Source organism: Pleionea sp. CnH1-48 (genome assembly GCF_024124665.1).
Lineage (GTDB): Bacteria > Pseudomonadota > Gammaproteobacteria > Enterobacterales > Kangiellaceae > JAMXSB01.
The window spans coordinates 1-437,493 of record NZ_JAMXSB010000004.1; the positions used below are offsets into that span (position 1 = coordinate 1).

The following is a 437,493-nucleotide window of genomic DNA, read 5'->3' on the forward strand; positions in this document are numbered from 1 at the left end:
CGGGAAAGCCGCAGCAGAATGGATTTGTTGAACGTTTTAATGGCTCGTTTCGGCGAGAGTTTTTAAATGCTTACTTGTTTGACAGTCTATCACAAGTAAGAGAAATGGCGTGGGAGTGGATGTTGGACTACAACGAAGAACGACCGCACGATAGCTTAGGAAGTTTACCCCCAGCTATCTATCGGAAAAAAGTAGAAAACTCTAGTTTAGAGCTGTCTCAGTAATGGGGAAGCTGACAGTTGAAGCTGGAATTTTCTCTGTTGTCTGTTTTTATGAGTAATGGGGCTTTATAGTCGATAGCTCTGGATTTTATTTTGATTGCTTTTAACTTTGGTTGGTGCGCTTCGAAAAGCTAATGTTTTAAGCGCTACTGTGTGACTTATTGTTGTTATGAGATGTTAGGTATTGTTTTTTAATAGTATCAACCTCGAAAATATTTTGCACGGCAAAAAACAAAAAAGTTATTAAGGAGTAAAGAGACTTTGTCGGAGCTTTTTTAACATAAGAAAGATAATAAAAGAGAGTAATGTACAAGTTCAGGCGCTACAACTTTTGTAGTATCTTAGCCTCTTGATTTAGATGAAATTAAATTCAGTCGAAATTGTCACATAAGAAGTTCATCCCGAAAGTAGTAGCGTTTTCACTGTTTAACCTAGATAAGCAGTGAAAAGAAGAGCTATCGCTATTTTGGTTTGCCCATAGCCCAAAATGGTTACAACTGACTTATAATAAATTTTCATTTTCGTTTCGTTGTCTGCATCTCAGAAAGATAGATGTCACTGAATTTTGATGCTAAGTTATTTTCTGATTTATATGATTAGTTATGTAAATCAACTTTACTAAAAACAAAAAAATAAGAAGGACAGGATTATGAGAAAATTATTAGTAACAGTAACTTTAGCTACGTCAGCTTTGTTGTATAGCAGTGAGTCATCGGCGGAGACAGTTTACTCTGTTTATTGCAATGGCGAACATTATTACTCCAGCTCAAGCGTTCGTGGAGTAAGATGGGCTGTGAGTGTTTGTGAGAGTATGGGCGGGACAGCTGCTGTATTCAGATATGCTGATTAAAGGCATTTAGTAAAGCTCAATAACCCAGCCAAACAAATCTATCTCGGCTGGGTTTTGTTGAGAGTAAAAGATAATAGTTCAAACATCCGAGAAATCTTCGCCTAGACCAAACCAAGATAGACGATGCTTTTTTATTGTTTATCAAAAAGCTGAGTTTGAGCAGCTGATGTTCGGCATTAAGCGTTAACCTAACGCCGAGCTGAGTGGAAAGGGCGTAAATTACTAAGGACTAAAAGAAGTATCCGCAAATTTTAGCAGTTCGATACTGGTTAAAGTATCCGTGCCATCACGTCCTGCAACACTATCGACAACGGTAACAACACCATTGTTGTTGGTAATCGTATAATCAACCGCATTACCTGTAAACGTCGCGGTATCCGTACCGTCACCACCATTGATGGTATCGTTACCTTGATTGCCAATGATTTCGTTGTCTGCAACATTCCCCGTTAAATCATTCGCTTGATTATTGCCGATCAAAGTAATGGGTGAACTTCCCGTTAGTGTGACATTGATTAAGTATTGCGACTTATGGGTGTACTTTTGATTAGCATCAAAGTTAAGTGTAAAAGTTCCAGTGTAATTCTTATCTACCCGGGCATTGTAAGTGACGTATTCACTAAAAAACTTTCTTGGCGAGTCGCCACCAACTAATGCCCATCCCATAGGATCAATGGTTGATATTTCTGCCCTAGTTTGAGGTTGATATAGGTCATTGGAGCCTCCAGAACTCGAACGTCCAGCAAGGCCGTAATAAGTATCAATGATCGAAGCAAGATATTCTTGAGTTAGGCTATTTTCGCCTTGAAGTTCACTTAGCCAATTTAGATCGATACTTGCCCAGATGCCTTTACCGCCAGCAACAATACTTGATGGAACAGCGTTGTTGGTTGCATTGCGAATTTCTTGTTGAAACTCGGGTAAAACACCTGGCATGGTATTACTGCCATCAACGCCAATACCAGTGTCGTGCATTAAATGAAGAATTTCTTCAAAAGCAGCATCTCTTGGTTCGTTGACCAGATAAGCATCAGAACCTTCTACAACATTTTCAGTTTGGAACAAGGTTTGTCCACTGGCAGGAGCACTACCGGTATCAGAGCCGTTTGGCATGATCAAGATGGCATTGTTATCTGCCATTTTGTTCCAGACAGCCGTTTTGTCGGCACCATATTGCGAGCCAGGAACATTCGTTAAATAAAACTCCAGAATATTGCGCGCACGAACCATCTGTTCATTAGTGATCTGATCTTGAGCAAAAAAGTGGATGGCTTTGCCGTTAGGGGCAACCAGTTTTGTGTACTTACAAAAATTATTTCTATGTTCCGCTGCTGCGCTGGCTGGGATATCGGTTATTCCCAGACTTGCACCTTCACTAATCGCTTGCGAGCACTTGTTCGTCGGCGGCGGCGGGTTGGTTGAGCCGCTAGCATTTGAGTTGCTACTCGATGAGCCGCCCCCACATGCACACAAGGTTAACGCCGATACAGCGATCATCATCTTTTTAGCAATCACCATGATTACACCTCCAAATAGATAAACTTCAAGACGTTATTGTCGTGAGTGAGTCGATTTAGAATCAGTATATCTACCTGAAATTTATTTACTGTAAGCCCATGTAAGGCAAGGTAAGAGAGGCTGCATACAACATAAACCAGCCTCTTGAAGTTAATAAAAACGGAAATTTTTCTGGTGTTTGGTGATTTGTTAGTTAAAGACTTATCAGAGCCTTTTAGTTCTTGCTTTTATCTTTTTGTTTGTGCTTCTCATGCGTTCTTTTGCCAAAAGATATGGCGTAAGAAAGGCGACGAGCTTGCAACAAAGGATCGGAGGAGGGCGCGAATCCTGATGATAAAATTAACGGATCAAAATTGATTGCATCGCACTTGCCATCGGATTCACGGCTAATTGCCTGCACTTTTAGCTTAGCTGCAACAAGGGTTGTGTGCTTACCTGTCCAGGGGAGGGCTGCATTGTTAACCTTGTCGTCAGGGTTAGCAATGGTAATCACCATATTCCAAACAATTCCATGTTGGCTCAGGTTTTTCTGCATGTTTTCAAAATAAAAATCATCTTGTGGTTTTAATACAATATTTTGCGAGCGTTCTGGCACAAATGCCCAGCGAACGGCGGTTCGTTTATTATCGTCATTGGTTAGATAAAAACTATTAATGCTATTGAAGGTACTGCCTTCATAAGGAGTGAGCTTCTTCTCTTTTTTGGCCATGTGAGTTTTAAAGCGCTGAAGATCACTATTTCTACTTTTAAACGCTTTTACGGCTTCCTTCCCCTGGGTTTTCGCGTGCATTAGTTCTGCGAAAGCTTCTGGCGTTGCGACAGGAAAGAAATCAAGTGTATTCATAGACATACGATGTTCTTGGCCATCGACCGTCGTGATGGCCAGACCCATACCGTACTCTGCTGGTTTGCTATCGGATGCCTTGTTGTTACCGCCTTTATGAGACAGCCTGCCGATTACCTTTGATTTATGGGCAAAAAGTGGGCTGTTACTGTATTGATTAATGTGTGAATCGTGTGGAATGAGAGAGGCTTCAAAGCAAAATCCTTTGGTATGGTTCCTGCGTTTGCCTTCTGTTATCCCAAATAGCTTCTCAAAAGATTCAACAGTGTGCTTGGCGTTTTTCGCAACATCATTAGCAAAGACAGGTGTTGTGAATAAAAGCACGCCAAATATGGTTGTTAATTGTCGCATGATTGGCCCTCAAAGTTATGGTTTGTGTATATACTATTCGTACACTAACTATAATTCAACTAATTGTTGTATTTTTGAACATTCGAGTGCAAAATTTACTGACCATTAACTATAGGAAGATTGTATTGTCAGTTGCTCAACTTGATAGCCAGCTTTGTTTTGCTCTTTATACTGCCTCTAATCATTTAACCAGTATTTATCGCCCTTTATTAGAACCTTTGAAGCTTACTTACACTCAATTTGTGGTGTTAATGGCGCTATGGGAAGAAGACAATGTGTCGATCAGTGCTTTGGCTATGAAGACAGGCTTGAGCAAAGCGACTATGACGCCATTGTTAAAACGCCTGGAACAAAAGCAGTTGATAGAACGACAATTGCTAGCCGACAACGAACGGCAGAAGAATATTGTATTGACCGATGAAGGAAGAGAGCTCTCGCTAAAAAGTGAGGCTATTACAAATCAAGCTTTCTGTGAGACAGGACTTACGAAAAAGCAAGCTACCGACTTGATGGCTCTTTGTCATAAAATTGTAGAGCAGAAACCTTAACTTTTGCTTACAGCTCTTTAGCTTGCTCTTGCAATCGGGATGGTTGGAGTAAGCTGCGTAAGGCTGGGGGACTTGATACTTGTTCAAATCTAAGTCGAAACTTTCACAAATCGCTTTAAGCCAAAAGGCAAAGAAAACTGAGAGAAGCTTAACACTTGAAACTTGCCCATCGGTAGCTGCTCTTCACTCAAAGCTGCGCCACAAGCCATTAGCTCTCTTTTGCCCATAGGCTTGCCAGCAGGAGAGCTATGGTTCCCCATCAGAAGCTCATCGCTATTTTCACTGATAGCCCACTCAAAATGAAACATCACTTCACTAGCTGAGAGCACTGAGCCAGAAGCGTCTTTATTAAAGTGCAGTTGTTTGTCGTTGGATAAGTTTTTCTTATGTCCGGCGTCGAAACTCCATTTGCCTACAATATCAGTTTTTTGCATAGGAAAGCTCAATATCCGAGTTGGCCTGTTACAACAGCGTCATCATCTAGGGAGCTTACTAGATAAACTTTCACCGAAACTGATCCAAGAAAACTTCCGGAGCTGCTTTCGCCAATTGACAGCCGCGTTTTACACCTCGAGAAAACATATCATTAATTTCATCTTCAGAAAGCGAGTAATTATGGATCGAGACTTCCGCAATATCGCCATGAAATAATCCAGAAACGTCCGAAGAACGACTGCCGATCCTCAATGGACTGTCGTTAGATAACGAGCCACTTCTTGCCATAGGATTGTTGCGTCTAATGTACTTACCATCAATATAAAACTTTATGCCATCTTCGTGGTCTCTATCAACCGTCACATTAACTAAATGCCACTGGCCATCAGCAATAAATTTATCGACTATATAGTTGCTACAAGATGAAATGGGAGGGTTTGATTGGCAACTCCAACTGCCTTCGCCTTTTGCTAACTGAAAGCCTAGTTTTCCATCAGTAACAAATAAATGATAACCCTTCACATACTCTACATTTTTTTCACTTCTTTTATCTAGAATAACGATTAAACCTTTAGCTCGGGTTCTTATCCACGCACTTAAAGAAAAATCATTGGTACCGACATCGATAATAGGAGAGTTTTTTACTTCAACATAATCATCGATGCCATCCAAACAAAAGGCTGTAGATTGGTTTTCGGGTGATAGAGTGACATGCTGCTTAGTATTTATACTCGCAGACGTTGTACTAGCTTCTTTTTCTTCTGCTGACGTTGCTGAAGAATTGAGCTGTAAAGATGTATCCGGCTTTATTGCGATTGAAACCGAAATAACAAAGAGCAACGATGCCGCTAGGAAAAATGAAGTGAGAGGCTTAGTTGATATATTGAATGTTTTTTGCGCTTTTTCAACTTCATTGTGCAATTTTGGTTCTGCCGAAACTTGAACCTTTGCTGTTAATATATAACCTTTCTTTGGGACTGTTTTAATGCAGCTAGTTTCATTGTCTTTATCTAGAATTTTTCTGATTTTGGCAATGTTTCTATTTAATGAGTTTTCATTAACAACCTGATCTTCCCATACACGACGGATAAGATCTTCTCTTAAAACCAATTGGCCAGCGTTGTCTATTAAAACTTCTAAAACAGAAATTATTCTTGGTTCAACTTGCTTTACTTCATTGTTTTGCGAAATTGAATTTTGCTGAATATCTACAAGACAATCATTAATTAAAAACTTTGTAGAGTTCATCTGTTATTGAGATTTTCCTTGCTGCCTAAAACTCTAAAAAGATTATATCTCGACTCTTTTGTAATAAATAGACACAAAATTGAGCAAAAGAGGGTAATAGTCACTTTTTCTTCACAAATTTTGCAGCTTCACGTCATTTTTTTTATCTCAATTCTTTCAAAAATAACCCCGCCTTTGAAATTGTTAAGAATTAAAGGTTTTAGTCATGGTTAACAAATAACCTGAAAGTAATATTTGGGAGAATAGGAAAATGTCACGTACATTATCTGTTTTAAAAAGAAGTCACGTAATAAAAAGAAAGAAAACACTTTTAACACTAGCTACTGTTGCTAGTTTATTATCTGGTCATACGGCTGTAGCGAGAGAGCATGGTGGAGAAGAATTCGACAGAATACCTATCGATTGTACACAGATTGATGAAACTTGCGGTGGGGGAGGTAGCAGCTATGTTATTGTACCATCGGCGCCAGAATATATCCACTACAGCCCTTTTAGTGAAAAAGGAAATCTAAAAGTAGAGTGGGCTGCTGCCTACGGAGGTACACAAGTACCAAGTTACAAGCTGTATCGTCAAGATAATAAAGGCAGCTGGAGTTTGGTATACAGTGGGTTTGCAAGAAATCAAACCTTTTCTGGCTTAGTCGATGGTTTATATCGTTTTCGAGTTCAGGCTTGTACTTCTAAAGGTTGTGGTGACTTTCGAGAGTTTGTTCACTCCCGTGTAAGTCGCTCCAAAATGAACAAGTATGTTCCTAGAGTAAGCAGCACAGGGAGTCGCGCTCGAACGTTTGGTAGTACAACTTATGACGTTGCAAAACTAGGTTATGGATTTGATTCATTAAATGGTGAGCCAATGAATGGCCACTGCTGGACTAATGATGCCGATATTTTAGGCGGTGGAGCCTCTGTCGATGAAGGTGACATGAAGTTCAGAGCCGCAAATACCCATTCAGAGTTGTATGCTGCTTTGGATCTGAGTGAAGACACTACTCTTAACCTTAATTATGGAATCTTCAATGCAGAGTATCATTACAAAAAGAAGTTAGTAAGCAAAATCCACAACGTAGGATCTGAAGGCCTTATAATTGCGAAGTTAGAAAATTTTCATCGCAACGAGTATACAAAAAGTGAAGCTTTTCTTAACTTAACGCCAACGGCTAAAAATTACTTGTTAACAGGTCAAAAAGAAAACTTTCGGAATACTTGTGGTGATGAATATGTTTCTGAGACAACGATCGGTAAGCTGGCTTATATTGCGATCCATGTAACTTCTGATTCCAAGTCCATTTCTGAAGTTCGCTCCACAACTGAGGAGATAAAAGGAAGTCTGCAAGGATACGCTAGTGGTGGATTTAGCGAAACTGAGGTCAGCGAAATCACCTCTAAGTATAAAGGATATAGCATCAGTGTGACTGCATCGACTTTAGGAAGCACTGAAGGTATTACGGAGTTTATCCAGTTTGATAAGTTTTTTGAATTGTACAACCAGTTTCAAGCTAGCGAAGGCACTGCGGTTGTTAAGTACAAAACAAAGAAATACAATGTGCCAGAAGAGTTGAGTTCTCAACCACATTTTAATGTCTTCTTAGACTATCGACCCTATCAAAATTTTATTCGTACTTGGCGTACATATGATGCGCAGCTGCAAGAACGCTGCCAGTATTTTGATCCTAATCTTTTTTCTGAGCTTTATAAAAAGTTTGATGCAGAGGCAAGACGAGTTGGTTATTCAAATCTGGGAACCTACTGTGCTATTGCTAAAGGTCTGGTCGCTGAAAATATGCAGCATTGTGGTGAACATCAAAGCTGGAGTGAGTGTGTTGCACCAGTATCGAGCAGTTGCCAAGACAGTGTGACAGGTAATAGCTGTACTCATTATGCAAATCAGGTTCCCAAATGGTATGAAGATCGCGATAGCGATGAACTTTGGGTTCGAATTGTTAATGCTAGTATTGATAAGAAGTATGCTAGTGCTACCAAGTATATGTGTTTGGGGCCAAAAGAGATCGTTGACTACACCAAACAATGGAACAACTGCGGAGAGTATTGCACCAGTGATGTACCTGGAGTGGGTATAGACTTTTTGGGCGGCTGGAATATTGATGCAAAAAGTCATCGCATTGTTGAAGAAAGTTCAGGTGATTATGCTGGGCAAACCTGTCTGAAATCTTATGCGAAAATTCACAGTAAAGCATGGTGGAAGTCTGGTGGTAAGTGGCATAGCAGACAAACGCTTAATAAATTGCAGGCGGTTGATGAGCCTTATATTTTCTAGCATTAAACTTTAATATGTTAATAAAATAGGATGTCTTTAATAACAATAATCAGGCTCTAGGGATGGAGCCTGATTTTTCATCTTTCTAACGGTGTGAAAAGCTCAATAAAAAAGAGAGAGTTAATACCGACTTGATTCATCTAAAAATTTACGAATAGTGTTTTTAGACCAGTCTTTATCTTTGACTAACTCCAAACTTGTTTCACTAACTTTAGGATATTCTACAGAGGAATAGGCAGCAAGAGGTAGACGCGCTGCAAGAACTGAGTTTAGACAGCCAAATCGAGCCAGTTTAATAACATTTTCTGACAGCAAACATGCTACTTTATCATTAATAAGATAGAAGCCATAATATTCTGGCCAACCGCCATTGCCAAAATGTAAAAAGCGATTAAGATGCTTATTAGCTTCAAGGAAAAGTGTTGTTAGCGCATAATATTTATCAGAGTCACTTTCTAAGGCTATGGAAAAAGAGGTTGATTCTTCGGCTCCTAGCTTAATGCGAAGAATGTTCGCTTTAAACTCAACGTCATGAGCTATTCCAAACACTTTATCAAGGTTTGAGCTAACAAACTCGCAGTAGCCTTGTGCCTGTTTTTCTATATCAATTTCTTCATCGCGTTCTTGAGGGGCATCATAAACATAGACGTCATCATCTTCTAGTAAAGAAGAAATAAAGCTCTCTTTTGATTTATTATCGATCTCATCAGTCTGTCCAAAAGAAAGGTTGCTTAACAGCTCATCAACATTTCGTGAAATAAAAATAGGTGCTTCTATGTTCGGGTGATAAAGATAAACACCCAATACCTCTCCCGTTTCAGCCATACCGACACAGAGATACTCGTTGCTGCCATTAATCCCAAAAGGAATGATTTTTTTAACATCAAAACTGGGATATCGATATTTTTGCACTCGGTTAGAATAGTCTCTGGATACAAGCAAAAGATCATCGTTCATTTGGCCCGAATACGAATGCCATTGTTTTTCACTAATCTTACCTGACTCTTTGAGACGAGACAGCTGGTTTGAAAAGTGAATTCTGTCTTTACCGCTATCAATGAGATAGGTCAGTAACATGACCCCTTTGGGAGATATTAATTGAAACGGAGAAAAAAAGCGAAAGTGAAAAGAAAGCGATTCAGAAGGCTCATTGAATTTATCGAACCATAATTGAGCAAGTGGTTCAGGGATACCAGGAACATTAAGAGCCTCGAGCAATTTTGGGAAGCTTTTGTCTGAGCGCTGATACCATGCTTCGTGAGATGTGGTTTCGTTACATAGTGGACAGGAAGTTTCATTCCACTGAGTTCCGCACTTGGAGCATTTGGCTTTGGTTTCGAAGGTGTTCCAGGTATTTCCACAAAAGCAAGCCCAGCGCGCCTCACCATCAGGAACCCACAAACAGCTAGGGCATTGAAGTTGGCTATAGTCGATCATGAAAAGGCTCCGTCATTGCTTTTTGTTTAATTGTAATACAGGCTATCTTTAGATAACGATGCAGAAAAGGAATAGTCCTAAAAAATTTAAATTTTTAGATCTACACAATTTGTTAAGAATACAACCCTGTGTGTAATAAGAGAAGGAGTTTGAAGACTATCGAGTAATAAACAAGCTGGCTAGAATCTGGAGTCCAGTTTGAATTAAAAAATCACCTGGAACATCATGGATAACTGGAAAGAGCTGAGCTTAATAAAGAAAATTTTAATAGGAACTATGATCATTGTTGCAGCTTTTTTTGCACCAGAGTTAATGATCCTTATTGACGTCGGCGGAATTGATTTAGCTTTTGGTTTTCTCCTTTATTACTATAAGCCTGTCATCGAATGGTTTAAGGCCAAAATAGACGCAATCAAAGCTGAGCTTCAAATCGCTCGAGATATCATCGTAAATAGCGCCTTGTCCAGGCCAAAGGTGTTTACCCTCAATACTGCATATTGTTCAATCTGCCTTCTGGTTACCGGGTCGCTACTTTTCTCTTTTAGCTTCTTTTTGCCTGCGTTAATGGTCAGTGGGGCTTATGTATGAACAAGCTTATGACCTACCAAAGAGTGAAGATGTTGCTTGATTAGTGAGCAAGTGCCTATTTTGTCGACAATCTAAGACAAAATTTTGACTAAATTCCAAAATCCACCTATGATTGTCGACAATTTCAAGAAAGTAGGCCACTTTTGTTCAAAATATGAGCCCTTTGAGCGAAAAACCCGTCACCGCCGCGGATAAAACCTTCATCCAGCTACGACAAGACATCGTAGAAGGGCAGATTGCGGCTGGCTCCAAGCTCAGTGAGACCGAATTGTCGACAAAATACGCGGTGAGCCGAGCCATTATCCGTGAAGCCATCAATCGTCTTGAATCCAGTCATCTTGTTGAACGTAAAGCCAACGTAGGGGCAAAGGTTGTTGCTCTAACGCCAGAAGGATTGGTCCAGCTCTACGAAGTACGCGAGTCCCTCGAGGGGATGGCCGCACGACTGGCTGCGGATCAGATGACTGACCAAGAAATCACCGCTCTTCAAGACTTACTTAACTCTTACGGCGATACCGTGAAATCCGGTGAAACCTATTATCAAGAAGCGGGTGATGTCGACTTTCATTACCGCATCATATTAGGCAGCAAAAATACTCATCTTATATCATTATTAATAGAAGGCATTTATCACTTGATACGAATGTATCGCGTGCAATTAGGTATGTCAGGGCCAAGAGTGACCACCGCCTATGACGAGCACCGACACATTATGCAGGCAATAGCAAACCGCGATGCGGAACTGGCAGAGATGTTGATGCGAAGACACATCTCATACACTAAACAAAGTTTGCAAAAGAAACTCAATGGTGAGTTTTCATAGTGGGGTCATAAAGAAGACCCTCGAACCCATTATGAAAAAATACTGCGAGAATTTTTGATTTAACAAACTACAAAGAAAATTGGATACCTTATGAATTCTAACTACAGAAAGCCGTTAGCTGGGACCAAGCTAGACTACTTCGATACGCGTCAGGCGATTGAAGATATTCAACCAGGCTCTTATGAAACTTTGCCTTATACATCGCGTGTATTGGCAGAAAACCTGGTTCGTCGTTGCAGCCCTGAAACTCTGACCGATTCACTCAAACAAATCATTGAGCGCAAGCGCGAGTTAGATTTTCCTTGGTTCCCTGCGCGTGTTGTTTGTCACGATATTTTGGGACAGACAGCTCTTGTTGACTTGGCAGGCTTACGTGATGCCATTGCAGAGAAGGGCGGTGACCCTTCACAAGTTAATCCTGTCGTTCCAACACAGCTTATCGTTGACCACTCGTTGGCAGTAGAGCACGCTGGTTTTGAAGAAGACGCTTTCGAAAAAAATCGTGCCATTGAAGATCGTCGTAACGATGATCGCTTCCACTTTATTAACTGGACCAAAACGGCATTCAAAAACGTTGATGTTATTCCTCCTGGCAACGGCATCATGCACCAGATTAATCTGGAAAAAATGTCTCCTGTTGTGCACGCTCGCGATGGCGTAGCTTTCCCTGATACCTTAGTAGGAACAGACAGCCACACACCTCACGTTGATGCACTGGGTGTTATTGCTATTGGTGTGGGTGGATTAGAAGCAGAAAGCGTTATGCTGGGTCGTGCTTCTTACATGCGTTTGCCAAATATCATTGGTGTTGAATTAAAGGGTAAACGCCAACCTGGTATTACAGCAACAGACATCGTATTAGCCATTACTGAATTTTTACGTGAACAAAAAGTGGTTTCTTCTTACCTGGAGTTCTACGGTGAGGGCGCATCTGATTTAACTTTGGGTGATCGTGCAACTATCTCTAATATGACGCCAGAGTTTGGTGCGACAGCAGCCATGTTCTATATCGATGACAAAACCATCGATTATTTAAAAATTACAGGCCGTGATGATGAGCAAGTCAAATTGGTAGAGACCTATGCTAAAGAAACCGGCTTGTGGGCAGACAGTTTAGATAAAGCGGAATACGAACGTGTATTAACTTTTGATCTGTCTTCTGTTGTTCGTAACATTGCGGGTCCATCTAACCCTCACAAACGTGTCCCTACTACTGAGCTAGCTTCACAAGGTATTGCGGGTAATGTTGAGAACGAAGAAGGTTTAATGCCTGATGGTGCGGTCATCATTGCGGCCATCACCAGTTGTACTAACACCAGTAACCCTCGTAATGTGATTGCCGCAGGTTTGATTGCCCGTAACGCAAATCAAAAAGGTCTGTTAAGAAAACCTTGGGTTAAGTCATCTTTAGCTCCCGGATCAAAAGCGGTTCAGTTGTATCTTGAAGAAGCCAATCTATTACCAGAATTAGAAAAGCTAGGCTTTGGTGTTGTGGCTTTTGCTTGTACAACCTGCAACGGTATGAGTGGGGCACTTGATCCAGAAATTCAAAAAGAAGTGATCGAACGAGATCTGTATTCGACGGCTGTTTTATCGGGTAACCGAAACTTTGATGGTCGTATTCACCCTTATGCGAAACAAGCCTTCCTGGCGTCACCGCCACTCGTTGTGGCTTATGCCATTGCCGGAACCATTCGTTTTGATATTGAAAAAGATGTACTTGGTCATGATCAAGAAGGTAACCCGGTGACTTTAAAAGACATCTGGCCAAGTGATGAAGAGATCGATGCGATTGTAGCGAGCAGCGTTAAGCCTGAACAGTTTAGAACCGTATACGAACCTATGTTCAATCTGTCTGTTGACTACGGTGAGAAAAACGATCCTTTGTATGACTGGAGACCGCAAAGTACTTATATTCGTCGTCCTCCTTATTGGGAAGGTGCATTGGCCGGTGAGCGTACGATGAAGGGCATGCGTCCTTTAGCTGTATTAGGTGACAACATTACCACGGATCACTTATCGCCATCGAACGCGATTCTAGCCAGCAGTGCGGCAGGCGAGTATCTGGCGAAGATGGGCTTACCAGAAGAAGATTTTAACTCTTACGCGACACACCGTGGTGATCACTTAACAGCTCAACGAGCTACCTTTGCTAACCCAAAACTGTTTAACGAAATGGTGCAGGAAAACGGCGAAGTTAAGCAAGGGTCTTTGGCGCGTATTGAGCCAGAAGGCAAAGTCACTCGCATGTGGGAAGCCATCGAAACCTACATGGAGCGTAAGCAACCTTTGATCATCGTGGCTGGCGCTGATTATGGTCAGGGCTCATCACGAGACTGGGCGGCAAAAGGTGTTCGTCTGGCAGGTGTAGAAGTGATTGCAGCCGAAGGTTTTGAGCGTATTCACCGTACTAACTTGATTGGTATGGGTGTGTTGCCATTAGAGTTTAAATCTGGCACAAATCGCAAAACTCTAGAAATTGATGGCACAGAAACTTACGACGTAGTCGGTGAGAGAACACCTGGTGCTACATTAACTCTGGTTATTCATCGCAAAAATGGTGAAACAGTTGAAGTACCTATGACTTGTCGACTCGACACCGCCGAAGAAGTTTCCATTTATGAAGCGGGCGGTGTATTGCAGCGATTTGCGCAAGACTTCCTGGAGTCTTCGGGTAAAAACTAGAAGTAATATTTTGGGATGGCGATGTAACAGTGAAATACTTTGGGTATAACACGGTTACATCGCTGTTTTGCATCTGTGATTTTAGAACAGTTAGGGTGAATCATTTATGGCTCATGCACCACAAATAAAAATTCCAGCGACTTATATGCGCGGTGGAACCAGTAAAGGCATGTTTTTTAATCTAACGGATTTGCCTGAGGCGGCCCAACAGCCAGGCGAAGCTCGTGATAAATTATTATTGCGCGTAATCGGTAGTCCTGATCCATATGGCAAGCAAACCGATGGTATGGGCGGGGCTACATCAAGCACCAGCAAAACGGTCATTTTATCAAAGAGCGAAAAAGCCGATCACGACGTAGATTATTTGTTTGGTCAGGTATCAATTGATAAAGCTTTTGTAGACTGGAGTGGTAACTGTGGCAACTTAACCGCTGCGGTAGGTTCTTTTGCAATTAGTAGTGGCTTGGTGGATGCAGAGCGCATTCCTGAAAACGGCATTGCTGAAGTTCGTATATGGCAGGCAAACATCAAAAAAACGATCACTGCACATGTTCCTATGACCAATGGTGAAGTACAAGAAACCGGTGACTTTGAGTTAGACGGTGTGACTTTTCCAGCCGCTGAAGTAAAAGTTGAGTTTATCGATCCTGCTGATGGCGAAGGTTCTATGTTCCCAACGGGCAATCTGGTCGATGATTTAGAAGTACCTGGTGTTGGCACTTTTAAAGCAACGATGATTAACGCGGGTATCCCTACGATTTTCTTGAATGCTGAAGACATCGATTACACAGGCACAGAGTTACAAGAAGCCATCAATGGCGATGACAAAGCATTGGCCATGTTTGAAACCATTCGTGCTCATGGCGCGGTTAAAATGGGATTAATTAAAGACGTTGCAGAAGCCGCAGCGCGACAGCATACGCCTAAGGTGGCTTTTGTCGCCAAACCACAAAGCTATGCAGCCTCTAGCGGAAAAGACATTAGCAGCGACGACATTGATCTTAACGTGCGAGCTTTGTCGATGGGTAAGCTCCATCACGCTATGATGGGAACCGCAGCGGTGGCTATTGCAACTGCTTCAGCGATTCCTGGTACGTTAGTTAACTTAGCCGCTGGCGGTGGTGAAAGACAATCGGTTCGTTTTGGCCACCCATCAGGTACACTACGAGTTGGCGCAGAAGTTGAACAGCAGGGTGATGAATGGCAAGCTAAGAAAGTCGCCATGAGTCGCAGCGCGCGCGTATTGATGGAAGGCTGGGTAAGAATTCCTGGCGATACATTTTAGTCACTAGAAATATCAATCTGCAGTTTTGCATTGGTAGCAGAGAGGTTTTCGTAAATGAAATGGGTAGTGATTGGACTCTGGTTGGCCATTATGGGTTCCACCTCTTTGTCTGCTGCAGATAAGCTGTATAAGTGGGTGGATGAAAAAGGGCGGGTGCATTATTCTGATAAGCCTCCGCCCAAAAGCAATGCGCAAGAAATTGAGCTTAAATCTGCCGGAGCGCCTATTGCACCAGTAGAAGATAAAAAAGCTCTGGTATTGTTACCTAATGAATCCGCAGCTTATTTATGGATTGTATTAAAAGAACCGATGCTGACGCCTGAGGTTGCTGATAAAGGATCGCTTGGGGCATTTTACTTTGGCCCTGAGTGTGTTTCTCCTACAACGCTCAGCTATCAGGAGGCTAAGCAGCGCGATTGGTTATCGCGTATGACCTACCAAGCTCATTCTATTATTCCTGACGTATCTTTTGCATTTAACCGCGTGGGTTATCAGAGTCGTTCGGCACAACAAATCAATTACCGACGCAATCTGGTCAACCAGCCTGGGCTAGTGTTGATGGCTGAGTTTCAGCAGTTGTCGATTCATTTATGCGCACCTAAGTGGAGCGGTTCTTATCGTAATAAACGCATTAAAGTCGGCAAAGCTAAAAACTTGAGTCTGAGTAACTTTTCTCGCCAGCGAGGAGAGATGCTAGTTAATTGGAAGTTAATTGATCCAGATAATGACAAAGTGCTGTATCAAGCAACAACTCGAGGTGCTGCGCCAGATTGGAAAAAGTGGCGTTCGCTTAGAGAACTGACTCGGGAATTATTTATTCAATCGGGTTATCAACTTTTAGCAGATAAAAAACTAAAAGCGGTATTAATGGCGCATCCTAAAGCGAAAAAGAAATCTGCGAAAAAGAAGAAAGAGCCCTCCATTGCAGAATCATTGCTCGACTCGCTTAATTTTAATAATTATCGACGTCGTGCGCATCTGGGCAAAGCTTTGTCCTACCTTTCGCAATTAAAAACTCGAGTGGTAGAGTATTATTATCAGCATGGCCGCTTTCCAAGTGGTCAAGAGTCTTTAGGCATTCAGGATTCTAGTGCAGTGTTACAAAGTTATTCTATTGAGTCTGTTGAAGTCGGTGGGCACGGAGAGCTAACGGCTTATTTGAGTGGCCAACACTTTGAAGAGGGCGACCGGATCAGTTTGTTCCCTAGTGTTGATGGACAACACATCCTTTGGAGTTGCCAATCTAATTTAAAAGCCAGTTTAGTCAAAAGTCTGTCATGTTCTGGTGAGTAATATAAAAGGCCGCTTAAAGTAAGCGGCCTTTTTTTTCTTGCAAAATAATTATGCGACAGCTTCGGTAAGTGACTTTGACTCTTTGGCTTCAATAGCAGCATAAATACCTTCCCAAAGCTGAGTTCTAAGCTCTAGCGCTTTGACTGCCACCTGTTGACACCTTTCTAATTTTTGTTGGTTATTATCACATAGACGGGTCAGCATATTCATGGCCAGTGGACCATGTTCGTCGCCGTCAACTTCGATATGACGATTGAAGTAGTGCACTAACGAAGCCGTTTGTTCTGGATAGGTATCTGCCAGGTGTTCAATAAACTCCATAAACATAGATGGAATTAAGTTCTCACGGCCAATAGTAAATGCTGCGGCAATTTCGTAAGTTTCACCATTGAGGACCAGGTCTAAAGTAAATTCGACAAAGTCACGAATAGACTTGGGCAAACTTTCAATATGCTTGTAGAAGTCTTCGCCATGTTTAATGGACTCAACAAAATTTTCGATGGCTTCGGTATCGGCACCACATTCTTTCATAGCAATGATGTACCATTCGAAATGACTGAGTCCACCAACAACCTCGTCACTTTCTTCGCCTAAAACAATTTCGTTGATCATTTGTCGAACAGCAGGATCTCCCTGAGGTACCCAAGGCAGTTGCGTATTCGTTAAGCGAAGCTGTAAGGCTTTGAGTAAAGACATAAAGTCCCAAACAGCGTACACATGGTGACTCATAAAGATTTGAAACGTTTCCAACGAATCTAAACGAGTGTACAAGGGATGGTTAAGCAACGTGTGTTGCGCGTTTTTAATATCTTCGTTAATCAGCATCATGATAGAAGCCTTTATCAAACAGTCACGATTAAGATATACCGAACGTTTACGATGTCGCACTATCACAATTGTGAATATGTGAGGCGTTCACAAACTTTTTTTAAATTATTCTTTGCTGAAATGAACGGTACTGTTTATTGAGATGCAGGCTTGATGGTTTGAGTTATTACTCAGATAAACTTGAATTGGTTTTATGAAATAAAAATAAATGTCTTGTTAAATAAAATTTAAAATGCTCAACAGCAGCTGACTGTTGAGCATGAATTTTTATACAGCTAGCCAAGGACTTTTTTGAATACATCAATGACTTTAATAATATCATTGGCTTGCATATTCAGATGTGTAACGAGTCTCATAGTTTGACCTTTAGGCAAAATAATATGAGCTTTGTTGGCTTCTTCTATTAGCTTGTCTAACTTTTGTTGAGGTGTTTTTACAAAGACCATATTTGTTTGAGCACTGTGAGGCAAGCATTCGACAGCATCGATTTCTTGCAGACCTTTAAGCAGTAATGATGCATTGTCATGATCATCTTGTAGGCGCTCTACATTATTCTGCAAAGCATACAAACACGCTGCCGCTAGCATACCAGCTTGTCGCATACCACCACCTAACATTTTGCGCCAACGACGAGTATTTTTTATGAACTCTGCTGAGCCGACTAGTACAGAACCCACGGGAGCGCCTAATCCTTTTGATAAGCAAATAGAGACAGAGTCGTAGTCTTTTGTTAAGTCACGCACATGAGTATTTTGAGCAACAACGGCGTTAAAAATTCTCGCTCCATCAAGGTGGAGTAGTAGATTGTGTTCTTCGCAGATAGCTTTAACTTGCGCCGGATAATCCTGTGGCAAACATTGCCCGGCATGAGTGTTTTCTAAACACACAAGCTTGCTTTTTGCAAAATGAAGATCGTCTGGTTTGATAACGGCTTTAATATCATCCAACGGCATATAACCGTCGTCGTTAAAATGAATAGGCTGCGGTTGAATGCTACCTAATACCGCTGCGCCTCCTGCTTCGTATTTGTAGGTGTGGGCGTGTTGACCAACAATGTACTCTTCGCCACGTTGGCAATGAGTGAGCAGAGCTAATAGGTTGGTTTGAGTACCACTAGAAGCAAATAGGGCCGCTTCTTTTCCGAGTAGCTCGGCGCAGTATTCTTCAAGTTGATTGATGGTTGGATCTTCGCCATAGACATCATCGCCTACTGGTGCAGTATGCATGGCGTCTTTCATTGCGGCAGAAGGCAGAGTAACCGTGTCGCTTCTCAGATCAATGAGGTGACTCATAAAAGGCCTTAAGGTTGAATCGAAGGTCTCTCAGTGTTACCCATTTGTAGAGGGGATTCAAGTACCGGAGTCACAAGGGCTTTGCGCAACTTAGATGGGGCAAATGACAGTTCGTTGCCTTTGATTTGAATGCCTATCCGATTGAACAATTCGCGGTAGTCTGGATAAGCCGTTAAGTCTTGCGCCTGGCTAAATAGTGGAACAAACAAGGGATAGCCTACAATATCGTCAAGCACTTTAGAAAGTTCGCGGGCTGACATAGTGTCGTCTTCTGGATGGTGCTTACGAGCGAACTCCGCTAATACTTTGTCCAGTGAGTTTCCTGATTTTCGCAAGATTAAATCAGCCTGAAACCAAAGGAGAGCACCCGTCCAATAGACGCGGCGATGAGCACCATAGCGACGAACATTTTTGGAGACTTCGCTGAGTGGGCGGCCCGAGGTGCGATGGTAATTGTCAAAGCCACGCTTAATACCACCCCAAAAGCGGCGGAAGGCTTGTTCTTCACTAACGACCCCATGTCTGGCCATAACAAGATACTGGTAATAGCTGGCAATTCCCTCTGATACCCAGGCGTCTTTTAAGTCAATGAAGGGTAATAAGAGGTGAGAAAACTCATGGTAGGCAGTCCAGTCCTCTATAAAGTTTTTGATAGGATGCTCGGGCATAATAAAGAACTGAATGCTGATGCCACCCCCTCGTAATACATGAGCGTAGGGCGCAGCCTCACTGCCTTGGCTGATAGGAGTGAGCAGCACTTGAACATAGTTGGTTGGGAATTTTCCGTGTACTGTCGATACTGCCGCGACGGCATTTTCTATCCAATGAACCAGTTGTTTGCGTTTAACATCATCCACTTTGTTAGTGAAAGATATATCAAACAGAATGGAACCTTTTTTAAACTTGTTTTGTTGAAAACGACCAAAGACAGACTTGGTCAAAAAGTATTCTGGTTTGAATGGGTAGATACGACCATTTTCAGTCGACGGTGCCCAAGGTAAAGACACGTTAATGTTGGTCGGTTTTTTTAGCCACAGAGCGAACTCAGTATCATCGTTGTAATGGGTAGGAAGCCACAACCAAAGGGAAGTGGGAAGTAAAAAGATGTCTTTTGAAATCTTAGACCATCGTTGTGTACTGCGTTTGTTCTGCTTCTGAAAAGCGAGCAAATCCACTCGGTAGGGCAGGCAGCCACTTTTATCGAGTTTCTTAATTCGGATCTTATTGTTGTCCCAGTGGCCAAAGCGAGGGTGAATACGAATAAACTTACGACCATTGCGGACATTAGATTCGAGGTGTTTGCTTCTTACATTTTTAAAACATACCGAAAGGTTGAGCACTTCTAACGATGTATCCATCGAAAGAATGTACTGAACTTGTCCTGCAAAAACGCTCTTGCAGGCAAAACCGGTAAGTAGTAATAGCAATACTCTTATTAGCACACTAGATTCGCTTATAAATGGTGTTCTATTTAGTTAGTACGTATTCGAGCGAGGTTGTTGCGCAGATATTAAAACAAATAATAGAAGTGTTTAATTTTTGTACGCTTTGCCAGGGGAACCATGCTCATACAGCTGCATATTTATTCATTTATTAAGACTTTCTCATATTAACATTATTCGTACGAAGGATGTGCAATAATTGCGACGAAACTTCAATGATTTATTTAATTATCGGACCATCAAAAAAAGCTTTGACAATCGCGCTAGCGCTCTATAGAATGCGCGCCATCTCGACGAGAGAGTCTGTTTTTGTCCCCTTCGTCTAGAGGCCTAGGACACCGCCCTTTCACGGCGGTAACAGGGGTTCGAATCCCCTAGGGGACGCCATATTTTAAAAGCCCGCTTCAATGAAGCGGGCTTTTTTTTGCCTGAAAATTGCCGCCAAAGTATTTTCCTCAAATGATGATTGCTCATAAGCTTATTGGTCTTTGGAGCCAAACAGTCGCAAGAGCCATATCTTCATCTTGTAAATCTTAAACTACTTGGATAAGTAGTTTAAGGCAAGCGTTTTACATCGAGTATTTTTATTTGAGATTTATGCGCGGTTGTATCGTGCTGAAATTCTAATACTAAAACAAGGACGAGTTGGATTATGCAGGGGATTGTGATTTAATTGCGACCGCATATCTCTAAAGTTGTATATGTTATGTATTGAATAAAGGAAAAGAAATGAGATTCATTATTATATTAAGTGCACTGTTTGTTTTGACCAGTTGTAATACTAAAAAGCTAAAGCAGGAAGTTGCTGAGCCGCCAAAGGCCGTTGTTGAAACCCCTAAAGTAGAAACAGCCAAAAAGGAAATGACGAAATTCATGTACATTGATTTGGCCAATGGATTGTCAAAAAAACACATGTGCGAAATAGATGTAAGGGTTGCTAAGTGCACGGGAAGTACCAGTGTTAATTCTTGCAAAGATAATATTCAGCGTGTTTATCCTTATTGTTCAGAAAGGTTACTAAAAGTCATGCCCGAAATTATTCCTAACAAACAAGAGGCGACAAAGTATGGAACTCTTTTAGCTCAGTGTTTAACTTTTCAGATGGCTAATGTGCAAAACATGACGCCAAACGAAGTTAATGCTTGTTTTAAGGATGTAGAAAATCGTTTTTAGTTTTAGCAGAGCAGCGGATACGCTGCTCAAATAAGTTGAGTGCTCGGCCATTGAGTAGCTCTTCGTAACTAGATAGTATTTCATTAGGTTTGTTAGGGTGGCTTTATAAAGAAAGAACGGAGACAGGACGTCTCTTCGGCCTATAAAGTACTACATCAGTTATTATCATGTATTAAGTAAGGAATTTTTCGATTAGATGAACGAGATAATTGTTTATTTTGAAAACAACCCATCTATTTGGCTGTTATTCATTCCTATCTACGTTGCAGTTCTAGGGCCTTTCTTTTTCTGGGGGTGGAAAAAGTCAAAAGCACTTTTTGATGGCGTTGATTTTTCTCAAGCCCTATTTCGAGAGAAAGGAGTTTCGGGGCATTCAAAGAAATCATTGATCACAAGAATGGGTGGTGCGCGAAATGCTTTAGACGTGAGCGTTACCGAGACCGACTTGTGTATTAAAGGTACTTTTTTTGCCTTTACTGCGATGGGCTTTATTGGTGATTTGACTCGAAAAACGCCTTTGGAGGATATAAAGTCGGTATCTCGTGTCAAAGGAAGGATTGAAGTAGCCTTTCACAACGAAAGCAGTATTTCGTTAGTATTGAAGGACGAAGAAGGCTTTATTAAAGCTTTAAAAAAAGATGGTTAGACAAGCTTAATATACAGAAAATAAGAAGCTCCGTTGGATTAGTTATGACAAATACATTTTATAAGACACCGTTAAGCGATATAGGTCGTCCAACTCAAAAGCGAGTAAAGCTTGGCAAAGTATTATTCATAATTGGAGCTTTGTTGCAGTTGGGCATTTTTTATGGGACGCCAGCCTATATTTATTCTATGTACAATGCGTTTCAAGAAATTACACTGAACGGTAACGGCGATTCTCAAGCAATGGCTAATATGATCAGTTCTTCACTTTCTCACTTGGTCATTGGAGTCATTGTTGCTTTTCCTGGCTTGGTCCTTTCTTCTCTCGCACTATTTATTTCTTCCTATCAAAACAAATTTTTTAAAGCTTATTTTTTGGTTGCTTCATTGTTCTGGATATTAGCGTTTCCAGTAGGTACAGTGTTCGGGTTGATATTTTTGATTATTGTGATTGTTAAAGGCAGAAGGAATGAAAAGGAAGTGGAAGTATTACTTGATAGAGGGTAAGCGTAGTTGGCTTCTTATTGAATAATCAGAAAGAGCATTAGATACCAAGTGTGATACTAAGGAAGTTAAAGGTCTATTTTTATGTATAAAGAGCAGTTTTTAGTAAAAGTGATTTCTCTAACATTGAGTTAGTATTCTATGCACCAAAAACACTTGAATATTCTTTCTGAACAATTGGGCGAGTCATTTCATCAACTCTCGCCATTGGTGAGACAGGTACATATTGGTAAGCAATGTATTAAAGGTAATGTAAAAGTTGAACGTGGGAATCTTGTTGCGCGACTAATCTGCAATCTCTTTGGCTTTCCCAAAGCCAATGATAATGTTGTTCTAAGTGTAGACTGCTGCCATTCAGGTGATGGAATTGAGTGGTTTCGCAACTTCGATGGACATATTATGCGTTCTCACTTCATTGCTAAAGAAGACTTCTTGGTAGAAAAGCTTGGTCCTCTCGACTTGCACTTTCGAGCCGAGGAAGAAGAGGGAACTCTAAAATATAGGTTCTTTAAAACTAAGTTTTGGAGAATTCCTTTGCCTGGTTTCTTAAGCCCTAATATTTATGCTGTGGAGTTTGAGAGCAATGAAGTGTATCAATTTAAAGTGAAAGTCAGTATGCCTTTTGTTGGGCTTATTCTGGCTTATGGCGGCAGTATGCAGCTTGTGAATGATGGTGTAGAAGCTTGATTTACTCTGACTTGTAATATTGTTGCTCGGTTAGGGACTAGGAAAATGAGTGCGAACCGATGGATAGAGGTTGGTTGTTTTTTGTAGTGAGGAGATAAAATGACAAAGTGGCTTTGGGGAGGCATTGTAGCGGTTGTAATTCTGGCCTGGGCTCTGAATCCTTTGGTTAAGCAATGGTTAGTTGATAATCATGCAAAGATGGCTTTGGAAGCTTGTGGCGGCAAAGACAATATCGCTGAGGTAACAGTGGATAGTTACAAATGTAAAGAAGGGCGTAAGAGCTAAAATTATCAACACAAGATGTTTGATTTTAATAAGAGCAAGAAGTAGACAGGAAGGTATATGAAGCACTTAATCGGTGGTTTTTTAGGTGGGCTATCTGGCACATTATTATACGAAGTAGTGATGAATTCTGATGAAGGTGTAGACTTTTATCGAGCTGTTTTTGTCGGGGTTTTCGTAGGAGTTGCTTTGGTTATCGCTGCTAAGTTTGATAAAAAGAAAAGCCAGAATTAGGATAGACATTTTATATATTAAATAAGGAGAATATGATGGGAGCCTGGTCTCACGAACCTTTTGGAAATGACACTGCCTGTGATTGGGCTTATGAACTGGAAGAATCTAGCGGATTTTCCTTTATAGAGAGCACACTAGATAAAGCGATTGCAGAAGCGAACGATTACCTGGAATCTACCGAAGGCGAAGAAGCGGTAGCAGCCATCGAAGTCATCGCTAAGCTGATGGATAAGGGAACCCAATCGGATTCTTATACTGAGTCTGTTGAACTATGGATTAGCAAAAACAAGCAGACTCCCTCACCAGAACTCGTAGATAAAGCATTGAAAGTTATTGAGCTATTATTGTCGGAGAATTCTGAGCTTGTGGAACTATGGGAAGGGCAGGAAGAATGGTTCGAGTCTGTTAATAAGCTAAAGCTTGCTATAAGTGCTTCGTAGAGTTGAATGAGTAATAGCTGCAAAAATATAAGGAAAACAGAATGGGCCGTGAAGACTGGTATCGAAATTTAGAATGGAATGATGATATAGAGACCCAATTTTTTCAGAAACTTAATCGAGCTCGTGATAAAGCGCAGTATTTAAGAATTCAGGCTTCTATTCTTGCACAAAAGAAGCCTGATATTTCCCTTAATCTTTTGGAACAGTATTTTGCACTGAATGATGATTTTGGCAATGCTCCGGCTTATTGTGATATGGCATCAGCTTTTCTCGCGAAAGGTGAGGTTGATAAATCGATAGAGTCTTATGGCAAAGCTTTAGCCAGAGAAGAAGAGTTTCCTAATATTTTAACCGGTGCTTATCTTCTATATCCATTAACCATTGCAGAGAACAAGCGAGCTAACTTATACCAACAGGCTATCGATGTTTTGGATAAGCATCTGAGCCGTTTAACGTTTCCTGTTGAGTATTTTCAGTGGAATGCAGCAAAGGCCATTATTGCTGCTGAGTATGGCGATAAAGAGCAAGCGTCAAAGTATGTTGAGAGTGCATTTGATGCTGCTGAAATAAAAAAGTCGGGGTTTCGTTATCATCAAAGCCTAGGGCTTGTGGGTGAGGAGTATAAAGCCTTGATTAAGGAGTTGCGTTCTATATCGTCTTAGTGGTTGTTGCTAATGTAATAAAAGGTCGGGTTTTGTGTTTGATTTGGCTGAGTTTCTTTTTGAAGTTTTCAAGTTCTGGCGATTTGTCTTCAGCAGAGAATATCGTTCGGACTCTATCACAGATTTTAAAAGAGCTGATTTTATTGATAAGTTTTTCCATATTCTGGATGCAATGATGGCTACTGTTATTGGTTTCGTTCTGCCTATACTCGTTATTCATTGGATATTAAGTTAATTGATTGGTCAGTCAAAGTTAATAGAGTTGGATGTAGCTACTTTAATATTGTTTGATTAAATATTGTTCAGATGAGTTCATTTTACCGTAGCTCAGTATTATTTAGATTTTGATTTACGCGATATATGTAATATAAAGATGAAATTGCAGACTAGTGGTTGGAAAATATCAAGCTCAGGGGCTTGTGTACCCCAGATGAGTTGGTGTGGTTTTGGAGTTGTTAATAAGTCCGGAGAAGGATAATGGCTATTTTTCAGAGAAAGACGATTGTTATAGTTTTTGCGTTATTGATAGTTTGGGGTATCGCGGATGGGTGGTCTAACGCTCATAATTCTGAGATTGCGCTTGAGACGTGTGGTGAAGGTAATGTTGCATCGGTGAATTCTGATGGGTTTACGTGCCGCAAAAAGAAGAGCTAAATAACGGGACTATATACAGTTGGTTTGATAGCAACAGGAAAAGTAGGGTGTATGGTTAGAAGAAAGAAACAGAAGAAGGGTAAATCAAGAACACCCATACTTGTTATTGGTTTGTTATTATTACTGGGTACTTTGTGGACAGCTTATGATACTCATCAGTTTATAAAGTATTCCAAAACGACAACTGGAGTCGTGGTAGATTTGGCAGAGAGTACCGACAATGACGGAGATACCCTCTATTATCCTATTATCGAGTTTGAAGCTGGTGACCAGCTAGTATATGAGTTTAAATCAAGTGAAAGCTCTTACCATGATGACGAGATGGGACGAAAGATCAGTGTTCGTTATTTGATCACGGATCCCTCTGATGCAAGAATCAATCGCTCAAGGAATACATGGGAAAGCACCTGGTTTGGCTTCTTGTTATCCATGATTTTTTTGGTGCCTTATTTTTTGGATAGGATATTTAAGTTTAAGTAGCCGGGCTGGAAGAAAAGTAGGCATTGCTAAGCTTAAGGGTTGTGTAGTTAGGTGAAAGAGATAGACAAACAGATCACTAGCGTATTTAAATCCATTGAGTTAGTACTTGGAATTTCATTGTTTTGTTTCGCCTTATGGAAAAGCTACACCATCAGTGAGTTCATGCTCTACTCCAAAAGTGCTGATGGTGTCGTAGTGGATTTTGTTGAGTCGACGGATGGTGACGGAGACGCGGCTTATTATCCTGTTATTGAGTTTGAGGCAAGTGATCAATTGATTTATCAATTCGAAGCTAGCATTCTTGTTTATGAAGATGATGGGGAAGGACAATATTATTCGGTTCGATACTTAATTACGGATCCATCTAATGCCAAAGTGAATGGATTTTGGCGCATTTGGGGCTATACTATTGCTCTATTTGTTATTGCTTTGGTCATTATTTTGCATTACTTGTTTGCTAAAAAAAGTATGTTTGAAGAACGTTAGGTTGGAAATTGAACTCCTTCATTTTTAAAAATGAACCCAAATTAGTATTAAACGCAATTCACTACTCTACATAGTAAAGTGAAGCATGAGCCCAGATAATAAAGAAATAATTTCAATCATCGGAATCTTAATTGTTGGTTCCGCTTTTATCTTGGGTTCGCTTTATATTCTCAGAAACCTGATTAAGTCGATTCTCGCCATTGATTGGCCGAAGGCGGATGGAAAGGTAATCAAAAGTAAACTTGAGAAAGAAGAGTTTGATGATGATTACACCGCAAACATAACCTATAAGTATTCAGTTAATGATATCGAATATCAATCCAGTTGCGTGACTTTTGGGCCTACACTAAACTGGAAATCCACTTCAAAATACTTGGTTTCTCGCTTTCGCAATCAACAGAAAGTGCAGGTTTTCTACAATCCTAATAAGCCAGAAGAGTGCTGTCTTATTCCTTGGTTTCATTGGATATATTTTGAGGAGCTGTTGTCACTTATTATATTTGGACCATTGGGCTACTTCTTTCTCTCAAGCTTTATCAACAAAATGTTTCCATAGTTACCTATTTAAGCCGAAAAGCATACCCAAAAAACCCCTGTAAAAAGAAAAGCATAGCGTTATAATGCTTGCTCCATCTTGCGAGGACCAATAGAAATGAAAAAAGCCGTTGTTTTGTGTTGTAGCATGATTATTTCAACATTCGCCGGTGCAGCTGATGTGGCCGCAGGCAAGGCCAAATCTGTTGTCTGTGCCAGTTGCCATGGTAACGATGGGGTAGGAGTGTTGCCTAATTATCCTAACTTGGCTGGTCAAAAAGAAGCCTATCTGGTTGAACAGATAAAGGCCTTTCGTGACGGTAAACGCAAAAGTCCCTTTATGTCGCCCATGACCAAGGGCTTAAGTGACGCCGACATTGATAATCTGGCTGCATATTATGCAGCGATGCCTGCCAAGAAATAGCAATCCACACAGGGAAAGCTGAGTAAGCTTTGAGTCGATAATGCATATATTCGTCGTCTTTTAAATATGCAGCGGTACTGGCTGCATTTTGAAATACTTTGGATATAAATTAAGAGTAGTGAGTCTATATGGACGCCATTGATTTATTAGTAAACCGTACATCACACGGTAAATTAAAAGCTCCAGGTCCAAACAACGAGCAGTTAACCACCATGCTTAAGGCCGCTTTGAGAGCGCCAGATCATGCCTGTTTGAAGCCCTGGCAGTACCTGGTCTACGAAGGTGAAGAAGCATTAAACTGGTTGGGTGATTTGTTTGCTCAGGCCAAACAGGCGCAAGACCCTAATATCTCCCAAGAAAAGCTGGATCGAGCCCGTTCTTTGCCGTTGCGAGCGCCTATGGTTATTATCGCGGTGGCGAAAATAAAAGATCACCCGAAGGTACCTGCGGTCGAGCAGATTATTTCGGCGGGTTGTGGCGTTCATTCCATCCTGTTAGCGGCGGAAGCCATGGGGCTTGGCGGCTACTGGCGCAGTGGAGAGCTCAATTATAGTGCGGATCTTAAGCGGTTGTTGGAGTTGGAAGAAAGCGACGAAATCGCAGGGTTTTTGTACTTGGGCACGCCAGAGTACCCTAAGCGAGCATTGAAAGACATTGATATTGATGATTTTGTCGAGTTTCGCTAATTGATATTTTAAATCGTTGGGAAGTGCTAGAAGCCTTCCCAAATTTTACTTTTTTCAGCAGGATCGGCTGTCCCATCTCTTAATGCATTAAGGCGGCGATACTTCTCTTCTTCCTTTTTTCGGCTATCAGAATGGCTGTCTGCCTGAGTATCTAACTCTTTCAAAAAACGATTCATCTCACTTTCGTAGTTACGGTCAATCGACATTGCTACCTGCTCTCCGGCTTGTATTCCTTCCCTAATCATAGCGATAACATTGCATTTTGAAAACTGTTTTTATGGATTTAGTGGCAACACTGAATGACTAAGACAACTTTATGTGAAGTTAAGAATAGATTTTGCGATCACAAGATGAGCATGAGTTGATGAAGAACTAAAAGTTAAGCGCTCACAGAAAGCTGCTCGTCATTGGAAGTTATGCGTTGCCATTCGTATTTTTACTTTCTGTAGGAAAACATGAAAGGTTGAGTTCGCTTTGGGATTTTACAAACAAATCATTTTCCAAATTATCTGCAAATAACCACTCTTTTGTTTCGGTTGCCGGATACATTTCTTTGATATTGCTTAATTGAGTTTTTAATTCTTAATTAATGGATTTTTTCATAAATAAAATTTTTAATCGCTGCTCAATAAACAGCGAGTTAACTCATGTGTTGCTTATTGTCTCGTTGAATATTTCCTTTATCTAAGCTTTGTTATACATCTCAAAATATTTCTTACTAAAGCCTTTTTCTCGTATTGAATCGATATTTTTCGAGCGATAGTCTGTCGCGATATCCATACGCAAACTTTTTAACTTGGATAAAAAACTAAAAATAAAATGATAATTCTGCTTGGTTGAGACAAACAAAAATAGGTAGGCATCGAATGAAAAGAAGAGGTTTTATAAAAGCGGCTGGTTTGGTTTCTACGATCCCTGGAGTAACGTTATCTCGAGAAGTTAGTGCTGCTTCGAGCTCATCGTTTCCTGACTCGATTATGTATGGTGATTTTTCAGCAACATCTGGAACACTTAATGTGATTCAGGGGCAATTACCAAGTGATCTTTATGGCCACGTACTGATGGCAGAAGGCATTCCTCTTGATCGAAACCACCTTACTCCTAATGGTCGAGGTGCAATAAGCCGAATAGACTTTCAGAATAATGATGTTCACTTTACTCGTAAGATGATCGATACCCACTCTGCGTTGATGCAGGATAAGGTCAGCGGATTGTTTGATCGCTTCCACTTAATGGGGGGCATGATCTACGTTAGTCCAAACCTTGGGTTTATGAACTATTGCAATACCGCACCTAATTACATGGGAGACAATCGATTTGCCTTGAGTTATGAAGGTGGCGTGCCCTATGAGTTTGATGCCCATTCGCTAGAGTTGATTTCGCCTATTGGTGAGCCTGATGAATGGAAAACCAGTTTACCGCCCGCCGCCGATTTCTTTGCTCCTGATAAATGGTTGTTCCCACAGGTGAGAACAACTGGTCATCCTTTTTTTGATTTGGAAACAGGAAACTGCATTACCATTAATTATGGTGGCAACGTTGGCACCACAGGCCTAAGAAACAGTTTCATACGATTGATCCAGTGGGATCGTCTTGGGCGATTTAAGTCATGGAATATCGTGGATCGCCAAGGCAACAATGCTTTTCTTGTGGCGACCTCTCACTCATTAGGCGTAACGCGTAATCATATTCTCGTATTCGAAACGGCAGCACGTGTAGAAAATACTCGACTACTAGGTACTCATATTGTGGTGCCTCAGCAACATAGAACGCCTGTGTGGGTTATTCGCAAAGCAGATTTGATCCATGGCCGAGAGAATGTTGTTGCAGACTATCTAGAGTTGGATTTTGATACCTCTGACATCATGTGTAACTATGATGACAGTGGCGATGAAATTACGCTGTATGGACAATATCTTGGTGCGATGGATAAGTCTGAGCCTCAATACTTCTGGGAGCGTCTGCAGTTCGGTGGGCGCGTTGATTCCGGCATTGCTGGATATCCTGTGGCTCCGGTTGATGTCGGTGGTTTGGTTCGAGCTCGAATCCAGGTGTTACCTGATCGAGTCAGAGAGATAACGTCTGATTTTAAATTGATTCGAGATCAACATTTGCTGTGGGATATGAACGATCCTGCTTATCGTGGACATTTTCAGTTTCCAGAAAGCTTTGAACATATTTACTGGTCTGCGATTGGTTATCGGCCCGAGCATCTGGTGCGTCGAGTTGCTTATGCCTATCGCAATTATCCTGGCCGGTTATTTACTAATGATGATCTACCTCAACAGTCTATACCTTCTGCGTTAGTGCACATGGATTGTCGAACCATGACTATCAGTGACTCTTACCAATTTCCTGAAGATTGTGTTATGCGCACACCTCAGTTTATGCCTCGTCGAGGCTCTAGTGCGCAAGATGATGGATACATTTTTACCGCTGTTGTCAGAAAACACCCATCTGGAGAAACTTCAAATGGCAAAGAATGCTGGCTATTTGATGCAGCAAATCTATCGCAAGGCCCTGTATGTATTCTTGCAAATGATCATTGGAATTTTGCAACCACGAATCATGCGTTGTGGACTGAGTCAGTCACGCCGCAATGGAATTATCCCTATAAAGCCAATTATGCCGATCATTTCCGCGAAAAAATGCCCTGTCATTCGCGCAAGGTAAGAGAGGCTGTAGAGAGTCATATTCTTCCCCGGTTCAGTTAACTAGCACCAAGTTGAGCTCGTTCTTGACTAGCAATAATAAATGGAGAAAACAATGAAACTGAAACATCTGGCTGTGTCTTTGATGTCTGTGGCGATGATTTCGGGAGGTGCTTATGGCCTCTATCATCAGCAACAGCAAGAAACCTTAAAAAACTATCAGGGAACCTATGAGTGCCATCCCGATAAAATTTACGATCCTGCCTCGATTGAAGAAGTACAAAGTATTGTTCGAACGGCGGCAGCAGAAGGGCGCACCATTATGACGGGCAACAGAAAGTTTGCCAGTCAAATTGATGCTGCATGTGCTGACGAAGGCCAGATTCAGATTACCTTAAAGAACATGAATCATATTGTTCATTTTGATCGTGATGCAAAACAGGTCACTGTCGAAGCTGGTTTACGTTTTAACGACTTAAATGAATTTTTACGAGAGCAAAAACTAGCCGTCAACATGGTGACTGAGCTAGGCACTTTTACTATCGGTGGTATGTTAGGTAGTGGTACTCATGGTTCTTCCTTGATTCGCCATAATATGCTGGCAGACTACATTACCGAGATGAAGATCATTGACGGTTTAGGTAACTTAAGAGTATTAACTGGTGAACAGTTGAATGCTGCCAGAGTGAATCTAGGCGTGCTCGGTGTGGTCGTCGAGGTGACCATTCAGTTAGAAGATGCTTTTAAAGTAGCAGCTCATGTCTATGGCAAGAGGGATGACAGTAATCTTGAGAACGATATCTTAACCATTGCAAGAAACAACTACTCTACGAACATTGCCTGGTTTCCGGGAATTGGCCGCTATACGGTAACTACCTATCATGAGCTGCCTTTAGAAACTGGCGGTAATGCTTTTAATGCGCAGGCCGAGGTGTCGGACTTAGAGGAAACTCTATTTAAGTGGTTATTTGATGCGCTTCATGAAGTGCCTGGTTCTGGATTACAGTGTTTAGCTGCTCGAGTCCGTTACAGCCGAAGAGATTCTTCTTATTATCGCGACCTGGATACAAAGCGTATTCAAAGTAACCCGGTAGGGCATTCTGATCAGATGCAGTATTTTGGCTGTAAAGATCCTGACTCATGCATTTGGGATCGGTTACCCATTGCCTTGCAAGAAGTTGCCATTCCTATTGACGAGTTGCCTAACTGGATCCGTGATGTGAAACAAGTATTAGAGCAACACCCAAGAACTTGTTTTCCTCTCAATGGTATTTACTTTCGATTTGGTAAAGCGTCGAACAGTTACTTGGGAATGAATGCGGGGCGTGATACTGCCTACCTGGGCATTGAGTATACCCTACGTCAAGAAGGCAATGCAGTGCCTAAGAATTACTTCGTTAATCTAGAAATCGAACAAATGTCATTGCGTAAGTACGGCGCGCGACCTCATTGGGGCAAAAACTCGGTTGCTATTTTTGAAGACATGCCATCGCGTTTTCCTAAGTGGGACCAGTTTATGGCCTTTAAGCAAGAGATGGACCCCAACAATGTTTTTACTAACGATTTTTGGCGGCGAGCCAGTGGTGAAACACCGCTAAGCAATTATATGACAGCGGGTTGCAATATGCGTGGCGAATGCTATTGCGAAAATGACTCCCATTGTGAAGAGGGGACTCAATGTTCCGCCGGTAAATATTTTAGTGATGCCAAAATTTGTCGCTAGAAACGATAAGGCCACATACGGTGGCCTTTTTTAATGAGGTTTAATTATGCTTAGATTCATTCTGACTAGTTTATTATTTTGGTTTTCTATATCGGCAATGGCTACCTCTTTGCAAGACTTCAATGGTCATCGAGTAAGTAACAAGCCGTGGAATGAACAGTGGTTTTTCTATATCTATGATCCAGAGGTTGGCTACTTTAAGTTCTCTGTACAAACTTTTGTTTTGCCTGATGCGGACAGTTTAAAAGAGCAGGCTTATATACATTTGTTACATACCGATAAGCAAGGAAGAAATACTATCCATGATTACTATTTTGATGACATCCGGTTGTCTTACAAAGACGATGCTAATACATTGAGTATTGTTATTCCTGATGTTTTATCAGTAACTGATAATCGTATTGAATTGACTTTGCCCGAAGTAACTTTTTCTACGCAATGGATAGGCCCTCATCAACACTATTGGTCAGGCGAAAACCCCGGACGTAGTCCCTTTGGCTTAATCACCGAGTTGCCCTTTGTTGATAACAAATGGTTCGTTTATTCCCTGGCAACACCTGCGACTTATCAGTATCAAAATAATGAACAGTCTTATGCTGGAATGGGTTCTGTTTACATAGATAAAGGTTGGACAACCAGCCAGGGCAAAAGCTTTAGTTTTGTTATGGCAACAACCAATGAACATCAGCTTATGATTTCTGGAGGATCGGATCATGGCTTTCCACTAGAAATGTGGGCTGCTCAATTTCGTTTTGGTGAATCCAACATGGTTTTTCGCCCTAAATTTAATGGGCTTAGTGTCACCCGTGAATACGATTCGTGTTCCGGCTTTCTGACAATTGAGTTCAAGTCATTGTTCAAAAAATTAGTTGTGCAAGCTGAAGCCAGCCAAGAGAGTTTTTATGATTCGTTAATGCCTTCGATCAAAGTATTTAATGCGCCTTATCCGTCAATGAAAAGCATGGGCGCAATGATCAATGTGAAAGCTTATCGGTTTGGTTTGTTAATTGAAGAGCATATTTTTCCGCAAGGCATACTTGAGTTTGGTGGAGAAATGCACTGCGATAATCAAACATAATTTTAATTTAAAAAGTGGTCAGGCGTATTTTTTATTCACCCATAAGTTACGTCTGATCTTATTTTTTTTGTCTCGTTTTGACAGGAAACAATTGAATTTTTCTCGTTTTATGCTTTCTATAAATTTCATTGATGAGATAAAAATGTCACATTAAATTGTTTGAAAATTATACTATAACGTGGTATTTCTAGAGTAAGCTATAGTTTTTTAAGTCATGACTACTGCGTAAGTAGCGGGAGGTTATATCGTTTACAATCAATAAACTAGCGTCACTTTATAATGCGCATTAATGCTGTTCTATGCGCATAGAATAGGAGGATGACGATGAATATTATTAAACTTGAAGGTGAAACTAACAAAATTATTTTTATTAGGCTTATTTATTACTCTCCCTAGCCTGGCATATTCGCAGCCACTTCAATACGCTTACGAGCGTGGCAATTACGATTATATTACTTACTTTAGCAAGCCTGTTTTTCGTCAGTTAGATTCAATGGAAAGCTCCATTAGTTTCGAAAAATTCTGGCGTAACTTCTTCAAAAATTATAACAATGGTCGAACCATCAGACGAAAAGCTTGTAAGCTAGCCAACGCCTGGATTGCCATTCGAATAAAAGGACGAAAAAATGCTAACGGTTATCGTGCAGTTATGCCTGGCTCGATGGAGGCTTATCGAAAAGCGTTCAGTAGTGGATATCGTTTTGCTGACTCATATACCCAGCAGAAGAAGTGCAGCCAGTTTTCAAAGTGGGAGCTACAGCAGTTTATTCAATTAACGAAAACGTTAAAGCATTCTCAGCAATTGGCATGGAAGATAGTAAAGCGCAGTCGTTATCATTCGAGTAGTTTATCGGGCAGTAATGTTCTATCTCTTCAGCTTGATCCACTGCCTTTTAGTGTAGAGTTGCTCAATGGTTCATTTCGACTAAGGTACTCTCACAAGATCGGTCCGCTGACTGCTAACATACAAACGGGCGTCAGTCAGAACCGAATCGCGAAGAATCATGGGGTTGATTATTTGGTCATTCGCACACCGGACAAACGTTTACGCGTGTTTTATGTTCGAGGATTACGTCTCGAGTTTAGTGTGCCGGATTCTGATGTAGAAATTAATGGCAACCTGGTTACTTTTACCTGTTCGATTTCTTGTTTTAATAATGTGGTTGCACATAGGTAGTGCACCACGCCTAATTCTTGTATTAATGGTGTGGAATAATAACTCAAAGGCGCACTAAGTTTAGGGATAATTATTCTTGATAAAAAACAAGGTTATTATGTGTCGAACTAGACATAGTTGCGCTATTAAATCTCACTGAGAGAGTTCTGTGAAAGTCTATTATTGTTATTTGGGATGTTTTTCTAAATAAAAAGAAAAAAGAATTTGTTGAACTTTCCAAACAGGCGTTTGTTTCCATAATTATTATCACAGGTTGTCGTTGTAGGCCTGTGAAACTCATCATAATGAAAACAGATGAATCTGTTGGGAGAATACAATGAAAACTAAAAACACTATACGTTCCAGTCGTGCGGGGTTGGATAATAGGATGTATAAGTGGTTAGCAGTAGGATTACTTAGTCATACATTAATGGCGTCAACCAGTGTCGCTAATGTTAAGCAGTCAACGTTTGATTGGAACCTGGTTGAACAGCAACAAGTGATTATTAAGTTCAAAGATAATCGCCTGCAAAAAAGTGCAACAGCTCAAGTTATGAAAAACTCTGTTGCACACTTGAGTCAGCAAATTAATGTTCCATTGAATTGGCAGCGCCAAATGGCTTCGGGAGCACAGCTTATTAAACTGGAAGCTGACCAGTCAATGAGCGACGTTTTAAAGTCTTTGCAAAAGTTGCCAAATGTTGAGTACGCGGTTGCCAATCGTCGTTTGCATACGATGGCCACACCGAATGATCCTCGTTACAACGAACAATGGCATTACTTTGAAGCAACCGGAGGCATTAATATGCCCGCCGCCTGGGATATTAACCAAGGTTCTGGTGCCGTTATTGCTGTTGTTGATACTGGGTATCGACCTCATGCGGATCTGGTTGCCAACATATTGCCTGGCTATGATTTTATTTCTAATGCAGGTACCGCTCGCGACAATGATGGTCGTGATAACGATGCCAGTGACGAAGGTGATTGGTTTGGATTTTTCGAATGTCCCGGTGCACCTTTCTTTAGTCAGAACAGTAGCTGGCATGGTACTCATGTTGCCGGAACTGTCGCTGCTGTTAACGACAATAGTGAAGGGGTGGCCGGTATCGCGCCGCAAGCTAAAGTTGTGCCCGTACGTGTGCTTGGTAAATGTGGCGGTACCTTAGATGATATTCAAGACGGTATGTTGTGGGCTGCGGGTATTTCGGTACCGGGTGTCCCTGACAATCCCAATCCTGCCGATGTTATTAATCTAAGTTTAGGTGGTGGCGCTGCTTGTGACGCCGCTATGCAAGACGTTGTTAATCAGATTACAGCGGCAGGAACAACGGTTGTGGCTGCGGCTGGTAACAGTAACGCAGATGCTGGCAGTTTTACACCGGCCAGTTGTAATAACGTGTTAACCGTAGCGTCCACCAATCGTTCCGGTGCTCGTGCCAGTTATTCGAACTTCGGTAGTGTGGTTGAAATCGCAGCGCCAGGAGGAGAGACTTCCGGTGGTGCAGCGAATGGTGTTTTGTCCACATTGAATACAGGTACGCAAGGACCTGAAGCCGACAGTTATTCGTTCTATCAGGGAACCAGTATGGCTGCGCCTCATGCTGCCGGTGTGGTTGGCTTGCTTTATAGCCATAAGCCAGATATTACACCTGCCCAAGTCCAACAAACTCTGATGGATACGGCCCGCGCATTTCCTGGAACCTGTAATCAGTGTGGTGCTGGTATCATCGATGCCGCTGCTGCGTTACAAGCACTGGGTGGTGGTAGCAATCAAGCGCCAGATGCTGGTTTCAGTTTTGCTGTCAGTGGGTTTGATGTGAACTTTACCGATAGCAGTAGCGACAGTGATGGCAGTGTGGTTTCTTGGAGCTGGAGTTTTGGCGACGGTAATAGTTCTACGTCTCAAAATCCTGCCCATACTTATGCAGCCGCAGGTAGTTATACCGTAACCTTAACTGTTACGGATAACGAAGGCGCTACTGACTCTGCTTCGCAAGCGGTAACCATTTCTGATGGCAGCAACGAACCACCAAAAGCAGACTTTACCTTTGCTGCAACGGATCTGGATGTCAGCTTTACAGATGCCAGTAGTGATGTCGACGGTAATGTGGTTGCATGGAGTTGGGACTTTGGCGATGGCAATACATCCAGCTCGCAAAACCCAAGCCATAGTTATGCTGCAGAAGGCAACTATACTGTGACCCTTACTGTAACCGATGATGATGGAGCACAAGCGAGCGTGAGCCAGGATGTTCGAGTGTCGGCACCTGTGGTATCCATCGATTTAAGTGCATCAGTAACATCGCTCTTCTTCTTTAAAAATATTTCGTTAAGTTGGAGTGGAGCAACGGGAGCTAATGTGGATCTCTATGTTGGCGGTTCACTTTCAGGCTCAACAGCTAACGATGGTTCATGGAGCGAATGGCGTATTGGTTCCGGCTCAGAAACTTATCAAGTTTGTGAGACTGGCACTTCCAATTGTTCAGACGAAATCACCGTTAACTATTAATTGGTATGCTTTAGAAAACCGCTCACTTTTGTGAGCGGTTTTTTATGCTCGTGTTAGTACAAAAATTTCAATAATCATTAATGTCCTTTTTGTTTGTGTGGTTATGTTAATATTTCCTTTTTACATACATTCTCGCAACCTCCGAAGCATCTTAGTTACCTAGTTTTTGTGCGCTTACTTAAGTGCAATAAAAAACGAAAAATCAATCCTGTTTTGTTGTTCTTATAAAGAGCATTTCGATGTCAAAGAGGTTTTCTATGCAGATTAATTTTCCTTCTACTCAAACTCAATACACAGCACCCCACACAGAAACTACTACATCCGAGGTAAATTCTTCATCTAATAAAACGTCAACTATTCACTCATCTTCTAACGTTCAATTGCAAGAAACCAAACCGGTTCAATCTTCACAGGCGTTAAACGAACGAGCGAACAAAAGCATGGTATTCGTTCAGAATGTCAGAGTGATTTTGGAAAACCTGATCAGCGAGGGATTACAATCACCGCAAGATCAAGCTGACATGCGAAAACTGTTGCAACAGATTGAAGAATTTGAAAGCGCTGCTTTTGATAAAGATTACGAAGCATTAATGACGGATGATCCTCGTCGTAAAGATACGTTATTGTTGGCTGCAACGGTTAAGAAAGCCGCATGCGGAAATTTACTGAACCGATTCCTTATCGATCATCCCGGTATCTGTGCCAAAGTTGCAGGGCGAATAGAATCTTTTGGCGACTTGCTCAAGGTATCTGATGCTTGGTTAAAAGCCTTCGAAACGGAGGTTGTGCGCGGAGCACGCAGCGGTACTGTGGACTCTGGGATAATAGAGCGACAGAAGGATACCGTGCGCGACTATAAAGGCCGCTTTGAAACGATACAGGAAAAGTTCAAAGACTCTAGAGACATTGCAGATAGTGTTCTGGGGATGAATGAAGCATCGAGCCAGATAGATGTAGAACGTCTGAACGATGACTCTATCGGAGGCCGAATTATTAATTCGATGCCTTGGCAGTCGCTCAAAAATCATGAGCAGCTTGCACAAAAAATTAATCTCGATTATCAGGGAATACTAATAGCGAAGGTTTCCGGCAGTGGCTCAAATAAAGCTATTGAAATTGAGCTAAACCGAGACTTTCGAGAGAATGTACCGGCTCATAAGATGGCGTTCATCTTACAAAAACTGGTTAGAGAGTTTGAGCAAGCTGGCCAGACTGAAGCCGCAGAAAAGTTAATGGCAGCCTGTGAAATTGCACCATGTCTGACAGTACAAAAAAACAGCCGTTGGCTGGTTGTTAAAGAGCCAACCAATATCACCTACACCAACTTAAAAGAGATTACTCCTTCACCTTCAGAAGAGGTTGAAACACAAGAAGTGATTCCTCAGAAGTCCTCCACGACTCAGGAGAGGGTGCAAACTTATTTGGCGCTAAAAGATGTACAGCGAATGGTGAAGAGCGGTACGCAACATCGCCTCGATAATCCATCTTCTATATTACATACGATGGGAGAGTGGATTGGTGGGCCGCTAATGATGGTGGGGTATGCTGGTCTGGTTGCACAAACTCCTAATTCGATGGGATCGGTGTCGCAGCCAGTAAACATAACCGACTTATGGAAGTCAGGTACTTTCCTGGGTGGAAAGATGGCGGACGGTATGAGTTATTTGTACGAGACTTATATGCCAGAATCGGTACAAGATTTTTTTGCTGGACAGTATGCCAATGTGCGCAAATATGCTGATGACCCTTCGGGTAACGCTTATCGAATGAATGAGCTGTTAAAGGACATAGTGACGGTTTCTTATGATGAAACCCAGATGCGATTTACTATTCGAATTACCGAAGAAGCTCGAGAAATGCATCCTGCTGCTTTGGTCAATCGATTAAATGGGTTTATTGAAGAAGCACGACAAAATAAAAGCGGTGATTTAGCTGATCAGTTGTTAAGTTGGGCTGAAAGCAATCGTCATCTGGAAGTTGTCGGAAAGGGTAATGAGGCTCGACTTAAGTTGATATCACAGGAGAGTCATCAAGAGAGCTCTTCTTCTAGCATTGAGCAAAATCTTCTGTCGAAGCAAATCCAACAGGAATCGATGGAAGACAGTATGGGGCCTCGCGTCCAACTACGCCAAATGATTCAAGAAGGCGAGTTGAATCGAGAGTTCATGCATTTTATTAATGATGTCGTTGTTAAAGATGTGAAGCAACAGGTTGAAAGGTTAGACAAAAGTAAACAATCAGTGGTGAAGTCTGTCGTTCACTTTGTTAGTCGACATGACAAACAGCTTGCTCAAGAGAAACATCACATATTAGAAACGCTAAAGGGAAAAGCAATCATGGCCGAGTCAATGGATGATTTGGTTGAAGCGGTGGATCAAGCTTTGTTAGATGTTCGTTCTCACGCAAAGCTTCATCATCGTAGTGGTGGTAAGACCGAAGCCGCATTGTTGGAGTTGAAGAAACAACTTGAGGGGTGATTTTTGTTAAAAATACTGACCACCTGAGATTCCAGGTGGTCTAATCAACATACTACAAAAGAGCTAAAAATTTTCATGTTGCCGAACATGGTTCCAGTTGACTCCCTCATCAGTGGATTCGTAAAAGTCGCCTGTTGCTCCATCGCAAGACAGTAGCAGCCGGTCATTAATTTCTGGAATGAGTGTTCTGCAGAGTGCATTGGGCAATGTGTTCCCTGTATCAACCCAGGTTTTTCCACCATCTATGGTTTTCAGGATCTTGGTTTCGTATGTTCGCTCTTTGCTCCAAAAGTCATAGTCTGAAAAACTAGCGATAGTAAAGCCTTCCAGACTACTTTTAAAGATGGGGGTGGAGACAAATGAAAATGACTCTTTTTTGGCAACCTTATTGTTACAAGTTTTGTTGGTTTGAATTTTACCATTACACATATAAACATAAGTATTGATTTTGTCCCAGGAGTTGTCTGACTTAATATATCTGAAGTACTTGTCCCGATATGACCACGACCAAAAGCTAGGAGCTTCTACCCCCATTTTAATGGCCCCTGCATTTACAACAAATGAAACCTCTGGATCTGCTTCTGGTTCCTGAGCTTCCCAGCTTTCTGGATCATAGGAGTATACTTCAGCATCTCCGTTGGAAAAAATGGCACTCGTGTTTTGCTGCAATGTATTGATTGATATAAAGTGTTGGTTTCCTATTGAAAAAAGATCGGCATGAGTAATTCTCTTTTTGTAAGTGGTTTTTGCTGATGTTTTTTTTCTTTTCGTAAAGGGGCTGTCATTATTCTCTTCTTCATTGTTTTCTGAGTGCTGACTTTTCCATTGGTTTTTCACTGTATAACGATTAACTTCTTCCCAGGATGGAGGGCCTGCTTCTATTGAGCTGCGATAGATTAAGAGCTTCTCTCCTTTTGTCGTAATCATATCTATGGTTGAATTATTGTGAAAGACAAGCTTAACTATTTGAGTATCACTCTCTAGTGATATGTCTTGCCAGTTTTCTCCTCTGGGCTTCCAGAAAAGCTTTCCTTCTCCGCCACCAACGATGAGATCGCCTCTGGAATTTTCTGCAATTGTTTTTAACTCTCGATTGGTTTCTACTGCATCAAGTTCCCATTCGCCAAAGTTGCTTCGTCGGACAATAACTCCTAAGGGAGCTAGAAAATAGATGGCCCCATCTGGCGCTCTATAGTTGAATTTAAATGTTACAGGATTTTGAGCAATGGATGAATAAAGTGAGTAACGTTCATCTTCTCGTTCATCACCGCTCCAGCTCAGAACATCTTTGCTATCAAAGCGATAAAAAGGAAAGTATGACTTCAATACTTCACCCAGTTGAGGATCTGGCAGGCGCAATAAGGTTTTTATATACTTATCTCCTTGTGGCTTAGGATAATAAATAATGGTACCGAGGTCAGTCACTTTGCCAGGTGTAACCTTGAATGTACCAAACTTGGCATCCGTGTGAACGTAACGTCTATACCAGTAATTTCCATAAGCATAGAAGGAGTGAATATTACTCAAGGCGTAATTTCCTTCGTCAGCAGGAGCGGCAAAAACAGTACTGCTATTTATTTGTGGAGCTAAGGCGATTAGTCGAGATGGCTTCTGTTTTTTTGAGGCGTTAAGGTCTTCTGGAGTAATGGTCATTAGATTAAATGGAAGCTCAGAAGCACTAGCATTCAAAACTCTAGCAACAACAATGCCTTGATTAGGTTTTAGCTTTGTTTTCTTTGTCAGGGTTGGGAGCATATTAATCTGTCCTGCGCATCCAGAAAGAAGCAAAAGCATTATACAGAAACAGGCTATTATGAACCTTGATGATATCTGATTAAAAAAGCCTGAACTCATAAGCGAATCCTTTGTTATTAATTGCTTGATATCAATCATAGTAGAAAATCTGCATTATGTTGGGGCTGGGGAGTAGGCACTACTTCTTTCTGGAAAGATAATGTATCTTGTCTTATACTGCTGGTGACATAATTTGTCTTTTAAAGAGTGGGGACTAGAGTTTCTTAATTGTCTTGACTGGCAGCAGTGCCACTTTTATCTTTTGTGTCAGAGGGATGAAGCTTTCTGATAGTACTCTTGGTGCTTATAGCTTGAGGTATATGTCTTTGTCTGGTTATTCTTTGCGGCTACTTATCTCTATTATTTTTTTCCAGAAGTTGAGTTATGCTTTGGATGATCCTCTTGTTAAGCTTAGTACCATTGAAGAGGCAGCCTCTCTTAAGGTGGGGTATGGATATCTATTAGTTGATCTCGATGTGGGGGGAACGGGGCCTTCAATCGAGTTTGTCCGTTTAAAAACCGGAGACAAGCTTTATTTAGGTCAAAAGCAAAAGTATGCTGTGAAAGGTGATAAAAAGCTTATTCGGTTAAGTCAGGATAAACAAGGATTTTACGTTACTCAGCTGCAAGAGGGACTGTATCAAATAACAAAGATAAACGCTCCATACTTCGATCTCCCTTATAAATTAAGTACCGATAGAGATCGTAGATGGCGTTTTAGCGTTGAAGCCGGAAAAGTCAACTATATTGGCAAGCTTGTTATTAAAAAGAAGCGCAGCACTAAGTATGTTGGTGTCGATTTAGTAAGTCGAATTGCAACGGATAAGGATCGCATTAAATCCTTGTTAACCAAGCTTCCAGAGCAGGTTCTACTTCGTCATGGAACCGGGTTTCGTGATGATTTCTATAGTACTTTTATTGATGAGAATAAGGAGTAGCACCGTGTTATTTTGTATCCGGTTGGCGCTTATTGTTTCTCTCATGTCTTCATGTGCCGCTTATGCTGATATTAGGCCTAAAGATTTTTTTAAATCAGTCGATATGACATCGGCGAAATTGAGCCCTGATGGTCAGTATATCGCCGCTATTAGAAATCTCTCAGGTACTCAAAAGCTGGTATTAATAGATACTGGAAAAAATGAAGAGGAAATCTTGCTGAGTCTGGTTGACTTTACTGCCAGAGACTCCAGTATTCGAGCTATTAACTGGCTTGGCTCGAAGCATGTTGCAGTTCAGTTTTATGAGATAAAGCAAGGCGTTAAGCACCTTTTAGACACCCAGGGATCAAGCTATCTGTTGGTAATTAGAATCCCTTATGGTGCAAACCAGCAAGCAGATGTATACAGTGTTCGAACTAAAGGCTGGTTGATCCATTCTTTGCCTGATAAGGATAATTTATTTCTTTACGCAAAAAGCGGTGTCTACTCAAAAGTGTATCAAATAGATGCAAGAAAGCTATTGAAGCATAAGCAAAGAGTCAGCAAGTTAATGAGAGTTGACGGCGGTCAGTTTAAGAAGAAGAACGAAGTTTCTTCTGTTGAAGGGTTTGCTTCTCGCTGGTTTTTTGATTCAGACAGAAAGCCTGTCGCGGTGTTGAGTTTTAAAGACGCAGATACAGTGGCTCTTAGTACATTAAGTGAGGGTGATAAACCAAGAGTTATTGAGTCATGGTCGCTAAAGGAGTTGTCTTCTTCACAACGGTCAACACCAGAAGTTCGTAATACGCTGATTCCAGTCGCTATTGCAGATTCCGAGAATACATTTTACTGTCTCGACTTTGCTGAAGAAAATGAACGCTCTGTTTATAAAGTGAACTTTGATACCGGGTTTAAGCAACTTATTTTTGAAGTTGACTCTTTTAAAATCACCGATCTTATCCTTGAACCTATTACTAATCGCTTATTAGGTGTAAAAGTACTGAAAGGCGGGGATATTCATTATGTTTATCTTAATGAGGATGAAAAAAAGTCATTGGGTCACAAGGTAAAGCCAGAGTTACGCTCGGTTATCAGTCGCAGTCTCGATAGTAAAAAAATCCTCATTTATGAAGAAAAACATCATCAGCCGGGAAAGTTCATATTCGTTGATAGAAACTCCGGAAAAAAAATCGTTATTGGAAGCGTGCTGCCGCACCTGAATGGTAAACTGAAGACCCGATTAATTGAGAGTAGTGTCAAGGTAGGGGAGCTGAATATTCCTTATTTATTGACAATGCCTCATGGAAAATCCCAACCAATGCCTCTTATTGTAATGCCTCACGGTGGTCCTATCTCCGTATTTGACCATCGCTACTTTCATTCAGAGACACAGTTTTTTGCAGCTAATGGATATGCTGTACTCAGGGTGAATTATAGAGGTTCAAGTGGTTATTCGTTTCTGCACAAAGAGGCGGGTAAGATGCAGTGGGGCAACATGATACTCGAGGATATTTATCGAGCTACTCAAGCGGTGGCCAACAGAAAAGACATTGCTGCTGATAAAGTCTGTTTGGTCGGCATGAGTTATGGAGGGTATGCCGCAACTATGTTAACGATTAAGTATCCTGAGCTGTATAAATGTGCTGTTAACATTGCAGGGGTTAGTGATGTGGCTTTATATTTGAATGCTCATAATATGACGAAGAAGCAAGATGTTTGGGCGAAGGAGTATATTGGAGATCCTGTCGCTGATTATGAAAGTTTGAAATCTATTTCGCCAGTTTATAAGATTCAAGGTCTGAAAAATCCGATTTTTATTATTCATGGTGCAAAAGATTCTGTTGTAGACATAGAGCATGCCAGTCGCCTGAAACTCATGCTTGATAAGCATAATAAATCTTACCAATACCATATTATTGAAGACGGTGGTCATCACTTAGGTGACGCAAAAGCCAGCATCGATCTTTTTGTCAGAGTGTTGACTTTTTTGAAAACCTATATTTAAAAGACGTTGGATTGACATAAGAGAGCATGCTTGACATTTATTGTTCTCCAAGACTGAAAGCCAAGAAGCTTCTTGACCACCAGCTTTGTTACTTTGCTTCGCCAGATTACTTGAAAGCCAATGGAAAACCACAGCACCCACGAGAATTATCAAAATATAATTGTATAACTTATTCTTTAAGCAATCCTTAAGACAGATGGTATTTTGACGAGGAGAGTTATGTTGTAAACGAATTCCTCACAAGCGATAGTCCAGAAATGATAGTAAAAATGTGTGTTTTAGGAAGTGGTATTGGTGCTATTCCTAAGTGGATGATTCAAGATTATATCGACAAAAAGCAACTGATTGAGCTTTTTGAAGATAATAAAAAGCGCACTTTGCCAATGTATGTTGTTTATAAAAATAGTGAGTACCTTTCATTTAGAATGAGGGCGTTTATAGACTTCATATCCCATTATTTTGAGTAAGTTAAAACTCTCATCAAGTGTCATAAGGAACTTGATGAGAGTATTGGGCTATACCTTCTCTTTCATTCCAAACTCAGTTACAGGATTGACGGAGTACATAAACGTTCGACGTTGCATACTTCTGTCATCCAGCAGGATATTTAATCGGCCATCTTTATCAAAGTTGTTCACGTGAACCTGTTTTGAATTGGCCTTTTTAACGCCAGGAATACCTGACTGAGAGGTTTTGACCGTTTCCCAGGTATCGACTTCTTCAATGTTCAGCTGATATTTGTCTGGTAATCCTGTTTCAAGAACTTGTTTAATATGTTCTCGGTGCCAACCGCCGGTAGAACAGATGCTCACTTTAGCTCCTGCATCTTGTTGCTCGCGCAACTTTTCTAGCATTTGTCGATTAACGTAAACAATAGTGCCATCTTCTTCGTTACCAGGAACATCAGGATTCTTATCGTACTTGGTATGATGAATATGCGTTTGTATATATTTTTCGTTGATTTCTTCATCAGATAAATGTCTTTCATGCTTTGGTAATTCGCCGCGCCATAAAAGATCTTTATCGACGTCCACTCTAAAGTGCAGTTTACTGGAGTCTAATTTTTCGATGTCGCTCCACTGAGTGTCTTTGCCAAACTTGGGTGCAATATCTTGCAATTGTCCAGCACTAGAAACCAAACTTTTAACCAGCTCTGATCCATTCTTTAACGGATCAATACTGTTTAGTACAGCACTGCCTGCTGCTCCAGTGACGCTACCCACGACAGGAACCAAACATAGCCCCATACTAACAGCGTTTAGTGCCATACGAGTTTTGTACAAGGGAACATGCCCGCCCACTTCTTTAGCTTGTTCATTTTGAACTGTGAGATCCAGCATATTACGAGCAGAGTTAACTGCGCCTAATGCTGCGCCCGCTAATATCATAGGACCACCAACAGCCGCTCCGATACCCGTAAAACATAAGGCTGCACCCACACCGACTAAAGCGGTGCTTATCCAGGGGCTTAGGTTGCGTACGATTTTACCGAAGGTTGATTTTTTCCCTCCGCCTAAGCTGAGTACATCAGAAGCCGTTTCGCAGGCTTTAACCCATTTTCGTTCACCTTGATACACCTTCGTTTTGTTTCGCTTGCTAGCCAAACTCGAAAGGTGGGTTTCTTGATCCTGGCTGAGTGAATCATCGTTAAGCTCGGACTTTGTAGTCTGCTGAATATCCGGTAGCGAAGTGATTGAGTTTGTCGTTTTTAATATTGGGGGATCTAACTGCATCATTGACTCCTTAAATCAAACTACCAATAAGGTCCTGTCGGGGATTCAAAGCCAATCGAAGCTTCTCAATCTCTTGTTTACTTTCTTCATCAATAAGTTCGCGGTAATAAATGGACGCCATAGAATCGGCAATATGCTGAATCACTTGCCGTGCTTCATCATGCTTACCAGCATGGTAGAAACAATCAGCCGCATAAAGCAAAAACACAGGATGGGGCAGAGCTTCCAACATGACGGCATAGCAGGCTGCAGCATATTCAATACCGAGCTGCTGCCAGACAAGTGAGAAATTGTTGATGTAAGGTTGAATTTGGTCCGGTCTCAACATTTGCAGAAAAGCATACATTCTCATTGCTTCGTCGTAATTTTCTGACTCTTCGCAATGAACAGCAATATTCAATAGATAAGAGAACTTTTCGTTGTCGCAAAGCGAGTGCTCTGAACTGGCTGATTCTTGTTGTAGAGCTTGAGCTATGTCTGCAAAAATAAGCATCGCTCTGCTGCCTTGATCATAGTTGGCAAACAGTGTGATGGCTTTGTCTATGTTATCCAGTTGAGCTGGAACTATTTTGCTGAGTTGAAGGTTCGCATCGGTTAACGCGGAATGCTCTGGTGATTGTTTTTGAGACAAATCTAACCAGCTTTGAGCTTGCTTTAAAAATAAGCTCTGTATTTGTTCTCGATTGAGGACGTCAGGGGACGCAAAATTCTGATACAAGACAATACTCCAGTCTTAATTAGGGGAACTTTGGACTTTAGTAACCAATGGGAGTTAAATGTTGTGTTAGTAAGAGAAGTTTGTGTTGTGTTCGGACGGGGATTCGACTCAACGCATCGCATCGGTACTTGGAGGTCGTCTCGTATCTTTGTTATACTCTGGCGCCGCTATGATTATAAAGACGATGTATTTGGAGCAGTTTTGAAGTCGCTTATTAAAGTAAAGAATAGTGCTGTTCATGGCAAAGGTTTGTTTGCTAACGGTACGATAAAAAAGGGTACTGTCATTGGAGTTTGTGAAACCAAAAAGACAAAAAAAACAGGTATGTATACTTTGTGGCTAGACTCGGGAAAAGTCGATGTTACTTGTGATCTCAAGTACATTAACCACAGCAAGAAACCCAATGTTGCTTATTACGAAGATCTTTCTGTTGTTGCTCTCAAAAATATTAGAGTTGATGATGAACTGCTCCATGATTACGGAGAAGAGTGGTCTTAAGATTAACGCAGTGATTAAGTCCGCAAAATAATCCACTTTCTATGAATCTTATCTTTTGCTATTAGCTTTAAGATTGGCATAGCGTTTTATATCTATTTTGCGGCTTTCCTATCGCTTATAATACGATAGTATTACCTTCTAATTTATGCACTGCAAAATTTCTTTTCATTTGTTTAAATTTGTTTTTCGTACTTAAACGACCTTGTATATGTCGTATTAGTTTGAGTTCTAAAAAAATACAATCTCTCACTATTTTATCCCTATTTTTCAATGATATAGAAGTCATGTGCGGGCTTTGTCGTAGCGTCTTGATAGTTGTATAAAAAAAGTGATGGCTTAAGCTCATCAAATAAGATGAAGAATCAAAAATCCTGAAAAATACTTTTAGTGGATACACTTTCCTTGTGGTTTTAAGGGAAATAACTCTCACAAAAGGTATAAATTATGCGTTTATCAATTATTGCTTCATCCGTGCTGTTCGCTGTTGCTACATCATCCAGTTCTGCCAACGAGCCTACCTTTAGCGCTGAGCGCTTAATGGAAGTTCAAAACACCTGCATTGTGAAATTTGACGATTCGATTTCTCGGTTTGATGTTGAAGGTCGAGCACGTGGAATGGTTGCATCCGCCAACGCCATAGCGCGTCATGTTTATAAGCTAGCCATGAAAGGGTTTGCAATGAACATGAACTGCGAACAGGCCAAAGCCAAGCTAGGCCATGTCGATGGCATTGCCAGTTTTACTCCTGATGGACTTGTGTTTGCTAACCCTAAAGGGGGCAAGCCAGGAAACGGCGGCGGCGGCAGTGATCCTCAAACAACACCTGTGAGTGTGACTCGAGTAGGTGGCCCAGTAGATGGTAGCGGTCATACTGCCTGGGTTCTTGATACAGGAATCGATCTGGATCATGCCGATTTAAATGTTGATGCATCTCGCGGTTTTTCTGCGTTCACTAAAGGGAAGAATGCATCGATGGATGATGGTAATGGGCATGGTACTCATGTTGCGGGCACCATTGGTGCGCTTGATAACGAGATCGACGTGGTTGGTGTGGCGGCTGGCGCGACGGTAGTGCCAGTTAAAGTATTGGACTCCCGTGGTTCAGGTAGTTTTTCTGGGGTGATTGCTGGTATTGAGCATGTCGCGGCTAATGCAAGTCCTGGTGATTGTGCCAATATGAGTCTGGGTGGTGGCTTTAGTTCAGAATTAAACGAAGCGGTAGAAAATGCTGCTCAACAGTCCGGAGCATTTTTTGTGGTAGCTGCGGGTAACGAAGCACAACATGCGTCGAATGTGTCACCTGCCAGTGCCAGTCATAATCGTGTTTACACCATTTCGGCAGTTGATTCTAATGATCGATTTGCTTCTTTCTCTAACTACGGTAATCCTCCCGTGGATTACGCTGCACCTGGCGTTTCTATTTTATCGACAGCTAAAGGTGGTGGCACACGCACTATGTCGGGGACTTCAATGGCATCACCAGCGGCTTGTGCTGTTATTATGATGCGCAATGGAAATCCGGGTACCGATGGCCGCGCGATAGATGATCCTGATGGTAATCGAGATCCTATTGTGCATCTGTAATAGATGATGTTGTATTAACTCAAAGCGCCGATTAATCGGCGCTTTGTTGTTCTACAAGATTTAACCAACGAGCGTTGACGTTATGTTTCTGGTAGTAGGCTTTTAGGCGCGAGTGATTCTTGCCCTGTTTGGCGGGTTCTTGATGAAAGCCAAATAAGTTCAACACATTGGTCGAATACACTTTGGTGAGCTCTTCATCTGTCAAACCGCTTTGTTGTTTTAAAGATAAAAACACCCGTGCCGGATAATCAGACCAATTGTCTACCTGCGACAACATGTGCCAATCAGTACCGAAGAGTAGGCGATCAACCACCTGTTGGTTATTAGAGACCGATTGATGTTTGATTTTTCGCAGCAGTAACGCTTCTTGGCTATTGATGTGCTGTAGTTCGTCCCAGAATCCAATATCACCGTATAAGTTTCTAGCGCTATCGGATTGCATCAATTCGGCAAACCCTTCGGTCCAGTTGGTATTGCCCGTTGTGTAGTTGCCGCCAAAATGACCAATGTTCACTCGTAAACCATCGAACTCGGGGTGTGCAAATACTTCCGCCCAGGCTTCTGGCCCAGCAAAGTTTCGATGTGTTTCATCCCGTCCTTTGCTGTGGTTACCATGTGCCATAATTGGAATGTCTAATGCTTTACACTCGCGATAGAATTGTGTGAGTTTTTGATTGAGTTGTTGAACATCCGGAAACGGCTGATCTTCTTCGTAGTAGGACTCTTTATTATTCAATGGACGGAAGCCGATAGGGGGGTAGATTTTGGCCCCGACAAAGCCGTATTCCGTGACCGCCATTTTTAATAAATTAAGAGACTCGTCGTGATTTTTAATGTCGTTCCAGGGGTTGTAGCCAAAGAGTGGCAAAATAAAACCGTCAGACACTTTTACCAACTGTTGCATCAATAACATTTGATCACGTAGACGCGAATGTGCATGGTCGCAATCGCCTACCCAGTAATCAAAATCCACCATAGAAGCAAGACACGCATCAATACCAATCGATGAGGGTGAGTTGGTGAAGGCGCGTTGGTACTTGCGAATGTTGTGATAACGATACGACAGCATATTGGCGACAAAGGCTAATAAACCATCGGGATGCTCTCGCTTCGCTTCTGTCGAAGATAGAAAAAACTCATTGTCTTCTCTCAAAGGATCAAACATGGGTTGTTGACCACGATCAAACGCTTTTAACAGTAATTCGGGACTAAAGAGATCGCGCTTTTCTAATGAAGCGGGTTCGATTTGATGAACAAGATCAAAGTATTCTCGAGCGAAATTGGTGGGTTTTAATGCTTGATAAAGTTCGTCGGCGACTTTTCGATGATGACGCTCTATTTGTTCATCAATAAAATTGAGCTGTGAGCGTTTGTCGAGGGAGCGGTTATCTTGCTGCTGCTTCATCAGGTGAAACAATTCATGATGGGCACTAGGGGCAAGTTGTCGACTCAGAAAGTCGACGATGGGGGCGAGTATTTGCAGCAGCGGTTTCCAACGTGGCATGTCATTGGCCACTGGACCCGATAAATAACCACCCGCTTGAACATCGGATGCATTAAAGATGTGAACATGAGCGTCCATTATCAAACGCAAGGGTTTGTCAAAAACTCGGTGGCTAGCCTCGACCTGCGGTAGTAGCCTGAATGAGACATCTTTAAGGTCATCATAAGAAATACGAGGGGCATAGCTGCAACAGCCACTGAGTAAAGCGATGCCTGCACCAGATGCTCCTTGCATCAAACGGCGTCGCGAGATTTTTGTTTTCATTCTTTGCTCCATCAGAGTGACGGTGACGTCATATTTTTATATTTATGCCCGTTGCCTTCAAAATGTGGCAGTCTTGACTGCACTTTGAAATACTTTGGGTTTAGTTGTTATGAGTCACAGAATGCAATAGAAAGTTTTACGGCTGCAACACTCAATATGAGATGGAGGAAAGAGCAAGGATGAACTTGCTCTATACTGTAGGCATTCAAAAGACGATATGCTGGTTATTAGTTGTACAGAGAGTGGGTTAGGCGTTTTGCTTTTGCCACTCGGCGTAGCCTCCCGCAACGGAAACCACTTGCTCATAACCCATGGTGAGCAGGCTCTGAGCAGCTAAAGCTGAGCGGCCGCCAGACTGACAGTATAAATAGAAAGGTGCCTGTGTTAGCTGTTGTGCTTTGTCTTTGAGAGCTGGGTGGGCTGCTATCTGGAACTCCAATAGTCCTCTGGGAATATTGATAGCACCGGGGATATGTCCTTTGCTGAATTCTTCTGGCTCGCGAACGTCAATCAGCACTGGCTCGCCTGATAAGCTTTCAGCAAACTGGCTCATGGGTATTTCATTAATTTGTGCTTTGGCCTGAGCGACCAAATCCATCGCAGTAACTGACATAAAGATATCTCCTGTTGATGTGTGTTTTGGACCACAAATGTACTTTGAATTCATGGCAAAATTGTAATTTAGATAATTCTAATATAAACTGCAAGCCAATACTAAAATAATGACGATATTTTTACTATTGTGGCACCCGCAATAGTCTTTGAGGTTGGGGAACCTATTGTATGAAAGAAAAAGTTATTCATTTTTCGTTAAATCACCCTAAATCCATCTACTGGTTAATGTTGCTGTTAACCCTTGGCATCAGTGCCATGATTCCAATGATTCAAATCGATACCGATCCCGAGAATATGTTGTCGTCGGATCAGGCTGATCGTGTTTTTCATAACAAGGTAAAACACCAGTTTCAGTTGCACGACATGATTGTTGTTGGCGCTGTGAATACTCAACATGAACAGGGGATATTTAATGTTAAATCGCTTGCCGCCATCGATGAACTGACCAAAAACATCGTCGCCATCGACGGGGTCATTACTGCGGATCTGATGTCTCTTAGTACCATTGATAATATCGAACAAGCTGGCGTGGGGACGGTTAAATTTGAGTGGATGATGGCGCAACCGCCAACGACAGAAGAGCAAGCATTGGCTATTCGTCAAAAGGTAGAGCGTTTGCCCTTAATGATGGGGACTCTGGTGGCCGAAGATAATAAAGCTACGGCTATTTATGTTCCGATAAAAGATAAAAACGAAAGTTATCGTATTTCGCAAGACATTCAGCAGCATATTGATCAGCTGGATTCTGGGGATCAATATTATATGACGGGACTGCCCGTTGCAGAAGACACCTTTGGTTTTGAAATGTTCGTGCAAATGGGCATCTCGGCACCTTTGGCTGGTGCTTTTATTTTTGCTCTGGTGTGGTGGTTTTTCCGTAGCTTTGTGATGGCTCTGGCACCTATGGCGGTTGCTATGGCAACGGTATTAATGACGATGGGACTGCTTATTGGTAGTGGTTTTACCGTTCATATTATGAGCTCAATGATTGCGATTTTCTTAATGCCGATTGCGGTGGTGGACTCGGTGCATATAATCTCGGAGTTTGCTGATCGATTTAAGCCTGGAGCCGATGTTCGCAAAGTTATTGCAGAAGTGGTGGGGCATTTATTTACTCCCATGCTATACACTTCGATCACCTCGTCAGTGGGCTTTTTCTCTCTCATGTTGACGCCCATACCACCAGTGCAAATTTTTGGCGCTTTTGTTGGACTGGGTATTTTGTTGGCATTTGCTTGGACGATAGTTTATGTACCTGCCTATATCTCACGCATGAGCGATGAACAGTTAATTGCAATGCAGAAGCGCTTGCACGGAACCCAATCCGGTTCTCGCATGCATCGTATATTAAAAGCGACAGGGTTGTTTGCTACTGCCCGTGCAAAACCTTTATTAGTTATTTTTACTGGCGTGTTTGCCATCAGCGTCTGGGGTATTACGCATATTCAAATTAATGATAACCCAGTACGCTGGTTTAAATCAGACCATAAAATTCGCGTGGCTGACCAAGCTTTAAATACCCATTTTTCTGGAACTTATGATGCTTTTCTTACGTTTTCTCTCAGAGCAGAAGCAAAGGAAAGATGGTTAACCAGCATGAATAACTTTGTCGGTAGTCACACCGACTTACTAAACAATCCGTTATTTGCTGAATGGCTGGCGACGACTAAAGAACAAAAAGATTCAACCATAGAAAACGTGTTGCCAGGACTGGAAGATGTGTTAGATGGTGCTCCTGAGCACTTGCAGCCTGCGCTCGAAAGCTTGCTTGAATTGCTAGAAAAAGAATCTTCGGAGCAGCGTTTGTTTACGCAACCTGAGTGGTTAAATTATCTAGCAGGTTTACAACTGAGTCTGCAAAACAGTGGCTATGTAGGCAAGTCTAACTCGGTTGTGGATTTAGTTAAAACAGTGAATCGAGAATTGCGCGATGGTTCTGCCCAGAACTTTGTTGTTCCTGAGAGGCAAGCAGGCGTTGCACAAGCTTTGTTGCAATTTCAATCGTCTCATCGACCTCAGGATCTCTGGCATCTGGTGACGCCAGACTATTCTCAGGGTGTAGTCTGGTTACAATTAAAAAGCGGTGATAATCAGGATATGAGTCAAGTCATGGCTCATGTGGATGCTTATATAGCAAAGCATCCACTACCTGATACTATTGCGATGAAATGGGCTGGCAAAACCTACATTAACTTGATTTGGCAACAGCAGATGGTTGCAGGTATGGCCGACAGTTTGATCAGCGCTTTTGTGGTGGTCTTTATTATGATGGTGGTGCTGTTCCGTTCGCTTATCTTTGGCTTTTTGGCGATGCTGCCATTATCAATTACCATCACTTTTATTTATGGACTGATAGGATGGATTGGCAAAGATTATGACATGCCGATTGCCGTTTTATCAGCGCTCACCTTAGGGCTGTCGGTAGACTTTGCGATTCACTTTTTGGAGCGCGCACGCAGTCTTTATCGTCAAACACAAAGTTTTTCAGCAACCATCAATGCCATGTTTACCGAGCCTGCTACAGCCATTACACGTAATGCCATTGTGATAGCCATTGGCTTTACACCCTTGTTGTTAGCACCTCTGGTTCCTTACATCACGGTTGGAATATTTTTGGCAACCATCATGGCCGTATCGGCATTGGTGACTCTGGTTGCACTGCCAGCTGTGTTAACGGTGTTTAAATCTATATTGGCTCGTTAGATAACAGGAGAATATAGCCATGTTAAAACGTTTTTTCGATGGGCAAAAATGGCTGCTGTGTCTTCTATTGGTTCAATCTATTGCTCATGCCGAATTGACGGTAGAGCAAATTATAGAAGCCGCCAATGCTGCCAGTTATTACCCTGGTGATGATGCTCGTGCCGAAGCCAGAATGAAAATCGTTGATGCACAAGGACGCAAACAGATGCGTCAATTTATGATGTTGCGTCAGGATGTTGAAGAACAAGGTGCACAAAATTTTATGGTGGTCTTTTCGCGTCCTGCGGATGTAAAAGGCACTGTTTTGTTAGTTAACAAGCATATCGATAAGGATGATGACCGCTGGTTGTATTTGCCTGGGCTGGATTTGGTGAAGCGAATTGCGGCTGGGGATAAGCGAACCAGCTTTGTTGGCTCACACTTTTTCTATGAAGATGTATCTGGTCGTTTGCCCAGTTATGATCATCATCAGTTAACGGGGAACGACGAACAACACTATATATTACGTAGCGAACCTAAGGCCGATCAGCAAGTGGCCTTTGCGCATTACGTTTCTAAGATAAACAAGCAGACGATGTTGCCTGACGAAGTGGTTTATTTTAATGACAAGGGTAAGGCGTATCGAAAAGTAGAAATTGTACAAACCAAAAACATTGATGGGTTTAATACCGTGACTGCTGCTAAAGTCAGTGACCTGATAAGTGGCGCTTATACTCAAATTCAATTTCGTCACATTAAGTATAACCTTGAGATTCCTTCAACTATCTTTTCTGAACGTTCGTTACGTAATCCTCCGGCAAAATGGTTGAAGCGATGACTCAGAGCTTTCGGCTTTCATGTGTAGCCATATTATGTTGTTTGTCTGGTGTTGTTGCTGCCCAATCAGCCGATGATGATTGGGACGATGATTGGGGAGACTCAGAAGAGCAAAGCCCCTGGACCTGGAGCGGCTTTGTAGAGGCAGCCCAAGGTCGATGGTTAGACAGTCAACCGACCAGCGGTCCAATGCAAGAGTGGCGGGCTTATCTGGATCTTGGATATGAGCAAGAGGTTTTCCGTTTTCAAATAAAGACGGAAGCGCTCTATGACTCTTTTACCGACGAAAAAGAAGGACGCTTGCGCGAAGCTTGGCTGCAAACAGCGCTTGGAGAGCAGTGGGAGTTGAAGGTTGGGCGTCAGGTTATATCCTGGGGAACAGGCGATTTATTATTTTTAAATGATTTGTTTCCTAAAAGCTGGCCTTCTTATTTGAATGGTCGAGACGATGTTTACTTAAAACAATCCGTTGATGGTATTCGCATTCATTATTATGGTGAAGCTGTCAATTTGGATGCGGTTTGGATGCCACGTTTTGAACCCGATGAATTTTTACGTGGACAGCGATTCCCTTTATATTTGCCGTCTTCTCAAAGTGTTGGCTTTATCGACCCGCCATTGTCTGCCTTTTTACCGCCAGAACATGAAGATGACGGTGAACTGGCTTTGCGAGTATTTGCGAATCTGGGTTCGTTAGAATGGTCTCTTTTTGCTTACAATGGCTTTTTTAAATCGCCAACAGGATTCGATCAACAAGGCCGATTAATACATTACCCGATGCACTCTCTTGGCGCATCCGTGAGAGACAATTTGGCGGGAGGGCTCGTTAGCGCTGAAGTAGTGCATTATGTGAGTAAAGAAGACAAAGAGGGGACTGATCCCTTGATACCCAATTCTGAGTCGCGCTTGTTATTGTCTTATGAAAAACAAATTGCGAATCAAACCACTTTATCTTCACAGCTTTATTTTGAACGTACTCATCAATATGATGCATTGCTAGCGCATTCGTTGCAACCACAGCAGGAGAGCGATGCGTGGCAGCGTATGGTGACTGTCAGGTTGGTGCATCTTGCTTTAATGCAGTCGCTTGAGACGAATCTTATGGCGTTTTATAGCATGGCCGATGATGATTATCACTGGCGTCTAAAAATGACCTATCGAATGAACGATCAGTGGCAACTCAGTGGTGGTGGCTATTGGTTTGGTGGTAAACAGGCGTCAACGTTTTTTGGACAGCTAGATTCCAGCGATCATCTTTGGTTACGAGTGAGATATCGTTTTGACTAGTCAGTGCTTGAGTTGTCGGTCTGGCAGTAAGTTTTATGTAATAACGCAATGATATCTGCCGCAAGGCCGTTGGCCAGAGAGTAATAAATAGTTTGAGATTCTCGCCGTGTTGCTACCAGGCCATCGTTTCTGAGTACCGCTAAGTGTTGCGATAAAGCCGATTGGCTTAAGGGGACACGTTGATTGAGTTGAGAGACCGAAAGCTCTTCGTTGTTTAGCATACACAGTATGAGCAAACGGCTTTCATTGGCTAAAGCTTTTAAAAAGCGGCTAGCTTCGGAGGCGTGTTGATTCAGTTGGTTATCGGCTAGTTCTAGAGATGTCATTATTATAATAGCTGCTCGACAAACGTGGTCTGGGGTAGGACAATTATAACATAGATTCTATGGCTTGCTATGCTCTTGATCACAAAGTAAAGGATATAAACATGCCAATAAAAGTTGAAAACTTTTATCATCAGGCGTCAGGTACTTTGACCTACATCGTCATCGACCAGGCGACCTCTCATTGCGCGGTTATTGATTCCTGTCTGGATTTCGATATGGCGTCAGGTGTTGTTTCGACGCAATCTGCGCAACAACTTGTTGACTATATCGATAAACATAAATTAGTTTGCGATTGGATTTTAGAAACCCATGCGCACGCTGATCACCTCACGGCTGCCCAATTTTTAAAAGACAAGTTGGGGGCTAAAGTTGCTATCGGCGAGGGGATTACGCAGGTTCAAAAAAATTTCCGAGCCGTTTTTAATCTTGGGGACCAGTTTGCGGTCGATGGATCGCAATTTGATCATTTATTTATGGACAACGAAGAATTTTTTATTGGTGAAACCCGCTGTCGTGTTATTCATGTGCCAGGTCATACTAACGACAGTGTGGCTTATCATATTGAGCAATCTGTTTTTGTGGGTGATACATTGTTTATGCCTGACTTAGGGAGTGCCCGATGCGACTTTCCGGGTGGAGATGCGGGAGAGTTGTTTAGAAGTATTCAGCGTTTGTATCAATTACCCGATGATACTCAACTTTTTATGTGCCACGATTATCCTCCACAAGGAGGAGACGCTCGTCATCTTGTGAGCGTATTACAACAAAAGAATGAAAATAAACAGATCCGTAAAGACACGTCAAAAGAAGACTACATTCAGGCTCGTGAACAACGTGACCAAGAGTTGGCGGTTCCCAAATTATTGTATCCCGCATTGCAGGTTAATATTTGTGCTGGACACCTTCCTGCGAAAGATGAAAGCGATCAGATATTTTTGAAAATTCCTGTCACTATTGGTACCGACTCGATGCGTTAAAAAAGCATGGTCAGGAGCTTGCTTTGACACAGCTCGCTACGACGGTGTCTTGGCAAAGTTGTTGTTTCAAAGAGTGATAAATTATCCAATAGTTGATAGCTAAGCTGGGCGTAGGTTTAAGTTTGTTAATAAAACACTCTAGGCTGCTCATAGATAAAGCAAGGTTTTGCTACAAAAATGATATTGAACCGCAGCTTTTGTTGATTCAGAATATCAACGAAAGATCACCATACTAAATTGACATTGAAATCTTCTTTCGCGTCTACTTTAAGTGAGCGGTTATGTTTAACAAGTGTCTAACATCTGATGATGGTGGTCTGAGAGAATAGCGAGTTTATGATAATTCCTTGGCAAGATATCAGCGCCGATGCGCTGGAAAATTTGATTAAAGAATACATCTATCGAGAACTGGAAGAACACCAGGCCGATAATATGAACCTTGAGCAGTGGATAGAACAAATTAAGCTCCAGTTGAAGCAGAAGCAAATTGTGGTTGAATGGAGCGAGCTGACAGAGACGGTTAATCTGGTTCCAATCGATAAATATCAATCTTGAGAGATAGAGCCCTTAAATTGCGATATTTCTGGGCTGGAACTTTCTCAGAGGAGGCGAGTCTGAGTACTAGTAGCCTGTGATTATACCTAAACAATACAGTGGTTTATTGAATACACTTGAAAGTGAGTGACTGAGTACCCATCTTCTTTATTATGATTCCAGTGGTATTTTTAAACTCCTTTTGAGATTAATTGTCTCAAATCGACATTTCGTTAAGTTAATTTGCACTTTTTTTGCGATATTTCGGCTTGAAGCTTCGATTTTCGCTAACTATTATGATAATAGTATGGCAGAATTAGTTGGCCACGCAGTGAAAGTACTATAAAGGGAACTTATATCTGCGTTAAAAAGGCTTAGTTCGGATGCGTATTTAAATACCTAAAATAGACAGCTTAATTGTATTTCGATATTGATATAAATACGAAGAATTTTAAGAACAGTACTATGTTTTGCTGCAAAAACACTGTTTATATACCGTGAGTTTGCTAAAACAATTGTGGTTTCAATGAGTTAAAATTACAATTGCAGTCGATCAACACTCTAACCCCAATGGAGTAGGACGAAAGTTTATTATGTTAACAAGTCATGAATTAATGGTTGCGAACAAGAAACGCCGCACCCCAAATGCTAACGGAAATCGTCAGCAGGCGTATGATGGCAATCAAAATAACAATGGCAACGGCGAAGGGTTTAACAACAACTACGGCCGTGGCCAGAATCAGGGAGGATATAATCAGTCCCAAGGTGGCTACAACAACCAACAGGGCGGTTATAACAACCAGCAAGGCGGTGGGTATAATAACCAGCGTCAAGGTGGTTACCAAAACAACCAGAACCAGGGCGGCGGTTATCACAACCAACGCCAAGGCGGGTATAATAACCAGCAGCGCCAGGGCGGTTATCAGAATAACCATCAAGGCGGCGGGTATAATAACCAGCAGCGTCAGGGTGGTTACCAGAATAATCATCAGGGTGGCGGTTATAACAACAACCAGCGCCAGGGTGGTTATCAAAACAACCAAAATCAGGGCGGCGGTTATAACAATAATTACCAGCAAGGTGGTTATAATAACCAGCAGGGCGGCTATCAGAATCGTCAAAACAATCGCCATAATAACCAGCAGAATTTCCGTCAACAAAACAACTTCAATCATCCTAATAATGCGCGTCAGCATGAGCCTTATGAAGAAGAGTTTGACGAAAGCAAAACTTATGCTGGAACTGTTCAGAATTACTACCGCGAGAAGGGCTACGGCTTTATTCGTTCAGATGATTTCTCTGCACCGCTTTTCTTCCATTACTCAGAGATTCAGCTGGATGGCTTTAAATACCTTATTAAGCAGCAGAATGTGGAATTTAAAGCACGCGTAACTGACGATGGTAAGTTGCAAGCTATTCAGGTGACTCCAACAGAGTTGGCACCTACGCAACAGCGCAAGATTTTTAATAAAGAATCGTAAGCCTCGCGACCGATACCTCATTAAGTGTTTTGAATGACACTTAAGTGATAAGACAGAGCTGAGGTATCACTGTTTCGTAAAAATTAAAGGGCGGTTGCCCTTTAATTTTGCTTTATTATATTTGCCTAGGCGAATATAATGCCTTCCATGAATTATCAAGAAACCAGTCAATTCTTTAAAGCCTTGTCTGAACCTGTCAGGGTGAAGTTGCTGTTATTGCTGTCATTAACGCCGACCCTGTGCGTCTGTGATTTGGTAGAAATATGTGACTTGCCCCAGAGTGTGGTCTCCCGGCATCTGGCCTATTTGCGTAAGCACAATCTTTTATGCTCAGCCAAACGCGGCTTATGGGTTTTTTATGAATTGAATACTCAACACCCCTTACTTTCTCAGATACTCACTATTTGTCGCTCACAGTGTACGGATGTGTTTGAGCTTGAGAAACGATTACAGCAAATAGATACCACCCAGTCACGTTGCTGACAGGGTTTTTATTGATCAGGAGATTGAACTGATGACAATTAGAGTTGCGATTAATGGATTTGGCCGTATGGGACGTCTTGCTTTGCGAGCTGCCTGGGATTGGCCTGAGATTGAGTTTGTACACATCAATGAAGTCGCCTGTGGCTCTGAGACAGCGGCTCACCTATTAAAATTTGACTCGGTGCATGGCCAATGGCAACCAGAAGTATCGAGTGAAGAGGATGCCATCATTATTGATGGGAAAAAGATTTCCTACAGTCAGAACAAACCATTAGAAGCTACCGATTGGCAGTCAATGAACCTTGATGTCATGATTGAGTGCACTGGTAAATTTAAAACGACGCCTGCTTTACAGCCTTATTTCGAACAAGGTATTCCACGAGTTTTGGTGTCTGCGCCAGTCAAAGATGGTCCCTTAAATGTGGTTATGGGTGTTAATGATCATTTGTATGATCCTCAACAACACAAAATTATTACCGCGGCTTCTTGCACCACTAACTGCCTGGCACCCGTGGTTAAAGTATTGCAGGATTCTTTAAAGATCAAACACGGTTCCATGACCACTATCCATGACATCACTAATACTCAGAGTATTCTCGATCAACCGCACAAAGATTTGCGTCGGGCTCGAGCAAGTAGCATGTCATTGATTCCAACATCAACGGGGTCTGCTACAGCCATCACTCATATTTTTCCTGAGCTGACAGGCAAACTTAATGGTGTCGCTGTTCGAGTGCCTTTAGCAAATGCCTCAATTACTGATTGTGTATTCGAAGTGGAACGCGCCACTACGGTTGAAGAAGTGAATCAACTGATGAAGCAGGCTTCCGAAACTACATTAAAAGGTGTGTTGGGTTATGAGGAGCGTCCATTAGTATCCGTTGATTACACCGACGATACGCGTTCTGGTATTGTTGATGCGCCATCCACCATGGTTATTAACGATACTCAGGTAAAACTGTTGGTTTGGTATGACAACGAAGTCGGCTATGTCCATCGAATGATGGAATTGGCGAAAAAAATAGGTTCAATGGACAAGTAACATCGTAAGAAGGCTTTTATTTTGAACAGCGCTATTCGCCAGTATTTAACGATTACTGGCAATTATTGGGTGTTTACAGTAACGGATGGTGCATTACGACTGCTGGTTGTATTGCACTTTCATGCATTAGGCTACTCTGCACTCGAGATCGCCTCTTTGTTTTTGTTCTATGAGTTCTTTGGTGTAGTAACGAATCTAATGGGGGGATTGTTGGCTGCAAGAATGGGCCTTAATCGCACCATGCAGATTGGCACTTTGCTGCAAGTTATGGCATTGGCAATGCTGGCTGTAAATCCAGAGTGGCTATCAGTATTTTATGTGATGTGCGCTCAAGCCTTGTCGGGTATCGCCAAGGATCTCAACAAAATGAGTGCTAAGAGCAGCATTAAGTTGTTAGCCGTGTCTGATGATCAATCGTCATTATATCGCTGGGTTGCCATATTAACGGGATCAAAGAACGCCCTTAAAGGCGCTGGATTTTTTGTTGGTGCTTTGTTGCTATCGACGGTTGGGTTTAGTGGTGCGCTATACAGCATGAGCTCTGTTTTGTTGTTAAGTTTCATTGTGTCATCCATATTGCTGACCTCCGAGCTCGGTAAAACAGAATTTAAACCCAAATTCACTCAGATATTTTCGAAGAGTCGCGCGATTAATCAGTTGTCTGCTGCTCGCTTCTTTCTCTTTGGCGCTCGTGACGTCTGGTTTGTGGTGGCCGTTCCAGTTTTTTTGCAAGCTCAGTTAAACTGGTTACCAACCGAAGTGGGCACATTAATGGCTTGTTGGGTGATTGGTTATGGCATTATTCAGGCGTCAGCACCCAAAATAACGGGATACAATAAACAGCAACTTCCAGATGGCCGAGCTGCACTTAAATGGGCCATGCTATTAACTGTGATTCCAGCGGCTATGGCCATTGCTCTCGGTACGGATTGGCCCGCCAATTGGGTTTTAATCATTGGATTAATGGTATTTGGTGCTGTTTTTGCGATTAATTCGTCGCTGCACTCCTTTTTAATAGTGGATTATGCCAGTAGCGACAGGGTGTCTTTGGACGTTGGTTTTTATTATATGGCGAATGCGGCAGGGCGTTTAGCAGGAACCTTATTGTCGGGTGCGGTGTATGTTCATTATGGCTTGGCAGCCTGTTTGTGGGTGTCCGCTGCCTTTATTGCTACAACCAGCGCGATTTCTTTAGGTTTACCCTCAAGAAATAATCGTTTGGCCTAATAATAAGCTTCTTTATATCCATAGATTATGTAATACTTGACATTCGCAGTTCTCTAAATGAGAATGTCTATCATTTAGTTTGTAATACGAGATTTGAGAAGTAGATCTTATGTCGAGTTTTGGCCAGCAAAGTGTTTTAAGTGTCCACCATTGGAATGACACCCTGTTTAGCTTTTCTACTACCCGTGATCCGGGTTTTCGTTTTCGCAATGGCGAGTTTGTCATGATTGGTTTAGAAGTTGAAAATAAACCATTGATGCGCGCTTATAGTATTGCCAGTGCAAATTACGAAGAGCATCTGGAATTTTTCAGTATTAAGGTTCAGGACGGCGCTTTAACTTCTCGCCTACAGCACTTACAACCTGGCGATAAGGTTCTTATTAGTCGCAAGCCAACAGGTACTCTGGTAATGGATGATTTGTCTCCTGCCAAAAACTTGTACTTGCTATCAACGGGCACTGGCTTGGCACCTTTTATGAGTGTTATTCGTGACCCAGAGACCTACGAGCGTTTCGAAAAAGTGATTTTGTGCCACGGTGTTCGTTATGTGAATGAACTGTCTTATCAGGAATACATCACCAGCACCTTACCAAATCACGAGTTTTTAGGTGATCTCATTGGCGATAAACTGGTGTACTACCCAGCAGTAACCCGTGAGCCCTACAAAACACAAGGGCGCCTTACACAGTTAATTGAGAGTGGACAGCTTGCAAAAGATATTGGTTTGCCTGATCTCAATCCAGAAACTGACCGCGTTATGGTCTGTGGCAGCCCTGCAATGCTTGAAGACACTTGCCGTATGCTTGATGCGCGCGGTTTTCAAATTAGCCCTAAAATGGGCATACAAGGTGACTACGTTATTGAGCGTGCCTTTGTAGAGCGTTAATTCCTTTGTTCTATCCTGTTCGACTTCGTCAAACTCCTGTCGAAGTCGACTGGTTTAGTTTCTTCTCTTTCCAAACATCTTGTCTTTTTATTCAAAATATTGCGTTTAGAAATATTTTATACCTCTATTAAATCCATACTGGTTTGTTAACGATTGTCTTCGGCATTTTTTGCGGGTAGCAGCTATCACAGGCCCAGGCTGTTGCTCATTCTCTGATTCATTTAAATTCTTTACATAAGCTCGATTGCTATTGAACAGGGGATTTTGTTGTCAGTTTAATCGTCTATTGTCTATCTTTTAATGCATGGTTGTTTTTTATCGAGCTAAGTTTGTGTCTACTCGGTGGTTAAAATAAAACGATAAATTTAAAAGGAAGCATGTTCAATGCTCGCTCAATTATTTAAAAGTAATAGTCTGGGACGCAGACTCATCGTCTACTTTTTAATATGCTCATGGCTGCCATTAATTATTTCTTCCTATTATAACTTTTCTTCGGCTAGCGTTGCCTTGGAACAAGTCGAACGAAAACGCCTGGATACCTATCTTAATACCTATACTCGAGATATTCAGAAGCGAATGGATGATCTTGGCAAAATCGTTGGAGCAAAAATTGAGTCGCCCGATCTAATACAACAGGTGAGTGCGTTGAATGCAAAGCGCGCCGATTTTGATTCTTTAAGAGCTTTTACTCAATCCTTTGCCTGGGCTGAGCTTGATGATCAATATGGCAATCACTTGCGGCAGTTTGCCTTTCACTTTGCCTTTTATGATGTCATGTTGATTGGAACCGAAGGGGATATTCTTTTTACAATAAGACAGAATGATGAGCTGGGGAAAAATATCTTCAATATGCCGGCAAGCGGCAAAAACATATCGCTGGCATTTCAGCGGGCACTGAGCAGTGATCGGCTGGAGTTTTCGGATATTGTTCATTATGAGCCTGCAAAAAAGAAGCCGCTGGCGTTTTTTGTTCGGGGCATTTTGGATGATTATGGCAAAAAGCAGGGGACCATTGCTATTTCAATCCCTGCTGGAGACGTGTTCCGTTCTCGGTTACAACAAGAAGATCTGGTTACCTATATTGTAGGGGAGGATCTGGTGCTCCGTTCCTATCAAGGTATCGAAGGTCATCAGACTTTTGACTATGATCCCAATAATCCATCGCCTATTATCCAACAGTGGTTGCGAGACGGCGAGACTGCTTTGTTTGAGGGAAGTTATTTAGGTTATCAGAATAAAGATGTTATTGGTGAGTTAAAGCCTCTAGATGTATTGGGTGTCAAAGTCGGTGTGATTGCTGAAGTCGAAGAGGCTAAGGCTCTGGCGCGTATCGAACCCATCAAAACAACATCATTGAGTGTATTAACCATTGCGTCATTGCTGGTATTGGTTCTGGCGATCTTATTGTCTTTGAGAATTGTCAGACCTATCCGCATTATGACGGAATGGGGTGATGAGTTATCGCAAGGCAAACTCGAAAACAAAGAGGTTCGTTCTTCATACCTAGAGATACGCCAGTTATATAATGCCTTCACGAATATTTTGTTTTCTTTTCGAGAAGTAACCAATACCTGCGAAAACATAGCGAAAGGCAACACCAATGTAAAAGTGGTTGCGCGGGGAACTGACGATGCTTTGTTGTCTTCGTTGATGTCGATGCGCGACACTCTTAAAGTAGTTGTTGAGCGGGCTAATTTAATATCTGAAGGCAACTATGAGGTGCATATTCAGCCAAACAGTAACGATGACCACCTTTCTAAAGCTATTAATAATATGAGTGATAACTTAAGGCATCTGGAAGCCGAAAATAGTCGTAAACAATGGTTAGAAGAAAGTCGAGCTAATTTGCTTGAAACCATGGGGGGCGATAATGCCCTGGAAGATTTATGCAGTGAAATTACTGCCTATCTGGTAAAGCAAAGTGATGCCTCCATTGGTGTCATGTATGTGGCAGAGGATGAAGACTATCGGTTGGTTGGAAGCTACGCCTATTCATTTAGAAAAGACCCTCGCATGGTGATTCGCAAAGGCGAAGGCTACATTGGCCAAGCCATATTGGAGAAAAAATATTTCGTACTGCAAGACTTGCCTGAAGATTATTGCTTTTTATCTTCTGGTGTAGGTTATACACCCATCACATCAAGTCTGATATTGCCTCTTGCTTACAATGATAATGTTGTGGGGGTTTTGGAGTTAGGGTTTCGTAACGAGATAGACTCACGTACTTTATCTTTTTTGAAATCTGTAGCCGAAAGTATTGCTGTCGCTCTGGATTCTTCTATTACTCGTTATCAACTCACAAGAACAATCAGCAAAGTTCAGCAACAGGCGCAGGATTTAGAAGAACAGAAACATCAGCTGAGTCTTACTAACGAAAAAATGTCGGAGCAAACCGTTAAGTTGCAAGAGTCTGAGCTCAAGTTAAAGCGCAAACACGAAGAGTTAGAAAGTAATAATATTAAGCTGCAAGAACAAACCGAACAACTTAGAAGTTCAGAAGAAGCGCTACAGGTGCAAAAAGAAGAGCTGCGAGCGACTAACGAGCAGCTAGAAGAAAAGGCAAGGGCATTAACAGATAAAACGGTACTGATCGAAAAACAAAACAATGAGCTAGAAAAAGCCAAAGACAGCCTAACACTTCGTACCAAAGAGCTAGAAAAGTCCAGCCGTTACAAGTCAGAGTTTTTGGCCAATATGTCTCACGAGCTACGTACTCCACTCAACAGTATTCTGTTACTGTCAGAAACGCTCGCGACTAATCGCAGTAAGAATCTATCGGGTAGCGATATCGAATCACTAAAAATTATTAATCGCAGTGGTAGTGATTTGCTGCATATTATCAATGATATTTTAGATTTATCCAAAGTCGAAGCTGGAAAGCTCGAAGTGGTTATAGAGCCGATTGAGCTTGAAGAGCTTTTGAATGAGTTGCATAGTACTTTCCAGGCGGATGCCGAGAAGAAATCACTGGCATTTAACTTTGAAATAAAAAATGGATGTCCGACATCTATTAATAGTGACCGACAACGAATCAAACAGGTTATGAAGAACCTGCTTTCTAACGCCATAAAATTCACTTCCGAAGGCAGTATCGATGTAACCTGTCGACCTGATGAACGTGAACTTTATGGTGAAGGGATTACCATCGATGTTGCCGATAGCGGTATTGGGATCGCTAAAGAAAAAATTGCGCTGATTTTTAAAGCCTTTAAGCAAGCTGATGGCTCGATCAGCCGACAGTTTGGTGGCACTGGGCTGGGGCTTTCTATTTGTAAGAACCTACTTGAATTGTTAAATGGTGACATCACGGTTGAGAGTACGCCAGGAGAAGGCAGCCGATTCAGTATTTTTATCCCCGAGAGTATTGATGCATCGAGTGTGATATTCACTCCTGTCAATGAGCCCACCGAAGTGCTTATTACCAGCAAGCCAGAACGAGAGATTGCGCAAGAAAAACATGACATTTCCGACTCTAATATTGAAATCGCACCCGAGCCAAAATCTGAGCCCAATCCTGAGTCTGAAGTAGAATCACCAACACCCATCAATGGTCATTGTATTTGCCGATTCCTGGTTGTTGAGGACGACGAAAGAACTACCAAAGCGATGAGAAAAGCCATCGGTCATTTGCCTGCCGACTTTGAATATGTGAATACCGGAAAAGAGGGGTTACGACGACTCGTTACTCAGCATTATGATGGTTTGGTCCTTGACTTGGGATTACCCGACCTACTGGGGGTTGATCTGCTAACCAAACTGGAGAAGTTGAAAAGCTCTTTACCTGAGCACATTCTTATTTATAGTGCTCAAGAGATGGATAAAGATACTTATCAAAGATTACGTTCTTTTAGTAATACACTCATTGTTAAAGGAAAAGATGCCTCCCAGCGTTTGATTGAAGAATTATCGACTTGCATCACATCGATATGTGATAGCAAAAAAGACTCAGGCAGTGAGCAAAAAATTCCTGGCATATCACTATTGTCAGGAAAAAAAGTGCTATTGGTTGATGATGACCTCCGAAACAGTTTTGCTTTAAGTAAAGAGCTGAAGGAGCAGGGGTTAATTGTCGACATCGCAGAAAATGGTCGTACTGCGGTCGAGAAAGTGGAGGCGATGAAAGACTTCGACATAGTTTTGATGGATATTATGATGCCTGTCATGGACGGTTATGAGGCAACTATGAATATTCGACAAAAACTAAAGTTCGAAGAGCTGCCCATTATTGCTCTTACTGCGAATGCGTTGCCCGATGACCGACAAAGGTGTATCGATTCTGGTGCTAGCGATTATCTATCGAAACCCGTGAATATCAAGCAGTTACTTTCTGTTATGCAGGTATGGCTCAACCATGATTGAAGACTATCAACTTGAGGAGCTCGAGGTTTCCTTAGTACTACAAACGTTACAGAAATGCACAGGAGTTGATTTTTCGGATTACGCAAAATCTTCAATGTTGCGGCGGTTAACCGATGTTAAGGACAGCCATGGTTTTGCTAACATTGCCGACTTTATTGTGCCTATCTTGCATCAACCAGGCTTTGCCCATCAACTTCATCAAGCTTTATCCATTACTGCAACCGAAGCATTTCGTTTTCCTTATGCTTTTATCCAAATTAAGGAAGCGGTTATTCCAGCGCTAAAGACCTATCCATTTGTTAAGATATGGCATGCCGGTTGTTCGACAGGAGAAGAAGTTTATTCTCTCGCTATCCTATTAAAAGAAGAGGGCTTGTTAGAGAGAGTTCAAATCTACGCAACGGACTACAATGAGACGGTATTGGAAAAAGCGAAACAGGGGTGTTTTGATAGTCGAGACATAGAAAAATATGAAAATAATTATCAGCAATCAGGAGGGCGCTTAAAGTTCTCAGATTATTACCATATAGAGGGTGAAGCTGCCTTTTTTGATAAAGAGTTATCAGAGAACGTATTGTTTTCTTGTCACAATCTGGTTACTGATGGTTGCTTTGGCGAAATGCACTTTATTTTGTGCCGCAATGTCTTTATTTATTTTAATCGAAATCTTCAGGATAGAGTCCTTGGCTTATTTTATGAGAGTCTGGTTTCGCGCGGTTTTTTGTGTCTGGGAGACAAAGAAAGCCTGGCATTTTCTGAACTCAAAGAAGCATTTGAAGAAGTCAATATTAAGGCCAGACTGTTTCGAAAACAACCTGTTGAGGTCAGCTCTTGATTATTATCGGAGCTTCAGCAGGTGGCGCTAAGCTACTTAAAGCGATGTTAGCGGAAATACCCGTTAATACCCGGCAGAGTTTTTGTGTGGTACTGCATAGAAGTGAAAGCTGTGAACAAAGCTACGCAGAGTTGCTAAAAGATGCTTGCTTGTTGCCTGTTTATGAGCCAGAGGACAAGCAGGCTGTTGTCGAAGGCTGTGTTTACATTGCTGGTTCTCGCTACCATTTGCTATTCGAAAACAAAAATGAGTTTGCCTTATCGGTAGAACAGCCGATTTGTTATTCCAGGCCTTCTATTGATGTGTTGTTTAGTAGTGCTGCCCGAGTTTATCGACAGGAGCTGATTGCAATTGTACTTAGCGGTAATAACGCAGATGGCAGTAATGGCTGCAAAGAAGTGATTCGACATGGCGGACAAGTCTGGGTGCAATCGCCACTGGAGGCTGAGTTTCCGGTCATGCCTTCATCGGCGATTGATGCGATTGATGAGTGCATGGTGTTAACCGTTGAACAAATAATTAAGCGTCTGAAGAAGACGGTTTAGAAATAGGTTTGTTGAGGAGCCGTTGTGAATTTATTCCGTATTACCCTGATTGTATTGAGTCTTGCTTTCTGTACCTTTTTAAGAGCAGAAAAGCCGACTATGCTCATTTCTGACTGGCCTCCCTGGGACATTATTAACGGAATGAAGGCAACGGGTAAAACCCAAGACTTTATCGTTCTTAATCGAGACTATGTGCAGTGTATCAAAGGATTCGACCAAGGCAGTGCGGATATAACGTTTTTGACTCTGTTCGACTTTATTTCTCTGCACCCTCTCAAGCATCCAGGAAAAGTACTGGCAATTACCGATTATAGTCATGGCGGTGATAAAGTTATTTTGCGTAATTCAATTGCTAAGCCAAAGGATATCCGAGGAAAAAAAGTTATTCTTGCCAGTGATACTATTTCACTCTGGGTATTGCACTTATTTTTAAAGTCTCATGGCATGGACCTCGATGATGTAGTGATTGTTCATCAAAAACCAGCATTGGTAGGCAAACAGTTTGCGATGGATAAATCGATTGCTATGGCGGTGGGCTGGAATCCAAAAATTGAAGGTGCTCTGGTAGCGAATGATGCCAGAGTCATTGCTTCCAGTGTTGATTTTCCTCAACAGATTTATGACATAATGGTTGTTGATATTGAGTCCTATAGAAAGAACTCCAGTATCTATGAGCAATTTATGAATAACTACTACAAGAGTTTAAACAATGATGCGGTCATCAAAGCCGCTGCTGAACGACTATTTGTTTCTAGCGCTGAGTATCGTCGCTGGATGGGAGATGCTTTTCTATTTTATAATACAAGCCAGGTTGCATTTGAACGAGAGAAGTTAAAGAAGTTGGCCAAACAGGTTAGCGAGTTTTTGTCGGTTATGCCTGAGTCATTAAAAGACACTCCCGCAAGGAAACTCTTTCGTAAAAGACAGCTGAATGAAAATCAGTTATTTATTCATGACGTTTTACAGAATAAGTCGCTTTGATAACTTTTGAAGAAGTCAACGAGCTGCTCTGAGGAGAGTGGCTTGCTAAACAAATAGCCTTGCATAAGATGACAGTTATGTTTTAGCAGAAAGTCTGCCTGGCTCTGGCTTTCTACACCCTCTGCAATAACTTGAAGTGACAGTGCACTGGCCAGATTGATAATCGCTTCAATGATGCTTTCGTCGCTTTTTGAAGCTCCAATTTTATCAACGAAAGACTTATCAATTTTAAGGCAGTTAATGGATAGTTGGCGCAAGTAGTTAAGTGATGAGTAGCCTGTGCCAAAGTCATCTACTGAAATGTCAACGCCCAGGTCATGGATGCGAGCTATCTCTTGAATGGCAACGTCAGGATCTGACATGAGCGCTGTTTCGGTAAGTTCTACATTAAGTGAGTCAGTTGGAAGGCCCGTCTTTTCAATAATAGTTTTAATGGTTGAACTTAATCGATCATTTCTTAACTGTTTTGCAGATATATTGACAGAAACATTGAGTTTTAAGTTATCCACCAATTTATTGTCCAGCCAACTCTTCGCTTCTTCACAAGATTGCTCTAAAGTCCACTCTCCGAGCTCTTCTATCAATCCGTTTTGTTCCGCGACTGGAATGAATTGAGCTGGCGATATTTGTCCTAATAACGGACTGTTCCAGCGTATTAATGCCTCAACGCCGTAAATCTTACCCTGTTTGATGTCCAGTTGAGGTTGATAGAAGACACTGAACTCACCTTTTTCTAATGCTGTATGCAATGAGGTTGAAATCAACAGCTGTTGCTTGAGTTCTTGCTGCATGCTTTGGTTAAAAAATGCGAACTGATTTTTACCTAGATTCTTAGCCTGATACATGGCTGTATCGGCGGATTTTATTAAATCCTCCATCGTTGCTGCATTGTCGGGGAAGCTGGCGATACCTACACTGGTACCAACAAAAACATTTTGATTACAAATAGTAAAAGACTTCTTGAAGTGACTGACAATTCTTTCGGCTGCATAGGCTGCTGGAAAATTGTCGTTTTCGTCGGGTGCTAGCACAATGGCAAACTCGTCACCACCTAATCGAGCCAGTGTATCGGTATCTCTTGTGGTATGACCTAAGCGTTCGGCTGCTTGTTTTAACAGTAGATCCCCTGCATCGTGACCAAAGGTGTCATTAATGTCTTTAAAGTTATCCAGATCAATAAACAGAAGATTGACCTGATGACCTCCACGTTTGGCTTTAGCCAGAGTGTTTTTAAGCATTGAATGAAATAGATTTCGATTGGCGAGTCCGGTCAGTTGATCGTATTGCGCCAGATAGGTGAGTCGGTTCTCAGCTTTTTTACGTTGAGTGATATCTTGAAACAAAATCACTCCCATCACCTGACTCTCGTCTTCATGGTTAACCGTGCCGACAGTGACTTCTACTGGAAATGTGTGACGACTGGACTGATTCCAAAATTGAAGATCATCACTAGAAAAATTTTTGCGATTACGAAGGGAGTGATAAAAGGAGCTGTTGACGAAATCATGATGTCGATAAAGTTGCTCAAACAGAACATCTTTTAAAGGTTGTCGTAAGCATTCGGATTCGTTGGCTCCTAACATGGACAGGGCCGCCGAATTAATAGTTTTTATGGTTAATTCTCTATCGAAGCTGATAATACCTAACGCAGCGCTTTCTATCACTAGATGAAACTGATTGCTCAGTTGCTGAATTTGCTGTAGTTGTGTCGAGAGCTGTTGTTTCTTAATGTAGAGATCGATAAAAACACTGACACGACTCTGCAGCACAAAAGGGTTGAGTGGCTTGGTCATGTAGTCGACAGCACCAATATCATAACCTTTGAGTATACTCTGCACATTATTGCTCTGAGCGGTTAAGAACATGATGGGAGTTTTGTTATCTCTTTGATGTCCGTAAATTAATTCGGCGGCTTCAAAGCCGGTCATTTCCGGCATTTGTACATCCATTAAGATCAAAGCGTAATCGTGCTCAAGAATTTTTTTCAAGGCATCCAGCCCAGACTCTGCCTCATGAAATACGACAGGAAGATCAGAAAGCACTTCTTTTACTGACCATATATTGGCGGGTATATCGTCAACAATTAATACACGAGGCTGCGGATGACTATTCACTCATAAAGAACCAATTTAGGCACAACTTTACTTAGTCTAGGATGAAATGGCGTATTTATCCTATTTACTCAATACCTTGTGATTATTTATCTCTTATGTGAGATTTATTTGTGGTGAATAGCTGGGAGCCACCATCCCATCAGCGCGAAAAAAGTGCCTGCCATTAAAGCGACGGCGATGAACACCATCAAAACGCCAAGCAATGTGTGGCGTCGAAAACGTTGTCGCCAATGCAGGTAAAGTTCACCCGCAATCAGGGTTGGAATATAGAACGCAAAATTCATAACGCGATCAAAACTGCCTTGCCAGGTTTCGCTATCGTGTCCTACCAGACCATCGTTAACAAATGCCCAAAGTGAATACTCAACGCGGTAAAGCCAAGAGCTGATCCCCAGTAAAAATAAGCGAATCGCCCAGCGCCGATGTCGCTGAAACTGTCGTTGGTAAGCAAAGAAACCTGTACAGCCTGCGGCAGTTAACAGGCAAACCCCGTAGAGGCCAAATCCCACATCCATCCAAAAACCTCCGACGGTTCCTCGTAATCCAATAAAGGTGAGTCCACCAAAACTCACCATAATCGCAATCATGACGTAAAGGCGGCCATTCATCTTATGGAGGTAGGGATAGCTCTTTCGCAGCCATGAAGATAACTGTATGGGGCCAGCGAGCCCCAGTAACATCCCGCCGAATAAATGGAGCCCCATAGCGAGATTGGCGATGAGTTGTTGCTCTACATAGAGGTTCTCAAGTACCAGATTCCATTGTTTTAAATGGCCATTGAGCCAATGAGTTCCATAAAGTGCAGTAATGTAATAGGAGAGAACCAGAGGACCAGTGATAAGCGCCAAAAGAAACAGGTATTTAGGCATCTGGCGTATATACATCAACATAAAGGGGTTTAGGGCTTAAAACGAAGGTTACTGCATTGTATAGGATGACTTGACCTAACTCCAGAATATGCCTTCTCGAGCTTTCTTATGATCCCTATAAACCATTCTACTGTTAATCAAACAGATACTGAGTGAACTTAATTTGATTTGTAGCCTGTAGAAAGGCTGATATAGCCCGTAAGAAGTACTAATTAGTGGGTACGACCACCCTGACTTTCGGGGTATTCTGAGCTATATATTAATTAGAGATTTTTTACGGTGTCTAAACTATGTCGACCTTGAAGTGGTTTGTTGTTTTCCTCTCGCTGTGTTTAGCCTTGCCCGTAGTGGCTGACCCAAACAAGAAGCCTATTATTGTTGCAGAGAATAATTGGAGCAGCCAAATGGTGATGGCGAAAGTCGTCGGCCAGTTACTCGAAAAAATGGGCTATGAGGTCATTTATCGTCCTACCGATTATCTGTTACAGCTAGAAGCCATTAATCGAGGTCTTATTCATATTCAGCCGGAGTTATGGACTCAATCTTCGAATAAACTCGAGAGGTATATTCAAACCAAAAAAGTGCTCAATTTAGGTGAGCATAATACCTTTGCCAGAGAAGAGTGGTGGTATCCCGAATACGTTGAAGAGCTTTGTCCTGGTTTACCGGATTGGAAAGCGCTTAATCAATGCGCTCACTTATTTGCCTCTCCCCAAACTGCTCCTAAAGGTAGAGTTCTGACAGGCCCTTGGTTTGAGGGTGATGAAAAACGGATTTCTGCATTAAAGCTTAATTTTAAAGTGATCGAAGCCAAGCAAGCTGAACCCATCTGGGCTGAGTTAGATGCTGCCTACCGCAATAAAATCCCCATTTTATTATACAGTTGGGCGCCTAATCCTATCGAAGCTGTTTATAAAGGCCATTTTATTGAGTTCCCTGAATTTGAGCCTGAATGTTATAGCGATCCTTCTTGGGGTACTAATCCCAATATTACTCATGACTGCGGCAACCCAAAAGGTTATCCGATTATGAAAGTCGCCTGGAAGCAGTTTCCTGAAACCTGGCCTTGTGCCTATAAACTGCTCAAGCGAATGATCGTAGACAATCAATCCATTTCAGACATGGGTAAACTGATGGACTTTGATGGTTATAGCCACGATGAGGCAGCCGTAAAGTGGTTAGATGCTAATACATCGATCTGGCATCAGTGGTTACCGCAGGGGTGCAAGTTTGAAGAAGCAGGATAGCCAATTAACTCACCGAATTCACTTTCGGTTGTTGAGCGGCTTTGCGCTGATGCTGTTCATCACATTTTGTATCTGTGCGGCGTATTTTTCTAGTTTTTCATCGGTTAAATTTAATCTGGATCAAAAAATATCACCGAATATCGATGCGGCTCTACAAACCATTCAGTTAACAGAAGTCACACAAAAACTCATTCATCATGTTCCCAGAATCGCTATTGCAGAGTCGCAACAACACTTGATGAAAGAAACCCTCGGATTTTTAGACACTCACGATGAGCTGAACAGGATGTTAAAAGGGTTTCTCGAACAACCTTTATTGCAACAGCCTGTTGCCACCATGATTGAGTCGGCAAAAAACATTGAGTCATTGGTTCGTCAGCTCGACCTACTGATGGCACAAAAAATTTCCAGTCAATTATATATTGATCGAATAGAGTCGAATTATGCTCGTGTTTTGCAACAGCTGGAGCAAGATGTGGAGTCGGCGAACAAGGAAGATTATTATCGGTGGTCAAAAAGCATGCGAGAAGTTGAGCGCGCGTTATTGTCTCTTAGTGTCGAGCATAACCCTGCGGCTGCTGTCAGCCGTTATCAAGCGTTAAGAAAAGAGCTCAATCACGCATACGAGTTGATCAAAGCCGCTCGATTTTCTAGTCAGAAAAAAAATCAACAAGCTATTTTGATGCAGCAACGGCTGCTTGATCTAGTTGTTGGTCCGACGGGCATTTTGGCTCAGCAGACACAACTCTATCAACTTAAAGAAGATATCCGAGAGACGCTCAGCAAAGAAAAGCAGCTGGCAAATGTTCTTAATCAAAGTGCACAGCTACTGGTTGATTCTGTTCGGCAACAAGTGGTCATAAGTAAGCAGAATACCATTACTCAATTAACTCAGATGTTTATGATTATATTAGGCTTGGTATTTTCTGGGTGTGTGGCTGTCACGGTGATTGTGGTCTACTTACAGCGTAGCGTGATGCAGCGCTTGACTAAAGTGAGAGGTAATATGCTGAACTATATTTCTTCTCGAGCCGCACCCGAAGATGTTAAGGGAGACGATGAGTTAACGGATATGCACAAAGCACTGACTAAACTTATTCATCAAGTGGAAGAAAGAGAACATCAACTGGAAGCCTTGGCAACAACTGATTCGCTCACCAATGCGCTAAATCGACGTTGTTTGCTTGAGCACGCTCAAAAAGAAGTCGAACTGCATCTTCGTGATCAATTACCTTTTTCGCTCTTTATCATGGATATCGATTTCTTTAAAAAAGTAAACGACACTTACGGTCACGCTGCGGGTGATCAAGTATTGATCGAAGTTACCGAAAGTTGTCAAAGCATGCTGCGTAAAATTGATGCCTTTGGTCGCTGGGGAGGAGAAGAGTTTGTGGGACTGTTGCATAACACGCCGCTTGATGAAGCCTGGCAAGTAACCGAAAGAATTCGCAAACATCTTGAGGAGCTTCAGATCTATTTTGAAGGACAAACGTTACAGATCACAGCCAGTTTTGGTGTCGCTCAAGTCATGCTCAATGTAGAAAGTGTCGAAGCGGCTATTGAGCGAGCCGATCAAGCCCTCTATATCGCTAAAGAAGAAGGGCGCAACTTTGTGAAAAAATCTATCGCATAAATCGATGATATTCCGATAAAGTGGAGAATTTGCCTGCTTAGCTCTATTGGCAAAAGGAGGGATATTGAGTAGGATGAATTGAGTAGCCAGTTAACGGATTTTTTGATCAGGATTTTTATGAGCATTTATCGTTTTGACACTTTCCAATATGATGCGCGTCGACAGGAGTTGACCGAATCGGGAACACTGCGAGATATCAGACCAAAAGCGTTGCGTCTGTTAGCCGTGTTTTTGCAAAATCCTGAGCGTGTATTAAGCAAGCAAGAAATTTTTATGGCGGTATGGAATACAGAACAGGTACAGGATCATACGTTGTTTCAGGTGATCAGTGAGATCCGCAAGTTGTCTTCACAACCGCTTATTAAAACGCAGCCCAATCTTGGCTATCAATGGATAGCAGAAGTAGAAGAAGTGTCGGATACCCGCCAGCAACCTTGGTGGTATGCGGCCGCTGCGAGTGTCATCTTGGCTGTTAGTGCTTTTGTCTGGTGGCCATCAGCAGATGAAGAGACCAACTTTACCCATAGCTTGCCCGCATTAAGTGCCTTTGCTCAGGGAGTGATGAAGCTCGAACAAGGACGAGTGCAAGAGGCCAGTCAATGGTTGGAATTTGCACTTGAAGAAAATCAACAATCGTCAGAAGCGCGATTGCTGTTGGCAGAAACCTTGTTGCTGCAACAACGGCTGGATGATGCCATTAAGGTGTTGCAGCCATTGTCGAATCAACCCGCTTCTCCTTATCATCAAATGGCCGCAGCAGATCTCTTGAGCCGAATTTATGTTCAAAAAGGCCAAATGCCACAAGCGTTAAAAGCCGCGATACAAGGTAAAGACTCATTAGATTGGGGGCAATCTCAATGTACTCTGGATGCGGTGAATCAACGCATTCGAGAACTCAAACAACGTATGGGTATAGAACCCGAACGGTCAGAGGCACACCAGCAGCAAGTCGCATCGAATCAGGATTACATTAAGCGCTGCCAACAATTGCTTAAAGCGCAACAAGAAGATGATTTATCAGACTGCAATGGGTCTGATAAGCGCCATTATCTGGCTCTGCGAGAGGCTCAAAAAAACATCTTAAAGAATAAAGTGGCAGCTGTGTAACTCATTGATAAGTAATAAATTATAGGAAATATTAGAAGCTTATAGATAATCTGATAAGGCTTTTGAAGGCCAATGGAGTATAACTCTTCTGACTTTGTACAGGAGAGATAACATGAAACGAGTATTAAGCTTATTGTTAGGTAGCAGCATGATATTGGGTGTTGCTACTGCGGCTGAATCAACCGCCGAAAACCAGATACGATCAGTACTAGGCAATCCGCCTAATTTAATCATAGAGTCCTATAACTCAGATCTACTAAAAGTGTCTTTGGGTCACCAGGTATTTTTTGCTACCCAGGATGGCAGCTACCTGTTTGGTGGACCCGTCATTGATACCAAAAAACAGCTCAATCTGGTTGAGGTAGAAAAGCAAACGCTGCGCAAGCAAGCCATTTCGGACTTGTCATCGTCCATGACCTTGTCGTTTCCTGCCAACAAAGAAGAGCATGTAGTGACCGTATTTACCGATATCGATTGCACCTATTGTCGTAAACTTCATACTCAGATGGCTGACTTTAATGCTCTGGGCATTAGCGTCAATTATGTCATGCTGCCGCGCTCAGGAGTGGGATCTCAATCTTATCTTAAGGCGGTGTCTGTATTTTGTTCAGAAAATCCTCGTAAAAGTATGGACAAGGCCATGGCGGGGCAGGCCGTCGATAGAGCGAGCTGTGACAATACCGTTGCTGATCAATTTAAGACGGCAGTGAGTATGGGGATTAATTCGACACCCGTCATGATACTGCCAGACGGGCAGTTGCAGATGGGACTGATTAAACCCGAACAACTCAAAAAGCGTTTAACGTCTTCATAAATCTTATTGGGGCATCCTGTTGAAGAAGGATGCCCTGATCCTTTAATGCTCTTTGCAGTATTTTCGATTCATTAACAAATAAATGGCTGGGAGCACAAACAGAGTTAACAACAAAGCGCTGGTCATTCCTCCCACCATGGGAGCTGCGATTCGACTCATCACTTCTGAGCCAGTACCAGAGCCGAGCATGATCGGAAGCAAACCAACAATGATGGTTGCGACGGTCATCATAACAGGACGAATACGCATTCCCGCTCCTTGCATGATCGCTTCATGAAGATCCGACAAAGTAAAAGAGGATTTTTGTTTGTGAACGTCGAGTGCCTGATTAAGATACACCAACATAATCACACCTATTTCTACAGCGACACCCGCCAGAGCAATAAAGCCTACTCCTGCAGCTACCGAAAAATTAAAACCATTCAGATACATCAGCCATAATCCGCCAATTAACGCCATAGGCAAGGTGCCCATGATCACCAGCACTTCATCCAGGCGACGAAAGTTTAGATAAAGCAATACTAGAATAATGGCCAAAGTCAGTGGGAGTACATAGCTGAGTTTATCTTTGGCCCGTTCCATGTATTCATATTGACCGGCCCAATTGATGGAATAACCTGCAGGAAGTTGCAGTTCTTTTTGTAGGTGTTGTTTTGCCTGTTCAACATAAGTGCCTACATCAATGTTGTCGATATCGATATAGGTCCAGCCGTTGATGCGGGCGTTTTCACTTTTGATGCCGGGAGGTCCTGTTTCAATAAATATATTGGCAACGTCACCAACAGCAATGCGTTGGCCCGAAGGGGTGACGATGGGCAAATTTGCCAATTGTTCGGGCGAGTCTCGATAATCTTGCGGATAACGCAGGTTAACAGGATAGCGCTCTTGACCTTCTATAGTTTGAGTGACATTGATTCCACCAATCGCTGTCGCTATGACCTGTTGTACATCAGCAATGTTTAATCCATAGCGGGCCGCTTTTTCACGCTGAATATCCACTTTAATATAACGCCCACCAGCCACGCGTTCAGAGTAGACCGATGCAGTACCTTCTACTTTTGATAGCAAGGTTTCCAATTGTTCTCCAATGGATTGGATGACTTCAATGTCGGGCCCTGCGACCTTAATGCCTACGGGGGTTTTTATTCCTGTGGCAAGCATGTCGATGCGAGTTTTTATTGGCATCACCCAAGCATTAGTTAATCCAGGAAATTGAACCAGAGAATCTAATTCTTGCTGTAACGATTTAGTGGTCACACCTTCGCGCCATTGATCGCGAGGTTTTAACTGAATAAAAGTTTCTATCATGGTTAAAGGTGCAGGATCGGTGGCGGTTTCGGCGCGACCGACTTTTCCGAAGACGTTAGCAACTTCTGGTACGGTGCGAATCAATTTGTCGGTCTGTTGTAAAATCTCTCGAGCTTTGCCAATCGATATTCCGGGATAGGTTGTTGGCATGTACATGAGATCGCCTTCATCCAGTGGTGGGATAAATTCACTGCCAATTTTATTCACTGGATAAAAACCTACCACAGTGATTGCCAAGGCCAGTGCAATGCTGAGTTTAGGATAGTTCAGAACTTGTTTGAGTATGGGTAGGTAGATCGCAATCAACAATCGATTAAGAGGATTACGTTTTTCTGAAACGATCTTGCCGCGAATAAAATACCCCATCAGCACCGGAATCAAAGTGATCGCGAGAGCCGCCGATGCCGCCATGGCGTAGGTTTTGGTATAGGCGAGGGGAGAGAACATGCGACCTTCTTGCGCTTCTAGAATAAAAACGGGCAAAAAGCTGACCGTAATAATAAGCAGACTAAAAAACAAAGCAGGGCCCACTTCACTGGCAGACTTGGCAACCAGTTGCCAGCGGTTGTCGTCGTTTAAGGGCGTTTTTTCCATGTGTTTATGCATGTTTTCGATCATCACAATCGCACCATCCGTCATGGCGCCGATGGCAATGGCGATACCGCCCAACGACATAATGTTGGCATTGATGCCTTGATAATGCATGATGATAAAGGCAATGAGTATACCTAAGGGTAAACTGACAATGGCCACAATAGAGGAACGTAAGTGAAACAAAAAAGCCACGCAAACCAATGCGACGACTAACAATTCTTCGAGCAGTTTTTGCCACAAATTATCGACAGCGTTAGCTATCAGTTGAGAGCGATCATAGACCGTGACTATCTCGACTCCTTGTGGCAAACCGCGTTTTAGATCCGACAGTTTAGCCTTGACGCCTTCAATGGTTTTTTGCGCATTTTCGCCAAAACGCATCACGACAACACCGCCAACGGTTTCGCCTTCTCCATTAAGCTCAGCAATACCTCGTCGCATTTGCGGACCAATACTGACTTGAGCTACATCACCAACGGTGAGCGGAATTCCTTTGGCATTGCGTCCCAACGGAATGGTGGCAATGTCTTCTGCGCTTTTAATGTATCCGGTTGCCGTTACCATATACTCAGCTTCGGCCATTTCGATCACCGAGGCGCCAGTTTCCTGATTGCCTCGTTTTATGGCCATTTGTATGTGACTTAGCGGAATACCATAAGCGCGCAATTTATCGGGCTCTACCTGAACTTGATATTGCTTTACCATGCCGCCAATGGCAGCAACTTCGGAAACGCCAGGAACCGTTTGTAATTCATATTTTAAAAACCAGTCCTGTATGCTGCGCAGTTGGCTGATATCGTGTTGTCCGGTCTTATCGACCAGTGCATACAAATAAATCCAACCAACACCACTGGCGTCGGGACCAAGCTGAGGTTTGGCGTTGGGGGGTAATGACGCCGTTACCTGACTTAAATATTCCAGTACCCGGCTTCGTGCCCAGTAAAGGTCGGTTTTGTCATCAAATATTACGTAAACATAAGAGTCGCCAAAGAACGAAAATCCTCTTACTGTTTTCGCTCCTGGTACCGACAACATCGCCGTCGTTAAAGGAAAGGTTACCTGATCTTGAACAACTTGCGGGGCTTGCCCGGGATAGCTGGTTTTTATAATAACCTGAACATCTGACAGATCGGGAAGCGCATCAACTGGCGTGTTTTTGATCGAATAAATTCCGGCGCCGGTAATGATAAAGGTGATTAACAAAACAAATAAACGATTGTTAACCGACCAGTGAATAATCGAAGCGATCATGGTTGTGCCCCTTGGTTGGAGCGGTGTTTATTTTGGCTGATAGGACGCCATTGAGTGATAACAAACTCATCGCGAATTTCAAAAGTAAAGTTAATGGTTTGACCAATGGAAAATTCATTCAGGTTCAGATGATCATCGAGAACGAAGTCCAGGGTTGCGGCGGGTCGATCCCATTTGTCGATAGGGCCTCGCGAAATATTAATCACTCGAGTGTCTTCATTAATCGCATTAATAACACCATCAACGTTGGCGGATTCGATGTGATTACTGTCGTGACTCATGCGTCTAAAGTCAGAGGTTTTGCTCGATTCTGAATCCAGCAAAAATTGAGCGGAGGTAACAATGTGCTCGCCTTCAGATAAGCCATCAAGAATTTCGGCCACTTCGTTAGTGGTTCTGCCGAGCTTCACGTTGATGGATTTAAAACGTCCTTCTCCCAGGGCTAAAACCACACGATCATGTCGACCTGTTCGAATAACGGCTTCACGTGGCACCAGTATTGTTGGATGTTCGTTTTGAGTATGGATAATAACTTGGGCAAACATGTTGGGTTTTAATAGTGCTTTTTGGTTATTAAAGCGGAGGCGAACTTTGAGCGTTCGCGTGGTTTGTTCAAGTGAAGGGTAGATATAATCAACTTGTCCATGCCAAACTTTTCCGGGTAAAAAATCCAGTGTCATAGACACTGCTTGATTTTTTTTCACCTGACCAGCTTGTCGTTCAAAGACTTCGGCTTCAACCCAGACTTGATCAAGCGTACCAATTGACATCAGAGTGGTGCCTGGTTTGACATAAAAACCTTCGCGAATATTTAGGTTATCAACAACACCGTCTTGCGGTGCATATTGAGTAATGGTTTGCTGGACTTTTCGATCGCGAGTGAGCTGTTGTATGGCTTTGTTGGGTAGTTGTAATGCTCGTAAACGGTTTTTTGCAGCTTGAACAAGGCGTTGATTTTTGCGACTGAGTGCCAACACATATTCCTCTTGGGCATTCACCAAAGCGGGCGAATAGATGTCGTACAGAGGCTGTTGTTTTGTTACCGGATCACCTGCGGCTTTCACATAAAGTTTTTCTATCCAGCCTTCAACACGAGGGTGAATATGAATCAATTGTTCTTCGTCGTACTGTACGTAACCCACGGTTTTTATGTTTGAGCGTAATATCTGTTTTTGTACTTCGGCGATTCTAACGCCTAGATTGTTTTCGACCTGGGGTGAAATAGTAATTTCTCCAGCGCTTGTATTGCTCGCGCTATCGTTGGCGTAAACAGGAATCAGATCCATACCCATGGGTGACTTACCGGGGCCATCGCGACGATAGTTTGAATCCATAGGCGCTACCCAGTAAAGCGGTTGATCATCGTCTTTTGCATCGACTGACTCTGATTGAGGCGCTAAGTGCCACATGAGAGCTGCACCTATCAATAACCCCACAAAGAGAACAAAAAGAGTTTTGGCTAGATTATTCATTAACGGCTTCCTGCTGGTTGTTGATTTGGATCACTGATTTGGATCATTGTGTTGGCATTAGGAGCAAAGAAGTAATTGAACTGAATGATTTGTTTTAGACGCTCTACTTCGATGGTTAACATATCCAGTTGGGCGGTGAGCGCTGTTATTCTGGAACGAACCACGTCCGCAAAACTGCCATCGTCATTGGTGTAGGCTGTTAAAGCGGCTTCGGCCTGTTCTTCTGTTTGTGGTAAGAGTTGCTGGCGGTAAAGTGTGCGGCGTTGTTGTAGATTTTTGTATTGCGATTGAGCGACTCTTGCTGCGGCAACCAGTTTACGCAGCTGCAATGCCTTGTCGGTTTTGGTGATGGCTGAATCCGCGGCAGCGGCAGCGACTTCGCTATCTTGTCGTTGGTGACCGTATAAGGGAATGTCAAAAGAAATACCTACAGACAACAAATCAGAACGCGACAAAGATTGAGGTGTATCGTCGCGATAACCGTAGCGAATATTAAAACCCCATTCTGGCCGATACTTTTGCTTGGCCAACTCAATCCGTTTGCTCTTGGCTTTGATGCTTTGTTCTAACGCCAAGACAGACGGGTGCTCTAATAAGCGCTGATACAGTTTTTGATCATCATCACCATTGGATTCAATCCATTGCTCTCCATACAGAGATACGTTGGGAAGGAGCGTGGGAACCTGATCAATAGAATACAAAGTCCATTGGCTCAACTGCAAACGTGCCGTTTCTTGTTGCTGCTTCAGTTTTTGTAATCTGTCATTCAGGCGCGTCAGCTCCAACTGGGCTTGAACAATGTCTTGCTGCCGAGTATTGCCGATGGTAGAAGAATAATTTGCCTGCGCAATATCGGCCAGTTGCTCGAACAAGGCTCGGTTGGATTGAATTAAATGAATGCTCTGCTGAGCCTGATAAAGTGCCAGCCACCAGGATGCCGTGGTGACCACTAGTTGCCGTTGGCGTAATTGCCGCAACAAAGGCTGCTGTGATGCCAGCAATGACTGATGTTGCTGCTGGATTTGTCGACTATTGCCTCGTGGTAGCTTCTGCGACAGCCCCAGACTCAACTGAGTCATGGGTTCCTGAGCAAAATCAAAACTGTCTGCTGCAATATTCATGATACCCAGAGAGATTCGTGGATCCGGCAGGGTGTCTGCTGCCTGGCTACTGGCCTCCAACATGTTTTGCCGGTGCTCGCTGGCTTTGAGTTCCAGATCATGGTTTATGGCCGTCAACACAACGGACTCTAATCGGGTTTGGGGAGCTATGGTTTGGGCACTGGCAAACGAGGCCCAGAACAGACTTACCAAGCCAAAGGTGGCCAGCGGACGGCTAACCCCTTGAAACATAAAGGTGTAATACATCTTTTTTCACTCAACTTTAATGCTGATTAACAGCAAAAACTCTATAGAAGACCTCTGGCACTAGGGCTCAGCAGTCAAATAATGGATTTTTGGACAGATCTGTCCTGTGTTAAGCGAAAATTGGGGGACGATAGAGAGAAAAGACAACAGAAACAGGCGCTTCGATGCTCGACAAAAACATGTTTGCAGTGCTATTGGCCAATTTGCTTTCTGATTCAGGTAGAGGAATAAGTGAAGTCTGACAACTGCTGACGGGACAGCTGCAATCGATGTTACAACACTCATCCATTGATGGAGAAGAGTGCATGGAATCATTGTGAGATGAATGGTCCATATCATGATCCATCATTAAAGACTGAGTCGACATCTCCATCTGACAATCCATTAATGACATACCCATTCCCTGACCCACAAAGGCCACAAGGAGCAGAATTGTCAGTAATCGAGCGATGGATGAGACCACAAAAACCTCAAAAAATGAATGAGTAACCCATAAAGGATACAGGGAATAGGGGGAAATTAAAAGCTAGAGGGAAAAGTTGGAGACGCTTTTGCTACGCTCATGCAAAAAGTCAGGAGGGCCAAAATTATACTCCGCTCTCATTAAGTCACAGCGGAGTCGTATGAAAGTCTAGAGCCAAGAAAGAGAACCAAACAAGAATACAAAGCAAAATCGAATCTTCCTTGGCACAAACAAGATCAACAAATCCCTTGTGAATGAACAGACATATTCAACCCATAAAATCCCAGCTGAGCAATTGCCAGCGCAGCGATCTAGAGTGTTTTGCCGCTATCTTGTAGTACAAGATGGGATCTAAGGACCTTCTTTTTCGCTCTTGAAAAAGAAGGTTCGCCGCTATACCCGAACAGGGCATAAAGGCGAAACTTGTGCTATCAAAAATAGGGAGCAAATAAAAGAGCTTCTGAATAAATCAATTACTCCGTTGATATAGGAGGCTCACCGCAGATGAAACTAAAGCCCTCAAAAGACCAAGAAACAAACACACAAAACATCACAAAAAACAATGATAACCACCACAGTTGAGATAAGGATCTTTTGCCGCTATGATGCAGAAAATACTAATCCTTACTGCTACTTACAACCAACGGAGCTATGGATGAAAAAACATCTACTGGTGTCATTACTCGGGCTTTTATTGCTAGCTGGCTGTGGCTCAAACCCACCCAAACCCACTGTCAGCCCATTTATTGAGAAAGAACTTAAGATATTCACCTATGGAGACAGACGAGACGACGCTCAGAAAAAAATCCGACTGATTCATGGCCGCGAGCTTGCCGAGATTATTTTCACTAAGCCTTACTTTGGGTCAACAGAATACATAGGTGATGCTCGTGATATCTCATCTCACAAAACAACCTTGAGAGTCTCGTTTTTATATACTCACGAAGGAGCTGATGATGGCTGGCCTTTAGATGTTTCGGTTCATTACATCTTAGAGAACGATGGTAAGGCTTTGTTTAATAAAACCTTCAAGGTCAAAGCGACGCGCTTTGGCGCGAAGGGTATTTGCCCTGGCTGTTCGCCCGAAGAAACGGCATTAACCATGCTTAAAAATAAAATGATGCCAGAGTTTGATTTAAAAATTAAAGAAAGTTTTTAGGGACTATTGACCCTCTAAGTCGCGGGCTTTCGAATGATCGCCCGCTGCTTTATTTACCAGGGCAGTAGCTCTCCATTGGCATGCCAAAAGCTGCCCGAATTCTCAAGATTTAACCCATCAAATCGCTCGATCAGCAGCTTCGCGCTTTCATCACTATCCATTAAGCCATTAAACTGAGTCATACGGGTTCTCACATAACCTGGGTGGAGCAGAGCGACAGCTATCTTTTGTTCCGCCAGATCAATGGCGAGGGACTTGCCCGCAGCATTGAGCGCTGTCTTACTCATGCGATAACCATAACTACCGCCACTGCCATTATCTTCTATGCTGCCCATACGGCTGGTCATCAGGGCTAACTTACCATTGGGTTTAATATGGTCTTTTAACAGGGCGGCAACTCTTAAAGGCGCCAGAGCATTGACTTCAAATTGGCGTCGAATGCTCTCAATGTCGAGTTCATCCAGAGTCACTTTTTCTAGCAGACCTGCAATGCAGAAGACGCCGTCAAACTGCTGATCGTCTACGGCTTCTTTCAGATTGTTGAGCCCAGCGTCGGTAGTGATATCAACATCCGTAATGATGTCAAAAGGCAATGCTTCTAGTGAGTCGTCTAAATGCCGACAACTGATGGTGACATTATCTCCGCGGGCAGCAAATTGTGTTGCCAGTTCGAGGCCAATACCTCGATTTGCGCCTATCAGTAATAAATTCAATGGAGTACGAGACATAAGGATTCCTAACAGAGAAAAGAAGTTTCATTTTAATCAATCGAGAGCAAATTGCTCAAATGCTGATTTATGGGTATTAGAGCACGTAAAATTACCGTTTTTAGAGAGAAAGTTTTGAGATGTGCATCACAAAAATAATGTGATTAGTGTCGCATAATGCTCGCCACCAAGTAAGCCTGAGATGACTTGTGAGATATATATCAAAATGAGTTGTTGTAAGGCCAGACCAATACTATTTTTAAGGTTATTATAAGATTGGAAGTGATAAAAAATACGTTTATTATCACGAGCTGCTTTGTTTAACTAACACTGGATTATAAGGGCTGACAGGGACTTTCCATGATATTGCAAGAACTGGTACATGAGTTGTTTTTGCCGATTCAAACACGTAAAAAACTTTTTAGCTGTGTAAAAAAGCTAGAAGACTTTCGTTTTGATAATCCCGGAGGGCGTCATGCCGAGTATTTAAAGAGTACTCGTAGTGTTATTTTGAAAGGCAACGTTTGTGAAGCCGTTAAACGTCTTGTCGCTATTGGTGAAACCGGTAGAATTGATCAAAATGATGTAGAAAGTTTTTGGGATGATCTACTCTGGGTATCTCATAAACATAAATTACGACAAATGCCTTATCGCTTGCACCAGGCGCAAAACAATAAAGAAACGACTAAAGAATCGGTTACTACCACTTAGTCTTCTTTTTCTCATCTTTATACCCCTATATTTTTTAAGCAAATCAAGTCGCTGACGCTATACTATTTTTAAGTAAGATAAGTTTGGAGTGGCGCACTATGATTACTAAGATCTTCAAGTATCTTCTGTGGACCTGTTTTTTCTCACTCTGCTCTCAAAGTGCTCTATCGGCATGTTCAAGTGCTTCTTACTGGACCATTTCTGGTAATGCGACGGTGGAATCTCAACGTTATTGGACAGCAGAGGAAGCGGCACTAGCCTGGTGTGACTCTAGTTACTACTACAATCCTAGATTGTTAGAGCATTATGAATATGTTTTATGCAAAAACAGTCAACCTATTGGCAATTGGCGCAAAGATCAAAATGTTGAAGTTCAGTTGGTTTTAAGGCCCTTTATGCCTAACAAACATGGACTAAGAGCTGTTGAGTCCAAAAGTAACCTGGCCGTGTTTCACTGCCGTTAACAGGCTTTGGATTCAAATGTCGGCCTGATAACGGGCAACCATATCAGCCTGGCTTTCGGGTTCGTCTTCTACCTGCATCTGATCATTTAGCATCTGACCCATGCTAGGCAGTTCGCCGCGTTCTATTTGAGCCTCTGAAGACCAAAGTTTTGAACGCATAAATGCTTTGGCACAATGCAAAAACACACTCTCGATTTGAATGTCGATAACCGAGATAATCCGTTTATCATCAGCATGAAAAAGGGACAGTAAATCTGCTGAAGTGCTCACAGTAGCACGGCCATTGATACGTAGAGTTTCATCGACACCGGGAATCATAAAAAGAGTGCCGACCTGTCCTGTTTCTATGATGTTGCTGATGCTATCTAACCGATTGTTTCCGCGGGCATCAGGTATCAGAATTTGAGTCGGAGACAAAACCTTAACAAAGCCAGGGGAACCACCTCTTGGAGATGCGTCGACCTGGCCACTACTATCAACGGTGGATAAGACAACAAAAGGACTCAGTTTTATAAATTGGTGACTGTGTTGCTCAAGATGGGTTAACTGCTTTTTTATAGCTCGCTGCTTAGCAGAAGGGTACAGCGCTCGAAGTTTTTCGATGGAATCAATAATCATTCGTCATACAAAGCAAAACGACCAAGCCGTTAGCTTAGCACATTAATAGCAAACTTATTAGACTCAGCGATTTAATCGCAATGATCGTGCTCGCCAAACATATCTCTTAAGAGTTGACGGTTTTCTTTCTCTATATTTCGGATATTAATATCCGTAACCTGACAACTGGGCATTGAAATATGTTGAGGAGTAAGATCAGAACCTTCTAGCTCATAACACACCACGGCTTTCTCGATAGTGCAAAGTGTCTCTACATCTGCAGCCATTAAGGCTGACCACGGAGAGTCATGAGTAAAGCACGAGAATTTTGTGTGAGTGGGAGGGACTTGGCTAAAATAGGGGGCATTGAACGCAACAAACCCTGTGTCTAATTGATAGCCACTACTTAAGGTATTTTTTGCATAGAGTTTCGACATCTGTCTTTCTCGAAACGATTTATCTTTATGAGTATAGACTAGTTTACAAATTCCTCCTATAGACTTTAAATAGATAATTATTGCAGTGCTGAGATAAAGCTCAAACTATTGGCTTGTTAAGCCAATAGTTTGATGGACCTATTTCACGAATTATGCACTTCAAAAAAGTTGTTAATTTTCAAAGCGCAATGGAATTAGTGCAAACCTTCATACATCGCTGTTGCGCTGGCAGAAGAGAAAGTACCGTTAGAAAGATCAAGTATGTCAGCAGATAAGTTAATGCGTTGGTACCAACTAATAGGTAACATACAAGTTTTAGAAGTCTGGCTACAACGAGAGTCTGACCAGTAAATACGGAAGTTGGTGCTAGGGCCTCCATCTATTCTAAAAACAGCCGTTGTTGTGCGGTTCCAGCTAGCTGCAAAACAAAAGCCATTAGAAAAATGATCAAAAGCTGCTGTGTCAACATAACATTTCATGCTAGTTGATGCGTTCAATGTGGTTGCTTCATTGCGATCGTCGGCAACCAGTTCTGGCATGTTTTTGAAGGAATCATCATTCGCGTTAGCTAAACCAATACTTAAAGTTAAAGTCGCTGCAGTTACAAGAGAAAAAGACTTTCTTATTACGTTTTTCATTATGTGTTCCTTATACATTGTGTGTGCTCTTTTTCATAAAACCAAATGTTCAATAAGATAAATCCAAAGAGCCTGTGTCTAACTTTTTTATTGTTGTTTTATCTGTGCACTGATTAAACATCGCCAATGTTAATAAAAAGAAAAATACAAAGTAAATGCTTTGAACATCTCAAGTTTAGAGGTTTTTTTTAAACGTATATCGAAGTGCGCTAATGTAACTTTTTGCCCCCCTCAAAAATGGATAGTTATATCAGTATGAGACTGATATAAATTTTTATATCTCAATTAATAGTTTACAGGTAAACTGTTTATCTCAAGATTGACTATTGTTTTTTACTCACTGGAAAACTCAGAATAAACATGACTGATTGGCAAGTAAGAAATTATCAAGATGGCGATGAAGCAAAATTGAATGATGTAGCTGTTGCTGCATTTTCTCAGTATCAAAATGACTTTGTTAATTGGTCTGACTTGAAACAACACTTACGCTGTTTTGGTGAGCTCGCTTCGACCCATAGTGTTAAAGTCATTGATACACCATCCGGTATTGCCGCTGGTGTGGTTTATGTGTCTGCTGAAGAAAAGAGAGCGGAGCATTTTCCTGACAATGTGCCGATTGTTAGAATGCTGGTTGTTGATCCGGCGTATCGTGGTAGAGGCTTTGGGCGCACATTGATGCAAGTTTGTATCGAACAAGCGAAAAGAGACAAAGTACCTGCCATTGCATTACACACCAGTCATATTATGGAAGTGGCGCTATCTATGTATTTACGCATGGGCTTTCAGCACTATGGTCCTGCTCCAACCAACCGAGGTGTTGAATACGCTGTTTATTTGAAGAAGCTCAACAGTGATGATTCCCTTTAGCTATATGCCTATTTGGTATCTCGATAAGGGGTGTGTTACTAATAGAGTTTTGCCAGTGTACTGATTTTATGCATCAAATATTATTAACGGAGTGTCCTGATAGTCAGGGGCTTATAAGCAAAATCACTCATGTGTGTTATCAACATCACCTCAATATTCTTAAAAATAATGAGTTTGTTGACGAAACCACTGGGCGATTTTTTATGCGCACTGAATTTGAGGGAAAACTTGACGAACCCGCTTTTCTTAGCAAGTTGGATGAAATATTACCCGAAGGTTCAGAACGACGTATTACATCCTTGGAGCGCAAGCGTATTGTCATTATGGTGACCAAAGAAGCTCACTGTATTGGCGATCTTCTAATGAAGCAATACTTTAACGCGCTAGACGTTGATATTGTTGCTGTTATCAGCAACTACGATGTGTTGGAGGATCTCGCAACTAAATTTGGCGTTCCTTACCATCATGTGTGTCACCAAAATCTTTCGCGTGAAGAACACGAGCAACGTATATTGGCTTTGTTGGCAGAATACGCACCCGACTACATTGTGTTGGCAAAGTACATGCGTATTTTAAGCCCTCAGTTTGTTGAAGCCTATCCCAATCAAATGATCAACATTCACCATTCGTTTCTTCCCGCATTTATTGGAGCCAGCCCTTATCAACAGGCCTTTGAAAGAGGCGTCAAGTTTATAGGAGCCACAGCACATTTTGTTAGCAACGATCTCGACGAGGGTCCAATCATTGCTCAAGATGTGATTAAGGTTGATCACACTTACACTGCGAAGGGGATGGCTCAGGCAGGACGAGAGGTTGAGGAGTCTGTATTGTTGCATGCCTTGCAACAGGTCCTACAAGAAAAAGTGTTTGTTTTCGGCAATCGAACCGTGGTTTTTCAATAAGTTGGTAATAAAGCCTGGCGGGAACTAAGAGTATCGAAGTCTGTCTCAATATTTATCTTCATATTGAGTGTGATGATCAATGTATCGAATGACCATTTTAGCCAGCGTGCTACTTGTAGGTATAGGGCTTTATGCAGTGACAAACAATGAAATAACCGAAGAGCAACAATACAAACCTCCGATAGCTAACCGTAAAGATGGGCTTCCCGAAAGTGATCGTTCGAATCAGGCTATTGCGAAAAATAAGCCTGCTTTAGAGGCTTTGCTAGCACAGAAAAAGCTCTCGCTAGGAGCTTCCGTTTTTATCAGAGTATTTAAAGAAGAATCATTACTCGAAGCTTGGGTTGCCAACACCGGTGGAAGCTTTGAGTTATTTAAAACCTATGAGATCTGTACCTTTTCTGGCGATCTAGGTCCAAAACTGAAAGAGGGCGATCGGCAAAGCCCAGAAGGGTTTTATTTCGTTAAACCAAATCAATTGAATCCATGGAGCCGTTTTCATTTATCCTTCAACCTTGGTTATCCTAATGCTTATGATCGTTACCATAAGCGTACGGGCAGTGCGTTGATGATCCATGGTAACTGTGTCTCTATTGGTTGTTACGCAATGACGGACCCTTACATCGAAGAAATTTACACTTTGGTTAACGCGGCCTTAGCCAATGGACAAGGGTTTTTTCGTGTTCACGCGTTTCCGTTTCGAATGACAGAAGAACGGCTTAATAGAGAAAAGAACCATCAATGGTATTCTTTCTGGAAAAACCTCAAAGAAGGCTACGACTGGTTTGAAGAGAAGGGCACTCCTCCTAATGTGACTGTGAGCAACGGACGTTATATGTTTGGGGAAAGTTGAGTGCTTTTGAAGCATCAACTAATCCCCCAATTACTTATCAATCAAGATTATTTCTGATGCGCACCTTTAGCATACTGAGTAAGATGCACAGGCGTTAGATAAATTGGATAATCATAGCGACCAATTTTACGGGGCAGTTTCTCTTGCTGATTTTCTTTCTGCGTATCGGAGTTCAGAGGGTATTGCTTTAACCACTCCTGAAAGCCTGTGCTATGTTTGGATACCATGGCGTTAAGAGCTTGCTGATAGCCTTTATAAAAGTCTCCTTTCATGGGTTGAGTGAGTTTAACCAGCGTGGGTTGGTCTTGCTCGGCTAAATACCGGATGAGCAGATAGCTCCAATAATAAGTTCTTTCTACGCCGTCGGGGTATTCGGTATCGACGATGGTTTGAACATCCAAATAATCATTTTGCTCAAGCTTGGTGAGCATTTTCTCAACCCGTGAGTGATGGTTTCCTTTGGCGATGTATTCTGCGATGCCTTCTGACCACCAGACCATTTGTTTAGGAAAATGTTTAAAGCCACCGTATTTAACAAAACGCCCATCAAGGTAATGAACATATTCATGATTTAAGTTCCAGATAACATGCTCTGGCAAAAGCCAACTGGCTTCAAAAGAAAAGAAGGTGGCCTGATTATCAGGATCTGATGGAGTGCCCTCGATGTACATGCCACCGTTATCGGTATTAATGTCGAATAATGTTGGGGAATACTTATGATATTGGCTCCAGCGATCAAATATCACTACTCGTAATGACTTATTATGATCATTAACCACTGGCTGGCGTTGGGTGTTAAGTAGAGTATGAAAGTGACTCTCTTGTGATGTGAGTTTATTGCAGGCCGACTCTAATTGCTCTTGTGTTAATGACTCTGCTCGGATAAACAAACTGTCAGAACAAGAGTGCTGGATAGGCAATACACTATCGATATCCGCAGAGGTGCATAACGACTTAAAACTCGCGTCATTGCAAGCAGAGTGACCACGAAACGTATTCACCAGATAACCGTAGGTAAAACTTTGCTGGCGTTCTTCTCGTGTTAGTTGAGTTTGCTGTTCCAGTGCCTCAAAAAGCGCATCGTCCAGATGTTTTTGTTGTTCTTCAGCTTGCAGTCGATAGAACTTTGCCAGTGCCCATAAGGTATTGTCCAGCAACCATGATTCGTTGAGAGTGAAGGAGTGAGAAGCAACAAAGTTAATGAATAACTGGTTAATGGATTCTTGCTCTTTTAGTAAGGCAGCTTTTAAGTTGGGGCGATCCTGGCTCTTATCCTTAGCATACTTAGACAGTAGGCCAAAAGCTCTAATCATTTCCCATTGTGCAATGTCTTTGGCTTGAGATGAGGCTGGACTCTTATTGATGGCATCAAGCAAACTGATCAGTTTAGGTAGGTGAGCTTCTAGCTTATCCGCCAAGGGTGCTCGAAAATAGTAGCGAAATAGAAGTACGGCAAACATTTGTTGCTGCTCAAAATCAGCAGCAGAAGTGAGCTGATCAGCAAACAAGGTCATTGCCTGATCGAACTGGCTCCAGTCTTGCTCTGATAGTTCTTTGAGTGGTCCAAGGTAGCTGTAATCTCTCAAATAGTGAAGCTGTTGCTTGAGTGGATGCTCTTGTCTCTGTTCCAGGGATTTTTTCCACTGACTAACGGCGAGCGAAAACTGGCTGCTGGAATAGCCATCGGGAATTTCCAGGTGAGTAACTAAAGAATGAGAGCTTGGTGGCAGTGGGGGTTGGGTTTGGCAAGCTGTTAACAGAGCGAGGCTGGCCACGAGCATGAGTTTAAAGAAGATATGCATAGTCGGTGAATTATCTGAAATTGAATATTGTATACAATATCATGCTTTGCGCTGCTTGCAAACTATCTCAAAGTCGCTGGAGTTTGCGCTCTTTTTTTAGCTGAGCCAATAGTCGATCAAAGTTAGACATTGATCGTTGAAGCACAGCTTTAAACTCAGTATTATGGCCGACTGGCTTTGATTTTGTTTTATCGTTTAGGGCGTCGTTTTATGTTGAGCAGGCCATTGGCTTTTAAAGGTCCAACGGATCATCTTTCACGTCACTTCGACGAGAGTGTGTTGTTTCGAGGGATTTCTTTATTACTGCAAAACCGCTTGTCAGATTGGAAGTACATACCGGATATGCAGTCCGTCGTTGGTAGCTTCTATCATGGCTCTCAAAGAGTCGAGGCCGCTCTTGGATGGCCACAGCTCCCTGATAATGAAGCCTGTGGTTGCAGCGAAATCGCCTGTGAACATTTGGCTGCTCTGGCCATTGAATCTAAAACCCGTTTGCATCAGTTACCTTATCCATTGCGTGAAGCCCAGGAGACACAAACCGCCTGGTATTACTTAAAGCAATGGTTGAAGCTGCAAAGTCATGATCCTTATCCCAACATGGCTCGCCATCGTCTGGTTTATTTGCTCGATGAATACGAAGGGCGTTGGCGTATTTCGGTGCACAAGGCTTATCTGACTAAGGCTGATGATTATCAGCTTAAGGCGACCTTTGATGTTAAGACTATCAACAAAGGCAAGTCGCCCAAATTTGTGAGTCAGGTAGATCAAACGATACTTAAGACACTACTGACGCATTTGCCAGAGGCCTATCTCAAATCTTCTGAAGTGTTATACCAGTTTCCACTCGAGGATGGCGGCGCAGAAAAACTTCTGTCTTGGTTGCTAAAGTCAGGGCGTTGTTTTTGGAAATCCTGTTACCATGCCGCGTTGCATTCAACTCAGTCAACGGTAGAGCCAACTACCAGTCAAAAGGTTGTTGGCAACTATTATTTAGAGCGTTCACAAAATTTGGTGATTGAGCATATTGAAGCGCTGTCACCGACCGTTGAGTTTTCTTCTTCCGATCCCGAGGTTGTTGCCTTCTTGGCAATAGAAAGCCATAGCTTGAGTATTAACGACCAACCAATTGAGTTAGATGTTGCTCGAGTTCGGTTTTTAGTGGAAGGCCAATCCTACTCTTTGCAGAGCTTTATTAACCATCCCGATAGCTTTTCAAATAATACGCTAGAAAGAGTCGCCATGGCCGTTCGGCGTATCGAAACGCTGAGTACACTAAAGTCGGCTTACGAAGCACCTGTTTGGTCAAGGTTCGATATCGGTGACCGAGTGTTAGAAGGGGATTTTGGCGTTGTCGCAACGCTGTTACGAGGATTGCAATTAGAAGGCTGGCAAATCCATTTTGATAGCTCCTACCGACAAAATGCAATGAAGGTAGAGCAGTGGTATGCCAATGTGATCAGCGATGACGAAGCCAGCGTTCAAAACTGGTTTGAGCTAGAGCTGGGTGTTCAAGTTGATGGACAGTCTTTTAATTTAATGCCCGATCTGGTGCGGGCTATTCGCAGCGGCCAGCTGGATTTATCACGTTTGAACGAACTCGATGATCACAGCGACTTTTTATTAACGCTAGAGAATCAACAACGAGTTTTGCTCCCCGTTGAACGACTGCGACAGATTTGCTCCACACTGATCGAATTGTTTGAACAGAAACCCTTGTCAGAGCAACAACGTTTGCGCTTGCATCACACTCAGGTTGCCAGGCTTACTGAGCTTTCTGAGGATGAAGATTCATTCTTATGGCAGGGCGCAACCTGGTTAAAAGAAAAAGCCGACGCCATGGCGAATAGTCAGGGCATTCAAAGGGTATCGGTTCCAGATAATCTTGCAGCCACTTTGCGTGACTATCAGCAGGATGGCCTCAACTGGCTACAGTTTATTCGCCATCATGGGTTATCAGGCATCTTGGCCGATGATATGGGATTGGGCAAAACCTTGCAGACGCTCACCCATATTCTGGTAGAAAAAAACAGTGGTCGCATGCAGTCTCCTTGTCTGGTGGTTGCACCCACCAGTTTGCAGGCCAACTGGCAGGCAGAAGCCAACAAGTTTGCGCCTTCATTAAATATATTGCACTTAGCGGGACACCAACGTTCTCGATGGTATCGACAGCTTGAAGAGTTTGATGTGGTGATCACCAGTTACGGTTTGTTGTTACGCGATATTCAAAAAATACGTCAGCAATCTTTTCATCTGGTGGTTCTGGACGAAGCGCAGGCCATTAAAAACTCGAAAGCGAAAGTAGCCAAAGCAGCTTATGCCTTGAAGGCTGAACATCGCCTGTGCTTAACGGGAACACCCATGGAAAACCATCTTGGTGAGCTCTGGTCGCTGTTTCACTTTTTGATGCCTGGGTTTTTGGGCGACGAAACGCAATTTCGACGTTTATACCGCCATCCCATTGAGAAAGAAAATGATCGTCAGCGTCAACAGGCATTGACTCGCCGTATCGGCCCTTTGATGTTACGTCGTACCAAAACCAAAGTGGCGACAGAGTTACCTGCCAAAACTGAGATCCATGAAACCATCGAGATGGAAGAAACTCAGGCCGATCTTTATGAAGCCATTCGCTTATCCATGGCAGAAGAAGTTCGTAAAGTGATTGCTAATCAAGGGGCCTCTAGGAATCATCTGATGTTAAGCAACGCATTGCTTAAGTTACGTCAGGTTTGCTGTCACCCCAGTCTGGTTAAATTAGAATCGGCGCAATCTGTTGCCGAATCTGCCAAAATGAACTGGCTGCAAACCGTCTTACCAGAAATGGTAGAAGAAGGGCGGCGGGTGCTGATTTTTTCTCAGTTTACTACCATGCTGGAGCTGATTGGTGACGCACTAAAAAGCTGGAAGATTGATTATCTTCAGTTGACGGGGCAAACTCGTCAACGTGGTAAAGTGGTGGATGCGTTTCAGGAAGGGCAAGCACCGGTCTTTTTAATCAGTCTTAAGGCCGGAGGTTCGGGCTTAAACTTAACAGCCGCCGATACGGTGATTCACTTTGATCCCTGGTGGAATCCTGCCGCAGAACAGCAGGCCAGCGACAGGGCTTATCGCATTGGTCAGGACAAGCCTGTGTTTGTCTATAAACTGATCACCAAAGGTACGGTAGAAGAACGCATTCAATGGATGCAGCAACACAAGCAAGCCTTAGCCGATACCTTGTATGATGATACCCAGGGCGAATCGCAAGGTATGCAAGCCGATGACTGGATGGCGTTGTTTGAACCTATTGAAGAAGAGACGGAAGCATTTTAAGTTTTCTGAGTGGTTGGTGGAGATAAAACTTCCTGTATCAGTATTAGGGAGAAGTTTGTAGCAATACAAAAACTTTTGGGTCTTGGAGTTATAACAGAATAAGGAAAAAAGAATGGTTATTCAGAAGCTGGTTTTAGAGAACCCTGGTGGTGCGGATAAAAAACACTTGAAAGAAGCGGTAGAATCTTTTTTATACGAGCTCGTCAAGAATGGGCAAGTATGGGAGAGCCAATGGGTCTTAGCCTGGGAAGGCGACACCTTGATGGGATATATAAAGACGCCTGCTGTCGAAGCGGTCATGCCTCAGCATCATTCGCAATCGGTCACGTCATTGCAGCGTGAAGTCGAAGAGATTGCCGAGGCTCCGATAAAATGGGTAGAAATCGAGAATCATAATTCCCAAGATGTAGAATGGCATCAAGAAGAATATCTATATCTTTTTACTCATTGCTTTGATGATTCCTCGCCATTGTGCGCAGGATCAAATGGTAAACCGATCCCTCTTTATTCTTTGGAGTTGGGAAGCAAACTCACTCATGAGCTAGTAAACTGGATGACGACCTATAAGACATTGGATTCTCTCTGGCTTAACTCTGGACCGTTAGAGATGGATGCTTACAAACAAATAGCTGGAATAAAAAGTCAGTTTTATAAAGATACAAAAACATTGCAGTTACAGCTTGAAGACGCTTTATCGAAACCTGTGTTTTATTATCTGTTACGTTACTGGGGGCGAAGCGACAATGAGTTTGATAGGCTTTGTCCATCTTGTGGAGGGCAATGGCTTATTGATGAATCGATTGATACTGATTTGTTTTTTAAATTCAATTTTAAATGTGATGACTGTCGTCTGGTCGCTCATATTGCCGATAGTTACGATGATGAGAGAAAAGCCAGAACCGGTGAATACCAACAAAGAAGCTAGTTAATTACTTTGGCGGTTCTCGCTTTTGTTTAAAAAAGTGGTTCCTGTTTTTAATAAAGTTCCTTTTCGCTAACCTATTGGCCTTCCATTTGAAGTCCTATCTTGATCAAAGATAGATCAAATCTAACAGAGCACTGATACCACAAGGGCTACAGCCATTCATTGACAAGGTTATCCACAGAATATGTGGATAGTTTAATATTTCCGTCATCTGAGTTTTAAGTAACTGCTAACGCCAAGGCAGTTTTAGCAACGTTGATTAGCAATTAACTTAAAATAAACTCAATTAGATATTGCATATCTTCTCTCAGTCATCTAAGACGTGCTGGCAATTTGATACTCGCAATCATTTTTATTTATCAGCACATTAGGAGGTAACAAGAATAACCCTCTAACATGATCAAGAACTTTATATTTTTGTTGAAATAAAATGACAGTGGTTTCAGTTGTTAGAAAATGGCTTCCTATATGGAGCCAAGAAAGAAAAGCAAACAAAAGCACAAAACAAGATCGAATCTTACCTGGCACATGCAAGATCAAATATCGACTCAGATTTAAAAGACACACTCAATCCATAAAATCCCAGAACAGCAGCCAGTGAGGTCTAGTTCTTTATCCCGTTATCATCCAGTCACAAAAGGCATCGCCTGACAACTCAAAGCCAAGAAAGAATACGAACTAAAACACAAAACAAGATCGCATCTTCCTTGGCACATGCAAGATCAAAAAATCGACTCAGATCTAGAAGGCATACTCGACTCATAAAATCCCAACTAAGCAAATGCCGAGCGCAGCGGATTAGGGCGTTTTGGCTACTTTTCCGCTCTTGGAAAAGTATGCTCGCCACTAGGCGAAACTAGAAGGTTCAAAAGAGTAGAGGATTAACAAAAGATCTTTTCAATAACAAACCACTCTTAACAAAACAAAAAAACTCAATCACCCCATTGTAATCGCATCCACAAACCGCCAATATTCTCAAATCACCAATATCCTAAAACCGATAACCAAAACCATGAACAAACCTCTATCGGATCTCACCATCCTCGATCTCAGCCGTGTACTCGCTGGCCCCTGGGCAACACAGTTCTTTGCCGACCTTGGTGCCACCGTGATAAAAATAGAACAACCTCAAAAAGGCGACGACACTCGCCATTGGGGGCCTCCCTATCTATCCACAAACAGTGAGCAACTGGACGAGCAACTATCGGCCTATTTCTTAAGTGCCAATCGAGGTAAACATTCTTTAGCCATTGATATTTCTCAACCAGAAGGGCAAAGCATTGTTCGAGCTCTGGCAAAAAAAGCCGACATACTGGTTGAGAACTTTAAAGTGGGTGGGTTAGCAAAATACCAACTGGATTACGAATCATTAAAGTCTGTTAATCCGCGCCTTGTTTATTGCTCCATCACCGGATTTGGTCAAACGGGCCCAGCCTCATCGCAACCAGGCTATGATGCCATTATTCAGGCGCAAGGTGGCTTGATGAGTGTTACCGGAGCTGATGCCGATTTGCCAGACTCTGAACCTCAAAAGGTGGGCGTGGCAGTATGCGATTTAATGACTGGAATGTATGCCGTCGGTGCTATTTTGGCAGCTATCCATCAGCGTGATCAAAGTGGAGAGGGGAGTTACATTGATCTGGCGCTATTAGATACGCAAGTAGCCTGGTTGGCGAATCAAGGTATGAACTATCTGGTATCAGGCAATGCACCCCAACGACAAGGCAATGCGCACCCAAACATTGTCCCTTATCAAACGTTTATGGCTGCAGATGGACACATCACCGTCGCGGTTGGTAACGACCAGCAATTCCAGCGTTTTTGCTCAGTAATAGGGCGCTTAGACTGGGCGAGTGATGAGCGTTTTTCGACCAATGCACAGCGACTGAAGCATCGAGAAGTTTTAGTGACGGCTATTGCCGAAATACTTTTGCAGCAACCTTCACTGCATTGGATTGTGCAGTTGCAGCAACAGAAGATCCCATGTGCTGTGGTTAATACCATTGATCAGGTGTTTGAAGACGATCAGGTGAAGTCCAGAGAAATGAAACAAACCTGGCAACATCCCGTTTATGGTGAGGTATCCCAAATCACATCCCCAATCCAAATAAACGGTCGCAAGGCACTGGCGGCGCTGGCTCCACCTCTGCGTGGAGAGCACAGTGCAGAAGTATTAAAGCAGTATCTCGAATACTCTGAGGCGGAGCTGGAACAATTAGAGGCTAAAGGAGTGATTGAGGTTTCACAATCAGACGCATTAACACCATGAATACTGGACAAATTTTTGTTGCGTAAGAGGGGGTGAACCTCTTTATACTGGTCGTTTGAGACACACTTGGACTGGTCTGAGTAGTTCTTGGCATGAGAGTTTTTATAATCGAAGCATCCGCGGCAGCTGAGAGTGAATCGCTAAGCTGCCACAAACATGAATGAGTAGGTATTGGAAGGCGAATTATGGCAGGTGGAGTACTATCAAACTGGGATGATCTTTTACTGTTAAATGATCAGTTAACCGAAGACGAGCGCATGGTGCGCGATTCGGCATTTCAATATGCTCAAGAGCGATTACAACCCCGGGTATTAGAAGCTAATCGTCACGAACAGTTTGACGTAGAGATTATGCGTGAGCTGGGCGAAATGGGCTTGTTGGGAATGACCATCGATGGTTACGGCTGTGCTGGAACCAGCTACGTGGCTTATGGTCTGGCAGCGCGAGAAGTAGAGCGCGTAGATTCTGGCTATCGTTCGGCATTCAGCGTGCAATCTTCACTCGTTATGTATCCTATCTATAAATTTGGTAGCGAAGCTCAGCGCGAAAAGTATTTACCAAAACTGGCGACAGGTGAGTGGATTGGTTGTTTTGGATTAACTGAGCCTGATGCTGGTTCTGATCCGGCGGGTATGAAAACACGCGCCAAGAAGGTTGACGGTGGCTATGTGCTATCGGGCAGCAAAATGTGGATCACCAATTCACCTGTTGCTGATGTATTTGTGGTCTGGGCGAAAGACGATAACGATGACATTCGTGGTTTTGTGCTCGAAAAAGGCATGAAAGGTTTATCGGCACCTAAAATCGAAGGCAAGTTTTCATTGCGAGCGTCGATTACCGGCGAGATTGTAATGGATGAAGTCTTTGTTCCAGAAGAAAACCGATTCCCAGAAATCAAAGGCCTGAAAGGTCCATTCAGTTGTTTGAACATGGCTCGCTATGGTATTTCGTGGGGTGCTATGGGAGCTGCTGAGGCTTGTTGGCATGCGGCTCGTCAGTATACTCTTGATCGTGAACAGTTTGGCCGCCCACTGGCTGCTACTCAGCTGGTGCAAAAAAAGCTGGCTGATATGCAAACTGAAATCAGTTTGGCGTTGCAGTCGTCTTTGCGTGTAGGACGCTTGATCGACGAACAACAGTTTGTTCCTGAGATGATTTCTCTGGTTAAGCGTAACGCTTGCGGTAAAGCATTGGATATTGCGCGTATGGCGCGTGATATGCATGGCGGTAATGGTATTAATGATGAATACGAAGTGGTACGTCACATGATGAATCTGGAGGCCGTTAATACTTATGAGGGAACTCATGATGTTCACGCCTTGATTCTGGGCCGTGCGCAAACAGGTATTCAGGCGTTTAAGTAAAAGGTTAGAAAGAAGTCCTTTTTAGTCAGGCCGGGCATTGCCCGGCTTTGTTTTTTTCAGCCATTTGCCAGTTCTTCAATCATCTCTTCTTTTAGTTCCGCATAATCATGTTCGTCGATGCTCATATAACTCAAAATGTGAGGCTTGATGCGTTCCCATTCTACACTCTCTGAGTATTCTCCTGAGCCTTTCGCAGTGTCTTTAATATCATGGGATACTTTCATAATAGCAATGAGCGCCAAGGTCTCACTGGCAACGTCGTTGTTCTCGATCAATTCGTCAAAGTAGAGATAACCATAGTATACCGCTTCGCACAGGTACTCTGGTAAAAACCAACGTTTGAGCAGGCGATAGCCTACATCCACATGAGAAAACTTATACCGGTCGCGCTCGATTTTATTGACAGGATAAACGTCGGTGGCCTCCATCTCTTTCATGGTGTCTTTGTAGTCATCAAAGGCTTGCATCATGAGTGGAATGCCACAGTTCTGAAAGAGGCCTAGTGTGTAGGCGTCATCTCTATCTACACCGCCACCCATTTTGCCTGATAAGGCGCTGGCGAGTGTTGCGATATCTGCTGCATCATCCCAGAACTTATCGAGGTTGAGGTTGCCGCCAATACTACTCTTCATGGAAACCATGGTGACGATACGTTCAACACGCTTTACGCCGAGAAGATTGACCGCCTGTTGAATATTGGTGATTTTGTTAGAGAGATAAAAACCGGGAGAATTAATAACTTGCAGTACGGCAGCTGACAGGCCAACATCTTCGCCGATGGCTTTAGCGATGTTAGCGATATTAGGGTACTCTTCCTTGGTCTCTTTGGCTATTTGCTCAAGCGTCTGAGGCCGTGGTGGAATCTGGACATTTTCAAATGCGTCTTCAGCAACGGGTGTCGGACTAGTCATATTTTTTTATACTCGATTATCAGTTGGCTAAGTAAAGAGTAGTCAGTGATAGATGCACTAGAAAAGTATAGACCTTATTTGCGATAACCTTGCCAATAGTGCCGAAAATTTAGCGTGATTACTTGGCAAAGATCATGGATTCATCGGCAAAGTACTTAAACTCAAGGCCATTGCCAGCGGGGTCCGTCACAAAAAAAGTCGCCTGCTCACCTGGCTGTCCTTCGAAGCGAATGTGAGGAGCGATGATAAAATCTACCTCGTGTTGTTCTAGCCGCTCGCGCATCTGGCACCATTGCTCTTTTGTTAACAGTAAACCAAAGTGACGTTTGGGTACCTGATGCCCGTCGACCAGATTGGTTTCTTCCTGTTGAGGTTCACGGCTTAAGTGAGCCACTATCTGATGGCCAAAAAAGTTAAAGTCTATCCATTGGTCACTGCTTCGACCAAGGGCGCAGCCGAGAATGTGATGATAAAAATGTCGCGCTTGAGAGAGATTATCGACAGGAAAAGCAAGGTGGAAGCGTGGTCTCATGATAGGGAATTGAATAACAAAACAATGAGACCAGCATAACCTAAGTGGCGATCGTCTGCCTAGGGTCACTTGCTCTTTAGCCTTAATAAAGTTACTCAACCAGAGAGCAAGTGAAAAGGGGGTTATGGGAGCTCAATCATCAGCGGTTAACTCATCAATGGCATCTTCCTTAAGCTCTGCATAATCATGTTCATCGAGATTCATATAATCAAGAACCTTTGGGCGTATACGTTCCCATTCTTCGTTAAACCGGCGGTTCAAGGAGTTATGGAGTTCGCTACTGATATCCTGTGACAACCTTAAAATAGCTAATAAAGACAGAGTCGAGCTGTCGATGCGACTGTTTTCGATGAGTTCATCAAAATGATGGTAGTTAAAGTAGACGGCATCACAAAGATACTCTGGCAAAAACCAACGCTGAAGCAATCGATAGCCAACATCGGCGTGGGAAAATTTATATCGGTTTCGTTCTACTTCAGTAATAGGGTAGGCGTTGGTTTTTTCCATCTCGGCAAGCGTTTCTTCGTAGTTTTCAAATGCCTGCATCATGAGAGGGATGCCACAGTTTTGGAATAATCCGAAAGTGTAAGTGTCATCCTGATCCACGCTGTGCAGCTGATTAGAAATATGGCTGCCTAATGTGGCAATTTCGGTCGCGTTATCCCAGAACTGATCAAGATTCAGATTGCCACTGATGGCACACTTCATGGCTACAACGGTGACAACACGTTCTACGCGTTTAACACCGAGTAAGTTCACAGCTTGTTGAATATTGGTGATCGTGTTTGGCAAGTAATAACCTGGAGAGTTGATTACTTGCAAAACCGCGGCCGATAAGCCGACATCTTCACCAATTGCTTTGCCAATAACGGCAATCGAAGGATACTCTTTTTTGGTTTCGTTTCCGATTAACTCCAATGTTTTTGGTCGAGGGGGAATATGCACCCGGTTTATTTCGTCGTCTGTGACAGGAACGGCATTAGTCATCTTCGCTTAACCTACTTGTTAACTGTGAAATATCAAAGCTAATGCTTATCGATATGCCTAAAAAGCAGTAGCTAATGTCGAGGGGGTCTACTTAGCGTAGATGACAAGAGATAACTACAACATCTAAAAACAAGGGAACAGTTAGACAGATTGGTTATTATTTATAAACGCAAATTTTAATCAATTGGACGATTTGTACTTTTATTCTATTGAGCTTTTGGTATTTTCTGCTACCACACAGGTTTGGTGAAAGGAGTGAACAAGTGAAAGCCTATATTGCGTTACTCATGATTGGCTGTTCTATTTTTAGCGCTGGGGTGATAGCTAGCGAACCGGAATCAAAGCGTATTAAGCAGGCTGCTCTGGATTATATCGAGTCTCAACATCAGGTAGATAAAAAACGCATGGCCCGAGCCCTGCATCCAGAAATGAAAAAGCGTACCTGGTGGATCGATAAGAATCAGTCTGACGTTGTTATGGAAACTTCTTATGACACCATGCTTAAGGTGGCGCAGACTTATAATGCCGATGGTCGCCAATTTCCAGAACAACCCAGTAAAAAAGTAGAGATATTAGACTGGGATCATCGTGTTGCCAGTGTCAAGCTCACTGCAGACGACTGGATTGACTATATGCACTTAGTGAAAGTCAACGGAGAATGGAAAGTGATCAATGTCTTATGGCAATATAAGGACCACAAACGCCATAAATCTCGTTAATTAATACTTATGGCTTAATATAAAATGAAATCAAGGTAGTTATGATGTATCTAGCAAAATTTATTGGGATATTTTTAATCGGTTTTTCTATCTCTTCTTGTTCGTCTGTTCAACCCACTCAGCCTGCCTTAGCGAAGGACGAAGTAGCGAAGGATAAGGTTGCTAAGAATAAGGTCGCGAAGGATAAAGTAGTCAAAGATAAATACGAAACCTATATCTCAGCAGGGCAAGCAATGCCATTGTCGGCAGTGACAGACATTGAAGGGAAAGAAATCCAACTGGACACCATTGGAGAGAAAAAGCTCGTGGTTTTATTTGCAACCTGGTGTTCTGATTCTCAAAGAGCTATGAAAGCACTTAATCAATCGGAGTTTCTCAGCCAAGAAGGTTTAACCATCGTTGCCATTGGTCGTGAGCAGAAAGTGGAAGAGATTAAAAAATGGCAAGATGAGCAGAAGATCCGCTTTTCTCTGGCAGCTGATCCAGACCGTAGCATCTACTCGCAATTTGCTGCTGCAGGTATTCCGCGATTGATTATGGTGGATGAGAACAATCGCATCCATAAAATGGTATTAGCCGAAGATCAAACACCTCTGGATCACATTTCCTGGAAGTAATCTTCTATACCTGTCATCTTCTTCTTGAGTAATAGGAGATATTACTCAAGAAGAATTCTCCTCTCTGCATACCATCTATTAGACCTTCGGGTCGCCTCTCAAAGTCTCTCCTTATCCTAAAGTTTAAGAAAAACAGTAGTTTACGGTTTGTTTTTAAGCTTATGTCGGTATTCTACGAAAAGCTGTCGGTTTTCTACTATCTCTTATTGAAGATTCGCAGTATCAATATTCTCCATGGCGATTCTAAGGGTTCAGAGAAGTAGAGGGGTAGGCGGGTGCTGTATTCGTCAATGACCGTGGGCGCTCAGAATGACCATTAAATAAAACAATAATCAGTCGTTAAATGGGAGAGATAATTAATGAAATTATCGAAAGTCGCGTTAGCAACAGGTGTTGCACTGGGCATGGGAATAACCAGTGTAGCTGCCGAATCAGAATCACGTTATATCGTTACCTATAAAGATAAAACCAATAATGGTCGAGCGGCCATGCAATCACACGGTGGACGCTCAGCATTGCGCTTAAATCGTATGAATGCCGAAGCGGTTTACATGACCGAAACCAATGCCAATCGTTTAAAGTCTAATCCGCACATTAAGCAGGTTGAACGCGATCAGAAGCGCTACGCCCTGGCGGTTTATAACGATGATATTGGCAATCCAATGACCGAACAGCTGACACCTTATGCCGTTTATCAGTCGCAGGCTAACCAGGTGCCTTTTAATGCAGGCGCAGGCATGAAAGTGTGTGTCATCGACTCTGGATTGGATAATTCAAACCCTGACTTTAACTGGGCCAATATTACTGGAGATAATGACTCAGGTACGGGCAACTGGTTTGAGCATGGTGGACCTCACGGAACTCATGTTGCTGGTACCGTAGGTGCCGCTGATAACAATGTGGGCGTAGTAGGTATGGCTCCTGGCGTAAGCATGCATATTATCAAAGTCTTTAATGCGTCTGGTTGGGGATACTCATCCGACTTAGCTCATGCGGCCGATCTTTGTACGCAAGCGGGTGCCAACATTATTACGATGAGCCTGGGTGGCGGTGGTTCTAATTCAACAGAGTCGGGAGCGTTTCAGGCGTTTACGGATGCCGGAGGCTTAGTTTTAGCAGCAGCAGGAAACGATGGTAATTCAGTACGTTCTTATCCGGCTGGCTACACCTCCGTCATGATGGTTGGCGCAAATGACGCCGATAATAATATTGCTGACTTTTCGCAATACCCCAGCTGTAAAAGTGGTCGAGGCAGAAATGCTTCAACGGATGAGCGTATCTGCGTTGAAGTGACCGCAGGAGGGGTAGACACTTTATCAACTTACCCTGCTGGCATGGCAACCTCAGCATCGACGGTAGCAGACAATACCAACTACGCGTCATCAGCTATGGAAAACACAGGTGCTGCGTCGGGCAATACCTTCTTTATGGGTACTGCCGAAGCGACCGATTCAAACGCGCAGGGTAAAGTGTGCGTAATTGATCGAGGCAATATTTCTTTCCATGACAAGGTTGCTAATTGCGAAAACTCGGGTGGTGTTGGTGCCATCATCATTAACAACGAACCTGGCATGCTGTATGGAACGCTTGGTGATACTAACTCAACTTCTATTCCTGCGGTGGGTGCAGCGCAAGAAGATCGAAGTGCGTTGGTGGCTGCAAACAATGCCAGCGTAACAGTCTCCGCGAGTGATTACGGTTACATGAGTGGAACCTCTATGGCGACGCCAGCAGTGGCAGGTATTGCCGCTTTAGTTTGGTCAAATCATCCTTCTTGCAACGGTACTCATATCCGTAATGCACTCAAAGCATCTGCGGAAGATCAAGGGCAGTCGGGTCACGATGTTTACTTTGGTCACGGCATTGTAAAAGCAGCCGATGCGCATGCCTATCTGCAAGCTAATGGATGTACTGATACGCCTCCTGAGCCTGAGCCAGAGCCTTGTAAAGGCGGCCCTAAAAAGTGTGGGTAAATTGAAGTCTAAGTAAGTCGCGTTACTTGGTGGAGTGAAAACCCGTATGCAGGATGTATGCGGGTTTTCTTTTTTAAGATACAAAACATTTTCAGGTGATTTATTTTTTAGGAAATCGCTTATAAGGTTTTCAATACTAAGGATAATCATCTCTTTCTTTGATTTAAATATTTTTAATATGCACCAATATGCAGCAAATCTATCGAAATTTGCCATAATAAGATCATTCCGATATGTAAGCGGTTTGACAATCCTGTAAGAACTTGATTTACTGCTATGCACAAAAATAATGACTGGCACAACAAAAACAAAGATGAACCAGCCCCAAAAAAACAGCGTTCTGATTGTCGATGATGAACCAGCAATTCGATTAAACTTGGCGATCTTTTTGCAAGACGAATCGTTTAACGTGGTCGTTGCAGAAAGTGCAGAAGAAGGGTTTTCTGTATTGGAACAAACGCCAGCTTCTGTCGGTATTGTTGATCTGCGTCTGCCTGGCCTTGATGGTCATCAATTCATTATTAAAGCTCACCAAAAATATCCTGATATGAAGTTTATTATTCATACGGGCTCCCATGAATTTCAGTTGACTGACGAACTGAAAGCTATCGGATTAACAGCAAATAATATTTGGTTAAAACCAGTCCTCCAGATGGACAAACTGGTTGATGCCATCAGTAACATTCAAATGTCTGAGAGAAGCCAATGAGCGATCTACTACTTGAAGGTTTAACCCTCATGCTGATTGGCATGGGAACTGTATTTGTGTTCTTAGCGTTATTGGTGGTTACCTTAACTTTAACTTCCAATTTAATTCTTAAGTTTTGGCCAGAAGCAGAAGCCACCGATTCTCACGACACGGCAGCATCTGATAACGGAGAGGTGATTGCTGCAATCACCGCGGCCATTCATCAACATCGAAACCGATAGTTTGCATTCAGTAGAGGAAATGATATGAACAAGAAATTGTTAATTACCGACGTTGTATTAAGAGATGCCCATCAATCTCTTTTTGCTACCCGTATGCGTATTGACGATATGTTACCCATTGCTGAAAAGCTCGATAAGATTGGTTTCTGGTCGATTGAGAGCTGGGGGGGCGCAACCTTTGATTCTTGCATTCGTTTTTTGGGTGAAGATCCGTGGGAGCGCATTCGTTTGTTGAAACAGGCGATGCCTAATACGCCTCAACAAATGTTATTTCGCGCGCAGAATATTTTAGGATATCGCCATTATGCTGACGATGTCGTAAAAGCTTTTGTTGAACGTTGTGCGGTTAATGGTGTAGACGTCTTTCGAATTTTCGATGCGATGAACGATGTTCGTAATTTAGAAACGGCCATCAAAGCAACAGTTGAAACCGGCAAACATGCACAGGGCACTTTATCTTATACAGTCAGTCCTGTTCATACTCTGGATATGTGGCTTAACATGGCTAAGCAATTAGAAGACATGGGTGCCCACTCGATCTGTATCAAAGACATGGCAGGATTGTTAAAACCTTATGTTGCCGAAAAATTGGTTAAAGGGTTAAAAGAAACCGTTAAGATCCCAATTGCTTTACACTGCCATGCGACCACTGGTTTTAGTACATCAACTATTATGAAAGCCGCCGAAGCGGGCATTGATATGGTGGACACCAGCATATCCTCCATGAGTATGACCTATGGTCATTCGCCAACAGAAACCGTCGTTTCTATTTTTGAAGATACCGAACGTGATTCTGGATTGGACGTCGCTGCATTAGAAGATATTGCCGCTTACTTCCGTGAAGTTCGTAAGAAATACACGAAATGGGAAGGCAGCCTGAAAGGTGTCGACTCTCGTATTATCAGTTCGCAAGTGCCCGGCGGAATGCTCACTAATATGGAAAACCAATTACGCGAGCAAGGTGCCGAAGACAAATTTGATGATGTACTCGCTGAGATCCCTAAAGTACGCCAAGATTTGGGATACATTCCACTGGTAACGCCCACGTCACAAATTGTTGGTACTCAGGCGGTACTTAATGTACTCACTGGTGAGCGCTATAAAAGCATTAGTAAAGAAACCTCTGGGCTACTAAAAGGTGAGTACGGTGCTACGCCTGCAGAAGTGAATGCCGAATTGCAACAACGAGTGCTAGAAGGCAAAGAACCTGTAACTTGTCGTCCTGCCGATCTGCTTGAGCCTGAGATGGATAAGTTAACGGCTGAACTCGAAGGCCTGGCAAAAGAAAAAGGCATTAAGCTGGAAGGTGAGTTGGTCGACAACGTTCTTATTTATGCCTTGTTCCCGCAAATCGGTTTGAAGTTTTTAGAAAACCGACGTAACCCTGATGCGTTCGAACCTGTTCCTGGCAAAGAACCCGCAGCTCCTGCACCAGCGCCAGCAGCCGCACCTGCTGCGAGTGGCGGCCCAGAAACCTACGATGTCAAAGTCAACGGAACTACCTATTCTGTCGAAGTCGCTCCTTCTGGCGCGTTACAGTCAGTAACGCCAGTGAGTTCGTCTGCGCCAGCTCCAGCTCCTGCTGCGGCTTCTAGCGGCGAAGCAATCAATGCGCCTCTGGCAGGTAATATCTTTAAAGTTCTGGTTAAGCCTGGTGACAGCGTGGCCGAAGGGCAAACCGTTATCGTACTCGAAGCCATGAAGATGGAAACCGAAGTTAAAGCATCTGCGGCAGGGGTAGTCAGCGACATTCTGGTTGCCGAAGGCGATGCAGTAAAAGTCGGCGCACCTTTGTTGCGTCTTTAAACAACCTGACTTCTCGATAACAACAGGAAGAATGGATGGACGGTTTTATTAAACTTTGGCAAGACACCGGGCTCGCCAATTTTACTTGGGGACAAGCAGCGATGATCGCTGTTTGTCTTGGATTACTGTATTTAGCCATTGTCAGGAACTTTGAGCCACTGTTACTGGTGACCATTGGTTTTGGTGGCATCATGGCCAACATTCCTGGCGCTAACTTATCACTGGATGCCGTAGAGGCTGCCATTCAGGGCGGCAATCTCGATGTTTTACGCGCTTTAGCGGCAGCCTTAAACTCAGAGATTATCAGTCAGGATGCTCTGAAGTATGCTTATCATTCCGCCAACGAAGGCGATCATCTTGCGGCGATGCATGTGGCCAAAGATGCCGGATATGCTAATGGCATGCTCTATAACTTTTATTCCGTGGCTATTGCCAGTGGAACAGCGCCTCTGATCATTTTTATGGGTGTTGGTGCTATGACAGACTTCGGCGCTTTGATTGCTAATCCACGCACTCTGTTTTTAGGCGCTGCGGCTCAATTTGGCATATTTGCCACCTTGCTTGGAGCCCTGGCTTTAAATGGCTTACCTGGCTTTGAGTTCAGTTTGCAGGATGCCTCTGCTATCGCCATTATCGGTGGCGCAGATGGTCCCACTGCGATCTTTCTGGCTTCTAAGTTAGCGCCCGATTTATTGGGCGCTATTGCGGTAGCTGCGTACTCTTATATGGCATTGGTTCCAATTATCCAACCGCCCATTATGAAAGCGCTGACCTCTGAAGCCGAGCGTCAGATAAAGATGGAGCAATTACGCCACGTTTCGCAGAAAGAAAAAATCATTTTTCCGCTGCTGGTGTTAGGGTTGTGCGCGTTATTCTTGCCGTCGGCTGCACCCCTTATCGGTATGTTCTGTTTTGGTAACTTGATGAAAGAGTGTGGGGTGGTTGAGCGCCTCAGTAATACAACACAAAACTCTTTGATTAACATAGTCACTATCTTTTTAGGACTGAGCGTAGGGTCAAAGTTATCGGCTGAGCAATTCTTAAGTCTACAAACACTGGGTATTCTTGCTCTGGGTGCTGTAGCCTTTAGCATCGGCACTGCCAGTGGCGTTATGATGGCCAAAATCATGGGGGCTATCAGTAAATCGCCCATCAACCCATTGATTGGTGCTGCGGGCGTGTCTGCAGTTCCTATGGCTGCTCGAGTGGTTAACAAAGTCGGTTTGCAGGCTAATCCTCATAACTTTTTATTAATGCATGCGATGGGTCCTAACGTCGCAGGTGTTATTGGCTCTGCCGTTGCTGCGGGTATCCTACTCGCGCTGGTTGGATAAGCCGATAACAACTATACTCATCAGTGATGCGCCGTTTAGGCCTTACTGATGAGTAGGGAACTTCCTTTCCTACCATTATTCATCTCTATTACTAATAACTGTTATTAGGGAAATGAGTATGGCACCCAGAATAATTGACGATCCTCTTTATCAATTGCTCCGTCATGAGCAAATAGAAGAATTTAACGAACAGCGTAAAGACCTCAACAGTCTGGATTTTTCTAACTGCGATTTTCGTGGGCTTGATCTACGTGATATGAACGCTGACGGTGTTGATTTCTCTGGCGCTTATTTTCGCGGTGCTGATCTGCGCGGAATTAACTTTCGCCATACTCGCTTGCAAGGCGCTAGTATGGCAGCAGCACAAATTTCTGGCTGTTATTTTCCTGACGATGTATCAGCCGCAGAAATCGAGCTTTCCGTCACTCGTGGTACGCGATTAAGGACTGATCGATAAAAGGTTTCGGCTTGGGCTTCTTTGTTATCACCAATAGAAGTGTTTTCTGAATGCTTTAAACCAAGGAAGCTAGATAAAGAGAACTGGATAAACAACACAACCATATTTTGGGGCGCATCTTAGGTTAAAAATCTACTCGATGCCGAAAGGCTCGCTCAATGTATAAATCCCCAATCCATAAAATCCTTTATAAGCAAATGTATGACGCGGGTGACCAAGGCTTCTGTCTTTTTTACTGACTCTAACGCGGCTGACTTAGAGTATGCTGCGGCTACTGGCCCGAGTGATTAAACCTCTGAACAAAATCACTGGATAAAAAAAGACTCAAGCAACTTTATGGATGCTTGAGTCTGATTTTATAAGAAGGGGATGCAGGCTGAATAAACATTGTAAAACGTTTATTCAGCTGATTGTATCGTTACATACCGATCTTTTCTCTCAGGTAAAGGTTGTTAAACACTTTACCACCACCAACGGTTATTTTGGTTGCAAACTTTTTGGCAGTCGCTTTTGACGCTTCTCTTGCTGGCGCTGTGGATACTGCTGACCAGCCTCCCGCTCCGCCATCGACTGCGCCTAAAGCAGCACCCATTCCCGCCGACATGGCTGCACCATCTCCGCTCCATTCTCCGGTTCTCATTCCATGATCCGTGTAGCTCACTGTCGCGCCACCACCAGCATTAGCTAAACCGTTTAACGCCATGCTAACGCCTTTGCTGGCAACATATTTGGTGGTGAGAGCTGAGGTGCCACCCGCTATGAAGCCTGTTGCAAAACCCACTCCGGTAGAAATACCATAGTGATCCCAACGGAAGTCATCGTAGTTAGAAATGGTGTACACAAGTCCATTGACACCCGCAGATATTAACCCGTTGCCTAAAGGCGCTGCGAGACCAAATGAGCTGGCATACACCACACCACCGAGAGCCGTTAAGCTCACCGATATAACGGCGGCTGCTATCTGACGCCCATTTTCTTCGCGGAACGTTTTTACACCACCCACGTAATCATCGGAGGTGACACCACGTTCTTTCATAGATTGGTGTGAAAGAGGGTGATCTTCATTACCTGTGCTGGCTAGGGCATGCATGCCTTCTATAATGGCTCCGCCAATCTCGTCAACAACTTCCCAAAAGTGTCCTGTTGGATCGTTATACATGATTGGGCTGTTGTTGACATAACTGTAGCGGTTAAGCGATTGAGAAATCGCGCCGCCAACAGGGACGACTGTGTCGGCAGAAATAAAACGCCCTAGTGACGGATTATAGTAGCGGGCGTTGTAATACATAAGATCATCGCCATCATCAATCTGTCCTGTATAGGTTCGTTTAAACAAATCATTATCGTGCTGCCATGAACTGACTTGCTCACCGAAAGGAGTATAGTGGAACTCGGAAGTATTAAATCCGTGACTATTGGTGCTGACATGCAAGGAACCTAAGTGATTCGTATGTAAGTAACTTAAGGTTTGGCTGGTACGCTGAGCAATGCGTTCACCGTTCAGGTAGTAGTATTTTCTAACGCTACTTGAACCATTAATTAGCGATTGCTCGATTTCGTAATGATTGCCGATATAAAGCGTTTGTATGTTTTTATTATGGTCGACTTTCTTGTAACGCAACTCTCCATCATAAAAAGCTTCGATGTGCGTTGCACCGTCTCGTTTTATGGCTTTTAGACGATTAAAGCTGTCCCATTCATAAGTTGGATCACTCAGTTGCTCACCACCAAAAGCTTGCGTGTTGCCTCCGCTATTACCACTGAAGCGGACTTTAGATGTCATGTTACCGACGTTGTCATAAGCGTAGTGATAACGTCCATCGGATTTCGCTCGATGAGTGCCAGCAAAGTACTCGTAGTTATAGCCATCTTTTTCCAGTAGGTTGCCATTATGACCGTAACGATAGGTTTTGTTACCGTACAAGGAACTATTGGCACGAGTTAATCGCTTCATTCGATCATATTCGAAGGATTCATTATTAAAACTGCTGGTTCCGTCGGTTATCGAAGCGATCAGAGAGTTCTGGTTATAATCGTAGTTAAGATCTTGATAAGTTCTGGAACCTTTCGACGTCAAGCGACGATTTAAGGCGAAGGGTGCGTTACCAGCACTATCTCCTGCAGCTCCGTAATAAGAGTTAACGGTGTTAACGCCATTACCAAAAGTTTGCTGGGTTACCTTATCGAATACATTGTACTGAACATTACTCACATAGTTATTGGCACCGCTGACGCCAGTCACTTTATCAAACGACAAGGTTTGCGTGACCACTTCACCATCTGGGTAAGTGGTGCTTGTTAACATGCCTGCTTTGTTGTAGCTATAGAAAGTGTCGTAACTAACACCGTCAATCACTTTGCGCTCGGCTTTTAAATTTCCGGCAGCATCAATAAAATGAATAGCAGAGTAGCCGTCACCACCCGGAGCTACGTATTTTTTTATAGCTCGGGTAACGGTGATGCTGGTATCGATGCCTATAGGTAAGTTTAATGTTTCACCACTGATCGATTTAAGCTGGCTTCCGGCACCTTGAGCTAACGAATAGTAACTGTATAAAACCGTATCTTGACCATTAGTGATGCCCCCCTGACCATTATCGGGGCCTTTTTTGGTGACACGGTTTTGTGCATCGTATTCGTAACGAATCACAACGCCATTGGCATCGGTTGTGGATGTTAACAGGTTGCGACTGTTGTAGGTGTTTTGCGTGAGTCCTGCATCGGGATCGTCAAATGATACTTTGCGACCGAGATGATCATAATCGATGGCTGTTTTGCTGCCATCAGTATGTGCTATTTGATTCAGCTCACCGGTTAAGGTGTCGTAAGTAAAGAGCGTAGTGATGGATTCGAACGAGTTACCATAGTACTCTATTTTACGAAATGTCTTGCGAGATTCCTGCTGGCTCATGGAGTCCGTTTCCCAGCTACTGGTCTCTTTATTGTAAGACTCTTTATGGGTCAGCTCACCCCATTGGACATTTCGTTTTTTGTTACCGGCCGTGTCGGTGAATATGGTGACAGTACTGCCAGGTCCGTTTGGTGGGACATCACTATCAGTATGACCTGCGCGTAACAGAGTTCTATTCGATTGTTTACGATAAGGCGAGTGGGCTGGATTGTTTGGGTAACCAGAGACATCGCCCTGAATCCATTCAGATTGGTAACTCGTCAATGAGCGTGTTGCTAAAGAAGCACCTTCTTGTTGTGCTGGCCATCTAAATAAAGTGACGTAAGACTGTGAGCCATTCACAGTGGTCAGTTTCTGTTCTTTAATTGCTTGTCCCAGGCCGTCATACATTACCCAGTTATCAAGATACTGGCCATTGTTAATCAGGGTTCGTTTTTTGACATAAGAAGGAGAGACATTGTCGTGGTAGTAATAAATTTGTTCAGAAACTTTGGTCGCATTTTTGTCTTTAACCTGTTCTTTATGAATACGGCCAAATACGTCGTATTCAAAATGAGTACTGGTGTTATTTGCGTTGGTTTGAGAGGCGACTCTCATGTAGTCGTCATATTGGTAGCTAATGCTATCTTCAAGGCTACGAGTTTCTGTTTCAACAAAGGAGGGGATAGCTGAGTTGTAAGTAAAGTCGGTTTTTATGCCGTTAGCGTCAGTAATGCTGGCAGGCTTCCCGTGTGAATTGTAAACAATGCTTCTTTCTCTGCTACTTGGAATACTCCAGTCAGCTCCATTGTAAATGTCTGAGGTTGTTAGTCGACCAAAAGCATCATAATTGTATTGACGAAGAGTGCTGGACGCGACCCAGTTATTATTGTTGGAATCATAAGAGCGTCCCAGTTTCCATTCGGTTTTCTTTAATCCAATGAGCCATTTACTGAGATCATTGTGATAAGTAAACGTCGTTGTAATGGTTTCATCGGAATCAAAGACAGTTGTGTAGTTGCTAGATAAATCACCATAGTCAACGATGGTTCTTGGGTTACCATAATCATCATAGTTGCTGTAGGTTATTTTACTGTAGCTATAGCTATCGCTTAAAAAGTTAGGTGATGCAAATTTCATCGACTTAACAGCCGATAGCAATACATATTTGGATCCATCTTCGGATGGTTTTTGAGGGTTGCTTTTTAGCAGATATTCGTAAGTCGATTGCGACAATAAAATGCCGTTAACTTTCACTTTCTTGGTGATTGGAACCGTCTTGGTATGCTGGGTTCCATAGTGCGTCTCGATAACTTTTCCTAAGGGATCGGTAACACTGACTTTTTGGAAGGACTTAAAGTTGTCATTTTCGTCTTTCAATATTTGGTTATCGTAGGTGTATAAAGTATCCCATCGTTGACCAAAACCGTTGTCTCGAGTACTGCTGGATAATACAAACTTCTTCTTTTGTTCGTTGACTTCCCAAGTAAACTCTTGAACTCCGCCATGATGATTGGTGATTCGACTTAACAGTACAGGGATGTAAAGATACTGAGAGGCATTTACCGCATTATAAGTGTCCAGATCATCAATTGCCTGATAGTCGTAGTGAGTGGTCATAGAAAATGGAGCACTGCCAGTACCTTTATCTTTAATTGAAGTGACAACATATCGAGAAAGTAAGGCCGTTGATGCTTGACTTTGCCCCTCAAACTGAGGAATTATCTTTCCATACTGAATACCCCATTCTCGATTTTTGACTAATGCACCGGATGTATTTTTAATGTGGTGGGTAACTTTTGAAAGATAGTATTCGTCATAAAAAAATAAAGCATCTGTATCTAAAGTGAAATAACTCACACCTAATAATTCGGCAGAACGTTTAGCGATATGTCCGCGGATAGTTTGTTCAAATAGAGGATTACTTCCATCTGAAATTTCATACTCGAGCTCTAACTTCTCTGTTTCGATATTGCCAAAATAGCTGGTTACTGTTGATAGTGTTGCAGGAGCAAACCCTTCGTCTGATTGACTATCGAATAACTGCTGAGAGTTATCAATGTAGGAATAGGTGGTCTTGTTAATTCCGGCGGCATCTTCAGTCGAAGTAATATACCAGGCCTGAATATATCTGTTAGTAGTAAACGTTGGCCAATCCTTGCCAGTTGGAATGTACATAGGGTATGAATAGTCAACGGCTTTCCAGGTGCCTCGCGTGCTCAAGCCGCCGTTTCCGTATATAGCTTTGCTGCCATCGGCTTCAATAACTTCCCAGCTGTCGTTCATAAACCCACGAGTGTGAGTGATCTTACGAGAAGATTCGACAGAAGTGACGTAACGAACAACGTCAGTACAACCAAAGAATCCGCAATTGATTTGTTGTGAATCGATCTCTATCAGCTTTTGTCCGTTTAAAGCGTAGTATTCTTCGGTGACGGATGGCGCTGCTAACGCTTGAGTCAAGTCATAACGAATGTGACGAGTAATCTTTCCGAAGCCCGTATTGACGCCCCAATTATGATCGGTGTTCATCAGGGTGAGCTTGCTCATCGGATAGCTATAAACCATGTCACCGCTGTTAGGGTGATGTTGAAAATTCAGATCTTTTTGAGCATGTGCCGTCATGATAGACAAAGCACATAAACTGGTAAGAACCTGTAAAAGTAAGCGCATCAAAACATATCTCCATCTAGTTTAACGTTGCGTCTGTTAGTATTTATAAAGTCATGCGTTGCAATATTAGAAACCAAACAGTAAGTTACAGGGGGATAACTTTTATTCATCTAAATCATGATTTTAATGTGTGATTATATCTTAAAAATCAATGAGTTAGATAGCTGCTAGGTATGGCGCGCGATTATAGTTAAGGCGCTGTGTTATTGCAATGAGTAATAAGTTTGGACTCATAATCAAACGATTTAGAAAAAGCTCTTGATGTTGATTGCATTTTGCGGCGGATTATGTGAGCGATGCGATAGCAATAAGATTCTGGCCTTAAACTTGCTTGGACAGCTCAAACTAACATTGTTTTAAAAAAGAGCCACACATTGAATTCTACGATTGCAATTGAGACGGCCACCGATGATGCCGTTACTTTAGCGGCACTTAAGCACATTTTGACTGAGTGTATTGAGGATGGGGCATCCGTAGGTTTCTTGATGCCAGTATCACAACAAAAGCTGGATGCTTTTTGGCGGCAGGTCTTTGAACAGGCTGCACTCGATCATTGCACTATTTGGGTGGCCAGAGACACGACAACACGCACCATTTTGGGAAGCATACAGCTGCATTATCAGTTGCCAGAAAACCAGCCTCATCGTGCAGAGATTGCTAAGCTTTTGGTGTGCCCCTCGGCGCGTTGTCGAGGAGTAGGGGCTGCATTGTTAAAAACAGCAGAAATCGAAGCGAAAAAACGGGGTAAATTATTATTGGTACTTGATACGGTGACTGATAGTAATGCGGCTCGTTTGTATACACGCCAAGGTTGGATAAAGAGTGGAGATATTCCTGATTACGCCTTCTGGCCAGATGGGCGTCCTTGCAGTACGACATTTTTCTATCGACGGCTTTAAGTCGTCGCTACACCTTGTAGACCACAGCAAAGCCACAAAGAAAATTGTCTATACTTAAGCTATTAAGCTGCAAGACAGGTAGTTGCGAGGCGCTGTGGTCACGACTTTGAGCATAAGAATAAATAGCAACATTAAGCCGCTAACAAAGACACTCACTGGGGGGCATGATGGGAAAGCCTAATCTGCATGCCATTCAGTATCGATTTAATCGACGTTCGTTGATGATACTACTTATCATTATGGTGGGAGTCGGAGCTTTGTTCACCTGGTTGCTGGTTCATTTTCTTGATCGTGAAGCAAAGTCACATCTTTTAACTCAAGCATCCATGATTGCCCACGCTATTGACTCGAAAAAGATAAAAAGCTTGTCAGCCACTTCAAGAGATTTAAATAGCCCGGCATACCAATCTATCAAACAGCAACTTAGGCGTGTTCGTTTGTCTCATGAGCCTATTCGGTTTCTCTATCTTATGGGGCAAAATAAGGATGCTGAGATTTTTTTCTATCTAGATTCTCAGCCTTCGTCATCTCCAGATTATGTTTCTCCTGGGTTTATCTACACCGAAGTCTCAGACGATTATCGCGCTGTGTTTAGAACTCAAAAGGGAGCGGTTGTGGGGCCTGTTTCTGATCGCTGGGGAGTGGTTATGACAGCCCTGGTTCCAATTTTGGATACCAAAGATCAGCGACTGATTGCCTTGCTTGGAATGGATGTTCAAGTCAGTGACTGGTATATCGTAATCTTACTAAAAAGCCTTTTACCGATCATCATGATGTTGTCGTTGATGTGTGTGTTTTATCTCTGGTTTATTTTGACAATAAAAAATAAACGCTTGAAAGAGGCAATGAGTGTTGATTCTCTCACCAAACTCTATAGCCGAAGGTGGATACTGGAGCAAGCGCAGATAGAGTTTGATCGTTGTGGCAGAACCTATGGCACACTCTCTGCGATCATCGTTGATATTGACGACTTTAAACAGGTCAATGACAATTATGGACATCAGGCTGGGGACTTTGTGCTTAAAATGGTGTCAACGCGTATTAAGCTCTCTTTGAGAAAAACGGATTTTGCTGGACGGTTAGGAGGCGAAGAGTTTGTTATTCTGTTGCCAGACACACCGATTGAGAATGCTGTCTATGTTGCCGAAAAACATTGCAAAGCCATTAGTGAGTTGTCTCTTCACAGCAGTTTGTGTCGTGGTTTAAATAAAGTCACAGCGAGCTTTGGCGTAGCTTCAACAGAATGTGGTCCTGAAGATCTTAAAGAGCTGCTCAGACAAGCCGACAGTGCGTTGTATGAATCTAAACATCAGGGCAAAAATAGAGTGTCGAGCTATCAGGTCGACCAGCCGACAAGTAGCCAGCCAGAATGGAAGCGGGCATAGTAAGAAGGGAGGCGTTGAAGGTTTTGCCACAACACAGGTCCTCAACGAAAGATCAATCGTCTTTAATCAAATAAAGAGTAATTTTGACCGGGCGCAATGATAGGGCCTGCATTATCTTGCTCAGGACTATCGTCGTTGACAATAGTGAAAGAGTCTCCTGCTACAATATCAGGGCTTTTGCTGTCTACAGGAGTGATTAATAAATCGAAACGGATTTTTGTTTCTAATGCTGTGGACCAATAGTGAGTATCGTTAAAGCTGGCATCCAGCCAGGGTGTTATTTCGTCCTGTGTCAGCATGAGTGGAAAAGACTTGTCATGAATGCTACGAAAACGATCATGGGGAGGCAAAGTAATAATACTGCAACTGTAGTGAATGCCTTCTGCCGTTGGATAACGATGATACAAACCACCAAACGCAATGGAGCCATTAACAGGCGCTATACGATAACGATGTTGGTTCCATTCATAAAAGCACTGCGCAGGAATAATACATCGTTGGGTGGCAAAATCTTGTTGACGACTGCTGTAGAGTTTATCTTTGCGTGTGTTAAATGAACGGTAACGTTTGTCATAAGTATATCCATCCTCTGTTAAAGTTTGAAATAGCCACCAGTTTGCAGGCTTCATGGCTATTTGATCATTTTCGCTGAGTATGATGTTTAAGCGACCATTAGGACGGATATCGAGAGGTGTTGGGTTTTGCTGAACCCTTAGTGGGTCAATGCGCATCCCATACATCTTCATGAGTTGTTGCAAAAAAGGATTCTCAAGATTTTGACTGAGTGAACCGCACATAGAAAAAAACATTACCGATGTTAGATAGGGATACTTTACCTTTTATTTCTGTAAAATAAAACCGACGAAAGTCGGAGACCGAGCTTTCGTCGTAAGGGGAGCGAGAGAAAATCGTGTTTAGTGTTTGGCTCCTGCAATAATATGAAGGATTCCTGAGCCAGTTAACATCAACTCATCAATTCCGTCGTTATTGATATCACTAATGCCTAATGCATCGACACCTAAAAACTGATTGGCAGTTGTTCCGGTAAAAGTTTTTAGCACTGTAAAATCTTTGCCGGAATACAGATAGCCTTTACCTGCATTGCTACCACCGGTATAGGTGTAAGCGGCAATAAAGAGATCGTTATGGCCATCGTGATTAACATCGCCTACACCACGAGCGGGGCCAAAACCATCCCCGGTGTTTTCGCTATCAAAAATATGCAGTCGCTTACCGGTGGCACCAGAAAACAAAAAGCCGCGTCCGCTACCGTTAACTGTTTCGGTTTGAGCGTTGTAGTCACCCACGTAAGCGTCGTCGATGCCATCACCGTTCACATCACCGACACCGAAACCATGAAATAAACCAAAGGTTCCTGCGGTTACACCGGCACCATCGGTTACCAATCCTGGCTCTCCTTTAGGTTTTAGCTTGCGTAAAATATGTCCGTTGTGGCCTGATAAAATAAACGCACGACCTTGTTCGTTATCGCCAACACCACGGGCACCGACAACCACATCTGGAACGCCATCGTTGTTAACATCACCAATGGCGCCTGTCGCTGTACCCAACTGATCACCAGCGGCTTTACCTTTGCGCTTCCAGAGTAGTTTGCCGTCTTTGCCCGAATAAGCGTAGACTTTTCCTCGACTGGCTTTTTTGTTGCCAGCGTAACGAGCACCAACTATCACATCGCCAAAACCATCATTGTTAAGATCGCCTGCGCCAGTGACGGACGAACCAAAAAATTCTCCGGCTTTAAACCATTGATGTAACACGGCATGAGTTGCACCCGAAAACACCATCACGCTAGAAAAAGAACCAACGATATAATCTGTAGTGCCGTCTCCATCAACGTCACCAGCGCCTTTGGCACTGTAACCCCAAACAGGGACACCGGGGCTGGTCACGCTGTTTAGTATTGAGCCATCAGCACCAGAATAGACATAAATTTTTCCCGCAGGAAAGGGCACATTGGTTGAAAAGAAAGGCGCGGTCACAATAAAGTCACCAGCGCCATCACCGTTGATATCACCCAGATCTTCGGCAACCCAACCAAAGCCATCGGTTGCCTGTTCTCCGGTGAGCGTCATCAGCACGGTGACATCGGGTTCTTCGAATAGAGGGGCGTTGCTGAGTGCCTGTTTTGCGGGCGTCGGACTGGGGGCGAAACCTTTGGGTATCAAATCGTATCGGTAATGTTCATTATTAGCAGGCTTTACCTCGGCACAAGCAGTTGTGCAGGCAATGCAAGAGGTGAGGACTAAACTTATTGTTTTTTTCATAGACTTCTCCTTGAGTGGGTCGATATAGGAAGAGCTTATGAAAGCTAGAAAGTTGCCACTATGAAAATCTTGCTCATTTTTATTGGCAACTCGATAAGGGATGTTGAGTCTGGATGAGAAGGCTTAAGCTATTTGTTTTTGTTGGCGCCACAGGGCTGGCGTCATACCAAAAGCCTTACGAAATGATTGTGTAAAGTGACTGTGATCAGAAAAACCAACATCGGCAGCAATGGTAGAGAAGTCCACCTGGCTTTCTGCGACCTGGGTGAGTGCATCGCGTAAGCGCAACTGAACAAGGCTCTGGTGAATGGAATCGCCTTGCGTTGCTTTGTAGACACGACATAAATGATAGGGGCTACTGTTGACCATCTGGGCTAGTTGCTCTAATGACAAACTTTGACGATATTCGGTTGCCAAAATTTCTCTGGCATTGTTAACGAGCGTGGCGTGGCGTCGTTGTGTGCTGGGTTTGCTGCGTTGGCCAGGAAGTTGCCAGTCGCGGTAAGCGCTTTGCATGATTTGATAAAACAGATGAATAATAGACTCTTCGATAAACAAAGGATCTGGTGTCGGTGTTTGTTGTAAATAAAGTACCAGTTGCCTGAATTGGGCGTAAGCCTGAGAAGAGCTGGCGCAATAGCGAAAGCGAAACAACTGTGCTTGCTCTTCGGCAACACTATCTCCTAATGCCCTTAGCGTGTCAGTAACAAGAGTGGGGCTAAAAGCAATCCAATCGCAGCGGTCACCATAGTGAGAGAGGGGAAAGCGCTCATACTCCTGATTCTTATTGTATACGGTGACAATATTGGCATCGGCCACAATGGTGTCTTTGCAATGAGCATGTCTTATTTTTACTGCTGTGCGGGGGAAAGCCAGCAAATAACCGTCTTTTATTGGACCTGTATTACGAAAATCTGGCCAGGTTACAGGGCAATCAAACATGCCTATATTAAAGTGCTGCCCTTCGTACAGTAAATGATTCAATTGATGGGTCATCAGCAGATTGCAGAGAGAGTGTCTTCCGTTCATTGAGTCTACCATAGTTTCAAGGCAGGTTAGCCACCGGAAATGTTGATTTTTTAATGACAAATACTGATTGAAACAGACGTTTGATTATTGATCAATATGCAAGATTAATAAGAAATAGTTTAATAAAATCAACAGGTAAGATTTACTTTGGAGTTTCCTGGGACTCCCTCGCTTTGCATTCTATGTGCTTTTTATCGGAAAGGAATTAATTTGAGTATATCAGTATGTTTATAGGTTAAGTAAGTGCAAATTTTTCGATGTATTATGAGTGGGTTGTGGGATAAATTCTCATTTTTACAATAGCTTACAGGGAATTGTTTTGAAAAATGGAGAAATAAGGAAAATCATAAAATTTTAAAAGAAAATGAAACTTTTTTGTTTCTCCTGTCACTGAATAAGTAAGTCAAGTAACACAATAGGAGTATTTGGTGATGAATAATCAACCTCAATGGCTAGAGGAGTTTGATGCCGAGCTGGAACTGAGTGAGTCAGGAGAGTGCATTTTTAATCATGATTCCGAGTTTGATGTTTGCTTGAGTACTGACAATGAAACTCTACTTGGCGCCATTGTTATCCGCAGTCTTGACGATAAGGACAGCAACCGATTAAAGGCGCTTCACTGGAATTACGATGAAGCGCCAATGCACATGAGCCTCGGCTGCGACGCCATGTCCGAGTTGTTGATGTTAAGACTCATGATCAATGTAGAAGTGACTCGGCCAGAATATGTTGCAGGTGTTATCGAAGAATACCTTGCGACGGCAAGAGAGCTACGCGAAGAGTTGGGCACTATGAATCCTTTCACGCTTAGTCTGGATGAACCCGAAGCCGAAGAAGAATTACTCCCTGCCGCTTTTAACCCTCTGTTAGCGGTTTAATTGATACAGGAGAAAAATTATGCAAGTTAATGAACCAGGAAAAACTACCCAAAGAACAGGTCAGCCGCCACAAGAGCTGCGTCAGCGTCGTGGCAACAGCGTTAATCAACAACGAGGCTCAACAAGCAGTCGCGTTCGAACTCCGAACATCCATCGAAGCCAGCAGCGTCGAGGGATCGGAAGCATCAATTTTTGTAACTCTCAGGTTAAGAAAGAGAAGTTAATTAAAACGGTTCAGAAGGATCTCAATCATCTTAAGGGGTTTCACAAAGTGGGGCTCAAGTTATTAAATGACCCCAATGTCAAACTGACAAAGCAGGAAGTAATCTATCTAAAAAATCTGGAGCAGAAGATTCAAAAAATTGAACAGGCACTACAGCGAGGTGTGAAGGAGTTAAGTCTTGTTCAACTCACATTGACGATCAATCGAGAGATGGAAGCTTTTGTAAAAAACATTGTACTTAATCATGATGTTGATGTTCTTTCGAACATGACAGAGAAAGGTTTGATAACGCGATTAAACTTTGTTCTCGAGCCCATGTTGGTACAGGCTTCTCGACAGTTAAAAATAAACTACCACAACCCATGCCTGTCGCAGTTAAAAAGCCAACATGAGCAGGATTTTGATTGTACTCAAAGTTTATTTAATGCCAATTTAGATTTTGCTTTACCCTATTCTCAAGAAGCTAACAGTCTGGCATTAACTCATTGGCAAAATGAATATGCCAGTACGGCATTAAACAGCTTATCCTCTGGTTTATCGAAGTTAGGCATTACGATGGATAAAAATCTGTCTCTTAAAGCAATGTCGACACAGCTTAACCAGCATCTCGGCGAATTGTTTCATGCTGCTCCAGGTGAAGACGGAATGTTGGATTTTACGCCCAACTCAAAAGCACTGGATAACTGCACCATTGTAGATTTGGCTGTCACTGTCGAAAAGAAGCTTAACAGTCTGAAAGACAACAAAGATGCTCAGTTTGCTTTTAAGGTCTTATTAGCTGGTAGTAAAGAAAATCCTTATATCGATGTGACTTTGAATGATGAAACGGGCAAGTACGAAGTTTCTATGTCTGCCAAAGCACGCAAGGACTTTTCGTTTATCAACCAGCAAATCAAAAAGTTTGAAGCGCAACAAGAACAACTTGTTGAAAAAATGATGTCTCAGCGTCAAGAGCATAAGCAAAAGATCGAAACACAACAGATTTTAAAAGCGCTTGGTAGCGTGGTTGGCAGTGACTATGTTGATACCAGTGGCTGGGATGCGTTTCGCAGTTACGCAGAACACTTAGGTTTTCAAGGTGAGCAGGCCGTTCAGCTTTTCTCTGAGTACGTATCTGTGTTAGGTAATTATGCCTATGACTCTAGCCCTCAGATGATGAAGAGCTTTATTGATGCCTCCGCCTATGCTACGAAAACCGTTGCCTCTAGCTTCGGCAAAGTCGTTGGAACCATTGCCGAAAAAACGACACAGAAAACGGTTGAGCATGGCGTTAATTTAATGCTCGGGGATTTCAATGCCATTATCGGTAAAGGCAACATGAAAGCCTTGTCTCAATTGTCCCAAAAGACAGGGGAGAACGTGTATGCTCTAGCTTATGCTTTGTCTCATTATGCTCATGTTACACAACAGTCGATCAGTCAGGCTTGCCCTGAGTTTATTAATAGTTTGGCCAACACAGCTTCAGAGAATGTTTCTAGTATTAGTCAAAGGGTGGTAGATAGCGATACCGTACAAGTATCCAAAATGGCATTTGACGAAATACTAGATAGTGCGAAGTCTTTGACTAAGAAAGTGTTGCTTGTTCAAAAAGTAGCACGAGGATTAAACCACCTGACCGGTGGCCGAGTACCACGCTGGTTAGGGCAACTCGCATCCCATACTGGTAAGTCAGTTTCTAGCAATGTCATAAATTCGGTTAAGCAAACTTATAATGAGATGACATATCAGTCACTCAAAGATCTGGGGCAGGATACGCTCGATGGTATAGAAGATAACTTGATCGATTCTAATCGCTTTCAGGATGCACAAGATGAAGCGAATCAAGTGTGGGGAGACTTATTTAAGGTTCGAGTGAATGGCAGAGATAGAATCCGAGTAAGGCCTTCTAGTGCAGCAAGAAAAATGACACCGCATCAGCTGATTAATAAAATGAACGCTAAACTCGATCACTTTAGAAAAGTAGGTAACAACGCTGGAATTATCGCACTCTTTAAAGCCTGCGAACAGTTGGACTTTGTTGACATCAAAGGGGGAACCTGGTTTGGCAAAGGAAAGATTGTTCATAAAAGTGTGCAAGGTATTTCTAGTAAACCACCGCTTCAAATGCTTAATGATGTTAATGGCAATACTCCGATGAGCAAGTTTACATCTTTTCCAAAAGATATGATTTGCGAGTATAAGATGCTTGATGTTAAGAAGCTGGTAGATTCAACCTTGAATACCATGTTTGAGAATATAGTCGATGACCTACAAAATGGCTTTCATCCATTCCGCTCAAGCACCACAGAGGAGTATTATCAACTAGCGGCGAAAAAGCTTGTCTACTTCCAGAGCGAGTGCGCGATGGTTAAGTCGGTTAAAGAAATGGATAAGCTGTTAGGACAACTATATAACGATCTGGACGAGCTAGGACAGGCTTGTAATATAAAATCAAAGAGCAATCCTTTGTTGCCCATGATTCAAAAGTTAAGCTCGAAAGTTCGTAACACCTAGGTGTAACTGTGTGGCTTCAGGATGATAGGCTCTCTATTGCTTGAAGCCAGTTCTCTACATTTCTATGGCTAATCTCGTCATATTGAAGATTCTCATTACTTTTATGTTTGGCCAGAGAAGTTTGCTTATCAAGATAAGCCTTAATGAAGGCTTGTTAGTGTATACCTCATTTGCACAGTGCCACGCTTAGGGTTACACCGTTCGCAATGGTCAAAGCGAAGAGGTTGTTTGGGGGCTTTAGCTTTTCGTTAGGTACTCTTAGAGGCGTCTGTATGACCTTCTGAGCGACTTTTTCTTGAAATAGGGAGTATTGAATAACGCAGCTTATAGTGGCTTAGATCGACCAGAATGTTACTTTTACACCATTTAAAATGGGCCAGCCACTTTAGCCAAAAATTTGACAACTCAAAATAAGATTGTTGATATGTTTAGATAAAGTGATTATTTGACAGTTAATTTCACATGAACTTAAATTAGTTTTATTTTGTTGCATTCTTTTACATGTCACAAACAATAAACTATAAGCAACCATCAACTAATGATTATTGCCTATTTGCTCAAAACATTGAGTTAGATGGTCGAGTTTGGAATAAATGCATTCCTTTAGACATACTAAAGCACACTAAGATTGCTAGTCTGTATTGTGCTCCTTTGCCTAACTCAGAAAATAATGAAGGAATTAGCTATTTCCCTGTTTATGGGTTGTTAAAAGCAAATACTCCTTTTAAGTTTGAGCAATTCATTTGCATTGGTGCGCTACCTTTAGAGTTGACCAAAACATTGCCCAGTGACCAGTTGTATCATCTATGGAAGTTGATATTAAAAAACCTTTGGGTGAATGATAGAGGAATAATTAAATCTACTTTAGATATTTATGTAAAAGAGGAGAACATTAAACAATGGCAGGATGCCCAAAGAAACCAGTCATCCTCAAGGCACTAGAGGAAACCTTAAGATCAGATCGAACAAACCTCAATAAACCAAAAACAACCCATGGCGCTAGTCTTCCTGAGTATCTTAGTGAGAACGAAAAGAAAGATTTTTATCAGTAGCGCGAGAATTTGATGACTGTACAGCAGTCTGGAATTGATATTGTTGCAGGAAGTCCTTTTGGAGGAGGTTCTCACCAACCACCGAGGTTACAGTAAGTTATGGCATTGAAGCTGGAACATAAAATGCAAAATAATTACAGAAATTATTAGAGCAATTGGTGAACCATAAGAAAAGGGGCCTTTAAGCCCCTTTCTAAGTATATTCTTACTTACACAAAGGATTTTATCCCTTCATTTTTTGACAAGTATCGACGAGTTGTCCTGCGATGCGCTCCAAAGTAGCTAAGCGTTTTTCGCTAACTAAAGTACCGTCTTCATTAAAGGCATCACCCGCTTTAGGGATTGCTACCTGATCCGACAAGATGGTGGTTCCGATTCCACTCAACAACAGTCGTAATGGAGCCAAACCTCTTAATCCACCGAACGCACCAGGAGAGGTAGAGAAGATAGCGGCATATTTGCCCTTAAAGCTTTGTAGCATACCTTCGCCATCGGCTTGACGAGACGCCCAATCCACAATGTTCTTTAACGCGCCAGAATAAGAGCCGTTGTATTCTGGAGATGTAATAATAAAACCGTCTGCTTCGTTCATCAGCGCTTTAAGTTTTAACGCATTCTCATGAATACCATTGGCCGCTTCATCGTCTTCGTTAAACAAAGGCAATGGGTAGTCTTTCAAATCGATATAGGTGACTTCTGCGCCCGCTTTCTCTGCACCCGCAGCAACAATTTTCGCCAGCTTTTTATTATATGAGTCTTTACGTAGACTGCCTGAAAAGGCAAGAATTTTTACCGTCATGAATATTCCTTACTATCCACTAAATTGAAAAACGCCGAACCCATGAGTTCGGCGTAGCAAGAGAGTTATGTTTAGAAATCAGCGCTTTTGGCTGCACGAGGGAAGGGGATAACATCGCGCACGTTAGCCATACCTGTCGTGTAGGCAACGGCACGCTCAAAACCTAAACCGAAACCTGAGTGAGGTACAGTGCCATAACGGCGCAGATCACGATACCACCAGTAGTTTTCGATCGGTAAGTCCATCTCTTTAATGCGGCTGTCTAATACATCCAGGCGCTCTTCACGTTGACTACCACCAATGATCTCACCGATACCGGGGGCCAAAACATCCATAGCGGCGACGGTTTTACCATCGTCGTTCATACGCATATAAAACGCTTTAATGTCTTTTGGGTAGTTCATAACAACCACTGGGCGTCCAACATGCTCTTCGGCAATATAGCGCTCATGCTCAGAACTCATATCGATGCCCCATTCAACAGGGAACTCGAAGTCGCGGCCACTGTTTTGCAAAATCTTGATGGCTTCGCTGTAGTCCATACGTTCGAAGTTGTTATTGATGATGGTCTCTAATCGTTCGATACAGGTTTTATCAACAAACTTGTTAAAGAACTCCATATCGTCCTGACGTTCATCCAGCACCTTCTTGAAGATAGATTGCAGCATACCTTCGGCCAGATCGGCGGTTTGATTGAGATCGGCAAACGCAATCTCAGGCTCAACCATCCAAAACTCAGCCAGGTGACGGCTAGTGTTGGAGTTTTCGGCGCGGAAGGTAGGTCCGAAGGTGTATACCTTAGACAGCGCTAAGCAATAAGCTTCGACGTTAAGTTGTCCAGAAACCGTCAAAAAGGATTCTTTACCGAAAAAGTCCTGACTGTAATCGACTTCGCCTTTATCGGTCATTGGCAGGTTAGTTTGATCCAAGGTGCTGACGCGGAACATTTCACCTGCACCTTCACAATCTGACGCAGTAATGATTGGTGTGTGGATCCAGTTGAAGCCCTGATCACTAAGGTAGTTGTGGATGCCTTGCGCCAAACAGTTACGCACGCGAGTCATGGCACCAATGATATTGGTGCGAGGACGCAGGTGCGCCTTTTCGCGTAGATATTCCATGCTATGGCGTTTGGGTTGCATAGGATAGGTTGATGGATCTTCAACCCAGCCTAACACTTCAATCTGCTCTGCCTGGATTTCGAAAGATTGACCTTTACCAGGCGACTGAACCACTTTGCCTGTCACTTTAATGGAGCAGCCTGTGGTCAGTTTTTGAACTTCTGACGCGTAATTCTCTAATTCACCTGGAGCGACAATTTGCAGCATATTAAAGCAGGAACCGTCGTGCAAATTAATGAACGAAAATCCACCTTTAGAATCGGTTCTAGTTCTTACCCAGCCTTGAGCGACAACCTGGCTGTCCACTTCGGCTTTGCCTGCCAAAATATCGGCAATACTCAGGGATTTCATACCTGTACTTTCTCCATTGAATTGAGGGGAATCTTGCTCCAAACCGGTGTTTGGTTAATTGGATTCTCCATTACGAGTGTTTGTTTTCTAATGCTTTTCTGCGCTCTATTTGCTCGAGAACAGCGACTTTTTCGTTATCGCTTAATGATGCCCACTGTATGATTTCATCAATATTACGAAAGCAGCCAACGCATAGCTCCTGGAGGTTTGCTGGGCTGTCTTCCATTTTACATATCCCCACACAAGGAGAGGCGACGACGGGTGATGGCTTCATATCGAACTGTTCGGTGCAAAAAAGCCCTATATGTTAACGCGGAGTGCTGCTTTGTGCCAGCGCTTGATAGCCTTTTCGGTCGAATTTTTAGAACTGGTGCCGAGCTTATATAGCACATCAATGATTACCATCAGATTGACCTGGCCTAAGCTTATAGGAATGGGCTGGATGAATTTTAAGCCATTGTTTTTACGAAGAAAAAAATACGAAGGCTCAAAGACAGCTAAGTACGCTCAAATCAACAGCCAAAAGTGGGAATAATTAGTGGCTAAATAGTGCTTTCCTGGTGTGAACGACTATGCTTAATAGAGGCCATGCTGTTCGTTGATGTTTGATGTGGAGCGATGTTTGTTCATGACCGCAGAATTCGTAGTGGGATTATGAGGGAACGGTTTGCTTTGATTAGGACAGAATCCATAGATACTTTGGCAGAGGTGCTTGCTGTAGCCTTAGAGCAAGTGCAGGAGGCCATATTAATTGTAGAATCCGATGGACGTCTATGTTTTGTTAATCAGATGGCTGAAGATTTATTAGGCATCGTCGATTATGAAGACAGCTATGTCCAGGATGTTCTCTGCTTTGTAAACAAGGTAACCCAAGAACAGCAAAGTCCCAGTATTGACCAATATCTATCGCCTTTCTTTGTCGAGCAGCTATCGCAAACCACCATGATACATCGGGGTAATGACTATACCTTTCCATTTTTGATGAAAGTCACCTCAATCAGCCCCACATCGTCAGAATCCGATAAGGTGGTTATTTCTTTTAGCGATGAAACTCAGATGAATAGCCTACTGGAGTCAGTGTCATTTCATCGTAAGCACGATGCCTTGACTGGGTTGGCCAATCGCATGGCGCTGGAACGCCAGTTACAAGAGGCGATTCAAGATGCGCGAATTAATGATTCTGTCCATTGCTTATGCTTTATTAATATCGATCAAACAAAGCTTATTAATGACTCAGTAGGACATCTGGCCGGTGATGAAATGATCCGCGAAGTCGCAGAATGTCTTAAGGCGCGTGTGCGCTCCAACGATATGCTCGCTCGATTAGGCGGTGATGAGTTTGCATTACTATTAAAGCAGCAACAATTAAATGAAGCCCACCGAGTGGCAACCAAGCTCAGTAGCGCATTGTCAGACTTTTGCTTTAACTGGGATGATCGTCGATTTGTCGTTTCGGTGAGCATTGGCATTGTCGAGATTGATTTGCACTCCGACTCCTGGGTCAGCGTATTGAGCAAAGCGGATTCGGCCTGCCAGAAAGCAAAGTCCAAAGGACGCAATCAGATTAAGCTCTATAACGAGCAGGATAATGAACTCGCTACTCATCGCAGTGAAGTGGAGTGGGTATCAAAACTGGTTTCAGCGTTACACGGTAACTGCTTTCAACTGTTTCAACAACGCGTGTTTGGCCTGGGTGTTAATCAGGGGCAAGACCACTGCGAAGTACTGATACGAATGACCGAATCCGACGGACATATCGTATCGCCTGGATTCTTTTTACCAGCGGCAGAGCGCTACAACATGGCGGGGATGATCGATCGCTGGGTAGTGCTCAATACCATGCGCTGGATGGCAGAAAATCGTCGGCTTCCTGTCGAACGTATCAACATCAACCTGTCTGCTCTTAGTATCTTACAAGATGACTTTATCGAGTATATCGAGTCATTGTTCGATACCTATCTGTTGCCGCCAGAAAACATCTGCTTTGAGATCACCGAAACAGCGGCAATTGCTAATTATTCTCGCGCCCGTTCATTTATTGAACAAGTGAAAGCCATGGGGTGTTTTATCGCGCTGGATGATTTTGGTACTGGGATGTGCTCATTTGCTTATCTTAAAAACTTGCCTGTCGATTATCTTAAAATTGATGGTGAGTTTGTGAAGGGCCTGGAGCGGGATTCTGTATCTCGTACTATGGTTCGTTCTATTAACGACATTGCTCATGCTATGAACATTAAGACGGTTGCAGAATACGTTGAGAATGAAGCCATCAAGCAGATTCTTGAAGATATACAAATCGATTATGCTCAGGGCTTTGGATTGGCCAAACCTGCACCGCTAAAAGAGTTAAGAGACCACTCTGCCTTATTGACCCAACACGCCATTCGATAAACTCCCTGAGTTGTTCATTTTTCTTTTCCCCAGTAAGGAAAAGGCCACTTAATGAAAGATTGATAAGACCCTAGTTACTATAAGGTGGGAATTTCGTATACTGTCTAACCTATCTATGGGTTATTCAGGATTTTAACGAAACCTTATGTACGAATTGAATAATGAGTTCGAAGACTATTATGGTGACAAGGCGGCGTACTATCGTTCCTTGGTAGAACAGCTCAAAGGATTACTTTCTATTGAGCGACACCCTATGACCAACATGTCTCAGATGGCATCTTTTATATACCACTCGATTCCTCAGTTAAACTGGGCGGGGTTTTATCTTACTCGCAACGAACAGCTACAACTGGGTCCTTACCACGGCAAAGTGGCTTGTGTGCATATTCCGTTTGGACGAGGTGTTTGTGGCTGGGTTGCTGAAAATAAGCAATCTATTAAAGTAGATAATGTACACGAGTTCGATGGACACATTGCTTGTGACAGTGCATCGAATGCCGAAATAGTTGTTCCGGTTATGCTTGGTGAACAATTATGGGGTGTTTTGGACATCGATAGCCCAGAATTAAATCGCTTTGATGCTCAGGATCTCGAAGGTTTTGAAAGCTTGGTCCAAGCTTTTTGCGAAGTAACGGATCTGGAGAAGCTTGTTTTCTAAAAATTTTTACTGGTCAGCTGTGTGAATATTTCATATTGCTGACTCTCTCATCTATTTTTCTTTGTTTTTCACTTCTGGCTTGTTCGTTAATTCTTGGCCTTATTATCTCGCTGCTTCTCCGCATAAATATTCACTGCCTTAAATCATTCTTCGATCTGCTCTTGCAATGATTACTTGAAAAAGAAAAGGATAGAGTAGATAAAGACCTTGTTAAAGGTAAATGTATTATTGGGTAATATAAAATTTTTATGAAAAGCAAGAGGTGCTTTCGTTAAAAGTCTGTTTAATAATACATAAAAATGATTCTTGTATTGCGCTTTTTTAATCAAATTGATTTTTGAGTTTTTATTTAAAATTGGAAAGTTGAAATTATTTTTTGTAATGCAAACTAACAATAAAAATAATCAATATAGATTTTATGCAAAGTTATTGTTTGGTTATTTATTCGAGTAGATTTTCCTTAAAAAATAAAGGGGCCTGGTGAGCATGGAGGTGTGTTTTTGTCTATATTCAAAGTGCGATAATTTGGATTTTATTTATAGTTGCAAATAAAAAAACCGTTGCTATGATCTCGCTCGTCATCGAACGACAACTTAACTTTTATATCGGAGATTAAATTTTATGAACAAAGCAGCGGTTGTGTCTTTTGCTTTGCTGCCATTTTTAGCGCAGGCGGGTGAACAGGTATATGCAGATTCAGAAGCTTTCTTTAAAGCTTTTCATAAAAACCCTAAAAAAGTAATGGATCAAATGCCTCTTAAAGAAACTCGTAGTGGAGGCGATGTGTTTTCATCTTTCAATGAAGATGAAATCGGTAATAAAGATTACGTTGTTCTTAAAGATCAGTATCGCTCAAAAATTATGGGTGAGAAAAAAAATAATAAAAAAGGCAGTGCGACGACCAATCAAAAAGCGATGGGATACTGGGATAACCCTAAGCGACTTATTGATCTAGGTAACAACGCGATCACTAACTTGTTTAAACTAGATAGCGATGCGCCTCGTGCACATCAGCTTGAAAGCAACATCTGGTCGGACACTTACTGGCCAATCTATAGTGGTACTGTTGGCTGGCGTCACGCAGATCCTGAGTGGAATCGTTTTTCTCGCGACTGGAAAACTCACCATGACTTCGCAACCATTGAAAAGCCTGCACAAAACTTTTTAGCAGAAGAAAAACACTTATTATCACCGTCAGAAAAGTATGACTTGTTAGTAGGTGATAGCGAGTTTTCAATGACTCGTGCTTCATGGGCGACGGGTAAAGGTTACTATGACCGTGATGGTAAAGTTGAAACCTGGATGGGTCTTTGCCATGGTTGGGCTCCTGCTGCTTACATGTTACCTCGACCAGAGCAAACGATTGTTGTTAAAGATGCAGAAGGCAACGATCTAACGTTTTATCCTTCAGACGTAAAAGCATTAGGTACGTTGCTTTGGTCAAACGGCGACTTCCAGAACAAATTCATGGGCAGTCGTTGTAACATTAAAGATCCTAAGAAAGACGAAAATGGTCGTGTACTTGAGCCTCAGTGTTTCGATAACAACCCTGCGAGCTTCCACATTGCAGTGATTAATCAATTAGGCCTTAGCAACCGTAGTGTCATCATGGATGCAACCTATGATTATGAAGTATGGAACCAGCCTATCTACTCGTACAAAATCAAGTACGTAAACTTGAAAACTTCGCAGTCAACCACTGACGTTAATGCGGCCGTTATCAACATCGAAGACTACACAGAAGATAAATTCAAAAGCTATCGCTCGACCAACGCAACTAAAATTGTTGGTGTACGTATGGAGTTAGAATATATCTCTGAAAACCAGCCAAACCATGACACCACTAATTCATCAGCTACTGACGAAATCGTTAAAGTTCATTACTACTACGATTTAGAGTTGAATGATGCGGGCGAAATCTTAGGTGGAGAATGGTACTCTAACCGTCACCCTGACTTCTTATGGACGCCAGTACCTAACGCTGTTGCTCAGTCAACGTACCAGGTAACGGGTGAATGGAACGAAGGTCAAAGCATTCCAGAGAGCTGGAAGCGCAAAGCGAAACTGTCTTCTGATCGTCACGAGCCACTGACAGCTATCGTTTCTGAGTTGTTCAAGCGTGCTTCTAAACAAGCACCAACAACTACTTTTCAACAGATTTCTCTAGGTGGTGACCAATGTCTTGACTTCTACCTGGCGAAAAAACGTGGCGACGACTATATCGAAACCTGGACGTGTAGCTCTGAAACTTATTTGCAAGAGCAACTATGGCTTATTGACAGCCAGTCTCGCCTGCGTCCTAAGCATGACACCAACTTATGTTTAAGCGTTTCTTCTTTGACGGCTGGTGAATTCGTTACTTTAGAAAGCTGTAACCAATCTGACAAACAACAGTGGACTGTTGGTGAAGGTTCTGTGAAAAGCAAAACTCGCACAGATCTGGAGTTGAAACCTGCTAACGGTGGAACTTACTTGTCATTACAATAATTCTCTTATTATTGTAAGCTAGAGTTTAGCGCCCTATGAGAATCATAGGGCGCTTTTGTATTTAATAGGTAGAGACTTAATGGCTCCTGGTTCTATCGCAATGAAATTGTATGGAAACTCAGTGTTAAGATAGAGAACGAAATAAAGAGCAAAATCGGCTCTTCCTTGGCACATACAAGAACAAAAAATCTCTTCTGTATAAAGACATACTTGAAAATTAACATCCATGATGAGCAAATGCCGAGCGCAGCGGAGTAGGGCTTTTGTGTCCTTTGCGGCTCTTGGCAAAGGATGTCGCCTAAGGCGAAAATAGAAGGTTAAAAAAAGTGCAGGACTAAAAGAAAATCTTTCCGTTGCTAATAACAAAAAAGCCACTTGAACCAAAATCTCAACAGCAATAAAAATAATCTAAAACAAAAAACCAAGTCACCAAAACCCCAAAAGCAAACATAAAACCATCCATATTGTCATTTTTAGCTTCTTGTATTAAAACGAAACTTTACCTACTTTTCTGTTTCTCAAACTTAAACGCCAAAACACATGACGAGGAACACAATGAAAAAAATACTACTGCCAGTTCTCTGCGGACTTACTCTTGCTCAAACAGCACACGCAGAACAATGGGCTTATAGTGGAAAGTCCGGCCCCGAAAACTGGGCTCAACTCAGCGAAAAATTCACAGCCTGCTCCGGCCAAAATCAATCACCCATCAACTTAACTGGATTTATCGATGCCAATCTAAGCCCGCTAACGCTAAAATATAACCAGGGCGGCAACAGCATAAAAAACAATGGTCATACATTGCAGGTTGATTATTCTCCTGGCAGTTTTTTAACCATCGACAAAGTACCCTACGAACTCAAACAATTTCATTTTCATGCTCCCAGTGAGCATACGCTTAATGGTCAGTCTTTTCCTCTAGAGGCGCATCTGGTTCATGCCGATCAAGCGGGCCATTTAACGGTTGTTTCTGTTTTATTCGAGCAAGGACAAGAAAACTCAGCATTGGAAAAACTACGGGGAGTATTACCTGCAAAAGCTGGTAGTTCGCACAAGTTGAATACAAGCTTCGATGTTAAATCATTGCTGCCTCAAAAAGCCGAATACTTTCGTTACAATGGTTCTCTGACAACACCACCCTGTTCTGAAGGTGTTCGTTGGTTGGTGCTAAAATCGCCAGTGACTCTCTCAAAACCGCAACAAGTCGCTTTTGAACAGGCACTGCACCATCATAATAACCGTCCTCTGCAATCATTGAATGCTCGAGTGATTCTTCAGTAACTTATGTGATGATGGGGCTCATTCTGAGCCCCTTGGCAATTCGGTTATCAGAGTTAAGGTGTCACTTATCACAATTCCTTCTCGGCTGTGTTTCTTATTGTGCCAACAGCGCTTATACTCGATTAATTATTCGACGAGCCGACTAAGATAAAGATGGCGTTGTATCCGAACTTAAAAAAGCGACCTTATTTCTGGTCGTTATTCTTTATTAGTGCTTTTCTGGGACTGTGGGCATTCTGGTGGGAGCCTGCCAGTTTGACGCAGCAGAGCTACACCATAGAAATAAAAAACTGGCCAAAAAGTTGTGATGGAATCAAAGTAGCGGTTATTGCCGATCTTCATATAGGTTCTGCTTATAATTCTTTAACTCGCCTTGATGAGGTTATCGAGCATACTCATACCTCGCAACCTGATCTTATTTTACTGGCGGGTGATTTTATGAATCACAGTGTCGTCAGCTCAGAACAGGTTGCACCCGATTTAATCGCACAGCGCTTAAGTGCGTTAAAAGCACCTATGGGAGTTTATGCTGTAATGGGCAATCATGACTGGTGGTACGGCGCAGAGCAGGTAAAACAGGGTTTTTTGAAGCACAATATGCATCTTCTAGAAGATGATGCGGTTTTATTAGAACAGAATGAGTGCCAATTCTGGTTAAGTGGTATTAGCGACTTTTGGGAGGGGCCCCACGATATTGCACTAGCTTTGGCAAAAGTTCCAGAAGATGCCGTTAATATTGTGGTTACCCATAACCCGGATATTTTTGATCACCTTCCTGCCAGTGTTGAATTAACCATCGCTGGCCACACTCACGGTGGCCAGGTTCATCTGCCTTTTATTGGGCGACCTGCCATACCATCGCAATTCGGTGAGCGTTTTGCAGCAGGGCATATTGAAGAACAGGGAAAGCACTTGTTTGTTAATACGGGAGTAGGAACGAGTATTTTGCCAGTGAGGTTCAGAGTGCCTCCAGAAATATCTTTAGTGAGTATAAAACGAACGGCTCACTAAAAAACTTTATGCGATGTTACTTGATTGCATGCGGATTTCGACTTCCAGAAATGCGACTAACTGTTGCATGATTTGTTCAACGTGGACAAAGTTACTGCAAGGCTTTTTGTTAAGCATAAACAAATGACCCAATACATTGCCCTGAAAATCACGATACACTTGTCCTGCATACTCTTTCACACCCATTTGGATTAAGGCTTCATCCTCGGGGAAGTCTTCTTGCACATTCACATAATGGCACAGTTGTTGTGATTGAGTCACAATCTCGCAAGGAGTGTGTTCTAAGTCGTAGTGAAAGCAATCACAAAAGTGATCGTCTTCCCACATTGCCAACACTGTAATTTGTTGAGCATTTCTTGGCAAGCGAGTGACACCGGCCCAATAGGCACCTGTCGTAATACTTAAGGCTGCACTTATGGCTTCAAAAATATCGGCACCATCAGTTGTTGCTCGTGTAACAAAACTGAGTGAGTCGTCGGTTGATGCTCTATCGATAGGTTGAAAAAAAGGAACATCAATTCCGTTTGTAAAATTTACCAAGATCATAGTTATCAACTGTAACAAAGAGTGCTTACTCTATTTAAGTCTAACATGCTTATAAATAATGTAAGGATATTTACAAAGGTTTTGTATTTATTATCTCGAATGTGAGATGGTGCGTGGGTGCGTTAACTATTTCAATGTTTTTATCGAAATAATAAGGCTTTTTATGGTTTAAGTTGGCAAGCAAACTGCATTCAAAAACAGAGTTTTTCATTATTCAATAGAACAAAAAGATCGTTTATAGATCACAAAAATCATTAAAAAATTTTTGCAGCTATTGACATCTTCTGTAAGCAGAATAAAGTGCCAAAGACAGGGCAATGGGAACGCCGTGTAATAACTAAAAAATGATTTTTTATTTTGGATATTTAAGAGGAAGTTTATGACGCAATCTTTAGCGCAACTATGTCAGGCATTAGAACAAAAAGTAAAACAACAATGGAAACCAGAACAACTGGCCAACTGGATGTGCGAAGAGTATGCCAATACTCGTATTGAATTTGCTGAATCATTTGATGAAGATGGCGATATGCTGATTGCTCAATGTTACGTGGATTCTTTTAGCGAAGAGAAGTCATTATATTGGACATTAGTTAGACAAGTGATCATATATGATCCAGATAAACCGGATGAGCAGTCAGATATTTATCAACTAGAGCTGAGGCTGCAGTATCCTTGCACCGAAGATAACCAACATTTTAGTGAAGACAGCGATTGGTATGAAGAGCCGTCTCAGTTAGAGGCTTTTCGAAAATACCTATTAAATAGTACTGCGACCCAGTGGTGTTTCTCTCATCCGCCTAAAGTAACCGAAGTTAATCTAAATCGCATGTAGTAGGAGAGCTAATGGCAGAACAGCCTAAAGTGATTTTGTTTGATGGTGTGTGCGTTCTCTGCTCTCGTTGGACCCAGTTTATTTTGCGTTATGATAAGCGCGCAATTTTTCAACTCTGTGCGGTGCAGTCGAATCATGGTCAGCAACTGTTGGCCAAATTTGATTTGCCGCAAGAGGATGTGCGTTCGATGGTGTATATTGATGGAGAAAAATACTACCTAAAAAGTGATGCGTTTTTAAACGTCGTTTGCCAACTGGCTGCTCCTTGGCGATGGCTTAATGTTTTTAGCAAGTTACCTAAATCCTGGCGCAATAGTGCTTATGATTTTGTCGCTGCACGCCGTTACGATTGGTTTGGTCGATATGATCAATGTCTCATCCCGGATGAGAAAGAGCGGCATCGCTTTTTGTCTTAAAGTGGTTCTATAGCCCACAGGGAAGGGTGTGGGCGGATGGGCTAGACTTATTATAAGGAAATCGCACAGGAGCAGAGGTTATGACATACACTCCACCGTCACCGGAAGAATTGATGCAACAGGCCATCGATATGACTTATAAGGGCATGGACAAGGGCCAAAGCCCTTTTGGGTGTGCTATCTGGTATCAAGGCGAGATCATTGCCTGTGCCCATAATACGGTGATGCAAACGATTGACGCCACAGCTCATGCTGAAGTGAATGCGATACGGCAAGCTTGCCAACATATTGGGCAAGTTCATTTGACGGGTGCGATGGTTGCGACAACCTGCGAGCCTTGTCCGATGTGCATGGCTGCCTTGCATTGGGCTCAGGTAGACACTGTCTATTTTGGTGCAACCATAGCGGATGCAGATGAAGCTGGTTTTAATGAGTTACATTTGAGTGCCGATACTTTGATCAAAGTTGGCAAAAGCTCGGTGCGCTTGATAGGGGGTGTAAAAACAATGGATTGTCGTCAGCTGTTCCAAGATTGGTTGGGGCGAGATGATAGAAAGGTCTACTAGGGCCAATCCAATTTTCGCACTGCTGCGTTAAAATTTCATTGATATGCCCACCAAAGCATTATGAAAAAGCCACCTTATCCTAAGAAAAGGTGGCCCTAAGTTTGATTAAGGTACCGTACACTCGTTATTAAAGATACTTAAGATAAACGAGCTGGTATCGTAAGCACAGGTGCCAGTACAGGTTCCATTGCCTGGAGGCATATTGGCAGCCACATAAGCGACCAATCCAGCAATATCATTATTATCGGCCATGGTGCTATTGTTGATTAAAATATTGAGGTCTGCGCCAGCACGACTGCCCCCATCATTGTTAGTACCATGACATCCTGCACAGGTAGTTACCCATTGAGCTCGGCCTGGGTGCGTACTACAGCTGCCGCTGATCTGAATGGCATTGACTGTAATATCGACTTCATCGCTATTTCCCGCACCTCGATCATCAATCGCCGTTAAACGGAACTGAAGCACTTCGTCTTCGTTAGGGGCTTTGAAGGTTGGATTGGCGGTACCGTTGCCGTTAATCGTTACGTTGGTTCCCGATAGCTGAGTCCATTGATAATCATTGATAAAGCCATCGGAGTCCGAAGATTGGCTACCATCGAGCGTGACCGTAGAATAGCCATCAACAGTTTGGTCAGGGCCTGCATTAGCGACAGGGGCCATATTATTTAACGGCTCAACGTTAATGGTCACGGTGTCAGAAGCAATGGCATTATTGTTGTCTCTCACCGTTAAGCGGAAAATCAAGTCTTCATTAGCGGTGACATCGGGTGCTGTAAAGCGAGCCGTAGCGGCGTTAGCCGACTGAATGGTCACCGTTGTGCCCTGAGTTTGCTCCCACAGATAGCTGATGATGTTTCCATCAGGGTCATTGGAGCCTGTACCTACCAAAAAGACTTCATCAGTACCCGATACCATCTGGTCCTGGCCGGCGTCTGCCACAGGCACCATGTTGGACTGAGGATCGACAGTAATCACAACATCATCACTGCCCGTGAGGCCGTCTGGATCTCGTACTGTTAGGGTGAAGGTATAGTCTGTTGCTGCGTTGACCGTAGGAGCAATAAAGTTAGCAACGGCCTGAGTTGCGTTATTTAGCGTGATGCTCGAATCCTGACTGGTCCACAAGTAGGTAATGGCGTCACCATCAGGATCGCTACTGCTACTGCCATCCAGGGTAACCTCACTGACGATGGAGGCGGTAAAGTCGAGCCCTGCGTTAGCAACAGGAGCACGATTAACCATCATGGGTTCAACAATCACAGAAGCCGTCGCAGTGCCTGTTGCGCCTTCGTTATCAGTAACGGTGAGCAAAAAGGTGAGGGTAGTGGCTGCGTTAACGGATGGCGCAGTAAATTCGGTTCGCACTTCGTTGGGTGTTGTTAAGGTAACCGTAGGGCCTTCGGTTTGACTCCAGGCATAACTGGCAATGGAACCGTCGCTGTCACTGCTTTGGCTACCGTCCAAAATAGTGGTTGTACCCACTTCAATGCGAGCTGCGGCAGAGGTGACTGCTGTGGGGGCTTGATTGCGCTGAGTATTGAACTCGGCAACCATTTCGTCTGGGCCTTGAATGTCACAGGCAGTAAGGGCGGTAGTTAGCAATAAAGCGCTAAGTAATTTTTTAGTGGTCGATGGCATGAAACGGCTCTCAGAAAATAACAGGCTTTAGCTGACCTGATTTTTGAAAAGACAACATCAATCTTCGATTATAAAACGAAGCGTTTGTTATCTCCTTCTATTTTTGTGGTTTTTGTGAAGTAGTTTTAGGGCATCTGTGTGATTCTGGCACAACAGAGACGTTTTTTCGAGCCCAAACTCCTGGATGTGGTTATAGCTTATTCTGTTATAAGAAAAATATTTTTTAAAATTGCGTTGCAACATGAGTAATGCCTGCTCCAAAGGGCTGATAACAGCGTAACGGTGGATATAAACATTCTTTTAGAACTAATGTGGGCTTTCTGTTTCTAAAACATTAAAGAGCTAAACAGCCCATATTCAACTCGGGTTCAACTTTGGTTCAGGTTTGGATTGCTAGATTAAGAATCAGCACTATCAGAGTTTAATAGGAGATTTATCCATGAAAATTGAATTGACTCACAGCTCTGTAGAAACTGAGCAATTATTTAAACGTTATGACTTTGACAAAGACGGGCGAATATCACGTTACGAATTGTTTAGCGGTCTCGAAATTATGGGAATGAGACCTTCAGCCCAAGAGTTTAATAATTTATTTGCGCTTATGGATCAGGATGGTGATGGTTTAATCACCCTTGAAGAATTTGAACAGTTTTTGACATCTTTTTAGTTCAGTCTGCCCAAAAGCCAAGGACGGCTAGGTTAGGGCTTCTCGCTTTGTATTGATTGAATATGTGTGGATCACCTTCTTGCGCAATTGATGAGATTTTAATCACCAATAAACATTCAATGAAAGAGCCGTGGCGACCCATACTTATTTTAATTTTCATTAGCTGTGGTGATTATTTGCGGTTTTATTTTGACCGCTTTTGTTATATATATGGAACATAATAATAATGAATCGGAACTTTTGTGGGGTAGTCTCATGGTCGCAACAGAAGAAGAAAAATCACTATTTAACTTGTTTGCACAAGAAGGGAATCAACAGATAGCGATTGAAGATATCGAAAAAGCCTTTGCCAAGTTCAGTATCGAACTGGAACTATTTAGTTTGGCCACTATTGCTAAGCGCTTAGATCTTACACCCAGCAGTCACTATGAGTTAGATTCTTTTGCTGCACTTTTACGAGAAGCAAAATCCTTAAATGCTGATTACGAAGTCATTAAGTCGACCTTTGCAAATTATGATACCGATGATGATGGTTTTATTTCTCGTTCAGAACTTGAAAAAGGCCTGGCCGAACAAGAATCCCAGTTACCTAAAAGAGAACTTCGTGATTTATTTGCCAATATGGATTTTAATCATGATGGACAAGTGAGCTTAAAAGAGTTTGCTCGCTTTATGACCTTTAGTTACTAGAGAAAAGGCTCAGCAATTCGCTGAGTTTTTTGATTAAGCAGTAGTAACTCGCATTTACTCTGACTATTTTTTGTGTAAGTGCTTAACCTAATCAGACAAAGGCACCTTCGCTAAAACTTGCCTTAAAAAGTTGATGGCTCCAACAAATAGTGGATGCCAGTTGTTATCCAGTTCGCCATGAAGCGGCTGCCAAAAATACTGAAATAAATGGCCGCCATCATCTTCTGTAAAAAAGCTCCATGAATCAGGTAAGTGGTCATTAGGTTTCATTAAGCAAAATCCCCACACTTGATCTTGGTAGTTGGAATTCCAGGTGCCGAGATCCATGATGGGGTGAGCCGCAATTCCAGATTCTTCTTTTAACTCTCTTTTGCAGGCTTGCTCTAAACTCTCTTCGAGTTCAACGGTACCTTTTATTAGTTGGTTTCCTGCTAGAGGATGAGTAAATGCAAGAACTTGAGTCTCTCCATCTAGCTTTCTTAGAATGACTGGGCATGCTTTGTTCATAGTTGAGCCGAATAGAAATTTATCTAGATTACTGAGTCTTTGGATAAGCTTTAATTATCAATATTATGATAGATGCCGACATTATCGTTACGAGATGATTTTAAACTTAAAATCTCCCGATATAAGTATGATTTATCCATCAAAAGCAATCTAAAAACTAAGAACATTCCTTAATAATTGATCGCCAAACATCTCTACCAACTGTATCAAAATTCAACAGGTCATTAAAAAACGCCAACCGTAATTCTCCATCTATCATGCTATCGGGTAACAGGGGATCAAAAACCATCAATCGAATCGCTTGTTCACCCAACAAAAAGGATTCTTGAATGACTTCCTCCGAACTCATTGACTCAAGATTATCCAGCCACTCATTCAAGGTGCGTCTCATCTCAACATAAGTGTGCTCCATCTTGGCAACATTCCATAACTGATGGATATCAGCCAGCTGATTAGTGTCAAAATCCGTGACACGAAACACTAAAGCTTCTTCTTCCAGACCTAATTGATGAAGGCGTTCGCGAATAGAAGTTACTCCGCCTTTTAAGTTGTTGGGACGCACATAAAAATCTTTACGGAGATTTCGAAATCCGTTTAGATGCAACGAACGTTCTCGCTGTTTCACCATCTTTCGATCAACACGTCCTAATCCACCAGAATGCACACCGATCCAATCTTGTTGCCAATCGCCAAGACGCTGCAAAATATTACGCCACTGACGAACATCTGCAGCCAGCTGTGAGCTATCAATACAAAACTCATAAAAACCCCGACCAGAGGTTTGAATCACATTGTCTGAAACCAGTCGTGTAATGGTGACCCGCACTGTACTACTTTTGATACCAAACACAGCGCAGGCATCTATGATTCTTTGAATAGGGACAGGCGTTTCGGCTGAGCCTGTGATGAAGCTTAAAATCAGACGTTTGGTGTTTAATTTCATTAAAACCTTTGAAACCTATCGAACAGATATCTATTTGCTTTAAGTGTCAAAAAATATACGAAGATGAGCATTATGACACACAATAAGCTGCACTTTCTTTGATGAGATATTACACACTTTAGCATATATGGTGAGATTTGGGGATTGTAACGTGCCTAAAAATAAGTGTCTTACAGTATATTACCGATATTTACACTTTATATTTGTTTGTGTAATATTGTCGCGCCTTATCAAACCCTCCTAATTCTTATATTCAACGCTAAACACGCAAGAGTCTTGTCATGTTAAGTCGCTAGGGTCGTATGGGTAGAACGAAGCAGACGGACTGTCTGCGCATATTTTTAAAAGAATCTTAGACACTTTGACAGAGGACTAAGCTATGAAAAAATTACTATTAAGCTGCTCTCTAGCCGCTCTTGCATTGATGAGTCACTCTAGTGAGGCTCGTCAGTTTGAGGGGTTCTGGAAAGGCAGCTACAACAATGATCGTGTTGGTCTGGATTATCATAATGGTCAATATGGACAGAAGTGGCTGGATGGTTGGCAACAACGTTGTAAAAGCCAATACCAGCCTTACACAGGAGACTGCTACTTCTTCGCTGGTGCCGGTGCAGAAGCGGAGCTTTATCAGGAGTTGCCAGCAACGGCTGGTAAACGCTATTTGTTTTCTGCCAAGCTAAAAGGGTACAGCGGTGATTACGATCGGGCGCGCCTGAAGTTAGCTTTTTATGATGCTAACAATAACCTGTTGCAATCGCACTCGGGTGCAGCGGTATCAGGAAGTAACTGGACGGCCAAATCACTGACTCGATACGCACCCGCATCAACTGCTAAAGTTCGTGTGATATTACGTTGTGAACGCGCGGGTGGCGTAAATTGCGATGGATATTTTGATCACGTCGGTTTAAAAGAAGATAGCAGCAATAACCTGCTAAAAAATCCGGGCGCTGAGTTGCCCATTGGCGACGATACCAACCAAGCATGGGTTGATGCCAATCCTAATCGTACTCGCTGGCAAAATCGAGTGACTTCCAGTAGTGATTCGACGCCTTATAACTATTGGTTTTCTTACGGCACTCATAACACCTACGAGCATGACAAGTCGACAAAAAATGGTGTGTACGGGTATTTAAGAGATTATTCTAGTGTCATGGAGCTTGATATGACATTTGGGGATGATGGTCACATGGCTCCGGGCGAGTTTGAAATAGAACACCCAGGATCTCGCGATAACAAAGCCAACTGTCGTGCGTATTATTCTTCACCGACGATTCAAAGTGATGTGACTTTACGTGAGTGTTTGCGGGCGATTAAAGAGTTTCATAATGATTATCCTAATCATCATGTCATTACTCTATGGATAGAAATGAAAGAAAAAGACTGGCATTCGCAATGGAGTCCAGCTGATTTTAATACTACTTTGCATGAAGAGTTAAAGGACTTTATTTATACGCCACAAAACTTTCTTGATAAGCACAATGCGAACACTTTACGCGCAGCGGCTGATGCTGGTTGGCCGACGCTAGGAGAATTGCGTGGTAAAGTTGTTGTGGTGCTTTTTCAGCACCTTAAATCAAATCAGCTGTTAAGAGACTATATTGATGATTCCATAGCCGCCGAAAACTCTCCCGGTGTACAAGCTTTCGTTGCTCCACTAGTCAATCGTTACGGAACGGTTTCAAAAAACTATGGAACGGTTGATAAGCCCGCCAACTTTGATAGTGATGAGCAAAAAAGCGATGTTGTGTTTTATTCATTGCGCGGTAACAGTTATTCGAACAAGAGTTTTGGCTTAAATATTTTTGCCAACAATCGTGTCTCGTCAACTTTTTATTGTGATGACAATTCGACGCCAGGAGTTGCTGAACATCGAGACTTTTTAATTCAACATTGTCGTTGGGGAAATGCCGTTAATACGGGCGAAAACAATCCTCTAACGGCGTATTCGGGTCGTTTGCTGATAGAGTCGGGTAATAAGGTACAGCTAGAAACGGCCGTGGTGAATTTTAAAACAGCGACATCTGCTAATGATGCTTGTCTGGAAATTGAAGGTGGAAGCACCAGTGATCGCGCAGATATCATTCACAGCAATTGTGATCATCAGGTCCGCCAGAAGTTTGCCGTTATCGATACTGCAGTGGATTACAGCGGTGGTTTTCCTTCATCCCGTGCTTATATGATTCAGTCTGCAATTCCAGGAAATCAAAAAGTTGTTGAAGTAGCAGGGCACAATACTCCCGAAGTGGGTGACGAAGTATTTCAATTCGCGAGAGAAAACAGTAGTCGACAAAATCGACCTGAAGATCAATATTGGATATTTAATAAAGAAGACAATACTCAGTGTTCCATTCGCAGTTACTCAGATACTTCCTTGCATCTTCACTCATCCACAACTCGAGCAAGCCTGAGCGATGTTTCTCCTTTTGGCAGTGGTGAGCTTTGGCGCATTGAGTCGGCGCAATAACTACTAACAATTCCTATCTCATAGCCCGACTTTATGTCGGGCTTATATCGTGATGATTGATATTTCTTTTGCATTTTTCATCTCTAGAACCAGTATTTTTTAAGGCTTTGATAATCCACTCGCGTTCTAACTATTTTGTTCAGCAGAGTTTCTTTTTGAGTGTAACAATCGCCCCGAATAAATCCCTTAATAGTTAGCGTTAGGGCACTATTAACGATAACTCAGGTTCTGGTAGAAGAAGTATGACTCAGGAATTTCTCATCGTGCTACCCACAGCACAAGAAGAAAGCTTATTTAAGTTGTTAGACACTAATCACGATGAACGATTAGAACCCGACGAAGTGAGATCAGCATTCTCATGCTATGAGTCGGCTGAGCAGGGGATTCATCTTTCAACGATAGCACAGCAAACCCATGTTAATCTGGAGCAGCAGATTGATATTCGCCAATTTGTGATTTTATATCGAGAAATCAGAAGACTTCGCTCTGTTCACGTTAAACCCATGCTGACAACATTGGATTCTTTAGAAGTTATTCGTTCTCGAGGTAATGGGCAAAAAACTCGATAAGCTCACTGCCATGAAAGAGAGCCAAGCCTCGCCTGGAGAAAGCCTGTAATTCTTCTTCTGTAGGGAACGAATAGTAATGGCCATCCGCTGTTGGTTGAGTGGTGGTAAGTGGTTTGCCTTCTGCCAGAGTGTTTACCGCGTCAAGCATCGTTTGAACACCGTCCTGATATAAATTCAATACATGCCAAAGGTAAGATTGCTTATAGTCTACGGTCAGTTGGGTGGTAGCAATAATACTGCCGCGATCAATTTGAGCATCTTCGATAGTGTGTAGGGTTGTGCCTATATGAGTCTCATTGTTAAGCATGGCCCAGAAAGTTGCCATGACTCCTTGGTATTGAGGCAAAAGACCTGAATGGAGATTCAAAATCCCCATTTTAGGGACAGCAATGGCTTCAGGTTTTAATATCACGCCATAGCGAATGTAAGCACCAGATCCGGTTGCGTTGCCTTAAAGATAGCTAACCCTTGCGCGGAGTTAATATCATTGAGTTCCGTAATGGGGTCTTGTGTGTAGGCATTCAATTCGGCAAAGGTCAGTCTGCGACCTTGTTGATGAGTCAATGCAGGGCTGATGATGTTATTAAAGAGTTGTTGTTCGGCAAACTTGAGCTGTTGTAAACCGGAGGGCAACGGCTTCGCTTGCCCAACTTGAGACGACAAGAAAACAGAGACTTGATGCTTGCTGAGAGCTTTTAGTAACAAGTTTAAGGCGAAATTACTGGCAATGTCTCTATTGGCTAAAACGGTAATTTTCATCAGGGTTTAATGGTCTCATAGAGTGGTAGCCAACCATTCGGATAAGTCGTCCATTACCTGGCTGGCATTGATTTCATTGAGCATCTCGTGACGTCCTTCTGGGTAAAGCTGGCAGGTAACGCTTTTTACTCCACCAGCTTGTAAGACGTCTTGTAATGCTGGCACCCCTTTACCCATCTGGCCGACGGGATCGTGATCACCTGCAAAAAGATAAACGGGCAGTGATGATGGGATCTGAGCCAATCGTTCAGGCTTGGAGATGCCGATCAAGCCCTGCAGGATATCGATCCAGAACTGAGGGCTGCAATCAAACGCACAACGTGGGTCGGCAACATAAGCTTCGACCTGTTTATGATCTCGTGATATCCATTGATAGCTTTTGGTATTTTTATCAAAGTAGCGATTAAATTTGCTATTGGACACCCAAGATAAAAAGGAAGAGGGGTGATCATAACCTTTAATCAAGCCAACGCAGTGAGATAAAAGTTTAGCAGCATAATAAAAGGTTGGTGACTGGTAGTTTCCACCAGACAAGATCAAGGCTTGCAGATCATCGCCATAGCGAATGGCGTATTCAGTTGCCAAAAAAGACCCCATTGAATGTCCAAACAATACCCAGGGTTCTGATTTATGCAAAGTTTGTTGAACCAGCCGAATATCCTGAATAACTTTTGACCAACCCTCTTTATCGGCAAAATGTCCTAGAGGTTCTCGCTCACCGTGTCCTCGATGATTATGAGCAACGATTTGATAACCTTGCTGGTATAAATGATGGATCAAGGGTTGGTAACGACGCCAATGTTCCGTCTTACCATGCAACAATTGCACGGTAGCCTTTGCTGACTCTTGAGGCCAAAAATGCACATCAAACGCTACGCCATCGGCAGCTTCTAATCGTTGTGTGATTACAGGAGGCGTGTGCGGTTGTACATCAATGGTCATAAAGCAATCGCTGTTGTTTAGAAGTCTATAGGTTAACTATCCCAGATCTAATTTAAAATTAAAAGTTTCGTCGCAAATGAGCGGCAAAAAGGAGCAAGCCGCAAGTAAGGGGATTGCTAACAAAGTGGTGTTGTTTTACTCGAACATCGATTATATTGGCGATTACTCGTCATTCATCAATCACAATGCGTGGGATTTTTATGGTTCTTAGCTTGCACGTCATTCTACGCTGGTTGCTCTTGTTTTCTTTTCTTGTTTTGTCTGGAGCGCTATTCGCCCATGGCGTTGATGATAATACTCGCCAGTTCCTCAGCCAGAATCAAGGGGTTGCTATAGGGCCATTTTTATATATTGGCGCCAAGCACATGGTAACGGGTTATGATCATCTGTTGTTTTTAGTCGGCGTTATTTTCTTCTTGTATCGACCAAAAGATGTCGTAATCTATGTTAGCTTTTTTACCTTAGGTCACAGTGTTACTTTGTTGCTAGGCGTTCTATACCAAGTACAATGGAATGCGTATTTGATCGATGCCATTATTGGGTTGTCGATCATCTATAAAGGCTTTGACAATTTAGGTGGCTTTCAGCGTTGTTTTAATTACCAACCTAACACTCGTGTAACGGTTCTTATATTTGGTTTATTTCATGGTCTTGGATTAGCCACCAAACTGCAGGAATTTCAATTGCCTCAAGAAGGCTTGTGGCAAAATTTGCTGGCGTTTAATGTGGGCGTTGAGCTAGGTCAGTTTATGGCCTTAATGTTTATTTTGTTAGCGATAAGCCTGTGGCGTCGCTACGAAAGTTTTCTGAAATTTTCAACGGTAACCAATACGCTACTGATGAGTGCCGGTATGATGCTCGTTGGATATCAGTTGACAGGTTATTGGGTTTATTAATTCTGGAATATCATCTATGAATGAATCTTCGCATCCGGTTCAATCAACAAGAACTCTCTTTAAAGCAAGTATCGCTGCGACCATCATTGCCGTGTTAACTTTAGTATTGGTTATTTTACCTGCTGAGTACAACATCGATATCACAGGATTCGGACGCGCTACGGGTATTAGCCAATTAGCTGCTCCCACACAGGTATCAGCTCCGACTCTTCAATCTTCAGCTCTTCAATCTTCAAAAACGGAAGAAGGAGAAAATGACTATCGCAGTGACACAGTAACTCTGACTATACCTGCTGGTGCAGGCATTGAGTATAAATTTTTTCTGGCGGAATACGGACGTCTGGAATACCAATGGAAGACTAAAAAAGGCCAACTGTATTATGACTTTCATGGTGAGCCAGATGGAGATTCGAGTGGCTTTTTCGAAAGTTATGTCATCGGACGTGATGTGAGTGGCCAGGGCACCATGACCGTGCCTTTTGCTGGTACTCATGGTTGGTACTGGCGTAACGATACGGCTCAAGATATTTTGGTTGAGTTAAGATCCGCTGGTGTTTATAAAGTAGTAGGCTTAAAAAAATAATTTTTATTAGTATTGAGTGCGGCTGGCTGCGCTCTTCATCTCCTTGTGTAATAACTCCCTCGCTTTTTGTGGTGAATCTAATGAATCTCACTACACTCAAGAGTGCGACTAACATTCTCTTTAATCACTTTTTGTGTGATGTCAATAAGCTCTAGTGAGCAAGCTTTGCCAACTATCCTTACCTAATAAAAATAATATGGGACCATAGAAATTTTATCGAGGAACTGCGATATGTTTGGTTTTAACCCTAGAAAGCACCCGAGCCTGCCTCAACAAGATTCCGCCAAGCAGCGAGAGGAAAGAAAACAGCGCTTAGAAGAAACTCGTAATGAATATATCTGGGACGATGCCGTACCTAATGTAGCCGGTGTTCCCATGTCAAAGTTGTTGCCAGATGATGACAAGCCTACTATAGCCTGGTATCTAAAAGTCATTGATGTTGCTTTACAAATTGTCGAAAACGCCATTGCTAATTTCGTCGATGACGACAGTGATGATTACCACGAATGGCAATCTATTCGTAGCCGACTCTCTACTATAAAAGCTGAGCAGCAAGAGCGAGAGAACGCCGATGATGATTCTTGGTTAGAAGACAGTTTAAAAACCGCCAGAGCAGCTTTGTCTATTAGTGTGGGTTCTGCGGATGAAGAGTTAACACGACTGCGTCACTTGGTAGAAAAGTATATTCCTAAGTGGGAGCCTGAAGTTACTCATGAGTTGGAAAGTTATCAAGGATTGTTTGAAACCATTGAGCTGGATCCCGTTGCTCGTGAATTTCAAAACGATGAGGTGTTTGCCTATTATCGCGTTGGTGGTCCCAACCCAATGCTGATCGAGTGCATTCAACAAATTCCTGCGAACTTTCACGTTACGGAAGAGGGTTTTCAAAGCGTTTTACCAGATGATTCTTTGGTCGATGCGCTCAACGAAAATCGGTTATTTGTATCCGACTACAAAGAATTGCAAAACATTGTTGATCATCCAGGAGATTACAAAGGATTGAAAAAACAACTGTTTGCACCTATCGCCTTATTTGTTCGACCAAAGCAAAAAGGCTCGTTGATTCCCGTGGCTATTCAACGCACTCAAAAGTCCGAAGAGTATGAAACTTTGTATGCGGTTACCGACCCTGATCATGTTAACTACTGGCCTTGGCAGACAGCAAAAAGTATTGTACAGATGGCCGATGGAAACTATCACGAACTATTTGTCCATTTGGCTCGCACTCACTTGATGATTGAAGCGTTTGTGGTAGCAACACGTCGCCAGCTCGCAGATACTCACCCTATTAATATATTGTTGCTACCTCACTTTGAGGGAACTTTATCCATTAATAAATCGGCAGCATCTAGCTTGATTGCTGAAGGAGGGCAAATCGATCATCTTTTCGCAGGTAAGATAGAGGTAACGCAGAAGTCAGCTGGTGCCGATCGGTTAGCTTATGACTTTTATGCCAACATGTTACCAGAGAATCTAAAACGTCGAGGGTTGAGCGATCCTGAAGTTCTGCCAGACTATCCCTATCGTGATGATGGTTTGTCTGTGTGGCGGGCTATTCATCAATGGGTGACTGATTATTGTGGAGTTTACTACACAAATGAAGGTGAGCTGGTTGAGGATTATGAATTAGCGGCCTGGTGCGATGCCTTAATTAATGAAGGGAAAGTCGTTGGGTTCAAGCCTATTAAGTCCATCGAGCAGTTGGTGGATGTTTTGACCATGGTTATTTTTACTGCAAGTGCCCAACATGCTGCCGTTAACTTTCCTCAAGGTTCTCTGATGACTTACGCACCTGCTATTACTGGCGCTTTATGGGGACCAACGAATCCTGCGGGTAACAATGAACAGGAGTGGCTTGCAACTCTGGTTCCGATGAAATTGGCATCAGAGCAACTTAACTTTCTACATTTACTTGGTGGCGTTTATTACCGACCTTTGGGCGATTATTGCACCAATGACTTTCCTTACCGAGAGTGGTTTAAGGATCCCAATATTACGGGTGAAGGTAAGGCGTTGGCTAAGTTTCAACAGCAATTGAAAGTCGTAGAGCAAGAAATTAATCAAAGAAACAATAACCGCAGTTTAATTTACTCTTACTTACTACCGAGTCGGATCCCTCAGAGTATCAATATCTAGGTTCGGATGTGAAACCACCACGGCTGCCAAGGAAGGTTGCCGTCACACTTACAAAGACTTACAAAGCCAAATCCTTAAGTATGCTCTAATATATAGGATTAGGATTCAGCATAAATTGTTGTTAAATATTGATACAGGTGATTGAGTTTTTTGTTATGTCTGATGTGCAGCCCTTAATTTACATTGTCGAAGATGACCCCGATATCGCTCGCCTTACCTCGATGCTGTTGGAGTCAGAAGGCTTTCGCTGCCAAACATTTGAGTCTGCTCACCTGGTGATTGATACTATTAAGTCTGCACCGCCTCAGGTGGTGATTCTGGATGTGATGTTGCCCGATCAAAACGGCGTCGATTTGTGTGCTGAGTTAAGACGTTTTTATCAAGGGGCGGTTCTTATGGTGACAGGATGTGATGACGACATCACTCAATTGGCTTCCTTTAACAAAGGAGCGGATGACTATGTTATCAAGCCCATTAAGCCCCATTTACTGCTAGCTCGTATACGTGCATTACTCAACCGCACCGCGAACCAATCTTTAACGTCGGATGATCGCTTGCATTTTGCTGATCTCACCATTGATTGCCAAAAAAGAGCGGTTTTTGTGGCAGAACAAGAACTGGATATTTCATGCTCAGAGTATGACATTCTTATTTTGTTAGCGAACCACGCTGGCGAAATTGTTAGTCGCGAACACTGTTGCGAGGAGCTCAGAGGCCTTGCTTATGACGGTCTGGATCGGTCAATTGATATGCGAGTATCCAGTTTAAGGAAAAAACTATCGGCATTTTCCAACCATCAGAAACGAATTATTACCGTTCGTGGCCGCGGATATATGTGGGTGAACGAGTAGTTTGTATGCGCCGAATAAAAAGCCTTTTCTGGCAGTTGTATCTAAGTATTCTGCTCTCCATAGCTCTTGCCATTGGTCTTTTTGTTGGCCTACTCATGGTTTGGGATTCGCAAACCAGCTATCAGGATTTTCATCGCGATACTCAAGCCGTTGCAACACCAATTTTAAGCGAGTGGCATCGCAAGGGTAAGGTAGATTCTGAATTGTTGGAACAGGTGGGAGAAGAGTCTTTTTTTCATTTGGCCATTGTTGCTCAAAAACAATTAGATTCACTCTTAGAGAGCGCTGAATATATTGAAACCGTTAGAAGCACACGATTGTATCAAAAAGAAGCAAGTGAACAGATGATATCAGTTCGCAAACTGTCTGGAGCAGAACGTTGGCTGGTGATCTCTGACATAGAACATGATCCTTATGCAGAAGGTATGAGCCGTCAAATGCAAGAGGAGCTTATACAGGAAGCCGAAGACGATGATCGCCAACAGTTGGCTTTGCTACTCATGACGATCATGTTTTTTACTGTGTTGAGTGTAGTACTCTTATGGCAAATAAAACGCCTTAAGCAAACAACCGATGCGCTGATTGCCACCAGCCAACGATGGGCAGAGGGGGATTTTTCGGCCAAAGCCAACGAAAATATTCCATCGCCTTTAGACAGTCTGGCAAAAAGTTACAATAACATGGCAACCGCACTAGATATTGCCATGGCTGAACAGAAAGTCATGACTCATGCTATGTCTCATGAATTGCGTACGCCGTTAAATAAAGTTCAGTTGGCAGTGAGCTTGTTGGAGCGTAAGTATCCGGAGTTAAAAAATGAAGAACTGCGTATAGACTTGGAGCGGTACGTTGAGGAGTTAGAGCAGTTAACCTCACAAATGCTTACCTATGCACGTTTTAATGCCTTGAGAAAAAACAGTGTCAGTGATCTTGTGAGTTTTGCTCATCTGGTGAAGGAACGTGTACAAGCATTAGAGACTCTTTATCCCGACAAAAGTGTTGTGTTAAAGCTTCAAGATGTGATGGTCGTAGGAGAAGTCTTCCCACTACAAATCATGATTGATAACTTGCTGAGAAATGCCCTTAAATACAGTCATCAATTTGTTAAGATAGAGTTAACGATTGATGGTCAGTACGCCTTGTTGCAGATGGTCGATGATGGTCAGGGTGTTGCGCCAGAATATCAATCTTCTATTTTTTCTCCATTTTATCGAGTTGATGGAAGCCGTAACAAAAGCAGTGGTGGCTTTGGCTTAGGGTTAGCCATTGTCGATGCGATTGTTCGACAACATCAGGGTGATATTCAAGTCGAAAGCGAGGCTGGTAAGGGCTTTTGTATAGGCATTAGATTGCCATTGAGTAACAAAGATACAACCGCTTATTAATTATCCTTGTATGGTGACTGAGAATATTTAATGGTCATTATGCGGCCCAGAGCTTTGCTGGTTCTGAGCGTTAGAATTTGATTTCACGACTGTAACCAAAGAAAACGGTTCAATTGAGTTTGTTGTCTTTAGAAGGCAGCAAGCTCAGCTGCCGAAAGGTTGATTTGCTGGTATCATGGACGAATAACTTAGTAACACGCAGTATTCATGACTCAGGCAATGATTAATCTTGGCATTCTGGCCCATGTCGATGCGGGTAAAACCACATTGACTGAACAAATTCTATTCGCTGCGGGCGCTATTCGCCAGGCCGGGAGCGTTGATAAAGGAACTTCGGCAACGGATTCTCTTAGTGTTGAAAGAGAGCGAGGCATTTCTGTTCGAGTGGCTACCGAAACGCTTTATTGGAATGACCATCAGATTAATATCATTGATACTCCCGGTCACGTGGACTTTAGTGCCGAGGTTGAACGATCTTTGATCATGTTAGATGCTGCCGTTCTGGTGATCAGTGCGGTAGAAGGCGTTCAATCGCATACCATTACCTTGTTTCAGGCGTTGCGTAGCTTATCGATTCCCACACTTATTTTTATTAATAAACTGGACCGTGTGGGAGCTGATGTAGATAGGGTCATGGGTGAAATCCATCAAGAGTTGTCTTCTCACGCATTGTTATTGCAGGAAGTGTCTGATACTCAAACCTCGGCGGCCAGTATTCGGCAATATTGGCCGTTCCGATTGGATGCAGACGCGACGGACTGGTCCGAAGCAATTCAACAACAGATTATCGAGCACAACGAAAATTTGCTTGAAGCTTATTTAGATGACCAGACTCTCTCCGTCGATCAGATTTATCAAGGACTGGTTGCTTCGAGCAAAGATGGCGAGATTTTTCCTGTCTTAACCGGTGTTGCTAAACAGTCTATGGGTATTGACGATTTGTTGCAGGCTATGGTGGATTTTCTTCCTGTTGCTAAGACCGATCTAGCTGCGCCTTTGTCGGCTGTGGTTTTTAAAGTTGAGCACGACAAGCAGATGGGCAAGATGGCTTATGTGCGAGTGTTTGACGGGGTGATTCGATCTCGAGATCTGTTGTTGAACTTAACCCAACAAAAGGAAGAAAAAGCCAATCAGATAAAGCGAGTCAGTCGTGGAAAATATGTTGATGTCAGTGAGATAAACGCAGGGGATATTGGTGTAATCAGTGGCCTTGCTAGTGTTCGAGTGGGGGACGTGTTGGGATCAGACTCGGCAGTACCCAAAGCGCATTCTTTAGCGGCTCCTCTATTAACGTTGCAAGTGAAGCCACAAGATATCGCCGACTTTCCTGCGTTGGTTGCTGCGTTTGCAGAGCTCACTGACGAAGATCCATTGCTAGACTACGAGTGGCTGGCTGAGCAGCGAGAGTTGCATATTAAGATCAATGGAAAAATCCAGATAGAAATTCTTGAAGCGATTTTATTAGAACGGTTTGGTTTGCAGGCACAATTTGAAGCGCCGTCGATTATTTATAAAGAAACGCCACTCGCTAGTGGTGAAGGCTATGAATGTTACTGGATGCCAAAGCCCTGTTGGGCGATTGTTACTTTTTTGATTGAGCCAGCAGAAAGAGGCAGCGGTATTCACTATTCATCAAAAGTATCGGTCAATGATGTGGCACAAAAGTATCAGAATGAAATTGCTGCCATTATTCCTGATGCGGTAAAGCAGGGGATTAAAGGCTGGCCTGTGACCGATTGTCGAATCACCTTGATTAAAGGCGAAGATCATAATGTGCATTCGCGACCAGGAGATTTTCAAATCGCTACCCCTATGGCGTTGTTAAAAGGTTTACAAGAAACCGAAACACTGTTACTTGAACCCATCCTATCTTTTACCATTTATTCTCCGTTAGAGTTTTTGGGGGATATCACCAGCGATATTGTTAAGATGAGAGGGCGCTTTGATGGTCCTGAAGTTAAAGACAATAAAGTGATTATTCATGGTCATGTACCCGCAGCAACGTCGTTAGATTATGCTGTAGACTTGGCTTCGCTAACGGGTGGAAAAGCCAAGATGACGACCCAGCTGGATGGTTATGAGCCTTGTACATTAGAGCAAGGTAAAGTGACGGAATACCGAGGCATTAGTCCGTTAGATAGAGATAAATGGATTCTAGCTGCTAGGGGTGCTCTGAAGTAGAGTCGTCTTTGCGCTTTGCTTTATTTCTTTTCTTTCTCATTTGTTCTTTCTGATGAAGATGGGCCTGATACTCTTTTCTTATTTCTAGTGCTGGCGCATTTAACAATGCAGAAAGCTTATATTCTTTGGTGTTTATACAAAGAGATATTAGCTTACCTTCTTTGTCGCCAGCATTGTAGTCAGCATTAATTTCGACTTTATCTTCCAGTGATGGATTCAGTGTCAGGTATGCTGTATAAAAATCACCGAGATATTTTATTGTTTTACGATAGCTCACGTTGATCACAAAAACATCATTCGCTTTTACAGTAATTGAACTTAGAAAGAAATCTTCTTTCTTCACATCTTTCATTGGGAAGTTTATTTCGTAAACATTCATACCCTTATTAGAGATATCCTTAATAATAGTAGCGAAGGGAGTGAAAGACTCTGAAGTCGGTTGGCCGCAAGATAAAGTACTAGTACTGGCAATACAAGAAATTAAAGAAAGAAGTATTAAGTTGGTCTTCATAGAGCACTGCGACGGCTTATGTGTGTTAATAAGTTATTAGTTTAGCCTAGTTAAATTGATATTTCTCAATGGTATTTTCGAAGTGTTAAGGAGCAAGCATAAGCAGTATTCCCTTCAACTTAGAAGCCTCTTTCGGAACAAAAGAGGCTATTAAGCTCTGCTAATTCGCTGCTCCTTGCGGCACCGTGTTATCCGTTGATTCTAGCTGCTGATGTTTTCCCAATTCAATATCAATACGCTGCGACAAAACCAGAGAGAAAGCGGCCATGATAGCTCCCGCCAGGAACACTGCGGTAGGACTGGTAAGCCACAAGATCCCGAATGAAGCTGGAATCACTACGGCAGCAATATGATTGATGGTAAAACTCACACCAGAGGAGGAAGCAATGTCTTCCGGTTGTGCTATTTTTTGGAAAAACGTTTTAATAGCAATGGCCATGGCAAAGAAGATATGGTCAACAACATACAAGCCTGCTGCCACATAAGGATCTTGTACAAAAGCGTAACCTGTAAAAACCAGTATTAGTCCTATGTATTCAAACGTTAGTGCTTTGCGCTCGCCAATATGCCCAATCCAGCGGCCAATTTTGGGAGCCAGAAAAAAGTTAACAACATGGTTAACAATAAACAGTAAGGCAATATCCGCTGCGTCATAACCGAACTTTTCTACCATCATAAAACCTGCAAACACCATAAAGATTTGGCGTCTTGCACCACTAAGAAACGTTAAGGCGTAAAACAGCCAGTACTTTTTTCTTACGACGAGTTTTTTGTGCTGCTCGACGGTGTTTTCAAATTTTGGAAATGCTATCCATAAATAAAAGAAAAGCAATAAGCCCGCACCACCAAAAATGGCATAAACAACCGAGAATTCTAAAGCAAACAAGGTAAAGAAGGTCCACACCATGCCGTAAGCAATCAGAGAGGTAAGGGATTTAATGGAGATGATCTGGCCTAACACTTTGGGGGCTTCTTCTTTATTAAGCCATTGCAAAGATAAGGAGTTATTGATGGTTTCGAAATAGTGAAAGCCTATCGACATCAATACGGTGGTGGCGTACAAACCTATTTCAAAAGGAAAGAGTCCAGTTAGCGCAACGCCGATGCTTAGTAAGCAGAGAGATATTAAAGCCAGAGTTTGCTCAGAGATAACCAGCAGCAGAAAAACAGCGGTAAAGGCCAGAAAACCAGGCACCTCACGTAGACTTTGCAACATGCCTATTTCGGCGCCAGTAAAAGCTGCCTGCTCAACAACGAAGTTATTGAGTAAGGCGGCCCAGCCTGCAAAAGTGAGTGCCATTAGTACTGATGAGATAACAAGAAAGGCTTTTTTGTCTCGAGATAATAGTGATTTCAACATAATCAAAGAGATTGCTATTGGGTTGTAAAGTCATTATATCTTGTGTTAGATATGTCTTCTTTCGCAAATCTGACAGAATATTTATCAAATCGGACATATTTAAAGTCATCTCTGTCGTGCTATAAAAGGTAAAGGAAGCAGTACATTGACTCATTCATCCCCTCACACTGATGTCCCTGTATGGACAAAAGGCCGCTGGAAGAACGGCAAATTGCTGCGGCCAGTGATTGCCCGAGTGTTGGATATGCCAGAGAATTTCGATGGGGCGCTTCACCAACATCCCTGGGGCCAGTTAGCTTATGCGTCTCGGGGCATTATGAAGGTGAATACACCTGGTGCTGATTTTATTATTCCTCCCGAACGAGCTGTTTGGTTGCCAACCTATACGCCTCATTGTGTTTCTACCCGCTATGGCGTGAGTTTTCGCAGTCTTTATATCGATAACCCTTTAGCGCTCAAGCTTCCTGACCGAACCACATCGCTCAATGTGAGCCCTTTGCTACGGGAGTTGATATTGGAAGTCACTCATTGGGGCGATGATTATTTGATCAACGAGGCCAATGAGCGATTGTTGCAGGTACTCGTCGATCAGATAGAAAGTGCTGACAGGGCACCGTTATTCTTGAAAGCTCCTGGTGACAAGCGTCTATTGACGATCACTCATCGCCTTAATCAGACACCTGCCGACAACACATCTTTAGAAGAATGGAGCCAGCGGATAGGGGCAACATCACGAACACTCAATCGTTTGTTTAAAAAAGAAACCGGAATGGGTTTTGTAGAATGGCGCCAACGATTAAGAATTTTGTATTCTATGGAACGCATCGAGCGTGGAGAAAAACTCACCAGCATTGCATTGGATCTGGGTTACGAATCCAGCTCTGCGTTTATTACTGTATTCCGTAAACACCTGAATGCTTCTCCTGGTCAATATTTAAAAGCTGCCAAGGACTCGAAAGGAACTTTGTATACGCCGTCTGATACCACCGAGTTAGCTGAATAGTGCTATCTCTTTTTGTGATTGCTGGCGACTTTTTTCTCTGATTAGCTACTACATTTTGGTAATAAACTATACTACTAGTTAAATTATCTCACTTAACTAAATTGCATAAATGGAACTATTAAACACCTTTGATACTTTCATTGAAAAAGTACCCTTTGGCGTCAGTATAAATACTCTAGATGGTTACTACGTTCGTGTGAATTCGCTCTTTTGTGATATCTGTGGATACACTCAAGAAGAGTTGCTAGAAATGAACTTTGGCCATATCACTCACCCCGAAGATATTGATGAAAATTTTTCTTTAGATGAAAAGTTACTCGGAGGCGAGCTTCCTTATTATCAATTTGCTAAGCGTTACATCACTAAGGAAGGGGAGCAAAAGCATGTATTGTTACAAGTGTCTTTGATCAAAAACGCAGAAAAAGAAGCACAGTATTACTACGCTCAGGTCATGGACATTACAGATTTGAGTCAGTCATTAAATCGTCCTAATGCAGATAATGAATATTTAAAGTTAGACTCATTTGTTCCGTTAGAGCAACGTTGTTCTAATATCTCCTATGAGATCTTACGCTTGTATCGTCAGCAAAACTCTCGCAAGATAGCGCACTTAAGTCACATCGCCCATGAACTTAAAAACCCGCTGAATGGTGTCAAAGGGTTGGCTAGCCTCATGAGAAGTAGTTATGAGAGTGGCAATGCAGAAGAAGCCGAGACTTATTACTCTATCTTCTGTCGTAGTTCTGATCTACTTGAACACATTGTTAATGAACTGCTCGATCTTACCTATATTGAAACAGGCAACTTAAAACTGAATCTCTCGCAAGTTGATGTTGTGAACTTAGTTAAGCTCGTGGTTCAAGCCTTATCAGAAATGGCAGAAAGACACAGCGTTGAATTAAACTTGCATTGTGATCTCGAATCGCTAGTTGTTGAGTCTGACGAAGAGAGACTTTGGGAAGTCATGGCCAACCTGGTGAGTAATGGCATTAAGTATACCGAGCAAGGGAATGTCGATGTGTATCTGGATCAAAAGGACAATGGCCCTTGGACTTTTAAAGTAAAAGACACTGGAATCGGTATTGCCGAAGAAGACCTGGAAGCCATTTTTGACGAATTCCAAAAAGTGCATAGCAGTTTAAATAAAGAAGTCGATAGTACCGGATTAGGTCTACCCATCACACGTCGATTAGTTACTATGCTTTCTGGTGAAATTGAAGTAGAAAGTGAACAGGGCAAAGGGAGTCTCTTTACAGTTACTTTTCCTTGATGGAAGAAAGAAGTAGGAGGCGCAAAGATTGAAGTGTGAAGCTTAGCGGACGATAAGCTAGTTTCCTACACCAAATACTATTGGGGTAACAAACCTATAAGGATCTGTTCTGACGAAATACATAATGGCTTTTTTACTTATCATTTTTATTTCTACTGTTTTAAGCCTAGAGTAGGGACTGGTAATGTTAGACGCTTGTAAATTTAAATTCGTTGTTCGAAAGCAAATATCAAACATATAATTAAGAAGATGCCATCAACCGAGTCAGAGTATGTAACCAGTGCTGTAGTTTTCGTCGTCATTTCCTGAGGTAAGTTATCGAACGGTGTCAAATTACATCGGATCCTTCAAAGATTTGAGGCTTGCCAAACTTACATTTGAACCAATTGAATAAGGTTGCCACAGGTATCATCAAGTACTGCTATTTTTACATTACCTACTACTGTCGGTTCTTGTGTAAAATTAACTCCTTCATCTTTTAAGCGTTCAAACTCGGCGTCTATGTTTTCAACGCTAAATGATGCTGCGGGAATACCATCATTCTTCAAGGCTTCTTTGTATGGTGGAACTGCCGCATGTGCGCTGGGTTCTAATAACAGTTCTGTGCCGTTAGGGTCTTGTTTGGATACAACGGTTAGCCAACTATATTCGCCAAATGGAATGTCTTGTTTTTTCTCAAAGCCTAAATTCTCTGTGTAAAATTTAAGAGCTTTTGCTTGATCATCAACAAATACACTCGTCACATAAATTCTCATGGTTTTCCCTAAGCTTGAAATTTAGGTTTAATCAAATAATAACCCATTAATGGGCAATATCAAATACGGGAAGATGTCTATGGTCATCTTCCCATTGGTAAGTGTTGTAGGTTTTAACTTTTCAAAGGCAAGCTTATTGTGATGGCTAAGCCACCTAGTTGGCTGGTTGATGATGTAATAGTACCTTCATGTGCGTCGATAATGCTTTTGCAGATAGATAAACCAAGACCGGAGCCACCAGTTGCCCGACTACGGGAGGATTCCACTCTAAATAAGCGTTCAAAAATCCTTGGCAAGTCTTCATCTTTTACACCGGGTGCACTGTCTTCAATCACTATTTGCCAGCTTTGCTCGTTGATAGAAGAAGATAAAGCGATGGTGCCAGGTAAATCTGTGTAGGCCATACTGTTATCAACGAGGTTGCTGATGACCTGTTTGATTTTATTCTCATCAAAACTGACATTGGTGTTTGTAGGTAACTCGATATTCTGCTGCCACTGAAAGCCTTTGGCTTCTACAGCATCGCACAGTTCATCAGCCCATTCTTGTAGGTATTGTTCGCAGTCATTGGTTGCGCGGTTAAGTTCTAAAGCGCCGATGTCAGATTGGGCGAGGGCGTAGATATCGCTGATGAGCTTATTGATGTCACCAATTTTGGTCATCAGGCTATCGTATGAAGCATTCACATCCTTAACCAGGTTGTGCTGGAGTGCCTCTACTTTCAACTGCAAAACCGTAAGCGGAGTACGCAACTCGTGAGAAACATCCGCCAGCAGCTGGTTTTTCCTTTCTACCAGCTCAGCCATCATTTCGGCTCGTTCATTTTCCAGTCTGCGTTTTTGGGTTTGTCGGTAAACAAAGAAGAAGGCGATGAAGACTAATAGTGCCAGGCCAGCTATCCAGGCGTTGCGTTCGTAGGTTTTGCGGTCAACCAGAGCGGCTTTAAGTTGATTGTCTTTAGTGAGCAGTTCAATTTTCTTCTCTTTTTGTGCTGTCTGAAAACGGCGTTCCATACGTTCATTGGTTTCTTTGATAGAATGCTTGCTAATTTCTTCTGCAAGCGTATCTGCACGTTGTAAGTGTTCAAAGGCTGTCCAGTGATCACCGAGAAGACTATAGATTTTTGAAAGTAGTTTTTCTGCCGCTCGCTCATCTGGTTTGTTTCCGGTTGATTGGGCCTTTTGTGTTGCCTGCTGGGCCAGCTCTAGTGCTCTATCGTATTTTTCTAGTTTTAGGTAAGCCTTTGATAAATTCAGGGTGACGGTTCGAATAACGATATCGCTTTTTGCTTCATAGGCTAAACTTAGCGCTTTTTCAAAAACATCGATAGACTGATTGGTTTCTTCTAAATTTGATAAGATAAAACCTTTGGCTCTGTAAGTATCGGCAAGCTGTACTTTATCCCCAATTTCTGTAAACAACTGAATAGCAGCGTTGGTATAAGGTATCGCTTTGTTGTACTGATTTTGTCTTGAATAAAATAAGCCCAGGAGACTGTTGATTTTGGCGAATGACCACTTATTATCGGATGTTTTAAAGAAGTTGTAGGCGCTTATAAAGTAAGCTTCTGATTTTTCTATGTTACCTAGAGTTTGGTAAAGTTCACCCAGATTCATTTCCGATGAAGCAATCGCGCTAGGCTTATTAAGCTTTAGATTGATTTCTCTTGATTTTAAAAAGTACTTTAGGGCTTCTTGATGTTCCGTAAGTGCTAAATGAATTGCTGCAATGTTATGCAGAGATTTTGCCACATTTTGAAGATCATTGGCTTGCTCTGAGTGATTCAGGGAGCGCTTATAATGAATGAGAGCTGTAGTGGTATCTCCTTTGTAATAGTAGGCGCTGCCTATCGCAGTTTCTGCACTGCTCATTCGCTTGTGATCATTGATTGTTTTGGCTGCTTTTAATGCAATGTTTGATAACTCTATTGCTTTGTCCATCTCTCCCTTAATGATATAAGCCCAGGCGACGTTGCTGTACAACATGCTCTTTAGTTTATCATCCGGTGATTCTTCTAGCTGCTCAATGCCTTTATTGAAAAAATGGATGGCTACATCGGGCTTACTCAAGCGAGTTTTGGTTGTAATATCCTTTATTTTTATAATTAGATCTCTGCCAGAAAGTCCGGAAAGTTCTTTTTCATAAGTGCTAATTTCTTTTTCATCCGCCGCATGCAAGGATAGACTAAGAAGCAAAGCTATTAAAAGTAATAAGTATTTTTGCATGTTTCTATGAGCCATAAGTAAGAATGTTTTTCACATTGAAGAATATAGCATGAGAAGTAAAAGCGGAAACTCATAGCAATTACTTTTTGCTACTTTTCTGGCTTGAATTAGTGAAGGTAAATTGAAAAAACTTCATGTATCCAAGATAGTACAGCGGGAAATGGGCTGGTAGTCCCGCTGTTTAGATAGTATTGATTTAAAGATTTCTGATTCTAACTTTTTAAAGGCAAGTTTATCTTGATGGCTAAGCCACCTAGTTGGCTAGCTGATGATGTAATAGAACCTTCATGCGCCTCGATAATACTTTTGCAGATAGATAATCCAAGGCCGGAGCCACCAGTTGCTCGGCTACGGGAGGATTCCACTCTGAATAAGCGTTCAAAAATCCTTGGTAAGTCTTCATCTTTTACACCGGGTGCACTGTCTTCAATTACTATTTGCCAGCTTTGCTCGTTGATAGCAGAAGATAAAGCGATGGTGCCAGGTAAATCTGTGTAGGCCATACTGTTATCAACGAGGTTGCTGATGACCTGTTTGATTTTATTCTCATCAAAACTGACATTGGTGTTTGTAGGTAACTCGATATTCTGCTGCCACTGAAAGCCTTTGGCTTCTACAGCATCGCACAGTTCATCAGCCCATTCTTGTAGGTATTGTTCGCAGTCATTGGTTGCGCGGTTAAGTTCTAAAGCGCCGATATCAGACTGGGCGAGGGCATAGATATCACTGATGAGTTTGTTGATGTCACCAATTTTGGTCATCAGGCTATCGTAAGAAGCATTCACATCTTTAACCAGGTTGTGCTGGAGTGCCTCTACTTTCAACTGCAAAACCGTAAGAGGGGTGCGCAACTCGTGAGAAACATCTGCCAGCAGTTGGTTTTTTCTTTCAACCAGTTCAGCCATCATCTCGGCTCGTTCATTTTCCAGTCTGCGCCTTTGGGTTTGTCGGTAGACAAAGAAGAAGGCGATGAAGACTAATAGTGCCAGGCCAGCTATCCAGGCATTGCGCTCGTAGGTTTTGCGATCAACCAGAGCTTTCTTCAATTCGTTGTCTTTGGTGAGCAATTCAATCTGCTTTTCTTGTTGTGCCGTCTGAAAGCGTCGTTCCATTCGTTCGTTTGTATCAGAAATATTTTTTTCTCGAATTTCCTTACTCAGCCCGTCGTAGCGCTTATAATGCTCTACTGACTCTTTAAATTGATTTTGTTCATCGTAGATTCGGGCAATGATTTTTTCGGCGGTGCTTTCATCCAGTTTGTTATTGGTTGAGCGCGAGATTTTTAAGGCGGATTGTGCGAATTCCATAGCTCGGTCATAATCTGCCATTTTTATGTATAGATTAGCCAGGTTGATAGTGACGGCACGGGTGGTTAAGTTGCTTTTTGCTGCTTTGGCGAGAGCCAATGCCTTATTAAACTCTGCCGCTGCGAGATCGTACTTTTCGAAATGAGAATAGATAAGTCCTTGCGAGCGAATAGCTTCTACGATTTGTACTTTGTCGCCATTGGCTTCGAATATTTCTCTAGCCTTGGTAACATGAGGCTGTGCTTTCTCAAATTGTTTTTGCCTAATATAGGCTAAGCCCAACATACTGTTGGCTTTGGCAATCTGCCATTGGTCATCAATTTGTATTGCCATGGCTAACGCACTTTTTAAGTATCTTTCTGAGCTTTCAAAATTCTTTTGATTGGCGTAAATTTCCGAAATATTCAGGTCATTACCAATTAGCTGCTCGTGTTGTTTTGCTTCAACATTCGTTTCTCTTGCTTTTAATAAGTACTCAAGAGCCAGATCATTATCACCGATTGAGCCATAAATAGAAGAAAGATTATGCAAGCCCGTCGCTACATTTTTTATATTATTAGCTTTTTTGGCATAGCTTAATGATCGTTTATAGTGGCTGAGTGCAACACCAATTTCGCCTTTATAATAATAAGCGCCACCAAGGGCTGTTTCGGCCACGCTCATTCGATAGTAGTCGTTGACAGATTGTGCTGCTTCTAAAGCAATGTTGGCGAATTCAACACCTTTGTCCAAATTACCTTTGACCATGTAAGCCCAGGCTGCATTGCCATATAAAAGACTTTTTAGCTTAGCGTCAGGTGTTTCTTCTAGTATCTTCAACGCGCGATTGAAATAGTGGAGGGCAACGTCAGGCTTATTAATACGCGTTTTGGTAGTGATGTCTTTTATTTTGACGATGAGTTTTCTGCCGCTGAGTTTGGACAGTTCTTCGTCATAGGTGGCAATGGCTTTGGTATTTGCTGAACTTGCTTTATTTTCTGCAGATGACGACAGAGCAGAAAAGCTTAAGATGATGACTAATAAAATCTTGTACATACTTTTCTCGAAGGCAAATAGGAAATTAATTTTCTGGTGCGGAATAACGGTAACCAGCGCCATAAACCGACGTTATAACATTAGATGTAAGCCCCAGTGACTTGGCTTTTTTACGAATATTCTTAATATGGCTGTCGATGGCACGATCAGAAATATCTCGCATATCGGGGTAGGCCAGATCCAGGATATGCTGTCTTGAATATATTCTTTCGGGATGCTGATAAAGAAGGTTAAAGAGTGAAAACTCAAGATTGGTTAATTCCACTTCGTTACCTTGATATGACATTTTAAAGGTGTCTGTGTTTAAGGCAAAAGGTGATTGAGGGATGTCTTTTTGGGTGCGGCGTAATATGGCTTTCATGCGCAAAATAAGTTCTATTGCGCTAAAGGGCTTGCACAGATAATCATCGGCTCCGGCTCCAAGGCCTAATAGCCGATCGATTTCTTCAACCTTCGCCGTCATCATAATGATGGGGACACTAGAAAACTCACGAATTTTTTCGCAGCAAACTAATCCATCTTGGACGGGCAGCATAATGTCCAGAAGAATGAGATCGGGCTCTTGCTCTTTAACTGTTTGTACAACATGTTCACCAGTGGCTAGATGTTGTACATTAAAACCGCTGTCTTCAAAAAAGACTGATAAATTTTCTACAATTTCGAGGTCGTCTTCAACGAGTAGAATATTCGACAAGGTCTTTTCTCACTGTTCGTAAGTACTGATCTGTTAACTATAACCTAATCCTGTGAGCTAAGAAACTTATCTAAGTGATCGCCTGATAACTGACTGAATTCTTAAGATCAATTCTTCTGTACTAAAGGGTTTATTGACGAAATCGTCGGCACCGGAGTTTAAACTGGTAATGCGATCTTTAAGAGTATTTCTGGCGGATACAATAATAATAGGTACTTCAGATTCAGCGCGGATATTTTGGCAAACATCTTGTCCGTCGAGTTGGGGGAGTGCCAGGTCGAGTAATACAACGTTAGGTTTAATGCCTTCAAGTAAGGCAGAGGCATTCATACCATCTGTGGAGTGATGAATTTCGTATCCTTTGTGTGCTAATAGCTCGGTGAGAGGCGCTGCAATCTCAATGTCGTCTTCGATCAGTAGAATTTTATGCATGAGTGGCGTTGATTATAAGAAATGTTGCTGAATTACAACCACACAATGTGGAGAAAGTATGGATATGTGAAAAATAACACTTATTGAGATTGTTTGATTTGTTTTTTATTTAACTGTCTCGACAATCTCTATGGAAAAGATTAATGGCTAAAGCACCTGAGTGAATACGTGAATCAAACAGTGCTTCAAACTCAAAAAAGTACTCTGTCGAATTATTCGATGTCATTTTGTCTGAGCTGATAACCCTTGGACTTTGATTATTTAATGTGCCATTAGTATTAAAGGTTAACTGAGCACCATATTGGCCATTCCCTGATATAATGTCGCTGTTTTGTATATCGGCGGGGTAGCTGTTGGTACCAAAGAATAAAGCCCACTGAGTGGATGACTGTTTAAGGAAATATAAAGTGACTGGCGTTTGGCCATTATCAACAGGTAAATCTGCTGCCACCGAAAAGTTGTAGCTAGAAGGGACGGCAGAATTAAATTGACTCATAGCGTGTCGCTCAGCGCCTGCGGGTAAATCAACACTAAGCTCTAAGGTGCATTGGCGAAAATAGTCCTCATCATTGGTGATGATAATACGGCAAGCTGCCAAGGCAATTGTCAGTAGAAAAATTAAGCAGTACTTGATAGGCGACATAGCTACTTACCGGCTGATTATATTTTAAGCAAGTCATTACAATATAACGGATCTGCTTTGCTTGTTCACCAACTTTAACCATCGTATAAAAAATATCTCTGAAAGCCTAAAACTGATACCTAAAGTGTGTTTCTAAGTAATTGAGATTTATTGAAAAAGTTAGAGTGGCCGAATATTACTAGTCTTTGGCCGAATTGTTCTAACAAGAAAACCTTAGTTATGACATTATTCAGCCTCGTCAAACATTGCGAGTAGCTAACCCTGAGTTAAGTGTGATTGGGAGAAGACGCGCAATATAACAGTTGAATGTATAGGTTTATTTTATATGAGAAAGTGTCTTATTGGATTATTAGCTGCAGTCAGTCTAAGTAGTATGGCTGCAAGCACCGGAAAAATAAATTTGGATAATGTGCGTTTGCAGGTTAATGGAAGTGCTCCGGCTAGAGTATTTATCTATGATGTTAAGGTTACTGGGACCAACTGTTCTCGCAATGATATCCCTGTGATTTTATTTGATGAGGCCAATGGTCATCTTTTAGGTGAAGAAATGTACTCAACTTTATTGTCAGCAAAGATGGCTGGTAAGCAGGTCGATATTACAACAAATGGATGCTGGCACAACGGTACTTACCCCATTGTAGGCTCTGTTTATGTCTTTTAAGGGAAGAGTCAAAGAAGGGATACTTCAGATTCTAGCACGGTATTAGTGTTATCTCGTACGAGAGCGATAAGATGATCTGACAGTACAAATTCAAAGAAACTTTAACTATTCAACAGGACAATTTATGAAAAAACTGATTGCCTCCGCGTTGTTGCTATTGCAAGCCAGTGCTTATGCCAATAAGCCGACTTGTCACTCATCTAATGGCGGATATTGTAGTTATACTGGGGAAGTTGCTCGAATCTATGTTAACAAGTCTAACTTAATTTTGATGTACTTCGACACTTTAATGGATGTAGACGAATGGGAAAAAGCAGGATTAAGTGCTCGGCAAACGGATGCGACCATTGTATCTCTTAGTGATAGCCCAGAATTTGCCAAGTTGTTTTATTCAACAGCTTTAGCTGCACAAGCTAGTGGTCGACAAGTGCAAATTCAAATGCGCGGCGTAAAAAATGGTTATCTTATGGTCGATAGGATTTGGTTGGCGCAATAGTATTAAAGTGATTGTCAGCGAAAGCTGTTTATACAAATATCTTTTGAGGCCTGTTTTTCCATATTGGAGTCAGTCTCTTAACTCCGATGTTGTGCAGTGAAAAGTTGTGTTTTTATCAAAGAAGATAAGCTGTACTATAAGGTAAGGGTATCTGCTGCAAATAAGGAAATCGGTATGCACGGATATGGGTGCGAAATTATTCCGTTTTGGGGTGGCACTAATACTCGACCTACTGTTTCAGAGCTGTGGGTTATCAATTAAGCTAATCAGGGTGTTAGCTCAAATGCTTGCACCCTACGGAGCACCCTAAAGAAGACTTATGCTCTCCTTTTAGTATCAAATAAAGCTACTTTTTTACCCTGGCTTTGCCTGTATGAGGGTTTGAAGTATAAATGAACGTCATCTACACTTAAAAGATTATGTTCATGTTTACATTTACCCTAAAACAGAAAATTGGTTTATTTCTTTTGTCACTGGTGTCTCTCATGGCGCTTGCTCTTTTTGTGGTGAGTGAACCTATTGCTCAAGACACTGCCTATCACCACTTTGCTGATTCTACTCAGTATTTTTCCATTCAAAATGCCCTCAATGTATTATCCAATCTTCCTTTTATTGTGATTGGTGCTAGCTTCGTTAAGCTACTTTTACGCAGGAAAATGAGCGGACAGCCTGTTAATAATCATCATGCTTTCTTGTGGTTATTTATTGGGTGCTTCTTTGTTGGCTTAGGTTCTGCCTACTACCACTACAATCCAAACAATATGACGTTGGTGTGGGATAGATTGCCCATGGCCATCGCTTTTATGAGCTTGTTCGTTATTGCTTTAAGTGATCATTTTGCCAGTATAAAGAGCGAAAAAATACTCTGGCCATTAATTGCCATCGGTATATTCTCTGTCGCTTATTGGTGGTACGGAGAAAGTTTGGGGCAGGGTGACTTGAGAATCTACCTGCTGGTTCAGTTTTTGCCGATGCTTATGATCCCCATTCTGTTATTATTTTTTGACAACAATGAGGGGAGCAAAAAAGCCTTTTGGGTGTTACTCGGATTATACGTTATCGCTAAGTTCTTCGAACTACTGGATGCCGAAGTCCATCATCATCTGGTTTACCTAAGTGGACACTCTATTAAACACCTGGTAGCAGCTCTGGGACTCTATTATTTTGGCAAGCTTACTCTGGTTCAGAGAAGCAATAAAAGAGAAAGTAATAAAAGACACCCTGACGATCTTCACAAGTCCTCAATCAGGAAAACAAGCAGACACCCTGGTATCCCCAAATTGTCTTCCAACTAAGCAGAGAGAATCTGATGGAAAAGATAAGCAGACACCCTGGCGAGTTTATGAGTTCCTGGAAGTCCACTGTTAACTATTTCTGACTTTTAATCATTTAAAATCAAAGAGTTATGTCGAGGGTTGTTAAGGCCATCGATGTGCAAAGAAAAAGTAACCATTATTCGAAAGGAGAAACTAATGGGCATAGCTGTAGCCTTTATTTACATGCCAATTTATGTCATATTTTTATTCATAGCCATGTCGGTTGCGAAAGGAATTCGAAAGCGCTGGGCAAAGGAAAAAGTAACAGCGATTCAGCGATATGTTGTTGCTGGTTTTACGGTATCCGTTTTGTTGACATGGACATCGATCATGTTCGTGCCTGTTAAAAATAATGCTGACTACCTAGTTTTTTTTACATTACAACTCTCATTAACGTTAATTGCCCCATCTATTATGGGAGGATTGTTTTCTACTTTTTATAAACGGGAAAGCAGCGAGCACCAGCAGTTTTATAATAGTGTTATGTTTGGAATTTGCTTCTCCATTGCGGCAATGCCCTGGATCGGCTTTTGTTTATTGTATTTAAAGGAGCTTTTTTCCATGGGGTATGGTGGAGGATAAGCAGACACCCTGGCAAAGGAAACCAAAGACAAGCAGACACCCTGACCAATTTATGAATTGTTGAAGGTCTGTTTTTAATTATTTTCGAGTTTTTGTCGAATTAAATTAAAGAGTTACTTTATTTTGGTGTCTGCGGTTTCGTATTGGTTTACATTGTTAGGATCTTTGGCTTCTAGCGTACGCCAGGCAACAACATCGTTAGAGGAGTAGTACTTCATGTCACCAGAAGGGTGGCGTTTATGAGTTCCAATAAATTGTTGATGGGTGTCCATCTCTCCTATCAGGCAGACAGTAACGTGCTCAATGATAACCACAAATTCGATTTGGGCACCGATTTTGGGCAATGTCGGAAATGCAGCATATCGTTCGTTTTTAGAAATCCAGTTCATTATTTTGATTCCTTAATGTGCGAATGTTATGGCTAAAAAAGCTCCAGTTCACCTTCTCCAGCAGAAGTGTCCTGAGTATCTTCCAGATCAAATCGAAGCTCGTCTGTAAGAAACTCAATCCCCAGATAAGTGTTAACGTATTCCTGATCAATTTTAAAACTGTACTGAGTCAGCTTATTCTTATCAGCCAGTACTTCTTGAAGATTGCTGTCAAAATAGGTGTCAGGTAAGCCGAGGTCGAGCCGACAGTTATGATTAAGTAGTTTGTTTTTGAGGCGCCCTATGGTTTGGTTTGAAAACTCTCCTAGCCAGTCTTCAAGCTCACTCTCGTCAACGTTTATAATTTCATCTTGCATGGGATAAGTAAGGGATAAAACACTCATCGGAATAACCAAAAGTGCCAGAATTTCAAAGTCTTGGCTTCCCGCATCAATGACGGCAATGGGCGCTGAATTAAGTCCATCGACATCCGATTGATCGCATAGCACGGCGCTAGAACCGTGGGCTTCAAATACTTCGATGCAGACGGTTTGAAACAGCGAATTTATATGTGTGTGTACAGTATCTCTGTCCATAGTGATAAATAGCTTGTGTATTTCCGATAGAGATATTTTTATTGTAGTCGAGGGATTAGAAAAGCCAAAGTTTTTTGCCTGACATGCAGAAGCCAATCGGTGCTAAAGCACGGCTAAGCAAACCAGGAGTGGATTTATCGGCTACTATTTATAGAGTGACCAATAATATCAGTATCTTAAATTTATGCGCCCATTGGCTCTTGGCTGGTTGTGGATCCTTGCTTGCTCAGTCATTTGTTCTGTTTTTTCTCTCCCTGCTGTGTCTAGCGGCGCGGGTCGGCCATCTTTGCCATTTTTTCACCTGACTGATGAAGATGGATTGATTTCTAACGAAGTGATTCGAATTTTGCGCGATCGGCGCGGATTTATGTGGTTTGGGACCGTTCGAGGCTTAAGTCGTTATGATGGTTATCAGTTTGTTAACTTTCGCCACTCAAAAAAAGAGGGAAGTATTTCGGATAATAAAATCTGGGCACTTTATGAAGACGAAAATGGAATTCTATGGATAGGTACCGAGTCTGGCGGACTTAATCGTTATGATCCCAAGACACAAAAATTCACCGTCTATCAGCATGAACCCAACAATGCTTCTAGTTTGAGCCACAATTATGTCCGAGAGATTCATACTGCAGGTAATGGCCTGTTATGGATTGGCACTTCCGGCGGTGGCGTGAATCTTTTTGATCCAAAGAGTGGACATTTTCAGCGGTTTCGCCATCAACCTAACAACATCAATTCGTTAACCGATGATCATGTGAGAGCGTTACAACCGGACGAAAAAGGTGGACTGTGGATAGGGACTCGACTGAGTGGGTTGAATTATCTGAGCCCCGATCGACAAACGGTTGTTCATCATAAGGCGGTTGCTGGCGGTCTGTCATCCAATATGGTGCAAAGCCTACATCTATCATCAAAGTTTCTCTATGTCGGTACCTGGGATGGAGGTCTAAATCGTTTGCACCGAGAAACTGGTGAATGGTCTCATTTGGGATCTGATAATCAAAGTGCTAGCGATATTGGCAAAAGTGCTGTTATTAGCATTGTAAAAGGTAAAGAGCAGGGACTCTGGTTGGGCACTGTGAATGATGGTTTATATCATTATGACGAAAACTCTGGTCGATTTACTCAGCGCGCCCACAGTTTATCCGATAAATACAGTGTGGCAGATGGCGCTTTGTTTGGTTTGTATTGCGATGACACAGGTATTCTATGGTTAGGCTCCTGGGGTAAGGGGGTGAGTTACACCGATCCCAGCGCTCGACGCTTTAAAGTTTATCAGCATCTTGGCGAAGGAAAAAATAGTTTAACTAAAGGTCCGGTGGAAGGTGTGGTAGTTGATCATGAAGGGACACTATGGGTTGGTACCGAAGGCGGCGGCATCAATGTGGTACGTCGTGGTGAGTCCCACTTTGAAGTACTGAGACATCAACCTGAAGATGACCATAGTTTAAGCAATGATGATATCGAGTTGTTATATCTAGATCCTATTGATAAACATTCGATCTGGGTTGGAACACGTTTTGGTGGTTTGAACCAACTGGATATAAGAAGTCGAACCTTCAAACGTTGGCAGCAACCCGATGAAGCCCCGTTTTCTTTAAACACTAAAGATGTGCGTGCTGTATTGAGAACATCGAAGGAGCGGCTGTGGGTAGGGACCACAAATGGCTTGTATCTAATAAATTTGACCACGAAGGAATTAAAAGAATATTTGCGTGGCCCCGAGGGGTCGGGCCGTCTTAGTTATGACAGTGTTTATGCCCTCTATGAGGACTCGGCTGGAACCTTATGGATTGGCACCAATGGTGGCGGACTCAATCGTTATCATCCACAAACCGATTCTTTTACGGCGTATAGCAACGATCCGCAACGAGCTGATTCTTTAAGTCATAATTTTGTCTGGAGTATTTTTGAGGATAAGCAACAACAACTGTGGGTGACCACTGAGCGCGGTCTGGATCGTATGCTAAAAGACACGGGCCCCGCATCAACATCATTTCGTCACTATGGTGATGAGCGTTGGCCTTCGGTAGAAGTGGATCAAGAAGGGATGTTTTGGCTTGCAGGTCACCGAGGCATTCATCGTTTTAACCCACAAACCGAAACCTTACGTTTTTTGAGCTTGAATGATGGGGTGCTAAAAAATCATAACTATCCTGGCAGTTTTCAAACAAACGAGGGCGAACTTTATTTTGGTGGTGCGGATGGACTGACTCAGTTTTATCCTGACGATATTCGATTCAACAAGCATCCATCCCCGGTCGAATTAACGGCATTACGTTTGTTTAATCGAGCGCCGGGTTTGCCTACTGGCACCGTGTTGCTTAATCAGGCGCTCGAGAATCAACAGCCTTTTGTATTGCCTTATACCGAATCTATGTTTGTATTGGAGTTTTCTGCCATGGATTATTTGATTCGTGGCAAGATCCAGTATCAATATCAACTTGAAGGTTTCGATAAGCTGTGGGTGACGTCCGATGATTACCGTCTGACCTACACCAATCTGGATCCTGGTGATTATCTACTGAAGATACGTAAGCGATTGAGCAATGGCCAATGGTCAGAGCCCAGTGAATTGCCCATTATTGTTGAAGCTGCACCCTGGCAAACCGGTTGGGCGTATTTGCTGTACACTTTGTTTATTTGCGGTTTCTCGTATTCGATTTTTAAGTTTCAACAACGCAAGATGGCTTTGGCTGCATTTAAATCCATGAGTTTGAGAGATCCGCTGACTAATTTACATAATCGATATTTTATCGAGCAGTCCATTGATAAGGAAATCGCACGTTCTGTCAGACGCTATCAGTCGCGAGTGTCAGAGGGAGCCGATATCGTTCTGTATATGATCGATCTCGATCACTTTAAAACGGTGAATGATAATTATGGTCATCAGGCTGGTGACGATGTCTTGCTGCAAATGAAGTTGATTTTGGAGCGAGTGTTTCGACGCTCTGATTATCTGGTTCGGTGGGGTGGCGAAGAGTTTCTGGTGGTTGCTCGGTCACTGTCACGAGACTTTGCCAGTCAATTAGCAGAGCGATTAAGAAGTGAAGTAGAAACCTTCGACTTTCAGTTATCCGATGGCAATAGTCTGCGCTGCACTTGCTCAATAGGTTATGCGGCGTTTCCTCTCATCAAAGAAAGCCCCGAATGGCTTAACTGGCTACAAACGCTCGAAGTGGCTGATCATTGTCTTTATGCGGCAAAACAGAGTCAGCGTAATGCCTGGGTTGGATTTATGTCCATCGGCCATGAAATGGCAGAGAGCGAGCTGGCCGAACTGAAGCAGAATACATCAGACTGGTTGGCAAAAGGTGTTCTCGAAATGGATACATCGATTAAAAAGCCACTGATTTGGCAAAGCCATGAACGTGAAGATATCTGACTAGCCCATGTTTGCTGTTAGCCGTTGTTACCTTGCTGTTACCTAAGCCTTGATACAGTGCCTCCATCATTTACTGATTGGAGGCATTTTATGATGCGTATTCTTGTTTTAGCATTCATGGTGTTAGTGCTGTTATCCGGCTGCAATAGCAGTGGGCAAACCACGGTTGTTCCACAACCGGGCAATAAAGCGGACCTGGCTTTTATCAACGCCAGAGTTTATACCCTTGATTCAAACTTTCCCTGGGCCGAAGCTCTACTGGTCAAAAATAATCAGATCTTGTTTGTTGGTGATAAAACCGCAGCCGAGACGCATATCGGTGCCAGTACGCGTATTATTGATTTGCAGGGCAAGATGTTGATGCCGGGCATTCACGACACTCATTTACATCCTTTGGAAGCAGGTTCTGCGCGTGTCTCTTGTCACTTAGACAGCGAACAGACTCTCTCGCAGATGCTGTCGATCATTGAAGGTTGTGTACAAGATTCGGCAGGGCAAGACTGGCTACTGGGATGGGGACATGCATTAGAAACCTTGCTCAACGGTCAGCAGACACCCCGTGCATTACTGGACCAAATTGCCAATGATCGTCCCATTGCCATTATGGAAGCCACCTCTCACTCGGTATGGGTTAACAGCAAAGCGCTGGAGCGTGCGGGTATTACTGATTCAACACCTCATCCGGTGGGTGGAGCGATTCTAAAAGACAGTCAGGGAAAACCTAATGGTGTTTTGTTAGATAGTGCTGGTGATCAGGTGTTTGAGCTGGCGAACGCACCCACCGACGCTAATATGCGAGATAACTATATAGGACTGCAGTATGGTTTGGAGCAGGTTGCCAAAAATGGCATTACCTCAATTGTTGATGCGCGAATTTACTGGCAGCGCGGCTACCTTGAAACCTGGCAACGAATGGCAAGAGAAGGCAAGTTAACAGCGCGAGCGCAATTAAGTTTGTGGGCTTATCCTTCACTGGATGACAACGACCAGTTAGAGCGTCTTAAGTCGATGTATCACTCTGATCCCTCGAGCCTGTTACAGGTGAACAAAATCAAGCTTTATAGCGATGGCATCATCCATAACACAACCGCGGCCTTGCATGCTCCCTACACGCAGAGCTTTCCAGAAGTTGGCGACCGTGGCCTAAACTACTTTACCAAAGAGCGTTTAACCCGTTATGTGACAGAACTGGAGCGCGTCGGTTTTGATATGCACATTCATGCCATTGGTGATCGCGGGGTAACCGAGTCACTGGATGCTATTGAAGCTGCAAAAGGGGTTAACAACCTGCAACAACGTCGTCATCGACTCACTCATATCGAGCTGGTTAGTGAACAAGACAAACCACGATTTGCTCAGTTGGGTGTGATTGCTGATTTTCAACTGGCTGGAGATTTCACCAAGCCTGAGAATCACCATTGGAGTGAAGCGCTAGTTGGGGAACGTGCACATAAGATGCTCCCTGTTAAAGACATTCTTGATACGGGGGCGGTAGTAACACTGAGTAGCGATTGGGATGTGAGCAGTTTGTCGCCATTTATCGGTATGCAAAATGCGCTCACTCGCGGAGCACAGAGCTTCCCGGATCGTCATTCGGTGATTAAGGCCTACACTTTAAATGGCGCTTACTCGATGCAGCAGGAGCAATACACGGGGTCGTTAGAAGTTGGAAAATGGGCTGATCTAATCGTAGTTGATAGAAACCTGTTGACGGCGGACGTGAATACCATCGGCGCGACTCGAGTGTTATTGACCATGGTGAATGGAAAAATAGTATACAATCAACTTTAAGTTGAGAGGGCAACTACATGATATCAAGACGAAAGTTAATTCAGATGGGTGCTTTGCTTTCGAGTCATTCTTTATGGGCTGGTGCAGCTACGGCGAGACCTGAGGTCGATTGGTATATGCCTGATGAGTCTGCACCTCATGAATGTACCTGGATGGCTTTTGGCGCTAGCCAAAGGATCTGGGGCAAACGATTGTTACCTACGGTAAGGCGTGATCTGGCAACGCTGGCATCCACCATCGCTGAGTTTGAGCCCGTTCGTATGCTGGTGCGTCCTGCTGAAATGACCTTGGCACGCAGTATGGTGTCGAACAAGGTCGAGTTGATTCCTTTTATGATTAACGACCTGTGGATGCGTGATACTGGGCCGACCTTTGTTTTATCTGATGCGGGTGGCCTAAAAGCCGCTGCGGATCTTAATTTCAATGGCTGGGGAGAGAAGCAAGCCTACCAGCACGATGCCAAGGTTGCTGCGCAGATTGCTTCTTTATCTGAGGTTGAGCGTCTTACAACCTCTTTGGTGCTGGAGGGAGGTTGCATTGAAGTGGATGGTGAAGGAACGGCCATCATCACCGAAAGTTGCGTGTTGAATAAAAATCGTAATCCAGGTGTCTCCAAAGCTGAGTTTGAAGCGCGACTGATGCCCTTGTTGGGTCTGGATAAGATCATCTGGTTGCCAGGCATGCGCGGGCGCGATATTACCGATGGCCACACGGATTTCTATGCGCGCTTTGTGCGACCGGGTGTGGTAGCGGCTGGATATGATCCAGACCCAGAGTCTTACGACCATGAGGTGACTCTCGAACATCTGGATATTCTGCGCAATGCCACCGATGCCGAAGGACATAAGCTGAAAGTTGAAGTGTTAACGGCACCAGAAGATCTGCGTGGTGATCCCGATGAAGACTTCGCTGCGGGTTACATTGGTTACTATGTTTGTAACGGCGCTGTGTTCATGCAAAACTTTGGCGATAAACGGGCCGATGCAAAAGTAAAAGAGCAATTGCAACGGCTTTTCCCTAAACGAGAGATTGTGTCATTGAATATGGACGGTATTGCCGCCGGTGGTGGAAGTATTCATTGTGCCACTCAGCAAGAACCTCTGGTGGAGCCCAAGAAACACGATGCTGCTGTTATTGGTTGAAGATGACTTGGCCTTGGCTGAGTTAGTTATTGAGTTTTTACAGGAAGAGGGCATGGAGTGCGATCATACGGTGAATGGCCATCATGCCCTCGAACTGATCCAGCAGCATAAATATGAAGTGATTATTCTCGATATCAACTTGCCAGGGCAAAACGGTTTCGATGTGTGTCAAACCATGCGCTCTCAAGGCATCAAGACGCCCTGCATTATGTTGACGGCACGGGATTCTGTCGAAGACAGGGTGACAGGACTAGGGCAGGGAGCCGATGATTATCTGGTCAAGCCTTTTGCTATGGCAGAGCTGGTCGCGCGCTTGCAGGCTTTAGTCAGACGCCATGACCATCAAACGCAACTGAGCGTTGCGGATCTGACCTTGTTTGTAGAAGAACACCGAATAGAACGAGGCGGCCAAAGTGTTAGTCCCAGTCCAGAAGAATGGAAGTTGTTGTTGCATCTGGTAAGGCAAAGTCCATCAGTCGTGCCTCGCAGCGAACTAGAAGACCTCCTCTGGCCTGAAGGTGCACCATCAAAAGAGGCCTTCAAAATGGTGGTCTATCGGCTACGGAAGCTCGTTGATGGTGGCCATCAAGAGGCCCTGTTGCACACCGTACGAGGTGTTGGCTTGGTGTTGAGAGCATGACAAAGACACCGATGAAAGGCGCAATTTCCTTGCGCAATTTTTTATTACGTCAGCTACTGTTTGCCGGAGGCTTACTGACCCTGATGTTTGGCATGACACTGGTCATTGTTTATCAGTGGGGCCTTGATGATACGACAGAATACTATCTATATCAGGATGCTGATTGGGTTGTAACGCAGTTAGATAGAAACAATGAACTACCCGCATCGACACCCAAGCGGCAGTTTTACATAGGGTATTCGCAGTTGCCGCAAGCATTACGACAACAATTGGATGAACCGATTAAGAATAATCACGTTCAATATCTCAAAACACAGACGCATTTTATTTATCTGCTTAGCTATTCATTAACGACAACAGAAGCCAAAGACCTACAGAGCAAGCAAGAGTTGGCAGACACCCTGTTTGTGATTCATCAGTTTCCTTTAGAGGATGAATACAATGCACCCGGACTCTCGTTAAGCCAAATCGTGACCATTGTGGGTGCGTTTGTACTCTTGTTTATATTGTTAACCGCTTTGCTGGTCTATCGAGTCATTGCTTCTGCGTTATTTCGTATGGAAGCCTGGTGCCAACAACTGCCCATGATGGCCCCAGACAATGACGATACACAGAAGCATGACACACCACCTGACTTGCACTTTGCTGAGCTACAGCAGCTGGCCGACAGATTGCACTTTTCGACTATGGAGCTGTTCGAGAAAAACCAGCGAGAGAAATCTTTTATACGCTGCTTGAGTCACGAGCTTAGAACACCGATTGCTGTGATTGGTGCCGCTTTGGATTTACTACAACGACGATTGGAAAGTCCCAACCATCAAGACAAGCTCACCAAGATCCGTCATGCCAATCAACGCATGCTATCAGTATCAGACACCCTGCTTAACTTATGGCAGCAACAGAAGCACTATCCGGCAGAAGAGATAGCTATGGAATCATGGATTAAGGAGTGTGTGGAGGAGCTATCCTATATGGCCTCATCCACAGACATCCTGTTGAAGGTGGACTCGTCATTGACCTATTCTTTACCCGAGCCACCGCTGCGTTTGATTGTCCTTAACCTGTTAAAAAACGCATTTCAGTACACCCATCAAGGCGATATTGTTGTGAACGTAGACGCGACTCGCCTGTCTGTCAGCAATGATTTTGATCCTCAAGAAGCCACAAAAACGGCATCAACGGAGTATGGTTATGGGCTTGGGCTCTGGATTGCCAGTGCGCTTTGTGAGCAGCAAGGGTGGACTCTTCACTGTGAAACCAGTGGAGAATCTTATGTTACGACATTAGAGTTTACTTAAGGAATCTTGTGATGCCGGAGTGTCTGTCGGTTCAAAATGCGTTCGCCCTGAAACAATCGTCAGAAAGCAGGTCAACAGATTATGGCTTTGGTCTTGGGCTATGGATCGCTAGTGCCCTGGCAGAGCAACAAAGCTGGACTTTACTCTGTCAGACCGAAAGAGGCCGTTACCTGACGAGCCTATATTTTACTTGAGACAAGTGCTCTTAAGTATTGAATATCAAAAGAAAATATGCTTGTTAAGACAGTTTCTAGTTTGATGAAAGTTAACTAAAGCTTGATTATTATGTAATGCCTTACATAATATTGTGTAACTCATTACATAAAGTCGATGACTATGAAAGACCTGATTTCATCCCTTGGCTTCCTTGCCGGGGCCACTCGTTTTCGTCGCATTAGCGAAAAGATGTATCTTGATGGCGATAAGCTTTACCAAGATGCGGGTGTTGATTTTAGAGCCAGCTGGTTTTCGGTTTTCTTTACTTTGGCACAAGCCAGTGCACCGTTAAGAGTGACCGAGATAGCCGATAAGATTGATTTCACTCATGTCACTGTAAACAAAATACTCAAGCAACTTGACGATGTAGGTTTGGTCGAGATTAACAACGATCCCAATGATCGGCGAGCTCGCTCGGTCAGTTTGTCTACTTTGGGTAAACAGCGTCTACTTGAAGTTCAGCCTATCTGGCAAGCGGTCGAGTTAGCTTTGCGTCAGGTGTTTGATTTTGGCCATCCCGACTTATTGAATAGTTTGTCTCGAATAGAAGATTCTCTGGCAGAGCTGCCTGTGCATGTGCGAATAAATCAGCCTGATACGGCAAAGGTTTCGATCATCGATTATTACCCAGCCATCAAACCTCATTACTCTGAGCTGGTGGAGCTCTGTTATCCCCAAGAACACCTACGGGCATTAACCGAGCAGGATCGATGGCGGTTGCAATATCCCGAGCGTGTTTATCAAGAACAGGGAGGCTTTCTTTTGTTTGCCCGTTATCAACAAGCGATTGTGGGATGCTGTGGTATTAAACGGCTGGGTGAGCAAGATTTTGAATGCCTGGACTTGATAGTGAAACCCGATTTTCGTCATTCTGGTATTGGTCGGCAATTGGTTTATCGGGCGGTGGCACGATGCAAAGAGAATCAGGCATCGCGCCTATGGGCTCAAGCACCGTCTATTAACAAGGGTCATGACCTTTTTGAATTACTGGGTTTTGTTGAGCCAGCATCTTCTGTCAATATCCCCGAACTTACTGCCAGTCACAATCGGTCCAGAGTTCGTTTATTAAACTTATAGGGTGCATAAATGTCGGAACTTATGATTCGTAGCGCTAAGCCAGAAGAGTTCAAGCATCTGGGCCAACTCATGGTAAAAGTCTATTCGCAGTTGGATGGCTTTCCTAAGCCCGATGAGCAGCCCGCTTATTATTCGATGCTTTCGAATATTGGTGAGCAAGCACAAAAGCCTGATGTTGAATTGCTGGTTGCGGTTGATACAGCCGATCAATTGTTAGGTGGCGTAGTCTTTTTTGGCGATATGCAGTTTTATGGTTCTGGCGGTACAGCACCGCAGGCTAAACAGGCGACAGGATTTCGCTTGCTGGCAGTATCTGATAATGCGCGAAGGCGAGGTGTTGGTCGGTTATTAACCGAGGCCTGCATTGAGCGAAGTGTGGCGCTGGATAAACAACGGATCATAATACACACCACAGAAGCCATGAAGGTGGCTTGGCGGATGTATGAGAAACAGGGATTTACTCGAGCAGAAGAATTTGACTTTATGCAAGAAAAGCTCGCTGTGTTTGGGTTTCATAAGTGGCTTAATACTGACTCGGAGTAAAAAGATATAGAAGGCGCCGCTGATTTCACAGCGGCGAGTTTGCGTTTAATCGCTAGCCTTAGCCATTAGTCCTGAATAACTCTCGCCTGGCGATAGCCAGTAACAGAGGGAATCAGGGCGGTGATCATAGAAAAGCCAATAATGGCTCCCAATAAATAAACATTGTTTTGTGTTAATAGATTCACTTCGACATTCAATCCAAAATAAGGCACCAGAGAATCACCTAGAAGCATGATGCTGCCTGCTAAAAGAAGCAGACCCAGTAAACTGCCGAGCAATGTCATCAGCAGGGCTTCCAGTTCGATGAGAACAAATAGAAAGTAAGGAGGCGCACCAATAACGCGAAGCAGTTGAATTTCGCGCCGACGTTCCCGAATGGATGACAATAACATCGCGCTGACTCCCAGACAGGCTGCGGCAAAGACCAATACAGAGACGAGCAACAGGGTGTTTTCGAGCAGACTGATCATTTGCCAGAGTTCTGATAGGGCAACCCCTGGCAGAATAGCGGATAAAGGTTCCTGATTATATTGGTTGATGGTTCTTTGGATGCGAAAGGTAGCCATCTTGGATTTAAGCCCTAGCATGATGGCGGTGACACTCTTGGGCTGCAGTTTAGCTTTTTCTAGTGCAGATAAAGGCAGTGGTTTTTTTGATGTTTTGACTCCCTGATGCCAATCGATATGAATGGCTTCGATGCCTTGTAGACTAACGTGGAGCGTGTGATCAACTGGGGTTCCTGTGGGGGCGAGAATACCGACAACTGTGAAGGGACGGTCATCATGCATGCTGAAACTGGTGGCGGCTACACCATGGGCGAGTGTCAGGGTGTCTCCTAAACGATATCCGAGTTTGTTAGCCACTTCTGAACCGAGAACCACATCAAATACCTGTTCAAACGCACGTCCATTGGCAAAGGTTAAACTACGTTGCTGGCCATAGCTAAAATGCTGAAAATACTCGGGAATGGTTCCCAGTACGCGATAGCCTTTGTGCGAGTCCCCCAAAGAAATTGGGATAGCCCATCTTACCTGTTTGTTATTGGCAATGGATTGGTAGGTTGACCAGCGAATATTATTGGTTGGAGAGCCGATTCTAAACACTGAGTAAAGTAATAAATTGAGACTACCAGTGCGTGCACCCACAATCAGATCGACACCCGAAACGGTGTTCGAAAAATTCTCCTTGGCTTGATAGCGAATATGTTCGACACCCAGCAACACAAAGATACTGACCGTCATCGCCATTAATGAAAGTGCTACAGAACCTTTGCGGTCCAGCAGGCTGCGTAGGGCAAGTCGAGTGAGTGTCATAGCCAAGCCCCACCAATGCTAATGTTGTTTAAAGATTCCACTCGATTGAAGTAGGACGACAGGGAGGGATCATGACTAACAAACACCAATGTCATCTGATTGGCAGCGACCCTCGACATTAATAGCTTCATAAAGGCTTCACGATTGACGGTATCCAGAGATGAGGTGGGTTCATCAGCTATCAGCAATTGTGGCTTGTTAATCAGCGCGCGTGCGATAGCTACTCGTTGTTGTTGTCCAATACTCAGATGGCGTGTCGGCCGGTACCAGCTTTTTTCTGTTATGTTTAATGCGCTCAGCAATTCTTCTATTTCATCATTAAGTGCCCTTGTGTTTTTCTGTTGAGTAAATCGGGCTGCTAGCGAGATATTTTCGACCGCACTGAGGTAGGGAATTAAATTGAACTGTTGAAATACATAGCCGATATGTGCTGCCCGAAACTGGTCTCGCTGCCGCCCTGACATCTGATCTAAACGCTCACCAAGAATCTTGATGGCTCCCTCACTGGGGCTTAACAAACCGCTTAATAAGCTAAGCAATGTCGATTTGCCCGCGCCTGACGGGCCATGAATAAACACCTGTTCCTCCTTAGGAACGGACCAGGTTGGAATATCGAGCAGGTTGTGATGAGGTTGTTCTGGGTAGCGAAAACGAACATTGGACAGTTCGATGGTCATCGTGAGCCTTAATGCGTTCAAACTGGAGTGGAATTTTATGTATGATACATTATATCATTGAGAGGTTAAACTCACTCTGTTTACCGGATGCTAATAAATGATAAAGCGAATAACTAACTGGGTGGCACTTGGGTTTTTTATACTCATGTTACCCGCTTGCGAAAAAACCAGTGTTGATGTCGTCAGTGAGCAAGCCAAAGTTGAGCCAGAAGAAGGCTTGGTAGAACTTGATACAGTGCAAACGACGGACATCCCAGCAGAAAACATTCAAACGGCGCAGGCGGCTGTATCTTACAAAACCGTTGAGTGGGTTGATCTGATCCCAGAAGATGATCTCAATGCCTTGCTTGAACCACCAAGCTATATCACTGATGTTGAAGACGGATCACCCGATGACCAAATTGATAGCCAGATCCAAAATGCTATTGCCAGTGCCAATGACGATCGTTATCAGCAGGCATTGGCGTCAACGCGCATTATGCCCGAGATGAACAATCAAACTATTCGCATTCCCGGTTTTATAGTGCCGCTGGAGTTTAATGAACAACAAGCCGTCACCCAGTTTTTTCTGGTGCCATTTTTTGGCGCTTGCATTCATGTGCCGCCACCGCCACCTAATCAAATAATTTTTGTCGATTATCCGCAAGGATTGGACTTGGAATCTCTGTATGAGCCTTTCTGGATTTCGGGAACGCTGACCACCTCATTGATAGAAAATGAAATGGCCACCGCTGCCTATCGAATGCAAATGAATTCCTACGAAGTTTACACCGATATGGAGTGACGAGGGGTCACTCTATTCTGCGTTGTTTCTTGCCGATCGATGAGGGAACTTTTGGTCAATGACGACGGCATTGTGTGCATGCAAACTTTCTTGATGTTCAACTTTAAACCAGTAGTCTTCGAGCCAAGTTGTTTGCTCTAAGAAGCCTTTGATTTTTCTTGCTGCATCTTCACAAAACATAAGATTACTGGCATTGAGTCGAGCGAACTCTTGTTCATCGCTACGTTTAACCATGGTTTGTACGGGCGTGCCCAGAGTTTCTTCAAGTTGAGAAATCCACGATGACAATGAAGGCCATGAGTTATCACCTAAAGTTAATTTTAGATAGGCATAGGAACGTTGACTATGTGGCGTAGCAATCGAATTGGCGTGAACCCATGATAGAAGCGCCTGTTTGTCGATGGTCGCACCGGAAAATTCATTGCTAATGGCATTGGCAAGAAGTTGACGAGACAGAGCAGCGGAGCAGGGGCAGGTACTTGAATAAGGAATGGACAGTTTGAGTTCATAGTTATATTGGCCATTGACCCATTCTGCAATGATTTTAACAGGGTAAGTTTGAAATCCCGTTTCATTGCTGAGCAACGATGGCTTGGGCAGTAACAAGTCAAATGATAAGTCTAGCTTTGCACTGTGACAGATCCCAGCTTGAGAAGACACTAAATGAACTAACACTGAGTCGAGCGCGCCTTTGTTGCAGGGTTTTTCTGCCAGCTGATTGAGCAGGGCATGTAAGCGCGACATGTGTATGCCTTTGGATGCGGTACTATCAAGACTCACATACACATTAGCTTTGGCTGCAACGGTGAGTTGTTTTCCTTCGGCATCGAAAGTAATAGGAACGGCAATGTCTTCCATGCCGACCCACTGTAGTTTGTAAGAGTCAGTCACATTGGGAGTATTGGTAATGTCGGGAAGTGTTTCGGTTAACTGCATTTAAACGGTGCCTAATAAAATTTAAAAGATAAAACGTAAAGCTCTCGATTTTTATCGAGAGCAACAAAACAACATCAAAGTTTATCGAGAGGCGAGCTTTTCAGACGCTAAGCGATTGCAGGAGCTTTTGTCCTGTTGACCAAGACATGGATCCATCAGAAGAAGCTTCTGGGTTTATTCTAATGACTGCTTTGCTTCTTCGGGGCAAGCACAATCTTCGTGCTGATGTGTCTGGCAAAGTCGGTAGTTAAACCAGTGACCAAGGGCAACAAAGCTGGCACCCAGAGCGGTTAAAATCTTTTCTCCCGCTTCACCTATGACGGCTTCTCCAAGAACGAGAGCCAATATCAATAGACTTAATCCAATGCCTCCAAAAATGACTACCGAATAGCGTTTGTGTTGTTTGCAACCCAGAGTTAAAGCAAACACACTGGTTGGCAGTACCGCGATGACCATTCCGATATGGAAGGCTTCGTTGTCCAGGTTTAATGCCATCAGGCTAGGTATCAACACCAGTAAGACTGGCAAGGCCAGGCAATGTATCGCGCACATGAGCGATAAACCTATGGCAAATTTATCAGTAATAGCTTGAGTGATTTTCATCGATTTTTCCTATCTTTCTGTTCGATCGATATTTCAGAGCGGATGTTTTAAAACGGCTAGTGAAATTTATTTAAATCGAACCATGGGATCTTTGAGTGAGAGTTTATCTGCACCTTGTTTGGTGGGTTTTACCCACATAACCTTAACTTCGTTAATACCGGGAAACGACTTAAACAAGTTAGTTAAGCTTAACGACTGCAAGCTCGATTCTTCGCAGTGATAACGATAATGAGCAACGATGTCGTTATGTTTATTTGCGTGTTTATGGTCATGGCTATGAGTATGATTATGTGTGTGACTGTGATCATGAGCTGACTTGTTGTGATGATGGTGCTGCTTTTCACTAATAAGACCGTTCAGTTCGATTGAGGTGTCTTTGTGAGCACAGTGGCCGCCGGACAATAAAAGCAGCGTGTCATGTTGGCGTAAGTCTGCAACCGCCTTATGAACTTTGTTAATGTCTTCTTTGCGCGTCGCCACATGCTCAAAGCCAACCAGATTGGCTGCTGGTGATATCAGTTCTATTTCGACCGATTGTTTTTCGATGACAATGGTTAACTCTGATGAACCATGTTCATGAGACGTCAGATTTTCGGTATTGTCTAACGCATAGATAGGGATAAGCATCGCTGCGAAAGTTACGACAACGATATGAGTAAAAACCTTGATCACTTTTCCTCCTGCGAAATGGAGCATTTAACGGTTGGTAAAATCAAGCGTCAGTAGTAGACGGAGAGAGTCTTGCGGAACCATGGGTGAGCGGTGAACCAGACCAGCACCTTCATTGCCTTGCCAGTACTCGCCCTTAAGCAATGCGACATCCCCTTCATTAAGTTGTTGAATGTCACTCGCTTGACTAAACAGACCCGATTCATCGTCACTTTTTCCTTCACTGCCTGGGCCAAGTTTGGTTCTATCAACACAGTCATGAGGGAGCCATTGAGAAGCCACTCCACGATAGGTTGTCACCAAACGACAGGGCACACGATCCACATGAAAGCGCGGGCACATGGCACGATCAAGAGCGGTCAGTCGGAGGCCTACGTTGTTGAGTTCAAATAAATAGCAAAACATATCGGTCAGATGTGCAATGTCTTCGCTCAGTGTGTTTGTCACTGGTGCATCGCCGAGTACGTCATTAAGAACGTTATAAGCATTCTTAGGATTGACCAAAATTGACGCTTGCAACTGCGGCTGGGTACTTAAAATATGATCCGCAGCCTCTACTAAACTGTTGTCGAGGTTGCGCTGCCAAATAACGATGTTGGTATCTTCTTTATAAATTTCTGGCAATACCGCTGGTTGATTGTCTTTAATGGCTTGTCTGGAGATCTCTTGAAATTCGGCTGTGTTAGAGATGGCTGTGTTCATACATTCTCTCTCCATGCAGGGAAGGGATCACTCAAAGTCACCCAGTAATCTTTACCTTTGAGTAATTCATCTTCTGATAAAAGGCATTCATCAAGACCTTGGGTCATGGCTTGTTTATCCAGTCCTTGCCCAATGAACACTAACTCCTGGCGCATATCGCCGAAGGGTTCTACCCATTGCTTTTGTATGGATGCCAGATATTCTTCGTCTTGAGGCCAGTCTTCTTTTGGCACTGACTTCCAGAACAATCCTGCAAAGCCATAACGTGCGATGCCGCCAGCTTGGCTCCATTGACCAGCAAACTGAGGGCGAGAAGCAAGCCAGAAAAAACCTTTTGAACGAATGAGTTTGCCAAACTTCTGTGTACTGTGGAGGAAGTTATAAAACTTCTCTGGGTGGAAAGGGCGGCGAGCGATGTAACTGAAACTGCCTATGCCATACTCTTCTGTTTCAGGAACATGCTCTCCGCGCATTTCTTTAAGCCAGCCCGGCGATTGTTGGGCTTGCTCAAAATCAAAGGCACCGGTATCCAGTACTTCTTTTATGGCGACGTTGCCATTAGCGATGGGAATAATTTTGGCGCGAGTATTAAGCGTTTTTAGTATGGCGGTAAGCCGTTTGATTTCCGATGTGCTCGCCAGATCCGTTTTGCTGATCAGTATCACATCGGCAAATTCAACCTGATCGACCAGCAAATCAGCAACGCTTCGTTCATCTTCTTCGCCAAGAGATTCGCCCGATTCTTGAAGAGATTTTGCCGTATCATAATCTTTTAGAAAATTAACGGCATCGACCACTGTAACCATGGTATCCAGTGTTGCCACATCCGACAGCGACACACCATTTTCGTCGGCAAAGGTAAAGGTTTCTGCCACGGGTAGGGGCTCAGAAATACCTGTTGACTCAACGACCAGATAATCGAACTTTCCATTTTGAGCCAAATTGTTGACCTCAAGGAGCAAATCTTCACGTAAAGTGCAGCAAATGCATCCATTGCTCATCTCTATCAACTTTTCCTCTTTATGACTCAAGGAGACTTCGTTTTGAACCAGGGAGGCATCGATATTGATTTCGCTCATATCATTCACAATAACCGCCACCTTTTTGCCTTCGCGATTATTCAGAATATGATTAAGTACCGTTGTTTTCCCGGCGCCAAGGAAGCCGGATAGCACAGTTACAGGTAATTTGGCCATGAGTCATCTATCCCATGCAGATTAGCGTTATATGTATTTTTAGGAAATGATATATCATATCATTAATGAGCGTAAAGACTTTTCGGGCATCAACCATTGGTTGAGAAGATCACTGGTGCAAAGGTAGGCAAAAACGGGTGTGAGATAAGGTTTCGAAATGGTATTTATTCAAGCGAAGTAGAAATGTAACTGTTTGATAATAAAGAAAATATCTCTTCCTTGAAGCGGTTTAAGGTGTGAACACCTGTTGGTTAGGTGACTATCACTCCAACCAACAGGTGCTGAATCTTTGGCTATGCCCATATCTTGGGCTATCGTGCATTTAAAGCCTGATCGATAAGCTGTTCAAGATACTGGCAGTATTTCGTAATATAGTCATCGCCATTGGTCTGGTCAGTCAACCAGGGATTCATGATGGTATGGCGCAAAAGAAAAATCTTATCGCTCTGTGTGTTCTCGTCTTCAACATATTGAACAAACCCCTGGTCATCCAAGCCTAATAAATCGCAGAGATAGTGAGCGTGTTGATCGCTGATATTCGAGCGCAATAGATAAGTATTCGAACCGATAAATTGTTGGTTTTTAGGAGCCTTATCCTTATGGACTTTTAGATGTTGATAAATATCTTGACCAAAGTCGTTCATGGCAGTGACGGAACGATTACCAACAGGGTTTATGGCGATACAAAGTAAGTTGGTATCGGGGGTGTAGGGCAAACAGATATTCACTTTGTCTTCTAAGGATTCCTTAAGCTCCAGAATCTGATCATAAAAATACTCTGCGGTTTTAATCGTTTGTTTAATCAAGCGACCAAAGTTCTTATAGTTGAGAGGCAGAACTTTATTGGTAACATAAGACGCTGCAGCCACTGAGCCTGGCTTGGAACCTTCTAAAATAAATTGCCCAAGTTTTTCAAATTGAACATTGGCTTCATTGTCTTTGTCTTCCTCAAATACGTAAGGTGCTTTTTGCGTTAGTAGTTTTGTAATGTCTCGATTTTTTGCGATAAAGCCACCCGCACCAAAGGGCAAGTAGCCAAGTTTATGGGGATCAATGGTGACTGAGTCGACTTTTTCGACACTAGTAATGGATTGATAAACTTCGTCTGAAGGAAAATACTTATACATCGATTGAGCCTGCGCGTGACTAATGGTAGAGCCATCTTCATCGCGAAACAGGCTCGACAAATAACCTCCCCAGGCAGCGTCTACATGAATGTAAAAATCTAACCCTTGTTGTCGGTATTTTTCGCGTAGTGCAACGAGACTGTGAATAGGATCGATGGTGCCGAACTCGGTAGTCCCCATAATCGCGACACAGGCCAATATAGGAATGTTCTTTGAACAGGCATTGGCGAGTATTTTATCCAGAGCTTCGATGTCTAATCGCATATCTGATTTGATCGGCAATTTAACCAACTGAGCGGCACCAAACCCCATCACTTTCATGGCTTTTTCCCAGCTGTAGTGTGCTGAGGCAGGAACCAAAACTAGAGGTTGTTTGCATTTCCAGTGATTGGCATAAAACAGTCCCATTCCTTGATGTTCAATTCTTTGTTGCTCAATGGTGTCTTGTATTTCACGAAAGTGTTGCGGGTATTTATATTGCCAGAAGCTAAGAGTTTCACTGCGTAATTGCAGTACCTGATCGATTGACAGGTTCATTAGCTGCCATGTATTCGCATCTTGTAATTTTTGCGGCAAGACTTTGCTTTCTGGTGTGTCTAACTCGCGTTCCTTTAAGGTTTCGAATAAGGCAATTGGGTAGTACTTTGCGGCTCTAAAGTTCCATAGACTTTCGTAGTTAGCGACTGTGCCACCAGAGGTTAAGTGTCCCCAGGCACAAGGGTATTGATCGGGGTCCGTATTAAAGCCAAACATTTGTGCAAACTGTTTACCGACTTCTAGTTCTAGATTGACGGTAACTGTTGCTGCATCAAAAGACACATTGTTAGGGTTATACAAGGTTGTCACGATTTGTGCGATTAAGCCCGGCATAAAAAGGTCGGAACACATGTGACCAATGTAACGAGGGCTAAAAAAAGGCACTGACTGCTTGAGATTTGCAGTGAGTTTATGGAGCTCTGTTCGTGTTTTAGCAATGGCCGCCTGATAGTCTGGTGATTGTGAAGCGAAGGTAGAAATAGCGGGCAAGTCTTCAGGGTGAATATTTCTTCGCCAGTAAATATGATCACGCAAAAGCTCCGTGAGTATTTTTTCAAATACATCATTGTTTTCACCGTAAGGTCCGATGAAGTAGGGAGACAAAAACTCTAGGTTCATAGGTATCATCCTTAGCTTGTTTAGCTTTTGATACTTATTGGTTTATTAGGCACGATTTAGCAGTCATGTCGACTTTTTGCCGAAGGTGCATTTTTTTCTGGAAAGCTGGGTTCAAAATTACCCAGTTCAATGGCTTCACTAATGCGTTGCATAATCGAAGTATCCATTGCGTTGTAGATGTCTTCAAACTGATGAATAACAAAGTAAATCGTTTGCATAATGTCAATTCGATAAGGTGTTCTCAGTACGTCTAACAAATCAAATGGTTTGCGCTGAGGCTTATTGCTTTCTAGACTGTAAACTGTTTCACTTTTTGACGATAAAATTCCCGCCCCATAAATTCTCAAATCATTGTTCTTTTGAATCAAACCAAACTCGATGGTGAACCAGAACACCCTGGCCAGATAAACTCGTTCTTGAGCCGTTGCGCTCAAACCTAATTTGCCGTAGTTATGAACGAACTCAGCATAGATCGGATCGGTTAACAGCGGACAGTGCCCGTAGATTTCGTGAAATATATCGGGCTCCTGAAGATAATCGATCTCTTCTTTGCTGCGAATGAATGTCGCGGCTGGAAACTGTTTATTTGCCAGCAGTTCAAAAAAGCGTCCAAAAGGGATCAGTGCGGGTACTGCCGCAACCTCCCATCCTGTTGACTGCCTGAGTGCTCTGTTAACATCTGGAAGTTGTGGGATATTGTCGTTAGATAACCCTAAAATATCGAGTCCTAACAGATATTCATCACACGCGCGTCCCCTGATGAGCTTCATTTGTCTATCGTAAAGGAACGCCCAGGTGTTATTCTCTTCGGCTGTGTAATCAACATAGCCGTTTCCATCAGGAGTTTTTGCAATGTATTGTGTCATGCTGACTCCTGATCAAATTCTTTGTTGTGCAACCAGTCAGCTTGTTTTGGGGCCTTCTTCGTTTTTGACCATTCTTCCAGCATCTCCCATTTCACTTCGTCCAATCGAGCCAACATAGATTCGGTCGCAGTAACCGTTGTTAATTCCAACCGATGTCCGTTGGGATCAAAAAAGTAAATGGACTTAATGATTTCGTGATTTGTTGGACCGACAACCTCAATGCCTTGTGCTTCAAGAGCCTGTTTAGCTTTTGTTAGAGTGTCTTCATCTTCAACCTGAAGAGCAATGTGTTGCACCCATTCGGGTGTATTGGGATCTTTGCTCATCTGAGGTGAGTTTGGCAGTTCAAAAAAAGCCAGTATGTTGCCGTTTCCAGCATCCAAAAAAATATGCATATAAGGATCAGGTTCTTTTGTTGAAGGCACTTTGTCTTCAGCGATGGCCAATATAAAGTTCATACCCAATACTTTGTTATAAAATTCAACGGTTTCTTTTGCATCATTGCAGCGATAGGCCACATGGTGAATTTGTTGTATTTTCATTGCATTATCTCTTGGTGTCAGTCGAATCAGGTTAGCTGTGGGCTTTTATAGACGTCTTGATTTAGATCAATCAGGTGTAGAGTCTTATTGTCAGATCGGAGCTGTGGCCGAGAGTGGCCAGAATGGTAAAGCTCATATTCTAAGCGAGATTGACGCATCAATAATTATCACTCAAACTATTGTTGCAATAAGTATTAAGACAGGACCAACATGAAAGACTCAGAACGATTGCTACTCGATAACCAATTGTGTTTTGCGCTGTATTCGACTTCGCTGGCGATGACTCAGCTCTACAAAGAACCCTTGGATGCGATTGGCTTAACTTATCCTCAGTACACTATCATGTTGATTTTGTGGGAAAAAGACGGTGTTAGCCTTAAGGAAATAGGCGGCCGGTTGGGACAAAAGTCGGGTTCTCTAACGCCTGTTTTAAAGCGACTGGAAGCCGATGGGTTAGTGGTTCGCGCTAGAGGGATTGAGGACGACAGAACCTTGACCATTCGTTTAACAGATAAGGGCAAAGCGCTTAAAGAAGAAGCCCTCAAAGTTAACTCCTGCATTGTTGAGAGCTGCAATTTTTCGCCAGAAGACATCCATACGCTTAAAGACCAGCTGGTATCGCTGCGAAAGAAAATTCTCGGAAATTAGTTGTGCACTAATAGTTATTGCGATAACATAAATAAAGTCCAGTCTGAGCTGGATTTATTTTTAACTTAATAGTTATCGCGATAACTATTTGGGCGTTAGCTATCTCGATGAGCCTTCGAGGCCAATATTGAATAGAGAGTGATTAAAGAGAGGATAAATATATGCAAGCAATATACAGTGCTACAGCGACATCAACAGGTGGTCGCGACGGTCGTTCGGTTTCATCGGATCAAAAATTGGATGTGTCTCTGAGTACGCCTCAAGAACTGGGCGGAGCTGGGGGCGAGGGGACTAACCCTGAACAACTATTTGCAGCTGGTTATTCAGCCTGTTTTATTGGCGCTATGAAATTCGTTGCTGGTCAACAAAAGCTAGCATTGCCAGCCGATGTGAGTGTGACTGCCATTGTAGGTATCGGCGAAAATGACAAAGGCGCTGGTTTTACCATCAACGCTCATCTCGCGGTATCGCTCCCTGGGCTAGAGAGCGAAGTTGCTGAAAAACTGGTTGAGACGGCTCATCAGGTTTGCCCTTATTCAAATGCCACTCGAGGCAATATTGATGTGACAACTTCAGTCGCTTAATACTTGTGAGCTAGCCGACTAGGTACGCTATCGTGCGTACCTAAACATCACCGTTTATGGAGCAAGATTCAGCAAAACTTCATCCACCTCATCCGCCCATTTCAACCAGGCTTCTTCGCCTAAAATCCCTCGCCGTAATGTCAGGTAGGGCAGTCTGAGCTTTGTTCTTTCGTTTTGAGAAAGCGCTTGATATTCCTTTTCTAACTCTTTGAATGTTCTTAGCATTTTTTCGTGAGTGGCACGATGTTCTTGCATTTCTTCGATAAGTATCTGGGTGTCGACAAACTCGCCTGCGTAGAGCTTGACCAGCAAGGCGTCGTTGATCTTATTGGGTTTGACGGGGGAGAGAAGCCACTCGTTTAACGTCTGCTGACCCTGCGGTGTGATTGAGTAAATCTTACGGTCGGGTTTGTTGGGTTGATGCTCCACTTCAAATTCGATCAACTCATCTTGATGCATGACTTTGAGTTGCTGATACATTTGTTGATGGCTGGCATTCCAAAAATACCCTAAGCGTTCTTTAAAACGCTTCATTAAGTCGTAGCCGCTGCTATCTTCTGTAGTGAGTAGCGCCAAAATGGCATGTTTTAGCGACAAGATAGGCCTCCGGGTTCAATCAGGTCAGTTTCTTGTCGCTATTATATTCGATTTGTGATGGCTGTATGCAATAAGTTGCATAGGTAATTGTCGAGTGATATGTTATGCAAATAATTGCATAGGTGCTGATGGCCGACCAAACTCGTAATGGAGAGTGAACATGAGTTCAGATAATGACGTCAATAAGAAGAAAAAGCGCAAAGTGAATGTGAGAACAGGGCGACGCTATCGCAGTGGTCGGGCTGACGAACATTATGATGTTATTGTGATTGGTTCTGGTATTGGTGGCCTGGCCAACGCGGCTTTGTTGTCATTGCTCGGTAAAAAAGTCTGTGTTCTAGAGCAGCACTATACAGCAGGCGGGTTTACCCATGCTTATGAACGAGAAGGCTACGAGTGGGATGTTGGCGTTCATTATATTGGTGAAGTGCACAAACCTTACTCAACTTTACGACGCATTTTTGATGTGGTCAGTGAGGGACGTTTGAAGTGGCAAGAGATGGATTCGGTATACGATCGCATCATCATTGGTGATGAAGCTTTTGATTTTAAAGCGGGTCGTCAGGAATTTATTGATTCTTTGGTAAAGCGTTTTCCAGAAGAAGAATCTGCCATTAAGCAGTATGTTGATTTGATTCGCAAGATGAGTGCTTTGTCGCCACGATTTTTCGCAGCTCAGGCGATGCCTGCGTGGATGGGGCGAATCTACAACCGAGTTAAGCCTTGGTTCTTGCCTAAAGAATGTTTTATGAAGACCCGCGAGGTGCTCGAGGGGCTGACATCCAACCAAAAATTGATTTCGGTACTCACCGGACAGTGGGGAGACTATGGCCAGATCCCCGAAAGCGCTGCCTTTATTATGCATGCGCTGGTCGCCAAACATTATCTGGCAGGTGGGGCTTATCCCGTCGGTGGAGCCTCTGCCATAGCGCGAACTATTATTCCAACCATTCAGAAGTCTGGCGGTGAAGTGTTTACCTATGCAGAAGTCGACGAAGTGGTGGTCGAAAACAACACGGCTATCGGCGTTCGTATGGTAACTGGTGATGTGATCAAAGCTGATAAAATTGTGAGCAATGCAGGCTTCTTGAATACGGCCAATCGCCTGCTGCCAGAAGCGTCGCGTCAACGTTGGTTGCCGCAAGATTGGAAAGAAAAGGTGAAGCCTTCAATAGCGCACTTGTGCTTGTATGCGGGTTTTAAGGGTGACACCAATGCACTTGATCTGAGCTCCACCAATTTATGGATTTATCCCGACGGTGATCATGAAGGTAATTTTGATCGTTATCTATCCGGCTCTGGCGAAAACATTCCATTCACTTATGTTTCTTTTCCTTCAACCAAAGATCCTGATTGGGACGAACGCTATCCCAACAAATCGACGGTAGAGGTGGTGACTCTGGCGAATATGGATTGGTATCAATCCTGGCAGGGTACCCAGTGGCAGCAACGAGGTGATGATTATGAAGCTTACAAAGAGCGTTTATCTCAGGAGTTGCTTGAGCGTTTATATAAGCATGTGCCTCAGTTACGTGATGCGTTAGATTATTACGAGTTATCGACGCCTCTATCGACAGAGTTTTATCAGCTTAACCAATTTGGTGAGATCTACGGCCTTGATCACAGTATGGAGCGTTTTGATCAGCCTTTCTTACATCCTCAAACAGCCATTAAAAACTTTTATTTAACGGGCGCTGATGTAGTCACTGCCGGTGTCGGAGGCGCATTAATGGGTGGATTAATGACTACTATGTCAATGGAAGGCCTGCTCAAAGCGCGCAAAATCACCCGTTTATTAAAGGATTATCAACCACAGGATTTTCCGTTAACTAAGCCTGTGACTTCCGCGGGCTAGTCTCTTCGTAATAGGAGCTAGTCTTAGATCCAAAGAACTTCGAAGCGCAGCCAACAGCACTGCGCTTTGAAAGCCTAAGGACATTTCTAGCTCCTATCTTAATCTTCAGTTTGCTTCTCTCTAAGCTCTGGTTTACAGTTTTCAGCCATTGCCGTGTTGAAAACAGGAATTTTTATGGCGTTGCCGCACATTATTTTTATCGCCGTTGTACTCGTAATGACCTATCGAGGGTATCGTTCTGGACTGGCCGGTATGTTTGTGAGCATTCTTGGCTTGGCCAGCGCTTATGCTGCTGCATGGCTGTTAACCCCGTCTGTTGCTGCCTGGCTGGAAAATTCATCTCAGTTTAGAGGCATGCTGGCGTTGTTTATTAGCGGTGCTGCGATTTTTATGCTCACCCACACTTTGGTGGTCGCCATTGCGAGTCGCTTGCTGGTAAAGGAAGACAGTCGAGGCAATATTCCAGGGGCCATATTGGGACTGGGTATTGGTTCTGTGCTGGGGCTAGTTGCTATCTGGTTGTTGTCTTTTGTTCAGGGGCTGTTACCGGGCTTGCAACCACAGGAGACTCAAGCTCCGAACCAACTTGAAACCTTTGCCAAGAAGCAGGTAGCAGGGTGGGTGAGCGGAGCACTAAAAGTGGCGACCAAAGATAATGAGCTCGCTCAGGCCAGTGCTTCTTTGTTGGCGCGGCCTGACGAATCATTAAAGAACATTAAACAACTGACTCAAGATCCGGCTTTGTCTGAGCTTTTCCGTAACCCGAAAAATCAGTCGATCCTTAGTCGTGGTGACGTTGCTCAGGTGCAGTCATTGCCAGCATTTAAAGCCTTGGCCAACAATCCTGAGTTAGTGGCCTTGGCCGAAAACAGTGGCTTGCTAAAACCGGGACAGGAAATCGAGCCTTTATTGGCCAACAAAGTGACAGATATGTGGCTGCGTTACCATCAGATCCAACAAGATCCCGAGATTCAAAACTTACTTCAAAACCCAGAGTTTCAACGCATGCTACAGACAGGAAATGCGTTCGAAGTGATGAACAGTGACGCTTTATCGTTGTTATTAGAGAAGATTCAACAGGCGCCTGGGTTAGAAGCGGTTATTCAGCAAGCTAAGCAGCGTGCTAAGTCTCCTTCTCAGGTGTACCGCTGGGTTGATGATAAAGGCGTTGTCCATTACTCCGACAAAGAGCCGCCAGAAGGGCAATAAACTCTTCTGGTATTGCTAAGAAGGGAATATGAATACTCAACAGCGACTTAGCGCTGTAAAAGGCGCTAAAATACTGGAAAAGCTAAAAAATACTGGTATTATTCCGGCTCTGGAAAGCGCTCTTTTTGCCGTTGTTCAAACCCTGCGCACCTGCGGGTAAACTCGACCCTCCATTTCCAGATTTTATTGTCATCCAAATCATCAATGTAAGGACAATGTGTTATGAGTCTTGCCGATAAAGTATTGGCCGTAAATAACGATCTTCCTATTCGCACCGATCGTCCAGTTCATAGCGGAAAAGTACGCTCTGTTTACTGGTTAACCGAAGCCGATAGCCGCCGTTTGATCGAAGAAAAAGGCTACGACGTGGCTCCTGACACTCCTTTGGCGATTATGGTCATCAGTGATCGTATTTCTGCGTTTGATTGCATTTGGCGAGGAGAGGGTGGTATGAATGGCGTACCTGGAAAAGGTGCAGCGCTAAATGCCATCTCTAACCACTGGTTCAAGCTATTCCGCGAAAAAGGTCTGGCAGACAGCCACATTCTTGATATCCCACATCCTTTTGTGTGGATTGTTCAAAAAGCAAAGCCCGTTATGATTGAGGCCATTTGTCGTCAGTATATTACGGGCTCTATGTGGCGAGCTTACGACAAAGGTGAGCGCGAGTTTTGTGGCATCGAAATGGCCGATGATCTGAAGAAAGATCAGAAATTACCCGAGCTGCTCATTACGCCTTCAACCAAAGGCATTCTAAAAGGCATTCCCGGCGTTCCAGAAGCGGATGATGTGAATGTAACGCGCGCTGATATCGTTAATAATTATCAGGCGTTTAATTTCACCAAAGCAGAGGATGTTGACCTTTACGAAAAACTGTTGAAAGAAGGTTTTGATGTGATCAGTGATGCCTTAGCAGAACTGGATCAAATCTTTGTTGATACCAAATTCGAGTTTGGTTATGTGAACGACAAAGAGGGTAACGAAAAACTTATCTATATGGATGAAGTCGGCACACCGGATTCTTCGCGTATTTGGGATGGCGAAACTTACCGAGCCGGTAAAGTCATCGAAAAGTCGAAAGAAGCTTTCCGTCAGTTGTTGTTAAGTCACTTCCCAGATCCTGACATCTTATTAAATAAAGATCGCATGGATGAGCGTCAAGCGTTAGCGCGTGATAATGAGTTACCTGAGTCGGTACTCATGGAAGTATCAGAAACCTATCTTGGCATTGCCAGCAAAATTACTGGCCAAAAAATTGAGCTATCAGACAATCCGAAAGCTGAAATCATTGAGATTTTGCGTAGCGAGTACGATTTGGTTGATTAGGGCTGACGAGCAACAAAGAGTGATGTCATATTAGGCAGAAGTTATCAACGAGAGAGCAACTGCTCCTAGACAGTTTGATGTTAAAAAGGATAAAAAATCGATGCTTGTTTCTGTTCTAAAATCTTCGTTGCTGTTAGAAGCATAAAAAAGGCCGTCTTCTGACGGCCTTTTACGATCTTAATTATTGAATCGATATTTCTCTTTTTAAAAGTTCTTCCATCTGTGCAGAGTTGCTGCCAGTTCCATTCTTATTAGCAGTAGGAGGAAGAGAATGAGGCGCTTGCTCTAAACGCGTCCAGGTTCTATTGTCAATTGTCGAAAACCACAAAATATGGCCTGTGCTTGGGTCATCTGTAGGACTACGATACATGTCTTGATAAAAATGATGTAAATGTTGAACATAATGAGTGTTACCAACAACCTGATGCAGGTTCAGTTCTCGTTCGTGATACAACACACAGTCTGCATCATCAGCTGGCTCGAAAGCTGTAGGCATACAATAATCTCTTGAGCCTGTAGATTCTTTCATTCGATAGCGACGAACAACCAGATTGTTGCGGCTGTTTATTTGCCAAAAGCCTGGCATAACGCTGAACTCGTTCTCTTCTAACTGTCCATTGCGATTAATATCATTGGTAATAACCGATACAGCAGTACCATCAGCATTCACTTCGAACCAGAGTCTGTTGAGCCATTCAAAAGAAGGATTGACGGCATATTCGTAAATACCCGCAAGGTTATTTGTATCCCACTCAGTATCGTTACTTTTTTCTAGTGCCCATGCTGTGTGTGAGAATGTTGTTTCACCTTCTTTTGCAAGCAGATTAAAGCGTGGTGCTTTACCATTCTCTAAGACAAGTGCATAGCGTAAATTGAGTTGGTTGGAGTCATCAAACAGCTCAAAGTGACCATCGTCAGTAAAGCGATAGTTCAGGCTTTGAGGAGCATAGGTAACACGACCATCACCATGTACGCTGGGGATTTGTGCTGTTGCTGTTTGGTTATCTTCTAGTGTAACGCTGAGTACATAGTAAGATAAGTCCCATCCACTTAGAGTAGAGTTTACTATTGGAGTTTCTACTTTACCTCGAGGCAGAGAGTAGGTTTTTCCAACCTCCATAAAGTTGGCAATATCGCCTAATGTAGAGTCTTTTATCGCTCGGCCAATGTAGGAAACTGGCGGACGTGAGGTTTCTGGAAATTCTCCATTGGGGAAACGTTTAATGCTATGTTTGGTGACGTGAAAGACTGCTGTTTCATCCGTCTCAGCAAGGAGCCGATAATCGTATTTGGTATCGAAATGCTCAACTTCAAAACTTGTCTGATACGCTGGAAACCATTGAGGGCCTTGGTGCGTCATAATCGGCTCTTGGTAGCTGACTTCTAAACCCGAGCTGCTTGAATTCCAATTAATATTCGCTTTTCGTGAACGATCAATTTTTACGCCAGTTTGATCTTCTCGTAGTTCTAATTGACCTAAACCAAAAGAATATCCTTCTCCCAAAAAATAAAAATGTTCATTCGTAAAATTATGAGCATTAGGAAAACTGCTGCTTAATTGCTCAATAAGGGTATTGTTGGTCGCATCATAAAGAGCTTTATGGTCTTTCTTTGCCAGCGTAATGTATTGATGCAGTGCTTCTGGCACGCTGATTAATTCAAGGGAATGATTGAAAGCATCAGGAAGCGCTAAATCTTCGTTATCCGCAGAATGCTCATTAACCAGTTTCAGAGCTGTTGCCATTGACATTATCGAACGCAACTCTATTTGTTTGAGAGCCGATTCAAAGGAGGCAGCGGTTTTGGCCGATTGCTGTTGGGTTAATGTGTAAATAATGGAACTGATACTGCTGATATTGGTTGCAGCGACTTGCGCATTACTGACAATGCCATCTTGAGCTGACTGATAGAGTGAATTAAGGTTTCCAACCATCGAAGCCATTTTTACATGGGCATACTGATTGGTTCCCGTAGCAAAAGCTGCGACAGGAAGTTGGGCAAAGGAATCATCGAGGCTGATATCAACACTGTACTCACCACTTTCATTTGCTGCTGCGGTGAAGCTGTGCTCGCCAATCTGGATGTCTACGTTAGCCAGAGCGCCGCTAGCGCCAGTAACGTTGCCAGCCAATTTAAAGCTAATAAGATTGGGTTCTATTGTAACGATGGCGTCGGCACTTGAGCTTGAACCTGCATCATCGGTGACCGTGATCGTTAGTACGGCCTGTTCGGATTGAGTAACTGCTGGGGCTGTAATTTCTACTGCGGCAGTATCTGTATTGTTTAAAGAAAGTGAGAAGCCTGATTTTTGAGTCCATTGATAGGAGGCAATGGAGCCATCTTCATCGCTGACAGTCGCTCGAAGGATAATTTGAGCGCTTTCTTGTAAAGAAGTGTTGCTTACTGTGACTTTGGGGGCTTTGTTTGAAGCTGAGCCACCACCGCCACATCCGGCCAATATTGATGCAAGAGCCGTCGCTGCAAGTGTTTTTTTAAACATAACGATACCTTTTAAGAGCTGTCTGTTCCTAATATAAATGACTAAATATTACTAAATTTCAAATAGTTAGAGACGTCCTGTCCCTAAAAAAATGGTTGCTAAATGTCCGTATAGCATAATATTTGGCGACAATTTAACGGAAACAGGCCAAAATGTAAAGGCAGAAATCTGCAAGGCGCGCGCTGACGCTGTCTGTAGGGGAAGATATTCATCCAAAAACTAGGGCCTGTTGGTCTTTTTCATAGAATATCTCTGTTGTGACTAAAATAGCATCAATCGCAACGTAAGGAGTGTCGTTTGATCACTCCTGGTAAACGATGAGTAACAAAGAGTGGCGCCATTTTAGACACAACCCATAGGGGCTCACTTGTCACTCGGCGGCGTTAGAACTTTGCTTATGTTGAATAACTACATCGCGCTCATTCTGCCTTGTCGAACAAAAAATGGGCTTTGGCTGAGGCCATCACTGAAAGAGCTGCGGGCCTTCACTAAATTAGCAAGGTTGCCGACCATCCCCCCTGCTTTTTATTCATTATCAATTGCTATACACTGAATGGCTAAATCTGGTAAGACCAGAGCGCCGAAGCGCGGTCTGAACTCAACCCTCTAGAGCCGTATATGATTCAGCAGACTTCGATATTTGTTCCATCCCATGAGCATCAACTTCACTTGCGCGTATTAGAGCCAGAGCAGGCGGAGATAAAGGGCAATATCTTGTTTCTCCATGGGGTGTTGGAGAATGGTCTGATATTTTATACGGAGTCGAATAAAGGCCTTGCGCCTTATCTATGCCAACAAGGCTATCGATGCCTGATAATGGATATGCGCGGACGAGGAAAAAGCCAGCCTTCTTTGACACAAAATTCTGATCATGGGCAAAACGATTATATTGCTCATGATCTGCCTAGGGTAGCCCGCTACATCGCGCAACATTATGACGAGCCTCAGCATTGGGTTGCTCACTCCTGGGGTGGTGTGTTGATGAGCTCAACGATGGCTCGTTTTACCGACGTTGCTCAAATGGTGCGCTCACAGACGTTTTTTGGAACCAAGCGGACCATTCGAGTTCGTAGTTTTGAAAAGTGGTTCAAAATTGATCTTTTCTGGAATTTTGTTGCAAGAAAAATCGCCCGAAAAAGCGGTGTTTTAGATGCTGTTAAAATGAACATGGGTTCAGAGAACGAAAGCTATCAATTTTTGGTCGAGTGCGGTCGTTGGATTGTAGAAGAGCAGTGGATTGATGCAGTAGATCGTTTTGATTATGGGGCAGCGGCGCTAAACGCAAGCATGCCACCCACCTGGTTTATTGCTGCGGTTAATGATCGTGTGTTAGGTAATCCCTCCGACGTACAAGATTTTATGACCGAAACAGCAAACCAAAACGCAAAGTACTCGTTACTAGGCAAACAAAATGGCAATCAGCATGATTATGATCACGTCAATATGCTCACCCATAAACTTGCCGTTGATGACCATTTTCCTCAAGTTCTTGAATGGTTAAATCAACACGATTAAAGGTCGTTTTGGTTAAAGAAAGGTGTCTTGCTCTGATGTTCAATGGAGCCATTACTTAACTCAGTGAGAACTGAGGTCGTGTATTTACTCCAATGTTGATGCAAGGAGCACTCGTTGCGCAACAAATTGCGTAAATGCAGGCGGACTAAAAAGCGCACATCAACGTAAGGAGGGTGGCTGTCAATCAGCTCAAACAAAGAGGGGGTGCAGCAAATATTGATGAGTTTTTTCTTTGCATGAAATTGATATAATGGCTCCGACAATAACAGCTTAAGTGTTTGAGCTTTGATATCGTTATCCGGGTGGCTGCTTTGCTCTATCATCCTGGTATCCTGACATTCTATGTTGGGAGTTTTTCAAACATAAGCTTGTTAAATTATGAGTTGGCTCAATAAGGTTCACTTGAAAGTTTTGTGAAGCTTATGTTTTGCCCACTGACCACTTGCCCTTGTACAAGCTTGCCAACCTTACTCATTCGTCAAAAATAATGAGCTATTAAAGGTTATGACACAGATGGTCCCCATTTGTTGCGAGTAACGTATCAAATTTTTGTTAAATAAATAGAAAGTAGAGACCCCCCTATGTCGACACTCACGATTCGAGATTTTGAGCTTGCAGATGCTAAGGCGCTCACCGATATTTTTTATGACACTATTCATGAGGTAGGATTGGAGTATTACACACAGGAGCAAATCAACGAGTGGGCACCTTTGCCCATAGATTATCAACACTGGACCAAGCGACTAGAAGATTGGCCACCTTTTGTTGCAATCAAAGACGACGTTGTTGTCGGCTTTATCACCCTGACCGAGTCTGGACACATTGAGTGGACTTACACCCATAAAGACTATCAGCGTCAAGGGATTGCCTCGCAGCTATATGATTTTCTGGAACAGAAGGCGAAGCTGCAAGGGCTAAGCAAACTAACCGTTAATGCCTCTAAGTTTGCCAGCCCATTTTTTAGCAAGCAGGGCTTTGAAACCATAGAGCAGGTTAATAGTGAGCGTAATGGCCAGATATTAGTTAACTGGTTGATGGAAAAACACCTCTAGCAGCTCCAGAAAAGGGTTGTTTACAATGAATATTCATGTTTATCATGAGCTTATACTTGATAACGGAAGAGCGAATTAATGATTAACCGCACACTCCCCATTGCCACGCGATTAAAGATTCTTTTTGGTGGTGCTACCAACCAAGGAGCTTGGTTGTTCTTTGGTTTCAGTTGTATTTTCTTTTGGATATTTGCCGCGACGGCAGATTTATCCTTCATCTACTACCAAGGTGAGGTTAAGAAAACTCAGGGGCAAATATTTGAGAGCTACGAAACAAACCTTGAAGTGAACGAGCGGTCCGTTTATGCCTATCATTATCGCTTTTTTCTTGAAGGGCAAGGTGAGTTTGAGGATGTTTCTTATAGTTCGGGGCGTCGCTATGGTTCCGGAGATAACGTTACCATCGAGTATCCTGCCGGCTCACCCGACAAATCCAGAATTGCTGGGTTAAGACGTTCAGAGATGGGGCCTTGGGCGGCATTGATTGGTGTGTTTGCTTTCGTTGGGCTGCTCTGGTTGTTGCTTAAATTGAAAGCTTCGATCAAAGTCACTTCGCTGTTAAAAAGAGGTGTGATTGGCGAGGCAGTGTTGGCAAGTAAGGAACGAACAAATACTGAGATTAACGATCAAACCGTTTATAAACTGACTTTTCGTTTTACTGATGAAAAGGGTGATGAACATGAAACGGTTGTTAAGACGCATCAAACTCGCGCCTTAACTGATAATAAAAAAGAGCCTGTTATATATAATCCAGACAAACCTGATGATGCAGCGATGCTAGATGCATTACCGTCACAACCACAAATGGATGATCAAGAGGTAGAAGATGTTGGAATGAAGAGTGCAATTGCTTCGCTGATTATTCCTGCCATTGTCATTTGGGGCAATCTTTATATGATCTAATAAAACAACTTTCAGCCGTTTGCTTTGCATCCGCATACGGCTGAAAGTACTGTTTATCTTATCAAACCAGAACGATATTATTCTCTTTATTATGCTTGCGAACGGTGAGTGTCGCCGTCATTAATGGCTTATCACTTGTAGTCAAATCTGCCATAAGTCGCAACAGACCCAGCGTTCGCCAGGTGGCTGTTTCCATAAACAATCCGGTAAGTGCGTTATTAACAGAGACCATGGTTGCCATCTGCTTATTAATACTATCTGACACTTCTTTTAATGACTCTACCAAAGGGTCATTCTTGAGGTCGCTGATGGTTTTTCCATTCAGTTGTTGCGCGATAAGCCCTAGTTGACGGAAGTCTTCTGACGCCATACGAAATGCATTGGCACAACGATAAATTTGCAGCGTCTGTTTGAGTATATTGCCTAAGGGAGTATTGGCTCCTGCAGAGACGGGTATATCCGGTGTTGAGCCGTTCTTTTTGTTATAAAGCTTAATGGCTCGTTTTACGCGTTTTTTCTTGCCGATTTTACGAATAAACTCTGCTTCGCTGGTTGCCGAACGGAAACTATCGACCATATCGCCGAAAAGCTCGAGATCGTTGGTGTCGCTAAAGCGCGATGCTAAAAAGCTTTCGCAAGCAGTGTTAAAGGCTTCCTCCGGCGTAAGACTGGCAAAATTTTGATAGAAGTGGGGCGGTAAGGTCATACTTAATGACAACTTGGCTGATGTTTTGCTGTTGGCAGCAATGGGTTTATACAAAGACATGGCTCTGGCTGTTGTTCCCTCAGCTAGCAGTTCTTCATCAGCGTCTTCGACACTGTTGAGAAATTCTTTTAACTCTTCAAGTTCAAGATCTTCATCGTCTAAAGATAAGCTAATACCTCCTGTCGTAGGTACATTGGCGGAGGTGATTGATTGGAGAATGTTGCTGGTGCTAAACAGAGACAGTTTTCGCACTTCGCCAAATCCGCCTGCTTCTTCTTCGAGAGTAGAGCTTGCGCTACCGAAAGTGAGTTGACCGGACTCATCGACCTTAACGTCTACCTCTGATATGCGGCGGCTAGCGCTATAAAACTCAAAGCCTGGCAATTTGATACCCAGGCGGAACTGTGTCAGCGTTTTTGACCAATGGGTAAAGGCTCCGTCGATATCATCCAGCTCGGTGCTGCCATCTTTTTGCATCTGCAGGGCTATGCTAAAGGCTTTGCCTACTTGCCCCAACATCATGTAACGATACAGCCGTTCTGCTTCAGCTGATGGTTGTTCAAGGGGGCGTAGGCGAACATTTAATAACGCTGTGTCTTTGGTCCAGGATTGGCGGCTATAGTTAAACTGTGCGGCAAGTTGGAACTCGGCCGCTTTTTCTGCTCCTTTTATTAAGCGCTGTCTTAATTCTTGATATTCACCCACTAATTCTTTGACTTTACTCACGAGCTTTTCGGAATGGCTGTTAATGTCGCTAACAATGTCGTTGCTTTTTACGCCGAGTTTTTCTAGGGGCGCCAACCACTGTTTTATTTTTGCTGGGCTTTGGTTGGCCACAGCGGTGATTCTTTGCTTTATTTTTTCACTCAATTCCTGCTGATATTGATCAAGCCATTCTTCCAACTTGGTGTCTATGCTATCTAATAAGCGCGTTTCGACATCCGCTGGAAGTTCCAATGCTTCGAGCTGCTGAGACACTCGTTGTTGTAAGTGCTCTGCACCACTGTCAAACCATAGAACAAACTCTTTATCTAACGGGGCGAGTTCTTCTTTGATTTGAGCTTGTAGTTGTGTGACTAAAGCATCTAGGTTTTCTTCTCCTACAATCACCTTAAGCAGCGACTTGAGCGTATCATCCTCAACTTCATCATTAATGGCGCTGATTAAGTCATTTTTTATAGAGGTGCCTAGTTGACTCCACTCATCTAATTCTTCTAACCATTTTTCATCATAAGGCAAATAGTGTTCGACCATGGCTTTGCCAAGTTCATCAAGCCCTTTGACTGAGAGGTCGACGCCAAGCGTCAAGCCCGTAGTGCTTTCCTTTGAGCGGTCACTGGTAAGCGAAATACTTAGCAAGTTGTTATCTATTTTTTCAGCGGTGCATAATAAATGCCCAGAGTGCTTCATGGAATAACTGGCGGAAGCTCCCAGCGCCATGGAGGAATCGAGACTGTGTTGATTGTCAGCAACATTAACAAAGCCAGAAGCACTAATGGTTTGGTTAGCGCCTAAGCTGCCAGAGAACTCGAATCCCTTACGGACTTCAGTGCGAATTTGACGCAGCCCATGATAATCCGACGGAATATCAGGCTTTGGTTGTGCCAGTGCTGCCTGACTATGAGTTAAATCAAAGAAGCTTACGCGAGAGTGAGCCAGATTTTGCAAGGAGTCTTTTAAGGCAGAGAAGAGTGGCTGTGTTTCATCATATTGATAAAGATAATCCAGCCCGATATCCAGCTGACCTTTGGCGGAAGCGCCAAAACTAAAAGCACTGATAGCACCTGCCACCGAGGCTCCTGCATGGCTGCTCACATCAATGCCATAGCGTAAACAGCAATCGCTTTCTGGCAAAGTGACATCGAAATCTGTTTGAGTACTTTGCGCGGTATCTACGTCAAATTCCAGACCAGCACTAAAGCCACCTTCGATAGCGACGGGAATGCCTTTTAGTACAGGCTTGCGATCAGCACTTCGAGTAAATGACCAGCTTTGTTGCTGCTTTCCCGTGGCTATAAAGCGTTTAAGAGTCGGTGTGTGCAGCTTTCCGTCGTGGTAGACGATGCCCCAACTTTCTAGTTTTTTCAGTTGCTGAGCAATTTTTTGTTTATAGGCTTCGGCATCGTCGAAAACTTCTTTAATGTCGTCATAAGCTTCTTTGAGTTTTCCTTCAAGTGCTTCAATGGCATCTGCATGGTCATTGATAATGTGAGAGATAATCGACAAGACCTGTTCATCATCAACACCGAAGCTTTTTACTTTTTCTTCTATCAGTTTGACGAGATCCAGATCGGGTATGAGATTCAAATAATCGGTAAGCTTATCGATATTCATAAATACACTCTCCTTAAATGATTACTGCCACTGAACGTTTTTAGTTTAGAGCTAACGCTGGCTGATCAGTTCCTTTACGTCTCGAACGAAGCTTCGTTATATACTCATTGTGAGATAAAAAATAGATTAGACTGTTTTATTCATAATAAACCAAAATAGTGAGCAAGCCATGTCAATCGGATGACAAGGTTGTTGAAGTAGGTTTTTGTCGCTGCTATTCACTTTTTAAAGCACAGTCAACTCTTTAAGTTACGCCGTAATTTTTTGCCGCTAAGTGTATTTGGCTAAATTTATTCTTCTTTACTTATACGGTGTTTATTTTTGCGTTGCGGAACAAGAAGGTCTCTATTCATCTCACTCCGTAATTTTTGTTGGGAATAGTTTTAAGAATCCAAAGCATTATAAATTATTCTTATCAATCCTGAGTAAGGATGGCATGCGACTTGGTGGCCGAGTGCTATACTCAAAATAACTGGTGTTATAACAATAAAGTGATAGAGAGCAATGACTGCTTGGTAGCGCCAGAGCCTTAATAGAGATCGATTTGTTTTAATGGAAGTAACAACTTAAAACTTACCTGAATTTAACGTTGTACTGTGGTTATTTGTCTGAATGCCATAGATTCGCCTATGAGGACAGAAAAATGGGACGTTTATGTCGTAAAGTGAGTCGAGGAATAAAAGAAGCCGCCGAAGCGGGAGCTAATGCAACTAAGCGTGCGTTACGAGAAATCGCAAAAAAAATTCGCGATAAGCAGAAAGAAATCGATGATCTTAGAAAGGCGATAGACGATGTCGACAATGGTAACTTCGACGAAAAAGTAAAGAAGCAAATGAAAAAGGCATTGCAAGAACTTAAAGAGCAAGCCGAGAAAGAACTGGGTGATTTAAGAGAGCAACAACGAAAGTTACGTAAAATACAAAATAATAGTAATGCCAGTTACGACAAGTTAAATGATATTGTTGAGGTGCTAGAGGATAACGATGAACACCTTAAACAATTGAGTTTTGTTGAAGCTAGCATAGAGATAGAAAAAGCAATTGACGAAGCCTTGGTAGGGGCTGAGCCTGATGAAGCGCTTATTGGATTCGATGAAAACTTTGACTTCCGTAAGGTAGATGTTGAATACATTGCGGAGTTGATCAGTGATGAAGGGTTAGAGAATTGGGCAAGGGTTGTTGGTTTACCTGCACCTTCGGAATTTTCTGGCTCTCGTCGAATGGCCGCGCGCATTGTCTATGGAACCGTTGCTCCAGGTTTAGAGGATATGGGGTTTCAGCTCAGTGAGCATCCATGCGATCCGGTGGCTGCTACCATAAGAGAGTTTTATCAAGAGGCTATTGATAAAACCGCTGAACAGTCTGAGGAAACCTTACAAGAGGAACGAGCCTATCAGCTGGCCTCACCCAACCGGTTACAGGAATATGCCTATTTTCAGATGGCACCCGGAAACGACAAAGTCATTGACCCCTGTATCGACGAAGAGACGGCAGAAGAAGAGGCCAAGCTCAAAATTAAAAAAGCCTATCTTGTAGGTAAGCGTGATGCTGAACGTAATAAGATGTTAATTAAAGGTTTATTGGCGGTTTTTGGTCTTGATTTTCTGGTCGAAGATATCGACGGAGACGACAGTTGGGATATCATCATCCAACTGTTGATCGCTGGCCAGTGGTTGTTGGCGGCGGCTAAATTTGCGCGGTTAATCTGGCGCATCGTAAGAACCCCTCGTTTATGGCGACGTCTGGTTCAGCGTTATGGCCGTTTTGGTGCGCTGCGCTTTCTAGCTGGATTAGGTGGTCGATTGGTTCCAGCCGTTTTAGCGGGGCTGATTGCCTATGCCTGGTATGACATCTTTAAAGAATGGAAAAAGAAAAAGGCGGGTTGGGACAAGAAGCTAAAACAACTGTACCAAGACAGCGATGTACCGAATAAAGATGAAATCTTTAAGGCAAATCTGGGTTACATTCCCAATTGACCAATAACGCTCTGTAGAAGCAGGCAGTTTCAATTTAGCCATTGAATTTTTCACTAAGCGGTTGACTAGGGCCTCGTATTTAAGCAAACTACGGGGCCTGGGCAACGACCTGCCCAGAATGTCTCATATTATAAACTTAATAATGATAAGCATTTGCCTCAGGGATTGTGAGCAAATAAAGGAAAATATTTAATTGATCGTAAATAGGGATGGGAGCGCTCATTTTTGGAGTATATTTTAATGAACTCCAACGCTTTGTTACTCTTATATTGATCTGGATAGATTTAAACTCATGACCGTAGAATTACATAATACTCATGTCAATATGGACGGATTACTCGAAGTCCTTGGCAAAAACCTTTATTCATCGCCTGCTGTTGCCGTTAGAGAGTTAGTTCAAAATGCACATGATGCCTGCGTGCGTCGTCAGATTGAGGCTAACTATGAAGGCGACATCAGGATCTCCTTATCAACGGATCCTGGTAAAAATCAGTTAATCATCGAAGACAATGGTTCTGGCTTAACTTACGACGAAGTCGTGCAGTATCTAGCGACTGTTGGTTCTGGATATACACGAGTTTTGCGCAACGAAACACAAACCAGCGATATGATAGGTTACTTTGGACTCGGTTTTTTGTCGGCTTATGTAGTCGCTGATAAAGTCGACGTTTGGACCACTTCTTACCAGACACCGGAGCAGAGCTGGCACTTTTCTAGCTCGGGAGGAAAACGCTTCGCATTAACCGAAGCCAAGCCGCGCGAAGTAGGCACGCGGGTTTGTTTGCAGCTATCTGATAATTTCACTGAGCTCAGTTCGGCGCGCGTTTTATCATCATTGGTTGCCAAATATTGTTGTTTGTTGCCGATTCCAATCTATTTAAAAGGGGATTCCGAACCCTTGAATAACATCAATGTTCCTTGGCGCCTCCCAGAGCATACGTCGTTATTGCAACGTAAAAAAATTAACATGGAATTTGCACAGGTTTTTGAAGAAGTTTTCGAACCCATTTGTACCATTGAGATTCCTGCTAATGACTTAAATGCCAAAGGGGTTATGTGGATACAGGATGCTTCTGGTTTTTCTACCTCAGACTATCGTAATGTATCGGTTTTTATTCGCAACATGCACATTACTCATGAAGGGCGAGAATTGTTACCTTTATGGGCAGGCTTTGCTGGCTGTGTGATTGAAACCGATAAACTGACACCCACAGCAAGTCGTGAAGATCTGCAAAAAGATCAGGTTTACCATCAACTACAGTCGCTATTATCGGATGCCTTGAATGCCGGACTCACACGTATCGCCAACGAAGAGCCGGAAACCTGGCGTCGTGTTCTTTCGCGCCATAATCAGGCATTGTTAGCTGCCGCGGTGGCAGATGACGCTTTGTTTAACGTTTTAAAGCAGGATCTTAAACTGCCAACATCCCGTGGCGAAATGACTATTGGTCAAATCAGTAAACAATGTGGCCAGCGAATTCCCGTGAGGATGGATGACACCAACAGTTATGAAGACGTTTTGTTTCGAGCCAATCATCTGCCCGTCGTTTCGGGATATTTATTTGCAGCCGCGTCTTTTTGTCAGAAATACTCCGATTACCATGGTGTTAAATTAGTTTATCTGGGATCGAAAGAAGGTAATCAACAATTATTTAAAGAGGTTCAAGCATCTCCTGATGTCAAACAGCGGTTGTCTGATCTATTTACCGAAGAGAATGAAGGCTTGAGAATGTGTGAGTTTGAGCCTGATTATATTCCGCTACTTGTGATGGAAGATAAAGAAGCCCGTCTAAAACAAAAGCTCGAGCAAGACGATGCCGACAAGCGTATTGGCGCAGCTGCATTGAGTTTGGCAAAGCTCCACACTCAAAAAATAGATAGCCGTGATTTGCGACTTATTATTGTTAATTTAAACTCGCCCATGATCCAGAGTGTGCTAAACAGTGCAGATAATCAATTAACACAACGTGTTGCTCGCATGTTGCGTTCTTACATGTTGACTATGTGTGCCAACGTTTCTGATGATATCGACTTTAGTCAGGAGCTGCGTCAGTTTATTAGTGGGTTAGAAAGTTTTTTAGAGGTTAATTAGTATGGATATTTGGAGCTGGGTATACCGGGCAGAAGAAGAGCTGCGAGAGTCAGGACAAGAGCGTCTGGCTGATATTATGGATAAAATTTCTACTTACACCTGCGATGATGAGCATGACAAGGTGGATGCTATTTACCCCGAAGGTTTGGCGTTGGCTAAAAAGCACCCGAACAAATGGATCGAGGTTTTTTTACGACACTGGTATTTACAAAGTCAGGTCTTGCATCGATACAACGCGAAGGGGGCACTCAATGATGCCGTTGAATTATTAGAGTTGTCCCATCGCGAAGAGACAAAAGAATGTCCACAAAGTATTTGTGCGGTTCAGGATTTATCGAATTGTTATTCGATAAAAGATGGACCGGGATTTGCGCCAGAAGTGATGTCGGTGTGTGAAGAGACGCTGGCAAAAATCGATGTTAACTGGCCTTGTTATGAGTGTATCAATTCTGAGTATGTCGAAGGACTTATGAACAATGGAGATTATCAACAAGCGCTAGACAGAATCAAACGCGTTCAAGAAGACAGTTTTGTTGCTAACAATCAAAACCGAAAGTCTATCTTACCATTATCAGAATTTTCTGCACTTTATGGACTTGGCCGTTTTGAAGACGCCGAGAAGGTGGCCAGAGAATCTGTAAATCATGGGGGCGGCGAGAGCTTTTTAAGAAGTAAGCAGGCTAATATTGCCTTAGCTTTAGTCAGACAACAAAAGTATCAAGAAGCCATTGATGCCAGCTTACCTTACTCTGAAGTTCTTACCGCGCAAGAGCATTACTATGATTGGTGTGAACTGCAATACTATTTGGCCCAAGGTATACCAGAGCGTAACACTCAGGAGTTAAATGCCTGCTTCAACGAGCTGATCGAAAAGCTTATTCATAACGGAGCCATTCGTAAAAGCATTATGCTGAAGCACTGGCAGGCCGAATTAGCTTTGCTGCGAGAGGATTTATTTACGGTTAATGTGTGTCTTCAAGCCTTGGAGCAACTCATCCCTGAACTTCATCGTGATCTGGGCGCTACCGAGAACTTAGAGAAGCTTAAGTCAGAATATGAACAAAAGCTTGAGACTTATCGTGCAGAAGCGGATGTGTCGCAACTCAGTGAGCTGGATAATGATGCCTTATTAGACTGTCCCTTATTGCTATTGCAAGAAGCTTATAAAGTCCACCAATCTCACCAAATCGGCAATGCCTACGGTGAAAAACTATGCGACAGTGGTTATTCAGAGCAAGGGCTTGAAGTGTTTCAACATATTCTGGATAAGGAGCTTGATGTACCTGAGGTGTTGCTCAACTACGGCCATTACTTGTTAGTGGATCAGCAAACGGCAGAGTTTGATCGGTTCTTTGTAGAAGGTAACTTTGAACACTGTAGTCAGAATAGTCAAAATCGTGTGAACTGGATAGTGGCTTGTCGATACAAAAACGCTGAGCCTGCATTAGCTTTCGAGCGCACGACTGTCTTATTACAACAGATGCCTGACTCCATAGGGTTTTTGCGTCTGGCAGCAAAGCTAGCGCTGTCATTACAAAAATACGATACGGCGATTGCTTATTACAATCATCTGATCGAACTTGAGCCTGAGCAACGTGACTGGCATTTTGATCGCATGGTTGTAGCGACTTTGGCGCAGGAATGGGAATTGGTCAGAGCATCATGTCAGATCTTGGAAATCGAATTGTCGACAGACAGTGGACCTATTGATGAAGACTTTGGCAGGATCCGTGTTCGCGTCAAACAAGAAAACAATGAGCCTGCGATTGTATTAGCACAACGAACCGGACCTGTGAGTGCTCGAGTCATCGAAATTCGTCGGTTAGGTGAAGAACAGTTTTTTGACGCTGAGCTGGTATTTGATGCCGAAGCCTTGAACCGTTTGGATCATGAAGATGCAGAAGGCTACCGTTGCGACAGTGAGGGCTACTACACCTTATTGTTTGACGCGATAGAAGTAGTAAACAACCCCGAGCATTTTTATTTTGCTATCGACGGAGTGCATCCTGGTGAAACACAATGGCAGCAACTGTGCGAACAATTAATCGCTTTGGGGGCTGTCGTGAGTCAGCGCAATAGTGATGAATACGAAGTGTTTGACGAAGAGAGCGAAAAAGAGCTAGCCGGTATTTATGCTTATGTTCTGCTTCCATATACCTCGGATTTAGCCGTCGTAGAGCAAACCTTGTCATCTGTTACTGCGGATTTCGAGCATCCATTGATTTGGCCAATGTTGCTAGAAAAGCTAAGAGATCAAGAAGGATTGGAGCGACACGCTGCGATTGAGCAAAGATATAATCTTTAAAATAAGTAAACAGTCATAGCCTACATGGTCGAAGCCTATTCATTGATGAAGATCATTGAATAGGCTTTTTTATATTTTTCTATAAGCTTAATAAACCACCTATCAAGGCACAGCTTATTACTACAAGCCAGGGTGGTTGTTTCCATTGAGTCAGCGCTACAAATGCAATCAGACAAAAGGCAAAGTCTTGAGCGTTAAAAATAGCACTGGTGATCACAGGCTGATAAAGAGCGGCTAATAATAACCCAACAACGGCCGCATTGACCGCTGCCAACGCCGCCTGAACTTTACTATGTCGGCGCAGGTTTTCCCAAAATGGAAGGGCCGCAAAAACTAAAAGAAACGAAGGAATAAACATGGCCAGCAAACAAACCAGACTACCAAGCCAACCACCCGCTTCACCTGGGAGTGAGGCTCCGATAAAAGAGGCAAAAGTAAATAACGGCCCCGGAACAGCTTGAGTGGCACCGTATCCGGCCAAAAAGGTTTCTTTGTCGATCATGCCTGTATTAACCAGCTCAGTTTGTAGTAATGGCAACACCACATGCCCGCCACCAAATACCAGAGAACCTGATCGATAAAACGAATCAAATGCGCTGAGTGTTGTTGAAGGAAACCACTGTGCAGCCAGTGGCAAGCCAAACAATAAAACAACAAATACAGTTAAAAAGAACAAGGCAGCACGATTGGAGATAGCAATGTTTAGTGGTGATACCTGATTTTGTTGGGGTTGTTTAAAAAACAACAGGCCTATAACGGCTGCCCCTATCAAAATTAATAGCTGGACACTGATCCCCGGTATTATCAGCAAAATGCTGCAACTGGCCGCCATCAAGGTAACCTTTAAGCCATCGGTGCAAAAGCTTTTGGCCATGCCCCATACTGCCTGAGCGACGACAGCAGCAGCAACAATTTTTAAACCATGCAGGGCACCTGTGGTAACCGCATTATCATAATAAGACAAGCCCAGCGCAAAGAGTGTTAATAAGAGTGCAGAGGGGAGCGTAAAACCTAGCCAGGCAGCAAGGGAGCCCAAATATCCACCACGAGATAAACCAATGCCAATACCCACCTGACTGCTCGCAGGGCCCGGCAAAAACTGGCACAAAGCCACAAGATCGGTGTATGCCTTGTCATCAAACCAATGTCGACGTTCGACAAACTCTGTACGGAAATACCCTAGATGAGCGACTGGTCCGCCAAAGGATGTGAGTCCAAGGCGAAGGAAAATAAGAAATAAAGAGAAAAAGCCTTCTTTCTGCTGTGGAGTGTCGTGGGATATTTGCATGGTGCTACAACGAAAATTTGCTATGTAGGAGCGGAGCATATCGAAGAAGATCCTATTTGCAAAGCTGCGTCATATAAATGTCATAAAAAAATAACTCAAGAAGTAATTTGAAAGCAGAAAAGAAACCTGACCAACTACTCAAATGGTTATAATAGAAGTAGAACAAAATCAACAGGCTACGTTATGGATAAAATTTGTCTTGCTGTACTATTATCGAGCTCTTTGTTGCTTGGATCTCCTTATATCGCTGCGAATGAACAAGAAGAGCCTTGGTTTAGTTTAACCTTGGACAATGATATTTTTGTCGGCTCTGATGGCGGTTATACCAACGGCATTTATGCATCATGGTTTGACGTTTTTGAGGAGAGTGAACGACTCAGTTCGCCAATGCCCTGGTATTTTTGGATGCAACAGAAATCGATGGATACCAAGCAATTCAATACACTGGTTGAGATCCATAATGTTGGGCAGACGATGGTAACGCCCTCGGATATTTCAGCGGTGCCACCACCTCAAGATGATCTACCTTATGCTGGCTTTTTGTTCTGGCAGGGCAGCTTGATTGCTATTCGTCCTGATTATTCCGATATATCTACCCTCATGCTCGGGGTCGTTGGGCCTATTTCCGGGGCGGAGTTAACACAGCGGTTGGTACACGAAATTACTGGATCAGAAACGCCTCAGGGTTGGGATTATCAGTTAAAAAATGAGCCGATTGTCAATTTGAGCCGTGCACGGTTTTGGCGGCTATTGCATTCAGACAGCCACTCGATGGAGTTGGACATGGTCGGCGGCCTGGAAGGCGCTTTAGGTAACTTTGACTCTCATGTTGAGGTGAGCGGCTTTTTGCGCTGGGGCCAACAATTAGAGAGTTCTTATCCTACTGTCGCGCTCGTGGGCAATCGAGAAGCGAATCCTATGGCGCATTCAGGTGGATATTTTGTCTATGTTGGTGCTGGAGTCGGTTATGTTTTTAACAACCTGTTTATCGATGGTAACTATTTGCGCGATAGCCCCGGTATCGAGCTAGAACATGAGCGCAATTTTTTAGCGGTTGGAGCGGCGTTTTCTGGAGAGGAGTGGGGTATCAGTATTAACTATGTTGATTTTGGCAGCTTCTCTAGCGACTCTGGAGGCCAACAGCGGTTTGGTTCTTTTTCATTCTTATGGCGCTTATAGTCATAGATAAGTCAGTTTGTCAGCCAAGCTGTCAACGGATCAAGGGAACATGCGTTAAATACTAGAAATGAATAAGTCACGAGTTTGACAAATGATCCGATTGAAGCTATTGGTTGTAATCCTTGTCGCCAGTTTGTTATCTGCCTGTGTAGTGAAGCCTGTAGGCCATCGCCATAAAAAAGTGAAGGTCGGTGTAAAAACCGTTGCTGTACTGGATGCTGAACACCGTCATCATAATGTTACTGTCATTTATAAACGACCTGCGCACTCTCGAAAATGTTGGGCACACAAAAACCATTGGCATTGTCATCGTTAAGGTTTGTTTGCCGTATAGTTCTATTGTTTATGACAGAGAAGTGAAAGTTTTATAAAAGCGTTTTCACTTTTCTGACATCTGGTTGTTATATCCATCGGACATCTTTGCATCGTTCTTCAGAAATTCAAAAAGGAGATGCAAGATGAACAAAAAAGGGCTTGGCCTTATTGTCGCTGCTGCTTTAAGTTTAACTGCGTGCGATGACGACGTTAATAATTACGATGCCGAAATTGCCGATCTTAACAATCAGATTGGCGATTTAAATGATCAGTTGAATGACTATAAAGCGATTGATCTCACAATCCTTCACATGAACGACCATCACTCCCATCTTGCTGCTGACGATTTCGATTTTGATACATCGACGTTGAGCCTGAATGCAAAAGACGCTAATGATGCTGCCATCAACGAAGTTGAAGTAACCTATGGTGGCTTTCCCATGATGGTGAGTTTGTTTGATACCCTTGCATCACAATCAAAGAATGTGTTGAAAATTCATGCTGGCGATGCCATCACTGGAACCCTTTACTACACCTTATTTAAAGGTGCAGCCGATGCTGCCATGATGAATCAGATTTGCTTCGACGTTTTTGCGTTAGGTAACCATGAATTTGATGGCGGCGATTTGCAGCTGGCGAATTTTATCGATAGCCTCAATGCGAGCGCCTGTAACACGCCAACGATAGCTGCAAACGTTGTTCCTGGTGCGACTTCTGCACTGGCAAGTGGATATATTAAGCCTTTTGTGATTAAAGAAGTGGATGGCGAAAAAGTCGGCATTATTGGTATCGACATTGCTGGTAAAACCATGAATTCTTCGAATCCAGACAATGGCACACAGTTTCTTGATGAGATCACCACTGCACAGAACAACATCGATTTACTTCGTGAAGGCGGTGTGAACAAAATTATTCTTGTGACTCACTATCAATACGAAAATGATTTGGCTATGGCTGCTGCACTGGATGGGGTTGATGTGATTGTCGGGGGCGATTCTCACAGTTTGTTAGGTGGCAGCACCTTTACTGAATTAGGCTTTAACACTGTGGGTGATTATCCTACGGTGGTCACTGATTCCAAAGGCAAAACTGTATGTGTAGTACAAGCATGGGAGTATGCTCATGTGATGGGCAAACTGGAAGTGAGCTTTGATGCTAAAGGTGATGTAACATCTTGTGGTGGCCATCCTTATATTCCAGTATCTGACCGCTTTGTTTATGAGCACGCTGATGGAGATAAGCGTGAGTTGGGTAGTGATGACCAGTTTTTGGTGACTCAAAAATTAACGGCTTATGATGAGGTTGTGGTCACTACGCCTGATGCAACAACTGCTGCGATGCTGAGCGAATATGATGCGCAGGTATCTGTGTTAGAACAAAGCGTTATTGGTAGCGTCAATCAGGATCTTTGTCTGGAGCGTTTCCCCGGTCAAGGTCGTTCTACTCTATGTGATGTAAGCAACACTTATGCAACAGGCAGTGATATTTCTAACATTGTTGCTAAAGCATTTTTGACCATCACACCGACTGCGGATATTGCCATTCAAAATGGTGGCGGTGTACGCACAGATATTGGTGCTGGCGACTTCACTATTGGAGATGCTTATACCTTATTACCATTCTCTAATACGCTGGTTACTTTAGAGATGACAGGCCAACAAATTATCAATGTATTAGAAGAAGCATTGGCTAACACACTTGATAATAATGGATCGTCAGGTTCTTATCCTTATGCATCCGGTCTACGTTATCATGTTGATGCATCGCAAGCGAAAGGAAGTCGTATTTCTCAAGTAGAAGTTAATCCTCGTGTTGCGGGGAACTGGACGGCCATTGACATTAATACGACTTACACCGTGGTGACCAACAGTTTCATAGCGTCAGGACGAGATGGTTATTTAACATTTGCTGTACCTTTTGAAGCGGGCAACTACGAAGATACTTTCACTGAATATGCTCAGGCATTTGTTGATTATGTCGAGTCGCTGACTAAGCAAGGTTTGGGGATTGATAAATTACCTGCTGCGGAATACAGCACCCAGAACTACATCGGTCGCGATGGATGTGATCACGGTAGTTCGTCTTCTTGTACGGGTTATTGATTTGATACAGCAGTGGCCAGAAATCTGGCCACTTTTTATCTATTCTGTCTTTTCTAATTCATCACTATTTATACCTTCTTCGCAATACTCATTTTGCGTCTAATATTTCTCGCAGACAAACTTGTTAAAACATGACACACTTAAGTCATGACAAATAAAAAATAACAAATGAATGTCTACCCAAATTCCTGAAAATGCCGTCTGGAAGTTCTTTGATAGTGCTAATCCTTCTGGTGATGCATTGCACTTTTATCATGCCAATGGTTTTACTGCGGGTGTGTATACGCCTTTGCTGGAGCAGTTGGCCGATCAATATCAGGTCAGTGCCTTGAATTTTCGTGCTACCTGGCCAGACATAGGTGCTCCTGGTCGGGGGATCAATTGGCAATCTTATGCTGACGATCTGATTGCATTCATAGAGACTCATTATCAAGACCCAATCATTGGCGTCGGCCATTCTATGGGGGCGGCCTGTACGGTGCTGGCCGCTCACAAACGACCAGAGCTTTTTAAAAGCCTCGTTTTAATTGAGCCTGCAATGGTGTCTCGTCGCTTGGCACTGTTATTAAAAATAATGCCCAGCGCTATCGTTAAAGCATTGGAACCAACCCGTGGAACTTTAAATAAGCGTGATCAATGGCCAGATAAAGCAGCCTACATTGACCATAGTAAAAAGTTTCGTGGCAACAGACGGTTTGCTGAAGAAACCTTTCTGGCCATGGGAGAGAGCAATATTTATCCAACGTCAGAGCAAAACTGGCGGTTAGCTTATCCAAAAGTTTGGGAAGCTCATAATTACACCACCGCTCCTAATATCATGAAGCCTCTAACTCAGCTTAAAATGCCCTGTGTTGGGATTCGTGGCAAACCATCCATCTTTTTCTCCGATGCCGTGTGGCAGCAATGGCGCAAGCAAAGCCCGCACCATCACTTTTTTGAGAATCTGGATTATGGCCATCTATTCCCCTTGGAAAATCCCAAGAGTTGCTATCAGTTGATTCAAAAAGGGTTGAGTCTTTTAGCACAGAGTTGACGGTTAAATTATTCGATTTGCTGAGATTTGATGTCTTATTGGTGTCTACAGTATATTGGGATTTGAAATATTCACTTTGAGTGGTAGCTGTATCTTGTTGTTATTTAAGGTGATTTTAATGAGGTTTTAGGGTGTGGACTGGGCAGTTTGTGTCTATACTAAAGTAACAGTCCGGTGAGCTTGTTAACGAAAAGATAGGAATAGAGAATCTGTCAGTGCAAAACAGTCTGTCTTCCATTCATACAATAATCAGAGCGTGCATCAGCGGGTGGCTGTTAATTCTGATTCCTGTGCTGTCTTTCGCCGATAACAAAGCCCTTTATTTTGAGCATTATTCTCTTCAGGATGGATTATCACAACACTCGATAACAGCGATGCTGAAAGATCAACGTGGCTTTCTTTGGTTAGGTACGCAGAGTGGTTTAAATCGATTTGATGGCTATCGTTTTCAGCAGTTTCACTATGAACCAAACAAGTCAGGCGCACTTAATGATGGTTTTATCTGGGCTTTGTATGAAGACAGGGACGGCCATATATGGATAGGCACCTCTAACGGCGGTCTTAATCGTTACGATCCCAGTAGAGCGTCTTTCGAATCTTTTGTTGTTGATCCCAATAATCCTCATAGCATTTCGTCAAATACGGTGGTTGATATCGTAGAAGACAAATATGGTTACCTATGGCTGGCGACTGCCAAAGGACTCAATCGCTTAGACAAAAATACCTTGCACTTTAAATCGTATCAACATGATCCCAATGACGAAACTACCATCAGTAGTAACAATCTGACTAAACTCATGTTCGATCATCAGGGGGTTTTATGGATTGGGACGGGGTCTGCCAGATTAAGACCCGCGCAAAAAGGAGGGCTCAATCGGTTTGACCCCAAAACGGAAACCTTTGTTCGTTTTATTCATGACCCAGACAGCAGTCAGTCAATTAGTAACGATAATATTGTTAGTTTGGCGCAGGACAATGAGCGCAATATATGGGTTGGTACTTTTTCTGGCGAATTAAATCTTATTGAGCCTAACAGTTTACAAGTCGAGCGAGATCCTATCGGCAAACTCCCTCAAAGTAGCGGAGTTAATTCATTATTTATCGATAAAGACAATCGACTGTGGGCCGCGGTTACCGACGTTGGTTTACTAGAAGCCGATCTGGTGAATCGAAGTTATTATGTTCATCAACATGATCGTGGTAATCCTCATAGTTTAAGCGAGAATGAAATTCATGTGTTGTTAGGCGAAGACAGTGGTGTCTTCTGGGTGGGTACCTGGAGCTCCGGCGTCAGCAAGTTTTCTCTGCTTAATCGCCGCTTTAGTACTTACGGCGGCTCGCAAGTGAGTAGTTTAGGTGTGACTGGGGAGTCCATTCTTAGTATTGCGGTGAGCAGTGATGAGATGTGGTTAGCGGCTTGGGAAAAAGGTTTACAAAGAGTCGATCTGCGGCGCAGAAAAACCTTTGTATATACTCATAGTCCTACCGATACGAGATCGGTGAGTGACTATATTGTGCGCTTGGTGTTTATGGATTCCAAAAATAATCTATGGATAGGTACGCGCAATGGCGGGCTCAATCGATATGATCGCGAAACCGACGATTTTAGTCGCTACCTGCATGATCCAGAAGACGACACCAGTATAAGCCACAACCATGTTACGGCAATGGTTGAAGATTTAAGTGGAAACTTATGGATAGGTACACGCGGTGGTGGTCTAAATCATTTTGATCCAGAGACGGGCGTTTTTACTCATTATCTGCCATTGGAAGGAGAAGATAAAAGCAGTATTTCCAGTGACTCTATCTCCGGATTGTTTGTTGACCGAGAAAATAATTTATGGATAGCAACCAAAGAGGGCTTGAATCGTCTAAGTGCTGAAGATCAGCAGTTTTACTGGTATCAGGCATCGGACGAACCTGACTCACTGAGCAGTAACTCTGTCACTACTATTTATCAGGATGAGCAAGACACTATTTGGGTGGGCACGCAAAATGGTGGACTCAATAAAGCGATATGGTACGGAGAGAACCTTAAGTTTGAGCATATTATGATCGCTGACGGGATGGCTTCTAATTCTGTTGGTATTATTTTGGGCGACAGAGACAACAATCTTTGGTTAAGTACGACTCATGGTATTACACGCTTTGATCCGACAAGCAAAAAATTGAAAAATTTTTATCACAAGGATGGCACAGTACGAGGTGGCTACTATGTTAACAGTGGCACGGTAGGAAAAGATGGCAAACTGTATTTTGGGGGTATTGAAGGGGGAACGGTCATTCAGCCTCGGGAGTTTTCTGGTTCAAATGCAATCCCGGAGCTCGCTATAACGGATTTTTTATTGTTTAACAAATCCGTGGCACCGCAAACTCGTGATCCTGATTCGCCGTTGGAGTATCCGATATTGGCAACCTCCAGAATTGAATTAGATTACACGCAATCGGTGTTTGGGTTCGAATTGGCTGTACTCGACTTTAGAGATCCTGTCGCGAATCAATATGCTTATAAACTCGAAGGGTTCGATGAGCAATGGATTACTACCTCCGCTGATAAACGTTTTGCAACCTACACTAATATTCCCCCGGGTTCTTATACCTTTCGTTTTCGCGGTAGCAACAACGAAGGCGTGTGGAATGAAGAAGGGGTTAGTATTCGTATAAAAATAAATCCAGCGCCCTGGTTCAGCTGGTGGGCATTTTTACTTTACGTAAGTGCTGCTTTTGGCATCATTCTGACCTTTAGCTTCCAGCGGTTGGCACAACTCAGGCAAAGTCGAGAAGCACAACAAGAGATTGCAGAGAGTGAGCAGCGCCTTAAACTCGCTTTGTGGGGCAGTGGCGAAGAGCTGTGGGATTGGAACATGATCGCTGGCAAAGTGTATCGTACCAATCGACTTAGCAAAGTGCGGCTCCCCGATACGATATCTACCAGTGTACAAAATGGCGGAGAGTCACCCATTCATCCCAAAGACTTTCCACGTACACAAGACGCCATAAAAAATTATCTGGATGGAAAAACCGAGCATTATGAAGTCGCATACCGAGTGAAAGATGTGAATGGCGAGTGGCGTTGGGTATTAGACCGAGGTCGTATTGTCGAAAGAAATGATATTGGCAAGCCAACTCGAATGACCGGTATGCTTAAAGACATTAATGACGTTAAATCAACTGAAGAGCAACTAAGACTGATCGCTACGGCTTTCGAAAACACGTCAGATGCTATCTGGATCGCTGACAAAGAATATCATATTGAATTCGTTAACAAGTCTTTTTACACCATCACCGGGTTTGAAGCGAAAGAGGTCATTGGCAGGCGTTTACGCCTGTTGAGTTCTAATGATGAGCCCGAAGAAATGGAAGAGCGCATCAGAGCCGAGCTTATTCAATTTGGACAGTGGCAGGGTGAAATTTTAGAGCGTCGTAAAAACGGAGAACTCTATCCCGCCGAACTCAGTATCGATTGCATTCGTGATGAAGATGGTCTAGTCACTCATTATGTTGGCGTTTTTTCTGATATTACTTTCCGTAAGCGCTCAGAAGACGAATTGCGTCGAATGGCAAACTACGACACTTTAACCAAATTACCTAATCGAAGCTTGTTTTATGACCGCGTTAATCATGCCATAGAACGAATGAGCCGAAAAAATAATGGCTTAGCATTGTTCTTTATGGATATTGATCAGTTCAAAAAAATTAACGACTCTTTGGGTCATCAGATAGGTGACCAATTGCTGTGTGGCGTTGGTGAAAGGCTAACACACTTCCTTAAAAGCGAAGATACTGTCTCTCGGTTTGGCGGTGATGAGTTTTGTATCTTGATCGAGCAGGTGGACTCATCGGCAACAGCGGCAAAGATATCGAAGCGACTGATTGATGCGTTCCAGAAGCCTTTTTCTATCGAAGGTTTTTCTATGGTGGTAACGCCCAGTATTGGTGTTGTGTTGTATCCCGCCGACGGCACGGAGGTTGAAACGCTTATTAAAAATGCTGACACGGCCATGTATCAAGCGAAGAATAAAGGCAGAAACACTTTTGAGTTCTTTGCCGATGAAATGAATCGCAACGCTAAACTGCGATTAGAGCTGGAATCAGAAATTCGCACAGCATTAAACAGCGACGAATTTGAAGTCTATTATCAGCCCAAAGTGAATATACTCAGTGGCGACATTGTCAGTATGGAAGCCTTAGTAAGGTGGAACAGTCCTAAGCGTGGTATGGTGAGTCCGGGGCAATTTATTCCTATTGCAGAAGAGAGCGGATTGATCATTGAGCTAGGTAAAATTGTTCTAAAGAAAGCTTGCCATGATGTTGCCGAGTGGATCGAGCGAGGCCTCTTTGATAAAAGAGTGGCTGTTAATTTATCGGTTATTCAATTTCGTCAGCATGGACACATTATCGAGACAGTGCAACAAACACTCGAAGAGTCAAAAATAACAGCGGATCATCTAGAGCTGGAAATTACCGAAGGCATGGTAATGGAAGATGTTGATAATGCTATTCACCTTATGCATCAACTTAGCAACCTGAAAGTTCATATATCCATCGATGATTTTGGTACCGGCTATTCGAGTTTATATTACTTAAAGAAGTTTCCTGTTAATACGCTCAAGATTGATCGAGTCTTTATTTTGGATCTGGAACACAACCAGCAGGATGCGCGTATTGTCAGCTCTATTATTAACTTGGCACATAGTATGGGGCTGAAGGTTGTCGCGGAAGGTGTTGAAACCATCGAACAACTTAAGATTTTACGTTTTCATGGATGTGACGAAATTCAGGGGTATTTATTCAGTCGTCCCTTAAGTAAGGAGCAATTTGAGGATATGCTGGTTAATAATACTCAGTTGGAAGATGTGATATAGATTAACACTTAATCGTTCTTTATTACGTAATCTCTATTTCAAAGGTACGTCTATTGGTGTTTGATTTTTATCCAGTTTGATAAGAGTGAAATATAAGAAGCCATTGCCACCTTTAATCAATCAGAGCGTTGAGAGAATGTTGGTTGCTTTTTAATCATTCGTGCGCTTACTTCAGTACTTGACTAGCTATTGGCTTAACCCTAATGTAGGCCTATAATAAAATGCATAATTAGAACTATCTCATTGATAGAATTAAGTTATCTTGCCCTTGGAGAGTGTGAATGTGTGGAATAGCAGGAGCTATTAGTTTTAATCGCCCAAACTGTGAACAAGCCGTTTTAGAGTTAATGTCTCAAGCACTAGAGCACCGTGGGCCTGATGACGAATCTTTTTATCATGATGACTTTCTTTCTTTGGCCTTTCGCCGATTGTCCATTGTTGATGTGGAAGGAGGACAGCAACCTATATGGGACCAAGAAAACAAAGTTTTTGTAGTTGTCAACGGCGAAATTTACAACCACAAAGAACTGCGGTCGCAATTGAAGAATGAACATCATTTTTCAACGGAGTCAGACTCCGAGATTGTTCTGCATTTGTATAAAGAGTACGGTGTAGAAGCTTTCAGTATGCTAAATGGTATGTTCGCGTTAGCGATTTGGGATACCATTTCAAATACTTTGATTTTAGCGCGTGACAGATTGGGGATAAAACCCATGTATTATGCTCATGTTAGCGACACGCTTATTTTTGCATCGGAATTAAAGTCTTTGCTGTTGCACCCTGATTGTCCTAAATCTCTTGACTGGCAAGACCTTGAGATCGAAGGTTTACAGCAAAAAGCTGATATATCAACTTATGTTAAGGATGTTCACTATCTACCTGCTGCTTCTTTCATGGTGTTTAATGCCGACCAAAACTTAAAGGTAAACAGTTACTGGAGCCTGGATTCTGTCTATGGATCGGCAACCGACAAAACAGCTAAACAGCTTGAGTCGGATTATCTGGCTTTGCTTGATGACTCTGTCGAAAAGCGATTAATGAGTGATGTGCCACTGGGTATCTTTTTAAGTGGAGGTATCGATTCTTCTTTGTTAACCGCATTAGCTGCTAAGCGCCATACTAATATCCATTGCTTCACTGTTGTTGAGCGAACAACTTATCGTGCAGGAGATGTACAACAGGCGAAAGCAATTACTGAGCAACTAGGACTCCCTTTTTATCCTATTTATTTTGATGCTCAAAAGATTGCCGAAAATTTCGATCTTAATCAGTTAGAAGAAATGATTTACTTGATTGAATCACCGCGATTTGATCCTGAGTGGCTGTTTAAGAGTGAGTTACATAAAGCGGCTAAACACTATGTTCCTGACCTTAAAGTCATTCTTTTGGGGCAGGGGGCCGATGAGTTTGCTGGTGGGTACTCGTCTTTTCTTGGCTCTGATAATCAAACTTGGCAAGATTATTTAAATAGAGAAGTGAGTGAGTCCGTAGCATTTTACGAGCGTTACAACGAGCAAATACCCGAACGATTTTTTCAGTATGTTCAGAGTAACGAACTTGAGCGGGTCAATGGTGTTTCGAATCCCTGCGCCAACTATCACAAAAAGATGGCATTGTTATTAAATCAATTGCAGTTTTTCAATCTATGGCATGAAGATCGAACAAGCTCTTACCATAGTGTTGAATCAAGAGTACCTTTTCTGGACCATCGAATTGTTGAGTTGCTGGCTTCTGTCCCTGAATCTCTTCAGGAAGAGTTATTTTGGGATAAGAATATTGTCAGAGCGGCTTTACAGGAGTCGATGAGCAACTATCCTCAGGATAAAAAGAAAGTGCCATTCTTCGTAACTGACGATATCGCTTCTATTAATGAATTCGCTTGGACCATAGCTGCTAATGTTTATCCAGCCTTTAAGGATAAATATCTATCGCAGAACAGTTCGATGAGCACTCAATCTTATGAAAAACTGTATCAGGATGTGATTAAACGTTGCCACGCTAAATTTGACTCCGCGTGGCAGTTAATTAATCTTATGTCGTTGGCTATTTTTTCTGAATACATCAAAGATGCTAAGACGTTTTTGGCTAACTTCCAACGTCGTCAAGATGCGCCTTTGCCTCTGGTGCAACAAGGAGATTGGGCTCGTCTTGATGAAGCTTTCCGGCAAACAGCCGCTAGTCCTAATAGTGTGAGTTGTTTGGCCGAAGATCTTGTTAACATCCCTGAGTTTTGTGAAATACTCAATCCGCTCACCGAAGAAGAAGGCAATACTTGCTTGATATTGTTGCATAAAGGCGAAGAAATTCGGCGCATTCATGTTAACGACGATTTTTATTGGGTGGTACAGGTCATTGATGAAATGGGACGTCATATTAGAGAGCCCAAATCTTTTGGATATTGGCTGGGGCGAAGTAAAGCACAGGAGCCGCAATTCTTTGCAATTTTCAATGATTTAGTAGAGGGCGGTTTTCTTGAACGTATAGGGGCGAAGGCATGAAGATTATTCGAGAAGTGTTTAAGAAGGGAAAAATAACTCAAGATACCCTCGATATCATAGCTAAACATATTGACGAAAAAGAGGCGGAAAGCCTGTTTCGTGCTAACAATAAAAAATCGAAGAAAAACTTTGATCAGGCAATGGCTAAGATGAGACGAGCATTAGTCAGCTATATCAGAGAAGAAAAATTTGGCGTTTACGGAAAATCCAAGGTTCTAAAAGTTGTACAAGATCGTTTACTAGAATTAGGGTTTGACGGTGAACTGGTCAGGGCTCTGGTAAAGAAAGTCATGATGGGGTAAATGCTAATCTTGTGGCGCTCATCAACTTAGGGATGAGTGCTGCTTTTGCAGTGTTAGTCATAAAGTTACACCTCCCACTACATTTTTTAACACTTTTTCACTCTGGCCTACATAAATTACTCAATTCTAAAACGATCTTTCTCTTAATATCCTTAATCATGATGTCAAATCGATTATGAGGGTTTGACATGCAAAAAGAAGTGGTTGGAATAGGATGTATCTTTTTCTTCAACCTGGTATCGGCGAGCGATTTAACGGATACCGAAAAAGAAGAGTCCCAGGCTGATAGCAAAGAAGAGAACAAGGTGGTTGTTCTCACTAAAAGAAATCGTGCGCTAACCGAGATGACAGAGGAGACTAAGAAGCTTCTAGAAACGCCAGGAAGTCTAGGCGATCCTCTGTTAGCTATTTTTAGCCGTCCTGGAGTTATCGATTCTGATGGTGATGGGTTTGGTGAACCCGCTGTTCGGGGTTCATCACCGGATGATAATGCTTATTACATCGATATGCTGCCTGCGGGTTATATTTTTCATGATTTTGGAACCAGTATTTTTAACGAAAACCTGATTCAAGACTTTACGCTCCATCCGGCGGGTTTTGGCGCTCGCTACGGCAGTGCCACTGGTGGCGTGTTTGATGTAAGACTGAGAGATCCTAGAAATCAACCGTTAGAAACAACGATCGATGCCAGTTTTTTGCGTGCTGGCGTGATGTTTGAAGGTGAGGTGACTGAGAACCAGGCCTTTTACTTGTCTTACCGAAAAAGCTTATTAGATAAGTTTTACGAAGACGACGAAGACAGCGGTGTCACAGCTTACAAACCTCCTAAAGACAATGATTATCAAGGTAAATATCAATGGCTGATTGGCGATAATCAAAAGCTAACCTTATCTATTACAGGAGCCGAAGACACTGCGGCCATTCGAGTGTCGTCCGATTCTGATGAGGGTCGTCTCGACCCTGATATTGTGGGCAACAACACCTTAACCAACAAGTTCGATAGTCAGGGTATCAGTTGGCAATATTTTGGTGATAACAACAGTATCTTAAGCCTTTCTTTGGCCCACATGAAAAGTTCTAATCTTCACACGGCTGGTCCAGAAATGTTCATCGATGCGACGGATGATTCTTATGTGTCTCGACTGGAATACAGCTCTCAGTTGTTTAAAAATCATCAAGTCACGATGGGCGCTGAGTATGAGTCGTTCACTTTTAATTACAGCTACGACTTCAGACCCGAGTTCTGTACAGATATTGATGTAGACTGCCAGGATACTCGTGGAGACAGAGTAAGAGACAGTGATCGACTCAAGTTAACCAATGTCGCCACTTATATTGATGATCGATTTAAAATTAATGATGAGTTAACTTTGACCACCGGACTCAGAGCTGAGTACCAAGATTATACCAAAGAGTCATTTGTTCATCCGCGAGCATCCATTGAATGGGCGCCGTTAGACCGTTGGGTGTTTAATGCTAAAGCAGGCAGTTATAGTCGTTTTCCTGATGGCGATAAAGCTTTGCGTAAGCTTGGCAATCCAAATCTCAAGTCTCCTACTGCTAATCACTTTAGTGTCGGTGCTCAATTTATTAGTGGCGGGCTTTGGAGTGCCAATGTCGATCTGTACTATAAACAGTTAAAAAAACTGCCTCTTGCAACAAAACCAACGGACCCTGATTTCGATTTACGTTACGTGAACGAAGTTTCAGGAAAGGCAACGGGAATCGAATTGTTAGTTGAACGTGATCTAGCCGACAAATGGTATGGATGGTTTGCAGTCAGCTGGTCTAAGTCAGAAAGAACCAACGAGAGAACGGGTCAAACGGATCCTTATTATCTTGATACGCCACTCATTGCCAATCTAGTATTGAGCTACGCACCAACGGATCATTGGAAACTTGGTTTAAGATGGACCGGGAGAAAAGGCAAACGATATACGCCGATTGTTGGACTGAAACCTAATCCAGAGAGTGCAGGTAACTTTTTGCCAGTCTATGGAACACCGCACTCTCAAGATTTGCCTTATTATTCCAGAGCAGACTTTCGAGCCGAATACAGTTTCTTAATTGGCGGAAAACAGGCTTCGTTAGTCTTCGATGTACTCAATGTTCTTGGCAGCAAGAATATCTCTGGATACGGCTATGACCCCCAACCTGGAGACTCACCACAAAACTTCCTGATCAGTGGAGAAGAGGGCATTGAATTCTTCCCATCCATTGGCTTTAAGATGAAGTTTTAACCAGAGTATTGAGAGGTTCTACACTTTTTAACATTTTATCTCTAATATTACACGGTAAATCAGGTTTATTATCCTCTTTGGATAATTTTGATAAATAGGTGCGCATAACCAGCATGATGAAGCCCGTATTGTTATTCAGAATGATGCTTTTAGCTGTTCATGCTGGTGTTGTTAGTGCCGAGGATAATGAATCTCTCGATTCTACCAAGCAAGATACCGAGTCGAGTCAGTTGGACTTCAGCCTGGGGCTTGGAGTTGACTATGATGATCCTTTCTTACGCGGGTTCGAGTCGGATCAATGGACGATTGATATATTACTCGATTTTCGTTATAGCTATCGCCGCTTTTTTGTCGAGACCTATAGTCGAAAGGCTACGCCCGCTGTTATTGCTGCGGGCTACACCTTGCATCAAACCGAAGGCTGGCAATTCAATGCCATTGTTGGTGGTTATTTTGGTGAGCTATCTGAGTCCAGTGGTAACGAACCCGAAAATAATTTTTTACAAGGAATACATCGTAGAAGAAGTGCAGTAGAAGGAGGTTTTCGATCTGACTATCTGTTTGAAAATTCAGAGTTAAGTTTTGAGGCCGTCACCAATCTCAATTCGACTCATAAGGGGTGGTTAGCATCGGCTATCTATTCTTATTATATTCCCGCTGGAAACTGGGATTTTAATGTGAGCGGTGGCCTCACTCATATTTCTGATAACATTGGTAAATATTACTTTGGTATTGCCCCTGACGAAGCGCTTCCTAATAGACCTGAGTTTTCTGTCGGTGCTTCTCAATTATCTACTTTCTCTGTCCATGCCGAAGTGCCAGTGTCAGAAGATTGGGTATTTAAAGGCGCGATAGCCTACTGGAATTTTTCTGATAATTTGGCCGATAGTCCTCTCATTGAGTCTCAGAGCTGGGTAAATGCCACCTTTGGGCTATTTTATGTTTTCTGATCAGCCTATTGGAGATCAGTCGATAACACCCAATCGACCTCGGTTTGGCACTTTAAAGCAAGATGGCCCTCAAAGTGGGTTTATCTGTATCGGTCGAAGGGGGGGGATCTGTATAGCATTGTGTTGCCTGTTTTCTGCTACTGGAATAAAGGCACAAGCTACAGAGCCTGGCGAGTCGCAGTTCGATGTCTCACCCAACAAATGTGTTACTCTCAGAGAAGGGCGTGATTGTTTTGCAGCGGTAACATTCTTGTGGAAAACTCATCAAAAAGGTAACTATTGCATTGTTTCTGTTGATAACAAGAAGACTCTGAAATGTTGGAAGGGCGCATTAAAAGGCCAGTTACAGTTTCAGTTTAGCGCGAACAAAACTCTTGAGTACCAGTTAGTTCGAGAGTCTAATAGCCAAGTAATGGCATCAACCCAAATTGTGGTTAACTGGATTTATAAATCGAGAGGCGGTAAGCGTCGTTGGCGAGTGTTTTAGGAGGCTGCATGCAAAACTACGGTAATATTTTATTAGTCGAAGACGATGCCTCTTTAGCCAGTTGGATTTCTGATTACTTACTCAATCAGGGGTTCCAGGTGGCTCATTGTGATCATGGAGATCAGGTTGTTGCTCAAGTTAAAAAAGAGAACCCCGATTTAATTTTGCTCGATGTCATGCTGCCTGGTAAAGATGGTATCGAGATTTGCCGCGAACTGCGTTCTTTTTATAACAAACCGATTATCATGTTAACGGCAAAAACCGAAGAGTTTGACGAAGTGGTTGGGTTAGAAGTAGGTGCTAATGATTACGTCATGAAGCCTGTAAGACCCAGAGCTTTGTTAGCTCGAATTAAAGCATTTTTGCGCAATCAAACAGAGCACAATCAACCTCAGCAAAACAATCTATTGACCTTTGGCACTCTGAAATTGGAAGAGAAAGCTAAGCGATTGACTTATCGCGATCAAGAAGTTCAGCTGTCCACTCGGGAGTTTGAATTGATGTGGCTATTGGCCAGCCACGCTGGGCAGGTGCTAGAAAGAGATCATGTTTTTAAAGTGATTAAGAACCGAGAGTATGATGGTGTCGATAGAACCATTGATGCTTTGGTATCGGGTTTAAGAAAGAAGTTTAATGACGATTCGCAAAAGCCGCAAAAAATAAAAACCATTTGGGGAAAAGGCTACCTGTTTGTTGCGGATGCCTGGGATAATTAATCCGAGAGAGCCATGAAGCGACTTTATATCAGTATCATTCTTACCTGTTTAATGTCTTTGTTTTTTCTAGGCTGGATTCTTGATCAAGTTTACGACGCCACAACCAGCAGCAGTCATGCTAGTGATTACAGTGCCTACCGTAGTTTATCAACGGCTTTTGTGGATCAGCTTTCTGCTACTGCTAAGGAAAATTTAGAGGCTCGTGTACGCCAACTTTCGCTCCGCTATGACCTCGAAGTGAAACTTGAAGCGAAAAGTAACCTGGTATTGCCCAACGTATTATCTGAGCGTCTGTTATCAGGACAAGCAGTGCTGATTGAAGATGCTAATGGTCCTTATTTAATCTCTGTCATTCCGGGTCATGATGCATGGCTTATCAATATGGCATTGCCTAAAGAACCGGTTGGGCCAACTAATATTAATATTTTGTTAACCATCGCTTTATACGGTGGCTTGTGCTTTATTTTAATCGTATGGCTAACACCTTTGACACGTCGCCTTCGCTTAATTAGTAAAATGGCCGACCGCTTTGGTCAAGGTGATCTGTCTGTTCGTTTAGCGCCGACAAGGTGGACCTATATTGAACCTGTCGAAAAAGGGTTTAATCGTATGGCAGAACAAGTAGAAACTTTGTTTAACGACAACAGACTACTTGCACAAAGCCTGTCTCACGATTTACGCACTCCGCTAGCATGTCTTCGTTTTGGGATTGATGCGATTCAAGAGGCGCAATCCGAGCAACAAAGGCAGGAGTATTTTGAGAGGATAGAAAAGGACTTACTAAGAATAGAAAATATGATGGCCGCATTTCTGGAATATGCATCGTTAGAGAGAGAAGCCCTAAATCAGACAAAGGGCCCTTTAGTTTTGGGTGATGTGGTTGCTGAGCTTATTAAGCAATGCTCGACCCTGTCTGATGCGCTGAATAAACAGTTAAGTTTTGCTCAATCAGAACAGGTTGTTGTTGTGCAGGCCGATAGACTCTGGCTTGAGGGGCTAATTACTAACCTGGTGACGAATGCTATACAACATTGTAGATCGGAAGTTCATATTGCTTTACATGTAGATGAGGGTAAGGCAAAGCTGATTGTCGAAGACGACGGAAAAGGCATTCCAGTCGACAAAATGAAAGATGTTTTTAAGCCTTTTGTTAAGTTGGACAAAAGCAGAACTCAAAAGAGTAGCAACTCTGGTTTTGGTCTAGGGTTGGCAATTGTTAATAAAGTGGCAAGCTGGTATCAATGGCAGGTTTATGTAGAAAACTCAAAGCAAACGGGCGGGGCAGTGTTTACTGTCGTTTTTTCAAACCCTTAACGGAGTGACTTACGATAACCATTTGGCGTTTCTCCTGTTTCTTGTTTGAAAGCTTTATAGAAGGAAGAGCGGGCATTAAAGCCAACTGCTAAAGCGATATCTGATACGGTATCACTACTATTTTTTAATCGCTCCTTAGCCGCTATAACTCTCCATCGATTGACGAAGTCAAAGAAATTCACCTCCATTGTTTCATTAAGCGTTTGAGAAATATAGTTCGGCGATACTGATAGGTGCTGAGCTAACTTTTGTAAAGTTAGACTCGAGTTTAGGTAGAGTTTGTCTTCCATCATCGCTCTGTCGAGTTTTTCCTCAAGCCGTTTAGCTTGTTCCTGACCTAGTGCTGACCTTTGATATCTATGACGATTCTTTACCGATGCATCATCATCTGTAAGACCGTCTATCTCTGTGAGTTCAGTCGGATTGATGCTTGAGGCGTGTAGAATACCAAACATGGCAATGGACCAGATGAGTATTAGATACAAAGTGACTTTGACGACTTCTGCATAATGGCTTTGTTCAAACAGACTCGATAGTATCATGAGTACAAAAGCAGAGACCCAGGAGGCGATACCCAGAGCAAGAGCTCCTTGAGTTGAATGAGTTTGTTGATTGGTATTGGATAGGATGTCCTTTAACTTTTTATGATATGCCATTAAGCGCTTAGTGAGCTGATACAGTGTCAAAATACAATCCATGATCCAGAACATGAGTGCAAAAAACAAAAGCAGTACTACCACTAGAGGTAATCCCGTATCGGCTGCTGTGCCAAGAATGAAAATGCTCTGACGTTGCTCCTCGCTTAGACTCATGCAGAGAATACTGATAAGTAGTCCAATCAAGAACAGTGCTGACTGTCGATAAGGAATGTTTTTTAACCGCAACAACTGTCCAAAAGTGATGCTTTCAATATAGAGCTGTAGCGCTGGATTGAGCAGAAATAGAGCAGGGAAAACTACACTCACATAAAGAGTGTATTGCTCTCGGCCCCATTGACTAAAAACAGGCTCAAAAGCCACCACGCCATTAGCCAGGAGAAATGCAATCAATGATACCTTACTGGTTAAATTTTGCTTTTTTGCAATCAGCACGCTGATACATAAGGCTATCTGACCGACAAGCATCATAGTGACTATGAGTAGTATTGGCTCATTCAATGTCTGCGTTTCCATTACTGTTTGTAATTAAACATTCAATATATTTCTATTTTATCGATTTTTGTCTTTATCTATGTCTCAGCGTACAGTCCAGGACACTCTATCTATTTCATTTGCTTGGTGATTCTCACAAAATAAGCATAGCGATGTTGGATTCGAATGTGTATCCATTCATGTTGATTTTACTCAAATTATTCAATAGGAAAGTAGGAGATATTAATGGGAACATTGGGATTGATACTGCATATAGCGACGGGGACCATTGCAGTCTTTGCTGGCATTCTGGGGCTGTTAACCAAAAAAGGAGGGCGCCTACATCGCAAAGCGGGCAATGTATTCTTTATTACTATGCTTATTCAGGCATTCATGGGTTTTGTTTTGGCTATGGTCGATAGCTTTATGATTACCGCTATGGCCGGTATTTTTACCTGCTATCTGGTTGCGACGGCTTGGAGTGTTGTTCGTTCTGCGCCAGGTTCCCTATCGGTGTTTGATTATGTAGCACCTGTATTTGCTCTGCTGGTTTTTGGGGTCTGCGGTTTTCTAGGTCTCGAAGCACAAAGCTCTAATTCGGGCACCCTGAGAGGCATTTCTTACGAGTATTATTACTTCTTTGCGACTATGGCCCTGGTGGCCGGCGGTTTGGATATTCGAATGCTGCTCACGAAGGGCGTTGTGGGTGGTCATAGAATCGCCAGGCATCTGTGGCGAATGTGTTTTGCGCTCTACTTATCTCTTGGTTCATTTGTAGAGCAAAGCGCTGATCGAATTCCTAAAGTATTTTATGATTATGGATTAGGTAACCTACCAGATATCGTTCTGTTATTGATGTTGTTTTTCCTGGCCAGCGTGTTTTATCAATCCTATAAGAGAAACAAAGTAGCTAAAAACAGTCATCCTACGAATTTATGATGCAAAAGATTCAAGAGCCAGTGGCAATACCGAGGTACTCTGGAAAGTTAGCTGTATTAAAACGGGGAGATGCCCCAGAAAGATAATTGTTTTCTCTATTTGTCGATATGAGGCCACTTGCACCCCATGCAAGTGTGCTTGGGTATGGTAATTGTCCTGATCCGATCAAACAATCTTTGAGACCAGCAGGACTTTTTTATACACTGTTGCTCAATTTAAAGAAAATCATAAAATTTCAGCAAATTAGAGGTAGTTTTGAACAATTATTCAACAAATCTTAATGCTGCGACTGCACAAAAGGGATGGTTTAACCGTTTCTTAGCCACCGTTGAGTGGTTAGGTAACTTATTACCTCACCCTGTGACACTGTTCGCTATGTTTGCACTGGGTATTGTTTTACTCAGTGGCTTGTTAGGTTATTTTGACGTCAGTGTGGCCGATCCTCGCCCCGAAGGAAGCGCAGGACGTGCAGCGGATGGAATGATCAAAGTTATTTCATTGCTCAATGCTGAAGGTCTTCAGCGTATTGTTACAGGATTGGTAACCAACTTTACTGGATTTGCCCCGCTGGGCACGGTACTTGTTGCCATGCTGGGTGTAGCGGTTGCTGAGCATTCTGGAATGCTATCTACTGCCATGCGTGCATTGGTGATGGGTGCATCAAAGCGTATGGTTACCGTGACCATCGTATTTGCTGGTATCGTTTCAAATACTGCATCCGAATTAGGTTATGTGGTACTGATTCCTCTTGCTGCAATGATTTTCCATTCTCTAGGTCGACATCCTCTCGCTGGTTTGGCCGCGGCGTTTGCCGGGGTGTCTGGTGGTTATAGTGCGAACCTTTTGTTGGGTACGGTTGATCCGCTATTGTCTGGTATCACTGAGTCAGCGGCTCACTTACTTGATCCAACTTATATGGTTGGCCCAGAGGTAAACTGGTACTTCATGGTTATCAGTACCTTTGTTGTGGCGACGTCGGGTGCTCTAGTTACTGAGAAAATCGTTGAGCCTCGTTTAGGACCTTACAATAAAGATGATGCTGCTATTGATCTTGGCGAGCAAAAAATGGACAAGCCAACCAGTCAAGAAATGCGTGCGTTAAAATTTGCTGGTCTTTCTTTTGCTGCATTAGTAGGCCTGCTCGCTTTAACCGTTGTTCCAGAAGGTGGCATATTACGTCACCCAGAAACAGGTTCTGTTGCTGGCTCTCCTTTCCTTAAAGGTATTGTTGTCTTTATTTTCATCACTTTTGCCATTCCTGGTTTTGTTTATGGACGCTTCGCTGGCACCATGAAAAATGACCGCGACGTCATTGACGCCATGGCAAAAAGTATCAGTAGCTTAGGCTTATACATTACTCTGGTATTCTTTGCGGCTCAGTTTGTTGCTTTCTTTAAGTGGACTAATCTGGGTACGGTATTAGCAGTGAAGGGCGCGGCTTTGCTACAGGCACTGGGTTTAGATGGACCCGAAGTGTTTGTTCTATTCATCATTATGTGTGCGATGATCAACTTAAGCTTAGGTAGTGCGTCGGCTCAATGGGCGGTGACTGCACCTATCTTTGTTCCTATGCTAATGCTGATCGGATTTGCGCCAGAAGTGATTCAGGCTGCTTATCGAATTGGTGATTCAATTTCTAATGTTATCACTCCAATGATGAGCTATTTTGGTTTGATATTGGCGGTGGCCGCGAGGTATCAGAAGAATCTGGGGATGGGGACGCTCATAGCGATGATGTTGCCATACTCGATGGTATTCTTTGTGGCATGGACAGCACTATTCTATATTTGGGTGTTCCTGCTGGGTATGCCAGTTGGTCCAGGTGCTGCGACTTATTACACACCCTAGTTAAATATTAGCGAAGTGATAAAACAGCCAATGATCGGTAGGTTGCAAACTATCTATTCTTGGCTGTTTTGATAGACTGATTTTAAGCTATCAGCAATATCGAGCAAATTATTGGTAATCACCTTAAATAATCAAACTTTAAGAATTGGAAGCCCGTTAATTACTTGGTGGGGCTGGCATTTCTTCACTTAGCTTTTATATAACTTCCTTTTGCTGTGCCTCAAAATTTTTTATTAGTTTATCATTTATTTTACTCAGAAAATTTGTTTACCTACGCTTGACAAGCAGATTGGCTTTGAGTAGTTTCTACTATGTTTTTCGAGTATCGGGGAAGCTGCATTAGTTGCTGTAGATCAACAAAGGGATTTAAACACAGTTGTTTGCTAATAATGATACGCCCAAAGAGTAAGATGTAAAGTCGTATTGAGTCTCTTCATGCAGATTGGAAAGTAGTCGCAATGCCATGATAGAAAGTTAATGTGAGCAATAAAGTGATTCTTGTGTAATAAAATTGAAATATAAATTCTATAACGTGTAATACTGTTTGGAAGCCGTATTATCGGGCTTTATAAAAAATATAGGGAGCAATAAGTGAAGTTTCGAAGCTATGTGAATGCAGTGTTTTTATTATCATCAGTTATGAGTTTTTCAGTAGCGAATGCTGAGTTTAGTATTAAAGCGCTAGATACTATTAATCTATTGCATGAAAAAGCGGCGTGGAATGGAAGGACCGTTTTTTCGCGTCATGGAGACTTTGAAACTTTAAAGAAAAAAATAGTTAATATTATTGAGCGCAACGAAGTATTGAATATTGATGATAAAGAACATATTTATCGATTTGAGTTTATTAGTGGCGAGGATGTCGTTCTGGCAAACTTAGGGGAGTTCTACTTGCAGCATAGTGATGTGTATTACTTAATTAGCAATGATGAATTTTTGGCTATTAAATCTATATTAGAGAATCGTATCTCAAAAAAAACAAGATAGGTAATTGTGGTTAACAGAGCTTTATTAAGAGAACTTAAGCTTTCTCTGTATGCAAAAGGATATTGTCATTTAGAGTTAGGTTCCATAGAAGAGTATGAAGCATTGTCGGCGCAGCTTGGGATAGTATTTGCTAAAACAAATATTGAAGTTGATACCAGCAAGGGAGGCGCTTTACTAACGTCGAAAGGTATGTCGTTACATACTGATCACCCTATAGCCAAGTACGTTGCTTGGTTTTGTGAATGCCCTTCAATGGATGGAGGGGAATCGTTATTGATGGATTCTCATGAACTTATTGATAATTTTACTGCTTCAGAGAAGGACGCTTTGAGAAGTATTTTCGTTCGTATTCCAGCTGGAGGAGAAAAAAAGTACGAGTTGGCACCTATGTTGAGTCAATTTGGACTCTACTATGCTGATTGGCTTATCCATCGACCACAGCAAAAAAGCGGTGATGCACTAAATATATTTATAAAAAGGCTTGAGCAGTCAAAGCCCGCAGAAATAAAACTAAAGAAGAACGACGCACTTTTTATTGATAACAAGCGAGTGTTACATGGAAGAAAGGCATTTTATGGAAATACACGCCGTTTGGTTAGGTACTGGATTAAAACTAGGATACATATAAATGATTGAGTCAAATAATGTGAGCCCATTGAAAGAAGAAATAGTGGATTTAAAGTTGCTGCTTGAGTTTAAGGATGATGATGTAATTGATGGGTTTTGTCAAAAGTATGACGTTACGAGAGATGATGCGAATACTATATTCGAAGACATGCTCAGATTTTTTTGGTTGTCTGAAAAGTATAATAGTGAGCTATTGTCGGTTATCGATCACCCTATCTTAATCATTGACAAAATGTGGCATACATTTATTTTGTTTACACGAAATTATGTGCAGTTTTGTAACACGTATTTTGGTCGGTACATTCATCATGCTCCAACAACAATTAGTGAAAAGAAAGAGCATAAGAAGAAGCTGAAAAAGGAAATTCTTCAGGAAAAAGGCCAGCGTTATGAACTGATATATGAAATGCTTGGGAAGGATATATTTATTCGTTGGTTTCTTATATATCCAGACCAGTATACAAAAGACGCAATACTTAAATTACGTAAATATTAAGGACTATTACATGAAAAAAGTTGAAGAACTAAAAGGTTTAAATAAAAAAGAACTGATCGATGAGGCTTTGTTAAAGAACGTTGTTGGAGGGTGGGACGGTGATCCTGAGTGTTCTGCATGCGGTACGGCTGCTTGTCAAGTACAGGATTGTGGAACCAATATTTGTCAGAACCAATGCTATCAGGACTGGTGCTGGAAACCCAAGCCAGCACCTAAAAATGCTAGTAAGTCAGGCGTTTAGAGCGTTTTGATTTAGCCTTATGGCCTCACGAACTTTTGAGGCCAATTTAGTTAGTACTCGATTAAGCAATCCCCAATAATGAACAGAAGCCTATTTAGAAATGAAGCCATTCGTGCGAAAAGTGATTATCAGTATGGAAGAGCCCTCATTAAAACTCCCAAGCTACTTAGCTACCTGATTGTAACTCTGCTTAGTTTTTTTATTATATCGTTAGTTGTTGTAAGTCTTTCTACTTATTCTCGAAAAGTTTCAGTCAGAGGCATTCTAATGCCTTTGCATGGTGAAATTAAGGTTTATTCAGAGATCAGTGGAATCATTGATTCTGTACTGGTAGAAGGAGGAGGTTATGTTGATGAGGAACAGCCACTTTTTGAGATCAAGCGGAGCCTGATCGATGAACAGGGTGTGGACTACAATAAAGCAAAGTTAAATGAGTTGCAGCGCCAGAAGTCATTGTTAAAAAAAACGATAAAGGAAACTCGACAGCTTTTTGAAAGTGATCGATCTGTTAGCAAAATACAATTGAAATCATTAAAAATGGAGCTTGCTAAGTTAAAAGAGTTGCTCGCGTTAGAGAATGAGCAGAAAAGTGTATTGCAAGAGCAATTAAGTAACATCTCTGACTTAGTAAGTAAGGGCCATGCATCAAAAAAACTATCATGGGATTATGAAAAAAACATTGTTGCGCAAAGAGTAAAAATCAAGGCAACCGAAGGAAATATTGTTAAGCTTGAATCCCAAGTGCACCAACTGGAACTCGAGGGTGTAGCAACTATCAATAGTAACAGTATTAAAATTAACAATCTGGAAAAGGAACTTAGTCTTATAGAAACCTCACTGCTTGATAGTCGGATGAAAAACAATGTTAGAATCGTTTCTCCAGTTTCTGGTCATGTCAGCTTCTTGCAAGTTCATAAAGGTCAGAAAATCGATCAAAACCTATTGTTGGCTACAATATTACCTAAAAAAAACCAACTTATCGCGGAGGTCCAAGTTCCATCCAGTGCGATCAGCGAGTTATACCCAGGAAAGCTTGTAAAAATCAAGTTCGATGCATTTCCATACCAAGAGTTTGGCCTATTCGATGGGCAAGTTATTGAAGTTTCTAGTAGTGTTTTAAAACCAGAAGAGATTGTTGCTCAGCTCAAACCAGTAGTTCCTGTCTATTTGGTAAAAGTTGAGTTAGAAGATGAAAGAATTGTCAGAAAAGGAAAGTCCTATGAACTACAAAGTGGTATGTTATTAGATGCAGAGGTGATAATTGAAACGATGCAAATTATTGACTGGTTTATAAACACTCTTTTCAATAGGAACTAATTTATGGGAGCTATTGAAAAAATATCATGGATTAACAGAAAGACTGTACCAATAATCTATCAGTCAGAGGTGTCAGAATGTGGCCTGGCCTGTCTCGCTATGATTTCTTCCTACTATGGTGCATCAATTGAGCTGGTTTCTTTACGTCACAAGTATAACTCAACGTTAAAAGGCACGTCTCTGAAAGAGCTGATTAATCTGGCTGAGCAATTATCGCTGTCCTGCCGACCAGTAAGGATGGATGTAAGCCAGGTAAGTGATTTGAAAGAGCTATCGATGCCTTGTATATTACATTGGGAAATGAACCATTTTGTAGTTCTAGATGCCGTTAATGGAAAACATGCTTACATCCTCGATCCAGCAAAAGGAAAGCAGAAAGTTCGCTTTGAAGAATTATCTGAAAAATTTACTGGTGTGGCACTAGAGCTTTACCCAAACTCAACATTTGAAAAGAAAGAGCCCGAAAACAGGTTGAAGCTTGGCGATTTCGCAAAAAACATAGTTGGATTAAAACCGTTTTTTGCTAAAGTTTTGTTGCTTTCTTTATCTCTCCAGATTGTTAGTATGCTACTGCCTATCTATACGCAAGTAGTTATCGATAGTGTCGTTGTAAGTAGCAACTTAAATATGATGACTTCTTTGGCAATTGGTTTCACGTTTATCGTTATCTTTAATACTTTGCTAAATGCTATACGTTCAATTTTAGTTGCAATAACAGCCGCACAGATAAACATTCAATTTGGAAGCAATATATTTAAGCATCTTATAAAACTCCCTGTTGAATGGTTTACCAAAAGGCACACTGGAGACATTGTCTCTCGTTTTTCGTCTATTGATACTATTCAGAATACACTGACTAACAATGTTGTAGAGTCTCTTGTTGATGGGCTACTGGTCATAGGCACCTTGACTTTGATGTTTGCATATAGTGCTTATTTGGCTACGGTCACGTTAGTCATTGTTATGATATTTATCACTTTTCGTTTAGTCTTCTTTTCGCGATTTAAAGCTGCAAATGAAGACTATATTGTAAAAAAGGCAGCTCTAGACACAAATTTTATAGAAAATGTCAGATCATCAGAGCTGGTTAAGTTGTTTACTGCAGAAAACATTCAGCATGCAAAGTGGCTAAACCACTTTGGAGATTCGATAAATGCTTCTCTTGCTATGCAACGATTACGGATATTGTTTGACAGCTTCCAAATATTATTATTTGGCTTTGAGAATATTATTGTCATATATATTGCTGCTACACTCGTTGTTGATAAAACTATAAGTGTCGGTATGCTTGTTGCTTTTTTGGCATTTAAAGGTCAATTTCGTAGTAAAGCTACTTCATTAATCGATAAGTTAATTGACTTTAAGATGCTTAGACTTCACTTCCAGCGATTAGGAGATATTGTACTGTCTGCATCAGAAAATATAGACAGTTTTGACGTTCAGAACAGAGAGCTGAAGGGGGAGGTTGAATTAAGAAATGTTACTTTCCGATATTCAGATGCGGAACCATACATTATAAGAAATCTATCAGCTCATATAAAGCTCAATGAATCAGTAGCTATTACAGGGCCTTCAGGATGTGGAAAAACGACCTTAATGAAACTTATGTTAGGTTTACTAAAGCCCACTTCGGGACAAATTCTTATTGATGGGATACCTATAGAGCAATGGAGCCTACATAATTACCGAAAGCAGATCGCGTCAATAATGCAAGAAGACAAGCTACTATCTGGTACGCTGATAGAAAATATCACTTTTTTTTCTACGGAACCAGACATAGAGTGGGCGAAAAAATGTGCTTTTTTTTCTGTTATTGCAAAAGATATCCACGACTTACCAATGAAATATAATACGATTATTGGTGATATGGGGAATACCTTATCTGGAGGACAAAAACAGCGACTCTTTTTAGCCAGGGCTTTCTACAAATCACCAAAAGTATTATTTCTTGACGAGTCTACTTCTCATCTAGATGTTCAACATGAGAAAATGGTGAACGAAAATATTCGAAAACTAGGTGCAACTAAAATATTTATCTCTCATAGAGTAGAAACGATTAACAGTGCAGATTGGGTTATTAAACTAGAAAAACTTAATGACGCAGAGCAGAATTGCGAAATTAAAGAATAGGAAGTGAGTATGAAAAAAATAATATTGTATTTTTGCTTGGGCATATTAGGAAGTTATGCCAAAGGTGAAACAAAGCTTGTTGATGAAAGAAGTTGTTTTTCGGGGCCTTTTGCTTCTTATGAATCGTGGAAAAAGGTAATGACTCGTAAAAAGGGCTCCACAGAGGCTTTTTTAAAAGCTTTTCCAAAAGATGAATATGAGTCTTATAAAGCTAAGTTGGTATGCAAAAATATAATATACAAAGTTGGAAGTACCTTTGTTAAAGGATTTTATATCACAACTAAGGAAAGAGAAAATACTAAAAGTCCAACCGTCATTTTTAACCGAGGTGGTAATGCAAAATATGGCAATGTCGTTTTTGGATATATGATGCGACGATTATTTCCACTGGTTGAAGATGGCTTTGCCGTTATTGGTTCACAATATCGGGGCGGCTCCTATTGGTCTAAAAATTGGAGCAATCAGGAAGATAACGATGAGTTCGGTGGTCAAGATGTTGAAGATGTTATTGCACTTCATCATTTGCTTCCAGAGTTCCCAGGTATCGATACAAAACGAGTTGGAATGATGGGGGCGAGTCGAGGTGGCATGCAGACAATGTTGGCTCTAAAGACATTAACGGATATCAAGGCTACTGTACTTGTCGCAACACCGGTTGATTTAGTTGAAGTTTTGAAAGAACGACCTAAGATGGAGCGGGTATATAAAGCAAGGATCCCTGGGTACGAAGAAGATAAAGAAGGAACCTTAAACCAGCGCTCGATACTTAAATTTCTACATAAAACGAATGAATCAAAAATTTTGATATTGCACGCTAACGATGATAAACGAGTATCGGCAAATCATGCATTGAAGTTAGCAATGGCACTGAATGACTTAAATAGACCCTATAAAATGGTGATGTTTGAACAGGGAGGGCATAGCATTCGTTTGGATAGAGAAGAGGTAAACGAGCAAATTACTTCGTGGTTTCGAAAATATCTTACAGAGTGATTCTGTTCTATATCCCGGGGGCTTGCTCGGTATGCCCGTTGGTTTTGGTGCTGCAACTTATTGCATACCCTGGTTTTAAATTGTTGTAAGACCACAAACGGCCAATTATTGATTGCGAATAAGCTATCGATAACTGGCTGCTTTTTTAATGATTATTTGTTGTTATACTACTTCTTCTACTAAAATCAACCCGAATTTTCATTCCTTTATCTCATCCATTTAGTTTCTATCAAATATTTCTTTAACTCCTTTAAACCCATTGTCGAGTCATGACGTCTAACTCAACTTTAGAAGTAAAAAACTGGATGTTTGAACATGGGGATAAAACTAAAAATTGCGGCCGTCGGCGCGGTTATTTTGGGTGGGTATTTTTTGTGGGATAAAGAGCCGCAAGAAGAGGCCGTTGACACAAGCTACAACGGTGCGTATCGATTTCCAGACGGAAAGCTAGTCACTATCTCACCGTCAACAGCAACAAAAATGCGCGTTCTGCATAAAAATGGTGACGTTCAATCCCTTTATCACGATGGCAAAGGAGTCTTTCAGGCAGCTAATGGTTTTCGTTCTAAAAAAACAGTCGCTACTGGGTCATTTGTATATTCAGAAAAAGGTCTGGCCACAGGCGCTAACTGGGTAGAACAGGGTAACTCAATTTCTGTCGAACGAGTAGGTCTGCGTCATGAAGAAATGATGTTTCAGAGTGGTGATTTGAAACTCCGTGGAAAGCTGACATTGCCAGAAGGCGAAGGGCCTTTTCCTGTGGTTATTCTGATTCATGGCTCAGAAAGTTATAGCGCTGTGGATTATTACGCACTACCTTATTTACTCGCAGCCAATGGAATCGCAGGCTTCAAATTTGATAAGCGCGGTACTGGGCAGTCAGAAGGCGAGTACACGCAACACTTCCCAACCTTATCTGGCGACGTTGTCGCTGCAGCGGAACTGCTTAAAGCAAGAAACGATATTGACCCTGAACGAATTAACCTGGCTGGCTTTAGTCAAGGTGGTTGGATTGCTCCTTTAGTTGCCAAACAAATCGATATTCAGTCCATTATGGTAGGTTTTGGTTGTGCTGTTTCTGTGCCCAGAGAAGATCGATGGGGTTATGTTTATCAGTTGTTAGATAAAGGCTTCGGAGAAAAAGAGATCGCTGTGGCCGACGAGATGAACGAGCAGTTAGACGCCATTCTGGAAAGTGGTGATGATGCCGCGTGGGATCGGTTATTTGCATTGCGTAACAAACACATCGACGATGACTGGTTTCGAGCTATTGTTGGTTCTGATTCGTTGTTAGGAACCGTTGCGGGAAAGGCAACGCAATCTGGCGCGTTTTTAGTTCCTGATTTTGGCTGGAAACTTTACTTTGACTGGAAACGAGGCGATGGCCCTAATTTTAATCGAAGCTACAATCCTCAAGAAACTCTAGAAGATATTACAACGCCTTCGCTTTGGTTATTAGCGGGTGAAGATTCAAGTATTCCAACGGGAGAAACAACGGAAGTGTTAGAGGCATTAAGTAAGAAAGGAAAGCCTATTGAGTACAAAGTGTATCAGGGGGCAGAACATGGCAACGTGTTGTTCACTACCAATGAGCAAGGAAAGCGAACATATACTGGCTATGCTCCGGAGTACCTATCTGATGTGGTCGAGTGGTTTAAGGTGCAAAATGATATTTAACACCTAACGCTCATAGTCCTTCAAAAAAGTATTTATGTCTGTTTTCAATAACTTTAATTGACAGGCGAATCGAAAGCCGTAACGTATTCACGTTACGGCTTAACCAAATTAAAACGCAACCATTTGCGAATCAATGTGAACTGGGAATTCAACGGTGATAGGAGCAACCGAGAAAACCGAAGCATCAGGTTTTGAACCGCCTTTAAGAGTTAATCGTACCGTATAGGTTCCTAGGTCCAAAGCGTCGCCTCTGTTGATATTTCGCATCGAAATTTCACCACCAATTTTTTGTTCTTGTCCAGGCTTGATAGTGATGTTGGTTTCGACTTGTGCAAAACGCTTGTTAGCAGACCAAACATTTACAACAACACCATTATCATCGATCAGTTCGATGTCAAAAGTTTGTGTTGTCGAAAATTGCATAACATAGTCGGAGTCTGACTTGTTGGTTAAGGTAATGTAGGCAGGGATCATATTCTGTGTATTAGTGAACACACGTTTTGCGGCGTAATCCATGCTTACACTGATTTGATCAAATGTTTTCTTGTACTCAACACCATTGATAAATGCTGAGTCCAGTTTCATTTCCTGGCTGCCTGCAAATGTGATGTATTCGTAAGAAACAAGACCTAATGTTGGCGCGAATAATGCGCGAGAATATCCTGCGTCTGCACAAGGGCCAGAAAACGTCAGTTCTACCACGTTATTGAATTGACCTGCAACAGTATCAACCGTTAGATCTCTTTGTTGAATTTCTGCTTTCGTCGTACAAGCATCCAATTCGATATCAAAAGTAGAACCTACCGCTGCGTCCAGATCAGCAAAAAGATATGCTCGATTGCTATCGTTATTATACAAATAGAACTTGTTGCTTGAGTCAGTCCAAACCCATTGGTTTTTACTTCCTAAAAAGCTGCTGTATTGCTTCCAGTTATCGCCGTATGTATCAACGACTTTTGACTCTTCAACCTGTTCGTTGGCTCCGACATATTTAGAATAATCTTCGTTGGCATGAATCAAATAGTCATTCGAAAATGCCACAGAAGAAAACACTGCGCATGTTAAACCTAGTAGTGAACGATTTAGAGTTTCCATATTTTACATCCTTAAGTTTTTAAAATTTTTCATCAAAAAAAGAAATCACTTATAGAAGGAAGGTTATTGTTCTTATCCTCACAAATGAAGTTCGCGACAAATACTAGGTAACGAAAAATAAGTGCTCAATGTATAAAAAATAATGAAACCTATAAGAAAAATTCATGTGGGCTTTTTGACTGAAAATTATGTTAGGCTGCTTGGTTTTTTTTATTTTATAGAGGGTGGTATTTATACAAAGGCATTACTATTGATAGTGCCTTTGTAGTTTAAAAGTCAGAATTATTCGTGTCTTAGACAGCTTGTATACTATTTGTTGATCATGTTTTAAACGTGTGACAGTCGTAGAAGTATAGGGTTGTCATGTTTCGGGTAGTCAGTTTAATTAACACCACCACGAACGCTTCTTCTATTTGTTAAAATTTGGGTGATTGCTGAGCGTGTTGATTTTTCGCAGATTGCAATGCTTTATAAATACAATAATTGTAAAATTATATTTATGTTTTTGAGCCATAAGCAAAGCCAATATGTGCAAATTACAATCTCGACAAGGTGTATTTTTGTCTGAGTTTTAATATGTCGATAGAAGTTTAATCAGAAATAAAAAGGCATACTCGTTTACATGCTCTATTTAGAATAATAAAACAGAGATGTGAAATAACATAAGAAATGAGCATGATTTTAAGAACACAAAATCTTTAGAATATTTTCTATAGAAAGCGGCTTACCCTTAATGTGCATGTTTAGCCTTGTCGAGAATACCACTGCATTCAGCTAATCAAGGTTAGATTAACTATTGCCGATTGTTTCGAATTTCGATTTAATGCTTGCATTAACTATGAACAAGTTTAAGGAGTATACAGTTATTATGTTTTCATTGCGTAAGTTTGATTCTTCAAGTTTTCTGGCATTGAGCCAGCTATGGCAGTTCTACGAGGCCCACAACTCATATTATTCTGACGAAGATATCGATAACAATGGGCGTTACGATATCGATGATGACTACTTAAAGGACGTTTCCAACGGTAATGAAGAATGTGAAGGCTACTTTATTCTTTTTGATGAAAAAATAGCAGGTTTCGTCACCATAGAAACTACAGAACTGGAAGAACAAGAACTGAAAGAGTTATCTGACATTTTTATTTTGCCTAAATATCGTGGCAAAGGACTCGCTCATGCAGCTGTGCAAGATTTGATGTTTGGCGTTGAAGCTAATATTTGGCATGTGGCTGTTTATAAAGAGGATCGAATGGCTCATGACTTTTGGCAACATATGTTTAAAAAATTGTCCGTTAAAGAGGTTCGTTTAGTGACTTCTGAAGAGGGTGAAGAGTTCTTTGAATATATAGTGAAGAATAAATAGCCAATGCAGCAGTAAGTTAGCTCTAATGAGCTGCTTGCTGTTTCAATAATCACAGAGTTAACTGCCTACATTTATTATTTTTCAACCTCTCTTTTAACTAGTGTCTATTCATAGTTGTTATATGTTATTTCAGATTGATATAAAAGGTCTTGGTGCACAATAAGATTTTGAATCTTTTATTAAGGAAACATTTCATTACGAATATCTTATTCTTCCTGTTACATGCGTATATTATGTAATCTTCAATGTATATGACGGAGTGCCTGAAGATTATTCTTGAGTCGTCATTAAGAATTGTTGTCACCTTGTAAATTGAGTATAAAACTCTATAAAAATGGATAGAAGAAGCAGAGAGGAACCTTGTGGTACTGAATGCTAAAAAGTAACAGGGTGAAAAAAGAAACCTTTTTGGCCGCAAAGTTTTGTCACTAATTACTGAGAATATTTTTACTTAACAAAAAATAAACTTCCGCATTTTTCTATTATTTTAGAATGGGCTTTAGCAGGTTATTGAAATTATTTTTAATTGAGATATGTGTGTGTTGTTGATCTTTATTTAAGCCATTAAATGACAAAAAGGAGCTCTTAAAAATTTATTCCAAGAAAACGGTTGAACGTAAATAATTTTCCATGTAGTCTCTCGCTCGCTTCAGATTGAACCTTGCGGCACTTAATATGCACTGCGAAGTTTCTTGAGTAGTTTCGGCACAAAACTACCTTATTGAATGAAGTAATAAAAATAATATGGTTATTATTGTAATAAAAGAATTCTCATTTTGAATAATGAGAGAAGTCGTGGTTTAAAACGGAAATTATGACTCAGTAGGATGGCCTGTCATTCGTTATAGGCTTTCTCATGATCATTAAATTTACATAACTGATTTTAAGTCTTTAATGATTCATTGATTAAAGAAGGCGCTCGGCTGCGCCTAAAAAATACTCATATCATGAATTATCAAGACAGTTATGCCCATGCAAAAATATGTTTATGGGACGAGTATTATTATTTCATCTGGAGGCAGGTTATGCAGTCACCTTTGGTTTTTGAGCAACACGAGTCTAATGCTCGTTCATATTGCCGGCAGTTTCCGGTCGTTTTTAAACAGGCAAAAGGATCTAGCCTCACCGATAGTGAGGGTAAGCTTTACATTGACTTTCTGTCAGGTGCAGGTGCTTTAAATTACGGGCATAACAACTCAGCAATTAAAGACGAAGTTGTGAACTATCTTGAGTCTGACGGCATTCTGATGGGACTTGATCTGTATTCGCAGGCAAAGATGGAGTTTATTGATAGCTTTGTTGAACACATCTTAACCCCCAGATTGTTAAAATACCGTATGCAGTTTACCAGCCCCACCGGAACCAGTGTGGTTGAGTCAGCCATTAAGCTTGCACGCAAGTACACACAACGTGAAAACATTATTTGTTTCACCAATGCATTTCATGGCATGACGGGAATGTCATTAAACTTGACTGGCAATGAGCATCATCGACAAAGCGGTGTTTACTCACAAGTTACACGATTACCGTTTGAAGGCTATGCGGGTGACTCTTTCGATTCGATAAAGTATTTTAGAAAATTACTAACGGATCCTAGCTCAGGTGTTGATATGCCTGCGGCCATTATTTTAGAAACCGTGCAAGGAGAGGGCGGCCTTAATGTTGCTTCTATCGAGTGGCTAAAAGCATTACGAGAACTCACTCAAGAATTAAATATCTTATTAATTGTTGATGACATTCAGGCGGGATGTGGCCGCACTGGTGAGTTCTTTAGTTTTGAGCGCGCCGATATTAAGCCCGATATGGTTTGCCTTTCCAAATCTTTGGGTGGCATTGGCTTGCCAATGGCATTACTGTTGATCGAACCAAAGGTTGATGTCTGGAAACCCGCCGAAGACAATGGCACTTTTCGTGGTAATAATCTGGCGTTCGTAGCTGCAAAAGCCATGATCGAACACTATTGGTCAACGACTGAGTTTGCGTTAAAAATAAAAGAGAAAGCGAATATTATCAGTGATGAGTTGCACCAGCTTGCAGAACAATATACTAATAAAGTGATCCAAGTGAAAGGGTTGGGGTTGATGCAAGGAATAGAAATGAGCGATGCGTCTATGGCTCAGTTTTTGGTAGAGGACTGCTTTAAGCAAGGGCTAATTCTCGAACGTTGTGGTCCTGAAGATGAAACGGTGAAGTTGATGCCTGCGCTAACCATTCCAAACGAAGAATTGCAGCAAGGCATCGATATTCTTAAACAGGCATTCCATAACCTAGAAAGCAATATGCAATCGCAAAGTTTATCAATTAAACAGGCCGTTTAAATTACACCACAGACAATTTAGTGTATTGAGTAGTAAATCTTTATGTTTGGTATATCAGAGTTTAATCACTTGGACGTTGCTGAGTGTCAGCAACAGTTAGCTGAAGGCAAAGCGGTAGTTTTGCGCGGTCTTGTTAATCAATGGCCTGCCATCGATTTGTGGTCACCAACCTATTTTCAAAAACAGTTTCCTGATCTAGAAGTTACCATAAAGTACTTTGGTGCAAGTAACATTCGTACACAGAATACGACGATGCAGGAATATGTTGATATTTTGCAAAAGTTCAAGGCGGGTGAGGCTGGCACTGAGATTCCTTACTGTCACGACATTCCTGTTTTTCTGCAAACACAAGATTTACTCCAAGACATAGGCTCATTTCCATCTTCGATTTTACCGTCATTTTATCAAAAGCAGTGGTGGAAGTTCGTACAGTTCTTTATGTCACCCGCAGGAGCGGTGACACCATTGCATTTTGATACTTTAAGAACGAACAACTTGTTCTTTCAGGTGGCCGGAAAAAAACGCTTTACTCTGGTTCCGTGGCACCAAAGAAATGCATGCCGCCGTCGAGGTTGGCGCTGGTTTGATCACAACCCAGAGCAAGTGCAGGACACAGATTTAATTGAACAGCAAAGTGTAGAGATTAATGGCGGTGATGTATTAATCATGCCCGCAGGCATGTTACATCATGTGCGAACTTTAACCGACAGTATTTCATTTAACATTGACTATCATACCAAGGCCACTGCATTTTCTGCACTAACAAGAGTGATTGAAAAGATGCCGCGAGAAAACCTTTATTATAATGCCGTTTCTTTATTAGGGCTCGCAGGCTTTATGCATCACGATAGTTTCTTTAAACGCTATCGCTCTTATCTTAATTACATATCTTAAGAGACGAATGCCTCAGAGACGTATTTAAAACACCCGTATCAACACTATTAAATAGCAGCCACATTTGCTTTCCCAGAAGTGAGAGTAGGGGCTGCTGAGCTTAAATAAACAGATCTGGCTCATTAAGAGCTATATTTGTCAGGAAAACCCCATGTCAGCAGACAAAAAAACAGAACAATTTTTCGAGTTAAATACTCCCCAGCAAGAGATTTATCTTGATCACAATCATAAAGAAGATACGGCTTCTTTTAATATCGGTGGCTATGTTGATATCAAACAATCTGTCGATTTTAAGCGGCTGGAGCAAGCCATCCAACAAAGTATTCAGCAACATGCCGTGTTGCGCAGTCAGGTCGTAGAAAGCCCAGAAAAGGCCAGCCCTTGTTATGTCATCAAAAAGCAGGATTTCAAACTATCGGTGACAGACTGCTCACAACACGAAAGCCCTGAGTCTGCTGCGAATCAGTTAATTAAATCCGTCTTTGTACAGCCTTTTGATTTAAAGACCGACTGTCTTTATCGCGTTGCGCTGATTAAATTATCTGAACATCGTTTCTGGCTGTACTTCATTTCGCACCATATTGTCATCGATGGAGCAGGGTATGCTAACTGGATCCGTAGTATCTTCAGTCACTATCAGTTACTTTCAAGGGGTACTAGCACAGAGTTTAAAGTGCAATGGCCGCTGACTACGGTCAATATAGATGCAGAGAAACAGCAACGTCGTCAACAAAAAGCTCAAGCATTTTGGAAAGAACAATTACATCCTTTGCCCGATGTGCCTTTGCAGCCCAATAACCAATCGGCTGAAAAAAACACCAGCACAAAGTTGCTCCATCACATTAGTGTTGAGCGCTACAAACAATGGATAGCATTAGCCAGTGAAGCGGGATTGCCGATCTTGCCTTTGTTTATGACAGCCATCAGTCACCTCATTCAGCGCACATTCCGTTCGGGCGCATTTATTATGGGTACACCCCTGCATAATCGGACCAATGCAGAACAGCGTGATATGGTTGGCTCTTTTATGTCGATGCAACCTGTGCTGATACAAGCAGAATCAGACGCAACAGTAACTCAAGCTGTTGCAGATACCGCTCGCTCGATTAAAAGCGGATTTCGTCATCGTCATTATCCTTTAAGTGCGCTGTATCAAGATCTGTCGCTACGAACAAATAATCGTGAGCGCTTATTTGATGTAGTGTTTAACTATCAACTTATTGACTTTGATTTTAGTGCGACAGGGCTTGATGTTGAATCTCATTACTTGAGTCATGGCCACGAAGAAATGCCACTTACAATCACCTTGTGTGAATACGGCGAAAAACAAAGTACTCAGTTGCAACTCGATTATCGTCACGATTACTTCTCTGCTGAACAGGCTCTCGCACTATTAGATGCTCTGGTAGCTATTATCGAGAAAATGTTAAAGCAGCCAGAAGCTCTACTTAGCCAGTTTTCACTGTTGGATGAGTTGCCCGCATCGATGATGATGCAAGCCCCTGCATCGGAATCTTTTAGCAATGTTGTCAAGCGCATTGAATATATTGCATCTTATTCACCCAAAGATATTGCGGTAACCGATGGGAATCAGCAAATCACTTACGCCGATCTCAACAGACAAGCAAACCAACTGGCAAGATTTTTAAAAGCGACCCATCAAGCTCAGGCAGAATCCGTTATTGCAATTGCTTTGCCACGCTCTATTCAGTACGTCGTGGCTATGTTGGCAGTACTCAAAACCGGAGCAGCTTACGTTTCTCTGGATACGGATTATCCTGACCAACGGTTAAATGACATGTTGGAAGACTCGAAAGCCCTTTGCTTAATCACCAATCAGCAACAAAGTGAGCGAAACTTTCACAATACAACAGCATTAGTATTGACTGATCAGTCTGAGTGCGTTGCTCAGTATTCCGGTTTTTCGCAGGAAAATCTTAAAGAGGTCATTATCGCCAAAGAACAATTGGCTTACCTGATGTATACCTCTGGCTCTACGGGTAAACCCAAAGGTGTGATGGTTGAACATGGTCAGTTAAGTGACTTTGTCAGCCACTGTACGCAAACGTACCAACTAACATCCGCGGATCGTTTTTTACAATTTTCAGCACTGAGCTTTGATATCTCTATTGAAGAATGTTTTGGTTCTCTATGCAACGGTGCAACTCTTGTGTTAAGAACATCAGATTTGCATCTGGATCTCGATGCATTTTATGAGTATTGCCAAGCTCAACGCATTTCGATTGTTAGTTTGCCTACAGCTTTTTGGCATCAGTTAGCATTACATGACACGACGTTGTCTTATGATGATCTACGGCTGGTTATTCTGGGCGGAGAAGCTTTAAAAACTCACTGTGTTGAATCATGGTTTGAGTCAGGCCCCGCCATTGAACTTGTCAATACTTATGGCCCTACAGAAACTACTGTCACAGCCTCTCACCATGTTATACGCGGTGTTGAAGATATTCGTCACACAATGCCGATTGGCCTGCCAAATCCTGGAGCGCAATTGCTGCTGCTTGATGAGTTTATGCATCCAGTACCAGATACCTTAATTGGTGAGATTTGCATCGCTGGCCGCGGGGTTAGCCGAGGCTATTTAGGTCGTGAGCAAGAAACTCATGATGCTTTTATTAAGCATCCACTGGCACAGGGCCGTTGTTATCGAACTGGCGACTTGGCTCGGATGACTGAAGAGGGTGTATTAGAGTTTGTTGGTCGAAAAGATCAGCAAATGAAACTCAATGGCTTTCGTATTGAGCCCAATGAAATCCTTCATCAGTTAAAGCAATTCGATGGCATAAATGATGCCATATTAGTTACCGAAAAAAATGCCAACAGTCATCAGCGATTGATCGCTTATGTAGTGACCGATAAAGAACTCAACATTCTTGTTCTACGAGAATCGTTGCGTTCAAAGCTGGCCGACTACATGATTCCTGCTGCCTTCGTTTCTTTAACTAAGCTCCCCCTCACTGCCAATGGAAAAGTGAATTTTCAACAGTTACCAGAACCCAAAGCACAAGACTTTGGCCGTCAGGAATACGTAGCACCTGAAGGCAAAGCAGAACAGCAACTTGCCGAACTGTGGCAAGAGCTATTGAAAGTAGAAAAAGCAGGGCGATTTGATAATTTCTTTGAGCTAGGAGGTCATTCTTTATTGATTATGACAATGCGCTCACAATTATTGCAGGCAGGTTATGAGTTACCTTTGCGGGCCATCTATCAAATGCCATCGCTTAGCGCTTTAGCCGCAGAAATGATATCGGTGTCAACCTCAAAGCAGAATGCTGCTCCTGAGATAAGACCTTCACAAAGGTTAACTCCAGAAATGTTTTGCTTGCTTGACTTTACTCAAGAAGATATTGATATGTTGTCTTCGAAAGTAGAAGGAGGCACAGAGAACATTCAGGACATTTATCCTTTGTCTCCGTTACAGGAAGGTATTTTCTTTCATCATCAGATGAACGAAGAGCGAGATACCTATGTCATTCCCATTCTTATGCAGTTTAAAGATCGTAAGTTTTTGGATGCTTTTATCACGGCACTGAATAAAGTGGTTCAACGTCATGATGTTTTCCGTACTTCGGTGCATTGGCAGCAATTATCAGCGCCTGTACAAGTGGTGCAGCGAAAAGCTAGGGTTAAGGTCAACTGGCTGACTCAAGAGAATGAAATAGATCCTTTAACGACACTGCAAACACTTGCCTCTTTGAACAACCAACCTTTGTGCTTACAGTCCGCTCCTATGATGGAACTAACGGCGACACAATGCATAGACAGTGATGATTGTTACCTGTTATTGAGACAGCACCACCTATTGACCGATCACATCACCGTTCTGCATCAAATTGAAGAAGTCAAAGCTTTGATGGCTGATGTGAATGCAGAATTGCCAGAACCAGTACAATACCGTGAGTTTGTGGCTCACACGCTGAATAAAAACACCTCTCAGCAAGGTCATGAATACTTTCGTCAACGTCTTGCTGATATTACTGAGTCCACCGCACCTTTTGGTTTGATGGATGTTTATAATGACGCTTCTCAAATAGATATTCAGGACACCTTACTTGGTCAATCATTAAGTGCTGATATTCAATCCATTGCCAGCACTTATCGTATCAGCCCGGCGGCAGTATTTCATCTTGCATGGGCACTTGTAGTCGCAAAATGCAGTGGCAAAGATGATGTTGTATTCGGCACCATGATGTCGGGCAGACAACAAGCATTGGCAGGAGTTGAAAGAATATTTGGCTTGCTCATTAACTTGTTGCCTTTACGAACTTGCTTAACGAATGCTAGCGTGCTGGATGCTGTGCTGGCTATGCAGAAAAATATTATTGAGCTGGCAGAATACGAATGCCTACCCTTGGCAGAGATTCTTCAGCATGCCAGTTTACCTTCTGGCACACCCTTGTTTACCAGTTTAATAAACTATCGACATCAGCATGAACAATCGGTGGTTAACGAGCAGTCTGATTTTAAACTGCTGGAAGCTATTGAATACACCAACTACCCGTTAGAAATGGGTGTCGATCAATTGGATAACGACTTCCGTCTTGAAGTGCATGTAGAAAAGCGTATCGGTGCTGACGCGGTATTAGGTTACATGAAGACCGCGCTTGCAGCGATTATTCAAGGCTTAAAATCAGACAAAGATCAAGCGGTTCTGTCTTTATCCATCACGCCATTGGCGGAACAAGAGCGTATAGTTAAAGACTTCAACAGTGACTCCATTGATTACGAAGGTGCTCAAACAGTACATCAACGTTTTGAACAACAAGTAACATTGCATCCAACGGCTATTGCAGCAGTATGTAATGATCAAAGTGTCACTTACACTGAACTCAATACCAACGCCAATAAACTGGCTCACTATCTTATTGAGCAAGGTGTTCAGCGTAATCATATTGTGGCTATTTATGCCGAGCGTTCCATTGAGTTTTTAACGGCGATGCTAGGCATTATGAAGGCTGGTGCAGCCTATGTTCCACTAGACCCTAACAATCCTCCAGAGCGACTGTCTTACATGTTGTCTGACTCGGCGGTACAGGTTGTGTTAAGCCAACAAGGATTATCCGGTCTCAAATTTGATTCACAACAATGTTTTCTGCTCGATGCACATTGGCATTTGTTGGATTCTTTTCCTGTTTCCAATCCTGCGGTTGATTCACAACCAGACGATCTGTCTTATATGATCTACACGTCGGGTTCTACAGGAAAACCTAAGGGCGCATTGGTTCACCACGCAGGGGCCTTAAACCATATTGATGCAGAATTTGATGTACTAGGTTTCTTGACAACAGATGGTTTGCAGGCGCGTAATTTCTTGCAGAGTGCTGCATCTTCTTCTGACGTATCCGTATGGCAATTTCTGGCTCCTTTGATGTGCGGTGGAAAAACCGTTGTGTTGCAGGATGCAATGGATCTGACACGTTATATTGAAGTGTTACATCAGGAACAAGTGCACCTGATTCAAACCGCACCATCAGTACTAAAACTGTTAATGGAAGCTTTGATTCAACAGGAGCAGGCTGTGCCGCTAACAGACTTAAAGTGGCTAATGATTATAGCTGAGCCATGCCCCGTACCTCTGGTTAATCGATGGCTACAGTTCTATCCTGATATTCCTGTTATGAATGGTTATGGTCCCAGTGAAGCGTCTGATGACATCACTTATTTTGTGATGGATAAACCGCTGTCAGAAAGCGTTAGCAACGTACCTGTTGGCAAGCCTTTACCTAATCTGACGATGTATGTGCTGGATGCTAACTTGCAATTGTTACCAGTTAATGTTGTCGGTGAACTCTGTGTATCAGGTGTTGGTGTTGGTAAGGGTTACTGGAACAAACCAGAAAAAACAGAACACAGTTTCAAAAATAATCCATATCAACATCTGGGTGGTCATGGAGAGCGACTGTATCGCACTGGTGACTTGGGGTACTGGACTGAAGAAGGCAATCTTGAGCTGGTAGGGCGCATTGATAATCAGGTGAAAGTACGCGGTTTTCGTGTTGAGTTAGGCGAAGTCGAGTCGGCACTTGTTAAACTGAAAATGATAGCCGAAGCCGCCGTACTGATTCATAAAAATCAGCAAAGTGAAAATGTTCTCGTAGCTTATTTGGTTCTCTCCAAGCATGAGCAAGATCAAGTGTTGGCGCTCCGCTCGATCAAACAAGCATTAACGCAGTTGTTACCGGATTACATGATCCCGACATCCTTCCTGATTTTAGAGCGAATGCCTCTGAATGCCGCGGATAAAATTGATCGACATAATCTTCCTGAGCCAGATTTTGCTCAACACGTAGAAAACATTGTTGAACCACAAACGGTTACCGAAAAACAATTACAGATCATCTGGACTGATATCCTTGGACTGCAACAAGTCAGTTGTACCAGCAGTTTCTTTGATCTGGGAGGGCACTCTCTGACTGCGGTGCGGTTGGTGGCAGCCATTCGACAACGGCTGTCTATTGATATACCTGTGCGCAGAATTTTCGAGCAAAATACTATTCAGAAGCTCGCGACCCTTGTTGATTCTCAGCAAAGCATGACTCCTGTTGCATCCATTCAATGTTTACCCAAGCAAGAAGGGGAATGGTTGCCGCTGTCTTTTGCTCAGGAACGTTTATGGACGCTGGATCAACTGGGTAATGGAAGTGTCGAATACAACATGCCGATTGCTTTGCAGTTGCAGGGACACTTCAATCTGGACTGGGCGAATCAAGCTTTTGCTTTTGTACTAGAGCAACACACAGTGTTACGTACTATCTACAGCAACCAAAATGGAATACCCCATCAACAGGTACAAGCGTTAAACGAGTTTTCTATTGAGCACTTTGATATTCGTCAGCTTCCTTCCGCAGAGCAGGCGAGTTTGATCGAGCAATTAATGGAGCAAGAAGCCAATCAGGCTTTCGACTTAAATACCGACATATTACTAAGAGCGCGTTTTATTCAGCAGCAGGATCAAGTGGGTGTATTGTTGTTAACGACTCACCATATCGCTTTTGATGGTTGGTCCGAAAGTATTCTGGCAACAAGTTTTGTTGATGCTTACAGAAGCATTGCACAGAGTGAATCTCTGTCTATAAAAGCCGTTGTTCAATATTCGGATTATGCACTCTGGCAACGTGACTGGTTAACGGGAGAGCATTTACAACAACAGCAAGCCTACTGGCAAGAGAAGCTGGCAAACTTACCTCCTGTGCATGATTTACCGCTGGATTATGAGCGACCCGCTTATACAACCAGTGCTGGTGCTGTTGTGAATTTTAGCTTGTCTGCCAATACCAGTGCCGCTCTACGCGAGCTTGCACGGCAACAACAAACGACTTTGTTTATGTTGCTTCATGCTGCATTCACGATTTTGATTTCAAGAACCAGCACACAAAAAGATATTGTGATAGGAACGCCTGTAGCCAACCGTCCTCAGGTTGAGTTGGAAGAACTCATTGGCTTCTTTGTGAATACTCAGGTATTGCGAACAGAATGTGATCTGGAAGCTACTTTTATAGAGCATTTGGCCCAGGTTCGTCAGGTCAACCTCGATGCACAGTCTCATCAAGATATCCCTTTTGAGCTGCTGGTAGAAACTTTAAATCCTCAGCGTTCTTTAAGTTACACGCCATTGTTTCAGATCATGTTTGCCATGGATACCAGTGACGACTGGCAGCTAACCTTGCCGGACTTATCCATTCGTCCCATCATTCGTGAACATGTTCATTCACAGTATGAGTTGATCTTAAACGCTGATGACAAACAGGATGCGATAAATTTTAATTTTGAGTACTTAACCGCTTTGTTTAAAGAACAAACGATTCAAAAGTTTGCTCAACGATTGATTGTTTTATTGGAATCCATTGTTAACACTCCCAATGCATCACTGCATGCTCTGACATTGCTACCAGAACAGGAACAACAACGTCTCTTACCTGTCATTGATAGCATCGCAGATGAGGCTTTAACAACAGAAACCAGTGCCAGCATGTTCGAAGGCCATGTGGCACAGCAACCGCAAGCTATCGCGTTAGTTGATGGTGAACAGCAAATGAGCTTTGCACAACTTAATGCGCGTGCAAACCAGCTGGCTCGTTATCTGGTATCTCGTGGTGTTGCACCAGAACAGCGTGTTGCTTTGTTTTTGCCGCGTAGTATGGATCTCATTGTTGCCATTCTTGCTGTGCATAAAGCTGGAGCTGCCTATGTACCTATGGCTATTGATGCACCTGCCGAGCGGCTCGACTTTCAGTTAAAAGACAGTCAACCAGTACTTATTCTGACGCACACTTCTTTGAGTCAAAATTTTCCTCAAGATAGTGAGCTCACATGTCTCGATAGCTTGACATTGAAACTGAATACTTTTGCAACAGACAATTTAGATCAGGAAGTTGCAACCTCAAGTTGTCAGCTGGCGTATGTTATTTATACCTCTGGTTCTACAGGAACGCCTAAAGGCGTCATGATAGAGCAGGGCAGTCTGGTTAATTTATGTAATGGGCTGCAAAGCGTTTATGGGTTGGCACCTGGAGAGCGAATGTTGCAATTTGCTGCTGCCAGCTTCGATATGTCCGTAGAAGAAATCTTCGGTGCGCTATGTAACGGTGCGACACTGGTATTACGTAATGATGATTGCTTAAGTAGTAGTGAAGGCTTCTGGAATTTCTGTTCGCAACATGCCTTATCACGTCTTAATTTGCCTACCGCATTCTGGCATCAGCTCGTTGAGGAATCGCCGCAACAATTACCTGCATCCATTGGCATAATCAGTGTGGGTGGAGAAGCGTTAAATCAGGCGCGTATTGAACAGTGGCAAGGGCGTTATCAGCATCAGGTTAAACTGGTGAATGCCTACGGGCCTACAGAAGCAACGGTGAATGCATGTATTGCTGAATACGATCGTCACCCGCTTCAGAGTATTGGTGAGCCTGTTGCTAATACTCAAGTTTATCTAATGACCGATCATTTGACACTGACGCCTTTTGGCAGTGTCGGTGAGATTGTTATCGGTGGTCGCGGTGTTGCTCGAGGTTATTTGAATCGTGAAGAACTGACTCAGGATCGCTTTATTGAAAATCCGTTTGGCGCAGGACGCTTGTATCGCACAGGCGATCTCGCCCGTTATCTGGCGGATGGCACTCTGAGCTATATTGGCCGTAAAGATAATCAGGTAAAAGTTCGAGGCTATCGTGTCGAGCTTGGCGAAATCGAAGCTCAACTCATTCAACTAGAAGCTATAGAAGAAGCCGTGGTGATTACTCGAGCTGATGCCAGTGGCAATCAGGCTCTGATAGCTTATTACACCGTATCGCAACCGATTGAAGTAGACAGAGTAAGGCGTGCGCTAAAGAAAGCATTACCTGACTATATGGTTCCCGCACTGTATTGCCAGCTGAGCAGCATTCCGTTAACCGCAAACCGAAAAGTTGACACCACCGCGCTACCAGCTCCACAAGCAGTTATGGAAAATACTGAAAACTCAGCTCCACAAAGCGATATAGAAATTAAACTGGCAGCTTTGTGGCAACCCTTGTTAGGTATCGCGCACATTCAACGAGAAGCCGACTTCTTTTCACTGGGCGGACACTCCTTATTAATTATTCGCCTGTTAGCTCTTATTAAAGAACATTTTGCAATTGAACTGGACATGATTACCATCTTTGAAAACGCCACATTAATTGAGTTGGCACACGTCATTGAAACTCATCTGCTGCAACAACAAATTGCTGCGGCTATGGAAGAATCATCAGAAGAAGGGTGGTTATAACCATGAATGAGTTAATTAAAGAAGCTCTGGAAGCTGGCGTTTTATTATTCTGCAAAGAAGGCAAGCTCGGCTATCGTTTGACAGGAGAGTCATTTCCTGACGAATTAAAGCAAAAAATCAGTGCACACAAACAGGCGCTGATCGAACACCTGAGTGAAGCCGTTAGTCCAACGCAACGACCGGCTATTCAAACGTTATCTCGTGATCAAGAAAACTATGCGTTGTCGTTCTCTCAGCAACGTTTCTGGTTTATTGATCAAATGTCGGCTGGCAGTACCCACTATAATATGCCATTAGCCATGGATGTGGTGGGCGCGTTAGACAGACAGCTAGCGCAACAGGTATTGCAACATCTGGTGCAGCAACATGAAATACTGCGTACCACCTATCATGATGTTGCCGGTCAGGGAGTACAGCGACTTCTCCCTGACTATGAAGTGAAGATTGAGGAACATGATCTCTCTCACTTATCCTGTACACAAAAAGACAAAGTAGCAGATCAATTAATTCAGCAAGATGCGGTCAGTGCCTTCGACTTGAGTCAACAACTCCCGTTACGGGTAAGCTATCTTAAACTATCAGAGCAACAAGGGATCTTGCTATTTAATATGCACCACATTGCTACAGACGGGTGGTCTATTAACCTGTTTATTCAATGGTTTTGTGAGGAATATAAAACGCGTTTGCAAGGTAAGCCATCGACTCTATCCACTCCAGCCATTCAATACATTGACTATGCTCAATGGCAACAAAATGAGTTTGCTAATGGTGCCCTTGAACAACAACTTGATTTCTGGCAACAACAGCTAGAAGGCATTCCGGCCGTTCATGGTTTGCCTCTGGATTATCCGCGCCCGGCGCAACTAGGGCATGATGGTGCCAGGCATCGAGTTCATATCAGTAACGAAGTCGTGTTGCCGCTACAACAACTCGCCCAGCAGCATCAATGTTCACTCTTTGTCGTATTGCAGACGTTATACGCCGTCTTGTTGGCGCGTCATAGTGATAACGATGATATTGTAATGGGAACTCCGGTTGCAAATCGTTCACAAAGCGAACTGAATGATGCCTTGGGCTGTTTTGTTAATACGCTGGTGTTGCGATCTCAAGTTAATATGAAAGAGTCTTTTTCGCAGTTGTTGCAACGAAATAAAAAACTGCACCAACAAGCTTTGGCCCATGCGGATGTTCCCTTTGAGTGTGTGGTAGAAAAACTAAATCCTCAACGCAGTGCTGGTTATTCACCTGTATTTCAATTCTTAATCACACTGGAAGAAGGTGAAGAGTCAGCCATTGCTCTACCGGGTGTTGCAATGACCCTGCGCCAGTCCGCTCATAAGCATGCACAATTTGAATTAATGCTTAATATGCGTCTGGGAGCAAAAGGCCTGGTTTGTGAATTTGAATACAACACAAATTTGTTTAAAGCAGTAACGATTGAGCGACTGGCTCAACGCTGGTCAATGTTGCTACAAGAGCTAAACGGTAAAGTGGAACAACCGCTAGTCTCAATTCCTTTGATTCCAAAAAATGAACACGCCTTGTTGCAACAATGGTTGAGTGGCCGCAATCAAGCCTTTGAGAGTGAGCTTTGTGTACATCAAGTTTTTGAGCGCAAGGCGGCACAACAACCAGATGCTGTGGCGGTAGTGTTTGAGCAAAGTTCGTTAACCTATCAGGCGTTAAATGAACAGGCTAACCAACTTGCACGATGGCTTATTAGTGCAGGGGTGACTCCTGGTTCTACGGTCGCTCTGGCATTAGAACGTTCGTTGGATATGGTTGTCGCTATATATGCGGTGGTCAAAGCCGGAGCTGCTTACCTGCCTATGGATCCCGGTCAACCTCGCCAACGACAGCATGATATTCTGCAAGATGCTAAACCAACAGCGATTCTGACTCAGAGTGCATTTGTACAAGACTACCTGTCGTTTGACATTCCGTGCGTTGATTTACAAAATCAACGACCTTTTGCTGATAAAGCCATTGATAATTTAAACGAGAATGAAGTGTGTTATGCACCAGAGCAACTGGCGTATGTTATTTACACTTCTGGATCAACAGGTAAACCCAAAGGCGTTTTGTGTCATCATCTTGGATTACACAATCGTATTGACTGGATGCAACGAGAATATTCGCTGGGTCAAAAAGATGTGGTGCTACAAAAAACGCCTTATACATTCGACGTTTCTGTATGGGAATTTTTCTGGCCGCTCATGACTGGCGCCACCCTGGTTGTTGCCAAACCAGAAGGGCATAAAGATCCTCTTTACTTGCAACAACTCATTCAACAGCATCAGGTTAGCACTTTGCATTTTGTGCCCTCCATGTTGTCACTGTTTCTGACATCGGCGAAGATAAGCCACTGTACATCCTTACGTCAGGTGTTCTGTAGTGGCGAAGCGTTATCTGCCGATGTTCAACAGGCATTTTTTACGCAAACAAAAAACACTGAGCTGCATAACTTATATGGCCCGACAGAAGCTGCTATTGATGTCTCCTATTGGGCCTGCGAACGCCACTCGAAGGATGCACTTGTTCCTATTGGTCAAGCGATTCAGAACACTGAACTGATGATTGTTGATGAACAACTAAATCCGGTTCCCATCGGAGTTTCTGGAGAGCTACTACTGGGAGGTCTCGGCGTCGCTTATGGTTATTTAAATCGTGCTGAACTCACCGCCGAAAAATTCATTCAACACCCGTTTAAACCTCAACAAACGTTGTATCGCACTGGTGATATTGTGCGCTGTCTTGAACGAGGAGTACTGGAATACATGGGGCGTAGCGATCATCAGGTAAAGCTGCGTGGTTTAAGAATTGAATTAGGCGAAATAGAAGCTGCTATTAATACTGTCGATGGGCTTAAAGATGCCGTGGTGACTCTGCGCGAAGACGTGCCAGGAGATCAAAGGTTGGTGGCTTATTTTAGTTCCGATAAAGCCATTGATAAGGGTGTTATTAAACAAACTTTGGCTCAGACGTTGCCTGAGTATATGCTCCCATCTGCCTATATGAAGCTGGATACTATTCCATTAACAGCGAATGGTAAGGTTGATCGCAAAGCATTGCCTATGCCAGATGATTCTGCTATTGAGCGTTCTGTTTATGCTGCACCAAAAGGTGAAGCAGAAAAACTCCTCGCTAATATTTGGGCCGATCTGCTGTCGCTAGAGTCAGTCAGCCGTCACGATAACTTTTTCAATCTGGGTGGCCATTCCTTATTAATCACTCAGTGTATTATTCGATTGAATGAGGCTGGATTCACTACCGATATCGCGCAGGTGTTTGCCACTCCGGTACTTTGTGAGCTGGCTGCTGCCATTGAAAGCAGACACGCACCGACAACCTTTGACATCCCGGACAATCGTATTACACGAGAATGCGTAACCATCACACCAGAAGATTTACCGCTGATTTCTTTATCACAACAACATATCGATCATCTGATTGCCAATGTGCCTGGAGGTGTTAGCAATATTCAGGATATTTATCCTTTAACGCCCATGCAGGAAGGAATTTTATTCCACCACCAGCTGGATGAAGAAGCTGATCCTTATATTACGACCTTACTCTATCGGTTAGCCGATAAAACGGCATTAAATGTCTTAACAGAATTATTAACATCGGCGTTGCTGCGCCATGATGTGTTGCGTACTTCGATTCACTGGCAGTACTTACCACAGCCAGTGCAGGTGGTTTGGCGTCAAGCGGATCTACCTGTTGAATACCAACAGTTGCCCAATGCCACCGACCTTAACCAGTGGATTGAGCAACAAAAAGATGAAGGTCTGTATCAAATGAATTTGCAAACAGCACCATTGGTGCAGTTGCAAGTCTTTGAGTGTGGCGAGGAAGCTGTTGTAAAGCTTCATATTCATCATTTGATTCACGATAATCTTTCTTTGCAACAACTGGAAGACGATATGATGACGCTGCTTATGCAGCAAGAAGGCACATCGTTCGAATATCAAGAGCCTACGCCTTTCCGAAACTTTGTTACACATACACTTCACGAAAGTGCGTCGCAACGTCATCACGATTACTTTAAAACTCAGCTAGCAGATGTTGAAGAAGTAACTGCCCCCTTTGGTTTGGCTGATACAATGTCTAATGCTACGGATCATATTGATGCTCATGGGGTTATTAAAGGAACTGCCGCAGAGAACATTCGCCGAACTGCGCAAGCGCTTAAAGTCTCCAATGCTACCCTGTTCCATATGGTCTGGGCCCTGATCATTGGCCGCAGTAGCGGAACCAAGGATGTGGTTATGGGCACTGTTATGTCTGGCCGTCAGGCACCATTGTCGGGCATTGAACGTATGTTCGGTATGTTTATTAACACCTTGCCATTGCGATTAAACTTCGAGTCAATGAGTCTTGAACAAGCAGCACAACATACCCATAAGCAACTCATCGAGTTAATGCAGCACGAGTTGATATCCTTGTCTGATGTACAGTCCAGCAGCGCTCTGGATAATGGAACGCCTTTATTCAGTGCGATGCTCAACTATCGACATGTTATGGAAGGAGACTTCAGCAGCCTTGAGCAATGGGAAGAGCGTTTATCACTAAAGCCAGTTGAAGTTCAGGAACGTTCCAACTATCCTTTCGCAATGTCTGTTGATGAGTCGGCCGAAGCGTTTGAGTTAACAACACATATTCATCGTAAAGTGTCTGCCCAACGCGTCATGGACTATGTGATCACCGCACTGGAAAACCTATGCCAGAAGGTACTCAGTCAAAACAATGAGTGTCTTGTGCATCAGCTGAATATTCTGCCGCAACAAGAACGCCAACGTCAGTTCAATGAGTTTAATCAGACACAACTGCCGATGGATACAACCTTATGCATTCAACAGCGTCTAGAACAATACGCTGCACAACAACCCGATGCATTGGCATTGATCGACGGGGATGTATCTCTTACCTACGGTGAACTGAACGCAAAGGCCAATCAGCTCGCTCATTATCTGATAGCCGCAGGTATCAAACCAGACTCGCTGGTTGGTTTACATTTGCCTCGTTCTATAGACGCATTAATTTCGTTGTGGGGGATTCTTAAAGCGGGCGCTGGCTATTTACCACTGGACCCATCGCAACCAGCTTCACGCTTACAAGATATTTTGTCGGTTGCAGAACCAGAACTTATTCTGGGACATAGCAATTCAGCAACACTGCCATTGTCATCTTTGAGTTTGCTGGATACATTGCATGACTCCTTGTCTGTGCAGCCAGACAATAATCTTGCACCCGCTCAGCTTGGCTTAAATGCCAGTCATCTGGCTTATGTCATCTTTACTTCTGGTTCTACTGGTAAACCCAAAGGTGTCATGATAGAGCATCGCAATCTGGTTAATCTTACTGCGGCACTGGAAAAATCTTATCAGTACTCAACACAGGATCGCGTACTTCAATTTGCAGCATTATCTTTTGATATGTCAGTTGAAGAAGTGTTTGGTGCGTTGGGCAATGGTGCAACTCTGGTTTTACGTACTGATGACTGCATTGCCAGTGTCAGTAACTTCTTTGAGTTCTGTGAACAACACCAATTGACCGCTCTGAATTTGCCAACCGCTTTCTGGCATCAGATAGTAGATGAAGCCGAGCAAAAAGTTCCTTCCTGCATTCGACAAATCAGTGTGGGAGGAGAGGCGCTCAGCCCCGAAAAAGTAAATCAGTGGTTCCAACGTGACGGACATCGACCTCGACTGGTGAATGCTTATGGGCCCACCGAATGTACTGTGAATGTCTGCATCGATGAAGACATGCTCAGTGACAGTCGCAGTATCGGAAAACCCATTGCGAATTATCAAGTCTATGTTCTGGATAACGAGCATCAACCTGTCCCCTTAGGTGCTGTAGGAGAGTTATTTGTTGGTGGAGCCGGAGTTGCTCGCGGTTATCTTAATCGTCCCGACCTGACTGCCGAACGTTTTATTTGTCACCCTCAACTGTCTGATGCTCGACTTTATGGCACTGGCGATTTGGTGGCTTTTAATGATGATGGCAGTGTTATTTACCTTGGTCGTAATGATGACCAAGTGAAAGTGAGGGGCTATCGAATTGAATTGGGTGAAGTAGAAGCGGGTTTGAATCGTTTATCCCGAGTGCGCTTGGCTAAAGTCAAGATGTTCAAAAGCGCGAACGGTGACAATCGTTTAGCTGGTTACCTGCAATTACAGGAAGCGGCAACAGAAAGCGAGATTCGCACGGAACTGGAAGCCTTATTACCTGGCTACATGATACCGGATGTGTTCGTATTGCTCGATGCGTTCCCGTTAACACCGAATGGCAAAATCGATATCAAAGCATTGCCGAAACCTGAGTTCAATCACTATGAAGAATACGTTGCACCAGAAGGCGAGCAGGAAGAATTATTAGCAGAAATTTGGAGTGACATTTTTCAGTGCGAAAAAATTTCTCGTCACTCACATTTCTTCCACTTAGGTGGTCATTCTTTGCTTATTATGAAAATGGTAGCTCGATTGCAAAGTGCAGGCTGGTCATTAGCGGTGCGCAAAGTATTTGAAACACCTCAGCTGAGTACTTTGGCGACGAGTTTGATTTCTGTTAATACCGATAAGACAAGCTCTTCAAGTTATCAATCACTGCCTGCTGATTTACAGGCGCTGAGTCCAGATGATATTTCGCTTACATCTCTGACTCAGAATGATCTTGATGTCATTGTTGAGCAGATACCCGGCGGTGTTGAAAATATTCAGGATATATTCCCGCTAGCTCCTTTGCAGGAAGGTATTTTGTTTCACCATATGTTGAGTGAAGGCTCTGACACTTATGTGACGCCGATGGCTTACCAGTTTAAGCACAGTGACAAACTGGAAGCCTTTGTCGCAGCGTTCAAGCAACTGGTTTTACGTCACGATGCATTACGCACCGCCATTTTATGGAACAATCTTTCGCATCCCGTTCAGGTGGTATGTCGTCAGGCAACACTGGAAGTTAATGAACACTGGTTGAATACAGAGCAAGGTTATGAAGAACAGTTGTCTGCCTGGATGGCAGCAGACAAGCAGTGGCTCAATATACAGCAGGCACCTTTACTTAAGTTAACCAAGCTACGCCAAGAAAATTCTGATGTGTGCTATTTGATTGTGCAAGAGCATCACCTGATTTCGGATCATGTGTCGCTGGAAATTCTTCAAGATGAATTAATTGAGCTGTTAAATGGAACAGAGGACACACTGCCAGAACCAGTTCCGTACGGTGCTTTTATTGCTGCAACTTTGCAACAACAGAACACATCAGCAGCAGAACAATTTTTTGCAGAGAAGCTGGCAGGGGTGAATGAAGTAACTGCCCCTTATGGCATTGCCGATAATCAGGCCGATGCAAGCTTGCAAAGAGAACGTCAACAACGGTTGGATGATAAATTATCGGCTGCGATTCGCACACAGGCTCGTCGTCTGGAGGTGAGTCCTGCTGCTATCTTCCATTTGGCCTGGGCATTTAATCTGGCACTCTGGAGTGGGCGTCAGGACGTGGTCACAGGAACCGTAGTATCTGGAAGAATGCAGGCTATTGAAGGTATGGATCGTATGGTGGGGTTATTTATTAATACGCTGCCATTACGAGTTAATTTACAAGAGCAACCTCTTGAGCAACTGATTGTTAGCGTTCAGCAAGAACTGGTTGAACTCATGGCCTATGAGCATATCCCAACGGCTGTAGCTGAACGTTGCAGCGAGCTGCCTGCGGGTTCACCTTTGTTCAATGCGTTAATTAACTATCGACATTCAGAAGATGAACAAGAGGGAAGCCGCAGCGCTCAACGCTGGCAACAAACCGACATTGAGTTGCTGGGTATTTATGACCGTACTAATTATCCTTTTACTTTATCCATTGATGATCTGGGAGATGGGTTCAATCTGACCGCTCAAATTCATCAGCAAGCTGATATCGACGTCGTATTGCAGCATATTATCAATAGCCTGACTCAGATAACACAAGGTCTAGCTATAGGAAAAAACGTGGATGCAAGTAGGATTGTTATTACCAGCAAAGAAGAGCGAGCAGCATTGCAACAGCGTTTGTCTGGCGTCGCGACAAATGTGTCTTCGACTAATCTGGCACAGGTGTTTGAGCAACAGGTAGAACGTACACCGAATCATATTGCTGTGGTTGATAACAACATTCAACTTTCTTACACCCAGCTGAATCAACAAGCTAATCAGTTAGCGCATTATCTGCAACAACAAGGTGTAAAGATTGATGATCCTGTGGGCCTGTTTATTGAACCGGGTTGTGAATTAATTATTGCTTTATTGGCGATTTTAAAAGCGGGTGCCGGTTACGTTCCTCTGGATACGGCATTGCCACCTCAACGATTGCAGATGCTTGTTGACGATCTGGGAGAGGCCTGCATTGTATGCAGCGAACAACAATGGTCTAAGCTGAAAAACAGTAAAGGCTCGATATTGATTCTGAATGATGAATTGCGCACCACGCTGACACAACAGCCCACTCAGGATCTGCAATTGCCCATTACCGCACAACATCTGGGCTATGTTCTCTATACGTCAGGTTCTACTGGAAAACCCAAAGCCATTGCCATGCAACAAGGCCCTCTATTGAATCTGTTGCAAGCCGCTGTGCTGGATCAGCCTCTCATTGCCGGCCCTGATAAACGACTGCAATTTTCATCCATTGGTTTTGATATGAGCTTTGAAGATATTTTCTTTGCGTTGCAAAGTGGTGGTTCATTGCACATGATTTCTGTTGAGATGCGCAAAGACATCAGTTCTTTGACACCCTGGATTGCGCAACAGAAACTCACGGCTTTGAACTTGCCTTATGCTGCTCTACAAGCCATGGCTGACTTTAGTAATGCCGAAAATATTTACCTGCCTTGTTTACGTCATATCATTTCGACAGCAGAGCGGCTAAAAATCAGTCCAGCTATTCGTCGTTTCTTTGAACGTCATCCTGATTGCCGTCTTACCAATCACTATGGTCCGGCAGAAACTCATGTGGTAACGGCTTATACAATGCCGGTGGATGTTAATCAATGGCAAGAACTGCCTCCAATTGGCCGTCCATTGGCTAACGTTGAGTGTCGTATTCTGGATCAATATCAACAACCTGTACCAGCCAGTATCGCTGGTGAATTGTATCTAGGCGCTCACTGTGTATCTCGTGGTTACCTGAATCAACCACAGCTAACACAAGAAAAATTTATTGAGTTAGTCGATGGCGCAGTAACACAAAAATACTATCGCACGGGGGATCAGGTACGACTCAACTCCGATGATACATTGGAATACATAGGCCGCGAAGACGATCTGGTTAAAGTTCGTGGCTTCCGCATCGAACTCAGTGAAATCGAAGCCTGTCTGTTGCAAGTCAAAGGTGTTAGTGGCGCGGTTGTATTAGTACCTCAGGACGCATCAGGTCAACAACGATTGGTGGCCTATATTGAAGCCGAAGCGGGATTGGATAAAGCGCAAGCGCAAACTCATCTTAAGCAATGGTTACCGGACTACATGGTGCCCCAGAGTTATATGGTACTTGAACGCTTCCCGATCAATGTTAATGGAAAAGTGGATCGCTCTGCATTACCTGAACCCGTAGTGCAATCCCAGTTTGAGGCACCTGCAACTGTGATGGAGCACGCTCTGGCAGAATGCTGGCAGTCGGTGTTGAGTGTTACCAGTATCAGTCGCCACGACAGTTTCTTTGAACTGGGAGGACACTCACTATTGGCAACCCGTGTAAAAACTCAGTTAAGCCAACAACTGTCACTGGATATTCCGGTAAGCAAAATTTTCGAGTTACCAAGACTTCTCGATCTGGCTGCATGGCTTGATCAACAACAACTCATTATTCAAACACAAGCACTGCATGCAGCGCAAGATGATGAAAGTCTTGAAGAGCTGGAGTGGTAGGTGATGACAAACGATATCAAGACAATGAATATGACAGCGTTAAAAACTTTTTTGGAGCAACTGTTAGCTCAGAACGTGGCCGTTTATGTCGACAATGGCAAGTTAAAAACTCGCGGCGAAAAGGGTGCGTTATCCGCTCAGCAAGTTGAGTTTATTAAACAAAATAAAGAGCAGTTAATTGACTTTCTGCAACAGGAACATTTTGGTGTCGAACAGCAAGCTAACCATATTCCTGCACTGAATGCTTCCCAGGCGCCTCTGACATCGGCACAGCAAAGGCTCTGGTTCCTCGACAAAATGGAAGGCAGCAGTGTGGAGTACCACTTGCCTTACTGCATGCGAGTAAAGGGGCGTTTTGATCTGGAGGCCGCAGAGAAAGCTTTGAACCAAATCGTTCAACGCCATCATGCTTTGCGCTCTTGTTTTATCGAACAAAATGGTAATGTCTGTCAATCGTTGCAGGACTCGGTAAATTTGGCGCTGAAAATCTCTGATCTCAGCTCACTCAGTGATGAGCAACAATCACTGGCATTGCCGCAACAAATACAAACGATTGTTGATGCTCCTTTTGATTTGTCATCAGATCTCATGTTGAAAGCCCACTTTATTCGTTATAGCGACAATGAAGGCGTGATGATGTTTATTTTGCATCACATCGCTGCGGACGCCTGGTCGATCAATTTATTAGTGGAGGAGTTCGCTACTTTGTATAAAGCTGAATGCGAACAAACGCCAGCCACTCTGCCATCGCTGGATGTGCAATACATGGACTACGCCAACTGGTTACATACTGACAAACAGCAACAACGCCTAAACCGGCAATTGGAATACTGGCAGCAGCAATTAGCTCAATGCCCGGAGGTTCATCATTTACCATTGGATAAGGCTCGTAGCAAAGACAGTGATAAAACCGCTGGCAGTTTTGAAATAACGCTACCTGAATCTGTGTTAGCAGAATTGAAATCCATTGCCAAAAGAACCGACACGACTTTGTTCATGATCCTGCACAGTTTGTTCTCACTGTTGCTGGCACGCCAGAGTCAGCAACAGGATATTGTTATTGGAACTCCTGTGGCTGGACGCACTCAGGAACAGTTGGAATCGATGATCGGTTTCTTTGTTAATACACTGGCATTGCGTCTTAACTGTGATCTTAATATGTCGATTGCAGAATTTCTCGCACAGGTAAGAGACGTTAATCTGAATGCACAAAAGCACCAGGACGTCCCCTTTGATCGTGTTGTTGAGTCACTACAGCCAGAGCGTAGCCAGCTTTATTCTCCTGTTATTCAGATCATGTTGGCTTTGCACACTCTTGACTCTGACAACTTACAATTGCAGGACATTGAGTTTACAACCATTGAACCCAATACCAGCACTGCGCAACTGGATCTTACTCTGGATGCGCGTGAGAGCGAAGGTCGCTTGGCATTGCACTTTGAATATGATGCGACTTTATTTGACGCTCGCAGCATAGAAAATCTGGCTCAACGATTGGTTTGTCTGGCAGTGTCTCTGACAACAGCAGAAGATCTATCTGTTGCTATCGGTAAGCTATCCTGGTTGCCAGACAGTGAGCATGACTTCTTACTCTCTACATTAGACCAATGTGAATCATCGTGGGCAACGGAACGATGCATTCACCAATTGATTGAACAGCAAGTACAACACACCCCAGAGCGAGTGGCTGTTATCGACGGTGACACCGCCATTACCTATCAACAACTCAATCAGCGTGCAAATGCATTAGGACTTGCTCTGCAAGAAGCGGGTGTACTACCTGAGCAACGCATTGCCTTATGGATGGATCGTTCCATTCATGCTGTGATGGCTATTCTTGCGGTATTCAAAGCCGGAGCAGCTTATGTGCCTCTGGACAAGTCATTGCCTTTTAGTCGTAACGAGTACCTTGTCAAAGACAGTGATGCTGTCATTGTATTAAGCGACGACAAACAAGTACCTGACTTTGGCATTCCAATAATGGATGTGAATGATAAAAGAGTGCCTACCAACAATGCGCCTGAGTTATCAACGTCTGTGTCGCCAAACCAACTCGCCTACATTGTCTACACCTCTGGTACGACAGGACAACCGAAAGGGGTTATGGTCGAGCATCAGGGAATGATCGCTCGCTGGGAAGGTTGGCAAAAAGCGTTTGGTATTGTTGACGATAGCCTGTGCATTTTGCAGATGGCCGGGATTGGTGTTGATATATTCCTGGGGGATATCGTTAAGAGTTTAAGCGTGGGTGGCAAGCTGGTTATTTGTCCAAAAGATATTTTATTATCTGCAACGCACACGCTGGCTTTAATTAAAGAGCAACAGATTAATTTTGGTGACTTTGTTCCTGCAGTGCTACGTAATCTATTGGATGAAGCTGATAAAGATTCAGAAGCATTAGACAGCTTGCGCTGGTTATTGATTGGCTCCGAAGCATGGCATGGACGAGATCTTAAACGACTACAACAGGCCTTGCACCCTGATGCCCGTTGTTACAATATTTATGGGCAGACTGAGTCCATTATTGATGTCTGTTACTACGATGCAACAGAGCAGAAACTCGCGGCAGACAAAATTGTTCCCATCGGTATACCCTTGCAACACACTCATGTGTTGCTACTTGACGAATGGGGGCAACCAGTGCCAGTTGGTGTGATTGGAGAAATCACCATCGCCGGGCCGGGCCTTGCTCGTGGTTATTGTCAGAAACCGGATTTAACGTTAAGCAAGTTTTCAACCATTGAGCTTAACGGCCATGCGCAACGAGTTTATCGCACTGGCGATCAGGGGCGCCTGCTTGCTGATGGTCAACTGGAGTTTGTTGGTCGTCAGGATGAACAAATTAAAATTCGTGGTTTTCGTATAGAGTTGGCAGAAGTTGAAGCAGGGCTTCGCCATCTGGAATCCATTCGAGGTGCAGTGGTTAACCTTCATGAAACTGCATCGGGTGAAAAACAGTTAGTGGCTTATATTGAATCATCAGAGTCGATAAGTCCTGATTCATTGCGCCACGAACTGGCAAGTTCGTTACCACACTATATGATCCCGGCGGCGTTTATAGCGGTAGAAACATTTCCACTAACCGTGGCTGGAAAAGTCGATCGTCGCGCACTGCCCAAACCAACAACTCAGGATTTCCAAAGTGAGTATGTTGCACCTGAAAGTGCAACCGAACATAAACTGGCACGACTCTGGGCTAAGTTACTAAAAATCGAATCAGAACAGATTGGACGCCACAGTCACTTTTTTGCAATGGGTGGACACTCCTTATTATGTGTACGCCTGCTAGCCGATGTTCGTGACACTTTCGATGTCGACTTGCCATTAAAAACAGTTTTTGAACACCCAACCCTGGCAGCTTTTGCCAATTTGATCGATAGTGCAGAGCTTGCCTCTGAACATAATCAATTGGTTGCTTCCGCTTCCGAGCGTCCACAACATATTCCCCTATCTTACTCTCAGCAACAGCTGTGGGTCATTGATCAAATGGAGCAGGGGAGTCCGCAATATAACATGCCAATGGCTTTATCATTGAACGGCAGCTTTGACGTGTCGCTCGCAGAAAAGATTTTTCAACAAATCATAGAACGTCATGAAATACTGCGTACCGTTTATTACCAAGAAGGGGAGCTGGGCTATCAGAAAGTTGTTGATGATGTTGAGTTCATTCTGAAAACCGTGGATTTGACGACCATGGACCCAACACAACAACAACAGGCTGTTAACCGTTGGATGCAGCAGGATATTGAACAGCCATTCGACTTAAGTCGTGATGTGATGTTGCGAGTGATGTACATCGCGTTAGCTGCGGATCAAGGGGTATTACTTTTCAATATGCACCACATTGCTTCTGATGGCTGGTCGATGGCGGTATTGATTCAAGAGTTTAAAAACTTATATCAAGCTGCGTTGGTTGGTGATGAGTTGCCCTTGCCTGCTCTTGAAGTTCAGTACGCTGATTACTCAATTGCACAGCGTGCAAAACGGAATCTTGAAGCAGAAGAAAAAAGCTTGGCGTTCTGGCTGCAACAACTACAGGGGGCTCCCACTTTACATGCGTTGCCGCTGGATCATTCGCGCCCATTACAGCGTGAGTATCAAGGGGCAAAACACAGTGTCACTCTGGATAAAAACATCACTCAACAACTGCAACAACTGGCGCAAAGGTTAGACGTCACTTTATTCTCGCTATTGCATGCCAGTTTTAGCATTTTATTGGCGCGAATCGGAGAGTCGCAAGATATCGTCATCGGTGTCCCCACTGCTAATCGAGTGGATAAAGCTCTGCAACCATTGATTGGCTATTTTGTTAATACACTGGCACTACGCACCAGAGTGAATGGCAACCAATCTGCCCGAGACTTTATTCAGCAAGTGATGGCGGTGAATCTTGATGCACAGTCACATCAGCAAACACCGGTTCAACAAGTGATTGAAACTCTAAAAGTGCCACGAAATCCTGCGCACAATCCCTTATTTCAGATCCTGTTTTCTATGGACACCAATGAAGACGTCGATCTGGATCTGGATGGCATCGAATTGAACACTCTGGAATCCGACACTGTGTTTGCTCAATTTGATATTACACTGGATGCTTTTTTAGTAAGCGATGATGCTCTTCAGTTGGCATGGACCTATGACAAAGCCTTGTTTGAAAACAAGACTATTGAGTATTGGAGCCTTCTTTGGCAAAACCTGTTGCAATCTCTGGTCAGTAATCCTGATGCGGCGATTAATGAACTGGCTTTGTTTAACACAACTCAGACGGAAGCTTTATTAAGCGCTCCGTCTTCGATCTCCAGCCGAACCCAAAGTTGGCATGAAGCCGTTGTTCAAGGAAAAGAACATGCAGAGTCTGTCGCTGTTGTTTGCCAGCAACAGTCGATAACCTATGCACAGTTGCATCAACGATCTGACATAATCGCACAGGCATTGATCAGCAAAGGTGTACAGCCAGGAGATGTGATTGGTTTATCAGTGCCTGCGGGCATCGATTTTATGATCAACTTGTTAGCCATCGCCAAAGCGGGTGCAGCCTTCTTGCCTTTAGACAAAGCTTTGCCACAGGATCGCATCGACTATATGGTTCAAGACAGTCAGGCTCGTTATGTTTTGACACAACAAGAAGAACAAGCCAATGAACAATGGCTTGTTATTGATAAGCTGACGGCGACTGAGAAAGCTGAACTGCCACAAACTCAAGCGACCGATTTAGCCTATGTACTTTACACCTCTGGCTCTACAGGTAAACCCAAAGGTGTGATGGTGTCACACGGTGGATTAAGTTCACACCTGACCGCAATTACTGAATGCTTTAATACCAGTGCCAGTGACAACATCATGCAGATGACATCCATCAGTTTTGACACCTTTCTGGAACAGACTCTGGCGAGCTTGTGGAGTGGTGCCTGCTTGCATTTGGTGCCGACGACACCGGATGTTTATGAGTTCTTTGAATATCTTGGTACTCACAACATTACTGTTACGGATCTTTCTCCTGGCTATATCAGTGCAACATTAACCAGCGAATGGCAACAGCACTGGCAATCCCTGGCTTTGCGTTGTGTTGTTGTGGGAGGCGAGGCCATGCCCACAGAGCTGGTAAAAAACTGGTTTAACTATGGCCCTGCGGATGCATGCGCTCTATACAATGCTTATGGTCCCACAGAAGCGATCATTACAAGCAGTCTGCAACGCATTGAACCCAGCGATCAAGATCGCGTCCGTATCGGTCAGGCTGTTGGTCATCGTCAGCTATTGGTACTGAATGAACAGGAGCAGCTGTGTCCTCAAGGCAGTGTCGGTGAACTCTATATCAGTGGTGACTGTTTGGCGCTTGGGTATATTCATCAACCGGAATTAACTGCACAAACTTTTGTGCAGGTATCCATTGCGGACAACCCGCCAGTGCGTTGCTATCGTACCGGTGATCGTGTTCGCCGATTAGCCGATGGTAGTTTGGAATTTATTGGACGCAAAGACGAACAGATCAGCATTCGTGGTTTTCGTATTGAACCCGGCGAAGTTGAAAGTCGTTTATCGGATCTGGATGCAGTGCATGCCTGTCTGGTTATGGTCCATCGTGATGAGAATGATCAACCGCAGTTAACCGCTTATATCATTTTTGGCGATCAACAAAAAGTCACAACAGAGTGGCAAACAGAACTGCGTGCGCAACTGGCAAACTATCTACCCTCTTATATGATTCCGGCGCACTTCATAGCTCTTGGCGAGTGGCCTTTAACGATCAATGGAAAAATTGATAAATCAGCCTTACCGCGCCCGCAAGCTATCAATATTCAACAACAAATAGTTACAGCAGAAACACCTACAGAAACTCTGCTGGTGAACTTATGTTCTGAGCTACTCGGGATTTCCAGCGGCAGTATCAGTGTGGCAGTCAATCTTATCGAAATGGGGCTGCATTCATTGTTGGCCGTTCAACTGGTAACGCGACTGAGAGACGAGCTGAATATTGAACTAGAGATTGTGAAGGTACTGGCAAGCCAAAATCTACGTGAACTTGCCGCTGTAATAGACAGTGAGCAGGTGAGACAGAATTTAACGCAAACGCTGGATGCGAGTACAGAAGAAGAAATCGAAGAGGTAGAGTTGTAATGAAAGCCTTTCTGGAAGAACTTGCACTGGCCGGTGTTGAAGTTTCACTAAATGAAAACAAATTAAAAGTCAGAGCACAAAAAGGTAAATTAAGCCCTGAGCTGTTAGAGCGTATTAAGCAGAACAAATCTCAGTTGCAAGACTATTTGCAGGAACTCACGGTTTCTAACGCAGCCCATAATAATATGGGCGTAGATGCCATCGTACCTCGTACAACCGGAACAGCAAAGGTTAAAGCATCTTCTGCTCAGCAGCGTCTGTGGATGTTGGATCATATCGCCGGAGGCAGTGCCGAATACAACATGCCAATGGCTTTTCGAACTCCGACGACCTTCGATATAAACATCGCAGAGCTTGCTCTGCGCAAAGTGATAGAGCGTCATCAGGTATTACGTACTCGATTACAAATGGAATCGAGTGTATTAATGCAAATTATTGACGAGTCATTCGACTTTCATATTTTGCGCTATGAAGTGAGTGGCGATAACGCGCAAGCTGAGATCGAGCAACTCATTGCTGACGATAGTGAAAAAGTTTTTCGCCTAGACCGCGACCTTATGCTGCGCGCTTTGTGGATCAAACAAGAAGAGTACGGTGGAACCTTACTCGTCAATATGCACCACATAGCAACCGATGGTTGGTCCATGAGTATTTTGATGGACGAGTTTGCTTTCTATTACGAGTCAATCAGTCAGGGTGACAACAGCGAACTGGAGCCATTGCCTATTCAATACGCTGACTTTGCTCATTGGCAGCACCAATGGTTAACCCCGGATATACTGGATAAACAAACAGAGTACTGGCGCAAACAATTACAAGACGTTCCAGAAGTCCATCAGCTACCATTGGATTTTCAGCGTCCAGCTCAACGCAGCGTTGAGGGTGGCATTCTTGCTAATACTCTCGATGCTTCCCTCACGCAGCAAGTGTTATTAATGGCGCAAAAGCTGGATGTAACCCCTTTTGTATTCCTTCACGGTGTTCTGGCTCTGGTGGTGTCACGACACAGTCAACAACAAGACATCGTTATTGGAACTCCGGTTGCCAACCGAACTCGAAAAGAGATCGAAGGCTTAATTGGTTTTTTCGTTAACACACTGGTGTTGCGAGTTAACACTGAACAGGCATCCATTCGTGATTACTTTGATCATGTTAAGCAGGTGAATATTGGCGCACAAAGCCATCAGGATCTGTCATTCGAACAGCTGGTAGAAATCAGTCAGGTTTCCAGAAGTCAAAGCTATACTTCTTTATTTCAGATCATGTTCAGTATGGATGTCGCTAATGCTTCGGGATCATCACAGAGCAGTCTGGCGATCGAGCCGTTAAGCGATGAAAAACTGGTAAACAAATTCGATCTGGATGTTTCGGCTGCTGTCGAAAATGACCAGCTCTATATTGAATGGATATACGACACCAGCTTGTTCACTGCAACCACTGTCAATTTGTTTGCTAGTCATTTTGAACAGTTACTCAAAAGTCTGGTCGCTGAATCAGAATCAACTCGTTTAGAAGATTTAAGTCTATCTTCCAGTGGAGAGCAAAGAGAAGTTCTACAAACACTTAACCAGACTTTTTCGGCTTATGACCAAACGAAACTGGCACATCAGTCCTTTGAACAACAGGTTAAAAGCAACCCGCATAGCATTGCTATACAAAATGCTCAGGATTCACTGACCTATGTTGAGTTGAATCAAAAGGCCAATCAATACGCTCACTGGTTGATTGAGCAAGGTTGTCGTCCAGAACAGACGGTTGCCGTTTATCTGCCGCGCAGTGTTGACTCTATTATTGCGTTACTGGCCATTCAAAAGGCCGGTGGCACCTACTTACCGATTGACATCGATTATCCTCAAGAAAGAGTTGATTTTATTCTAAAAGATGCTCAGCCCAAATGGATACTTATGCATTCCAGCACACCCGTGCTGACAGCACAGAAGCAAACGGAAGTTGTTCAGCTAGATAAGCTGTCGACTTTACTAGAAGGCTACTCTCAGGCCAATCCTGAGCAAATGATCAGTGCTGAACATTTGTCTTACATCATGTACACCTCTGGCTCTACGGGTCAACCCAAAGGCGTAATGATTGAACACGGACAACTGATGCACTTTGTTCATGTAACGCAAGAAAATTATCACATCACAATCAATGATAAAGTATTACAGTTCGCCAGCTTTGCATTTGATATTTCTATAGAAGAAATATTTGGCGCTTTATGTCATGGAGCAACGCTGGTGTTACGTGATGATCAATGTGTGCAAGACAGTCAGCACTTCTGGCGTTTTTGTCAGCAGCAGGGCATTACTTTAGCAAGCTTACCCACAGCATTCTGGCATCAGTTGGTAGCGTCGGGTTTGCCCGACAACTCAGGTGCGTTGCGTTTAATGATTCTGGGCGGTGAAGCCATTAAAGCATCGTATGTAGAACAGTGGTTTGCTCAATGGACTAATAAGGTTGCTTTGTATAATACCTATGGCCCAACGGAAGCAACGGTCACAGCCTGTGGTCATCTGATGCATTCGGCAACTCATGCGCCACTGATCCCTATTGGAAAAGCTAACCCCAATACACAGCTCTATGTTCTTGATGCAATGGGTAACCCTGTAGCCAAAGGGATGGTTGGAGAACTGTATATCGGAGGGCAGGGCATTGCGCGTGGATATCTGAATCAACCAGAACTGACTCGCAATGCTTTTGTGCAGTTACCTATAGCGCAAACGCCTCTGTATCGAAGTGGTGATCTAGTGCGCTATCGAGCCGATGGTTTATTGGTTTATATGGGGCGCAACGATCGTCAGGTCAAGATCCGTGGTTATCGAGTAGAGCCGGAGGAAGTCGCAGAAACCTTGCTTGCGTTGCCAGCCATAGAACAGGCGCATGTTCTGGTACAAAGTGATGCAGATGATAACAAACGTCTGATCGCTTATGTGTGTGGAAAGGAGCTGAGCATCAAAGAAATGAGCAAAGCAGCTCAACAGCAGATGCCAGAATATATGGTGCCTGCCGCCTTTGTTTTGTTGGACGAGTTGCCATTAACCATTAATGGAAAAGTCAATGAAAAAGCGTTACCAGAGCCTGACACTAGAGATTTTGGTGGTGATGACTACATCGCTCCTAAAACTCAATCAGAACAGTCCCTGGCATCAATATGGTGTGACCTGCTGGGGCTAGAGCGAGTCAGCCGTGATGATCATTTCTTTAAATTGGGTGGTCACTCATTGCTTGCCATTCGTCTGGTCAGTGAAGTCCGTTCAAAACTGCAACAGGAACTGGATGTTAAAGCGGTTTTTAAAGATCCTCGTTTATCCAGCGTTGCTCGTTTGTTAGAGTCTGAGCCACAGCAAAACAACAATGACATAGTGCCAGTAAAACGAGATGCTAAAAGATATCCATTATCTTATTCACAACAACGCTTGTGGTTTATCGATAACATGGAAGAGGGCACGCCAGAATACAATATGCCTTTTGCTTTGCAAGTTTCAGGCACTTTTGATATTAAAGCAGCCGAACAGGCATTGAATAAAATTATTCAGCGCCACGAAATTTTGCGCACCAGCTACCACAGCGACGAAGAAGGAGCATGGCAAAGCATTCATCATGATGTTCGTGTTGAACTTAAAGTCATTGATCTTTCCATACTGGAAGCTTCAAAACAGCAGGAGGCCATTGAGCAATGGCAGCAACAAGACAGCAGTTCTCTATTTGATTTATCGCAAGCTCCGTTACTAAGAGCTCATTACTTACTGCAATCATCCACTCAAGGCGTTCTTCTATTTAACATGCATCACATTGCGTCGGATGGCTGGTCTATTGGCGTGTTGTGTGATGAGTTTATGGCGTTGTACTCATCTTTTGTATCAGCAGAGTTAACGGATAGTTCAACGCATCCGCAGATAAACGAGCTGCCGATTCAATATCTGGATTACGCTGTTTGGCAGCAACAACGATTGCAAGGCGAAAGTTTGAAGCGCATGCAAGATTACTGGTTGACGCAACTGGCTGATCTGCCTGTCGTACACGATCTACCGCTGGATTTTTCTCGCTCAGCTGAACTGAGTAACGAAGGGGCACACTATGACTTTGTACTGGACAATAATGTACTGGCTCGTTTGCGTCAGCAAGCGCAGGCAACAGAGACTACCTTGTTCATGTTGTTGCAAGGTGCTTTCGCATTATTGTTAGGCCGAACGGGGCAGGCCACTGATGTTGTTATGGGCACACCAGTCGCTAATCGTCATCATAGTCATCTGGAACCTCTTATTGGCTTCTTTGTTAATACCCTGGTGTTAAGATTGCAGTGCGCAGGCGAACAATCACTGGCTGATTTTATTGAACAGCTAAAGCAGGTTCATCAAGATGCACAGGCTCATCAGGAAATGCCTTTTGAATGGTTGGTTCAACAACTGCAACCGGAACGCAGTCGTGCTTATTCCCCCTTGTTCCAGATTATGTTTTCAATGGATACCCATACGACGCAATCTTTTGCAATGGATGGGTTGCACATTGATGAGCTAGAAGCACAAAACGTTACCGCACAATTTGAACTTACCCTGGATGCCAGTGAGAGTGATGAAGGTCTGGAGTTTGTGTTTGAATACAATCGTTCTTTGTTTACTCAATCAAGCATTGCCCGTATGGCCGAGGCGTTCAAAACGCTGGTCACGTCATTGGCATATGCGCAAGACTTTTCTCTGCCCATTGCTCATCTTTCCTGGGTCTCCGAAGCTGAGAAGCGTTTTTTACTTGAGAACTTTAATCCGGCCGATATTGAGTATCCCACTCAACAAGGTATCCATCATTTATTTGAGCAGCAGGCGGCACAAACACCCAATGCGTTGGCAGTCATTGATGGTGATGTTCAAATCAGTTATGAAGAATTACAACAACACATCAACCTGGCCGCACATCATCTTGTAGAACACAATGTAGCAACTGGCGACTTTGTTGCGTTACACATGGAGCGTCATCTGGAAGCGGTTGTTATGGTATTGGCCGTTATGAAAGCAGGGGCGGCTTATGTTCCCCTTGACAATGCGTTACCAGCCGACCGATTGCAAATGATACTGGAAAGTTGCACACCGACTTTAATCATCAGTGATGAAACACTGGAAGGTATTGCGACAAGTGTTCCTTGCAAGAGGGTCGCCGACTTTCTCACTCCTGCCGATCAGCTCACCCTTGTTGATTTGCCCTTGAGCGACCAACAACTGGCTTACATGGTGTATACCTCAGGCACAACGGGCAAGCCGAAAGGCGTTATGGTTGAACACGAAGCTATGCTTGCCCGTGCAGAAGGCTGGTTTGAAACATTTGGTTTGCGTGAACAACCACCACAACTGTTACAAATGGCTGGTCTGGCTGTGGATATTTTTCTTGGAGACATCGTAAAAAGTTTAACCACCGGAGGCTCTCTGGTGCTATGTCGAAAAGAAGATCTGGTAGATAGTGAGCAGTTGTTCCAACTGATTCAACAACACCGCATTAGTTTTGGTGATTTTGTTCCGGTGGTCTTACGTAACTTGCTGGATTATGCAGAGCAACACCAACAAACTCTGCCTTGGTTGCGTCATATTCTGGTAGGGTCCGAAGCTTGGTATGGACGCGACCTGTCACGTTTACAAGCCGTTATGGCCCCTGAAGCCCGTTGCTTTAATATTTACGGTCAAACCGAGTCGGTGATTGATGTCAGTTATGGCGATGTCACTCAAACTCATCTTGCTGCTGACAGTGTTGTGCCCATCGGAACGCCACTAGCCAATACAACATTGTTTATTCTCGATGAGCATCGACAGTTGGTTCCACGTGGTGTCGTTGGTGAGTTGGCCGTCGGCGGATCAGGTCTGGCGCGAGGCTATCACCAAAACGACAGCTTAACGAAAGAAAAATTTATTGTTGATCATCTGACTCAATCCGGTGGACGAATTTATCTCACTGGTGATCAGGCTCGCCTGACCGAACAGGGTCAACTGGAGTTTGTTGGACGCAATGATGATCAAATAAAGCTACGTGGCTTCCGTATCGAGTTAAGCGAAATCACAGCACGGTTGCGAACACTCAATGCGATCAGTAATGCCGTTGTTCTAGTGCATCAACTGAACTCAGGCGAGCGCCAAATAGTGGCTTACCTCCAGACTCAGGTGAGCCTTGATCTGGAGCAGGTGCGAACAGAATTAATGCAATCATTGCCGCACTATATGATCCCTGCTGCCTTTGTCTGTATGGAACAGTTTCCTGTCAGTATTACTGGCAAAGTGGATAAAGCGCGCTTACCCAAGCCACAACTGGAAGATTATGCGCATCAGGAGTTTGAAGTCGCCGAAGGAGAGATAGAAACTATCATTGCCAATGCATTCGCTCAGGTGTTGCAGCTAGAGCAGGTGGGTCGCCATGATAATTTCTTTGCGCTGGGTGGAGATTCTATACTGATGGTTAGAGTCGTTACCTTGTGTCAAAAGCAAGGTTTGGCAGTAACGGTAAAAGATTTGTTAATGCACCAGACGGTGATGGCACTGGCTGCTCAGGCTCACACTCAGGATGCTTCAAAAGTCGATCAGGATAATGAATATGTTGCCTTCTCTCTGTTAACAGAGGCAGAGCGAGAAAACTTAATAAAAGAAGAGGGAGTCGAAGACGCCTATCCCCTATCGAATCTTCAACTGGGGTCGATTTACCATCAACTTAAAGATCAAAGTTATCACATTGTGGAGCATTATCCGGTTGAAGAAATATGGAACGAACAAGCGTTTAAATCCGCTTTCGAAAATCTATTGCAACGGCACGAAGTATTACGCGCCAGTTATCGCTTTACGGCAACAGGGGCCATTCAGGTAATAAAAAATAATGTCGAGTTGCCTGTTACTCTTCATCGCTGGGATAACTTAACCAACGAAGCGTTTGATCAACAACTGGAGCAGTGGCTAGAACAGGAAGAAGAAGCCTTCTTCGATGCCAATGAACTGATGTGGCGTGTTCATGCCTTTGTTCATCCCGCAGGGCATTTTGTTATAGGCTTTGCTCATCAGCATGCCATTCTGGATGGTTGGAGTGTCGCGAACCTAAAAGTTGAGTTTATGGAAAATTATCACGCCGCCATGGCCGATAATAAACCTGTCACTCGATCGGCTTGCCCACCATTTGGTGCTTATATTGCCGCAGAACTCGAAGCCTCACAGAGCAAAGAAGCTCAAGCATACTGGCAAAAAGTGGTTCATGATGCACCTTTACCTCACTGGACGGGCAAAGCTGCAAATGATCATTTTGCCCAGCGACTGGATGTTTCTTATCTGGCTAAAGATCTCGATACTTTATCAACTCAGCTTAAGCTACCCGTACGAACATTAATGTTGGCGGTTCATTGCTTTGTATTAGCCAAAGTCAACGGCAGTGATAGTGTGATCACTTCTGTTGTCAGTCATGGCCGTCTTGAAAGCGAACACTCTGATTCTGCTTTGGGACTGTTTTTGAATACACCACCGTTGCATGTGGGGGGCGCTCATCAAAATTGGCAGACATGGCTTAAGCAAACGGAACAGCAGCTCAACGAGCATTGGACGTACCGACATTACCCTGTCGCTTTAATGCAGGAAAAACTGGAGCGAGATTTCTCTGGAGCCTTGTTTAACTATGTGAACTTTCATGTAGCGGATCAACTGCAAACGCCTGATGTTAACCACACCGACGTTGATTCAGATATAACGGATGTCGAGCATGAACGAGTAGATTATGGCTATGACTTTGAATGTCAGCACAGTCCAGCTCATGGCTCACTGGTATTACAGCTCGCGTTAACGACAAGTCACTTTACTGCCCAACAATGTCGCGACCTATTGGGCTACTATGCCACTGCCATCCAATCGCTGCTTAACTCTCAGCAACATCTGTTGGGCCATCAGGATTATCTGTCGCCAGCAATGATGACTCAGCTGAAGCAATGGGGCAATGCTAATGCCCTAGTTACTGCAAGCACTTCATTACCTGAGTTATTTGCTCAAGGTCTGGCTATCGATAACGGACAATCCGTTGCACTTAAAGGTGACTGGGGCAGCATGACCTATGAACAGCTGGATAAAGCGTCTAACTGCCTTGCTCACGAAATGTCGTTAATCGGAGTGCAAACCAATACTTCGTTGGGTTTGTACTTTACGGGGGGCGCCGAATCTATTATTGCAATTCTGGCGGTTGTAAAACTTCAGGCAACCTTTGTTCCCTTAGCTGTTGAACACCCTCAGGAACGCTTGCAACAAATGATTCAAGATGCGGGCGTGCAATGGATACTCACACGCTCGCAAGATGAAGTGGCGGCAAAAGAATTCGCTTTACCGCTGATATCTGTCAATAAAGATCGGCGAAAAGACACATTACCTTTGGTTGTGTCAAAACCATTAGCCAACACAGAACAGGTAAGCTACGTTATGTATACCTCGGGCTCCACTGGGCTGCCCAAAGGAATTCGAGTCAGTGCAGATAACTTGTTGAGCTATCATCAGGCCGTAACCGCAGCCTATGGAATACAAACGTCAGCAACCGTATTGCAAATAGCCAATATGGGCTTTGATATTTTTATTGAAGAACTGATGTTGTCTATATTCTCGGGTGGTTGTCTTGTTCTTGATGAAACAAAGCATCTTGTGGATCTCACAAGTTTGCCGCAACTTATTCAGCAGCAAAATATATCTGTACTTTCGATGCCGACCGCTTTGTGGCATGAATGGACTCAGCTGCTTACTACACAGAGTACACTTCAGGGTTTGACTCATTGTCTTGTTGGAGGGGAAGCCATGCAACGGGACGCTTTGCAACAGTGGCAACACCTTGTGGGTCATTCTGTGCGTCTGTTCAATACTTATGGCCCGACCGAAACAACAGTGGTTGCTGCCGCGATTGATGTGAGTAGATGGACATCAGAACAAGAACATACTATCCCCCTAGGTAAGCCACTGGCTAATTGCGAAATCTACTTAATGGATCATTCTGGTGAACCTGTGGCTCCCGGAGCTATCGGCGAAGTTGTGATTGGCGGTCAGGCAGTCAGTTTGGGTTACATCAATCGACCTGAACAACAAGCAAGTCATTTTATTCAAGCGCCTGACTGGTTAGCAACAGACTCATTACTGTATCGAACGGGTGATCAAGCTTTCTGGAATGCGCAAGGAGAACTGATCTATTGTGGCCGTAATGACGCTCAGGTAAAGATTCGAGGTTATCGTATAGAAGTTGCTGAAGTCGAACTGACACTAGCACAATTGCCTCAGGTTTCCAGCGCCATCGTTCGCATAGAAAAGCAACATTCAGAGCAACCCAAACTGGCGGCATGGTTAGTACCTTCCGAAACAGTTGATGAAGCATTCTGGCTTCAGAACATTCAAAACGAACTCAATAAACGGTTACCAGAGTACATGCTACCTGAGCTGTTTGCAGTGTTGCCTTCGTTGCCTCTCAACAATAACGGCAAAGTGGACACAAAGGCACTTCCAACACCTCAAAGGCTATTGCAAAACAAAGTTATCCGATTGCCTCAAACAGAAGTGGAATCTGTTTTACGTTCCAACTGTGCCAAGTTGCTCAACTTGAATATTGACAAAGTAAGTATGGCAGACTCTTTTCTTGAGCTGGGAGGCCATTCATTAACACTGTTACGTCTGTTGCATTTAATACAACAGCATTATCAGGTAGAAGTCAGTGTGAGTGAAGCTTTGACTGCCAATGACTTAAGTGAACTCGCTTTTGTGGTAGATAAAAAGATACTGCAACAGACTTTGGCAACGGCGACTGAAGATGACGCAATCAGCGACGAGGGCTGGCTCTAAGCCTTATAAAAATCCAATGACATATCATGCAGGAAATACAATGAGTGCCATGAATATTATTCAACAAGCCAAAGCCGCAGGGGTATTGCTGTTTGTTGAAAATAAAAAGTTAGGATTTAAAGTATTAGCGAATGGGAATTTTGACGCTGAACTTAAAGCGCAGGTAATCGCGCATAAAGCTGACATTATGGCTTTGTTGGATTCATCCGAACAACTCTATAAAGTCATTCCTCTGGCAGATGGGCAGCAAACTTTATTTGTTGTACCTGGTGCGGACTCCTCTGCATCTTCTTTTGCTCCACTGGCTGAGAAGCTAAGCCCGATGTATGGTTTACATGCTCTGGATACGGCTCAAGGCATTTCTCATGCAGATTCATCTGTATCAGTACTGGCACAACATTATGCCCACTTATTGCTGGAGGACTACCCACAAGCAACTTATAAAATTGCTGGTTATTGCGTCGGCGCCTGTATTGCTTTTGAGTTGGCTTTAGCGTTGGAAGCAGCCGGCAAACAGGTCGAGTTAACGATTATCGAAAGTTTTCTTACCGCTTATGAAGGTGAAGCCTATACTCAAGAAGAACTGGATGAGGTTTGCCTCAAGTTACAGCAAGGCGCGACAGAAGAAGCCCGCCAACACTTTATGGAAACGTATAAAGCCCGCTCGTTAATGGCTTTAAACTACTATCCCGGTGGACAACTGCAAGGCAATCTTTACTTTCTTTATTGCCACCGTTCTATTGAGTTGCGTAGTGAAAAAGACGTTATCATCGATGGGCTTGAAGCTGTAGTCGCTGGAGAGATAGTTCAAGGAATGATCTCAGGCAATCACTATTCTGTTTTAAGTGAAGATGTGGATGGTTTAGCACAAGCATTATTGAATAAAGACTATTTGGATGAACCTGTCTTTCATACCAACGGCGTCGATTATAAAAGCGTGCAACAGGAAGTGGCTTATCGTTGCGATGTGTACTGGCCCCAAGATGATCTGGACAGCTTACACCGAGTGGATATTTCTGGTAAAGCTGTTTGGGAATTTCAGATCAACCGAGGTCATGCTGTCGTAAACTTTGATGCCAACGTCAGCGAAAAGCAGTGGGATAGTCACACCACTATTCATTGGGAAGCACTGGTGGAATGCATCAAGAGAAACCCCATCGAAACACTGGCAAGTGCGCTACTCAATGGAAAGGTTAAAATCCATCAAGGCGAAATCTTGTATCATGTGTTATGGCTGGTGTTTGGTATTACAGATCCTGACAAGCTGTTTAATTTTATGGATGCACAAGACAGTCGAGACCAAGCCTTAAAAGTCGACACGGACGGTATCAAACATTCCCGCCAGCAATTAGCTGACAGCTCCTGGGTGACGCGTTATATGCCAGCTCACTATAGCGTGATTGATACAGCATTACACCTGTTACCAATGAGCCTGAAAAACGTCACATATATTGATTTAGGCTGCGGCAAAGGTCGCTCTTTGTTATGTGCTGCGAACTTTCCATTTCATAAAATCATGGGAGTGGAAATCAACCCTGCGTTAGCCAGTATCGCGCGCAAAAATTGCTCATTGATAGGCCGAGACGATATTGAAGTTAAAGTCGGTGATGCTTTGGCGATGAACTTTCCACAAACACCGGTGGTGATTTATTCCTTTGATACTTTTGACCAACAAAGATTAAGTCGTTGGTTAGCCAGTCTGAAAGAGCAGGATTTCGTGATGGCTAACCCCGTGTGGATCTTACAAGTGAACGGTAACCGTCAACCTTATGAAGATTGCCGTTGGTTGCAACCTGTCGTCGAAAAGAAAGCGGTGATGGGAAGCTGGAATATTACTCTTTGGCAAGCGATTGCCTAAATTTGAATTTTGTAGGAGAACTTTTCGATGGTTGCTGATTTAGTCAAGTCAAATCGACTGAAAATCATCTTAAACAGTATTGTTGGTGCATTCAGTGCGTTTTTTAGTGTATGGCTCATCTCGTTAATAACCGATGATGCACTGGAACATATTAAAGCCGATATTGTTACTTGGTCGGCTCAGTTCGTACTGGGACTATTAAGCTTGTTTCTGGTTAGCTCGCTGGCTAATTTTTTGATGACCAAGCTGAGTGTTAAAATCATTTATGAAGTGCGCAGTAGCCTAGTTCGTAGAATTTTGAATACACCGTTTAGCGTTCTGGATAAAATCGGTGGTCACAAAGTACAAGCCAGTTTGACATCGGATGTGAGTGATATTTCTGCGGCTATCTCTACCATGCCACAATTCATCTATCACATTATTACCGTACTCGTATGCCTTGGTTTTCTGGCTTATAAATCTCTTGATTTATTCATGGTAATTCTTGTTCTATTGCCACTGGGGCTATTAGTTTCACGTTACTTTATTCTAAAGGCCGAAAAATACGATGAGGTGTATCGTGATGACTATGACGACTTGCACGAACAGTTTAAGAGTCTGGTGGATGGTGTTAAAGAATTGAATAATAACGTTAAGCGCAAACATGCATTTTTTCAACGTGGTGTTTTGCCAGCATTAAAAAAGATCAATGGCTCCGATCTAAAGTCAGAGATTTTTTGGAAGCTGAGTGAAAACTGGGGACAGACTTTGTTGTTTCTGGTACTAGGTGCCATCATTTTCTCCCACGCTCAGTGGGGACTGGGTGAGAGTGGTGACATATTAACCTTTATTTTTATTATGACTTTCTTACTGGGGCCGATTGATTTTATTCTGTCTTCACAAGAAACCATAGCTAAAGCGCTTATTTCTTTGCGTAAAATTGATAGTCTGGAGTTTTCTACACAAACTCAAATGAAAGATCCCGCTCAAGAAGAGGGGCGCTACTATGACTGGTCTAACATTAAGCTCAGTAACCTGACGTTTAAATACGAAACCGACGGCAGCCAGTTTGCTGTGGGCCCAATTAATTTGGCCATTAGTAAAGGTGAGATTGTCATCATTCGTGGTGGTAATGGCAGTGGTAAATCAACATTTGCCAAGCTGTTGATTGGCTTGCTCAATCGAACGGCTGGTGACATTTATGTTGACAGCCAAGCGATTACCTCCGCAGAGTTTACACACTATTTAAATATGTACAGTGTGATTCATTCTGATTTTTATTTATTTGATACCGTGATTAACCGCAGTGGCCAGCCAGCGTCTGATGAAAAAATTCGTAGCTACCTGAGCAAACTGAACTTGGATGAAAAAGTAAGCGTTATTAACGGCAAGCTGTCAACGACACGTTTGTCTCATGGTCAAAGAAAACGCCTAGCATTAGTCATTGCTTATCTTGAAGATGCTCCAGTTTATTTATTTGATGAATGGGCTGCGGATCAAGATCCCTATTTTAGAAATTTATTCTATCGCGAGTTGTTACCTGAAATGAAAAAGAATGGAAAGACCGTCATCGCAATCAGTCACGATGATAAATACTTTGATGTGGCCGATCGCGTTATATCAATGGAAAACGGTCAGATTGATTCACTTATAGATAATAGAACGACAGCCGCATTGTCTGAACAACCGAGCTTGGCACCTTTAGCCGGATAGTTATTGAAGGAGTTTTCATGTTAGATTTTTTTGCACAAGAGCTAAGTAGCATCAGGCAGCGATATGGGAGTCACTCACTGGAACGTGTTGAAGCCATGTTTGATCCTCAGCAACAGCAGCGCGATCCCATGCAAGAAGATGCCCGCTATATTATGCCTGGCTTATCTACCACACCTTGGCTCGATACTGCTGATTTCCCTAAGCTTGCGCCTCTGGTATCAACGCTGAGTATGCAATCGGCTGCTATAAAAAGCGAAATTCATCAGGCGATCAATCGTCGTACAGCCTTGCTAGAAAATTATGATCATTATCTGGGACGGCAGGATGACTGGCATGCACTTTATCTGTTTCAGAATGGTGCTCCGGTAACAGCTGCGGCACAAGAAGTGCCAGCAACATGGGAAGTTTTTAATCGAGAGTTACGTGACTGGCATTGTCCTTTGCTAGAGGTTCACTTTTCCATTCTACGGCCTGGAGCAGTCATAAAACCTCATTGCGACTTATGGAACTTTACCCTGAACCTCCATCTGGCAGTTGATATTCCTCAGCAAGATTGCAGCATCATCGTAGCTGGTGAAGAACGAGCATGGACAGAAGGGGAGTGCTTGCTGTTTGATTACTCTTATGTGCATGAAGCATTTAATCATTCTGAACAGCAGCGTATTTGCTTGCTAATGGATATTTGGCACCCCGATCTGACTCTGGCAGAGCGAGAAGCATTAATCATTGTAATCAAAGGTATTCGAGAGCTACTAGGCGAATAGTTTTGCCTTGTAAGACGATCTAATTAGGACATATAAAATGAACAATATTTCTGCGGTTGACGTATTACCGCAACAGCCATCTTTTGTTTTCGAACTAGAGCAAGACGAGCAAGAACAACTGGTTGATGTTTTACAATCAGTTACGCATCAGTATGAGATTGACAATTTCGAAAACTTTTACTGGCACTGTTTTCAGCAATCCTTTCGCTTGCCCGCAAGGCTACAGAAAAAACTGTTTGACTTTCGTGCTTTTGAAAATGAGAACTATTTGTTAATAAAAGGTTTACCTGTTCCTGAGAATCTGGGAGCAACGCCTTTGTCTTATACACAGACTAATGGTGAAAACCTGAAGATCACTCGCACCTTGATATCTATGTTGTTATCGCGCATTGGTTATATTTATTCTTTTGCGGGTAAGAAAAACTTTAATTTTATTGATGATGTGTTTCCGATTGAAAAGCATCAAAACGAACAATTAGGAACTAACAAAGATTTCCTTCAATGGCATGTAGAAGATGGCTTTCATGACGCCAAAGCAGATTGGGTGGCACTATTTTGCCTGCGTGGAGACATCAACGCAGAAACCTATCTGTTTCAAACGAAAAGTTTGCGTCTGGATGCTGATACCTTGCATCAGTTACAACAGTCGGACTATGAGATCCTGGTTGATCCTACTTTTAACAGTCGCTTAAAAGGTAATCGCCGTGTCGCTGTGTTAAGCCAGCACGAAGAACCAGAGATGATCTTTGATCCAGCTTATATGCGCTGTTTGACGCCTAAGGCAGAAGCGGCCATGAACAAACTGACCGATTACATCAATGCAAACAAAGAAATTTTTATTCTGGCTCCAGGAGAAATGTTGTTGTTTGATAACCGTAGAGTTGCCCATGCACGCAGCTCTTATGAACCCAGATACGATGGTACCGACCGTTGGTTGTTACGTGCATTAATGCTGGAATCAAAATTCAAAGCTCGTGATTGCTTTGATAGTGGCACATTGAGGGCTAGATAATGAAAACGATCATTCGAACAGGACAGATGTTACTCGCGGTGGGCTTGCTGGCTGGGTGTAGTTCGCTGGTTATTAATACCGATGTTAAGAAACAATATAAAGCTGATATTACTCGTACAAATTTTGGTGTGCCTCATATCCGCGCACAGGATCTGGGTAGTCTCAGTTTTGGTAATGCCTATGCTCAGGCTCAAGATAACCTGTGTCTGATGGCCGATAACTATGTGCGAGTGCGAGGAGAAACCTCTCGCTACTGGGGAGCTGATAAAGAAGAAAACGGTGATGGTATCAACCTGCAACAGGATTTTCGTTATCGAGCATTGGCACTTGTTACAGAAGCCAGACGATTGTTTCCTCAATTGAGTGTGGACGCTCAAACCATTATTAAAGGTTACGTTGCTGGTTATAATCAATATTTGCAGCAGGCTGCTGAACAACCCAATATGATCCCTGCCTTATGTCGAGGAGCTGAGTGGTTAACACCCATCAAGCCAGAAGATGTATTAGCGCATTTATTTTCGATTGCGGTTTTTCCTGGCGCGGCACAATTTGGTGAAGAATATTTCCTTGCCGATCCTCATTCAGAAAGCGAGCAGGACTTAGCTTTTAACGCACCTTATGAAGTCACTCCTGCGATTGGCTCTAATGCCTGGGCACTGGGAGATATAGCCAGTAAAAATGCTAGAGGCATGCTATTGGCGAATCCACATTTTCCTTATGAAGGTAATATGCGTTTCTGGCAGGTTCATCACCAGATCGATGATGAGTTAAATGTTATGGGGGCCTCTCTGGTCGGCTTTCCTGGCGTGATTAACATTGGATTCAATGAACATATTGGTTGGAGTCATACTTACTCCAGCGCTGAGCATTTTGTTATTTATCAGATGCAAACCCATCAATCTGATCCTATGACCTATGTGGTCGACGGTGAGGTTAAACAGGTTAAGTCTCGCTCCATTAACATTGACGTTAGAACGAATAAAGGTATTGAAGTGTTTTCTAAACGTCACTTCTATACCGATGTGGGGCCTGTAATTGAGAATGAAGAGTTGGCCTGGTCAGCAGAAAATTTTTACATTTTGAAAGACGTGAATCTTTACAACCTTGATATGATTGATCATTGGCTTGCTCTTAATCGCTCATCCTCTCTGGCTGAAGCAAAGCAGGCATACCATCAGTATCATGGGTTGGCATTTAACAATACTCTGTTAACCAGCAAACAGGGGCAGGCTTTATATATTGGTGACATCGCAGTACCTGACTTATCCAGTGCTGCATTGGAGTTATTGATCTCAGACACCCCTTGGGCGCATATTCGAGCAGAGACAGGGCTCAGCGTTTTACCTGGAAATCGGTCGGATCTGATGTTTAACACAAGCGTTCCCTTCCAACGTGTACCTACTTTAGAAACCCGTGATTTTGTCCAAAACTCTAATGATTCTCACTGGGCGACTCATCCTCAACAGTTGCTGGAGGGATACTCTCCTTTATTTGGGGAAGAAACAGATAGCTTGACTTTGCGAACTCGAATGGGGCTCAAGCTTCTATCAGAAGGAAAACAGCAAGGTGGATTTACTCTGGCGACTTTGGAACAATCTTTGTTAAGTGATCGTTCTTACCTGGCGGAATTGATTCTGGATGAACTCAAGAGTCTTTGCAGCAACACCAGAAATTTTGATGTGGTGTTGTCTGAAGAGCTAACCGTCAACATTCAACAAGCTTGTTCAATATTAAAACAATGGGACGGAAAGTTTAATGCTCAGGGTAAGGGGGCTTTGATTCTCCGTGAGCTGGCATTTGTTATCGATATGGAAGAAGATTTTGAAGTTCCATTTGATCCAACACAGCCAGCCCATACACCCCGTCAACTGAAGCAAAGTGAAGAAGTGTTACAAAAACTGGCATTAACCGTCGCTAATCTTCAGGTAGCTGGCTGGTCATTGGATGCAACAGTGAATGAATTTCAGTTTATTGAGTCAACAACAGCTGCAGGTGAGCCAGCACAAGATAGACTGCCTTGGCCTGGCCTATTTGAAGAAGAAGGTGGCTTTAATATGATGGCAACCTGGAGCTGGGACGAAAGTCATTTTCCTCGACATTATTATGAACCTGCTATGGATTTGTATTCGCAAGAGCCGATGGAATCCGGACTTACCTCTTCCGGTTATCAGGTACGCTTTGGCTCCAGCTGGATGTATATTTTGTCTTACACAGAGAAAGGACCCGAGGCACGTGGTTTGTTAGTGTATTCACAATCTTCTGATCCTGCATCGGATCACTTTAGCGATCAAAATAAATTTTACTCGCACAATAAAGCTCTGGTTCCATTGCCTTTTACTCAGGAACAGATTGATCAACAGGCCAAAAGTTCTATCACTGTTTTTGGCACTCGACTAACAGGAGATGTGCTGCATTAAGCAGCACTTATAACGCAGTATGCAAACACAACATCAATTGAAAATCGATGCCGATTATAAAGAGCGTGTGGTTGACTATGCTCAACGATTGATTCAATTTGAATCTGTTACACCAAATGATGCCGGTTGTCAGCATTGGATTGCAAAAAAACTATCTGCATTAGGAGCAACCGTCGAACAGTATGAATGCCATGGCGTCAGCAACCTGATTGCTGTTATAGAACGTGGCAGTGGCCCAGACTTCGCATTTTGTGGTCATACCGACGTTGTCCCTCCTGGCGATCTGGAGCGTTGGCAGGCACCGCCTTTTGCAGCCAATATTAAAGAACAATATTTAATTGGTCGTGGCATTGCTGATATGAAAGGTGGTATTGCCGCGGCCCTGGTTGCTGTCGAAGAGCTGGTAGCACAGGATGCATTCGAAGGACGCCTCTGGTTTTTTATAACCAGTGATGAAGAAGGTGAAGCGGATCATGGATCACTGGATATTGTGCAACGTTTAAAGCAACGACAACAAACGATGGACTACTGTTTAATTGGCGAGCCAACAGCGGTTAAGCACAGTGGCGATATGATCAAAGTAGGGCGTCGAGGTGCGTTAAGCTTCGATATTAAAATCAAAGGAAAAAGTGGTCATGTTGCTTATCCCGCACAAGGTGTGAATGCCATTCATCAAATGTGCCGTATTGTCAATGAGCTGAGTCAATGTCGCTGGGATTCCGGTGACGGAGATTTTCCTGGAACCTCATTGCAGGTAACTCATATGGACTCTGGTCAATGGACCGATAACATTATTCCATCATCAGCCAGTGTGAGTTTAAATATTCGTTACACAACCCGTTACACAGAAGAAGATCTGTATCAACGGGTAGAGTCCATTGTGCAACAAACCACTCAAGACTATGAGCTGACAGCTTATCGTCATTGTGCACCTTATCATTCTGACGTGCCGAATGTCGGGCAAGTTTCTTTGATTGAAACCTGTGAAAAAATTATTCATGAGAAGCTGGGATTATTTCCACGTATTTCTACAACTGGCGGCACTTCTGATGGTCGCTTCTTTAAAGATATTTGTGCACAGGTGATAGAGCTTGGTTTGCCTAACGCAACCATTCATCAAGAAAACGAGCGCGTAGCTGTAAAGGAGTTGAAAACTCTGGCAGAAATCTATCTTGCTTTGTATAGCAAAGTCATGGTCTCCAACGAACCATCTGGAGACTCTTTGTGATGCGAGCAAGCTGGTTGATCATGGCGTTTTTTTCCACTAACTGGGGGCTGGCTAATGAAGAGCCTGGCATTCAGCTGGATGGCCGTCTTGATGAAGCTTTATGGGAGCAGGCTACAGTTTACTCTCACTTTGTGCTTACGGACCCTGACACAGGTGCTGCGGCACCTTATTCAACCGAGGCCCGGGTGTTGATGCGCAAAGAAGGTATCTATCTTGGTTTTATTAACTCTCAACCCATGAATGAGCGGGTTCGAGTATACAGCCGCAAAGATGAAGTACCCACAGCAGACTTCAATCGCGTTGTCATTGACTTTAATGGTAATGGCACCAGCGCCTATGAATTTACCGCCTCGCTTGGTGAAGGCTATAGTGATGGTGTTTATACGCAGGGCAATCAATTTAACAGCGAGTGGGATGGTATCTGGCATTTTGCTGTCGCCGAAGATAAAAAGCATTGGTCGAGTGAAATTTTTCTTCCTTGGTCCATTGCAGTTTATGTTATTGATCCTGATGCGCCAGTGCGCAATATTGGTCTTTCTCTTGGTAGAGTACAGAAGCTGCGCAGTGAAGAATCTTCTTATCCCGCTATGCACTGGAGCGAAGCAGGGTTTATTAATCAATTAGCCAAGCTCGAGGTGACCACACAACCAGAGCCTGAACAGCTTACTGTGATTCCTCAGGTGGCAAATCATTACGATGCCGAACAACAACAGTGGGAGCATAACATAGGGATGGATTTTTTGTACCGTCCTACCAGCGACCAGTTGTTAATGGCAACGGTTAACCCCGACTTTGGTGCTGTCGATAGCGATGAGCTGATTTCAAATTTTTCTCCCGTTGAAACCTTGCTGGCAGAAAATCGCACGTTTTTTACGGAAAACCACCGCCTGTTTGATATTAAAGACAATGATGAACATTTTGTTCTTATCAATACACGTCGCATCGGCACACTCACTAACCGCAATGGAGAACTTTCTGGTGGTTTAAACTTTGCTGGAAAATATTTAAATCTTGGTAGCTCTTTTGATCAAGGTGTTTTGATTGCTGAGGACAAAGACGCGGGCTCATCAGCAGGTAAGCGATTTTATGTGGGTCGAACTCAATGGCATAGCACCTTTGGTGAGCTGGGCTGGTTAGGAAGTTTGACAGACGATTCGGCTCAGGATCGCAAGGCTCAATTGCACGCCATTGATTATCATCATTATGTAGACGACCTGAAGCTCTCTGCTAACTTCATGACTACTAAGATTGAATCACAATACCATAACAAACGTGGTGAGGGTGCTTTTTTATCTGCTGAGTATGCTTTGTCCGATGATGCGAACATCAGCAGCAACCTCCTTTGGTTGAAGCCTGATTTTGATATTAATGATCTGGGTTATATGGAGCGCAATAATATCAAACAATGGCGACTGGCCAGTGATGTGTCATTTTATGATGTAACACCACAGATACGCGAAATTTTTTATGAGTTTAGTATCGAACGACAACAGAGCTTTCAATCAGAATCCTTAGCTGTAAACTATGCCTTCGCCAGCTTATTCAGTTATCAGGACACTTCTTTGCTGGAGTTAAGTCTGGATGTAAAAACCTCCGGGCTGGATGATTTGATCTCGTTTGGTCATGGCAGTGTTCATTTGCCACAGCAAAATGAGTTTTATCTTGAGTATATACATCCCTTCGGCAAAGGCAGCGAATGGTCCCTTGTCTGGGGCTACCTTCAGGAAGGACTGGAGCATTGGGCTCATAGCCTCGAAGCCAGCGTTCGTCATTCATGGCAAGATGCTTTTACTGTGGAACTTTCTGCTTTGGCTTTGCAAAGTCCAGACTGGTTGATCGGTGAAGGGGATGGTTTACTCGGGCATTACGAACGACAGTTCCGCGAGATAGACTTATCTCTGCTTTGGTACATTCAACCACAACATGAAATGATTTTACGTTTGCAGTGGAATGGGCTGCAAGCTAATGCACTGTCAGCCTTTGACACTCAAAACCAGTCGTTAGTCGCGAGCAATGAGCCTCTTGAGTCTTTTGCTGAAAGCGATGTGTCTTTTCAACTGAAATATCAGTATCAATTAGCCCCCCTGTCTTTTTTAACCATTGCTTATACTCGTCAGGGAGCCTTCTTCCAGTTGGATGATCCTTTGCCCAACTTTTCTCAACAATGGGAAGAAGCTTTTAGAAGCGTTGAAGAAAGCAACGTATCCTTAAAACTGACTTACGCACTATAGAAATAGATAAAGGAGCAGGTTTACATCTGCTCTTGACGAAACAGGATTAACAATGACCGTTATGAACCACAAGCAGTTGACCCCATGTATCGAATTCTTTAACCCCACTACAGAAGATGTCACTCGCTGTATGGAACAGCGCCAGCCATTTATTATTCGCAATGGTGCAGCTAACTGGGTTGCGCGCACCAAGTGGACATGGAATTTCTTTAAACAGAACTACGGGCATCATTCGATCAAAGTGTATCGCTCTTCAAATGATCAAGATAATCGTTATATGTCATTGGCGGAGTACATTGATTATATAACTTCAAGTGACGAGAAGGATCCTTACTATGCTTCAGCGTGGCAGTTCTCATTGTACTTTAAGGAGCTGGTAGATGATTATCAGGTAGCGGATTATTTTTCTTGTATTATCCGCAATCGTATCGATGATGATTTATTGCATGATCAAGCGGCTTTATTGTTGTTGCGTTGGATATACATGGGGCCCAAAAACAGTGGTTCGCGAATGCATCTGGACATTGCCTCCACACACGCCTGGAATGCTGTGATTAGCGGTCGCAAGGAGTGGGTATTTTATGGCCCAGAAGAGGCCGAAAAAGTGGGCTTTGGACAAGTAAATGCCGCAGAGCCGGATCTAGAGCGGTATCCAATGTTTCATGAAGCCAAAGGAGTGCATTGCATTCAAAATCCAGGCGATATTATTTTTACGCCATGCACGCATTACCACCAGATCCGTAATCTCGAAGCAGGCATATCCATTACAGAAAATTTTGTCAATGCGACCAATTGCAACGAAGTAAAGCAGGCTTTGATGCAAGATGAAGATATTTCTCCCGAGCAGGCCAGCTTTATCAAGCTGTTGATTCCTGAGTTTGCATAAGAAGGCGGCGGAAAACGAACATGAAGACTAATAATGATATCATTACTCACAAATTTGGTGGTTCCAGTTTAGCCAGCACTGACTGTTACCAGCGGCTTCTTAACAATGTTAAGTCCATGGGAGCCAATGACTGGATTATTGTATCGGCGTCAGGTAAAACAACGAATAGCTTAAAAAGTCTTTATGATTTAGCGGGTAGCTTTAATGAACAAGCTTTGAGGATGCTGGAGGAGCTAAAACAGTATCATCAGAAGTTAATCAAGGCTCTGACTTCTGAACATCAAAAATCTCTGCTGAATGCACTTGAGCAGGATCTAATTGAGTTAAAAGAAAAAGTTGAACAATCCCATCACCAGAAACCTCACACGGATGAATTCTTATATTATGGCGAAGTCTGGTCTGCGCGTTTGCTCACAGCTTTTTTGTCGGAGCAACAATTTGCCGTGACCTTTATCAATGCGGCGGACATTCTGGTGTTAAAAGGAGAGTGCGTTGATATTGAAGCCAGCCTTCAAAACCTGACATCGAGCCAACTCATGCAACAGCAAGGGCTTAAAGTTGTAACGGGATACATTGCTGCCGATGTGGAGGGAAATATTTGCACCCTTGGGCGCAACGGCAGTGATTATTCCGCCAGCTTGTTTGCCCGTTTAACACATGCACAGCGTGTACAGTTTTGGACCGATGTTAATGGCGTCTATAGTGCTGATCCAGGGCGAGTGGATAATGCTCAGCTGCTGCCGTTTTTAAACTGGAATGTTGCTCATTGTCTGGCTAAAGCAGGAAGCCCTATATTACATCATAAAACCTTACAGCCACTAGCTGAAGTAGATTGTGATGTCGTTGTTCGCAGTAGCTTTCACCCTGAGCAACAGGGTACTCGTGTGATGAAGTCTTTTAGAGACGAGCTGCCGTTATTGTCAACAGCAATGGGATTTGGCCTGGTTCATCAACCAGATCTTGCCGTTGAGCCTTTGCACTTGGCCTTTGAGTTAACGCCTTCACTCAAGTTAATCTACCCAGAGTATGTTGAATGCTATGAAAATGCAAAGCACAGCATCGCCAGAGTAAACTTGGTAATGGTTTGCAACTCACACCAAAAAACAGCAGAGTTGATAGAACAACAGAAGATTCACAAGCTGTTCCATTTACACCTTAATGCTCAGGTTGAATTGATTGTGACTAACTCTTCTATTTCTCAAAAGCAGATAAAAAATATCCATGACACTCTGCTGGAAGAGCATGCTTGTTTGGGTTATGATGTATTAGATTTTGTTGTTTAGTGAAAAAATGGAAGTTTGACCTTTAAAGTAGCCTTCTTTTCATCACTGCCTTCGATATTATAGAATGTCGAAGGCAGTGATATTAATGATGCTGCTACCATGATTGGGATGTTTATTGGCCACCACTTTTCTGACACTAAGTATAGCTGTTAACTTGTGAGTCTTTATTTGTTCTATATTTTCAGCTAGTCCTGAGTCGCCATCTAGAAGCTCTTCTTTCTCGAGATAATAAACTTTATTATGTTAAATGGGGAGTGTGAAATTTAAATAGGTGTCCAGGTTCTGTCGCTCTTTGACAGAGCACCTCTGTTGTAACTAAAATGGAACCATCTCGATTTTCATTCAGCGGCGTTAGAGTTTGTCAAAGAAAAGTGGGGTTAGGCAGTGACAATCAACCAAAGGTTAATAGGCCCTAAGGACTAATATTAGGATAAAAAGCATTGGGTGTATTATTATGAAAAATATTTTAATTTTCTTCGTTGCACTATTTTTTTAGCTGAATGTGCGACAACAAGCTTAGGTGTAAAAAGGACTCCGATACCAGAAAAACTGGATAATATCAAACAGGGCGAAGGTATTATTGTTTTCGGGGCGGATGCAAGCATTGGCATAGATAGGGTGGAGGTGTCAGCAGAAGGGAAAAATCATAATCTCTTCTTCAGTGATGGATTTATTCTATCAGCAATGACCGAAGGGACTTATGAAATCAAAAAAGTTTTTTTTAGCAGTTATCGCTACTTTGAGACCAGTGGAAGCGCATGGTCTTTTAAGGTAGAAAAAGGAAAGATTAATTACGTTGGCCATATAAGGATTAAAAGTCTCAAGCATCAGCAGTTTTTGTTGGATATTACTAATCGTGCGTCGTTCTTTTACGAGTACATGGAACACCACCACTCTGAGTTGACGACTCGTTATCCAATCATTTACTCGAACTTGTTTAGCGACAACTTTTTAATTTAGTGAAGGAGCCGTCAATATGAGCAACGTTAAAAGCCTGTTGACTTCATTGGTTGTGATGTTTGCATCTGTCTATGCGTATGCCGGTGCTATTCCTGTCGTTGACTTAATCACTGATCCGGATTACTCATCATTTAAGTTGTCGCCTAAATCAAAGCTTTTGGCTGGCCAAGGTTTTTATGAGAACTTTCACACAATAGAAATTATTCAAGTGGGGAAGGAAATATCGAATATCGCATTCAAACTGCATAACAACTCGAACTCTAAAATAGAGAACTACCTATGGCTAGATGACGATACGTTACTGGTTGATTATGTTGGGCAAACAGGTCAGGAGTTGGTACTGATTATTGATGTAGTTACAGAGCCTGAGCTGAACTTTCATAAAAGAGACTTACTGTTTAAGGGTGAAATTCTTTCTGTGGTGAAAGGAAGTGAAGAAGTTATTGTTAAACATCTGCGCTATGGCTCCGAAGATTTTGACCTCTATAAGTTAAGCCTTGAAGATCTTGCGAGCCGCTCTGTACCCGAAGAAAAAAAGATAAATCATGGAGAGAAAGCAAGACACTTTTGGTTAGATTCGAACAATAATGTGGTTATGAAGGCGACCGTTAATGACGAAAATCGGTCGTATTATGTATCAGAGGATCAAGATTGGATTAAGTTTTTTGAGCTGACTGGTAGCGACCGGTTTTACCCCATCCAGCGCTTAAGTGATAGTAAAGTTGCAGTTCTTACTAATATAGAACGAGACAAGGTGGAACTGGTGGAATACGACTTACTTCTTCAAACGTTTGGCGAAACTCTTTTCGCGCATGACCGTTATGATCTTGAATATGCTAGTTTTTGGGGGGATTCTGATCAATTAGCTTTCGTCACTTACTACTCTCAGGGACGTCCCGTTACCCGTTATTTTGAGTCCTATGACTCTCGGCTAGCCAAACTATTATCAAAGCATTTCAAAGGTAAAACATTTCATGTATTAAGCGAAGATGAATCGAAGAAGAACTTTGTTGTTAAAGTGTTTAACTCTGATGATCCTGGCTACTTCTATCTTGTTAACCCAAAAAGGCGGGTGATTTCTCGGTTGGCTCCCAGTTATAGCAAGCTGCAAGCTTATGACTTTTCTTCTACTGTTGGTTTTAGCGTAACCAATTCGGAAGGTGAAGATATTGAGGCTTTTTTTACTCCACCAGTCGATCAAAAAGGCGCTTTTCCATTATTAGTAGTACCTCATGGTGGGCCAATAGGTGTTAGAGAATTTGATACTTATGACCCAGACCTTCAATTTTATGCCTCACGGGGATACGGTGTTCTTCGAATGAATTTTAGTGGCTCGACTGGTTATGGAAAAGATTTCATGACGTCTGGGGTTGGGCAGTTTGGTAAAAAAATAGAAGAGGACATTAACACCGTCGTTGACTATACCTTAAATAAGTTTCAGGTGGATAAAAGCAAAGTCTGTATTATGGGAACGAGTTATGGCGGCTACTCGGCCCTTATGTCAGTTGTAAAATATCCACAGAAATATCGTTGCATTGTATCTGCTTATGGTGTGTCTGATATTAAACTTCTATTTAATCAATCTAATATACATAACTCGGACGAAGCTAACGAAAAGATTGCCAATATTGCAGGAAAAGAGGAAGAGTTAGCCGATCATTTTCACGAGATCTCTCCTGTCTATCATGCTGATAAAATTTCTGTACCTGTGTTATTTATTGTTGGTAACTTAGATTACGTGGCTGATCTGGAGCACTCTTATCGGATGGTTTACTTACTCAACCGCAGTGGAAACTCAAAGGTTGAATACATCAATTATTTGCGCGCAAAGCATGGTCCAGAAAACATGGCAAGCCGAATAAATCAGTTGATTATCACGGAATCATTTATCCGTGATGCGTTAAAGCATTCATTTACTAATAGTGAGTTGGCAAAGGCCGAGTTGAAACAGGCGCTACTGTATTTGAACGCTCGCAATGTTAAAGAGCGGAAAAATGCTAGCACAAAGCGACTTAAAAAGATGATAGGGAGCCAATAATATAGGCTTATTGCCAGTAGGCGAATAATGGCCTGCTGGCTTATCTCCATTCTCTCGTTTACCTACAAATATATCTTATAGAGATTATTTGGTTCCAAATCCTTATTTTATTACTTCACACCGTTTATCTCACCTATTGACCAATCATTCTGCCTCACGACAGCTCGTCGCATGAGCCAGCATCTTGACGATGATCTTGTTAGCCTTAAATCATGGATAACCTTAAGAGAAGCAAGAATGAAACCGATCAGAGTGATTGCCTTATCTATGCTGGTGTTCTGCTTTATCGGTGTTATTAAAGCCGAACAAAGTAAAGCAGAACAAAGCAGCAAACCGCTTATTCCATCGAGTGTCATGCTGCAGTATACAGCGGCTGCCAAAGGCGACAGTGATGCGAATGAAGAGGCTTACGAAGCGCTAATAAAACTGCATAAAAAACATCCAGGCAGTGCTTTGGCCAACACCGTTTTAGGAAGTTCCGAAGCCATGAGAGCGAGAGACAGTTTTATTCCATGGCGACAGCTTAAGTATTTAGAGAAGGGAATGTCGCTTATGGACAAAGGCGTTCAGTTATTGCAGCCCAAAGATCATCTTGAACTGTTTGAGGGGATTCCGGTGTCTTTGTGGGTGAGAAATACTGCAGGCTGCACCTTTATTGAGCTGCCAGAGCAGTTTAATCGCCTCGAAATGGGATACCAACTTCTACAGAAAACTCTTGATAGTAAAGAAGTGGCTGGGCTGCCATTCGCGTCAAAAGCGTCCACCTATCTGTGCGCAGGAATAGCCGCAGAAAAAATGGGAGAGAAACAGGCCGCTCGGCAGTTTCTTGAACTCATCGCCAGTGAGCTCCCATCAGAAGATGAACACGCCAGAGAGGCGCGTTCATTGCTGCAGAAACTTTAGTTCTAGGCTCCTAATAATAAAGGATCAGATATGCTGCGATTTGAAAATATTGTCAAAGCCTTTACCCAAGGCGAGACCAAAACCTATGCCTTAAAAGGCGTGAGTGGAAGTATCCAGCGAGGAGAAACCGTTGCGCTATGCGGGCCGTCGGGCAGTGGAAAAAGTACATTGCTTAATATTTGTGGTTTGCTAGATAACGACTACGAAGGGGAGTTATTCTTTGACGACGAAAAAGTAACCGGTGGCATTAACGCGGCTACTAAGATGCGTCGCGAGCGAATAGGGTTTATTTTTCAGCGCTATAACCTCATCGAAGCCATGACAGCCTTTGATAATGTTGAGTACCCATTGCTTTTAACAAATGAGAACAAATCAGATAGAAAAGAAAAAGTGTTGTCTATCTTAAAACAAGTAGGTTTAGCAGGACACGAATACAAACGGCCAGATCAACTCTCGGGTGGACAACAACAAAGAGTTGCTGTAGCTCGAGCATTAGTAAAAAAGCCGGATCTTGTCATTGCCGACGAACCAACGGCAAATCTCGATACAGAAACAGCCACCGTTATTATTGATTTAATGCGTGAGCTGGGTGCCTCTATTCAAACGACTTTTCTTGTCGCCACTCACGATAGTCGTATGACAGAACGATGCCATCGCACGCTCAATCTACAAGATGGAATGCTATTTGATGAAGTCGTGGGATCTGTTGAAGAGCCACAAACTAAGACGTTAGCTAAGGGAGCGAAGCATGCAGAGCATCAAGTTAGCATGGTATAACATTTTAAGAAATCGCCGACGATCACTGTTCACCATACTGATCACAGTGGTGGCTACATTAGTATTATTAGCCAGCGGTGGATTTGGTCTTTATATGTATCAAGGGCTAGAAGAAGAAAGTGCTCGTGATACCGGCAACTTAATCATTACTCGTACAGGCTATTTTGAAACGGAAGAAGACTACCCCTTACAACATGGCTTATCGGGTTTTAAAGAGATACAACAACACTACCTTAAAGACGAACAAGTAAAAGCTGTCTTGCCGAACGTCGACTTTCAGGGGCTTATTTCGAACGGCGAAAAAACCGCTATTTTTATGGGAAAAGGTGTAGAACATGGTGAGTTTCTGGCAAAAGGGCCTTTTATTAACTTTATCGAAGGGCATGCGTTGTCAGCCGAAGTCGAAGCCAGTGCTGATCCCGAAATTCTGTTAGGGAAGGGGCTTGCTAAGAACCTTAAAGTGAGTGTGGGCGACATAGTAACTTTGCTAAGTACGACTACCGATAACGTTATGAATGCAATGGACTTTAAAGTTAAAGGTGTTTTTAGCACTGGCATACCAGAACTAGAAAAGCGCATGATTTACACAGATCTTAATTCGGCGCAAATCTTGTTGGACAGCGACCGAGTGAGCAGCATCGCCATTCACTTATTCGATATCGACAACACCAGTGCAAAGCTTGATGAAGTTCAGTCACAATATTCAGAACTAGAAGTCACTCCCTGGTGGGAACGTGCGTTTTATTATAGAGACGTAAAAAATCTATTTGATCTGATTTTTGCGTTACTTGGCATTGTGATTTCACTCATTGTGTTTCTCGCGATCTCCAACACCATGGGGATGACCATCATGGAAAGAACCCGAGAGATAGGCACTTTAGCGGCAATGGGAACTTACCGTTATGAAATCACCAGAAACTTTACGCTAGAAGGTTTGATGATAGGACTTATTGGTACGGTAACGGGCATTGCGCTGACCTTGGCGTTGATCGGCTTTTTAAATGTCGCAAACATTGAAATGCCACCCCCACCTGGGAGCACACAAGGCTTTCCAATCGCTATTAACTTCTCATTGGGGTTAACCCTGTTCAGTTCGATTCTATTAATGACAATATGTGCGATGGCTGCCTGGTTTGCTGCCCGAAGTGGCGCGAGAAAACCCATTGTGGAGGCTTTATCTTATGTCTAACTTAGTAAAACTTTGTGCAATAGCTAGCTTGTGTTCTTTTATAGAGCTTGGGAACGCAGAGTCAAATCAACCTCAGACTGCTTTAAGCGAATCAGTCAAAACAGACAGTGATATATCAACGGATCTTTCTGTTGAAGAACGCTTAAAGCGAGCCGATAGTTATCGGTTCTCGCTGTCGCCCACCAAAACTGTGACTTATGTACACGAATATGAGCAAGAGAAGTTAGAGAAAACGCAGGTTTACGAAGTATTTACTAAACCAGGAAAAGGCTCTCTCGCCGTATTTAAATCGGCTTCGCAAGCGGGTCAAAAAGTATTAATGCAAGACGAAAAGTTTTGGGTCTTTATGCCCAGAACTCGACGTCCTATCCGCATATCCCCAATGCAAAAGTTACTAGGTGATGCAGCAGTCGGTGATCTGACCACACTCAGTTGGAGTGAGAGTTATAACGCAACTTTAGCGATGCCTTCTAATGAAGAGATGCTAAATAAGTCGGATGAGATTTCGATGCTGCTAGAGGCGAAAGTCAAAGGTGTCAGCTATCAAAAAATAGAGCTGGTCGTTGATGCCTCGACCAGTTTTCCCTTACGAGCCAAGTTCTATCTGAAATCAGGAAAATTGGCGAAGGTTGCTCAGTTTGTTCGTGGTGAGCTTAATGAGCAAGCCTGGGTAACCGAAATGGTTTTGGAGAACAGTGTTGTTGCCAGTAAAAAAACCATTATGCAAACCGTCAGTGCAGAAGTGGTTGATATTCCTGATAAGTTATTTAATCCATCATTTCTGATTCGAAATAACTTAAAAAGCCTGTAGCTAACACAGCCTCCAGCTTTTTTTCAAAGCTGGAGGCTCACAATAATCGCTCTCTTAACTGGGACAAAGTGATGAATACTCAACGTTGGATGTCAGTAATAACCTTAGTTACACCTTTGCTGTATTCTGGCAGCACTATTGCGAACAGTGCTGAACAATGGGAGTACAACTTAGGCACTGCTGCGAATACTAGCTCCAAGTACATTGGCAGTGATGAAGCCGAATATTATTTATTTCCGGTTTTCGAAGCAACTTATTATGCCGATAGAGATTCAAAGTATTATGCAGGTACGGTTAAAGGCTTTGGTGTTGAGACCAAAGAAGAAGATATTTCCTTTGGGCTAGGTATTAATTATCGTTATGGTTTGTTTGGTGCCGCTCAAGATTTTGGACTTTCGGATGAAGAGCCCGAAGAACTCCAGGGAATGTTTGATCCCGGAGGCACCGTTACATTAAAGCCTTATATTAGCGTTGATATCGAAAACTGGAAGTTAGGCCTTGAGCTTGATAAGGGGATTGAGCGAGACAATCAGGGACTGACAGCAAAGTTGAGCGTCGCTCATCAGCAGTTTTTTAGCCAAAGTTTTATGGCAACCTTTGGCGTTCATATCACCTGGGCTGATGACGAGTTTATTGATGATTACTTTGGTGTGAGTGATACAGAAGTGACGCCTACACGAGCGGCCTATGTTGGTGAAGCGGGTTTGTATCACTATGGTGTGATGGGGGAGCTTGTCTATATGCTTTCTGCACAAAGTGTTATTTTTGGTACTCTTGGAGTCAATGTGTTAGGTGATAAGCTTCAAGAGAGCAGTCTGGTTAAGGAGGATATTCAGCCAGAAGTCACGGTTGGATACACATATTTTTTCTAAAAGTATTTATCAGGGAGTGACTGGAAAGTGGTTAGTTGTTTATTAGGTGGAAGTGCAAGATGGTAAGTTCTCGTTTGTTAAAGTGTTCAACAGTTACAACTTTATTGATATCACTGTATTGCGATAATGTGCGGGCCTATGACTGGCAACTGGGTTACCGAGTTTCTTCAGAAAGATACGAAGAAGGAAACAACCTGTTCTTTCACAATACTGAAAACTATTTAGGGCAGACTGTCGCCGACTTTAACATTGAGCACCAAGGTTTTAGAAGTTCTATCTCGGCTCGAGAACAATGGCGCAGTGAGAATGATAATTTTACTCCTGAAGATGAAGATAAGCTGATCGTTGGAGAGTTTTTTCTAGACACCAGTGCTTTTGATTGGGATTTTACTTTTGGAAAAAAAAGACTTAATTGGGCGGTTGGTTTTGGTCATCAACCATTAAACCTGATAACCGTTGAGTCTAACTTAGCAACGGGCGTTGTCATTGATGAAGGGGCCTGGATGATCAGTGCTGAGCGTTACTCTGACTCTGGTGCTATTACATTAATTGCTGCCAATAGTAAAACACAACAGGAGTCGAATGCTGTTCAGCCCAAAGGGGCAGGACTACGTTACTACGAGTTGGTTGGAGACTGGGACCTGCAGACTATTTTGTATCATGATGATGTTCATGGCATGAACCTGGGGGGGAGTGCGGTCACTGTTGTTGGAGACGCAATGTCTTATCACTTATCGACGTTATGGAGTGAAAAGTATAACAAGTTAAGTCATTCACTCAGCGGAACTCACTCGTTTCCAACAAGTGATCCTATTCAAAGAGATTTAAAAAGTGATGGGTTTCAATTTTTAACAGGCGTTAATTACAGTTTTGCTAATAATGTGAATATGATTGTCGAGTATTGGTTTGATGGACGTAGTGCTAGCCACCGCCAGTGGCAAGACTTGTTTGATGCTGGAGATGCTCAACTAAATTCCACAGAAGGGATGGCGTTATTATCTGCAGAGCGAGAGTTTTTTACATCGGTTAACTTAATGCGGCATAATATGCTGCTCCACTTATCGTATGACAGTGAACCTTACGATATCGAGTTTGATTTGCAAATTTCGCCACGAGATAAAGGGGCGATCGGTACGGCAAGAATAATCTATGAGTGGAGTCAAAATCATAGGTCACAATTTGGTTTTCGAACTTACACAGGATCTGAACGATCAGTCTATCGTCAGTTGCCCAACGAGTTTGAAACCTTTTTTAGAATTGAGGGAGCGTTTTAAGTGCAAGCGGCAAGTAGGTTTTTAACTACAACACTCGGGGATTATTTTAAGACGATTTTGGTTTGTACCTTAGTGGCCGTGTTTATCAACATAATCGAAGACAACGACAAATACGCTTGGTTAGCCTTTCTTTGTTCCTATTGTTATGGACTTTGTATTCACGTTTGTATCAACTTCGCTCAAAAGTGGTTTCCTCAAAGCGGTAAGGTAACCATGTTTCTTTTGCCGTCTTTATTTGGCTTTTTTATCAGTACTTCACTCATTGTATTGTTTACTCGCTGGTTTCTGTCTGACATACAAGCTGATCTGATGGGATGGCTGCTTGTTGCCTTCCTGGCTAGTAGCATTACTTTATACTGGTTTTTTATTGTTGAGCGAGATGCTCAAATGAAAGCCGAGTTAAAGAACATTCAATTAGAGCAGGCAGAGAAAGACAAGCTCCTATTACAGAGCCAGTTAAGATTGTTGCAGTCACAAGTTGAGCCACACTTTCTATTTAATACGATTGCTAATTTAAAAGCGGCCATCCAACTGGAACCTAAGCGAGCGATGGTTATGCTCGATCATCTGGCGGTAGTGTTACGACACAGTCTAAAACGTTCGCAGGACAGTGAACTTACTTTGCAGGATGAGCTTAGTTTCTGTGAATCTTACTTAGAGATAAATAAAGTCCGTTTAGGAGAAAGGCTTCAATACCACATTAAAGTGGAGCCTTCTGTTGAGTTAAGTCAACTTTTCCCGCCTTTATTAGTTCAGCCTTTGGTAGAGAATGCGATCTTACATGCCATTGAACCTTCATCATCGCACTGTAGTTTGGACCTTGAGGTCTCTCTTTATAACGATGAGTATCTTAAGGTGGAAATAATCGATAATGGTATTGGATTGGGTAATAGCCAGCGGCAAGGGCATGGAGTAGGGCTTAATAATATTCGGCAACGTTCAAAGCACTATTACGGTGAGAAAGCCAAGTTGGATATTAAAAGCAATCAGCAAAACGGAGTGACCGCCAGCTTGTTGTTGCCTTTAAATGGCGACAAATTAGTAGCGCAGGCAATTGGGTAATTATGAATAACTATCGAGCATTACTGGTTGATGATGAACCCTTATTATGTCGTCATCTAGCAAGTTTATTAACAGAAATGTGGCCAGATCTAGAAGTGATTGGTAGCGCTGCCAATGGAGAAGAGGCTTTTAACCAGATCGCTGAGCGACGACCTGATGTGGTCTTTCTCGACATTTGCATGCCCAAAGTTGATGGCATTACGCTAGCAAAAAAACTGACAGAAATAGAGCCATCACCCATAGTGGTCTTTATTACAGCCCATAACGAATACGCGGTTGAAGCCTTTGAGCATGAAGCCATTGATTATCTGCTAAAGCCTATTCAAGAAGACCGTTTAGAGAAAACCTTAGCAAGAGTTCAGCATAAGCTGTCCATGGGAAAACAGCAAGCCCCCGTTAATGGCCAACTCATTGAAACGCTGATGCAGAAGCTGCAACAACCTGAGCCGAGTGAAAAAAAGTTGACCTGGATAAAAACCACTCGACAGGGAGATGTCTATCTAATTAATCCTCGGGATGTTTACTATTTTCAAGCAGAAGATAAATACACTACAGTCGTCACTGACGATAATGAGTACCATATTCGAATGCCCATTAAAGAGTTAAAAAAGCAACTAGATGAAGATATATTCTGGCAGGTTCATCGAAGTACCCTGGTAAACTCAGGGTGTATAGAAAAGGTCAGTCGTGATTTTAGTGGGCGTATGTTTGTCCATCTTAAAACTCTAGACAAGAAACTACAGGTGAGCCGTAGTTTTACCAGCGTATTTAAACAGATGTAGTCTTGAATGAGTTGCTGTTAGCTGATGAAACTGAATACAGAAAGAATAGTCTCTAACTCGTCGACTAAACATGCGAGTTTCATAAACAGTCTCAATCCCTATGAAAGTGTCCATCCATTAGCAGAAGCCAATATCTATTTGATGGATCAAAACGAGCTATCTGCTCGTTTTTCATTAGAGTCAGCAATGAGACTCCTGGATGCTGAAGAAAAAAGCACCTGTAATCAAATTCGTTCTTCAGAACGAGTGAAGGAGTTCGCCTACGCTCGTGCCTTTACCAAAAGCGTACTTTCAAAGTACACAAACATTTCCATCGGAGATGTCTGTTTGGTTCCAAGGGATCGGTTTGGTAAGTTAAAAATTAAAAGCCTTCAGTCGCCACTCTTTTTTAACCTTTCCCACAGTGCCGGATTAATTGCGCTGTGTGTATGTAAAGTGACTGAGGTTGGCGTTGATTTAGAGAAGCAAGATGAGTCTATGCTTCCTCATATTAAGAAAATAGCTAATAGAAGTTTTTCGTCTGCTGAGTCAAAAATAATTAACTCGCTTTCTGAAGTTGAGATCTGCGAGCAATTTTATCGAATGTGGACACTCAAAGAAGCCATGTTAAAAGCTGCGGGCATTGGCTTGAATTGTTCTATAAAAAACATTGATACCACTCAGGTTGATGATAGTCGTTGCCTTTGCATCGATAGCGGCAATCAGAACGGTAAGTTCTACAGTCATTACTGGTTTGGTATTAAGCCAAATTACCACTTGTCTGTCGCGAGTATAGATGTTCCCGTCACTTTTCAATTGGCAAAGAGCTCTTCCTTTATTGAGCAACTTGCTAAGCACGGCGTTTAAAATTTAGCTCTTCAATAATAAACACTAATAACAATAATGAATAAGTCTTTATATTGAGATTACTCTCCTTTATTTTGCCTGACTTTATTTTTAATATCTCAAAACAAAAATAGTAAGGTTTCTATTTCAGTTTTATGGGACTGTTTGGGTAGTTTTTGGGATTTTATGGACTGTATCTTGCTGAGTGATTGCGTGTATTTTTATTAAGAAAATGTTTGTTTCATTTCTTAAGGTAAAGAAAATATTTTCAATGCTTTTAGATCACATCCGATCTGTGATCTATGTGTGGTTTTGACGAATAATATTCAATAATATTGGCTCCGAAATTTTATTTCATGTTATTATTTTTTTGTCTGAGAGATATTTCATAGAAACAAAGATAGAGTGTGTGTTTATTTTGTTTTTTGAGATTTTACTCTCAAAGGAAATCAGTGATTAGCAAAGATTGTCGCCTTTGTGATCTGAAACCTTTAAAAAATAATAATGACAAGAATGAGAGTCCATGTAAGAAAATCGTCTTGTGGATTTATGATTGATTTCATACATGCGTCATCTTTTATAAGGAGAATAGTATAAATGGAGTGAATAGCAAATCTCAGTTGCACTTGTTTTGTCATAAAACTAAACCTATTGCCTTTATTGGCAGAGAGTAACTTTTGGTGATGAAAGTCATCGATCATTTTATGACGCAAGGATAAGACGAACCTTATTAATCGCGAACTCGATTTAACGTTAATTTAAATGAGTTTAACCAGTGAAGGCTTGTATTTAAATATGAGCTTACGGCATCTCTTTGAGTCTAAAAAACTAAGATGAGAGAGTGGCAAGGAGAATGAAGTTGAATACTGTCGGTATAGTAGGCGCAGGTGTTATGGGAATGGACATCGCTTTATGTTGCGCGGCCTATGATTTTAGGGTGGTGCTAAAAGATGTGAATCAGCAGGCTTTGGACAAGGCTAAAGAATCGGCTCTAAAAAACCTACGAATGTACAAAATGATGAATCCAGTGTTCAAGAATTTTACACCGGAGCAACTACTGTCACAGATCGACTTCGTTTTGGATTACGACGCTATTTCGAATGCCCACTGGGTGATAGAGAATGTTACCGAAGACTGGAACATTAAAGAAACCGTTTATCGCGAACTTGCTGAGGTCTGCAAGCCAGAGACTCGCTATGCTGTTAACACCAGTTGTATATCCATTACTAAAGTTGCGGCTTTGATGCCAGATCCTTCCCAGGTAATTGGTATGCACTTCATGAATCCTGCCCCGTTAAAGAAAGGCGTTGAGGTCATGCTTGGCTTTCACACCTCAGAAGAAACAAAACTCAGTGCGAAAGAATTTTTAAAACGTTTAGCCAAACAGGCCATTATCGTTAATGATATGCCGGGATTTGTTGCTAATCGTTTGTCACATCTATTTATGAATGAAGCCGCTTTTCTGGTTCAGGATAACGTTGCGGAGCCTGCGGCTATCGATAACATTTTTAAGCAGGGGTATGGTCATGCAATGGGGCCATTAGAGACGGCTGATCTTATTGGGCTGGACACAGTTGTACAGTCCTTAAAAGTGCTTTATGACAGCTTTCAAGACAGCAAGTTTCGTTGCTGTCCACTGTTGCAAAAAATGGTTGATGCGGGGCAATTAGGACGCAAAACCGGGCAAGGGTTTTATTCGTATTAATACTGTGCACGTCGATAAGTCTTAGGAGTGAAACGTTATGGAAACTATCAATACAGGCCCCAAAAGGGTTGATACACCGATAAGCAACAAGGCCATAAAATGTGTAGTTTGGGACCTTGATAATACACTGTGGCATGGCACCTTGGCAGAGGGTGATGATGTTAAGCTCAAAGACGGTGTTGTGGACGTTATTAAAGCGCTTGATGCCCGCGGCGTTTTACATTCCATTGCCAGCAAAAATAACCATGATGATGTGGTCGCAAAGCTCGAAGCGTTTGGTTTGCTCGATTATTTTCTTTACCCTCAGATCAATTGGAATCCTAAATCATCTTCCGTCGAAAAAATTAGAGAGAAGCTAAACATCGGTATCGATACTTTCTTGTTTATTGACGATCAACCATTTGAAAGAGAAGAAGTTAGCGCCATCCATCCAGAAGTGGAATGCATTGATGCGGAGTTCTACCTCATTTTGGAAGAGATGGAGCGCATCAAATCTGGTGCTATATCCGATGACGCTGCTATGCGTCGAATCCGTTATCTGGAAGATATGGAAAGACAGACAGAAGAAGAAAAGTTCATAGGTACTCCCGAGGGCTTCCTAGCCACGCTTAATATGAAGTTTAAGATCGCTGAAGCAGGGCCAATGGACCTGATTCGAGCCGAAGAGTTGACCTTAAGAACCAATCAATTGAATTCCACCGGGATCACCTATAGCCACGATGAACTAAAAGAATACATGGAGTCGGACTCTCATCAACTGCTTGTCTGTGAGCTGACCGATAAGTATGGCAGCTATGGAAAAATTGGTCTGGTACTCGTAGAAATTAAAGATGACGTCATGATGATCAAGTTGTTGTTGATGTCATGTCGTGTGGCTGCGCGTGGAGCAGGCAGTGTTCTGTTGACCTATCTGATCAAACACGCAGTAAAAAACAACTACAAGTTGCGCGCCAACTTTCGGCGAACCCCTCGCAACCGACAAATGTTAGTCACCTATCAATTCTCTGGATTTAAAGAAATTGATAAGGATGAACAAGGAAATATTCTATTTGAGCACGATCTTTCTGCTCAGAGCGAATACCCCAACTATGTTCAATTGATTATCGAATAACAGCAAGACTAGGAGCAAAGATATGCCCGGCGTAGAAGTAAGTTTCCGTACTAAAACCCGTGATTTCATTGAAAACAACATGAATGTGTTCGACGACGATATTGACTGGACAGATGATACCAACATTTTTACCAGTGGCTTCGTTAACTCAACTTTCGCTATGCGGTTACTTAACTTTCTTGAAAGCGAATTCAGTATCACAATACCTGATGACGAGATCTTGTTATCAAATTTCAGTTCTGTCGATGCCATGTGGTCTCTTACTTCAAAGCTTCAGCGAGGTGCGGCGTGAACACCGAACAACCGTCGCTGATCGAACGGGCAAAAACATTTTCTGAGGAGGTTATTCGGCCTCAGGCTGCCCAGTTTGAAGAGCAGGGAGTGAGTCGAGACGTCATTCAACAGATGGCTGAGTTGGGCTTTTTAAGTTCCATATTGCCAGTGGAATATGGTGGATCAGGCGTGGATGCATTGACCTATGGCCGCATTACTGAAGAGATTGGCAAAGGTTGCAACTCCGTTAGAGCATTGTTGACCGTCCATACCAGCTTAGTGGGTGAAACTATTGCCAAGCTGGGATCTGATGAGCAGAAAAAAACGTTTTTGCCGCAGATGGCGAGTGGAGAAAAAATTGCCTGCTTTGCCTTATCAGAGCCCGAGGCGGGATCTGACGCGGCTTCGATTCAGACATCTTATCAAGAAGTCGATGATGGATACATTATCAAGGGCGGCAAAAAGTGGATCACCTACGGTGCTATCGCTGACTTGTTTTTAGTGTTTGCAAAAGAAGGCGAAAAAACCAGTGCTTTTATTCTTGAGCGAAGCATGCCAGGTGTAACGACAACACCTATATCCGGTTTAATGGCGAGTCGCGGTGCTCATCTGGCAGAAATCACTTTTGATAATGTTCGCGTGCCTAAGAGCAATATGCTTGGCCGGGCGGGGATGGGCTTTAGCTTTGTTGCGAATACGGCTTTGTTTTATGGCCGCTATAGTATTGCCTGGGCTGGCGTTTCCATTGTCTGCGCGGCATTAGAAGAAATGGTGACTTATTCTCGTAGCCGAACGCAGTTTGGTACAAAAATTTCTCAAAACCAACTTATCAAAGCCATGATTGCCGATTCTACGGCTGCGTTACATGCCTCAAGAGCTATCTGCGAGAAAATCGCTCAGCTACGTGCGGACGGCGATCAAAGTGCAGTAACCGAAACGAACATTGCAAAGTACATTACATCAAAAGCGGCTGCTGAGGTGAGTAGTCATGCTGTGCAAGTGTTTGGCGGCAATGGTATCTGGAATGCCTACGCAGTAGAGAGGCTCTTTCGCGAAGCTAAGGTGCTCGAGATCATCGAAGGCTCATCGCAAATTCAACAGCTCATGATAGCGGGGCAGGCATTGCGAGACTATTATCGCGCGCCACTCAAGAAGCGCTACCCTAAAGCAAATTCTTCTACCAACAAAACCGTGTTATCAGAAGTTAAAGACAGGCAAGTTGCGAGCGTTTGATAATCAATAACAGTGAAGTTTGATAGCTATGACCAAAACATTAAATGATGCGCTCATCGAAAGTGCAAAAACAGACAAAGGCATTCACTTCTACGGTATAGGAGAAGAATCTTTTCTCTCCTACGCCGATTTATTATCTGGAGCTAAAAAGTACTTATGTGCTTTTCAGCAGCGTGGAGTGAAGCAGGGGGACGAAATTGTTCTTCAGTTTGATGCGCTGAGTGAATTCTTGCAGGCATACTGGGCGTGTTTGTTAGGCGGCATTATTCCTATTCCGTTGGCTTACGCCAGTCTTGCTGACAATGCCCATAAAATATTCAGTGTCTGGGGTATTCTTAACTCTCCCTGGTTAGCTAGCGATGATGAAGCTCTGTATGACAAACTGTTAGCCCATGCAGATACCTTTAATGGCGAGTTGGATGCTACTGAACTTTTCTATCAAAAAATACGCTCGCAGTGTTTTGTTCCATCCCGTTTAATGAATGAGGATGTCGATAGCGATTTATTACTACCAAAAGTGAGCCCAGAGGACATTGCGTTCATCCAGTTTTCTTCTGGTTCAACAGGAACGCCCAAAGGCGTTGTGCTGACTCATGCCAACTTGTTGGTGAATATTGATGATATTTTGGTAGGTACCGATCAACACCAAGAAGATGTCTTCTTGAGTTGGAAGCCGAAATCACATGACTTTGGAATGATTGCTTTCCATCTGGCTCCTATTGTAGCTCAGGTGACTCAAGTGCATATTCCTACCAAGGCTTACATTTGGTCGCCTGCGATCTGGTTTCAAGCGGTTGATAAATTCCGCGCAACCATACTGGGTTGCCCTAACTTTGGTTATCAGCACTTTCTGAAATTATACAAAAGACGCCGTAAGCAAGAATGGAACTGGGATCTCTCTTGTATTCGCATGATCATTAACGGTGCAGAACCCATATCGGCCGAGTTAAGTCGCCAGTTCGCTGATGAAATGCAACAGTATCAAATGAGCTCAGATGTCTTCTATTGTGCTTACGGATTGGCGGAAGCGTCTTTGATGGTGTCTTTAGGTAAACCTGGTGATGGTGTCAGAGAGTTCTTTGTTGATAGAGAACGCTTGAACATTGGCGATAAGGTTGTTGAAGTTTCTGAAGCTGATGAAAATGTGCTTAAACTTGTGGATTGCGGAGCGATTCTGCAAAGTGTTCAGGTTCGAATCACCGATGGCGAAGGCAACTTATTACCTGAAAAAGTGGTCGGTAAAGTTGAGATCTTTGGCGATAACGTATCCCAGGGGTATTACAATAATCCTCAAGCATCCAAAGCTGCCATCGATCATGAAGGATGGTTTAACACGGGCGATCTTGGTTATATGTGTGATGGGCAACTGATTTTTGCCAGTCGTGTTAAAGAAATGATTATTATCAATGGGATTAACTACTTTCCCTATGATATCGAAAGAGCCATTCTACAGTCTAAAGGCAAGCAAACACTCAACCAATTTATTGCCTGTTCAATTCCACACCCAGAGCAAACATGCGAACAACTCGCCGTATTTGTTTATTACAAAAAAGACGTTGATAGCTTTAAAGCAACAGCCGAAGAAATTCGAGAGATTGTGTTAGACAGCTTTGGTCTGAATGTCGATTATGTTGTTCCAACCACCAATATCCCCAAAACAACCAGTGGTAAAGTTCAGCGTTTTAGATTACGTAGCGATTTCTTGCGTGGTGAATTTGATGAGGTGTTAACACAGCTTGGCCAAAGTCGAGTTATAAACCAAAGTCTAGCTTCAAAAGAAGTAGACGAAGTTCGCAATCAATCAAAAGAAACTAGTGGCTCAGGTTCTGATCGAGTTCAACAGAAACGTAAAGAACGACAGCTAAAGCAGCGTATTCGTCAATTGATTATGCAAGAAGCGAAAGTTGATCAGTTAGATGACGACGTCAGCTTTTTTGATATTGGTATTCCTTCAATACGTTTGGTCAATATCCAAGACCAAATTGAACAAGAATTTGATCTTGCATTATCCTCTGTTGCGGCGTTAGATAACGCCAGCGTCAATCAGCTAACAAGCTGTATTCTTAGCGCTTTGTCTGCTCAAGACAATGACAGCATTATTGGGCAAGAACAAGAGCAAGAGAAAGAAACGTTAACAAGTGAAGTAGAAGAAGATGACAGCGATGGTTTTGCGATTATAGGCATGTCCTGTCGTTTTCCTGGTGGAGCGAGTAGCCCTGAAGCTTACTGGCAACTCCTTTGTCGTGGCGATGATCCCGTTGGTCCTTTACCAACAGAACGCTGGCAGCAGGATCCGCAAAGAGACAAACCGATTTCATGTCGTGATGGTGGCTTCCTGACAAACATTGAGCAATTCGATCCTTTGTTTTTCGGTATTACGCCAGTGGAAGCGCTTGCCATGGATCCACAGCAGCGGTTATTGCTGGAAGTTTGTCACGAAGGTTTCGAAAACGCTGGCTTTGATGTGACACAGTTAAAAGGATCCAACACCGGCGTTTTTGTGGGTATTTCCAGTTCGGAGTATGCCGAGGTCGGCAAAGATTTCGGGCATGATACCGGACCTTATTCTTCAACGGGCAATATGTTTAACACGGCGTCGGGTCGTATTTCTTATGTCTTTGGTTTGCAAGGGCCGAGTGTGGCTCTGGACTCGGCCTGTTCGTCATCCTTAGTGAGCTTGCATCATGCTATTCGCGAACTAGAAGCCAAGGTGTGTGATCAGGTGATTGTGGCAGCGGTTAACCTTATATTAAAACCGGACGGCCACATTTGTTATTCCAGCTTAGATGCGCTTTCTCCAACCGGTCGATGTCGAAGCTTTGATGACAGCGCCGATGGGTATATTCGCAGTGAAGGCTGCGGCGCGGTCGTATTAAAGCGTTTGGCTGATGCTGAGCGCGATGGCGACAATATCCTGGCCGTTATTCGCGGTACAGCCGTGAATCATAATGGACACAATGGTGGTTTAACCGTACCCAGCGCCGATGCACAAGAGAAGGTAATTAAACGCGCATTAGAGATAGGCAACATTCAACCGGATCAGGTTGACTTTGTTGAGGCGCATGGTTCGGGAACCAAACTGGGTGATCCTCAAGAAGCCGAAGGGCTTAATCGTGTTTTTGGTGGTCGTGAACGACCATTATATCTGGGCAGCGTTAAATCTAATCTGGGGCATCTAGAATCTGCCGCAGGCATGGCGGGCTTGATAAAAACGGTCTTGTCACTGCAACACGGTATGCTTCCGCCCAATTTACATCATCATAAACCCAATCAATTACTCGATTGGAAAACCGCCTCGTTGCAAGTGGTTGATCGACTCATGCCTTGGCCGCAACATAACCGAGTGCGTACGGCCTCCATCACATCTCTCGGTATCAATGGCAGCAATGCCCATACGGTGTTGCAATCTTATCAGCCAAAGAACACTCAACAAAATAATGATGACACAGCAAAAGCGCCTTATCTGTTTTCTTGGTCGGCACGATCGGCGGAAGCTTTGCATAACAATTTAAGTGATTGTGCCAGTGCGGTGATGTCATCAAAGGTTAAAGACATTTCGCTGCAATCTTGGTGTCGAGCCAGTAATTTTCAGCGCAGTGGTAATGCCATTCGCTATGCTTGTCTGGCAGAAAGTTATGAACAGCTGGCCAAAAAGCTCACCCGTTATGTAACGAAAAATAAAGGTGCTGTTAAAACGCAAAAAGGCAACAAAGGTTTTCAGTCTCATCAAGTGGCCTTTTTATATACTGGCCAAGGTTCCTGCTACCTCGGTATGGGTTCGACTTTGTATAAGAATTCAAAGGCTTTTCGCAATGCTTTTGACTTGTGTGATAAGCAATTCAATAAACATCTAGGCGCTTCTCTCACTGCCTACGTTTTGGGTGCTGAGTCGAGTGAAGACTTGAGTAATACACGCGTCACTCAGGCGCTTATTTTTAGTGTTGGGTATGCTTTAACTCAGTTCTGGAAGTCTATCGGTATTGTTGCGGATTGTGTCATTGGTCATAGCATCGGTGAATATGCCGCTGCTGTAGAAGCCGGAGTATTAAGCCTGGATGATGCTATTAGCATGGTGGCCCTGCGTGGCCAGATTATGCAAAAGAGCAGTGCAAGTGGAAAAATGGTTGGGCTTTTATGTGGCCGAGACCAAGCAGAAGCTTTCTGTCATGGCATAGAAGACGTTTGGGTTGCAGCCGTTAACTCAGCAGAAAATGTCACGATTTCAGGCGCGATTGATTCTGTTGATAAAGTGATTGCGAAAGCTAAGGCGGCCAGAGTCTTTACTGAGTCGTTGACTATCCAGCATCCATTCCATAGTCCTTTAATGGCAGACAGCGCTGAGCAATTGGCCGCTGGCTTATCTCACGTTAACTTTAGTCAACCAGAGTTGTCGATTTTCTCCAGCATGAACGGAGAGCTGATCGAGCAATCGCAAGAGATGGCTGCAGGCTATTGGGCTCGGCATTTGTGTCAACCAGTCTTGTTTGCCGATGCATTTAAGAACACCGTGCAAGCGGGGGCCAAGATCTTTATCGAGATTGGCGGTAATGCCACCTTAACAGGACTGGCCGCCGAAATGTTTGACGACAAGGATGCCATGTTTGCGCCTTCGTTAAGAGAAGGCAGAGATGCCTGGATTCAAATCAATGAGAGTCTCATTCAATGCTACAAAGCGGGTGCGGATATCGATTGGCAAGCCTATCACGGCATCAACCCTGTTGCTGTGCCATCGTTGCCGAACACAGCGTTTAATAAGCGCAGATACTGGTTCGAGTTAAATTCACAAAAAGCACAGGCTGCTGACCGTACGACAAACGGCGCTTTGACAAACCTCGTATCTACAAACGAAAGTCCGTCTCATCCAAAGAGCACCATCATCATGGAACATAAGCCAGTAGAAAGCTCGAATGCTACTTTCGAATTCTCTTCTTCGCCATCCACTGCCGATCAAGTCATTGAAGTGACCGAGAATATCTTAGCGATGATTGCAGAAGTCAGTGGCATTGATGAAACCGAACTCACGCATGACATTCATTTGCTGTCTCTTGGCTTGGATTCTCTTATGCTGGTGCGTCTGGGACGAAGCCTGGTTTCTCAATACGGTGTAGAAATCTCTCTTAATGAACTGCTTAAATCTTTCCACTCGCCACAGCTCATTGCTGAACATGTTGTTGCGCAGATGCCAGAAGAAAAGAAAGCTCAGCAGCAAACGATTCAACCGTTAGAAAACAAAACACAAGATAATGCCACCGAGGCAGCCGTTGCACAGACTGACTCAGCAGTTGTACAGAATCGCGACGTCACTCAAAGTGCGCCTTTGCCAGCGCTGGGCGAAACGACCGAGAGTGATGCACTGTATCGTTTAATGCAAAGCCAGCTAACGGTTATGCAACAACAGATTCAATTGTTGGGAGGTCAGCCACTTTCACAACAAAAAGGTACAGATGCTTTACCAAGTCTTAGCGATAGTCTAGTGAAAGGTGATGTCGCAGCCAGTGAAACTAAAAAAACGGCAACGCCCGTTGCCAAGCCACCGCAAAACATTGTTTGGGAAGAGGAAGAGTTAACCTTTGAGCAGCGAACTTTCATTCAAGGTTTAGCACAAGATCTCAATCAAAAAAACATTGGCTCCAAAAACTATAACGCAGACTACAGTGGGGGACTGGCCGACTGGCTTATCCGAGCACACTTTACACCTGCTACCAAAGAGATGTGTCATCTGGTCGTGGCTGAAGAGTCAAAAGGGTGCCGTTTTAAAGATATTGATGGCAATGAATATTTAGATACCTGCATGGGCTTTACCGTCAATATGTTTGGTCATAGTCCAGACTTTGTCGTTGATGCCGTCACGAAGCAATTGTCCAAAGGTATGATTCTCGGGCCTCAGTCAGACAAAGTGGGCGAAGTTGCAAAGATGATTTGCGAGCTAACGGGCATTGAACGAGTCGCTTTTACCAATTCGGGAACCGAGGCGGTGATGGCGGCTTTGAGAGTTGCCCGCTCTGTGACCGGACGCCAAAAAGTGGTTCGTTTTAGCACTTCTTATCACGGCACTTTTGATGGCATTTTAGCTCGAGCAGACGAAGAGGGCGCTGCGCCTCTAGCGAATGGTGTTGTTCAGTCGATGGTGGATGACACCTTGGTATTGAACTACGGTTCAAAAAAGTCGCTACAGCAAATTGAAGCCTTAGGTGAAGATATCGCTGCAGTACTGGTTGAGCCAGTACAAAGCAGAAATCTTGCGTTACAACCCGTAGAGTACCTTAAAGAGTTAAGACGATTAACTGAAGAAAAAGGCATCGCGTTAATTTTTGACGAAATCATATTTGGTTTCCGCAGCCATCCTGGTGGTATCCAGGCGCGTTGGGGGATCAGAGCTGATTTGGTCACCTACGGAAAAGTGGTTGGCGGTGGTCTGCCCATTGGCGTTTTTGGCGGTAAGTCTAAGTTTATGGATGCCATTGATGGTGGTGACTGGTTGTCGAACCATCGCAAGACGGAACTGCCAGAAACACAAACCACCTTCTTTGCGGGTACCTTCTGTAAGCATCCGTTGGCTATGGCAGCTGCCCATGCTGTGATGACCGAAATAAAGCGTGACAAAGGTGCTATACAAAAGCGATTGGAATCGGTGACGACGGCTTTTGTTGAGCAGGTTAATGTGTTTTTTGCTGAACAAGAAGTGCCATTCAAATTAAGCAGTTTCAGCTCAGTGTATCGATTCGATCCGTTGCCTTCACAAGATCCCGAAAAGTTTGCTCTGGAGTCTGATTTATTTTTCCGTCTGATGCTGAAAAAAGGCGTTTATGTCTGTTACGTCTGGGAGAATCGTTCCGGTTGTTTCTCTAGTGCTCATACACCAGACGATGTTCAAGAAATCATCTCTGCTATTAAATACGCTGTGTGGGAATTGCGTAAAGGAGGCTTTAGTTTCCGTGCGTTGGATTTAAAGCGCGGCAAGCCAGATTCAAAAACGCTTCCAGAGTTTGATAACAAAACTTTATCTTCTGAAGAACGCCGTATGTTTGTGTTGAGTCAGATGAACAATGGCGATCTGGCTTATCGATTATGCGGTGCGCTCAAGTTCAGCGGTGAATTTGACATCGAAAGAGCAAAAGACACATTACGACAGCTAACGCAACATCATCGAGCTCTGCGCACGGCTTATCGAATCGAAGATGGCGAGGTTAAACGCTGGGTCAAAGCAGAAGTCGAGCCGATGGTTTATGTGGCAGAGCTGGGGCAAAAGACAATACAAGAAGCGATTGCACCCGATCCAAAAGCATTTCGATTGGACCAGGCACCACTGTGGCGAATTGGCTTTATCTCTTGTCCAGAAGAAAATCATCAAGCACAACATTTGATGGTTCTGGAGTTTAGTCATCTGATTTCTGACGGCATATCCATCTCTTTATTTATTCAAGACTTTATGACGCTCTATCAAGGGCAAACATTGGAGCCTGTTAATAAAGAATACGAAGAATACGTTATTCGAGAAAGCTCGTTTGTCCAGTCAGATAAATATCAACAACAGCTAAATTATTGGCAGCAGCAATTACAACCTGTTGCAGAACCTATTCGCCTACCTGCGGATTTTCCCAGACCAGAACAGGTGGACTTTACGGGCGATGTCAATCACTTTGTCATCGACGCAGAGACCACTCTAGCGTTGAAGGAAACCGCCAAGCAACATCAATGCACTGTCTTTAATGTGTTGTTCAGTAGCTTTTTTGTTTTGTTAAACAAGCTGTCGCAACAGAATGATATTGCTGTAGGTGTGCCTTTTGATTCACGCGGTCATGATGGGTTCGAGCGTACTTTGGGTATGTTTGCGCAAAGCTTGGTTATTCGCCATCAGTTAAAAGGCGAAACCTCTTTTAGCGAGTTGGTTCAGCAAGTGGCAGAACGCTGCAATGATGCTTACGACAATAGCCAGTTGCCACTTGATCGCTTAACAGACACGTTAGAGTTAGAACGCGACGCCAGCCGTAACGCATTATTTGACGTAATGTTTATTTATGAAGTAGGTGATGAACGTTCCATAAAGAGCGATTCTCTGGATGTAGTGACGATTCCGATGGATGTCAAAGCATCCGCATTTGATCTTACCTTTGAGATCACTCAAGAACGGGGATGCTTAAGTTGTCGAATGATTTATGCTTCCAGCTTATTTAAGTCAGAAACCATCGCTCAATGGCAAGAATACTTCCGTTATATCTTAAGTCAGATTATTGATAATCCTCACTCAAAGGTAAAAGATATCGAGTTGCTAAATCAGGCAACTCGCCATAGGTTACTAAAGGATTTCAATAGCACTCAACGAGACTTTGATCTTGACCAAACACTGACTCAATTAGTATCAAAGAGTGCTGCCACTTATTCGAAGCGCAATGCCATAAAAACGGCGCAAGGCAATCTCAGGTATGCTGAGCTAGAGCGAGCCGCTAATATTCTTGCTCGTCGTTTACAAGAGCAGGGAGCTAAGTCTGGCCGTTATGTTGGCATACTCTTGCCAAGAGAAGCGTCGCTGATTGTAGCCATGTTAGCGGTCATGAAAACGGGAGCCGCTTATGTGCCTATGGACCCAGCTTATCCTAAGGCACGACTCAGTTATATGTTAGAAAAGTCAGCGGCCGATATCCTTATCAGCAGCGACAACCTATGGGAGCAACTGGACTTTGAAGGCACGATAATAGATCCGCAAAAAGTACTCGCCGAAACGACTCCCGGTAAAAAAATTAAGAAGCTCGATGCGTCTTTATCGACTGAACCGGCTTATACCATCTTTACTTCGGGTTCCACCGGACAGCCTAAAGGCGTGGTCGTTGGTCATCGTAGTTTAGTGAACTTTGTATTGGGAATGGATGAAGCCTTATCGTTTCCTACGCAAATAACAACGCTCGGATTAACATCTGTCAGCTTTGATATTTTTGTACTCGAAGTGTTTTTGACTCTTGTAAAGGGTGGCACTCTGGTGTTGGCTAATGAGGAGCAAAGTTACGATCCCAAGGCGCTGACATCGTTAATAAAAGCAGCAAAGGTGTCTGTCGTTCAGATGACACCAAGCCGATTAAAACTTCTTCTTACCACCACCAACGCAGCAGCGATGTTTGCTGGAGTAAAACTTATGTTAGTGGGCGGTGAAGCTTTTCCGCAACAAGAACTCAATGAGCTACAGTCTATTCCTGACATGAAGTTGTTTAATGTCTATGGCCCAACTGAAACAACGGTATGGTCCAGCGTGAAATCGCTGCATGAAACCAGCAAAGTGACGCTTGGTGCTCCCATTGCCAATACACGAATGTACGTACTCGATGACACTCTTAATCTGTTGCCTATCGGGCAAAAGGGTGATCTCTACATTGCAGGTGAAGGACTCGCTCACGGTTATTTAGATGATGAACAAAAAACATCCCTGGCTTTTATCAGCGATCCTTTTGTTGATGGTGAGTTAATGTACCGAACCGGTGACTTAGCAGCATGGAGCGAGCAAGGTGAGTTGGTCTACTACGGACGAGGAGACAATCAGATTAAATTACGAGGCTATCGTATAGAGCTTGAAGAGTTAGAAAACGCATTGTGTGCCTGTGAGGAAGTTAAGCATGCTGCTGTGGTGAAACGCGAGCAAGCGGATGGACAAGCTTACTTAGTGGCTTTTTGTCATGTTAGTTCTGATACAGAAAACAAGATAGGAAGTGATACGACGACTGATGAAGACGTTTCGCAGCTTATTCAAAACCAACTCAAAGACACTTTGCCCGAATACATGGTGCCCAGCTTGATCATTCCGATGCAACAACTTCCCATGACGCCTAATGGAAAGGTTGATAGAAACCAATTACCTCAAGACGTTGCTTCTTTGATGCAGGAGCGAGTTGTTTCAACTGAGTCTGAAATGAGTATTAATGATTCGCTGATGAGCCAGTTGCGTGAGATATGGTCACAGCTGTTAGACGGTAGACCATTGCAAGAGAACAAGAGCTTCTTTGATCTCGGTGGCAACTCGATGAATCTGGTGTTGATGCAAAATGTGTTAGACAAAGAGTATCCTGGATTGATCGAAGTGAGTGATATTTTTGCTAACCCAACTCTAAGCAAGCTGCATCGACTTATTTCTACTCGCCTGGAGCAGAAAGCTCAAGAAACTGACTTTGTAGAAATGGTGATGCCAGAAGAGTTTTTTGTTGATGATAACCAGGTTCAGGACGCAAGCAGCTTGCAACTTAACTGGGATGAAAAATTAGAAGCGAACATAAAAAGCTATGCCGAAAAAAATGGCGTAACGACTTACGATGTTGTTTTAGCCATGCATGGATTATTGCTGCATAAAGTGCTGCAACAAGATCAAATCACTTTGTATTCGGCAAGCGCCAATGGTTACTGCACTATCCAGCTGGACTTCTCTCAGCTAACCAATACCAACGACATGGTTAAACAGGTTTATCAGCTGCGAAGTCAGGCTGGAACGCAAACTCATTATCCTACTTTGGACCGTCAACATGACAAAGGTGTGTTAACTCTGTTTGTTGATAAGCAGGAGAGTGCAATAGAACATCCGGGCTTTGATATGGTGTTTAACATTAACGAAACAGGTACTGCGGAACGTCTTGACTTTGATAACTCGCGGTTATGTGAACAAAAAATGACGAGCTTGGCGAGTGGATACATCAATTTAGTCAAAGCAGCCGTCAACGAAGCATGATAGTAAATAGGTAACGATATGAAAAATATAGCAATGTTATTTCCGGGCCAGGGTGCCCAATATTCAGGGATGGGAAAACAATTGTTTTCTCGTTACGAGTTCGTTAAAGACATGTTTAAAGTCGCATCGGATGTGCTTGATATGGACATGGAGCATTTATGTTTCGAAGCGCCTGCTGACCAATTAAATAGTACCGAAAATACTCAGCCAGCGTTGGTTTTGTGTGGTGCTGCAGCTTACCGGGTTTTTCAACAAGAAACCGGATTACAACCCGTTGTTATGGCCGGACACAGCATCGGAGAAATCACGGCACTGATCAGCGCCGAGGCCATTAGTTTTGAAGATGGTTTAAAGCTTGCGCGTGCTCGAGGCCAAGCCATGGCCGCTTGCAGCCAACCTGGCGAAACAGGCATGGCGGCTGTAGTTAAACTTGACCGAACGTTGGTTGAAGACGTTTGCCAAACTGTACCCGGCTATGGCGAAGATTTTGTCATCGCCAATTATAACTCAGCTGCGCAGTTGGTGATTTCTGGACGTACTGATGCCTTGGAACAAGCAAAAGTTGCGTTAAAAGAAAAAGGCGCATCTTACATCCCATTACGTGTCAGTGGCGCTTTCCATAGTCCTTTAATGAAGCCTGCTGCAAGTGAGTTTGCCAACTTGTTAAAAAATATCGGTTTTAGTTCACCTAAGATCCCTGTGATCGCCAATGTAAATGCTAAGCCTTACGCTGATGTTGAAAGTATTCCCACTTTATTAACTCAGCAGATCAGCCAGTCGGTGTTATGGCAAGAAAGCATGGAGAAGTTAGTAGCAGGAGAGTTTGAAGAGATTAAGTTGGCCAGTGATAAAATCGATTTATTTGTCGAAACAGGCCCTGGCGTTGTCATCAAAAAGCTCACCTCAGTCCTCTTTAACGACGCTTTATCTTATTCTCTGGATCATGATGAAGACAAGGAGCCACTGGATAAGCAACTCGAAATTGATGTTCGCACCATTCAATACCAGCCTGCTTTCTTAGGTAAGTGTATGGCTGTTGCCGTCAGTACTCGCAATAACAACTTTGATAACAGCAGTTATCAAGAGAACGTCATTGAGCCTTATCATAAACTAAAAGAAATGCATGAGCTTTGCACCAGTGAAGAAAGACTGGCCGATGCGAGTGAGATGAAGCTGGGCTTGCAGCTACTTGAACAGATTATGACAAGTAAAGGCGCAGAAAAAACAGAACTTGAGCAACGATTCCGTGAGATTGCAACGGTAACAGGACAGGCGCAGGTACTAGAAGATTATCTGGGTTGAGAGTGTTGTTAGCCATAAATACGACGGAACAAGAACATGGATATAAAAAACTTAGCGCTTGATAACATTCTTGGCACTGCCGACAACAATGACGGCGATCTGGTTAAGCCTGTTAAACAGGATAAGCGTGAGTCTGATATTGCCATTATTGGAATGGCAGGAAAGGTGGGTGGCACAACTGACCTCGAAGACTTTTGGCGCTTATTGGCAGAAGGTCGTTCTGGAATGAGCGAGTTACCCGATGCGCGGCGAAAAGATGTTGAGGAGTTTTTGCGTTTGTCTGGAGTGCTTAACAAAGTTTCTCAAGATGATTATTTACGCGCCGCCTTTTTGTCTGACATTGACCACTTTGACTATGAGTTCTTTGGCTTATCGAAACACGAAGCCGATATGATGGCACCAGAACAGCGTCTATTTTTAGAGAGCGCATGGCATGCCTTAGAAGATGCTGGTTATGGTTGTGACGAAATTAAAGGCAGCAATACCGGAGTTTTCGCGGGTATTAGCAATGACTTTGGCGAAAGCTACCGACGCCTGACGGATACCTTGGCTCCTGATGCATCAGAAATTTCGGTGGTGGGAAATATCAACTCGGTTATCGCTTGTCGTTTAGCTTATCTGTTCGACTTGCAAGGGCCCACCATGTTGGTTGATACCGCTTGCTCATCCAGTTTGGTTGCACTGCATCTGGCTTGCCAATCATTACGCAGTGGCGAATGCGACATGGCATTGGTTGGAACCGTTAATATCAATCTTGTTCCGTTATTACTTGAGCCGACAACGGGAGTCGGCGTAAAAGACATTAAAGACAATTTTGCCACTGACAGTCATACCAAAGCCTTTGATGAAAGAAGTGATGGCATGTCTATTGGCGAGGGCGTACTGATGTTTGCATTAAAGCCGCTCTCGAAAGCGTTGGATGATGGCGATCAGGTTCATGCGGTCGTGCGCGGCAGTGCGATTAATCAGGATGGTCAATCGGTGGGGCTGACAGCACCCAATAGTCAAGCTCAGGCCAAACTCATTCAAAGAGCATGGCGCGACGCTGGTGTCACCGCACGCGATGTTTCTTATATCGAAGCTCATGGAACAGGGACGCGACTGGGCGATCCGGTAGAAATTAGTGGTATTCAGCAAGCATTCAAACAAGCAACGTCGCGTAAACAATTTTGTGCGGTTGGTAGCGTAAAAAGTAATATCGGTCATCTAGACAACGCTGCGGGTCTCGCGGGTCTGGCAAAAGTTGTATTGTCTATGAAACATGGCAAACTGCCAGCCAGTCTTAATTTTAACCAACCGAATCGACAGATTGCGTTTGAACAATCGCCCGTTTTTATTAATGACCGTTTAAGTGAGTGGGCGAATGAGCAGTGGTCGACTGATCACAGTCAGTCCGGCGAAGCCATTGCTGGTGTTAGTTCTTACGGTTTGAGCGGCACGAATTGCCATGTTGTCTTGCAATCAGTTGGTAGGCAACCAACTAATAGTAAGAAGACTGACAATCGACCTAAGGATAATCAGAGGAAATACCTTTTACCTTTGTCGGCCAAAACGTCATCGGCATTAAAAGCATTAGTAGAAAGTTACTTAAGCTTCTTGCCAAAAAATCCTCATCTTGAAGCTAATGATTTGTGCTTCACTGCGGCGATGGGCAGACTTCATCACCGACACCGTTTAGCCTTTGTATTTTCTAGCCTTGAACAGCTTAGTGAGCAGTTGAGCACTTACCTTAATAACGAAGGTGACTCACCAGAACAAATTATTAATGATGCTCAAGACCAAGATCTAAATAATAAAACTCATCAAGTATTAGAAACTTTGAGTGAGAGTGCGGAAAATCCACAGCAATATAAAGAGAAGCTACTCGAACTTGCAGACTATTATCGCCAAGGTGCCGAGCTTAATTGGGCGCAAGTGTTTGAAGGCAAGGGGTTCCAAGGAAAAGCGCAACGCATTTCATTGCCTCTTTATCCCTTTGCTAAACACCGTTGCTGGATTGATACGACCACCGCTGGAGAAGTCTTATCCGCAAGTCGCGGTGGTGGAGAGTTATTGAATCATCCTTTATTAACTCAAGTGTTAGAAACCCAGGAGCTAAGCATTTATCGCACAACGCTCAGTGCCGAAAGCCACTGGGAGCTTGCAGACCACAAAGTTCAGGGCGTTTATGTTCTGCCGGGAACTTGTTACGTCGAAATGATGTTAGCGGTATCGGCTGCTCTTCAAAAGCAGACAGGTGATACTTCTCAACTCGATTCTTTTTTCTGCTCTGATTTTGAAAGCGTCCAATTTCTGAATCCCTTTATTGTTGGCGAACAAGAATACAAAGAGTTGCATCTACAACTAAAGCAGGAAGCGGATTACTTTGATATACGCATTAGTAGCCAAAACGAGCAAGGTGATTGGCAGGAGCATGCATTAGCCCGACTGAGTCATTCTGTTTCACCTACTCAAAATGCGCCATCCATTGATATGCAGGAGTTATTAGCTTCTGTTCCTCAATCGGTAGAGCTAAGTAGCCAGGATGATCTCGACAGAGGTTTAGAGATTGGTGACCGTTGGTATCAGAGTCTTCGCCAAAGTTGGACGAATGCCGCTCAAACAGAATATCTGGTCGAACTCTCTTTGGCGGATCATTATGTAAGTGAACTTACAGATTATTACTACCATCCTGCGCTGTTGGATACGGCAATTAATGCAGCCAATCATATCGGTTCCGACGGTGATCTTTATTTGCCTTTTTTCTATCGAGGATTGAAGGTTTACCGCTCGCTGCCAGGACACTTTTTTGTTTATCTAACACGAACCAGTGAAGCTCAAGGAGAAGTCGTGACATTTAAAGTACAATTGCTCGATAGCGACGGTCATGTTTGTGCAACGGTAGAGCAATACGGTATTAAGAAAGCGACCCAGTTCGAAGCGCTTAATCGTCCTGCGAATCCAGTCCATGCATTTCAAGTGCAATTGACAACAGGCGAAGCGCAAGAAGAGTTAGCTAATCTTGTTCGTGCGAGCTCCACGTCTGGTGCCATGCTTGTCATTCATAAAGGGACAGAAGAGCAAGTTGCTTTGGTTGAGTTTTTGCGCCAGAAGGGTGTTGAACCCATAGAACTACGTCAAGATCGAGATGACTACGAAAACGCATTAAGTCAATTGCATGAGTCGTCGCTTGAGTTAAGCGCCATTGTTTATGCCGCCAGCTGGCAAAGTCAGAGCTTAAATCAGGGTAATGATGATCTGCATCACTTTAAGAATACGATCAATCATCTGGTGCAGCAGAAAATAAATTGCTCTGGCAATCTTGTCGTTCTTACTCAGCAGAACATTGGGGATGGTACTGGAGGTGGAGTTAAGGAAGATTTGAATCCTGGTCAAGCTGCCATCGCTTCATTTGTGCGAGTGGCTTCGCTGGAGAATCCACAGTTACCCATGTTCTGTCTGGATATTAATATCAGCGAAAAAGAACGCATCTGGCAACAATTACATGCGCCAGCTATGACAACACAAGGTGTACTAAAGACGGTTCGACAAGGGAAATTCTTACACGAAACTTTAACGCAAGTCGAAGGCTTCGAACTCACCAGTCAGTCAGATGAACAAGACCGCTTTCAACAAGACAGCTTACCATTACGTGATTCTGGCACCTATGTGATCACTGGCGGTTGTGGTGCTTTAGGGCTCGAGTTAGCTCAAGAGATGGCACAGCAAGCTAAGTCTCAAGACATCTCAATCACACTGGTGTTAACTACAACTCGAGCGCTACCGGAACCTGCACAATGGCAGCGTTTAAGCCAGGCTAAAGATACACCAGCAAAGCTAGCGACCAAGCTAGAAAAGCTATTGATAATAAAAGCTCTTGGTGTCGAACTTCAGTGTGTGGTTGTTAACGCAGAAGACAAAAAGCAAACGCAACAACTATTGCAAACATTCCGTGGCAAGCATCAGTCAATCAATGGAGTGATTCACGCAGCGGGTAGAGCCGGAGACGGGTTCCTGATTAATAAATCTGCTGATGAATTACAACAGGTGCTGGCGCCAAAAATACAAGGTGCCTGGTGGTTGCACGAACTTACCCTAGAAGACTCTCTAGATTTCTTTGTTATGTACTCGTCGATTGCCAGTGTCTGTCATGAAGCAGGGCAGAGTGACTACACCGCAGCGAATCGATATCTGGATGCCCTGGCTGCTATGCGAAGACAACAAGGATTACCCGCGCTGTCGGTTGCTTGGCCCGCATGGCGAGAAACAGGCATCGCCGTAGAATACAACGCCGTCAACGAAGATGACGCCTTCCTACCAATTAATACCAGTGATGCCTTACAAGCTTTATGCCGAGCGATAGCGGCTGGTGAGCATATGCCGCCTGCGGTTGTACTGGCTCAGCTGAATGGAACTTCTGTTGCCGAAGACTTTGAGACGCTGAATTTGCAGTGCAGTGATGAGGTGCGCGCTTTATTAGATGCTCAAAAAATGGGTGTGCAGAAAACATCGTCAGAAACGGCAAAAGCTTCGAAACAGGTAGATTTAACGGGATTAACTAACCCAGACGAGTTTGATCGGATGGTCGCGAAAGTTTGGGCCGAAGTGTTAGGAAAGTCTGAGTTACATATTGACGACTCGTTTAATGATTTAGGCGGAAACTCAATTTTAACGACGCAAAAATACAAAACATTTGAGCGACTGCACCCTGGCGTTATTGATATGGCCGACTTATTTACTCACACACGTTTAAGAGAGCAGGCTGACGTTTTTAGAAAAGCACTGGCACCGGCCGTTAAAGAAGAAACAACTTCTTCTAAAGAACAAGACAACCAGGCTGACATTGAGCAACAACTGGAAGAACAACTCAGACAATTAGCGGCTGGAGAAATATCCGTCGAAGATATTGAAGCGCTGATTTAAATCAATACAAGTTACCGATAGAACTCGGTTAACCTTTTTGGGGTTAAGTGTTCGAGACGTTAAAGGGTTTTAATGATGAATACGATTAAAAATTACATACTCAAGCAAGTTGCAGAGAAAAAACTGAATCAAGAAGATGCAAAGGCATTTTTGCTTGAGTTGGCTCAAACAAATCAGCAGGAAGTCGCCGACAATGACATTGCTGTTATTGGCATGGCCGGAAGATTTCCCAAGGCCGATAATGTTGAAGAATTCTGGCAGTTGTTACGGGATGGTATTAACTGTATTGACGAGTACCCACAAGGACGAGTGAAAGACGCCGAACATGTTTTGCGCAACCCTTATTACATGGAATATGTCACAGGCATCGTTGCAGATCCTAAAGATCTGGATGATGCCTATGCGCCTGCGGGCTATATGAAAGAGATCGATAAGTTTGACTCGGCCTTTTTTGGCATTCCACCTAACGAAGCCACTTACATGGATCCTAATCAGCGACTTGCACTGGAAGTTGCCTGGGAGGCGATGGAAGATGCCGGTTATGGTGGTGATACTTTATACGGTAGTGACACCGGCGTTTATCTTGGACGCGAAGGCACCAACGTCTCACAGTATCGATACAGTGCCAAAAAAGATCCCATGCAGCTAACGGGCGCCTGGGAAAGCATTATGGCCAGTCGAATTTCTTACCTGTTTAATTTCCGTGGTCCTTGCATGTTGGTGGACACGGCCTGTTCTGGTAGTTTGGTTTCTGTTCACATGGCGTCAAAGGCGATTCTGAGTGGCGAATGCAGTGTCGCTTTAGCCGGTGGAGTTAACATTGTTCATGGTGAATTGAAGCCGAACCTACAAGGTGGCATGAGCATGAGTTCGGTCGAGTCAGAAGACAGCATGATTCGAACTTTCGACGCGGATGCCAATGGTACGGTATGGGGCGAAGGGGTTGCCATGGTGATGCTTAAATCGCTCAAAAAAGCACTAGAAGATGGTGACCACATTCATGCCGTGATTAAAGGCAGTGCGATCAATAACGATGGAGCTTCTAACGCATTAACGGCTCCCAATGCAGAAACACAAGAAGAAGTGATCGTAAAAGCGTGGAAAGATGCCGACATCGATCCTGAGTCTTTATCTTATATTGAAGCCCACGGTACGGGTACTGTACTGGGTGATCCCATCGAATTTAAAGGCTTGACCAATGCGTTCCGACGCTACACCCAACGTAAGCAGTTCTGTGCCATAGGTTCACTAAAAACAAATATGGGGCATCTGGTTGCTTCATCGGGCATTGCTTCATTATTTAAAGTGATCAAGTCACTGCAAAATAAAGAGATGGCGCCGACCATTAACTTTAATCAGCCTAACCCTTATATTAATTTTGCGGCGAGTCCTCTCTATGTGTCTGACAAACGTCAGTCATGGCCATCAAATGGTGAATTAAGAAGAGCGGCAGTGAGCTCCTTCGGCTTTAATAAAACCAACTGTCACATGGTGGTTGAAGAAGCACCTCAGTCGCAAGAATCTGAGACCGATAAGACACAATATTGCCTTATCATCTCGGCAAAAAAACAAGAACTATTACGCGACTATGTTGTTCGTTATCAAACCTTCTGCCATGGCGACGACTGGAATCTTGCGGATCTTTGTTATACCGCAGCGACGGGACGAGGACATTACAATCATCGTATTTGTGTGGTCGCTAGCACTAAACAACAGCTTCGGGATGCTTTGAAGCAAAGTTTAGCGGTTATTGATGGACAAACGAGTGACCATATTTTCTACGGTGGCTTTACTGTTGTTAGCGAAAAGAAAACTCAGCGAGCGGAAGGAGAGATCACCGAGCGCGAAAAGAGAGATTTTTCTGCGCAAGCCAATGAAGCACTGTCTCAATATATTCAAAGTAACAAACAAAACGATTTAGTGGCGCTAGCACAGGCCTATTGTCGTGGTGCTGAAGTGAACTGGAATGCCTGTTTTGAAGGCGAAGAACGTCACCGCTTGTCTCAACCGACTTATCCGTTTGATCGTGTACGTCATTGGGCTGACCCAAAAATCAGCGAAGTGAAAGGCTATAACTCGGCATTGCATCCATTGGTTGAGAGGCGTGTATCTCAGAGCGAAAGCGAGTGGGTATACGAGTCTCACTTTAGCAACGAAACTCATTGGGTATTGGCTGATCATCGAATTAATGAAACCGGCGTTGTTCCTGGTACTACTTACCTGGAGATGGCGAGGTTTGTTGCCAAAGATGCACTTGGATTAAGCCACATGGAGCTGGCCGATTTATTTTTCTTGCAACCAATGGTTGTTGAGGCCAACGAAGTGCGCAAGGTTCGCGTCAACTTGTCTAAACACGATGATGAATACCGCTTTAGTATCGTTAGTATTAACGCTGAGGACGAGACACAAGCTTGGCAACAACATGTAGAAGGCAAAATACGCGAAAACCATCCAGTATCTACCAAAGACACGCGCTTCTTGAGCGTTCAAGAGGGTGCAGAAGAATTTATTGAAGAATACCTGAGCGAAACCGATACCGGCGTATTTCAGTTTGGTCCCCACTGGGATTCCATTCAGAAAGCCTGGATGAAAAAGTCGGAAGCCTTAGCGACGCTGGCAATACCCAGTGCCTTCCGTGAAGAGTTGGTAGAGTTTGCCATTCATCCTGCCATGCTGGACAACGCAATGAATTTGACCAGCCAAAGTACGGGCGAAACCTATTTGCCCTTTATGTACAAATCATTCCATCTATATCGCCCGTTCCCAGAATCCTTCTACAGTTTGGTGACGGCAAAAACGCCGATTACAGGCGCCGAAGAAACACACAGCTACGATGTAGTCATCACCGATCTCGAGGGTGACATCATTGCGCAGGCTGAAGGCTATATCACTAAGAAAGTTCATAGCTTTGATTTCAGTCAGGATGATCTGCATCAAAACGATTACTTATCGACTCGTTGGATACCCATGACGGCTTCTTTATCGGATGCGACCAAGCCTGAAGGCCCATTGCTATTGGTTTCGAGTCAGCATAATGAGATCGGCCGCCTTGTTGAAAGTTTGCAGAATCAAGGTGTGGAGGTTCGTCATGCGGTTCTTCAGTCTGCTAAAGATGCGGTTTTACCGGGCCACTTTGCTGCAACGGCAGATGGTTGTATCGAGTTAGTGAACAGCGATGTGGCACAAGATATCTCTGGCATTGTGTTCGCCATGGACTATGAGTTGTCCAGCGATAAAAAAGAGTACCTGTTCGATAGCGAGACTTTTGGTCTACGACGAGAATTAAGTACTGATGCCTTATTCCATCTATGCAAAGCCTTACTGGATGAGAAACTGAAATTATCCTGGGGGCTGGCTTTAGTTAGTAGTGCCGCCTATGCAGTGAACGATGAGGATACTCTTAATAATAAAGAAAACACTTTAGTTAATCCTCTTGCAGCTTCCAATGCTATTTTTGCACTGACCTTCGCAATGGAAACTTCAGGCATCGATTGTCGTGTATTAGATACGTCTATCGATTCTGATCCCGCAGATATTGCGGCCTGCATTTTCGGTATACCCACTGGCAAACTCATAGCTTTGCGTCAACAAAGCTGCTTCCAGCAAGAACTTGGCCCAAAAACATTGGCAGAAAAAGAACCTGTTCAATATCACGACGAAGGGGTGTATATCGTCACTGGTGGACTGGGTGGACTGGGTCTTGCCGCTGCTGGACATATTGCAGAACAAAGTAATGCGAATCTGGTACTGCTCGGTCGTTCAGAGTTACCTAAACCTGATCGCTGGCAAGAGATTGCTGCAAACACCGATAACCCAAAACAAGCGGCCATCTGTGCAAGCTTGTTAACATTGCAAGAGCAATTAAAGTCCATCAGCTATATATCCATTGATGTGACAGACAGTGAGCAGGTTGTCAGCCTGATTCAATCATTGAAAGAGCGTTTTGGTCGTATCAATGGTGTCTTTCATGCCGCTGGAATTGCTGGCGACGGTTTCATCTTGCGTAAATCATTTGAGACTTTTGATTCGGTACTCAAGCCAAAACTGGAAGGAACAGTGAATCTACTGTCGGCGTTAAAAGATGAGTCAGTGGACTTCATTACCCTATATTCATCGATTACTGCGCTTGTGGGTGGGGAAGGCCAAAGTGACTACGCCGCCGCCAATGCCTTTATGGATGCCTTAGTACCCGCCGCTATCAATAAAAATATTTCTGTGAACTCCATTAATTGGCCGAGTTGGAGTGAAGTGGGGATGTCTGTTGATTTTGAGCTGGATACCGATATGACGCCTTTCACTTCGTTAACCACTCAGGAAGCATTTGGTAAGTTCAGCCAAATTCTGGCTAATGGAACCACGAGAATATTACCAGCAGATATTAATCCAGCTGTGTTTACCCATGTACGGGAGCAGCTGGTGTTCGAATTGGCGCCGGAATTAGAGTTGAAGTTCCAAAGCAACAGCATGGTGGGATCGAATGAACAAAGTGATGAGCTTATTGAAGATTTGCAAATCCTGGGAAAAAGCGAAGACGAACTAAGCGAGACGGAAGTCACTTTGGCGACGATTTATGCCAACGTTCTGGGCATTTCCGAAATTGACATTTTTACTAACTTTCAGGATATGGGCGGCAACTCGATCATTGCTACCCACCTGCTCAAAGTCATTGAAACTCAGTATGCGGGTATTGTTGATATCTCCGATATATTCTCTTATCCCTCCGTTGATGTGATGGCAGAGTACGTGGATGAAAAACGCGGTGTCTCCACCAGTCAAGCAACCGAAGAGGATTCCACAAGAACCGACGGAGATTGGCAGGACCTTATGGATAGATTGACCGACGAAGATCAATCTATTGATTCAATACTGGACGAGCTATAACAGGGATATCAGCAATGACTCAGCAAGGTGCCTTCAACCGAGAGGAAGCTCGAAAAGAGCTTCTTCGCTACCTGTTGCAGCAGGTAAAAGAAAAACAGTTGCCTAAGAACGAAGCCGTAAATTTTCTTAAACTACTGGATGACAAAGAAGCAGACAAAACCGATGAGGCCATCGCTATCGTCGGTATCGCCTGCCGTTTTCCTGAAGCGGATAACAAAGAAACCTTCTGGCAGAACTTGTGCGAAAAGCGCAACAGTATTCGCGAATTTCCTGAAGCAAGGCATCAGGAATTAACTGCCGTTACCGACGAAGAGCTACCATTATTTCGTGGTGGCTTTTTAGAGAAAGTCGACGAGTTTGACGCCGAGTTTTTTGGTATCGCACCGCAGGTCGCTCAACACATGGATCCTTACCACAGGATGATGCTTGAGGTACTGGTTGAGTCTATTGAAGATGCAGGTTATCAACACAGTGAGCTTTACGGTAAGCAGGTCGGTGTGTTTGTCGGTAACGATCATGCGCACAGAATGGTTAATAACTATCTCGATTTCATTGATATGTCTCAGCGAGACTTTAATTCAATGACAGGCTCCTGGTCGGCCTTGTTAGCCGGGCGATTATCGTATTCGTTAAACTTACGTGGCCCAGCACAAGTGGTTGATACCTCTTGTTCTTCTGGTCTGGTTGCGCTCGACGCGGCGATTAAAGCCTTATCCAACAAAGATTGCGATAGCGCATTGGTGGGGGCTATTAACTTGATGTTCCTGCCCATAAAAAATGTGGTGGGTGAAGTCGAAAATCAGGATTCACAAGTTTGTGCCTTTGATCAGCGAGCCAGTGGAACGGTTTGGGGTGAGGGTGTTGCTTCTATCATGATTAAACCTTTGCCAAAGGCCAAACAAGATGGTGACACCATTTATGGATTGATTAAAGGTATGGCGGTTAATAGCGACGGTGCATCGAATGGTATTACAGCGCCCAGTTCACGAGCACAACAGGAAGTGTTACTTAAGTCGTGGCAGCGAGCGGGTATCAACCCAGAACACATCTCTTATGTTGAAGCGCACGGAACAGGGACTCATCTTGGTGATCCTATCGAGTTGAAGGGATTAAGCGGCGCCTTTGCAAAAAGCACCGATAAAAAACAATTTTGTGGTCTCGGTTCTGTGAAAACCAATATAGGGCATACCGTCGGAGTGTCGGGGCTGGCATCGTTAATTAAGGTATTAATGAGCTTTAAGCATCAACAACTGGCACCAAGCGTTAATTTTGATACGCCCAATCAGTTTATTGATTTTTGTAACAGCCCAGTATTTTATAATGATACCTTGCGCCCCTGGGATGTTCCCGCTCCGCGTATTGCTGGAGTCAGTTCTTTTGGTTTAAGTGGCACTAACTGCCATTTGGTCTTGCAAGAATACACCAATAACGACAAAGCCGAATCACTTGAACATAAAGACGAACTATTTGCCATTCCCGTTTCGGCTCGTAATTCTGATCTGTTGGTTGAAACATTACAACGTTACCTCGACTTCCTAACTCGAGAGCCAGATACTCAACTTGAGGATGTTTGTTATACGGCTGCAATGGGACGTGCCCATCACTCAGAAAGAGTCATGATACTGGCGCGCTCTGTTTCCGAGTTGGTAGACCGTCTTCAAAATGTGATTATTTCGTTGCGCAGTCGAGTCAGTTCAAAAGCACCTGTCGGTGTTTATCTTCCTTCAGCAGAAAAGTCATCAACGAAACAGAGCGAATTGGGCCGACAGGCGAGTGAATTGTTAAAAGCCTCACAGTGGCCATCAGAAGATGTTTTTGCACAGTTGGCAAAGCTCTATGTTGCTGGCGCTCAAATAAAATGGTCGGCCTTGTTTGAAGGTGGGGACTATCGACGCTTGCACTTGCCAGCTCAGCCTTTTGTTAAACAGCGATTCTGGTTCGAAGACAAAAACAGAGCAAAACGTACTGCTAACAAACTGACGTTAAGAGATCTTACTGAAGAAGCGGATAACGCTGATCCAAGAGATATGTATCGAGTCGCACGTGTTGCTGATTCGATAAAAGAGAATAGTCATCCCTGGCAAGGCGAGCTAGCAATTGGCGCCCAGGTGGTTGCTTATGTGGTGTGTGACACCTTGGGCTATGAAACAATAAAGTTAACCGACAACTACTATGCTCTGGGCGGCGATTCCATATCCGGGACGCGTATTGTTTATATTCTTAATGAAATGTTAGGTTTAAAGGCTGAGCTCTCTGACATTCTTGCTACAGACAATCTTGAATGCTTTATCGAATCTTTAGTTCAACATCGAGAACTGGCTACGGCTATTACTCGATTAGAAAGCGAAGAGGGCGAAGAAGGGGGGAATACTAATTCTTCGGTAGAAGCGTCACCGACATCCATTTCAAAAATTTCTGCGGTTGCTAAAGCTGAGTACTATCCTTTGTCTCGGGCTCAGCGCCGTATGTATATGCAATCCGAGCTTGATCCTGATGCAACCACCTATAACGCAACGGCGATGATCGAATTAGCTCAGGCGCCTGTTATGGAAGAGGAACAAGAGGTCTTGCAGCATTTAGTTGAGCGACACGAGAGTTTGAGAACTCGCTTTGAAATGGTAGAAGGAGTTCCTGTTCAAAAAGTATCAGAGCAACCAAAATTTGAACCCTATTATCTGGATGCATCAGAGCGTAAGGGAAGCATTGAGTCCATTCTTCAAGAGTTAGTGGATGAATATGTTCGACCATTCGATCTCACCGTGGCTCCTCTATTGAGAGTGGTGTTCGCAAAGATAGAACAACGCTACTTTATGTTGATCGACATGCATCATATTATTACTGACGGTGCATCGGTGGGTATCTTCATTCAAGAGTATATGGCGCTTAAAAAAGGGCACTCCTTGCCGCCATTAAGCATCAGTTATAAAGATTTCGCTGCGTCAGATATTGCTCAGGTAACAACCGAAAAGTATCAACGTCAAGCCAAGCACTGGCTTAAGCGCTTTGAAGATAATCTTCCGGTTGCGCAACTGGATACCGATTATCCTCGGCCAGTCAGTCGTGACTTCCGTGGTGCGACTTTGCACACGCAGATCGGTTCTGAACAATTACAATCATTGCAGCGATTGGCAGTGGCTCAAGGTTGTTCGCTATTTGTGTTATTGATGTCAGCTTTTCGAGTTTTGTTAGCAAAGTACGGTGCTGGCAATGATTTAACCATAGGAACACCTGTTAGCGGTCGGAACCACCATCAAACACACGGGCTCATCGGTATGTTTGTTAATACCTTGGCGCTAAGAGACCGTGTTGATAACAACGAAAGTTTTGTCGAGCTATTGGCTCACGTAAAATCTCGCACGCTGGAAGATTTCGATCATCAGGATTATGCCTACGAAGATCTTATCGAAGCTTTAGGCCAAACGCATATTCCTGATAGAAATCCATTGTTTGATATTTGTCTGGTGTTACAGAATCAAGACATGGGACTGTCGACCGATGGTGCGTTACAGGATGTACCTTTTGAAGCGGGTATTGCTAAATTTGACCTGACGGTTTTTTGTCGAGAAAACGCAAATACCCTGGAAATTAACTGGGAGTATGCAACGGCCTTATTTGGCATAGAACGTATCAAACAAATGGCTGAGCACTTTAAGCAATTACTCGATTGCATAGTGACGGCTCCAGAACAAAAAATTACCGACATTGATTTCTACAATGAAAACGATCGCGAACGTCTGTTAACGCAAGATATAAAAAGCTCCAATCCAGCGTTTAGTTTTAGCCTTGGTGAATTGTTTGCTTCTCAGGTGGAATATCAAAAAGATGCCATTGCCGTCATTCATGGTGAAGAATCTTTAAGCTATAAAGAATTACATCAGCGCTCAAACCAGCTGGCTCACTACTTGATAGCACAAGGAGTGCAACCAGGTGACCCTGTTGCATTATGGTTTGCTCCCAGTCTTGATATGCTGGTGGCTATCTTTGCGGTGCTAAAAACGGGTGCGGCCTATGTACCATTGGATGTGGCTAATCCTATTGAACGCACTCAAGGGATTCTGGAAGACTGCCAAGCGCAGAGTTTATTAACTCATGCCAACCTGGAGTTGCCTGACTCTCTAAGTCAAAGAATCACTCCGCTAAGCCAAAGAGTCATTTCGCTGGATCAAATTGATCTGAAAGATTATCCCACGACAGACACAGAACAGAAAGTAACAAGCGAAGAGGTGGCTTACATTATGTACACCTCTGGAACGACGGGAAAACCTAAAGGTACATTAATCCGCCATAAAAGTATTATTCGTGTTGTTAAAAACACCAATTATCTGCATCTAGACAGCAGTGATGTTTGTTTGATGCTTTCTAACTATGCATTTGATGGATGTGTGCCCGATCTCTACGGAGCTTTGCTCAACGGTGGTCGTTTGATCCTTGCCGATAAAGATAATGTCCTTGATACCGCCAAGATCGCAGAGTTAGTGACTCAGCATCAGGTTACATCCATGTTTGTCACCACGGCTTTATTTAATCTGCTGGTTGATCAGCAATTGGAGCAGCTTGAGAGTATCAAGAATCTGATGTTCGGCGGCGAGATGGTGTCCTTTGAGCATGTTAGCCGAGCATTCCAGCGATTAGGTGAAGGGCGGCTTATTCATTGTTATGGTCCAACGGAAACCACCGTATTTGCCACCACCCAAGTGATTAAGAGTTTGCGCACAGATATGCAAAATGTGCCCATCGGTCTCCCGCTCAATCAAACCTCTGCTTATATTCTTGATGAAGAGCGTAACCCGGTTCCATTCGGTTGCACGGGTGAGTTGTATATTGGTGGCGATGGTTTGGCGTTGGGCTATCTTAATCGCGATGAGTTAACGGCAGAACGTTTTGTTGATAATCCTTTCTGCGCAGGAGAAAAACTCTACCGCAGTGGCGACTTGGTGCGCAGGCTGAACGATAACAACATTCTCTATGTCGGTCGTATCGATAAACAGGTTAAAATCCGCGGCTTCCGTATTGAACTGGGTGAGATAGAAAATGTGTTGGTCACGCTGCCTCAGTTGTCTCAGGCCGTTGTTGTTGACTTCAAACAAGATAACAAAAAATACTTAGCAGCCTATGTGGTGCCTCAAGCTGATGCTGACTTTGATGTAAAAGAGATAAGAAAGCAACTTGCTAAGACGTTACCAAACTACATGATCCCAGATTGTTTTGTCATGTTGGATAGCTTTCCGTTGACCATTAATAACAAAGTCGATCACCGTCGTTTACCCCTGCCAGAATTAACCAGTGAAGAAGAATATGTAGGACCGAGTAACCCACTAGAAACTGAGTTGTGTGAGGTATGGCAGCGACTTCTTAAACGAGAGCGCGTCGGTATCGAAGATAACTTTTTCAGTATTGGTGGAGATTCCATCATTGGAATCCAATTGGTTTCTCGTTTGCGTCAGGCGGGATATAGCCTGCAAGTTAAAGACATCTTCGCAGCTCCCACGGTAGCGCAATTAGCTAGCTGGTTGAGTCACAATAAGTCGCAAGTCGATTACGAAGCTGAGCAAGGTGTCCTGACGGGCGCTTTTGCGCTCACAGCCAGCCAACAAGCAATGGTTCAAGCATCTAAAGAAACTATCGATTGCCATACGATTATGATGTCGGTGGGTGAAGAGCTTGACGAAGGTACCTTGAGCAGGGCTCTCAAAGCATTAGCTCTTCAGCATGATATGCTGCGTTGCTACTTTGACCTGGAGAATAATCAGCAAGTTTATAGTGATGACCTCGAGCATTTGCCTTCGATCAAGTCGCTGGATATATCCCAGTTCACTGACAAAACTAATCGCAATGAGCTCCAGGAATCTTTGCAACTCTGGAAAAGTGATATTGAACTCAACCAGGCACCTATTTGGCGACTGGGTGTTCTATCCGGTTATCAGAAAGGCAAAAAACAATTGTGTTTTATTTTGCCCCATCTGATTGCTGACGAAACGTCATCACAGCTTATTGCAAAAGATTTGCAAGCCTTATTGAAGGGCGAGCCTCTTGACGCCAAAACCAGTAGTTATCGCCAATGGAGCGAAGCGCTTAGCGATTCTTCCAGTCAATCTTCTAGCCAAAGTCAGGAAAGTTACTGGGAGCAAGTCAGAAGTCAACCTCGTCCTGAAATTCAACTGGCTGACCACCGCGAGCGTCGCTCTGTAGAAAAAGCTTTTTCTGCTAAGTCTTTGAGCGATGCGAATGAAGGATATCGCACCGATGCCAAAGAGTTGCTATTAAGCGCTTTGGCTTTGTCTTTACACCAAAGCTTTGGTAACAAGCTGAACACGATAGTCTTAGGGGAGCAAGAGCGACCCACTAGGTTTGAATCCTTAAACTTCTCCCGTACTTTGGGTTCTTTTGTCCGTCACTATCCAGTCGTTCTCCATGCTCGCCAAACCATCGGTGACACCATTATTCAAAGCAAAGAAATGATACGCGGTGTCCCAAAACAAGGCGTCGGCTTTGAGTCATCAGAACAGTCTGCATCGTTTTTATCAGAAAATCAGCCTTTGGTTTGTATGAACTATCGAAAGACCAACAACGAGGAGTCTCTTGAGGACTTAATAACACTGTCTGATGAAAACTCTCACGCTTCTGGTTTTGAACCTAGAGATAAAGTGGGGCTGTTCATTGATTGTGTGCTCGATGAAAAGTTATTGACAGTCAGCTTTGAGTCATTGTTAACACAAGAGCAGACCGAAGCCTTTACGCAAGCGTTTGAGCAAGCACTCAATCAAGTTATCAATCAAGGGCAAGTCAGCGCAGAGCAGGGCGGTGAAGCGACGCCCAGTGACTTTGGTGTTGAGTCATTGTCACTCGCGCGACTACAAAAAATACAGGGCAAGTTATCGGCCAAAGACAGCGACAAGTCGAAAGCCAAAAAGCCAGCTAAGAAAAATAAGATGAAGGTCTAGTAGGGAACGTTATGCTGAAGTTATTGCAACAAGCACTGGATAGCGATATTTCGCTGTGGGTTGAAGGTGAAGACATCGAGCTGTCTTTTGGAGATGAAGCGCCAGCTGAGTCTTTTATTGATTCGCTAAGGCAAGAAAAACCTGCATTATTGGCCTTTTTAAATGAGAAAGAAATTTTTAGCGAAGAGGCCTTTGAGCAGTTTTTGTCTGTAGATGCAATGGAGTCCGGTGACGCTGATCTCGATGCTTCATTTTTAGCCGACGAGCTGTTAACCGACGGTTTGAGTTTCAATGACAGCATGGGTATCGAGGCGATATTTCCTGCTACCAGTTTACAGCAAGGATTTGTCTACCATCATTTAAGTCAACCGCAAGATGATGCTTATCGCGTACAACTGTTGCTAGACTATCATCACTCGTTAGATATTCCGCTCTATCAGAAAGCCTGGCGCATGGCATCGAAAAGTTTCCCCATCTTGCGCACAGCCTTTGACTGGGATGGCGAAGGCGACATTTTGCAGGTGGTTAGCCAAGCGCCGTCCATCGATGAAAGCCACTTCGACTATCTGGACCTGAGCTCTTTTAGCCAGACGGAGCAAGAAGAGAGAATACAGCAGCTATTGAGCACTGATCGTAAGCAAGGTTTCGACTTATCACAACCGGGTTTGTTGCGCTTTGTGATCATTAAACTGGGTGTAGAGCTGTATACGGTTCTTAAAACCGAGCATCACATTATTAGTGATGGATGGAGTAGTGCCATTTTGCTGCAAAACGTCCATCAATACTATGCTGATCTGGTTGATGGTAAGACACCGCAGCCTGTTGTTGAGACGGCCTATCTGGATGCTCAGTCTTACTATGCAAAACATACCAATGAAATCCATCGCTACTGGGAGCAAGCCAAGAAGAACTTTGGCGAAACAAACGACATTAATCCTTTGTTGAGCCATCCCTGTGATCTCAATCAGATTAAAACCATTGAGCAGGCAACCGAGACGACTCATATTATTAAGGGAGCTACTTATCACGCGCTCAAAGAGTGTTGCCGTCAACTCGGAGTCACCTTAAGCGTTGCCGTTCAATTTGCCTGGCATAAATTGTTGCATCTCCATACCCAGGACGAGCAAACAATTGTGGGTACGACTGTCTCTGGTCGAGACATTCCTGTGGAGGGTATTGAAACCAGTGTCGGTTTGTACATCAATACCTTGCCTCTGGTTGTTGACTGGCATGATGATCGAAACGTTGAGCAAATTCTCTTGAACATTCATCAGTCAAGTGCCGACTTAAATAGCTACTCCAATATTCCTCTCGCCAGCTTGCAGCAAGAAGGAGAGCGATTATTCCATAGTTTGTTTGTGTTCGAAAACTTTCCTATGGCCGAAGAAACCATCGGGTCGGGTAACGGTCAGGCTAATATTGTTAGCTTTCGTCAATCCGTGGGCAAAGTTGATTATCCTCTTTCATTGACGGTTTATGATCAAAATGAAAGCTTGATGCTTAAACTGGAGTATGGTGAAGAGTGGTTAACTCACGAGAAAGCTATGGCTTTGCTGGCTAAAATAGAGAAAGTTTTGCAGGCGGTTCCTCAGTCTACGCAGCGCCCTCATTACGACATAGATTTGTTGAGTGACGAAGAACGAAATAGACAACTGGCTTTATGGAACCAAACAGAGTTACCTGTCACTGGAACGGGGTTGCATCACGCATTTGAACAACATGCAAAAGAAAATCCTGGTGACATTGCGCTTAACTTCGAAAGTAAGCAGTGGAGCTACCTTGAATTGAACCACAGAGCCAATCAATTGGCCCGTCTTATTCAACAGAAGCATCAAGAGGGAAGTAATAACGACTCCCAATTAGATGACAACAAGCTTATTGCTTTATATCTTCGCCCCGGACCGGATATGATTGTGTCTGTGCTTGCAGCGCTAAAGTCGGGCTCTGCCTATGTCCCTATTTCTCCAGAGTTTCCCTCAGAGCGGATTCAATTTATCTTAGAAGATACTCAAGCTTCTTTGGTGATTTCTCAACAAGATCTGCTGACACCACTTAACGACTCATTGATAGAAAGCGAGACAAAACCGCAAGTAGTGAGTATCGATAGCTCAAAGATAAAAGATCAGGTAGAGAAACAAAATTCAGACAATCTTTCTTTGCCAGTTGACGGTTCACAGTTAGCCTATGTGCTCTATACATCAGGAACTACAGGTAAACCCAAAGGCGTTTTGATTGAGCATCGAAACCTGATTAACCTTATGCATGGTTTGGATGACGCACTGGCACCCCGTAAACGCTTAGTGACGTTAGGCGTGACTTCCTTTGTCTTTGATATTTTTGTACTTGAGCTTTTCTTTACATTAACCAAGGGCGGCACCTTAGTGATTGCGTCAGAGCAACAGCGACAATCGCCCGCAGAATTGATATCAATTATCCAAGAGCACCAAGTGACATTGGTGCAATTAACGCCAAGTCGATTGCAGTTGTTATTGTCAGAAACTGATATTCCTCAAATATTCGCTAAGGTAGAGTGTTTGATATTGGGCGGAGAGGCGTTTCCACAACAACATCTTGCACAGCTGCAATCTTTGCCTAACCTCAAGACATTCAATGGTTACGGGCCCACCGAAGCGTCGGTGTATGCCACTATGAAAAACCTCAGCCATGAGGAGCGAGTGACTCTCGGAAAGCCTATCGCCAATTCGCAGTTTTATGTACTGGATAAAGCGCAGAAGTTATTGCCAGAGGGGTGTCGTGGAGAACTCTATATTAGTGGCTCTGGTCTGGGTAGAGGGTACCTTAATCGACCGGAGCTAACCGCCGAACGCTTTATAGAAAATCCTTTTGTTGACGAGCAAACAGCAACTGCTGCGACACAACGTTTATATCGAACGGGTGATGTGGTTCGGTGGTTACCCAATGGCGAGCTGGAGTATCTTGGACGCAGCGACTTTCAAGTTAAAATTCGCGGATACCGCATTGAGCTGGGCGAAGTAGAACATGCCCTGTGTCGCCTATCCAGTGTTAAACAATGTGTCGTTATTAATAAAGAACATAATGGCTCTCAGTATTTAGCGGCTTATGTAGTACCAAACAAAGAGGGCTTTTCACAAGCTGAAGGCTCTCATCGCGCTGAAGGCTCTCGCCAAGCTGAAGGCTCTTTTGATGCTGATGCTCTGCTTAACGAGTTATCAAAGGTTTTGCCAGAATACATGATCCCCAGCAGCTTGATGTGTCTGGATGCGATTCCTATCACGGTTAATGGCAAACTCGATCGAAAGGCGCTTCCTCAACCTTTATTTGAGTCGCAATTGACTTATCTGGCACCCACCACGGAGTTTGAACGTCAGCTTTGTGAGGTATGGCAGGAGGTTCTTGGATTAGAGCAAGTGGGTATCAATGATAATTTTTTCCGTATCGGCGGCAATTCGATATTAGCAATACAGCTGACTGCAGCTATTCGAAACAAGCTGGAGGTTGATATACCGCTGGCGGTTTTACTGGAACAAAGAACCGTAAAAGGCATCGCCGATAAGTATCAAGCGGTTGAGGTTATTTCAAAGACTGAACTATCACCTTATCCACTGTCTTTTTCTCAAGAAAGAATGCTGTTTTTGCAACGCTTTGATGAGGGCAGTAGTGCTTACCACATTCCGTACTTTGTGCAACTAAAGGAGGATGTTAATCTCGACGCCCTGGCAAAAGCTTTCGAAAAGGTCGTAGAACGTCATCCAATACTTAGAACCGTTTATCGTCAAAACGACTTAGGGCAAGAAGAACAACAACTCCTGAACTATAAAGCCGAGCTGTCGGCTATCGCATTAGATAACGCAGATGCCTTTAAATCAAAAGTGCTTGAAGATATTTATCAGCCATTCGATTTGACCTGTGAGGCGAGTATTCGCACGAAAGTCTATAGCCAAAACCACAAGCAGTATCTACTGATAATATGGCACCACATTGCCTTTGACGGCTGGTCAACGTCTATCTTTATGCAGGAGTTGGGACAAGCCTACCAGGAACTAATACTGGTACAAGAGGCACAGGGACAAGAAACTGAGTGGCAACAGTCCGATATTCGTTATGTGGATTTCGCTGCCTGGCAGAGAGAGCGTTTGCAAGGGGAGTTGTTTGAAGAGTTAAATGACTACTGGCTACAGCAATTATCCGACTACGAAACGCTCACGTTACCAACTGACCATCCTCGTCCTGAGAATGTCAGCTTTGAAGGTAGCAATTTTCTATTTGAAGTCGATGAAGCGCTTTCTACGAGACTAAAGTCTCTTGCGAAGCATCACGAAACGACTTTGTACACAGTGATGCTCAGTGCCTTTTATTTATTGTTGGCAAAGCTTTCTGGACAACAAAACATCATTCTAGGTACTCCCTCAGATAACCGACGTCATCCTCAAACTCAAGGGCTGATCGGACTCTTTGTCAATTCTTTAGCGTTACGCACAGATGTTGAGTCTTCAGTATGTTTAACGGATTTTATTCATCAAGTTCATGAGTTAGTGAAGCAGGCAAAGATTCATGAAGAGTTACCTTTTGAGCGTTTACTTGAAGTACTTAAGGTAGAGAGGGACACCTCGCGCCATCCTTTATTCCAGGTTATGTTCAGTATGGCGATTGAAAACACTATGGTGGATATTCAAGCTGGATTGCCGTTTGAATCGATTGACCTTGATGAAGAAACCGATCTTTACACTCCGGCTAAATTTGACATAGATCTCAGTCTGAGCGATCAAGGTGGCATCATTGCGGGAACAATGAATTACGCTACCCAACTGTTTGAGCGTGATAGCGTTGCGCGTATAGTAAAGATGTATCTTACCGTTCTAGCCGCGATGGCAGAAGATACGCAACAGTGTGTATCAGACATTGATCTCATATCAGAAGCTGAACGGGAACGACTACTTTATCAGTTCAATCAAACGGATAAAAACTTTCCACAAACTGATTTACTGCATCGACTGTTTGAACAACAAGCCCAATTAAAAGGCCAGCAAGTAGCGTTAATCTATAAGGATAAACAGTTAACCTATCAAGAAGTGGATGAGGCAGCTAATCAAATCGCTTCACATATTCGCAAGCAATACCAAGCTCTTTATCATACGGCCATGCCCACAGGGACTTTTATTGCGCTTTATCTTGATCGCAGTCTCGAAACCTTTGTGAGTATTTTGGCGGTATTAAAAGCTGGGGCAGCGTATGCCCCCATTTCGCCAGAGTATCCGCAAGACAGAACTCAGTTTATTTTAACGGACACACAAACTCCTTTGGTTCTTACTCAGCACCAATACCTTGCTGATCTTGATTCCTGGGTCAGTGGTTTGGAGCAACCGGCTGGTTTGCTTGCGGTGGACACCCTCGTAGCAGGCACTGAAAAAGTGCAAGGTATTACCAGTACTAAAACCACAGTTGAGCCGAACGATCTGGCTTATATGATTTATACCTCAGGAACCACTGGCAAACCCAAAGGCGTAATGATTGAGCATCAAGCGATTGTAAGTCGCTATTTTGGTTGGCAAGAGCTCTATTTAAAAGGCAAAGAGCCCACTGTGTTAAACATGGCCGATTATGGATTTGATGTAGCCACGGCAGATTGGATTCGAGCATTGTGTTCGGGCGGACAGTTAGTGGTGTGTCCTAAAGAGACGTTACTTGACGCACCTGCATTGATTGAACTTATCGAGAAGCATAACGTGAATCTGGCAGACTTTGTTCCTGCTACTTTACGCAGCCTGACCGATTATGTAAGTCATCAACAAAGAAAGATGCCATCGATTGATCATCTTATCGTCGGTTCCGATGTATGGAATATGAATGACCACTTTAAGGCTCAGCAATCTCTCGACTCCAACACGCGCTTATATAATGCTTACGGGGTGACAGAGTGTGCGGTAGATTCCTCATGTTATTACGTAGCTCCAGAACAATTGCAGCCATCGGTCCAATCCATCATAGGACAGCCTCTGGCCAATGTGCGAGCTTATGTTCTGAATGAAGCCATGCAGTGTCAACCACTGGGAACGCCAGGAGAGCTTTACATTGGCGGAGCGGGTTTAGCGAGAGGATATTTTAATCGTTCTGATCTTACGGACAGTCGTTTTGTCGCTAATCCTTTTGCGACCCTCGAAGATAAAAAGCGCGGATGGGATCGATTGTATAGAACGGGCGATTTGGTTCGTTGGCTACCCGACGGTAATCTTGAGTTTTTAGGTCGGAACGATTTTCAGGTTAAGATTCGTGGTTATCGCATCGAGCTAGGCGAAATCGAACACGCGCTGATGCAGTTGTCGAGCGTAAAGCAGGCGGTTGTTATCGATAGAGAAAAAGACGGCAGAAAATATCTGGCTGCTTATGTTGTGTCTACGACAGGAATCGATATCACTCAGGACTCGCTACGGGAACAAATCGTCGATAGTCTGCCGGAATACATGATCCCAAGCACATTTACTGTTCTCCATAAGATACCACTCACCGTCAACGGAAAGTTAGATCGCAGACAATTGCCCGAGCCACAGTGGACAGAAGCAGAAGACTATGTCGCACCTCGTTCAGCGACGGAAACGACCTTGTGTGAAATATGGCAGGAGGTGCTGGGTCTAGAGAAAGTCAGTATCCGTGATAACTTCTTTCATATTGGCGGTGACTCTATTTTGTCATTGCAGGTGGTCAGTCGCGCCAATGCCGCGCAGATTAATTTGACGACTCGTATGATTTTTGAGTCCAGTACCATCGAGAAGCTGGCCCTTCAGGCATCTTCCGTTCGTCGCAGTATTTCTCAAGAGAGTAGTGAAGGGCAATTATCTTTATTGCCAATTCAACAGGATTTCTTGATGACAGAGATGAAGGCATCCGGTGATTTTGACGCTCTAACATTGGGGCATTTTCATCAGTCATTACTGACAAGAGTGCCAGAGCCCTTCGACATTGAATTTCTTAAGTTATTTGTCAGAGCTTTATATCGTCGCCACGACGTATTCCGCTTGCAGTTTTCGATAAAACCTTCAAAAGAATGGCAGGCAGAATATTTGCCCGTTTCAGATAGCGTCGCTGATAAATCTGTTCAAGTTTATCAAATGCAGTCAGAAGATTATGCCAGCGAAATAGAGCAAGTAGGTGAAGCCGAGAAAGCTTCTTTCGATATCCAGAGCGGACCTTTATTTAAGATGGTTTATCTTGTTGGGGTTAAGCCAGAACAAAGTCGCTTGTTATGGATTGCTCATCACTTAGTTGTTGATGGGGTTAGCTGGCGTATCTTGATGGCAGATCTCATTCGTGCCTATACCCAATACCTCGCTGAAGAACCTGTGCAGTTATTGGATAAAACAACCAGCTATCAAGACTGGTCGCGGAAGCTTTTGGACTACAGTCGCAGTGATACTTTGAAAGAAGAGAAGGCTTACTGGTTAGAGAGCTTGAAGCAATCAGTGCAGCCTATCAGAGAAGACAATCAGAATGTTACAGACAACCATTGGTCGCTCTCGCAGAGCATAGAAGCGACTCTGGATGAAAAGCACACTCAGTTGTTGCTGAGTCAATGTAATACGGTTTATCAAACCCAGGTTAATGAACTCTTGCTTTCTGCACTCTTTCTGGCCTGTCATCGGTGGCAGGGGCATACCTCATTACGGATTGCCATGGAAGGCCACGGACGAGAGGATATTTTTGACGATGTTGATTTGAGTGAAACCGTTGGTTGGTTTACCAGTATATATCCTCTGACGTTACGGTATGAGCAGAGCGAAGCGACCCTATCGCTGGCGGATTTAATTACTCGGATTAAACAGCAGGTACGTACAATTCCTGCTAAAGGGCTGGGCTATGGTCTTCTGCGTTATCTGGCTAAAGACCGTGATATTGTTGCGGTGGAAGCTGAAGCTCATACCGACATACTGTTTAATTATCTGGGACAATTTGACGACAATAATAGTCAGAAAAGTAGCGAGAAAGGCAGTGAGGGCGCTTTTGAGGTAACGCGAGAAAGCAGTGGAAGTGATACGGGAGCAAAGATCCAACGAACCCATAAATTGAGTTTGAACGCGTTGGTTATGAACAAAAAACTCAGCATTAATCTTGAGTTTAATAACAAGCAGTTCGAATTAGATTCTATGCAAGGGTTTGCTGACATGCTCATTACTTCACTCCAAGAGGTTGTTCAACATTGCGAACAGAAGCTGAGTCCTTATTATGTCAGCGATTTGCCTCACGGGATCCTTGAACAGGCGACCAGTAACCGAGATCAATTCGAGTCTTTGATAAGATTTAATCAGAATGGACATCACGATCCTGTTTTTGCAGTTCCTCCTGCAGGTGCGGGTGCAGAAGCTTACTATCAACTGGTAAAACAGCTTGATCCTGAGACTCCCATTACTGTTTGTGAAAACATCGAGCTATATACCAATGCGCTTTATTCTTTGCCCAGTTTGGCAGACTACTATGCTCAACTCATTATCAGCACAAAGCCATCGCAACCAGTTTATCTGATGGGCGCATCACGGGGTGCCATCTTAGTTCAGGCGTTAGCAACCATACTGGAAGCCAATGCTATTGATGTTAAGGGGGTGTTTTTCCTCGACCCTATTGGTTACACCATGGCCCCTGAGTGTATGCAGCAGATAGAACAAGATACCAGAGTATCTTCTTTCTCAACGGAGCAGCGAGACATACTCAACCATACATTACACCTGTTTGATTATACACGGCGACTTAAGGTTTATTCTGGCGACGGAATTGTGTTTCAAAGTGAAGCTGATATGCCTAAGTCTGGTGATTGGTCTTATGTCGAAAGCATGATTGAAGAGTACTATCAATTTTATGGTGAACGCGAAGCGCTGCCAAAACTGTCTTATGGGCTCGGGGCAATTTTTCCAAACTGCAAAGCCGTCCATCTTGATGGTGATCATGGGCAGCTTCTGGGGCCTTTGAATCTGGCTGTACTGGCAGAAGAGATTAATCAGTTTATTAAACGGAAATAATTCTGCGGAATACACACTTTACTAATGAGAATGAATTATGAATAAGTATTTACCGGAAAAGCTACAGCCAATGCTGCTTCCAATCAAATTGGATTCGCTCGGCTTGTTTTTCATTAACTTTTTGATCCCCATTGTGGCTCATAAAAACTTTGAGGCGAATGGTTGGCAAATGGGTTTGCTGTTTTCGTTGCAAGCCATTGGAACCGGTTGCAGCGCCTTACTATTTTCTAAAAAGGTAAATCGCTGGACTCACCGCTCTCACTTAATCTTATTGGGTTCTATTGTAAAAGCGGTTGCTTATGTGCTGTTGTATTTGGCGATTATCAATACACAGTATGAACTCATGGTTGCGGCCACGTTTTGTTTAGGCTTTGGCTCAGGTATTTTCTGGCTAGTGTGGCAAACTTGCTTCGCTCAATTAAGTGACTTTAAACACCGAGCCGAAATTTTTGGTGAAGCATCGAGACAGATGGGGCTGGGCGTTATGTTTGGCTCCATTGCCGCATTTACGTTACTGTCACTGGCAGAAGATTACAATCAACCCGAGTGGATTGGTTATATGGTTATCTTAGCTTTTTCGGTAAGCTCTTCGATAGCTGCGGTATTAAGCTTTAAGGCCGTATCGGCCATGTCGTCACAGGATGCTCAAGAAGAAAAAGAAATTCCTGTGCCTATAAAGATGACCACCATCGCGATTTTTTTGTTTGGGATGATATTTGTTGGTCAGCTATCAGGCTCTCTGGTGGCACCATTTCTAGAGGTTTATTTGTTAGACCATCTAAAAATCACCAGCATTGAAGATTTATCCATCGCTTATATTCCTGGTGGTATTATTTCTATGATCGTTGCGCCTAAGCTTGGTCGCTTTGCAGACAATATTAATCCGGCCTTGTTTTTGGGCGGAGCGAGTATTATTGGAGCAACAACTACCTATGTTATGTTGCAAGTAACGAGTATATGGCATATCAGTGCGCTTTTTGTTATCGACGCCAGCGTGATTACCTCTGCCGGATTAGTATTGGCCAAATTGATTAGCGAAGTGGCTGGCGAAAATAAAGGTACTGCTTTTGGCCTACAGGGTTTTGTGAGTAACTTTGGCGCAATATCGGGCCCATTAATTGGTGGCTTCTTTTGGCAGACTCAGGGAGCAACAGGTCCATTAATGTTCTCTATTTTTACGGAAGTCTTTTTGGCTTTCTGTTGTATCGCGATTTTGTTGCCCGCTTTGTTAAGAAGCAAGCATTTTGCCGAGTTACAGCGATCAAGTTCTGGTAGTTAGGGTTGAGAGTCACTGCCAAATTCCATTTTCGTTCGACAGAGTGAAAATGGAATTGGCTTTAAGTTGGAGAGTTGTTAATAGTTGGAGAGTTGTTAAGTGACAGCGATAACGTTATTTGCCGTTCCCTACGCGGGAGGATCGGCAGACGCCATTTATACCAAGTGGAAAAAGGAATTGGGTGAAGAGATTCAGCTGATACCACTGGAATATGCTGGTCATGGTGTCAGGATGAGTGAAAAACGCCACGATAGAATAGAAGAGACAGTTGCCGATATGCTGCTGCAAATCAGTCCAGTTGCTCGAGAGGAGCCTTATGCTATTTATGGCCACAGCATGGGATGTGTAGTGGTGTATGAGTTACTTAAAGCCATTGCCGAGCTAGGATTGCCAGCGCCGAAAGAAGTCTTTTTGTCAGGTAGAAACCCACCTCATCGGGAGTATAAGACGAGCCTGCATACCTTACCCGAAGATGAATTCCTGGATGAGATCAAGCAAATAGGCGGTACACCACAAGACTTCTTTGAGATCAAAGAGCTGAGAAATATGTTTTTGCCTATCTTACGCAATGACTATAAGTTGGTTGAAGAGTACAAGTTTCAATCACCTCAGCATCTGACTCATGCAAATCTAAGCTTCTTTTATAGCGACAAAGACAGCATGGTTGAGTTGAGTAGTGCCTACGAATGGCAAGATTATACCTATGGCCATTTTACGCTACACCGATATCGTGGCGGCCATTTCTTTATTCATGACTTTTACTCGGATATGTGTCAGAAGATCCGCAATAAGCTTGTTGTTGAATGCCAATTAGTCTGAGCATTTTATCAGCGATCAAAGAGAAGGTTTTCTCTAAATATTGGTCGCTGGTTGAGCTGCTTTAATATCTTTCGATTCAAGTTCAATGAGTGACTGTCGCTCTTTTCTTAGTAGCATGTTTTTAAAGTATTGAAAATAAAAATAAAAATTTCTATTCAATTTCTATTCACCACAAAATAGAATTCCATTAAGACTTTATTCCACCGGGTCGTTTAGTCTCCTCACATTATTTTTGAGGAGAATTTATGAAGCGACAGAATGTTCTTTTTTATCTGGTTTTTTCCTTACTGGCAGGTATCGCATCTGCTAAATCCAAAACGCCAGAAACCGATGCTTACGCCAATATGATTGTTGAAAAAATAGTCAAAGCTTATGGCGGCAACAAGCTCACCTCAGTGAAGAGTATCGAGATAACTGACTACAATAAGAGCCCTTGGTCCGGGCAAAGTGAGCGGCCAGATCAACTCGATTTTTTTCGCGATCATTCTATCTTAACCATCGATTTTGAGAATCAACGAAAGAGTATGCTGTCCTGGCGTGTAACTCGAACCGGCAAAGATCTGGACAGATTCGTCTTTGACGGAAAAAGAGGCCGTATTTACGATATATTAAATCGAAAATACAGTAACGAAGACTGGTTGAATTTTGAGTCACTGGGGCGTTCTGTTATTGGAATGAGTGATACCATGATTGCTCATACATTGGCCAATTCCAAAGAGGAAGTCGAGCACCTTGAGGAAGCAAACTATCGCGGCTCTCTACATCATAAAGTCAGAACCTCGTTAAGAGGTCGGACGGGATATATTCTATACATCCATAAGGACTCTGGGCTCATTAGTAAGATGACCCGCAAGCTTTCTCGTGCCAGAGAGCTGGTTTATGTGTTTTCTAACCATCGTCAATCCGATGGCATCACTTTTGCCCAGGATCTCAACCTTTTTGTGGACGGCAAACCCTTTATTGTGTCAGTAGAACGAAACATTAGAATGAATCCCTCTTTGGAGGATTTATTCATAGAGCCTTCTGGCTATCGCTATTGGGGAGATACGTTTGACACATCGAAGCGCTCGGTTCGAAAGTTAGCCGATGGTGTTTACCATATTGGTAAAGATCGCTCATATTCGTTATTTGTAGAAACGGACGAATACTTTATTGCTGCTGGCGGAGAAGGTGAGCTAAAAGAAAATTATGAGGCAGTCAAAAAGCTTGCAGCCAACAACAAGCCTTTAAAGTACTTTATATTAACTCATCACCACAGAGAACATCTTGCGATCCTCAATGAAGTTGAGACTATGGGTGCATCCATCATAACAGTGCAAGAGCACCTCGATACCATTCAACAGCAGTTAGCGAAAGAGCTCACACCAGCTCAGTTTTATTTGGTGAAAGAAAAAGCTGAATTTGGCGAGGGGAGAGTTCAAGTTCACGATATCGCCACTGCTCACTCCGAACATTACCTATTAATTTACTTACCTTCCGCAAAGATCATATTTGGTGAAGATCATTTCGAAACACAATTAAAAACAGCGCTTCCTCGTGTTCACAAAGATATGGTGACATTTAGAGATGCCATGGAAGCCCTCAATATTGAAGTCGATTATCTTGTTGATGGGCATAGCCCAAGAAAGCTCTCAATCGCTGACTTTCAAATAGCGACGGATGCGTACAAAGAGATTCGTTGCCCTAAAGGTTATCAAATCTGCCAGAACGGTTAGTTTTAAAGGCCGTTAATATTTTTCTAACGAGAGTTATAAATCATGTTATTTAGGAAAGACCTGTTACTTATCTTCTTTGTAGGCTTCATCACCAACCTATGGGCTGGCGATTTAGCTACTCATGAAGTTACATCCGACAAAAAAATCATTCCAATTGAGCCACTACTGCTGCCCCTCGTCAATCAAGGTAAAGATATCGATATTTACATGGGGAAGTACGAAGTCACGGTTGCAGAATTTATCCGCTTCATCAATGCCACTGGTTATCAGGTAGTCGACAAGTGTCACCAATACAGTGCCTCTCAGTTGCCTGCGGAACCCAAAGGGCGCTGGGACCATCCGGATCTGGTCGATAATTACTACAAGCCTGTCGTTTGTATTGGCGTTAAAGGCGCTATAGCTTATGCGAATTGGTTATCCAAAACCACAGGAAAGTCTTATCGTTTAGCGGAATATAAGGAATGGCATTTTGCGGCCTCAGAAGGTAAGGCAAGTCGCTTTGCTTTTGGAGAGGATTATAATCAAAGTGAAATTTGCGAGTACGAAAATATTGAAGACGTAGCCAACTTAGCAGGTCTGATTCGAGATCATAATGAGCGTCACGAACAGAGTGCTCGATGTAACGATGGTGCTATTTATCATACTGTGGTTGGTATGTATCGCCCCAATTTATTTGGCTTTCATGATTTGATGGGCAATGTTCGAGAGTTCTTGCAAACCTGTGTGAAAAAGCAGACCAAAGAACCCAACCACTGTATCGAATATAACGTTGGGGGAGAGGCCTGGCATTGGCAAGCCCGCAGTGTTCATGTTCCTGCTACCATAGCCACCGATTTTAATGGCGGTCTCGAAGGGTTTCGCCTGGTACTAGAGACGAACAAAACTCCGCCAGTGTCTGCTGCAACACTGGCTTTTTCAAAGAATTTATCTCTGGCACAAAAAGCGGCGAGGCTCATTCACAACAAAAACAAGTTAATTCCCGAGCCATCATCGGGCTTAAGAGCCGAGCTTTTGGATAATGATAAGGTTGAGTTAGTCTGGAATCCTTCCATGAATCAAAATACGACTTACTCTGTTTACCGCAGTTATCTTGATCCAAAAGGAAAGCTTAGTCGGAAGATGCAAAAAATAGCCGAGGGTTTAACAACTCCTCGGTTTATAGATCAGCTGGAAGCAAATGGGGCTGCGAGCTATCAGGTTTTCGTTCATTCAAAATATGGCGAAAGTCTGGCGAGCAATGAAGCATCTATCGGCAAACACAAGATCTTTACCCTTGGAGAGCGAATTCAGGCCGAGCAGTATCGATCTCATCGCCACACTCGAGTAGGATTTCCTGCTAACAACTCGAATAAGAAGTCAGGCGAGCAGATTGTTCGGTTTGTATCAAATATCAGGCATTACCCAGAAGAACGAGTGCCATTTTTACCCGCCTGGATTAAGTTTGATTTCAATAGTCATTATGAAGGTAAGGCTCGTTTAAAGATGCGTGTTAAACCTGGTGGTGACGAAGCGAAGCTCGAAGTATGGCAGGGTCATCATTTGCTTGCCAGATTGTCTACGGGTAAAGAGAGTGGTTTTGTTGAACTGGAAACGGATGCATCACTCATTAAAAGCGACGCTCCTCTAGAAATTCGCGCAGCCAATCAGGTGTCGTTTTCTATTGATTGGTTAGAGATCAATTCTTGATACTCTCAGAAAGTCACTTAGCTTCTACTAAACTAAGTGACTTTAATTGTCGGCAAGTATAACGTTATGTTTCTCTAGCCAGATTGGTTTTGCATTGCTTTCAATGTAGGCCATATACTCGGCGCGAACTTTAGGGTCGTTTGATAAACGATAGAGCAGAAGTGCCGCTTCCAGACCTGTATGAATATTATATTCTAATCGTGCCTGCTCAAATGCTTTTTGAAGCAGTGGTTGTGCGATTTTGCTATTGCTATTATCTGCAAGATGAACTTTAGCTTTTAGTACTAATTTTTTTGCACTTATCGTTGGCTCTTTAAATAAACCAAGAGCGGTAGAAAAGTCTTGTCGTTCAGTATAATAAATAACGAGCTTTTCGAAAGCACTATCTTGTATCCAATAGTTATCCGCAGTTCTTGGAAGAGCCAATATACGTTCGAGATAAGGAATTGCCTTTGCCTTATCACTAGCGAATAGAGCAAAATGATAGTAGATCACGGCAAAATTTGAGTCATCGAGATCGTGCTTTAATAACAGAGATTGCGCATCACTCAAATGTTGATATTTCTTTTCATCGTTAAAGGTTTTTTGAGATAAGATAGAATATAAAATGTGTAGTTCGAACAGCGTTAGTGGGTCCGCTTGTTTCTTTCCGAGAGCAAGGCCTTGTTCCAAAACATCAAACACAGCATCGTAGTCACTTTGTTCGTAATTAAGCCAGGCGTTAGTTTTGATGTTTTCGAAACTTAAAGCCCACAAAGGCGTGTTAGCCAAAATAGCTGACATGGTGTTCAGACTGTTGGTTGCCTGTTCAAACTGCTGGCGCATCTTGTAGATTTTTCCAATATGCCAGTGAGCTTTTGCTTGATAAGCACTCGAAGCATAGGATGAGTCTAAGTGGAGTAAACGCTGTAAATAGGTTAACGCCACATCAAAGTGCTGAATATTAATGTAATGATCGGCAAGTAATAACAACACATCAGGATCACTGGGAGCCTTCTTGTTCATAGACAGAAGCTGGTTGATATCTAGTTCGGCCATAGAGTGGCTAAACAACCCTAGCTGTTCTAATTGGTTTAATCTTTCTGCTAATACCTTTGCTAACCTATGAGTATCTTTCGCAAATAGATAACTTTGCCAATGAATGTTATTTCGTGACAAACCAAAGTGTATGAAGGTGCCTTTATCCGAAGAATAGGTCTTGCCCCAGAACAACCAATCCTGAGCATCTAAGCGGGCTTGCTGCCAGCTTAGTTTAGGCGTCAAAAAAGACTGCCTTGATGTTAGTCGGTGATCGGTTTTCGCAATCTTGGCTGAAAAAGCAGTGGTTTGTTTAAGGGCCTGTTTAAAGATAGCACTGAAGCTTTCTTCCGATGGTTCTTTATCCTCAAAAGTATAAAGAGAAGCCTGATCCTTTTTCGAGGATTGATCGGTATAGTGAAAGGCAAGTCCCATCAGCAGACTTGCTGCGATGGCAGTCGATACTATTAAATATTTAAACTTGTTTGAAGTGTTTTGACGATTGGCCATCTGTTCCTTTTCTGAAGCACTGGCGCTATCGCTTATGGGGTCGGTTGGTAGAATAGGGAGCTGCCACTGATAGCCCTTTTTGGAGAAAGTCCGAATAGCCGCATCTCCAAACACACTTCTTAGTTGGCTGATTGTCTGAAAAACAACCTGTTCAGAGACGACTTTATCTTGCCAAACGCAGTTTATGATGGCTTCTTTACTATGGATCTTATCTGGGCTGGATAAAAAGAAGTCTAATAAAAGTGCCTGATTCCGCTTAAGTGGAATCAGCTCGTCGTTTTTGTACAAGACGAGCTCTTCTCGTAAAAAGCGATAATCTGCAAATCTAATTTCCATGGAACGACTTCTGGTATGCGATGGTTGATAGTAAGATTTTAACTGAAAAGGCTGTGAAGCCAAAGTGAAGGTACAAGAGTAGAAAAATGAAGGGTAACAAGACGTTTAGCGAATGTTGAGGTCGTATGGGAATGTTGTGGGTTATCGATGTTTATGAGTATTACAGCGCACTCTATATTGGAAATGAATTTGGTAGTCAGGAGAGTTATCATTGATTTCATAAAGACCTATTAGCGACTATTGGGTTACATTTGCCCACGGGTTTCTGTCTTCTATCTTCTGCTCGCAGAAAAAGTTTTAGGAATATTCCTTGCTGTTTCTTTGGCCGTTGTTATCGCCATCACCTATGTTGTCATCAAAGCGTATATTTGGAGTAAATACGATTACTGGCATTTCAATGGCGATTCCATTGTTCGAGTGAAGCAAGCCAACTTAACCATTAGTGTATCAGAGATAGAGTGCATTCGGTTTGGTCTACCACCTTTATCGGGCAGCAGAGAAGGACTTATTAAATTATTGGATGGTAGCCATCATTTTAGCTTTGTCTCAATAGCGGGGTTGCTGACGGTCGAAATAAAGTTTTAAAAAGCTTTGCTTTATTTGATTACAAGTGTAATACTAAATCTGTGTTTACGCTTGTAATCGATAAGGAAAGGCCGCAATGAAAATCAGCGATTCAGAAAAATACATCATGGATGTGCTATGGAAGTCATCACCTTTAACCGCTAAAGATATCATCGACAAGCTGGATAAATCTTTGGAGTGGCAGGATAAAACCGTTAAAACTCTGATCAATCGTTTGCTAAAAAAGGAAGTCATCGGATTCGAGAAACAGGGACGTCAATACCTGTATTTCCCACAAATGGCAGAAAGTGAATATGTTGAAGAAGCCAGTGATAGTTTTGTCGAACGGGTGTTTAAGGGCAACGTAAAGTCATTAATTGCGGCGTTTGCGAAGTCAGAAAAGCTTTCACAGGATGACATCAAGGAATTAAAAAGTCTGGTGAATCAACTGGATAATAAGAAGGGAGAGTAACGATGTCGAATGAAATCGTTGAGTTAATTTATGCAAAAGTAGTAGGGCTTTCGTTTGTGTTGATAGCTATTTTGCTAATTCGTCCCTTAATTCTAAAGAAAATGAATGTCGGAATTGCATATCAATTATGGCTAGCAGTTCCAGTATTTCTGCTACTGCCAAACTATGACTTTAGTCAGGTTGAAGCTGCAAACACACTGACTGTCTATTTAAGTCCCGAGGTTTCTTTACCTAAACTGGAGCCTGTATTACAAAATTATTCCATTGATATGTTTAGCTGGCTGATGCTTGTTTGGTGTATAGGATTCATCTTTACTTTCAGCTCTTATATTGCGCGCTACATAAAATTATCTCATTCACTAGTGGAGTCTAATTTTACTCCTTCAAATAATCAGCTTAAGAATGCTCTTATTCAGGCTGACACAAAATTCAAGTTTGTCGAAACTCCTTTAGTTAATTCTCCAGCAGTTTTTGGGTGCATAAAGGCATTTATCATCTTACCAACGGGATTCTCAAACTTATCTGATAAACAGCAAGAAATTATCCTTAGCCATGAACTTTATCATTTGAAACGGCGTGATCACCAAATCAATCAAGTTCGAAACTTCGTTAGATGCCTGTTTTGGTTCAACCCACTAATTTATGTAGCTGATAAGTACTTCGAAGCCGATCAGGAAATGTCATGTGACCTGGGTGTATTAAGCAGTTCTCAAACGATTTCTCCAAAACAATACGCGAGTGCGCTGCTAGATGAAGCGGTGGCGCAAAGTAAAACAACATTATTAAGTCAATGGAACTATGTGTTTTTAATCAAAGAGAGGATCAAAATGATAGGAAAAAATCGAAATAAATTCTGGCATAAGTGGATTGTAGCAATATTTGCTTTTACTTCAATTGGATACGCAAGCATTATCGTTGCAAAAAGCTCGCATTCAGCTTTAGAAGCGGAACCACTCAACTTTGTTTACCCTCGTTATCCCATCAAAGCAGCAAAAGCAGGTATAGAAGGAAAGATTAAGTTTCAATTTGATTTAACTAACGAAGGAAAGCCGGTAAACATTAAAATCTTAGAGTCAGTGCCTGAAGGAGTATTCGATAAAGATGCTTCAAATGCATTTAATCAATGGACATTTGATGTGTCGAAACATGCGAAAACAGGACTAGTTTATACATTAGATTTTAAACTACCTAGGAATGCGATTCCGGTCACAGTGGTTAATCCTGCATACCCGCGCGAGGCAGCGAAAAGTGGTGTAGAAGGCTCAGTTCAATTTAAGTTTGATTTGTCAGATAAAGGCCATCCAATAAATATAGAAATTACCGAGTCAAAGCCCAAAGGTGTCTTCGATACTCCGGCTCTACATGCAGTCAAACAATGGACTTTTAGAGGTCCTTTAGAGATCTCAACAGACTTGATATACACCATGGAGTTTACGCTGGGCTCAGGAGGCAAAGACTCAAAAGAAAGCTATCTAAAAGAAAAAATGCTTAGAGAACTTAAAGTCGAGCTAAGAGATATCGAAAGTAAGAAAAGAGACAATATCGCTTTACTGAATAAGAAAAAACAAAGCGGCGAACATGAAATCGTTAAAAGTGTTGAAAACTTAATCGCTCAACTGGACGAGATGGCAGCAGAAATAAATAAGGAAATAGAGAGGTTAGAGTAACCAGATCGTTTCACTGTATTTGGGAATGTTTTCAATCTTGGAGCTGGAGCATTAACACTCCAGCCTTTGTTCTTGTTACCTACTAAAACTTAACTTTTGAGTTCATAAGAGCTGTTTGAAGAAGGCGATATTGATGCCTTGGATTGTACTAGCTGCAAATTGAGAGCTTTATCCAGACCATCAACGTGTTCGTAGAATCTGCCTGGTTTTTAATTTCGGATTGTTGGCGACGCCATTACTGAGACCGTTTTATACTAGAATTTTCTATGTAAATGCGTACTAGTCCATGGACATTTTAGAATATTACTATATGGTGTGTCTAAACAGCTTACTTGTGTTAACTTGGTCGTGCATGTAACCTTGAGATAGTCATTTATAACTTATTCAAATTGGCAGTAGTAAGCTTTGATTTTATGAGGTTTTCTAACCACGATATTAAATATCTAATGGAAAGTATAATGAAAAAACTAATAATAACTGCTCTTTTAGCTTCGACTTTTATTCTACCGGTTGAAGGAAGTGGCAAAACAAAAAATGTTGAGCTGTCAGGTATTAAGTTGTCTGTTCCGATCGATAATCTTGTTACAGAAACTTCATCAACTCAGTTAAAGGACACACTTTGCTACTCTTCTAAGGCGGGCTCTATTGCATTGGATTTTTCTCAAGAAGCACAGGCTCACCTTAAGATTTCTAAAGAATACCTGCCTAGTTCAAAAGACTTTCCTGTATTGTTAAGCGATTCATGTACAGAAGATGCTAAGCAACTGAAGGGAATCAAAAAAACAATCGCTCAATATAATAGGAAAGCCCAACTCGTTGACGAGAAAAATAATGTATATCTTTATGAAATTCATCGAAATACATGGTATTTGGTTAAGCATGGAAGTAAAAACGATGAGAGTATTAAATCAGTTGTAGGCACATGCAGCAAACTGGAATCGACCGTAATGTGTAGCACGCGGTTGAAGAATAAGTTGGACCTTCACTTTCATACCAAAACAAACAATATCAAAGATGTATATGCGCTAAGTTCCTTTTATTCTTCTCTCATAGAAAAGATGGCGCGATAATTATTATTTTAAGCTTTGCATGTTCGGCTTCTTAAGTTAGAAGCCGGCATTACCTCTTCACTTAGACAAACTGCGTAGCCAATCTGTTCACTGTATTATTTATAATCATTGACCAACTCACCATTAGAAGATTGCTCATATTGAGGGTACTCATCAGTGATCTCATAAAAGTCACATTTTTCACCAACAAAAATATGACCCATGGTTTTTAGCTGAGTCGGTTGATCCAGAGTTCCGGCAATAATACCTGTAGCGTCGAGTTCAAAGGGTTCCCAAAACAGGCCTGATCCACATTGAGAGCAGAATCCTCGGCGCGCAATATCTGATGTTGCGTACCAGGCGAGCCCCTCAGATTGAGTGATCTTAATATTAACCTTTCGTGCTTTGGTGTGAGGGCCAAAGTTACCGTGTAACTTTTGGCACATGCTGCAGTGGCAGTTTACAACGTCTCTAAGAGGGCCTTTTACTTCATATCTCACTGCGCCGCATAGACAACCACCAGTAGAAGTCATGTCATTTTGCATCAGATGTTTCCTTATCAATCATGTCTACTCAGTAATCTACTACGGAATGCTCTCTAACACTACTTTGCTCGGCCTTTAACCGTAAATGAGATGAATGTCTGAATTTTATCCGGAATCAGGCTCAATTGAGAGGCTAAATAGGATTTAGCATTGAAAGATCGGTGGATTGGCGAAAACGTTATAGTTTTTGTCAGCCTGGTTATACCTCTAATGACACGATTGGTACTAGCATGAATTTGCTTTGAACATTTTGGTATGTTGAGAGAGCCGTTTATACGCTTACTTCTAAAGGAATAGAAATTCAGAAAACTCACAAGGTTCATAAGTTAAAAAAACGGGTTCCCTCAAAACGAAAGGTTCTTTGCGCATTATGCATCATTACTAAAAGAGGAAAAGACAATGAAAATAAGGCGAAGCACTAGCATGTTAATGAGTCTGGTACTTCTGGGGTTATCTTCGGTAAGCGCCCAAAGCGAAGAATTTGCTAGATTCTCTTCATCAACGGTTGACTACGGAGATTCGGTGACACTTTCCTGGGGTTTTGTAGAGGTTCGTCCATACAGTTGTACCGCTACAGGTATACCAGGAGCTCCCATTCGTGGTGGCAACACGGGAAGTCATACCTTTACCGCTACGGAGTCCACGGTCGCCAAGGTGAGTTGTGTCAGTTATAAACATCCTAATCAGTTTTTTACCAAAGAATCATCAGCAACACTTACAGTTAATGAACCTAAACCAGAGATAACGATTAAGTTTCCTTCTGTTGTCCCGGTCAATCAGAAAAACATTCTTGAAGTGAGCGCAAAATATCATGATTCCTGCAAAGTGATTGTTTCAAGACCTGGGTTTACCAAAACCTTTACAGGTCCTTCCGCTACTTATGAAGTCACTTATAAAACACAGGGGATCACTTATATTGAGGTTGACTGTGATGGATCAGGCGGCAACACCTTTAAGAAGAAAAAGGTCTTTGTAGGACCTCCTGTAGCAGCGAAAATTCTGCACTTTTCTAATAACGATAACATTAATGGATTTGCGAATTTAAGTTGGAACTCGATACACACGGCAAGCTGTTCGTTGGCAACGGGTAATCAAAGTGTTGGGGTCGATCTTAATGAGGTTCGATACTCTGTAGATACTCGATACAGCTCTAAACTTTATACACTGACATGCAGTGGCAATGATACTCACGCAACTAAATTGCTTTATGTTCCAAAATATGAGGACAACTGCGGAAGAAAAGGCGATCCTCTTCCGTTTCCTTGTGAAATACCCAAACAAGCTCCTGTTCTCGCAAAAATGCAGCCCCAAAGCGGTGTTGATGCAGACTTAAGTGCTCTTGCTGACTTAGGTATTAATATCAAAACAGGGAACATCTTGGTCCACAAACTCGATATGAATAGTGATTACTATAAGGATCTTATTGTTCAAGATACCAAAAACCACAAGCTTTATGTTTTACTGAATAAAGAGGGGATATTCGATAAAGTAGACTTAAAAGTAGAAAACTTCTTCGACATGAGGCAAATCAATTCCTTAATAGTTGCCGCAAATAACGAAGTATTAGCCGACTTTAATTCACCCAATAAAGCCGAATAAGTCGGGCCGTAGACTAGACTTCAGTCAAAGTGTTCAGAACCAGAGCCAATGATGGAACGGCTCTGGTTCTGGCTATCATGGCTTTTTGTATTTATCTATTGGCATTCAGCCTAATCGTGCGCTTCAGATTTAACTCAATACCTTCAAGTCTTTTCCTGAACACAGTACGGAATAGACATTCAGCTCAGAAAAATGCTGAAACATTTAACTGCCTTATAACTATTCTTAATTAAAATGATATTGTGTATCATTTTTCCCTGATTGATGTTAAGTTATCCAAATCTAACGATTTATATCGAAAAATAAAGGTTGAGAGATTAGTGTGCAGCGCCATCTACCTCCTTTTAGGGAGATTATCGTCGCTCGATTGGGTGCTGCGTTGCACACTACTTTTTTTTAAATCGGTTGCTTACTTAGGGTATGATGCCATCAAACAAAAATGAACTGGTTACTAACTAGGTAAGTATTAGAGGTATATAAGATTGAATAAATTAATCCTGCTGATATTTTGTACTATTTCGGCTTTTGCTCAAGCGTCTGGTGTTGTTCAGACAAAAGGGGATTTCATTGATAAGTTTCGACAGCTAGATGAAATCTTACCCACTCCAAATCGTTATCGTAATGCCGCCGGAGAGCCTGGCGTGGCTTATTGGCAGCAACAAGTCGATTATAAAATCAACGTTACTTTAAACGAAAAAAAACGCGCTTTAAAAGCGGAACAGTGGATTACCTACCACAACAACTCTCCTTATTCACTTAGATATCTATGGTTACAACTTGATCAAAACCGATTCAAGGCGGATTCTCTGGCCGAGCGCTCTGTAGAGTTTGGTGGTCTTGGCCGCCGTGGTCCTTCGACTAAAAAGGTAAAAGGCAATTCACCTGCTGGGATCAGCATTGCGCAATTACGTCGACAGCAATGGCTTGCCGATAATGAGCCTGGTTACAAGATCCTCTCGGTGAGTGACCTTAATGGCAAAGCTCTTAAATACACTGTAGTTGGCACTCAAATGCGCATCGATTTGCCAACGCCTTTAAAGCATGGCGAGCAAACTCAATTCAAAATGGAGTACGCCTACAACATCTTAGAAGAGAATGCCGTGTCTGCTCGTGCAGGTTACGAACATTTTCCGGATGATGCGCGCAAAGGCGGCAATGATATCTTTTTACTGGCGCAGTGGTTCCCTCGACTACAGGCGTATAGTGACTACGAAGCTTGGCACAATAAAGAATTTTTAGGTCGTGGTGAGTTTACTCTCGAGTTTGGTAACTACGAAGTTAATATCACCGTGCCTGCGGATCACATTGTTTCATCGACGGGTGTTTTACAAAATCCCAAAGACGTTCTCACCAAAAAGCAACGTGACCGTTTAGAGAAAGCTAAAAACGCTAAGCGTCCTGTCTTTATCGTCACGGCAGAAGAAGCCTTAGAAAACGAAAAAGCGGGCACCAAAAAGACCAAGACCTGGACTTTTAAAGCAGACAATGTTCGTGATTTTGCCTGGGCTTCTTCTCGTAAGTTCATGTGGGATGCAAAAGGTTACAAACAGGGCGGTGACATTGCGCCGCTTGTGATGGCCATGTCCTTCTATCCTAAAGAGGGCGGCGATCTGTGGAAGAAGTATTCAACGGAAGCCGTTGTTCATACGATGGAAGTCTATTCGCGCTATTCTTTCGATTATCCTTATCCTGTTGCACAAAGTGTTAATGGACCAGTTGGTGGCATGGAATATCCCATGATCACCTTTAACGGCCCGCGTACCACTTTGCAAAAAGATGGCTCTCGAACTTATACCCTGGCAGAAAAGCGCTTCTTAATCGGTGTTGTTATTCATGAGATTGGTCATATTTATTTCCCTATGACAGTGAACTCTGACGAACGTCAGTGGACCTGGATGGATGAAGGCATCAACAGTTTCCTCGATGGTGTTGCAGGTCGAGAGTGGGATCCTGATATTCCTTGGGGTGTAGAGCCTAGAGACATCGTTGATTATATGAAGTCTGACATTCAGGTTCCTATCATGACACAGTCTGATAGCGTGCTTAAGCTAGGACCTAATGCTTACACCAAGCCTGCTGCAGCATTGAATATTTTGCGTGAAGTTATATTAGGTCGCGAGCTGTTTGATTTTGCTTTAAAAGAGTTTTCGCAGCGTTGGATGTTTAAACGTCCGACACCTGCTGATTTCTTCCGTACTATGGAAGAAGCTTCTGGTGTGGATCTAGACTGGTTCTGGCATGGTTGGTTCTATACAACGGATCATGTAGATATTTCTATCGACAAGGTTTACAAGTTGCGCCTGGATACTAAAAACCCAGACATTGACTTCGACCGTCTACGACAAGAAGAACTCGACAAGCCGACTTCACTTTTTGTAGAAAGAAACAAGGCAGAAGGCAAAGAACTTTGGATCGATAAAAACAAAGATGTTCAAGACTTTCATGATAAAAATGATCGCTTTACGGTGACCAATAAAGAGCGCAACAAGTACCAGCAATTTTTGGCCGACCTAAAAGACAAAGAGCGAGAAGCGCTACTTCGTGCGATTAAAGAAGACAAAAACTATTATGTTGTCGACTTTTCAAACCTTGGCGGTTTGGTTATGCCAATTCTGTTAGAAGTGACTTACGATAACGACGAAAAAGAATTGATGCATTTCCCTGCAGAAACCTGGCGTCGTTCACCACATGCTGTGAGCAAACTTATCGTTACTGATCGCAAAATCAAATCTCTGACTTTAGATCCTCAGTGGGAAACAGCCGATGTGGATATTGAAAACAATTTTTACCCACGTCGTTTTATTCCATCCAGAATCGAAGCGTTCAAAGACAAGAAAAGAAAGCAGATGGAATATCGAGACATCATGCAAGATATCAAAACGAAGGTGAAAAAACCGACTAAAAAGTTGCATAAGAAGTAATGATGAAATTAATACGACTCGACATCGCGTTGGTTCTTTGTTTTTTGATGGGTGTTGCTTGCCAGGCGCAAGCACACCAACAAAAGCAAGCAATCTCAACCATTTTATTTAATGAACGCACTGGCAACATCGAAATTGCTCATCGCTTTTATATTCACGATGCTGAGCATGCGGTAAAGCGCATTGTAAATGGGCCCGCAGACTTGATGAAAGATAAAGACGTTCAAACGGCTTTTGCGACTTATGTTACTAAGCATTTCGCGATTAAAACTACCGAAGAAAAAGTTTTATCTCTTAAACATCTAGGGCAGGAGGTAAAAGGTAAATTCTTCTGGGTTTATCAAGAAGTGTCCGTCCCCGATACTCTCAAACAATTCGAAATTCACTACGATGCTCTTATGGAAATTTGGCCGTCGCAGCGAAACATCGTCAATATTGAAGGAGTAGGAGATATCAAGTCTATTGAGTTAACTTCGTCTCAGCCTAACAAGGTTATCAAACTTTAATAGGCTGTCAGAGTGCGTGAAAGGGAGAGGCTACCCGGTTACTAATTGTAAAGGACTTAACTCTCCCTGTTTTTAACAATGGAATGAGCAATAAAAACTATTAGTGATATTGATAATCATTATCATTAATGTAAAATATCCTCACTTTTTTAATCTATTTAGCAGAGTTTTTTGTTTTAAAAAACTTCTACCATCTCGGAGTTATAAAGTGAGTACATTAGACATAATGTATCGGCGAAAATCGCTTCTAGTTTTACCACTTTTGTTTATTAATATTAGCCTCGTTGCCAGCGATAAAATTGAACACGGCGAAGACGACGATGAAAACAAAATGGTTATAGTTGGTCGTAGCGATAAACGTCTAGGAGAAGATATCTCAGCCTCACAAGGCAGTATTTCTCGTGGTGAAATAGAGCAACGTCCTGTATTACGAACAGGAGAAATTCTTGAGTTTGTTCCGGGAATGGTTGCGACTCAACACAGTGGTTCGGGAAAAGCCAATCAATATTTTTTGCGTGGCTTTAACTTAGATCACGGAACTGACTTTAGCACTTCTGTTGAGAGTATGCCTGTTAACATGCGTACCCACGGACATGGACAAGGTTATACCGATCTCAACTTTATCGCTCCTGAGTTTGTCCAACGTATTGATTATCGCAAAGGTCCTTATTACGCGGAGGATGGAGATTTCTCTGCCGCAGGTACTGCTCGTTTCCATCTGGCGAATGACTTTGAGCGTTCTATGCTCCAATTGGAATTAGGTCAGGACAATTATCAGCGAAGTGTTATTGCTCATGAGCTAGCCCCGTCCGCTAATAAGCGTTTATTAGTCGGCTGGGAAAATCACAGTTATGATGGCCCATGGAGCACTATTCAGGAAGACGTGAAAAAAAATAACGCGCTGCTTAAATTTGTCAGCGATACCGATTCGCGTTTATTTACTATCACTTTTCTGGGTTACGAGAACCGTTGGAATGCTGCCGATCAAATACCACAACGTGCCGTATCACAGCAGTTAATCGACAATCTGGGATCACTCGATACAGATGTGGGTGGAAAGTCCAGTCGCTACAGTCTTTCTGCACATTTTGATAACGGCGATTGGGTAGCTGACGCATACTTTGTTGATTCTGAGTTATTGCTGTTTTCAAATTTTACCTATTTTCTAGACGATCCTGTTAATGGTGATGAGTTTGAGCAGGTCGATGATAGAAGGATTCTGGGTGGAGAGTTGAAGCGCCTGTTTACAACTGACATTGGCGATAATCATATTCACCAAACGGTGGGCTTACAGTATCGGTTTGATGATATTAAAAACGTTGGTTTGCATAAAACTCAACAAAGGCAACGTTTAAGCACTGTTCGTGAAGACTCCGTTGAAGAGTCCTCTATTAGCTTGTTCTGGAAAGGCGATATCGATTTTACAGACGCTCTTATGGCTAACCTTGGTATTCGATACGATCATTTGGATGTTAAGGTTAATAGCGATAATCCTTTGAATAGCGGTAGTGCCGATGATGGTTTGCTAAGTATTAAAGCGGGCTTAAAGTATCAGTTAAACAGTCAACTCTACAGCTACTTTAACATTGGCCAATCATTCCATTCTAATGATGCTCGCGGAGCGACGATTACCCTTGACCCGGTATCGGGTGATGCTGCAGACAAAGTGGATTTACTCGTTCGTGGAGAGGGAGCAGAACTGGGCTTATACTACGCTCAGCAAGATCAATACAACCTGTCATTAAGTTTATGGTTTCTCGAACTTGATTCAGAGCTACTTTTTGTTGGCGATGCAGGCAACACAGAGGCGGGTAGAGCATCGCGAAGACAAGGGCTGGAATTTACGGGCTACTATTGGTTCAACAAAGCCTTCAGCGCAGATGTTGAATTAGCCTGGTCTCATGCTCGTTTTCGCGAAACCGCTGACGGAGAGGGCAACCGTATTGAAGGTGCTTTACCATTTGTTGCCAGTGTCGGTATTAACTGGAGCCCGGCAGATAACTGGCGCACAAGCCTCAGATTACGGCACTTTGGCAAACGCCCATTAGATAGCTTTGCCGAGCAAGAGTCTGACGACTTTACTGTTACTAACTTTGCCATCACGCACACGCTTTCATCTTGGCAAATCGACGTTAAGGTGCTGAATTTGTTCGATAGCGATGACCATGATATCGACTACTTTTATGCTTCTCGGTTACCTAGTGAAGATGCCGCTGGTATCGAAGATAATCACTTCCATCCTATCGAGCCTCGAACGATGAGAGTTCAGGTGCGATACCTGTTTTAGAGCTCGCAATCACAATGAAGCGACTGAGTGATTAATATTGGGCTCAGTCGCTTCAGACAAAAGTTCTGCTTATTTTTGCTGATGCTAGATTTTACATTAAGAACATAAACTCCTTTATTTTCATTGGTTTGAATAGAGCTTCTCGAACTTACATTAATTTGGGTTGCCATGAGCTTCCCCAAAAACTAGGCCCATAAAGTAGCTTTATTTTTAAGCAATGTGGAATTCGACCTCAAAATAAGAATCTGTAAATGAGAATTAGTTACATTTAGGCGTTGAATCGGTTATCCTACGTCTATGGGTAATTAGCTCAACTATTTTAATCAGATATTGAAGTCGCCCCGATGTCTGATGATTTTTGTGATGGGCGGTAGGAGAAGAACTTTGAAAAAGTTAGCGCTATTATTATTTGTCCTTCCTTTGGCTATGAATGTTCAAGCCGGTGGAGAATCAAAAGAAAAACCCGTTCAGCATATTAAAGTGAAAGATGTCACTACAATGCAAGATGCTAAAAAAATCTTCGTTGAAAAAACATCAGATATCAAGAGCAAAACCAAACTGGATGCGCAAGAGTTGCAACAGATCCACTTTATTACTTACACGCTAGAAAAAAGCGTTGCTTACTACGCAGAAAACTTAAAGGGCGATGAGCAAAAGCTAGCGAAAGAAATTGCTGACGTTGTTGAGAACATTCACATCAGTTCAGAAAACAATCGTCAGAAAGAAACGAAGAAACACTTAGACACTTATTTTAAGCTGGCTGAAAAATTCGTTTCTCATCTGTAATTGGTTTCTAGAGTTCAAGCAATTCACTGCTGTTTGAACTACGGCGAAGACCTTTGTCAAAAGTTTTCGCCTTTTCACCTATTTGCTTGAAAGTAGCTTTACAATGTTATTGCGTATTTCATAGAGCGTTGATTTGTTTCCATCGCTCGACATCAAAATAATTGTATAATCTTGCTCAAAATTATGGTGCTTCAAGGTGTGATGATTTGGATTTGAGCCATCATGCTCCCAGTACTTTAACTTTCCTTCCTCAGACGTATAATAGCGCCCGAAATCAAAGTAAGCTCGATTGTCTTTACCTGATAGCTTATCTCCTGGAAGGAAGCGCTCGATTTCAGCAAAGTCTACTAGCTGTCCTTTGTTTAACGCATTTTCGAACTTCAACAAGTCTTCTGGCGTTACATAAATACTGACTCCCTTTAAATAAGTCGGGTAATCACCGTAAACTTTGTTTTTTGATTCCTTACCTTTTGTCTCTTGCTGATAAGATGCGTTCATTGATGCGATCTTAAATATCGACTTGTTTAAAAAGTCGATATAAGGTTTTTCTGTTATTTTCTCTACCAGTAAAGCTCTGAGAATGACATTTAAGTTAGAGTATAAATAGCCTCTCCCAGGTTCGAATTGTATTTTACTGTTCTTAATTTGCTCAATAACTTCAGAAGTTTGTATGTTCTTTTTCCATTTGATTCTTGGCAATCCTGAGGTATGAGTGAGTATATGTTCAACGGTTATATTTTCACTTCCTTTAGGTAAGCCCGTTATGAAATGAGAGATTTTGTCATAATACCGAAGCTTTTTGTCTGCGACCAACTGCATAATGGAGACAGTGGTAAATTCCTTTCCAACAGAGCCTGGGCTAAATAAATGCTCATCATTAATGGGCATTTGTTTGTCTTTGTCTGCAAATCCGATGTTTTCATGCAGTAAAACTTTTCCTTTTTGGCTGAGCAGTAGGACGCCGTTAAATCCGGTACCTTTTATTGACTTTAACAATGTGTCTTTGTAGCGATTGTCAGTGGCTGATGCTTGGCTAAACATGAGTAAGGCAAAAAATACTAAGCCTATTTTCTTCATTAATGACCCATCCGTTTCTTATTGTGTTTTTTAGTGGCGTGATACTGCCATGTGAATGCAGCGATTTTCACTCAGTTTTCAAATGCTTGCAACATCTGTGAACGGATTTCAAAGAGCTACGGGGTTAACGTCATTTATTGGAGGTGGGGTAAGTTGTGAAGTGCATCGGAGGGACGCAGGTTGGCTTCTATTCTTATGAAGTACCACACTTGCATCTAAAAACGATAAGTTAAGGGCTATTCATTCAGCTTGTATCAGGCAATTACTGTTGTTGGCATCATCAAAATCTTTGATTTCGGAGATACAACTGGTACTATGCGCCCCGTGTCATCACAGTGAATGACAAGAACCAAGGGGTGCTAAGCGCTGAGATCCTTAATAAAGGGAACCCTTGGGCCTGTTGTTTTTTGGATGATTGTTTTTGCCACAACTAAAAGCAAAGAACATCATTGAAAGCTCAATAGGCCCTGAAACCTGATCCGGGTAATTCCGGCGTAGGGAAGGTCATAAAGTGTACAATCCGTTAGATGCTCATTGCTACCTATTAAGTGTCCGTTTTCTTGCCGTAAGACCTGATCTTTTCATCGAACTAATACGAAGAGATCCACATGAATAACATTGTTAACCCTTCACTATCGACATTATCACTTGCTGTTATTTTGGCGCTATCGGGCAAAGCTTATGCCGAAGATAGCGATACAGAAAACGAATCTAAAAAAGACGAAAATCGAGTTGTTGTAACAGCTAACTTTCGTGCTAAAGACATACAAAATCTTCCAGCCAGTGTCACCGTACTATCAAAAGAGCTCGTTGAAAAACGTCAGGCTCAACATCTTGAAGACATTCTAAACGCAGCTGCTAACGTTAACTTTGCCAGCGGTGCCTCAAGAGGCCGATTTGTTCAGATCCGTGGGATTGGCGAAAGAAGCCAGTTTAGTGAACCCGTAAATCCATCAGTCGGCTTTGTTATCGATGACTTTGACTATTCTGGTATTGCGGGCGTCGGCACATTATTTGATGTCGAGCAGGTAGAAATTCTGCGTGGACCACAAGCCACTGAATTTGGTGCCAGCGCAATGGCCGGTATGGTAAAAGTTAAAACGGCTGATGCCGATGAGCATCAAACCACTCGATTTACCGCAACGGTCGCGGAGAAAAACACTTGGTCATTAGGCGGAGCGACGGGTGGAGAGCTAGCTGAGGATCTTTTCTTTCGAGTTGCGATTCAACAATACAAAAGCGATGGCTTCATTAAAAACATTCATCTTAACCGTGACGACACCACTGGCTACGATGAGTTCACTGGTCGTTTAAAACTCAAATATCGTATTTCGCAAAACTCTACTCTTGATGTGCATTATCAGCGCATTGATATTGACAATGGTTATGACGACTTTTCTCTGGATAATGATGGCTTAACTCGATCCGATGAACCAGGGTTTGATCAGCATAAAACCAATGCTTTTGGAGTCAAGTGGCAGCATGAGGTAAGTTCAGGGCAGTGGGTAGCTATTGCCAGTCACTCTACCTCTGATCTTGGCTATGGTTATGACGAAGATTGGACGTTTGTCGGTTTTCACCCTGATGGATACCAATCTAAAGATCATTACCTGAGAGACCGAGACACCACCAGTGTTGATCTTCGCTTTTTGTCGAACCAGACCAGTGCCCTGTTTAATGGAAGCACTGATTGGGTAGCTGGAGTTTATCTGCGCAACATCGAAGAGTCTTTATTGCGCCAGTATACTTTTGCTTCCAGCGATTTTTCCAGCCAGTACAAACCGCAAAGCCGTGCGGTCTATGTAAATACTGAAACAGCATTAACGGACAAAGTGTCGTTGAATGTAGGATTGCGAGCAGACAACTATCAAATTGATTATGCCGACAGTAGCGGTTTCAGTAGTCAATCTGACGAAACCATTGTGGGCGGGAAAGTCGTTGCTAATTATGCCATGGGAACCAGCGACCTCTACACCAGTATTTCTCGAGGTTATAAAGCAGGCGGTTTTAACCCTGACGAGCGAGTCTCACAAGACAAGCGACTCTTTGAACCTGAGTACAACTGGAACTATGAACTAGGTCTTAAAAATCGTCTAGCTGATCTTAATGGCTATGTGCGCGTGGCGGTTTTTTATATGGATCGAGAAAATACTCAAATCAGTGATTTTGATGTTCAGACCCGCCCTGACGGTTCTTCTGACTTTATCGATATTATTGATAACGCTGATGTGGGTAAAAACTATGGTGTTGAATTTGAGTCAGGTTTTCAGCTAACCGATAACTGGCGTGTTAACGCAAATATTGGTTACCTAAGAGCTTCCTTCGAAGGTTACCAGTTAGCGAATGGCACCACGGTAGAAAAACAGGATCAGGCGCAATCGCCTCGCTATACTTTTAACATGGCTTCTGATTTGGCGATTACTGACAACATCAGCTGGTATCTTGTGGTAGAAGGAAAAGACGATTTCCGTTTCTCTGATGGACACAACGAAATGTCGCCATCTTTCACTTTAGTGAACACCAGCCTGAGTTATCAATTGGAAGATTGGCAACTTTCATTGTGGGCGAAGAACCTGCTTGATCGAGAATACTATGTTCGTGGATTTGGTGGATTCAGCAATGATCCCCGAGACGGTTATTCACCTGCAGAACCTTACTTCCAATTAGGCAACGGCCGTCAGGTCGGGTTAACCTTAAACTACTCTTTCTGAGGAAACTGATATGAAGCTGGTAGCTGAGATTTCTCTGTACCCATTACAAGAAGATTACGTTGCTCACATTTTAACGTTTATCGAACGTATCAATGAGTATGAAAATCTGGAGGTTCAGACTCATGCTACCTGCACCATCATTAAAGGCGATTATCAGCATCTTATGTCAGTACTGGCGACAGAAATGGAGCGCAGTCATCAAGAAGTAGGGCAAGCCATTTTTGTTTGTAAGTTTTTAAAGGGTGATAACATAGTCTTATGAATGATTTCTTTACGCTACTCATCGAGCAGATAACATCACAATCCGGTTTAGAAGTCGTAGCAGTGATCACTGCCATCGGCTATGTTTGGTTAGCCGCACGACAAAGTATTTGGTGCTGGCCTTGTGCCTTGGTAAGCACAGGCATATATGTTTGGTTGTTCTGGGAAGTGTCGCTACCATTCCATATCTTTTTGAACGCCTATTACCTGGTCATGGCGGTTTATGGCTGGGTGAAGTGGAAGGGGGCGAGCAATGAACCATTGCAGGTCGTCAGCTGGTCACTACTGACTCATGCAAAGTGGACAGGGCTGGTATTTATATTAGCTTTAGGCATCAGCATGTTGGCCGCAACGCAACTTGACCCAGAATATGTTTATCTGGATGCGTTTGTCACAGTGTTTAGTCTGTTTGCAACAGTTTTGGTGGCTCACAAAGTGTTAGAAAACTGGCTTTACTGGATCGTCATTAACTTATTTGCGTCTTATCTTTATTTTGAAAAAGGCTTGGCACTCACTAGTTGCCTATTTGTTCTCTATACGGTGTTTGCTATTTACGGGTACTTTAGTTGGCGTAAACATCATGTCCAAAGTATGTCGCCACAGAATACGTGAAAACAAAGTTTAGAGGTTGCATGGTGAATACTCGTCTTCAACACATTCTAGCCGAATTGCAAAGTAGTGGTAACTTTGAAACGCCGCTGACCATTCAGCCAGTTGCTGGAGGCGAAGTTAATCATAGTTTTGTGTTGCTAAGTGGCGAACAACGATTCTTTCTTAAGTTGTTTGAGCAAGATGAATTACTGCCTGCAGGCCGTGATGCACAATATGAGTTGCAGTTGCGGCTTTCTAAGCATCATTTGGCGATGGAGCCTGTCTATTTTAATCATGAGCTTGGTTGTCAGGTAGAAAGCTGGTTTGATGGTGATAACTTGCTTAAACTTGATGCTGCCATCGAGCAAAAAATCGATATACTTGCCGAAACTCTAGCGGCCATTCACAATACAGATATTAATGCTCAACCATTGCCGCTACCAGAAGTTTGGCAACGTTACATTGAAGCTGCGAAACTCGATATTGATCCTAGTTTAAGAGACAGAGTCGAACGAGCCGAGCGAATTTTTGCGGATACTAAGACAAGTTCAAAGGTACTTTGTCATAACGACCTATCCTTGCAGCATGTGGGCCTTTCATCAAGTAGAATGGTTTTTGACTGGGAATATGCTGCGATGGGTAATCGATATTTTGATCTTGCTTCTTGTATTGATGTTAATGGTTTCGATGGTTCTCAGGCTCAATTGCTGCTTAACAAGTATTGTGGATTCAGTGGTATCGAAGAAGAACATGCCTTGGCTTCTACCTTGCAGCAAGATGAACTCGTGAAACTTACCTGTGAGTTATGGTTTCGAGTTGTTGGGCAGGAAGGTTAAGCCTCAACATCAGATTGCTTTGATAGACTATAAGAGTAAGGACACTCCCAAATCTTCAGTTTATAACCAACTTTCATTTTTTTGAGATGATTAGTTATCTAATCTCATAAACAAACATTGAACTGTGATATCGTTCTCCCGTTTTCAAGCGTTGAACAACAATAATAATCACGTTAAGAGGTTTCTCCTCGCTCTCACCAAAATCAATATAACGCTAATAAAATGGATGGATGCAATGGTTAAACTACTCAGTACTTTTAAATATCTGGCATCGATATTTATTATTTTTTTATCGCAAAATGCTTTGTCAGTCACTTTATACCAACATGGTAACTATGGCGGCTACGCCGTTACTCTCACACCTGGGGATTATGATATACAAGCTCTGCTAGCCAGAGGAATGAGAAACGACGATGTATCGTCAATTAAAATTCCAGATGGTTTTATGGTTATCGCATATCAACACGGCGACTTTAAAGGGTGGGAACTACCACTAAACAAGAATACCCCTTGGGTAGGCAATTCATACAACGACCAATTGTCGTCTATTCGAGTCGTACCCTGTCTTAAATTTTATGTTGATGCTGGCTATCGAGGAGCTGTTCAACAAGTGTGTTCTTACGGCAAAGGAAACGTTCGTTTTAACAACAATATTTCTTCCATTAAGGTGCCTAAAGGACACAAAGTTAAAATGTGTGACAATGCGATAGGGCAGCCTGCTTACTGTCGAACCTATTTTGAAGACATTCGTAATGTGGGAAACATGGTTAATGATGCCTATACTTCCTACGAATTTTCTCAGTTTAACAAGAATGACTTTACGATGGTGTTTGCTTCCGATCCACAGATAGGTTTCTGCATTTCTAAAACTTGTCTGGACGGTCCTGGCAGCTCAGAGGTGGCTAACCAATGGCATATTGAGAGTATACGTAGACACCGAGAGTCAGTAGGCACTGATCATTTCGCTGGTATTGTGATTAATGGCGATATCACTAACATTGGAAACTATAAGCAGTTTAAAAAATACAATTGGCACTGGGAAACCGATAACCGATTTAACATTTATCCGGGGCTAGGCAATCACGATTATAAAAACTATGCGCGTGATCGTAAGGGAAGAGCCGCTGAATATCTTGATATTTTTACTGATCGGTTTGGCTCCATACCTACGGAGCACTTCGATCATCGTAGCAATGACTCAATCTTGAACAATCGTCATGATGGAAGTCTCGCATACTCTTTTGAAATCGGAGACTATCACTTTGTTCAACTCCACCAAAATCCTGCGTATTCTGTAACCATTGATCCTACGCTTTATGAGATGACTACACAAACGTATGGTCGACGACAAAAAGTACATCACTTTCATATTAATCAATCGTTGAACTGGCTCGATGACAATTTGCTTCAAGCAAAAGGTAAGACTGTCGTCCTAAACATGCATGCATTAATGGCTGGTGACGGGCTTTATAACGGTCATCCCGACTGGACTCGATTCATTCGAATTTTAGATAAACACCCTCAAGTAAAAATGATCTTTGCCGGGCACTTACATGATTTAATTGGCAGTGACAGACGAGAATATTATGATAGTGAAGGTACTTATCATCCTCCCAAGTCAATGGATTATAAGATCACACTCCCCAGTGGCAGAAAAGTGCCGGTTTTCTTTAATGGCTCTGCGATGACGAGTCGTTATTTGTCTGTTCGCTTTTTGCCTAGCAAGGTCGAAATGACCACCATCAACAGCGAAAATCATAATGTTCAGGTTGTAGGTACTGAAACCCTTGAGTTTGTTAAACCTGAATACGAAAAAGTCGCGATCAAAACCTTGAAGGGTTATTACTTTAGAGCTGAAAATGGTGGGGGCGCTAATGTTAGAGCAGACAGACTAAGCGCTCGCACTCACGAAAGATTTCAACTGATTCCTCTTCCAAATAATCAAGTGGCTTTTAAAACCTCTGAGGGGTATTACTTGTCAGCGCGCGATAATGGTAACTTGATGGCGAATGTCAAAGTCATTGGCCCTTGGGAAAAGTTCAAGATTGAAGGCATTGGCAATGGTCAGGTGGCAATCAAAGTTCATACTGGTCGCTATTTCTCAGCAAGAAGCAATGGTAACGATAATGTTTCGAGCGATGCGACTAAAAATGAGCCGGGTTGGTATGCTTTGGATATTATGTGTGTTCAACATTGTAACGCGCAGAGTTACAGTGAGCGCGTTTTCCCGCGGGTTAGCATCCGTAACTCGCATAATAAGTATTTACGCGCAGAAAACGGAGGCGGTGGTAATGTTAAAGCTGACCGCACATCGGCTCGAAGCCACGAAATCTATACCATGGTGTCCTACTTGGATAAGAATGGACAGGGTAAAGTTGGCTTTATGACACACAATCGGCATTTCTTAAAAGCCGACCGTAATTCTTATTATCTAGATGCGAGGTCTAAGAATTTAAGTCATTGGGAGTTCTTTAGAAGAGAGCATCTAGGAGGAAATCGCTATCGTCTTAAAACAGCCCATCACTGGAATGGCCGAAACAGATACGTAGTTGATAGAGGTACGAACGTGAAGATTGATGGAACTGACTCTGACGGAGGCATCATTGCTTTCGATATAATTACACGGTAGGTCTTACTGATTAGGAGCAGGGCATCTATAGCTTTGCTCCTAGCCATCGTTAAGTAGAGGTACAGGTTTACCCCCGACATTTTTGTATCTTGTTCCTTGGTCTGATTGTTGCCACATCTATACTTAATGTATCTGATAATGTAAGTTAACAGAGTTGTTGGGTAATGAGAGCGGAGGCTCTAGGAGGTGAAAGTCGTCAAAGTTGAGAGCAGCAGTAATTATTGGAGCTACGATGATGAAAAAGACATTGGTTGGTGGATCTTTGAAGGCCAAAAACTCTGAAATTTCACTCGACTTCGAGAGCTTCTTTAGAAAGTTTCATAGTCTGACAAAGAAATATCAGATTTTGACTCCTGTCGTCGATTTCTATCTGGAAAAGTTAAATATTAAGGATGCTTTTGAGCATTTAAACAATGGTTATTTAGCCACCGGAGAGTTTAATCTTCTGGACCTCTACAAAGGCCCATTTATCAAAGATAGAGCTTTCCCCAGCACATTGTTCGTAAAGAACAAAGGCAAAATAGAAAAGAAAAATATCGTAGACGCACCTAGATTGATTGAGGTTGAAGATATTGGTAACGAAAGTTACTCATATTTTGAAGAGCCTCTTTGTTTATTGCATACAAAGGATTGCATGGCTTTATATATCAAGAGTGATGTGTTCTTACAGGAGTTTTGGAATAAAAAGCTCAAATATTCTAGTAATAGTGAGCTTCATACCCATTACGTCGACAACTCCGATCTGGCTTACTTAAATACACCAAGATTCAATAGCTTTTTACGTGACTTCAAAAAGCTGATGCGAAGTTATGGTGGCACTTTCTCGACGGATCTATTGACAGAGTACACCTCTGAATCAGGCATCCTTTTGGGTAATGAAGTGGTTTACTACGAGGATATCGTTGAGCTAATTGACAAATCTCATCAAGTTGTTGAACTGTCAATTGACACTGATTTTATTATTCCAGAGAAGTATCAGGGAGCGTCCGAGTATCCGGTTGGTAAAAAGCATCAAAACAGAACTGCCACTGATCAAACACCTTTAAAATGGTCTGAACTAACATCTATTTTAGATGCGCTTCAAACCGCTTCAGGACAAAGTCACGGTATCAAGTCACTAAAGACACTTATAGCAAAAATGGAACGGGAACCTTTGTTAGTGGATAAGGGCGGGGAGCATATAAGTACTTCATCAATAGATGAGCTTCAGCAGTTGATCAATATCTACGATAAAAATCTTCGTCTTAAAGATATGTTGTCCTGATAACTTTTCAACTTAGGCTTAGGGTGTGTGGGTGTTAGAAAAGAATATACGAGAAGAGTTGTTAGGTTAAGTCATGTATAAAAAGGTAAGAAAAAGCCTACCGAAGTAGGCTCATTAAGCACAAATTATCTAGGCCATGGAATACCAAAATCTTTAGTTTTAATCTTTACAAGACGACCGTCTGGATGATGCCAGACAATGCCTTCCATAGGATGTTCCAAAAAGTATTGGCGTAATCCATCAAAAGTTAAGGGCACCTCAACTACTTGACTGCCATGCTTCCATAATTCGTGTTTATCAAGCTGATGAGGATTGCCTTGAATCTTGGGACCTACTAATTCATAAGTTCCGTCTTCGAGACTTTTATCAAAAGCTTCTTGATGATATTGATCTTCTGGCGCATCGGAATTGACGGGAACCCATCCAGGCCAATGTCCAGTATGAAGGTTGGGTTCTAGTTCGGCTGCTTCCCACTTATCGGGCGCTGGCTTGTAGTCATCAACGTTAGGAACATATCCATTGCGCTTCTTTCTACGGGCCGCTTCCTTAGTGAGTTTTCGGTCGTAGCGTTTAAACAGTTGACCGTTTCGAATCCGACAGCTTGTACCATCGAACTTTACAGTGGCAAACCCTTCACCCTGTAAGACCCATTTACTACCTTCAATCACATCATCATATACAAGTCTTTCTTTATCATCGTAATTACGTTTATAAAGAGAAGGAGTTTTTTTCATCTTAAATATCCTCTAAATCAAGAAGTTAAAATTAAGACGAATCCGCCAGACCTGCACCAGCTGAGCTGTATCGCTCAACAGGCGCATTATAATCTGGCCAAATAGTAGACTCAAGGTAACCTGTCTTATTCAGCGATTCTGTAGTTTCCAAAAAACAAACTGGACCAATTTTGGGTAAGAAAGAAGGGCTTTTGATTATCGGACAGTCTGGAATTCTCTCTAAGAATAATAATTATTATCAATAACTTAGTTAATTAACATGAGATTTCTCTAATATATCACGCCAAAAAACGCTCAATATGATTAAGCTTTAATCTAAAAAGCTGTTAAAACAAGGATTATTAGTCTAATGATTACTAGATGCGACGAAATCAGATAAAATTAGCTTAACTATTTATGCACATGACGCGCCCAGTGAGGTTTGAATGAGTTTGTACCAAGAATACATGGATGAAATCGAGACCAGAAAACAGGATTTAGGATTGAATCCGAAGCCAATTGATAGTGCTGAGTTGTTATCAGAGATTATTACTCAAATCAAAGATACTGAACACAAGCACCGCGAAGACTCTTTAAAGTTCTTTATCTATAACACGCTTCCTGGCACCACCAGCGCAGCTGGCGTAAAAGCGGCATTTCTAAAAGACATCATTCTTGGTGAAGCCGTTGTGGCCGAAATTTCGCCAACCTTTGCTTTTGAGCTGTTGTCTCACATGAAAGGCGGACCTTCTGTTGAGGTGCTGCTCGATTTAGCCTTAAGCGATGATGCCGCAGTAGCGAAACCCGCCGGTGAAGTACTGAAAACCCAGGTGTTCTTGTACGAAGCCGATACCGAGCGATTAGAAACTGCGTATAAGGCAGGCAACGAGATTGCGAAGGATATTCTAGAAAGCTATGCCAGAGCCGACTTCTTTACCAAGCTTCCTGATATCGACGAAACCATTGACGTTGTAACCTATATCGCCGCAGAAGGTGATATCTCTACCGATTTATTGTCACCTGGAAACCAGGCGCACTCGCGTTCTGACCGAGAGCTTCATGGAAAGTGCATGATTTCTCCTGAAGCTCAGGCAGAAATTCAGGCATTACAAAATCAGCATCCTGACAAAAAAGTGATGCTAATTGCCGAAAAAGGCACCATGGGTGTGGGTTCTTCTCGTATGTCCGGTGTGAACAACGTTGCTTTGTGGGCTGGTAAGCAGGCAAGTCCTTATGTTCCTTTTGTTAATATTGCGCCGGTTGTGGCAGGAACTAATGGTATTTCACCCATCTTTTTAACCACTGTTGGTGTGACGGGCGGTATTGGTCTTGACCTGAAAAACTGGGTGAAGAAGTTAGATGAGAACGGCAACACAGTATTAGATGCTAACGGCGATCCTGTTTTAGAACAGGCTTACTCTGTTGACACTGGCACAGTGTTAACCATTAACACTAAAGAGAAGAAACTTTACAAAGGTGATGAAGCGCTTGTTGATGTATCTTCAGCATTCACGCCACAAAAAGTTGAGTTTATGAAAGCCGGTGGTTCTTATGCCATTGTCTTTGGTAAAAAATTGCAGAACTTTGCCGCAGCTACGTTAGGCATCGAGCCACCACAGGTTTTTGCTGCTTCTAAAGAAATTTCTCACGAAGGGCAGGGACTGACTGCGGTAGAAAAAATCTTTAACAAAAACGCTGTCGGCGTAACTTCAAAAGCAGCTTTACATGCTGGCTCTGATGTTCGTGTAAAAGTGAACATTGTTGGTTCACAAGACACAACAGGTTTGATGACATCGCAAGAACTTGAGTCTATGGCTGCGACGGTTATTTCTCCAAGTGTTGATGGCGCTTACCAGTCAGGTTGTCACACCGCTTCGGTATGGGACAAGAAAGCTCAGGTTAACATTCCTAAACTGATGAAGTTTATGAACAAGTTTGGTTTGATCACCGCACGTGATCCCAAAGGTGTTTATCACTCAATGACCGATGTGATCCACAAAGTACTCAACGATATTACGGTAGACGATTGGGCGATCATTATTGGTGGTGACTCGCACACAAGAATGTCTAAAGGTGTCGCTTTTGGTGCTGACTCCGGTACTGTAGCCTTGGCACTTGCGACAGGTGAAGCGACCATGCCAATCCCTGAGTCGGTTAAAGTAACCTTTAAAGGCAGCATGAAAAGCCACATGGACTTCCGTGATATTGTTCATGCTACTCAAGCTCAAATGCTAAAACAGTTTGGTGATAACGTCTTCCAGGGACGTATTATCGAAGTACACATTGGTACCTTGCTTGCTGATCAGGCGTTCACTTTTACTGACTGGACTGCCGAGATGAAAGCGAAAGCATCCATCTGTATTTCTGAAGATGAAACGCTGATTGAGTCTCTGGAAATTGCCAAAAGCCGCATCCAGATCATGATCAACAAAGGTATGGACAATGAAGCTCAAACTCTTCAGGGGTTAATCGAGCTGGCTGATAAGAGAATCAGTGAAATCAAAAGCGGAGAAAATCCTGCTCTGGCTCCTGATGACAATGCTAAGTACTTTGCTGAGCTGGTAGTTGATCTGGATGAAATCAACGAACCTATGATCGCTGATCCCGATGTGAACAATGACGATGTATCCAAACGATACACTCACGACACCATCCGTCCGATTTCTTACTACCAAGCGACCAAGCAAGTTGATTTAGGTTTTGTTGGTTCCTGTATGGTTCATAAAGGCGACATGAAGATCATTTCTCAGATGCTCAGAAACATTGAAGAGCAAAATGGAAGTGTAGAGTTCAAAGCGCCTCTCGTTATTGCGCCACCAACTTATAACATTGTTGATGAACTGAAAGCTGAAGGCGACTGGGACATTCTTAAGAAGTACTCTGGTTTTGAGTTTGACGATGATAAGCCTAAAGAAGTGGCTCGTACAAAATACGAAAACATTATGTATCTTGAACGTCCCGGTTGTAATCTGTGTATGGGTAACCAAGAAAAAGCAGAGAAAGGTGACACCGTACTGGCAACTTCTACGCGTCTTTTCCAAGGACGAGTGGTTGAAGATACTGATGAGAAAAAAGGTGAGTCATTGTTGGCATCAACCCCTGTTGTTGTTCTTTCAACGATTCTTGGACGTACGCCCAGTATCGAAGAATACAAGAATGCTGTTAATGGTATCAATCTGACGGATTTTGCTCCGCCAGTAGAAGAGCTCAGCACCAAGCATAAAGGTGGAGCGGCTGTACCAGTAAAAGTGATTGACGCTGAGTAGGCAAGTTACCGCTAAAACTAGGCAAGCACTTTCATCGATTGCTTGCTATTAACTATTTCTAAAAAGGACTTTGGAACAGTTAGGCAAGTAGCACCGAGTTGAGTTAATTTCAATTCGGTGCTGCATTTCCTGTTTAAACTGACAAAAAGTAGAACTCGCAAACTTTATTTTAAACAACTTCTTTTTATTCCTTTATTAAAATCTTGTTCGATAGATTCTGGAAGAAGAACATAGTTATAAAGCTTAACTTCGCCAATTAAACCAGAAAACATCGATGAATTTGATGATGAACGGCTTCCCAGCCGAAGAGGATTTGGATTAGATATGGAACGACTGCGAAAGCTGGGATCTTTACTAGCTATTTTTTTACCATCAATATAGAACACTAGTCCTGCGGTATTGTCTCGGTCTATCGTCACGGTAACTAAATGCCAGGAACCATCGGCTACTATTTCATCTATTAACCAGTTTGAACAAGAAGAAAGAGAGCTAGCGTTATCACAATGCCAATCTCCAACTCTGTCGGCTAATTGAAAGCCAAGGCTCTTTTTATAAACATACAAACTAAATCCTTTAGCGCCTTGCTTTTTATTCTCTACTCGATAGTCAACAATGGTAACCATCTTACTAGTGCTGGTTTTTATCCAGGCGCTAATTGAAAAATCTCCTCTACCCAGATCCAACGATTTAACGTCATTAATTTCCACATAATCATGAATGCCATCCAAGCAGAATGCTTGAGTCGATACCTTTGGCTTTATCGAAATCTGCGACTCAATCAATGCGGGTTTAATGATATTTTGAGAAGATTCATCTTTTTCAATAGCACTGGAGTCTTGGAGAAAATAAAACCAGATGCAGAATGTAATACATGCAACTGACATGACAAATGTTACTGGGTAGCGGAGTGAAAGCTCCGGTTGGGATGCTTTGATTTCTGGCTGATTCAGGAATAATTCGTAACTATTGGCTTTCTTGTCGGGATCTAAAGAGATACTTTTAACGTCTTTTTCCTGTAAAAGATATCCTTTTTTATGAATGGTTTTTATGCAGCTTTCATCTTCTGAGTTTTTCCCTAGTAGTTTTCTCAGCAATGCTATGTTTCGGTTGACTGAACTGTCACTAACCGAGCGGTCTGGCCAGACCTGATTGATTAATTCATCGCGTGTGGTTATTTTTCCAATATTTCTAATGAGTACAACAAGTACGGCGATAACAAGTGGCTCAACCTTCTGCTCCCCACTATCTAAGTAGATTTTGTTAAGCTCCATATCAATGAGCTTTCCATTTATCTCATATTTCATTGTTGTGTTTATGCTTGGTGAACTCGTTTTAAAATATTAAAAAATCTCTTATCTTGATGAGTGCTATTTAATAGAGCCTAGGAAATATTAATCACTGCATGAGTGCTCATTCCGCGCTGAGGACCTCAAGAAACACTACCAATAATTAGATTGAGAAGAAAGGTTAATATTGTCACTGACCAGGAACGGAGTCACCTTTATAAAAATTCACAGATACTTCTGGGGTAATAAATGAGAGTTTGTTGGTATTTCGTAATAGTATTAAAGATATGCGATATGTATAGATTATATTTAGACTGAAGCAAAACTTGCTTTTGCAACAAGGAAGAAAGAAGATAATTTCTTCTTTCTTCCATAGTGAAGCGTTATTCTTCGAATTTAATTTTATTGCCTAACCAAGTACTGCCTGAGCGAGATAAGCCATAAACGTCAATCTTAGCTTTTCTATAAGAAATCATGTCAAGAAGTTTAAAGCCTGGTTTGAATTTGCCACTGCTGTCAGAAAAAACAAGTCCTATGCCACCTTGGCTATCAAAGATTTTTCGAATGTATTTGCTTCTTACTTTACGATAACTTCGATCAACATAATTAATTACTGCTTTATTAGGAGTATATGCGGTTAGCATTACTCTCTTCATATTTTTGGCACCATTATTTCTAGCTATCTCTTTTGCCTTAGACCACAGGTGAGTCCAGAATAGACTATTGACCATATTAGCATCTATGGTTTCATTGACGTCGCCACCGATACCGAAAACACGAAGGTCGACAATGATTTGAATGGTGTCAAAATTGGTTGTGTTGAAAGGAAACTTAACGGTTCCACTACCGTTAAAATTAAAGGGGCCGATGTAAGTACCATACCGGTTATAAACTTTGTTTTTAAACACGTATGTTACAGGAGCAAGTGAACTGTAGTCAGGAGTCGGTAAGGTGTATTCGAAATAAACTTGGTTAATACCTAGTCTCAATTCATCCGTTGTGCGGTTCCACCATATACCTAACTTGCGTCTTTGATTTAAGTTACTAATACCAATGGATGCATAAACTTTATAATCCTGATTCCAAAACTTAGTTTTTACACGGTGTTTACTGTTGAATCTCTTAATGCATATTTGAGATACTCCAAAGAGCGGAATCGTTGCATCTCTAGGTTTACAATAATCCAATGAGCTGAGGTATATTCGGGCTAAATTATCATAATACTCATCATTTGAGCCGCCCGAGCCACCACCGGAACCACCACCACCGCCGTTGACGGGGTCGTCATTATCACAAATTCGATCACCTACTTGACACGTACCGCCATCTCTATTGCTCATGAACGTTTTCTGCTCGAGTCTCAGCGATAGCTCATGCTTTAGTGCGCTCGAGTCTTTACAAGTAGAGTTCTTCTTATATTGTGTAATTCCGTCAGCGATAGTAATTTCTTCCAGAGATTTTTCTGAAGTTTTTAAACAGCTATTCTGCGCTGAGGTTTGTGATAAAGCTTTTTGAGTATTCAAATCTCGAATATATTCGTAGAGCTTGGGAATTTGTTTAAGTTCGCTGGAAAAGATACCGTGCTGGGTATACTTGTAGACGAGGTTACCCACTTGAATTTCGTGATCGCTATTTAACATTGCTGCAAATACATCGTCTGCAATCAGGTTATCATCAGAATCCAGGTCCATAGTGGCTTTTATCGATTGGCCATTCCTATATTCAAGCTGTTTGATTTTTTCTAGCTCGTACTTTTGAACTAAATGGGCGTCTTCATCTTTGTAAAAAGGGCGAATAGAGTGAAATCCTCTTTGGTAAACAGGACGCAGTGAATCTTTGATCTTCTCTTCTGGCAAAAGCTTGAGCTGCTCGATTTTTTGTTCAAGCTCCTGTGGATCTGAGAACTTTAATCGACCATTCTGTATCATCGTATCGCTAAAGGATACTGCAGGTAATTGACGTTCATGTTCTTCTGAAAATACAGACGTAGATGTTCCCAGAAGGGTGGCAACGCCTAGTAAGCAAAAATATTTAATCTGTAACATATATTACTCCTAATAAGACTTTTATAATATTTCCTAGTATGTAAACAGCACATCAGCTGATTTTGATTAACGCTTATGTCCCTACACAGCGCTAATCCACGAAAAATATTGCATTGATAATGGTTTTGAAGCCTTAAGATTCTCTTAAGGTTTCATTAAGTATCTATTGAAATTTCATTAGGAAGTTTAAGCAGAGCACAGAGAGAACACTAAGTGTTCAGTCTCTAAAGCATATCTAAACAAAAGGAAGCAAATTTGAACATGTTAATCATTGTTGGAGAGTGTAATTAACTCGATAGCATTCGACTCAAATTTCACATCAATTTCACTTGTCTCCAGATAATCTACCCCTAAATATACGAGGTAGACATTATGCTAAAGAAAATACTGATTTCGACCATTATTCTGGCTCTGACACTGTTTGGCACTCTCTATGGCGGCAAAGAATGGCTTAAAAGCCTGTTACCCGATAAAGCCCATTTTCAGGCACTCAAACACACTAAAACCCAAGACTTACCTTATGTAACACAAGATATTCCAGCCTATCGAGGCAAAATTCTCGCGGTTGTAACCAATGTAGACACCATGGGAGAGGGAGAAAAGACAGGGTACGAGCATACTGAACTGGCTCGGGCTTACTGGGTGTTCATTGCAAATGGCTTTGAAGTGGACATTGCCAGTCCTAAAGGTGGAAAGCCGCCCGTTGTCGTTGATGGTGAAGATATGGGGGCGTACGACTACGCTTTCTTAAATGATGCCGAGATCCAGAAACAGATAGATAATTCTATTCCCTTGGCAAACATAGATCCCGAAGATTACGAAGCTGTGTATTTTGTGGGCGGTAAAGGAACCATGTTTGATTTTCCTGACAACAAAGACATTCAGCGTATCATCAAGTCACTTTATCAAAATAACAAAGTCATTAGCGCAGTGTGCCATGGCCCCTCGGCACTGGTGAATGTGAAGTTAGACAATGGTGAGATGCTATTGGCTAACAAACAAGTGAGTGGTTTTACCAACGAGGAAGAGTTAACGATTATTCCTGATGCCAAAAACATCTTCCCCTTTATGCTGGAAGATAAATTAGTTGAACAGGGCGCACAATTTCAAGCTGGCACTACGTTTTTAGAGCAAGTGAGTCGAGATGGTAAACTTATCACAGGGCAAAATCCCTGGTCGGTATGGGCCATGGCTGAAATGGTCGTTGAAGAACTCGGTTACACGCCGAAAGCGCGTATAAGAACGCCCGAGGAGTTTTCTGTTGAATTGCTACAGATATATGAAGATCAGGGTTTGGAGGCAGCAAAAGCAGAACTTAAGAAACAGCCAGAATCATATCAGAGAGTTTTGATTGTCATGCACTCTATATTGGCCTTTATGCAATTTGAAACAGGTAAAGGATTCGACATTCTAAGTTTGGCACAAGATTTAAAGGCTCTGGTCAAATAAACAACAGAATCTTGGCACTTGAATCTTGATCTTAAGAGTCCTGTTTAGGTTGGCTGATTCAAGTGCCGCGATTGGCTAATCTTTGAGTTACAAGGAAGTTTGGGGGAGAGGATAGTCGTAAGTCCTTTTTAAGTGTGTGTCAATTATTGCTCCGAGGAAGATACTGGTCTGACCATGATATCAACAAAAGGGGAGCTGTTTTCGTAACGTTACCTGAGCTCTATAAAAAAATAGGTGAGAGCTTGGCCAAAGGAATGAAACTTTGAAGCTCAGGAGGACATTTGATGAAATCATTGGATACTAACTGACCACCAAACTGCATCATACAGCTGTAAAGAGCCTTTCATGATGAAGACCCTTCATACCAACCAGAGCATTCTCTGTCGGTTTTAATAGGTCTTTTAGTTTGAGTACAAAGTATATTTATTATAAGATGACTTGAACACTCATCAATAATTCTAAAGAAATGAAGTCAATTAAAATACTTTTCTTCGCGATATTATTGGCGTTTGCGGGTAGTGGTATTGCTGATAGTGGCGATACACTCGTCTTATCCCCGTCCCAACAAGATTCCAGTGAAGGCTATTTTAATTTGAGTTGGAATGATGTGCTGTCAAATAAAGAACTCAAACTGCAACTTAGTACGCATAGTGATTTCTCTCAGATAAAAAGAAGCTACGCTTTGTCTGGTGCTCGTCAAATAGCCCTGAGCGGGTTTAAAGATGGACGTTACTTTTTCAGATTAACCGACAGCTCGGAACAGCAAATGAGTAACGTTGCTACGGTTGACGTAAAGCACAGAGAGCTCACTGACGCGATCAAGCTATTTCTGCTGGGTGGCATTCTATTTCTGGTCTTACTTTCTGCCTTGTATTTTTCGGGCCGTTTCGAACAACAATCAAAACAACGGTAAATTCATGGACATAGTGACTATCCCAGTGAATTGGGCCTTAGCTATTTTAGTGGTATTTGGATCCTTATGGATTTTATTCGGCTGGTGGCTCGGCAGAAAGAATCGTTCTATTGATGATTTTATGCTGGCTGGTCGAAATGTCGGATTTGCCTTTGCTTCTGCAACTGCCATGGCTACCTGGATCACCAGTAATACGACACTGGTAGCGCCCCAGCTGACTTATCAATTTGGGATCTGGGGTATGATTGGTTACTCGATGGCTGCACTAGGATTAATTTTATTTGCCCCATTAGCTGCACGAATCAAGAAGTTGATGCCACAAGGATATACCTGCGGTGATTTCTTTAGGCTCCGCTATGGGAGATTTGCCTGGATTGTCTTCCTTATCGTTTCACTATTCTACGCATTTGGCTGGTTAGTCAGCTTGGGCATGGCCGGTGGCATTTTGCTATCCGCCTTAAGTGGCCTTGATTATCATGTTGGAATGACTGCCATTCTCACCATTTGTGTTTTATATACACTGCTCGGTGGACTACGTGCCGTCATCGCAACTGATTTTGTACAAACCATCATCATATTGCTCGGTGTTTTGATTATTGGATTCATTTGCATTAAGGACGTTGGACTAGAGCCCATTTACACGTCAGTCAGCGAAGAAAGCCCTCAGCTTCTAAATCTATTGTTTCCTGCCGCAATTATGTTTCTGTTTAACAATATCTTTTTCGGTATTGGTGAAATTTTCCATTCGAATGTCTGGTGGTCCAGAGCATTCGCATTTAAAGAAAACATTGGCAAACGAGCCTTTTTACTTTCTGGGCTTTTATGGCTTCCTGTTCCTATCGTCACCGGATTTGTCGCTCTGTCTGCCCCAGCTTTGGGAATTTACCCACCGAGCGCCGATATGATCGGCCCAATGATTGCCGCTAAATTACTCGGTACTGTTGGTGCTGTATTCGTCTTTATTGTGGTTTTCTCGGCACTGGCATCGAGCCTGGATTCACTGCTGGCTGCAACGAGCGATCTGGTTACAAAAGACATCTATAAAGGCCTCATTAATCCTAAGGTAGATGAACAAAATTTATTAAAGGCCAGTAAATACATCATTGTATCGCTTGGTTTATTCACCTGGTTACTTTGCTTGCCCAAGTTGACAACCTTAGGAGAGCTGCTCAACTTTACAGGCGCATTTGTCGCCAGCACCATTTGGCCGATTGTATTTGGACTTTATTACAAACGACTATCGGGGACTGCAGCTGGGGTTGCCATGGCATTAGGAACAATATTCGGACTGATTGGTTATTTCACCATCGGTTTCTACGTTGCGGCACTTATTTCTTGTGTGTTCTCACTTTTAATCTGTTTGATCGGCATGTACATCAAAGACGTTAACTTTGAATGGACCCGATTAAACGACAAACCTTCTAACCAAGGAGTACTCAACCATGTTGATTAGTCTCGATTGGTTTCAATTACTTGTTTATCTAGCGCTAGGGATCACTTGTTTTTCTCCTTTGATTCTTTTGGCACTGTTTTTTAAAGATTGGAAAAAGGATCGGTTATGGTAGATTCTCAACTCAAAGAGAAAGTGTCTTTTTCGAGAGATACATTGGATGTCTATGGTGACGCTCATCCCAAAGCACTATTGCGTTGCATTGTTGAGGATGGCGATCACTTAAAATCACTGGAGTCTCAACATATTTTTTCCAGTGATCAATTTAGTAAAGACACCTTATTACAACTATTTCGTCTCGCGGCTAAGTATGAAAGCAATCCGGAGCGGTTTAGTACGCCGCTGAAAGGAAAAATCCTCATCAGCGCTTTCTACGAACCAAGTACTCGAACGCGTTTATCTTTTGAAAGTGCCTGGCATCGATTGGGTGGCGATATCATGTCTATCACTGACCGGGCGACCACAGGCATTGCTAAAGGTGAGTCACTCGGTGATGTCGCAGAAATGTTTAACAACTACGGAGACTGCGTTGTTTTAAGAGATTCGAGTGAAAACTCAGTGCAAGAAATGATGGATAGCCTCAGGATCCCGATTATTAATGCAGGTAATGGTATCGATGAACATCCAACTCAAGCGCTTGCCGATCTTTATACTATTTACAAGTGGCGACCAGAGCTATTAGAACGTTCTGGTAAAAAAATCAAAGTCGGTATTATTGGTGTTCCCAATAAAATGAGGACCGTTAGAAGTCTTTTAAAACTTTTTAGTTTCTTTCCAGAGGTTTTTGAAGAAATCGTCATTATTCACGATGGCAGTTCTAACTTGATATTTGACGATAATCAGCGTGAACAGCTAGAAAGCCGAGGCTTGAAGCTTACTTTAACAACAAAGTTTAGTGCTGTATTACCTGAACTGGATGTCGTTTATATCAACGCGATTGCTTGGGTTGGTAATGATTATGAGTCCTTTGGTGAAAGCTTTGTTTTGAACGACCAATCTCCGTTAAAGAAAGATGCGATTGTTCTGCACCCTTTAGCTCGTGGTGATGAGTTAGATGCCAGTTTGGATGAGACGCCACACAACTGGTATTTCGCGCAAGCTCGTGGTGCCGTATTCTTGAGGATGGCATTGTTAACCTGTATGTGTCAGCGAATGGAACGAGTAATGGATGTTATATAGTCTATTACTAATCATTTTTTAACTTAAATAGTTTAGGGCGCGCGTGTGCTAACTATCATATTCAATGAAAATTAGAGTATTTCTGGAGTAATTTATGTGTGGTATTGCAGGTGTTTTTCACCACGCAAAAGATAATAGCATTGACCCGCAACTTTTAGTCAATATGGCTGCCATTCAATATCATCGTGGACCAGATGATTTTGGTTACGTGAATCCTGAAGGGCTTGGTATGGGGATGAGCCATGCTCGTCTTTCTATTATTGACCTTAACAAAGAACGAGGCCGACAACCTCACCTGTCATCCAATAAAGATTATTTTTTAGTTCACAACGGTGAGTTTTACGATTTTCAAAAGATCCGTGCCGAGCTGACTAGTTTAGGTGATCGCTTTAAAAGTAAGAGTGATTCAGAAATCATTCTTCATTTGTTTCCCCGTTATGGCATAGAAAAAACCATTGAGTTTTTGCGAGGTGAATTTGCATTTGCTCTTTATGACAAAAAAGACGACTGTTTGTATTTAGTCAGAGATCGTTTCGGTGTTAAACCTCTCTATTGGACAGAAACAGAAGATGGGATCGTTTATGGCTCAGAGCTCAAAGTATTATTCGCTCACCCAAAAGTGAGACGCGAGCTTACAGCACAAGGTACTTATCATCAGCTGATACAAGTTATGGTACCAGGAACGACGGCATTTAAAGGCATTCATCAGGTAAAGCCCGGTCACATTATTAAGATAAAGAGAATCGATGGTCGGCTTTCGGTAAGTGAACAAAAATACTGGGATATCGATTTTCCGGTTGCTGGAGAATATGTCGACCATAAAGATGAAAGCTATTATATTGAGGGCGTCAGAGATCAGCTTCTTGAGGCGGTGCAGCATCGCTTACAAGCTGATGTGCCTGTTGGTTGCTATTTATCTGGCGGCATCGACTCGTGTTCAATTTTGGGATTGTCTGCCGCAGTTCGCCAAGATCCGGTAAAGGCTTTTACCATCGGCTTCGATAGTGATGAGTATGACGAAACGCCGATTGCAACCGAAATGGCTCAAATGACTGGCGCGGACCAAATTGTTCTAAAATTGAATGCGGAACAACTTTACAACAATTTTTCTCGCACCATTTGGCACACAGAGCGCACCATTTATAATACCCTTGCCGTGGCAAAGCTGCTAATGAGCGAAACCGTTCGCAATAATCAATACAAAGTAGTACTAACAGGCGAAGGTTCTGATGAATTATTTGCTGGTTATCCAGCCTTCCGAAAAGATATGTTCTTATACGGCCTGGATGATCTGCCTTCTAGTCTAAGAGCCGAGTGGCAAAGTAGTCTAGAAGCCAGTAATAGTTTATTCAAAGGTGCCATGCTTCCGCGTGAAGAGTTTTCTTCTGCCGCCATGAACGAAGTTATCGGGTTTACACCAACTTGTTTACAAAGCTGGTTACATTGCCATAGCTATGGCATGCAATTGCTCAATCCAGAGTGGCGACAAGACATGGCCAGCTACGATGCGGGGAGCGCAATAGCTAACACTTTTGATCGCAGTCAGTTGGAGGGCCGACATCCATTGGATAAAGCACAATATGTCTGGATCAAGACCATGTTAGAAGGCCAAATCCTTACGTGGGGCGGAGACCGGGTCGATATGGCAAACTCGATGGAGGCAAGACCCGCTTTTCTTGATCATCACCTGGCTAAGTTCGCCACTCAGGTTCCACCTCAGCTTCGTATCAAAGGCGCGACTGAAAAATATGTATTGCGTGAAGCTATGAAAGGACTATTACCCGAATCTCTCTATAAAAGACAGAAGTTTGCTTTTATGGCTCCGCCTGCGCATACTGACCAGAATAAGTGGAACATGATGATGGCACTAATGGATGAGTTTGCCAGTAAAGAAAAAGTCGAAGCGGCTGGTGCTCTAGACTATCAAGCCGTGAATGCTTTAATTAAAAGTCATGAAGATCCCGATATGAATCGAGATCAAAAAGTTCAATTGGACGCAGTGTTAAACCATGTGCTCGGCATCCAGTTGCTTCACCAACACTTTATTGCCAATGATATTCCAGCTGTCGCCGAACAGCGAGCTCGAGAGCTGGGATGGAATGTTCACAATAAATAGAAATAAGAGAGTTGATTAATACCGATGGATGCAATTGTTACACCATTATCGATACAAGACGACAGTCTTCAACAGGCGGGCCCTCCCAAGCTTAAAGTTTTTACGGCCAAGCAATTAAATAAGATCCCTCAATTCTTATCGCTACCGACCGAGGCCCAGCTGAGCGTGCGAGCGGCGGCAGAAGTATTTCCTTTTCGAGTCAACCAGTATGTTATCGACGAATTAATTGACTGGAACAATTGGCAAGCTGACCCAATGTTCCGGTTGCTTTTCCCGCAGAAGGAAATGTTAAGCAATGAACATCTTTTCGCATTAGAAAAAGCAACGGAAGCCGAGGATAAAAAGCAGATAGAGGAAACTGTAAAAAAGATTCGAGCTAGCTTAAATCCCCACCCAGCGGGCCAGATGGAATTAAACGTTCCGAGAGCGGAAGGTGAACCCTTAGATGGCATTCAGCATAAATACAAAGAAACCGTTCTGTTTTTTCCAAAACAGGGCCAAACATGCCACAGCTACTGTTCGTTTTGTTTTCGCTGGGCGCAGTTTATCGGTGATAAAAGCCTGCAATTTGCAGCAAAAGAAGCACTGCAATTAGTCGACTATCTGCGAGAGCACAAAGAAGTCACTGATGTTTTGATCACTGGCGGCGATCCACTCGTCATGAAAACTAAAAATCTCAAGGCTTATGTTGAAACCATCATTAACGCACCAGGCTTAGAACATATCGAAAACATCAGGATTGGCACCAAGGCTCTCACCTTTTGGCCTTACCGGTTTGTAACAGACAATGATGCTGATGAGTTGATGGAATTGTTCGAGTCGGTGATTGCTTCCGGTAGACAACTTGCTTTAATGGCACACTACAATCATTGGAAAGAGTTAGATACAGATATTGCTAAACAAGCAATCCGAAGAGTGAGAGATACTGGTGCAGTTATTCGCAGTCAGGGACCTTTGTTAAGAGGCATTAACGATGATCCGGAAGTTTGGGCTAAGTTATGGAAAGAACAAACTAAGCTCGGAATTACTCCTTACTATATGTTTGTCGAACGGGATACTGGTGCACAACATTATTTTGAAGTGCCGCTTGTTAAAGCATGGGAAATCTATCGTCAAGCTATCTCTAGCGTGTCAGGATTATCCCGCACCGCCCGAGGTCCGTCGATGAGCGCCTCTCCTGGTAAGGTCGAAATTCAAGGCGTCACCACAATTAATAATCAAAAAGTGCTCTCGCTACGGTTTATTCAAGGCAGAAATCCTGATTGGGTTCAAAGACCGTTCTATGCCGAGTATGACGAGTCAGCGACTTGGTTGAATCATCTCAAACCAGCATTTGGCGAAAAGCAGTTTTTCTTTGAGGCCCAATAGCGCTAGTAGAATTGATGTATCAGCAAAGTCTGTAGATAAAGGGGAGCCCTGATTTTAAGGGGTAGATGCAAATAAAGACCGTTTAACTTTATTACGAGTATTGAGTATGCTACTTAAAGTTACTAATTTGTCGAGCAAAACTACACAGGATATTTTGTACGAATCCTTTAACAATTTCGGCTCTGTGGACTATGTAAAACTCACTCAGCACCAAAACTCCCCTGGTGCGCTTGTAAAAATGCATGATTACTCTGATGCGAAAACTGCCATGCGGCTCTTAAACGGCAGTGCTCTTGAGGGCAGTATCATACAAGTTTTTCGCTGCAACCCAAACAAAACAGGAGGTGAAAGTTTTGAGCGAAAAAATTCCTCAAGACAATCAAAACGAGGTTATTGAGAAAGGGGAGTGGCTTTGTTTCAAAATCTCTGACGAGACCTATGCTCACGATGCTCTTCTGGTCGATGAAGTGCTTAGATATTCAGAACCAACGCCAGTGCCAGGCTCACCTCACGGCATTTTGGGCCTCCTAAATATACGAGGCAGCGTCGTCTCGGTATTTTCTGGAAGAGCTTTAATAGGCCTAACCGACGAACCGCCAACTGACGAATCAAGGATTGTTATCTTTAAAACAGAAAACGAGAGTATCGGTGTTGTTGTGGATAGTGTTGTCGAGATTGCTTATTTCAGCAAGAATCAAGTGGAAGGAGCCGTTGCACAGCATCAAGATCGCGCCTTTATTAAGGGCACGATCCACCATCAAAAACAATTGCTTATCGTTGTTGATTTTTCCAATATTGATAAGTGAATAACGTCAATTTCGATGGAACAATTCTAAGCGCTGATAGATAAAGGATAGAATCAGATCGATACGCATGCTAGGGTTCACAAAGACTAAAGTGAACTTTTGCCAATTAGACTAAGATAAGCTCCTTGCAGTCTCATCCACTGGCAAAGCTGCTGACTTAAGTTCATTTATTCTTCTAAAGACAGTTCAACCACTTCCTTTTTTGCAGAAACCTGAAAGGTCATCAAAAGATGGGATTGGTTAACATCTGTTAGATAATCAACGCCTTGCTTTACTTCTCCCAAAATAGCAAATGATTGCGTGTTTAGATCGTAAGACCATAGCTGGTTCTTGCGGTCAATACAGTAAATAGTATTACCATAAATCACAAAAGATTTTGCTTGGCCTCCCATGCCATCGAGTACTTCGATTCGTTCGTCTTCCACTGGGCCACGTTGCCAAAAACGTCCACGAGGATCTTTGTAAATCAAACGACCATCTTGGCTTTTTAGCGCCCACAAAGCACTTTTATTAACTCTATCAATAATCTTAAGTTCATTTAAGTCGTACTCGACCAACTGAAGCGCTCCATTGATTCGCAGCAATAATAAAGCGGTGTTGTGAACACTGTCCCATTGATACAGTCGGACAACAGAGTGTTCTATTGGATAAGATTTTTGAGTCGAATCCAACTGCACTTGAATTAACGCACTGTTCGCATTGATCAAAAGACTTTTGCCATCTTCAGCCCAATCAAAGCCTCGAATGTAAGTATCTAGCGGAAAACCGGTGATTTGTCTGGTGCCGTCACTCCCGGTAACCCAAATCTGAGACTCTCCTGAACGTGTCGACCAAAATGCAATAGAATCACCGCCAGGCTGAAAAATGGCATAATCCTCGCCGAGGTTTGTACGCTCTATGCTGGGATAATTTTGATGAGTAAACTCAAAAGAAGCCTCTGAGTTTGTCATTTGATTCAACGGCAGCTTAACAATATCACTATCGTAAGGCCCTTTAATCATGAGTAATTTGTTGCCCTCAGGGTGAAACTCTGGCTGCACCATAATATCCGCAAAAGGCGAACTGATTTTGCTCACTTCACCGCTGTAGGACAATGTAAAAAGTTGTCGACCTGTACTAAAAATAAGTTGTTCGGGCAAAGGGGAAAAGTTGGGGTAAATAGGTCGATGTTTAGGGATTTCTGCTGGTCGCTTTATGGCATGGCTGGATACTAGCTGACCATCAGGTTTTATCATATCAATATAATGTTTCTCGTCACTGTGAATGCTGCTCACCGCAATCAGGTCGTCTTTTGGCGAATAGGCATAGTCGAACAAATTACCATCAGATAGTGCGTAAAGCTCACTACCTTCATTGGTGCTCATTGAGTATTTGATCAATTTCCAACGGCTTGAATCTAACTTAAAAAGCGCGACGTGATCGTCATTCAACCATATCGGCTTTTTGACCACAGAGTTTTTACATTGGAGTACGACTTCTGGCTGCTGAGGGCTTTCTAATGCCTTGGCGAAATCCAGGGTTACCAAATCATAGCAATCTCTCTGAGTCTCTGGTGTTTCACAAGCTTCGGTGGCCAGAAACACCATTTTACTGCCGTCTTTCGAAAAACTGTGTCGACCATAAGCGGCCCAGTCTTTGGTGAGCTGTATTTCTTGTTGAGTCTCAATATGTTTAGCCCAGATTTTATTAACACATTGCTTCTCTTTATAGCGATGAAAAACGATGTATTGACCGTCTGGCGAATAGGTCGCATCAAACTCTTTGTCATCGGTGGCTGTCAACAAACGGAGTTGGTCGAAAGCGAGTTGAGAAGAAGATTTAGAGGGTTGGTTCATATAACCGACAGCGGCCAAAAAGAGGGGGACTATAACCCAGTAAACCCAGCGAAAACTATTCCTTGGAGGTTCTGAAGGTTGAGGCTCCGTGTTGCTGATGTGAAGTTCATTGCTTTCGCCAGGGTTGGACACCACTTCTTGGACATTTGGGCTATTCGATGTACCAGCAGTGTCTTGCCAGCGCACATCACACTCTAAACTATACCCCTGTTTTGCATGTGTCTTTATGATGAGTTTGCCATCATCACCGAGCGCTTTTCTTAACTGCGCAATGCTTCTTTGTAACGTGTTGGGGGATACTGCGGTGTCTTGCCAGACCTGGGTTAACAACTCGTCCTGGCTGATCACTTTTCCCTGATTTTCGGCCAGATAGGTCAACACGGCTAGCGCTTTGGGGGCCATGGTTTGAGACTGTTTATTTTGAGTGATTTGATTTCTGGACAAATCGATAAAGAAACCACCAACCCAGTATTGCACTTTCATATAACCCCTAATAATGAAGAATACGGCTGCTCAAAGATGAATTTTGCCAGCAAAGCTCATCTTAGCACAAGCCCTGATTGTAACTGAACTTGCCTCTGTAACCAATTGATAAGTAAACAATATTTTGCCATCAGCCAAAAGTCAGCGAGAAGTCAGTGCAACTTCAGGCATTTTAAAATCGGTCAGGTAAATTGGGCTCTCTTACTTAGTGAACCTCAACGCTCTCAATGAGCAAAATATTGAAGGAAGAGATAAATATGAAAAAAAGCCTAATCCTGATTGTTTTACTGCTGTTGCCTTACCTGAACCTGGAAGCGGGTGAGCAAACCCTGTACAAAATGCCTGGTACAGAGGTTGTTCCGATCAAGAGCTCGGTTAACGGGGGGCAATATGAACTCTATATCAAGCTGCCCGAAAAGTATTCGGAGAATCCAGACAAAAAATATCCCGTTATCTATTTTACCGATGCGGTGTGGCATATCGAATTATTGTCCGCGACCACCGCCTTTATGATGGAGGAGGTAATTCTGGTTGGGGTTTCCTGGCAGAAGGATATGGATAAAGCCTTAATGAAGGAGAGGGGAGCACACGTCAGTCGCTATCGGGACTATTCTGCTTACCCCCACAAAAAGCCCAAAATACAGGCTAAGTACAATTTTGGGCAAGCCAACCATCACCTTGCGTTTATCCGTGAGGATGTTTTCAAATATGTAGAAAGCCGATTCCGTACTCAGCCTGATAATCGTAGCTACTTTGGTTATTCCATGGGCGGAGAATTTGGTGCTTACGTGCTGCTGGCACAGGCTAACACCTTCAAAAACTACATATTGGGCAGCCCCTCGTTTGGAAAAGACGTTCCATTCTATGCTCGGCTGATATCGAAACTCAGCACTCAAGGCAAGTCGCTCAATGCCAATGTTTTCGTGGCTTACGGTACGCAGGAGAAAGAATCAGGAAAATACATTGATGAGTTTATGACCTTGCTGAAAAACACCAAGGACGAAAGCTTATCTCTTAAACACGAGTTGATAGAGGGTGACCATGGCAGTGCTTTCCCTATGACGGGAGTGCGCAGCATTGCCTGGTTAAAGAGCTTGCAGACAGGAGATAAAAAATGAAAGGAGTAATTCACCTTAGCATTGTATTCGTATCGGCAATGCTACTTAGTAAGAACAGCCATGGGCAAGACGAGTTTCCAGCTCTAAAAGGTGCCTATATGGGACAAAAAGCACCGGGTATCGTGGCCGAGCCTTTTGCTCCTGGGATCATCTCGAAAGAAGGTTGGGAGCTAGAAGGTGTTTTCGCGCCTGGAATGAAAGAGTTCTATTTCACCATCGACCGAGGTGTCTACACAGGACCCAATAAAACGGGATTTCGCCCTACGGTTATAGGCTTTCGCCAAGAAAATAAAGTCTGGAAAAAATTTATTGAATTCCCACGTATTGGCGAAGTCACATTTGCTCCAGACGGACAACGCATGTACATGGCAGAAGGATATAGAGATCGGGTCGGTAACGACTGGTCAGAGCGCAAAAGCTTAGGACCGATGTTTGATCGCAAAGACTGGGGCATTATGCGTCTGTCAGCATCAGCTAAAGGCACTTACGTTTTTGACGACTACAAAACCCAAGGTATTCGCATTTCGCCGCTTAAAGAGGGCAAACGACTGCCCCCAAAAAAGATGGGAGCAGTGGTTAACTCTGGTAAATATACAGCGCATCCATTTATCGCACCTGATGAGTCCTATTTAATCTGGGACAGTGTTCGAGAAGAAGGTTTCGGTGGAGCGGATCTCTATATCAGCTTCAAACAAAAAGACGGTACATGGGGGCCTGCTATCAATATGGGTGACAAAGTTAACTCAGATAACAACGAAGCCTATGCCACCGTCACCCCTGACGGAAAATTTATTTTGTTCAACAAACGCATCGATGACAAAGGGGACAACGTCGATATTTATTGGGTCGATGCCAAAATTATTGAAACCCTCAGGCCCAAGTTATAACCGCTAACCACGATTTGTAAAATTCAATTTTCAAACATCATAGGAATACGTATGACTATTCATGTTTCAGTAAGAAAGTCCATTAGCTGTTTGGCTCTTAGCGCCTTAGGTGTATTAAGCACAGACAGTTTATCAAAAAATTATTCTGTTGCACCAGAAGCAACGGCCGCCGAAGCCAAAGCATCGTTTAAGGACATTCCATCGCTTAAAGAAGCCTTTATCTCTCCCAAACCTGCGGCAAAAAAAGATGGCATAGCCGTTGGAAAACTTGGTGTTGATGGAGGAAATAAACGAAAAATCATCGAACTGGCAAAAGAAATTGCTGACAACAAACATGGTCGCTACGACAGCTTATTGATTGCTCATAAGGGCAAGCTTTTGTTTGAGTCTTATTACTTGCGTGGCCGTGTCAATCTGCCGCATTTTCAGGCGTCATCGACGAAAGGATATCTAAGTTTAGCGGTTGGTCGTGCCATTCAGTTAGGTTATTTAACCATGGCAGACTTAGATAAGCCTCTTATCAGTTTTTTGAAAGAACTGGACACTTCAAAACTAACTAAGGGTGCAGAAAAAATAACGCTCCACAATGCCATGATTATGAGCTCTGGCGTCGGCCTAAGTCGAGAAAAAATGAATGAGTTAGACAAACAGCCAGCCCAACTGAAAGGTCAGAAACAGGTTCAAACCTATCTTGAACTTAGCCCGCCTATTTCTTCAGAGTCGCAGAGCTACAATTACAAGCCTGCTGACCCCAAATTGGTGATGCAAGTACTTGAAGCCGTTGTTCCTGGCAGCGCTAAAGATTTCATAAAAAAGGAGTTACTTGATAAGTTAGAGATAACAAATTATCAATGGATGGATGATGTGAGTGGACTGCCCATGGGACCTTATGGAGCAAAAATGATATCGCGAGATATGCTCAAGTTCGGAACCCTAGCCATGAATAAAGGTAAATGGAAAGGAGAACAACTGATCCCGGTTGACTATATCACCAAAGCCACCAATCGATTGATTGATGTTGAAGAGATCTTTTTCGTTAATAAGAACGTTTCCAATCCTGGCTACGGTTATTACTGGTGGTTAGCGGACTTGGAAGTGGGCAATAAAACTTACCTGAGTCAGTCTGCTCAAGGCGGTGGTGGTCAATACATTATTTTAGTGGAAGAACTTGATCTGATTGTCGTTGTGACGGGGCATAGCCGAGAGCTTAGACCGTTGCAGGTGACTGCTGAGAAGATTTTGCCTGCTTTTATTAAATAGAGAGCCGCAGTTTTTCAGAAAGTTAGCTAACTTGCTAACGTCAGAGTCCATCTTATCTCCCTCTTGGAAAGTTTCATCAGCCAACTTGAGGGAGAGCTTTGCTCGTTTTGTCTCTTTAATTTATTTTTATTCCGATGAGATAAAACTCTGATTGATTTCACTTACTCAGTACGGAGCGCTTTTTTCCAATACTAAGAGAGGATTTCAACCATGTATGCTGATACAGTGCACTTTCTTTCCTTCATTATCGCTATGATCGCATATATCTCCATCGTAGGTTGGGGGTTAAAAAAAGTGAGTGGGTTACTCCAGTGCGGAAGTATGTTAATTGAGGTAGAAGATTATGAAGCGGAGAATAACTCTTCCGCTGCGCCGAAAAAAAGCTTCAGTAGAGCTGTGGGTACTATTGGGGCTTTAGGACTTGCCGCTGTAGTCGTGGCTTTAGGCTTTTGGATTATATATTCTTTATTCTATGATGGAGACTTAAGCCGTATGGAAGATTTATCAACTTACTTCTTATCAGGCTCTGCATTATTTGCACCTTACGCATTTAATAAAATTTCTAGTGTCTTTAAGTAGCTGTTAAACGGAGTTCCATTTTCCGCTAAGTACTTGCGGGAGAGCATTAGGACAAGGAAGTCCTCAAGATTCGGCTCTTGCTGACTTAGAAAAGGTCCGTGAGGATACTGTAAGTTATTGATATTTGGCTTTTATAATTAATTTTCTACCCAAGTAAAACCACCAATAGCAGGATTCTTCAAAAAACGCTCAGGTCCGTTCAAGAATAAGTCCCTCTCAGGATATATATTTTCACCATAGTATTTAAAAACACATCCTTAAACGAGAGAGCGATCATGAAATCCATTCAATTAGACACTCAAGTTGGCACACTTGCCGCTTAACCCCTACCATTCAGAACTCTTTCCTAAAGGTGCCAAAGGTCGAGAAGAAATAAAGGCTTACTGGGAACCGTCGTTTAATAACTTTGACGCCATGACCTTCGCAATCAGTGAACTTTACGCAATGGAAGACGGAGACAGAGTTTTCGTTCGTTACTCTGGCAGGGTTAAGCTTAAAAACGATGCTGGTTGGTACGAAAATGACTACTACTCTACGTTTCGATTCAACGATGATGGAGACATTCTGGAGTATGTTGAAATCTTTAATCCGATAACGGCGGCTCGAGGATTTAATTTGCTCGATAAAATTGTTCGTTAAAAAGTTTCTATTTCTACCAGCTGTTAGGTCTGCCAGATTAACAGCAAAATTACCTTAGTTTCTAATCCGTAAATTGAGTTAAGTGCTTCACGTTAAGCTTAAGCTCTATATCAATTGCGGTTGTTAAGGTCAGGAAGAGAAAAGTAAAAATCACTTCCTGACTTAATGTCGTTAATCAATAACTATCCGGCGAGATCAGAAAACAGCCTTCTTAACAAAGTTTCTCTTGAAGGGCGGCTTACTTTTAGCGCTTCCTGTATGTCTGCCCGGCTTAATATTCTCGCATGGTGCGAAGAAACATAGTGCTCGACGTCGAGTCCTAGCTGATTGATTCTATCCTCTAGCACTTCAAGTCGGTGATAGGCGTCAATATCGGGCCAACGGCTTGGTGAGTCAAACGCTGTTTGAAGGCTACTGCCGAACATATCTTCAGTAAAGAGTATTTTGTGTTCAGGCAGATAAATAACCAAATTATGATTCGCATGACTGTTGGGTACGTCAAAAATCATGACTTTGCCTTCGAGCAGAGAGCTTCCGTCGCTTGTCACCAAAAATCGTTCAGCCGACAAAGGCTGTGTTAAATGCGCCTGCACTGAAGAGATATCTGATGGATGAATGACGAGTTGAGCGCCTTGTTTCACAATATCACTCAATTCCATCATGTGGTCAGTATGATGATGAGTCACCAAGTGTTGTTTTACTGGTTTATCTCTGCCAGTTTTTTGTTTAAGCAAAGCCAGTCCTTTTTCCCAATTGCGTGATTGGGTGTCCATCTGCCAGGCTCCTGCAGAAATATAGTAGTCACCGGCATCAATAAACAAAGTATATGCCCAGTCTTGCCCCACAAAATACACATCTTTTGCCAATTGCCTTAAGGTCAGCCTGGACACATCCACGGCTTGGGTTTTGGGCTTGGGTTTATAGTGCATAGGCACCTTAAATTGCTCTTCATCGACGGAATTAAAACGCAGGTTTCTAGACTCTGTTTGATAGACTGGTCCATTGGAATCACCGACAAACAGCTGTTTCGCCCATAGGATTCCCTGAGTTTTATGATGCTCAAAAAAATCATAGCTGGTTGTTTGTTGTCCTCGCTTTCTGAGTAATCGACTCAAATAGCCTCGTTGTTGGTTCAGATAAACAATGTATTCATCATTTGAACCTGCTTTTACTGTGAGCACATCATGGGCCTCGCCTTTAATGTATGCCACATCAGTCCACTGGGTGTTTTTTCTATCTTTGTGAAGTCGTCTGATGATCAAGGGATCGAGCCATAGGCTAATGCCCAAATCCGTGTTGTCATAATGGATGTATTTCGTTGATTGGAATAACTGCAATGCGTGGTCCACGGTATACCCCTGACCATCGGCAAAAATTCGATGAGTTACCGTCGGCTTCTGAGTGCCATGATTACCCACCAGCCTGGTTGTTGCGCGCTTGAATACTTTTTGTTCATTAACCAAGTCAATGGCTAGCTCAATTCGCAGCTTGTCTAGATACGAGATCATCGGCCCCTGTAATGAATGACCGCTTTGCCACTTAGAGTAACGGTTAATGTTATCTGAGAACTCCAGGCTTTGGAGCTTTAACAAAGCATCGCCGCCATAAGCCTCAATGGCTTTATCAATAATCTGATTTTCTCTAGCGCCAGCAAACACAGTGGGACTAAAGAGGATTAGCATCAATAGTCTGGTTATCAACAATAATGTCTTGGATTGGTTACTCGAACTGCTCATTTAGTGATCTCTTTAAGGGTAACCCTGAGGGTTGTGTATTGAATAGAGGATTTAACAGAAAACTGTGTACTAAAAGCCACAAAGGCGAGCTTATGAAAAGCTGATGAATTACTGATGGCCGCTAATGATGAGGCTTTCGGCGAGATTTAGCGGCTTATCCTCGACATTTAAAATAATTCGCCATACACTGCTGAGCTAGGTTTCGAGGCGCTATATTGCATGCAAGAAAAGACCAAGTTTTATATCGACGACATTCAGATTGATCTGTCTTGTTCTGTTTTAATAAACGGCGAGCAACAGACTCACATTGAGCCCAAAGTGTTAAAGGTTTTTTCGCTGCTGGCACAACGACAAAATGAAGTGGTGACTCATCAAGAGCTCATGGATCACGTATGGAAGGGCACCGAAGTCGCACCTAATGCATTACAACGTTGTATTGCTATCTTGCGCAAAGAGTTGGGTGATGACGCCAAGTCCCCGAAGGTCATAGCCACTCATCCCAGAATAGGCTATCGACTACTCAAGGAGGTTCGTTGGCACACACCGTCTACTAAGCAAGAAACATTAGATCTTGGTGAGATTCGAGCGAATGTTAACCCGCGTAGCTTCTATCAGTGGCCATGGCTAGCTTTACTGGCATCCATTATTTTATTAGTCGTCATTGTCGTTGCGATGCCTTGGCAAAACTCACCAGCTCACTCGAGCTCACTAAAAAGACAATATAGCCAAATCACTCCGCTAACTCAGACCGATGCTCATGAGTCGCACACGTTGTTTAGCCCCGATGCCAAATACTTGATATTTAATCGCTATGCAGGCTCCTGCAAAAATCATATATGGGCCAAGCATCTAGAGAGTGGAAAAGAAACGCAGTTAACCTCTGAGCCAGGTGAATACGGAGCGGTTAGCTTTACCAGAGACGGGCGCGAGCTAGTGTTTGCGGCCAATTATCAGTGTGCTCAACAAGCTCAGCTTGTGGTGCAAAATAAAACTGATGCCCAAATGTGCTGGAGTCTAGCAACCTTAGATTTTTCTGTTTCTTTAACAGAGCCACAAACGCCTCGGTTTCGATATCAATGTCAGGCGGATAGATTACTGACTCCCAAGGCGCTAACGAATCACCAATATGCGTTCCTGCAATTGGCAGCAGGGCAAATTCACTTAATGCATTACAATGACCTGAATAAAGAACTTAAGTCTTTATACTCTTCTGAGACCCAATACTTATATCACTTTGATTATGACCCCAAGCATAAGCGCTTCGCAGTATTCAGCCGAGATAAAGACTTTAACAATATTCTCGAGTTATTGGATGAGCAAGGTAACCTCTATCGCCGCCAAAGGCTGAAACTACCAGCTGAGTTCAGTCGCTATGAGCTGTTCCGAGCTAAATTTGAGCCTCAAGGCGAATATTTGCTCTCGGTTAATCATGGCAGGTTGTATCAAGTCGCTTTGAATGGCCAACTGCAACCGATACAAACGCCAATGACTAATTTAGTCTCTGTAGCTCAAAGTCCTACAGGAAATTCTTTGTTGGCCGTACAGGGCAAAAAAGATATTGATGTTGTCGAGTTAACTTTGGGACAGCAAGCTTCGGTTAAAGACAAATCAGATTTAAACAGCGTTTCACTACCTTTTGCTAGTTTTGCTCGTTCTGCCGCTCAGGAGCGCTTTGCTCTTTACCAACCCGAGGGGGAGCGAGTCGCTTTTATTTCTGATCGTAGTGGTAGCGACCAGCTTTGGATTTGGCATGACGGAAAGGCCACTCAACTGAGTTTTGAGATCAACCAGAATACGATTCAAAGCTATAGTTGGTCGCCAGATGGGCGGTTACTGGCATGGGCATCGGGTGATAGATTAGTAATTACCGATCTGACCGGAAAAATTCGTACTTTTAACACCGATAAGCCCATCTATTCGATATTGTCCTGGTACAAAGAGAATCAGTTTTTGGTGTCGCTCAACGATCCTTATCCTGGTGGTCTGTATCATCTGGATATTGAAGCCGCTACTCTCGACTCTCTGGGTATCAATCATGTAGATAAAGCCTGGGTGACAGAAAATGCGCTCATCTTCAGCAACACCAGTGGTGATGTCTTTCGCTTGCCTTTTGAAAGCAAGTTGCCTCTTAATGATAACGAAAGCAAAGCTCTACGACTTCCCAATCTAAATAGTAAAGCCATGGTGGTGACTACAGATTTTATATACAGTGTTGATAGTAATAGTTTAATGCTTAACCAATACAATCTTCAGGGAGAGCTAATTCAACCCATTATGCAACTTAAAGGCACTGCTTGGAAACTAACCGATTTTAGGGGGAGGCAGTTGTTGCTCAGCCAATTTGTCGCCATTCATCATGATATTGTCGTTCTAAAATAATTGGTGAAATTAGCTAACTATTGGTCTGTTGTTTTATCGATGCTCACTGAAGCCCTAATTTAGACTATAGAAAAAACTTTCAACCAGGGTGCTAAAGCGGCTTAAATGCAAAAAATATCTTGGTACTTTTCTTGGCACTCTGTTTGCTTACTTTCCTCAAAACCATTTTGAGAGAGAAACATGAGCGCCTTGAATCTTCGAACAAAGTTAACCTATTTATTATCTATTTTCCTACTGCTCGTTACTGGAGCAAGTGTCGCGAACACAAATAAAGAAACGACAAGTCGAACCATTTCAAATAAAGCACTCCTTGCCAAAACCGAAGAGATAGTTAAACAGTATGTTGAACCAGGTTGGTTCTCTGGTAGTTTGATGATAATGAAAGACAACCAAGTTATTTATGAGAAAAGCTATGGATTAGCCGACATAGAAAAAGATATTAAAAACTCTTCTACTACCAAAGTAAGAATCGGTTCTATCAATAAGCACTTTACCGCCACTTTGGTAATGCAAAAGGTCCAGTCAGGAAAGTTATCGCTCGATGATCAACTGGAGACGTTCGAACTGGGATTTCCTAAGGAGATTGCGAGTAAAATAACGGTACGACATTTACTAAACCATACTTCCGGCTTCGCTGATATTTTTAACGAGGAATACATAAAGACCTATCGTTCGTTAAAAGATATTAACGATAAGATGCCGCTCTTGATTGATAAACCGCTGATTTCTGAACCTGGTGAGCAGTATAACTACTCCAATTATGGTTACATTGTATTAGGTGCTATTTTGGAGAAGTTAGAGAACAAGAGTTTTTCATCCATTATTAACGAAAATATCTTCAATGTAATCAAGCTCAAAGATACTCGTTACGCCTTAACCGAAGAAGTAAAAAACAAAGCCAGAAGTTATCACTTTGGCGCGACTGGAGAAAAAGTAGATCGTACCGATATACTAGAGAATTTAACGCCCGATGGTGGAATGTACTCAACACCGCGAGATATTGCGCATTTTTACTCGAGTCTTTTCTTTACTGACAAGTTACTTAATGATGAGTCAAAAGCGGTCATTGGCAATGGTTATAAACATTCAGCCAGAAAGTGGAACGAAATATTAAACAGCGAAAAAACGCACTGGAACTCTTATGGCGGAGGCCCTGGAGTGAGTGCAGCTGCCGAAATATTGATGAAAGACAAACTCATTGTGGTGGCGTTAGCCAATACCGATGGTCTTGTGGCTGAGTATATTACTCAACGAATAGTTGATGAATACAAAGGAAAGCCTCATAAAAAGGTCAAGCTGCCCTTAGGGCTCTTTGCAATGACTTTACTCAAAGAAAAAGGAGGAGACTACCTCATAAAAAATGCTAAACAAGAGTTTGCTAAAGCAGGATACAGTAACTATCGAGCTAGACCTTTAAACAAGTTGGGTTTCGCTCTTATTAAAAACAATCAGCTTGATAAAGCCATTAGTGTCTTTGCCACCAATACTAAACTTTTCCCGGATGATGCCAATGCCTTCGACAGCCTGGCTCATGCCTATGAACAGGCTGGAAATAACACAAAAGCCTTAGTGAACTATAAAAAAGCGCTTTCGTTAGATGCTAACTTTCAATCCGCCAAGGACGCCATTTTTCGGTTAAGCCAATAGCAATGAAAAACGTGTGCTACAAATAAATTGAACGGAGCTATTTGTAGCACAAGCCCTTGTTGAACGAAACTGATTGCTTTATGCTTCTTACAGCCGTTTGGGTGTAATAAAAAAGTACAGAATATATACAAGTTAATATTAGTGATCGTTTATTCGTTTTTTCCAGGGGAGTGTCATCAGTAAGATGCGAAGGCAGCTCTTTATTTCTTGCTTTTATTTTTTCCTCATGTTGATAGGAAGTTCCGCGCTTGCCAGCTCGATTGAGTTTTCTCGACTAACGACTAAAGATGGATTGTCTTCTGATAACTTCCAAACAAGTAAAAGAGTTATTCTGCAAGACCGAGACGGTTTTTTGTGGTTTGGTTCACAAAACGGACTTAATCGATACGATGGCTATCAGTTTAAGACTTATTATCATGACCCTTCAGATGCTAACAGTATTTCAAGCAGTTATATTCAGGCACTATGGCAGGATAGTGAAGGGATAATATGGATAGGGACTATCCAGGGACTTAATCGCTTTGATCCACAAACCGAACAGTTCAGTTTGATTGAACTTCAAGATTCAACAGGCGACAACGAGCTGAGTATCAATTCGGTTACTGGAGACAATAAGAACACTCTTTGGGTCGGAGCGACAGGCGGTCTTATTGAGTTTAACACACAAACAGGAGAGTCTATTCAACACGCTCATGACCCATTAAATTCATTCAGTATGAGCGACAACGGCGTTGATATCATACTGGTCACCCAAGCTGGGGTTACCTGGATGGGGACAGAAGAAGGGTTGAATCGTTACAATCCTTTAACTCAAAGCTATTATCGCTATCTTTATGGCCCTGAATTTTCGGAGCCCGCAAAGAATATTAATGGACTAAGGATTGCATCGATTTTAGAAAGCATTGATGGGCGAATATGGGTTGGAACTCACAAAGGTCTCTACCTTTATAATAACGAAGAAGACATATTCGAGCCTTATTTATTAGCATCGGATAACTCTCCTGCTAACCATGAGTTGCATATCTCTAGTATTGTTCAAGATGATCAAGGACAAATATGGCTAGGTACTAAGCAACAAGGCCTTTGCCTGCTGCAAATGAAAACTCGCAGTTGTCAATTGTTTAGGCATGATGCGAATAACCATACAACGATATCCGATGATAAAGTATCTGATATCTATAAAGACCATCACAATCGTATTTGGATAGCTTCTTACTCTGGGCTTAATTATTTTTATCCTTATCAGCCCTTTGCATCAAATTCTAAGTTATCAGTAGAAAACGAATACGCGAATAAACCTGTCTCTGCACTGATGTTTGATGACGAAGACTCTCTATGGGTAGGTTACTACGGTCAGGGGCTAGCTAAGTATAATGGTGAACACCAGTTAGAGATGGCGTTTAAGTACGATAGTTCTGATTCAAACTCCATAGGAAGTGATCTTATTATTAAGATTGCCCAAACGAAGGATGGGACTGTTTGGGTTGGTACTCACGGCAAAGGTTTATATCGCTTCAACAAAACCGATAAAACCTTCACTCATTACGCCAAAAGTCCTCCCGCTGTCAGTAGTTTTATTGAAGACCAGTATGGGAACATTTGGGTTGGCAGTACCAGAAGAGGACTGGAGTTGTTTGATAGAGACACTGGAGAATTCACCTCTGTTAACGAAGAGTTTGGTAACACAGTAAGTATCGTTTCTTTATACCTCGATAAATCAGGGCGTTTATGGGTCGCCACGGTAAAAGGTATCATTCAAATAAATGTAGAGACAAGAGACTATAAAACCTATCAACACGACAAAAGTCAGCCAAAGAGCATAAGCCACAATTTTATTACTTCGTTTTACGAAGATGATCATAATACCTTATGGTTCACAACCTATGGCGGCGGCCTCAATAGGTTCAATGCTAATGATGATAGCTTTACAAACTATAGGAAGAAAGATGGGCTCGCGGACAATGGCACCTACAGCGTTATCGAGGATAATCAAGGGGCTATCTGGATAAGTACTCAGAATGGCCTATCCAAATTTAATAGAGAGCTTGCTACTTTCGAAAACTTTTATGCTAAAGATGGCTTGCATAGTAATGACTTTAATATGGCGGTAGCCAAGTCTACGAGTGGAGAGTTGGCACTAGGCACAGTAAAGGGGCTGCTTCGATTTTATCCAAAATCCATAGAACAGCAAGATGTCTCAGAACCTTTGCGATTTACCGATTTTAAGTTGTTTAATAACTCGATTTCTGTTGGCAAAAAGGTGGAAGATAGCCACTTTGTTCTCTCACAATCTATATTGACCAGCGAGAAAATTCAGCTAACTCACAAAGAAAGTTTATTTGCTCTTGAATTTGCTGCCATCAACTCAACCAAGCCCCAAAAGGTACAATATGCCTATAAGTTAGAAGGGTGGGATGATGATTGGATCTATACGGATCACAGAAATCGTATTGCCACTTATACCAATATTCCTCACGGTGAATATGAACTGAAAATAAAGGCCACAGATGAAAATGGTTATTGGCGAGATGATATCACCTCATTAGAGCTAATCATTTTGCCACCGTTTTGGAAGACTCGAACAGCTTATTTTATCTATGCCTTTCTGGTACTTCTTTTAGTCTACTTAGTTGTCACTTTTCGTACTCGCACGCTTGTAAAACGTTCTATAGAACTGGAAAGGTCAGTGCGAGACAGAACTTTAGAGCTTGCTCAAGAAAAGGAAACGGTTCAAAAACTTCTTTCAGAAAAAAATGAAGAGTTTTCTAACATCAGTCACGAATTTAGAACGCCGCTCACTCTGATACTTGGACCTGTTGCCCAGTTACTCAGCATTGAACGATCCGTTGAAGATACTAACCGACTGAATATTATTCAACGGAATGGCACTAGAATTTTGCGCATGGTTGATCAGTTGCTGGATATGGAGGCCTTTAAAGTCAATCAATCGACGAGGAAGTCGCCACAGGCAATAGGTAAAATTATTCAAGTCGTCGCTGAAGCATTTACGGATCTAGCTCAAGAGAAAAACATTGATTTTCAAATCAAGCATATAGATAAAGTTTGCTTTGACTTTATTCCCGATGCCATAGAAAAGATCACACTTAACCTGATTTCCAATGCTATAAAATATACACCGGAAGGCGGCAGAATCAGTGTGAGTGCACAGCGCTTAAACAACGAGCAGTATCAGATTATCATTGAAGACACGGGTATCGGTATTGCGGAAGACAAACAGGAAGATGTATTTAAACGTTTTCATCGTGTACTTGATAAAGACAGCGAAACAGTGACAGGCGCAGGAATTGGGCTTTCTTTAGTCAAACGTTTGGTTGAGTCTCACAATGGCACCATCTCATTAACAAGTGAACCAGGAAAGGGGACTTGTGTTATTGTTCTGCTACCTGTTGTTAATGAAGTGATGCCTTCAGGTGTCGCTCTTCACTTTAATGACGAAGTGATGAAGATGGAGTTGACCAATTTAAGTAAGCACAGCGATTTAGAGAACCAGGATGTATCTATTGAGGACTCCATGCCTCTCGGCTTACCCACAGTTTTGATCATAGAAGATAATACTGACATGCGTTTGTTTATTCAGCAAAGCTTGGCAGAGCATTACTCTTGCTATACAGCAAAAAATGGCAAAGAAGGGTATGAATTAGCAAAAGAACACATTCCTGATCTTATTATCAGCGACGTGATGATGCCAGAAATGGACGGTTTTGAAACCACACAGATTTTAAGAACAACAGAAGAAACCAGTCACATTCCTATCGTTTTGCTAACCGCAAGGGGAGATAAACAAAGTCGACTTCAAGGTTGGAACGAAAAAGCAGATGAATACTTAACTAAGCCATTTGATGCTGATGAATTGTTAATCCGCCTTAAAAACTTGCTTAGTATTCGTGATATTCTGAAAAAACGCTTCGGGGATACTTTGTTTTCCTCAAGCCTGCCTGAGCAATCTGATTCAGAAAGGGAGTCCGAGAAGACACTTAACAATCGCGAAAACCTGTTTATAGAAAAACTCAATGCCGTCGTTGAGAAAAGCTATAAAGACTCGGAGTTCAAGATGGTCTCTGCGGCTTCCGATATTGCTATGAGCGACAGACAACTTCACCGCAAGTTAAAAGCTATTTGTGACATGACGCCTACCGAGTATTTACGTCAGTATCGACTATTCAAAGCTCGAGCATTGCTGGAAGCAGGAGAAACCGCCAGTGTTGTAGCGCTAAAAACGGGCTTTTCTACTCACAGTTATTTTAGTAAGTGTTTTAAGGCTCAATTCAATTGTTCTCCTACGGAGTTTGTTAAAGAAAATAAGGTTTCGTTGGCTTAGGGCTAAATCAGCAGTTTTGCATTAACTAAGGAGTTTATTTTAGGATGGGAATGGTTTACCTATTTTCTATGATGTTTGTCTTTGCTTTGTGTTCTCTACTTTATTGGGTGGGAACACTCATCGGATGGCCGTATGGGTTCTGGCAGTCTATGGTTGGTGCTGTCCTTGTTGTAGGCGTTTTGGGGCTCATGCGTTTGGCAAAAAGGACTCTGGACTATGGCTTCTCCATAGCTCTTGATCCCCAGGTATCCATAGAGGAAATAAACAAACCGGATTTAGAATTTAGTTTTCAATCGAAAGCAGGTATCTATAGTAACGAAATATTCGAGATTATTCCTTCGCAAAATAATGAGATTGCGAAAGAACCGAAAGCATTTTCTGAAGAACCAGAGCGTATCACGATTCATAAGTTTATTGGCCCTAATGGAGAAAAATCTTTTCTGGCAAACAGGCCTATCGACAAGTTTACATCTGAGCCTGTAATGTGGGAGGGCGACTTAAACGACATACAGTCCGCCAAGCAACTAGACTTAGAAGGAGGAAAGATACTGCAAGCAGTCAGGCTTGAAGATGATGTTATTGTGGTTGCTGCAACATGGCCCAAAAACAATTGGAGCAAATCAATCTATATTCTATCTGGAAATGGAGAAGTGGTTAGTACCTTGTATCAAGGTGAAGACCTATTCTCTAGAGACCGAGCAATGGAGTCTTACGCTCATTTCGACGATACCAACGTTGATATTTCATACGGCCGATTGGATGCGGATGAGTATTTTGTTCCTTTTATGCTGGATGAAGGTAGTTATCTTATCACTTATGGAACAGACACTGCGGACTATGATTCATTCTTTAGTACTCAGGGCTATCGTTTACCCAGAATCACCCGATGTATTTTACTGAATAAAGAAAACCCCAAAGGTAAGCCTGTTGCCAGGTTTACTTTAAAGGACGGGCTGCCTTTTGCGGTAGTTAAAGAAAAGGGTAAAGTCTTTTTAAAGACGCTGGATGCGCGTAAACGAGATAATGTGGTGGACAAATACTATCAACTTACAACTGATAAGGTTCATTAAGCTTTAAGCTAACTATGCTCCAGTTTTTTAAACCGGAGCATTTTCGAAAGCTACAGAATTTAATCCTTTATCTTATGATAACGCCTCCACCCGAACCACCGCCAGTGCCGCCACCACCTGAACTGGAAGCTTTTGATACATCTGGGCCTGCAACAATGGGGTTTCGACGATTGTCACCAGCAATACGTTTTTTTGCATAAGTAGTGCTGTCACATAGAGCTGGGTTGTTTGAGCTATAGTTAACTTTTCCTACATATTGCCATTGCGGATTAGCGTAACTATTAATTTTATACATTTTCCCTGAACAATCGAGAATTACTGGGCCACTCATATTGTCTCCAGAAATACTTACAATCTTTGTTCTATGGTCAGGTAACCGTGTCCAGCTACCTGATGAACTAAAGTTTTCAATGTAATAAACAGATTTATTCGAATACCCAACAAGTCCATGTAAATTATCGCCACTCACTTGCCAAAGTGAATGTTGTAACCCTGTGGAAGGAACTGAGTGCCAGGATTTATGACGGCTATCATTAGAATATATCTTTTCATACATAACCGCATTACCACTTTGGCTGCCGCTATGAGCATTATAATCGCCACATAGAACCGCAACGCCATAGGTCTGGTCACCAGTCATTGAAATAATACTTGAATTGAAACCTGAGCTTGTACAAGGGTTCCCCGCATGAAAATCCCATCGATTATCATAAAAATCGCCATCTCTATCTGTCCAATAATAGATGTTAAATCCACTGGTAATGATAGGTCCTTTTCGATTATCTCCAGTAATTTCTCTGATGTTGCTAACCTGACCAATGCCGTCGACTAGCTTAGTCCAGGTATTTGCAGAATAATTGGTCAATGCCCAGGCATCGGAGCCGTCAGTAACCACTGGACCATATAGGTTTTCACCGTCAATGGATACAAAATCTCCATTAAAACCTGGCAACGTATTTACTTCACCTGATGTAACCTTATCAAAATGTATGACTTCATTTGAATAGGATAAGGTACTTGCCAATAGTGCTACCGGAATTAATAATTTCATTTTCTTCTCCCAAATATAGGTAGTTAATTATTTATTAACGCTAGGAATAGAGTTGCATTTATGCTCAGGAGACTGTTCTAAAATCTTTGAATCTACCTGAGTTTCATTTCCGTATTACTAAACCTCCATAACATCGCAGCTCTAGTCGTAAATAACCTTAACGAACACACCTATGGCTCGATATAACAAATCTGACAAATGTTGGTACTATTCAGACATCCCATAGAAAAATCAGCAAAACGTAAGAGAAACGTCAGAAAGATTTTACGATTATCTCAAAATAAATTATTGAGGCAGCGGTGAGTTTGAGGTAACAAGTTTCAGTAAAGAGGAAGCTTGTATGGAAGGCTCTATAAATAAGGATAAATAACTGACGAGAGATTGATGTATCTAAATAGAAGTTCTTGTGTTTAAGAGATTGAAGGCTGATTTAATCAGCCTTCAACTGTGGTGTTAGGTATTTACCTACCTAACATCCGCAATAAAGTTCCATCTTTGTATCCAAAGTGATGCTTCAAGGCACCTGCTAAGTGCAGACTCACCAAACCTAAAACAACCCATAATAAAATGCCGTGCATTTCACGCCCCAATGAGGCTAAGTCCTTATTGATAGGCACACTACGACCTGTTTCTGCATTGACGTTTGCAGATAATAACTCTAGTCCAAACACATCAAGCCCATGACCGCCCATAGCGGACATCATCATACCCGAAATAGGAAATAGTAAGGTTGAGATTAATAAACCCCAGTGGGTTAATTTGCCTAATAAAAACTCTATTTTCTGAGTTTGAGTCAATGGTTGCGGCCAACCTTGTTTTAGTCGCCAGATGACACGAGAAAAGATCACAACGAACAGTAAGATTCCTGAAGATTTGTGGATATCATATAGCCCATAAACTTCAAAGCTCTCCATATACCAGCCTACACTTAGTAGCGTAAGCATGCCTACTGCAATGGTCCAGTGAAGAATGATAGAGATCGGAGAAAGCTTGTCTTTAGTTTCACTCATAGTTGTCGCGCTCATTTAAAATACAATCTTGTTAAGTAGCAAGATTGCCTGTTAAAAATTCACCAAGATAGGTCGAGGAAGTAGGGTCGCACTACTTAAGATAATCGACTTTATAGTATATGAAGGTATTTATCTTTAACACCTTGCTATTACTATTCTTTATGAACGACATAAAATGGAACAGAAGTAGCACTTCCATTAAGATCAACAACATCGACCAAGGGCGAACTTACTGAGTAACCATGATTTAAGCTTGAACAAGTAGGCTATTTCGCTTTAAATTCAGCGCAAAAACCTCTAAATTAGTAAGCAGGCCAATAAATGAACACAGGACTTAACAGTCAATATGTCAGCGTCCCTTAAGCGCGTCTTTTCCACCTACGGCGATAGTCTATTGATTCTATGTGCCTGGTTGAGCTCGATCGCAATTATAGCCTTGAGCAAAGAACAGCCTTTTCTTCATAGCGGTGAGTTGGCTTATTCGATCAATAGAGGGCTTTTGGCGTTATTGATCATCTATATACTGCTTCCTTATCTGTTTGAACGGCGGTACTACTTGCTATTTTGTTCATCCATTTTCGGCTTACTGCTTGTGTTTGGCTCCATAGAAGAAGCGGTTCTCGAGCCCGCATTTTTTCCTGACACTCGAGGTAAAGACGGTTGGACCCTAAAAGGCGTTCTGGTTTTTATGGTTCAGGCGGCTCCCTTGGTACTTTTTTTATCTGCCATTAAGTTACTCTGGAACTACAACCAGATCATGCGCACCATGCAGAAAATAGAGCTGGACAAAGTATCTAACGAATTGAAGTTTCTTAAAGCTCAGATAAATCCTCATATACTTTTTAATAGCTTAAACAACATATACTCCTATGTGCTCGAAAAAAATGACATGGCTGGCGATATGCTGTTGAAGCTATCCGACCTGTTAAGGTATTTACTCTATGAGAACAGCTCTGAAGCAGTTAGCCTTAATAAAGAACTCACAGCAATCGACAACTATATAGAGCTGCAAAAGATGAGCCTCGAGGGCAGGGGAAACGTCAGCTTTGCTGTGGAAGGTTCTTCCAGCCAGCTATGCGTTACGCCAGGCATATTGATTACCGTGATAGAAAACTGCTTTAAACACAGTATGAATAGTTTGGTAGACAATATAAACATTCAAATCAAAGTTGTTATAGAAAGCAACCAGCAGCTGACACTACAAACTCAAAATAATTTTGCGAAGAATGTTGGTCCAGCAGCAGTAGAAAATCGAGAAGGCATTGGCTTAGCCAACATTGCCAGACAATTGAAGTTGATTCACGGCAACGACTTTGAGTTAAGTTATGGTGAAGCTGGTAATTTATACACTGTTAAACTAAAAGTACCTTTGCAATCATGACCAAAATAAACTGCATTATTATTGAAGACCAACGACCCGCTCAGCGAATTTTGCAAGAGTATATATCCCGACTGTCCGACCTAAACTTATTAGCGGTGCATAATAATGCCACCGACAGCCTCGCAACTCTACGAGCGGAAAGGGTAGACCTGATTTTTCTTGATCTGCATTTGCCAGAGATAGATGGATTTTCCTTTCTCGAATCGCTAAGCTCACCGCCAGCGGTCATAGTAACGACAGCTTATAATGAATACGCTATTAAAGGATTTGAGCTGAATGTGCAGGATTACCTCCTAAAACCGTTTTCTTTTCAGCGTTTTCTTAATGCCGTAGCGAAGATTGAGCAGAAAGCGCCCGTCGCTCCTTCACTTAATGTTGAGGACAGGAAGCCCTATGTTTTCGTCAAGATAGATGGCAAGCTGTGCAGGTTAGACATCCTTGATATCAAATATATTCAGGCGGTTGAGAACTATGTTCAAATCTATACCCAACAAACCAAGCACATGCTTTTAGGCACTTTAAGCAACTGGTTAGAAAAGCTGCATGACTCGGGCTTCTATCAGGTTCACAAGTCTTACATTGTTAATCTGGCTTGTATTGATCTGATTAAGGGCGACAAATTGCAAATTGGCGATACCGAGATTCCTATTGGCAGAGCTTATAAAAAAGCTCTGATGGATGCGATTCCAGCGCTTTAAAACGGATAAGCCTTGCTATCGAAATGGAGAAGCCCGCTTGTAATCAATGACGTTGGCTACAAGCGGGCTTCGCTTATGTAAGGTTAATATTAAGCGTGGCTGGACTTTTGGGCGTCGGTCTCACCAAGTATGGCGACCAACAACGCAGGCAAAAACGTCAAGCTCAGTACTGTTGATACTAAGATACCGCTGAGAACGATAATTCCCACACCTCGATATAACTCGGTTCCCTCTCCTGGGATTAACACCAGTGGCGCTAAGCCAAAGAGAGTCGTTGCTGTTGACATCAAGATGGGTTTCAGACGTTTTTTCACAGCTTGCAAAACTGCTTCCTTAACAGCCATGTGTTGTTCCAACACAAACCGCCGAGTTTGATCAACGATCAAAATAGGATTGTTTACTACGGTTCCTAGTAGGATGAGAAAGCCAAGCATGGTAATCATATCAAAGGGCTGATGAAAACTGCTCAATCCCATCGAAGCTAACAGTGCATTAGTGCCATTGATAAGAATAAGACCAAGCAAACCACCGGCCATCCCCAAAGGAACGGTAGCTAAAATAAACAAGGGATAGCGCCAGTGAGTAAAAATCGCAACCAGTAACAGGTAGCTTAATGCAAGCGCAATAACAAAGTTGCCGGATAATGAGGCTTTAGTGGACTCTAATTGATCGGCTGCTCCACTGATACTCACTTTAACACCTTGAGCAATTTTACTTTGCTGCCACAATGCAGGGAGCAATTCTTCTCTTACTCGTTTTTCGGCTGTTTCTAAAGCTAGAGCTCGGGGAGGAATGATGTACACGGTCACCGTACGACTTCCGTCCACCCGACGAACAGAATCGCTGTTTTTGCTTTCCACTAAATCGGCTAAAGCATTGAGCGGTAGAATATGACCTTGAGGGGTCAGCATTGGTGTTGCCGCCAATTTATCTAGTGTTTGGCGGTTTCCAGCGCCGCTGAACATAAAGATATCCACCTTGTCATCGTCGAGAAGAAACTCATCCACAAATGCGCCATCACTCATCGCTGCAACCGCATAACCAAACTCTGCGTTAGAGATCCCCAGCTCAGCTAATCGTTCCCAGCGAGGGCGAATTTCGATAAGCGGTTGTTCCAGAGCCAAAGAGCGAGGGTTGGAATTGATCTGTGGTTTATTGAAGCGTTTCTCTGCTTCTTCATAAACGGCTTCAGCTGCTTGATACAACTCAATAATATTACTTCCGGATATATCCACAGCGACCGCACGAGTCCCGCCATCATTGCTGGAAATAATGGAACCACGAGAAGAAAATGCGCGCATATTCGGATAACTACGGAACTTGGTCGTAATGGCTTCCATCATATCGTTAATATGTTCAGGATCGACTGGAGCACTCAAGAACCATATTCTGCCAATAGAAACAGACATAGAATAATATTCCAGCGGTGGCATATTGGTTTTTCCAGAAAGAAAATCGGAATCGTCGGCATTAACAAATGAATCAAAATATTCTCTTAGTTCATTGCCTATATTTTCCATTTCAGACAGGTTGTAATCGGGAGGTGCGATCATCATCGAAAACGCTTTAGGCTCTTCACCTTCGGGTAAATACTCCGCAGCAGGCATCAATGCATAAGCGGCTCCCAAAATTGAAATAATAAATGCCGCTGCACTCATTTGAGCACTTCGTTTGGAACGACAAAACAAGGCAACCACATTCATCCAACGGGATGACAAGGCAAACTGTTTACTTTGTTTAAAATCGCCTTTGCTTCCTAATCTTGCGAGCGCAACCGGAACAACAAAGATAGCAACGAGCATCGACGCAATGATGGCACCGGAAATCGCAATCGCGATGTCCGAGTAAAGCTGTCCAGCTTCTTGCTTAACAAATAAAATAGGCGCAAAAACCAACACAGTAGTGGCTGTTGATGCTAACACTGCGGGCCATACTTCTTTAACTCCATTAACAGCAGCTTCTCTTTTACTGATTCCTTTGCTCTTCGCCTGAACAATGGACTCTAAAACCACAATGGTATTATCAACGGTCATGCCTATTGCAAAGGCAACACCCGCCAACGAAATCACATTGATGGTTCGACCAAACATCATCAGCGATAAAAATGCAGCAATGGTACAGATTGGGATCCCCATCACGCCAACCAGTGTCGCCTGCCCAGAGCGTAAGAAATAATACATCACTAAGGTTGCGAGGAGGGCACCTAACCCTAAGTTGAACCATACGTTTTCTAATGAACTTTTTACGTATCTGACATCGTCGCTAACGAGTGACAGTTCCAATCCATTATGTTGCAGCAATTGAGCATTGAGTTCTGCGACCACAGGCAACATGGCTTCTTTTATGGATAATACATTTGAGCCACTCTCTCGGCGAACCGATAAGCTGAGGTTTCGTTCTCCGTCAGCATAAGACATGCCACGAGACTCAAAGTGATCCAAGGTAATGGATGCCACATCTTTTAACAGCGTATTAACCTCATTTTGACGACTGACAATAAGGTTTTCTAACTCTGTAATTTGTTCAAAACGCCCAACAACTCGGAGTAGATATCGACTTTTTCCACTTTCAATGTCCCCGGCCGAAGCGTCACGATTTCGATTACGAATGGCACTACGAACCTGTTGCAGACTAATCCCTCGCTGCGCCAACCCAGCGGCATCTAATTTAATTTGAATCTGTCTTTGAGCACCGCCGCGAACGCCGACTTCTGATACCCCTTGCACACTTTCCATACGTGGCCGGATATAGTCCTCGGCAAAGTCTCGAAGCAGGTCAACATCTAGCTTCATTGGATTGCCGGGGAGGGGCCTTAATCGGAAGTACATGAAGGCATTACTAGAAAAAGAGCTCGAGAATATTCGCGGTTGGTCGACATTTTCTGGATAAGCAGGAACTTGACTTAACGCATTATTCACACGAATTAATGCATCATTGGCATCCACACCAAAAGGGAACTCCAACTCGACTCTCGCTTGGCCCATATCGGCATAAGAAACCATCCGTTGCAGGTTGGGTAAATTGCGTAGATAACGCTCCTGTTCAATCAGAATTTCTTTCTCAACATCTTGAGGTGTAGCACCTGGCCATCCTGTACGAACCGTAATCGTACGTACTTCAAGATCAGGTATCATTTGTACGGGGATATTCAGTGAAGCAACAATCCCTAAGATACAGCCAATCAGAACAACAACAGTAACTAAAACACCTCGTTTTACTGCGGAGTCAATCATAAGGCGTTCCCTTGCACTTTGTTCACCTTAAGCTTTTGACCATCACGCAACAATTCAACGCCAGATATCACATAGGCAAGATTGGCAGAGGCTTGAGTCACAGCAACAAGATCATCGCGTTGCTCATTGATGTTAACGAACACTCTTTTGGCTTTGCCACTAACAACAGCAAAGACACTGTTGCCTCCATCCGGGTGTTGCTTAATCGCTGATTTAGGTAGCCATACTAAAGGTTCTGTTTGATTGGGTAGAAAAAGCTCGGCGTTGGCCGACATGCCTGCTGCGAAAGCAGAGCTCTGAGGAAGTTTAATATAGGCTGACATAGTACGGCTTTGTTGATCAAATACGGGGACCAATCGACTAACGCTTAAATTTAAAACATTGGAACCTACGGCATTCGATTGAACATTAATCTTAATATTACTGTGCTTAGATAATATCGAGAAATACTGTTGCGGTATCGCGACTTTTAAGCGCAAAGCACTTTGTTTTACCAGTGTAAACACCTCATTTTGTTGGCTCACCCATTCGCCAATATCGGTACTACGTTTAGCAATCACTCCGGCGAAGGGCGCATACAAGGTGTGTCTTCTCAAGACCTCTGCCGCGATGGCTACATTCGCTTCTTGTCTGGTTAATTCGGCCTTAGCTCGAGCCACTTGTGCACGACGTTCAGAAATTTGTGTTTGTGCGACTACTTGTCGTTTAGAAAGAACCTGGACTTCTTCATATAATCGCTCGGCTTCACTGCGCTCCACCTTAGCGGCCTCGAGTGCGGCTCTCGCTTCTGCCAGGGACAACTCGGCCAAACTCGCATCGAGAGTCAGCAATTTTTGTCCTTTTTCAACCAAATCTCCAGCATCAACAAAGAGCTCTGCGACGCGCCCAGCCTGTAAGCTTGCCAATCCGGCATCTTGCTCGGCTTCTACAGAGCCCGTCAATTGCAATGCTTGTTGATGGATTCCTGCTTTTGGATAAAAAATATCTACTTCAACCGTGTCGTCAGCGAATGCGATGGAAGTAACCAAAATTAATGATATTGCTAATAAGCGCATGTAAATTCTCAATTGACAGATAACAGGCATAAAATAAAGCATATACAATAATCAAACAGTAAAAAACACGTTTTCAATCAACAATATTGATAAACGACATAAATCAAGGTATCAGTAGCAACGTCTACACTAATTCTTGCTGAAAGATGACGGCGATTTGAGTGTGAGTTTTTAATCAATAACGGATATAGAAAGGAGAAATTATGATTCAAATAAAATGGTTTATCTTGTCTCTAATGTTGTGGGGAGGCCTACCAGCTGAGAAGAATGAGCAACCCAAGATAGAGGCTAGCTGCAAACCTTTCCCTGAATGTGAGATTGAACCGAGTTTAAATTGATCGCTTCTAGAACACTGGTGTTTTGTAGCATCCAGTGATCTGGATTTAGGCTCGTTTGGTCGAGGTGCGACTTGTGTCGCAGGGCAATGTAAGGTAGCATATCCCGAAATTGCGACAAGTGTCGCACCTTGCTTCTAGGGATTTCCGAATTGATTAAGTTATCTTGTTTGAGTTTGTTTCAAATAGTCTGTTTTTTGTGCTCGAGCACAGCGTTAGCAAACATCGATTATATTAAACCGTTTGATGTGGATTTCGTTCACTATCACGCCAAACTCGAGCCTGACTTCAAAGATCAAAGTGTAGCTGGAATTGTTCAGATTGATTTTATGCCGATTGCAAAAAACGTCAGAACGCTCACATTTTCTGCTGAATATAAATCGATTAAATCGATAAATTTAAACGGCAAACCTGCTCAATTTTCACTCCACGATAAGCAGCTTATTATTGATACTTCTAAATCTTTGAGCGCAGAAAAATTAAACACTTTAGCAATAGAGTATCAAGCTAAGCCAAGACGTGGAATGAGGTTTCATGAAGATCATTTGTACACTGTCTACCACACGAAAAATTGGTTAGTTGCTCATAACAACATAAATGATAAGGCCAGTTTTGAGTTGGAGCTTATCCATGACAAAAAACTGATCTCACAAGGTAATGGCTTGATGCTTTCTCAAAAAAAGCTGGGGGAACATCAAGTTATTTCACATTGGCATCAACCTAATGCAATGCCTATATATACTTTTGGCTTTGCTCTTGGCGAATTTGAATCATTTACTCAAAAGGTAAATGAAACGACTTTTTCTTTTCTCTACACGAAAGGTTCAGAACTTAGTAAGAAGAGTATTCAAAATGCGTTTTCAGATGTTCCGGATATGCTTCAATTTTTTGAACAGAAATCAGGTTTCCCTTTACCTCAGGGAACTTATGCTTACGTCATTGTAGAAGGGCGTATAGCCCAAGAAAGCGCAGGCTTTAGCTTGGTTGGAGAAAGATTTGTTCATACTGTTCTAAAAAATAAGAGTGAAAACTGGTTTATTGCTCATGAGCTGGCCCACGAGTGGTGGGGCAACAGCGTAACCTGTGCGAACTTTTCTCACTTTTGGCTAAACGAGGGACTGGTGCAATTTTTAGTGGCAGCTTATAAGCAACACTTATTTGGTGAGCAAGCTTATAAAGATGAGATTAATGTCGCCATTCGCCGAGTAAAGCGCGCGGTAAAAGAAAATCGAGTGGCTCCCGTTGCTTTCTATAACGAAATCAATGAACAAGAAATCAATCGAACCATGGCGTATAGCAAAGGCGCGTTAGTATTTTATATGCTTAGAGAAAAATTAGGTGATAAGCTGTTTTGGCAAGCACTTAAGCAATATACCATGACCTATAAAGACAAGTCGGTGACAACACAAGATCTAAAGTCTTCGTTTGAGAAAACAACCAGTAAAGATCTTTCTGATTTCTTTAATCGCTGGGTTTATGGTCATGAAATCCCAACGTTGCAATTATAATCAGATAAAAACCTGACGATTGTTAGTAAAGATATCAATGGAAATTAAAGAGGACAGATCTCACTTAAAGAAGGGTAGTGAAGCCAAATAACATCTTTTAATATTCGCGGAAGGCGCGCTGTTTTTAGCGCTGACCTTCCCGCGGGTGGAATATGATTATTGTTTAGCTCTGAGAGTATCGATGAACTTGGCATCCACCCACATGATTTCATAGTTGGGTGGAGTACAACGACGACAATAGAAAAGATATTTTCCATCGGGTGTTACATAACCTCCACCGTCTTCACCCTCTGTATTTATTTTTTCGCCAAAATTGACGGCTGCTCCCCATGAACCATCCGGCTGGCGAAAACTGATATACATATCACTATCACCATATCCACCATCGCGTTCACTATCCCAAATAATGTAAGACTCATCAGGAGCGATAAAGGGGTGGGCTGTCCACTTGCCTGTGTTTATCTCTTTGTTAAAAGGCTTTGGTGTTTCACGTTTGCCATTTATCAGTCTTGAATATCGAAGCATACCATCGCCGTTGGTGCCAACCTCATCAAAAACGTAGGTTCCTTTTGCTGATGCTGTCAAACGCATGATGCGAAAGTCTTCAAAGAGGGGGCCGAGGCTCTTGGGCTCTGACCAACCGTCGCCAGTGCGTTCTCTGTATTGATTACGAGAATACATAACTTTGCCATCCGTGGAGACAAAACCTCCCCAATCCACAACGGATTCATGCCAGCGGCCATTCTCATACTTAAAAACTATTTTCGTCGACTTTCCGGTTTTGTGGTGTCTCCGGGTTACGTAGTACTCTTTCATATCCGGCGAGAAGTAGCCGCCCCAGTCGCGATACTCTTTAGAGGGGATGCCAGGAGCAAATATTTTAGGTGTCAGGCCTGGTGGCTTTTGGCCTATGTAGGGGCCTTTTAGAACAGGGTAGTCATTATTGACGCTTTTTTGGGCAAAGCCTGTAATACTACTCAGTAGTATTATCGCGATGACACTGTTAACTTTAAAATTGATGTTCATTGCTATCCTCTTAATGGTAAGTCGCGCTGCTCAGATCAGCAAAGATAAATGCTGTTTTTATGTAAGCTTCTTTTTCTAGTGGATTGAGAATACCAAAGGTAACGAATCACAATTTAAAAGCTTGAAGTTCTTCTGACTTTTGTCTGACTTCTTGCTGATATGTAGATTTATGATATTTATCAATGGGTTAGGTTTGGATGAAAAGAGAGCCAGCTTTTGGCAGTCAGAGGAAATGGAACCGGAAATGATGCAATGTATGTCGATTTATAGTCTCATTCTAACAAACTCAGTTGGTGATAAACCAAATTTTGCTTTAAAGCATTTACCGAAGTAGCTATGGCTTGAAAATCCAGCTTCTAATGCGACAATGCTAATTGTACTTCCATTTTCTAACATAGACTTTGCTTTATCGAGACGGTATTGACGTAAGTATTCGCTAGGAGTCATATCACAAATGGCTTTAAGTTTTCGGTGAAGTTGTCTTTCACTCATGCCAATCTCACTTGCCGCCGTTACCATTCTAAAGTCTGAATTACTGTAGTTTTTCGCTAAATTTACATTCAATTTATCGAAAAACTTTGCTTCATGAACTGTCAGCTTTGTATCGGAAAGCTCATCTTCGCTATCGGAACTTCTATTCAAGGTGGATAGGCTGTCCGAAGTCGTAAATAGACTTTCATTAAAGCGCTTTTTTAAGATCTCGCGAATACCTAGCAAGTTCCGAATACGAATAATTAACTCTTCGGTATCAAAAGGCTTTGTTAAGTATTCGTCAGCTTTCTCACTCCATCCTTTAAGTCGGCTTTGTCTATCGCCTCGAGCCGTTAATAATATAATAGGGATGTGACTGGTTTCCTCCATTTTCCTTAGGTGATGTATTGCCTCAAAACCATCCATTTTAGGCATCATAACATCACTAATGATTAGATCCGGAATGTATTTTTTAGCTAGCTCAATACCTTCTAGACCATTCTTTGCGGTAAGACAGTGGTAATGTTCGACAAGACTTTTACGCATGTATTCAAGCATGTCAGTATTGTCTTCGATGATGAGCAGTGTTTGTAGATCATGATGGATACTACACTCATTACTAGTGACTTCTTTTTCTTCTGAAGCATCATGTTCACCAAGATTCACTAGTTCTGTTCTTATGGACTCACTACTAAGACGAGTGTCGGCAGCTTCTACTTCGTTAATAATGGGCAATTGAATAACAACCTTTGTGCCCACTCCCAACTGGCTAGTGAGAGAAATAGAGCCATCGTGATATTCTACCAAGCGCTTTACTAGAGAAAGTCCAATACCCGCTCCAGTGATGGTCTCATTGCCTTTGTCAATAACTCGATGAAAACGCTTAAAGATCTTTGTTTGCTCACCTTCCGAAATACCAATTCCTGTGTCTTCAATTGAAACTTCATAAAGTTCTTGGTTAATACGTGTTGCTGAAACGTAAACTTTGCCTCCTGGCGGTGTATACTTAATAGCATTAGATACTAAGTTGAGAGTTATCTTTTCAATCGCATCAGGAATAAAATCAAAATAGATGTCATCTATTTTACCTGTGACCAGTTCTACTTTTTTATCAAAAGAGATATCTTGGAATGCTTCGATAATCAAACGGATGGTTTCTCCAATGGCTTGCGGTAACTTTCTGTTAGCTCGATTGGATTTAAACGCTTCCATGTCTAATAATTGGTCAACCATACGCAGTAAACGAAAGCCATTTCTTTGGATAACATCCAGACGATTAAGCTCTTCTGTTCGCTGTTCTAACTGACTCTTTTCTGAGCGTATTTCATCAAACTGCTCCCGCTTTGATGCTAACAGTTGCGCGATAGGCCCCAGTATGAGTGTCAAAGGTGTCCTGAATTCGTGGCTGATATTAGAGAACTCTTCATTCTTTTCTACAAGGAGTTGTTCAACCGTCTCTTTTTCTTTTGCTAACTCGAGAGTTCTAGTCTTTACTGATTGTTCAAGGACTAATGCCCGGCGGACAAGTGAGCGAGTACGGATGCTCAAAAGTAAATACACAGATAAAAATATAATAATAAAGTAGACAAAGTAGGCTAGGTTAGTTTTCCAAAAAGGTGGGGAGATAGTCAACTTTAGTGATGTAATATCTTCTCTCCAGTCACCATTTTTATCGGTCGCTTTGATATCTAACCGATAGTCTCCATGAGGGATATTCGTATAGGTGGCAATGCGGTTGGTATGGTCGGTAACTATCCAGTCATTATCCCACCCAGAAAGTTTATAAGCGTATTTTACTCGGTCCGGGGCTACAGAGTTTAGTACGGCAAAATCAAAAGAAAACAAGGATTCTTTGTAGGTTAGATTTATTTCTTTAGCTGACTGTACAGATTGTTGAAGTGTAAATGAGCTGTTTTTTATCGTTTTATTAACAGATACCGGAGAATTAAATAGTTTGAAGTCAGTGAATACGAGGGGCTGAGGAATATTTTTGTCACGGATAGTATCTGGATAAAATCTTTGAATGCCTTTGAGGTTACCTAGCGCAATCTCACCTGACTCGGATATTGCATTAGCCGGATTAAAGTCATTGCTAAGTAGGCCATCTTTAATATAGAAGCTGTCAAATTTTTGAGTAGCTCGATTAAACTTTGATAATCCACTTATTGTGCCTGCCCAGATATCTCCTACACTATCTGCAACGACACTGAGAACCCTGTCATTGGCTAGGCCGTCCTTTTTGCTATAGTGGATAAATGACTCTGATTTAAGACTAAACTGATTGAGCCCTCCGCCTAAAGTACCGATCCAAATGCTGCCTTGTCCATCGTCGAAAAATGATGAAATGTGGTCATGACTCAAACCATCAGGTGCGTCAGCGTTGCGACTGTAACTCTGGTGTGTATTAGACGATACGTCTATTTTAATAAAACCATTCCATGTACCCACCCATAGTCGCCCTGAGTGATCTAGATATAAACGGTTAATACTGGAGATAATTCCATACTTCTCGTTTACCTGGGTAAATTCACCTGTATTTCGGTCGAATTTTAGTAGCCCACTTCTAATACTTCCTACCCACACCTCTCCTTTGTTATCTTCAACAATACCCGTAATAATGGGTGGGCTCTTGGGCAGATATCTAAATTGATTTTTTGAGCTACTGAATTGATATAAGCCTTTACCATGAGTACCGACCCAAATCACTCCATCTTTGGTTTGGGTAAGAGCAATTACTCGGTTGCTCCCTATTGAGAACTCATCCGATGTATTATGTTGGTATATCGACTCAACTTGGTGTTCCTTATCATACTTAACGATTCCATAGTCATAATAACTAGCCCAAAGAGAACCACTCTTATCATACATCAGCGCAACGGCTGGCTTTCCCGAAAAATCATTATTCTTATGAGTAGCAGGGGCACTGTTAGATATTGGAGAAAAAAGCCTTTCAGAATAAAAGTAATTCAAGCCAGAAAAAGAAGCTACCCAGATACGCCCTTGTTGATCTAAATACAAATCCGATATCTTGCTGTTGTTCAGAGAGCCCTCATTGTTTTTTTCATGCTTAAACAGTTGGCACTCTTGAGTCACAGTGTACAAAAGACAAAGGCCACTTTGTTTTGTTCCTAACCATATATGTCCCTGACCATCTTGGACTATACTGGAAACATCTAAATCCAGATCGGCATCAGAGTGGCCATTCTTTATAGTAAAAGAGTTGAATCTATCTGTATTAGAATCGAAAAGGTAGAGCCCACTTTCTGTACCTGCCCATATTTGACCTTGTTTGCTTTCAAAGATGGCGTTGACTTTAAGCCCATCTATATTGGATGATTTTTTCGAGTAACCTTCACCATATAAATAGCGAGTAAAATCATTAGTTGCAGGATTATAAAGGTTTAGTCCTTCAGCGGTTCCAATCCAAGAGCGGCCTGAACGATCAACGAGAATAGAGTGAGTACTGCTGTCACTTATGCTGTTAGAATTCTTTGCGTCGAGGGTATATTTATTTACTTTACCAGTATTCGTATTAAGCTGATACAGAGCGTAAACAGAACCAACCCAGAGAAGGCCATTGTTGCTGCCAATAACATTTTTAACAAATAATTTTTTATTAGAGCTTTCACTCTCTGAGTTATCAAGTTGTACATAACTAAACTGGTTGGTTTTGGGATCAAATCTATTAAGTCCTTGAGCTGTACCTACCCAAATGAATCCCTGGTTGTCTTGCCACAACGCTGTAATAGAATTATCCGAAATACTGGTTGGATCGTTAGAGTCATGAAGAAAATGTTTAAATTGATAACCATCATATCGGTTGAGACCTGCCTCCGTTCCAAACCACAAAAATCCATCAGTATCTTGCATAATCACTCTGAAGCCGTATGGAAAAGCAGTAGTGGATAATCCATCTTCTACTGTTAGTTGAGAAAAAGTGATTGAATTAGCAAGAACGAAGTTAACTGGGATAACAAAGCATAAAAAAAAGAGGAACGTGAGGTGTCGTTTTAAAGTATTAATGGCTCGGTCCTCATATAGAATTCTATAAAGTCATAGTATTTTGTATCTTGATAAAGATATTAACATTTAAACAAATAACTCTGTTTTTCCTGCAATGGTGGAGGGGGAGAGCTGTTTTGCACCATACACGATAATACGATAACAATCCAGGCTAAGGAATCCGATGATTAAAAAGAAAGGAGCTAAATTCAAACGTTTGCACGCTTTATCCAAGCAATTAAAAATAAGCTGGCTGTCAGAATAGTTCAGATGCACAAGGTTGAACATTAATTCACCAAGAGAATTAACAGGCGTTTTACTGCGTAGGTTAGCCTGCAATCGTTCTACTGTCGAAAATTCCTTCAGCCTGCTCACGACTTAATACAGTCTGGTTTCATCAACTACCTGATCTTGCTATTATCAAACATAAACACCAAGATTGTTAACACACAATTATGTGTCGTTATCTGTTTTTCTTATTCTAATAGCGCGAATCTCTGCCTTATGTTTTTGCAATCCATCGAAATACTCCCAGTCAATATACTTCAGGTCATTTTTTCGACCGTGACAATTCTTGGCGCTTTTCTAATATGGAATCTCAAAATTTACCGCAATTTGGCGATTTTCTTTATCTATCAGTCAGTTTTGATGTTGTTGAACTTTTTGGAAGAGACACAAATTACTAGCTCAACTCATCTAATTACGCCTGCTTTTACCTTAGTAGTGGGGCCTTTGCTGTACTTTTTTGTTCGCTCTTTGGTGAATGACACAGCATTGCCTCTGAGTAAAAAATGTGCTCATTTTATCCCAATGCTACTGGCGCTTCCTTTCACAAACTTTACTCAGGTAGTAATAGCATTGGGTACAGTCAGTCAGATTCTTTACCTCGCAGCATCATTTCGATTACTGAGTCGTTATCATTTGGCCTCAATGGGTGTACGCTCAGATGCCTACTCGATGAAATTGACCTGGATTATCAGGGCATTATCTGTTTTCGCAGTAATTGTTATTATCGATCTTATTCGTTTAAATATGCAAAAACACACGTCTGGCGATTTAAAAGCGGCTTGGTACTTTATCAATGTGTTGGTATTTTTCTGTATTTCTTTGTACTTACTACTCAAAGTCCTCAAGAATCCTCAATTATTCGATGGAATGCTCCCGTATGAACAATCAGTGCAACCAACGACACCTGAAGATAAACAACAAGACCTTCCAACGGCCAAAGCACTTTGTCAGAACATTGAGAGTATTATTCTTCAAAAAGAGTTATTTAAGCAACAGAGAATAACCGTTACTGATATTGCCAATGAAACAGGTCTCACCGTGAAAAACATCTCCTGGGCTATTAACCTGGGAGCGAATCAGAACTTTTGTGAATATATTAACGCCCTCAGGGTGAAAGATATGAAAGAAAAAATCATTGCAGGAATTCCAAAGGGACAAAAATTGCTAGACCTCGCATTTGAATCAGGTTTTAACTCCAAATCCACTTTCAATACTGTTTTCAAACGAGAGGTAGGAATGACTCCAACCCAATTTCTGCAAAAAAATCGCCCGGAATAATGGTTCAGAAGTACAGAAACAGGCATCAACACGTCCAAAATCAGGATATCGGGCGCTATTAACACCGTTTGCCTATATGTTTGAACATACTCATCACATCCGTAAGAGATATTTATATGCAGCTTGATAGAAATCAAAGCAGTTTTATATTCACAATTATGATCACCATTGCCATATTATTTGGCATAGCGCCTACAAAAACTCATGCAGAAAATAAAGCGTCAATAATGACAAACAGCGCTATTGGTCATCCTGCAACCAATAGTAGGGTAGAGGACCCTGCAGCCTATTATGCCGCCAGAGTTAAGGCTCTCGAATTGGTGAAACAAAAGAGCTGGCAATCAGCTAGACCTCTCATTGAGTCTTTGACCAATCAATATCCAGATGATGGTGATACCTGGTATCTTCTGGGTCTGACTTATTTTCAATTGGGACAATGGGAAAAGTCGATTAATGCGTTTGAAAGAACCATAGCTTTAGGTACCATTCTTTCGAACATCCCAACAGGATCTGCTCCGTCAAATGACATTATGATGAATATTGCGGAAGCGTATTCTGAGCTTGGACAGGAATCTAATGCGATTGCCTGGATCACCAAATCCTTGGAAGCGCGTTACGACGGAAGAAAAGATTTAGTAAGTAATGCTCATTTTGAGCAGATCGCAGACTCTAAAGCCTTTCAAAGAGTCTCTGGCAATTATCTCCCAGAGAATTTATCCAGGATTCAATCTTGGCAATTCGATCTCAACTTTCTGGTAGAGGAAATTAAACGTCTCCACATCAACATGTACCATTCGGTCAGCAAGGCAAAATTTGAACAAATAGTGAGTCGTATTAACGATAGAATACCTTATCTTTCAGATCAGGAGATCGTATTTGAGTTTATGAAGCTGGTTGCTACCTTGGGCAATGGGCATAACTTTATCGTTCCCGCCTTCGGCAAAAAAGGCTCTTTCAAACAACTTCCGTTGCAGTTTTACCAGTTCAGCGATGGTCTTTTTATTGTAGATGCTAGCCAGCAATATCGGCAGCTTGTTGGAAGTAAAGTGGTGGCCATCGGAAATATGAAGGTGGATGAAGCATTATCCAAAGTTAAAGTGATTAATGCTAGGGATAATGATATGCAGCAGCTTTGGTTGGGGCCTTATTATTTGGGGTTAGCTGAGGTACTAAAAGGATTGAATATAGTTAATGATGCCGAGGATATTACTCTTACTATCAAGGACAATGAAGGTAAGCAACGAGTGATAAAACCAACACTCAAGGCTATGACGTTCAGCGGCTTTCCTAAGCTACCTGCTTTAGCCAAGAGTAGTGCAATCCACAACTTAAAAATTAAGGAACAATATTGGTATAAGCATGTTCCAGAAAAGTCGGCTCTCTACATTCAATACAATTATGTTCACAATAATCCCTCTCGCTCTTTTGAGGACTTTAATCAAGAATTAAGAGAAAAAGCTTCTAAATTGAATATCCAAAACCTAATTTTGGATATCAGACATAATGCGGGAGGAAATGGAAGCATTTATCCGCCAATTTTAAAAACGCTCGTTCAATTTGAAGCACTAAGATCACAAGGCAAGATATTCGTTATTATCGGAAGAAATACTTTTTCAGCCGCACATAATTTATTATTGGATATCAGCCGACTAACTAACGCCGTCATAGTTGGTGAGCCAAGTGGTAGTAGGCCCAATGCATTAGGGGAAGCCGGTTGGTTTAAACTGCCTTACAGCGGAACGCTGGGCATTATTTCTTCACAGTTTCATCAAGCTTCGAAGGCCGAAGACCATCGAATTTGGGTTGCTCCACACGTTCCTGTAAATTTATCATCGGTCGAGTATTTTTCTGGAGAAGATCCGGCTTTGAATGTAATCTTTAAGATAATCAGCAATCAAGCTTCAACAAAATAGGGCTGTAGTGACATTCCGAAAAAAGTGACCGGCTCCCCATAAACAGATCCACAAAGACAGTGAAATCGGGCATGATTTGCCCCTCAGGAGGATCGCACATGAAAGCAAAACGTTTTTCTGTCGAACAAATAGTTGCAGCCATTAAACAGCAA

The 437,493-nt window shown here is 42.8% G+C and carries 305 protein-coding genes, 1 tRNA gene, 1 pseudogene and 1 riboswitch; of the genes and pseudogenes, 222 read left to right on the plus strand and 85 right to left on the minus strand.

Annotated elements, in window-relative coordinates; all coding sequences use genetic code 11:
* Together NH399_RS07325 and NH399_RS07330 are read left to right on the plus strand one after the other, a co-directional pair.
* Window positions 1-224, plus strand: a 224-nt coding sequence (locus NH399_RS07325; protein ID WP_253038179.1) for a transposase, incomplete at its 5' end; no start/stop codon positions are given.
* A 646-nt stretch (window positions 225-870) separates the two neighbouring features.
* Entirely contained in the window at window positions 871-1,071 is a 201-nt protein-coding gene (locus NH399_RS07330; protein WP_253038181.1) for a hypothetical protein, read from the plus strand.
* A gap of 222 nt (window positions 1,072-1,293) precedes the next feature.
* Here the strand turns inward: NH399_RS07330 and NH399_RS07335 are convergent, their stop codons facing one another.
* Both NH399_RS07335 and NH399_RS07340 read right to left on the minus strand, forming a co-directional pair.
* A complete protein-coding gene (locus tag NH399_RS07335) occupies window positions 1,294-2,589 on the minus strand; it encodes a hypothetical protein (protein ID WP_253038183.1) in 1,296 nt (431 codons plus the stop codon).
* Between the two features lie 214 nt (window positions 2,590-2,803).
* Entirely contained in the window at window positions 2,804-3,784 is a 981-nt protein-coding gene (locus NH399_RS07340) for a catalase (RefSeq protein ID WP_253038185.1), read from the minus strand.
* A 125-nt stretch (window positions 3,785-3,909) separates the two neighbouring features.
* Here NH399_RS07340 and NH399_RS07345 point away from each other — a divergent pair, with 125 nt between their 5' ends.
* The gene (locus NH399_RS07345) at window positions 3,910-4,332 is read left to right on the plus strand and encodes a MarR family winged helix-turn-helix transcriptional regulator (RefSeq protein WP_253038187.1); all 423 of its coding nucleotides are present in this window, start codon (window positions 3,910-3,912) and stop codon (window positions 4,330-4,332) included.
* An 89-nt stretch (window positions 4,333-4,421) separates the two neighbouring features.
* Here the strand turns inward: NH399_RS07345 and NH399_RS07350 are convergent, their stop codons facing one another.
* Together NH399_RS07350 and NH399_RS07355 are read right to left on the minus strand one after the other, a co-directional pair.
* Entirely contained in the window at window positions 4,422-4,766 is a 345-nt protein-coding gene (locus NH399_RS07350; protein ID WP_253038189.1) for a hypothetical protein, read from the minus strand.
* 70 nt (window positions 4,767-4,836) lie between these two features.
* Entirely contained in the window at window positions 4,837-6,015 is a 1,179-nt protein-coding gene (locus tag NH399_RS07355) for a LamG-like jellyroll fold domain-containing protein (RefSeq protein ID WP_253038201.1), read from the minus strand.
* A gap of 250 nt (window positions 6,016-6,265) precedes the next feature.
* On the opposite strand from NH399_RS07355, the gene NH399_RS07360 reads away from it, so the two are divergent.
* Entirely contained in the window at window positions 6,266-8,290 is a 2,025-nt protein-coding gene (locus tag NH399_RS07360; protein WP_253038203.1) for a fibronectin type III domain-containing protein, read from the plus strand.
* Between the two features lie 120 nt (window positions 8,291-8,410).
* Here the strand turns inward: NH399_RS07360 and NH399_RS07365 are convergent, their stop codons facing one another.
* Window positions 8,411-9,727 carry a hypothetical protein gene (locus NH399_RS07365; RefSeq protein ID WP_253038205.1) on the minus strand — a complete coding sequence of 439 codons (1,317 nt, stop codon included), beginning with the start codon at window positions 9,725-9,727 and terminating at the stop codon, window positions 8,411-8,413.
* A 225-nt stretch (window positions 9,728-9,952) separates the two neighbouring features.
* Between NH399_RS07365 and NH399_RS07370 the strand changes: the two genes are divergently transcribed.
* The 5 genes from NH399_RS07370 (at window position 9,953) to NH399_RS07390 (ending at window position 16,401) form a co-directional block, all read left to right on the plus strand.
* On the plus strand, window positions 9,953-10,315 hold the full coding sequence (locus NH399_RS07370) for a hypothetical protein (protein ID WP_253038207.1): 363 nt from the start codon (window positions 9,953-9,955) through the stop codon (window positions 10,313-10,315).
* 154 nt (window positions 10,316-10,469) lie between these two features.
* The gene (locus tag NH399_RS07375) at window positions 10,470-11,138 is read left to right on the plus strand and encodes a GntR family transcriptional regulator (protein WP_253038209.1); all 669 of its coding nucleotides are present in this window, start codon (window positions 10,470-10,472) and stop codon (window positions 11,136-11,138) included.
* A 90-nt stretch (window positions 11,139-11,228) separates the two neighbouring features.
* On the plus strand, window positions 11,229-13,823 hold the full coding sequence (acnD, locus tag NH399_RS07380; RefSeq protein WP_253038220.1) for a Fe/S-dependent 2-methylisocitrate dehydratase AcnD: 2,595 nt from the start codon (window positions 11,229-11,231) through the stop codon (window positions 13,821-13,823).
* A gap of 106 nt (window positions 13,824-13,929) precedes the next feature.
* Window positions 13,930-15,108, plus strand: coding sequence for a 2-methylaconitate cis-trans isomerase PrpF (prpF, locus tag NH399_RS07385; protein WP_253038233.1), 1,179 nt, complete (start codon window positions 13,930-13,932; stop codon window positions 15,106-15,108).
* A 54-nt stretch (window positions 15,109-15,162) separates the two neighbouring features.
* Window positions 15,163-16,401 (plus strand): DUF4124 domain-containing protein, encoded by a 1,239-nt coding sequence (locus NH399_RS07390; RefSeq protein WP_253038234.1) that lies wholly within the window; start codon window positions 15,163-15,165, stop codon window positions 16,399-16,401.
* Between the two features lie 48 nt (window positions 16,402-16,449).
* On the opposite strand, the gene NH399_RS07395 is transcribed toward NH399_RS07390, so the two are convergent.
* The 3 genes from NH399_RS07395 to NH399_RS25855 form a co-directional block, all read right to left on the minus strand.
* Window positions 16,450-17,229, minus strand: a complete 780-nt coding sequence (locus NH399_RS07395) for a DUF3050 domain-containing protein (protein ID WP_253038236.1) — start codon at window positions 17,227-17,229, stop codon at window positions 16,450-16,452.
* Between the two features lie 275 nt (window positions 17,230-17,504).
* Window positions 17,505-18,521, minus strand: coding sequence for a low-specificity L-threonine aldolase (gene ltaE / locus NH399_RS07400; protein WP_253038238.1), 1,017 nt, complete (start codon window positions 18,519-18,521; stop codon window positions 17,505-17,507).
* A gap of 8 nt (window positions 18,522-18,529) precedes the next feature.
* A complete protein-coding gene (locus NH399_RS25855; RefSeq protein WP_253038240.1) occupies window positions 18,530-19,963 on the minus strand; it encodes a hypothetical protein in 1,434 nt (477 codons plus the stop codon).
* Between the two features lie 311 nt (window positions 19,964-20,274).
* Between NH399_RS25855 and NH399_RS07410 the strand changes: the two genes are divergently transcribed.
* The 15 genes from NH399_RS07410 to NH399_RS07480 all read left to right on the plus strand — a co-directional run bounded on the left by NH399_RS07410 (window position 20,275) and on the right by NH399_RS07480 (window position 27,854).
* Window positions 20,275-20,350, plus strand: a tRNA-Glu gene (locus tag NH399_RS07410).
* Window positions 20,351-20,692: 342 nt separating this feature from the next.
* Window positions 20,693-21,136 carry a hypothetical protein gene (locus tag NH399_RS07415; RefSeq protein WP_253038242.1) on the plus strand — a complete coding sequence of 148 codons (444 nt, stop codon included), beginning with the start codon at window positions 20,693-20,695 and terminating at the stop codon, window positions 21,134-21,136.
* A 196-nt stretch (window positions 21,137-21,332) separates the two neighbouring features.
* Window positions 21,333-21,782 (plus strand): PH domain-containing protein, encoded by a 450-nt coding sequence (locus tag NH399_RS07420; RefSeq protein ID WP_253038244.1) that lies wholly within the window; start codon window positions 21,333-21,335, stop codon window positions 21,780-21,782.
* A 44-nt stretch (window positions 21,783-21,826) separates the two neighbouring features.
* Window positions 21,827-22,288, plus strand: coding sequence for a hypothetical protein (locus NH399_RS07425; protein ID WP_253038246.1), 462 nt, complete (start codon window positions 21,827-21,829; stop codon window positions 22,286-22,288).
* A 138-nt stretch (window positions 22,289-22,426) separates the two neighbouring features.
* Window positions 22,427-22,972, plus strand: a complete 546-nt coding sequence (locus NH399_RS07430) for a DUF4166 domain-containing protein (RefSeq protein ID WP_253038247.1) — start codon at window positions 22,427-22,429, stop codon at window positions 22,970-22,972.
* A 99-nt stretch (window positions 22,973-23,071) separates the two neighbouring features.
* On the plus strand, window positions 23,072-23,257 hold the full coding sequence (locus tag NH399_RS07435; protein ID WP_253038249.1) for a hypothetical protein: 186 nt from the start codon (window positions 23,072-23,074) through the stop codon (window positions 23,255-23,257).
* A 57-nt stretch (window positions 23,258-23,314) separates the two neighbouring features.
* Complete coding sequence (locus tag NH399_RS07440) at window positions 23,315-23,488, plus strand: hypothetical protein (RefSeq protein ID WP_253038251.1); 174 nt, start codon at window positions 23,315-23,317, stop codon at window positions 23,486-23,488.
* Between the two features lie 32 nt (window positions 23,489-23,520).
* Complete coding sequence (locus tag NH399_RS07445; RefSeq protein ID WP_253038252.1) at window positions 23,521-23,928, plus strand: DUF4259 domain-containing protein; 408 nt, start codon at window positions 23,521-23,523, stop codon at window positions 23,926-23,928.
* Window positions 23,929-23,969: 41 nt separating this feature from the next.
* Entirely contained in the window at window positions 23,970-24,590 is a 621-nt protein-coding gene (locus NH399_RS07450; RefSeq protein WP_253038254.1) for a M48 family metallopeptidase, read from the plus strand.
* Between the two features lie 477 nt (window positions 24,591-25,067).
* The gene (locus tag NH399_RS07455) at window positions 25,068-25,244 is read left to right on the plus strand and encodes a hypothetical protein (RefSeq protein WP_253038256.1); all 177 of its coding nucleotides are present in this window, start codon (window positions 25,068-25,070) and stop codon (window positions 25,242-25,244) included.
* A 51-nt stretch (window positions 25,245-25,295) separates the two neighbouring features.
* Complete coding sequence (locus NH399_RS07460) at window positions 25,296-25,724, plus strand: DUF3592 domain-containing protein (protein WP_253038258.1); 429 nt, start codon at window positions 25,296-25,298, stop codon at window positions 25,722-25,724.
* 51 nt (window positions 25,725-25,775) lie between these two features.
* Window positions 25,776-26,210 carry a DUF3592 domain-containing protein gene (locus NH399_RS07465; protein ID WP_253038260.1) on the plus strand — a complete coding sequence of 145 codons (435 nt, stop codon included), beginning with the start codon at window positions 25,776-25,778 and terminating at the stop codon, window positions 26,208-26,210.
* 85 nt (window positions 26,211-26,295) lie between these two features.
* Entirely contained in the window at window positions 26,296-26,766 is a 471-nt protein-coding gene (locus NH399_RS07470; protein ID WP_253038261.1) for a DUF3592 domain-containing protein, read from the plus strand.
* A 96-nt stretch (window positions 26,767-26,862) separates the two neighbouring features.
* Complete coding sequence (locus NH399_RS07475; RefSeq protein WP_253038263.1) at window positions 26,863-27,168, plus strand: cytochrome c; 306 nt, start codon at window positions 26,863-26,865, stop codon at window positions 27,166-27,168.
* Window positions 27,169-27,296: 128 nt separating this feature from the next.
* Window positions 27,297-27,854: a nitroreductase family protein gene (locus NH399_RS07480; protein WP_253038274.1), complete on the plus strand. Its 558-nt coding sequence runs from the start codon at window positions 27,297-27,299 to the stop codon at window positions 27,852-27,854.
* A 26-nt stretch (window positions 27,855-27,880) separates the two neighbouring features.
* Here NH399_RS07480 and NH399_RS07485 read toward each other — a convergent pair whose 3' ends face one another.
* Complete coding sequence (locus NH399_RS07485; RefSeq protein ID WP_253038276.1) at window positions 27,881-28,099, minus strand: CBU_0585 family protein; 219 nt, start codon at window positions 28,097-28,099, stop codon at window positions 27,881-27,883.
* A gap of 621 nt (window positions 28,100-28,720) precedes the next feature.
* Here NH399_RS07485 and NH399_RS07490 point away from each other — a divergent pair.
* From NH399_RS07490 to NH399_RS07515, 6 genes are all read left to right on the plus strand, one after another.
* Window positions 28,721-30,568, plus strand: coding sequence for a carotenoid oxygenase family protein (locus NH399_RS07490; protein ID WP_253038277.1), 1,848 nt, complete (start codon window positions 28,721-28,723; stop codon window positions 30,566-30,568).
* 52 nt (window positions 30,569-30,620) lie between these two features.
* Window positions 30,621-32,228 carry a D-arabinono-1,4-lactone oxidase gene (locus NH399_RS07495; protein WP_253038288.1) on the plus strand — a complete coding sequence of 536 codons (1,608 nt, stop codon included), beginning with the start codon at window positions 30,621-30,623 and terminating at the stop codon, window positions 32,226-32,228.
* A 46-nt stretch (window positions 32,229-32,274) separates the two neighbouring features.
* A complete protein-coding gene (locus tag NH399_RS07500; RefSeq protein WP_253038290.1) occupies window positions 32,275-33,306 on the plus strand; it encodes a hypothetical protein in 1,032 nt (343 codons plus the stop codon).
* A 346-nt stretch (window positions 33,307-33,652) separates the two neighbouring features.
* Window positions 33,653-34,483: a hypothetical protein gene (locus tag NH399_RS07505; RefSeq protein ID WP_253038292.1), complete on the plus strand. Its 831-nt coding sequence runs from the start codon at window positions 33,653-33,655 to the stop codon at window positions 34,481-34,483.
* A gap of 316 nt (window positions 34,484-34,799) precedes the next feature.
* Complete coding sequence (locus NH399_RS07510) at window positions 34,800-36,971, plus strand: S8 family serine peptidase (protein WP_253038294.1); 2,172 nt, start codon at window positions 34,800-34,802, stop codon at window positions 36,969-36,971.
* 257 nt (window positions 36,972-37,228) lie between these two features.
* The gene (locus tag NH399_RS07515) at window positions 37,229-39,448 is read left to right on the plus strand and encodes a hypothetical protein (protein ID WP_253038296.1); all 2,220 of its coding nucleotides are present in this window, start codon (window positions 37,229-37,231) and stop codon (window positions 39,446-39,448) included.
* A 63-nt stretch (window positions 39,449-39,511) separates the two neighbouring features.
* On the opposite strand, the gene NH399_RS07520 is transcribed toward NH399_RS07515, so the two are convergent.
* Window positions 39,512-41,203, minus strand: a complete 1,692-nt coding sequence (locus tag NH399_RS07520) for a hypothetical protein (protein WP_253038298.1) — start codon at window positions 41,201-41,203, stop codon at window positions 39,512-39,514.
* A gap of 314 nt (window positions 41,204-41,517) precedes the next feature.
* Between NH399_RS07520 and NH399_RS07525 the strand changes: the two genes are divergently transcribed.
* From NH399_RS07525 to NH399_RS25865, 3 genes and pseudogenes are all read left to right on the plus strand, one after another.
* Complete coding sequence (locus NH399_RS07525) at window positions 41,518-42,180, plus strand: hypothetical protein (RefSeq protein WP_253038299.1); 663 nt, start codon at window positions 41,518-41,520, stop codon at window positions 42,178-42,180.
* A gap of 4 nt (window positions 42,181-42,184) precedes the next feature.
* Window positions 42,185-44,164: an alpha/beta fold hydrolase gene (locus tag NH399_RS25860; RefSeq protein ID WP_253038300.1), complete on the plus strand. Its 1,980-nt coding sequence runs from the start codon at window positions 42,185-42,187 to the stop codon at window positions 44,162-44,164.
* 230 nt (window positions 44,165-44,394) lie between these two features.
* Window positions 44,395-44,631 (plus strand): annotated as a pseudogene (locus NH399_RS25865) (LysR substrate-binding domain-containing protein); the annotation flags it as partial.
* Window positions 44,632-44,679: 48 nt separating this feature from the next.
* Here the strand turns inward: NH399_RS25865 and NH399_RS07535 are convergent.
* A complete protein-coding gene (locus NH399_RS07535; RefSeq protein WP_253038301.1) occupies window positions 44,680-45,900 on the minus strand; it encodes a hypothetical protein in 1,221 nt (406 codons plus the stop codon).
* A gap of 7 nt (window positions 45,901-45,907) precedes the next feature.
* A complete protein-coding gene (locus NH399_RS07540) occupies window positions 45,908-46,615 on the minus strand; it encodes a hypothetical protein (protein WP_253038303.1) in 708 nt (235 codons plus the stop codon).
* Window positions 46,616-46,678: 63 nt separating this feature from the next.
* Between NH399_RS07540 and NH399_RS25870 the strand changes: the two genes are divergently transcribed.
* Window positions 46,679-47,113 carry an SET domain-containing protein-lysine N-methyltransferase gene (locus NH399_RS25870; RefSeq protein ID WP_253038305.1) on the plus strand — a complete coding sequence of 145 codons (435 nt, stop codon included), beginning with the start codon at window positions 46,679-46,681 and terminating at the stop codon, window positions 47,111-47,113.
* Window positions 47,114-47,557: 444 nt separating this feature from the next.
* Window positions 47,558-48,697: a S8 family serine peptidase gene (locus tag NH399_RS07550; RefSeq protein ID WP_253038307.1), complete on the plus strand. Its 1,140-nt coding sequence runs from the start codon at window positions 47,558-47,560 to the stop codon at window positions 48,695-48,697.
* A gap of 31 nt (window positions 48,698-48,728) precedes the next feature.
* Here NH399_RS07550 and NH399_RS07555 read toward each other — a convergent pair whose 3' ends face one another.
* On the minus strand, window positions 48,729-50,465 hold the full coding sequence (locus tag NH399_RS07555) for an amidohydrolase family protein (RefSeq protein ID WP_253038309.1): 1,737 nt from the start codon (window positions 50,463-50,465) through the stop codon (window positions 48,729-48,731).
* Window positions 50,466-50,712: 247 nt separating this feature from the next.
* Entirely contained in the window at window positions 50,713-51,078 is a 366-nt protein-coding gene (locus NH399_RS07560; RefSeq protein ID WP_253038311.1) for a rhodanese-like domain-containing protein, read from the minus strand.
* 170 nt (window positions 51,079-51,248) lie between these two features.
* Between NH399_RS07560 and NH399_RS07565 the strand changes: the two genes are divergently transcribed.
* The 3 genes from NH399_RS07565 to NH399_RS07575 are packed head-to-tail and all read left to right on the plus strand — an operon-like array spanning window position 51,249 to window position 55,886.
* On the plus strand, window positions 51,249-53,783 hold the full coding sequence (locus tag NH399_RS07565) for an RND family transporter (protein ID WP_253038312.1): 2,535 nt from the start codon (window positions 51,249-51,251) through the stop codon (window positions 53,781-53,783).
* Window positions 53,784-53,802: 19 nt separating this feature from the next.
* Window positions 53,803-54,600 carry an outer membrane lipoprotein-sorting protein gene (locus NH399_RS07570; protein WP_253038313.1) on the plus strand — a complete coding sequence of 266 codons (798 nt, stop codon included), beginning with the start codon at window positions 53,803-53,805 and terminating at the stop codon, window positions 54,598-54,600.
* Window positions 54,597-55,886, plus strand: a complete 1,290-nt coding sequence (locus NH399_RS07575; protein ID WP_253038314.1) for a hypothetical protein — start codon at window positions 54,597-54,599, stop codon at window positions 55,884-55,886. The genes NH399_RS07570 and NH399_RS07575 overlap by 4 nt, the downstream gene beginning before the upstream one ends.
* Here NH399_RS07575 and NH399_RS07580 read toward each other — a convergent pair.
* Entirely contained in the window at window positions 55,883-56,212 is a 330-nt protein-coding gene (locus NH399_RS07580; protein WP_253038320.1) for a metalloregulator ArsR/SmtB family transcription factor, read from the minus strand. The genes NH399_RS07575 and NH399_RS07580 overlap by 4 nt on opposite strands.
* Window positions 56,213-56,313: 101 nt before the next feature.
* On the opposite strand from NH399_RS07580, the gene NH399_RS07585 reads away from it, so the two are divergent.
* The 11 genes from NH399_RS07585 (at window position 56,314) to NH399_RS07635 (ending at window position 69,562) form a co-directional block, all read left to right on the plus strand.
* Window positions 56,314-57,189, plus strand: a complete 876-nt coding sequence (locus NH399_RS07585) for an MBL fold metallo-hydrolase (protein WP_253038322.1) — start codon at window positions 56,314-56,316, stop codon at window positions 57,187-57,189.
* 336 nt (window positions 57,190-57,525) lie between these two features.
* Window positions 57,526-57,744 carry a YheU family protein gene (locus tag NH399_RS07590; RefSeq protein ID WP_253038324.1) on the plus strand — a complete coding sequence of 73 codons (219 nt, stop codon included), beginning with the start codon at window positions 57,526-57,528 and terminating at the stop codon, window positions 57,742-57,744.
* A gap of 572 nt (window positions 57,745-58,316) precedes the next feature.
* A complete protein-coding gene (locus tag NH399_RS25740; protein ID WP_305885091.1) occupies window positions 58,317-59,204 on the plus strand; it encodes a cold shock domain-containing protein in 888 nt (295 codons plus the stop codon).
* 138 nt (window positions 59,205-59,342) lie between these two features.
* Window positions 59,343-59,687, plus strand: a complete 345-nt coding sequence (locus NH399_RS07600) for a helix-turn-helix transcriptional regulator (protein ID WP_253038326.1) — start codon at window positions 59,343-59,345, stop codon at window positions 59,685-59,687.
* A 31-nt stretch (window positions 59,688-59,718) separates the two neighbouring features.
* Window positions 59,719-60,729 (plus strand): ArsJ-associated glyceraldehyde-3-phosphate dehydrogenase, encoded by a 1,011-nt coding sequence (locus tag NH399_RS07605; protein WP_253038339.1) that lies wholly within the window; start codon window positions 59,719-59,721, stop codon window positions 60,727-60,729.
* A gap of 21 nt (window positions 60,730-60,750) precedes the next feature.
* Window positions 60,751-61,956 carry an organoarsenical effux MFS transporter ArsJ gene (arsJ, locus tag NH399_RS07610; protein WP_253038350.1) on the plus strand — a complete coding sequence of 402 codons (1,206 nt, stop codon included), beginning with the start codon at window positions 60,751-60,753 and terminating at the stop codon, window positions 61,954-61,956.
* A 109-nt stretch (window positions 61,957-62,065) separates the two neighbouring features.
* Window positions 62,066-62,842 carry a ferredoxin--NADP reductase gene (locus NH399_RS07615; protein ID WP_253038352.1) on the plus strand — a complete coding sequence of 259 codons (777 nt, stop codon included), beginning with the start codon at window positions 62,066-62,068 and terminating at the stop codon, window positions 62,840-62,842.
* A gap of 384 nt (window positions 62,843-63,226) precedes the next feature.
* Window positions 63,227-67,201, plus strand: a complete 3,975-nt coding sequence (locus NH399_RS07620; protein ID WP_253038353.1) for a response regulator — start codon at window positions 63,227-63,229, stop codon at window positions 67,199-67,201.
* Complete coding sequence (locus NH399_RS07625) at window positions 67,194-68,036, plus strand: protein-glutamate O-methyltransferase CheR (RefSeq protein ID WP_253038354.1); 843 nt, start codon at window positions 67,194-67,196, stop codon at window positions 68,034-68,036. The genes NH399_RS07620 and NH399_RS07625 overlap by 8 nt, the downstream gene beginning before the upstream one ends.
* Window positions 68,033-68,581 carry a chemotaxis protein CheB gene (locus NH399_RS07630; RefSeq protein ID WP_253038355.1) on the plus strand — a complete coding sequence of 183 codons (549 nt, stop codon included), beginning with the start codon at window positions 68,033-68,035 and terminating at the stop codon, window positions 68,579-68,581. Before NH399_RS07625 ends, NH399_RS07630 begins: the two co-directional genes overlap by 4 nt.
* A gap of 24 nt (window positions 68,582-68,605) precedes the next feature.
* Window positions 68,606-69,562: an ABC transporter substrate-binding protein gene (locus tag NH399_RS07635; protein ID WP_253038359.1), complete on the plus strand. Its 957-nt coding sequence runs from the start codon at window positions 68,606-68,608 to the stop codon at window positions 69,560-69,562.
* Here the strand turns inward: NH399_RS07635 and NH399_RS25875 are convergent.
* Window positions 69,532-71,676 carry an EAL domain-containing protein gene (locus tag NH399_RS25875; protein ID WP_253038361.1) on the minus strand — a complete coding sequence of 715 codons (2,145 nt, stop codon included), beginning with the start codon at window positions 71,674-71,676 and terminating at the stop codon, window positions 69,532-69,534. The genes NH399_RS07635 and NH399_RS25875 overlap by 31 nt on opposite strands.
* Window positions 71,677-71,780: 104 nt before the next feature.
* Complete coding sequence (locus tag NH399_RS07645) at window positions 71,781-72,566, minus strand: DUF2306 domain-containing protein (RefSeq protein ID WP_253038363.1); 786 nt, start codon at window positions 72,564-72,566, stop codon at window positions 71,781-71,783.
* 269 nt (window positions 72,567-72,835) lie between these two features.
* On the opposite strand from NH399_RS07645, the gene NH399_RS07650 reads away from it, so the two are divergent.
* From NH399_RS07650 to NH399_RS07665, 4 genes are all read left to right on the plus strand, one after another.
* On the plus strand, window positions 72,836-73,792 hold the full coding sequence (locus NH399_RS07650) for an ABC transporter substrate-binding protein (protein WP_253038365.1): 957 nt from the start codon (window positions 72,836-72,838) through the stop codon (window positions 73,790-73,792).
* Window positions 73,776-75,425 carry a GGDEF domain-containing protein gene (locus NH399_RS07655; protein ID WP_253038367.1) on the plus strand — a complete coding sequence of 550 codons (1,650 nt, stop codon included), beginning with the start codon at window positions 73,776-73,778 and terminating at the stop codon, window positions 75,423-75,425. Before NH399_RS07650 ends, NH399_RS07655 begins: the two co-directional genes overlap by 17 nt.
* 117 nt (window positions 75,426-75,542) lie before the next feature.
* Window positions 75,543-76,532 (plus strand): winged helix-turn-helix domain-containing protein, encoded by a 990-nt coding sequence (locus NH399_RS07660; protein WP_253038380.1) that lies wholly within the window; start codon window positions 75,543-75,545, stop codon window positions 76,530-76,532.
* Between the two features lie 112 nt (window positions 76,533-76,644).
* A complete protein-coding gene (locus NH399_RS07665) occupies window positions 76,645-77,346 on the plus strand; it encodes a thioredoxin fold domain-containing protein (protein WP_253038382.1) in 702 nt (233 codons plus the stop codon).
* A gap of 42 nt (window positions 77,347-77,388) precedes the next feature.
* Here the strand turns inward: NH399_RS07665 and NH399_RS07670 are convergent, their stop codons facing one another.
* The 4 genes from NH399_RS07670 to NH399_RS07685 all read right to left on the minus strand — a co-directional run bounded on the left by NH399_RS07670 (window position 77,389) and on the right by NH399_RS07685 (window position 83,732).
* On the minus strand, window positions 77,389-80,499 hold the full coding sequence (locus tag NH399_RS07670; RefSeq protein ID WP_253038384.1) for an efflux RND transporter permease subunit: 3,111 nt from the start codon (window positions 80,497-80,499) through the stop codon (window positions 77,389-77,391).
* A complete protein-coding gene (locus NH399_RS07675; protein ID WP_253038386.1) occupies window positions 80,496-81,971 on the minus strand; it encodes an efflux RND transporter periplasmic adaptor subunit in 1,476 nt (491 codons plus the stop codon). The genes NH399_RS07670 and NH399_RS07675 overlap by 4 nt, the downstream gene beginning before the upstream one ends.
* Window positions 81,971-83,338, minus strand: a complete 1,368-nt coding sequence (locus NH399_RS07680; protein WP_253038388.1) for a TolC family protein — start codon at window positions 83,336-83,338, stop codon at window positions 81,971-81,973. Before NH399_RS07680 ends, NH399_RS07675 begins: the two co-directional genes overlap by 1 nt.
* Before the next feature lie 109 nt (window positions 83,339-83,447).
* A complete protein-coding gene (locus NH399_RS07685) occupies window positions 83,448-83,732 on the minus strand; it encodes a hypothetical protein (protein WP_253038390.1) in 285 nt (94 codons plus the stop codon).
* Between the two features lie 724 nt (window positions 83,733-84,456).
* Between NH399_RS07685 and NH399_RS07690 the strand changes: the two genes are divergently transcribed.
* The gene (locus tag NH399_RS07690; protein ID WP_253038392.1) at window positions 84,457-84,960 is read left to right on the plus strand and encodes a hypothetical protein; all 504 of its coding nucleotides are present in this window, start codon (window positions 84,457-84,459) and stop codon (window positions 84,958-84,960) included.
* Between the two features lie 53 nt (window positions 84,961-85,013).
* Here NH399_RS07690 and NH399_RS07695 read toward each other — a convergent pair whose 3' ends face one another.
* On the minus strand, window positions 85,014-85,688 hold the full coding sequence (locus NH399_RS07695; protein ID WP_253038394.1) for an SDR family oxidoreductase: 675 nt from the start codon (window positions 85,686-85,688) through the stop codon (window positions 85,014-85,016).
* 339 nt (window positions 85,689-86,027) lie between these two features.
* Between NH399_RS07695 and NH399_RS07700 the strand changes: the two genes are divergently transcribed.
* Complete coding sequence (locus NH399_RS07700) at window positions 86,028-86,378, plus strand: hypothetical protein (RefSeq protein WP_253038396.1); 351 nt, start codon at window positions 86,028-86,030, stop codon at window positions 86,376-86,378.
* A gap of 98 nt (window positions 86,379-86,476) precedes the next feature.
* Entirely contained in the window at window positions 86,477-86,842 is a 366-nt protein-coding gene (locus tag NH399_RS07705) for a hypothetical protein (protein ID WP_253038398.1), read from the plus strand.
* A gap of 12 nt (window positions 86,843-86,854) precedes the next feature.
* Here NH399_RS07705 and NH399_RS07710 read toward each other — a convergent pair whose 3' ends face one another.
* The 3 genes from NH399_RS07710 to NH399_RS07720 all read right to left on the minus strand — a co-directional run bounded on the left by NH399_RS07710 (window position 86,855) and on the right by NH399_RS07720 (window position 88,514).
* Window positions 86,855-87,460, minus strand: a complete 606-nt coding sequence (locus tag NH399_RS07710; protein WP_253038400.1) for a pyridoxamine 5'-phosphate oxidase family protein — start codon at window positions 87,458-87,460, stop codon at window positions 86,855-86,857.
* Between the two features lie 71 nt (window positions 87,461-87,531).
* Window positions 87,532-87,876: a hypothetical protein gene (locus NH399_RS07715; RefSeq protein ID WP_253038402.1), complete on the minus strand. Its 345-nt coding sequence runs from the start codon at window positions 87,874-87,876 to the stop codon at window positions 87,532-87,534.
* Window positions 87,877-88,070: 194 nt separating this feature from the next.
* Complete coding sequence (locus NH399_RS07720; RefSeq protein ID WP_253038404.1) at window positions 88,071-88,514, minus strand: hypothetical protein; 444 nt, start codon at window positions 88,512-88,514, stop codon at window positions 88,071-88,073.
* A gap of 360 nt (window positions 88,515-88,874) precedes the next feature.
* On the opposite strand from NH399_RS07720, the gene NH399_RS07725 reads away from it, so the two are divergent.
* The 3 genes from NH399_RS07725 to NH399_RS07735 all read left to right on the plus strand — a co-directional run bounded on the left by NH399_RS07725 (window position 88,875) and on the right by NH399_RS07735 (window position 91,136).
* A complete protein-coding gene (locus NH399_RS07725) occupies window positions 88,875-89,381 on the plus strand; it encodes an N-acetyltransferase (protein WP_253038406.1) in 507 nt (168 codons plus the stop codon).
* 68 nt (window positions 89,382-89,449) lie between these two features.
* Window positions 89,450-90,283, plus strand: a complete 834-nt coding sequence (gene purU, locus NH399_RS07730) for a formyltetrahydrofolate deformylase (RefSeq protein ID WP_253038415.1) — start codon at window positions 89,450-89,452, stop codon at window positions 90,281-90,283.
* A gap of 136 nt (window positions 90,284-90,419) precedes the next feature.
* Window positions 90,420-91,136, plus strand: coding sequence for a L,D-transpeptidase family protein (locus NH399_RS07735; protein WP_253038417.1), 717 nt, complete (start codon window positions 90,420-90,422; stop codon window positions 91,134-91,136).
* Between the two features lie 47 nt (window positions 91,137-91,183).
* On the opposite strand, the gene NH399_RS07740 is transcribed toward NH399_RS07735, so the two are convergent.
* Window positions 91,184-92,938 (minus strand): collagenase, encoded by a 1,755-nt coding sequence (locus tag NH399_RS07740; protein WP_253038426.1) that lies wholly within the window; start codon window positions 92,936-92,938, stop codon window positions 91,184-91,186.
* Between the two features lie 210 nt (window positions 92,939-93,148).
* Here NH399_RS07740 and NH399_RS07745 point away from each other — a divergent pair, with 210 nt between their 5' ends.
* The 4 genes from NH399_RS07745 to NH399_RS07760 all read left to right on the plus strand — a co-directional run bounded on the left by NH399_RS07745 (window position 93,149) and on the right by NH399_RS07760 (window position 100,805).
* The gene (locus tag NH399_RS07745; RefSeq protein WP_253038428.1) at window positions 93,149-96,247 is read left to right on the plus strand and encodes a DEAD/DEAH box helicase; all 3,099 of its coding nucleotides are present in this window, start codon (window positions 93,149-93,151) and stop codon (window positions 96,245-96,247) included.
* A 112-nt stretch (window positions 96,248-96,359) separates the two neighbouring features.
* Window positions 96,360-97,172 carry a DUF2310 family Zn-ribbon-containing protein gene (locus tag NH399_RS07750; RefSeq protein ID WP_253038430.1) on the plus strand — a complete coding sequence of 271 codons (813 nt, stop codon included), beginning with the start codon at window positions 96,360-96,362 and terminating at the stop codon, window positions 97,170-97,172.
* A 1,012-nt stretch (window positions 97,173-98,184) separates the two neighbouring features.
* Window positions 98,185-99,441, plus strand: coding sequence for a CaiB/BaiF CoA-transferase family protein (locus NH399_RS07755; RefSeq protein ID WP_253038432.1), 1,257 nt, complete (start codon window positions 98,185-98,187; stop codon window positions 99,439-99,441).
* A gap of 185 nt (window positions 99,442-99,626) precedes the next feature.
* Window positions 99,627-100,805 (plus strand): acyl-CoA dehydrogenase, encoded by a 1,179-nt coding sequence (locus NH399_RS07760; RefSeq protein WP_253038434.1) that lies wholly within the window; start codon window positions 99,627-99,629, stop codon window positions 100,803-100,805.
* Between the two features lie 56 nt (window positions 100,806-100,861).
* Here the strand turns inward: NH399_RS07760 and NH399_RS07765 are convergent, their stop codons facing one another.
* From NH399_RS07765 to NH399_RS07775, 3 genes are all read right to left on the minus strand, one after another.
* Entirely contained in the window at window positions 100,862-101,716 is an 855-nt protein-coding gene (locus NH399_RS07765) for an HDOD domain-containing protein (protein WP_253038436.1), read from the minus strand.
* Between the two features lie 118 nt (window positions 101,717-101,834).
* A complete protein-coding gene (locus NH399_RS07770) occupies window positions 101,835-102,248 on the minus strand; it encodes a VOC family protein (RefSeq protein ID WP_253038447.1) in 414 nt (137 codons plus the stop codon).
* Between the two features lie 132 nt (window positions 102,249-102,380).
* Window positions 102,381-103,235 carry an HDOD domain-containing protein gene (locus tag NH399_RS07775; RefSeq protein ID WP_253038449.1) on the minus strand — a complete coding sequence of 285 codons (855 nt, stop codon included), beginning with the start codon at window positions 103,233-103,235 and terminating at the stop codon, window positions 102,381-102,383.
* A 263-nt stretch (window positions 103,236-103,498) separates the two neighbouring features.
* Here NH399_RS07775 and NH399_RS07780 point away from each other — a divergent pair, with 263 nt between their 5' ends.
* From NH399_RS07780 to NH399_RS07815, 8 genes are all read left to right on the plus strand, one after another.
* A complete protein-coding gene (locus tag NH399_RS07780) occupies window positions 103,499-103,954 on the plus strand; it encodes a nuclear transport factor 2 family protein (RefSeq protein WP_253038451.1) in 456 nt (151 codons plus the stop codon).
* Window positions 103,955-103,995: 41 nt separating this feature from the next.
* Window positions 103,996-104,571, plus strand: coding sequence for a TlpA disulfide reductase family protein (locus tag NH399_RS07785; protein ID WP_253038453.1), 576 nt, complete (start codon window positions 103,996-103,998; stop codon window positions 104,569-104,571).
* Window positions 104,572-104,930: 359 nt separating this feature from the next.
* The gene (locus tag NH399_RS07790) at window positions 104,931-106,544 is read left to right on the plus strand and encodes a S8 family serine peptidase (protein WP_253038455.1); all 1,614 of its coding nucleotides are present in this window, start codon (window positions 104,931-104,933) and stop codon (window positions 106,542-106,544) included.
* A gap of 313 nt (window positions 106,545-106,857) precedes the next feature.
* A complete protein-coding gene (locus NH399_RS07795) occupies window positions 106,858-107,253 on the plus strand; it encodes a response regulator (protein WP_253038457.1) in 396 nt (131 codons plus the stop codon).
* Entirely contained in the window at window positions 107,250-107,474 is a 225-nt protein-coding gene (locus tag NH399_RS07800; RefSeq protein WP_253038459.1) for an OadG family protein, read from the plus strand. Before NH399_RS07795 ends, NH399_RS07800 begins: the two co-directional genes overlap by 4 nt.
* A gap of 24 nt (window positions 107,475-107,498) precedes the next feature.
* Complete coding sequence (oadA, locus tag NH399_RS07805) at window positions 107,499-109,280, plus strand: sodium-extruding oxaloacetate decarboxylase subunit alpha (RefSeq protein WP_253038460.1); 1,782 nt, start codon at window positions 107,499-107,501, stop codon at window positions 109,278-109,280.
* A gap of 35 nt (window positions 109,281-109,315) precedes the next feature.
* Complete coding sequence (locus NH399_RS07810; protein ID WP_253038461.1) at window positions 109,316-110,614, plus strand: sodium ion-translocating decarboxylase subunit beta; 1,299 nt, start codon at window positions 109,316-109,318, stop codon at window positions 110,612-110,614.
* Between the two features lie 118 nt (window positions 110,615-110,732).
* Window positions 110,733-111,071 (plus strand): pentapeptide repeat-containing protein, encoded by a 339-nt coding sequence (locus NH399_RS07815; protein WP_253038463.1) that lies wholly within the window; start codon window positions 110,733-110,735, stop codon window positions 111,069-111,071.
* 418 nt (window positions 111,072-111,489) lie between these two features.
* Here the strand turns inward: NH399_RS07815 and NH399_RS07820 are convergent, their stop codons facing one another.
* Window positions 111,490-116,634 (minus strand): RHS repeat domain-containing protein, encoded by a 5,145-nt coding sequence (locus tag NH399_RS07820; RefSeq protein WP_253038465.1) that lies wholly within the window; start codon window positions 116,632-116,634, stop codon window positions 111,490-111,492.
* A 374-nt stretch (window positions 116,635-117,008) separates the two neighbouring features.
* Between NH399_RS07820 and NH399_RS07825 the strand changes: the two genes are divergently transcribed.
* Both NH399_RS07825 and NH399_RS07830 read left to right on the plus strand, forming a co-directional pair.
* On the plus strand, window positions 117,009-117,533 hold the full coding sequence (locus NH399_RS07825) for a GNAT family N-acetyltransferase (protein WP_253038467.1): 525 nt from the start codon (window positions 117,009-117,011) through the stop codon (window positions 117,531-117,533).
* Between the two features lie 164 nt (window positions 117,534-117,697).
* Window positions 117,698-118,918 carry a GGDEF domain-containing protein gene (locus NH399_RS07830; protein ID WP_253038469.1) on the plus strand — a complete coding sequence of 407 codons (1,221 nt, stop codon included), beginning with the start codon at window positions 117,698-117,700 and terminating at the stop codon, window positions 118,916-118,918.
* A gap of 62 nt (window positions 118,919-118,980) precedes the next feature.
* Here the strand turns inward: NH399_RS07830 and NH399_RS07835 are convergent, their stop codons facing one another.
* From NH399_RS07835 to NH399_RS07845, 3 genes are all read right to left on the minus strand, one after another.
* Window positions 118,981-119,727, minus strand: coding sequence for an SOS response-associated peptidase family protein (locus tag NH399_RS07835; protein WP_371876066.1), 747 nt, complete (start codon window positions 119,725-119,727; stop codon window positions 118,981-118,983).
* A gap of 105 nt (window positions 119,728-119,832) precedes the next feature.
* The gene (locus NH399_RS07840) at window positions 119,833-121,203 is read right to left on the minus strand and encodes an FG-GAP-like repeat-containing protein (RefSeq protein WP_253038471.1); all 1,371 of its coding nucleotides are present in this window, start codon (window positions 121,201-121,203) and stop codon (window positions 119,833-119,835) included.
* Between the two features lie 123 nt (window positions 121,204-121,326).
* A complete protein-coding gene (locus tag NH399_RS07845; protein ID WP_253038473.1) occupies window positions 121,327-122,232 on the minus strand; it encodes an AraC family transcriptional regulator in 906 nt (301 codons plus the stop codon).
* 431 nt (window positions 122,233-122,663) lie between these two features.
* On the opposite strand from NH399_RS07845, the gene NH399_RS07850 reads away from it, so the two are divergent.
* The 3 genes from NH399_RS07850 (at window position 122,664) to NH399_RS07860 (ending at window position 126,768) form a co-directional block, all read left to right on the plus strand.
* On the plus strand, window positions 122,664-123,110 hold the full coding sequence (locus NH399_RS07850; RefSeq protein WP_253038476.1) for a CesT family type III secretion system chaperone: 447 nt from the start codon (window positions 122,664-122,666) through the stop codon (window positions 123,108-123,110).
* A gap of 19 nt (window positions 123,111-123,129) precedes the next feature.
* Window positions 123,130-125,826, plus strand: coding sequence for a hypothetical protein (locus NH399_RS07855; RefSeq protein ID WP_253038477.1), 2,697 nt, complete (start codon window positions 123,130-123,132; stop codon window positions 125,824-125,826).
* Window positions 125,827-126,327: 501 nt separating this feature from the next.
* The gene (locus NH399_RS07860) at window positions 126,328-126,768 is read left to right on the plus strand and encodes a hypothetical protein (RefSeq protein ID WP_253038479.1); all 441 of its coding nucleotides are present in this window, start codon (window positions 126,328-126,330) and stop codon (window positions 126,766-126,768) included.
* Window positions 126,769-127,101: 333 nt separating this feature from the next.
* On the opposite strand, the gene NH399_RS07865 is transcribed toward NH399_RS07860, so the two are convergent.
* From NH399_RS07865 to NH399_RS07875, 3 genes are all read right to left on the minus strand, one after another.
* Complete coding sequence (locus NH399_RS07865; protein ID WP_253038481.1) at window positions 127,102-127,677, minus strand: NADPH-dependent FMN reductase; 576 nt, start codon at window positions 127,675-127,677, stop codon at window positions 127,102-127,104.
* Between the two features lie 71 nt (window positions 127,678-127,748).
* Complete coding sequence (asnS, locus tag NH399_RS07870; RefSeq protein WP_253038483.1) at window positions 127,749-129,149, minus strand: asparagine--tRNA ligase; 1,401 nt, start codon at window positions 129,147-129,149, stop codon at window positions 127,749-127,751.
* A 70-nt stretch (window positions 129,150-129,219) separates the two neighbouring features.
* Window positions 129,220-129,423 carry a DUF1289 domain-containing protein gene (locus NH399_RS07875; protein ID WP_253038485.1) on the minus strand — a complete coding sequence of 68 codons (204 nt, stop codon included), beginning with the start codon at window positions 129,421-129,423 and terminating at the stop codon, window positions 129,220-129,222.
* Between the two features lie 380 nt (window positions 129,424-129,803).
* On the opposite strand from NH399_RS07875, the gene NH399_RS07880 reads away from it, so the two are divergent.
* From NH399_RS07880 to NH399_RS07900, 5 genes are all read left to right on the plus strand, one after another.
* Window positions 129,804-131,540, plus strand: coding sequence for a bifunctional diguanylate cyclase/phosphodiesterase (locus NH399_RS07880; protein WP_253038487.1), 1,737 nt, complete (start codon window positions 129,804-129,806; stop codon window positions 131,538-131,540).
* 145 nt (window positions 131,541-131,685) lie between these two features.
* The gene (locus NH399_RS07885; protein ID WP_253038489.1) at window positions 131,686-132,198 is read left to right on the plus strand and encodes a GAF domain-containing protein; all 513 of its coding nucleotides are present in this window, start codon (window positions 131,686-131,688) and stop codon (window positions 132,196-132,198) included.
* A 621-nt stretch (window positions 132,199-132,819) separates the two neighbouring features.
* A complete protein-coding gene (locus NH399_RS07890) occupies window positions 132,820-134,685 on the plus strand; it encodes a ricin-type beta-trefoil lectin domain protein (RefSeq protein WP_253038491.1) in 1,866 nt (621 codons plus the stop codon).
* A 555-nt stretch (window positions 134,686-135,240) separates the two neighbouring features.
* Window positions 135,241-135,966, plus strand: coding sequence for a carbonic anhydrase (locus tag NH399_RS07895; RefSeq protein ID WP_253038493.1), 726 nt, complete (start codon window positions 135,241-135,243; stop codon window positions 135,964-135,966).
* Window positions 135,967-136,119: 153 nt separating this feature from the next.
* Window positions 136,120-136,977 (plus strand): metallophosphoesterase, encoded by an 858-nt coding sequence (locus NH399_RS07900; protein WP_253038495.1) that lies wholly within the window; start codon window positions 136,120-136,122, stop codon window positions 136,975-136,977.
* A 6-nt stretch (window positions 136,978-136,983) separates the two neighbouring features.
* Here the strand turns inward: NH399_RS07900 and NH399_RS07905 are convergent, their stop codons facing one another.
* Entirely contained in the window at window positions 136,984-137,523 is a 540-nt protein-coding gene (locus NH399_RS07905) for a hypothetical protein (RefSeq protein WP_253038497.1), read from the minus strand.
* A gap of 379 nt (window positions 137,524-137,902) precedes the next feature.
* Between NH399_RS07905 and NH399_RS07910 the strand changes: the two genes are divergently transcribed.
* The 3 genes from NH399_RS07910 to NH399_RS07920 all read left to right on the plus strand — a co-directional run bounded on the left by NH399_RS07910 (window position 137,903) and on the right by NH399_RS07920 (window position 139,337).
* Entirely contained in the window at window positions 137,903-138,355 is a 453-nt protein-coding gene (locus NH399_RS07910; protein WP_253038498.1) for a hypothetical protein, read from the plus strand.
* Window positions 138,356-138,366: 11 nt separating this feature from the next.
* On the plus strand, window positions 138,367-138,771 hold the full coding sequence (locus tag NH399_RS07915) for a thiol-disulfide oxidoreductase DCC family protein (RefSeq protein WP_253038500.1): 405 nt from the start codon (window positions 138,367-138,369) through the stop codon (window positions 138,769-138,771).
* Window positions 138,772-138,851: 80 nt separating this feature from the next.
* The gene (locus tag NH399_RS07920) at window positions 138,852-139,337 is read left to right on the plus strand and encodes a nucleoside deaminase (RefSeq protein WP_253038502.1); all 486 of its coding nucleotides are present in this window, start codon (window positions 138,852-138,854) and stop codon (window positions 139,335-139,337) included.
* A gap of 105 nt (window positions 139,338-139,442) precedes the next feature.
* Here the strand turns inward: NH399_RS07920 and NH399_RS07925 are convergent, their stop codons facing one another.
* Window positions 139,443-140,978: a PKD domain-containing protein gene (locus NH399_RS07925; RefSeq protein WP_253038504.1), complete on the minus strand. Its 1,536-nt coding sequence runs from the start codon at window positions 140,976-140,978 to the stop codon at window positions 139,443-139,445.
* A gap of 439 nt (window positions 140,979-141,417) precedes the next feature.
* Between NH399_RS07925 and NH399_RS07930 the strand changes: the two genes are divergently transcribed.
* Both NH399_RS07930 and NH399_RS07935 read left to right on the plus strand, forming a co-directional pair.
* Window positions 141,418-141,645 (plus strand): EF-hand domain-containing protein, encoded by a 228-nt coding sequence (locus NH399_RS07930; protein WP_253038506.1) that lies wholly within the window; start codon window positions 141,418-141,420, stop codon window positions 141,643-141,645.
* Between the two features lie 255 nt (window positions 141,646-141,900).
* Window positions 141,901-142,335 (plus strand): EF-hand domain-containing protein, encoded by a 435-nt coding sequence (locus NH399_RS07935; RefSeq protein WP_253038508.1) that lies wholly within the window; start codon window positions 141,901-141,903, stop codon window positions 142,333-142,335.
* 87 nt (window positions 142,336-142,422) lie between these two features.
* On the opposite strand, the gene NH399_RS07940 is transcribed toward NH399_RS07935, so the two are convergent.
* Together NH399_RS07940 and NH399_RS07945 are read right to left on the minus strand one after the other, a co-directional pair.
* Window positions 142,423-142,842, minus strand: a complete 420-nt coding sequence (locus NH399_RS07940) for an NUDIX domain-containing protein (protein ID WP_253038510.1) — start codon at window positions 142,840-142,842, stop codon at window positions 142,423-142,425.
* A 157-nt stretch (window positions 142,843-142,999) separates the two neighbouring features.
* Window positions 143,000-143,785, minus strand: a complete 786-nt coding sequence (locus NH399_RS07945) for a PaaX family transcriptional regulator C-terminal domain-containing protein (protein ID WP_253038512.1) — start codon at window positions 143,783-143,785, stop codon at window positions 143,000-143,002.
* A 379-nt stretch (window positions 143,786-144,164) separates the two neighbouring features.
* On the opposite strand from NH399_RS07945, the gene NH399_RS07950 reads away from it, so the two are divergent.
* Window positions 144,165-146,249 (plus strand): Ca2+-dependent phosphoinositide-specific phospholipase C, encoded by a 2,085-nt coding sequence (locus tag NH399_RS07950; protein WP_253038516.1) that lies wholly within the window; start codon window positions 144,165-144,167, stop codon window positions 146,247-146,249.
* Window positions 146,250-146,491: 242 nt separating this feature from the next.
* Complete coding sequence (locus NH399_RS07955; protein WP_253038517.1) at window positions 146,492-146,818, plus strand: hypothetical protein; 327 nt, start codon at window positions 146,492-146,494, stop codon at window positions 146,816-146,818.
* Here the strand turns inward: NH399_RS07955 and NH399_RS07960 are convergent.
* From NH399_RS07960 to NH399_RS07970, 3 genes are read right to left on the minus strand one after another with little or no spacing between them, the layout of a single operon-like run.
* On the minus strand, window positions 146,781-147,230 hold the full coding sequence (locus NH399_RS07960; protein ID WP_253038518.1) for a formyltransferase family protein: 450 nt from the start codon (window positions 147,228-147,230) through the stop codon (window positions 146,781-146,783). The two genes, NH399_RS07955 and NH399_RS07960, sit on opposite strands and share 38 nt — an antisense overlap.
* The gene (locus NH399_RS07965; protein WP_253038520.1) at window positions 147,227-147,577 is read right to left on the minus strand and encodes a hypothetical protein; all 351 of its coding nucleotides are present in this window, start codon (window positions 147,575-147,577) and stop codon (window positions 147,227-147,229) included. Before NH399_RS07965 ends, NH399_RS07960 begins: the two co-directional genes overlap by 4 nt.
* A gap of 15 nt (window positions 147,578-147,592) precedes the next feature.
* Window positions 147,593-148,519 (minus strand): alpha/beta fold hydrolase, encoded by a 927-nt coding sequence (locus tag NH399_RS07970; protein WP_253038522.1) that lies wholly within the window; start codon window positions 148,517-148,519, stop codon window positions 147,593-147,595.
* 76 nt (window positions 148,520-148,595) lie between these two features.
* On the opposite strand from NH399_RS07970, the gene NH399_RS25465 reads away from it, so the two are divergent.
* From NH399_RS25465 to NH399_RS08000, 7 genes are all read left to right on the plus strand, one after another.
* Window positions 148,596-148,730 carry a hypothetical protein gene (locus tag NH399_RS25465; RefSeq protein WP_256489366.1) on the plus strand — a complete coding sequence of 45 codons (135 nt, stop codon included), beginning with the start codon at window positions 148,596-148,598 and terminating at the stop codon, window positions 148,728-148,730.
* On the plus strand, window positions 148,720-149,415 hold the full coding sequence (locus NH399_RS07975; protein ID WP_253038524.1) for a HupE/UreJ family protein: 696 nt from the start codon (window positions 148,720-148,722) through the stop codon (window positions 149,413-149,415). Before NH399_RS25465 ends, NH399_RS07975 begins: the two co-directional genes overlap by 11 nt.
* A gap of 16 nt (window positions 149,416-149,431) precedes the next feature.
* Window positions 149,432-149,998 (plus strand): hypothetical protein, encoded by a 567-nt coding sequence (locus tag NH399_RS07980; RefSeq protein WP_253038526.1) that lies wholly within the window; start codon window positions 149,432-149,434, stop codon window positions 149,996-149,998.
* Window positions 149,999-150,229: 231 nt separating this feature from the next.
* A complete protein-coding gene (locus tag NH399_RS07985; RefSeq protein ID WP_253038528.1) occupies window positions 150,230-152,134 on the plus strand; it encodes a lipoxygenase family protein in 1,905 nt (634 codons plus the stop codon).
* 155 nt (window positions 152,135-152,289) lie between these two features.
* The gene (locus tag NH399_RS07990) at window positions 152,290-152,985 is read left to right on the plus strand and encodes a response regulator transcription factor (RefSeq protein ID WP_253038530.1); all 696 of its coding nucleotides are present in this window, start codon (window positions 152,290-152,292) and stop codon (window positions 152,983-152,985) included.
* 5 nt (window positions 152,986-152,990) lie between these two features.
* Window positions 152,991-154,370, plus strand: a complete 1,380-nt coding sequence (locus NH399_RS07995; protein WP_253038532.1) for a HAMP domain-containing sensor histidine kinase — start codon at window positions 152,991-152,993, stop codon at window positions 154,368-154,370.
* Window positions 154,371-154,577: 207 nt separating this feature from the next.
* Entirely contained in the window at window positions 154,578-156,551 is a 1,974-nt protein-coding gene (locus NH399_RS08000; RefSeq protein WP_253038534.1) for a translation factor GTPase family protein, read from the plus strand.
* On the opposite strand, the gene NH399_RS08005 is transcribed toward NH399_RS08000, so the two are convergent.
* Both NH399_RS08005 and NH399_RS08010 read right to left on the minus strand, forming a co-directional pair.
* Window positions 156,532-157,062: a hypothetical protein gene (locus tag NH399_RS08005; protein WP_253038536.1), complete on the minus strand. Its 531-nt coding sequence runs from the start codon at window positions 157,060-157,062 to the stop codon at window positions 156,532-156,534. The two genes, NH399_RS08000 and NH399_RS08005, sit on opposite strands and share 20 nt — an antisense overlap.
* 160 nt (window positions 157,063-157,222) lie before the next feature.
* Entirely contained in the window at window positions 157,223-158,422 is a 1,200-nt protein-coding gene (locus NH399_RS08010; RefSeq protein ID WP_253038538.1) for an MFS transporter, read from the minus strand.
* Window positions 158,423-158,567: 145 nt separating this feature from the next.
* On the opposite strand from NH399_RS08010, the gene NH399_RS08015 reads away from it, so the two are divergent.
* Both NH399_RS08015 and NH399_RS08020 read left to right on the plus strand, forming a co-directional pair.
* Window positions 158,568-159,425, plus strand: a complete 858-nt coding sequence (locus tag NH399_RS08015) for a helix-turn-helix domain-containing protein (protein WP_253038549.1) — start codon at window positions 158,568-158,570, stop codon at window positions 159,423-159,425.
* A gap of 109 nt (window positions 159,426-159,534) precedes the next feature.
* Window positions 159,535-160,695, plus strand: a complete 1,161-nt coding sequence (locus NH399_RS08020; protein ID WP_253038559.1) for a sensor histidine kinase KdpD — start codon at window positions 159,535-159,537, stop codon at window positions 160,693-160,695.
* 371 nt (window positions 160,696-161,066) lie between these two features.
* Here the strand turns inward: NH399_RS08020 and NH399_RS08025 are convergent, their stop codons facing one another.
* The 6 genes from NH399_RS08025 to NH399_RS08050 all read right to left on the minus strand — a co-directional run bounded on the left by NH399_RS08025 (window position 161,067) and on the right by NH399_RS08050 (window position 167,786).
* Window positions 161,067-161,450 carry a VOC family protein gene (locus tag NH399_RS08025; RefSeq protein ID WP_253038561.1) on the minus strand — a complete coding sequence of 128 codons (384 nt, stop codon included), beginning with the start codon at window positions 161,448-161,450 and terminating at the stop codon, window positions 161,067-161,069.
* Window positions 161,451-161,563: 113 nt separating this feature from the next.
* Window positions 161,564-163,675, minus strand: a complete 2,112-nt coding sequence (locus NH399_RS08030) for a tetratricopeptide repeat protein (protein WP_253038563.1) — start codon at window positions 163,673-163,675, stop codon at window positions 161,564-161,566.
* 212 nt (window positions 163,676-163,887) lie between these two features.
* Complete coding sequence (locus NH399_RS08035; RefSeq protein ID WP_253038565.1) at window positions 163,888-166,017, minus strand: tetratricopeptide repeat protein; 2,130 nt, start codon at window positions 166,015-166,017, stop codon at window positions 163,888-163,890.
* Window positions 166,018-166,042: 25 nt separating this feature from the next.
* Entirely contained in the window at window positions 166,043-166,711 is a 669-nt protein-coding gene (locus tag NH399_RS08040; protein WP_253038567.1) for a response regulator, read from the minus strand.
* Between the two features lie 66 nt (window positions 166,712-166,777).
* Window positions 166,778-167,143, minus strand: coding sequence for a response regulator transcription factor (locus NH399_RS08045; RefSeq protein WP_253038569.1), 366 nt, complete (start codon window positions 167,141-167,143; stop codon window positions 166,778-166,780).
* Window positions 167,144-167,252: 109 nt separating this feature from the next.
* On the minus strand, window positions 167,253-167,786 hold the full coding sequence (locus tag NH399_RS08050; RefSeq protein WP_253038571.1) for a flagellar basal body FlgE domain-containing protein: 534 nt from the start codon (window positions 167,784-167,786) through the stop codon (window positions 167,253-167,255).
* 325 nt (window positions 167,787-168,111) lie between these two features.
* Here NH399_RS08050 and NH399_RS08055 point away from each other — a divergent pair, with 325 nt between their 5' ends.
* The 4 genes from NH399_RS08055 to NH399_RS08070 all read left to right on the plus strand — a co-directional run bounded on the left by NH399_RS08055 (window position 168,112) and on the right by NH399_RS08070 (window position 170,841).
* A complete protein-coding gene (locus NH399_RS08055; RefSeq protein WP_253038572.1) occupies window positions 168,112-168,447 on the plus strand; it encodes a hypothetical protein in 336 nt (111 codons plus the stop codon).
* Window positions 168,448-168,571: 124 nt separating this feature from the next.
* Window positions 168,572-168,943 (plus strand): hypothetical protein, encoded by a 372-nt coding sequence (locus NH399_RS08060; protein ID WP_253038573.1) that lies wholly within the window; start codon window positions 168,572-168,574, stop codon window positions 168,941-168,943.
* A 425-nt stretch (window positions 168,944-169,368) separates the two neighbouring features.
* Window positions 169,369-170,238, plus strand: a complete 870-nt coding sequence (locus NH399_RS08065; RefSeq protein WP_253038574.1) for a ceramidase domain-containing protein — start codon at window positions 169,369-169,371, stop codon at window positions 170,236-170,238.
* Window positions 170,239-170,415: 177 nt separating this feature from the next.
* Window positions 170,416-170,841: a hypothetical protein gene (locus NH399_RS08070; RefSeq protein WP_253038576.1), complete on the plus strand. Its 426-nt coding sequence runs from the start codon at window positions 170,416-170,418 to the stop codon at window positions 170,839-170,841.
* 113 nt (window positions 170,842-170,954) lie between these two features.
* On the opposite strand, the gene NH399_RS08075 is transcribed toward NH399_RS08070, so the two are convergent.
* Complete coding sequence (locus tag NH399_RS08075; protein ID WP_253038578.1) at window positions 170,955-171,230, minus strand: hypothetical protein; 276 nt, start codon at window positions 171,228-171,230, stop codon at window positions 170,955-170,957.
* A gap of 32 nt (window positions 171,231-171,262) precedes the next feature.
* Window positions 171,263-171,805 carry a hypothetical protein gene (locus NH399_RS08080; RefSeq protein ID WP_253038580.1) on the minus strand — a complete coding sequence of 181 codons (543 nt, stop codon included), beginning with the start codon at window positions 171,803-171,805 and terminating at the stop codon, window positions 171,263-171,265.
* Between the two features lie 184 nt (window positions 171,806-171,989).
* Between NH399_RS08080 and NH399_RS08085 the strand changes: the two genes are divergently transcribed.
* From NH399_RS08085 to NH399_RS08115, 7 genes are all read left to right on the plus strand, one after another.
* Window positions 171,990-175,190 (plus strand): ligand-binding sensor domain-containing diguanylate cyclase, encoded by a 3,201-nt coding sequence (locus NH399_RS08085; protein ID WP_253038590.1) that lies wholly within the window; start codon window positions 171,990-171,992, stop codon window positions 175,188-175,190.
* A gap of 90 nt (window positions 175,191-175,280) precedes the next feature.
* On the plus strand, window positions 175,281-176,981 hold the full coding sequence (locus NH399_RS08090; protein ID WP_253038592.1) for an amidohydrolase: 1,701 nt from the start codon (window positions 175,281-175,283) through the stop codon (window positions 176,979-176,981).
* A gap of 17 nt (window positions 176,982-176,998) precedes the next feature.
* Window positions 176,999-178,123: an agmatine/peptidylarginine deiminase gene (locus NH399_RS08095; protein ID WP_253038594.1), complete on the plus strand. Its 1,125-nt coding sequence runs from the start codon at window positions 176,999-177,001 to the stop codon at window positions 178,121-178,123.
* The gene (locus tag NH399_RS08100) at window positions 178,104-178,763 is read left to right on the plus strand and encodes a response regulator transcription factor (RefSeq protein ID WP_253038596.1); all 660 of its coding nucleotides are present in this window, start codon (window positions 178,104-178,106) and stop codon (window positions 178,761-178,763) included. The genes NH399_RS08095 and NH399_RS08100 overlap by 20 nt, the downstream gene beginning before the upstream one ends.
* Window positions 178,760-180,061, plus strand: coding sequence for a HAMP domain-containing sensor histidine kinase (locus NH399_RS08105; RefSeq protein WP_253038598.1), 1,302 nt, complete (start codon window positions 178,760-178,762; stop codon window positions 180,059-180,061). Before NH399_RS08100 ends, NH399_RS08105 begins: the two co-directional genes overlap by 4 nt.
* A 336-nt stretch (window positions 180,062-180,397) precedes the next feature.
* The gene (locus tag NH399_RS08110; RefSeq protein ID WP_253038599.1) at window positions 180,398-181,354 is read left to right on the plus strand and encodes a helix-turn-helix domain-containing GNAT family N-acetyltransferase; all 957 of its coding nucleotides are present in this window, start codon (window positions 180,398-180,400) and stop codon (window positions 181,352-181,354) included.
* A gap of 9 nt (window positions 181,355-181,363) precedes the next feature.
* Complete coding sequence (locus tag NH399_RS08115) at window positions 181,364-181,897, plus strand: GNAT family N-acetyltransferase (RefSeq protein ID WP_253038600.1); 534 nt, start codon at window positions 181,364-181,366, stop codon at window positions 181,895-181,897.
* A gap of 65 nt (window positions 181,898-181,962) precedes the next feature.
* On the opposite strand, the gene NH399_RS08120 is transcribed toward NH399_RS08115, so the two are convergent.
* Both NH399_RS08120 and NH399_RS08125 read right to left on the minus strand, forming a co-directional pair.
* A complete protein-coding gene (locus tag NH399_RS08120; protein WP_253038601.1) occupies window positions 181,963-183,210 on the minus strand; it encodes an FtsX-like permease family protein in 1,248 nt (415 codons plus the stop codon).
* A complete protein-coding gene (locus tag NH399_RS08125) occupies window positions 183,207-183,887 on the minus strand; it encodes an ATP-binding cassette domain-containing protein (protein ID WP_253038607.1) in 681 nt (226 codons plus the stop codon). The genes NH399_RS08120 and NH399_RS08125 overlap by 4 nt, the downstream gene beginning before the upstream one ends.
* Before the next feature lie 97 nt (window positions 183,888-183,984).
* Between NH399_RS08125 and NH399_RS08130 the strand changes: the two genes are divergently transcribed.
* Entirely contained in the window at window positions 183,985-184,671 is a 687-nt protein-coding gene (locus NH399_RS08130) for a DUF3299 domain-containing protein (RefSeq protein WP_253038609.1), read from the plus strand.
* A gap of 12 nt (window positions 184,672-184,683) precedes the next feature.
* Here NH399_RS08130 and folE2 read toward each other — a convergent pair whose 3' ends face one another.
* The 8 genes from folE2 to NH399_RS08170 all read right to left on the minus strand — a co-directional run bounded on the left by folE2 (window position 184,684) and on the right by NH399_RS08170 (window position 192,467).
* The gene (folE2, locus tag NH399_RS08135; protein ID WP_253038620.1) at window positions 184,684-185,607 is read right to left on the minus strand and encodes a GTP cyclohydrolase FolE2; all 924 of its coding nucleotides are present in this window, start codon (window positions 185,605-185,607) and stop codon (window positions 184,684-184,686) included.
* Between the two features lie 174 nt (window positions 185,608-185,781).
* Window positions 185,782-186,210: a MerC domain-containing protein gene (locus NH399_RS08140; RefSeq protein ID WP_253038622.1), complete on the minus strand. Its 429-nt coding sequence runs from the start codon at window positions 186,208-186,210 to the stop codon at window positions 185,782-185,784.
* Between the two features lie 66 nt (window positions 186,211-186,276).
* On the minus strand, window positions 186,277-186,882 hold the full coding sequence (locus NH399_RS08145; RefSeq protein WP_253038624.1) for a DUF2796 domain-containing protein: 606 nt from the start codon (window positions 186,880-186,882) through the stop codon (window positions 186,277-186,279).
* Window positions 186,883-186,906: 24 nt separating this feature from the next.
* Window positions 186,907-187,581: a DUF1826 domain-containing protein gene (locus NH399_RS08150; protein WP_253038626.1), complete on the minus strand. Its 675-nt coding sequence runs from the start codon at window positions 187,579-187,581 to the stop codon at window positions 186,907-186,909.
* The gene (gene zigA / locus NH399_RS08155; protein ID WP_253038637.1) at window positions 187,578-188,777 is read right to left on the minus strand and encodes a zinc metallochaperone GTPase ZigA; all 1,200 of its coding nucleotides are present in this window, start codon (window positions 188,775-188,777) and stop codon (window positions 187,578-187,580) included. The genes NH399_RS08150 and zigA overlap by 4 nt, the downstream gene beginning before the upstream one ends.
* Before the next feature lie 311 nt (window positions 188,778-189,088).
* Window positions 189,089-191,059: a pyridoxal-dependent decarboxylase gene (locus NH399_RS08160; RefSeq protein ID WP_253038639.1), complete on the minus strand. Its 1,971-nt coding sequence runs from the start codon at window positions 191,057-191,059 to the stop codon at window positions 189,089-189,091.
* Window positions 191,060-191,115: 56 nt separating this feature from the next.
* Complete coding sequence (gene phhA, locus NH399_RS08165; protein ID WP_253038641.1) at window positions 191,116-191,925, minus strand: phenylalanine 4-monooxygenase; 810 nt, start codon at window positions 191,923-191,925, stop codon at window positions 191,116-191,118.
* Window positions 191,922-192,467: a VOC family protein gene (locus NH399_RS08170; RefSeq protein WP_253038643.1), complete on the minus strand. Its 546-nt coding sequence runs from the start codon at window positions 192,465-192,467 to the stop codon at window positions 191,922-191,924. Before NH399_RS08170 ends, phhA begins: the two co-directional genes overlap by 4 nt.
* A 210-nt stretch (window positions 192,468-192,677) precedes the next feature.
* Between NH399_RS08170 and NH399_RS08175 the strand changes: the two genes are divergently transcribed.
* Together NH399_RS08175 and NH399_RS08180 are read left to right on the plus strand one after the other, a co-directional pair.
* On the plus strand, window positions 192,678-193,115 hold the full coding sequence (locus tag NH399_RS08175; RefSeq protein ID WP_253038645.1) for a MarR family winged helix-turn-helix transcriptional regulator: 438 nt from the start codon (window positions 192,678-192,680) through the stop codon (window positions 193,113-193,115).
* A 161-nt stretch (window positions 193,116-193,276) separates the two neighbouring features.
* Window positions 193,277-193,699: an organic hydroperoxide resistance protein gene (locus NH399_RS08180; RefSeq protein ID WP_253038647.1), complete on the plus strand. Its 423-nt coding sequence runs from the start codon at window positions 193,277-193,279 to the stop codon at window positions 193,697-193,699.
* A 54-nt stretch (window positions 193,700-193,753) separates the two neighbouring features.
* Here NH399_RS08180 and NH399_RS08185 read toward each other — a convergent pair whose 3' ends face one another.
* A complete protein-coding gene (locus NH399_RS08185; RefSeq protein WP_253038649.1) occupies window positions 193,754-194,296 on the minus strand; it encodes a PadR family transcriptional regulator in 543 nt (180 codons plus the stop codon).
* A 160-nt stretch (window positions 194,297-194,456) separates the two neighbouring features.
* Here NH399_RS08185 and NH399_RS08190 point away from each other — a divergent pair, with 160 nt between their 5' ends.
* The 4 genes from NH399_RS08190 (at window position 194,457) to NH399_RS08200 (ending at window position 198,686) form a co-directional block, all read left to right on the plus strand.
* Entirely contained in the window at window positions 194,457-196,151 is a 1,695-nt protein-coding gene (locus NH399_RS08190; protein ID WP_253038651.1) for an NAD(P)/FAD-dependent oxidoreductase, read from the plus strand.
* Window positions 196,152-196,325: 174 nt separating this feature from the next.
* A complete protein-coding gene (locus tag NH399_RS08195) occupies window positions 196,326-197,360 on the plus strand; it encodes a CvpA family protein (RefSeq protein WP_253038653.1) in 1,035 nt (344 codons plus the stop codon).
* Between the two features lie 28 nt (window positions 197,361-197,388).
* A complete protein-coding gene (locus NH399_RS25470) occupies window positions 197,389-197,520 on the plus strand; it encodes a hypothetical protein (RefSeq protein ID WP_256489373.1) in 132 nt (43 codons plus the stop codon).
* A 62-nt stretch (window positions 197,521-197,582) separates the two neighbouring features.
* Entirely contained in the window at window positions 197,583-198,686 is a 1,104-nt protein-coding gene (locus tag NH399_RS08200) for a phosphoribosylaminoimidazolesuccinocarboxamide synthase (protein WP_253038654.1), read from the plus strand.
* Between the two features lie 181 nt (window positions 198,687-198,867).
* Here NH399_RS08200 and NH399_RS08205 read toward each other — a convergent pair whose 3' ends face one another.
* On the minus strand, window positions 198,868-201,186 hold the full coding sequence (locus NH399_RS08205; protein WP_253038655.1) for a hypothetical protein: 2,319 nt from the start codon (window positions 201,184-201,186) through the stop codon (window positions 198,868-198,870).
* A 618-nt stretch (window positions 201,187-201,804) separates the two neighbouring features.
* On the opposite strand from NH399_RS08205, the gene NH399_RS08210 reads away from it, so the two are divergent.
* A complete protein-coding gene (locus NH399_RS08210; protein WP_253038663.1) occupies window positions 201,805-202,701 on the plus strand; it encodes an alpha/beta fold hydrolase in 897 nt (298 codons plus the stop codon).
* On the opposite strand, the gene NH399_RS08215 is transcribed toward NH399_RS08210, so the two are convergent.
* Complete coding sequence (locus tag NH399_RS08215) at window positions 202,698-203,024, minus strand: hypothetical protein (RefSeq protein ID WP_253038665.1); 327 nt, start codon at window positions 203,022-203,024, stop codon at window positions 202,698-202,700. The genes NH399_RS08210 and NH399_RS08215 overlap by 4 nt on opposite strands.
* A 258-nt stretch (window positions 203,025-203,282) precedes the next feature.
* Here NH399_RS08215 and NH399_RS08220 point away from each other — a divergent pair, with 258 nt between their 5' ends.
* Both NH399_RS08220 and NH399_RS08225 read left to right on the plus strand, forming a co-directional pair.
* Window positions 203,283-203,753 carry a GNAT family N-acetyltransferase gene (locus tag NH399_RS08220; protein WP_253038667.1) on the plus strand — a complete coding sequence of 157 codons (471 nt, stop codon included), beginning with the start codon at window positions 203,283-203,285 and terminating at the stop codon, window positions 203,751-203,753.
* A gap of 78 nt (window positions 203,754-203,831) precedes the next feature.
* Entirely contained in the window at window positions 203,832-204,656 is an 825-nt protein-coding gene (locus tag NH399_RS08225) for a DUF3592 domain-containing protein (RefSeq protein WP_253038669.1), read from the plus strand.
* 61 nt (window positions 204,657-204,717) lie between these two features.
* Here the strand turns inward: NH399_RS08225 and NH399_RS08230 are convergent, their stop codons facing one another.
* Window positions 204,718-207,696 carry a hypothetical protein gene (locus NH399_RS08230; RefSeq protein ID WP_253038671.1) on the minus strand — a complete coding sequence of 993 codons (2,979 nt, stop codon included), beginning with the start codon at window positions 207,694-207,696 and terminating at the stop codon, window positions 204,718-204,720.
* A gap of 643 nt (window positions 207,697-208,339) precedes the next feature.
* Here NH399_RS08230 and NH399_RS08235 point away from each other — a divergent pair.
* From NH399_RS08235 to NH399_RS08245, 3 genes are all read left to right on the plus strand, one after another.
* Window positions 208,340-209,671, plus strand: coding sequence for a hypothetical protein (locus NH399_RS08235; RefSeq protein WP_253038673.1), 1,332 nt, complete (start codon window positions 208,340-208,342; stop codon window positions 209,669-209,671).
* A 292-nt stretch (window positions 209,672-209,963) separates the two neighbouring features.
* Window positions 209,964-211,763: an ATP-binding protein gene (locus tag NH399_RS08240; protein ID WP_253038683.1), complete on the plus strand. Its 1,800-nt coding sequence runs from the start codon at window positions 209,964-209,966 to the stop codon at window positions 211,761-211,763.
* A 1-nt stretch (window position 211,764) separates the two neighbouring features.
* Window positions 211,765-214,068, plus strand: a complete 2,304-nt coding sequence (locus tag NH399_RS08245; RefSeq protein ID WP_253038685.1) for a hypothetical protein — start codon at window positions 211,765-211,767, stop codon at window positions 214,066-214,068.
* A gap of 79 nt (window positions 214,069-214,147) precedes the next feature.
* On the opposite strand, the gene chrA is transcribed toward NH399_RS08245, so the two are convergent.
* Window positions 214,148-215,356, minus strand: coding sequence for a chromate efflux transporter (gene chrA, locus NH399_RS08250; protein ID WP_253039044.1), 1,209 nt, complete (start codon window positions 215,354-215,356; stop codon window positions 214,148-214,150).
* A 183-nt stretch (window positions 215,357-215,539) separates the two neighbouring features.
* On the opposite strand from chrA, the gene NH399_RS08255 reads away from it, so the two are divergent.
* From NH399_RS08255 to NH399_RS08310, 12 genes are all read left to right on the plus strand, one after another.
* Window positions 215,540-216,535, plus strand: coding sequence for a lipid A deacylase LpxR family protein (locus NH399_RS08255; protein ID WP_253038687.1), 996 nt, complete (start codon window positions 215,540-215,542; stop codon window positions 216,533-216,535).
* Window positions 216,536-216,626: 91 nt separating this feature from the next.
* Window positions 216,627-216,851 carry a hypothetical protein gene (locus NH399_RS08260; RefSeq protein WP_253038689.1) on the plus strand — a complete coding sequence of 75 codons (225 nt, stop codon included), beginning with the start codon at window positions 216,627-216,629 and terminating at the stop codon, window positions 216,849-216,851.
* Between the two features lie 142 nt (window positions 216,852-216,993).
* Complete coding sequence (locus NH399_RS08265; RefSeq protein ID WP_253038696.1) at window positions 216,994-218,952, plus strand: bifunctional UDP-sugar hydrolase/5'-nucleotidase; 1,959 nt, start codon at window positions 216,994-216,996, stop codon at window positions 218,950-218,952.
* A gap of 172 nt (window positions 218,953-219,124) precedes the next feature.
* Window positions 219,125-219,985: an alpha/beta fold hydrolase gene (locus tag NH399_RS08270; RefSeq protein WP_253038698.1), complete on the plus strand. Its 861-nt coding sequence runs from the start codon at window positions 219,125-219,127 to the stop codon at window positions 219,983-219,985.
* 215 nt (window positions 219,986-220,200) lie between these two features.
* Complete coding sequence (locus NH399_RS08275; RefSeq protein ID WP_253038700.1) at window positions 220,201-224,850, plus strand: EAL domain-containing protein; 4,650 nt, start codon at window positions 220,201-220,203, stop codon at window positions 224,848-224,850.
* Window positions 224,851-225,131: 281 nt separating this feature from the next.
* A complete protein-coding gene (asnB, locus tag NH399_RS08280) occupies window positions 225,132-227,348 on the plus strand; it encodes an asparagine synthase (glutamine-hydrolyzing) (RefSeq protein ID WP_253038709.1) in 2,217 nt (738 codons plus the stop codon).
* Window positions 227,345-227,650 carry a hypothetical protein gene (locus NH399_RS08285; RefSeq protein ID WP_253038711.1) on the plus strand — a complete coding sequence of 102 codons (306 nt, stop codon included), beginning with the start codon at window positions 227,345-227,347 and terminating at the stop codon, window positions 227,648-227,650. Before asnB (NH399_RS08280) ends, NH399_RS08285 begins: the two co-directional genes overlap by 4 nt.
* A 188-nt stretch (window positions 227,651-227,838) precedes the next feature.
* Window positions 227,839-229,890, plus strand: coding sequence for a TonB-dependent siderophore receptor (locus NH399_RS08290; RefSeq protein WP_253038713.1), 2,052 nt, complete (start codon window positions 227,839-227,841; stop codon window positions 229,888-229,890).
* A gap of 113 nt (window positions 229,891-230,003) precedes the next feature.
* On the plus strand, window positions 230,004-230,840 hold the full coding sequence (locus NH399_RS08295) for a MipA/OmpV family protein (protein ID WP_253038715.1): 837 nt from the start codon (window positions 230,004-230,006) through the stop codon (window positions 230,838-230,840).
* Window positions 230,830-231,327 carry a DUF3019 domain-containing protein gene (locus NH399_RS08300; RefSeq protein ID WP_253038717.1) on the plus strand — a complete coding sequence of 166 codons (498 nt, stop codon included), beginning with the start codon at window positions 230,830-230,832 and terminating at the stop codon, window positions 231,325-231,327. Before NH399_RS08295 ends, NH399_RS08300 begins: the two co-directional genes overlap by 11 nt.
* Before the next feature lie 8 nt (window positions 231,328-231,335).
* Window positions 231,336-232,043 (plus strand): response regulator transcription factor, encoded by a 708-nt coding sequence (locus NH399_RS08305; RefSeq protein WP_253038719.1) that lies wholly within the window; start codon window positions 231,336-231,338, stop codon window positions 232,041-232,043.
* 12 nt (window positions 232,044-232,055) lie between these two features.
* Window positions 232,056-233,357, plus strand: a complete 1,302-nt coding sequence (locus NH399_RS08310) for an ATP-binding protein (RefSeq protein WP_253038721.1) — start codon at window positions 232,056-232,058, stop codon at window positions 233,355-233,357.
* Here the strand turns inward: NH399_RS08310 and NH399_RS08315 are convergent.
* A complete protein-coding gene (locus NH399_RS08315; protein ID WP_253038723.1) occupies window positions 233,354-234,514 on the minus strand; it encodes an AraC family transcriptional regulator in 1,161 nt (386 codons plus the stop codon). The two genes, NH399_RS08310 and NH399_RS08315, sit on opposite strands and share 4 nt — an antisense overlap.
* Window positions 234,515-234,733: 219 nt before the next feature.
* Here NH399_RS08315 and NH399_RS08320 point away from each other — a divergent pair, with 219 nt between their 5' ends.
* The 10 genes from NH399_RS08320 to NH399_RS08365 all read left to right on the plus strand — a co-directional run bounded on the left by NH399_RS08320 (window position 234,734) and on the right by NH399_RS08365 (window position 245,742).
* On the plus strand, window positions 234,734-235,426 hold the full coding sequence (locus NH399_RS08320; RefSeq protein WP_253038725.1) for a hypothetical protein: 693 nt from the start codon (window positions 234,734-234,736) through the stop codon (window positions 235,424-235,426).
* A 255-nt stretch (window positions 235,427-235,681) separates the two neighbouring features.
* Window positions 235,682-237,274, plus strand: a complete 1,593-nt coding sequence (locus tag NH399_RS08325) for an AbgT family transporter (RefSeq protein ID WP_253038727.1) — start codon at window positions 235,682-235,684, stop codon at window positions 237,272-237,274.
* 591 nt (window positions 237,275-237,865) lie between these two features.
* Window positions 237,866-238,261, plus strand: coding sequence for a hypothetical protein (locus NH399_RS08330; protein WP_253038729.1), 396 nt, complete (start codon window positions 237,866-237,868; stop codon window positions 238,259-238,261).
* Between the two features lie 6 nt (window positions 238,262-238,267).
* Window positions 238,268-238,897: a TauD/TfdA family dioxygenase gene (locus NH399_RS25880; RefSeq protein ID WP_253038741.1), complete on the plus strand. Its 630-nt coding sequence runs from the start codon at window positions 238,268-238,270 to the stop codon at window positions 238,895-238,897.
* Window positions 238,890-239,384 (plus strand): hypothetical protein, encoded by a 495-nt coding sequence (locus NH399_RS08340; protein WP_253038743.1) that lies wholly within the window; start codon window positions 238,890-238,892, stop codon window positions 239,382-239,384. Before NH399_RS25880 ends, NH399_RS08340 begins: the two co-directional genes overlap by 8 nt.
* Before the next feature lie 10 nt (window positions 239,385-239,394).
* Window positions 239,395-239,625 carry a hypothetical protein gene (locus NH399_RS08345; RefSeq protein ID WP_253038745.1) on the plus strand — a complete coding sequence of 77 codons (231 nt, stop codon included), beginning with the start codon at window positions 239,395-239,397 and terminating at the stop codon, window positions 239,623-239,625.
* 78 nt (window positions 239,626-239,703) lie between these two features.
* Window positions 239,704-240,942 carry an HlyD family secretion protein gene (locus NH399_RS08350; protein WP_253038747.1) on the plus strand — a complete coding sequence of 413 codons (1,239 nt, stop codon included), beginning with the start codon at window positions 239,704-239,706 and terminating at the stop codon, window positions 240,940-240,942.
* A gap of 3 nt (window positions 240,943-240,945) precedes the next feature.
* Window positions 240,946-243,072, plus strand: coding sequence for a peptidase domain-containing ABC transporter (locus tag NH399_RS08355; protein WP_253038749.1), 2,127 nt, complete (start codon window positions 240,946-240,948; stop codon window positions 243,070-243,072).
* 9 nt (window positions 243,073-243,081) lie between these two features.
* The gene (locus NH399_RS08360) at window positions 243,082-244,065 is read left to right on the plus strand and encodes a S9 family peptidase (RefSeq protein ID WP_253038751.1); all 984 of its coding nucleotides are present in this window, start codon (window positions 243,082-243,084) and stop codon (window positions 244,063-244,065) included.
* A 315-nt stretch (window positions 244,066-244,380) separates the two neighbouring features.
* Window positions 244,381-245,742 (plus strand): S9 family peptidase, encoded by a 1,362-nt coding sequence (locus NH399_RS08365; RefSeq protein WP_253038753.1) that lies wholly within the window; start codon window positions 244,381-244,383, stop codon window positions 245,740-245,742.
* Between the two features lie 108 nt (window positions 245,743-245,850).
* On the opposite strand, the gene NH399_RS08370 is transcribed toward NH399_RS08365, so the two are convergent.
* The gene (locus tag NH399_RS08370) at window positions 245,851-246,837 is read right to left on the minus strand and encodes a BsuPI-related putative proteinase inhibitor (protein ID WP_253038758.1); all 987 of its coding nucleotides are present in this window, start codon (window positions 246,835-246,837) and stop codon (window positions 245,851-245,853) included.
* Between the two features lie 868 nt (window positions 246,838-247,705).
* Here NH399_RS08370 and NH399_RS08375 point away from each other — a divergent pair.
* From NH399_RS08375 to NH399_RS08575, 41 genes are all read left to right on the plus strand, one after another.
* Window positions 247,706-248,200, plus strand: a complete 495-nt coding sequence (locus tag NH399_RS08375; protein ID WP_253038759.1) for a GNAT family N-acetyltransferase — start codon at window positions 247,706-247,708, stop codon at window positions 248,198-248,200.
* Between the two features lie 1,025 nt (window positions 248,201-249,225).
* A complete protein-coding gene (gene ectB, locus NH399_RS08380; RefSeq protein WP_253038760.1) occupies window positions 249,226-250,518 on the plus strand; it encodes a diaminobutyrate--2-oxoglutarate transaminase in 1,293 nt (430 codons plus the stop codon).
* Window positions 250,519-250,560: 42 nt separating this feature from the next.
* Window positions 250,561-251,412 carry a cupin-like domain-containing protein gene (locus NH399_RS08385; RefSeq protein ID WP_253038761.1) on the plus strand — a complete coding sequence of 284 codons (852 nt, stop codon included), beginning with the start codon at window positions 250,561-250,563 and terminating at the stop codon, window positions 251,410-251,412.
* A 151-nt stretch (window positions 251,413-251,563) separates the two neighbouring features.
* Entirely contained in the window at window positions 251,564-261,178 is a 9,615-nt protein-coding gene (locus NH399_RS08390; RefSeq protein ID WP_253038762.1) for a non-ribosomal peptide synthetase, read from the plus strand.
* Between the two features lie 2 nt (window positions 261,179-261,180).
* Window positions 261,181-271,083, plus strand: a complete 9,903-nt coding sequence (locus NH399_RS08395; RefSeq protein ID WP_253038764.1) for a non-ribosomal peptide synthetase — start codon at window positions 261,181-261,183, stop codon at window positions 271,081-271,083.
* Between the two features lie 3 nt (window positions 271,084-271,086).
* Window positions 271,087-277,701: a non-ribosomal peptide synthetase gene (locus NH399_RS08400; RefSeq protein WP_253038766.1), complete on the plus strand. Its 6,615-nt coding sequence runs from the start codon at window positions 271,087-271,089 to the stop codon at window positions 277,699-277,701.
* Complete coding sequence (locus NH399_RS08405; RefSeq protein WP_253038768.1) at window positions 277,701-287,507, plus strand: non-ribosomal peptide synthetase; 9,807 nt, start codon at window positions 277,701-277,703, stop codon at window positions 287,505-287,507. The genes NH399_RS08400 and NH399_RS08405 overlap by 1 nt, the downstream gene beginning before the upstream one ends.
* A gap of 40 nt (window positions 287,508-287,547) precedes the next feature.
* Window positions 287,548-289,365, plus strand: coding sequence for a thioesterase domain-containing protein (locus tag NH399_RS08410; RefSeq protein WP_253038770.1), 1,818 nt, complete (start codon window positions 287,548-287,550; stop codon window positions 289,363-289,365).
* 27 nt (window positions 289,366-289,392) lie between these two features.
* The gene (locus NH399_RS08415; RefSeq protein ID WP_253038781.1) at window positions 289,393-291,057 is read left to right on the plus strand and encodes a cyclic peptide export ABC transporter; all 1,665 of its coding nucleotides are present in this window, start codon (window positions 289,393-289,395) and stop codon (window positions 291,055-291,057) included.
* Between the two features lie 17 nt (window positions 291,058-291,074).
* Complete coding sequence (locus NH399_RS08420) at window positions 291,075-291,821, plus strand: aspartyl/asparaginyl beta-hydroxylase domain-containing protein (protein ID WP_253038783.1); 747 nt, start codon at window positions 291,075-291,077, stop codon at window positions 291,819-291,821.
* A 37-nt stretch (window positions 291,822-291,858) separates the two neighbouring features.
* The gene (locus NH399_RS08425; RefSeq protein ID WP_253038787.1) at window positions 291,859-292,833 is read left to right on the plus strand and encodes a TauD/TfdA family dioxygenase; all 975 of its coding nucleotides are present in this window, start codon (window positions 291,859-291,861) and stop codon (window positions 292,831-292,833) included.
* The gene (locus NH399_RS08430) at window positions 292,833-295,250 is read left to right on the plus strand and encodes a penicillin acylase family protein (protein WP_253038789.1); all 2,418 of its coding nucleotides are present in this window, start codon (window positions 292,833-292,835) and stop codon (window positions 295,248-295,250) included. The genes NH399_RS08425 and NH399_RS08430 overlap by 1 nt, the downstream gene beginning before the upstream one ends.
* Window positions 295,251-295,269: 19 nt before the next feature.
* Window positions 295,270-296,478: a succinyl-diaminopimelate desuccinylase gene (dapE, locus tag NH399_RS08435; RefSeq protein ID WP_253038795.1), complete on the plus strand. Its 1,209-nt coding sequence runs from the start codon at window positions 295,270-295,272 to the stop codon at window positions 296,476-296,478.
* Window positions 296,478-298,709, plus strand: coding sequence for a DUF5916 domain-containing protein (locus NH399_RS08440; protein WP_253039045.1), 2,232 nt, complete (start codon window positions 296,478-296,480; stop codon window positions 298,707-298,709). The genes dapE and NH399_RS08440 overlap by 1 nt, the downstream gene beginning before the upstream one ends.
* 52 nt (window positions 298,710-298,761) lie before the next feature.
* Window positions 298,762-299,595: a cupin-like domain-containing protein gene (locus NH399_RS08445; RefSeq protein WP_253038797.1), complete on the plus strand. Its 834-nt coding sequence runs from the start codon at window positions 298,762-298,764 to the stop codon at window positions 299,593-299,595.
* 20 nt (window positions 299,596-299,615) lie between these two features.
* On the plus strand, window positions 299,616-300,878 hold the full coding sequence (locus NH399_RS08450) for a hypothetical protein (protein WP_253038799.1): 1,263 nt from the start codon (window positions 299,616-299,618) through the stop codon (window positions 300,876-300,878).
* A gap of 444 nt (window positions 300,879-301,322) precedes the next feature.
* Window positions 301,323-301,838, plus strand: a complete 516-nt coding sequence (locus tag NH399_RS08455) for a hypothetical protein (RefSeq protein WP_253038801.1) — start codon at window positions 301,323-301,325, stop codon at window positions 301,836-301,838.
* Window positions 301,839-301,854: 16 nt separating this feature from the next.
* Window positions 301,855-303,876, plus strand: coding sequence for a S9 family peptidase (locus tag NH399_RS08460; RefSeq protein WP_253038803.1), 2,022 nt, complete (start codon window positions 301,855-301,857; stop codon window positions 303,874-303,876).
* Window positions 303,877-304,113: 237 nt separating this feature from the next.
* Window positions 304,114-304,779 (plus strand): hypothetical protein, encoded by a 666-nt coding sequence (locus NH399_RS08465; protein WP_253038805.1) that lies wholly within the window; start codon window positions 304,114-304,116, stop codon window positions 304,777-304,779.
* Window positions 304,780-304,809: 30 nt separating this feature from the next.
* Complete coding sequence (locus tag NH399_RS08470) at window positions 304,810-305,556, plus strand: ABC transporter ATP-binding protein (protein WP_253038807.1); 747 nt, start codon at window positions 304,810-304,812, stop codon at window positions 305,554-305,556.
* The gene (locus NH399_RS08475; protein WP_253038809.1) at window positions 305,528-306,745 is read left to right on the plus strand and encodes an FtsX-like permease family protein; all 1,218 of its coding nucleotides are present in this window, start codon (window positions 305,528-305,530) and stop codon (window positions 306,743-306,745) included. The genes NH399_RS08470 and NH399_RS08475 overlap by 29 nt, the downstream gene beginning before the upstream one ends.
* Window positions 306,738-307,556, plus strand: a complete 819-nt coding sequence (locus tag NH399_RS08480; protein ID WP_253038811.1) for an outer membrane lipoprotein-sorting protein — start codon at window positions 306,738-306,740, stop codon at window positions 307,554-307,556. The genes NH399_RS08475 and NH399_RS08480 overlap by 8 nt, the downstream gene beginning before the upstream one ends.
* A gap of 71 nt (window positions 307,557-307,627) precedes the next feature.
* A complete protein-coding gene (locus NH399_RS08485; protein ID WP_253038813.1) occupies window positions 307,628-308,428 on the plus strand; it encodes a MipA/OmpV family protein in 801 nt (266 codons plus the stop codon).
* Between the two features lie 59 nt (window positions 308,429-308,487).
* Window positions 308,488-309,702: a hypothetical protein gene (locus NH399_RS08490; RefSeq protein WP_253038815.1), complete on the plus strand. Its 1,215-nt coding sequence runs from the start codon at window positions 308,488-308,490 to the stop codon at window positions 309,700-309,702.
* The gene (locus NH399_RS25885; protein WP_253038824.1) at window positions 309,703-310,764 is read left to right on the plus strand and encodes a histidine kinase; all 1,062 of its coding nucleotides are present in this window, start codon (window positions 309,703-309,705) and stop codon (window positions 310,762-310,764) included. It abuts the gene before it with no gap.
* A 2-nt stretch (window positions 310,765-310,766) separates the two neighbouring features.
* A complete protein-coding gene (locus NH399_RS08500; protein WP_253038826.1) occupies window positions 310,767-311,546 on the plus strand; it encodes a LytTR family DNA-binding domain-containing protein in 780 nt (259 codons plus the stop codon).
* Window positions 311,547-311,570: 24 nt separating this feature from the next.
* Window positions 311,571-312,392, plus strand: coding sequence for a 4'-phosphopantetheinyl transferase superfamily protein (locus NH399_RS08505; RefSeq protein ID WP_253038837.1), 822 nt, complete (start codon window positions 311,571-311,573; stop codon window positions 312,390-312,392).
* Between the two features lie 832 nt (window positions 312,393-313,224).
* Window positions 313,225-314,076, plus strand: a complete 852-nt coding sequence (locus NH399_RS08510; protein ID WP_253038839.1) for a 3-hydroxyacyl-CoA dehydrogenase family protein — start codon at window positions 313,225-313,227, stop codon at window positions 314,074-314,076.
* Between the two features lie 37 nt (window positions 314,077-314,113).
* Complete coding sequence (locus NH399_RS08515) at window positions 314,114-315,187, plus strand: HAD family hydrolase (protein WP_253038841.1); 1,074 nt, start codon at window positions 314,114-314,116, stop codon at window positions 315,185-315,187.
* A gap of 22 nt (window positions 315,188-315,209) precedes the next feature.
* On the plus strand, window positions 315,210-315,479 hold the full coding sequence (locus NH399_RS08520; protein ID WP_253038843.1) for a hypothetical protein: 270 nt from the start codon (window positions 315,210-315,212) through the stop codon (window positions 315,477-315,479).
* On the plus strand, window positions 315,476-316,693 hold the full coding sequence (locus tag NH399_RS25890; RefSeq protein ID WP_253038847.1) for an acyl-CoA dehydrogenase family protein: 1,218 nt from the start codon (window positions 315,476-315,478) through the stop codon (window positions 316,691-316,693). Before NH399_RS08520 ends, NH399_RS25890 begins: the two co-directional genes overlap by 4 nt.
* A gap of 28 nt (window positions 316,694-316,721) precedes the next feature.
* Window positions 316,722-327,395, plus strand: a complete 10,674-nt coding sequence (locus NH399_RS08530; RefSeq protein WP_253038848.1) for a non-ribosomal peptide synthetase/type I polyketide synthase — start codon at window positions 316,722-316,724, stop codon at window positions 327,393-327,395.
* An 18-nt stretch (window positions 327,396-327,413) separates the two neighbouring features.
* Window positions 327,414-328,697 carry an ACP S-malonyltransferase gene (gene fabD, locus NH399_RS08535; RefSeq protein ID WP_253038849.1) on the plus strand — a complete coding sequence of 428 codons (1,284 nt, stop codon included), beginning with the start codon at window positions 327,414-327,416 and terminating at the stop codon, window positions 328,695-328,697.
* 36 nt (window positions 328,698-328,733) lie between these two features.
* Entirely contained in the window at window positions 328,734-333,599 is a 4,866-nt protein-coding gene (locus NH399_RS08540) for a type I polyketide synthase (protein WP_253038860.1), read from the plus strand.
* A gap of 72 nt (window positions 333,600-333,671) precedes the next feature.
* Window positions 333,672-338,480, plus strand: a complete 4,809-nt coding sequence (locus tag NH399_RS08545; RefSeq protein WP_253038866.1) for an SDR family NAD(P)-dependent oxidoreductase — start codon at window positions 333,672-333,674, stop codon at window positions 338,478-338,480.
* A gap of 14 nt (window positions 338,481-338,494) precedes the next feature.
* Entirely contained in the window at window positions 338,495-345,421 is a 6,927-nt protein-coding gene (locus NH399_RS08550) for a non-ribosomal peptide synthetase (protein ID WP_253038874.1), read from the plus strand.
* An 11-nt stretch (window positions 345,422-345,432) separates the two neighbouring features.
* Window positions 345,433-354,405, plus strand: a complete 8,973-nt coding sequence (locus NH399_RS08555; protein ID WP_253038882.1) for a non-ribosomal peptide synthetase — start codon at window positions 345,433-345,435, stop codon at window positions 354,403-354,405.
* A gap of 37 nt (window positions 354,406-354,442) precedes the next feature.
* On the plus strand, window positions 354,443-355,684 hold the full coding sequence (locus NH399_RS08560) for an MFS transporter (protein WP_253038884.1): 1,242 nt from the start codon (window positions 354,443-354,445) through the stop codon (window positions 355,682-355,684).
* Between the two features lie 96 nt (window positions 355,685-355,780).
* Window positions 355,781-356,500: a thioesterase domain-containing protein gene (locus NH399_RS08565; protein WP_253038886.1), complete on the plus strand. Its 720-nt coding sequence runs from the start codon at window positions 355,781-355,783 to the stop codon at window positions 356,498-356,500.
* 245 nt (window positions 356,501-356,745) lie between these two features.
* Window positions 356,746-358,215 carry a hypothetical protein gene (locus NH399_RS08570; RefSeq protein ID WP_253038888.1) on the plus strand — a complete coding sequence of 490 codons (1,470 nt, stop codon included), beginning with the start codon at window positions 356,746-356,748 and terminating at the stop codon, window positions 358,213-358,215.
* 42 nt (window positions 358,216-358,257) lie between these two features.
* Entirely contained in the window at window positions 358,258-359,901 is a 1,644-nt protein-coding gene (locus tag NH399_RS08575; protein WP_253038890.1) for an SUMF1/EgtB/PvdO family nonheme iron enzyme, read from the plus strand.
* Between the two features lie 42 nt (window positions 359,902-359,943).
* Here NH399_RS08575 and NH399_RS08580 read toward each other — a convergent pair whose 3' ends face one another.
* Window positions 359,944-361,764, minus strand: coding sequence for a winged helix-turn-helix domain-containing protein (locus NH399_RS08580; protein ID WP_253038894.1), 1,821 nt, complete (start codon window positions 361,762-361,764; stop codon window positions 359,944-359,946).
* Between the two features lie 240 nt (window positions 361,765-362,004).
* Between NH399_RS08580 and NH399_RS08585 the strand changes: the two genes are divergently transcribed.
* The 4 genes from NH399_RS08585 (at window position 362,005) to NH399_RS08600 (ending at window position 365,537) form a co-directional block, all read left to right on the plus strand.
* Entirely contained in the window at window positions 362,005-362,349 is a 345-nt protein-coding gene (locus NH399_RS08585; RefSeq protein WP_253038896.1) for a hypothetical protein, read from the plus strand.
* A gap of 76 nt (window positions 362,350-362,425) precedes the next feature.
* Window positions 362,426-362,800, plus strand: a complete 375-nt coding sequence (locus tag NH399_RS08590; RefSeq protein WP_253038898.1) for a BlaI/MecI/CopY family transcriptional regulator — start codon at window positions 362,426-362,428, stop codon at window positions 362,798-362,800.
* 2 nt (window positions 362,801-362,802) lie between these two features.
* Window positions 362,803-364,467 carry a M56 family metallopeptidase gene (locus NH399_RS08595; protein WP_253038900.1) on the plus strand — a complete coding sequence of 555 codons (1,665 nt, stop codon included), beginning with the start codon at window positions 362,803-362,805 and terminating at the stop codon, window positions 364,465-364,467.
* A gap of 458 nt (window positions 364,468-364,925) precedes the next feature.
* Window positions 364,926-365,537: a hypothetical protein gene (locus tag NH399_RS08600; protein ID WP_253038902.1), complete on the plus strand. Its 612-nt coding sequence runs from the start codon at window positions 364,926-364,928 to the stop codon at window positions 365,535-365,537.
* Between the two features lie 95 nt (window positions 365,538-365,632).
* On the opposite strand, the gene NH399_RS08605 is transcribed toward NH399_RS08600, so the two are convergent.
* Window positions 365,633-366,061 carry a GFA family protein gene (locus tag NH399_RS08605; protein WP_253038904.1) on the minus strand — a complete coding sequence of 143 codons (429 nt, stop codon included), beginning with the start codon at window positions 366,059-366,061 and terminating at the stop codon, window positions 365,633-365,635.
* Between the two features lie 399 nt (window positions 366,062-366,460).
* On the opposite strand from NH399_RS08605, the gene NH399_RS08610 reads away from it, so the two are divergent.
* The 5 genes from NH399_RS08610 to NH399_RS08630 all read left to right on the plus strand — a co-directional run bounded on the left by NH399_RS08610 (window position 366,461) and on the right by NH399_RS08630 (window position 374,160).
* On the plus strand, window positions 366,461-367,660 hold the full coding sequence (locus NH399_RS08610) for a hypothetical protein (protein ID WP_253038906.1): 1,200 nt from the start codon (window positions 366,461-366,463) through the stop codon (window positions 367,658-367,660).
* A gap of 482 nt (window positions 367,661-368,142) precedes the next feature.
* Window positions 368,143-370,581, plus strand: a complete 2,439-nt coding sequence (locus NH399_RS08615) for a M1 family metallopeptidase (protein ID WP_253038908.1) — start codon at window positions 368,143-368,145, stop codon at window positions 370,579-370,581.
* Window positions 370,581-371,087, plus strand: coding sequence for a DUF6702 family protein (locus NH399_RS08620; protein ID WP_253038910.1), 507 nt, complete (start codon window positions 370,581-370,583; stop codon window positions 371,085-371,087). Before NH399_RS08615 ends, NH399_RS08620 begins: the two co-directional genes overlap by 1 nt.
* A gap of 208 nt (window positions 371,088-371,295) precedes the next feature.
* Complete coding sequence (locus NH399_RS08625) at window positions 371,296-373,374, plus strand: TonB-dependent receptor domain-containing protein (RefSeq protein ID WP_253038911.1); 2,079 nt, start codon at window positions 371,296-371,298, stop codon at window positions 373,372-373,374.
* Window positions 373,375-373,758: 384 nt separating this feature from the next.
* A complete protein-coding gene (locus tag NH399_RS08630) occupies window positions 373,759-374,160 on the plus strand; it encodes a DUF6746 family protein (RefSeq protein ID WP_253038912.1) in 402 nt (133 codons plus the stop codon).
* 78 nt (window positions 374,161-374,238) lie between these two features.
* On the opposite strand, the gene NH399_RS08635 is transcribed toward NH399_RS08630, so the two are convergent.
* Window positions 374,239-375,237 carry a serine hydrolase gene (locus NH399_RS08635; protein ID WP_253038913.1) on the minus strand — a complete coding sequence of 333 codons (999 nt, stop codon included), beginning with the start codon at window positions 375,235-375,237 and terminating at the stop codon, window positions 374,239-374,241.
* A gap of 342 nt (window positions 375,238-375,579) precedes the next feature.
* Window positions 375,580-375,755: riboswitch (TPP riboswitch) on the plus strand.
* A gap of 90 nt (window positions 375,756-375,845) precedes the next feature.
* Between NH399_RS08635 and NH399_RS08640 the strand changes: the two genes are divergently transcribed.
* The 6 genes from NH399_RS08640 (at window position 375,846) to NH399_RS08665 (ending at window position 383,529) form a co-directional block, all read left to right on the plus strand.
* The gene (locus NH399_RS08640; protein WP_253038914.1) at window positions 375,846-377,948 is read left to right on the plus strand and encodes a TonB-dependent receptor; all 2,103 of its coding nucleotides are present in this window, start codon (window positions 375,846-375,848) and stop codon (window positions 377,946-377,948) included.
* 10 nt (window positions 377,949-377,958) lie between these two features.
* On the plus strand, window positions 377,959-378,210 hold the full coding sequence (locus NH399_RS08645; RefSeq protein WP_253038919.1) for a YkoF family thiamine/hydroxymethylpyrimidine-binding protein: 252 nt from the start codon (window positions 377,959-377,961) through the stop codon (window positions 378,208-378,210).
* Entirely contained in the window at window positions 378,207-378,821 is a 615-nt protein-coding gene (pnuC, locus tag NH399_RS08650) for a nicotinamide riboside transporter PnuC (protein ID WP_253038921.1), read from the plus strand. Before NH399_RS08645 ends, pnuC begins: the two co-directional genes overlap by 4 nt.
* Before the next feature lie 20 nt (window positions 378,822-378,841).
* Entirely contained in the window at window positions 378,842-379,636 is a 795-nt protein-coding gene (locus tag NH399_RS08655) for a phosphotransferase (protein ID WP_253038923.1), read from the plus strand.
* Between the two features lie 235 nt (window positions 379,637-379,871).
* Window positions 379,872-382,265, plus strand: a complete 2,394-nt coding sequence (locus NH399_RS08660; RefSeq protein ID WP_253038925.1) for a metallophosphoesterase — start codon at window positions 379,872-379,874, stop codon at window positions 382,263-382,265.
* Between the two features lie 232 nt (window positions 382,266-382,497).
* Window positions 382,498-383,529, plus strand: a complete 1,032-nt coding sequence (locus NH399_RS08665; protein ID WP_253038927.1) for a hypothetical protein — start codon at window positions 382,498-382,500, stop codon at window positions 383,527-383,529.
* 125 nt (window positions 383,530-383,654) lie between these two features.
* On the opposite strand, the gene NH399_RS08670 is transcribed toward NH399_RS08665, so the two are convergent.
* Window positions 383,655-384,263, minus strand: coding sequence for a DUF5565 family protein (locus NH399_RS08670; RefSeq protein ID WP_253038929.1), 609 nt, complete (start codon window positions 384,261-384,263; stop codon window positions 383,655-383,657).
* A 425-nt stretch (window positions 384,264-384,688) separates the two neighbouring features.
* On the opposite strand from NH399_RS08670, the gene NH399_RS08675 reads away from it, so the two are divergent.
* On the plus strand, window positions 384,689-387,508 hold the full coding sequence (locus tag NH399_RS08675) for a bifunctional aconitate hydratase 2/2-methylisocitrate dehydratase (RefSeq protein WP_253038931.1): 2,820 nt from the start codon (window positions 384,689-384,691) through the stop codon (window positions 387,506-387,508).
* A gap of 164 nt (window positions 387,509-387,672) precedes the next feature.
* Here NH399_RS08675 and NH399_RS08680 read toward each other — a convergent pair whose 3' ends face one another.
* On the minus strand, window positions 387,673-388,812 hold the full coding sequence (locus NH399_RS08680; RefSeq protein WP_253038939.1) for a LamG-like jellyroll fold domain-containing protein: 1,140 nt from the start codon (window positions 388,810-388,812) through the stop codon (window positions 387,673-387,675).
* 365 nt (window positions 388,813-389,177) lie between these two features.
* Complete coding sequence (locus NH399_RS08685; protein ID WP_253038941.1) at window positions 389,178-390,839, minus strand: hypothetical protein; 1,662 nt, start codon at window positions 390,837-390,839, stop codon at window positions 389,178-389,180.
* 372 nt (window positions 390,840-391,211) lie between these two features.
* Here NH399_RS08685 and NH399_RS08690 point away from each other — a divergent pair, with 372 nt between their 5' ends.
* From NH399_RS08690 to NH399_RS08720, 8 genes are all read left to right on the plus strand, one after another.
* Window positions 391,212-392,288, plus strand: a complete 1,077-nt coding sequence (locus tag NH399_RS08690) for a type 1 glutamine amidotransferase domain-containing protein (protein ID WP_253038943.1) — start codon at window positions 391,212-391,214, stop codon at window positions 392,286-392,288.
* A 466-nt stretch (window positions 392,289-392,754) separates the two neighbouring features.
* The gene (locus NH399_RS08695; RefSeq protein WP_253038945.1) at window positions 392,755-393,201 is read left to right on the plus strand and encodes a hypothetical protein; all 447 of its coding nucleotides are present in this window, start codon (window positions 392,755-392,757) and stop codon (window positions 393,199-393,201) included.
* 4 nt (window positions 393,202-393,205) lie between these two features.
* Complete coding sequence (locus NH399_RS08700; RefSeq protein ID WP_253038947.1) at window positions 393,206-394,654, plus strand: sodium:solute symporter family protein; 1,449 nt, start codon at window positions 393,206-393,208, stop codon at window positions 394,652-394,654.
* 105 nt (window positions 394,655-394,759) lie between these two features.
* Window positions 394,760-395,830, plus strand: a complete 1,071-nt coding sequence (locus NH399_RS08705) for an aspartate carbamoyltransferase (RefSeq protein ID WP_253038949.1) — start codon at window positions 394,760-394,762, stop codon at window positions 395,828-395,830.
* A gap of 94 nt (window positions 395,831-395,924) precedes the next feature.
* Window positions 395,925-397,946 (plus strand): asparagine synthase (glutamine-hydrolyzing), encoded by a 2,022-nt coding sequence (asnB, locus tag NH399_RS08710; RefSeq protein WP_253038951.1) that lies wholly within the window; start codon window positions 395,925-395,927, stop codon window positions 397,944-397,946.
* Window positions 397,947-397,970: 24 nt separating this feature from the next.
* On the plus strand, window positions 397,971-399,314 hold the full coding sequence (locus NH399_RS08715; RefSeq protein WP_253038953.1) for a KamA family radical SAM protein: 1,344 nt from the start codon (window positions 397,971-397,973) through the stop codon (window positions 399,312-399,314).
* 106 nt (window positions 399,315-399,420) lie between these two features.
* On the plus strand, window positions 399,421-399,711 hold the full coding sequence (locus tag NH399_RS25895) for an RNA recognition motif domain-containing protein (protein WP_371876067.1): 291 nt from the start codon (window positions 399,421-399,423) through the stop codon (window positions 399,709-399,711).
* Window positions 399,668-400,120: a chemotaxis protein CheW gene (locus NH399_RS08720; RefSeq protein ID WP_253038955.1), complete on the plus strand. Its 453-nt coding sequence runs from the start codon at window positions 399,668-399,670 to the stop codon at window positions 400,118-400,120. Before NH399_RS25895 ends, NH399_RS08720 begins: the two co-directional genes overlap by 44 nt.
* 167 nt (window positions 400,121-400,287) lie before the next feature.
* Here NH399_RS08720 and NH399_RS08725 read toward each other — a convergent pair whose 3' ends face one another.
* Complete coding sequence (locus tag NH399_RS08725) at window positions 400,288-402,432, minus strand: winged helix-turn-helix domain-containing protein (RefSeq protein ID WP_253038968.1); 2,145 nt, start codon at window positions 402,430-402,432, stop codon at window positions 400,288-400,290.
* Window positions 402,433-402,695: 263 nt separating this feature from the next.
* Between NH399_RS08725 and NH399_RS08730 the strand changes: the two genes are divergently transcribed.
* The 5 genes from NH399_RS08730 (at window position 402,696) to NH399_RS08750 (ending at window position 406,921) form a co-directional block, all read left to right on the plus strand.
* A complete protein-coding gene (locus tag NH399_RS08730) occupies window positions 402,696-403,556 on the plus strand; it encodes an alpha/beta hydrolase (RefSeq protein ID WP_253038979.1) in 861 nt (286 codons plus the stop codon).
* Window positions 403,553-404,443: a hypothetical protein gene (locus NH399_RS08735; protein WP_253038981.1), complete on the plus strand. Its 891-nt coding sequence runs from the start codon at window positions 403,553-403,555 to the stop codon at window positions 404,441-404,443. The genes NH399_RS08730 and NH399_RS08735 overlap by 4 nt, the downstream gene beginning before the upstream one ends.
* Window positions 404,444-404,494: 51 nt before the next feature.
* Entirely contained in the window at window positions 404,495-405,703 is a 1,209-nt protein-coding gene (locus NH399_RS08740) for a serine hydrolase (RefSeq protein ID WP_253038983.1), read from the plus strand.
* A gap of 210 nt (window positions 405,704-405,913) precedes the next feature.
* Entirely contained in the window at window positions 405,914-406,282 is a 369-nt protein-coding gene (locus NH399_RS08745) for a hypothetical protein (RefSeq protein WP_253038985.1), read from the plus strand.
* Window positions 406,283-406,585: 303 nt separating this feature from the next.
* Window positions 406,586-406,921, plus strand: a complete 336-nt coding sequence (locus tag NH399_RS08750) for a nuclear transport factor 2 family protein (protein ID WP_253038987.1) — start codon at window positions 406,586-406,588, stop codon at window positions 406,919-406,921.
* Between the two features lie 182 nt (window positions 406,922-407,103).
* Here the strand turns inward: NH399_RS08750 and NH399_RS08755 are convergent, their stop codons facing one another.
* Window positions 407,104-408,657 carry an MBL fold metallo-hydrolase gene (locus tag NH399_RS08755; protein WP_253038996.1) on the minus strand — a complete coding sequence of 518 codons (1,554 nt, stop codon included), beginning with the start codon at window positions 408,655-408,657 and terminating at the stop codon, window positions 407,104-407,106.
* 219 nt (window positions 408,658-408,876) lie between these two features.
* Between NH399_RS08755 and NH399_RS08760 the strand changes: the two genes are divergently transcribed.
* The 4 genes from NH399_RS08760 (at window position 408,877) to NH399_RS08775 (ending at window position 418,092) form a co-directional block, all read left to right on the plus strand.
* Window positions 408,877-411,036: a winged helix-turn-helix domain-containing protein gene (locus NH399_RS08760; protein ID WP_253039007.1), complete on the plus strand. Its 2,160-nt coding sequence runs from the start codon at window positions 408,877-408,879 to the stop codon at window positions 411,034-411,036.
* Window positions 411,037-411,216: 180 nt separating this feature from the next.
* Window positions 411,217-412,683 (plus strand): serine hydrolase, encoded by a 1,467-nt coding sequence (locus tag NH399_RS08765; RefSeq protein ID WP_253039009.1) that lies wholly within the window; start codon window positions 411,217-411,219, stop codon window positions 412,681-412,683.
* Between the two features lie 184 nt (window positions 412,684-412,867).
* Entirely contained in the window at window positions 412,868-417,022 is a 4,155-nt protein-coding gene (locus NH399_RS08770; protein WP_253039011.1) for a two-component regulator propeller domain-containing protein, read from the plus strand.
* A gap of 44 nt (window positions 417,023-417,066) precedes the next feature.
* Window positions 417,067-418,092 carry a hypothetical protein gene (locus tag NH399_RS08775; RefSeq protein WP_253039013.1) on the plus strand — a complete coding sequence of 342 codons (1,026 nt, stop codon included), beginning with the start codon at window positions 417,067-417,069 and terminating at the stop codon, window positions 418,090-418,092.
* A gap of 67 nt (window positions 418,093-418,159) precedes the next feature.
* Here NH399_RS08775 and NH399_RS08780 read toward each other — a convergent pair whose 3' ends face one another.
* Window positions 418,160-419,143 (minus strand): hypothetical protein, encoded by a 984-nt coding sequence (locus NH399_RS08780; RefSeq protein WP_253039015.1) that lies wholly within the window; start codon window positions 419,141-419,143, stop codon window positions 418,160-418,162.
* Window positions 419,144-419,604: 461 nt separating this feature from the next.
* Window positions 419,605-420,168, minus strand: coding sequence for a cytochrome b (locus NH399_RS08785; RefSeq protein ID WP_253039017.1), 564 nt, complete (start codon window positions 420,166-420,168; stop codon window positions 419,605-419,607).
* A 331-nt stretch (window positions 420,169-420,499) separates the two neighbouring features.
* Here NH399_RS08785 and NH399_RS08790 point away from each other — a divergent pair, with 331 nt between their 5' ends.
* Window positions 420,500-421,534 (plus strand): sensor histidine kinase, encoded by a 1,035-nt coding sequence (locus NH399_RS08790; RefSeq protein WP_253039019.1) that lies wholly within the window; start codon window positions 420,500-420,502, stop codon window positions 421,532-421,534.
* Window positions 421,531-422,232, plus strand: coding sequence for a LytTR family DNA-binding domain-containing protein (locus NH399_RS08795; protein WP_253039021.1), 702 nt, complete (start codon window positions 421,531-421,533; stop codon window positions 422,230-422,232). Before NH399_RS08790 ends, NH399_RS08795 begins: the two co-directional genes overlap by 4 nt.
* A gap of 89 nt (window positions 422,233-422,321) precedes the next feature.
* Here NH399_RS08795 and NH399_RS08800 read toward each other — a convergent pair whose 3' ends face one another.
* On the minus strand, window positions 422,322-425,465 hold the full coding sequence (locus NH399_RS08800; RefSeq protein ID WP_253039032.1) for an efflux RND transporter permease subunit: 3,144 nt from the start codon (window positions 425,463-425,465) through the stop codon (window positions 422,322-422,324).
* Window positions 425,462-426,520, minus strand: a complete 1,059-nt coding sequence (locus tag NH399_RS08805) for an efflux RND transporter periplasmic adaptor subunit (RefSeq protein WP_253039034.1) — start codon at window positions 426,518-426,520, stop codon at window positions 425,462-425,464. The genes NH399_RS08800 and NH399_RS08805 overlap by 4 nt, the downstream gene beginning before the upstream one ends.
* 532 nt (window positions 426,521-427,052) lie before the next feature.
* Here NH399_RS08805 and NH399_RS08810 point away from each other — a divergent pair.
* Window positions 427,053-428,363: a M1 family aminopeptidase gene (locus NH399_RS08810; RefSeq protein WP_253039036.1), complete on the plus strand. Its 1,311-nt coding sequence runs from the start codon at window positions 427,053-427,055 to the stop codon at window positions 428,361-428,363.
* Between the two features lie 156 nt (window positions 428,364-428,519).
* On the opposite strand, the gene NH399_RS08815 is transcribed toward NH399_RS08810, so the two are convergent.
* From NH399_RS08815 to NH399_RS08825, 3 genes are all read right to left on the minus strand, one after another.
* Complete coding sequence (locus tag NH399_RS08815; protein ID WP_253039037.1) at window positions 428,520-429,389, minus strand: hypothetical protein; 870 nt, start codon at window positions 429,387-429,389, stop codon at window positions 428,520-428,522.
* Between the two features lie 264 nt (window positions 429,390-429,653).
* Window positions 429,654-433,730 carry a two-component regulator propeller domain-containing protein gene (locus tag NH399_RS08820; RefSeq protein ID WP_253039038.1) on the minus strand — a complete coding sequence of 1,359 codons (4,077 nt, stop codon included), beginning with the start codon at window positions 433,728-433,730 and terminating at the stop codon, window positions 429,654-429,656.
* A 219-nt stretch (window positions 433,731-433,949) separates the two neighbouring features.
* Complete coding sequence (locus tag NH399_RS08825; RefSeq protein WP_253039039.1) at window positions 433,950-434,237, minus strand: hypothetical protein; 288 nt, start codon at window positions 434,235-434,237, stop codon at window positions 433,950-433,952.
* 189 nt (window positions 434,238-434,426) lie between these two features.
* On the opposite strand from NH399_RS08825, the gene NH399_RS25900 reads away from it, so the two are divergent.
* Together NH399_RS25900 and NH399_RS08835 are read left to right on the plus strand one after the other, a co-directional pair.
* Window positions 434,427-435,428 carry a helix-turn-helix domain-containing protein gene (locus tag NH399_RS25900; protein ID WP_253039040.1) on the plus strand — a complete coding sequence of 334 codons (1,002 nt, stop codon included), beginning with the start codon at window positions 434,427-434,429 and terminating at the stop codon, window positions 435,426-435,428.
* Between the two features lie 116 nt (window positions 435,429-435,544).
* Window positions 435,545-437,341: a S41 family peptidase gene (locus NH399_RS08835; RefSeq protein ID WP_253039041.1), complete on the plus strand. Its 1,797-nt coding sequence runs from the start codon at window positions 435,545-435,547 to the stop codon at window positions 437,339-437,341.
* The last annotated feature ends 152 nt before the right edge of the window (window positions 437,342-437,493 follow it).

Coding starts and splice junctions, on each gene's coding strand:
- NH399_RS07330 (WP_253038181.1), top strand. CDS start 871: ATGAGAAAATTATTAGTAACAGTAACTTTAGCTACGTCAGCTTTGTTG.
- NH399_RS07335 (WP_253038183.1), bottom strand. CDS start 2,589: ATGGTGATTGCTAAAAAGATGATGATCGCTGTATCGGCGTTAACCTTG.
- NH399_RS07340 (WP_253038185.1), bottom strand. CDS start 3,784: ATGCGACAATTAACAACCATATTTGGCGTGCTTTTATTCACAACACCT.
- NH399_RS07350 (WP_253038189.1), bottom strand. CDS start 4,766: ATGCAAAAAACTGATATTGTAGGCAAATGGAGTTTCGACGCCGGACAT.
- NH399_RS07355 (WP_253038201.1), bottom strand. CDS start 6,015: ATGAACTCTACAAAGTTTTTAATTAATGATTGTCTTGTAGATATTCAG.
- NH399_RS07360 (WP_253038203.1), top strand. CDS start 6,266: ATGTCACGTACATTATCTGTTTTAAAAAGAAGTCACGTAATAAAAAGA.
- NH399_RS07365 (WP_253038205.1), bottom strand. CDS start 9,727: ATGATCGACTATAGCCAACTTCAATGCCCTAGCTGTTTGTGGGTTCCT.
- NH399_RS07370 (WP_253038207.1), top strand. CDS start 9,953: ATGGATAACTGGAAAGAGCTGAGCTTAATAAAGAAAATTTTAATAGGA.
- NH399_RS07375 (WP_253038209.1), top strand. CDS start 10,470: ATGAGCCCTTTGAGCGAAAAACCCGTCACCGCCGCGGATAAAACCTTC.
- acnD (WP_253038220.1), top strand. CDS start 11,229: ATGAATTCTAACTACAGAAAGCCGTTAGCTGGGACCAAGCTAGACTAC.
- prpF (WP_253038233.1), top strand. CDS start 13,930: ATGGCTCATGCACCACAAATAAAAATTCCAGCGACTTATATGCGCGGT.
- NH399_RS07390 (WP_253038234.1), top strand. CDS start 15,163: ATGAAATGGGTAGTGATTGGACTCTGGTTGGCCATTATGGGTTCCACC.
- NH399_RS07395 (WP_253038236.1), bottom strand. CDS start 17,229: ATGATGCTGATTAACGAAGATATTAAAAACGCGCAACACACGTTGCTT.
- ltaE (WP_253038238.1), bottom strand. CDS start 18,521: ATGAGTCACCTCATTGATCTGAGAAGCGACACGGTTACTCTGCCTTCT.
- NH399_RS07415 (WP_253038242.1), top strand. CDS start 20,693: ATGAGATTCATTATTATATTAAGTGCACTGTTTGTTTTGACCAGTTGT.
- NH399_RS07420 (WP_253038244.1), top strand. CDS start 21,333: ATGAACGAGATAATTGTTTATTTTGAAAACAACCCATCTATTTGGCTG.
- NH399_RS07425 (WP_253038246.1), top strand. CDS start 21,827: ATGACAAATACATTTTATAAGACACCGTTAAGCGATATAGGTCGTCCA.
- NH399_RS07430 (WP_253038247.1), top strand. CDS start 22,427: ATGCACCAAAAACACTTGAATATTCTTTCTGAACAATTGGGCGAGTCA.
- NH399_RS07435 (WP_253038249.1), top strand. CDS start 23,072: ATGACAAAGTGGCTTTGGGGAGGCATTGTAGCGGTTGTAATTCTGGCC.
- NH399_RS07440 (WP_253038251.1), top strand. CDS start 23,315: ATGAAGCACTTAATCGGTGGTTTTTTAGGTGGGCTATCTGGCACATTA.
- NH399_RS07445 (WP_253038252.1), top strand. CDS start 23,521: ATGATGGGAGCCTGGTCTCACGAACCTTTTGGAAATGACACTGCCTGT.
- NH399_RS07450 (WP_253038254.1), top strand. CDS start 23,970: ATGGGCCGTGAAGACTGGTATCGAAATTTAGAATGGAATGATGATATA.
- NH399_RS07455 (WP_253038256.1), top strand. CDS start 25,068: ATGGCTATTTTTCAGAGAAAGACGATTGTTATAGTTTTTGCGTTATTG.
- NH399_RS07460 (WP_253038258.1), top strand. CDS start 25,296: ATGGTTAGAAGAAAGAAACAGAAGAAGGGTAAATCAAGAACACCCATA.
- NH399_RS07470 (WP_253038261.1), top strand. CDS start 26,296: ATGAGCCCAGATAATAAAGAAATAATTTCAATCATCGGAATCTTAATT.
- NH399_RS07475 (WP_253038263.1), top strand. CDS start 26,863: ATGAAAAAAGCCGTTGTTTTGTGTTGTAGCATGATTATTTCAACATTC.
- NH399_RS07480 (WP_253038274.1), top strand. CDS start 27,297: ATGGACGCCATTGATTTATTAGTAAACCGTACATCACACGGTAAATTA.
- NH399_RS07485 (WP_253038276.1), bottom strand. CDS start 28,099: ATGATTAGGGAAGGAATACAAGCCGGAGAGCAGGTAGCAATGTCGATT.
- NH399_RS07490 (WP_253038277.1), top strand. CDS start 28,721: ATGAAAAGAAGAGGTTTTATAAAAGCGGCTGGTTTGGTTTCTACGATC.
- NH399_RS07495 (WP_253038288.1), top strand. CDS start 30,621: ATGAAACTGAAACATCTGGCTGTGTCTTTGATGTCTGTGGCGATGATT.
- NH399_RS07500 (WP_253038290.1), top strand. CDS start 32,275: ATGCTTAGATTCATTCTGACTAGTTTATTATTTTGGTTTTCTATATCG.
- NH399_RS07510 (WP_253038294.1), top strand. CDS start 34,800: ATGAAAACTAAAAACACTATACGTTCCAGTCGTGCGGGGTTGGATAAT.
- NH399_RS07515 (WP_253038296.1), top strand. CDS start 37,229: ATGCAGATTAATTTTCCTTCTACTCAAACTCAATACACAGCACCCCAC.
- NH399_RS07520 (WP_253038298.1), bottom strand. CDS start 41,203: ATGCTCCCAACCCTGACAAAGAAAACAAAGCTAAAACCTAATCAAGGC.
- NH399_RS07525 (WP_253038299.1), top strand. CDS start 41,518: ATGAAGCTTTCTGATAGTACTCTTGGTGCTTATAGCTTGAGGTATATG.
- NH399_RS07535 (WP_253038301.1), bottom strand. CDS start 45,900: ATGATGCAGTTAGATCCCCCAATATTAAAAACGACAAACTCAATCACT.
- NH399_RS07550 (WP_253038307.1), top strand. CDS start 47,558: ATGCGTTTATCAATTATTGCTTCATCCGTGCTGTTCGCTGTTGCTACA.
- NH399_RS07555 (WP_253038309.1), bottom strand. CDS start 50,465: ATGAAAACAAAAATCTCGCGACGCCGTTTGATGCAAGGAGCATCTGGT.
- NH399_RS07560 (WP_253038311.1), bottom strand. CDS start 51,078: ATGTCAGTTACTGCGATGGATTTGGTCGCTCAGGCCAAAGCACAAATT.
- NH399_RS07565 (WP_253038312.1), top strand. CDS start 51,249: ATGAAAGAAAAAGTTATTCATTTTTCGTTAAATCACCCTAAATCCATC.
- NH399_RS07570 (WP_253038313.1), top strand. CDS start 53,803: ATGTTAAAACGTTTTTTCGATGGGCAAAAATGGCTGCTGTGTCTTCTA.
- NH399_RS07575 (WP_253038314.1), top strand. CDS start 54,597: ATGACTCAGAGCTTTCGGCTTTCATGTGTAGCCATATTATGTTGTTTG.
- NH399_RS07580 (WP_253038320.1), bottom strand. CDS start 56,212: ATGACATCTCTAGAACTAGCCGATAACCAACTGAATCAACACGCCTCC.
- NH399_RS07585 (WP_253038322.1), top strand. CDS start 56,314: ATGCCAATAAAAGTTGAAAACTTTTATCATCAGGCGTCAGGTACTTTG.
- NH399_RS07590 (WP_253038324.1), top strand. CDS start 57,526: ATGATAATTCCTTGGCAAGATATCAGCGCCGATGCGCTGGAAAATTTG.
- NH399_RS25740 (WP_305885091.1), top strand. CDS start 58,317: ATGTTAACAAGTCATGAATTAATGGTTGCGAACAAGAAACGCCGCACC.
- NH399_RS07600 (WP_253038326.1), top strand. CDS start 59,343: ATGCCTTCCATGAATTATCAAGAAACCAGTCAATTCTTTAAAGCCTTG.
- NH399_RS07605 (WP_253038339.1), top strand. CDS start 59,719: ATGACAATTAGAGTTGCGATTAATGGATTTGGCCGTATGGGACGTCTT.
- NH399_RS07615 (WP_253038352.1), top strand. CDS start 62,066: ATGTCGAGTTTTGGCCAGCAAAGTGTTTTAAGTGTCCACCATTGGAAT.
- NH399_RS07620 (WP_253038353.1), top strand. CDS start 63,227: ATGCTCGCTCAATTATTTAAAAGTAATAGTCTGGGACGCAGACTCATC.
- NH399_RS07625 (WP_253038354.1), top strand. CDS start 67,194: ATGATTGAAGACTATCAACTTGAGGAGCTCGAGGTTTCCTTAGTACTA.
- NH399_RS07645 (WP_253038363.1), bottom strand. CDS start 72,566: ATGTTGATGTATATACGCCAGATGCCTAAATACCTGTTTCTTTTGGCG.
- NH399_RS07650 (WP_253038365.1), top strand. CDS start 72,836: ATGTCGACCTTGAAGTGGTTTGTTGTTTTCCTCTCGCTGTGTTTAGCC.
- NH399_RS07660 (WP_253038380.1), top strand. CDS start 75,543: ATGAGCATTTATCGTTTTGACACTTTCCAATATGATGCGCGTCGACAG.
- NH399_RS07665 (WP_253038382.1), top strand. CDS start 76,645: ATGAAACGAGTATTAAGCTTATTGTTAGGTAGCAGCATGATATTGGGT.
- NH399_RS07670 (WP_253038384.1), bottom strand. CDS start 80,499: ATGATCGCTTCGATTATTCACTGGTCGGTTAACAATCGTTTATTTGTT.
- NH399_RS07675 (WP_253038386.1), bottom strand. CDS start 81,971: ATGAATAATCTAGCCAAAACTCTTTTTGTTCTCTTTGTGGGGTTATTG.
- NH399_RS07680 (WP_253038388.1), bottom strand. CDS start 83,338: ATGTATTACACCTTTATGTTTCAAGGGGTTAGCCGTCCGCTGGCCACC.
- NH399_RS07685 (WP_253038390.1), bottom strand. CDS start 83,732: ATGTCATTAATGGATTGTCAGATGGAGATGTCGACTCAGTCTTTAATG.
- NH399_RS07690 (WP_253038392.1), top strand. CDS start 84,457: ATGAAAAAACATCTACTGGTGTCATTACTCGGGCTTTTATTGCTAGCT.
- NH399_RS07695 (WP_253038394.1), bottom strand. CDS start 85,688: ATGTCTCGTACTCCATTGAATTTATTACTGATAGGCGCAAATCGAGGT.
- NH399_RS07700 (WP_253038396.1), top strand. CDS start 86,028: ATGATATTGCAAGAACTGGTACATGAGTTGTTTTTGCCGATTCAAACA.
- NH399_RS07705 (WP_253038398.1), top strand. CDS start 86,477: ATGATTACTAAGATCTTCAAGTATCTTCTGTGGACCTGTTTTTTCTCA.
- NH399_RS07710 (WP_253038400.1), bottom strand. CDS start 87,460: ATGATTATTGATTCCATCGAAAAACTTCGAGCGCTGTACCCTTCTGCT.
- NH399_RS07715 (WP_253038402.1), bottom strand. CDS start 87,876: ATGTCGAAACTCTATGCAAAAAATACCTTAAGTAGTGGCTATCAATTA.
- NH399_RS07720 (WP_253038404.1), bottom strand. CDS start 88,514: ATGAAAAACGTAATAAGAAAGTCTTTTTCTCTTGTAACTGCAGCGACT.
- NH399_RS07725 (WP_253038406.1), top strand. CDS start 88,875: ATGACTGATTGGCAAGTAAGAAATTATCAAGATGGCGATGAAGCAAAA.
- purU (WP_253038415.1), top strand. CDS start 89,450: ATGCATCAAATATTATTAACGGAGTGTCCTGATAGTCAGGGGCTTATA.
- NH399_RS07740 (WP_253038426.1), bottom strand. CDS start 92,938: ATGCATATCTTCTTTAAACTCATGCTCGTGGCCAGCCTCGCTCTGTTA.
- NH399_RS07745 (WP_253038428.1), top strand. CDS start 93,149: ATGTTGAGCAGGCCATTGGCTTTTAAAGGTCCAACGGATCATCTTTCA.
- NH399_RS07750 (WP_253038430.1), top strand. CDS start 96,360: ATGGTTATTCAGAAGCTGGTTTTAGAGAACCCTGGTGGTGCGGATAAA.
- NH399_RS07755 (WP_253038432.1), top strand. CDS start 98,185: ATGAACAAACCTCTATCGGATCTCACCATCCTCGATCTCAGCCGTGTA.
- NH399_RS07760 (WP_253038434.1), top strand. CDS start 99,627: ATGGCAGGTGGAGTACTATCAAACTGGGATGATCTTTTACTGTTAAAT.
- NH399_RS07765 (WP_253038436.1), bottom strand. CDS start 101,716: ATGACTAGTCCGACACCCGTTGCTGAAGACGCATTTGAAAATGTCCAG.
- NH399_RS07770 (WP_253038447.1), bottom strand. CDS start 102,248: ATGAGACCACGCTTCCACCTTGCTTTTCCTGTCGATAATCTCTCTCAA.
- NH399_RS07775 (WP_253038449.1), bottom strand. CDS start 103,235: ATGACTAATGCCGTTCCTGTCACAGACGACGAAATAAACCGGGTGCAT.
- NH399_RS07785 (WP_253038453.1), top strand. CDS start 103,996: ATGATGTATCTAGCAAAATTTATTGGGATATTTTTAATCGGTTTTTCT.
- NH399_RS07790 (WP_253038455.1), top strand. CDS start 104,931: ATGAAATTATCGAAAGTCGCGTTAGCAACAGGTGTTGCACTGGGCATG.
- NH399_RS07795 (WP_253038457.1), top strand. CDS start 106,858: ATGAACCAGCCCCAAAAAAACAGCGTTCTGATTGTCGATGATGAACCA.
- NH399_RS07800 (WP_253038459.1), top strand. CDS start 107,250: ATGAGCGATCTACTACTTGAAGGTTTAACCCTCATGCTGATTGGCATG.
- oadA (WP_253038460.1), top strand. CDS start 107,499: ATGAACAAGAAATTGTTAATTACCGACGTTGTATTAAGAGATGCCCAT.
- NH399_RS07810 (WP_253038461.1), top strand. CDS start 109,316: ATGGACGGTTTTATTAAACTTTGGCAAGACACCGGGCTCGCCAATTTT.
- NH399_RS07815 (WP_253038463.1), top strand. CDS start 110,733: ATGGCACCCAGAATAATTGACGATCCTCTTTATCAATTGCTCCGTCAT.
- NH399_RS07820 (WP_253038465.1), bottom strand. CDS start 116,634: ATGCGCTTACTTTTACAGGTTCTTACCAGTTTATGTGCTTTGTCTATC.
- NH399_RS07830 (WP_253038469.1), top strand. CDS start 117,698: ATGATGGGAAAGCCTAATCTGCATGCCATTCAGTATCGATTTAATCGA.
- NH399_RS07835 (WP_371876066.1), bottom strand. CDS start 119,727: ATGTTTTTTTCTATGTGCGGTTCACTCAGTCAAAATCTTGAGAATCCT.
- NH399_RS07840 (WP_253038471.1), bottom strand. CDS start 121,203: ATGAAAAAAACAATAAGTTTAGTCCTCACCTCTTGCATTGCCTGCACA.
- NH399_RS07845 (WP_253038473.1), bottom strand. CDS start 122,232: ATGAACGGAAGACACTCTCTCTGCAATCTGCTGATGACCCATCAATTG.
- NH399_RS07850 (WP_253038476.1), top strand. CDS start 122,664: ATGAATAATCAACCTCAATGGCTAGAGGAGTTTGATGCCGAGCTGGAA.
- NH399_RS07855 (WP_253038477.1), top strand. CDS start 123,130: ATGCAAGTTAATGAACCAGGAAAAACTACCCAAAGAACAGGTCAGCCG.
- NH399_RS07860 (WP_253038479.1), top strand. CDS start 126,328: ATGTCACAAACAATAAACTATAAGCAACCATCAACTAATGATTATTGC.
- NH399_RS07865 (WP_253038481.1), bottom strand. CDS start 127,677: ATGACGGTAAAAATTCTTGCCTTTTCAGGCAGTCTACGTAAAGACTCA.
- asnS (WP_253038483.1), bottom strand. CDS start 129,149: ATGAAATCCCTGAGTATTGCCGATATTTTGGCAGGCAAAGCCGAAGTG.
- NH399_RS07875 (WP_253038485.1), bottom strand. CDS start 129,423: ATGAAGCCATCACCCGTCGTCGCCTCTCCTTGTGTGGGGATATGTAAA.
- NH399_RS07880 (WP_253038487.1), top strand. CDS start 129,804: ATGAGGGAACGGTTTGCTTTGATTAGGACAGAATCCATAGATACTTTG.
- NH399_RS07885 (WP_253038489.1), top strand. CDS start 131,686: ATGTACGAATTGAATAATGAGTTCGAAGACTATTATGGTGACAAGGCG.
- NH399_RS07890 (WP_253038491.1), top strand. CDS start 132,820: ATGAACAAAGCAGCGGTTGTGTCTTTTGCTTTGCTGCCATTTTTAGCG.
- NH399_RS07895 (WP_253038493.1), top strand. CDS start 135,241: ATGAAAAAAATACTACTGCCAGTTCTCTGCGGACTTACTCTTGCTCAA.
- NH399_RS07900 (WP_253038495.1), top strand. CDS start 136,120: ATGGCGTTGTATCCGAACTTAAAAAAGCGACCTTATTTCTGGTCGTTA.
- NH399_RS07905 (WP_253038497.1), bottom strand. CDS start 137,523: ATGATCTTGGTAAATTTTACAAACGGAATTGATGTTCCTTTTTTTCAA.
- NH399_RS07910 (WP_253038498.1), top strand. CDS start 137,903: ATGACGCAATCTTTAGCGCAACTATGTCAGGCATTAGAACAAAAAGTA.
- NH399_RS07915 (WP_253038500.1), top strand. CDS start 138,367: ATGGCAGAACAGCCTAAAGTGATTTTGTTTGATGGTGTGTGCGTTCTC.
- NH399_RS07920 (WP_253038502.1), top strand. CDS start 138,852: ATGACATACACTCCACCGTCACCGGAAGAATTGATGCAACAGGCCATC.
- NH399_RS07925 (WP_253038504.1), bottom strand. CDS start 140,978: ATGCCATCGACCACTAAAAAATTACTTAGCGCTTTATTGCTAACTACC.
- NH399_RS07930 (WP_253038506.1), top strand. CDS start 141,418: ATGAAAATTGAATTGACTCACAGCTCTGTAGAAACTGAGCAATTATTT.
- NH399_RS07935 (WP_253038508.1), top strand. CDS start 141,901: ATGGTCGCAACAGAAGAAGAAAAATCACTATTTAACTTGTTTGCACAA.
- NH399_RS07940 (WP_253038510.1), bottom strand. CDS start 142,842: ATGAACAAAGCATGCCCAGTCATTCTAAGAAAGCTAGATGGAGAGACT.
- NH399_RS07945 (WP_253038512.1), bottom strand. CDS start 143,785: ATGAAATTAAACACCAAACGTCTGATTTTAAGCTTCATCACAGGCTCA.
- NH399_RS07950 (WP_253038516.1), top strand. CDS start 144,165: ATGAAAAAATTACTATTAAGCTGCTCTCTAGCCGCTCTTGCATTGATG.
- NH399_RS07955 (WP_253038517.1), top strand. CDS start 146,492: ATGACTCAGGAATTTCTCATCGTGCTACCCACAGCACAAGAAGAAAGC.
- NH399_RS07965 (WP_253038520.1), bottom strand. CDS start 147,577: ATGAAAATTACCGTTTTAGCCAATAGAGACATTGCCAGTAATTTCGCC.
- NH399_RS07970 (WP_253038522.1), bottom strand. CDS start 148,519: ATGACCATTGATGTACAACCGCACACGCCTCCTGTAATCACACAACGA.
- NH399_RS25465 (WP_256489366.1), top strand. CDS start 148,596: ATGAGCGGCAAAAAGGAGCAAGCCGCAAGTAAGGGGATTGCTAACAAA.
- NH399_RS07975 (WP_253038524.1), top strand. CDS start 148,720: ATGGTTCTTAGCTTGCACGTCATTCTACGCTGGTTGCTCTTGTTTTCT.
- NH399_RS07980 (WP_253038526.1), top strand. CDS start 149,432: ATGAATGAATCTTCGCATCCGGTTCAATCAACAAGAACTCTCTTTAAA.
- NH399_RS07985 (WP_253038528.1), top strand. CDS start 150,230: ATGTTTGGTTTTAACCCTAGAAAGCACCCGAGCCTGCCTCAACAAGAT.
- NH399_RS07990 (WP_253038530.1), top strand. CDS start 152,290: ATGTCTGATGTGCAGCCCTTAATTTACATTGTCGAAGATGACCCCGAT.
- NH399_RS07995 (WP_253038532.1), top strand. CDS start 152,991: ATGCGCCGAATAAAAAGCCTTTTCTGGCAGTTGTATCTAAGTATTCTG.
- NH399_RS08000 (WP_253038534.1), top strand. CDS start 154,578: ATGACTCAGGCAATGATTAATCTTGGCATTCTGGCCCATGTCGATGCG.
- NH399_RS08005 (WP_253038536.1), bottom strand. CDS start 157,062: ATGAAGACCAACTTAATACTTCTTTCTTTAATTTCTTGTATTGCCAGT.
- NH399_RS08010 (WP_253038538.1), bottom strand. CDS start 158,422: ATGTTGAAATCACTATTATCTCGAGACAAAAAAGCCTTTCTTGTTATC.
- NH399_RS08020 (WP_253038559.1), top strand. CDS start 159,535: ATGGAACTATTAAACACCTTTGATACTTTCATTGAAAAAGTACCCTTT.
- NH399_RS08025 (WP_253038561.1), bottom strand. CDS start 161,450: ATGAGAATTTATGTGACGAGTGTATTTGTTGATGATCAAGCAAAAGCT.
- NH399_RS08030 (WP_253038563.1), bottom strand. CDS start 163,675: ATGCAAAAATACTTATTACTTTTAATAGCTTTGCTTCTTAGTCTATCC.
- NH399_RS08035 (WP_253038565.1), bottom strand. CDS start 166,017: ATGTACAAGATTTTATTAGTCATCATCTTAAGCTTTTCTGCTCTGTCG.
- NH399_RS08045 (WP_253038569.1), bottom strand. CDS start 167,143: ATGCATAAAATTCTACTGATCGAAGACGACATTGAGATTGCAGCGCCT.
- NH399_RS08050 (WP_253038571.1), bottom strand. CDS start 167,786: ATGTCGCCTATCAAGTACTGCTTAATTTTTCTACTGACAATTGCCTTG.
- NH399_RS08055 (WP_253038572.1), top strand. CDS start 168,112: ATGAGAAAGTGTCTTATTGGATTATTAGCTGCAGTCAGTCTAAGTAGT.
- NH399_RS08060 (WP_253038573.1), top strand. CDS start 168,572: ATGAAAAAACTGATTGCCTCCGCGTTGTTGCTATTGCAAGCCAGTGCT.
- NH399_RS08065 (WP_253038574.1), top strand. CDS start 169,369: ATGTTTACATTTACCCTAAAACAGAAAATTGGTTTATTTCTTTTGTCA.
- NH399_RS08070 (WP_253038576.1), top strand. CDS start 170,416: ATGGGCATAGCTGTAGCCTTTATTTACATGCCAATTTATGTCATATTT.
- NH399_RS08075 (WP_253038578.1), bottom strand. CDS start 171,230: ATGAACTGGATTTCTAAAAACGAACGATATGCTGCATTTCCGACATTG.
- NH399_RS08080 (WP_253038580.1), bottom strand. CDS start 171,805: ATGGACAGAGATACTGTACACACACATATAAATTCGCTGTTTCAAACC.
- NH399_RS08085 (WP_253038590.1), top strand. CDS start 171,990: ATGCGCCCATTGGCTCTTGGCTGGTTGTGGATCCTTGCTTGCTCAGTC.
- NH399_RS08090 (WP_253038592.1), top strand. CDS start 175,281: ATGATGCGTATTCTTGTTTTAGCATTCATGGTGTTAGTGCTGTTATCC.
- NH399_RS08095 (WP_253038594.1), top strand. CDS start 176,999: ATGATATCAAGACGAAAGTTAATTCAGATGGGTGCTTTGCTTTCGAGT.
- NH399_RS08100 (WP_253038596.1), top strand. CDS start 178,104: ATGCTGCTGTTATTGGTTGAAGATGACTTGGCCTTGGCTGAGTTAGTT.
- NH399_RS08105 (WP_253038598.1), top strand. CDS start 178,760: ATGACAAAGACACCGATGAAAGGCGCAATTTCCTTGCGCAATTTTTTA.
- NH399_RS08110 (WP_253038599.1), top strand. CDS start 180,398: ATGAAAGACCTGATTTCATCCCTTGGCTTCCTTGCCGGGGCCACTCGT.
- NH399_RS08115 (WP_253038600.1), top strand. CDS start 181,364: ATGTCGGAACTTATGATTCGTAGCGCTAAGCCAGAAGAGTTCAAGCAT.
- NH399_RS08120 (WP_253038601.1), bottom strand. CDS start 183,210: ATGACACTCACTCGACTTGCCCTACGCAGCCTGCTGGACCGCAAAGGT.
- NH399_RS08125 (WP_253038607.1), bottom strand. CDS start 183,887: ATGACCATCGAACTGTCCAATGTTCGTTTTCGCTACCCAGAACAACCT.
- NH399_RS08130 (WP_253038609.1), top strand. CDS start 183,985: ATGATAAAGCGAATAACTAACTGGGTGGCACTTGGGTTTTTTATACTC.
- folE2 (WP_253038620.1), bottom strand. CDS start 185,607: ATGCAGTTAACCGAAACACTTCCCGACATTACCAATACTCCCAATGTG.
- NH399_RS08140 (WP_253038622.1), bottom strand. CDS start 186,210: ATGAAAATCACTCAAGCTATTACTGATAAATTTGCCATAGGTTTATCG.
- NH399_RS08150 (WP_253038626.1), bottom strand. CDS start 187,581: ATGAACACAGCCATCTCTAACACAGCCGAATTTCAAGAGATCTCCAGA.
- zigA (WP_253038637.1), bottom strand. CDS start 188,777: ATGGCCAAATTACCTGTAACTGTGCTATCCGGCTTCCTTGGCGCCGGG.
- NH399_RS08160 (WP_253038639.1), bottom strand. CDS start 191,059: ATGAACCTAGAGTTTTTGTCTCCCTACTTCATCGGACCTTACGGTGAA.
- phhA (WP_253038641.1), bottom strand. CDS start 191,925: ATGACACAATACATTGCAAAAACTCCTGATGGAAACGGCTATGTTGAT.
- NH399_RS08170 (WP_253038643.1), bottom strand. CDS start 192,467: ATGAAAATACAACAAATTCACCATGTGGCCTATCGCTGCAATGATGCA.
- NH399_RS08175 (WP_253038645.1), top strand. CDS start 192,678: ATGAAAGACTCAGAACGATTGCTACTCGATAACCAATTGTGTTTTGCG.
- NH399_RS08180 (WP_253038647.1), top strand. CDS start 193,277: ATGCAAGCAATATACAGTGCTACAGCGACATCAACAGGTGGTCGCGAC.
- NH399_RS08190 (WP_253038651.1), top strand. CDS start 194,457: ATGAGTTCAGATAATGACGTCAATAAGAAGAAAAAGCGCAAAGTGAAT.
- NH399_RS08195 (WP_253038653.1), top strand. CDS start 196,326: ATGGCGTTGCCGCACATTATTTTTATCGCCGTTGTACTCGTAATGACC.
- NH399_RS25470 (WP_256489373.1), top strand. CDS start 197,389: ATGAATACTCAACAGCGACTTAGCGCTGTAAAAGGCGCTAAAATACTG.
- NH399_RS08200 (WP_253038654.1), top strand. CDS start 197,583: ATGAGTCTTGCCGATAAAGTATTGGCCGTAAATAACGATCTTCCTATT.
- NH399_RS08205 (WP_253038655.1), bottom strand. CDS start 201,186: ATGTTTAAAAAAACACTTGCAGCGACGGCTCTTGCATCAATATTGGCC.
- NH399_RS08210 (WP_253038663.1), top strand. CDS start 201,805: ATGATTCAGCAGACTTCGATATTTGTTCCATCCCATGAGCATCAACTT.
- NH399_RS08215 (WP_253038665.1), bottom strand. CDS start 203,024: ATGATAGAGCAAAGCAGCCACCCGGATAACGATATCAAAGCTCAAACA.
- NH399_RS08220 (WP_253038667.1), top strand. CDS start 203,283: ATGTCGACACTCACGATTCGAGATTTTGAGCTTGCAGATGCTAAGGCG.
- NH399_RS08225 (WP_253038669.1), top strand. CDS start 203,832: ATGATTAACCGCACACTCCCCATTGCCACGCGATTAAAGATTCTTTTT.
- NH399_RS08230 (WP_253038671.1), bottom strand. CDS start 207,696: ATGAATATCGATAAGCTTACCGATTATTTGAATCTCATACCCGATCTG.
- NH399_RS08235 (WP_253038673.1), top strand. CDS start 208,340: ATGGGACGTTTATGTCGTAAAGTGAGTCGAGGAATAAAAGAAGCCGCC.
- NH399_RS08240 (WP_253038683.1), top strand. CDS start 209,964: ATGACCGTAGAATTACATAATACTCATGTCAATATGGACGGATTACTC.
- NH399_RS08245 (WP_253038685.1), top strand. CDS start 211,765: ATGGATATTTGGAGCTGGGTATACCGGGCAGAAGAAGAGCTGCGAGAG.
- chrA (WP_253039044.1), bottom strand. CDS start 215,356: ATGCAAATATCCCACGACACTCCACAGCAGAAAGAAGGCTTTTTCTCT.
- NH399_RS08255 (WP_253038687.1), top strand. CDS start 215,540: ATGGATAAAATTTGTCTTGCTGTACTATTATCGAGCTCTTTGTTGCTT.
- NH399_RS08260 (WP_253038689.1), top strand. CDS start 216,627: ATGATCCGATTGAAGCTATTGGTTGTAATCCTTGTCGCCAGTTTGTTA.
- NH399_RS08265 (WP_253038696.1), top strand. CDS start 216,994: ATGAACAAAAAAGGGCTTGGCCTTATTGTCGCTGCTGCTTTAAGTTTA.
- NH399_RS08270 (WP_253038698.1), top strand. CDS start 219,125: ATGTCTACCCAAATTCCTGAAAATGCCGTCTGGAAGTTCTTTGATAGT.
- asnB (WP_253038709.1), top strand. CDS start 225,132: ATGTGTGGAATAGCAGGAGCTATTAGTTTTAATCGCCCAAACTGTGAA.
- NH399_RS08285 (WP_253038711.1), top strand. CDS start 227,345: ATGAAGATTATTCGAGAAGTGTTTAAGAAGGGAAAAATAACTCAAGAT.
- NH399_RS08290 (WP_253038713.1), top strand. CDS start 227,839: ATGCAAAAAGAAGTGGTTGGAATAGGATGTATCTTTTTCTTCAACCTG.
- NH399_RS08295 (WP_253038715.1), top strand. CDS start 230,004: ATGATGAAGCCCGTATTGTTATTCAGAATGATGCTTTTAGCTGTTCAT.
- NH399_RS08300 (WP_253038717.1), top strand. CDS start 230,830: ATGTTTTCTGATCAGCCTATTGGAGATCAGTCGATAACACCCAATCGA.
- NH399_RS08305 (WP_253038719.1), top strand. CDS start 231,336: ATGCAAAACTACGGTAATATTTTATTAGTCGAAGACGATGCCTCTTTA.
- NH399_RS08310 (WP_253038721.1), top strand. CDS start 232,056: ATGAAGCGACTTTATATCAGTATCATTCTTACCTGTTTAATGTCTTTG.
- NH399_RS08320 (WP_253038725.1), top strand. CDS start 234,734: ATGGGAACATTGGGATTGATACTGCATATAGCGACGGGGACCATTGCA.
- NH399_RS08340 (WP_253038743.1), top strand. CDS start 238,890: ATGATTGAGTCAAATAATGTGAGCCCATTGAAAGAAGAAATAGTGGAT.
- NH399_RS08345 (WP_253038745.1), top strand. CDS start 239,395: ATGAAAAAAGTTGAAGAACTAAAAGGTTTAAATAAAAAAGAACTGATC.
- NH399_RS08350 (WP_253038747.1), top strand. CDS start 239,704: ATGAACAGAAGCCTATTTAGAAATGAAGCCATTCGTGCGAAAAGTGAT.
- NH399_RS08355 (WP_253038749.1), top strand. CDS start 240,946: ATGGGAGCTATTGAAAAAATATCATGGATTAACAGAAAGACTGTACCA.
- NH399_RS08360 (WP_253038751.1), top strand. CDS start 243,082: ATGAAAAAAATAATATTGTATTTTTGCTTGGGCATATTAGGAAGTTAT.
- NH399_RS08365 (WP_253038753.1), top strand. CDS start 244,381: ATGGGGATAAAACTAAAAATTGCGGCCGTCGGCGCGGTTATTTTGGGT.
- NH399_RS08370 (WP_253038758.1), bottom strand. CDS start 246,837: ATGGAAACTCTAAATCGTTCACTACTAGGTTTAACATGCGCAGTGTTT.
- NH399_RS08375 (WP_253038759.1), top strand. CDS start 247,706: ATGTTTTCATTGCGTAAGTTTGATTCTTCAAGTTTTCTGGCATTGAGC.
- ectB (WP_253038760.1), top strand. CDS start 249,226: ATGCAGTCACCTTTGGTTTTTGAGCAACACGAGTCTAATGCTCGTTCA.
- NH399_RS08385 (WP_253038761.1), top strand. CDS start 250,561: ATGTTTGGTATATCAGAGTTTAATCACTTGGACGTTGCTGAGTGTCAG.
- NH399_RS08390 (WP_253038762.1), top strand. CDS start 251,564: ATGTCAGCAGACAAAAAAACAGAACAATTTTTCGAGTTAAATACTCCC.
- NH399_RS08395 (WP_253038764.1), top strand. CDS start 261,181: ATGAATGAGTTAATTAAAGAAGCTCTGGAAGCTGGCGTTTTATTATTC.
- NH399_RS08400 (WP_253038766.1), top strand. CDS start 271,087: ATGACAAACGATATCAAGACAATGAATATGACAGCGTTAAAAACTTTT.
- NH399_RS08405 (WP_253038768.1), top strand. CDS start 277,701: ATGAAAGCCTTTCTGGAAGAACTTGCACTGGCCGGTGTTGAAGTTTCA.
- NH399_RS08410 (WP_253038770.1), top strand. CDS start 287,548: ATGAGTGCCATGAATATTATTCAACAAGCCAAAGCCGCAGGGGTATTG.
- NH399_RS08415 (WP_253038781.1), top strand. CDS start 289,393: ATGGTTGCTGATTTAGTCAAGTCAAATCGACTGAAAATCATCTTAAAC.
- NH399_RS08420 (WP_253038783.1), top strand. CDS start 291,075: ATGTTAGATTTTTTTGCACAAGAGCTAAGTAGCATCAGGCAGCGATAT.
- NH399_RS08425 (WP_253038787.1), top strand. CDS start 291,859: ATGAACAATATTTCTGCGGTTGACGTATTACCGCAACAGCCATCTTTT.
- NH399_RS08430 (WP_253038789.1), top strand. CDS start 292,833: ATGAAAACGATCATTCGAACAGGACAGATGTTACTCGCGGTGGGCTTG.
- dapE (WP_253038795.1), top strand. CDS start 295,270: ATGCAAACACAACATCAATTGAAAATCGATGCCGATTATAAAGAGCGT.
- NH399_RS08440 (WP_253039045.1), top strand. CDS start 296,478: ATGCGAGCAAGCTGGTTGATCATGGCGTTTTTTTCCACTAACTGGGGG.
- NH399_RS08445 (WP_253038797.1), top strand. CDS start 298,762: ATGACCGTTATGAACCACAAGCAGTTGACCCCATGTATCGAATTCTTT.
- NH399_RS08450 (WP_253038799.1), top strand. CDS start 299,616: ATGAAGACTAATAATGATATCATTACTCACAAATTTGGTGGTTCCAGT.
- NH399_RS08460 (WP_253038803.1), top strand. CDS start 301,855: ATGAGCAACGTTAAAAGCCTGTTGACTTCATTGGTTGTGATGTTTGCA.
- NH399_RS08465 (WP_253038805.1), top strand. CDS start 304,114: ATGAAACCGATCAGAGTGATTGCCTTATCTATGCTGGTGTTCTGCTTT.
- NH399_RS08470 (WP_253038807.1), top strand. CDS start 304,810: ATGCTGCGATTTGAAAATATTGTCAAAGCCTTTACCCAAGGCGAGACC.
- NH399_RS08475 (WP_253038809.1), top strand. CDS start 305,528: ATGCAGAGCATCAAGTTAGCATGGTATAACATTTTAAGAAATCGCCGA.
- NH399_RS08480 (WP_253038811.1), top strand. CDS start 306,738: ATGTCTAACTTAGTAAAACTTTGTGCAATAGCTAGCTTGTGTTCTTTT.
- NH399_RS08485 (WP_253038813.1), top strand. CDS start 307,628: ATGAATACTCAACGTTGGATGTCAGTAATAACCTTAGTTACACCTTTG.
- NH399_RS08490 (WP_253038815.1), top strand. CDS start 308,488: ATGGTAAGTTCTCGTTTGTTAAAGTGTTCAACAGTTACAACTTTATTG.
- NH399_RS08500 (WP_253038826.1), top strand. CDS start 310,767: ATGAATAACTATCGAGCATTACTGGTTGATGATGAACCCTTATTATGT.
- NH399_RS08505 (WP_253038837.1), top strand. CDS start 311,571: ATGAAACTGAATACAGAAAGAATAGTCTCTAACTCGTCGACTAAACAT.
- NH399_RS08510 (WP_253038839.1), top strand. CDS start 313,225: ATGAAGTTGAATACTGTCGGTATAGTAGGCGCAGGTGTTATGGGAATG.
- NH399_RS08515 (WP_253038841.1), top strand. CDS start 314,114: ATGGAAACTATCAATACAGGCCCCAAAAGGGTTGATACACCGATAAGC.
- NH399_RS08520 (WP_253038843.1), top strand. CDS start 315,210: ATGCCCGGCGTAGAAGTAAGTTTCCGTACTAAAACCCGTGATTTCATT.
- NH399_RS08530 (WP_253038848.1), top strand. CDS start 316,722: ATGACCAAAACATTAAATGATGCGCTCATCGAAAGTGCAAAAACAGAC.
- fabD (WP_253038849.1), top strand. CDS start 327,414: ATGAAAAATATAGCAATGTTATTTCCGGGCCAGGGTGCCCAATATTCA.
- NH399_RS08540 (WP_253038860.1), top strand. CDS start 328,734: ATGGATATAAAAAACTTAGCGCTTGATAACATTCTTGGCACTGCCGAC.
- NH399_RS08545 (WP_253038866.1), top strand. CDS start 333,672: ATGATGAATACGATTAAAAATTACATACTCAAGCAAGTTGCAGAGAAA.
- NH399_RS08550 (WP_253038874.1), top strand. CDS start 338,495: ATGACTCAGCAAGGTGCCTTCAACCGAGAGGAAGCTCGAAAAGAGCTT.
- NH399_RS08555 (WP_253038882.1), top strand. CDS start 345,433: ATGCTGAAGTTATTGCAACAAGCACTGGATAGCGATATTTCGCTGTGG.
- NH399_RS08560 (WP_253038884.1), top strand. CDS start 354,443: ATGAATAAGTATTTACCGGAAAAGCTACAGCCAATGCTGCTTCCAATC.
- NH399_RS08570 (WP_253038888.1), top strand. CDS start 356,746: ATGAAGCGACAGAATGTTCTTTTTTATCTGGTTTTTTCCTTACTGGCA.
- NH399_RS08575 (WP_253038890.1), top strand. CDS start 358,258: ATGTTATTTAGGAAAGACCTGTTACTTATCTTCTTTGTAGGCTTCATC.
- NH399_RS08580 (WP_253038894.1), bottom strand. CDS start 361,764: ATGGAAATTAGATTTGCAGATTATCGCTTTTTACGAGAAGAGCTCGTC.
- NH399_RS08590 (WP_253038898.1), top strand. CDS start 362,426: ATGAAAATCAGCGATTCAGAAAAATACATCATGGATGTGCTATGGAAG.
- NH399_RS08595 (WP_253038900.1), top strand. CDS start 362,803: ATGTCGAATGAAATCGTTGAGTTAATTTATGCAAAAGTAGTAGGGCTT.
- NH399_RS08600 (WP_253038902.1), top strand. CDS start 364,926: ATGAAAAAACTAATAATAACTGCTCTTTTAGCTTCGACTTTTATTCTA.
- NH399_RS08605 (WP_253038904.1), bottom strand. CDS start 366,061: ATGCAAAATGACATGACTTCTACTGGTGGTTGTCTATGCGGCGCAGTG.
- NH399_RS08610 (WP_253038906.1), top strand. CDS start 366,461: ATGAAAATAAGGCGAAGCACTAGCATGTTAATGAGTCTGGTACTTCTG.
- NH399_RS08620 (WP_253038910.1), top strand. CDS start 370,581: ATGATGAAATTAATACGACTCGACATCGCGTTGGTTCTTTGTTTTTTG.
- NH399_RS08635 (WP_253038913.1), bottom strand. CDS start 375,237: ATGAAGAAAATAGGCTTAGTATTTTTTGCCTTACTCATGTTTAGCCAA.
- NH399_RS08640 (WP_253038914.1), top strand. CDS start 375,846: ATGAATAACATTGTTAACCCTTCACTATCGACATTATCACTTGCTGTT.
- NH399_RS08645 (WP_253038919.1), top strand. CDS start 377,959: ATGAAGCTGGTAGCTGAGATTTCTCTGTACCCATTACAAGAAGATTAC.
- pnuC (WP_253038921.1), top strand. CDS start 378,207: ATGAATGATTTCTTTACGCTACTCATCGAGCAGATAACATCACAATCC.
- NH399_RS08655 (WP_253038923.1), top strand. CDS start 378,842: ATGGTGAATACTCGTCTTCAACACATTCTAGCCGAATTGCAAAGTAGT.
- NH399_RS08660 (WP_253038925.1), top strand. CDS start 379,872: ATGGTTAAACTACTCAGTACTTTTAAATATCTGGCATCGATATTTATT.
- NH399_RS08665 (WP_253038927.1), top strand. CDS start 382,498: ATGATGAAAAAGACATTGGTTGGTGGATCTTTGAAGGCCAAAAACTCT.
- NH399_RS08670 (WP_253038929.1), bottom strand. CDS start 384,263: ATGAAAAAAACTCCTTCTCTTTATAAACGTAATTACGATGATAAAGAA.
- NH399_RS08675 (WP_253038931.1), top strand. CDS start 384,689: ATGAGTTTGTACCAAGAATACATGGATGAAATCGAGACCAGAAAACAG.
- NH399_RS08680 (WP_253038939.1), bottom strand. CDS start 388,812: ATGAAATATGAGATAAATGGAAAGCTCATTGATATGGAGCTTAACAAA.
- NH399_RS08685 (WP_253038941.1), bottom strand. CDS start 390,839: ATGTTACAGATTAAATATTTTTGCTTACTAGGCGTTGCCACCCTTCTG.
- NH399_RS08690 (WP_253038943.1), top strand. CDS start 391,212: ATGCTAAAGAAAATACTGATTTCGACCATTATTCTGGCTCTGACACTG.
- NH399_RS08695 (WP_253038945.1), top strand. CDS start 392,755: ATGAAGTCAATTAAAATACTTTTCTTCGCGATATTATTGGCGTTTGCG.
- NH399_RS08700 (WP_253038947.1), top strand. CDS start 393,206: ATGGACATAGTGACTATCCCAGTGAATTGGGCCTTAGCTATTTTAGTG.
- NH399_RS08705 (WP_253038949.1), top strand. CDS start 394,760: ATGGTAGATTCTCAACTCAAAGAGAAAGTGTCTTTTTCGAGAGATACA.
- asnB (WP_253038951.1), top strand. CDS start 395,925: ATGTGTGGTATTGCAGGTGTTTTTCACCACGCAAAAGATAATAGCATT.
- NH399_RS08715 (WP_253038953.1), top strand. CDS start 397,971: ATGGATGCAATTGTTACACCATTATCGATACAAGACGACAGTCTTCAA.
- NH399_RS25895 (WP_371876067.1), top strand. CDS start 399,421: ATGCTACTTAAAGTTACTAATTTGTCGAGCAAAACTACACAGGATATT.
- NH399_RS08730 (WP_253038979.1), top strand. CDS start 402,696: ATGAAAAAAAGCCTAATCCTGATTGTTTTACTGCTGTTGCCTTACCTG.
- NH399_RS08735 (WP_253038981.1), top strand. CDS start 403,553: ATGAAAGGAGTAATTCACCTTAGCATTGTATTCGTATCGGCAATGCTA.
- NH399_RS08740 (WP_253038983.1), top strand. CDS start 404,495: ATGACTATTCATGTTTCAGTAAGAAAGTCCATTAGCTGTTTGGCTCTT.
- NH399_RS08745 (WP_253038985.1), top strand. CDS start 405,914: ATGTATGCTGATACAGTGCACTTTCTTTCCTTCATTATCGCTATGATC.
- NH399_RS08755 (WP_253038996.1), bottom strand. CDS start 408,657: ATGAGCAGTTCGAGTAACCAATCCAAGACATTATTGTTGATAACCAGA.
- NH399_RS08760 (WP_253039007.1), top strand. CDS start 408,877: ATGCAAGAAAAGACCAAGTTTTATATCGACGACATTCAGATTGATCTG.
- NH399_RS08765 (WP_253039009.1), top strand. CDS start 411,217: ATGAGCGCCTTGAATCTTCGAACAAAGTTAACCTATTTATTATCTATT.
- NH399_RS08770 (WP_253039011.1), top strand. CDS start 412,868: ATGCGAAGGCAGCTCTTTATTTCTTGCTTTTATTTTTTCCTCATGTTG.
- NH399_RS08775 (WP_253039013.1), top strand. CDS start 417,067: ATGGGAATGGTTTACCTATTTTCTATGATGTTTGTCTTTGCTTTGTGT.
- NH399_RS08780 (WP_253039015.1), bottom strand. CDS start 419,143: ATGAAATTATTAATTCCGGTAGCACTATTGGCAAGTACCTTATCCTAT.
- NH399_RS08785 (WP_253039017.1), bottom strand. CDS start 420,168: ATGAGCGCGACAACTATGAGTGAAACTAAAGACAAGCTTTCTCCGATC.
- NH399_RS08790 (WP_253039019.1), top strand. CDS start 420,500: ATGTCAGCGTCCCTTAAGCGCGTCTTTTCCACCTACGGCGATAGTCTA.
- NH399_RS08795 (WP_253039021.1), top strand. CDS start 421,531: ATGACCAAAATAAACTGCATTATTATTGAAGACCAACGACCCGCTCAG.
- NH399_RS08800 (WP_253039032.1), bottom strand. CDS start 425,465: ATGATTGACTCCGCAGTAAAACGAGGTGTTTTAGTTACTGTTGTTGTT.
- NH399_RS08805 (WP_253039034.1), bottom strand. CDS start 426,520: ATGCGCTTATTAGCAATATCATTAATTTTGGTTACTTCCATCGCATTC.
- NH399_RS08815 (WP_253039037.1), bottom strand. CDS start 429,389: ATGAACATCAATTTTAAAGTTAACAGTGTCATCGCGATAATACTACTG.
- NH399_RS08820 (WP_253039038.1), bottom strand. CDS start 433,730: ATGCAAGATACTGATGGATTTTTGTGGTTTGGAACGGAGGCAGGTCTC.
- NH399_RS08835 (WP_253039041.1), top strand. CDS start 435,545: ATGCAGCTTGATAGAAATCAAAGCAGTTTTATATTCACAATTATGATC.